This window comes from Nocardia sp. NPDC052254 (assembly GCF_040679495.1).
GTDB lineage: Bacteria > Actinomycetota > Actinomycetes > Mycobacteriales > Mycobacteriaceae > Nocardia.
The window spans coordinates 687007-1102583 of the sequence record NZ_JBFAUW010000001.1 but is presented as its reverse complement, the minus strand read 5'-3'; the positions used below and the strand labels follow the sequence as shown (position 1 = coordinate 1102583).

Here is a 415577-nt window from a genome sequence, read left to right as displayed (position 1 = left end):
ACGGCCAGCACATGGTCGTCCGCCGCGAGCTCGAAGATCCGGGCTCGCACCGGGACATCGGTGGTCACGTCGAATCCGGCGGCCGCGCGCTCTCGCGATGCGCGAGAGCGGCCCGGCTCGTCGGCACCGGTGTCAGGTCGACGCGGGGACGGGCAGGCCCAGCCGCGCCGACACCCACGGCAGCGACGAGGTGAAAGCCGCCGCCGCGAATTGCCAGGTGTGCCCGCCCTGGGTGGTGTGGATGGTGCAGTCGATCCCCTCCGCGCGGCCCCGCTCGCACAGCTTCTCCGCCGCACCCACCTCGCCGGTGTCCATGACGCCGTCCTGCCCGCCGACGCCGATCCGGTTCTCGTCCACCGGCGGCAGGTGGAAATGGTTGCCGCCCTTGCCGTTACCCGGCCGATGCGGCGGGGTGAGGTCGTCGAACAGTCCCGCGATCCCGGAATATGGTCCGTGCGCGGCCATCACTGTCATCGGGTCGAAGCGGCCGTAGGCGGCCGCGTCGCCCCCGTAGAGACGGGAGACGGTCTGTGCCTCGGTGCCCGCGGTGGGACCGATATCGCCGGCGATGTCGACGAAGGTGTGGAACAACTCCGGATGCATGACGGTGAGATCGGTGGCGCAGGTACCGCCCATCGACCAGCCGATTGCGGCCCACTTCGCCGGATCGGCCGGGACACCGAACTTCGACTCCACATATCCGAGGACATCCTTGGTGAGATGGTCGGCCGCGGCGCCGCGCGGGCCGTTCACGCACTCGGTGTCGTTGTTGAAGCTTCCCGAGGAATCGACGAACACCAGGATGGGCGCGGTGCCGTTGCCGGCGGCGGTGAACTTGTCGACGGCGGGCATGATCTGACCACTGCGCACCCAGTCGGCGGGGGTGTTGAACTCGCCGCCGATCATCATCACCGCCGGCAGTGCGGGCGGGGTGGGGCCGGCGAACCAGGCCGGCGGCAGGTAGACGTATTCGGTCCGGTGTTTGAAACCGCTGGCATCGTCACCGGTCTGGATCGGCACGATCACCCCGGTGGCGGGGTGGGTGCCACGCATACCGGCCAGCGCGTCCATATCGGTCTGATGGGGTAGCGGCCCGGCGGTGAGCGCACTCCACGCCGACTGCACGCTCGGGTAGTAGCCCACCCACTGGTTGAGCACGACCGCGGTACTGGCGATCGCGAACGGCACCGCCAGCACCGCGGCGGTGCGTTGCCACCAGCGCGCACCCGGCCACCCGGCGACGACCAGTGCCAGGGCGGCGACCGCGGCGCCCACGCAGATCCACAGCGTGACCGGCGCCGGGTCCGAGGCCAGACCCTCGTCGTTCATCACGGTGCGCGCCACCAGCGCGGCGATGACACCGAGTGCCAGGCAGATCGGCACCCGGATCAGCCACCATCTGCGGGCGGGCCGGGTCAGGGCCACGATGAGCAGCGCGGCCGCGACGATCTCGATGGTCAGCGGCAGCCAGCCGTGCAGCAGTGAGATCCCGTGGTGAAAACCGTTGTACGGGTTGAGTTTCGCCGAGGGCAGCTGCGGCGGCGGGGGCGGTGCCACCGGGGTGGCCACCGCCGGCGCGGGGGCCGCGGGGGTGGTCGGCGCGGGTGTCGGCACATCCATGGGCGCGGGGAACACGGGCGCAATTGTCGACGGCGTACCTCGAGGAATGCTGTGAACTTCCTCGGAGTCCGGTGCAGGCAGGATGAATTCCGGTGTGCGCCGGGGTGACCATTCGGTGCCGTGCCCGGGCGGCTGTGCGCAAGGCCCCGCGACAGCGGTGCGCGCGCGGCACAATGACGTCCGTGGCCGAACTCGTGCTGATCCGTGGTGACATCACCGAACAGAACGTCGATGCGATAGTCAATGCCGCCAACACCCGGTTATCGGGTGGTGGCGGGGTCGACGGCGCGATCCACCGGCGCGGCGGGCCCGCGATCCTCGCGGAGTGCCGCCGGTTGCGCGAGACCACCCTGCGCGACGGTCTGCCCACTGGGGAGGCGATCGCCACCAGCGCCGGAGATCTGCCCGCACGGTGGGTGATCCACACCGTCGGCCCGGTGTGGACCGCCGCACAGGACCGCTCCGGCCTGCTCGCCGCCTGCTATCGCGAATCTTTGCGGGTGGCAGACGAATTGGGTGCCCGTACCGTGGCGTTCCCGGCCATCTCCACCGGTATCTACGGCTGGCCGATCGACGACGGTGCCCACATCGCGGTCGACACCGTGCGTGCCACCGCCACCGAGGTGCGCGAGATCCGTTTCGTCTTGTTCGGCACCGCTGCCCGTCGCGCCTTCGAGTCCGCCGTGGAGTGATGCCGGCGCGCTCGTGTCGGTGGCCGCTCGTGTCGGTCGTCTCGGTTAGACTTCGAACAATTGTTCGCGAACCGGGAGGGGTAATTGTCGTGCGGGTGATGGGCGTCGACCCCGGGCTCACCCGGTGCGGTCTGAGCCTCGTCCGGGGCGGATCGGGCCGGCAGGTCACCGCACTGGATGTGGATGTGGTGCGTACCCCCGCCGACATGGATCTCGCGCAGCGCCTGCTGGGCGTGGCCGATGCCGCCGAATACTGGATGGACACCCATCGTCCGGAAGCGGTCGCGATCGAGCGGGTCTTCTCGCAGCACAATGTGCGTACCGCGATGGGCACCGCACAGGCCGGTGGGGTGATCGCACTGGCCGCGGCCCGGCGCGGTATCCCCGTCGCCTTCCACACACCGAGTCAGGTCAAGGCCGCGGTCACCGGCAACGGGTCCGCGGACAAGGCTCAGGTGACCGCGATGGTCACCCGCATCCTAGGCTTGCAGACGGCGCCGAAACCGGCCGATGCGGCCGACGCGCTGGCGCTGGCGATCTGTCACTGCTGGCGGGCCCCGATGCTGGAGCGGATGGCGAAGGCGGAGGCCCAGGCCGAACAGGCACGGCGCAGATACGCCGAAAAGCTTGCCCAGCAACGGAAGGCGGTGTCCGGGTGATCGCGTCGGTACGCGGAGAGGTCCTCGAGATCGGGCTCGACCATGTGGTGCTCGAGGCGGCGGGAGTCGGCTACCGGCTCAACGCGACGCCGGCCACCCTGGCCGGGCTCACACGCGGTGAGACCTCGCGCCTCTATACGGCGATGATCGTGCGCGAAGACTCCATGACCCTCTTCGGTTTCGCCGACACCGAGGCTCGCGATCTGTTCGGTCTGCTGCAGACCGTATCCGGTGTGGGTCCGCGCCTGGCGATGGCGGTCCTGGCGGTGCTGGAACCCGAGGCACTGCGAAAAGCCCTGGCGGAGAGCAATGTCGCCGCCCTGACCCGGGTGCCGGGTATCGGCAAGCGCGGTGCCGAACGCATGGTCGTCGAGTTGCGCGACAAGGTGGATCTGGTGCCGGTGCAGTCCGGTCCACCGGGTGCGGGCCCGGCTCCGGTCGTCACGCCGGTGCGTGATCAGGTCGTGGACGCGCTCACCGGTCTCGGCTTCCCGATCAAACAGGCCGAACCCGCGGTCGACGGAGTACTCGCCGAACAGCCCGATCTCGACACCTCCCGGGCCCTGCGCGCCGCGCTGGCGATCCTCGGCCGGAATCGGTGACATCGATGGACGGCGATACCGAATTCTCCGCCGGTCCCGCGCCTTCCGAGGACGACGAGTCCGCGGTCACCGCGAACTATCTGACATCCGACGGTGACATCGAGGCCGGGCTGCGCCCGAAATCCCTCGACGATTTCATCGGCCAGCCGCGGGTACGCGAACAGCTTGCGCTGGTACTGCGCGGTGCGACCCAGCGAGGCGGCACCCCCGACCACGTGCTGCTGTCCGGTCCGCCCGGACTGGGCAAGACGAGTATGGCGATGATCATCGCCGGCGAACTGGGCACCGCGCTGCGCATCACCTCCGGGCCCGCCCTGGAACGCGCCGGGGATCTGGCCGCCATGCTGAGCAATCTGGTCGAGGGCGATGTGCTGTTCATCGACGAGATCCATCGCATGGCTCGGCCCGCCGAGGAGATGCTGTATCTGGCGATGGAGGATTTCCGGGTCGATGTGGTGGTCGGCAAAGGGCCCGGCGCCACCTCGATTCCGCTGGAGATCGCGCCGTTCACCCTGGTCGGTGCGACCACCCGGTCCGGGGCGCTGACCGGGCCACTGCGCGACCGCTTCGGTTTCACCGGGCATATGGACTTCTACGAGCCCGGCGAGTTGCGGCGCATCCTGCAACGCTCCGCCGCGATCCTCGGCGTGCGGATCGAAACCGATGCCGCCGCCGAGATCGCCGGTCGCTCCCGTGGTACGCCGCGTATTGCCAACCGGCTGCTGCGCCGGGTCCGCGATTATGCCGAGGTACGGGCCGACGGCCTCGTGACCAGAGATATCGCCCGGGCGGCATTGGCCGTCTACGACGTCGACGCGCTCGGCTTGGACCGGTTGGACCGTGCCGTCCTCGGCGCACTGGTCCGCAGCTTCGGCGGTGGCCCGGTCGGGGTGTCGACGCTGGCGGTCGCGGTGGGGGAGGAGGCCGCCACCGTCGAGGAGGTGTGCGAGCCGTTCCTGGTGCGCGCGGGCATGGTGGCCCGGACTCCGCGCGGGCGGGTCGCCACCGCCACGGCCTGGGAGCATCTGGGCCTGGTGCCGCCGCCGGATCTGGTCTTCGGGTCCATCGAGGTGCGCGGCCGCGAATCCGAACCCACCCTCGACCTGTTCGACTGAATCCGGGTCAGGGCGCGTCGGCCCGGACCCCGTCGATCAGCAGCCGGGGAATGGCCTGGGTCAGACCGTCGGTGGATTCCGGATTCGGATCGCGCAAGCCGTGCAGGATGGCGGTCAGCAACATCCCGGTGACCGCTTTGGCGGTGTTGACCGTATCGAGGTCCGCGCGCAGATAACCCAGTTCCACACCGTGTTCGAGATATCCGGCGGTGAGCGCGTCGGCGGTGTCGAGCAGTCCGTAGAGCCGCATCGTCAGCTCCGGATCGATGCCGGTGGCCTGGAACAGCAGTAGCTGGGCGACCCGGCGGTCCTCGAGGAAGATCCGGTGCAGCGCGACGCCGATTCGCTCGAGCTGATGGCGGTACTCCGCCAGCGAGGTTGCCGCATCCGGTGCGTTCTCGGTGCCCAGCGCCTCGATGATGCGAGCGGCCAGATCGTCGATCACATGGTCGATGATGTCGCGCTTGTTCTCGAAGTAGCGGTAGAAGGTTCCGTGCCCGATGCCCAGTTCGGTCGCGATGTCGGCGATCCCGGTGGCGTGGTAGCCCTTCTCGGCGAAACAGGCGAACGCGGTGTCGATGATCTGGCGTCGGAGTTCGGCCTTGCGGCGCTCGGCATGAGTGGATGGCTGCGGCACGAGCCCGATGATACGGTGTTCCGAAACGGAATGATGTGTCATTCCGTGTGGATACCGGAAGTCACAGGGAGGTTCGGCGTGGCACCTTCATACGACGCCGTGGTGGTCGGCGCGGGATTCGGCGGTATGGGAGCCGGGATTCAGCTGGATCGGCTCGGGCTGAGCCATTTCGTCATCCTCGAGCGCGAGGACGATCTGGGCGGGACCTGGCACGTCAACCATTACCCGGGCCTCGCGGTCGATATCGCCTCGGTGACCTACTCCTACTCGTTCGAGCCCAATCCGCACTGGTCGCGGCTGTTCGCCCCGGGCGCCGAACTGAAGAAGTACGCCGAGCACGTCGCCGACAAATACGATCTGCGCCGCCGCATGCGATTCGGCCAGGTGGTCGGTGGCGCCCGCTGGGACTCCGAACAGCGGTACTGGGTGGTGTCGGTCGAGGGCGGGCAGACGCTCACGGCTCGCTATCTGCTCACCGCCACCGGATTCCTGTCCCAGCCCTACACGCCGCCGTTCCCGGGAATCGATAACTTCGCGGGCAAGATCATCCACACCACCGCGTGGGACGACGACTTCGATCTGACGGGCCGGCGCGCGGCGATCATCGGCACCGGCGCGACCGCGGTGCAACTGGTCCCCGAGGCGGCGAAGAAGGTCGCCGACCTCACCGTCTTCCAGCGCACCCCGATCTGGGTGGTGCCCAAGGTCGACACCGCGATTCCGGCGGGCGTGCAGCAGCTGTTCGAGAAGCTGCCGCTCACGCAGAAGGCCGCGCGCCTGGCCAACACCGCGGCGCTGGAATTGCTGATGGTGTCCGGAGTGCTGCACTACAAGCAGGCCCGGCTCGGCAACATGGGCGCGGCCCTGCTGGCCAAGGCTCATCTGCGCAGGCAGGTGCGCGATCCGAAGACCAGGGCCGAGCTGACGCCGGAGTACGACTTCGGGTGTAAGCGGCCGACGTTCTCCAACACCTACTTCAAGGCGTTCAACCGGCCGAACGTGCACCTCGAGACCAGCTCGATCGAGCGGGTCGAAGCCGACGGCATCGTCACCGCCGATGGGCACAAGACCGAGATCGACACCCTGATCCTGGCCACCGGATTCAATCTGTGGGACGTGAACTTCCCGGCGATCGAGATCATCGGCCGCGACGGGGTGAACCTCGGAAAGTACTGGCGCGACAACCGCTTCCAGGCGTACGAGGGCATCACCGTGCCGAAGTTCCCGAATTTCCTCAGCCTCAACAGCCCCTACTCCTACAGCGGGCTGTCCTACTTCACCACCATCGAGGCGCAGATGAAGCACATGGACCGGCTGCTGCGGGAGGCGAGCCGCCGCGGCACCGACGTCTTCGAGGTCCGCGCCGAGGCCAACGACCGGTTCCTCGACTACGTCACCGAGAAGCTCGGATCGTCGGTCTTCTACGCCGGTGACTGCTCGACCGCCCGCAGTTACTACTTCAACCAGCACGGTGAGGCCGCGCTGCTGCGCCCCAACAGCACGGTCACCACCCACCGCGAAGCTGTGAATTTCCCGCTCGACGACTACGTCTACGGCGACTCCGCGGCCTGATTTCACCAGCGTGTGGCGAGGTTCGGCCGGTTCGGCGCGCCCCGCCGCACGGACCGCGGGTGTGGCGATATTCCGGGTAGCTGGCAGACTGTGTGGGTACATCCCACTCCACCCCCAACCTAGGACCGACTACGACGATGGCAAACCTGCTGTTTCCGCTGCTACTGGTAGTTCTGCTCGTACCGATGTTTCTCGGTGTCCGCCGCCAGAAGCGCGAAGCGCAGAAGGTTGCCGATATGCAGGAAGGCGTGAAGGTCGGTGATTCGGTGACGACCACCTCCGGCCTGTACGGCACGGTGGTGGATCTCGACGACGAGACCGTCGATCTCGAGATCGCCGAGGATGTGGTGACCACCTGGCTGCGCGCCGCGATCCGCGATGTGCGCCCCACCTCCGACGGTTCCGCCGACTCCGCCGACTCGGATGATGCCGAGACAGCCGGTGCCGAGGCGGGCGAGGTCGCCGAGGTTGCCGCGGACACCGAGGCCGCCGCGACTCCGGCCGCCAACGGATCCTCGGGTACCAATGGATCGGCCCTGGTGGAGGAGTCCGTCGAGGACACCGCCGCCCGCCTGCGCAAAGACTGAATCTTTTCCCGCCGTTGCCGCGCCCGTGTGCGCCGCAACGGCGGTGCGGCGTGTCCGGGCAGGCCCGTGCCCGACGCCGCAGTGTCGGCAGCCACCTCACCGTCTAGGAGATATGTACTGTGCCACCTTCCAAAGGAACGGGGCATCCGCTGCGATTGCTCGGCGTCTACGCCGTACTGCTCGCGGTGATCTACGCGCTGGTGTTCTTCACCGGCGACAAGTCGCCGGAACCGAAGCTGGGCATCGACCTGCAGGGTGGTACCCGCGTCACGCTGACCGCGCGTACGCCCGATGGCAGCAAGCCGAGCAAGGACAGCCTGCAGCAGGCTCAGCAGATCATCGAATCGCGGGTCAACGGTCTGGGTGTGGCCGGCTCCGAGGTGGTCATCGACGGTAACAACCTGGTGATCACCGTTCCGGGTGAGGACGGACAGCAGGCGAAGGCACTGGCCACCACCGCCAAGCTCTACATCCGCCCGGTGCTGACCTCGGGTCAGGCCAAGCCGGGCGGTGGCGTCGAGCAGCAGCCCGAGCAGCCCGGTGCGGCGGTTCCCGGCCAGCCCGGTGCCGAGGTCCCGGGGCAGCCCGGCGCCGAAGTTCCCGGTCAGCCGGGTACGCCGGGTGCGGAAGTGCCGGGCGAGACTCCGGGCGCGCAACAGCAATCGGCGCCGACCACGGCGGAGCAAGCTCCGGCGAGCGATGAATCATCCTCGGGTGCGGCCGCGCAGAACCGGGTCTTCCCGGCCCCCGCGCAGGCTCCGTCCACGCCCGCGCCGACACCGGAGCCCGCGCAGCCCACTCCGGGACAGCCGGGTTCGGAGCAGAACACCAAGCAGGAGATCGCCGATGCGAAGGCCCTGCGGCAGAGCACCGACCAGCAGGTCCTGCTGCAGGCCATGCAGACGATGGACTGCAGCAAGCCCGATCCGCTGGCCGGTAACGACGATCCGAACCTGCCTCTGGTGACGTGCTCCAGCGACGGCACCCAGGTGCTCGTGCTGGACAAGAGCCGTATCGACGGCCAGGACATCAAGGACGCGAGTTCCGGGCTGAACCAGCAGTCGACGTGGGTGGTCAACCTGACCTTCAAGAACGCCGACGCCTGGGCCTCGCTCACCAAGGACTACCTGCAGAAGCAGGTCGCTTTCACCCTCGACTCGAAGGTTGTCAGCGCCCCTGTCGTCAACGCCGGACCGCAGCTGGGTGGTACCACCGAGATCTCCGGTCAGTTCAACGCGACTACCGCGAAGGAACTGGCCAACCAGCTGAAGTACGGTTCGCTGCCCCTGTCGTTCGCCACCTCCGAGGCCGAGACGGTGTCGGCCACGCTGGGCCTGGCCTCGCTGCAGGCCGGTCTGATCGCCGGCGCGATCGGTCTGATCGCGGTGCTGCTGTACTGCCTGCTTTACTACCGGATGCTCGGTTTCCTGGCGGGATTCTCGCTGGTGGCCTCCGGCGTCGCGGTGTACGGCATCATCGTGCTGCTCGGCAGATGGATCAACTTCACCCTGGACCTGGCCGGTATCGCGGGTCTGATCATCGGTATCGGTATGACGGCGGACTCGTTCGTCGTGTTCTTCGAACGCATCAAGGACGAGATGCGCGAGGGCCGAAGTTTCCGTTCCGCGGTACCACGCGGCTGGGCGCGCGCCCAGCGCACCAACCTGTCCGGTAAGACCGTCAGCCTGATCGCGTCGGTGGTGCTCTACATCCTGGCCGCCGGCCAGGTGAAGGGCTTCGCCTTCACACTCGGCCTGACCACGGTGCTCGACGTGATCGTGCTCTACCTGGTCACCTCGCCGCTGATGATGCTCGCTTCCCGTTCGCCGTTCTGGGCCAAGCCCTCGGTCAACGGTCTGGGCGCGGTGCAACAGATAGCGCGTGAACGCAAAGCGGCGAGCGGCACGCTGGCAGGGACGGGGACACGATGAGCGACAATCGCAGCCAGGTGTTGGAGGAACCAGTCGTGGACGAGCCGGAACCCACCGCGAACACACCGCGGCACGGATTCTTCGAGCGCCTCTACACCGGTACCGGCGGCTTCCAGATCGTCGGCCGCCGCAAGCTGTACTACGGCATGGCGGCGGTGCTGGTCCTGATCGCGGTCCTGAGTATCGCGTTGCGCGGGTTCACCCTCGGTATCGATTTCGCCGGCGGCACCCGCATCCAGGTCCCAGCCAGTGGCGACATGTCCACCTCCAAGGTGGAGCAGACCTACAACCAGGCACTCGGCCACGATCCGGTGACCGTGCAGAAGGTCGGGTCCGGATCCGCGGCCTCGTTCGAAATCCGTTCCGACACACTCGACTCCGCCCAGCAGGAGAAGGTCGCCGACGCGTTGTTCGACGCCTTCCATCCGAAGGATTCGAGTGGGACCGTGAGCCGCAACGCGATCAGTGTCGCGGAGATCAGTGAGACCTGGGGTGGGCAGATCACCCGCAAGGCGCTCATCGCGCTGGTGGTTTTCGTCGTGCTGACCATGGTCTACATCGCGATCAGGTTCGAGCGCGACATGTCGTTCGCGGCGATCGCCTCGCTGTTCTTCAACCTCGTGGTCACCGCAGGCATCTACTCGATCGTCGGCTTCGAGGTGACTCCGGCGGCGGTGATCGGCCTGCTGACCATCCTCGGTTACGTGCTCTACGACAACGTGGTGGTGTTCGACAAGGTCGAGGAGAACACCCGTGGTGTTCTGCATCTGACCCGGCGCACCTACGGTGAGCAGGCGAATCTGGCCGCCAACCAGACCCTGATGCGGTCGATCAACACCACCGTGATCGGCATTCTGCCGATCGTCGGCATGCTGGTCATCGCGGTCTGGCTGCTGGGTGTCGGCACCTTGAAGGATCTGGCGCTGGTGCAGTTGGTCGGCATGATCGTCGGCGCCTACTCCTCGATCTTCTTCGCGGTGCCACTGCTGGTCTCGATCAAGGAGCGCTTCGGCCCGGTCGCCGTGCACACCCGCAAGGTGCTCGCCAAGCGTGCGGGCGGCGACGCCGGTCGTGGCGCGGAGACCGTGGGCCGGCGTTCCCCGGGTACCCCGGTCGCGTCCCGCACCCGCGAAGGCGGTTCCGCCGCACCGAGACCCGGCGCCAGGCCCACCGGGAAGCGGCACAAGAGAAGTCACTGATGAGGCGAAGGGGGTCGGATCGGGTGCGGCGCTCGTTACGACGGACGTTCGGCGTGATCGCGACCGGTGCACTGGTCACCGGCGTGATCGCGGGGTGTGCGAGCAAGAACCAGGTGCCATCCATCGGCTACGCGGTGGACGCGGTCCCGGCCACCTACAACGGCGGTTCGGCGGCCGGTGTCGCCAATGGTTCGGCGGCGCTGTTCTCCCGGGTGCTGACCGGTTTCTTCTATACCGGTCCGGATGGCCAGCAGGTCTCCGACACCGATGCCGGTACCGCCAACGAGGTGGCCGGCGAGTCCCAGACGATCCGCTACCGGCTCAATCGCGACGGTGTGTACTCCGACGGTGTGCCGACCTCCTGCGACGATCTGGTCCTGGAATGGGCCGCGCGCAGTGGCCGATTCACCAAACCAGGACCGGGCGGGCCGGTCCCGTTGTTCGACGCGGGCTCGACCGCCGGATACTCCGATATCGAGCATGTCGAATGCCAGCCCGGATCCAAGGACGCGACGGTCGTGTTCCGCCCCGACCATCACGTGCTGAACTGGAAGTCGCTGTTCACCGCCGGTGATCTGATGCCGTCGCACATCGCGGCGAAGGCCGCGGGCGTGCCGAATCTGGTCGCGGCGGTCCAGTCCGGGGATCAGGCCGCGCTGGATCGCCTGGCACAGTTCTGGAACACGGGCTGGAATCTGAAGTCCGGGGATGTCAACGCCGATCTGCTGCCGTCCTCGGGTCCCTACCGCATCGACTCCTACAGCGACAGTGACGGTCTCGTGCTGGTCAAGAATGAGAAGTGGTGGGGTGGCAAGCCCGCGACACCGCGGATCGTGGTGTGGCCCAAGAACGCGGATCTGCAGAAGAAGGTCTCCGACAACTCCGTCGAGGTCGTCGATGTCGGCGCCGGCTCGGTGAAGGATCTGGGCCTGGGTGGTTTCGTGGTGAATCAGCAGCCCGGCAGAGGTGCCGAGCAGTTGGTGCTGGCCACCACCGGAGTTTTCGGCTCGGCGGATGTGCGGCGGGCCTTCGCATTGTGTGTTCCGCGGCAGGCGTTGTTCGACAGCCTGGGACATCCGGGATACGACAGCCCTTCGGGGCTGGGTTCGGGAACATTGAATTCGCGTACGGTACAGGCGGATTCGGTGTACTACTCGGCGATCACGAGCCCGGCCGACAAGTATCGCACCGGCGACGCGTCGGGTGCCCAGCGGGCGCTGGCGGCCGCGGGCGCACCGAATCCCACGGTGCGGATCGGATATCGTGCGCCCGATGATCGCCGCGCCCGGACCGTGGCGATGATCGCCGACGCGTGCAAGGGCGCGGGTGTGACCGTGGTCGATGCCGGCGCACCCGATTTCGACCCGACCGCGCTGGGCGCCGGGAAGGTCGACGCGATTCTGGGCGGTACGGCGGCCGCGGTGGGGCCGGCCGGATCGATCACGGGGATCGAGGCGACCGCGGCGCTGCGCACCGGTCAGGGTGTGAATTTCGGTCATTTCGGTAATGGGCGTTACGATGCGATCTCGGATCAGCTTGCGGCGGACGACAATTCGATCTCGGTGTTGAGCCTCGACACCGAGGCCGAGAATCTGCTGTGGAACGAGATGCCGTCGATCCCGTTGTTCAACACGCCCCGGACCATCGCGTTCGGAAAGGGCTTGGAGAACGGTGTCGCGAGCCCCACCGCGGCCGGTGCGGGCTGGAACATGGATCGCTGGGTGTTGCGGCGGTGAGCGCTTCCGGGCGCGGGATGAGGGAGTGGGTGGATATGAGTAAGCACACGATGGTGGAATCCGCGGAGACGGCGGAGGAGAAGGTGGCACGCACCGCCGAGGTGGTGGCGCGGTTGACCCGGTGGCACGACGACTTTCCCACCCCCGGTGTGCGTTTCGCGGACCTGACCCCGGTATTCGCCGATGCGGAGGGTTTCCACGCGGTGATCGAGTGCCTGGCCTCGTGTGCCCCGGAGGCCGATCTGGTCGCCGGTGTGGACGCGCGTGGCTTCCTGCTCGGTGCCGGTGTGGCGGCATTGCTGGGCACCGGTGTGGTGGCGGTGCGCAAGGGTGGCAAACTGCCGCCGCCGGTGCTCTCCCGGGAGTACACCCTCGAATACGGTTCGGCCGCACTGGAAATCCCGGCCGACGGTATCGACCTCACCGACCGCAAGGTGTTGCTGCTCGATGATGTACTCGCCACCGGTGGCACGCTGGCCGCCGCGGCGGAACTGTTCCGTTCGGCGGGAGCGCAGGTGGTCGCGGCGGCGGTCGTGCTCGAGATCGGTGAGCTCGGTGGCCGAGCCCGTCAGGGCGACCATCCGCTCACCTCGATCGTGCAGGTGTGAGGGGTGTGTCCCGGTTGTGGGCCCCGGACCGGGATCGTTATGCTGACGTGCGGCAAGGGGCCCGGACGAGCGGATGATCGGCATGAGCGAAAACGGCAGTGAGCGTGGCGGCGCCGCGGTTTCGGTGCTGATGGAGCAGCGATGAGCCGGAGTCGGCGTACCAGGATCGGGGCGGCATTGGCCGGCGCGGTGGGTGTCGTCTTCGTCGTCGGTGCCGCGACGGCTGCGGCCACCCCCTCGGTGGCGTTGCATGGTGGCAGTACCGTGACCGCGCACGTGACAGGGGAGAAGTCGGGCCAGGCCTGCCGCATCACCGCGCCCGGGATCGATACACCCTGGCGGCCGGTCGGTGCCGACGGATCGGTGGAACTCGACACCGGGCCGGTGGAACCGGGTCGCCACAACGCTCATGTGGTCTGCGAGGATTCCCGGCTCGGACCGACGTCCCAGCGCGTGGTGGGCAAGAGCGAGGATGTGTTCACCGGCCACTGGGCCCCGGTCTTCGAGTTTCTGCACCACCACCGCATGGAGTTCCTCACCCCGCACGAGCCCCCGGCCGGCAACCAGCCCGCCCCGCGCTGATGTCTCGGGTCATATCCGGGACAGCAAGCGCGCCACGATACCGGCCACCACAAGCCAGAACAGTGCGGCCAGACCGTAATTGATGATGATGTCCCAGTTGCGCGAGCCGGTGGCGAACAGCCCTGGGAAGAACAGTGCCAATGGTTCGGCCAGCGACTTGATGAATGTGAAGAATCGGTTGGTCTGGTTGGCGTCGAATATCAGCAGCACGATGTAGACGATCTCGATGAGAGCGAGCACGCTGCCGACGGTGCTGACGAGGGCCGACAGCCCACCGGTGCGGCGTTGCGTCCGATAAGTTCTATATCTGTCCATGAAATTCGAATACCCGCGTAACGCGGTCGGACGCAGCCGATTTGTCCAGGGCCCTGATTGTCCTCGATCTTGTGAGCGCTGCTCTTGACATGGATTCGTCTCGGAGGCAAGATGGTCATATCGAGAGAGCAGTGCTCACAAAAGCGAGGAAGAGTCATGGACGCCACCCGGCACATCACCCCCACCGGTATCGAACCCATCATGAACGGTTTCTTCAAGGCCCTGCCGAAGCTCGGCATCAGTGTCATGGGCTCGCGTCTGCTCGCGGTGCGCGGGCGGAGTTCGGGGCAGTGGCGTACCACGATGGTGAACGTACTGGAGGACTCCGAGGGTGGGCGTTATCTGGTGGCCCCGCGCGGCCGGACGCAATGGGTGCGCAATATCCGGGTGGCCGGTGGTGGTGAGCTGCGGCTGGGGCGCAAGGTCGAGCCGATCACCGTCACCGAGGTCGCCGACGTCGACAAGACCCCGATTCTGCGGTTGTATCTGCAGAAGTGGGGCTGGGAGGTCGGGAAGTTCTTCGAGGGCGTGACCAAGGATGCCACCGACGATGAGCTGGTCGCCATCGCCCCTGGCTTTCCGGTCTTCCGAATCAACTGAGCGCCAACGCCTTTCATCTTTCATGTGCTGACTCACACGGAAACTCTCTGGCGCAGGCGTGCAGGCTCCGCTAACGTCGCTGTTTCTTGTTCCCGTTGATCGGAGTCGTGCCGTTGCTCTTCTGAGGTAGCCATCGCATGGCCCGCACTTCTGCGCGCCATTCCCGCAACCCTCAGGAGCACGCATATGTCGCTTTCGACGATCGCACTGTCCGATCTGAGTTTCGCCTGGCCGGACGGCACGCCGGTGTTCGACGGTCTCGACGCTGTTCTCGGCCCCGGACGGGTCGGCTTCGTGGGTGACAACGGTGCCGGGAAGTCCACCCTGCTGCGGTTGCTCGCCGGTGAGCTGCGGCCGGCGCGCGGTTCGGTGACCGTACCGGGTCGGCTGGGTTGCCTACGTCAGGATCCAGGTTCGGCGCGCGGCCGACGGGTCGACGAGGTGCTCGGTATCGGCGAGATCCGGGGCGCCCTGCACCGCATCGAGGGCGGGACGGGAGCAGCCGCCGATTTCGATCTGGTCGCGGGCCGCTGGGACGTGGAGGAATCGGCGATCGCACTGCTGGGCCGCCTGGGCCTGCAGCATCTGGCCGGTGATGTGGCACACCTGAACCGGCGGCTCGACACCTTGTCCGGTGGTGAGACGGTTCTGCTCGCCCTGGTTGCCGAGTTGTTGCGCGAACCCGATGTGCTGCTGCTCGACGAGCCGACCAACAATCTGGACTCGGTTGCGCGCGGACGTCTCTACGAGGTCGTCGACAACTTCACCGGGACGGTGCTCACGGTCGGTCACGATCGGGAGCTGTTGCGCCGGATGGACTCGATCGCGGAGCTGCGCCGCGGGGAGATCCATTCGTTCGGCGGGAACTTCGGCGACTACGAGCAGGCGGTGGCGGCCGAGCAGGAGGTCGCTCGCGCGGCGGTCCGAGAGGCCCGCGGCGATGTCCGCAAACAGTCGCGGGAACTGGAGGAGGCCAGGATCAAACTCGACCGTCGCCGGCGCTACGGCCAGAAGATGTGGGACACCAAACGTGAGCCGAAGGTCGTGATGGGCCAGCGCAAACGTCAGGCGCAGGTCTCGGCCGGCAAATTGCGCAACAGTCACATCGCCGCGGTGGAGGAGGCGAAATCAAGCCTGGAACAGGCCGAAGACCGGCTGCGCGACGATCGGGAGATTCGCGTCGACCTGCCCGCGACCCGGCTGTATCCGCGGCAGGACGTGGTGGATATGGAACAGGTACGGCTGGCCAACGGGCCGGTGGTGACGCTGACGGTGAGCGGACCCGAACGTATCGCGCTCACCGGCCGCAACGGTGCGGGCAAGACGACACTGCTGCACCGATTGATCGAGCATCCGCCGAAGGTGCCGTGGCGGCTGCTGCCGCAACGTCTCGACATCTTCACCGAGGACCGGTCACTGTTCGACAATGTCGAGGCCGCGGCGCCGCACGCCGGCGCCGAACGGATCCGGGCGCAGCTGGCGCGTTTCCTGTTCCGTGGCGCCGACGCCGATATCCCGGTCGGTGCGCTGTCGGGCGGCGAGCGTCTGCGAGCGGCGCTGGCGATGCTGTTGCTCGCCGACCCCGCGCCGAAGCTGCTCCTGCTCGACGAGCCCACCAACAATCTGGACCTGCCCGGTCTCCGGCACCTGACCGAGGCGCTGGCCGGATTCGAGGGGGCGCTGATCGTGGTCAGTCACGACGCCGGATTCCTGGCCGATATCGGGATCACCCGCAGACTCGAGCTGATCCGGAACGGCCTGGTGGACCGGTCCGCGGCCGAGAACCTCCCAGGAGCGGAGCGGAGGCCGAAAATACAGAATAAAGTGGGTGGTCCGGGCTGTTGAATCAGTGGGCTAGGGTATTTCGATCGAGGCGCGAGAGGTGGTGGCATGACTCAGCATCTGGAGAAGGCGAATGCCGGGAGGTCGGCGGACGGCAGTGATGCCACGCCGGCGGCCGGCTCGGCCCCTCCGCCGGCTGCCACACCCGCGCCCGAACCTACCGAACCCCCGCCCGCCGAGCAGGGGGGTCAGCAGGTGCCCTCGCCCCGGAACATGCCGATGCGGCAGCCGGGCACCCAGGCTGCGGTGCCGAGTTCCGCGTCGCGCCGAGTACGGGCCAGGCTGGCCCGCCGGATGACGGGACAGCGCGGTATCGCGGCGGTCAAGCCGGTGCTGGAGCCGTTGGCGACGGTGCATCGGGAGCTGTATCCCAAGGCGAATCTGCAGCTGTTGCAGCGGGCCTTCGATGTGGCCGACGAGAAACATTCCCACCAATTCCGCAAGTCGGGCGATCCGTACATCACCCATCCGCTGGCGGTGGCCAATATTCTTGCCGAGCTGGGGATGGACACCACCACACTGGTGGCGGCGTTGCTGCACGACACCGTCGAGGACACCGGGTATTCGCTGGACGAGCTGACGGCGGACTTCGGGTCCGAGGTCGCTCACCTGGTCGACGGTGTCACCAAACTCGACAAGGTCAATCTGGGTGCGGCGGCCGAGGCCGAGACCATCCGCAAGATGATCATCGCGATGGCGCGAGATCCGCGGGTGCTGGTCATCAAGGTCGCCGACCGGTTGCACAATATGCGCACCATGCGTTTCCTGCCGCCGGAGAAGCAGGCGAAGAAGGCACGCGAGACGCTGGAAGTCATTGCGCCGCTGGCACATCGGCTCGGTATGGCCACGGTGAAATGGGAGCTCGAGGATCTGGCGTTCGCGATCCTTCATCCCAAGAAATACGACGAGATCGTGCGCCTGGTGGCCGACCGGGCGCCGTCACGCGACACCTATCTGGCACGGGTGCGCGCCGAGATCGTGAACACGCTGGCGGCGAGCCGGATCAACGCGATCGTCGAGGGCCGTCCGAAGCACTACTGGTCGATCTATCAGAAGATGATCGTCAAGGGTAAGGACTTCGACGATATCCACGACCTGGTCGGCATCCGGATTCTGTGCGACGAGGTGCGTGACTGCTACGCCGCGGTCGGTGTGGTGCATTCGCTGTGGCAGCCGATGGCGGGCAGGTTCAAGGACTACATCGCCCAGCCGCGCTACGGGGTGTATCAGTCGCTGCACACCACGGTCGTGGGGCCGGACGGCAAACCGCTCGAGGTGCAGATCCGTACTCAGGACATGCATCGCACCGCGGAGTTCGGGATCGCGGCGCACTGGCGCTACAAGGAGACCAAGGGCAAGCATTCCGGCGATGCCGCCGAGGTCGACGACATGGCCTGGATGCGGCAGCTGCTGGACTGGCAGCGGGAGGCCGCGGATCCGGCCGAGTTCCTGGAGTCGCTGCGTTTCGACCTGAAGTCACCGGAGATCTTCGTGTTCACGCCCAAGGGCGATGTGATCACGCTGCCGCAGGAGTCGACGCCGGTCGACTTCGCGTACGCGGTGCACACCGAGGTCGGCCATCGCTGCATCGGTGCCCGGGTCAACGGACGGCTGGTGGCGCTGGAGCGGCAGCTGGAGAACGGTGAGGTCGTCGAGATCTTCACCTCGAAGGCACAGAATGCCGGGCCGAGCCGGGACTGGCAGAATTTCGTGGTCTCACCGCGGGCCAAGGCCAAGATCCGGCAGTGGTTCGCCAAGGAGCGCCGCGAGGAGGCGCTCGAGACCGGTAAGGAGCAGATCTCCAAGGAGGTCCGGCGCTCGGGCCTGCCGTTGCAGCGGTTGATGAGCGTCGACGCGATGTCGGCGCTGGCCCACGAACTGCACTACGCCGACATCTCCTCGCTGTACGCCGCGGTCGGGGAGAACCAGGTGTCGGCGCACCATGTCGTGCAGCGTCTGATGGCGCAGCTCGGTGGCGTCGGCGACGTGGAAAACGAACTGGCCGAACGTAGTACGCCGTCCACCCTGCCGGCCCGCCAGCGCACCATCGGCGATGCCGGGGTGGAGATTCCGGGCGCTCCGGGCACAGTCGCGAAGCTGGCCAAATGTTGTACACCGGTGCCCGGCGACGAGATCATGGGATTCGTGACCCGCGGTGGCGCTGTGAGTGTGCACCGCACCGACTGCACGAACGCGGATTCGCTACACGCGCAGCAGGAACGGATCATCGAGGTCAGGTGGGCGCCGTCGCCGTCGTCGGTGTTCCTGGTGGCCATCCAGATCGAGGCGCTCGACCGCACCCGGCTGCTGTCGGATGTGACGAAGGTACTGGCCGACGAGAAGGTCAATATCCTGTCCGCGGCCGTGACCACCTCCGGCGACCGGGTGGCGATCAGCAAGTTCACCTTCGAGATGGGCGATCCGAAACATCTGGGCCACTTGTTGAACGTGGTCCGCAATGTGGAAGGTGTATACGACGTCTACCGGGTGACCTCGGCGGCCTGATCCGCCGGCGGCAGTTCTGCCTGCGCCCGCGAGAGCCGAACAGCGGCCACGCACATCACCACGACCGAGGCGAGGACCACGACGGTGCCCACGGGGCCGGTGCGCAGCCGCTCGTCGAGCACGGTCAGTCCCAGGAACGCGGCGCCGAGCGGCTCGGCGACGGTGAATGCGGGCAGTGATGCCGACAGCGCTCCGATCTGATAACCACGCTGTTGCAGATAGAGTCCGACCATACCGGCGACGACCATGGTGTAGGGCTGCCAGTTGCCGAGTACCGCGGTGATGCCGTCGCCGAACAGTTCCACGACGTGCTGGGTCAGCGCGGACGCGACACCGAACAGCAGCCCGGCCGCGGAGCCGAGCAGCAGGGCCCGCAGCCCCGTGACGTGGATGACGGCGGCCACGACGATCGCGGCCACGACGAGTCCGAGGACCAGGATCATCGGCCACATCCACCGGCTCCAGGGAGCGTCGGAGATGCCCTCACTCGGATCTCCGACGATGAGGAAGCACGCCAGCGCGATCGACAGGGCTGTGGCATGTGCCCACATCACCGCGGTGACCGGGCGGCGGCTGTAGTGGGCGGCGAGCGGGAGGGCGAAGACCAGAGCGGTCACCAGGATGGGCTGCACGATCAGGACCGATCCCATTGCCAGTGCGGCGACCTGGAATCCGAATCCGCCGGCGTCGCCGATGATGCCGGCCCACCAGCGCGGGTTCCGGATCAGCTGGGCGACCAATGCGTCGCCGGCGGGCACGTCCGCGGCGGCGCGCTGCTGGGCGACCGCGGAGACGGCGAACAGCAGGGCGCCGACGAAGGCACAGACCACGGCGGCGACGGGAAAGTTGCTCACTCGATCAGTGTGCCGTTCGCGTGGGCACGTCATCGCGGCGGGATCGGTGTGCGCCGACGATGCGCCGAGATGTGGCGGTTCCGGTGGCGGAGGGCAGCGCAGGACCGGCGAATGGGGCGGAGCCGCCTTCAACAAGTGATTCGGGCCCGATTTTCGAATCGGCGAGACGATAGCAATTGATCGGCAACACATTTCGCCGGCAGTGGTGAGCGCGGCGCGAGTTGTGTTCGCGGACGGTCGATCTGCCGGTTCGCCATGTGGTTGCCACCGATTGCCGCGTGGGCTCGATGCGTGCATTCGGTCCGTATCGTCCGAATTCTTCTTGCCGGTGGGAACGTTCGTATCGGTGTTCCCGGCCGCAACCGTAGACCTGCACTCGGGGCTGGATTCTGTTACGGTTTATTGCGTTTCGGGGCTCGCGCCATGTCGGCGACGATCCGAATCCACATGACGATCGCCGGACGGGTCGCAGCGGTACTCGACCCTCAGAACTGTTGCAGACAGCGGGTTAAGGGGGTCAGATCATGCTGACCGTGCTGACGTGCTCGGCAGCGACCGTACCGGTCGCGACGCATCTCCGTTGGGGATTTCGGGCATCCGCATCCGCTCCGGCACCTGTTCCGACCTCACTTCCGGCGTCTGCCGAACCGCTCGCCATGGCCCGCGACCTGCGCGGACGGTTCGGTGCCGGAATCTCGGAGGCGCCGTGCGGCGCGTCGAGTTCGTCGAATTCGTCGGGTACGGGACAATTTCCGTTCGGGAAGGGCCTCGGTGACGCCGCACCCGGTGGTGTGCCGTTGGTGATGTCCCATGATGGTGCCGCTGACAACAACTACCCGTTCTCCACGAACTGATCGCCGAGAGGGTCCGACGATGCTGTACGACGTGCCTGGCTCCGCGGGGATGAGGGAATGTTGAAGCCGTACAAAGAAGTGCAACGGTGGTTCCCGGCGTTGGAACCCGAACACGCCGTGCCCGTGGCCGATCCCGGCGAGTCCGATTCCGTGGACGACGAGGCCGAGCCTGGAGCGGCGCGCTATCCGCACTACATTCGCGACACCGAGCCCGAACCCTTCGACATCCCGTTCGCCGATGGACCCGCCACCGGGCGTAGTGAATTCGTCGGCGGCTGGTCGGACTGGGTCGGCGACCACGCACCAGGCCCCGACGACGACTATCCGCCCCGCGCGGGCGACGTCGTGCGGCTGCCCTCCGACCACGACGACGCCCGCGCCCGTGGCCGTCGTCGTCCACGCTCGATCCGCGCCTCCGGCGACGATGCGGAGGATTCCCGCGCCGGGCCGGGGGACGAGGACGACGACAGCGAGTGGATCCTGCCGTCGCGGCGCGATCCCGACGATGCCGGTCCCGAGGGCCCGGGCCGGGTGGTCCGCCGGGCGCCCGGTGCGGCTTCGCCCGCGTTGCGCGATTACATCCGCCCCAGTCCGTTGCGGGTCACCGTGGTCCTCGCGGTAGCTGTGTTATTGCTGGCTCTGGTCGGCGGATTCGCGTTGTATCTGCTGCGCTCCGGCGCCACCGCGAAGCAGTCGACGGCGCAGTTGCCGGTGGCGCCGATCAGTGCCGACGATCCACCCATGCTGCGGTTGACCTCCGTGATCGGCGCCGGTGCCGAAACGGCGCGCGGTGCGTCGGCGGACTGCCCGACCGAACGCTTCGCGCGGGTGCTGCGTGGCGCGGGCGTCGGCGGTACCGGATCCGGGCCGGACGCGATCATGTGGTTCCAGCACGCCTTCTATGTCGAGCGGTCCGCGCAGCGGGCGCTCGAGGTGGTGGCGCCGGATGCGACGGTCTCGCCCGCCGCGGTGATCCAGCGCGGTATCGAGTCGGTGCCGCTGGGCACCGATTATTGCGTGCGAGTGGTCACACTGGACGACAGCCGGTATTCGGTGGAGGTGACCGAACGGCGGCCGGGCACGGCCCCCGCCACCTACGACAAGCAGTTGGTGACCACGGCGGTGGTCGGCGGCCGGACCCTGATCACGGGCATCGCGGCCGGGTAAGAGGAGAGCTGAGACGATGGGACAGGACTGGAGCCGATGGCTCGACGAGACGTCCACGACGGACGTTCCGGAGGGCTCGCGACCGCGTGGACGGGCGCCGGTTGTCCGGTTGCGCAAGGGGCGACGGGACGACGGCGAGGGCGGTACGGCGCCTCGCCCGATGCTGGTCGTCGGTGGTTGCGGTGGCGCCGGAACGACCACGACCGCACTGGGACTCGCGGCGGAGCTGGCGGCGGAGACCGCGGCCGTGGCGGTCGATGCCACGGTCGCGGGTGGTGATCTGGCGCTGCGGGGCGCCGACGAACATCTGAGCCCGATCAGCCTGCAGCAATGGCTGTACGGCCGCGGCGACGACGAGCCGGCACCGCTCAAGGAGTGCCTGTCGCGGGCGAGTTCGGGGATCGGCCTGCTGTGGCGGGACGCATCGCCGCTGCGCCGTCGCGCCACCTATCTGACGGTGGCCCGCGCGGTGACGGAGGCGGGCTACACGCCGGTCTACGACGGCGGAAATCCGATCTCCGCACGGCAGTTGCGGCCGCTGCTCGAGGATGCCGAAGTCGCTCTGGTACTGGCAATTCCGGCCCGCGCCGATGCTGCCAATCGTTTGCGGGTGACCCTGGAGTTGCTCGACGACGAGTTCGGTGGCCATGCCGAGGGGCAGGGCGGCGGGATCGTCGGTGACACCACGATCGTGATTTCACATCAGCTGCCGGGCAATGACTCTCGGGTCGCGGATCATCTGCGCGAACACCTCACCGGTTGGGTGCGCGATATTCGCGAGATTCCCTACGATCCCCAGCTGGCGCGCGGAGAACTGGTGCGCCACAACGCACTCGACGCCGAAACGCAGAGGGCGTACCGGCAACTGCTGACGGGGATGGCATCATGACGGCGGCCATGAAGGAACCTCGTCCATCCGAAAACCCTCCTGCGGCAGGCGTTGTCGCCCCGCCGGAGTCTCGTCGTGCCCTCATCTGGGACCGCCCGGTTCCCGGCGCCGGCAGGGCTCCGCTGGTGTGGTTGCTGGGGGTGCACGGTGGCGCCGGAGCCAGTACCCTCGCGCATGTGCTTGCGCCTGCGGCGGATTCGCACCGGCGCTGGCCCGGTGTGTTCGAACGTGAATCACCTTTCGTGGTGCTGGTCGCCCGGGAGACCATCGCCGGTCTGACGCGTGGCCACGATCTGCTGCGCCAGCATCGGGCCGGGCTGGCGGGCCCGAGTGAGGTGCTGGGCCTGGTGACCGTCGCGGTGCGGCCGGGCCGGATCCCGGCCGAGATCCGCCGCTATCGCGATGTGGTCGGCGCGCTGGCCGGGCAGGTGTGGCAGTTGCCCTGGATCGAGGAATGGACGTTGGTCGAGCCCGACCAGCTGCCGGTGTGGTCACCCGGTGACCCGGCACCGCAGCAGCGAAAGCGCAAACTCGATCCGCTGCAAGAGGTTCCGCACGAGGTGGATGCATTGGGTATGAGCATCGTCGACCTGGTGCGGGAGACGGTCGGCGGTGGTTCGCAATCCGACGAAGGGGAGCGACGATGACCGCGCCGACAGTTGTATCCGACGGTGTACCCCTGGTACCCGGTTTTGTATTCCGATCACCTATTGAGAAGGACGCTCGATGAGTACCATCCTGGCCGCTGTACACGAGACGTACGGCGTTGTTCTCGCTCAGGTCGGGAACCCGACACCCGAGACGCCGCCGGCCGCCGACAAGTTGATGAAGCTGGTCCGCTACTTCACGTGGTTCGTTCTGCTGTCGGGCATTCTCGGCATCACCTACGCCGGTGGCCGCTTCGCCTGGGAGAAGTGGACCGGTGGTGGCCTGGAGTCGCCGAAGATGGTGGCGGGCGCCATGATCGGCGGCATCGTCGCCACCAGCGCCGGCACGATCATGAACGCCGTCATCGGATCGTGATGGGTACCGCGATCGTGCTGGCCTACAAGCAGATGCCCGCGGACGTGATCCAACCGATCATGCAGTTGATCAACTGGTTACTGTGGTGCGTGCTGTTGCTGTGCCTGGCCTGGATGATCGTTTCCGCGGGCCGGCTGTGGTCGGCGATGCGCGACGACATGGCCGTCAACGATGCCTCCCACGGCATCGTGATGAGCCTGATCGGCGCGATCGTGGCCAGTTCGGCAAGTGCGATCGCATTGACCTTCCTACCTGCGTGACTTGGTGACAATACTCAGCTGTGTGAGCCGACAACATGAACGGCGGCAACGATTTTCGACGATCGGAGGTGAGGCGTGAGCGACAAGAGCGAGACCGGTGAGCGCAGCGTCTCCTTCGGCGTCATCGCCTCCGCCGCGGTGATCGCGTTGATCGTGATCGTCGGGATCTTCATGTACGTCGGCCGTGACACGTCCTCGTCCTCGTCCCCACCCGCTGCCCGGCACACGGATTCGGCGCCCTCACCGGCGGCGGGTTCGGGTGCGACCGGATTCACCGCGCCCGATGTGGATCTGTTCGGCCGCCGGGTCGATATTCCGAACAATCCTGCGGGACAGCCACTTCCGCAGAGTTCGTCGCAGCAGCACGGTCCCTCGGATTCGGACTGGCTGACCGCGGCACCCACCGGCACCACCGAACCGGAGGGCTGGCAACGGGTCTTCGGTGCCTCGGTGCCGTTCTCCACCAGCGACGGCCCCACCCGCATCGACAACAGCGGGCTGGCGGTCGGGTACTCCCACACACCGCAGGGGGCGGCATTGGCGGCGGCACAGATCACCTACCGGCTCAACGCCCGTCCGGGCGACCGCGACCTCTACGTCCGGCAGGTGCGGGTCTCGGCCCAGCAGATCGCGGCCTACGACAAGGCGCGCGGCGCCGGCAAACTGCCCGAGCAGCAGCCGGACCGGATCACCAGATACCTGGTGGCCCCGGACGCGTTCCAGATCGAGAACTACGCCGACGACATGGCGATCGTGCGCTTGGCCGCGCGCGGTCCGGTCACCGACGGCAAACAGGTGTGGGCGGCGATCCGCTTGATCATGGTCTGGGACAACGGGGACTGGCGGCTCAAGCCGACCGAGGCCCGATCGGCCCAGAGCGAATACGTCGACACGCTGCAGGGGTGGACGAAATGGTGAGCACAGCGGTTCTGGAGCGGTACGAGAGCCGGGCCGATGATCCGGATCGATTCCCTGCGACGCATCGAGGAGTGAATCTCATGATGAGGCGCATCGTCACGATTCTCGCGGTCGTGTTCACCGTCATGATCGCCACACCGACGGTGGCCTACGGTCAGACCTACGGATTCGATCAGACCTGCAACGAGATCCACGACGATCTCGACGGCCTCGGCCTGCCCGGGCTGACACTCGGTGACGCCGCCTCGGCCGCGTGCAAGGCCGGAAATGCGGCGACCCACCCGCCCGATGCGGCGAATGCGGTCAAGGACAAGGCGTGGGACTCCACCTTCGGCAAGGTGGTCGACTCGCTGATGAACGGTCTCGGGCAGGCGCTGATCCTGGCGCTGACCTTCTGGATGAAGGTGCCCAATGAGCGAATCAGCAACGGCGGTGAGCTGTTCCAGCGCATCAACGACTACACCTATCAGGCGCAGATCCTGTTGCTGATCGTGTCGGTGATCCTGTCCGGCGCCAAATTGGCCGAGGCCAGACGCGGTGCGGCACTGAGCGAGGCCGCCGAGTCGTTCCGGATGTTCGCCAGAGTGGTGTTCAGTTCCTGGATGCTGGGCGCGGTGATCGTGGCGGGCACTCAGGCCTCGGACCGGTTCTCGCAGTGGGTGATCGAGGACGCCACCAACGGCAATGCCCGCAGCCTGGCCGAGTTGATGGTGAAAACTTCCAAGCTGCAAGCGTTTTCGCCGGGCCTGGTGCTGATCATCGCGATCGTGGGTCTGCTCGGCGCCTTGGCGCAGATCGTGCTGGCCATCGTCCGGCAGGGCATGCTGGTCGTGGCGGCGGGGGTGCTGCCGTTGGCGGCGGCCGCCTCCGGGACGAGCACCGGCCGGCAGGCGTATCCGAAACTGATCGGCTGGATCATCGCGTTCATGCTGTGGAAACCGGTGGCCGCGATCGTCTACATGATCGCTTTCGTCACCGCCGGTGACACCAACGAGACGACACCGACCTCGGGGTTGCCCAACGCGGATCAGGCCCAGCGGATGCTGGTGTCGATCGTGCTGCTGTGCAGTGTCGCCTTCGTCCTGCCCGCCCTGATGCGACTGGTCCACCCGGCGGTGGCCTTCGTCGGCAGCGGTGGTTCCGGTCTGGCCGCCACCGGTGCGGTCCTGCTCGGCGCCGCGGCGCTGGGCGCGGTCGGCACCAAGGCGGTGGGCGTGCGCGGGAATCAGGCCGCGGCAGGGGCTCCCGGGTATGTGGGCCGGGGCCGGGGGCAGCGGCCGCCGGGCGGTACCGGCCGGGGTGGCGGCGCTCCGCGACCGACCCCACCACGCGGGCCACGTCCGCCAGGGGGCGGCGGCGGACAACAGCCCGCGAGCCCACGAGCACCTGGCGGCTCGGCACCGGCGACCTCGACGGCGTCGCGGGCCATGAACAATATCGCCACGGCCCGGTCCGCGGGCGCGAGCCTGAATCGCGCCGAGGACGCGGCGGGGGACATCGCAGGTGACCGGTGGACCAACCGCGCACCCGACCTCGGCAGGAGCACCATTCCACGATGACGTCGACCGACACCTACGAGCACCGCTCGTACGGGCTGTGGCAGAAGCCCCGCAGCGCAGGCCTTTTCGGACTGCGCTGGGGGGAGACGGTGCTCGGCTTCGTGGTTGTCATCACCGCGTTGATGACCGCCCTGGTCGCCGGGCCGAAACCGGCGCTGTTCATCGCCGTCATCGGCGTGGTCGTGATGGTTCCACTGGTGTGGCGGACGGGGGGCCGCTCCGGATACGAGACGGGATTGATGATGTTCCACTGGTTGCGCGGCCGCAGCAAAGGCGAGCACGTCTATCGCGGCGGCCGATTCTCCCGCATCCCGGGCGGGGTCTCCCGCCTGCCCGGGCTGATGGCACCCTCACGCCTGTACGAGGGCATCGATGCGGGCGGTTACAGCTTCGGCATGATCCACCTGCCGCAATTCGCGCAGTACACAGTCGTTCTGCGGGCGTGGCCACAGGGGCACGAGGCTGTTGATCAGCCGGTCATCGACCGGTGGGTGTCGGCCTGGGGTACCTTCCTGGCCTCGCTCGGGCAGACTTCCGACATCATCGCCGTGGTGCCGGTGATCGATACCGTGCCCGAGACCGGAAACCGTTTGCTGACCGAGGTTTCCACGATCACCCGGCCGGAGTCGCCGGCGCTGGCGCAGCAGGTGATGTACGAACTGGCGACCGAGCTGCCCCAGGAACGGGTGCAACTGCTGCCGCGCGTGGCGATCACCTTCAAGGCCACCACCGCCGAGCGGCGGAAGAATCCGGCCGAGGAGGCCGTCGAGATCGGCCGCCGGCTGCCGGGGATCTGTGCGGCGCTGGCCGAGGCCGGTGTGCGGGCGCAGCCGATGTCGGCCGATGAGGTGATCTCCTTCATCCGCCGCAGCTACGATCCGGCCGCGCAGGCCGACCTCGAGGTTGCCGCGGGTGAGGCGGGCGGACACGGTCTGGAATGGGCCGACGCCGGTCCGATCTCGCACGAGGAGCGCTGGGATCAGTTCATCCACGACGGTGGCCGGTCGGTGACCTGGGAAATGGACGCCGCACCCGAAGGCGCGGTGGACGAGCGCGTACTGCAGCGGTTGCTGGCGCCCAATCCGGAGGTGCCGCGTAAGCGGATCGCCATCGTCTACCGGCCGCATTCGGCCGCCGACGCCGCCGAGATCGTGGACGACGACTACAAGAACGCACTGGTCGCGCAGCAGAGTGAACGCGGCGTGGTGTCGGCCTCGGCGACGCTGCGGGTGGGCGCCACCCAGCAGGCGCGCGAGGAGCAGGCCCGCGGACACGGCGTGACTCGTTTCGGTGCGCTGGTCACCATCACCGAACCCCTGCGCGGCGATCTGCCGCGCATCGAGGCGATTACCCGGGACCTGTCCACACAGGCCCGGCTGAAGATCCGGCGGTGCTACCGCTACCAGGCCGCGGCCTTCGCGGCCTCGCTCGGTTGCGGGGTGATCCTGCCGGAACACGCGAGTATTCCCAAGGCATTGGCGGGGTGAGCGTAGATGGCAGGTGACCAGGAACCACCGGTCCGTTACCGCGGCGAGCCGCCGCGCTACAGCGAGCGGGTGGTGGATCCGGAGAATCCGATCCCGGCCGGCCGGCGCGGACGGATCCCCGAAGACGAGTGGGGTGCCGAGGCGTACGCGCCCGGCCTGCCCGGCTCGGAACGTGGTGGCGCACCTGCCGATTGGGACGACGTACCGCTGCGGCCGATCCGGCGGCGCACCCGGCACGAGGATCTCGGCCGGACCCGGCGTGAGGCGGATCCCGCATCGGAGTCCGGTTCCCGCCGTCGCCGGTCGCGCGGTGACCGCCGTGACGCCGATGCCATCGAGCAGTCGCGTGATGTTCGGGGGGAGTCCGCGCGCAGGCGGGCCCTACCCGAACTCGAAGTGGGCGACACCCGCAACTCCGGCCGCACGGCGGCGGAAGTCAACGCGGCACAACGGTCGTCGAATGCCGGGCGCAGCACCGAGGATCGTGGCATCCGGGTGGATTCGGAGCCCAGGCAGGGCCAGGCCCGAACTGCCCGGGAGTCGCGTGACCGGACTGCGGCACCGCCGGATTCGGCCCGGGACAACACCTCCGGCCGGAAGCAGTCGGCGCGGGATCGGCGCTCCGCGCAGGTCGATACGGGCGAAGGTGCGCGCCGCGACGGTGACGCCGGTGGTGAGCGGCGCTACAGCGGCTCCTCCGGGGCGAATGCCGCCGAATCGGCCGCCTCGGCGAATCGGGAATCCGATATCGATCTGCGCGATTCGGCCGCAACGTCGGAATCCGGCAATGGCGGTGCGCCGGCCACCACGACACGTGAGCGGGGGGCGGCGGCCGATGCCGCCGGGACCGCGACATCGCGCACCGAATTCGCCGGAACGGAGGTGCCGGAATACTCCGGCACTCCGGCGGCGGCGGAGGACGGTGCCCGCGCCGGGGCGCCCGCCCGCGACCGGCGCCGGGAGGTCTCCGGTGAGTACACCGGAAACACCGAGCGAGCCGGCACACCGTCGGCCGACGATGTCGCTCGAACCGAAGACCGTCCGGAATCTCACAATTCCGCAGCGGCGCAGAACATCCCGGACAGCGGCCGTGAGCGCCGCCGCGCGGATGGGGCCGGCGATCGGCCCGCAGACCGAGAGAGCTCGTATGCGAATGGCACGACTCAGCAGTCCGATTTGCCCGCCGGATTCGACCAGCCGCACGTACGGACCCGCCGGGGGCGCGACGTGAACGGTAACCAGGAGCGCGGGTCGCGGCGCGAAACAGGATACGACAATGGATCCGGGCGGCGCGGTGACGGCGCCACCCGCCGCGGCCGTACCGACCGCGGCCTGCGTGATCGTAACGGATCGAAACTAGCCTCCTACGAACAGCTTTCGGGCGGCACCGCGGCGCCCGGCCCCGATCGCCGCTCCCGGCCCGCCAAGAAGAAGAACCAGGGCCCCGCACTGCTCGACGACGCGGCGCGGGCGCGGCTGGAGGCGGTGGCCCGCGAGGGTGCCGGACTGCGTGCGGCGTGGGCGATGTTCCGTATCCGCACCGACGATCTGCGCCGCGTCAACGCGGCCGCGCGCATCGAATCTGTGGTGGAGGACGGATTCGACCGCGGCACCGCACAATTGACCGATCGCGGCTACATCGGTGCCGGCGGCGGTCGCATGAACGTGGTCGGCCGGCCCGTCGAATACCGCGCCACCACCGCTCAGGTGGCGGGGCTGTGGCCGTGGTCGGTCGGCGCCGGCGCCCCCCTGATCGGTACGCCGCTGGGGTCGCATCTGCACACCGGTGCGCCGGTGTGCTTCGATCCGATGAACTGGTTCATGCGCGGCAGTTTCATCACCGCGCCGAGCCTTTTCGTGCTGGGGCTCAACGGTTTCGGCAAGTCCTCGCTGGTGCGCCGGATCGTGCTGGGCGGTGTCGCGCAGGGCATCACACCGCTGATCCTGGCCGATGTGAAGCCGGACTACCGCAAGATGGTCGAGATGGTGGGCGGCCAGGTCATCGATCTGGGGTACGGGCACGGCAAGCTCAACCCGCTCGCCGGTGGTGTCCTCGGCTCGATCGTGCCGCAGTTGGCCGATCAGCCCGATCTGCAGTTGCAGGTGACCCAGGAATTGCGTGCCCGGCAGGTCACGCTGATCGCCGGTCTGGTGGAGCTCGTCCGTGGTGCGCGAGTGCGCGATTACGAGGAAACACTCGTCTCGACCGCACTGCGCATCCTCTACCGCGAGGGCAGTGGCTTCGCACCCGAATCCCCGCCCATCATGGAGGATCTGCTCGAGGTCGTCATCGCGGGTGGCCAGGAACTGATGCTGGATGCCGGCGCGGACAACACCGACGAGTACCACGAGGCGACCAAGGGGCTGCGCCGTTCGCTGCGGGCCTTGACCCAGGGGCCATTCGGCGCGGTCTTCAACGGTCAGACCACGACACCGATCGACACCTCCGCGGTGGCGGTCTGCATCGATGTCTCCCATATCCCGAGCGGTGACAAGAAACTGAAGGCCGCGGTCATGCTGGCCTGCTGGGCGGACGGCTTCGCCTCGGTGGAGGCCGCGCACGTCCTCGCGGACGGGAAGCTCGGCCCACAGCGGTACTTCCAGGTCGTCATGGACGAGCTCTGGCAGGTACTGGGCCTGGGTGACTTCATGGTCGATCGCGTGGACGAACTGACCCGTCTGCAGCGCGGTATGGCGACCTCGCTGATCATGATCAGCCACACCATCAAGGACCTGCAGTCGCTCGGCTCGGAGGCCGCGATCGCCAAGGCGCTCGGCTTCCTGGAACGCGCCCGCGCCAAGATCTTCGGCGCGCTGCCGCCCGAGGAGATCAGCCGACTCGATTCGACCATCCCGTTCACCTCCGCCGAGGAGGAGATGGTGACCAGTTGGTCGGCGCCACAGGCGCTGACCGGTGAGGCGCTCAAACCCGGACAGGCCCGGCCACCGGCGCCCGGTACGGGAAAGTTCCTGCTCAAGATCGGTGAGGATCGCCGCCCCGGCATTCCGTTCCATATGGAATTCACCGCATCTGAGAAGGAGAGCGGAATTCACGAAACCAACCAGCGGTTCAGCGAGTTCACCGAATCCACGGCCCGCCGGGGCGACGAGGGGAGTGCCGCGTGATGCCGCACCGGTCATACCGAAGAGTGTCTCCGCGGGTGCGGGAGGCGGCAGTGGAACAGGTCATCGCGCTGACCGACAAATTGCGGAGCGAATCGGAGGCATGCCGGGTCGTCGCCGAACAGATAGGCGTACACACCAATTCGGTGCGCAACTGGGTGCGGGCCGCGGAGGGCCCCAGCCTCGAACGCATGGATGCGGTGGCGTTGCGGCGGAAGGTGGCGCTGCTGCAACAGCAGTTGGCAGCCGCCGCGGAGATGAACCGGACGCTGGTGGAATCGCTGAACGAAACCCGCCGCGCGACATGACGGATGCGCGGTGAACGCGAAAACCGTCACCGCCCTGGTCCTCGGCGGTGTCATATCCCTGATCACGCTGGTGGTGGTGATCGTGCTGCCGTCGTCGGAGGATCCCTGCGCGGACGAGCCGACAGCTCCCGTGCCCGTACTGCCCGACACCTCCGATGCGCCGTGGGCCGCGCGGGCATCGGCATCGGCCACACCGTCCTCCGCGCAGACTCGCGACCAGACATCGCCGACACCGAGCGCGGCCGATATCCCCGCCGCCGGAACGAATCCGGGGGTGACGGCAACCCCCTCGCTGGCCGCGGGAATCGCGCCGATCCGCCGGACCTGGCCGCTGCCGGCCGGATCGTTCACCGTCTCCGATCCCTTCGGTGCCCGGGACGGCGGCCATCTGGGTGTGGACCTGGCCGCCCCGGACGGCACCCCGGAATTCGCCGTCGCGGACGGTGTGGTCGTGGCGGCCGGACCGGCTTCGGGATTCGGCAACTGGATCGTGATCGATTCGGTCGATGTCAACGGCCGCTCCTTCTCGGCGGTCTACGGCCACGAATGGGCCAGCGGCGTGCACGTCCGGGTGGGCCAGCGGGTCCGCGCGGGCCAGCAGGTCGGCACGGTCGGCTCCGCGGGCGAATCCAGCGGTCCCCATCTGCATTTCGAGATCGTTCCCGGTGGACGTCTCACCGGTGGTCACCAGATCGATCCGCTGCCGTGGCTCGACGGCGCCGCGACCCCGAATGCCGCCGGTGCGTCCCCGTATTCGACGAATCCGCTGTGCAGCCGCGGATTCGGTACCGCCGGTGGTGCGCTCGCCGACGGGAAGGTCCCGCCCGAACTCGAGATCTGGTACCGCCGCGCGGGTTCCCTGTGCCCGGAAATCAGTCCGTCGGTGCTCGCGGCGCAGGGCCGCCAGGAATCGGGGTTCCGGCGCGGGCTCACCTCGCCCGCGGGGGCACAGGGGCTGGCCCAGTTCCTGCCCAGCACCGCCCATGCCACCGACCCCGACGACGGCAGACCGTATCTGCTCGACGCCGACGGCAGTGGGCAGGCGAGTCTGTGGGACGACGGTGACGCGATCATCGCCCAGGGCCGCTACATGTGCTCGATCGCGCACCAGGTCGAAGGCTGGATCGGGGAGGGCAAGGTACACGGCGATGTCGTGCCGCTGACCTTGGCCGCCTACAACGCCGGTGAGGGTGCGGTGCTGGCCTCCGGCGGTATGCCCAACCAGGTCGCTGCGCACTATTCCGAGACACGGCCCTATGTGGCGAACATCCTCGCGATGGAGGCGCAGTACCGTGCCCCCGGATCGATGGGCCGATTCGAACCGGGCCACGGCTCGGCCGGTGCGGATGTCCTCGCGGCCGCGCAGCAATGGATGGGCACGCCCTATGTGTGGGGTGGTGGCGGTCCACAGGGGCCGACCGGCGGCGGTCTCGACGGCCCCGGGCTCACCTCGGCCGCGGTCTTCGCCGCCTCCTCGGGGGCCAAGACCCTGCCGCAGACCGCCGAACAGCAGTGGGAGGCGGGGGTCGAGGTTCCGATCCGCGGTGCGCAGCCGGGGGATCTGGTGTTCTCCCGATTCAGCCTGCGTGGTCCGTCCGAGGTCGGTATCTATGCCGGGAACGGCCGGATGATCCGGTCGGCCGACCCCTCGGGAGTCAGTGCGGCTCCGGTACCCGGCGACGCGCGGTTACGGAGGGTGTTGTGAGGTCACCAGATTCGGGACACGCCGAGATCGCCAGGTCGCCGGGAGTCGCCGCGGGCGCATCCAGCCGGATAACCTGGAAGCAGTGCCCGAAATTCCGGGAGCCGGGCCGCCGACCCACGGCACGGACCGTCTACGCGAACCTGGTGGTGATGCTGGTGGTGAGCGTCGCATTGCTGTCCGGTGCCTGTGCGAGCGGGGGAGACCGGACCGAATCCACCACCGCCCCCTCGACGCCGCGGCAGTTGGAGGCTGTTCCCGCACCCGATCCCGGTACACCGGACGGGGTTGCGGTCGCCGCGCTGCGCGAGGTGTTCACCTGGTATCCGGCATCGGAATCCCAGGGGGCCTCGCTGGCGCGGGCGCGGAAATGGCTGGGCCCCAGCCTGCTACACACCCTCGATGCGCCCGCGGACGGGCAGACTCCGAATCCGTCACTGCAGTGGGCCGATTGGGGCCGGGCGGGCGTGCGGGTGGAGGCCTTCACCTTCGCCTCGGGCGAACAGGCGCCCGGCGCCGCCGATCCCGATCACCGTCAGTTCAAGATCGGTATCGAGCAGACCGCCGTCCACCCGGACGGGGCCCGCGACACACTGCCACCCTCGACGGTGATCGCCACCGTCGTCCACACCCCCGACGGCTGGCGGCTCGACGGATTTCGTTGAGCGGCAACCACATATCCGGTCACCTCAGGAGGCGAGATGGCGAAGAAGGTGAAGGACCCGGCCGATCCGGGGCCCGATGTCACCCTGTACATGATCTACTACGGTTTCGCGATCTTCGGAACCCTGTGGGTCGCCCTGCATCTCGGCAACAAGCTGTCGTCCGCACCGCAGGACATCCCGATCAATCCGGTGGCCTGCATCGCGAAGATCGCACGCGGGCAGCTGCATTGGCCGGCTCCGTCCACGGTGATCGTCTTGCTGGTTCTGGCTGTCGTGATCGCGATCGTCATGGTGCGGCGTGAAATGAAGAAGCGGCGCGGCCGGGGCAAGCTGCCCATCGACGACAAGGCCCAGTACATGGGATCCGGTGGGGCGATCGCGGCGCTCAGTGAGGCCGGGGTGCGGGACAAGGCCAAGCAGCTCGGGGTTCGACTCGGATTCGAGGATTCGCCCGGCGTGCCGATCGGCGTCGGTGTGGCCGACGGTGCGATGCTGTTCGGCTCGTACGAAGACCTGCATCTCGACATCTGGGGTCCACGGCAGGGTAAGACCACCTCCCGGGTGATTCCGGCGATTCTGTCGGCGGTGGGTCCGGTCTTGATCACCTCCAACAAGCGCGATGTCGTGGACGCGACCCGGGATGTGCGGGAGAGCAAGGGATCACGGACCTTCGTCTTCGATCCGCAGGGCGTCGCGGGAGAGACGCACGCCGGCTGGTACTGGGATCCGCTGGCCTGGGTGGACGCCCGGCACGAGGGGTGCGAGATGCGGGCGGCCCGGCTCGCGGGTCATTTCGCCGATGCTGACGACGGCGGTGAGGGCACCCCCGACAGCTACTTCGATCCCGAGGCCGAGGATCTGCTCGCCGGTCTGTTTCTCGCTGCCGCCGTGGCCAATCGGTCGATCACCCAGGTGTGGGAATGGGTCACGAATCCCGGCAATCCCGAGCCGGTCGAGTTGTTGCGCGCGGCCAGCCACCACCTGGTGGCGTCCGGTCTGGCGCAGCAGTACAACACCGCCGAACGTGTGCGCGACAGTATCTTCGGCACCGCGAAGAAGATGGTCCGCTGCTTGAAACTGTCGAACGTGCATCAGTGGGTGACGCCGAGCGGTGATGGGTACCAGTTCGACGAATGGGACTTCCTGGATCGCAATTCGACGCTCTACTGCCTGTCGCTGGAAGGGCGCGGATCGGCGGGTCCGCTGGTCAGTGCACTGACCGAGGCCGTGGTGGATGTGGCGATGCGCAAGGCCACCCATCAGCACATGGGACGGCTCGACATTCCGTTGCTCGCGGTGCTGGACGAGGCGGCCAACATCGTGCGCTGGAAGGATCTTCCGAAGCAGTACAGCCACTTCGGATCCCGCGGCATCGTGGTGATGACCGTGCTGCAGTCCTGGGCGCAGGGCGTGCGCTGCTGGGGTCAGGCCGGTATGGAGGCGTTGTGGGCGGCGGCCAATATCAAGGTGCTCGGGCCGGGTATCGACGATATGGGGTTCCTGGCCGCCCGCTCCGAGGCGATCGGTGATTACGACGCCGTCTCGTCGTCGGTGTCGGAATCCAAGGGCGGCAAGAGCTATTCGCGGTCGCTGGGTTCCTCGCGCACCCTCAATGCGAACGCGCTGGCGACGTTGCCACGCGGTCGCGCCGTGGTGTTCTCCTCGGGTTCGCCGGCGACTCTGGTGCGCACCGTGCCATGGTGGGAAGGGGAGTACGCTGCCGAGGTGCGCAAGTCCATCGAACGCCATGACCCGCAGCGCCGCACCACGATCGACGATCTGGTCGACGAGCGTACGGTGATCGACGGCGGCTCGACGCCCGGGCAGCCGCCGACGACCTACGGACAGCCTGAGGAGGTTCGCCCGCTGTGAACGACCAGCAGCCCCAGGACATGATCTACTCGAACGTGGTCGAGTTCGTGGAGAACTATCTCAGTCTCGTCTACCGGCGGCAGGTCACCGATCTCACCGATACGGTGTGGTGCCCGGAGTGGTGGAAGCATGCCGAGGCCGCGATGCGTCTGGAAGCACTGTGGCGCGCATGGGAATACCTGCGCCAGGACGCCCAGACGGGGATGAGTGTGTGGTTCCTCGATCATGCGGATCCGCACATGTCGCGGTTGTTCGATCCGCGTGGCCCGTTCAAGTACTGCAGTGTCCGCAACGGGCACAAGGACATGCTCAGTCCGCTGCCGCTGACCCCGCCCCAGCAGGGCATGTTCGGCGAGCCCAGCGCGGCCGATCCGAAGAAGATCTGAGACTCGCGAAAACGACTGTGCCGCCGTCCCTTTCCGGGGCGGCGGCACAGCCGTGTACGGGATCGATCAGCGCCGGGTGCGTTCGCGTTCGCGCACGCGCTCCTCGTGCTCGCGTGCGCGGGTGACCCGCGGCGGCTCCTCGGGTCGGGTGCGGACGGCGGCCTGCGGCGGCTGTGCCTGGCTGACGTCCATGAGCATGCGCACGGCGGCCAGCTCGGGTGCGACTCCGACCCGGGACAGATGTGCGGCGAGGGCCTGCCGGCGTTCGGGTGAGTCGTAGCGGCTCAGTTCCCGTTCGCGGGTTTTCTGGCGCTCGGTGGCGCGTGCCGCCCGTGCGAGGTTGGAACGCTCCATTCGCTCGAGTGAGATGCCCCGGTCCAGATTCGGGCGCTCGAGCATACGAGCGAGTTCCAGGTTGCGCGGATCCTTGGACTTGGCCTCGCGGGCCTCGCGCAGCATCCGCTCGCGGGTCTCCTTGACCCGTTCCTGGGTGACCTTGACGCGCGCCTCGGCCTCGCGCTGACCACGTTCGCGGGTCCGCAACGCGACCAGGGTCGCCAGCTGCAACATTTGCCTCATCAAAGCCGCTGTCTCGCGGCCGATGTCATCGACTTCCTCGGCCATGCCTGCTCCCCGATGCTGCAGTGATCACTGTGGACGATTGTGGTGCTTCGTATCGGACTCCGCCACACGAAGGGATGTTCCGCCCGGCGACTTCCCACCTTCCTGCACAACGTGGACACCGGTTGTGCTGCGGAAACGCTGCCCACCCGGGGCGATCGATACCCGCATCGCAATCCGTTCCATGAGATTACCAGTGTGGGAGCAGGGCAACCTTACTTCCGCCGCGCAACAAATCTGCATCTTCTTGATTCCGACAAAGCGGACATGGTGTGGAATGTTTCCGGCTGTCGTCACCCGGTGGTGTGCCGAGGGCGATTCGAATCCGGTGCCGGGCATCCGGATTCGAATCCGCGGGTATCAGCTCACCTGGACCGACTGCAGGGTGACCGGCGACTTCGGCGCGCCGTCACCGGACGACGGATCCTGCAGGCCGTCCTTGGCGATCGCGTCGAGGGTCTGCAAGCCGGCATCGTCCACCGTGCCGAAGATGGTGAACTGCGGCGGGAGTTCGGAGTCCGCGTAGACCAGGAAGAACTGGCTGCCGTTGGTATTCGGGCCGGCGTTGGCCATCGCGATCACGCCGCGCTTGTACTGCACCGCCTGATTCGACGCCGCCTGATCCTGCGGCGGGAATTGATCGGTCGGATATTCGTTGGCGTAGGCATATCCCGGTCCGCCGTGGCCGTCGCCGGCGGGGTCACCGCACTGCAGAACCTTCAGGCCCTCACCGGTGGTGAGCCGGTGGCAAGGGGTGCCGTCATAGAACTTCTGCTGCGCCAGACTGACGAAACTGTTGACGGTGCAGGGGGATTCGCCGGCGTTGAGGGCGATGCCGATCGGGCCGTGCTCGGTCTGGATGGTGACCTTCGGCGATTCGGTGGTCGAGACCTCGGTCTGTTCCGGCTTGTGGGCCGGTTTCACGGCCGGTGCGGCATCGGCGTAGTTGCAGCTCACCGTCGCCGCCTTCGGGACGGGGGCGGGCGGTGGTGCGGCCTGCGGAGTCGAGGACAGCGACGCGTCGGTTTTCGCGGCGGCGGTGGTGTTGTCGCTGTCGTCGCCCCGGGTCAGGTAGTAGATGCCGACGCCGGCCGCCACGGCCACGACCACGCCGAGTACCGAGCCGGCGATGGTCAGCTGCTTGCGCTTGCGCTCCCGCTCGGCCTGTCGGGCCAGTCGGCGCTCCAGCTTGCGTTTGGCCGCTGCTCGTCGCTGTTCGTTGGTCGGCACTACCAGGTCCTCCCGTGTCGGTTGCGTATCGGCATAAGAGTGTGCCATCAGTTCCTGAGACGACTGCCAGGTTCCCGGGGGCATCGGTACAATTGCCCAGCTCGGCCGGGTGGTGGGTAAACCGGTTGGACTTGCCGCGCCCGGGTGGGGGAAACTGGTCCATTGTGACCAAGACCAGCAGCTTCACCGCCCCGAAAGGGATTCCGGATTATGTTCCGCCCGCCTCCGCGGAGTTCGTCGCCGTGCGGGACGGCCTCGTGCGTGCCGCACGATTGGCCGGGTACGGACATGTGGAGTTGCCGGTGTTCGAGGACACGGCACTGTTCGCGCGCGGCGTCGGCGAATCGACCGACGTGGTCACCAAGGAGATGTACACCTTCGCCGACCGCGGCGAGCGCAGTGTGACGCTGCGCCCCGAGGGGACCGCCGGAGTGATGCGCGCGGTGATCGAACACGGTCTCGATCGCGGGCAACTGCCCGTCAAGCTGTGCTACGCGGGTCCGTTCTTCCGCTACGAGCGGCCGCAGGCCGGGCGGTACCGGCAGCTGCAGCAGGTGGGTGTCGAGGCGATCGGTGTCGACGATCCCGCCCTGGACGCCGAGGTGATCGCCATCGCCGATTCGGGATTCCGCTCGCTGGGCCTGAGTGGCTTCCGCCTCGAGATCACCTCGCTGGGCGACGACACCTGCCGTCCGCAGTACCGGGAACTGCTGCAGGAATTCCTGTTCGGGCTGCCATTGGACGAGCCGACCCGCCGGCGCGCCGAGATCAACCCGCTGCGGGTGCTCGACGACAAGCGCGAGGAGGTCAGGACGCTGACCGCCGATGCCCCGCTGATGCTCGATCACCTGTCGGACTCGGCGAAAGCGCACTTCGAGCAGGTGCTCGGGCACCTGGACGCGCTGGGTGTGCCCTATGTCGTGAATCCGCGCATGGTGCGTGGGCTGGACTACTACACCAAGACCACCTTCGAATTCGTGCACGACGGACTCGGGTCGCAGTCGGGGATCGGTGGCGGTGGTCGCTACGACGGCCTGATGGCCGAACTGGGCGGGCAGCCGCTGTCGGGTATCGGCTTCGGTCTCGGTGTGGACCGCACCGTGCTGGCACTGCAGGCCGAGGGCGTCACCGCGGGGGATCCCGCGCGGGTCGACGTCTTCGGTGTGCCGCTGGGCGAGGCGGCGATGGCGCGGCTGGTCGTGGTCGCGGCCGAGCTGCGTGCGGCGGGAATCCGGGTGGATCTCGCCTACGGTGGCCGGGGTGTGAAGGGCGCGATGAAGGCGGCCGACCGCTCCGGTGCGGCGTTCGCGCTGGTGCTCGGCGACCGCGACCTGGCCGACGAGCAGATCGGCCTGAAGGATCTCGGCAGCGGCGATCAGCGCCAGATCTCGCTGGCGGATGTGGCCGCCGAGGTCTCGGCGGCGCTGGCCGCCCGGCGGTAGTACGGTTCGACGATGACTCGAATACCGTGCCGCGCATCGGCTTCCGTCGCAGCTCACGGCGATCGCTCACGGGTGTGAACGAGTCCGCGGATTCCGTGGCGTCACAACGGGTCGGCCTGGACCTGATAGCCCCGGAGATGTACGGACCGATGCTGCGCCGTCTCGCACTGGCCGCGGTGGGCCTGGGTGTCGGCGTCGGAGTGTTGGTCGCCGTGGTGGTGAGCTGGCCGGCCGGTGTGGTGGCCGGATGTGTGCTGGGCATGCCGACCGCGGGCTATGCGCTGGCGGTCCGGCGGCGGCGAATGTGGCTGGCGGGAACCGTGATCGAGGCACGCACGCTGCTGGGGCGCCGGCGGCTGGACATCGCGCGCGCCTCCGGGGTGGAGATGCTGGTGTTTCCCGGGCGGCTGAGCCGGATCGCCTTGCGCGTCACGGCCGCCGGTCGGACGCAGACCGTGCCGCTGGCGATGTACACAGACGCCGGAAGCGGGCGTGAGCTGCACATTCTGGGTTTGCGCAAGCTCGCCGACGCATTGTCGGCCGGCGAGCTGGCCGCCGCCGTGTCGTTGTCGGGCCTGCTGGTCGGGCAGCTGCGGGCGGAGGCTCGCGATGCGGGGCTCGAGGAGCGGCCCCTGTATCGGGCGGTGCAGCTGGTGCGGGCGCGCGACATCGCGCAGCCGGTCTTGCTCAGCGACAGCGATATTGCCGATCTGAATCGAGATAAAGCCCCCTGAATCGATGCCGAGATAACCGCTCGGTAACGGCCACAGGTGCGTGACGCCGCGTTGACGAAGGGATATTCGCCCAGGCAGGCAACTTCTCGGTTCACTTCATCGGCCGACGTGATCGATGCTCGGACAGCGCCGTGACCATACTGGTATTCAGCCGATCCGCGGTTTGACGGTTTCGGGTCTGGAAATTCGGCGAGTCACAGCGAACACTGAGAATCGCAAGTCTGATGAAGGAATTGGCTCGACGAAGGAGAGGCCATGCATAGAAGCACATTCCGCAGGGCGGCAGCCGCCGCAGCGATCGCGGTGGCGCTCGGTGCCGTCGCCGCACCCGTCGCATCCGCGGCGACGACGGCACCGAATGCCGCGCCGGTCGACGGATCCGTCTCGATATGTCTCAGTTTCGGCAGTGTCGCAGTTTGTCTCTGAGTGAATGAGAGAGGGCGTCACCGACCCGGTGGCGCCCTCTCTCGTCGCCATGGTCGCCGAAAACGGTTGTGGCGCGGTACGGATGGGGTCGGGCTGTCTGGTTGCTCACGGTGCCCCGCTACGGGCGGTGCGGGTCGTTAGGGTGGTTGACGTAGCCGACCGTCGAGTTCTCGTGAGCAAGGAGTTGTCGTGAGCAATGCCGTACGCACGCCGGTGACCGTCACAGTCACCGGGGCCGCCGGACAGATCGCCTACGGGTTGCTGTTCCGCATCGCGTCGGGCGCCATGCTCGGATCGGACACACCGGTGCGGCTGCGATTGCTGGAGATCCCGGCCGCGGTCGGCGCGGTCGAGGGTGTGGCGATGGAACTCGAGGACGGCGCCTTCCCGCTGCTGGACTCGATCGACATCAGTGACGACCCGTGGGTGGGCTTCGACGGTGCCTCGGTCGCGATCCTGGTGGGCGCCCGGCCGCGGACCGCGGGAATGGAGCGTTCGGATCTGCTGGCGGCCAACGGGCCGATCTTCACCGATCAGGGCGCGGCCATCAGTGCCAGCGCCGCCGCGGACGTCAAGGTGCTGGTGGTGGGAAATCCGGCCAATACCAATGCCTTCATCGCGATGAGCAATGCGCCCGATGTGCCCGTTTCGCGTTTCACCGCTCTGACCCGGCTCGATCACAACCGTGCCATCGCGCAGCTGGCCGGCCGCAGCGCGGCCCCGGCCGCATCGATCACGCGGATGACGGTGTGGGGCAACCACTCCGCCACGCAGTACCCGGACATCGGTCATGCCCTGATCGGTGGCCGGCCCGCGGCCCAGGTGGTCGGCGATCGGACATGGGTGCGGGAGGACTTCATTCCGACGGTGCAGCAGCGCGGCACGGCGATCATCGCGGCCCGCGGTGCGTCCTCGGCGGCGAGCGCCGCGAGCGCGGCCATCGATCACGTACACGATTGGGTGCTCGGCACCGCCGCCGACGACTGGGTGTCGATGGCGGTGCCGTCCGACGGCTCCTACGGGGTGCCCGAAGGGCTGATCAGCTCGTTCCCGGTGACCTGTGCGGAAGGGGAGTATCGCATCGTGCCCGGGCTCGAGATCGACGAATTCTCCCGTGAGCGCATCGATCTCAGCGTCGCCGAGCTGGCGGCCGAGCGCGATGCGGTCATCGACCTCGGCTTCGCCAAGCGCGGCTGAGCCGTCCCCGTCCGCGGGCGGGTCACACCTTCGCGATCACCGAGTTCGCGTACCGCTCCAGGTGGGCGATCTTGTCCGCCAGCGGTTCGGTGTCGTCGCCCGCGACGTAGGGGTAGCGGAAGCCGACGATCACATCGGTGACGCCCTTGTCCTCGAGGCGCTTGATGCCGTCGGTGGTGTAGGCGTCCATGGACGCCGCGTGGATCTCGAACGGTGTGGTCGAATCGCGCTCGGCGCGCAATTCGTTCAGCCGGGCCAGCATCCGGTCCAGTTCCTCCGGATCGCCACCGGCGTGCATCCAGCCGTCGCACAGTCGCACGGCACGGCGCAGTGCGGCATCGCTGTGCCCGCCGACCAGGATGGGCAGATGTTCGGTCGCTCCCGGCGTGATCTTGATCTTCGGGATGTCGTAGAACTCGCCGTGGTACTCGAAGTACTCGCCTCGGGACAGGCCGCGCACGATCTCGATGCACTCGTCCATACGCTTGCCGCGCCGTTCGAACGGCACGCCCATGATCTCGAAGTCCTCGGGCCACGGGCTGATGCCGACACCCAGCGAGAAGCGGTTACCGCTCAGATACGCCAGTGAGGCTGCCTGCTTGGCCACGAGTACCGGCGGGCGGATGGGAAGTTTGATCACGAAGGGCGTGAAGCGCAGGGTGGTGGTCGCCGCGGCGAGTGCGGCCGACAGGATGAACGCCTCGATGAACGGTTTACCGTCGAGGAATTCCCGGGAGCCGTCCGGGGTGTACGGGTACGTGGAATCCGATTCCGCGGGATAGGCGACGCTGTCGGCGATGGACATGCTGTGGAACCCGGCGGCCTCCGCGGCCTGTGCCAGCGGCAGGTAGTGCGCCGGATCCGTCATGGCCTCCGCGTAGGTGAAACGCATCGGTGGTCCTCTCGGGTGTTGCTCCGATATGAAACTAGAACAGATTCTAATCTGTGGGCGATCCTAGCCGCATCGGTGGTGGATTGTCCCGCGATATGCCCACTGAATGGGTATAAGAACCTGTTCTAATATTGCCGCCGCTCGCGATGTGTTGTCGATGCCGGACGCGCCGTGGCCCGGACCTCGAGTGGGTCCGGGCCACGGGTGCGGTCCACCGGCGTCGCGCCGGCGTGCGGATCAGAGCTGGTCGTTCTCGTACTCGCTGATGATCTCGTCGGCGTGGACCTGTCCGATGACATCGGGTGTGGTCTCGCCGAGCAGTCCGGTCAGATCGGAGTTGCCGGTCGGGCTCTGGTAGTTCTGCACCGCGCGGGCGCGTTCCTCGTCGCTGTTGCGTGCTCCCGCGGCGGGCGTTCCGCCGCCCATGAAGCCCTGCCCCGGAGTGCCCTGTCCGGGGACTCCCGGCATTCCGGGGCCGAAGGGCATTCCGGGAATGCCGGGTGGGCGAGCTCCAGGTACCGAGGAGCCGATTCCCGGCGTGCCGGGCGAACTGCCCCCGGCGCCACCCAGCAGGCTGCCGAGGTTTCCGCCGAGGCCGCCGCCCGAGCCCGGATGGGCGCCGTTACCGCCGAAGGCGCTCGCATGCGTCGCCGCCGAGCCCCCCAGGCCGGAACCGAGATCGCCCAGACCGGACGCCGAGGTGTCGCCGCCGGAGAGCATGCCCTGCGCCTGCTCCATGATCGGCTGGCCCACATTCTGAGCGACCGCCTGTGCCGCGTTGGCGGCGTCGGGGCCGTTGGCGCCGACGAGTTGCTGTACGACCGACGACAACTGACCGGTGTAGCCACCCAGTTCGCCGCGGGTGGCGTTGACGATGGTGACCGCCTGGCCGAGGTGTTCGGTAGCGGTGGAGATCAGGATCGCCTGCCCGGGCGGGGTGAGTACGACCGGAGCCAATGCCGAGGCCTGCGCGGCGAACGACTGCGCCACCTGGGTGAGCTGCACGTTGCCGCGCTGCACCACCGCGGCCGCCTCATCGGTGAGCTTCGAGATGTCGAAACCGCGCTGGCTGGCGTCCTCGCCCTGGGCCTGGGTCTGCTGTCCGGCGGACTGCGCGCTGGCGGCGGACTTGCCCTGCCACACCTGCTCGACCGACTTCATCGCACCCATACCGACCTGCATGGCGCTCTGGATGACCTGGGAGGACTGGCTGAGCAGATCGGCCGGGTTGAGCGCGCCCATCACACCGGTGCCGAAACTGGACAACAGGTCGAGGAAGGGCTTGAACAACGCGTCGACCCCCGGCAGTGCCGGCAGCGCCATACCGCTCATCAGTGCGGCGACCGGGTCGGCGGGCAGTGCCGGGAGGTTGGCGGGCAATGCCGCGGCGGCCTGTTGAACCGCGCCGGGGGCCCCGCCGAGAGCGGCGGGCGCCTGCCGCAGCGCGGCATCGGCACCGTCGAGCACGCCCTGCCCGCCCGGGATGCCGCCGAGGACTCCGGAGGCCTGACCGATCGCATCGTGACCGGCGCCGACCAATGGTGAGATCGCATCACCCAGCACGCTGGAATGCACGCCGTCGGGCGCGCCGGAACCAGCACCGGGCAGATGGGGTGCACCCATCGCGTGCGAGCCGTCGTCGTCGAATTCCTTCCGCGATGTGGCGAACTCCGGTGCCTGCGCCGGCTCGGTATCGGGCGGCAGCTGGGGCAGTGCGATGTCGGTCAGCGGGCCCTGCTGATCGGCGGTGGCCAGCATCGCGTCCGGCGTGGGAGCGGGTGCGGCCGGGGCGACCGGTGCGGACGGCGCCGAGGAGGCGGCCGGGGCGGCGATGACGCCGTTGTCGGTACCGGAACCGATGGTGTGCACCGTCAGCCCCCGATCCCGTTACCGATGACACCGAGGGCGGTCGCGGCGGTGTTGTCGGACTCGCCCAGGAGTGCCGCGGTGCCGAAGGCGGACTCGCCCAGGTGATTGCATTTGGCCGACAGATCGTTGACATCACTGCAGTGCAGGACCTGGGCGGCGGCGAACATCGCGAGATAGTCCGCGCCGATGAGACCGAAAACCGGTGTCATCGCGGCGACATGCGATGCGGTGTCCATATTGGCCGCCCCGGCGATTTCGGTCGCGATCCCCGTGTGCGCGGTGCCGAACGCGCGGATGGCACCGCCTTCCGCGGTGAGATCATTGGTCATCGATTCTGCCCCCCATCATGGTCAACTTCTCGTCCACGTAGAACAGCCTCGCGACCGGGGCGACCGGACGCTGGGCTGGGCCTCAATATAACCGACGGGGGTGACCTCGTTCGAGTCCATTGAACTAGAACTTGTTGCAAATTAGAACAAGTTCTATATCCTCGTCGCATGAAGGTCGCAGTGACCGGCGCAGCCGGCTTCCTTGGCACGAATCTGCTCCATCAGCTGGTGGAGCGCGGTCACGAGGTGACCGCGATCGACCGGGTTCGGCCCACCGGCGCCACGGACCCCGCCGTGACCTGGGTCAACGGTGACGTCCTGGATCCCGAGTCGATGCGCTCGGCACTGGCGGGCGCCGAGGTGGTCTACCACCTGGTCGCCGTGATCACCCTCGCGCAGCGCAATGATCTGGCCTGGCGGGTCAACACGCAGGGTGTGCGGGTCGTCGCCGAGGCCGCACTCGCGGTGGGTGCGCGGCGCATGGTGCACGCGAGCTCGATCCACGCTTTCAACCAGTACAGCTGCGGCGGGCGGATCGACGAGAACGCGCCCCGGTCGATCGATGCGTCGCTGCCGGTCTACGACCGCTCCAAATTCCAGGGCGAGGTCGAACTGCGGGCCGTGATCGACCAGGGGCTGGACGCGGTGATCTGCAACCCGACCGGTGTCTACGGTCCGGTCGACCACTCCGATTCCCGGATCAACACCACGCTGTGGGATGCCGCTCGCGGCCGGGTTCCGGTGATGATCGGCGGCGGTTTCGATCTGGTCGATGTGCGTGATGTGGCGACCGGCCTGATTCTGGCCGGGGAGAACGGTCGTACCGGCGAGAACTACCTGTTGTCGGGCGCGATGGTGACGATGCTCGAGGTCACCCGGCTGGCGGCCGAGGTCAACGGCAAGCGCGGGCCGCGGTTCGCGATTCCGGCCAAGGTCATCTCGGGGGCGCTGCCCGTGCTGGAGCCGGTCGGGAAGATGTTCGGCAGTGACCGCGTCTCGCGCGCGGCGATGGGCGCGCTGCTGTCCGCGCCGGAGATCGACGGGACCAAGGCGCGTACCGAGCTCGGCTATCGGCCGCGCCCCACCGAGGAGACCGTTCGCGATCTGGTCGCGTTTTACAAGGGTGAGCCGGTCGGCTCGGTCTTCGCCGGGATGGCCTGAGGCGGTTCCGGCCGCGGACGACTCGGGCGAGGTGCGTCCGGCCGCCGGTTCTTGACATCGTATCGAACAAGTGTTCGACTGAGTTCGTGCGATGGCAGAACCAGGATCCGGCGGCCGAGGACGGCGCGCTCCCGGGGATGGAACGCGCCGGGTTCGTCCGCAGTGTGCAAACTCCCGAATTCGAGGGAGTGACCTTTCACGAAGTGCTCTGCAAGAGTGCGCTGAACAAGGTGTCCCAGCGTTCGGCGGTGCCGTTCGAGTGGACGATCAATCCGATGCGCGGCTGTTCACATGCCTGCCGCTATTGCTTCGCCCGCCCCACCCACGAATATCTCGAGCTGGATGCGGGCCACGATTTCGACACCCAGATCGTGGTCAAGACCAATGTGGCGGCGGTGCTGCGCCAAGAGCTGCGGCGGCGTTCCTGGCGCGGTGATCCGGTGGCGCTGGGCACCAACACCGACCCCTATCAGCGGGCCGAGGGCCGTTACCGGCTCATGCCCGGCATCATCGCCGCCCTGACCGAATCGGGCACTCCGTTCTCGATCCTCACCAAGGGCACCCTGCTGCGCCGCGATCTGCCTCTTCTCGTGCAGTCGGCGCGGGCCGTCCCGGTGAGTCTGGCCGTCTCGGTGGCCACGATCGACGACGAATTACATCGCGCGATCGAGCCCGGGACACCGGGCCCGCGTGCCCGGCTCGAACTGGTCCGGGCACTGGCCGAGGCGGGGTTCGCGGTCAATGTCATGGTGGCGCCGGTCATCCCATATCTGACCGATGATTCCGCCCATCTGGAGGCCCTGTTCGGCGCCATCGCCGCGGCCGGTGGCGTCCGGGCCACGGTCCTGCCCATGCATCTGCGCGGCAGTACCCGGGGGTGGTTCCTGCAGTGGCTGGCCGAACATCACCCGGCGCTGCTGCGGCGATATCGGCAGTTGTACGGTCGTGGGGCGTACGTCACACCGGAGTACTCTGCGTGGTTACGGGAGCGGGTCGAACCGCTGCTGGCCCGATACCGCCTCGACCGGCACCGGGACGGATCCGAGCGGGGGCGCGCCGCGAGACCGGTCGTTCACTCGCAGACAGCTCGGCCCGAACCACAATTGGCATTGTTCGGTTGATCGACCCGCCGGGTACCGGCGGACTTCCAGGGCCTCCGGGCCCGGCCGCTCGCGGCCGAATCCCGTTGTACCGCATACTCGCCGGGTTCTTCGTTCCACGGATTCTCCGGCGGGTCGCGGAGTAACTTGGCGTGTGGTAGCTCATCCCTACGAGGAAGTGATGCAGGCGCATGGTGTCGAACCAGGGCGTTGACGGCCCCACCGGCAGCGAAAAACTGGAGAAGGTCGTTATCCGATTCGCCGGTGACTCCGGCGACGGTATGCAGCTGACCGGCGATCGTTTCACCCACGAGGCGGCCGCATTCGGCAACGACCTCGCCACTCAGCCGAATTTTCCGGCCGAGATACGGGCACCCCAGGGCACGCTCCCCGGGGTGTCGTCGTTCCAGATCCAGATCGCCGACTACGACATCCTCACCGCGGGCGATCAGCCCGATGTTCTGGTGGCCATGAATCCGGCCGCCCTGAAGGCGAATCTCGAGGATCTCGCCCGGGGCGCCACGGTCATCGTCAACACCGATGAATTCACCAAGCGCGCGCTCGCGAAGGTCGGCTACGCCGGCGACCCGCTCGCCGACGACAGCCTCGGTGATTTCGTGGTGCATCGGGTGCCGATGACATCGCTGACACTGGCGGCCACCGAACCGGCCGGAGTCGGCAAGAAGGACGGGCAGCGGGCGAAGAACATGTTCGCCCTCGGGCTCCTGTCGTGGATGTACGGGCGCCCGATCGGCGGTACCGAGATATTCATGCGCGAAAAGTTCGCGGCCACCCCGGAAATCGGTGAGGCGAACGTGCTGGCATTCCGGGCCGGCTGGAACTACGGCGAGACCACCGAATCCTTCGCCACCACATATGAAGTCGCACCCGCGGCACTGCCGCCGGGCACCTATCGTCAGATCACCGGCAACACCGCGCTCGCCTACGGGGTGGTCGCCGCCGGGCAGCTGTCGGGGCTGTCGGTGTTCCTCGGGACGTACCCGATCACGCCGGCCTCCGACATCCTGCACGAACTCAGCAAGCACAAGAATTTCGATGTCACCACCTTCCAGGCCGAGGACGAGATCGCGGGAATCGGTGCGGCACTGGGCGCTTCGATCGGCGGCGCGCTGGGGGTCACGAGCACATCCGGTCCCGGGCTGGCGCTCAAGAGCGAGACCATCGGGCTGGCGGTCATGACGGAGCTGCCGCTGCTGATCATCGATGTGCAGCGCGGTGGGCCCTCGACCGGGCTGCCCACCAAGACCGAACAGGCCGATCTGCTGCAGGCGCTGTACGGCCGCAATGGTGAGTCGCCGGTCCCGGTCCTCGCACCCCGCTCGCCCGCGGACTGTTTCGCGGTCGCCGTCGAGGCGGCCCGAATCGCGCTCACCTACCGCACCCCGGTGCTGCTGCTGTCCGACGGTGCGATCGCCAACGGTTCCGAGCCGTGGTCGATTCCGCAGGTATCGGACCTGGCGCCCATCGACCCGGCCTTCGAGCCCGGTGCCGACGAAGCGGCGGGCACGTTCCAGCCCTACGCCCGCGATCCGGAGACACTGGCCCGCCCGCTGGCCCGGCCGGGAACGCGCGGTCTGGCCCACCGCATCGGCGGCCTGGAGAAGGCCGACGGCAGCGGCAACATCTCCTACGATCCGGCCAATCACGAACTGATGGTGCGCCTGCGCCAGGCCAAGATCGACGGCATCGCGGTGCCCGACCTCGAGGTCGACGATCCCAGCGGTGATGCCGAATTGCTGCTGATCGGCTGGGGCAGTTCCTACGGTCCGATCGGCGAGGCCTGCCGGCGGGCCCGGCGCCGGGGTGTTCCGGTGGCCCAGGCCCATCTGCGCAATCTCAATCCGCTGCCCGCCGACACCGGTGATGTGCTGCGCCGCTACCGGTGCGTGGTGGCCCCGGAGATGAACGGCGGCCAGCTGGCCATGCTGCTGCGCGCGAAGTACCTGGTCGACGTGCGGCCGTGGACCAAGGTCGCCGGTACGGCGTTCTCGGCGCAGGAACTGGTCGGCGTGATCGACGCGGCGCTCGACGGTTCCATCGACGAACTCGAACAGAACAAGGCCTTCGACGCCCGCGCACGGGCGACCTACCGCACCACAGGGGGATACCGATGACCATCGTCGAAACCTCGCTCGTCGGAGCCGATCTCGGTCTCACCGGAGTGTCGGGCGTACCCGGCGCCGAAGGTCCGCAGAAGGCGAAGGACTTCACCTCCGACCAGGAGGTGCGCTGGTGCCCGGGATGCGGCGACTACGTCATCTTGGCGACCGTGCGCGGATTCCTCGCCGAACTCGGATTGCGTCGCGAAAACCTGATGTTCGTCTCCGGGATCGGATGCTCGAGCCGGTTCCCGTACTACCTGGACGCCTATGGCATCCACTCCATCCACGGCCGCGCACCCGCCATCGCCACCGGCCTGGCGGTGACCCGGCCGGATCTGTCGGTCTGGGTGGTCACCGGTGACGGCGACGCGCTCTCCATCGGGGGCAACCACCTCATCCACGCGCTGCGCCGCAATGTGAACATGACGATCCTGCTGTTCAACAACCGGATCTACGGCCTGACCAAGGGGCAATATTCGCCGACCTCCGAATCGGGCAAGGTCACCAAGTCCACTCCGGCGGGCTCGGTCGACCATCCGTTCAACACACTGTCGGTGGCACTCGGCGCCGAGGCGAGTTTCGCCGCCCGCGCGCTGGATTCCGATCGGGCCGGGCTCACCGAGGTGCTCCGCGCGGCGGCCGAGCATCGCGGAACCTCATTCGTGGAGATCCTGCAGGACTGCCCGATCTTCAACGACGGCTCGTTCGACGCCCTGCGTCGCGACAATGCGCAATCCCATCTGATCCCGCTGCGCCACGGTGAACCGATCCGCTTCGGCGCCGACGCGGAATTCGCGGTGGTGCGCAACGGGTTCGGACTGGAGGTCGTGGCCGCCGCCGAGGTAGCAGAGGCCGATATCGTGGTGCACGATGCCCACTGCGAACAATCCGAATACGCGTACGCGTTGTCGCGGCTGACATCTCAGGATCTGTCCCACGTCCCGGTCGGAGTCTTCCGCGATGTCGCCCGCCCCACCTACGACGACGGGGTACGGGCGCAGACCGAGGCCGCACGCGAGCGGAAACCGGTCGCGTCCCGATCACTGCAGGAGTTGCTGAACGGCAAGGAGACCTGGACCGTCGGCTGAACGCTCGACGGTCCGGTCACCGGGTCAGCGGTCGGCCTTGAATGCCTTGGTCAGCTTCTGGTCGAGTTCGGTGAAGCGTTTGCGGTCGGCCTTCTGTGCGTCGGTGAGACCATCGGAGCCGCCGGGGGAGTACACCACCAGATGGACGTCCTGATCGGGGGTGTCGCCGAGGAAGTCCAGCAGTGTGGATCCGCCACCACCGTCCTTCGGCATCCCCAGATCGGCCTCGCCGAGCTTCTTCGCTTCCGCCGCAACGGAATGCACGACATCGAGCGATACGTGCCCGTTCTGCTGTTTCGGCGCCTTCCCCGCGTCCCGCTTGGGATCGGCGGCGTCCGGACTGTGCACCGCGTGCCCGTCGGAATACACGAGCAGGGTCGGTACCGGTGTGACACCGGCCTGCTCACCACCGGGAATCGTGGTCAGCGCCACCGACAGCGCCGCGGGCTCATCGGCCACGGCGGTCACCGCGCCGCCGAAGGCCGTCACCGCGCACGCGAGCGCCACGATCCCGCCGCGCACACCCCGCACACGCCGACTCCCGCCGGATCGCATCATCTCGTTCACTCCAGTCCTCCGTCCACGTTGCACAGCGTCCGCCGATCATTGTGGTGTGTTCGAGTTCTCGCGGATACCTCGCCCCGCGGCCGCCGCCACGGGCGCTTCATTTCCGAGTCGGGCCGCCGCACGACCGACCATGCGGGGGTCTTCCGGCGGGGACGGAAGCCGGCTGGTCAGCGCAGTGCGGGCGGATTGTTGAGATCCGCGGCATTGAAGGTGGCACACGCTTCGACCTGCCCGGTGTGGTACCCGGCGAGGAACCACTTCTGCCGTTCGCTCGACGATCCGTGCGTCCAGCCTTCCGGATTCACCCGTCCGGTCGAGGCCTTCTGGATCCGGTCGTCACCGACTGCTTGCGCCGCCGACAGCGCATCGCGAATGTCGTTGTCGCTCAACGGCTTGACAAAAGGGGCGCCGCCATCGGGAGCGGGTTGCTTGTCGGCGTAGTAGGCCCACACTCCGGCATAGCAGTCGGCCTGGAGTTCCAGGCGGACCGAACCGGATTCCGGTCCTTTCGGATCCCGCTGCGCGCGTCCGGAATCGCCGAGGAGGTTCTGGATGTGATGGCCGACTTCATGCGCGACAACGTATTCCTGAGCCAGCGGCCCGCCACTGGCGCCGAATTTGTCCACCAACTCCTGGAAGAATCCGGTGTCGAAGTATGCCGTCCGGTCGGCCGGGCAGTAGAACGGGCCGACGGCGCTGGTCGCACTGCCGCAGCCGGTGGAGATCGAACCGGCGAACAGCTTCACCTGCGGCTTCTTGTAGGCCCTGCCGGTGTGCTTCGCAAGCTGCGCGGTCCAGACAGCGTTCAGGCTCTGGTAGGTGGCGATCACCCGGCACTGCGGCAGTTTCGGATTGTTGGCGTCGGCACCGGACTTGCACATCGAGTAGTCGACGGTTCCGCCGGACTGGCTCGTTCCACCGTTGGTGAGATTGTTGAGTATCTTCCCGGCCTCGCCGCTCCCGCCGAACACCAGAGCGAGGACGAGAAGGATCAGGCCGCCTCCGCCGCCGAGGATCATCTTGGGGCCCATGCCGCCGCCCGAGGAGACGCCGTCGGTGTCGAGTTCCATACCTTCGTTGAAGGTCATCGCGCTGTTCTCCTGTGCATTCGATCGGCATTGCCCGGGTTGTGGGCGCCGGAACAACCGGTACAGCTTGACACGAGTCCCGGTCGGTCGCGCACATGGAATGCGGTCGTGTCAGGGGCGGACGGGCGGAAACGGCCGGTGTCGAGTCGATGACTCGACACCGGCCGCGATCCACAACAGCGGGAAAGCGCTACACCGGCCGGTCCGGCTCCGCCGAGCGGTCGTCGTAGACGCTCCTGGTGGCGAAGCGCGCCATCAACGGCGACGATACGAGCCGGCCGAGGCTCTGCCGGTAGGCGTAGGTGAAGTAGGCGCCGGTGAGCACGAGCCCGACCGTCGACCATGCCGCGGCCGCGTGCCCCGCGACCGAGGCGTAGAAGGAACCGTGGTCCATCGACAACAGATGGTCCGCCGGTGGCGGCGGCGGATTCTGCGGGCACTCGGGCGGATATTGCTGCCCCTCGATGTGCACCCGGCACGGATCGATCGGAATATCCGGATTGAAAGTCATTGTCCCTCCCCATTTTTCGACAGCGAATGTCGTATACCGCCTCACAGTAGCAGGCAGGTCACGCAATCGGTGGGCGGTCGTGCGGGCGGTGCCCGATCCATGGATGTGGTCCGGCTGCCGGGCCGAGTGCGAGAGCGGCCCGGACCTCCGCGAGCGCCTCCGGTGCGGATATCGGTTTCCGTCCGTCCGGCCCGCCTCACTACCATGGGGGCCGCACCAGGTCGTTCCGTACCCGGTGCCACGTGTCGTCGAAAGGATTCCCGTGCTGCGCACCCACTTGGCTGGTTCGCTGCGAAGCGAGCACGCCGGTCTGACCGTCACCCTCACCGGCTGGGTGGCCCGGCGGCGAGACCACGGTGGCGTGATCTTCATCGATCTGCGCGATGCGTCGGGGGTCGCGCAGGTCGTCTTCCGTGAGGGCGTGCCGGCCGAACAGGCGCACAAGCTGCGCGCGGAGTACTGCGTGCGGGTCACCGGTGTGGTCGAGGCCCGTCCGGAGGGCAGTGAGAACCCGAACCTGCCGTCCGGCGCGATCGAGGTGAACGTCAGCGAACTCGAGGTGCTGAACGAGGCCGCGCCGCTGCCGTTCCAGCTCGACGAGACCCCCGGCGAGGAAGCGCGCCTGAAGTACCGCTACCTCGATCTGCGCCGGGAAGGGCCCGCACACGCCATCCGGCTGCGCTCGAAGGTCAATGCCGCGGCGCGCGAGGTCCTCGACCAGCATGCGTTCGTCGAGGTCGAGACGCCGACCATGACCCGGTCCACACCGGAGGGCGCGCGTGACTTCCTGGTGCCCGCCCGGCTGCAGCCCGGCAAGTTCTACGCACTGCCACAGAGCCCGCAGCTGTTCAAACAGCTGCTGATGGTGTCGGGTGTGGAGCGTTACTACCAGATCGCGCGCTGCTACCGCGACGAGGACTTCCGCGCCGACCGCCAGCCCGAATTCACCCAGCTCGACATCGAGATGAGCTTCGTGACCCAGGAGGATGTGATCCTGCTGGCCGAGGACATCCTGGTGGCGCTGTGGAAGCTGATCGGTCACGAGATCGCGACGCCGATCCCGCACATGACCTACGCCGAGTCGATGCGCCGCTACGGCAGCGACAAGCCGGACCTGCGATTCGGTGTCGAGATCACCGAGTGCGCCGAGTACTTCTCCGACACTCCGTTCCGGGTCTTCCAGGCGCCGTACGTCGGTGCGGTGGTCATGCCGGGCGGTGCGAGCCAGCCGCGGCGTCAGCTCGACGCCTGGCAGGAGTGGGCCAAGCAGCGCGGTGCCAAGGGACTCGCGTACATCCTGGTCAACGAGGACGGAACCCTCGGCGGCCCGGTCGCCAAGAACCTGTCCGAGGCCGAGCGCGAGGGGCTGGCCGCCCACGTGGGCGCCGTACCCGGCGACTGCATCTTCTTCGGCGCCGGCGAGCAGAAATCGAGCCGGGCACTGCTGGGTGCCGCGCGTGGCGAGATCGCGCGCAAGTGCGATCTGATCGAGGAGGGCTCCTGGGCGTTCGTGTGGATCGTGGACGCGCCCATGTTCGAGCCCGCGGCCGAGGCGACCGCCAGTGGTGATGTGGCCCTGGGGCATTCGGCGTGGACCGCGGTGCATCACGCCTTCACCTCACCCAAGCCGGACTCCCTGGACACCTTCGACACCGATCCGGGATCGGCGCTGGCCTACGCCTACGACATCGTCTGCAACGGCAACGAGATCGGCGGCGGCAGCATTCGTATCCATCGCCGCGACGTGCAGGAGCGGGTGTTCCAGGTGATGGGCATCAGCCACGACGAGGCGCAGGAGAAGTTCGGATTCCTGTTGGACGCCTTCGCCTTCGGCGCTCCGCCGCACGGCGGTATCGCCTTCGGCTGGGACCGCATCACCGCCCTGCTGGCCGGTGTGGAGTCGATCCGGGAGGTCATCGCGTTCCCGAAGTCCGGTGGCGGTGTGGATCCGCTCACCGACGCGCCTGCCGCGATCACGCCGCAGCAGCGCAAGGAAGCGGGCCTGGACGTGGTGCTCGACGAGAACGGCAAGCCCGTTCCGGCACGCGCCTGAAATACGCTCGTGGCGAAGGCCGCCCGCTAGTCTGCAGATCGTCCGGTGCCGCCCGGCGCCGGACGATCGCCGACGACAGGGGATCGGGTGCTGCACCTGCGGGTGGTCTGCCCAGCCGAATCGACCGACGCCGCGGTCACCGCACTGCGCTCCGATCCCGGGGCGACACTGATCACCGTGCAACGCGGTGCCTCGGTGGAACCGCCCGGTGATCTGGTTCAGGCCGATATCGCGCGCGAATCGGCCAACGGCATCCTCGCGGGGTTACGCGGTCTCGGGATTCCCGAATACGGCGGGGTGATGCTGTCGCCGGTGGAGACGGCGCTGTCGGTTCCGGCCGAACGAGCGGTCGAGGCGGCACCGGGTGATCCATCCGATGCCGTGGTCTGGGAGGAACTGCTCGCTCAGACCCACGAGGAATCGACCCTGAATCCGACCTTCCTGGCGTTCATCACCATCGCGTGCCTGCTCGCCGTGGTCGGTGTGGCGACGGATTCGCCGGTGACCATCGTCGGTGCGATGGTGGTCGGGCCGGAGTTCGGGCCCCTGGCAGCGATCGCGGTTGCGGTGGTGCGCAGGAACTTTCGCCTGGCACGCCGCTCGATCCTGGCCCTGCTGATCGGATTCCCCGTGGCGATGGGCATCGCCACGCTCGCCTCACTGGTGTGGGAACGGGCCGGCTGGATCACCGTCGACACCATCCATTCGGTTCACAATGTGGATTTCATCTACGAGGTCGGGCCGTTCTCACTGGTGGTGGCGTTGCTGGCTGGGGCGGCCGGCATGCTGTCGCTGATCACGGCGAAATCGGCGGCACTGGTGGGTGTGTTCATCTCGGTGACGACGATTCCGGCGGCGGGTTTCGCGGCGGTGGCCGCGACGGTCGGGGAATGGCACAAGGCCTTCATGTCGATCGGTCAGCTGGGTGTGAACATGATCGGCATCGTCGTCGCGGGCATCATCGTGCTGAATCTGCGCCCCCGGCACGATCGCGTTCTGCGACCGCGCCGGGGATCGGGTTCGAATCCGCTGGCGCGCTGGTGGTTCGGCGACCCGGAGTGAAGGCCTTGCGCCCGGCGCTCGATCAGGCGATGAGCCCGCCGGTGAGTACGCGGTAGGAGTACGTCACGGCGATGGCGGACAGGGGGCCGGCGATCAACAGGCCGATTCCGCACAGCGCGGTGGCGACCAGCGTCATCGCGGCGACGGTCAGCGCGAGCAGCAGTGTCGGCACGAAATTCGACACCACCAGTTGCGCACTGGATTTGATGGCGGTGAACGGATCCAGATCCTGATCGATCACGAAGTGCAGCGAGAACATGCACAGGTAGCCGACGATGATCGCCGGCAGTACGCACAGCGCCGCGCCGATGCAGGCCGCCACGAACACCAGCAGCGCGGTGAGTATCACGTTGCCGGCGTTGGCGAAGGTGAAGAAGGACTGGAAATCCGGTGGGGTGCCGTCGGTTTCGTACAGTGCGCCACGAATCATCGCCGCCTGCAGCAACCACACCACCAGCGCGGCGAGCAGGCCGATCAGCAGGACGGGCAGCAGCGAGTTCACATGGGTGACGTTCACCACCACGGTCACCGCGAGATAGGCGACGAAACCCACCAGCGTGATCGCGATCCACGGAATGAGGTTGGCGCGGAAGCGATCCCACGCGAAGCCGAGGGCCCGGCCCACCTCGAGGCCCGGTGCGCCGGCATAGGCCGCGGCCGCGTCGTAGCCGGGACCGGGGCCATTCTGTGGCGGCAGTCCGCCATTATGCGCATTCCAGTTGTCCTGAGGTGGTGGATACGCGCCTTGCGGCGGATACCCGCCTTGTTGTGGCGGGTACGGTCCCTGCTGGGGTGGCGGATACGCGCCTTGCGGTGGCGGTGGATTCACCCCCGGTGGCGGGGGATATGTGCCCTGCGGTGGCGGGTACGCGCCGGGCGGCACACTGCCGGGCGGACCGTAGCTCGGGCCCGGGACCTGCGGCGATCCGTGCGGACCTGCGGCTGGAGTGACCGGTGGAACACCACCGGCCGGTGGAACGGGAGGCGGCGGCGCCGTACCGGGCGTACCGGGTGCGGCACCGGACCGGCTCGCCGGGCGCCGTTCACCGCCTTCGCCGGTGTCGCCGGGGCCGGACTGCGGGGAGTCGGTCATCGTCGGACCTTTCGAATCACCTGGGTTCTGGTGCGGCACACAGCAGTTGAGCTTTCGACACAACCGGACGGTGCCAGGCGTGTCAAGCGGCCGGCCACGGTACACGCGATGCCGGGGCCGGGCAGGGACCTGCCGACGACGAGCGTAGTGAGGATCTCGTGCGTGTCGTGGCCGCATCGCCCGGACACGCCGGGCGACGCGCGAAAGGTTGCCGAACCGCTCGCTGAAAGTGACCTGGAGCGAGTAACTTGGTTTGCGATGACCGCACTATTGGCCGAACGCGCCGCCGAAGTCGTGTCCGCGGCACAACAGTTGCTCACAAAGCGAATGGGTGCTGCGGTAAAGCTGAGCGATCCGATCGAACTCAGCGGTAGTGGCAGGACGACGGTACTTCGCGTACGCGTAGCGGAGAATTCCTTCTCGCTTCCTCGCACATTGATTGTCAAGCAGGTTCGCGGCGCCGCCGAGGAGCGGCGCATCGGCGGCTTGGCGCCGGGTGTGGCGAGTATCGACTCGGCATTCCTTCGCGAGGCCGTGTCCTACCAATTCACCACCGCGCTGAGCAGTGAGCATCGCCCGGGGGCGTACCTGCTCGCGCACAGTCTGCCGGATCGCCTGCTCATCCTCAGTGACCTCGGTGAGAACATGTCGCTGACCTCCGTCCTGCAAACGGGTGCCGAACCCGCCACACGGAACGCGCAGATGGCGTTCGCGCAGGCGCTGGGGCGCATGCACGCGGCCACGGTCGGCCGGGAGGCCGATTTCGTGGCACTGCTGCGCCGGGTGGACGTCGGCCGCCGGGTCGACGGGATCGCCCAGCAGGCCGAGGCGGCGATCGGTGAGGTGCCCGGCATGCTGGCGCGTGAGGTCGGTATCGAGGTGCCGGGCGAGATCGCCGAACGGATCGTGCGCGGGAACCGTCTGTTCGCCGCGGGCCGGTTCCGCGCGTTCAGCCCGTCGGATCTGTGTCCCGACAATGTGATCCTCAACGACGAGGGCGCTCGTTTCCTCGACTACGAGTGGGGCGGCTTCCGCGACGCCACCCTCGATATCGCCTATGCGCTGGTGTCGTTCCCCGGCTGCCTGTGCGATTTCGAGCTGTCGCGTGAGCGGGCGCAGCAGATGGTCGAGGCCTGGCGTTCGGAGGTCGTGGGCGTATGGCCCGCCCTCGCCGACGACGACGTGCTCGCCGAGCGCATCCTCGAGGCCAGGCTCATCTGGGTGTGGCTGACCACGTATTGGTTCCTGCCGGCCGATCACAGCCGCATCGCCGCCGCGCGCGAACACGGCTTGTCGGTTCCGCGGTCGGCGGCGCTGATCAACCGGTGGGCCGCGCTCGCCGAGGACGCCCGCTGCACCGGCGACGACACGCTCGGTGATTTCGCCGAGCATGTCTCCGCGACCCTCGAGGAGCTCTGGGAGGGCTAGCCGGTCAGCGTGCCGGGCGGTTACCGACGATCGAGGCGCGTTCCATGACGCGGGCCTGCGGCCAGTAGTCGCTGGCGGCGTAGTGCTGGACCGCGCGGTTGTCCCAGAAGGCGACGGTGTCGGGCTCCCAGTGCAGCCGGACCTGATGCTCGGGGTAGTCGGCCTGCCGGCACAGCCGGTCCAGCAGATCATGGCTGTCCGCGGGGTCCAGGCCGTCGATGCGGTCGACGAAGATCCTGTTGACGTACAGGTGCCGGCGCCCGGTGGCCTCGTGCGTGCAGACCACCGGATGGCTCACCGCCGGATGCTGGGCGCGCATCGCCTCCTGTGCCTCGGGTGACTGCCCGCGGCCGAACGCACGGGTGTAGTCGTGGGTGGCGGTGAGATCGTCGATGCGCGTGCGGGTTTCGGCATCCAGCGCCTCGTAGGCGGCGTACATGTCGGAGAACAGGGTGTCGCCGCCGAATTCCGGCACCGCGATCGCGTGCAGGATCGCGCCCATCGACGGCTGCGGCCGCCAGGTCACGTCGTGATGCCAGATGTTCTCCACGCCCGCGACCGTGGGGGTCTTCTCGAATCGGACGAGTTCGGGCTGCTCGGTATTGGAGGGGATGAACGGATGTACCTCGAGGGTGCCGAAGCGGGCGGCGAAGGTGACGTGCTGTGCGGCGGTCAGGGGCTGATCGCGGAAGAAGATCACCTTGTACTCGTGCAGCGCCCGGCGCAGTTCGGCGACCACCTCGCCGGGCTGGTCGGCGGTCAGGTCGACGCCGTCGATCTCGGCGCCGAGGGTGACACCGGCCCGGCGGACATCGAAATGTTGCCAGGTCAGGGCCGCCAGTCTGTCGCGCTCGGCGACCAGGTGCGTGAACGGGCCCGCGATCAGGGGATATCCCGGAAGTTGGAATGAACTCACGGCGTAGGGCGTGGATTGTGCGGTTCCGTCGGTGATGGTGTTCGGCACGGTGTCTCCTCGATCGGGCTCCGGGTGTAGTCGATTGACTACAGTGCACTCCGTTACTGTAGTCCGATGTCCGATCGCTCGCCATCGACGCCGCTCGGCGGGGAATCGAATGCGGCGCCGGTCGGCCGGGAGGCGGTCGTGGCGGCGGTGATGGAGGCCGCCGCCGACCTGTTCGCCGAACGCGGTCCGGCCGCCACCTCCATCCGCGATATCGCCGAACGGGCCGGGGTCAATCACGGCCTGGTCTTCCGGCATTTCGGTGCCAAGGATCAGCTGGTCGGCGCGGTGCTCAAATTCCTGGGCGAGGAATCCGGTGCGCTGGCCGCATCGGGTCGGCTCACCACCGCGGATCCGGGGTTGCGGCGTCATCTGACGGTGCTGGCGCGCTGCATTCTCGACGGTTATCCGGTCGGTGAGCTGCAGGAACGTTTTCCGGTGATGGCGCTGATGATCGACAGTGTCCGGCCCGGAGTGGACAGTGATCGCGAGGCCGGGCTGGCGGTGGCGCATCTGGCGGCGTTCGCGATGGGCTGGCAACTGCTCGAACCGTTCCTGCGCAGTGCCGCGGGGCTGCAGGATCTGAGCGATACCGAACTGCGCGCCGAGATCGACGCGCAGGCCGCACGCATCCTGCGTCTCTGAGCACGATGACGGCGGCGGGTGTGGGAGATCGGCGCTGTCGGACCGGGTGAGTACCGTCGAGGCGTGAGCGAAGGGTTGTTCGAGGCGCCGGAGGTGGACTCGCCGGGGGAGACCGGAATATCGGGCGGATCGTCCGCACTGCCACCCGTTGGCCGGATGTCGCCGCTGGCGGTGCGCATGCGCCCGGCGAGCCTGGACGAGGTGGTCGGGCAACAACACCTGCTGGGACCCGGGTCGCCGCTACGGCGGTTGATCGAGGGGTCCGGAGCGGCGTCGGTGCTGCTCTACGGTCCGCCTGGAACCGGTAAGACCACCTTGGCCGCGCTCATCTCCACGGCCACCGGTCGCCGTTTCGAGGCATTGTCGGCCCTGTCCGCGGGGGTCAAGGAGGTACGCGCGGTCATCGATCTGGCCCGGCGGCGGTTGCTGGTGGGGGAGCAGACCGTGCTGTTCATCGACGAGGTGCACCGGTTCTCCAAGACCCAGCAGGACGCCTTGCTGGCCGCGGTGGAGAACCGCATCGTGCTGCTGGTCGGTGCGACGACGGAGAACCCGTCGTTCTCGGTGGTGTCGCCGCTGCTGTCCCGGTCGCTGGTACTGCAACTGAAATCGTTGTCGGACAGCGATATTCGCGAGGTGCTGCGTCGCGCGATCGCCGACGAACGCGGCCTGGACGGGCAATACGGGGTCAGCGAGGCGGCCCTCGACCACATCGTGCGCATCGCCGGTGGCGACGCACGCCGATCCCTGACCGCGCTGGAGGCGTCCGCGGAATCCTCGCTCGACGGCACCGTGGACGTGGATCTGGTCGAGGCGAGCGTGGATCGGGCAGCGGTGCGCTACGACCGCGCCGGGGATCAGCACTACGACGTGATCAGCGCCTTCATCAAATCGCTGCGGGGCTCCGATGTCGACGCGGCCCTGCACTATCTGGCCCGGATGATCAGCGCGGGCGAGGATCCCCGCTTCATCGCGCGGCGATTGATGATCCAGGCATCCGAGGACGTCGGCATGGCCGATCCGACCGCGCTGCAGACCGCGGTCGCGGCCGCGCAGGTGGTGCAGCTGGTCGGGATGCCGGAGGCGCAGCTGGCACTGGCGCACGCCACCATCCATATCGCCACCGCGCCCAAGTCCGGTGCCGTCGCCGCGGCCGTCGGCGCCGCGATCTCGGACATCTCGGCCGGTAAGGCCGGGGCGGTTCCGGCGCATCTGCGCGACGGGCACTACGCGGGCGCGGCCGCACTCGGCAATGCCCAGGGGTATCGGTACCCGCATGATCATCCGGACGGCGTGCTCACCCAGCAGTATCCGCCCGACGAGTTGATCGGCGCCGACTACTACACCCCGACCGACCACGGCTACGAGCGCGAAGTGGGGCCGCGGGTGACCAAACTGCGCCGCATCGTTCGTGGACGCGCAGGGGCGCCCGACCGCTGAAAACAGGCTGGACGCCGCCCGGTAGGCTGGATATTTGTGCAGACCCACGAGATCCGACGGCGATTCCTGGACCATTTCGTCCGTGCCGGCCACACCGAGGTACCCAGTGCCTCGCTGATCCTGCCGGACCCGAACCTGCTCTTCGTGAATGCGGGCATGGTTCAGTTCAAGCCGTATTTCCTGGGCCAGGAGGCGCCGCCGTTCGCACGGGCGACCAGTGTGCAGAAGTGTGTGCGCACCGGCGATATCGAAGAGGTGGGTGTCACCACCCGGCACAATACGTTCTTCCAGATGGCCGGAAACTTCTCCTTCGGTGACTATTTCAAGGAAGGTGCGATCGCCTTCGCCTGGGAGCTGATCAGCCGGTCTCAGGAGGAGGGTGGTTTCGGACTCGATCCGGAGCGCATCTGGGTCACCGCCTACGAGAGTGATCCGGAGGCCGCCGAGATCTGGCACCGCGTCGCGGGAATTCCCGAAGAGCGCATCCAGTTCCGCGACGGCAAGGACAACTACTGGGACATGGGTGTGCCCGGTCCCGGTGGCCCGTGCTCGGAGATCTACTACGACCGCGGCCCCGAATACGGTGCCGAGGGTGGACCGGTCGCCGACGAGGACCGCTACCTCGAGATCTGGAATCTCGTGTTCATGCAGGACATTCGCGGTGAGCAGAGCCCGAAGCTGGGGTTCGCGCCGGTCGGATCGCTGCCCAAGAAGAACATCGACACCGGTATGGGCGTCGAGCGGGTCGCGATGCTGTTGCAGGGCGTCGACAACGTCTACGAAACCGATCTGCTGCGCCCCATCATCGGCAAGGCCGAGGAGCTGACCGGTAAGAACTACGGCGTCGAACATGCCGACGACGTCCGCTTCCGCGTCATCGCCGACCATGCCCGGACCTCGGCGATGCTGATCGCCGACGGCGTCAACCCCGGAAACGACGGTCGCGGCTACGTGTTGCGCCGGCTGTTGCGCCGCATCGTGCGCTCGGCCCGGCTGCTGGGTGCGGAGAAGCCGGTCATCGGTGAGTTCATGAAGGTCGTCAGCGACCTCATGGCGCCCTCGTATCCGGAATTGGCCACCGACTTCACCCGTATCGAAACTGTCGCCGTGGGTGAGGAGACCGCCTTCCTCAAGACTTTGAGTACCGGTTCGAAGTTGTTCGACGACGCCGTGGCGGAGGTGCGCGCGTCCGGTGGTCGCCGGATCGCCGGCGACGAGGCCTTCACCCTGCACGACACCTACGGATTCCCGATCGATCTGACACTGGAGATGGCCGCCGAGGCCGGACTCGAGGTCGACGAAGCGGGCTTCCGGGCGCTGATGGCGCAGCAGCGCCAGCGCGCCAAGGACGACGCCCAGGCCCGCAAGCACGCGCACGCCGATCTGTCGATCTACAAGGAGCTCGTCGACCGCGGCGCGACCGAATTCACCGGATTCGACGAACTCGCCACCGAAGCGACGGTATTGGCGTTGATCGCGGATGGCGTGCGGGTTCCCACCGCCACCGCGGGCCAGGCTGTCGAGGTCATCCTCGATCGCAGTCCGCTCTACGCGGAGTCCGGCGGCCAGATCGCCGACCGTGGCACCATCACCACCTCCGGCACCGAACTGCGCGTCACCGACGTGCAGAAGATCGCCAAGAAGCTCTGGGTGCACAAGACCACGGTCGAGCGTGGACAGGTCACCGAGGGCGACGCGGTGCTCGCCCAGGTCGATCCGGCCTGGCGACGCGGTGCCACCCAGGGGCACTCCGGTACGCACATGGTGCACGCCGCGCTGCGGCAGATCCTCGGGCCGAACGCGGTGCAGGCCGGTTCGATGAACAAGCCCGGCTACCTGCGATTCGACTTCAACTGGCAGGGCCAGCTGTCGGAGGCGCAGAAGGCCGATATCGAGGCGGTGTCCAACGACGCGGTGGGCTCGGATTTCCCGGTCAACACCTTCGTCACCGATCTGCCCAAGGCCAAGTCCATGGGCGCACTGGCGCTGTTCGGCGAGAACTACGGTTCCGAGGTGCGGGTCGTGGAGATCGGCGGACCGTTCTCGATGGAGTTGTGCGGCGGTACCCATGTCGAACATTCCTCGCAGATCGGGCCGATCACGCTGCTGGGTGAATCATCGGTCGGTTCGGGTGTGCGCCGGGTCGAGGCCTTCGTAGGACTCGATTCCTACAAGTACCTGGCCAAGGAACGGGCGCTGCTCGCCGGTGTGGCCGCCTCGCTGAAGGTGCCCTCCGAGGAGGTGCCCACGCGGGTCGAGCAACTGGTGGAGCGGCTCAAGGTCGCGGAGAAGGAGCTCGAGCGCACCAAGGCCGCCGCGGTGCTGTCGCAGGCCGGGAAGTATGTCGAACAGGCGCAGCGAGTGGGCGGGGTGCTGCTTGTGGCCGCCGCCGCCCCGCAGGGGGTCGGCGCGGGTGATCTGCGGACTCTCGCCTCCGATATCCGCGGCCGGTTCGGCAGTGAGCCCGCGGTGGTGGTGTTGCTGGGCAACACCGACGGCAAGGTTCCGTTCGTGGTCGCGGTGAACAAACCCGCCCAGGAGCTCGGTTTCAAGGCCGGTGAGCTGGTGGCCGCCTTCGGCCCGAGCATCGCCGGGCGCGGTGGAGGCAAGCCCGAGATGGCTCAGGGCGCCGGCTCGGATCCGTCGGGAATCGAGGCCGGGCTCTCCGGCCTGCGCGCACGGGTGGCCGAGATCGCCGGCTGATGAACACATCCGAGGATTCGGATAGCGCGGACCCGGAGAAGTCTCGATCGGGCGCGATCCCGGAACCGGGGCGCGAGAGCGCGGGTGGCCGGCCGGACCAGGTGTCGGCCGATCGCCCCGATGCGGCGACCGACCCCGGCCGCGGCCGCCGCATCGGGATCGATGTGGGCACCGTCCGCATCGGGGTGGCCGCCAGCGATCCGGACGGGATTCTGGCGACTCCGGTCGAGACGGTGGCCACCGCCAAGAGCGGGAAACGCGGTGCCGACGCCGACACGGCCCGAGTTGCCGAGATTGTGCGGGAGTATGAGGCGGTCGAGGTTGTCGTCGGCCTGCCGCGCACACTGCGCGGGGAAAATGGTGCATCGGCTGCCATGGCTGCGAGATTCGCCAAACGTTTGCGAAGGCTGATTCCCGGTGTGCCGATACGACTTTCCGACGAACGTTTGACTACGGTGTCAGCTGCACGTGCATTGCGGGACAGCGGAGTTCGCTCGCGCGGCCGTCGGCAGGTGATCGACCAGGCGGCCGCTGTGTCGATCCTGCAAGGGTGGTTGGACGAACGGAGTGCAGTGTTGAACTCGGCCGGTGCAGGCGAGGACGAGTGGTCGGATGAATGACCGCTGGGCCCGGGCCGGAGAGCGATCCAGGCAACGCGCCGACGAACAGCAGCGGCGCTACCGGCGCGGCGGTGCGCATCGCAGCACCACCGATGAATGGGACGATTACGAGGACGACGACACCGCGGTGATTCCGCGCTACGTCGACGAGGCTGAGCCTGTCGCGCCTCCCCCCGATGGTGGTTACGGCGGTGCGCACGAGTTCGCGCCCGGTCACGGCGTGCCGGGGCGCCCCGCGCCGCGCGGCGGCCGGCATGCCGCCGCCGAGCCCGATTACGGCGAACCGCAGTACGACGCCGCGGACTACGCGGAATACGACGATCCGCAGTTCACGGATCCCGATTACGCCGAGCCCGGTTACGGTGATCCGTCCTACGACGAACCCGGCTACGCCGACGAGTACGGCGAGCCCGAGTATCTGCCGTCGACGGAGCACCGCTATCGGAGGTCCGACGACGAGTCGGGGTTCGAGTCCGAACGCGAATTGGTTCCGATCGTCTTGGACGAGCCCGCCGACGATCCGCCGGTGCGCCGCGGCTCCCGCGCCGAGAGCGGATCGCCGCGTGCGGCGCAGCGACGCGACGGCACATCCAAGAAATCGACGAAGAAGTCGAGCGGACAGTCCCGGGCCGCGGGGCGTCCCGGCCGCTCGGGTTCCTCCGGTCGTGGTCGCCGCTCCTCCCGGGCCGCGTCCCGCAAGGCCGTCGAACGGCAGCGGCGTCGGCGCAATGTGGTCGTGCTGTCCTGTGTGTTCGTGGTCCTGTTCCTGGTGGCCGGTGGATACGCGGGATACAAGTTCATCCGGTCGATGGGCGGGCCCGAGGACTTCGACGGTCCGGCCGGTCCCTTGGCGATCGTTCAGGTACACAGCGGTGACACCGCTCAGCAGATCGCCCAGACGATGGTCACCGAGGGCGTCGTGAAGAGTACCGGCGCCTTCTATGAAGCAGCCGTGCGCAATTCGGGTATCACCTCGGTTCAGCCCGGCTTCTATGCGGTGCCCTCACACAGCAAGGGCGCCGATGCGGTGGAGGCCCTGCTCACCAAGACCTCCCGGGTGGGCAATGTGGTCGTCTCCGAGGGCAAGCGCCTGCACGATTCGACCGACGTCAACACCGGAGCCCGCAATGACGGGATCTATCGCAAGATCGCCGATGCCAGCTGTGTCGGCACGGGCGCCGAGCGCAAGTGCACCACCTACGAACAGCTCGACGCGGCGGGGGCCAAGACCGATCTCGCCGCGTTGGGTGTGCCGGCGTGGGCGATCGACGAGGTGCGCAACGTGCCGGACCACACCCGGCAGCTCGAGGGCCTGATCTCGGCCGGTGCCTGGAATTTCGATCCGTCCGGCACGCCGGAGCAGATCCTCGCTCAGCTGGTCGGCGAGAGCGCCGCGAGTTACGAGACGACCGGATTGCTGCAGGCGGGCGGGACCAACGGACTCGACCCGTACCACATGCTGATCGCGGCCTCACTGGTCGAACGGGAGGCGCTGCCCAAGGACATGCCCAAGGTCGCGCGGGTGGTGGTGAACCGGCTGGCGAAGGGGCAGCCGCTCCAGCTGGATTCGACGGTCAACTACACCCTCGACCGCACCGAGGTCGCGACCACCGACAGTGACCGCGCCCGGGAGACTCCGTGGAACACCTACGCCATGTCGGGTCTGCCCGCCACGCCGATCTCCTCACCGTCACTCGATGCGCTGCGGGCGGTCGAGAGTCCGGAACCCGGGCCATGGCTGTACTTCGTGACCGTGGACAAACAGGGGACCACCCTGTTCACCGAGAGCTACAGCGAACATCTGCGCAATATCGAACGCGCCCAGCAGAGCGGAATTCTCGACAGTGGCCGATGATCACGTGACGCGGGATCGGGGAGCGCCGCGCAAGGCCGCGGTGCTCGGTAGTCCGATCATCCATTCCCGATCACCGCAGCTGCACCTGGCCGCGTACCGGGCCCTGGGCCTGGACTGGACCTACGAACGTATCGAGTGCACCGGTGAGCAACTGCCGGGGCTCGTCGACGGGCTCGGTCCGGAATGGGTCGGATTGTCGGTGACGATGCCCGGTAAGGTCGCGGCCCTGAACCACGCCACCGAGCGCACCGAGCGGGCCGTCCTGGCCGGATCGGCGAACACCCTGGTCCGCACGGACAAAGGCTGGCGCGCCGACTGCACGGATGTGGACGGTGTGCGCGGGGCGCTGCAGGGCGCCGGTGTCGAATCGGCCGATCGCGCGGTCGTCCTCGGTGCCGGTGGTACCGCGCGGCCGGCCCTGCTGGCGCTGGCGGATCTGGGCGCCCGCGAGGTCACCGTGGTCGCCCGTGCCGCGGAACGTGCCGCGTCCACGCTGGCGCTGGCCCGGCAGCTCGGGATGGCAACGGAATTCACCGATTTCGCGGCGGAGCGGGTGGGGGCGGTGTGTGCGAAGGCGGACGCGGTGGTCAGTACGATCCCGGCCACGGCCGCGGCGGTCGTGGCCGAGGAGGTCGCCGCGGCGCCGGTGGTTCTGGACGCGATCTACGACCCGTGGCCCACACCGTTGGCCGCTGCCGTGCGGCGGGCGGGCAATACGGTGGTCAGTGGTCTGCAGATGCTGCTCAATCAGGCCTATGGCCAGGTCGAACAGTTCACCGGCCGCCCCGCGCCGCGGGCCGCGATGGCGGCCGCGCTGGATCTGCGAGACTTCTAGAACCGGTTCCAATTAGATGACGTCACAACACAGGCTAAGGTGATCGACATGAATTCGTGGGTGTTGCGTGCCATAGTCCTGGGTGCGCTGACCGTGGTACTGCGAACGCTGCTCGGCTTCGGGATGATCTACTGGCCGACCAACGGTTCGTGGATGCGCATCGTCTGCCTTGTCGTGCTGATCGTCACCGGCGTGGCCTGGGGCCTGCTCGACGGTCGTGGTGATCGCCGGGCCAATCCGGATCCCGAGCGAGGGGGAGCAGACCTCACCATGCGCTGGTTGAAGGCTGGTGTCGTCGGTGGTCTGGGCAGCGGTCTGGTGTCGTGGATACTCGACTACCTGCCGAAGTTCGATCTCGGTGACAACGGCCTGCTCTTCGAGCTCACCGCCGGTGCCGCGTTCATCGTGCTGATGATCTTCATTCCGGCGATGGTCGGTGTGGGAATCGGCCGGTTCCTGGTGGGCCGGGAGCAACGCAAGGGTGAGAACTCCGCTCCGCCGGCCGCGGCCTCTCCCGCCTGATTCTTCGCTCGCCCGGACATCCGGGCCGCAGGACTGGTCCCGCGGCCCGGATTTTCCTGTCCTAGAGCAGAATTCCGCCCCCGGCGCTGTCCTCGCGCGCGATGGTGGCATACGCCGCGGCCAGCAGGGACGGGTCCGGACCCTCCAGACGGCCGGGTTTGGCCAGACCATCCAGTACGACGAATCGGACGACGCCCGAGCGGGTCTTCTTGTCGGTCTGCATGGTCTCCAGCAGTTGCGGCAATGCGTCGGCATCGTAGGTCGTCGGCAGCCCGACACTCGCGAGAACCGCGCTGTGCCGATCGGCGGTGGCGTCGTCGAGGCGACCGGCCAGCCGGCCCAGTTCGGCCGCGAACACCAGCCCGACCGAAACGGCCGCGCCGTGCCGCCAGCGGTAGCGTTCGCGGCGTTCGATCGCATGGCCGAGCGTATGACCGTAGTTGAGGATCTCGCGGAGGCTGGCCTCCTTGAGATCGGCGGCCACCACATCGGCCTTGACCTGGATCGCGCGCCGGACCAGCTCGGGCAGGACCTCGCCGGTGGGATCGAGGGCGGCCTTCGGATCGCGTTCCACCAACTCCAGGATGACCGGATCGGCGATGAATCCGGCCTTGATGATCTCGGCCATCCCGGCGACGATCTCGTTGGCCGGGACGGTCTCCAGCGTCACCAGATCGACGAGAACCGCCGATGGCTCGTGGAAGGACCCGACCAGGTTCTTACCGGCCTCGGTGTTGATTCCGGTCTTCCCGCCGACCGCCGCGTCGACCATCGCGAGCAGCGTGGTGGGCACGTGGACCACCGAGACCCCGCGCATCCAGGTGGCTGCCACGAAGCCGGTCAGGTCGGTGGCCGCACCGCCACCGATGCTGATCACCACGTCCTGGCGGGTCAAGCCGATGCGGCCGAGCACTTCCCAGCAGAAGCCCGCCACCGGCAGGTCTTTACCGGCCTCGGCGTCGGGGATCTCGATGCGGTGGGCGTCGATCGTCTCGCCCCCGGCGCCGACCGCTTGTTCGGCCAGTGCCGTGCGTACCGCCTCGGCGGTCTCGGCCAGCGGCGGCTGATGGAAGATGGCCACGGTCCGGACACCGGGGTGGCGGGCGACCTGCTCGACCAGTTCGCCCAGCAGCCCGCGGCCGATGATGACCGGGTACGGATCGGCGGTGCGGACCTCGATACGGGTGGGCTCACTCATGTGTGCTGCTCCGATTCCTCTAGTGCTCGTCGTAGGCGTGCGCGGCGGGCGCGGGCCCGGCGGGATCGCCCGGCCCCGGGGGCGGATTCGTGATCGGATCGCTCGGCGGCCGGGCCGGGCGGGTCCGCGGCGGCGGATTCCTTCGCGGCACCGGGCCCGGCCCGCTGTGGGCGCGGCGCGGCGTCGGTGTTCGGCGCGGGCGGTCCGGCGGGCCGGGAGGCGGTGCGGCGGATCCGGCCCGATCGCGAATTCGATTCCGGTACAGGGGGGTTCGACGCGGGGGTGTCGGTTCGCGCGGCTGCGGACGGTGACTCGGCGGTCTCCGGTGCAACTTCCGTCCGGTTACGGGAGTGCCGGCGTCCGCCGCGCCGGGATCGGCGCGCCCGCCGACGCGGTTGTGCCGGACCGGATGCGCCGCAATCCTGCTGTACCGGTTCGGATTCCGCGGACGTGCCCGCCGCTTCGGTGGCCCGATCGTCGCCGGGCGGGCCGGACGGTGGGGTGGTGGCGGCCGGGCGGGTACGACGGCGCCGGCCACGGGTGCGGGAGCGGCGGGTGCCGGTGTTGTCCGCAGCTGCCGGGTTCGGTTGCGGCGTTGTGGGTTCCGTGGGTTCGACGCCGAGTTTGACGAGTATCGCGCGAACCACCCGGCCCGGGCTGCGACCGTCGGTACGAACCCGGATCGCGGCCACCTCGCGGTAGAGGGGGCGGCGGATCCGCATGAGTTCGCGATATTTCGCGCTGGGATCGTCGCCGGCGAGCAGCGGCCGGTTCGTCGAGGCGCCGGTGCGCCGCAGCCCCTCGGAGACGCTGATCTCGAGATAGACGACCGTGCGCCCCCGGAGCAGGTCGCGGGTCGCCTCGGAGAGGATCGCGCCACCACCCAGGGACACGACCCCGTCCTCGGACATGATCGCGTGCCGTACCACCCGCTCCTCGATGCGCCGGAATTCCGGCTCACCGTCGGCCGCGAAGATCTCCGGAATGGTGCGGCCGGTGTCCTCCTCGATCCCCGCATCGGTGTCGTACAGGGAGACGCCCAGTTCACGGGCGAGCTTGCGCCCGATCGTGGATTTACCGGCCCCCGGCGGGCCGATCAGAATCACGCTCGGGCGGCTCGGATCGTCGCGAACCATCACGACGGCTGGCCCGGGCGACCGGCCCGGGCGATGCCGCGCGCGGGGTCAGCCATTCATGCCTCCGACGCCACGGCACCCGGAACGTGCGGCCGGCTGTGGACGCGCTCGAGGTAGCTCGTGACATTGCCGATGGTTTCGGGGAGCGAATCGCCGCCGAACTTCTCCAGCACCGCCTGGGCGACGACCAGGGCCACCATGGCCTCGGCGACGACGCCCGCGGCGGGGACGGCACACACGTCGGAACGCTGATGGATGGCCACGGCAGGCTCACCGCTGGTCATGTCGATCGTGGACAGTGCCCGGGGAACGGTCGAGATCGGCTTCATGGCCGCCCGGACCCGCAGCGGCTCGCCATTGGTCATCCCGCCCTCGAGACCGCCGGCGCGGTTGGTGGAGCGCAGCACGCCGTCGGGGCCCGGCCGCATCTCGTCGTGCGCGGCGCTGCCACGGCGGCGCGCCGTTTCGAAACCGTCGCCGACCTCGACCCCCTTGATGGCCTGGATGCCCATGAGGGCGGCGGCGAGCCGCGAATCCAGGCGCTGTTCACCACTGACGAACGAGCCGAGGCCGACCGGCAGTCCGGTGACGACGACCTCGACCACACCGCCGAGGGTGTCGCCGTCCTTCTTGGCGGCCTCGATCTCGGCGATCATCGCGGTCTCGGCCTCCGGATCGAAGGCACGCACCGGACTGGCGTCGATCGCGTCGAGATCGGTTGCACCGGGGACGAATCCGGGCCGCGCCGCCGCGGTACCGATCGATACGACGTGCGAGACGACATCGACGCCGAGTGCCTGGCGCAGGAATTGGCGGGCCACGGTGCCGGCGGCGACCCGGGCCGCCGTTTCCCGGGCGCTGGCGCGTTCGAGCACATTGCGGGCATCGTCGAATCCGTACTTGAGCATGCCCGAGTAGTCGGCGTGACCGGGGCGGGGCCGGGTCAGCGGGGCATTGCGGGCCAGTTCCGCGAGTTCGTCCTCGTCGACCGGGTCCGCGGCCATGACCTCGGTCCACTTCGGCCACTCGGAATTGGCGATCTCGATCGCGATCGGGCCGCCCATGGTCCGTCCGTGCCGGATTCCGCCGACGATGGTGATCTTGTCGGCCTCGAATTTCATCCGCGCGCCCCGGCCGTACCCCAGCCGGCGACGCGCCAGTTGCGCGGCAATATCGGCAGAGGTCACCTCGACACCGGCCACCATCCCCTCGAGGATGGCGACGAGGGCGGGACCATGAGACTCTCCGGCAGTTATCCAGCGCAACACGACCTCCATCTTTCCACGTCACGACGTTTCCCCGGACATCGGTGTCCACGCGCCTACACCGTGGGCCACAGTGCCGCAACGGTAGCCAGGCACATCGCGGGTCCGTGCGGCACCGTGATCGGCGCGGCGAGCACACCGCGGGCACACGTCGAATCCGGGCGATCGGACCGCTCGCCGTGCGGGACTCGGCGGTCCGTCGGTCGGCGCGGGGCACGGTGTTCGGCGGGTGGCGGCACATGTTCGGAAGGTCCCGACGCGACCCGACCGCGGACCTCGCGCCCGGGCAGGCCGCGCGGCTCGCGCGTTCGTCCCGGAAGTGCTCCGATGCGCGGCACCGGCAGGACATCGCCACCGGAGCGCGGGGCGAACCCGCCTGCGGCGAGGAGTCCCGCACCGGCCAGCGCCGTGAGCAGTGGCGCGCCGAGCGCCGCCCACACCCAGCACTGCGTGCCGCCGCAGACCGCGGCGGCACCGGTACCGAGTGCGAGCTTGACGTCGCCGGCTCCGCAGGCGGCCGGGGCGATCAGGTGGACCAGCAGGTACGGCACGGCGAGCAACAGGGCGCCGCCACAGGCGGGCATGCCGTGCCCGGTGACCGCCGCGACGGTGAGGAGCACCGCGGCGCCGGGCAGCGTGAGCGCGTCGGGCAGGCGCCGGGTCCGGATGTCGATCGCGCTCAGTACAGCGCCCCAGATGATCAGGGCGGCATAGGCGATGGCGTTCATGGCCTCCATCGTCGTTGTCCGCGAAGGTCGGGACAGGGCCGTGAGCACCGAATGTGGACAACGGCAACGGGTGTGAATACGCGACGGGTAACACCGGCCGGCATGGCCACGACCGGGCGCGCGACGGTGACGGCGTGACGACCCCGCAATATGACAGTTGTAGCGTGACAACCATGTCTGCTGATGACGGTGCCCTGCGTCCCGACCACGCGGCGCGCCGGGCCGGGTTGCGAGACCTGTTGGTGGAGAACGGGGTAGATGCCCTGCTGGTCACCGACCTGGTGAATATTCGGTACCTGACCGGCTTCACCGGATCCAATGCCGCGCTGCTGGTGCACTCCTGGGACGGCAGCCAGGTGGAGGACGAAGGTCCCCGCACCGTCATCTGCACCGATGGCCGCTACATCACGCAGGTCGGTGAACAGGTACCCGATGTCCGAGCCGAGATCGCCCGGGCCAGTGCCCGGCGGCTGGTGCAGCTGGCCGGGGAGTGGCAGATCGGCCGGGTGGGCTTCGAGAGCCACGTCGTCACCGTCGATCAGCACCGCGCATTCGAGGAACAGTGCGGTGGCCTGCAGTTCGTCCCCACTCCCGGACTGGTCGAGCAGCTGCGCACGGTGAAGGACGCCTACGAGGTCGACCGGTTGCGCACCGCCTGCGCCGCCGCGGACGCCGCGCTGGCCGCTTTGCTGGAACGGGGCGGGTTGCGGCCGGGTCGTAGCGAGCGTCAGGTCGCCCGGGAACTGGAATGGCTGATGTTCGAGCACGGCGCGGACGGGATCGCCTTCGAGACCATCGTCGCCGCCGGTGCGAATTCGGCTGTGCCGCATCATCGCCCGACCTCGGCGGTGCTCGCTGCCGGTGATTTCGTCAAACTCGACTTCGGTGCCGTGGTGGGCGGGTACCACTCCGACATGACGCGCACCCTGGTCCTCGGTGAGCCCAGCGACTGGCAGCGCGAGATCTACCAGCTCGTGTACGAGGCGCAGCGCGCCGGGCGCGAGGCGCTGGCGCCGGGAGTGCGGTGCGCCGATGTCGATGCGGCCTCGCGCGGAGTGATCGAGGCCGCGGGATACGGCGATCTGTTCGTCCACGGGCTCGGGCACGGTGTGGGGTTGCAGATCCACGAAGCGCCTCCGGTGGCCAAAACCGCGACCGGTACACTGCTCGATGGCGTGGCGGTGACCGTCGAGCCAGGTGTGTATTTCCCCGGCCGCGGTGGAGTTCGCATCGAGGACACGCTCGTGGTTCGCGCGGGGGAGCCGGAACTGCTCACCCACACCGGCAAAGACCTCACCGTGGTCGATTGACCCGGCTGCCCGAACGGGCCGGCCCGCACGGCCGGCCGCAGAACGTCCAACAGTACTAACGAGGAGATCCGAGGACAGTGGCGGACACCAGCGACTTCAAGAACGGCCTTGTGCTGAAGATCGACGGTCAGCTTCAGCAGATCATCGAATTCCAGCACGTCAAGCCGGGTAAAGGTCCCGCTTTCGTGCGGACCAAACTGAAGAATGTGCTGTCCGGCAAGGTGGTCGACAAGACTTTCAACGCCGGCGTGAAGGTCGAGACCGCGACCGTCGACCGCCGCGATATGACCTACCTGTACCACGACGGGTCGGACTACATCTTCATGGACGGCCGGACCTTCGACCAGATCAGCATCGACGAGCAGACCGTCGGCAAGGGCGCGGGCTTCCTGCTGGAGAACATGACCGTGCAGGTCGCGACCCACGAGGATGCGCCGCTGTACGTCGAACTGCCGGTCACCGTCGAGCTCGAGGTGACTCACACCGAGCCCGGCCTGCAGGGTGATCGCTCCAGCGCCGGCACCAAGCCCGCCACCCTGGAGACCGGTGCCGAGGTGCAGGTCCCGCTGTTCATCAACGTCGGCGACAAGCTGAAGATCGACTCGCGCGACGGCGGTTACCTGGGCCGGGTCAACGCCTGATCCGGCGTACTCACCGGCCCGCGGCCGGAACCATGGGCGGCGCGCGCGTATCGAATTTCCGATATCGCTCGCGCCGCCGTCGACACTGCGAACGGGATAATGGTGATCGTGGCTGATCAGCCCGTGGACAAGAAGTCCACCCACAAGAAACTCGGTGCCCGGCACAAGGCTCGCCGCCGCGCCGTGGATCTGCTCTTCGAGGCCGAGGCCCGCGACATCGATCCGGCCGACCTGGTGGCGGAGCGGCTGGAGCTGGCCGGTCGCGACGACCAGGTGGCGCCGGTGAATCCCTACACCCGCACCCTCGTCGAGGGGGTGGCCGACGATCTGGACCGCGTCGACAACACCATCGAGTCCTATCTGCAGGATTGGACCCTGGCGCGGCTGCCCGCGGTCGATCGAGCGATTCTGCGGGTGGCCGTGTGGGAGTTGTTCCACGCCACCGATGTGCCTCCGGTCGTGGCGGTCGACGAGGCGGTGGAGCTGGCCAAGGAACTGTCCACCGATGATTCGCCCGGCTTCGTCAACGGTGTGCTCGGACGCATCGTGACCGTGGCCGACCAGGTGCGCGCGGCCGCGGCGGCCACGCGCCCGGACACCGGCGCGTGATGATCAAATATCTCGTGCTCGCGATGCGGACGCCGGTGTGGTCCGACGATGTGATCGAACCGCATCGGCAGTGGCTGGCCTCCGTGCGCGATGCGGGTCAGCTGGATTGCACCGGGCGATTCCCCGACGGTAGCGGCGGTGCCTATGTGGTGCTGGCCGAGAATCTCGACGCCGCACGGGAATTGGTGTTCACCGATCCGATCCATACTTCCGGTGCGTCCGAACTGACGATCTACGAATGGGAGATCACGGGCTGATCGCCCATTCGGCGGATTTCGGACATTGCCGTCATTTCGGTTGTGAGGTTTCGGCGAACGTAGGGTTCACTGTGCTGGTCTCTTGACTGGTAAAGGTGGACAGAATAATGCGGTTCAATTCGGCGTCGGCACGTACTGTGCTACGTCTCGTCCCTGCGATCCTCGCGGCGGCCACGCTCGCGACGACCGGCTGCTCGGCAGTCGAAAAGGGAGTCGACAAGGGCGTTGCGGCGGCCAAGGACCGCAACAAATCGGACACCGCCCGGGCCAAGGTCGGCGACTGCATCAACGTCATCACCGCATCGGCCGTCGATTCCGACACCGAACCGGTGGCCTGCACGTCGGACAAGGCCGTGTACAAGGTCGTGCAGGTGCAGGATCAGAAGGTCGAATGCGCCGCCGACTACACCTCCTACGAAGAGACGATGAACGGGCGTACCCTCGCCTACCTGTGCTTGTCGCCGAATTTCACAGAGGGCAAGTGCTATGCGGAGTCGCCGCTCAGCGGCTACAGGTTCGTCGAGTGCGGGGCCGCCGACGCCAGCTTCCGGGTAGCGCAGCGTGTCGACGGGCAGTCCGACGAGAACCTGTGTGGCGAGGAATCCGACAGCGTCATCACGCTGTCGGATCCGCCGACAACCTTCTGCCTGGCGCCGGTCAAGCCCTGATTCGAGCGTGAATCAGGCTGTCGCGGGGCGCAATACGATGGTGCCCCGGGTTCGGCGCTCGTCGACGAGCCGATGGGCTCGCTGCGCCTCGGTCAGCGGTAGCACGCTGTCGATCAGTGGGGTGAGCTCGCCTTCGGCGGCCCGCCGCAGCACTTCCGCCCGGCGGTCCGCCACGCCTGCCAGCCACTGCGGCCCGGAACAGCCGACGAAGGTGAGTCCGCGCATGATGAGGTCGGTCGTGGTGATCTGCGCCGGTGCGCCCGACAGCCAGCCGTAGCCGAGCATGCGGCCGCGCAGTGGTGTCATGAGGTCGAGCAGGAGTGCGGCGGTGTCGCCGCCGATGGAGTCGAACACCACGTCGATCGTGCTGTCGCCCAGCAGATCTGCGAGCCGTTGCGGCCAGTGTGGATCCAGGTGGTCGACGACCGCATGGGCGCCCAGTTCGCGCGCGCGTTCGATCTTACCGGGGCCACCGGCGGTGGCGATGATCCTGGTCGCGCCGGATCGGGCCGCGAGCTGCGTCAGGTAACCGCCGATACCGGTCGCCGCGGCTTCGATCAGTACGGTGTCGGCGCCGGTGAGGCCGGCGGCGTCCAGCAGTGCCGATGCGACCGAGCCGCTCGCCGCCACCGCGGCGGCGGATTCGGCGGTCAGTCCGTCCGGTACCGGGACGGCGGTCGCGGCCGGTGCGCACACCCGGTCGGCGTAGGTGCCGAAATCGTTGCGTGCCACCAGGACCCGTCTGCCGATCCAGTCCGGATCGACATCTTCGGCGACGGCGTCGACGATTCCCACCGCCTGCATTCCGAACACCGTGGGCACGGGCACCGGCATCGGGAACGCGCCGGCTCGCAGCCTCGTCTCGGGGTAGAGCACCGGCGCCGCCTCGACGCGGACTCCGATCTCGCCGGATTCGAGGTGAGGTTCGTCCACCTCGCGCGCGATGAGTACCTCGGGGCCGCCGACTGCGGTCATTACGATTGCTTGCATATCAACTCCATAAGTTGACCGATGGTCCAGATATGCCGAGAATATGGACCGCTGGTCAATTTTGTCAACGGAAGCGGAGAAGTGGGTGGCCGAGCGCAGAGAACGAGCCGATGCGGCACGCAACCGCCGTGCGATCCTCGAGGCCACACGCACACTGCTCGCCGAGGGTGGCGCCGACGCGGTCACCATGGATCGGGTTGCCGCGACCGCCGGGGTCGGGAAGGGAACGGTGTTCCACCGCTTCGGATCTCGCGCGGGGCTGCTGCATGCGCTGGTCGCCGATCCCGCCGAAACGCTGCTCACCGCGATCACCGACGGCCCGCCGCCGCTGGGGCCCGGAGCCGAGGCGGCGGAGCGGCTGCTGGCCTTCTTCGACGCGATGGCGACGATGTTCATCGACAACGCCGAGGTGATGGCCGCGGTGTACCGCAGTGTTGCCCCGCATCCACGCACCGCCGAATTCCATGACGGATGGACCGCGCACATGACGACCCTGCTGGCGCAGGCCCGCCCGGATGTCGACGCGGAGGCGGTCGGTGGACTTCTGTTCGGCGTCTTCGGTACGGACTACGCGGTCGCCGCGGTCCGCGCGGGGGAGGGAGATCGGCTGCGCGCCGCCGCCCGGCAGCTGATGGAGTCGGTGGTCAGCCGGTGATCAGCAGGCCGGCCACCGCACCCGCTGTCGCGACGACCGCCAGTGCGAACCCGGTGCAGACGAATCGCAGCGGCGGCACGCGCACCGCATGCGAACGGCAGAATTCCAGGCACAGCAGGGTGGCCAGCGAGGCCCAGGGTGTGATGATCGCTCCGGCGTTCGTGCCGATCAGCAAGGCCAGCAACGGAGTTCGGTGCGCTGCCGGGATGACCGCCTCACCCGCGGTGTAGGCGGGCAGATTGTTGACGATGTTCGACAGCCCCAGACCCGCTCCCGCCGCACGGAAGGCGCCGAGCGCGCCTGGATCGGTCCCGATCAGCGTGTGCATGAGATCGGAGAGCCCATAGCGGCCGAGGGTCGGGATGACCAGGAACAGGCCGACCACGAAGATCAGCAGCTGCCAGGGGATCAGTGACAGGCGCAGGGCATCGCGATCGAGGATGACGAAGCCCGCCACGGCCAGTACCGCCGCGGCAGTGGCCGCGAGCCCGATCCGGTCGCCGACGAACGGGATCGCCACGATCAACAGCGCGCAGGCGCCGCCGGTGGTGAGAAACAGTGTGCGTCCCCGTCGATCCTCGAACCTGATCGGCGGGGGCGCGACATAGCGGTCGGTACCGCGCCGGCCCCGGCGCCAATACCACAGCCACAGCGCCGCCATGGTCGCGGCGAGCGCGATGAGCTGGGGTAACCACATGCGCGCGGCGAATCCGGTCGCGTCCAGCCCGATCCGGTCGGCGGCAAGCAGATTGGTGAGATTGGAGACCGGGAGCAGCAGGCTCGCGGTATTGGCCAGCCACAGTGTCGTCATCGCCAACGGCAACGGAGGAATGCGCGCGGGCCCGGCCAGTGCCAGCATGACCGGCGTGAGCAGGACCGCGGTGGTGTCGAGATTGAGAACCGTCGTGGTGAGGGCCGCGAATCCCACACACAGGACGAACAGCGCCGGATATCGTCCCCGCCCCGCGATGGCCAGCCGGTGGGCGATGACATCGAAGACCTGAGCGCGCCGCGCCAGCTGCGCCAGGACGATCACACTGCCCAGAAACAACAGCAGCGGCCCGATCCGGCGCATGTTCGCTGCGGCCTCCGCGCGTGGCAGCAGCCCCGACAGCACGCACAGCACGCCGACGAGCAGCAGGGCGAGACGAATGCGATCCAGCAGCCGCGATGAGGTGCCACCGGATGATTCCGCCTCGGTTTCGACGGTGGTCACCGGTTCGGGCATGCGGTCATCTTCGCATCGTGGCCGCGACGGGCCGGGATCGAGTCCCGCGCGCTCGTCCGGAAGGGGCATGGGTCGCGCGGTGCTCACCCGGACACCGCATCGGTCGATCGGGTATCTGCGGGGTGAGGGTGGCCGGATCGTGGATGCCGAATTGCCGCCCGTCGCTATGGATGCAGGTAGCCGGTCGCGGACACGACACGAGCGCGTCCACAACCGATGATCAGTTCCGTGCGGTGAAGATCGTGGGCGGCGGGGGTGCCCTGCGTGTCGGTCTGCCGATTCAAGCCCTCTACAATTGTTGCACTGTGCATGAGTTGAGCGTCGGGCATGGGGGGTTGTGATGGGTGTGCGGTCCTCGGAGGCGCGCGGCGCGTGGCGGTGGTCGCTCCCACTGCCGGCGAGCACGCCGTGGCGGGAATGGCTGGGTGGCAGTCGCGGCGGTCTGGTGGTGCTGGCCCTGGTGATCGGCGCCGGTGCCGGTGGTGGCGCGATCGTCTTTCGCTGGCTGATAACCGGTTTCACGCACCTGTTGTCCGGACATGACGACTACTCGGCCGTCGGCCACCTACCGAATCCACACCTTCCGGCGCTGGGCCCGTGGTTCGTGGTGCTCGCGCCGGTGGTGGCGGGTCTCGTCTACGGGCCGCTGGTGTACCGGTTCGCGCCCGAGGCGCGCGGCCACGGTGTTCCGGAGGTGATGTATGCCGTCGCCGAACGTGGTGGTCGGATTCCGCCGCAGGTGACGATCGTCAAAGCGCTCGCCTCCGCGCTGTGCATCGGTGGCGGGGGATCGGTCGGGCGGGAGGGGCCGATCGTACAGATCGGCTCCGCGTGGGGATCCAGCGTCGGGCGACTGACCCGAATTCCGGAGCGGCGCTTGCGAATACTGGTCGCCTGCGGGGCAGCCGGAGGTATCGCGGCGACGTTCAACGCTCCCGTCGCCGGGCCCTTCTTCGCGATGGAGTTGATCCTGCGCGATTTCGCCGCCGAGTCCTTCGGTGCGGTGGTGCTGTCGAGTGTGACCGCCACGGTGATCGGCCGCGCGGCCATGGGAAACGAGCCATTCCTGGATCTGCCCGTGTTCACCTTGCGTTCGGGGTGGGAGTACGGTGCGTTCGCCCTGCTCGGCGTCGTGGTCGGAGCGATCGGTGTCGTATTCACCCACGTGCTGTACCGCGTCGAGGACCTCTGTGACTGGGCCTGGCGCGGGCCGGAGTGGCTGCGTCCCGCGGCCGGCGGTCTGCTTCTGGGAGGTGTGCTGCTGGTCCTGCCGCAGATGTACGGGGTGGGCTATCCGGTGCTGTCGAACGCCATCGGCGGTCGCTACGTGCTGTGGATGCTGGTCGTGCTGATGGCCGCCAAGATGCTCGCCACGAGTCTGACCATCGGCATCGGTGGCTCCGGTGGGGTGTTCGCGCCGTCGTTGTTCATCGGAGCGATGGGCGGCACCGCATTCGGTGTCGTCGCCCACCACCTGTTTCCGGCGGCGACCGCGGCGCCGGGGATGTACGGACTCATCGGGATGGGCGCCGCTTTCGCCGGCGCGACCCGGGCCGCGATCACCGCGGTCGTCATCCTGTTCGAACTCACCGGCGAGTATTCGATCATCCTGCCGCTCATGCTGGCAGTGGTCGTGGCCACCGGAGTGTCTCGTGTGCTGTCCCGGGAAACCATCTACACCCTCAAGCTGACCCAGCGTGGGGTGGATCTCGATGCCGCGCATGCCGGTCCGGCCGGTCGGCTCGACCGCACCCGGGTCGCCGACGTGATGGGGCCGTGCCCGCACCCGATCGCGGCCGATACGACCGTCGGCGACGCCAGTCGTGTCGTCTGGGCGTCGGCGCACCACGTGGTGCCGGTCGTCGGCGCCGACGGTCGATATCGAGGTTGTGTCACCGCCGCGGCCGTGGCCGAAACACTCGCCGATACCGAATCCGCCGCCGTCACCGTGGCGGATCTGGCGGTGCTACCGCGTACCGTGACCGAAACCAGCACTCTCGCAACCGCTCTCGACCAGTTGGCCGACGAGCCGGGTATCGGTGTCCCGGTCGTCGACCACTCCGGCGAGACGGTCATCGGCTGGCTCACCCACGGCGCGGTCCTCGGGGCCCTGCGTGGCGCGGCTACAACTGGTAGCCCTCGATATCGTCTCCCGGCGCCGGTTCACCACCGGCCGCGGTGAACGCGGTCAGCGCCCGTACGAGGCCCTCCCGATCGGCCACCGGCATTCGCGCGGCGACCGCGGCGATCTCGTCGCGGCGGTGAGCGGTGGCGGTATCGACCACCTGACGCCCCCGATCGGTCAACGCGACGATCTGCTCGCGGCGCGACTGCGGGTTGGTTCGCCGGTCCAGCAGACCGCTTCCGACCAGGCGATCCACCATGCGGGTGGCGGTGGAGGGCTGGACGTTCAACAGCCCCGCGAGGGTTGCGACATTCGACGGCCCGCGCGACAGGATCACCAAGGTACGGAACTGCGGAAAGGTGATCGTCTCGTCGACCGCCGCGATGGACCGCGCCGACAGGGCTACCAACAGTCGAGAGGCCGTCAGCAACGCGTCGGTCAACTGGTCGACGTCGCGTGCCTGCGCCGATTCGACCTTCGTCACGAACCACTCCTCCCGCCGTTCACCCTTGCGTTTCGAATCATATTGTGCGCGGGGCCCCGCGCCCGCGACGACGAGCGGAGAAGTGCCGGTGCGGACACCTGCTTCCGTGTCGGCGGTTCCGTTGTCGGCACCGACGCGCCGGCGCACGCCGACGGCGAGAGAATCAGCAGATCACGAGACGGGTGCGGCGACCCAACCGGCCACGACGACCAGGCCGGTGGGCCGATGGACAGCGAGGAAGCCGAACGGCCGGTCGAAGGTCACGGCGATCTCGATCTTGCGCGTCGGCGCCGGTGGCATACCGGTCGGATCCATGGCGAAGGCATCGACCGCCGCCGCATCGAATCCTTCGGCGTCGAAGCGGGCACGGACGTTCTGGCCTGCGCCGGTCAGTGACAACGGTGCCGGCGACAGTCCCGGGAACAGGTTTCCCGACGCGGTGACCGCGGTGCGCAGACCGAACAGATCCGGTTCGTCCAGCAGATCGTGAGTGCAGTGAATATCGAACGGTGGCAGCTGAATTCGCAGGGCATCGGCCACCGCGGTGACCTCCCGCACCCGCAGTCCGGGCGCGGTGGCCTCCATCGACACCGGCCGGGCCTCGATCGAGCCGCTCAGCGCGTCCATGCCCGCCGCGAGCACCGCGGCGGGCCGGAACTCGTCCGGGCCGAGCACCAGGTGCACATCCAGGTCCGTGCTCCCACGTACCACCACTCGGGTGACCGTGGCGTCCGCGTCCAGCAGTGTGGCATCGCCCAGGGTGCTGCCGAATCGGGCGAGGGCCGGGCCACGATGGCCGCGCCATGGGCCGGTCGTGGGTTCGAGAACGTCCGCGTGGAAGGTCTGGGTCCATGCGGTGCGGGCGACGACGGCTGTCGCCAGCGCGAGCGCGGTCGACGCGTCGACATCCACCGGGAATCGCTCGATCAGGCCATCGGTGTGCCGGCGCGCCCATTCGTCGAGTCCGGCGTCGTCACGCAGCGCCGCGATCGTGGGCTGCGGCAACGATCGGGTCCAGTCGTTGTCGAGTGCGATGTCCTCGCGCACCCACACACCCAGTGCGGCGCGGACGGCATCGGTACCGGCGAGGCGATCCAGCAGAGTCGTCGCGAGCCGATGGCCGGCGTCGGTCGCGATACCCGCGGCCCCGGCGAGTTCGGTGCGAACCGGTTCGGCCGCGGTCGGTGCGAGCAGAGCCAGCAGCGGCCACACACCACATCCCGACAGCACGAAGTCATCGGATCCCGCTGCCGCGCACCACTGTCGGGTGAGCTCGTTGGCGGCTGCGACATCGGACGCGAGGCTGGACTGCATGCTGGGCGAGCCTAGTGCGTCCGCCCCGGGGGAATGCGCCCCTGCCGGGGTGTACGTGGGCGGCAGGGGCGCGCCCGAATCGGGAGATCCGGGGTGACCGGCTGGTGCCGATCCGTCCATGAGTCTGGTTCCTCGACAGCACTCGAGGTCCAGTCCGCGGTGCCGTGGTCTGCGTCACGTATGGCCGAATGTAGGTGCCGGTGGCCGGAGGTGTTGAGGGGTCCTGTCGCGGTTGTGGCATTCTTCCGGCGCGGAGTCGCCGCGTCGAGGTCGAGGAGGTACGGGATGACTGGGGCCGGCACAGCACGTCTGGCGGAACTGAGTGCCGCGCGCGCGAGCGAGGATCAGGCCTGGCAGCTGTACGACAGCCTGCCCGAGGTCGCGGTATCGGAGATCACCACCGGACGCTGGCGGGGCGAGGAGCTCGACACCGGACATCCCTGGGCCGGCGTGCTCGTCGAATCCGGCTGGTACGGAAAGCAGTTCGACTCCGCCGACGAGGTACAACCGCTGCTGTTCGCCGGTGCGGACGGGCGAGTCTTCGCGGTCGACCCACGGCGGGTCCCGCTGGGGCTCGCGGGCAGGCTCCCGACGGTGGGTTTCCGGCTGGCTCGGCGCATGCTTCCCGTGCTGCGGCCGCTGTTGCGCGCCGGTACCGCCCGGGCGCGCCTGCGAGCCGTGGAATACCGCGGCAAGAGCAGTGCCGCCATGGCCTACGACCATCTGCCGATCATCGACATCTTCCGGCGCGTCGATGAGAACACCCTGCTCGGTGTGATGGATATGCGCGGTATGACCGAACCGTACTTCTTCGTCCTGCGTCGCGACCGAGCCTGACGCCGACTCAGTCGTCCGAGCCGCTCAGGATGGCGTCGAAGCGGGCGTCGGCGGTGTCGAGCTGGTCGAGGATGTGCTGTTTGACGTGTGCGGCCAGCGGAGTGTCGGCGCGAGTGATCAGATCGCGGTAGACGCCGGTGAGCGGCCGGTACTTGGTGGCGAGCTTGTACATGACAGCCTGCTCGTCGGCGTAGAGGATGCCGACTCCGTTGTCGGTGAAGTCGGAGATCTTCACCACCCGCGCCCACGGGTCCCGCTCGAGTGCGGCGGCGACGTGTTCGCGGTATCTGATGTGCCGGTCCTCCGCGTCGGGCTCGCGGGCCGGATTGGTGACCGCCGCAACCAGGTTCGCGACCCGCGGGCCGAACTGCGCGGTGAGCGTGGCGAGTGCGGCGGTGGTCTGCTCGGCCGGCGTGGCGGTCGCGTGCGGTCCGGCGAGTTCGGCGGCGTGATCCTCGGCCGCGTCGTGCAGCAGGCCCGCTATCACCACGTCGGTGTCGTGTACCTCGTAGTGCGACACGATCCGGATGGCCACACGCAGGAGGTGATTGAGATACGGCTCCCGCCCGTAACTGTCGCTGCGATGGAGATCGGCGACGAAATCGAGCGCTGCGGTGACCCGTTCGGGATCGGGCAGTTTGCGCTCGGCCTCCAGTAGCAATCGTTGCCGCAGGCCGCTCTCGCCGTGCACATCGCTGAGCGTGTGCAACGGCATGGCCGCCAGGATTCCCGCCCCTATGGTGCCCATGGGCCCAATCTAGCGGCATGGGGTGACAGACCGGCTTCGCCGGGATGGCGGCCGCCGAAACGTCAGTGCACGCCGCGAGGACGGAACTGGATGCTGATCCGTGGGCCGACGGGGCGGCGTGTTTTCGGGACCGCGTGCTCCCAGGTGCGCTGGCACGAACCACCCATCACGATCAGATCGCCGTGCCCGAGGTGGTAGCGGATGCTGGCACCGCCACCACGAGGTCGTAACAACAGTGCCCGCGGCGCACCGACCGAGACGATCGCCACCATCGTGTCGTGGCGGGCGCCGCGGCCGCCGGTATCGCCGTGCCAGGCCACACTGTCGGCGCCGTCGCGGTAGTAGCACAGGCCCGCCGTGCGGAACGGCTCTCCGAGTTCGGCGCCGTAGTGATCGCTCAGTGCCGAACAAGCTTGCGGCAGTATGGGATCCGGCCATGGTTCGTGCTCGCCGTAGGAACGCAGGAGACGCGGTACATCGACCACCCGGTCGTACATGGGCCGCCGATCGGTGCGCCACGGAACCCCGCCCGCGAGCCGCTCGAACAGTTCCTCGGAACCGCGCAGCCAGCCGGGCAGCAGATCCACCCACGCCCCGTCGGTGAGCGTGGTGCGGCGAATTCCCGTCAGTGACCCGAGCTCGATCTCACCGAGGCCGTCGAACAGCGATCGCTGCAGCGGTGCGGACATGTGTTCGAATGTACGTTCTATCGAACACATGTTCAAGCGGCGCGCCCGTCGAAATCGTCGTCCCGGCTCTGCGGTGCCGCCGTCCGGTGCCTGGTCAGGACTCGGCGGGCAGATGTTCGCGCACGAAATCGACCACCGCGTCGGAGAATTCGTCGTTGACGTCGCTGGCGGCGGTGTGTGCGGCGCCGGTGATCTCGACGTACTCCATCGTGGGCACCAAGGCGCGGAAATCGGCGACACCCTGCTCGCTCACCACATCCGACAGCCGGCCGCGCACCAGTAGCACCGGGATGTCGAGATCGCGCGCCGCGTCCTCGAGGTCGGCGGTCTGCAATTCGATGTCCTCCGGGCGAGCCGACATCATCGCCGGATCCCAGTGCCAGTACCAGCGGCCGTCCGCGCGCAGGCGCAGATTGCGCCGCAGCCCTTCGGGGTTGCGGGGGCGGCGGCGGTGTGGCAGGTATTCGGCCACCGCGTCGGCGGCCTCGTCGAGCGATGCGAAACCCTCCGGGTGCCCGCCGAGGAAGTTCATGACGCGCTCCACGCCCTTGTGTTCGGGACGCGGCACGACATCGACCAATACCAGTCCGGCGATCCGCTCGTGACCGGGTCGTGCGGTGGCCAGCAATGCGGTCAGCCCGCCCATGCTCGCGCCGACGACGATGGCGGGGCGGTCCAGTTCGGCGAGGATGCCGAGCAGATCGGCGGTCATCGCCTCGCGGGAGTAGTCACCGTCGGGCGCCCAGTCGCTCTCGCCGTGGCCGCGGGCATCGACCAGGATCGCGTGCATGCCGACCTTGGCCAGTGCCGCACCCGATTCCTTCCACGAGTGCCGGGTCTGACCACCGCCGTGCAGGAAGATCGCCGGCGGCCCGTCGGCCGGTCCCCAGCTCTCCCCGGTCACAGTGATTCCGCCGCGGCCGCGGAAGGAAACCGGGTGCGGTTCGGTGAAGTCGGCTTCGTTGCTCACACCTCGAGCATCGCACACTTTGGTTTACGGTGTATGAAATGGTTCGGTGATCGAGACCTGCCTGGTGGTCATGCTCCGGCATCTGCGCAGGTGGTGGCGCTCACAGCTGGACCCCCGCTGCTGGGTGGCCGTACCGGCGCTGCTAGGCTCTGGCATCGACAAGACATCCTTTAACGGACCGTCCGGTGAGGCGGGGAAGGAGGTCGGCATGGCTGTGCCCGAAGACCGGGCGGCCAGGTCGAGCGCTGCCGAATACTCGCAGCGGCACGACCCGGACTGGGTTCAGGCCGGGCGTGAACTGCTGTCGCCTTCCGATGTCGGCCGCACGATCGCGCGCATGGCGCATCAGATCATCGAGAAGACCGCGCTGGATTCCGCCGATCCCGAGGCGCCGCGCGTGGTTCTCATCGGCATCCCGACCCGCGGTACCACGCTCGCCGCGCGCCTGACCGATCGGATCCAGGAGTTCAGCGGAGTGCGACCCGCTCTCGGTTCCCTCGACATCACGCTGTACCGCGACGATCTGCGCAACCGTCCGCACCGGCCGCTGGAGCGGACGTCGGTGCCCGAGGGCGGTATCGACGACGCGCTCGTCGTCCTCGTCGACGATGTGCTGTTCTCCGGGCGCAGTGTGCGTTCGGCGCTGGACGGTCTGCGGGATCTGGGACGGCCGCGGTCGGTACAGCTCGCGGTGCTGGTCGATCGCGGACACCGCGAACTGCCGATCCGCGCCGACTATGTCGGCAAGAACGTGCCCACCTCCCGGAGCGAGGACGTTTCCGTGCTGCTGACCGAGCACGACGGACGCGACGGGGTCTATCTGCATCAGGAGCAAGGATGACCGACAATTGCGCAGCCGGTCGGCGGTGCGACCGGGTGCGGGTGTCCCGCAGGACCCAGGAGGAGCGGCGGTGAGGCATCTGCTGTCGGTCACCGATCTGGACCGGACCACCGCCACCGAACTGCTCGACGACGCCCAGCGCTTCGAACAGGCCCTGCTCGGCCGCGAGGTACGCAAACTACCGACCCTGCGCGGGCGCACCGTGATGACGGTGTTCTTCGAGAACTCGACCCGCACCCGGGTCTCGTTCGAGGTCGCGGGGAAATGGATGAGCGCCGATGTCATCAACGTCAGCGCGTCGAGTTCCTCGGTGTCGAAGGGGGAGTCACTGCGCGATACCGCGCTGACCCTGCACGCGGCCGGTGCGGACGCGCTGATCGTGCGACACCCGGCCTCCGGTGCGGCCCATCAGATCGCGCGCTGGTTCGGTGAACTGGACGCCGGGTCGGGCGGTTACACCGGAACCGGTCCCGCGGTGATCAACGCCGGCGACGGGATGCACGAACACCCCACCCAGGCGCTGCTGGACGCGCTGACGCTGCGCCAGCGGCTGGGTGATCTCGAAGGTAAGCGCATCGTCATCGTCGGCGACATCCTGCACAGCCGGGTGGCTCGCTCGAATGCGTTCCTGCTCGACATCCTCGGCGCGGAGGTGGTGCTGGTGGCACCGCGGACATTGCTGCCGGTGGGGGTCGAGCAGTGGCCGGTGCAGGTCTCGCACTCGCTGGACGCGGCGCTGCCCGGCGCCGACGCGGTGATGATGCTGCGGGTACAGGCCGAACGGATGAACGGCGGATTCTTCCCGTCGGCCCGTGAGTACTCCATCGCCTACGGACTCAACGAACGGCGCATGGCGCTGCTCGACGACCAGGCCGTGGTCCTGCATCCGGGCCCCATGCTGCGCGGTATGGAAATCTCGGCGGCCGTGGCGGATTCGCCGCGCGCCGCGGTACTGCAGCAGGTGACCAACGGTGTGCACATGCGGATGGCGGTGTTGTTCCGGCTGCTGGTCGGCGCGGGGGAGGCCGTCGCATGAGCGGAGCAGGGCCGGAGGCGGCAGCTTGCGTAACCACGCAGGCCCCCGCTCGTGCGTATGGACACAGCATGAGCGGAGCAGGGCCGGAGGCGGCAGCTTGCGTAACCACGCAGGCCCCCGCTCGTGCGTATGGACACAGCATGAGCAGGAGTACTGGGTTCGATCGGGAAGGTGAGGGCGCGTGAGCGATCTGGTCATCCGGGGTGTGCGCCCCTACGGCGAGGGTGAACCCGTCGACGTGCTGGTGCGCGACGGCGTCATCGTCGCAGTGGGTGCCCGTGCGGCTGGAGCCGTCGACGGGGTCACCGCCGACGAGGACGCCGAGGTGCTCGACGGGGACGGGCGGATTCTGCTGCCGGGCTTCGTCGATCTGCACACGCACCTGCGCGAACCGGGCCGCGAAGACACCGAGACCATCGAAACGGGCTCGGCCGCCGCCGCATTGGGTGGTTACACCGCGGTGTTCGCGATGGCCAACACCGATCCGGTCGCCGATACCGCGGTGGTCACCGATCATGTGTGGCGGCGTGGGCAGGAGGTCGGCCTGGTCGACGTCCACCCGGTCGGCGCGGTGACGGTGGGCCTGGCCGGAAGACAACTCGCCGAGATGGGCACCATGGCCGCCGGTGACGCCCGCGTCCGGATCTTCTCCGACGACGGCAAATGCGTCTACGACCCGCTGATCATGCGGCGAGCCCTGGAGTACGCGAAATCCCTCGATGTACTGATCGCCCAGCATGCCGAGGAACCGCGGCTGACCGAGGGTGCGATCGCGCACGAGGGCCCGAACGCCGCCCGGCTGGGTCTGGCCGGCTGGCCGCGTGCGGCCGAGGAGTCCATCGTGGCCCGCGATGCGCTGCTGGCCCGCGATGCCGGTGCCCGGGTGCACATCTGTCACGCCTCCACCTCCGGAACCGTGGAGCTGGTGAAATGGGCCAAGGGGCAGGGGATTTCGATCACCGCCGAGGTGACCCCGCATCATCTGCTGCTCGACGATTCCCGGCTCGAGACCTACGACGCGGTCAACAAGGTCAATCCGCCGCTGCGTGAGGCCGGTGACGCACAGGCGCTGCGCCGGGCGATCGCCGAGGGTGTGATCGACTGCGTCGCCACCGATCACGCGCCGCATGCCGAGCAGGAGAAGTGCTGCGAATTCGCGGCGGCTCGCCCGGGCATGCTCGGACTGGAGACCGCGCTGTCGATCGTGGTCCAGACCCTGGTCGGTCCGGGGTTGCTCGATTGGCGTGGCGTGGCGCGGGTGATGAGTGAGAATCCGGCCCGCATCGCGGGGCTCGACGATCAGGGCCGGCCGATCGCGGTCGGTGAACCCGCGAACCTGACGCTGGTGGATCCCGACGCGTCCTGGACGGTGCGCGGTCGCGAGCTGGCCAGCATCTCCGGCAATACTCCCTACGAGGCGATGACTCTGCCCGCGAAGGTTGCCGCCACTGTGCTGCGCGGGCGGATCACCGCCCGTGACGGGAAGCCGAACATCACACGGGCCGGGAGAGTGGGGTCGTAATGGAGCGAGTGCTGTGGGTGATCGGTCTGGCGGCGCTGTTCGTGCTGCTGCTGTGGCTGATGTATCGGTCGTGGGTGAAGCGGGCCCGTAAGCAGGCGTCCTCGGTGGGCGAGCTGCCGGCGGTGCCCGCGGAGCTGGGTGCGCAGGTCCTGGAACCGACCACGGGCCTCTATACGGGGACGACGCTCGCACCGAGCTGGCAGAACCGGATCGTGGTCGGGGATCTGGGATTCCGGGCCACGGCCGAGCTGACCCGATTCGAACGCGGGATCCTGCTGGAGCGCGACGGTGCGGAGGTGATCTGGATTCCACAGGAGTCCATCACGGTCGTGCGCACCGAACGCGGCCACGCGGGCAAGGTGATGACCGACAATGGTGTGCTGGTCATTCGCTGGAAACTGCCGACCGGAACCGAGGTGGACACCGGGTTCCGCGGCGACGACAAGACGGTATATCCGGCCTGGACGGCCGTATCCGGGGCCGGGAAGTCCGGCACGGCGACAGAGGACGAGGTGAACGAATGAGCGACCGCGCCGCGGTGATGGTGCTCGAGGACGGGAAGGTGTTCCGAGGCCGGCGGTTCGGCGCCGAGGGGCAGACGCTGGGAGAGGCGGTGTTCTGCACCGCGATGACCGGCTATCAGGAAACCCTGACCGACCCCAGCTACCACCGTCAGATCGTGGTGGCCACCGCCCCGCAGATCGGCAACACCGGCTGGAACGACGAGGACGACGAGTCGGGCCGGATCTGGGTGGCCGGATATGCGGTGCGCGACCCCGCCAAGCGGGCCTCCAACTGGCGTGCCACGACCACCCTGCAGGACGAACTGGAACGCCAGAACATCGTCGGCATCTCCGGTATCGACACCCGTGCGCTGGTCCGCCATCTGCGGACCCGTGGGTCGATGAAGGCGGGCATCTTCAGCGGTGACGCCGCCGATGCCGCGGCGGAGGAATTGCTGGGCCGGGTCACCGGTCAGCCGTCGATGCTGGGCGCGGATCTGGCCGGTGAGGTGTCCACCGACAACGTCTACACCATCGAACCCACAGGTGAGCACCGGTTCACCGTGGTCGCGGTCGATCTGGGGATCAAGACCAACACACCGCGCATGTTCGCCGAGCGCGGGATGCGGGTGCACGTGGTGCCGTCCGGGGTCACCCTGGATCAGATCAAGGAACTGAAGCCCGACGGTGTGTTCCTGTCCAACGGCCCGGGCGACCCGGCCACTCAGGACGATGCGGTGGAGCTCACCAAAGCCGTTCTGGGCGAAGGACTTCCGCTGTTCGGAATCTGCTTCGGCAACCAGATCCTCGGCCGCGCGCTGGGACTGAAGACCTACAAGATGAAGTTCGGCCACCGCGGCATCAACATCCCGGTCGTCGACCATGCCACCGGCGCGATCTCGATCACCGCACAGAACCACGGCTTCGCCCTCGAAGGTGCGGCGGGCCAGCGGTTCGACACCCCCTTCGGCACGGCCGAGGTCAGCCACACCTGCGCCAACGACGGCACCGTCGAGGGCGTGCGTCTGGTGGACGGGCGCGCGTTCTCGGTGCAGTACCACCCCGAGGCCGCCGCCGGTCCGCACGATGCCGCCTATCTGTTCGACCGCTTCGCGGCTTCGATGGAGTCCGCCGGCCTGAAAGAGGGAGTCTGATGCCCCGCCGCAACGACCTGCAGCACATCCTGGTGATCGGCTCGGGCCCGATCGTCATCGGACAGGCCTGCGAATTCGACTACTCCGGTACCCAGGCGTGCCGGGTGCTGCGGTCGGAGGGTCTGCGGGTCTCGCTGGTGAACTCCAACCCGGCCACGATCATGACCGACCCGGAGTTCGCCGACTCCACCTACGTCGAGCCGATCACGTGGGAATTCGTGGAGAAGGTCATCGCCGCCCAGCAGGCGAAGGGCGCGCCGATCGATGCCGTGCTGGCGACTCTGGGCGGGCAGACGGCACTGAACACCGCGGTCGCCCTGCACGAGAACGGAATCCTGGAGAAGTACGGCGTCGAGCTGATCGGCGCCGATTTCGAGGCCATCCAGCGCGGTGAGGATCGGCAGAAGTTCAAGGACATCGTCGCCAAGGTCGGCGGCGAGTCCGCGCGGTCCAAGGTCTGCTACACGATGGACGAGGTCCGCGAGACCGTCGCCGAACTCGGCTTCCCGGTCGTCGTGCGGCCGTCGTTCACCATGGGTGGCCTGGGCTCGGGCATGGCCTACAACGACGAGGATCTCGATCGCATCGCCGGCGGCGGCCTGGCCGCCTCGCCCACCGCGAACGTGCTCATCGAAGAGTCCATTCTGGGCTGGAAGGAATACGAGCTCGAGCTGATGCGCGACGGCCGCGACAACGTGGTCATCGTCTGCTCGATCGAGAACGTGGACCCGATGGGTGTGCACACCGGTGACTCGGTGACCGTCGCTCCGGCCATGACCCTCACCGACCGCGAATATCAGAAGATGCGCGATCTCGGTATCGACATCCTGCGCGAGGTGGGCGTCGACACCGGTGGCTGCAACATCCAGTTCGCGGTGGACCCGCGCGACGGCCGCCTGATCGTCATCGAGATGAACCCCCGCGTCTCGCGCTCGTCGGCATTGGCCTCCAAGGCAACGGGATTCCCGATCGCCAAGATCGCCGCCAAGCTCGCGATCGGCTACACGCTCGACGAGATCGTCAACGACATCACCAAGGAAACCCCGGCCTGTTTCGAGCCGACCCTGGACTATGTCGTGGTGAAGGCGCCGCGCTTCGCCTTCGAGAAGTTCCCGGGCGCCGATCCGACGCTGACCACCACGATGAAGTCGGTCGGTGAGGCGATGAGCCTGGGCCGCAACTTCTCCGAGGCGCTGGGCAAGGTCCTGCGCTCGCTCGAGACCAAGGCCGCCGGCTTCTGGACCCAGCCCGACGGGCGCTGGACCGATGTCGCCGAGATCCTCGCCGATCTGCGGGTCCCGATCGAGGGCCGGCTCTATCAGGTGGAGCGGGCGTTGCGGCTGGGCGCGAGCATCGAAGAGGTCGCCGAGGCATCCGGTATCGACCCGTGGTTCGTGGCCGAGATCGCCGGACTGGTCGAGTTGCGCGGTGAGATCGCGCAGGCGCCGGTGCTGGACGAGACGCTGCTGCGCTACGCCAAGTACAACGGCCTGTCCGATCGCCAGATCTCGGTGCTGCGCCCGGAACTGGCCGGGGAGAACGGCGTCCGCGAGTTGCGGCACCGGCTCGGTATCCGGCCGGTGTACAAGACCGTGGACACCTGCGCGGCCGAGTTCGAGGCCAAGACGCCTTATCACTACTCGACCTACGAGCTCGATCCCGCCGCCGAGACCGAGGTGGCCCCGCAGCCCGATCGCGAGAAGGTGATCATCCTCGGCTCCGGGCCCAACCGCATCGGGCAGGGCATCGAATTCGACTACTCGTGTGTGCACGCCGCGCAGACGCTGTCGGAGGCCGGATACGAGACCGTCATGGTCAACTGCAACCCGGAGACGGTGTCCACCGACTACGACACCGCCGATCGTCTCTACTTCGAGCCGCTGACCTTCGAGGACGTCCTCGAGGTGTACCACTCCGAATCGGAGTCGGGCCGGGTTGCCGGTGTGATCGTGCAGCTCGGTGGCCAGACCCCGCTGGGGCTGGCGCAACGGCTCACCGACGCGGGCGTGCCCGTGGTCGGTACCTCGGCGGCGGCGATCGACCTGGCCGAGGATCGCGGCGAATTCGGGCAGGTGCTGGTCGAGGCCGGTCTGCCCGCGCCGAAGTACGGTACCGCCACCACGTTCGCGCAGGCCAAGGAGATCGCGGCCGGGATCGGGTACCCGGTGCTGGTCCGCCCGTCCTATGTGCTGGGCGGGCGCGGTATGGAGATCGTGTACGACGAGTCCTCGCTCGAGGGCTACATCTCCCGTGCCACCGAACTGAGCCCCGAACATCCGGTGCTGGTCGACCGCTTCCTGGAAGACGCCATCGAGATCGATGTGGACGCGCTGTGCGACGGCGAGGAGGTCTATCTCGGCGGGGTCATGGAGCACATCGAGGAAGCCGGTATCCACTCCGGCGACTCGGCGTGCGCGCTGCCGCCGATCACGCTGGGGCGCAGCGATATCGAGTCGGTGCGTCGCTCGACGGCCGCGTTGGCCGAGGGCATCGGCGTCAAGGGCCTGTTGAACGTGCAGTACGCGCTCAAGGACGATGTGCTGTACGTGCTCGAGGCCAATCCGCGTGCCAGCCGGACGGTTCCGTTCGTGTCCAAGGCCACGGGCGTGCAGCTGGCCAAGGCCGCCGCACGGGTCATGCTGGGCACCAGCATCGCCCAGCTGCGCAAGGAAGGGATCCTCCCGGCCGAGGGCGATGGCGGGCACGCGCCGATGGACGCCCCGGTCGCGGTCAAGGAGGCGGTGCTGCAGTTCCATCGGTTCCGTCGCCCGGACGGGACGGGCGTGGATTCGCTGCTCTCGCCGGAGATGAAGTCCACCGGTGAGGTGATGGGTATCGACACCGATTTCGGTACCGCCTTCGCCAAGAGTCAGTCCGCGGCCTACGGTTCACTGCCGACCGAGGGCACGGTGTTCGTGTCGATCGCCAACCGCGACAAGCGCGCGATGGTGTTTCCGGTCAAGCGGCTGCACGATCTGGGCTTCCGGATCCTGGCCACCGAAGGAACCGCGGAGATGTTGCGGCGCAACGGGATCCCGTGCGAGCGGGTGCGCAAGCACTCCGAGCCGGAGCGTGCGGAGGGGCGCGCGGGCGCCGGTGCGGTTTCCGGTACCGACACCACCCCGATGCCGTCGATCGTCGACCAGATCAAGGACGGTGAGATCGACATCGTGTTCAACACGCCATACGGTAATTCCGGTCCCCGTGTCGACGGCTACGAAATTCGTACCGCCGCGGTGGGAGCCAATATTCCGTGCATCACGACGGTGCAGGGCGCGGCCGCGGCCGTGCAGGGTATCGAAGCAACCATCCACGGCGGTATCGGTGTGCGGTCTCTGCAGGAGCTGCACGCCGTATTGCGCGGCCAAGAGGAGAGGTAGACAACGGTGGGAGCCATCGGTTTCGGCGCGGGTGCCCGGCCCCCAGGGGCGGGCCGGTCGGCGTCTCGGCGGATACGAGGTATCGGTGCGGGCGAATTCGCGCCGCCCGGTGGTGGTGACGTCCGCCGGATGCGCAACGTCGGCGGCTACAGCACGGTCGGTTTCCGGGTGATTCCGCCGATCGGCCGCAAGCCGGCCCCGGAGGACTTCGACGCGGACGCGCTGACCGACGCCCTCCTGGCCCGTGCCGACGAGGTGCTGGCCCGTGCCGACGAGGTGCTCGCGGGCGCCGAATCGGCGGGCGAACCGGAGGCCGCCGCCGAGGCTGCCCCACCGGCGCCCAACGGAGACGAGCTGGCCGGGGCCGGGGCGCGCCGGTGACGCCGTTCGGCGCACGACTGGCGGCGGCGATGGCCGGTCTCGGCCCGCTGTGCGCCGGAATCGACCCCCATCCGCAGTTGCTGCGCGACTGGGGGCTGGGCACCGACATCGAGGGTCTGAAGCGGTTCGCCGACCTCTGTGTCGAGGTTTTCGCGGGGCGGGTGGCGCTGGTGAAGCCACAGGTCGCCTTCTTCGAGGAATACGGCTCCGGCGGAGTCGTCGTGCTCGAGGACACCATCGCCGCGCTGCGGGCGGCGGGGACGCTGGTGCTGGCCGACGCCAAGCGCGGCGACATCGGCTCGACGATGGCCGCCTACGCCCGCGCCTGGCTCGGTGACGGTCCGCTGGCCAGCGATGCGGTGACGGTGTCGCCGTATCTGGGATTCGGTGCGCTCGCGCCGGCGTTGGACGCCGCACAGGCGGCCGGTCGTGGTGTGTTCGTCCTGGCCGCCACCTCCAATCCGGAGGCGGCCGCCCTGCAGCGCAGTACCGGTGCCGACGGGCGCAGCGTCGCCCAGGTCATGATCGACGAGGCCGCCGACCGCAATGCCGGTGCGGAGTTCGGGTCGGTCGGTGTGGTCGTCGGGGCGACGGTCACCGAACCGGTCGACGTGAGCAAACTCAACGGACCGATTCTGATGCCCGGCGTCGGAGCCCAGGGCGGGGGCGCCGAGACGATTCGCGCCCTGATCCCCGCCGCGCAACTGGCGTTCGTGGTGCCGAACGTCTCGCGCGAACTGCTCGGCAGTGGTCCGTCGGTGGCCGCCATGCGCACGAAGATGCACAAACTCGTCGACGAGTTCGCCTTCCTGCAGTCCTGAATCCGGTCGCCGGTCCGAGACGTCTCCGTTTCGGGCGGGCGACCGGTTCGCTTTTCCGTCGATCCGATGTCGCTGTGCACCGGTGTGAGCTCTCCGTGGCGCTCGGGCGGTAATGAGTTACGCCCCTGTGTTTTTCCGGTTCAGTGACCCTTCCGGGGCGCCGTACGGGCCATGTCTGCGGCCGGTTCGAAAGGTTCCGCGACGGCTCGTCGTCGGTCCCGAGTGTGCGACACGCTGATGCAAAAAATCGCGACACGCGGATAATTTTCAGAAAGTTCCAGGTCGCGCGATTACGGGTCGGTTACGGTCGCTTCGGGTCGACCCCGTGACCTCGCAGAACCCGGGTCGATCGGTAAAACCGCAGGCCACCGGCCTGCGAGCCGATTCGGTAGCCGGGTCGCCGACGAGGGCCGGAATCGGCCCGGTGACCGGCCGCAACCGCATGCCGGATGCCCGAATCGGGCGCTGACCTGGGGGGTGGGTTCGCAATCGGCGAGCCGCGTGGGTACGGTCGCTGAGACCGCCGGGTTACCGGCGGGAGATCTAGCAATGAACGATGAGACGGAGGAACCGTGGCCCTTCCCCAGCTGACTGACGAGCAGCGCGCCGCTGCTCTGGAGAAGGCGGCTGCCGCTCGCCGCGCTCGGGCAGAGCTCAAGGAGCGCTTGAAGCGTGGCGGCACTGACCTGAAGACGGTCCTGAAGGACGCCGAGTCCGATGAGGTCCTCGGCAAGATGAAGGTATCCGCGCTGCTGGAGGCCCTGCCCAAGGTTGGCAAGGTCAAGGCGGCCGAGATCATGAGCGAGCTGGAGATCGCGCCGACCCGCCGACTGCGGGGCCTGGGCGACCGGCAGCGCAAGGCGCTGCTGGCGAAGTTCGACTTCGAAGCCTGATCCGAGGGTGGTCGAACACACTCAGAAGGGTCGGCTGGTTGTACTGGTCGGCCCCTCGGCCGTAGGCAAGTCCACCGTGGTCCGCTGTGTCCGGGAACGACTGCCGGAACTGGTTTTCAGTGTGTCGGCCACCACCCGGGCCCCCCGGCCCGGTGAGGTCGACGGCCGTGACTACCGGTTCGTCACCCGAGCCGACTTCGACACGATGATCGAAGACGGTGAACTACTCGAATGGGCCGATATCCACGGCGGCCTGCAACGGTCGGGAACCCCGGCCGCACCGGTGAAGGCGGCGCTGGCCGCCGGGAAACCGGTTCTCGTGGAAGTGGACCTCGTCGGCGCCCGCTCGGTGAAAGCGGCGATGCCCGAGGCACTGCTGGTCTTTCTGGCCCCGCCCAGCTGGGACGAACTCGTCGCCCGGCTCACCGGCCGCGGCACCGAATCACCCGAGGTGATCGAGCGCCGGCTGGCCACAGCGCGGACCGAACTCGCCGCCTGTGACGAGTTCGACATCGTGATCGTGAACGACGACGTGACAACGGCATGTGAGCAGTTGGTATCGTTGTTCGTTAGCACAAATTCGAGATGATCTCCGAGACGATCGCTGCCGATCCGCGCGAACCTCTCGAACTTCTCGATCAGCAACGCCCCATCGACCCGCAGGAGCCTCCTCAGTGAGCGATACCAAGACCGTGCCCGCGTACGACACCCCGGTCGGCCTCACCAACCCGCCGATCGACGAGCTGCTCGAGCGCACGTCGTCCAAGTACGCGCTGGTCATCTACGCGGCCAAGCGCGCGCGTCAGATCAACGACTACTACAACCAGCTCGGCGACGGCATCCTCGAGTACGTCGGCCCGCTCGTCGAGCCGGGTCTGCAGGAGAAGCCGCTGTCGGTGGCGATGCGTGAGATCCACTCCGATCTGCTCGAGCACACCGAGGGCGAGTGACCTTGCGGTAACGCCGCCCACCTCCACCGGACCGAAGAGGCTTGATTCAGATGCGAATCGTTGTCGGCGTGGGCGGCGGGATCGCCGCCTACAAGGCGTGCTCGCTGGTACGCAAGTTCACCGAGACCGGGCACGACGTCCGGGTGATCCCCACCGAGTCCGCGCTGCAGTTCGTCGGTAAGGCCACCTTCGAGGCACTGTCGGGCAATCCCGTGCACACCGGTGTGTTCGCCGATGTGCCCGAGGTGCCGCATGTGCGTATCGGCCAGGAGGCCGATCTGGTGGTCATCGCGCCCGCGACCGCCGATCTGATGGCGCGCGCGGCCTCCGGTCGCGCCGACGACCTGCTCACCGCCACGCTGCTGACCGCTCGATGTCCGGTGGTGTTCGCACCCGCCATGCATACCGAGATGTGGGAGCACCCGGCCACGAAGGCCAATGTCGCCACCCTGCGCGCGCACGGCGCCACCGTGATGGAGCCCGCCTCCGGGCGGCTCACCGGTGCCGATACGGGTCCGGGCCGGCTGCCCGAGCCGGAGGAGATCTTCGCACTGGCCTCGCTGCTGCTGGAACGTCCCGATGCGCTGCCCCGGGATCTGGAGGGCCGGCGAGTGGTCATCTCCGCCGGTGGTACCCGGGAGCCGCTGGATCCGGTGCGTTTCCTCGGTAATCGCAGTTCCGGTAAGCAGGGGTACGCCATGGCTCGGGTCGCCGCCCAGCGCGGCGCTCAGGTCACCCTGATCGCGGGAAATACCATCGGCCTCGAACCGCCCGCCTCGGTGGAGGTGGTGCAGGTGACGACCGCCGAGCAGATGGGCACCGCGGTCGACAAGCATTCGGTCGGCGCGGACGCCGTCATCATGGCTGCCGCGGTCGCCGATTTCCGCCCCACCAATGTCGCGGCCGCGAAAATCAAAAAGGGTGCGCACGAGCCGAATTCGATCGAGCTCACGAAGAATCGCGACATCCTGGCCGGCCTGGTCCAGGCGCGCCGCGACGGGCAGCTGCCCGGCCTGGCGATCGTCGGCTTCGCCGCCGAGACCGGTGACGAACAGGGCGATGTGCTGACCCACGCGCGCTCGAAACTGGCCCGCAAGGGCTGCGACCTGCTGGTTGTCAATGCGGTCGGGGAGGGTAAGGCTTTCGAGGTCGACAACAACGACGGCTGGCTGCTCGGCGCCGACGGCACCGAACAATCGCTCGACCACGGTTCCAAGGCGCTGCTGGCGAGCCGAGTCCTCGATGCGCTGGGTCCGCTGTTGCGCTGAGCCGCAATTGGTTCCGGTGAACCGCCGCCGACCTGTGGCGATGCCGCCCGCGACGGCGTGCGTCGCCCGGGGGCGCGGGCCCCGGGTCGCGACGTGCGGCCCACTCGTGGGAATGTTTGGAATAGTCTGAGGTAAAGGGTTGTGCGGTGACGCGATGCCGCTACTGTCGCATCCCGACACGAAAACCCGTTGAGGGAGAGGGAACAACTGTGCGCACGTCCGGCAGCCGGCTATTCACGAGTGAGTCCGTCACAGAGGGTCACCCGGACAAGATCTGTGATGCCATCAGCGACTCCATCCTCGACGCTCTGCTCACGGAGGATCCGCACAGCCGGGTCGCGGTCGAGACCATGGTGACCACGGGCCAGGTGCATGTGGCCGGTGAGGTCACCACCGAGGCCTACGCCGACATCCCGACCATCGTGCGCGAAAAGGTGCTCGAGATCGGCTACGACTCCTCGGCGAAGGGTTTCGACGGTGCGTCCTGTGGCGTGAACGTCGCCATCGGCGCCCAGTCGCCCGATATCGCCCAGGGTGTCGATCATTCGCACGAGGCCCGTGTCGGTGGCTCGGACGACGAGATCGAGCGTCAGGGCGCCGGTGACCAGGGCCTGATGTTCGGTTACGCCACCAAGGAGACCCCCGAGCTGATGCCGCTGCCGATCGCGCTCGCGCATCGGCTGTCGCGGCGCCTGACCGAGGTCCGCAAGTCCGGTGTGCTGCCCTATCTGCGCCCCGACGGCAAGACCCAGGTCACCATCGAATACGACGGCGACCGGCCGGTCCGGCTGGACACCGTGGTGCTGTCGACCCAGCATGCGGCCGATATCGATCTGGACAACCTGCTCGCTCCCGATATCCGCGAGAAGGTCGTCGAGGCCGTGCTGGCCGATCTGGATCTGCCCAACCCGCTCGACACCTCCGAGATCCGGCTGCTGGTCAACCCGACCGGTAAGTTCGTGCTCGGCGGCCCGATGGGTGACGCGGGTCTGACCGGCCGCAAGATCATCGTCGACACCTACGGTGGTATGGCGCGGCACGGCGGTGGCGCGTTCTCGGGCAAGGATCCCTCGAAGGTGGACCGCTCGGCCGCGTACGCCATGCGCTGGGTCGCCAAGAACGTGGTGGCCGCCGATCTGGCTGACCGGGTGGAGGTCCAGGTGGCCTATGCCATCGGCAAGGCCGCCCCGGTGGGCCTGTTCGTCGAGACCTTCGGCACCGAGAAGGTGGATCCGCTGGGCATCTCGCGGGCCATCGGTGAGGTCTTCGACCTGCGTCCGGGCGCCATCATTCGGGATCTGGACCTGCTGCGGCCGATCTACGCGCCGACCGCCGCGTACGGTCACTTCGGCCGGACCGATGTCGACCTGCCCTGGGAGCGCACCGACCGCGCCGACAAGCTGCGCGCGGCCGCCGGTCTCTGAGCCGGTCCGCGGCTGCCTTGGCGGAAGCGGCAAACCCGACGGCGTCCTCCGCTGCGGCGGAGGGCGCCGTTTGCGTGCCCGTACCCGGCCCCGCCGGTGAGTCTGCCGAATCGGGTGCGGGAGAAGCGGATTCGCTACATTCCGCGCCGATCGAGGAAGTCGCCACCGCGGCCTCGGAATCCGATGCCGAGGAGGCGACGGATCGGGAAGCCTCGACGACGGTGCGGCTCGACAAACCGATCGCCCGGGTGCTTCCGCTGCTCGAACCTGCCCACCTGGACCGCGATTTCGACTATGCGGTACCGCCGGAGATGGACGAACTCGCACAACCCGGTGTGCGCGTGCGGGTCCGGTTCTCCGGACGTCTCGTCGACGGCTACATCCTCGAACGGCTCACACGCAGTACGCATTCCGGGAAAATCATGCCGCTGCAGCGGGTGGTGTCCGGTGAGCGGGTACTGACACCGGAGATCGTGCGGGTGGTGTCCGCGGTGGCCGCCCGCTACGCCGGAACCCGCGCCGATGTGCTGCGACTCGCGATTCCGCCACGTCATGCGCGAACCGAAGCCGCGGAGCCCAAACCCGTTGTGCTGCCCGATATCCCGGAGAAGTTTCCGGAGTGGGATCGATATGTGCACGGTGGGTCGTTCCTGTCCGCGTTGCGGCGGGGCAGCGGACCGCGTGCGGCGTGGCAGGCGATGCCGGGTGAGGATTGGGCGCGGCGGCTGGCAGAACTGGCCGCGACCGCGGTGGCCGGCGGGCGCGGTGCGATCATCATGGTGCCCGATCAGCGCGATCTGGATCGGGTTGCGGCCGAATGCGCGGTGCTGGTAGGAGATTCGGTCGTCGGTCTGTCGGCTGGACTGGGCCCGGCCGCGCGATACCGGCGCTGGCTCGCGGTCCTGCGCGGTACGGCGCGGGTGGTGGTCGGCACCCGCAGCGCGGTATTCGCGCCGGTGCGAGATCCGGGACTGATCGTGGTGTGGGACGACGGCGACGACACCTACGCCGAACCGCGCGCGCCCTATTCCCATGCCCGCGAGGTCGCCATGCTGCGCGCGCACGACACCGGTGCGGCATTCGTGGTGTCGGGATTCGCTCGCACCGCGGAAGCCCAGGCGATCGTGGAATCCGGTTGGGCGCACGATCTGATCGCGGACCGAGCCACCCTGCGCGCCGCCACTGCGCACATTCATGCCCCGGGCGACAGCGATATCGCCCTGGAACGCGATCCCCTGGCGCGCGCGATCCGCATCCCCGGCACCGCCTTCGCCGCGGCGCGCAGGGCCCTGGCGGCCGGTGAGCCGGTTCTCGTGCAGGTGCCGCGGCGCGGGTACGTTCCGGCGCTGGCATGTGCGAAATGCCGCACACCCGCGCGATGCCGGCACTGCAACGGTCCACTGGCATTGCCGGAGACCGGATCGTGGGGCCGGCGAGATGCGAAGGTGGACCACGGTTCCCGGCACGTCTCTGCCGGCGGGCGAAGTCTCGATGCGAACGACCGGACCCCCTCCGGGCGCGACGGCGCCGCGGCCGTCCCGCTGGGCAGCCGGGGGTCCGCCGATGTGGCGGTGAGTCCGAGCTGCCGCTGGTGCGGGAAGGTGGAGCCGGCCTTCCGCTGCGGTACTTGCGGTTCACGGGTGCTGCGCGCGGTGGTGATCGGGGCCCAGCGCACCGCCGAGGAGCTGGGACGCGCGTTCCCCGGCGTGCCCATCCGGGGTTCCGGTGGTGCGGCCGTTCTGGATTCGGTGCCAAGCGGGCCGCAGGTGGTGGTCGCGACCATCGGCGCCGAACCGCCGGTTCCGGGAGGTTATGGGGTTGCCCTGCTGCTCGACGGCTGGGCGTTGCTCGGCCGAGCGGATCTACGGGCTGCCGAGGACGCGCTGCGGCGCTGGATGTCGGCGGCGGCACTCGTCCGTGCGGCCGGTGAGGTGCTCGTCATGGCCGAACCGTCGCTGCCGGTTGTGCAGGCGCTGGTGCGCTGGGATCCGATCGGCCATGCCCGCCATGAACTCGCCGCGCGCGTCGAGGTGCGTTTCCCGCCCGCGGTCCGGCTCGCCGCGCTCGACGGCACCACCGCGACGATCAGCGAATTGCTCAATGCGACAGTACTTCCCGACGGGGTCGAGGTGCTGGGGCCGGTTCCCCTGCCGCCGGGCGCGCGCACACCATTCTCCGGCGATGCCGCACCGGCGGAGGTCGAGCGCATGATCCTGCGTGTCGATCGGCACGAGGGTTCGGCACTGTCGCGGGCGCTCGTGGCCGCGCTGACCGTCCGCAGCAGTCACCGCTCGGACGGCCCGCTGCGGGTGCAGATCGACCCGGTCGACATCGGCTAGCGGCGCACGGTCCGAGCCGGGCCGCCCGCTGGATGAACTCCGGCGCCCGCTCCCGCTGCGGCGATAGGGAGCCACCGCAGGCCGTGCGTGGTGACTCGTGCGATCGATCATCCGAGGGCGGCTCGACGAGTCCGTCGCGCGGTCACCGCAGTGCGCTGAACGTGATCCATGAGGGTATGCCGTTCGGGACGGCCGGTCGCACGTGTCCTGCAGGCAAGGCAGTCCGTAGATGACAGTGATGCGTCCCATACTTGTCAAAGATGCATTGCCGATATATCGTTGATTGCGTCAACGTAAGACAGACAGCCTGAGGAGGCACATCATGGAACCCATGGAGAACATGGACAGGTTCGGTCGTGGCCGTCGTCGCGGACCCCGGCCGGATCCGCAGGAACGCGGCGGACGCGAACAGTTCCGCCGGCATCCGCGCGGGCCGCACGGCTTCGGTCCCTTCGGCCCCGATTTCGGACCGGGATTCGGTCCCGGCGGCCACGTCGGACGTGGTCGCGGTCGCGGTGGCCGCGGACGGCGCGGCGATGTACGGGCGGCGATTCTGTTGCTCGTACAGGAGCGCCCGATGCACGGATACGAATTGATCCAGCAGATTCGCGAGCGCAGCGAGGACATCTGGCGGCCGAGTCCCGGGTCGATCTACCCGGCACTGTCGCAGCTCGAGGACGAGGGTCTGATCGTCATCGAGAAGGTGTCCGGTCGTAAGACCGCCAAACTGACCGATGCGGGTACCGCTTATGTCAGCGAACATCGCGACGAACTCGGCGACCCGTGGCAGGACGTGCGGGCGGGAGTCGGAGATCAGGCTCTGGATCTGCGCGAGCTCGTCGGCCAGTTGATGGGCGCGGTCGGGCAGGTGGCCCGGGCCGGGACACCGGAGCAGGCCGGAAAGGCCGCCGAGGTCCTCACCGAAGCCCGGCGTTCGATCTACCGGATCCTCGCCGACGACGATTCCGCCGCGGCCGAGTGAGCCGGTGAAGATCGTGTCCCGTCGCATATCCCGCCGCCCGCGGCGCACAATCGGGGGATGGGACATCCGCAGGTCGGCCGTCGAAACGGGAGCACGTGGCGTAGGACGCTGGCGGCGACGGCGGTGGTGTGCGGGACGGTCCTCGGTGGCAGCGCCTCCGGCTGGGCCGAACCGCCCGCATCTCCGTCACCGGACGCGCGCCCCGTGGTGGTCCCCACCGAATGGGGACCACCACAACCGGAACATCTGTCGGCCTCGCGTTACCTGAAGGCGCACCCCGGCGCCACCCCTTGGGGGACAAACGATTTCGGCTGCCGGCCCACCACGCGTCATCCCCGGCCGATCATCCTGGCACACGGCACCGACGCCACCGCCTACACCGACTGGGCCGGTATCGGCCCACAGCTCGCCGCGGCCGGATTCTGCGTTTTCGCCCCCGACTACGGCGGCAAACCCGATGCGAAGAGCTTCGGCACCGAAGATCTGTGGGCATCGTCGCGGCAGCTCGGTGACTTCGTCGACCACGTCCTCGACGCCACCGGCGCTCGCAAGGTCGATCTGGTGGGATTTTCCCAGGGCGCGAATGTGACCAGGTACTACATCGACAAACTCGGCGGCGCACCCAAGGTCGGCCAGTGGATCGGACTGGCCTCGCCCAGCTACGGCAGTGTCATGTACGGGCTGGTGCCCCTCGCCGACGCGGCCCCCGGACTCTGGGACGCCTACGAGCGGGTCACCTCGCTGGCCGCGATCCAGCAGGCGCAGGGGGCGCCGTTCATCCGCGAACTCGACGCGGGCGGCGACACGGTGCCCGGGGTCGGCTACACCACCATCGGCAGCCGGGTGGACGAGATGATCCAGCCGTTCGGCAATATCGCGCTGACCGGGCCCGGTGCCCGAAACATCGTGTTGCAGGATCTGTGCCCCATCGATCTGACCGGGCATTTCCACATGGTCTACGACCCGTTCGTGCAGCAGCTGCTGCTCACCCTGCTCGACCCCGGCGCCGCACCGCTGCCACAGTGCGCCTACGTACCACTGGGCACCGGAATCGGTGAAGTGATCCTCGGTGCCCATTCCTGACGAACCGGATTTCCCCGCTTCCGTAAACTGAGGCGACCGCCTGTCGTCTCGCCCGGGAGTAAGCCTGTGACAATCCAGCCCGTTCGCCTGTTCGGCGATCCCGTCCTGCGCGCCCGCGCGGATGAGGTCGGCACCTTCGACAGGGACCTCGAGCAGCTGGTCGGCGACCTGACCGACACCATGCACGCGAGTCGCGGAGTGGGGATGGCCGCGCCGCAGATCGGCGTCGGCTTGCGGGTGTTCGTCTACGACACCGGAGATGCGGCCGGGCACGTGGTGAACCCGACCTTCGAGGTCGTCGGTGCCGACGAACAGACCGGTCCCGAGGGATGTCTGTCCATTCCCGGCCTGCGGCACGACGTCACCCGGGCACAGCGGGTGGTCGCGCGCGGGGTCGACATCGCCGGCAAGCCGGTGGAATTCGAGGCGGACGGGTTGCTGGCGCGCTGTGTGCAGCACGAGACCGACCATCTCGACGGCGTGCTGTATCTGCAGCGCCTGGAATCCGCGACCCGGAAACAGGCAATGCGTGAGGTTCGCGAATCGCAGTGGTTCGCGGCGGGCAAGACGGTGATGTCGGCGGCCGAGGTAGCCGGCAGCCGCGCCGAGGGCGGGCGGGGCGAGTAGATGCGCCTGGTCTTCGCGGGAACTCCCGAACCGGCTGTTCCGTCCCTGCAGCGGCTGATCGATTCCGCTCGCCACGAGGTGGTCGCGGTGGTGACCCGCCCCGACGCCGTCGCCGGCCGCGGTCGCAAGGTGATGCGTTCCCCGGTCGGCCGGCTGGCCGACGAGCACGGGATACCGGTACTCACCCCACACAAACCGTCCGAGCCCGACTTCGTCGCGGCACTGACGGAATTGGCGCCCGACTGCTGTCCGGTGGTGGCCTATGGCGCGCTGCTGCCGCAGCTGGTGCTCGACATCCCGGTGCACGGCTGGGTCAATCTGCACTTCTCGCTGCTGCCGGCCTGGCGCGGTGCCGCCCCGGTGCAGGCGGCGGTGCTGGCGGGTGACGAGATCACCGGAGCGTCCACCTTCCGCATCGAAGCGGGGCTCGACACCGGCCCGGTGTACGGCGTGGTGACCGAGCGGATCGGCCTCGCCGACACCGCGGGCGCATTGCTGGAACGGTTGTCGCACTCCGGTGCCCACCTGCTGGAGTCGACGCTCGACGGGATCGCGGACGGCGGTGTGCAGGCCGTGCCGCAATCGAGTGAGGGCATCTCCTACGCCCCGAAGATCGAGGCCGCCGCGGGGCACATCCGCTGGGATCAGCCCGCACTCGCGATCAATCGCCGGATCCGCGCGGTCACTCCCGCGCCCGGCGCCTGGACCGAGATCGAGGGCAAACGCCTGAAGGTGGGTCCGGTGGAGCTGGTCGAGGATCAGCTCCCGCCGCGGGCGATCGAGGTCCGCAAATCCGGTGTCTACGTCGGCACCGCCACCACCGCCGTCCGCCTGGATCAGGTGCAGCCGCAGGGCAAGCGCATGATGCGAGCGCTGGACTGGGCGCGCGGCGCCCGGCTGGAACCCGGCGCGGTGGTCGAGTGACGGGCCCGCGCGAGCGCGACGGCGGCGATCGGTCCGACCGGGGCCGGCGCGGCGAGGCCGGGGGACGGCCCGGCGGCCGCGGAGGTCGTGGCGCCGCCGGCGAGAACGGGCGCGCTCGCTCCGACCGGCGTTCCGGGGAACGTGCGGGGCGGCCGGATTCGGGGCAGGGCGGACCCCGGGCCGACCGTTCCGGTGGCGATCGCCGGACGGGTGGTGCCGGCTCCGGCCGGCGGACGGGACGCGACGCCGAGCCGGGCGACCGCCGCGGCGGCTCCGGTGCCGATCGGCGGTCGCCGGGATCCGGAGCGGGACAACAGAAATCGAAACAGGGGAGTCGTGATTCGCGACGCCCGGGGTCGACGCGAGACTCGGCGCCGGGCCGTCGTGGTACGGCGCTGGACGCGCCCCGGCTGGTGGCGCGGGATGTCCTGCGCGCTGTGCGTGAACGCGACGCCTACGCAAATCTGGTGCTGCCGGCACTGCTGCGCGAGCAGGGGCTGTCCGGGCGGGATGCGGCGTTCGCGACCGAACTCGCCTATGGCGCGTGCCGCGCACTGGGTGTGCTGGATGCGGTGATCGCCGAGTGCGCGGGCCGTCGGATCGACGAGATCGACGGTCCGCTGCTGGACGTGCTGCGGCTGGGCGTATACCAACTGCTGCGGACCAGGGTCGGATCGCACGCCGCGGTCGACACCTCGGTTGATCTGGCCCGCGTCGAATTCGGCAGCGGCAGAGCTGGTTTCGTCAACGCGGTGCTACGGCGTGCGGCGGCGCGGACCGCGGAGCAGTGGGTCGAGGAGCTGGCGCCGCAGGATCCGGTGGGGCATTCGGCCTTCGAACACGGTCATCCGGTATGGATCGCCCAGGCCTTCGCCGATGCGCTGGGCGCGCGGGCGGCGGAGCTGCCGGAGCTGCTCGCCGCCGACGACGCGCGCCCGATCGTTCATCTGGTGGCCCGGCCCGGCGACATCACCGCCGAGGAATTGGCCCTGGTCAGCGGCGGGGAAGAGGGGCGGTGGTCGCCCTACGCGGTGTATCTGGACGGTGGTGATCCCGCCCGGCTGGAGGCGGTGCGCGAGGGGATGGCCGCGGTACAGGACGAGGGGAGCCAGCTGGTCGTGCTCTCGCTGACCCGTGCGCCGCTACTCGGTCCCGACAACGGCCGCTGGCTGGATCTGTGTGCCGGCCCCGGTGGAAAGACCGCGCTGCTGGGCGCACTCGCCGAGATCGACGGCTGTCGCATCGACGCCGTCGAGCCCGCCGAACATCGAGCCGAACTGGTGCGTAAGGCAACTCGCGGCCTACCGGTGGCGGTGCACGTGATGGACGGACGCGCCGGTGAACTCGCGCCGGGTTACGACCGGATCCTGGTCGATGCGCCGTGTACCGGGCTGGGCGCACTGCGCCGGCGGCCGGAATCTCGCTGGCGGCGCACCCCCGCCGATGTTCGTGAGCTGACCGTACTTCAGCGCGAATTGCTCGGTGCCGCGTGGGAATTGCTGCGTCCCGGCGGTGTCGTCGTGTACTCGACCTGCTCACCGCATCTGCCCGAGACCGTCGGTGTTGTAGGCGATCTCGTCCGTCGCACGGATGCCGAACAGCTCGACACCCGCGAGTTGCTCCCGGGCGTCACCGATACCGGTGACGGACCGGGAGCCCAGCTGTGGCCACACCGGCACGGCACCGACGCCATGTTCATGGCAGCACTGCGCAAGCCGCTCTGAGCCGATCAGCCCGCGATCAGTGCACCGGCCAGCGCCACCGTGGCGACCCACACCGTCGACAGCAGGGCCAGGATCAGTGGCCGCGGTCCGACCCGGCGCAGGGTGGCCACCTGCACGCCGGCGCCGAGCGCGAACATGGCGGCCGTCAGCAGGGCGGTCTGCGCGGACTTCGCGATGTCGAGCACCGATCCGGGCAGTACGCCGGTGGTGCGCAGCGCCGCGAACCCCAGGAACGCGAGCACGAACAGCGGAATCAGCGGCGGGCGGCGGGTGCCGGCGGCGGGGGTGTCGCGGCGCCGGACCTGCCAGCCGATGACAGCCAGGACCGGTGCCAGCAACACCACTCGTGCCAGTTTGACAACCACCGCGACCGTGAGCGCACCGCCACCGATCGCACCGCCTGCCGCCACGACCTGAGCGACCTCGTGCACGGCACCGCCCGCCCAGATTCCGCTGGTGCGGGCGTCGAGGCCGAACACGTGCGACAACAGTGGCAGCACCCCGATCATGATGGTGCCGAACACCACGACGAGGGCGACAGCGGTCAGCAGTTCCTCGTCCTCGGCGTCGACCACCCCGTCCACCGCCGCCGCGGCGGCCGCACCGCAGATCGAGAATCCGCAGGCGATCAGGAGGCGCTGCGTCCAGCTGAGCCCGAGCAGCCGGCCCATCAGCATGGTCGCCGCGATCCCGAGTACGACGATCGCCACCACCACAAGAATCGTCGCCGGTCCCAGCCCGAGGATGTCGGAGAAGGTCAGCTGCAGCCCCAGCAGTGCCACACCCACCCGTAACAGCCGCTTCGCGCTGAACTGCAACCCGGGCTGGACCCGCTGCGGCAGGCTGACGCAATTGGCGAGCACCGCGCCGAGCGCGATCGCGATCAGCAGCGGGCTGACGGTCGGCAGGAATCGCCCGATAACCAATGCCACCGCGGTCGCCAAAGCTGTGAGTGCGAGCCCGGGTGCCGCGGCGGAGGCGGTGATCGCGGCCGGCCGGCGCTCGAAGCCGCGGCCGGACCGGATGTCACCGGTACCGGAACCAGGTGCCGCGACGACATGTGTCACATCGGCGCGGACGGCCGGCGGTGCGTGGTGCGCCGGCAGGTCGGCGCAGGCACCCGTCGGTACGGCATCGCCACGGTGCGGATCGTCGCCGGGGACGTTCGTGCGCGCGGAGTCCAGGCTTGTCATATCCGATACGGTGCCCCGATCGGAACCGGTTCGGTAGCCGGTGAATCGGCATCACAGACATATCAGAAATATATGCATCTTCGTCATGCCATATGATTCGGACATGCCTGCACTGCGTCCGGACCTGGGATTTCTCGAACTCCTGGTAGCCATCGACGATCGCGGAAGCCTGGGCGCGGCCGCGCGGTCGATCGGTATGGCGCAGCCGAACGCCTCGCGCGTCGTACGCCAGTGGGAACACCGTCTGGGATCGGATCTGCTCCATCGCACGCCGCGCGGCTCGACGCTGACTCCGGCCGGCACCGTCGTCGTGCACTGGGCGCGGCAGGTGCTGGCCGATGTGGACCGCCTCCTGGACGCCGCTGCGGCCTTGCGGACCGATCAGGACGCCGAGCTCACGGTGGCCGCGAGTATGACGGTGGCCGAATGCCTGTTACCGGGATGGCTGGGCGAGTTCCGGCGCGGCCACCCCGATGTGAAAGTCCATCTGCAGGTGCATAATTCGCGGCAGGTCTGTGATCGTCTGGTGGCCGGGGATTGCGATCTGGGCTTCGTCGAATCGCCGTCGGTGCCCGGCGGGCTGCCCCATGCGACCGTGGCTCACGACCGCCTGGTGGTGGTCGTGTATCCGGACCACCCGTGGGTCCGTCGCCGGACGCCGCTCACCGTCGCCGAACTCGCGGCGACGCCTCTGGTGGTCCGCGAACCCGGTTCCGGAACCCGCGGCACTCTGGACGCGGCACTGGCGGAATACCCACGCGCGGAACCACTTCTGGAGCTCGGCAGTGCGGCCGCCATTCGCACCAGCGTCCTCGGCGGCGTCGGCCCGGCGGTGGTCAGCACACTGGCTGTGGGGGAACAGCTGGACCGGCGGGAATTGCGCGCGATCACCGTCGAGGGCTTGGATCTGCGGCGCACCCTGCGCGCGGTGTGGCGCCCACCCCGCAAACTCGGAGGTCCCGCGGGACAGTTGGTGGCCGCCATTGTCGCGGCACAGCGCGAGCCGGTGCCGACGCGTCGCCCGCACTGACGGACCGGCGACCGGTCACTCCCGGGCGCTCTGCTCCCGCAGCCGCGCAAGGGTTTTCGCGAGAATGCGCGAGACGTGCATCTGTGAGATGCCCATTCGCTGCGCGATCTGGGTCTGCGTCATCGATTCGAAGAATCGCATGGTGAGGATGCGGCGCTCGCGTTCGGGCAGCCCCGCCAGCAGTGGCCTGATCGCGACGTACTCCTCGACGCGATCGAATTGCGATTCCTCTTCGCCCAGGGTGTCCAGCAGCGATGCCTCGGTGTCGCGGCCGACCGACACGGCGTCGATCGAACTGGGCTGGTAGGCGTTGCCCGCGATGACCGCCTGGGTCACCTCGTCGGGGTGGATATCGAGTTCGTGGGCGATCTCCTTGGCGGTGGGAGACCGTCCGAGTGACTGTGACAGCGAATCGATCGCCGATCCGATGCGCAGATGGGTCTCCTTGACCCGCCGCGGCACCCGCATCGCCCAGGTGTTGTCACGGAAGTACCGCCGTACCTCACCCATGATCGTCGGCACCGCGAACGACAGGAAGTTCGAGCCACGCGTGACATCGAACCGGTCCACCGCGTTGACCAGGCCGACCCGTGCCACCTGCGTCAGATCGTCGAATGGCTCGCCGCGCCCGCTGAACTTGCGAGCGATGTGGTCCGCCAAGGGAATACAGCGATTGATCAGCTCGCCGCGCAGTTCGCCGCGACGGTCTTCCGCGGCCTGCGACAGTGCTTGGAACAGTGCGTTGACATCGTCGTAGCCGGAGACCGATTCGGTGACCTCGGCCACCTCGTCACTCTCGTCGGATTCGTCCTCGGGCGTTATGGCGGCTGCGTCGGCGTTCTCGGAGCCGTCACCGTCCGCCGATGTGCTCGCGGCCGTATCCCCCGTATCCGTGGCATCATCGGCCGCGAATACGTTGTCTTCGTCGACCACTACGCCTTCCCCCGGACCCGCCGAAATTCCACGACCGTCGGGTAGCCGGAAATGTTCGAATCGTAGTCGTCCTGAGAGACGTCGATCCCGTCGGTCAGGGTGCGCAGCACGTGCCAGCCGAAACTGCGCTGATCCGGAAGTTGTGAGGTGGCCGCGACACCGGCGACCCGCACGATCAGATCGTTGTCGCCCACGGTGAAACGGCACCGCAGAGCGGTACCCGGGACGGCCAGTTCGATCAGCGTCGAGCATGCCTCATCGACGGCAAGCCGGATGTCGGCGACCTCGTCGAGTGTGAAATCGCTGAGCAGGACCAGGGTTTCGGCCAGCCCACGCACGATCGGAAGTTGCGACACGGTGGCCGCGACGCCGATCTCGACAGGTGTACTGCGCAGTCCCTCTTCAGCCGACATGTTGATCACCCTAAGGAGGCTACCCAACTTCGCGGCGCGCAATCGCGGACTGCACCGAATTCGGCGCCGTGGTGACCCAGTACACTCTCGCGCTGTGTCCACCTCGAATTCCCACTTCCACCGGCCGTCGCCGATGATCGCGCCGTCGATTCTGTCCGCCGATTTCGCCCATCTCGCCGAGGAGATCCGGGCGGTCGAGGGGGCCGACTGGTTGCACGTCGACGTGATGGACAACCACTTCGTGCCGAATCTGACGCTGGGGTTGCCCGTGGTGGAGAGTCTGCTGAAGACCACCGCCATTCCGCTGGACTGCCACTTGATGATCGAGGATCCGGGCCGTTGGGCCCCGCCTTACGCGGAGGCCGGCGCCTACAACGTGACATTTCACGCCGAGGCCACCGACGATCCGGTCGCGGTCGCACGCGATATCCGTGCGGCGGGCGGTAAAGCTGGTCTGTCGGTGAAACCGAATACTCCGATCGAGCCCTATCTGGAAATCCTGCGTAATTTCGACACATTGCTCGTGATGAGTGTCGAGCCGGGCTTCGGCGGGCAGTCCTTCATTCCGCATGTGCTGGACAAGGCGCGGGCCGTACGCCGTCTGGTCGACAGTGGCGAACTGCGGCTGGTCGTCGAGATCGACGGCGGCATCAACATGGACACCATCGAAGCCGCCGCCGAAGCCGGTGTGGACTGTTTCGTCGCCGGTTCCGCGGTCTACGGCACCGACGATCCGGCGGCGACCGTGGAAGTCCTGCGCGACAAGGTCATCGCTATCGAGCAGGCGGCCCGGCACTGAGGCGCGCGGCCTCGACAACGGCGGCCATCGGGACCACCGCGTCGAGGTGCTCGGGCGCCTGCACCCAGATCCGGTAGCCGGTCCGTTCGTCCTCGGCCGAGGGCAGGACCACCTGGCTACCGGTACAGGCGACCGTGGTGTAGAGCCGGAACAGCTCGGCCGCAACGGATGTGGTGACACCGGCGACCGCGGCGGGGCCGGTGATGAAGGTCCAGCGCCGCGCCCGCGGATGGTGTACCACCGGTGTCACCAGACCGGACTGTGTGAGTTGCCGCAGCACACGTTCGCCGAGATCGGCCGGCATGGTGACCGCGCCGAATCGGGTGCCGATCTCGAGCACGATGTGCCCGGATGCGCTGTCCACCGCCGCGGGTAGATGGAAGACGCGACGATACCGCTCGCAACGATCTGTCAGGGACGTGTCGATCACTGATGTCACGCCGCACCCCCATGAGTGTTGTTGTCCAACGTGGATCGGGCCCGGACGGGCCTGTCCTTCTTGATGTCGTCAGAGCACGATGGTGAACTGTGCACGGTAGTGAACTGTTGGAATCAACTGCATAACAATATTGCTACCGAAATCGCGATCGCGCAAGCGCAGGGGTTGAATTCGCTGGCAGGTGGGTAACAAATCGAGTTCGGCCGAGAAATCCGCATGTCATACCCGGATATTGATTGATTTTACTGCACCCCTCATAATCCTGTGGTCAGGAATTGGGTCCCAATTTATTTCTTTGCCCGGAAAATATGGCCGTAGTGCGATTCTGCGATTCTTTCGCCCGGCGCGTCGCGTTCCGTCGTCCGTTTTGGTAGGAGTTTCCGGTCCGGCGGTCTCGTATCCTGGTATGTCCGGTCGGTGGGACGGCCGGATTTTTTGTGCTCCATCGCGTCGTTAGGCTGAGGACGGTGCTGCTCGCCGGGGAATACCGCGGGCGGCCCGCACCGTTTGCGCTAGCGGACGCCCTACGCGGAGGGCGCCGGGTGACAGGAGACAGGGATGTTCACAGGCATCGTCGAGGAGCTGGGTGAGATCGTCGCGGCCGAGCGATCGCCGGACGCCGCCCGGCTCACGATTCGCGGTGCCCTGGTGACCTCCGACGCCGGTCACGGCGATTCCATCGCGGTGAACGGCGTCTGCCTGACCGTGGTCGACGTGATCGACGGCGACAGTTTCACCACCGATGTGATGGGTGAGACGCTCAACCGCTCCGGGATCGGCAAGCTCGACATCGGTTCGAAAGTGAATCTGGAACGTGCCGCCGCGGTGAACAGCCGGTTGGGCGGACACATCGTCCAGGGCCATGTCGACGGCACCGGTGTCGTGCTGTCGCGGACCCCGTCCGACAACTGGGAGGTCGTCCGAATCTCGCTGCCGGACAACCTGGCCCGCTACGTTGTCGAGAAGGGTTCGATCACGGTGGACGGCATCTCGCTGACGGTCTCCGGGCTCGGCGCGGACGATACGGGAGAGCCCGGTCACCGCGACTGGTTCGAGGTCTCGCTGATCCCGACCACCCGCGAACTCACCACCCTCGGCACCGCCCGCACCGGCGCCACCGTGAATCTGGAGGTGGACATCATCGCCAAGTACGTCGAACGGCTCCACCAGCGGGGGTAACCCGCCCCCGCCGGGCACGAACAAGATGACCGACAACTACATAGGTAGCGCGACCGGACCTTCGGCGAGCGGAACCCGCCCCACACCCAGCACAGACCTCCGCAGATGCGTTCATCCCAAAGGTTCTCGGCCCACCTCGATTTCGGACTGACGAAGCGGACGAGCGGAGGAGGGAAAAATCGAGGCCCAAGGGGCCGAGAACCCGCCGCAGTGAAGCGGAGGCCGAAGACATAAGCTCGAGGCGCACCTATTCCGAGATGGAGCACAGCAGACGTGACCAGGTTCGACACCATCGAGCGCGCAGTCGCCGATATCGCCGCCGGTAAAGCGGTCGTCGTCGTCGACGACGAGGGCCGGGAGAACGAGGGCGACCTCATCTTCGCCGCAGAGAAGGCAACCCCCGAACTGGTGGCCTTCATGATCCGGTACACCTCCGGCTACATCTGTGTGCCACTGACCGGTGCGGACTGCGATCGGCTGGGCTTGCCGCCGATGTACTCGATGAACCAGGACAAGCACGGCACCGCCTACACCGTGTCGGTGGATGCGCGCGAGGGTGTCAGCACCGGAATCTCCGCGGCCGATCGTGCTACCACGATGCGACTGCTGGCCGATCCGGTGGCGCGGGCCGACGAGTTCACGCGGCCCGGTCACGTGGTGCCGTTGCGGGCCAAGGAGGGCGGTGTGCTGCGCCGGCCCGGACATACCGAGGCCGCGGTGGATCTGTCGCGGATGGCGGGTCTGAGCCCGGCGGGTGTGATCTGCGAGATCGTCAGTCAGAAGAACGAGGGCGATATGGCCCGCACCGAGGAACTGCGGATCTTCGCCGACGAACACGAGCTGGCCCTGATCTCCATCGCCGACATGATCGCCTGGCGCCGCAAACACGAGAAGCAGGTGGAGCGGATCGCGGAGGCGCGTATCCCCACCAGGCACGGTGAGTTCAAGGCGGTCGGCTACAAGAGCATCTACGACGATGTGGAGCACGTGGCGCTGGTCCGTGGCGATCTGAGCATCGACGACGGTGACGACGTGCTGGTGCGCGTGCACTCGGAATGCCTGACCGGTGACGTATTCGGTTCGCTGCGTTGCGATTGCGGTCCGCAACTGGAAGCGGCGATGGAGATGGTCGCCGCCGAGGGGCGCGGGGTGGTGCTGTACATGCGCGGTCACGAGGGCCGCGGAATCGGTCTGATGCACAAACTGCAGGCGTATCAACTGCAGGATTCCGGGCACGACACCGTCGATGCGAATATCGAACTCGGCTTGCCGGCCGATGCGCGCGATTACGGTACGGGTGCGCAGATCCTGGTCGATCTGGGCATCAAATCCATGCGGTTGCTGACGAACAATCCGGCAAAGCGGGTGGGGCTGGACGGTTACGGCCTCAGCATCACCGAGCGGGTGCCGATGCCGGTACGGGCCAATGCGGAGAACCTGCGTTACCTGCGGACCAAGCGTGACCGGATGGGCCACGATCTGGTCGGTCTCGACGATCTGGACCTGGGCGAGACCGCCCAGTGAGATCGCCCCGGCCGGGGATTTCCGTGGCGGTGACGAATTCGTGAAACGAGGTAACGGTCGATGAGCGGAACAGGCGTTCCGGAGTTCGCACTGGCGGATGCGAATAATCTGACGGTGGGCATCGTGGCATCGCGCTGGCACACGACCATCTGCGACACTCTGCTCGCCAATGCCGAGCGGGTCGCGCGGGAGGCCGGCGTCGAGCAGATCACCGTGGTGCGATGTGCGGGCGCGATGGAGCTGCCCGTGGTCGCCCAGGCACTGGCCCGCACCCACGACGCGGTGGTGGCGCTCGGTGTGGTGATCCGTGGCGGGACACCGCATTTCGAATACGTCTGCGATGCGGTGACAGCGGGGCTGACCCGGGTCTCGCTCGACGAGGGCACGCCGGTCACCAATGGGGTGCTGACGGTGAACACCGAGGCTCAGGCGCTCGATCGGGCGGGGCTGCCGGATTCGGCCGAGAACAAGGGCGAACAGGCGAGTGCGGCGGCACTGGATGCCGCGCTGACCCTGCGTGCTCTGCGTCGAGAAGTCTGAGCCGATGTCACCGGTCGTTCACCTGTTCAAGCGCGGTTCGCAGTCCGACGCGCAGGCTTCGCAGTGGGATCTCGAGGTGCGTCCACGCCGGGCGGTGCGGGTCACGCGGATCGTGGCGGCCGTGATCGCGGTGTTGTTCGTCGTCGCCGGTGTGCTGTCGAGCAATTCGACGACGGGTGTGAATTTCCGCGGTGCCGATCAGGTGGCGATCATCTGCTTCGGGCTCCTGATCGCGGCCGCGGTGTTGTTGCTGGCCCGGCCGCGTGTGCGGGTCGGGCCGAGCGGCGTGGTGGTCCGCAATATCCTGGGCGACAACGAGTTCGGCTGGTCCGACATCCGCGGCATCTCGATCCCGGACAAGAAGGCGTGGGCGCGTTTGGAACTGGCCGGTGACGAGTATGTCCCGATGCTGGCCATCCGCGTCAACGACAAGGAATACGCCGCCGCCACGATGGATCGTTTCCGTGAGCTCGGCGCGAAATACACCGCCGGACAGGGCGACTGAATCAGCCGGTGTCGCCCAATACGATGCCCTCCCGGCGTGGGTCGGCGCCGCCGATCCATCCGTCCGGCAGGCGCTGCAATGCGCTGAGCCCGCTGGACTGCGGGGCGACCGACACCTGATGTCCCTTCTCCCGGAGTGCGCGCACCAGCGGGTCGTGTGCGCCGTCGTCGGTGGCGTCGATCGCCGGATGCTCACCACCGATGCCGGTCACCGGAGTGTTCGAGGCACCGAAGGCGACCTGGGAGACCGCCTGCTGCGGGTCCAGATGCCAATCGAGCAGTCCCACGAGAGCTTTCACCACGAACTGGATGATCACCGCGCCACCGGGTGAACCGGTCACATCGACCAACGGGCCGGGCGTGCCGTCGGGCGCGCGGTCGAACACCAGCGTGGGACTCATCGAACTGCGTGGTCGTTTGCCCGGTTGGACCCGATTGGCCAGTGGCACGCCCGCGGCATCCACGGGGGCGGCGCTGAAATCGGTCAGCTGGTTGTTGAGGACGAAGCCGTCGACCATGTGAAATGAGCCGAAGGCCGATTCCACGGTGGTGGTCATGGCAGCCGCGTTGCCGTAGCGGTCCACCACCGAGATGTGGCTGGTCCCGTGCTCGGGTTGTGGTGCGCCGGTGCCCAGTGGGACGGGACCGAAGTCGCCGGGCTTCGCCGTGCCCATCGAGCGGTCCGGATCAATCGATGCCGCCCGCTGCTTCAGATAGTCCTTGTTCAGCAGGGCGTCGGGTGATCCGCCGGGCAGGGGTACGAAGTCGGAATCGGCGACGTATTTGTCGCGGTCGGCGTAGGCGAGTCGTTCGGCCTCCGAGATCAGGTGGACCGCTTCGGCTTTCGGTATGCCGCCGTTGCGATCGAGGTGGTCGGGGGCCAGGCTGCCGAGGTCGAAGTTCTCGAGGATGCCGAGGGTGGCGGCGACGGTGATACCGCCGGAGGACGGGGTCGGCATCGAACAGAGTCGATGGTCGCGGTAGTCGGTGCACAGTGCCGTGCGTGTACGCGCCTGATAATGGGCCAGATCGTCGAGTGACATCAGGCCCGGGGTGCGTCCGCCGTCGGTGCCGGCGGTGGCGTCGACGATGTCGCGGGCGAGCGCACCGGTGTAGAAGGCGTCGGCGCCGTCGGCGGCGATGGCGCCCAAGGTCTTCGCCATGGCCGGATTGGTCAGGTGGTAGCCCTGCGGTTTGGGCGTACGGTCCGGTTGCAGGAAGTACGCCGCGGCGTTCGGGTCGCGCGCGAGATCCGGTGCGGACTGCGCGATCTGGCTCGCCATCCGTGCGCTGATGTCGAATCCGTTGTCGGCCAGCTCGATCGCGGGTCCGAACAGATCCCGCCACGCCTGTGTGCCGTGGTCGCGATGGGCGGCCTCGAGCAGGCGAAGTACTCCGGGCACACCGATGGAACGTCCGCTGGCCCGGGTATTCGGTTGCGGTACGGTGCGATCGGCATCGCTGACCCAGCGCAGATAGTTCTCGGTGGCCGCGGCGGGTGCGACCTCGCGGCCGTCGTAGGCCTGCACTGACTTCGCGGCAGCGTCGTAATACAGCATGAACGCGCCGCCGCCGATACCGGATGCCTGCGGCTCCACCAATCCCAGTACGGTCTGCGCCGCGATGAGCGCGTCCGCGGCGGTACCCCCGTCGGCCAGAACTCGGCAGGCCGCGCGGGTCGCGACGGGATTGGCTGTGGATACGGCGTAGGTGTGCGTGCGCACCGGGGACATGTCGCTGCGGTATCCGGTGGCGATCTCGGGGTTGGTGGCCAGATTCGTGGCGGTGGCGGCCGGTGGCGCGGCCGCGGTGACCGGTGTGCCGTCGGGGTGGTCGGTGCAGTCGGTGCCGCCGGCGGAGGGTTGTGACGAACAGCCCGTCAGCAGTCCGGAGATGAGCAGCAGCGCGGCGCAAGTGCCGGCCAGGATCGCTGGGGTGCGCCTCATGCAGGGATTTTATTCCGCTGCCGCCCCACGCCGCCGGGCTCGGTTCCCATACGGGGTAACGTCGAGCCGCCCCGCCGCCGACCAAGGGATCATCCGACCGATGAGTGAGCTACCGGCAGACATACACCTGACCGCGGAAGACAGCGGCTATCACAAGAGCCTGAAGCCGCGGCAGTTGCAGATGATCGCCATCGGCGGTGCGATCGGCACCGGCCTGTTCCTGGGTGCGGGCGGGCGCCTGGCCCATGCCGGGCCGGGGTTGTTCCTCGTGTACGCGGTGTGCGGTGTCTTCGTGTTCCTCATTCTGCGGGCGCTGGGCGAGCTGGTCCTGCACCGGCCGACCTCGGGATCGTTCGTGTCCTATGCGCGCGAGTTCTACGGGGAGAAGGCGGCTTTCGTCGCGGGCTGGACGTACTTCCTGAACTGGTCGATGACCGGCATCGTCGACACCACCGCGATCGCGACGTATCTGCACTACTGGGGTGCGTTCGGCGCCATACCGCAGTGGCTGCTGGCGCTCATCGCCCTGTGCCTGGTGCTGAGCGTCAATCTCGTCTCGGTGAAGTGGTTCGGTGAGTTCGAGTTCTGGGCGGCGCTGATCAAGGTGGTGGCGCTGGTGTCGTTCCTGATCATCGGCGTGATCTTTCTCGGTGGGCGGTTCCGGGTCGACGGTGCGGAAACCGGATTCGGCCTGGTGTCGGGGGCCGGCGGCTGGTTTCCCACCGGTGTGCTGCCGCTGGTGACGGTCGCCTCGGGGGTGGTGTTCGCCTACGCGGCGGTCGAGATGGTCGGTACCGCCGCCGGCGAGACCGAGAATCCGCAGCAGATCATGCCGCGCGCGATCAACTCGGTGATTGTGCGTATCGCGTTGTTCTATGTCGGATCGCTGATCCTGCTGGCGTTGCTGCTGCCCTACACCGCCTACCACGCCGACGAGAGTCCGTTCGTCACCTTCTTCGCGAAACTCGGTGTGCCGCACGCCGGATCGGTCATGAACCTGGTGGTGCTGACCGCGGCCTTCTCGAGTCTCAACGCGGGGTTGTACTCGACCGGCCGCATCCTGCGCTCGATGGCGGTCAACGGCAGTGCGCCGGCGTTCACCGCCCGCATGAACAGTCGCGGTGTGCCCTATGGGGGGATCGTGCTGACCAGTGTCATCGCGCTGGTCGGGATCTGGCTCAATTACATCGTCCCGGCGCGGGCGTTCGAGATCGTGCTCAACATCGCGTCCCTGGGGATCTTGTCCTCGTGGGCGACGATCGTGCTGTGCCAGCTGGCACTGTGGCGCCGGTGGCGGCGCGGCGAGATGGACCGTCCGGGGTTCCGGATGTTCGGCGCGCCCTACACCGGAATCGCGACGCTGGTGTTCCTGGCGGTGATGCTGGTGCTGATGGCCTTCGACCGCCCGGTGGGCACCTGGACGGTGGCCAGTCTCGTCGTGCTGATCCCGGCCTTGATCATCGGCTGGTTCGCGGCGCGCTCGCGAGTACTGGCGGTGGCGCGCCTGCGTGAACCGCCCGACGAGCAGCCCTCCCGGTCGACGGATCCGGTCCCGGTCGACGACTGAGCCGGACGCCGGTCAGGCGGTCCGGGCGGTCATGAAAGACGTTGTCCGGTGGTCGATTCGCGTTTCTCGGCGATGCGATGCCGGGCCTGCGCCCAGTCGATGGGCAGGTCGCCGACAGGTGCCGACCAGAACACGAACGTCGATTCCTTGATGACCGCGCGTGCGCGCACGATCGCCGACGCGTGTGGATCGGTCCGTGCGTAGGCGGTGATGGCATCCGCATCCGACCACGCCGACAGCGTCCAGAAGGTGCGCGCGGTGAGATCGGCCTTCAACGTGACTCCGACCACTCCTGGGGAGCGGCGCGCCTGGCGCCACAGCCGGATCGAGGTCGCGAGGAAGCCCGGTACGTGGCGCAGGGAGCGGACCTCGAGTCGTGAGGCCATGATCTGAACGTTCTCGGTGGTGGGCCGGTCGATGGTGACCCAGGGCAGAGTGGGCATGGCGAGGACTTTCCGGCGAGGTGAGAGGGTTGTCGCCCATTCACGATCGCACGCGACCTCAGATCTTGTCAATGACAAGATCCGAGGTCGCTTCCTTGGTTCAGGCCCGGACGGCGCGTTCGGTGCTGACGTGCCAGCGGCCGTCGTCGGTGCGATTGATCCGGATCGGATGATCGAAACAGGTGCTGATGTTGTCGCTGGTCAGTACCTGATCCGCCGGTCCGGCGGCCACACAGCGGCCCGCGCGCAGCAGCATGACGTGGGTGGTGGCCGGCGGCAATTCCTCGAGATGGTGGGTGACCAGGACGGAAGCCAGTTCCGGATGGGTGGACTGCAGCAGATCGATGCGATCGATGAGCTGTTCGCGCCCGCCCACGTCGAGTCCGGTGGCGGGTTCGTCGAGCAGCAGCAGCCGCGGTTCGGCGATGAGCGCGCGGGCGATGAGCGCGCGCCCGCGTTCACCCTGTGACATCGTCGGCCAGCGGGCCTCGCGCCGGTGGGTCAGGCCCATGAGTTCGATCAGGCGATCGGCCTCGGTGTTCTGTTCCGGCGTCGGCGACCAGCGCTGCTTGATGTCGGCGGTGCTCGTCAGTCCGGTCAGGACGACCTCGTGGGCGGTGAGTGGATAGGGCGGATTGTGCCGCGGATCGACATGGCCGATGAGGGTGCGCAGTTCGCGCATGTCGACCCTGCCCAGTCGATGGCCCAGGACGTGCACGCTGCCCTGTGTGGGATGTTCGAACGCGCCCAGCATCTTCAGCAGGGTGGTCTTGCCCGCGCCGTTGGGGCCGAGCAGGGCCCAGTGCTCGCCGGCGTGCACCGTGAGTGATACCTGGGCGAGAATCGGATTGTGGTTGCGGACGAAGTCCACGGCGTCCACCTGCAGGATGGGGAAGTCGACCATGGCGTCCACGGTAGCAAACTCCTCAGACAAGCTGATATGTGCTGGGCGGCGGACAGATTCGGTGAGCGCGCCGGAATCGAGTGGGGGATCGACCGATCGATGTGATCCGGATAACATTTCCGACGGGGGATCGGCGCGGCCGCGTGGTCGCGCGCCGGGCGTGCCGCAGGCGGACCGCCCCGGATGGGAGCTGATCATGCAGAGCCGTACCGATGAGATCGCCGAACGGATATTCCGGATATCGACCTTCGTCCCGGAGGTCGGTCCCACCGGATTCACCTTCAATCAATTCCTCGTCCTCGACGAGGAGCCGCTGCTGTTCCACTGCGGTATGCGCGGTTTGTTTCCGCTCGTCTCCGAGCAGATCGCCGCGATCATGCCGGTCGAACGGCTGCGCTGGATCACCTTCGGGCACGTCGAGGCCGACGAGTGCGGGGCGATGAATCTGTTCCTGGCCGCGGCGCCGCAGGCCCAGGTCGCGCACGGCGTACTCGGATGCGAGGTCTCGATCAACGACCTGGCAGATCGCCCGCCCCGGCCGCTGGCCGATGGTGAGGTGATCGAGCTGGGCGAGCGTCGAATCCGCCACATCGATACCCCGCACGCACCGCACAACTGGGAGTCGCGGGTGCTCTACGAGGAGACCACCGGGGTGTTGTTCAGCGGTGATCTCATGACCCAGGTGGGCGAAGGGCCCGCGCTCACCGAATCCGATGTCGTCGGCCCCGCATCCTTCGCCGAGGACGTCTTCGGCGCCACCTCGCTGGGCCCGGCGGTACCGGCCACGCTGTATCGGCTCGCGGACCTGCGCCCGGCGACACTGGCGATCATGCACGGTTCGAGTTTCGCCGGCGACGGTGCCACGGCGTTGCGGGATCTGGCCGCCGATTACGAGAGGCGCCTGGCGTCGGCGTGATCCGGTCCGGCCGGACCGGGGTGTGGGGACGGGCTCGTGATCGTGCGTGTCGTTCGCCCGGCGATCGGGGTGGGGCGGCCCTACACTCGGCACACACACTTTCGACGGAGGTGATCGGCGGTGCAACCTCACGACCCGCGTGATCCGCACACGGCACGATACGAGAGCGGGTATCAGCCGGGCGGTTATCCGGATCCCGGATATCGGGCCCAGCCCGCGCCCGGCGGGCAGCGCCCCGCCGCGAGATCCGGCCCCGAGATCAATCTCGGCATGTTCGCCGGCGGCGTGCTCGCGACCGCGATCGTGACCGCGCTCGCCGCGTGGTTGTGCGCCTGGATCATCGATGTCGTGGCCACCCGGGTGACCGAGAGTGGCAAGCTCGGCGTCTGGAATCCGATGGCCGATGACGGCTACTGGTTCGCCGTGGTGGCATTCCTGTGCGCACTGCTGGCCGGAGTGTTGTGGTATCTACTGCACCTGGGCACACCGTCGCCGGACATGTTCTTCTCCTGGATCGTGGGGATTCTCATCGCCGCGGCGGTGATCATCCCGCTGACCCTGTCCAGCGACTGGTGGGTGGGCGGCTCCACCGCCATCGAACACCTGGTGATCGGCCTGCCGATCTACAGCCTGATCAGGGCGGTGGGCGCCAAGAGCATCGTCTCGCCCTAACGCGGCAGGCGCGCCATCGCGCGTCCGGCCGCGCGCCCGGAGAAGATGCACCCGCCGAGGAAGGTGCCTTCGAGGGCGTTGTAACCGTGCACGCCGCCGCCGCCGAATCCCGCGACCTCGCCCGCGGCGTACAGGCCCGGGAACGCGGTCCCGTCGGCGCGAATCACCTGCGAGTCGAGGTCGGTCTGCAAGCCGCCCAGGGTCTTTCGGGTGAGGACGTTGAGCCGGACCGCGATGAGCGGGCCGTGCGCGGGATCGAGGATGCGGTGCGGTGCGGCGACCCGGCCGAGCTTGTCGCCGAGTGAACGGCGCGCGTTCGCGATCGCCATCAGCTGCGCGTCCTTGCCGTACTTGTTGTCGAGTTCGCGGTCGCGGGCGATGATCTGCCGTTCCAGGTCGGCGAGGTCGAGTTCGGGGCCGCGGGTGATCTCGTTCATGCCGCGCACCAGCTCCGGCAGGGTGTCGGCGACCACGAAGTCGACACCGTGGCGTTTGAAGGCCTCCACCGGACCGGGCGCGCCCTTGGTGGCCCGGCTCTTGAGGGTGAGTTTGAGGTCCTTGCCCGTGATATCCGGATTCTGCTCGGAGCCCGACAGCGCGAACTCCTTCTCGATGATCGACTGGGTGAGTACGAACCACGAGTAGTCGTAGCCGGTGGCCAGGATCTCCCGCAGGGTGGCGTTGGTGTCGAATCCGGGGAAACACGGTGCGGGCAAACGTTTTCCATTGGCATCGAACCACAGTGACGATGGGCCGGGGATGATGCGGATGGCGTGATCGGGCCAGACGGGATCCCAGTTGTTGATGCCCTCGGTGTAGTGCCACATCCGATCGCGGTTGACGATGCGCCCGCCGGCGGATTCGGAGATGCCGAGCATGCGCCCGTCGACATGTGCGGGCACGCCCGAGATGAGTGTCCGCGGGCAGGGACCCAGGCGTTCGGTGGGCCAGTTCCGGCGGATGAGGTCGTGATTGTGGCCGATGCCGCCGGAGGACACCAGGACCGCCGGTGCGCGGAATTCGAACTCGCCCACCGTGGTCCGCGAGGAGGCCACACCGCGGTCGAGGTCGGTGGGTTCCAGGACGCTGCCGCGGACGCCGACCACCGCGCCGTCGTCGACGATCAGATCATCGACCTGGTGCCGGAATGCGAATTCGACGAGGCCGCGCTGTTCGGCGGCCAGCACCGGTTCCAGGAAGACCCGCAGCACCTCCGGGCCGGTGCCCCAGGTGAGATGGAAGCGCGGCACGGAGTTGCCGTGCCCGTCGGCGGTGGCCCCGCCGCGTTCGGCCCAGCCGACCAGTGGTGTCACCCGCAGTCCGAGATCGTGCAGGTATTGCCGCTTGTCTCCGGCGGCGAACTCGACGTAGGCGCGTGCCCACTGCCGTGCCCAGTGATCCTCGTCCTCGCGATCGAATCCGGCCGAACCCTGCCAGTCCTGCCAGGCCAGTGCGAAGGAGTCCTTGATGCCGAGGCGGCGCTGCTCGGGGCTGTCGACCAGGAACAATCCACCCAGCGACCAGAACGCCTGTCCGCCCAGATTGTTGCGATTCTCCTGGTCCAGAACCAGTACCCGCCGACCCGCCCGGGTCAGTTCGTAGGTCGCCACCAGTCCGGCCAGTCCGGCTCCGACGACGATGACATCCGGCTGCTGTGACGGCGCCACGGGCACTCCTCCGCATTCGAGGCACAATGGATACATTCATGTATCGAACGTGTTCAAAGTAGCAGATTCCGGCCGCGCTGCCGCTGTCTCGGACGTTTCTGTCGGTGCCTCGTGGCAGATTCGGTGCGTGCGCACCCTCACCGCCGCCGCGGCTCGCCACGCGGCCCTCACAGCCCAGGGATTCGGTACCGTTCGCGACCGGGGTGGTGCGTCACCGACGCGTCGGTCGGTGCTCGGTGTGGTGCGCAATACCAAACTGCTGCAACTGGATTCGGTGGCGGCGGTGGTCCGGGCACACTATGCGCCGATATTCGGCCGGATCGGCGGCTACGATCGCGCGTTGCTGGAGGCGGCGGTGTGGGAGAACAGCGCGCGCCGGCCACGGCGGATGGTGGAGTACTGGGCACACGAGGCCGCGTTGATCCCGGTCGAGGACTGGCCCCTGTTCCGCTGGCGGATGGACCGGTACCGCAACGGGCGCTGGGGCGGCGCGCAGCGCGTGCTGGCCGAGAATCCGGACCTCCCGGACCGGGTGATGACGGCGATCCAGGAACGGGGTGCGGGTACGGCCGCCGAGGTGGAACAGCACCTCGAGCTGAAACGTCCACGGCGCAAGGATCATTGGGGCTGGAATCACAGCGACACCAAGGTGGTGTGCGAGATGTTGTTCGCCACCGGGGAGCTGTCGGTGGACAAGCGGGTCGGATTCCAGCGGCACTACGACCTCGCCGAGCGGGTTCTGCCGCGGGCGCTGGTCGATGTGCGAATCGAGGAGCAGGACGCGGTACGCGAGCTGGTTCTGCGCGCTGCCGACGCGCTCGGCGTCGCCACCGAGGCCGATATTCGTGACTACTACCGATTGCACCGCCGACAGTGCGAGCCGGCGCTGGCCGAGCTGATCGATGCGGGACAGATCGAGCAGATCACGGTGGCCGGCTGGGACCGTCCGGCCTATCTGCGCGCCGGTGCGCGGATTCCCCGCCGGGTCCGCGGTGCCGCCCTGCTGTGCCCGTTCGATCCGCTGATCTTCTTCCGGCCGCGCACCGAGCGGCTGTTCGACTTCCACTACCGCATCGAGATCTACACCCCGGAACACAAACGGGTGCACGGCTATTACGTGTTCCCGTTCCTGCTCGACGGTGAACTGGTGGCCCGGGTGGATCTGCGAGCGGAGCGCGCCACCGGTCGCCTGCAGGTGCTCGGCGCCTTCGCCGAGCCGGATCGGCCCGCGGGCCGGATCGCCGCCGAGTTGTCGGCCGCGCTCGAAGAGATGGCCGAATGGCTCGATCTCGACACCGTGCTGGTCGGCGACCGTGGTGACCTCGCCGGCGCGCTGCGCGGCGCGGTGGCGGCGCGACAGCGCCCGGCCCGGGCCTCCGCCGTCACGGTCGCGGAACGGGTGTGATCTCCCCGGCCGCACCGCCGGGCGTCACGGTCGCCGTGCGGGCCGCCTCGGCCTCGTCGGCTTGCCGTCCCCAGCGGGCGGACAGTGCGGCACAAGTGATCAGCTGAATCTGATGGAAGATCATGAGCGGCAGGACGATCAGGCCCACCGGCTGTCCGGCGAACAGTACGGTGGCCATCGGCAGGCCGGTCGCGAGGCTCTTCTTGGAACCGCAGAAGATCACCACGATCCGGTCGGCCCGGTCGAACCCGAACGCGCGGGCCGCCCCCGCGGTGATTCCCAGCACCAGCGCCAGCAACATGATCGAGACGCCCACGACGGCGAGCAGGCGGCCGATTCCCAGGCCCTGCCAGACGTGTTCGACCATGCCCGCGCTGAACGCGGAGTAGACGACCAGATACACCGATCCACGATCGACCACCTTGGTCAGCGTGGTGTGCGACAGCACTCTGTGCAGTTTCGGGCGCAACAGCTGACCGGCGATGAACGGCAGCAGCAACTGCACCACGATCTCCACGATCGACATCGGTGAGACCGTGGCATCGCCGGTGGTCTGCATCAGCAGCATCACCAGCAGCGGCGTCACGAACACGCCCAGCAGATTCGACACCGACGCACTGACCACCGCGGCCGCCACATTGCCCCGGGCGATCGCGGTGAAGGCGATCGACGACTGCACCGTGGACGGCAACAGGCACAGATACAACATGCCGGTGTAGAGATCGTCGGTGAGTACGGTCGGAACCAGCAGCCGCAGCGCGAGACCGAGTAGCGGGAACAACAGGTACGTCGACGCCAGCACCGTGGTGTGCAGCCGCCAGTGCCGCAGGCCGGCCAGCGCCTCACGAGGTTCGAGCCGGGTGCCGTAGAGCAGGAACAGCACCGCGATCGCCACCTTGGTGGCCCACTCCAGGACATCGGCGGCGCCACCGCGCGCGGGCAGGATCAGTCCGATGCCCATGGCCACGAACAGGCCCAGCAGGAATCCGTCGATACGGAGTTTGGCCAGCAGTTTCACGACGCTACGGTACGGTGCCCGGCAATGATCATGAAAGTTGATCGAAGCGATATATACGAACGCGTATCGTGATGAATGTGTTCGATCCCGATCTGCTCCGTACCTTCCTGGCGGTCGAACGGGCCGGCGGATTCACCGCGGCGGGCCGCATCCTCGGCTTGCGGCAGTCGACGGTGAGCGGGCACATCGCCCGGCTCGAACAGGCTGCCGGTCGCGAGCTGATCCGGCGTGACACCCGCAATCTGGCGCTGACCGCCGACGGTGCCGCCATGGTGGGTTTCGCCCGCACGATTCTCGACGCGCAGGCACAGGCCGATCGCTACTTCTCCGATTCGAGGCTCACCGGCCTGATCCGCCTGGGCGCCTCCGACGATCTGGTGGCCAAGGAGTTGCCCGATGTGCTGCTGGAGTTCCAGCGCACCCATCCGGGTGTGGATCTGGAACTGATCGTCGGTCTCAGTGAGAATCTCAAGATCAGGATGGCGGCCGGTGAACTGGATCTGATGGTGGCCAAACGGCTGCCCGGCGAGCGGCACGGGGAGCTGCTGTGGCGTGACCGGCTGGTCTGGGCCGGGCGTTCGGGGACCGGCGAGATCGGAGATCCGGTGCCGGTGGTCACCTATCCGCCGCCGAGCCTGACCCGCCATGTGGCATTACGTGCGCTGGAACGAGAGGGCCGGACGTGGCGCATCGCGTGTGTCAGCGACAGCCAGCTCGGGCTGCGGGCCGCGGTGCTGGCGGGTCTGGGCGTGCTGGTGCATGCCGAAAGGCTGCTTCCGCCAGGTCTTTTCGCGGTGGCGGACGACAAGCTCCCGGAACTGGGTGATCTGGAGTTCGTCCTGTTGCGCCGGCACAGCAGGCTCTCGGAACCCGAGCAGGCCCTGTGCGACGCCATCATCGCCGGCGCGCATCGCATCCACAACTGAGGGGTGCGGTCCGGCCCGCGCGATCGCCGCACTCCGTGCCCGTCCCGGCGCGTACCGGCTGTCGGTGCCGGTCGTTAACCTGGTGGCGTGGCAGATCCCGCGACCTATCGGCCCGCACCGGGCACCATTCCCGTCGAACCCGGCGTCTACAAGTTCCGGGATTCCTACGGGCAGGTGATCTATGTCGGCAAGGCCAAGAGTCTGCGCAGCCGCCTGAATTCCTACTTCGCCGATGTGACCTCGCTGCATCCGCGTACCCGCCAGATGGTGACCACGGCGGCGAGCGTCGAGTGGACGGTGGTGTCGACCGAGGTCGAGGCCCTGCAGCTGGAATACAACTGGATCAAGGAATTCGATCCGCGGTTCAATGTCCGCTACCGCGACGACAAGAGCTACCCGATGCTCGCGGTGAGTATGAACGAGGAATATCCGCGGGTGTTCGTCTATCGGGGTGCGCGCAAGAAGGGGGTGCGCTATTTCGGGCCCTATGCCCATGCCTGGGCCATCCGGGAAACGGTCGACCTGCTGTTGCGGGTCTTCCCGGTGCGAACGTGCTCGGCGGGAGTTTTCAAGCGCCACAGGCAGATCGGCCGCCCGTGTCTGCTGGGTTACATCGATAAATGCTCGGCGCCGTGCATCGGCCGGGTCGACGCCGACGAGCATCGCCGGATCGTGACGGATTTCTGCGACTTCCTGGCCGGGCGCACCGACCGGATGGTGCGTGAGCTCGAACGCCGGATGCAGACGGCGGCAGCGGATCTGGACTTCGAGACCGCCGCCCGGCTGCGTGACGACATCGCCGCCCTCAAGCGGGCGCTGGAGAAACAGGCCGTCGTGCTCGGCACCGGAACCGACGCCGATGTCGTCGCCTTCGCCGCCGATGAACTCGAGGTCGCCGTCCAGATCTTCCACGTCCGGGACGGGCGGGTGCGGGGCCAGCGCGGCTGGGTGGTCGACAAATCCGGCGACGCGATCGACACGAACTGGTCGGGCGGAGGCGCGGGGTCCGGCGAGATGGCCGCTCTGGTCGAGCAATTCGTCACCCAGTTCTACGGCGAACAGGCCGCGTTCGCCGAACACACCGAAACCGAGACCCCGGCCACCGCGGTCCCGCGCGAGGTCCTGGTCCCCGAGTTGCCCGGCGACCCGGAACAGGTGCAGCGGTGGCTGTCGGATCTGCGCGGGTCGGGCGTGGCCCTGCGGGTGCCCCAGCGCGGTGACAAGAAGGCACTGATGGAGACGGTGCAGCGCAACGCCCAGGAGGCGCTGGCCCAGCACAAGCTCAAGCGGGCGGGGGATCTGACCGCGAGATCGGCGGCGCTGCAGGAAATCCAGGACGCCCTCGACCTCGACAGCGCCCCGTTGCGCATCGAATGTGTCGACATCAGTCATGTGCAGGGCACCGATGTGGTGGCCTCGCTGGTGGTCTTCGAGGACGGTCTGCCGCGCAAATCCGAGTACCGCCACTATGCGATCAAGGAGGCCGCGGGCGACGGACGTTCCGACGATGTCGGGAGTATCGCCGAGGTCACCAGGCGGCGCTTCCAGCGGCTGCGCCGTGATCTGGACGAGTTGAGCGAGGCGGCGGCCGAGACCGCCGAGCTGTCCGCCGAGGCCGATCCCGACGCCGAACCGGTGGATCTGCCACCCGGTATCGACCCCAGGACCGGGCGGCCGCGCAAGTTCTCCTATCCGCCGAATCTGTATGTCGTCGACGGTGGCGCCCCGCAGGTGGCGGCCGCGGCCGAGGTACTCGACGATCTGGGTATCACCGATGTGGCGGTGATCGGGCTGGCCAAGCGGCTCGAGGAGGTGTGGGTGCCGGGGGAGGCCGATCCGGTGATCATGCCGCGCACCAGCGAATCGCTGTTCCTGCTGCAGCGGGTGCGCGACGAGGCGCACCGGTTCGCCATCACCTTCCATCGCAGCAAGCGCTCGCGCCGGATGACGGCGTCGGCCCTGGATTCGGTCCGCGGTCTCGGCGACACGCGGCGGACGGCCCTGGTCACGCACTTCGGTTCGGTCGCCAAACTCAAGCAGGCTACGGTGGAGGAAATCACCGAGGTGCCGGGCATCGGGGTGGCGACGGCCCAGGCCGTGCTCGCGGCACTCAACTCCGAATGACGTCTCGATCACGGCTCGGTTTCGCCCGTGGTGTGCGCGTCGCGGCCGCCTGTGCGGGCGGGCAGGATGATCGAATGGCAGCCACGGACGGACCCGATAGGACATGACGAGCGTCGAATCGAACCCCAGCGCGAACACCGGCACCCGCTCACAGCCCGATGCGCATCCGGTCGAGGTGGTCATCGTGACCGGCCTGTCCGGTGCCGGCCGTGGCACCGCGGCCCGGGTGCTGGAGGATCTGGGCTGGTACGTCGCCGACAATCTGCCTCCCGAACTCATCGCCAGGCTGATCGAGCTCGGCGCGGCGGCCGACCCGCCGATCACGAAATTGGCCCTGGTCATGGATGTGCGCAGCCGGTTCTTCACCGGTGATCTGTCGGGCGTGACCGATCAGTTGCGCGCGCGGGGGGTCGGCACCCGCCTGCTGTTCCTCGAGGCCTCCGACGATGTGCTGATCCGGCGATTCGGGTTCGCCCGGCGCCGTCATCCCCTGCAGAGCGAGAGTGCCGACGGCACGTTGTCGGCGGGGATCGCCGCGGAACGCCGGGCACTGTCGAAGGTGAAGACCGCGGCCGACCTGGTGATCGACACGACCGCGCTGTCGGTACACCAGCTGCACCGGAAACTCGAGGAGGCCTACGGTGGCGGTGCACCGGCGGCACTGCAGGTGACGATCCAATCCTTCGGATTCAAATACGGCGTACCGCTCGACGCCGATATGGTCTTCGACGTGCGTTTCCTGCCGAATCCGCACTGGATCCCGGAATTGCGCGAACGTACCGGCCAGGACGATGTGGTGAGTGAGTACGTGCTGTCGCGGCCCGGGGCCGAGGACTACGTGAACACGTGCAGTCACCTGGTCGACCTGACCACCAGCGGCTACCGCCAGGAGGGCAAGCGATATATGACCGTGGCAGTGGGGTGCACCGGCGGCAAACACCGGAGTGTGGCGATCGCCGAGGAACTGGGCGAGTTACTCGGCCGCCCCGACAGCGTCACCACCGATGTGGTGCGGGTCGTGCACCGCGATCTGGGACGCGAATGAGCGCCGCCGAGGCCGCCCCCGGCGAATCCGGCACCCCGGACGATCCTGCTCTGGTCGCGCTGGGCGGCGGACACGGGCTCTACGCGACCCTGACCGCCGCGCGGCGGCTCACCCCGCGGCTCACCGCGGTGGTCACCGTCGCCGACGACGGCGGCTCCTCGGGCCGGTTACGGGCCGAACTGGGCATGCTCCCGCCGGGAGATCTGCGGATGGCCCTGGCGGCCCTCGCCGAGGATCCCGGCGGACTGTGGGCGCGCACGGTCCAGCATCGTTTCGGTGGCAGCGGCGCACTGGCCGGGCATTCGGTGGGCAATCTGGTGCTGGCCGGTCTGGCGGAGGTGCTCGGCGATCCGGTCGCGGCTCTTGATCGGATGGGGTCGATCCTCGGGTGCACCGGCCGGGTGCTGCCGATGTCGCCGACCGCGCTGACCATCGAGGCCGATGTCGCGGGTCTGGAAACCGATCCCCGGGTGAGCCGGTGCATTCGCGGGCAGGTCGCTGTCGCCACCACGCCCGGGAAGGTGCGCCGCGTGCGCCTGATTCCGTCCGACCCGCCGGCGAGTCCCGAGGCCACCGCGGCGATCGAGCACGCCGATGTCGTGGTGCTGGGGCCGGGATCGTGGTTCACCAGCGTGATCCCGCATATGCTCGTGCCCGATCTGCGGGCGGCGCTGATGTATACCCGGGCGGTAAAAGTGCTGGTCCTGAACCTGGCGGCGGAGCCGGGAGAAACGGCGGGATTCTCCGCTGAGCGGCATTTGCATGTATTGTCCCAGCACGCACCGGATTTCGCTGTCGACCATGTGCTGGTGGACTCCGGGTCCGTACCCGAGGGTAGGGAGCGCGAACATGTGGCAAGAGCTGCCGAACAGCTACGCGCGCGAGTAACCTTCGCTGATGTCGCCGAGGCGGGGACGGACCGGCACCACCCTGGAAAACTGGCCGCCGCACTGGATCAGGTGATCCGCCAACCTCGGCCGGAATTGGCAGGGCTTCGAGTCGAAGGACGGCATCCGGTCCAGCAGGTGCGGTCCGTGTCGGGTGGAAAGGAGCGGGTCTCGTGGCGATGACAGCCGAGGTGAAGGACGAGTTGAGCCGTCTGTCCGTCTCGCAGGTCAGTGCACGAAAGGCGGAACTGTCGGCACTACTCCGGTTCGCCGGTGGTCTGCACATCGTCGGCGGTCGGGTGATCGTCGAGGCCGAGGTCGATATGGGGTCGATTGCGCGTCGGCTACGACGCGAGATCTTCGAGCTCTACGGCTACGGATCGGATGTGCACGTGCTGGGCGCGGGCGGGTTACGCAAAACCTCCCGCTATGTCGTGCGGGTGTCCAAGGAAGGTGAGGCGCTGGCCCGGCAGACGGGTCTGCTCGATGTGCGCGGCCGCCCGGTGCGGGGGCTGCCCGCACAGGTGGTGGGCGGCAGTATCGGTGATTCGGAGGCGGCGTGGCGTGGTGCGTTCCTGGCCCACGGTTCGCTCACCGAACCGGGCCGGTCCTCGGCGCTCGAGGTGAGCTGCCCAGGTCTCGAGGCCGCGCAGGCCCTGGTCGGCGCCGCCCGGCGGATGGGCATCTCCGCGAAGTGGCGGGAGGTGCGCGGTACCGATCGCGTGGTCGTGCGTGACGGCGAGGCCATCGGTGCGCTGTTGACCAGGATGGGCGCCCAGGACACCAGGCTCACCTGGGAGGAGCGCCGGATGCGGCGCGAGGTGCGCGCCACCGCCAACCGGCTGGCCAATTTCGACGACGCGAACCTGCGTCGTTCCGCGCGTGCGGCCGTGGCCGCCGCCGCCCGGGTGGAGCGGGCACTGGAAATTCTCGGTGACGACGTCCCCGAGCATCTGGCCGCGGCCGGCCGGTTGCGCGTCCAGCACCGGCAGGCCTCGCTCGAGGAGCTCGGGCAGCTGGCCGATCCGCCGATGACCAAGGACGCCGTCGCGGGACGGATCCGGCGGCTGTTGTCGATGGCCGACCGGCGGGCCAAGGAACTCGGTGTGCCCGATACCGAATCGGCGGTCACCGCCGAACTGCTCGAAGACGCCTGATTTCGCCCACCGGCCGGACGGTGCACCCGTGGTGCCCGCCGTCCGGCCGCTGGGCGAACCGTGTTGTGGCGCAGGAACGACGCTGCACCGCCACAACCGATTCTCGCGGGCCGGGGACCGGTGCGCGGCGGTGGTGGGCCCGAGGACGTGCTCACTGCGTGAGGGGCCTGTCTGTGATGTTGTGGCCGGGCATTAGGGTGGTCTGGCATCGGAATGAAATCCGCTTGAAAGCTGAGGAGCGATAACGTGACTGTCCGGGTAGGCATCAACGGCTTCGGTCGTATCGGACGCAACTTCTTCCGGGCGGTGGAGGCGCAGAAGGCGCTGGGCACCACCGACATCGAGATCGTCGCGGTCAACGACCTCACCGACAACGCGACTCTGGCCACGCTGCTGAAGTACGACTCGATCCTCGGCCGGCTGCCGCAGGACGTGTCGCTCGATGGCGACGACACCATCGTGGTCGGCGACCAGCGGATCAAGGCACTGGCCATCAAGGAAGGCCCGGCCGCGCTGCCGTGGGGCGATCTGGGCGTCGACGTGGTCGTCGAGTCGACCGGTATCTTCACCGACGCGACCAAGGCGAAGGGCCACCTGGCGGCCGGCGCCAAGAAGGTCATCATCTCCGCGCCCGCCAAGGGTGAGGACCTGACCGTGGTGATGGGTGTCAACGACGGCCAGTACGACGGCAGCCAGAACATCATCTCCAACGCGTCGTGCACCACCAACTGCCTCGGCCCGCTGGCCAAGGTCCTCAACGACGAGTTCGGCATCGAGCGTGGCCTGATGACCACGATCCACGCCTACACCCAGGACCAGAACCTGCAGGACGGCCCGCACAGCGACCTGCGCCGCGCCCGCGCCGCCGCGCTGAACATCGTGCCGACCGGCACCGGTGCCGCCAAGGCCATCGGCCTGGTGCTGCCCGAGCTGCAGGGCAAGCTGGACGGTTACGCCCTGCGTGTGCCGGTCCCGACGGGCTCGGTCACCGACCTCACCGTGACGCTGCGCAAGGCCGCCGCGCTCGACGAGATCAACGCTGCCTACAAGGCCGCCGCCGAGGGCCCGCTGAAGGGCATCCTGAAGTACAACGTCGACCCGATCGTCTCCAGCGACATCGTGACCGACCCGCACTCGTCGATCTACGACGCGCCGCTGACCAAGGTCATCGACGATCAGGTGAAGGTCGTGTCGTGGTACGACAACGAGTGGGGCTACTCCAACCGCCTCGCCGACCTGATCGGTCTCGTCGGCAAGTCGCTGTAGTCCGATGACAGTCAAGACCCTTCAGGATCTGCTTGCCGAGGGTGTCGAGGGCCGGGGCGTACTCGTGCGCTCCGACCTCAACGTTCCCCTCGACGACGGCGTGATCACCGATCCGGGCCGGATCATCGCCTCGGTTCCCACGATCAAGACGCTGGCCGAGGCCGGCGCCAAGGTCGTCGTCACCGCCCATCTGGGCCGCCCCGAGGGCACGCCGGACCCGGCGTTGTCGCTGGCGCCCGTGGCCGCGAAGCTCGGCGAGGAACTGGGCCGCAACGTCCAGCTCGCCGGTGATGTGGTGGGTCAGGACGCGCTCGCGCGTTCGGAGGGCCTCACCGACGGCGATGTGCTGCTGCTGGAGAACATCCGTTTCGATCCGCGCGAGACCAGCAAGGACGATGCGCAGCGGCAGAAGCTGGCCCGCGCTCTGGTCGAGCTGGTCGGCGACGACGGCGCGTTCGTCTCCGACGGATTCGGTGTCGTGCACCGCAAGCAGGCCTCGGTCTACGACGTGGCGGAGTTGCTGCCGCACTACGCGGGCGCACTGGTGGCCGCGGAAGTCGACGTGCTGCGCAAGCTCACCACCGATACCGAACGTCCCTACGCCGTGGTGCTGGGTGGTTCCAAGGTGTCGGACAAGCTCGCGGTGATCGAGGCGCTGGCCCCCAAGGTCGACACCCTCGTCATCGGTGGCGGCATGTGCTTCACCTTCCTTGCCGCACAGGGCATTCCGGTCGGATCCTCGCTGTTGCAGCAGGAGATGATCGACACCTGCAAGGATCTGCTGGACCGCTTCGCCGACGTCATCCACCTGCCGGTGGACATCGTGGCGGCCGACAAGTTCGCCGCCGACGCGGAGTCGAAGACGGTGGCCGCCAACGAGATTCCCGACGGCTGGATGGGCCTGGACATCGGCCCGGAGTCGGCCAAGCGGTTCGCCGCTCTGCTGACCGAGGCACGGACGGTGTTCTGGAACGGCCCGATGGGCGTCTTCGAATTCGAGGCGTTCGCGGCGGGTACCCGTGCGGTGGCCGAGGCGCTGGTGACTGCTACCGGTAAAGGGGCGTTCACCGTGGTCGGCGGCGGCGATTCGGCCGCGGCCGTGCGCACTCTCGGTCTGCCGGAGGACGCGTTCTCCCACATCTCCACCGGTGGTGGCGCCTCGCTGGAATACCTGGAGGGTAAACAGCTTCCGGGTATCTCCGTACTGGATGACGGGGAGGCCTGAGCATGGCACGCAAGCCGCTGATCGCGGGCAACTGGAAGATGAACCTCAATCATCTCGAGGCCATCGCCCTGGTGCAGAAGATCGCCTTCGCTCTGCCGGACAAGTATTTCGACAAGGTCGACGTCACCGTCATTCCGCCGTTCACCGATATCCGCAGCGTCCAGACCCTCATCGAGGGCGACCGGTTGCGGATCACCTTCGGTGCCCAGGACGTGTCGGTACACGAATCGGGTGCCTACACCGGTGAGATCAGCGCGGCCATGCTGGCGAAGCTGTCGTGCAGCTTCGTCGTGGTCGGGCATTCGGAGCGCCGGCAGTACCACACCGAGGACGACGCCACGGTGCTGGCGAAGGCCAAGAAGGTGCTGCAGTACGAGATGACCCCGATCGTCTGCATCGGCGAGGGACTGGGCGTGCGCGAGGCACAGACGCACGTGCAGTACAACCTCGAGCAGCTGCGCGGTTCGCTCAAGGGCCTGTCTGCCGAGCAGATCGCCAAGGTCGTCATCGCCTACGAGCCGGTCTGGGCGATCGGTACCGGTCGCGTGGCCACGCCGGCCGATGCGCAGGAGGTCTGCGGTGCGCTGCGGACCGAGCTGATCGACCTCGCCGGTGAGGATGTCGCGGCGAGTGTGCGCATCCTCTACGGCGGGTCGGTGAATGCCAAGAATGTCGGCGAGCTGATCGCATCGCCCGATATCGATGGTGCGCTCGTGGGCGGCGCCTCGCTGAAGGGCGACGAGTTCGCCACACTGTCGGCGATCGCCGCGGGTGGCCCGCTGCCGTGATCGGCGGATGATCGCCTCGGGCACACAGCAATCCGGCCCCGGTACCGACAACGGTACCGGGGCCGGACCGTGACCGATCAGGGTTTGCGGGCGACCGCACCCAGCATCGATACCGCCTCCGGCCGGGGATGGGCGCGCCGAGATTCGGTGGGCCAGTTGATGATCGAGACGATGCCGGGATCGACGAGCTCCAAACCGTCGAAGAATTCACGGAACTCGGCGGTCGAACGCAGCCGGAACGGAATTCCGCTGCGCTTGTTGGCCTGTTCGGTTTCGTGGAGGTCCTCTTCGGACAGATGATCGCTGGTGGCATGTGACATCACCAGATAGCTGCCCGGTGCCAGCGCGTCGACGAGTTCCCGCACGACTTCGTAGGGCCGGTCCTCGTCGGTGAAGAAGTGCATCACTGCGAGCATGATCAGTGCGACCGGCCGGGACAGATCCAGGGTGGCCAGCAGATCGGGGTGGCTGAGGATCGGTTGTGGGTGGCGTGCGTCGGCCTCCAGATACACCGTGGCCCCCTGCGGGGCGGTGTCGAGCAGGCTGCGAGCGTGCAGCGCGACGATCGGATCGTTGTCGACGTACACGATGTGGGACTCGGGTGCCGCGGACTGGGCGATCTCGTGGACATTGCCCGCGGTCGGCAGGCCGGCACCCAGATCCAGGAATTGCCGGATTCCCGCCTCGGTGGCCAGATGACCGACGGCTCGGTGCAGGAAGGCCCGGTTCTCCAGCGCGGCGATCTGCACGCTGGGGAAGGCCTCGGCGACCGCCTCCGCGGAGGCGCGATCGGCCTCGAAATTGTCCTTACCGCCCAGCCAGTAGTCGTAGCGACGGGCCGGATGGGGGGTGCTGACGTCGATGCCGGGCGGAGCAACCGGATCGGCGTGCGGTGTGTCCGATCCGCTGGTGGGTTCCACGACATCTCTCCTCTCGCCGTCGACGTGCGCGATGATCGACTACTGTCATCCTGTCAGCTCGGATGGCTAACCGGCACGGCCCCCCGGGTCGTGCGGCTGGGGAGGCTCGAAGATGTCGGTACAGTTCAGTCCGTACGATTTCGGGATTCACGACGACCCGTATCCGGTCTACGCGCAGTTGCGGGCGCAGACTCCGGTGTTCCGGAATGCGGAAGACGATTTCTGGGCGCTGTCGCGGTATTCCGATGTCGTTGCCGCGCTGCGTGATTCGGATCGTTTCTCGAGCGCCAACGGGCTGCGGATGGAACCCGCGTTCTGGGGGCCACAGGCCGAGCGGTTCTTCTCCTTCGTGGCCATGGACCCGCCCGGACACACCCGGATGCGCGGACTGGTCACCCGGGCATTCACCGCGCGGCGGGTGCAGGCACTGGCGCCGCAAGTGCGTGAGATCGCGGCCGATCTGCTGGTGCCGCTGCTGGAACGCGGCAGCTTCGATCTGATGACCGAGTTCGCCGGCCCCTTCCCGACCGAAGTGATCTCCGAGCTGGTAGGCGTACCCCGCGCGGATCGCGATCTGTTGCGCAAGCTCGGCATGGAGATCATGTACACCGAACAGGAGTCGACCGATCTGCGTCCCGAGGCGATGCAAGCCATCGGTGCACTCGTCGGCTATTACACCGAACTGACCGTCGAACGCGGCAGCAATCGTGGCGATGATCTACTCTCCGGTCTGCTCGACGCCGCCGACGGTGATGATCGGCTGACGCCCGAGGAAATCGTGGGGATCCTGATTCTTCTGGTCGGCGCCGGAATCGAGACGACCATGCTGACCCTCGGCAACATCTGGTACGCCGGATGGGCGCATCCGGATCAGCGGGCCGCGGCGCTGGGCGGTCGGATCGACGACTGGATCGCCGAGGGAATGCGCTACGACCCGGCCACCCAGTCCCAGCTGCGCACCACCACCGAACCGGTCGAACTGCACGGGGTGACGATCCCGGCCGGTGCGCGGATGCTGCTGCTGACCGGTTCGGCCAATCGCGATCCGGAGGTTTTCGACCGGCCCGATGTCTTCGACATCGATCGCGACACCAGCGATGCGGTGGTGTTCGGCAGCGGACGCCACCACTGTCTCGGTGCGAATCTGGGGCTACTGGAGTTGCGGACCGCGCTCGGCGAAATCGTGACGCGCATCAGCGATTACGACATCGACACCGGTGCATCGGCGCGGATCCACTCGTCGAACAATCGAGGTTTCCGGACCTTGCCCACCACCGTCACCCCGCGCTGACCGTCACGCCCGGCGGGGACCGGCGTCCAGCAGCCGCAGTGCCCCGTCGACGATCGCCGATTCGCTCAGCAGCACCAGATCGGCGGCGGGACCCAGCGGTATGAAACTGTCGTCGCTGGTGACCCGCGCGATCCGGCCGCCGAAGCCGCCGTCGATCAGGGCGGCACAGACCGATTCCGAGACGCCGCCGCCGCGCCGGGTCTCGTCGGCGACGAGAACCGCGCCCGTCGCGGCCGCCTGGGACTGCAGATCCGCCAGCGGAAGCGGGGTGAGCCAGCGTAGATCGAGGACGCGAGCGTGAATCCCGTTGTCCGCCAGTGTTCGTGCGGCTCGCAGACTCATCGGAACGCCGTTGGCGAAGGTGACGATGGTGAGATCCGTTCCGTCGCCGTGGATTCGGGCCTGTGGGAACGATGCGGGTTCCTCACCCGGAGCGGCCGTCCACTTCGCATCCTCTGATTCGTAGAGGTCACGGGTGTGGTAGAGCGCGATGGGTTCCAGGAACAGGCAGACCCGGCCCTCGGAGCGGGCCAGTTCGACGCAGCGGCGTAGCAGGGCGGCGGCATCGTCGGCACGGGCGGGTGCGGCCACCACAAGTCCGGGGATATCACGCAGTGCGGCAACGGAATTGTCGTTGTGGAAGTGTCCGCCGAATCCCTTCTGATAGGCGAACGAGGCGATTCGGACGACCATGGGATTGCGGTACTGTCCGGCGGAGAAGAACGACAGTGTCGCCGCTTCCCCGCGGATCTGGTCGGCCGCATTGTGGACATAGGCCAGATACTGGATCTCCGGGATCGGCAGGAATCCGGCCAGGCCGGCGCCGAGCGCGGCACCGAGTACGCTCTGCTCGTCGAGCAGGGTGTCGAATACCCGCCGGGCGCCGAAGGTGCGCTGCAGCCCCTTGGTCACGCCGTAGACGCCGCCTTTGCGTCCGACATCCTCGCCGAACACCAGCACATCGGAGCCGTGCCGGAGGAGCGAAGCCAGGGTGTGATTGATCGACTGTGCCAGGGTCATCGCCGATTCGTTCCGCGGTGCGCGGTCGTCGGTGCAACTCCGTGCGGCAGTGACTGTTCCCACCGAGCGGTGGACGGGTATGGAGCCGCCGGAGACGGGATCGGGGGTATCGGATGTGCGGGGTGCCGACGCCGGGCTGCGGGTGGAATCACCGGATGAATCCCCCGAACCCTTGTGCGCGGTGATATCGGTGCCGCGGTAGGCGAGCGGCGCTCGAACGGCCGCCGCCGATCCCAGCTGTGGCTCGCGTACCACCTGTGCCGCCATCGCGGCGACCCGGGCGCCCAGGGCGTCGTAGCGGGCGAGGATCTGCGAAGGTGTCGCAGCGCCGGCCTCGACCAGCAGACGGGCCGTGGCGGCCACCGGATCCCGCTGCCGGTCGGCCTCGATATCGGCGGTGTTCCGGTACCCGGACTCCACATCGGATCCGGCGTGACCGAGTAGCCGGACGGTGCGCAGCCGCAGCAGAGCGGGCCGCCGTCGGGTCCGGACCCAGTGTGCGGCCTCGGCCGAAACAGCCAGGGCCTGAACCAGATCCGACCCGTCCGCCTCGAAATAACGAAGCCCCGACCGCGATCGGAACATCGTCGCTATCCAGTCCGGGGGAGTGGGCACACTGATACCGATGCCGTTGTCCTCGCAGACGAACAGGACCGGCATCGGAATACCGCGATGTGCGGTGTGGATCGCGGTGTTGACTGCTCCGGTCGCGGTGGAGTGATTGGCGGAGGCGTCACCGAAGGTGCACAGCACCACCGCGTCCCGCGGCCACGCCGAGTCGGGGCGAGGGCCGGACGCGAGGGCGAATGCCAGGCCCACCGCGCGTGGCAGATGTGAGGCGATGGTGGAGGTCTGCGGAATCACCGCCGCTGCCCGGCTGCCGAAGACCTTGTGCCGGCCGCCCGAGATCGGATCCGCGGCAGCCGCGACCACCCCGAGCAGGACATCGCGCAGCGGGTCGAGCCCTGGGACTCGACGGCATCGGTGCACGAAGAACGCGCCCGCGCGGTAGTGCAGCAATGCCGGATCCGAGGGGCGCAGCACCTGCGCCAAGGCCACATTTCCCTCATGGCCGCTGGAACCGATGCTGTAGTACCCGGCGCCGGTCGCACCCAGCTGCCGGGCCGCGAGGTCCAGATGCCGGCTGCTCGCTTGCGCGTCGAACAGCTCGAGGCACGTCGCCACCGTGATCGCGGCGCCGCCGGCGATGGGATCGGTGAGCTGGCGGGGTGGTCCCGGTACAACCGCGGCCACGGTGGTGCGCAATGCGTTGTCCAGCAGTTCCTCGGGTGTGGCCGTCACCCTTCCATCATGGTGCCGATCACAGCTCGGGGCCGGTATTTCTGTGCGGACCGGTGCTCGAGCCGGTCCAGGTGGTTACCGGCACGCCGCGGTCGCGGGTGCCGTCGGACGCGAGTGGCCGCATCTCAGCGATCCGCCGCCGGATGCGGATGTTCGACGTGGCCGGTATGCCCGGCGAGCAGTCTGCTGAACGGGGTCACCTCGCCCACATGATTGCCCGACTGCCGCGCTCGGGTGGGCGCGGGCAGGAATCCGCCGACAGCGGTGGGGACCGCCACCACCAGCGCGGCGAACTCGGCCGCCGCGCGCTGGATACGCTCACCCAGTCCGGTCGAGCCGAAATCCTCGGTGGCGGCGAAGACACCGGTCGGGATCACGACGGCACGCAGATAGGTGAACAGGGGCCGCATGGCGTGTTCGAGGACGAGTGCGTGCCGGGCGGTTCCGGCGGTGGCGGCGACCAACACCGGCATCCCGTTGAGTGCCTCGGTGTCCAGCACGTCGACGAACATCTTGAACAGTCCCGAGTAGCTGGCCGCGAAGACCGGGGTGACCGCGATGATGCCGTCGGCCGCCGACACCTTCTCCCGCGCGGCCGCGACCGCCGGGGTGGGCAGGCCACCCGCGACCATGGTGGTCGCGAGATCGGCGGCCAGATCCCGCAATTCGATGACCTCGATATCGACGGCCTCGCCGCGGGCGCCGACCGCCGCCGACACCGCATCGGCGAGCTGATCTGCGAGCAGTCGGGTACTCGACGGCTGCGACAGCCCGGCGGTGAGTACGACAACGGTGTGCGACATGGGTTTTCGTCCTCGATTCGATGCGGTGGGTGCGGTCCTCAGGCCTGCTCGGCGGCGGCCAGCAGCCGCTCCCGGGCGGGTTCGACCAGGTGATGGGGCGCGTCGGGTCCGGCGGCCACGAGCGAGGCGTGGGTCGGCGGATCGCTGGGAACGTGTGCGGGACGGCGCAATTCGAACTCCTTGCGCAGCACCGGCACAACCTCCTCGCCGAGGATCCGGACCTGTTCCAGGGCAACGTCGATGGGCAGTCCGGCGTGATCGATCAGGAACAGCTGGCGCTGGTAGTCACCGGCGTAGTCGGCGAAACCCAGGGTGCGTTCGATGACCTGTTCCGGGGTGCCCACGGTGAGCGGGGTCATCTCGCTGAAGTCCTCCAGCGAGGGACCGTGCCCGTACACCGGCGCGTTGTCGAAGTAGGGCCGGAAGAACTTCTTGGCCGCGGCCTCGGTCTCGGCCATGAACACCTGTCCGCCCAGACCGACGACGGCCTGTTCGGCCGCGCCGTGACCGTAGTGCTCGAAGCGCTGCCGGTACAGCCGGACCATCTGCTCGGTGTGCTCCGTGTTCCAGAAGATGTTGTTGTGGAAGAACCCGTCGCCGTAGTAGGCGGCCTGCTCGGCGATCTCGGGGGAGCGGATGGAGCCGTGCCACACGAACGGCGGGGTACCGTCCAGCGGCGCGGGGGTGGCGGTGAAGCCCTGCAGCGGAGTGCGGAACTGGCCCTGCCAGTTGACAACCCGCTCGCGCCACAGCCGGCGCAGCAGGTGGTAGTTCTCGATGGCGAGGTCGACGCCCTTGGTGATGTCCTTGCCGAACCAGGGGTAGACCGGTCCGGTGTTGCCGCGGCCCATCATCAGGTCGACGCGTCCGCCGGACAGGTGCTGCAGCATGGCGTAGTCCTCGGCGATCTTCACCGGATCGTTGGTGGTGATCAGCGTGGTCGAGGTCGACAGCTGCAGTTTCTCGGTACGCGCGGCGACCCAGCCGAGCATGGTCGTCGGCGAGGAGGGCACGAACGGGGGGTTGTGGTGCTCGCCGGTGGCGAAGACGTCCAAGCCGACCTTCTCGGCCTCCAGTGCCAGGCGCATCATCGCGTCGATGCGCTCACCCTCACTGGGCGCGACACCCGTGGTCGGGTCGACGGTGACATCGCCGACGGTGAAGATGCCGAACTGCATATCCGCCTCCTGTGGCTTTCTGATCAAATATTCAATCAGCTGAACGACCCGGCCCGCCCCAGTATTCCTTGACATGTCCACCATTTGCGGAGCCGGCCTCGACGGGCCGGAAGAGGGCAACTTTTGCCGGTTGCCTCCCGCGCCTGACGTTCGGTGGTCGCTCCGTGTTAACCGGAGGCGAGTGTGATGGGCGTTGTTCGGGTGATCGGAGTCTCGGTGGGGGTGCATTCCCTGTGTCGGGAAGGTCTGATACTCGGTGCAGTATCGCGGTGAGTGGCCGGATTCTGTTGAACGAGGTGCAGGATCGGCGGCCGGTGAATCGGTCGTCTTCATCCGGTGCCGGTGACAGAAAGCCGGAGCGGCGATGCCGAAGAGGTTTACCGGTGGCAGTCGACGACATCGCTGTGAGTCGGCTGCGTCGGAGTGTGTGAGAGGCGTGTCGATGAGGGACATGAAGACGGCGTCGCTGTACGCCGCGCGCGAACCGGGCGTCCAGTTCGTGTTTACCGGCCGTATCGAACAGTGGCATCTCGAGGTGGAACCGGGCCGCTGTGCTCGCGGCCGGGTGCGAACGTCGGCACCGCAACTGCCTGTCCCGCTTCCGCGTGTTCCGCATTCTCCGAGCTGATTCGACCGTGTCGATTGCCTGCCGATTCCTCGCATCGGGTTTCCGGGTGTGTCGAATGCTGGTGCGAATGCCGACGGACGCGGCACCGGTGTCGGCTGAATGGCAATTGTCGTCGATGGTGGCCCGGAATCCTGCCTCGCGGCCCTCGAGTTGACGTGACATGTGTTTGGGGCCGTCGCTGTCGGCCGCCCTCGTCGAAGGCCGCTTCGATCCGGCACCTGACGCAGGGCGGCGGCGGTATCCGCCCGCAGGTGTCACCGGAATTCTTCGCCAACCCCCGATCTACCCCCTGGATGTGAACGTGGATACGAACACTGGCGACTCGTCCGAACGGATGTTGGAATACCTCAAAAAGGTCACCGTGGAACTGATGGCGAGTCGCGAGGAACTGGCCCGGTTGCGGGAGCGTAGCGCCGAGCCGATTGCGATCGTCGGGATGAGTTGCCGATATCCGGGCGGAGTGGCGTCACCGGGGCAATTGTGGGATCTGGTCGCCACCGGTACGGATGCGATCGGCGGATTTCCCTCGGATCGAGGCTGGGACGTGACGAAATTGTACGATCCCGACCCCGATCGGTTCGGCAAGGTCTACACGCGCGAGGGCGGGTTCCTCTCCGACGCAGGCGATTTCGACGCGGCGTTCTTCGGCATCGGTCCGCGTGAGGCATCGGCGATGGATCCGCAGCAGCGGTTGCTGCTGGAGGCTTCGTGGGAAGCCCTCGAGGATGCTGGAATCGACCCGATCTCGTTGCGGGGCAGCGATACCAGTGTGATCGCGGGGGTGATGTACACCGACTACGAGCACACGGCGAAGGCCGCGGGGCCGGCCGCCGAGGGGTATGCGGGGACCGGCTCGGTGAGCAGCGTGGTGTCGGGGCGGGTGGCGTACACGCTGGGGCTGGAAGGTGCCGCGCTGACCGTGGACACGGCGTGTTCATCGTCTCTGGTGGCGATTCATCTGGCCGCCCAGGCACTGCGCCGTGGGGAGACGTCGCTGGTGTTGGCGGGTGGTGTCACCGTGATGTCGACACCCTCGTTGTTCGTGGAGTTTTCGCGGCAGCGGGGTCTATCGCGCGACGGGCGGTGCAAGTCGTTCTCCGCGGGCGCGGATGGGGTGGGCTGGTCCGAGGGGGTGGGCGTACTGGTGCTGGAACGGCTGTCGGACGCGCGCCGGTCGGGGCACGACATTCTTGCCGTCATCCGCGGCTCGGCGGCGAATCAGGACGGTGCCAGCAACGGTCTGACCGCGCCGAACGGTCCGTCCCAGGAGCGGGTGATCGCCACAGCGCTGGCCGCCGCCGGGCTCGAACCGGCCGATGTGGATGTGGTCGAGGCGCACGGGACCGGGACGCCTCTGGGCGATCCGATCGAGGCGCAGGCATTGATCTCCGCCTACGGGCAGCGACGCGCTGAGCCGCTGCGGATCGGGTCCCTGAAATCGAATATCGGGCATTCGCAAGCGGCCGCGGGTGTGGGTGGCGTGATCAAAGTCGTGCAGGCGATGCGCCACGGGATGTTGCCGAAGACACTGCACGTGGATGCGCCGTCGCCGCATGTGAATTGGTCCGCCGGGGCGGTACGGTTGCTGACCGAGCCGGAGCCGTGGGTCGCGGGTGAGCGGGTACGGCGAGCCGGAGTGTCCTCGTTCGGGATCAGCGGCACCAACGCGCATCTGATCCTGGAGGAAGCGCCGCCGTCCGAGCTTCCGCCGGTCGGTGAGATCTCCGGCGGTGACCCGAACGGCGCTGTCGCCGCGGACGTGGTCCCGCTGCTGCTGTCGGCGAAATCTGTTGCGGCGCTGCGGGGCCAGGCGAACCGGCTGCGACAGTGGTTGCTCGACAATCCGGAGACGGACCTGTGGAGCGCGGCGTCCTCGCTGATCGATACCAGAGCGCGGTGGGATCTGCGCGGCGTCGTAGTGGGTCGCGACCGGGAACAGCTGACGGCGAGACTGACGGATCTGGCATCGGGCTCGACCGCGACCGGTGCGCCGGTGGCGGGCCGGACCGCGGTTCTGTTCACGGGGCAGGGAGCGCAGCGCGCCGGGATGGGTGCCGAACTCCATGCCGCCTTTCCCGTTTTCGCGACGGCATTGGACGAGGTCTGTGCCGAATTCGATCGTCATCTGGGCGGATCGTTGCGCGCGGTGATGTTCGACGGTCCTCCTGCCGCGGCACCGAGCGACACAGTCGAGAGCGCACTGGATGCGACGGAGTGGACGCAGCCCGCGCTGTTCGCGTTCGAGGTGGCGTTGTTCCGGCTGGTCGAGTCGTTCGGGGTCACTGCGGATGTACTCGCCGGGCATTCGATCGGTGAGCTGACGGCCGCCCATGTGGCGGGAGTGTGGTCGCTGGCGGACGCCTGCGCGCTGGTGGCGGCACGGGGTCGCCTGATGGGTGCGCTGCCGCCGGGTGGTGCCATGCTCGCGGCGGCCGTGACCGAGCGGCGTGCCCTGGATCTGGTTGCGGCGCTGGATGATCGACTGTCCGTCGCAGCGGTGAACAGTCCGTCGTCGGTGGTGTTGTCCGGCCCTGTGGACGTTGTCGAGGCCGCGGAGCGGGCATTGTCCGGCGACGGCGTCCGCACCTCGCGATTGCGGGTCGGCCACGCATTCCATTCGGCACTGATGGAGCCGATGCTCGACGAGTTTCGCACGGTGGCAATGGGTCTGACGTATCGGTCGCCGACCGTCGCGTTGGTGTCGAACGTTTCCGGTGACATGGTCGGTGCCGAGGTGACCGACCCCGAATACTGGGTGGAGCAGGTGCGTGCCTGTGTGCGATTCGCGCCCGGCATCGACGCGCTCGTCGCCGCGGGCGTGCGGCGGTTCGTGGAGGTGGGCCCGGATGCGGTGCTGACATCCATGACTCGCCAGTGCCTGGCGGAACTTCCGGATGTCGAGGCGGCCTCGATGGTCGCGGCCGCGTCACGACGTTCGGTCGACGAGGTGACGCAGTGCATGACGATGCTGGGGCAGGTACACACCGCAGGTGTGGCGGTGGACTGGCGGTCACTTTTCGCGGGCCGGTCGCTGCACCGGGTGTCGTTGCCCACGTACGCGTTTGCGCGTCAGCGGTACTGGTTGGAGCCGCTCGATGTCGATGTCACCGCCACGATGTTCGAACATCCGATCATCACCGGCGTGGTCCCGCTGGCAGGCAAGGACGAATGGCTTTTCACCGGCCGGGTGTCGTTGCGGACCCATCCCTGGCTCGCCGATCACACGGTCTTCGGCTCGGTGGTGCTGCCCGGAACCGGATTCGTGGAACTGGTCTCGGCCGCCGGCGCCCGCCTCGGCGCCGAATGCGTCGAGGAATTGCTGCTGGAAGCCCCACTGCTGCTCGAGGATGACACAGCGGTCGATATTCAGCTCGATGTCGAGCCCGCCGACGGTACGGGCCGACGCCGGTTCCTCGTGCACTCCAGGATCGCCTCGGATGGACACTCCGCACAGGAGCAGTGGGTGCCGCATGCGGCGGGGGTGCTGACGCCCGCAGCCACGTCCGACGCGTCGGACGCCGGATGGGATGGGCGGGTGTGGCCACCGCCGGGTGCCGAACCGGTGGACTCGTCGCGGCTCTACGAGCGGCTGGCGGATTTGGGCTTCGGGTACGGCCCGGCATTCCGGGGGGTGCGCGCGGCGTGGGCGCGCGGTGCCGAGGTGTTCGCGGAGTTGTCGTTGCCCGACGACACTGACGGGCGGCGATTCCGGGTACACCCAGCCCTGCTGGACGCCGCTTTCCACACAGCGATCGACCGATTGGCCGATACCGGCGACGGCCGGGTTCCCCTGCCGTTCTCGTTCGCCGGTGTGCGCACATACCAGGAAGAAGCCACCGCCCTGCGGATACGTGTCACCCTCGGCGACGGCGACACCATTCGAGTGGATGCCGCCGACACCCACGGCGTCCCCGTGGCCGTCATCGAAGCCCTCGGCGCCCGCCCGGTCGATGCCCGGACCCTGCACCGTGGCCGTGCCACCTCGGGTCTTCACACCCTGCGGTGGACGCCGGCCCCCACCCCCGTGCCCGCGATCGCATGTCCGGTGGCCGTGTACGGCACGACGACCATTCGGGGCGTCGAGGCGGCATACGCGGATCTCGACGCCGTGTGGGCGGTGGGGTCGGTCCCCCGCGTCGTCGTCTGGCATGCGGATGATGTACCCGCGCAGGGGAATGTGGCGCAGGTGGCGCGGCTGCGTGTCGACGCGGCCCTGACGGTGGTGCGGAACTGGATCGGCGATCGGCGATCGGCGAATTCCACACTTGTCGTCGTGACCCGCAACGCCGCCGAAATACCGGGCGAGCTGAGCGATCCGGCGGCGGCGGCGGTATCCGGGTTGATCGCGTGCGCTCAGTCGGAACATCCCGGGCGGATCGTGCAGATCGACCACGACGACGCCACCGCGCTGACATCGGACACGGTGCTGCGGGCGGTGGGGCTCGGTGAACCACAGGTGGCATTGCGCGGCAACACGATGCTGGTGCCCCGGCTGGTGAAGGCCGCGCAGGCGGATACCGCCCCGGTGTCCTTCGGAGGCGGGACGGTCCTGATCACCGGTGGAACCGGTGGACTCGGTGCGCTGACGGCACGGCATCTGGTTGCGGCACATGGTGTTCGGCGATTGCTGCTGGTCTCCCGGCAGGGACCGGATGCCGAGGGCGCCGCGGACCTGGTCGCCGATCTCGAGGCCGCCGGTGCGCAGGTGCGGGTGGCCGCCTGCGATGTCGCCGACCGTGATTCGCTGCGGGATCTGTTGCGGAGCACACCGGAACAACAACCGCTGACCGCGGTGATCCACACCGCCGGCGTCCTCGACGACGGCACCATCGAAACGTTGACCACCGACCAGGTGAACCGGGTCATGCGGCCGAAAGCCGACGCGGCACTGCACTTGCACGAACTCACCCGCGAGCACGATCTGTCGGCGTTCGTGCTGTTCTCATCCGCCGCTCCGTTGCTCGGCGGTCAAGGGCAAGGCAACTACGCGGCCGCGAACCGTTTCCTCGACGCACTGGCGCATCATCGCCGCGAAATCGGTCTGCCCGGACAAGCACTGGCGTGGGGGCTGTGGACACTCGGTATGGCCGGCGTGCTTGCCGAGGAAGAGAACGAGGACATCGTTCGCCGGATCCGTGCCCGGCTCGGGTTGGCGCCGATCACCCCCGAGTCCGGATTGGAGATGTTCGACAAGGCGCTCGCCATCGACCATGCGCTGGTGATGACCGCGATGCTCGATGGGGGCGCGCTCGCGGCGCTGGCTCGATCCGGCGTGCTGCCGCCGGTGCTGAGTGATCTCGTGCGCGTGCCCACGACGGAGCAACCGGGCATCGAACGTGGCTCGCTGGCAAGACGTCTGAAGAGCCTGCCCGAGGACGAGCATCACGAGATCATCTTGCACGAGATTCGGGCGCTCGCCGCTGTCGTGCTCGGTCACAGCTCGGCCGCGGCGGTGGCCGCCGATGTGCCGTTCGCCGAACTCGGGTTCGACTCGCTGGGCGGGGTCGAGTTCCGCAACAGGCTCGCCGCGATGAGCGGGCTGTCGCTGCCGTCGACGCTGGTCTTCGAGCATCCGACCGCCGACGCAGTCACCCAGCTGCTGCGCTCACAGCTGGGGACCACCATGGCGACTCCCCCTGAGCCGCAGGCCGCCGCGGCGGGGGTGCGCGGCAGTCTGACAGAGCTGGTGATGGCCGCACATCGGCGTGGGGATGCGACGGCCGCGATGCCGCTGTTGATCGAAAGTGCGAAACTGAGCGTCGCTTCCGAGGAACCCGACGCGATGCACGGTACGTCGACGCCCATGCTGCTGGCACGCGGCGGTGCCGGTCCCAGGCTGATCTGTATCCCCTCGTTCCTGGTCGGCAACGGACCGCATCAGTTCGGCCGATTGGCGCGCGAGCTGAGCGATGAGTTCGGTGTGTCCGCGTTGCGATTGCCGGGAACCCGAGTCGGCGAAGCGCTACCGCCGACGTGGGACGCGCTGCTCGACCACCTTGCCCTGGCCACCGAAAACGCCGCCGGCGCCGAACCGTTCGTGCTCGTGGGTTACTCGATCGGCGGAGCGGTCGCACATGCGCTCGCCGGTCGGCTCGAGGAGCGCGGCCGCGGACCGGTGGGTGTCGCGATGCTCGACACCTATTCGCCCGAGGGTGATGATCTCATCCACACCGTGTTCGCGAGTGCGCTCGGACTGGTGCTCGATCGCGGGCACGAGTTGATCGACGTCGACGACCGTGCACTGGTCGCCATGGGCAACTATGTGCGGATCTTCGCCGATCGCGGCACGCGGACCATTGCGGTGCCGACATTGAACTTGCGTGCCGACATCGGGCTTCCCGGGCTCGACATCGCCGAACCGGTGCCGGACTGGCAGCACCGCGGCGACACCGTCGAGGTCGCCGCCGACCACTTCTCCCTGATCGAAGACGCGGCACCGGTGGCGGCGGCCGGGATTCGGCACTGGGTCCACTCGATTGCGAGTGACGTCGCCGGCCGGAGATGAACCGCGACGGCACGACAAGCCGGCTGCTGTGACGGGCAGCGGCCGACGCGGCAGCGTGAAATACGCGATCGCGAACAACACATGCTTGGAATCGAATAAGGCGAGACAGAGGAAATTCCATGGTCGTAGGAAATGAAATCGCCATCGTCGGAATGTCGTGCCGGATGCCCGGTGCTTCCGATCTCGAGAGTTTCCGGCGGTTGCTGCGTGGTGGACGAGAGGCCATCGGCTCCGCTCCCGCTGACCGTCCGGGAATCGATGAGACAGCCGGATTCCTCGATTCTGCATCGGAATTCGACGCCGACTTCTTCGGTGTGCCGCCGAACGAGGCACGTGGTATCGATCCGCAGCAGCTGCTCGGTCTGGAGCTGAGCTGGGAGGCGTTGGAAGACGCGGGCTATCGCGATCGACAGGGCGCCCGAGCAGGAGTGTTCCTCGGTAGCACCGGAACCGATTTCGCCGAAATCGAGGCGACGCGGGGAAAGTCCGGCGTCGGCCGGCACACGTTGTCGGGTGTCGGGCGCGGGGTCGCCGCCAACCGGATATCGAATCACTATGGGTTCACCGGTCCGAGCATCGTCGTGGACAGCGGGCAGTCCTCGTCGTTGGTCGCGGTGCATGTGGCATGTGAATCGCTGCGCGGTGGTGAATGCGATGTGGCGCTGGCGGGCGGACTGAATCTCATTCTGTCTCCGTTGGGTGGGCAGCGCTACGAGCAGTTCGGGGCGCACTCACCGTCGGGCCGGTGCTACACCTTCGATGACCGTGCCGACGGCACCGTGCGCGGTGAGGGTGGCGGCATCGTCGTGCTCAAGCCGTTGGCGCGAGCGGTGGCCGATGGTGACCGGATCTACGCGGTGATCCGGGGCAGTGCCCTCAACAGTGGCAACGAGCGTCAGGTGCTGAGTGCGCCGAGCGTGTCGGCGCAGGCGGCGGTGATCCGGGCCGCACTGGCGGCGGCGGATGTGGAACCGGCGTCGGTGGGGTATGTGGAGTTGCACGGTACCGGCACCCCCGCAGGTGATCCGGTGGAAGCGCAGGCGCTCGGTGAGACCTATGGCCGTGTGCGACCGGAGAACAGTCCATTGGCCGTCGGTTCGGTCAAGACGAATATCGGGCATCTGGAAGGTGCCGCGGGCATTGCCGGTCTGATCAAGACGGCGCTGAGCCTGCGGCATCGGGAACTGTTGCCCAGCTTGAACTTTCGCACCGCGAACCCGCTGATCCCCCTCGACGAGCTTCGACTGCGGATCCAGACCGTCACGCAGGACTGGTCGGCCACCGCGCCGCGCCGAGCGGGCGTGTCGTCGTTCGGCATGGGCGGCACCAACGCGCATGTGCTCCTGGAGGAGGCGCCCGCTACGGTCGGCGGCGATACTCCGGTCGTCGGCAGCGACGGCACCCGGCCGGTGACGTGGATGTTGTCGGCTCGGAGCCCGAAGGCATTGCAGGAGCAAGCTGTTCGGTTACAGCAGTGGCTGGCCGACCATCCGGCGAGTGACGCCGGTGCTGTCGCGCATTCGCTCATCCGGTCGCGCACCGCGTTGGAGTGCCGGGGCGCTGTGGTCGGGCATGACATCGATGGCTTGGGCGCCGGATTGGCTGCGCTGGCGGGTCCGGCGACAGGAGCTTCGGGAGAGCTTCCGGTGGTGTGGGGTCGTGTGGTGCCGCGTCGGGTGGGGTTTGTTTTTCCGGGTCAGGGGAGTCAGTGGGTGGGGATGGGTGTGGGTTTGTTGGCGTCGGGTGGGGTGTTTGCGGAGTCGGTTGCGGAGTGTGAGGTGGCGTTGGCTCCGTTTGTGGATTGGTCGTTGTCTGCGGTGTTGCGGGGGGAGGTGGGTGCGGCGTCGTTGGATCGGGTGGATGTGGTTCAGCCGGTGTTGTTTGCGGTGATGGTGTCGTTGGCTCGGGTGTGGGGTGCGGCGGGTGTGGTGCCGTCGGTGGTGGTGGGGCATTCGCAGGGTGAGATTGCGGCTGCGGTGGTTGCGGGTGGGTTGTCGTTGTCGGATGGTGCCCGAATCGTGGCGGTGCGGTCGCGTGCGGTCGCGGAGGTTCTCGCGGGGTCCGGTGGCATGGTGTCGGTCGGATTGACCGCCGTTGCGGCGCAACAGCGGCTGGCAGGTTTCGGGGAGCGGTTGTCGGTGGCGGCGGTGAACGGGCCGGGCCAGATCGTGGTGTCGGGTGAGGCGCAGGCGCTGGACGAGTTCTTGGCCGGGTGTGCGGTGGATGGTGTGTGGGCGAGGCGGATTCCGGTGGATTACGCGTCGCATTCGGCGGCGGTGGAGGCCATTCGGGATCGGGTGCTGGCGGGGTTGGCGTCGGTGGTGCCGGTGTCGGGTTCGGTGCCGTTCTTCTCGACGGTGTTCGGAGACTACGTTGACACGGCCACTCTCGACGCTGAGTACTGGTATCGGGGGCTGCGGGAACAGGTGCGCTTCGCCGACGCGATCGAGGGGGTGCTCGATTCGGGGACGAACGCGCTCATCGAGGTGAGCCCGCATCCTGTGGTGTCGACGGCGGTCGAGCTGACAGCCGATTCTATGGGTCTGGCGGACCGGGTGGCGGTCGTCGGCACGCTACGTCGCGATCACGGCGGCCCGCAGCAGTTCGCCGCGGCGCTGGCCCATGCCTACTGCATGGGGATCGACGTGGCGCCGGAGCTGCTGGCAGTACCGGCCGAGCGGGTGGACCTGCCGACGTATGCGTTCCAGCGGCGGCAGTGCTGGACGCTGGAGGGGGTGGAGTCGATTCCGGCTCCGCAACCCGCTGCCGCTCCGGCCCGGCACCGGCGCGCCGTGGTGGAGGGGCCCCTCGCACCGCGGCTGTTCGCCGCCGCCGAGCGTGACCGGGACGCATTGGTGCTCGAGGTGGTGGCCGAGCAGGCCGCCGTGGTACTCGGCCATGAATCGGCCGAGGCCGTCGCGCCCGGTCTGCCGTTCACCGCCGCCGGCTTCGATTCGGTCAGCGGACAACAGCTTCGCGCCCACCTGGAATCGGCCACCGGCGTGCCGTTACCGACCACCCTGATTTTCGATCACCCGACGCCGATGGCGGTGGCGCGCTTGGTCCGTTCGCTCCTGGAAGGGATGGATCTCGATGCGCCACGGGTGACACGCCGGGCCATCGCCGATGAGCCGATCGCGATCGTCGGGATCGGGTGCCGCTTTCCCGGCGGTGTCGGATCGGTCGAGGACCTGTGGGATCTCGTCGCGGCGGGGCGAGATGTGATCGCGCCCTTCCCGTCGGATCGGGGCTGGGATCTGGAGCGCCTGCTCGATACAGATCCGGACAAGCCCGGCACCGTCCACACCCGTGAGGGTGGATTCCTGGACGACGCAGGCGGTTTCGACGCAGGGTTCTTCGGTATCGGTCCGCGTGAGGCGTCGGCGATGGATCCGCAGCAGCGGCTGATACTGGAGGTCTCCTGGGAGGCCCTGGAGAACGCGGGCATCGATCCGGCCGCCTTGCGCGGTACCGATGCCGGCGTCTATGTCGGCGCCTGTTCGTCGGGGTATGCGCGAGGAGTGGTCGGCGACTACGAGGCCTTCCGGCTGACCGGGACGGCGCACAGCGTGGTATCCGGCCGTGTCTCTTATGCTTTCGGTTTGGAGGGGCCTGCGGTCACTGTGGACACCGCGTGCTCGTCCTCGCTGGTCGCGTTGCACCTGGCGTGCCAGGCCCTGCGGCAGGGCGAGACATCCCTGGCCCTGGCGGGCGGCGTGAGCGTGTCGGCGAGCCCGAGTCTCTACGTGGATTTCGCGCGACAGCGAGGGCTGGCGCCGGATGGGCGGTCCAAGGCATTCGCAGCCGCGGCCGACGGTGTGACGTGGTCAGAGGGCGTCGGAGTGGTCGTGGTCGAGCGCCTGTCGGATGCCCAGCGGCTGGGGCACGACATTCTCGGCGTGGTGCGCGGCAGTGCCATCAATCAGGACGGTGCGAGCAACGGTCTGACCGCACCGAACGGCCCGTCGCAGGAGCGGGTCATCGCGCAGGCGCTGGCGAATGCCGGGCTCCGGGCCGCGGACGTGGACGCGGTCGAAGCACACGGCACCGGAACGGCATTGGGCGATCCGATCGAGGCTCGAGCGCTGATCGCCGCCTATGGGCGCGACCGGGTGCAGCCTTTGCGGATCGGGTCACTCAAGTCGAATATCGGTCACGCGGTCGCCGCGGCCGGTATCGGTGGTGTGATCAAGATGCTGGCGGCGTTGCGGTATGAAACTCTGCCGAAGACACTGCATGTCGACGCCCCGACACCCCATGTGGATTGGTCGGCGGGGTCGGTCCGGTTGTTGACCGAGGCAGAGCCGTGGCCCGCCGCCGATCGGGTTCGGCGCGCGGGTGTTTCGTCGTTCGGAATCAGCGGCACCAACGCTCACGTGATTCTCGAGGAAGCTCCGTCACGCGCGCCGTCAGCACAGGAAAGCTCGACCGCTGTGCCGGTGACCGGCGCGGCGACGACCGATGTGGTTCCGTTGCTGGTGACGGCGAAGTCCGACGAGGCGCTGCGTGCACAGGCGGATCGCTTGCGGCGCTGGCTGATCGATCGGCCCGAGGTCGATGTCGCCGACATCGCGTACTCCTTGATCGAAACGCGCGGACACTTCGATCGACGCGGTGCGGTCGTGGCCCGCGACCGGGAACAGTTGCTGACGGGCCTGGCGGAGCTCGCCTCGGGTACGACGAGCTCGTCGTACATCGAGGGGCAGACCACGGCCGGGAAGACAGCGTTGCTGTTCACCGGGCAGGGCGCCCAGCGTGCCGGGATGGGGGCGGCGCTGTATCGCGCGTTTCCGGTGTTCGCGGCGGCATTGGACGAGGTGTGCGCACAGATCGATCCGTTGCTCACCCGGCCGCTGAAAGACCTGATGTTCGATGAGGACAACGCGGCACTGCTGGACCTCACGGAGTTCACCCAGCCCGCGTTGTTCGCGTTCGAGGTGGCGCTGTTCCGGCTGCTGGAGTCGTTCGGTGTGGTACCGGATGTGTTGATCGGGCATTCGATCGGCGAGTTGGTCGCCGCGTATGTCGCGGGGGTGTGGTCGCTGGTGGACGCGTGCACCCTGGTGGTGGCGCGTGGCCGGTTGATGGGCGCACTGCCGGCGGGCGGGGCTATGCTGGCGGTCGCGGTGCCGGAGGAACGCGCGGCCGAAGTGCTCGCGGACGTCGCGGACCGGGTGTCGATCGCGGCGGTGAACGGTCCGTCGGCGGTGGTGTTGTCCGGTGATGCGCCGGCGATCGCCGATATCGAGGACACCTTCGTCGCCGCGGGCGTGAAGACCTCCCGACTGCGGGTCAGCCACGCGTTCCATTCGGCGTTGATGGAGCCGATGCTCGGCGAATTCAACCGGATAGCAGAAGGTTTGACCTACAATGCGCCGTCCGTCGCGATTGTGTCCAATCTTTCCGGGAGCGTGATCGGTGACCGGTTGACCGATCCGGGATATTGGGTCGAGCAGGTGCGCGGGTGCGTGCGATTCGCGCCGGGGATACACACCGCGGTCGAGGCCGGGGTGCGCCGGTTCGTCGAAATCGGGCCCGATGCCGTCCTGTCCGCGATGACACGGTGGTGTCTTGCCGAGACTCCGGAAGTCGAGGCCGCGTCGGTCGTGGTCGCGGTGGCCCGGCGCTCGGTCGACGAGCCGACCCAGTTCGTATCGGGTGTGGCAGCCGCCCAGGTGGCAGGCGTCGGTGTCGACTGGGGCTCCCTGTTCGGCGATGCTCGGCGGATTCCGTTGCCCACCTATGCATTTCGTCATCGGCGGTTCTGGTTGCAGCCCGGGGTCGTCGCGGCGACCGGTAACGGCGGAGATCATCCGATTCTCACCGGTGCGACCGAGCTCGGCGGTACCGACGAGTGGTTGTTCACTGGGCAGTTCTCCTTGCGCACCCATCCCTGGATCGCCGATCACATGGCCTACGGCGTGGTGGTGGTGCCCGGCGTGCTGTTGCTCGAGTTCCTGCTCGCCGCAGGTGGCCGGATCGGTTCCCCGGTGGTCGAGGAAGTCATGGTGCAGGCGCCGATTCGGCCCGGCGCCGACACGGTCGAGTTGCAGGTGCTGGTTCAGGCAGCGGACGAGTCGCAGCGGCGATCGTTCGAATTCTTCTACCGCGACTCCTCCGATGCGGAATGGACACGCAATGCCACGGGTGTGCTCGCGGCGCAACCGGACGGCGTTTCCGCGCTGGCGGAACAACTGCGCGACCAGGAGTGGCCGCCGGTGGGTGCCGACCGCGTGGACGTGGACCGGCTGACGCTTCCGGAGCAGATCACCGAGGACACCGGACTCGAGTACGGTCCGGCGTTCATCGGTGTGCCCGCGGTGTGGCAGCGCGGCGACACTGTTTTCTCGGAGGTCGTGCTGGACACCGATGCTGCGCCGGAGACCGGGCACGGTGTGCATCCGGCGCTGCTGGAGCTGGTGGTGCATGCGGGACTGTCCCGGCTGGTCTTTCGTGCCGCCGATTCCGATCCGGACTCGGGCTGGTTGTTGTTCCAGTGGGGCGGCGCGCGTTTTCATGCGCCGGTGCCCACCGGCGCGACGGAACTGCGGGTCATCGCGGCGAAAGCGGGAGACAACACGATCGCCGTCGCGGCTGTCGATTCGGACGGCAATCCGATCCTGTCGGTCGACGCGGTCATGATGCGCCGCAACGACGCCAAGGAATTCCGCCGCGGACTGTCCGAGGACGAGACAGGTCTGTATCGGGTGCAGTGGGAGCCACTCGCGGCAGCGGCCGACCGACAGGCGCCGCGGCTGGCCGTGCTCGCGGATTCGGCGGTACCGGGGATCGATGTGTCCTTCGCCAGCGTTGCCGATCTCGTTGCTGCGGAACATGTTCCGTCGGCGGTGGTGTGGCGGGTCCCGGCGTCGGGGGCCGATGATCCGGCCGCGGTGCGGGCCGGTGTGCACCGCATGCTGGCGATGTTGCAGTCCTGGCTCGCCGAAGAGCGGCTGTCCGATGCTCGGATGGTGGTGGTCACCACCGATGGCGCGGGATTGCCGGGAGAGGCTCCGGATCTGGTCGCCGCCGCGGTGTGGGGGCTGGTCCGCAGTGCACAGTCGGAGAATCCCGGGCGATTCGTTCTCCTGGACGAGGATCCGGCCGAGCCGCTCGCCATCGATCGGATCGCGGCGGTGCTGGCCTCCGGTGAGCCCCAGACCGCGGTGCGTGGTACGGGGATCCTGGTTCCTCGGCTGACGCGGGCTCCGGGCGGGGCCGGCGAACCGAACGCCGCGCCGCCGATGTTGGGAGACGGGGCGGTTCTGATCACCGGTGGTACCGGTGGGCTCGGCGCGTTGTTCGCTCGGCACCTGGTCGCCGAATACGGCGTGCGCAGGGTGGTGCTGGCGTCGCGGCGAGGACCCGAGGCGCGGGGCGCGTCCGAGCTGGTCGGAGAACTGGTTCGGGCGGGCGCCGACGCCCGGGTGGTTGCGTGTGATGTCACCGATCGTGACGCGGTGCGAAACCTGTTGGACACCATGGACTCCGAGGGGGGTGTGACCGCGGTGGTGCACACCGCGGGCATCCTCGACGACGGCACGGTGGAGTCGCTCACGAGTGCGCAGGTCGATCGAGTGCTGGCGCCGAAGGTGGACGGTGCGTGGTATCTGGATGAGCTGACTCGTGAGCGCGAGCTGTCGGCGTTCGTGGTCTTCTCGTCGATGGCGGGAGTGCTGGGGTCGGCCGGGCAGGGCAATTACGCGGCGGCGAACGGTTTCCTGGACGGTGTGGTGCAGCGCCGCCGCGCGGCAGGATCGACCGCTGTGTCTGTGGCGTGGGGGCCGTGGAACGCCGGCAGCGGAATGACCGGTGAACTCGACAGCACCGCCCTGGCCCGCTGGGAGCGGTTGGGGCTGGGCCAACTCGGTGACGCCGAGGGGCTGCGCTTGTTCGACGAGGCGCTCGCCGGTACCCAGGAACGTCCGGCCGCGATCCGATTCGATGCCGACGCAGTGCGGCGCGCGCCGGATCCCGAGACGATTCCCGCGGTGTTGCGAGGCTTCGTGCCACGCGCCGCGCGCCCGGTGAAAGCTGTGGCCACACCCGTGACCGGCGCGCTGGCCGAGCGGTTGGCGCAGGTGCCGGAAGCCCAGCGGGGCGAGGTGGTCTCGGAGGTCGTGCTGGCACAGGCGGCCGCCGTGCTGGGACACGATTCGGCGGCCGATATCCGGCCCGACCGGCGTTTCGACGAGATCGGATTCGATTCGCTGGGCGGGGTGGAATTCCGAAATCGCCTGAGCAAGGCCACTGGTATCAAGCTGCCGTCGACCCTGGTGTTCGACTATCCGACTCCGGCGGCGGTGGCGAAACTGGTGCTGTCCCGGGTGGAGCCCGAGGCGGCGAGCGAACCGGTCAAGAAGGTGGTGCGCCGGACTCGTACCGATGAGCCGATCGCCATCGTGGGGATGGGCTGCCGGTTCCCCGGCGGTGTGACATCGCCGGACGAGTTGTGGGATCTGCTCGCTGCGGGAGTCGATGCGACCAGTGAATATCCGTTGGATCGAGGCTGGGACCTGGAGCGGTTGTTCGACGAGGATCCGGATAAGCCCGGCACCGTCTACAGCCGTCGGGCCGGCTTCCTCGACGGCGCCGGCGATTTCGATGCCGGTTTCTTCGGAATCAGTCCGCGCGAAGCGTCGGCGATGGACCCGCAGCAGCGTCATCTGCTCGAATCATCGTGGGAAGCATTGGAAAACGCGGGTATCGACCCGATCGCCCTGCGCGGCACCGATGCGGGGGTGTTCGTCGGGGCGTGCTACTCCGGGTATTTCAACCGGGTCACCCCCGAGTTCGAAGGACATCGGCTCACCGGCACGCAGGGCAGTGTGACGTCGGGCCGGCTGTCGTATGTCTTCGGCATCGAGGGGCCCTCGGTCACCGTGGACACGGCCTGCTCGTCCTCGCTGGTCGCACTGCATCTGGCCTGTCAGGCGCTGCGGCAGGGCGAGACCTCGCTGGCACTGACGGGCGGTGCGACCATCTACGCCGATCCCTATCTCTCCATCGATTTCGCGCGACAGCGCGGGATTTCGCGCGAAGGGCGCTGTAAATCGTTCGCTGCCACGGCCGACGGCACGGCATTCTCCGAGGGCGTCGGCATGCTCGTGCTCGAACGCCTGTCGGACGCACAGCGGCTGGGCCATCAGGTGCTCGCGGTGGTGCGTGGCAGCGCGATCAACCAGGACGGGGCGAGCAACGGTCTGTCGGCGCCGAATGGTCCGTCGCAGGAGCGAGTGATCATGTCGGCGCTGGCGAACGCGGGACTGGAGCCGTCCGATGTCGACGCCGTGGAAGCGCATGGGACGGGAACGCCGCTGGGGGACCCGATCGAGGCGCAGGCGCTGATCGGAACCTACGGGCAGGGACGGTCGAGCGGACCGTTGTGGCTGGGTTCGCTGAAGTCGAACATCGGGCATACCACCGCGGCCGCCGGTGTGGGCGGGGTGATGAAGATGGTGCTGGCCCTGCGGCACGAAACGCTGCCGAAGACGCTGCACGTGGAGGAGCCGAGCCCGAAGGTGGACTGGTCGGCCGGCGATGTGGAGCTGCTGATCGCGGAGCGTCCGTGGCCTCGTGATGGGCGCGTTCGTCGTGCGGGGGTGTCCTCGTTCGGTGTCAGCGGCACCAACGCCCACGCCGTCCTGGAGGAGGCGCCGCTTCCGGCCCGGCCCGAATCTCTCACTGCAGGAGAAGATTCCGGCCATCCGGCCGCTCAGGTCGTGTCCTGGATGTTGTCGGCGGTGAACCCGGAAGCATTGCGTGCACAGGCTGGTGCGCTCGACGGATGGTTGCGGATGCATCCGGAGGCGGACGCGGCGGACGTGGCGCATTCGTTGTTGCGCCACCGCTCGCAGTTGGAGTGGCGGGGCGCGGTTGTGGGACGCGATCCGGCCGGCCTGCAAGCGGGCTTGGCAGGGTTGATCGATCCGCAGACACCACCGCTCGACGGTGCGGCCGCGGTGGTGTGGGGTCGTGTGGTGCCGCGTCGGGTGGGGTTTGTTTTTCCGGGTCAGGGGAGTCAGTGGGTGGGGATGGGTGTGGGTTTGTTGGCGTCGGGTGGGGTGTTTGCGGAGTCGGTTGCGGAGTGTGAGGTGGCGTTGGCTCCGTTTGTGGATTGGTCGTTGTCTGCGGTGTTGCGGGGGGAGGTGGGTGCGGCGTCGTTGGATCGGGTGGATGTGGTTCAGCCGGTGTTGTTTGCGGTGATGGTGTCGTTGGCTCGGGTGTGGGGTGCGGCGGGTGTGGTGCCGTCGGTGGTGGTGGGGCATTCGCAGGGTGAGATTGCGGCTGCGGTGGTTGCGGGTGGGTTGTCGTTGTCGGATGGTGCCCGAATCGTGGCGGTGCGGTCGCGTGCGGTCGCGGAGGTTCTCGCGGGGTCCGGTGGCATGGTGTCGGTCGGATTGACCGCCGTTGCGGCGCAACAGCGGCTGGCAGGTTTCGGGGAGCGGTTGTCGGTGGCGGCGGTGAACGGGCCGGGCCAGATCGTGGTGTCGGGTGAGGCGCAGGCGCTGGACGAGTTCTTGGCCGGGTGTGCGGTGGATGGTGTGTGGGCGAGGCGGATTCCGGTGGATTACGCGTCGCATTCGGCGGCGGTGGAGGCCATTCGGGATCGGGTGCTGGCGGGGTTGGCGTCGGTGGTGCCGGTGTCGGGTTCGGTGCCGTTCTTCTCGACGGTGTTCGGAGACTACGTTGACACGGCCACTCTCGACGCTGAGTACTGGTATCGGGGGCTGCGGGAACAGGTGCGCTTCGCGGAGTCGGTGGAGACGTTGCAGCGTTCGGGGGTGAACGCCTTCATCGAGGTGAGTGCGCACCCGGTCCTGACAATGGGCGTCGAACTGACGGCCGGAAACCTGGGGCTGGCCGATCGAGTGGCCGTTCTGAGCACGTTGAAGCGCGATCACGGCGGTCCGGAGCAGGTCGGCACCGCGTTGGCGCAGGCATTCTGCGTCGGTGTCGACGTGGCCACCGAAGCGCTGGCTCCGGCCGTGACGGGGTCGCCCGGCGGTTCTCGCCCGGTCACTCGGGTGGATCTGCCGACGTATGCCTTCCAGCACAAACGGTATTGGTTGCAGCCGAGTGGTGCCTCGGACGTGCGGCAGTCGGGGCTGGGCGAGGCGAAGCATCCGCTGCTGGGCGCGGCGGTCTGGTTGCCCGACTCCGACGGAGTGGTGCTGACCGGGCGCCTGTCGTCGGCGGAGCACCCGTGGCTGGCCGATCATGCGATCAACGGGGCCGCATTGCTACCGGGGACGGCATTCGTCGAATTGGCCCTGTACGCCGGGACGATGGTCGGCTGTCCTCGGCTGGCCGAGCTGGTCGTGGCCGCACCCCTGATCCTGCCCGCCGACGGCGCCGTCGAGCTGCGAGTGATGACGGCCGGACCCGATGAGTCCGGTCTACGAGCGGTATCGGTGTATTCCCGCCGTCAAGGCACTGACGAACCGGACCGGGTCGATCCCGGTTCCCTCGCCGGCCGGCGTTCCGAGTGGATTCGGCACGCGACGGGAATCCTTGCCGCAGCGTCACCGTCGGCTCCCGATCCGATCGGATCGGATGCGGCGAGCTGGCCACCCGTCGGTGCACTGCCCGTGCCGATCGGCGACGCCTACGCGGAGCTGGCCGAGCGCGGGTACGACTACGGCCCCCTGTTCCAGGGACTGACCGCGTTGTGGCGCCGTGGCGTGGAGATCTTCGCGGAGGTCGCCTTGCCGGAGCAGGCGCAATCGGTGGACCGGTTCGCCCTACATCCGGCGTTGCTGGATGCCGCGCTGCACGCGATCAGCCTCGGTGGGCTGAGTGAATCCGCCGCGCCCGGGGAGATACTCGTGCCCTATTCGTGGGAGAACGTGACCGTGGCGGTGGCCGGCGCCACGTCGGCGCGCGTTCACCTGACCTCGGACGGGACCGGGTCGGAAAATCAGCGAATCACACTGGCACTCAGCGATTCTCAGAATACGCCGATCGCCGAGGTTGCGGGACTGACGCTGCGGCCGATCCCGATCCGCACGGTGGGTGCGGCATCGGCGCCGGAGGGCACCTACCGGCTGCGCTGGGTTCCACTGCCCACACCGACCACGGACGAATCGGCCGTCCTATGGGAGAACACCGAAGACGGCGAGACGGTGACGGTCGAAGGCAAGCCTGCCATCGTTGTTCGACTCGACGATGCGGCCGCGACGCCCGGCGGCTCGAGGAGCATCATCTCCCGCGTCAGCGCGGACACAGCTGTGGACGCGGATGTGCCGGCCGCGTTGCACAGGCGGCTGGCCGACGTAGTGGCGTGGGGCAAGCAGTTGCTGGCCGGGGATCAGCGGATCGTCGTGGTCACCAAGGGCGCGGTCGCCACGGCTGCGGGCGAGTCGGCCGACCTCGTCGGCGCGGCGGTGTGGGGTCTGCTCCGCAGTGGACAGAACGAGCACCCGGATCGGATCACGATCCTCGACGTGGACCGCTGGGAGGACTGTCGCGCCGCGGTCGTCGCGGCCCTGTCGACCGCTGACGAGCCTCAGGTCGCGGTGCGCGACGGTGCGCTGCACGTGCCTCGCCTGACTCGCGACTCCGGTGACGTCGTGGGAGCCCGTGATGCGTTGCGGGCTCCCGGGTGGGCGTTGCGTCAGCTCGGCACGGGGTCGCTGACCGGTGACAACTTCGCTCTGGTCGAGGCGCCTGCCGCGCGGCAGGAACTCGCGGCCGGTCAGGTTCGGCTGAGCCTTCGCGCCTCCGGGGTCAACTTCCGGGACGCGTTGATCACCCTGGGCATGTATCCGGACCCGGATGCCGCCATCGGTATGGAGGGTGCGGGTGTGGTGCTCGAGGTGGCGCCGGACGTCACCGAATTCGCTGTCGGCGACCGGGTTTTCGGGATGATCGACGGCATCGGCTCGGTCGTCGTGACCGACAGCCGGCGGTTGGCCCCGATACCACGAGGATGGTCGTTCGCACAGGCCGCCGCGGTGCCCGTGGTGTTCGTCACGGCGTATTACAGCCTGGTGGATCTCGCCGGGGCACGCCCGGGGCAGACGTTACTGCTGCACGTCGCCACCGGTGGGGTCGGCACGGCCGCGGTGCAACTGGCGCGCCACCTGGGCCTGCGGCTGCTGGTCACCGCCGACCGCGCGAGATGGGATGTGCTGCGCGACATGGGATTCGATGACGCCGTCATCGGCGACTCGCGCACACTCGACTTCGAGCAGAAGTTCCTCGAGGCCACGGGCGGCCAAGGTGCAGACATCGTGCTCGATTCGCTGGAAGGCGAATTCGTGGATGCCTCACTGCGGCTGCTGCCGCGCGGTGGCCACTTCCTCGAAATGGTGGCCACCGATCGGCGCGATCCCCGTGCCGTCGCCGAACGGCACCCGGGCGTGGACTACCGCTACTTCCATCTCAGCGAGATCGGGCTCGACCGGTTGCGCGAGATCATGAGCGCCCTGGTCGAATTGGTCGACACCGGTGTGCTGGCGCCACCGCCCGTCACCGGATGGGATGTGCGGCAGGCACCGGAGGCATACCGGTTCGTGGGCGAGGGTAAGCACATCGGAAGGAATGTGCTCACCATTCCCACACCGCTGCGCAGCGGCGGCACGGTGTTGATCACTGGTGGTACCGGTGTGCTGGGCGCGTTGGCGGCCCGGCACCTGGTCGCCGAACATGGTGTGCGGCGGCTGGTGCTCGCGAGCCGACGTGGTCCGGACGCTGAGGGCGCGGCTGAGGTGGCGGCGGAACTGACCGGCCTCGGCGCGCGGGTGGATGTGGTCGCCTGCGATGTGGCCGACCGGACGGCGCTCGACAAGCTGCTGGCCGATATTTCACCGGAGCATCCGCTCACCGCTGTCGTTCACACCGCCGGGGCACTGGCCGATGGCCTGCTCGCCGGCATGACACCGCAGCAGCTCGCGACGGCGCTGCGTCCGAAGGTCGACGCGGCGTGGAACCTGCACGAGGCAACCAAGGATCTGGACCTGTCGGAGTTCGTGCTCTATTCCTCGATCGCGGGTGTGATCGGCACCCGGGGGCAAGCGAACTACGCCGCCGCCAATGTCTTCCTCGATGCCTTGGCGAGACACCGGCACCTGAGCGGCTTGCCCGCGAAGTCGGTGGCCTGGGGGCTGTGGCAACAGCGCAGCGGAATGACCGATGCCCTCGGGGCGGCCGACCTGGCCCGGCTGCGGCGGGAGGGAATTCTCGAGCTGCGTGAGCAGGACGGCATGGCGCTGTTCGATGCGGTGCTGGCGGACGAGGAGCCCGCGGTGGTGGCGGCACGGATCGACCGGGCCGCGCTGACCGATCCGGTTCCCGCGGTCTTGCGGGGTCTGGTGCGGCATGCCGAGCGCCCCGCGGCGAGCGGGACTCGCTCGCGTGGCTTCGAGCTGGGGCTCGTACCCGAGGCCGAGCGCGAGCAGGCCCTGCTCGACCTGGTTCTCGAGCAGGTCGCCGCCGTTCTGGGCTATTCGTCGGCCGGTGATATCCAGTCCGACAAGGGATTCGACGAGATCGGACTCGACTCGCTGTCCGGAGTGGAACTGCGCAACCGCCTGTCGAAAGCGACCGGCCTCCAGGTTCCCGTGACGCTGGTGTTCGACTACCCGACCGCTCCGGAACTGGCCGGTTATCTGTACGAGCACCTGGCTCCGGCGCTGACCGCCTCGCCGCCGGCGGGCGGCGCCGCACCCGACGACATCGCCCACCTGGCGGCGATGGTCGATCGCGTCCTGGCCGCAGCGGGGGACGACGATGCCACGGTGACGGTGCTGCTCGGCATCGGTGACCGCCTGCGGTCACATCTGGGGGAGAGGTGGCGTGGCGACGAGGACGAATATGCCGACCTCGCCGCACACTCCGCCAGTGAGCTGTTCGATCTGATTGATGAGGAGTTCGGTCGCTCATGAGCAATGAGGAAAAGCTCACCCGGTATCTGCGGAAGGTCACCGGCGACCTGCGTACCGCCAACAAGCGCATCCAGGAGTTGGAAGAGGGTGCGCGGGAGCCGATTGCGATCGTCGGGATGAGTTGCCGCTTCCCCGGCGGCGTACAGACCCCCGCCCAGTTGTGGGATCTGGTCGACTCCGGCACCGATGCGATCGGTGGTTTTCCGGTCGACCGGGGCTGGGATCTGGACAAGCTCTACAATCCCGATCCGAGTGTGCCCGGCACGATCTACACCCGTGAGGGCGGGTTCATCCACTCGGCGCCCGAGTTCGATGCGGGCTTCTTCGGGATCGGTCCCCGGGAGGCCGCGGCGATGGACCCGCAGCAGCGTCTGACTCTGGAGGCGTCGTGGGAGGCTCTGGAGGATGCGGGGATCGACCCGAAGTCGTTGCGGGGCAGCGACACCGGCGTCTTCTCGGGTGTCTTCCACCAGAATTACGGCCCCCGGATCGGCTCCCCGGCATTGACGGCGGAATCGGAAGGCCATGCCGTCCTCGGCGTGTCGAGCTGTGTGCTGTCCGGCCGGGTCTCCTACGTCTTCGGTTTCAAGGGGCCGACGCTGTCGGTCGACACCGCATGCTCGTCATCGCTGGTGGCGTTGCATCTGGCCTGCCAGGCACTGCGGCGTGGGGAGACCTCGCTCGCCCTGGTCAGTGGTGTCACCGTGATGTCGGAGCCGTCGCACATGATCGCGTTCGCGCGTCAGCGCGCGCTGGCGGCGGATGCGCGATGCAAGGCATTCGCGGCGGGCGCGGATGGGACCGGATTCTCCGAGGGGCTCGGCATCCTGGTCGTGGAAAAGCTCTCGGATGCACGACGATCGGGCCACAATGTCCTCGCGGTGGTGCGCGGGACGGCTATCAATCAGGACGGTGCCAGTAAGGGCCTGACCGCGCCGAACGGTCCGTCGCAGGAGCGGGTGATCGCGGCCGCGCTGGCGGATGCGGATCTGGCTGCGTCGGATGTCGATGTGGTGGAGGCGCACGGGACGGGCACGAAGCTCGGCGATCCGATCGAGGCTGGGGCGCTCATGGCGGTCTATGGTGCTCGCGGTGAGCGTGGGCCGTTGCGTCTGGGGTCGCTCAAGTCGAATATCGGCCACACCAATGCCGCCGCCGGTGTTGCCGGTGTGATCAAGATGGTCGAGGCGATGCGGCACGGCGTACTGCCGAAGACGCTGCACGTGGATGCACCCACGCCACACGTGGATTGGTCGGCGGGGTCGGTCCGGCTGCTGACCGAGGCCGAGCCGTGGCCCGCGGGCCCGCAGGTCCGCCGCGCGGGTGTCTCGTCGTTCGGGATCAGTGGCACCAACGCTCATGTGATCCTGGAGGAAGCGCCCGCCGAGCCGGTGGCTGCCGAACCGGGAGAGCGGCCCGAGCGGGAAGTGGCAGCCCAGCCCGTCGCATCGGATGTCGTTGCGCTGATGATCTCGGCCAAGTCCGACGCGGCGTTGCGCGGTCAGGCGAATCGGTTGCGGCAGTGGCTGATCGATGAGCCCGACGTGGATGTGCGAGATGTGGCACATTCACTGGTGACCTCGCGGGCACTGCTGGAGCGGCGTGGTGCGGTGGTGGGGCGTGACCGGGCGGAGCTGCTCGCCGGGCTCGCCGATATGGCGGCGGGATCGCCGGGCGTGATCGACGGCAGCGCGGTCGCCGGCCGGACCGCATTCCTGTTCACCGGCCAGGGCGCTCAGCGGGCAGGCATGGGCGAGAACCTGTACAAAGCCTTCCCGGTGTTCGCGGCCGCGCTGGATCAGGTGTGCGCCCACTTCGACGTCCTGCTGGGGCGGAGCCTCGAAGACCTGATGTTCGCCGATGCCACGAAGGTGCTGACGCGCACCGAATACACCCAGCCGGCGTTGTTCGCCTTCGAGGTGGCGATGGTGCGGTTGCTCGAATCCTTCGGTGTTCGACCGGATCTGCTGCTCGGGCATTCCATCGGTGAACTGGTCGCCGCCCATGTGGCCGGTGTGTGGTCGCTGAAAGACGCCTGCACTCTGGTCGCGGCGCGTGGCAGGTTGATGGGTGCCCTGCCCGAAGGCGGCGCGATGCTGGCGGTGGCGGTCGGGGAAGACCGGGCGGTCCAACTGATCGCGGAGCATGCCGGAGGAGTCTCGATCGCGGCGGTGAACGACCCGGCCTCGACGGTGCTGTCCGGCGACCGGCAAGCCATCGACGCCATCGAGTTCGCATTGTCGGGCACCGGCGTCAAGACCACTCGGCTCGACGTCTCGCACGCCTTCCACTCCGCCCGGATGGAACCGATGCTGGCCGAATTCCGTGTGGTGGCACAGAAGATCACGTATCGCGCGCCGCGACTTCCGATCGTGTCGAACGAAACCGGAGAGTTCGCCGGGGACGCGGTGACCGATCCGGAGTACTGGGTCCGGCAGGTGCGCGGTTGTGTGCGGTTCGCTCCGGGCGTGGGCACACTCGTCTCGGGCGGCGCGCGACGATTCGTTGAGGTGGGTCCGGACGCGGTCCTGGCGGCGATGACGCGCGCGGCCGTCGCCGAGGACGCCGAGGCCGAGTCGATGTCGCGGGTTGCGGCGGTGTCGCGCCGTTCGGTCGGGGAAGTGCCGCAATTGCTGACGGCGCTGTCGTACCTGCACGTCGCGGGCGTGCCGGTGGAGTGGGGGCCGCTGTTCGCGGGTCGCCCGGTGCGCCGGGTCGGTGTGCCGACCTATGCGTTCCAGCGTCGCCGGTATTGGCTTCAGCCGTCCGATGACACGACGCGGTCGTCGGACCATTCGATCCTGACAGGTGTGGTCGGAGTGGCGGGTACCGACGAGTGGCTGTTCACCGGCCGGTTCTCGGTGCGTACCCATCCGTGGATCGCCGATCACATGGCTCACGGTGTGGTGGTGGTGCCGGGTGTTCTGCTGCTGGAATTCCTGCTCGCGGCGGGTGGCCGGATCGGCTGCGAGGTGGTCGAGGAGATCACCGTGCAGGCGCCGATCCGGCCCGGTGAGGACGAGGTCGAACTGCAGGTTCTCGTGGCGGCCGCCGACGAGTCCGGCCGGCGTTCATTCGACTTCTTCTATCGGAAGTCGGCTGACGACGAATGGGTGCGCAATGCGACGGGTGTGCTCGCGGTGCGCTGGGACGGCGACTCGACGGTGATGTCGGAGCTACGCGAGCAGCAGTGGCCACCGGTCGATGCCGAACTCGTGGATGTCGACAAGGTGACGTTGCCGGAGCAGATCGCGCGGGATACCGGGCTTGGGTACGGTCCGGCATTCATCGGGGTGAACGCGGTGTGGCAGCGTGGCGACACGGTCTTCTCCGAGGCGGTGCTCGATACCGAGGCGGCACCGGAATCGGAGCGCCATGAACTCCATCCGGCACTGCTGGAGCTGGTGATGCACGCCGGACTGTCGCGGTCGATCTTCCGTTCCGCGGAGCCCGAGCCGAACACCGGTTGGCTGTTGTTCCGTTGGGGCGGTGCGCGTTTCCACAAGCCGATGCCCGCGCAGGTGACGGCACTTCGGATCATGTCGAAGAAGACCGGCGCGGATACGGTGTCGGTCGCGGCGCTCGATCCGGACGGCACGCCGATCATATCGGTGGACACAGTGCTGCTGCGTCCCTACGACGTCGAGGAGTTCCGGCGCGGTCTGTCCGATGAGCAGGCCGCCGATCTGTATCGGGTGCAGTGGGAGCCGCTCGCGGTGGCTCCGGTCGTGGGGGCGATGCCGCCCTCGGCTGTCCTCGCGGACACGGTGGTGCCCGGCATCGAGACATCCCACTCCGCCATCGCCGATGTTGGTTCCGCGGAACATGTTCCGGACATCGTCGTCTGGCGTCCCGCGCGCGCCGGGCAGGTCGTCGACGATCCCCGCGTGGTGCGGGAGCGGGTGCACGGCACACTGGCCACGCTGCGGGCATGGCTTGCCGACGAGCGCCTGTCGGAGGTCCGGCTGGTGGTGGTGACCGTGGGGAGTGTTGTGCTACCCGGCGAAGCGGGCGGTGTGGATCCTGCCGCGGCCGCGGTGTGCGGGCTGGTGCGCAGCGCGCAATCGGAGAATCCGGGGCGGTTCGTTCTCCTCGACGAGGATCCGGGCGATCCGGTGGACGCCGATCGGATCGCGGCCGTACAGGCTTCGGGTGAGTCGCAGGTTGCGGTGCGTGGCACGAAGATTCTGGTTCCCCGGATCGCCCGTGTCGGAATCGATGGTGCGACAGGCGCTCCGGCGTTGCCGGACGACAAGACGGTGCTGATCACCGGTGGCACGGGCGATTTGGGGGCGGAGTTGGCCCGCCACATGGTCGCCGAGCACGGTGTGCGCAGGCTGGTGCTGGCCTCGCGTCAGGGCCTCCAGGCGCCCGGGGCGCAGGAACTCGTCGCCGAATTGGCGCGATCCGGCGCCGATGCGCGCGTCGTGTCCTGCGACGTCACCGATCGAGACATGGTACGAAACCTGCTGTCCGACATCGAATCCGACGGTGGTATCTCCGTGGTGGTGCACACGGCGGGGGTTCTCGACGACGGCACCCTCGAATCGTTGACCGCGGGGCAGCTGGATCGGGTGCTGGCGCCCAAGGTCGACGGAGCATGGTACCTGGACGAATTCACCCGCGGCAGCGAACTGTCGGCATTCGTGGTCTTCTCGTCGATCGCGGGAGTACTGGGTTCGGCCGGACAGGGCAACTACGCCGCCGCGAACGGTTTCCTGGACGGGCTGGTCCAGCGGCGCCGAGCGGCGGGGCTGCCGGCGACATCGCTGGCCTGGGGTCCGTGGAACTCCGGGAGCGGAATGGCCGCCGGTGTGGGGAGTACGGCGCTGGAGCGCCTGGGCCGCTGGGGCATGGGGCAGCTCGAGAAGGCGGAAGCTGTACGTCTTTTCGACTCCGCTCTCGCAAGCGACGATGGCTGCCTGGCTCCGCTGCGGTTCGACGCGAGTGTTGTGCGCCGCACCTCGGATCCCGACGCGGTCCCCGCGGTTTTACGTGGGTTCGTGCGGCGTCCGGCGCACGCGGTGCGCCGACCCGAGCCAGGTTCCGCGGCGGCTTCGCTGGCGGAGCGGTTGGCGCGGATGCCACAGACACACCGTGGCGAAGCGGTGCTGGAGATCGTGTCGGCACAGACCGCGGCAGTGCTGGGGCACGATTCGGCAGCCGATATCCGGCCCGATCAGCCTTTCGACGACATCGGATTCGATTCCCTGGGCGGGGTGGAATTCCGCAACCGGTTGGCCAAGGTCACCGGGGTGCGATTGCCGTCGACCTTGGTGTTCGATCATCCGACGCCCGCGGCCGTGGCGAAACTGGTGCAATCTCGGCTCGAACCGAAGGCCGCCGACGGATCGCCGAAGCAGGTGGCGCGCCGGGCCGGGCTGGATGAGCCGATCGCGATCGTGGGGATGGGTTGCCGATTCCCGGGCGGAGTGAAGAATCCCGACGAGCTGTGGGATCTGCTGACCTCGGGGATCGATGCGACGAGTGGCTATCCGTCGGACCGTGGCTGGGATCTGGAGAGCCTGTTCGACGATGATCCGGACAAACCCGGGACGGTCTACGCCCGTCGCGCCGGCTTCCTCGACGACGCCGGAGATTTCGATGCCGGCTTCTTCGGGATCGGCCCGCGCGAGGCCGCTGCGATGGACCCGCAGCAGCGTCAGCTGCTGGAGGCGTCGTGGGAGGCGCTCGAGGACGCGGGCATCGACCCGGTGTCGTTGCGCGGCACCGATGCCGGGGTTTTCGTGGGCGCGTGCTTCTCGGGCTACTTCAACCACGTGACCCCCGAATTCCAGGGGTATCGGCTCACCGGCGCCCAGGGCAGCGTGATCTCGGGACGGCTGTCGTATGTGTTCGGCCTGGAGGGGCCTTCGGTCACCGTGGACACGGCCTGTTCGTCGTCGTTGGTGTCGCTGCATCTGGCGTGCCAGGCGCTGCGGCAGGGTGAGGCGTCGCTGGCGCTGTCGGGTGGTGCGACGGTCTACGCCGATCCGTATCTGTCCGTCGACTTCGCACGCCAGCGTGGCCTGTCGCCGGAAGGCCGGTGCAAGTCGTTCTCCGCCGCGGCCGACGGTGTCGCATTCTCCGAGGGCGTCGGAATGCTCGTGCTGGAGCGGTTGTCGGATGCCCGTCGCCTGGGCCACGACATTCTTGCCGTGGTGCGGGGCACGGCGATCAATCAGGACGGCGCGTCGAACGGCCTGTCCGCGCCGAACGGTCCATCGCAGGAGCGGGTGATCGCGGCAGCACTGGCGAACGCGGGCCTGAAGCCTGCCGACATCGATGCGGTGGAGGCGCACGGCACGGGGACCCCGCTGGGCGATCCGATCGAGGCACAGGCCCTGATCGCCGCCTATGGGCAGGGGCGGGCGGGGGCGCCGCTACGGATCGGCTCGTTGAAGTCGAACATCGGGCACACATCGGCCGCGGCGGGTGTGGCCGGAGTGATCAAGATGGTGCAGGCGTTGCGGAACGAGACGTTGCCGATGACGCTGCACGTGGATGCGCCCAGCCCGCATGTCGAATGGTCGGCCGGCGAGGTGGCATTGTTGACGCAACCACAGCGGTGGCAGCGCAACGGCCGGGTCCGCCGGGCGGGGGTGTCCTCCTTCGGTGTCAGCGGGACCAATGCGCACGCCATCCTGGAAGAAGCACCCGCGCAACGAGTTCCGGCTACGTCGCCGCGACCGTCAGATGCGCTGCCGCTGCCGATTCTGATATCGGCGAAATCGGAGGCGGGGTTGCGGGCGCAGGCGGACCGGCTGCGCCGATGGTTGACGGACGGACCCGAGCGGCGGATCGACGACGTCGCGTACTCGCTCATCGACTTCCGTTCCCAGCTGGAGTTCCGGGCAGCGGTCACCGGGGCCGGGCGGGACGAGATCGCCTCCGGCCTTGCGGATCTGGCGGCCGGCGACGTCTCCGCCGCTGTCGTCGAAGGGGTTGCCGGGGCCGGCAAGACCGCTTTCCTGTTCACCGGGCAGGGCGCGCAGCGCGCGGGGATGGGGAAGGACCTGTATTCGGCGTTTCCGGTGTTCGCGCAGGCCGTGGACGAGGTGTGTGCTCAGTTCGACGCCCTCGCGAACAGCGATCCCGGACCGTTCTCGCCGCGAGGGCTGCGCGAGGTGATGTTCGAGGACACCGAGGGACTGGTGAACCGCACCGAATTCACCCAGCCCGCGTTGTTCGCCTTCGAGGTGGCGTCGTCGCGGCTGCTCGAATCGTTCGGAATCGCCCCCGACATGCTGATCGGCCATTCGATCGGTGAGCTCGCCGCCGCGCACGTGGCCGGGGTGTGGTCGCTGCCGGACGTGTGCCGTCTGGTCGCCGCGCGCGGCCGGTTGATGGGGGCCTTGGCCGAGGGCGGAGCGATGCTCGCGGTGGCAGTGGCGGAAACGGACATGCTCGAAATCGTCACCGAATACGGCACCAGACTGTCGATCGCGGCGGTGAACGGCCCGGCGTCGGTGGTGGTGTCCGGAGACGCCGATGCCGTCGACGAGGTCGCCGCGGTGTGTGCCGCCCGACGGTACAAGACCAATCGGCTGCGGGTCGGTCATGCATTCCATTCGGCGCGCATGGAGCCCATGCTGGCCGAATTCCGGTCGATTGCCGACAGTCTGACCTATCACCTGCCGGTGATCCCGATCGTGTCGAACCTCAGCGGCGCCGTCGTCGGCGCCGAGATGACCGATCCGGGCTACTGGGTGAACCAGGTGCGCGGGTGCGTGCGCTTCGCACCCGGCGTCGACACCCTGTCCCGCGCCGGAGTGCGGCGGTTCGTGGAGGTCGGACCGGACGCCGTACTGTCCGCGATGACGCGGCAATGTCTGGCCGAGACGCCGGATGTGGAGGCGACGTCGAGGGTTGTCGCGGCCGCTCGTCGTTCGGTGGCCGAACCGGCTCAGTTCGTCTCCGCGTTGACGCAGGCCCATGTGGCAGGTGCCGGTGTGGACTGGACGCCGCTCTACCCGGATCGGGCGTTGTCACGGGTTTCGTTGCCCACCTACGCATTCCAGCATCGGCGCTACTGGTTGCAGCCGGCGGGCGCACCAGCGGCGCCGGGATCCGACGGTCACCCGGTTCTGACCGGTGTGGTGCAGGTCGCGGGCAAGGACGAATGGATGCTCAGCGGCCGGCTTTCCCGCCGGACCCATCCCTGGCTGGCAGACCACGCGAGCTACGGAGTGATGGTCGTGTCCAGCACGACGCTGGTGGAGCTCTTGCTGGCGGCCGGATCACGCTTCGGTTGCACCGGGGTGGATGAGCTGACGTTGGAAGCTCCGATCTTCCCGCCCGAGGACGGCACCGATATCGCCGTGCAGGTGCTCGTCGACCAGGCCGACGACACGGGCCGCCGACCGTTCACGATGCACCACCGCATCGGTGACGGCGAGTGGATACGCAATGCCAGCGGCATTCTGGCCGATGATCGTTCGGCGGCCGAGTCGCTGCTGGAACGACTACGGTCCGAGCCGTGGCCGCCGTCCGAGGCGGAGCCGATCGATCCGGAATGGGTACCCGCGCACATCGAGTCGGTGGCGGGGCTCGAGTACGGTCCCGCATTCCGCGCAATCGAACACGCATGGCAACGAGGAAACACCGTCTTCGCCGAGGTCGTATTGGATCCGGCCGTCGAAGCGGACGGGTTCCTGCTGCATCCGGGCCTGCTGGACGCCATCGCCCACGCCGGGATGGCCCGTCTGGTGTGGCCGGAGCCCAGCCAGGATCCGAACCGCGGCATGTTGCTGTTCCGCTGGGGCGGCGTCCGATTCCACGGCATCGCACAGCCGCGCCGGCTGCGGGTGATCGCCGAGGCGAAGGGAGCGGACATACTCGCCGCGGCGGCGGTGGACGGCGATGGAAATCCGGTGATCTCGCTCGACGAGATCGTGATGCGGCGGTACGACATCGCCCAGCTCACCGGCCGATCGACCGGAGGCGACGCCCGGGTGTACGAACTGGACTGGGTGCAGGCCCACAGTGCCGCGGCTCCCGAGCCGGGCCCGATCGCCACCTGCGGATCCACATCCATCGCCGGTGTGCGGCAACACTATCCGGACCTCGACAGTCTGCTGTCGGATCCGGTGCCGCCCGCCATGGTGGTGTGGGCGGTCGCGGCGGACGCGGCTACGCACAACGGCGACGTCACGGCCGCGACACACCAGCAGACGCGGGCGACGCTCCAGATACTCCAGGGCTGGCTGGACAAGGATTCGACACAGCGGTCGCGACTGGTGGTCGTCACCCACAATGGCGCCGGACTGCCGGAGGAGGCACCGGACCTCGCCGCCGCCGCGGTATCGGGGCTGGTGCGCAGCGCGCAGTCCGAGTATCCCGGTCGAATCCTGTTGCTGGATCGGCAGACCGGGCTGTCGGCGGACGCAGTGCTGTCGGCGGTGGGGACCGATGAGCCGTGGGTGGCGGTTCGTGGCAACACGATGCTGGTGCCGCGGCTGCGGGCGGCGGAGGTGACCGCCGAAGCTTCGCCGGTGTTCGGGTCCGGCACCGTGCTCATCACCGGGGGCACCGGCGGATTGGGCGCGCTGGCAGCCCGTCATCTGGCTGCCGAGCACGGAGTCCGGAACCTGCTGCTGGTGTCGCGCAGCGGCGAGAAGGCCGCAGGCGCCGGCGAATTGGCGGCGGAACTCGGCGAGCTCGGAGCCACCGCGCGGATCGCGGCCTGTGACGTCGCCGACCGGGCGGCATTGCGCGCGGTACTCGATTCGATTCCGATGGAAAGTCCGCTGACCGCGGTGATCCACGCCGCGGGCGTACTCGATGACGCGACGGTCGCGGCACTGACCGTCGAACAGCTGGACCGCGTGCTCGTGCCGAAGGTCGACGCCGCGTGGAACCTGCACGAACTGACCCGAGACGCCGATCTCTCGGCGTTCGTGTTGTTCTCGTCGATGGCCGGTGTCATCGGGGCCGCGGGGCAGGCCAATTACGGTGCCGCCAACAGCTTCCTGGACGCACTGGCCGTGCGCCGCCGCGCCGCGGGACTGCCGGCCGTGGCTCTTGCCTGGGGGCTGTGGACGGGCACCACCGCGGGATCGGGCGGGATGGGCGCCGCCCTCGACCACGCGGGAGTCGCACGCATGGCCCGCCTCGGCGCGCATCCGCTGGCGCCGGCCGACGGCCTTCGGCTGTTCGACACCGGTGTGGCCCTCGGAGCGACGCCGGCAGCGCCCGCCGTGCTCATGCCGGTGCGGCTCGACGTGGCCGCGCTGCGGCGGCAGATACACGCCGAAACCGTCCCGGCGATACTGCGACAGTTCCTGCGTCCCGCCCGGCACACGGCCGAGGCCGGTGGGCAATCGCGCAGATTCGTCCTGGACGGAGTGCCGGAGGCCACGTGGGATCGAGCGGTCCTCGATCTGGTCCTCGAGCTGGCCGCGGCGGTGCTGGGGCATTCATCGGCCGGGGATATCCGGTCCGACAAGGGATTCGACGAGCTCGGGATGGACTCGCTGGCCGGCGTGGAAATGCGCAACCGGCTGTCGAATGCTACCGGTCTCGCGTTGACCTCGACGATGGTGTTCGACTACCCGACCCCGATCGAGCTGTCCCGATATCTTCGCCGGCAGCTGGCCGCGACACCACCGGCGACGTCCGCGCCGCCGGAACCCTCGGTCGACCTCACCCTGCTGGGGGCGATGGTCGAACAGGCTCTCGCCACGGCGGGCGACGACCCCGCGGCCGTCACGGCACTGCTCGGCATCGGTGACCGTCTGCGGTCCCATTTCGGTGACCGATGGCCGGCGGACGAGTACGACGACGATCTTGCCGAGCATTCCGGCACCGAATTATTGGATCTGCTCGATGAGGAGTTCGGTCGATCATGAGCAATGAAGAACGGCTCACCCAGTCCCTGCGACGATTCGCCAGAGATCTGCGCACCGCCAACAAACGCATCCAGGACTTGGAGGAGCGTGCGCGGGAACCGATCGCCATCGTCGGGATGAGCTGCCGCTATCCCGGCGGGGTGGAGTCTCCCGCGCAGTTGTGGGACCTGGTGGCCTCCGGCACCGATGCCATCGGCGGCTTTCCGGCGGATCGGGGATGGGATCTGGACAAGCTCTACAACCCCGATCCGGACGTGCCGGGCACGACCAACACGCGCCAGGGCGGGTTCCTGTATTCGGCAGGCGATTTCGACGCGGGCTTCTTCGGGATCGGTCCGCGCGAAGCCGCGATGATGGATCCACAGCAGCGGCTGATGCTGGAGGCATCCTGGGAGGCGCTGGAGGACGCGGGAATCGACCCGGTGTCACTGCGCGGCAGCGATACCGGCGTCTTCACCGGCGTCTTCCATCAGTATTACGGTCCCCGGGTCGGCTCGCCGACATTGACGGCCGAGGCGGAGGGCCACGCCTATCTCGGTGCGGGAAATTCTGTCGTATCCGGTCGGGTCGCCTACACATTCGGTCTGAAGGGCCCCACGATGTCGGTCGACACCGTGTGCTCGTCCTCGCTGGTGGCACTGCATCTCGCATGCCAGGCGCTGCGCCAGGGGGAGGCGTCGCTCGCCTTGGCGGGCGGTGTCACCGTGATGTCGGATCCGTCGCATCTGATCGCGTTCGCGCGCCAGCACGGGCTGGCAACCGACGCACGATGCAAGGCGTTCGCGGCGGGGGCGGACGGGACCGGCTTCTCCGAAGGCATCGGGGTGCTGGTGGTCGAACGCCTGTCGGACGCTCAGCGTCTGGGACACACCGTTCTGGCGGTGATTCGCGGCAGCGCGCTCAACCAGGACGGTGCGAGCAACGGACTGACCGCGCCGAACGGCCCGTCCCAGGAACGTGTCATCACCCAGGCATTGGCCAATGCGGGTGTGGCACCCGGGGACATCGATGCGGTGGAGGCACACGGGACCGGCACGATGCTCGGGGATCCGATCGAGGCGCGCGCGCTGATCGGTGTCTACGGCACCGAGCGTGCGCACGGGCCCCTGTATCTGGGCTCGCTCAAGTCGAATATCGGGCACACCTCCGCCGCGGCCGGAGTGGGTGGTGTGATCAAGATGGTCCAGGCGTTGCGACACGAGATGCTGCCGATGACATTGCACGTGGATGCGCCGACGCCGCATGTGGATTGGTCGGCCGGCACGGTGCGGTTGCTGACCGAGGCACGGCCGTGGCCCGCGGGCGAGCGGGTGCGCCGGGCGGGTGTCTCCTCGTTCGGTGCCAGCGGCACCAACGCGCACGTGATCATCGAGGAGGCTCCCGCCGAGCCGGTTGCCGGGAGCGATCCCGAACAGCTCGCTGTCGGAGAGCCGGGGCCGAGGGTGAACACCGATGTCATCGCCTGGCCGATTTCGGCGAAATCGGAAGCGGGCCTGCGTGACCAGGCGGAGCGGCTGCGGCAATGGGCCGTCGGCGCGCCCGAGGTGGATGTGCGGGACACGGCGCACGCACTGGTGACCACGCGGGCGATGCTCGACCGGCGCGCGGTGATCGTGGGGCGCGATCGAGAGGAAGTGCTGACAGGCCTCGCAGCCCTCGCCGACGGCAACTCCGGCGGCGCGGGCGTGATCGACGGCGTGGCGGGCGCGGGGCACACGGCGCTGCTGTTCACCGGTCAAGGTGCGCAGCGACCCGGTATGGGGCTGGAACTGTATGCGGCGTTTCCGGTCTTCGCGGCGGCGCTGGACGATGTGTGCGCGGCGTTCGACCCGTTGCTGGGCCGGGTACTGAAAGACGTGATGTTCGATGCGGACGGTGCGCTGCTGAATCGGACGGAATACACCCAGCCCGCGTTGTTCGCCTTCGAGGTGGCGACCTACCGGCTGGTCGAATCATTCGGTGTGAGACCGGATGTGCTGCTGGGGCACTCCATCGGCGAGTTGGTCGCGGCGTACGTGGCGGGCGTGTGGACTCTGGCGGACGCGTGTGCTTTGGTGGCCGCGCGGGGGCGGCTCATGGGTGCGTTGCCCGGCGGGGGCGCGATGCTGGCGGTGGCCGTGTCCGAGGACGACGCGGTCGAGCTCGTGGCACCCTACGCCGATCGCTTGTCGGTGGCCGCGGTCAACGGGCCGGCAGCGACGGTGCTGTCCGGCGACGCGGAAGCGGTCGCCGATATCGAGCGACTGCTCGCCGAGCGCGGCCGCAAGACCAGCCGGTTGCGGGTCAGCCATGCCTTCCATTCGGCCCGGATGGATCCGATGCTCGACGAGTTCCGTTCGGTGGCAACGGGATTGACCTACCATCGACCGGCCGTCGCGGTGGTGTCGAATGTGACCGGCGCGCTGGTGGATCGTGAGCTGGCAGATCCGGAGTATTGGGTGCGTCAGGTTCGCTCGGCCGTGCGCTTCGCGCCGGGTGTGCGTGCGCTGGCCACGACCGGAACCAGACGGTTCCTGGAGGTGGGACCGGATGCGGTGCTGGCGGCGATGACACAGCAGTGCCTGGCCGCCGAACCCGATACCGAAACCAAGGCCGTGGTCGCCGCGGCAGCACGACGCGGTGGCGAGGAAGCCGCGCAGTTCGTCGCGTTTCTTGCCGCCGCGCACACCGCCGGCCTCGCGGTGGACTGGCGCCCCATGTTCGCAGGGCGGACGATACGTCGAATTTCATTGCCTACCTATGCATTCCAGCATCAGCGCTATTGGATCGCGCCCACGGCTGTACGCGGCGATGCCGGTCGCGCCGGTGTGAACGTGGTCGACCATCCGATTCTCGGTGGGTCGATCGCGGTGGCGGGTAAGGACGAGTGGCTGTTCACCGGGCGGCTGTCGGTGGCGTCACATCCGTGGATCGCCGATCACACGGTCTTCGATACGATTCTGCTCCCGGGAACCGGATTCGTGGAGCTGGCGCTGGCGGCCGGAGCCCGGCTGGGTGCGGAGGTCGTCGACGAGCTCGTGCTGGAAGCGCCACTGCAGCTGGATGATCGGGCCGAGGTCGACGTGCAGATCGCGGTCGACGAGCCCGACGAGGAGGGGCGCAGACGATTCGTCGTGGCGTCGCGACCGGCCGGTGACGAGTCCGCCGGCGGCGGCGCGACGACCCATGCGCGTGGAATTCTCGCCCCCGGTGGCTCCGACGACGAGCCGGCCCGCGAGATCATCGACGCCCCGGAGGACGCGACTGCTGGCGACATCGTCTACGACGGCCTGGCAGGGTGCGGATTCGATTACGGGCCCGCCTTCCAGGGGCTGCGCCGCACCTGGCGCGATATCGACGGTGACGTGGTGGCGGATGTGCGGTTGCCCGCCGACATCGGTACGGACGGAGACCGATTCGGTATTCATCCCGCGTTGCTGGACTCCGCGCTGCATGCGGGAGTGGAGGACCTGGCCGCGGATCTGCCGCCCGGACAGGTGCCGTTGCCGTTCTCGTTCACCGGGGTGCGCCTGCTTCGTTCAGGGGCGACCGCCGCGCAGGTGCGGATTCGGCGCACCGGCGACACCATGCGGCTGGAACTCGCTGACGAGACCGGCGAGCCGGTGCTGATCGCCGAATCGCTGCGGGCGCGTCCGGTGCACAGCCGGGCGCTGCGCGACGATCGGTCGACGGCCGACCACGGCCTCTACGACATGCAGTGGAATCAGCTCGATCGTGGTACGGCCCGGGCCGTGGACGGTGTGGTGATCGCCGCGATCGGCGTGCCCGGATTCGCGCAGACCTACCCCGACCTCGCCACCTGGACCGCCGAAAGTGCCACCGCCGCTGGGGATGTGCTGGTGTGGTGTGCCGGCGATCGCGCCGAGGACGGTGGTGAGGTCGGTTCGCGGTCGGCGGTCACCGTGCGAGACCGCGTGCACGCGGTGCTGGCGGCCGTGCGATCCTGGTCGACCTCGCCCGCGACCGATACCCGGCTGGTGGTGGTTACGCGCAACGGTGCGGGGTTGCCGGGCGAAGCCCCCGACCTGGCGGCGGCCGCGACTTGGGGCCTGCTGCGCAGTGCGCAGTCCGAGCACCCGGGCCGGATCGTGCTGCTGGACATCGACGGTGACACCGCGGTGACGCCGGAACTGATCGCCGCGGCCGTGGCGACCGACGAGCAACAGCTGGCGGTGCGCGCCGATGACCTGCTGGTACCGCGGCTGGTCCGGCGCGCGCCCGCCGCGGTACATCCGGTCGACCTGGGCTCGGGCGCGGTGCTGATCACCGGCGGCACCGGCGGGCTGGGCGCACTGGTGGCGCGGCATCTGGCCGCCACCCACGGGGTGCGCGAACTGGTCCTGGTCTCGCGGCGCGGGGACCGGGCCGAGGGTGTCACCGAGCTCGTCGCCGAACTGGCCGAACTCGGGGCCCGAACCCGGGTGCGGGCCTGCGACGTGAGTGATCGTGCCGCAGTCGCCGGGCTGCTCGACACCCTCGCCGATGGCCCCGCGCTCACCGCCGTCGTCCACGCGGCTGGCGTACTGGCCGACGGCACCGTCGACACCCTGACATCCGAGCAAGTCGACCGTGTGCTCGCGCCGAAAGTCGATGCGGCACTGCACTTGCACGAACTCACCGCCCACCGGCAGCTGTCGGCCTTCGTCCTGTTCTCCTCGGTCGCCGCGGTGGTCGGATCGCCTGGGCAGGGCAACTATGCGGCGGCCAATGCGGTGCTGGATGCCCTGGCGCGGAACCGCGCCGGTGCGGGGTTACCCGCGGTGGCGGTGGCCTGGGGACCGTGGAGCGGGCGCAGCGGAATGACGGCCGATCTGGCCGATGCGGACCTGGAACGATTGTCTCGCATGGGCTCTCGCCCGCTCACCGAGGCCGACGGTCTGGAACTGTTCGACCTGGCGAGCGGGGCGGGCGCCCCGTTCGTGGCCGCGGTCGACCTGGATACCGCGGCGTTGGCCCTCGCGGCCAGATCAGGGCTGCTGCCCTCGATACTGCAATCCCTGGTGCCGTCCGCTCGCCGCGCGGCCGGTGGCGGTGACCTGGCGCGGCGACTGGCCGCGCTGCCGCCGGAAGCGCGCGACGGGGTCGTGCTCGAATTCGTGCGGGGACAGGTAGCCGCGGTGCTGGGGTACGCCGCGGGCGATCTGGTGGATATCGAGCAGCCTTTCAGCGCCATGGGTTTCGATTCGCTGGGTGCGGTGGAATTCCGCAACCGGCTCACCACGACCACCGGGCTGCGGTTGCCGTCCACCCTGGTCTTCGACCATCCCACCACCCGGGCGGTGGCGGCATTCATCGCTTCCCGGCTGGATGATTCACCCCAGGCCAAGCAGCACAAGCCCACGCGTCGGGTACGAGCCGACGAGCCGATCGCGATCGTGGGAATGGCCTGCCGCTATCCGGGTGGCGTCGAATCCGCCGACGACCTGTGGGATCTGGTGTTCTCGGGCACGGACGCCATCAGCGGATTTCCGTCGGATCGTGGCTGGGACCTGGGTCGTTTGGTGCACCCCGACCCCGACCATGCCGGCACCTCCTACGCCTGCGAAGGCGGATTCCTGAGGAACGCGGCCGATTTCGATGCGGGCTTCTTTGGGATCGGCCCGCGTGAGGCGATCGCGATGGATCCGCAACAGCGGCTCCTGATGGAGGTGTCCTGGGAGGCATTGGAGCACGCCGGGATCGACCCGATGTCGTTGCGGGGCAGCGATGCCGGTGTCTACACGGGAGTGATGTACCAGGACTACGACGCGCTGACCCGTTTGGGCGGGCCCGAAGTCGAGGGCTATGTCGCCACCGGTGCCGCGGGCAGTGTGGTGTCGGGCCGGGTCGCCTATGCGCTGGGACTGGAAGGCCCTGCGATGACGGTGGATACGGCCTGCTCCTCCTCGTTGGTGGCCCTGCATCTGGCGTGCCGCGCGCTGCGTCAGGGGGAGAGTTCACTGGCCTTGGTGGGTGGTGCCACGGTGATGGCGACCCCGACGGTGTTCGTTGAGTTCTCCCGGCAGCGTGGTCTCGCGTCCGACGGCCGGTGCAAGGCGTTCTCCGCCGCGGCCGACGGGGTGGCCTGGTCCGAGGGCGCGGCCGTGCTGGTGGTGGAACGGCTGTCGGATGCGCGTCGGCTGGGCCACGAGGTCCTCGCGGTGGTCCGCGGCAGCGCTGTCAATCAGGACGGTGCGAGTAATGGCCTGACCGCGCCGAACGGACCATCGCAGGAGCGGGTGATCATGGCTGCGCTGGCCGACGCCGGTCTGCGCCCCGAGGATGTGGACGCGGTGGAGGCACACGGGACGGGTACGGCATTGGGCGATCCCATCGAGGCGCAGGCGTTGATCGCTGCCTACGGTCAGGACCGGCCGGATCTGCCGTTGCGGGTCGGCGCCCTCAAATCGAATATCGGCCATACCCAGGCCGCCGCGGGCGTGGGCGGCGTGATCAAGATGGTGCAGGCGTTACGGCACCAGATGCTGCCGAAGACGCTGCACGTGGATGCGCTGTCGCCGCATGTGGATTGGTCGGCGGGGGAGGTGCGGGTGCTGACCGGGCGTGAACCGTGGCAGACGGGTGACAGGGTGCGGCGCGCGGGGGTGTCGTCGTTCGGCATCAGTGGCACCAACGCACATGTGATCGTCGAGGAACCGCCGAAGGTGCCGGCACCGTCCGGCGGCACCGACCACGGCGACGATGGTGGTGCGGCCCCCGTGGTGCCGTTGCTGCTGTCGGCCAAGTCGGTCGAGGGACTGCGCGGGCAGGCACAGCGGTTACACGCATGGCTCGCCGAGCGCCCGGATGCCGACCCCTGGTCGGTGGCGCGCTCCCTGCTGGACACCCGCGCACAGCTGGACCGGAGGATCGCGGTCCTCGGCCGTGACCGCGAGGAACTGCTCGCCGGACTGACCGCCGCGGCAGTGGGTTCGTCGCTGCCAGGGGTGGTCGAGGGCGCGGTGGGTTCGGGCGGCACGGCGTTTCTGTTCACCGGCCAGGGTGCGCAGCGAGCAGGGATGGGCGCGGGTCTGTACCAAGGGTTCCCGGTCTTCGCGGCGGCATTGGACGAGGTGTGCGCGGAGTTCGACCCCCTGCTCGGCGAATCACTGCGCGAGATCATGTTCACGGATCCGGCATCGGCGCTGGATCGGACCGAGTTCACCCAGCCGGCGCTGTTCGCGTTCGAGGTGGCGACGTTCCGGCTGCTGGAATCGTTTGGTCTGTCGCCGGATGTGGTCGCCGGGCATTCGATCGGTGAGCTGGTGGCGGCGTTCGTCGCCGGGGTGTGGTCGCTGCGGGACGCGTGTGCGCTGGTGGCGGCGCGGGGGCGGTTGATGGGCGCATTGCCGGCCGGCGGCGCGATGCTGGCGGTGGCCATGCCGCAGGACGCGGCGACGCGAATGCTCGCCGAATTCGGTGGCCTCGTGTCGCTGGCGGCGGTGAACGGACCGGAGTCGGTGGTGCTTTCGGGGGACTCGGATGCGATCGCGGAGATCGGCCGTCGGCTCTCGGAGGAGGGGAAGAAGACGACGCGCTTGCGGGTGTCGCATGCGTTCCATTCGGCCTCGATGGACCCGATGCTCGACGAGCTCCGCGCGGTCGCAGAGGCGTTGACCTACCGCGAGCCATTGTTGCCGATCGTGTCGAACGTTTCCGGGGAACGGGTGGGTGAGCAGGTGCGTGACCCGGAGTACTGGGTGGCGCAGGTCCGCGGCTGCGTACGGTTCGCACCCGGGGTGGACACCCTGGTCGAGACCGGTGTGCGCAGGTTCGTGGAGGTTGGTCCGGATGCGGTGCTGACCGCGATGACCATCGAGTGCCTGGCGCAGCATCTTTCGGCGCGGACGAAGTCGGCGGCGGTCATGGCGTCCTCGCGGAGGTCGATCGACGAGGTGACCGGATTCGTCACCCTGCTCGCGCAGGCGCGAACAGTGGGGCTGCCGGTGGATCTACGGCAGTTGTTCGCCGAGCGTGGCAAGGACCGGGTGACGTTGCCGTCCTACGCGTTTCAGCATCGGCGCTACTGGATACAGCCGCTGCCGGGAGCTGCGACGGGTACTCTCGGGCATCCACTGTTGGCGAACGCGGTGCCGGTGGCGGGGCGCGACGAGTGGTTGTTCACGGGCCGGTTGTCGCTGCGGACCCATCCGTGGATCGCCGACCACGCGGTGCTCGGTTCGGTGCTCGTGCCCGGGACGGCGTTCGCGGACATGGCACTGAGTGTGGGTGCGCGACTGCATGTCGCGGCCATCGAGGAACTGGTGCTGGAATCGCCCCTGGTACTGGCCGGTGACGCCGAGGTCGATCTGCAGTGCAGCGTTGCGGCGCCCGACGACCGGGGTCGGCGCGCCGTCGCGATCTACTCCCGTTCCGCCGTAGGGGATTCGGCCGATGAGCATCCGTGGGTACTGCATGCGGGCGGTGCGCTGACCACGGTCGCCGAGACGGCCCCGGTGTGGGCCGAAACGAGCTGGCCCCCGGCCGGAGCGGAGCGGTCGCACGACGCGTCCCTCTACGATCGCTTGGCCGAGCGAGGCTTCGAGTACGGTCCCGCGTTCCAAGGGGTTACCGCGGTGTGGACCCGTGGTGAGCAGACCTTCGGGGAAATCTCGCTCGACGAATCGGTGAGCGGTTCGGCATCGGCGTTCGCCGTCCATCCCGCTCTGCTGGACGCCTGTCTGCATGTGGCGATCGACAGCCTGACCGATGGCCCGGCAAACGGGCAACTGCCGCTGCCGTTCTCGTTCGCAGGTGTGCGGCTGTGGCGTTCGGGTGTGGGATCCGGACGTGTACGAGTGGTGCCGAGCGGCAACGGGCAGGTCGGTGTCGTCGTGGTCGACGACACCGGTTCGGTCGTGTTGAGCATCGATGCCGTCACCGCGCGTCCGGTCGATGTCGATGTGCTGAGGGCGGCCGGTGCGACGCCGCGTTCAGCGCCGCTGCACCTGCACTGGGTTCGTGCGGAACCGACGGATCCCATCACTGCCGGTGTGCCGGCGACAATCGGATCGGCGCGCGTTGCCGGGATCGACCGGCATTATCGCGATATCACGGAACTTGTTGCGGCCGGGCAGGTTCCGGACCTGGTTGTCCACCCGCTCGCGGACGAAGGCGGCGATCCTGCCGCGGACGTGTCCTCCGATGCTCGTGCCGCCAGGGTGCGAGCATCGGTGCACGCGGTGTGGGAGCTGCTTCGGTCGTGGGTGTCGGACCAGCGACTGGCCGATTCTCGCCTGGTGGTGCTGACCCGTGGCGCGACGGCCGTGGCGGGTGAGCCGGTCGATGTGGCAGCCGCCGCGGTGGCCGGCATGGTCCGCACCGCCCAATCCGAGCATCCGGGCCGGATCGGACTGCTGGACCACGACGGCAGTGTGGACGCGGACATCGTGCGCGCCGCCTTCACCCCCGATCACGGCCAGGTGGCGGTCCGTGGCTCCGGGATTTTCGTGCCGCGACTGTCCCGTGGTATCGCCAGCGGCGAAGCGGAGTCGGTCGATCGCGATGCACCGTTCGGGACCGGCACGGTTCTGCTCACCGGTGGCACCGGCGGTCTGGGTGCGGTGATGGCGCGGCACCTGGTCACCGTGCATGGGGTACGGCACCTGTTGCTGGTGTCACGCCGGGGCGCGGCGGCGGCGGGCGTTACGGAGCTGATGGCCGAATTGACCGAGATGGGCGCCGAGATCCGTGTTGCCGCCTGTGATGTCGGTGACCGCGCGAGTGTGGCGGCCGTATTGAATTCGATCGCGCCCGAGCATCGGTTGACCGCAGTGATCCATTCCGCGGGCGTGATCGACGACGCCACCCTCGAGAATCTGACCGCCGAGCAGATCGATCGCGTGCTCGCGCCGAAGGCCGTCGGCGCCCTCCACCTGGACGAGCTGACCCGGGCGCACGACCTGTCCGCGTTCATCATGTTCTCCTCCGTCGCTTCGACATTCGGTGCGCCCGGACAGGGAAACTATGCGGCCGCGAATTCATTGCTCGACGGGCTGGCACACACTCGCCGCGCACAGGGACTGCCCGCGGTCTCGATGGCGTGGGGACCGTGGAATCCAGATGCCGGCATGACCGGCGAGATGGACTCGACGGCCGTGGCGCGATGGGAACGACTGGGTGTCGAGATGCTCGGCATCAACAATGGGACCGCACTGTTCGACGCTGCGGTCGCCACGAACGAGCCGGTGGCTGCCTGCATAGAATTCGACCGCCCGACGCTGGCGGCGCAGGCCCGGGCCGGGAAGTTGCCGGAGATTCTCGGTGGCCTGGTACCCGTTCGAGCGCGGCGGACGGCTGGTGACAGCACGACCGCCGGCCGGTTCGCCGCGCGTCTGGCCGGCGCATCGGAAGAGCACCGCGGTGCCCTGATCCTCGAATTCGTGGCCGAACACGCCGCGGCGGTGCTGGGACACTCCTCTGCGGTGGCCATCGATCCCGAGATACCCTTCAACGAACTGGGGTTCGACTCGCTCGGCGGCGTCGAATTGCGGAATCGGCTCACCGAGGAGACAGGTATGACACTGCCCTCGACACTGGTGTTCGATTACCCGACCGCTGCCGCTGTGGCGAAACTGGTGGGCTCGCACTGGGATTCGACCTCGACCACGACGGCTGTCGACGACCAGATCACCTCGCTGCAATCGCTGTTCGCGACCATGTCGTCAGCGGGGGACAGAGCCCGTCTGGCCGACCGGGTCCGTGCACTGCTGGCCGAGGTCGGAGATGGTGAATCCGGCCCCGGTAGCGACCGTGCCGCAGTGGCGTCCGCCGGAGACCGGGCCGCCGTCGAGGCGGCCGCCAGCGCCGACGAGCTCTTCGCGCTCATCGACAAACAGATATCGGCACCGTAGGCAACTCCGACCGTCCCCGCTCCGTACACAGTAAGCACCGCAACAACTTTGGAGAATCTCGATGGCGCACATCGATTCCGGCAGCGCGGGTGTCACCGCACCCGCCGATCACGAACCCGCCTCGCGCGGCCGATGGTGGACCCTGGCCGTGGTGTGCATCGGGCCGATGATGGCTTTCGTCAATGTCTCGTCCACTCTCGGCGGGCTCGCCACCATCCAGGCCGATCTGCACCCCTCGTCCTCGATGGCCGTGTGGATCGCCAGTGCCTACAGCTTGGTGGTGGCCAGTCTGGTCCTCGGTAGCGGCACGATCGGGGATCTGATCGGCCGGCGGCTGATCTTCGCCACCGGTGCGGCCGTATTCGCCGTGGGCAGCGCTGTGGCGTGTGCCGCCCACGACACCGCGGTGCTGATCGCCGGCCAAGTCGTCATGGGAATCGGTGGCGCGATGATATTGCCCACCAGTCTGGCCATCATCAGCCACACCTTCACCGACACGCGTGAACGAACCGAGGCGGTGAGCATGTGGGCCGGCAGCTCCGGTCTCGGCCTGGCCATCGGTCCGCTGGGGGCCGGCTTGCTGGTGGGTGCATTCTCCTGGCATTCGATCTACCTGATCAACGTCGTTCTCGGTGGCCTCGCGCTGCTCGGTGCCTGCACCGTGATCGAGGAGAGCAGGATACGAACGCGCACACTCGATCTCGGCGGAATCACGCTGGGCACCGTCGCCATCGCAGCGCTGACCTTTGCCGTGATCGAAGGTGGTTCCCTGGGATACACCGAAGGCCGCATTCTCTGGGCCTACGCCGTGCTGGCTGTATCGCTGGTGGCGTTCATCGGGTACGAAGCCCGCCACAGCGATCCCATGCTGGACGTGACGCTGTTCCGGTCCGGCGCTTTCAGCGCCGTCATGGGTACCGCCGCGATCACGCTGCTGGCCTTCACCGGCACAGCCCTGGTCACCGTGCTCTATTTTCAGCATGTCCAGGAGATCAGCGTCCTCGCCGCCGCGGCACGGCTGATGGTGATGTTCGGTCCCTTCATCCTCATCAGCGCCGTCGCCGCACGCATCGTGCACCGCATCGGTTTCAAGACGATGCTCACCCTGGGCCTGATCGTCATGGCCGCAGGTATTTTCGCTCTCCTCGCGAGTCCGGCCGGAACCGGATTCGCGCGGATCTGGCCGGGGCTGCTGCTCGCCGGCATCGGCAGCGGGATGCTCATCGCACCCACGACCGCCGCGGCGGTCAACAGCGTGGCCCCGGATCGAGCGGGTATGGCCAGCGCCGCCGTCAACATGTTCCGTCAAGTCGGCAACGTACTCGGCGCCAGCGTGCTGGGGACCATCCTGACCACCCGCTTCGCCGGCAACCTCGGCGACGAGCTTGCCGCCGCCGACCTGCCTCGACCGGTTGTCGTCGGGGTCGTGTCGAGTGCCGCGCAGGGCGAACACCCCGCTGCTCTTCCCCCTGCTCTCGCGGGGCCCGTCGGCAACGCCGTTCGGCACGCTTTCACCGACGCCGCTCATCTCGCTCTCTCCGTCGCCGCAATCGCGCTGCTGATCACCACCATTCCGGTCGCGATATTCGTCCGCCAGGATCCGGCGGCGGCCGCAAAGCAGTCACGGGACGACGCTGGTCATCGGAGTTCTCCGGAGAGATAATGGCCTTCGCGCCCAGGCGCGAAGACGTGGTTCCCAGCGCTGTCGCCGAGGCTGGGGGCGATCGACCAGGCAGTGGGGCCGCCCGCGGTCGTGCGGTGTGCAGGCGCGCGGGAGCTGGGCCCGGCCGCCGATCAGCGGCGAACGATCGACTCTCCGTTGCGGAGGTGGATGATGGCGGAGAAGTTCCAAGGACACATCGCGCTCGATATCCGGGATTCCGTTGCCGATTGGCGGCCTTTCGTGGAGCCTTCGGCGCCCGAGCAGGCACCGAATGTCCTCTATCTGGTGTGGGACGACATCGGGATCGGCACCTGGGACTGTTATGGCGGTCTGGTCGAGATGCCGAATATGAGGCGCATCGCCGATCGTGGTGTCCAGTTCACCCAGTTCCATACGACGGCGCTGTGTTCACCTACCCGGGCCTCGCTGCTGACCGGCCGGAATGCGACCTCGGTGGGGATGGCGACCATCGAGGAATTCACCGACGGATTTCCCGGGATGTGTGGCCGGATACCCGAGGACACGGCATTGTGCTCGGAGGTCCTGGCCGAGCGCGGCTGGAACACCTATGCGGTCGGAAAATGGCATCTGACGCCGCTGGAGGAGGAGAATCTGGCGGCGTCGAAGCGGAATTGGCCGCTGGGGCGCGGGTTCGAGCGGTTCTACGGATTCCTGGGCGGAGAAGCCGATCAGTGGTATCCGAATCTGGTCTACGACAACCACCCGACACCCCCGCCGTACACGCCGGAGGACGGGTATCACCTGTCGAAGGATCTGGCCGACAAGTCCATCGAGTTCATTCGCGACGCGAAGGTCATCGCACCGGACAAGCCGTGGCTGCTGTATCTGTGTCCGGGTTGCGGTCACGCACCGCATCACGTGGCCAGGGAGTGGGCCGACAGATACCGTGGCCGGTTCGACATGGGCTACGAGAAATATCGCGAGATCGTGCTGGCGAATCAGAAGCGGCTGGGGCTGGTCCCGGAGAACACCGAATTGTCACCGATGAATCCCTATGCGGATGCCACGAGCGTCGACGGTAAACCGTGGCCGGTGCAGGACACCGTGCGTGCGTGGGATTCGCTGTCCGAGAACGAGAAACGGCTGTTCCGCCGCCAAGCCGAAGTATTCGCCGGATTCCTGTCCTACACCGACGCCCAGATCGGCCGGCTGCTCGACTATCTCGAGGACAGCGGCCAGTTGGACAATACGATCATCGTGACGCTGTCCGACAATGGTGCCAGCGGAGAAGGCGGTCCCAACGGATCCGCCAACGAGATGAAATTCTTCAACGGCTATATCGACACCGTCGACGACAGCCTGGCCAAACTCGACGAGCTGGGCTCACCGACCACCTACAACCACTACAGCATCGGGTGGGCGATGGCGTTCAACACCCCGTACAAGCTGTACAAACGCTACGCCTCCCACGAAGGTGGCATCGCCGACGCCTGCCTGATGTCGTGGCCGGCGGGAATCGCGGCCCGGGGCGAGCTGCGCCACAATTACCTCAGCGTTTGCGACATCACCCCCACCGTCTACGAACTGCTCGGAATCACGCCCCCGGACATGGTGAAGAACGTGGCGCAACGGCCGTTGGAGGGGGTCAGTTTCCGGGCGCTGCTCGATGATCCGGACGCCGAGGTCGGCAAGCACACCCAGTTCTATTCGATGCTCGGTACCCGCGGTATCTGGCATCGAGGGTGGTTCGCCGACGCCGTGCACGCGGCCTGCCCGTCCGGCTGGGGGCACTTCGATGCAGACCGCTGGGAGCTGTTCCATATCGAGCACGACCGCAGCCAGGTCGACGACCTCGCCGAATCGCATCCCGAGAAACTGGAACAGATGAAGGCGCTGTGGCTGGCGGAGGCCGAGAAATACAACGGACTGCCGCTCTACGACCTCGACATGCTCTCGATGATGCTGCGTGCGCGCCCGACCTACGCCGGCGGCCGCGACAGTGCCGTCTACTATCCGGACCTGGCGGAAGTGGGACCCGGTGCGGCACTGGAGATTCGGGGCCGGTCGTTCGCGCTGCTCGCGGAGACGACGATCACCAGCCCGGATGCGGAGGGAGTGTTGTTCGCCCACGGCGGCCGCCTCGGCGGGCACACCCTGTTCCTGCAGGACGGCCACCTGTACTACATCTACAACTTCCTCGGCGAGGAGGAGCAGGTCATCGTCTCCGATCGCCCCGTGCCGCCCGGCGATCACATCCTCGGTATGCGCTACGAACGGCAGGGAACCCGCTCCGACAACTTCACCCCGACCGGAGCGGCCGTCCTCTACATCGACGAGGAACCGGTGGGTGCGTTCGACGACATGCGCACCCAGCCCATCGTCTTCTCCGGTGTCGGGGAGGGTGTCCGGGTGGGACGTGACAGTGGTCGGTCCGTCACCGCCCGCTACCGTTCGCCCTTCCCGTTCACCGGAGGAAGCATGCATCAGGTCATCGAGGATGTGACCGGCAAGCCGTACCTGGATCTGGAAATGGCTGCGGCTGCGGCATTCTCGCGTGATTGAGGCCGATCACTCGGTCCCGGTGGCGGCCGCCGTGATCACGTCGGCCACCACCGCGGGCTGGGAGACGAGCGCGACATGTGAGGCCTGCACCTCGCTGGTGTGGGCTCCCATCCGCATGGCCATGAATCGCTCCGCCTCCGGCGGGATCACCGTGTCGCCGGCGGAGACCAGGTACCAGCTCGGCAGATTCGACCACGCGGGCGGGCCGGACGGCTCGACGTTGGCCGATGCCGCGATCGACTTCTGATGGGCGAGCATGGTGGCCGCTGTCGCGTCGCTGACATCGGGCGCGAAGACCTGGTGGAACGATCCGTCGGCGATATAGGCGTCGACATTGCGGTCGGCGGCGTTGCTCGTATCGTCGACCACCTTCATCTGTAGTGCGGGCGGTACCAGCTGACTTCCGGGGAAGCGGATCGGGTTCAGCGCCCCGGCCACGGCTTCGCCTTGCATGGGGGCGAAGGCCGCGATGTAGACAAGTGCCTTCACATTCGGATTGTGGGTATTGCTGATCACGGCACCGCCGTACGAGTGTCCGACCAGGACCACCGGTCCGGAGATGTTCGCGAGCGTCTTCTCGATCGCCGCCGCGTCGTAGGCGGGCCCGCGCAGCGGATTCTCGGGCACAACCACCTGATACCCACGTCCGCGCAAATTGTCGGCGACACCGTCCCAGCTGGTGGTGTCGGCGAATGCTCCGTGTACCAGCACGATCGTCGGCATCGTCTGGGCATTCGCCGATCCGACCGTCGCCACCACGAATCCGGCGAGTAGTGCGAATACCGCTGAAACCGTTCTGATGAAACGGGCGATTGTCATGGAACTTCCCTTCATCGTTGTACCGGCGGCCCTGTTGTGGGCCTGGCAATCAATCGGCAAAGGCAACTCGCCAGCGACGATAGCCCTCCCGAGCGCCGACGGCAGTCGATCGCGAAGATCCGCGCCTGCCCTTCGCGGGCGGTTTCCCGTGCGCGCCGGGTTGCGCACGGAGGGTCCTCACCCCCGTTTGTGTCGTTGATTCAATCATTGATTGAAACATGTTCTGTGGCGTGGTTCACTGTCGGACATGGGCGAGAAGGTGGTGTCGAACACCCGGGAGCGACTGCTGACGGCCGCGGAGGGACTCCTGCTCGCCGAGCGCTACGAGGATGTGTCGGTCCGGGCGGTGTGTGTCGCCGCTGGGGCCAATCCGGCGGCGGTGCACTACCACTTCGGTTCGAAGGAAGCGCTGATCACCGCGTTGATCGAGGATCGACTCGGTCCGCTGTGGGCCGAGGGGCTGGCCGCGGCCACGGCCGGACCGGGCTCGGTGCCGGCGGTCGTCGACGCGGTCATCGAACCGTTCGTCGCGCTCGCGGCCGACCCGATGGGGCGATTGCATCTGCGGCTGCTGGCAGGCCTGGTGCTGCGCCGCCGCCCGATGTCGTGGCAACACCAATGGTTCCGGATCCAGTCCTGGTCGGGGCTGCTGCCCGGAGTGCGGGTGAGCGAGGCGCGCCGACGCTGGATGCTGGCCTTCGACCTGATCATCATGCGCTTCGGCAGCACCGAGGACTACGACCTCGCCCCGCCGTCCATCGCGACACTGCGCGAATTCGTCATCGCGGGCCTGATGGCCCCGCCCCCTGCCATCCAGGAGTGAAAGTGAACGACATCTTCGAACCCGTCGATCTGGGGCCGATCACGTTGCGCAACCGCGTGATCAAGGCCGCCACCTTCGAGGGCCGGACGCCCGAGGCGCTGGTCACCGATGAGCTCATCGAATTCCACCGCGAGATCGCGGCCGGTGGGGTGGGGATGAGTACCGTCGCCTACTGCGCCGTCGCGCCGGGCGGACGCACCGATCGCCATCAGATCTGGATGCGACCGGAGGCGGTGCCCGGACTGCGCCGGCTCACCGACGCCATTCATGCGGAAGGGGCCGCGGCCAGCGCGCAGATCGGGCATGCCGGACCGGTGGCCAACGCCGCCTCCAACCGGGCGCCGGCGCTGGCGCCGACACGGCTGTGGTCACCGCTGAGCATGAAGATGATGCAGTCGCCGTCGGTGGCCGATATCCAGGACCTGGTCGCCGCGAATGCCCGGGCGGCCCTGCTGGCCGAGGAAGCCGGATTCGATGCGGTGGAACTGCATTTCGGTCACAACTACCTGATCAGTTCGTTCCTGAGCCCGCTGCTGAATCGGCGCAAGGACGCCTACGGCGGTTCACTGGAACATCGGGCCCGGCTGGCCCGGGAGGTCGCTCTCGCGGTACGTGAGGCCGTCGGGGGCCGGGTGGCGATTCTGGCCAAGCTGAATATGGAAGACGGTGTGCGCGGCGGCTTTTCGCTCGCCGAATCGCTCCAGGTCGCCTCCTGGCTCGAATCCGACGGCGGACTGGACGCGCTGGAACTGACCGCGGGGAGCTCGCTGCTCAATCCCATGCTGCTGTTCCACGGTGATGCGCCCCGGCAGGCCTTCGCCAAGACGCTGCCCGGCCCGACACGCCTGGGATTCAAGGTCGTCGGCAAGGCATTCCTGCGCGAATATCCGTATCACGGCACCTACCTGCTCGAGCGTGCACGCCAGTTCCGGCGCGAGTTGTCCATGCCGCTGGTGTTGCTGGGCGGGATCGCCGAATTCGAGGACATGCAGCGGGCCCGGCGCGAGGGCTTCGATTTCATGGCCATGGGACGTGCGCTGCTGCGGGAGCCCGATCTGCTGCAACGGATCCAGGCCGACGCCACCACCCGCTCGGCCTGCATCCACTGCAACGAGTGCATGCCGAGCATCTACACCGGCACCCACTGCGTGCTGCGGCTGAACGGACCGGCGATTCCGGCCCGCTGACCCGGCCCGGACGACAGAGAAAGAGAGAGATTCATGAGCGGACGTTTGGCGGGCCGCGTCGCCCTGATCAGTGGCGGCGCCTCGGGGATGGGCGCCTCGCACGCGCGAGCCTTCGTCGACCAGGGCGCACAGGTGATGCTGGGCGATATCGCCGACGATGCCGGACGCGCGCTGGCCGCCGAACTCGGCGAGCAGGCCGCCTACGTACACCTCGACGTCACCGAATCCGCCGGCTGGCAGGCCGCGGTGGCCGCCACCGTGGAGCGGTTCGGGCTGCTGAACGTGCTGGTCAACAACGCGGGCGTACTCGACGGCGGGCCGCTGGGCAGCTACTCCGAGAAGCAGTGGCAGCGGGTCATCGACATCAATCTGACCGGGCCGTTCCTGGGCCTCAGTGCCGCCCGCGACGCCCTGGTCGCCGCCCGCCCCGCCACCGTGATCAATATTTCCTCCGCTGCCGGAATCCAGGGTGTGAGCGGTATGCACGGCTACACGGCGTCCAAGTTCGGTGTGCGGGGACTGACGAAATCGGCCGCACTCGAACTGGCCCCCGAGGGGGTGCGGGTCAATTCGGTCCATCCCGGCGGAATCATGACACCGATGATCGGTGTCACCGAGGAGATCGTGGTCGACCGCGGTGACAATGTGCGCGCAAGGCTGGGAATGCCGTCCGAGGTGACCGATGTGGTGGTCTTTCTGGCCAGTGCCGAATCCAGCTACTGCAACGGTGCCGAATTCGTCGTCGACGGCGGCATGACGGCCGGTTCGGTGGCGGGCTGAGCATCCGCATAAACTGTCGCCCATGGAAATGTTCCTGGATATCCTCCTGGTCATCACCAGCGTGCTGCTGGTGCTGCTGGTGTTGCTGCACCGTGCGAAGGGTGGAGGCTTGTCCAGCCTGTTCGGTGGCGGTGTGCAGTCGAGCCTGTCCGGTTCGACCGTGGTCGAGAAGAACCTCGACCGCATCACCATTTTCGTGGGCCTGATCTGGTTCATCGCCATCATCGGCATCGGATTCGAGATCAAGTTCGCCTGACCGGGACAGGCGGTTCCGCTGCGGCGGGGCCGCCTGCGCGGTGTCGGCGCCACGGCACGATGGCCAGCGCCGCACCGGCGGCCACCACCAGGACCACCGCCGCGATTGTGAAGGCGGCGTCGTAGCTGTCACCCAGAACCGGCGCCACCACCAGCGGCCCCAGCATCTGGCCCAGCCCGTACCCCGCGGTCAGTGTCGCCGCCGCACCGGGCCCGGCCAGATCGTCACCGATTTCCAGGGCCAGCAGGGTGATGCCCATGAATGTCGCCCCGAACAGCGCGGCCGACACCACCGCGGGCCATACGCCAGGCCACAGGGTGGGCAGCAGTGCCGATGCGCACTGCAGAATCAAGGCACACACCAGGGCCACCGAGGGGCCGATGCGACGTGCGGTCGCACCCCAGAGCACCGTCGCCGGTGCCGCCGCCAAACCCACCACGATCCAGATCGCGGTGCCGGCGGTGCGATGTCCAGTGGCGTCGACGGCGGCGACCAGAAAGGTGCCGAGCACGATATAGCCCAGACCCTCGGCGAAATAGGTCAGTTGCAGCAACCGCCAGTTGCGTCGCGACCGCACCGTCGCCGACCCGGTGCGTGCCCCGCCGCGAATATCGAGACTCAGGGCCGGAATGACGAGCAGCGCGGTGAGCGCGGCCGAAGCCAGCCACAGGGCCTGCCACGACAGCACCGACTGGGCGATCAGGATCAGCGCACCCGTGGCCGCGATACCCGTCCCCACTCCGGCGAAGGCGATACCGGCCGCGCGCCGACGATTCTCGTGCCGGGCGGCGATCTGCGCACAACCGATGAACAACACGGCGCTCGCGATACCGGCGATCAATCGCAGGGCCACCGGCAGCGGTGTCGGCGCCGGAACGGCCATACCCGCCTCGCTGAGGATCAGGGCGGCGCCGGCCACGCGAAAAGCTGTGCGGCCCTGGTGGTGCGGGAACCTCGCCGCGGCTACCGCGCCCAGCAGGTATCCGGCGTAGTTGGCGGCCGCGACGATCGCGCCGGTGTGCGCGCTCAGGCGTCCGGCATCGATCATCACCGGTAGCAGGGGAGTGAAGGCGAAGCGGCCGATCCCCATGGCCGCGGCCAGGCCCGACGAGGCACGAAGAGCCGGCGCCCATGAGGTGTGCCGTGCGGGTGCGATGATCACATCCTGCGACCTTACGGATTCGCGGTATCCCCGTGAAATGCTTCTTGTGCACGGTATATACGCTGAACGCATGGATCTGGAGCTGCGGCATCTGCGGGCCTTCGTGGTGTTGTGCGCCGAACGCAACTACACCCGCGCCGCCGCTCGGCTGCACACCACCCAACCTTCGCTCACCCGGACCGTGCAGCAGGCCGAACGAATCCTCGACTGCACGCTCGTCGAACGTAGCGCCCGGCGTTTCGTGCTCACCTCCGAGGGGGAGGATCTGCTGGCGGCCGCGACCCGAATCGTGGCCGATGTCGACACCGTGACCGCCGAGCTGCGGCTACGAGCGGTGGTCTCGGTGGGATTCTCGTGGCTGTTGCCCGACGAGTGGTTCACCGCGGTCCGCACTCGTTTCGAGGAGCTCGGTGGCCGGGTGGGCATTCATCGCATCGACGATCCGGTGGCCGCCGTCGCCGCGGGGCGGATCGATATCGCCCTGTATCGCAAGGACGTCCGGTTACCGGCCGCACTGGCCGGGCGGAGCATCGGTACCGAGCGACGGGTCGCGGCGGTGTCGGCCCGGTCGGATCTGGTGTCGGGGCCCGCACCGCGATGGCGGGATCTCGCCCGGTATCCGCTGGTGGTCAACACCGTTTCCGGCACCACCGACGAAACCAGCTGGGATACCGGCGAATCCGCGCGGGAGATCATCACGTGTACGAACTTCGACGAATGGATCGAACTCGTCGCCGCCGATCGCGGTATCGGTGCGGTGCCCGAGCTGGCCCGCACCCGGGCGCCGCACCCGGGCGTGGTGTACCTCGACATCCCCGATGCGCCGCCCTCGGTGCTGCGCCTGGCATGGCGCAGCCGTCCGGCGCCGGGACGATCGGTGCAGAGCTTCCTCGATATCGCGCTGAGCTCGTGAACCGGAGCTAGCCGGTACGCGGAACCCGGCCGTCGACATCGGTGAATCCGTAAGCCTCCGCCAGATCCGCCACCCGCCAGGCCCGGCCCGTGCGGTCGCGGCGGCCGGGATCGGTGGCCAGGGCCACGACCGCGCGCCCCGCGAAGTGCGGGGACTCCGCGTCGTTCAGATCGAAGGTTCCCTCGCCGGGCAGCGTGATCATCCTGCGGCCCTGGGCGTCGGCCGGAACCAGCTGCAGCAGTTCGGTATTCACGATGCCCGGCCACAGCGACACCACGGTGACCTCGGTGTCGGCCAGATCGTGCGCCATATCGGCGGTGAGCCGGTCGACCGCTGCCTTGCCGACGCCGTAGACCACATTGTGGGTGAAATGGTCGGCGCCCGGTGAGGAGATGTCGACGATGAGGCCACCGGATTCGATCAGCAGCGGCGCCGCGAAATGGGCGGCGGCGTAGTGCGAGCGCACGCCGATGTCGAAACCCTCGTCCCAGGCCGCGGGCGGCACGTCCCAGAACCGCTTGCCCAGCCAGCGTGCGGACGCGGGAGAGTTGTAGACGTTGTTGACCAGGACATCGAGGCGGCCGTGCTCGGCGCGCACGGTTTCGAACAGCCGGGCCACCGCCTCGTCGTCGCGGTGATCGCAGACGAACGGCACCCCGCGCCCGCCCAGTGCGTCGACCTCGGCGGCGGTTCCGGCCACCGTCCCGGGGAGCTGCCCGGTGTGCTCGGAACGTCCGGTGACATAGACCGTCGCTCCGGCCGCACCGAGCTCGAGTGCGATTCCTTTGCCGATCCCGCGGCTGGCTCCGGTGACGACCGCGACTCGATCGGTCAGCATTATTCCGTTCACGACTCCGGGACACTACCGTGAAACAGGAACGTGTTCTAGTACCAGGAGGCGCAGTGGAGCCGACACATCGGTTCGTGGAGACCAACGGGATTCGGCTGCATATCGCCGAACAGGGCGAGGGATATCCGGTGATCTTCTGTCACGGATTTCCGCACGGGTGGTACGTGTGGCACCGGCAGCTGTCGGCGCTCGCGGCGGCCGGATATCACGCCATCGCGCCGGATCTGCGCGGTTACGGGCGCACCGAGGCGCCGGCGGGCGTGGAGGCGTGTACCAATCGTGCGGTGATCGGCGATCTGCTCGGACTGCTCGACGAGATCGGTGCCGAGCGTGCCGTGTTCGTGGGGCTGGACTTCGGGGCACAGCTGGTCTGGGAACTGGCATTGCGCGCATCCGAACGGGTCGCGGGCATCGTGGTGCTCAACAATCCCTACGCGCCGCGCCCGTCCAAGGCGCCCTCGGAGTTCTGGACTCGCGCCGCGCAACGGCACTTCCTGCATCTGTCGTATTTCCAGGAGCCGGGCGTGGCCGACGCCGAACTCTGGGCACGCTCGCGGGAATTCCTGGCCCGGGTGTACTACGCCCTCAGCGGAGATTTCCATTACCTGGACACCTGGAAGAATCCGCCCGGTATCGGCTATCTCGACGCGCTCCCACAGGCGCCCGAACTGCCGTGGTCGTGGTTGCCGGAATCCGAGTTCGACACGCTCGCGGCGGAATTCGAGCGGACCGGTTTCACCGGCGGGCTGACCTGGTACCGCGCTCTGGACCGTAACTGGGAGCTGACCGAGGGACTGCCGACCACGGTGCCGGTGCCGACCTACTTCCTCTACGGCGAGAACGATCCGGATATGGAGGGATTCAGCGGGCGCGATCCGCTGGCGGTGCTGCGCGCCCACGTACCGGATCTGCGTGCGGTGGAGAAGGTTCCGGGTGCCGGACATCTGGTGCAGCTCGAACGTACCGAGGTGGTGAACGACTTCCTGATCCGGCAGCTGACCGAACTCGCGCCCACCGCGCGATCCGTCGATCGGTGATCATCGACGAGAGTTCGGCCGCCACAGCCGATCGTGGCGGCCGAACCCGCACTGTCCTACGGTGATACCGCCCGGCTCGATCAGGACAACCGTGCCGCGGCCGCCTCGTCGAGCAACCAGGTGGTGGTGTCGCTGCCGTGGGCACCGGCCGCCGGAATATCGAGTGCGGCCGCACCGGCCAGGGCCTCGGCGACCGCCTCGGCCTTGCCCGCGCCCCCGACCACGAGCACCACATGGCGGGCCAGGGCCACCGCGGGCAGGGTCAGGGTGACTCGCACCGAGGGTGGTTTCGGCGAATCCGTCACGGCGACAACGAGTTCGTGCTCCTCCTCGACCGCAGCGGCGTGCGGGAACAGCGAATTCACATGGCCATCGCCCCCCATGCCGAGCAGGTGCAGATCGAAGCCACCGTATGCGGCGAGATGAGCGTGGACCGTCGCGGAGTACTCGGCGGCGGCCTCCACCGGATCCGGATATTCGCCATCGGAGGTGGCGACGGGATGGACCCGGGCGGGGTCCACCGGCACATGATCGAACAGTGCCTGCCTCGCTTGTAGTTCGTTGCGCTCGGCATCGCCGGCCGGAACGAACCGCTCGTCACCCCAGAAGACATCCAGCTGGGAGAAATCGATCGCACCGGGGGATTTGCGAACCTGTTCCAGCAGTGCGATACCGGTGCCGCCGCCGGTGACCACCACGGAGGCAGAGCCGCGCTCGGCCTGTGCGGCGGTCACGACCGCCACGAATCGTGCCGCGGCCGCCGCGACCAACTCGTCGTTCCCGGCGAACACCTCGACCTGTGGCTTACTCATAGACCACCTTTCCGATTCCGGCCAGTGCCTCGGCATAGACGTCGTCCGCATCCAGCCGCCGCAGTTCCTCGGCCAGGCAATCCCTGGTTTCACGCCGGGCCAGTGCGAAACGTTGATCGGGCTCACTGGTGCGAGTCAGTGTCGCGGTGCGGCCCGTCTGGGGCCGTTCGATGCCGATCGACACCGACGGCCGATGTACGACGACCTTGAGCTCCCCGGTCCGCCGACGGATCGGGCAATCCAGTTTGGCTGCCAGCCAGCCCGCCAGGATGTCGAGCGCCGGTTCCTCGGCCAGGCCCGAGACCGTGACCGATTCGATCGGCTCGTACGGCGGTACGTCGAGGGCCGAGGCCAGCAACGCCCGCCAGAACGTGATCCGGCTCCAGGCGAGATCGGTATCTCCCGGTGCGTACGAATCCAGGCGGCGGGTGATGGCCGAGCGTGGATCGGGCGCGTAGGTGGCGTCGGTGATCCGGCGAATCGCCAAGCGGCCCACCGAATCCCGGGACGGAAATTCCGGGGCGCCGCGCGGCCACCACGCCACCACCGGGGTGTCGGGCAGCAGGAACGGGATCACCACGCTGCTCTCGTTGTTGACGAGTTCACCCTGTAGCCGCAGCACTATCACCTCGGCCGCACCGGCGTCACCGCCCACCCGGATCTGGGCGTCGAGCTTGGTCTCGGCGAACCGATCGCCGCGGGCGAGCACGATCACGCGACAGGGATGCTCCCGGCTGGCGTCGTTGGCGGCATCGATCGCGTCCTCGGCCTCGGAAGAGTCCAGCGTGCACACGACCAGCGTGAGCACCCGGCCCATAGCGATGACCCCATTGGTCTCCCGCAGGCTCACCAGCCGCTTGGTCACGTCGCGGGTGCTGGTGTCGGGCATGTCCACGATCATGGCCGCCGCCATTCCCGCCCGGTGCGGGCGAGCATCTCGTCGGCCGAGGCCGGACCCCAGGTCCCGGATTCGTAAGGGTCGGGTCTACCGCCCTGCGCCCAGTGATCGAGTACGGGATCGAGGATGCGCCAAGCCAATTCGACCTCCTCGTTGACAGGGAACAGCGACGGCTCACCGAGCAGCACATCGAGGATGAGTCGTTCGTAGGCCTCGGGGGAGGACTCGGTGAACGACTCGCCGTAGCTGAAGTCCATATTGACGTCGCGGACCTCCATACCGGATCCGGGCACCTTCGACCCGAACCGCATGGTGATGCCCTCATCCGGCTGCACTCGGATGACCAGTGCGTTCTGTCCGAGATCCTCGGTCATCGTCTCGTCGAAGGGGAGATGCGGCGCGCGTTTGAACATGACCGCGATCTCGGTGACCCTGCGTCCCAGGCGTTTTCCGGTCCGCAGATAGAACGGCACCCCGGCCCAGCGTCGGGTGTCGACGTTGAGCGTGATCGCCGCATAGGTCTCGGTGCGCGAATTCGGATCGAACCCTTCCTCCTCGAGCAGACCCACGACCCGTTCGCTACCTTGCCAGCCGGCCTCGTACTGACCGCGGGCGGTGGTTTCTTCCAGCGGTTCGACCAGCTTGGTCGCGGAAAGGATCTTGATCTTCTCGATCTGCAGTTGCCTCGGCTGGAAATTGACCGGATCCTCCATCGCGGTCAGTGCCAGCAGTTGCAGCAGATGGTTCTGGATCACGTCGCGCGCGGCACCGATACCGTCGTAATAGCCCGCGCGCCCGCCCAAACCGATGTCCTCGGCCATCGTGATCTGCACGTGGTCGACGAAATTCGCATTCCAGATCGGCTCGAACAGCTCATTCGCGAAGCGCAGTGCCAGCAGGTTCTGGACCGTCTCCTTGCCGAGGTAGTGGTCGATGCGGAAGACCGTCTCCTCGGGAAACACCCGATTGACCAGTGCGTTGAGTTCTTGTGCGCTGTGCAGATCGTGCCCGAAGGGCTTCTCGATGACGACCCGGCGCCACGGCTGCGGTTTATCCGAATCGACCTCCGGCGGTTTGGCCAGGCCGGTCCGCGAAAGCTGTTCGAGCACAACAGGAAAGGCGTTCGGCGGAATCGAGAGATAGAAGGCGTGGTTACCGCCCGTGCCCCGTTCGGCGTCGAGCTTCTTCAACGTCTGGGCGAGGGTGCCGAACGCGGCGTCGTCGTCGAAGGTGCCCTGGACGAAACGGATACCTTCCGACAGCTGATCCCAGACCTCCTGGCGGAACGGAGTGCGGGCGTGCGCCTTCACCGATTCGAGGACGACCTCGGCGAAATCTTCGTCGGCATAGTCGCGCCGGGCGAATCCGACCAGCGCGAAACCGGGGGGCAGCAGCCCCCGGTTCGCGAGGTCGTAGATGGCCGGCATCAGCTTCTTACGTGACAGATCTCCTGTCACCCCGAAGATCACCATGCTGCACGGGCCGGCGATCCGGGGAAGCCGCTTGTCGCGCTCCTCGCGCAGCGGATTCCCCGGGGCGGCCGTCTTGTTCTGGCCGGCCATCGCGGTCAGTTGCTTCCGGTGCTCTTCAACTCGGCGGTCGTCGCGGTGAGCAACTCTTCCCACGACTTCTCGAACTTCTCCACGCCCTCCCGCTCGAGGACGTCGAAGACATCGACCAGATCGATGCCGGCGGCGGTGAGCGCGTCGAAGACGCCCTGTGCCTCGGCCCCGGTGCCCGATACGGCGTCGCCGTGCAGCTCACCGTGATCGGCGAACGCTTCGAGCGTCTTCTCCGGCAGGGTGTTGACCGTATTCGGACCCACCAGTTCGGTGATGTACATCGTGTCCGGATAGTCGGGGTTCTTCACACCCGTCGACGCCCACAGCGGCCGCTGGCGGTTGGCGCCGCCGGAGGCCAGATGCGAATAGGTCGAGGTGTGGTTACCACCGTCGAAGACATCCTGGTAGGCGGCATAGGCCAAGCGCGCGTTGGCGATTCCGGCCTTGCCGCGCAGTGCCAGTGCCTCCGGCGATCCGATCTGCTCGAGCCGCTTGTCGATCTCGGTGTCGACCCGGGAGACGAAGAACGACGCGACCGAATGGATGTGGGCGATGTCGTGCCCGGCGATGCGGGCCTTGCGCACACCGTCCAGATACGCGCCCATCACGCTGCGGTAGCGCTCGACGGAGAAGATCAGCGTGACGTTGACGCTGATGCCCTCGGTGATCACCCGGGTGATCGCGGGCAGGCCTTCCTCGGTGGCCGGAATCTTGATGAACAGATTCGGCCGGTCGACGATCTTCCACAGTTCGACCGCTTGGGCGACGGTCTTGTCGGTGTCGAACGCCAGTCGTGGATCGACCTCGATCGAGATCCGGCCGTCCACTCCGCCGCTGGCCTCGAACACCTCGGCCAGCACATCGCACGCGGCGCGGACATCGTCGGTGGTGATGGTGCGGATCGCGGCGTCGGCGTCGGCGCCCTGGGCGGCGAGCTCTTTGACCTGCTCGTCGTAGGTGTGGCCCTGGCTCAGGGCTCCTTGGAAAATCGTCGGGTTGGTGGTGACGCCCACGATGCTGCGGGTGGCGACGAGTTCGGCCAGATTGCCCGAACGAATCCGGTCACGCGACAGATCGTCGAGCCATACCGATACGCCGGCCTTCGACAGTTCGGCGAGGTTCTCGTTCTGTGCCATTTGGGTTTATCCCTTCACCTTGGCGAGTGAGCGCTGCGCGGCGTCGACGACGGCCTCGGTGGTGAGGCCGAATTCGCGGAACAGCACCTTGTAGGGGGCCGAGGCACCGAAGTGCTCGATCGACACATTCTCACCGTCGTTGCCGGTGAAGCGCTGCCACGGCATCGCGATTCCGGCCTCGACGGTGACGCGGGCGGTGACCTGCGGTGGTAGCACCTCGTCGCGGTAAGCCTGTTCTTGCGCGTCGAACCATTCGACACACGGCATGGACACCACGCGTGTACCGATGCCCTGCTCCTCCAGCGTAGTGCGCGCCGCGACGGCCAGATGCAGTTCCGAACCGGTGGCGATCAGGATCACCTGCGGTGTGCCGGTGGAGGATTCGGCGAGAATGTACCCGCCGCGCGACACGCCCTCGTAGGAGGTACCTGCCAGGGTCGGGACATCCTGACGGGTCAGTGCCAGCGCCGAGGGACCATCGGTGTGCGGGTGGTCGGCGGGCACGAAATGCGAGTGCTGCTCGGCACTTTCGAGCTCGAGGATCGTCCGCCACGCGAACACCGTCTCGTTGGCGTCACCGGGGCGCACCACATTGAGGCCGGGGATGGCCCGCAGCGCGGCCAGGTGCTCGATCGGCTGGTGGGTGGGGCCGTCCTCACCCAGTCCGATGGAGTCGTGGGTCCACACGTAGATGGCCGGTACCCGCATGAGCGAGGCCAGGCGCACGGCGGGGCGCATGTAGTCGGAGAACACCAGGAAGGTGCCGCCGTACGGGCGGGTCGGGCCGTGCAGAGCGATGCCGTTGAGGATCGAGCCCATGGCGTGCTCGCGCACACCGAAGTGCAGGGTCCGGCCGTAGGGCTCGGCCTTCCACATACCGGTGGAGATCGATGTGGGACCGAAGCTCGGGACGCCGGGCATCGTGGTGTTGTTGGACTCGGCCAGATCGGCCGAACCGCCCCACAGCTCCGGCAGCACCGGCGCCAGCGCGGCCAGGGTCTTGCCGGAGGCCTTGCGGGTGGCCATCCCCTTCTCGTCGACCTCGAAGGACGGCAGGGTGTCGGTCCAGCCCTGGGGGAGGCGGCGCTGCTCGAGCCGGTCGAACAGTTCCTTGTTCTCCGGGTTGGCCTGGGCCCAGGCGTCGAACCGCTCCTGCCAGTCCGCACGGGCGGACTTGGCGCGCCCGGCGGCGTTGCCGCGGGTGTGGGCGATGACCTCGTCGGCCACGGCGAAGCTCTGCTCGGGATCGAAGCCCAGCGCCTTCTTGACCCCGGCGACCTCGTCGGCGCCCAGTGCGGCACCGTGCGCGGCGCCGGTGTTCATCTTGGTGGGGGCGGGATAGCCGATGATGGTGCGCAGCACGATGAACGACGGCTTGTCGGTGACCGCCTTGGCGGCCTCGACGGCCGCCAGGATGGCCGTGACGTTCTCGCCGCCCTCGATGGTCTGTACATGCCATCCGTAGCTGCGGTAGCGCTCGGCGGTGTCCTCGGTGAGGGCGATCGAGGTGTCGTCCTCGATGGAGATCTTGTTGTCGTCGTAGAAGACGATGAGGTTGCCCAGCTGCTGGGTGCCGGCGAGTGAGCACGCCTCGGAGGTGACGCCCTCCTCGATGTCGCCGTCGGAGGCGATGGCGTACACGTGGTGGTCGAACGGGCTGGCATCCTGTGCGGCGGCCGGATCGAACAAGCCGCGCTCGCGGCGGGCGGCCATCGCCATGCCGACCGCCGAGGCCAGACCCTGGCCGAGCGGGCCGGTGGTGATCTCCACGCCCTGGGTGTGGCGGAACTCCGGGTGGCCGGGGGTGAGCGAACCCCACTGGCGCAGATGCTTCAGATCCTCGAGCTCGAGGCCGATGCCGGCCAGATAGAGCTGGACGTACTGGGTCAAGCTGGAATGCCCGCAGGACAGCACGAACCGGTCGCGGCCGACCCACTCGGTGTCGGTCGGGTCGTAGCGCAGGACCCGCTGGTAGAGCGTGTAGGCCAACGGCGCCAGGCTCATCGCGGTGCCGGGATGGCCGTTGCCGGCGTTCTGAACCGCGTCGGCGGCGAGAACGCGAGCAGTGTCGACGGCTCTGGTGTCCAGTTCGGTCCAGTCGGCCGGATGTGCGGGCTGGGTGAGGGCGCGGATGTCGTCTGTGACTGACACGACCGAGGTTCTCCTGACCTTCTCGTGTGTGTACAACGGCGGCTTGCAGGCTGTACCCACCACCCTAGAGGTCACCTGATCGTCGTGAGTGGGGAACCCTGCGCCCGCACCCCGTGCAGGTGCACAGGGTTACGGTGAATGATTACAGCCCCCGGTCCGGCCGGGTGACGCGATTCCGCACAGCGGCCGACGGCGGATGTGTGACGTGCCATGTGCACCGCGTCACCCGGGTGACGATGGCCTGGGGCAGCGGCGCTTTCGCGGCGGGTGGGTGCCGGGGCACACCGCGCGGGGGTCTACCATCGTCTGTAGTAGAGGCTGCGCCGCCCGCGCCGCGCTCTGCGATGTCAGCGGAAACGGCTGCGCGCGGGATGGACCGCCGTGCCGCCGGAACCGTTGTTTCCCTACCGGATCGATGCACCACCTGCGAGGAGAGACAGTGCGGATTGGGCAACAGCCGGGTGATGCGCATGGCTCCTCCGCGACGGCGCTCGCCGATCGCGTCCAGGGCAGCGGCCCGCTGTCGGCGCTGACCCGCCGGGTATTGGCATACATCGCGCTGACCAAGCCGCGGGTCATCGAACTGCTGCTGGTCGCCACGATCCCCACGATGCTGCTGGCCGATCGGGGCCATGTCGACATCCGGCTCATCGTCGCCACCCTGTTCGGTGGCTGGATGGGCGCGGCCAGCGCCAACACCCTGAACTGCGTCGCCGATGCCGATATCGACAAGGTGATGAAGCGGACGTCGAAGCGCCCGCTGGCCCGCGAGGCGGTGCCGACCCGCAACGCCTTCGTATTCGGCGTGCTCCTGGGCGCGGGCTCGTTCGCCTGGCTGTGGTGGCAGGCGAATCTGCTGTCGGGCCTGCTGGTGGTGGCGACCATCCTGTTCTACGTCTTCGTCTACACCCTGGGGCTCAAGCGCCGGACCTCGCAGAACGTGGTCTGGGGCGGTGCGGCCGGATGTATGCCGGTGCTGGTGGGCTGGTCGGCGGTCACCGGAACGATCGGCTGGCCCGCGGTCGCGCTGTTCGCTGTCATCTTCTTCTGGACGCCGCCGCACACCTGGGCGCTGGCCATGCGCTACAAGGACGACTACCGCGCGGCCGGGGTGCCGATGCTGCCCGTGGTCGCCACCGAGCAGGCGGTCACCAAGCAGATCGTCGTCTATACCTGGCTCACCGTGCTGGCGACGCTGGCGCTGATACCGGCGACCGGTGTGGTCTACGCCGCGGTGGCAATCGTCGCGGGCGCCTGGTTCCTGCTGATGGCCCACCAGCTCTACTCGGGTGTCCGTCGCGGGGCATCGGTGAAACCGCTGCGGTTGTTCCTGCAGTCCAACAACTATCTGGCCGTCGTGTTCTGTGGCCTGGCCGTCGACTCGGTGCTCGGCTGGCACACCATCGGATCCACTCTCTTCGGCTGACCGGCTGACCGGCTGACCGGCTGACCGGCTGACCGGCTGACCGGGCGGTCAGGGGTCTGGCCGCACGACCGGTACGCCGTCAGCCGGGGCAGCCCGGTTGGAACGGATAGCAGGCCCGTCCTGGAGTCGGCGTCGGCACACTGCGCTCGGGTGCGGGTGTGTAGCGCGTGCTGGTGGTGGCGTGATCGGATGCCGGTGCGTCATGGGACGGTCCGGTACTGCTGTGGCCCCCGGCCGTGCACATCGCGGCCAGCGCCAGCACCACGACCAGGACGCCGATCAACACCAGCGGCACCAGTCCGCGGTGGCGGCGACGCGGCGCCGGGGCGGGCGGGCGCGGATCGAACGGCACCGAATACGGCTGCGGATTCTGCGCGTATCCCGTCTCCGGGCGAGGCTGAGCGGGTGGTCCGGGGAAATTGCCCGGCGGTGGCACCGGGCCCGGTGCACCGCTCGCAGGTGGCCCCGGGCGAGCCATCGACACCGCATTCGCTCCCGGTATCGCCGCGCCCACGGGCATATCGGTGGGGATGGGCGCGCCGCCGGGGCCCCGTCCTCGCCGGGGAGCGGTGGGTGGCGCGGGCGGGGCAGGACGCGCGATCTGCGCCGGGAACCCCTCCGCGGTCAGGTCGGAATGGGTTGCGGCGGCTGCGAATCCGAGTGCGCCCAGCGCCTGGCCGACCTGTGTCGCATCCCAGGTGTCGGGTGCATCGGTGGTGATCCGGGTGAAATAGTTTCGCAGGGCGGCCGGTCCGTCGCCGAGGACGATGTCCATCCCGTCCGGGAGATCACCCTTGTCCAGCGCGACCCTGCTGCCGAGTTGAGGCATGACCAGCACCATGCCGGTGACGCCGACCCGCTCACGTCCCGGTGCACCGCGCAGCAACTGGGCGAGTTCGCCCGTGCGGGCGCGGATCTCGGTCATCGGCTCGGTCCCGGCTTCGGTGCCCGCCAATGGCGCGACCCGGTCGTCGACGGTCCACGGCCGGTAGCCGGACACCCGCAGCGTGCCGGTGACGCGTTCGCCGAAGTCCTTGATCACGATGACGACGCAGGTCTTCGGAGTCCACACGATCGCGTCGGCGGCGCCCGCGGCGACCACCGCGATACCCGGCAGGGCATTCGCACCGGTCCAGGTTTTCAGCCAGTTCGCCACCGTCCGTTCGGAATTGGACAGCCGTGACGGATCGTCGTTGCGAACCTTGACCAACATCTGGATCAACCCCTGACCGATGCCCGTTGTGCCGGCCGCCCCGCGGCGGCCCGCACGATCACCGTACGAGGCTACGGCGATCCGGGCGAATCGGCTTGGGCGGCAGCACAGATCATCCACCATGGCCCCGGCGCGCCCGGCAGCGGGTCACCCCTGCCGGTGCCAGGCCAGGTATCCGTCCGGCCGGACGAGCACCCGGGTGCCCGGTGCGGCGGCATAGTCGGCGAAGGCGTGACCGCCGACCGCCACCAGTTGATCGGGACCGGCGGGCCGGTCCGGTGCGACTATCGAATACCCGCGTTCACCGGGCCCCGCCGGGACATCGAGGGGTGTGCCGAACGACAGCAGCGTCGCATGCGGGCCCCGGAACAGGTCGAACAGCCGCAGTGTCGATCCGTCCGCCCGGCGTAGTGGTGCGTCGGGTGCGCGGTCGCCGGCGGTGAGCCCGGCGATGTCGGTGGTGTGCCGATAGCTGATATCGAGTTGCTGGGTCTCCGGCCCGCGTTCCAGTGCGTCCGCACGGCCCTCGACATGCTTGTCCAGCAGTTCCGAGCTGAGGCCGAGTACCCGCTGCGCCACGCCGCGGCGTTCGGATTCATAGGTGCCGAGCGGGTGCGGGGCGCCATCGAGTGCGGCAGCGAGTTTCCAGCCCAGGTTGTAGGCGTCCTGGATTCCGGTGTTCATTCCCTGGCCGCCGGTCGGCGGGTGGGCGTGCGCGGCATCGCCGGCCAGGAACACCCGGCCCACCCGAAACCGCTGGGCCAGCCGGATGTTCGGCCGCCACACCGTCGACCAGACCGGTTCGCCGACGGTGATGTCGTCGCGGCCCGACAGCCGGTCCAGGGACTCCTGCAGCACGGCGCGCGACGGCTCCGTGTCGTGCCCCAGGGGCGCCACGAACTGGAACAGGTCGCCGCCGGGCAGCGGGGTCAGCGCGATACCGGCCGCCGGCGCCTCGGTGCGCGCGAACCAGTAGCCGAATTCGTGATCGAGTCCCGCTGCGGGCACGTCACCGAGCAGCATCCGCATCGATTCGTCGGTGGTGCCCTCGAACGCGATGCCGAGGGCTCGGCGTACCGCGCTCGAACCGCCGTCCGCGCCGACCAGATGGTCCGCGCGCACCGTCTCGATTCCGGTTCCGGTGGAGACGGTCGCGGTGACGCCGTCGCGATCCTGGGTGAAATCGGTGAGCGCCGTACCGAATTCGACCTCCACGCCGAATTCGGCGAGCCGCGCACGCAGCAGTCGCTCGGTGTCGGATTGGCCGAGTGTCCAGGGGTTGGGATACGGCACCGCCGGGCTCGGATCGCGCGGTTGGCTCATTCGGCGCTCGGCGACCAGCACGCCGTCCAGGTGAGCGCGCATCAGCGGCAGCGGAGCCCCGGCCGCCAGTACCGCGTCGAGCACCCCGAGGTCGTCGAAAACCTCCAGTGTCCTGGGCTGGATCCCGTCGCCTCGCGAGCCGGCACCGGGAACGGGGGCCTTGTCGACGATACGCACGGCGATACCGCGGCGGGCCAGGTCGATGGCGAGGGTGAGGCCGGTCGGACCGGCGCCGGCGATGAGAACACGTGGTGACATCACGAAACCCACTTACTGAAATTAGATTCACTGAATGTGGATTCAGTATGTGGGTTGCTAGTGTCCGGAGTCAAGGAGGTGTCGATGGCGACCGGACGCGAGCGGGGCGGCAGTCGCAAGGAGCGGTCCGCGGAGACCGAACAGGCGCTGAAGGACGCCGCGCGGCGGCTGTTCGCCGAACGCGGCTATCTGAACACCAAGATCGTCGACATCACCGCCGCGGCCGGCCGGTCGGCGGGGTCGTTCTACAACCACTTCGCCGGTAAAGAGGAACTGCTACAGGCGCTGCTGAAAGACTTTGCCGCCGCAGGGGACATCTCGGCGGAAACGAGCGCCCACGATCCGGATTTCACCGCGCCCTCGGCGGTCGCCTTTCACATCGAGCAGTACTGGCGCTTTTCCCGGCTGCATTGGCCGGTGCTTCGCGCGGTCGTGCAGGCGGCGCTGGTGGACGAGGACTTCGCCCGGACGGCGAGCCGGCTCGGAACAGCCCAGCTCGAGGAGGTCGTCGACCATCTGGACGGGTTCGAGGCGGCCGGGCTCCAGCCTCCGGGCACGCCCGAGGTGAGCGTCGCGATGATGTTCCTGCTGGTGCGCGCGATGGTCGACGCCGTGGAGGAGGGCATGCTCGACGTGACCGACAAGCAGGCGATCGAAGCGCTCACCCGATTCTGCTATCGCGGTCTGACCGGCCGCGACTACTGAACGACCGCGTTCAGGGCATCAGCACGATCGAGCCGGTGGTCTTGCGCGCCTGCAGATCTCGGTGGGCCTGCGCGGCGTCGGCGAGTGGATACCGTGCCCCGATCCGCAATCGCAGGGTGCCCTCGGCGATGGCGTTCATGACATCGCCCGCGCGCCAGAGCAATTCGGAACGGTCCCGGGTGTAGTGGACCAATGTGGGCCGGGTGACGAACAGTGATCCGGCCGGATTGAGCCGTTGCAGATCGAACGGTGGTACCTGACCGCTGGCGGCCCCGAACAAGGCGAGCATGCCGCGAATGCGCAATGACGCCAGACTTGCCTCGAAGGTCGCCGCGCCGACGCCGTCGTAGACCGCGGCGACTCCCTGCCCGCCGGTCAGATCGCGAACCCGCTGGGCCAGATCGTCGCCGTAGCGCAAGACCTCGTGCGCGCCGGCCTCGCGCGACAACTGTTCCTTGGCATCGGTGGACACCGTGGTGACGACGCGGACACCGCGCGCGGTGGCCAATTGCGTCAGCAGCAGGCCGACCCCACCGGCACCCGCGTGCACCAGGACCGTCTCACCGGGTTCGGGTTTGTACACCGATTCGATCAGGTAGTGCGCGGTCATGCCCTGCAGCAGTGCCGAGGCGGCCACCGCCGCGTCCACGCCCCCGGGTACCGCGATCGCCACCGCCGCGTCCACCGCCACCTTCTCGGCGTAACTCCCGGGCGCCGCCGCCCACGCCACCCGATCGCCCACGGTGAAATCGGTCACCTCCGAACCGGTCGCGGCGACCACGCCCGTGCCCTCGGATCCCGGGATGTAGGGAACCGGCTGGGGATAGGTGCCGGTGCGGATATAGGTGTCGATGTAATTGACACCGGCGGCCTCGGTCTCGACGAGCAGCTGATTCGGCCCGATGGCCGGATCGTCGACCTCGGCCGGGACGAGGACTTCGGGACCACCGTGTTCGCTGACCTGAATGGCGCGCATGGCATCCAGTTCTACACCCGGCCGCGCGCTGGTTCGCGGTGGGGCGGCCGGGCGGGTCCTACCGGGCGGTAAACTCGCCGCCATGAGCGAAACCGCCACTGCGGCTCCGGTGCAGCCGTCGTCCGCCGTCATCGATTCGGTCAAGAAGTTCGTCGCCGGTCACGGTGGTTCCGCGACCGCGGTGTTGCAGCAGATCGGCCGCGCCGGTGTGCGTATCACCCTGGTGGGTGCCGACGGTGTGCTCGGCGATCGGGTGGTCGCGAATCTGGCCTCCGCCAAGGCGGTCGTCGCGGCCGTGGACGGTCTCGCCGAGACCGAGCACTGGGATCGTGACCTGAGTGCCGCGGCCGAACCGGCGAAGGGGCATTGGGCCCGGATGGCCGGATGGGTGGCCCACCAGAGCCGATTCCCGAAGGCCCGCAACGAGCGCTGAGACGCGGCTGAAATGACGATCCGTTCGCGCGTGCTCGCCGCGCTGGCTGTGCTCGCGGCCGCGTCGTCCGGTGCGGTCGTGCCCGCGCAGGCGCAGGCGCCCGATGCGCTGCGGGTGTGCACCACCGGCGACTATCCGCCCTATTCGGAGTCCGACGGGCACGGCGGCTACCGCGGCATCGATATCGATCTGGTTCGCGACATGGCCGATGTGCTGCATCGCCAGGTGCGCTTCGTGCCGACGACGTGGTCGTCGATGGGAGCCGACTTCGGTTCGCGCGCCTGCGATCTCGCGGTCGGTGGTATCTCCGATGCGCCCGCTCGGCGCGCATTCGCCGACTTCTCGACGAGTTACGGCACCGATGGCAAGACCCCGATCGTCCGGGCGGACGACGCCGGCAGGTTCGCGACGATCGCCGATATCGACCGGCCCGAAGTCCGGGTGATCGTCAATCGCGGCGGCACCAACGAGCAGTTCGCCCGTGCGCATTTTCCCCATGCGCAACTGGCCGTGTGGCCCGACAATGTGACCATCTTCGACCAGATCTCCCAAGGACGGGCCGATGTTTTCGTCACCGACTCCGTCGAGGGCCGCTATCGGGTCCGTCGGCATCCTGACCTGCGGGTACTGCATCCCGAGGCGCCGTTCGACTCCTTCGGCAAGGTCTTCCTGGTCGGCAAGAACGACCCACTGACCATGGCGATGGTCGACGGATGGCTGACCTCCCAGCTCGCGACCGGCGGCATCGAGCGCCGCTTGGACACGTGGATCGGACCGCACGCCACTGCGTGAGCGCCGAGGTCGGTGATAGTCGGCGGGTGACGGACGAACCGGCGAGCCGGACCGCGGTCCTGGTCTGCCAGGGCCGGGCGGTGGCCGACGGCATACCGGCGGCGGGGTCGTTCGCCGATCCGATTGCGGCGCAACTACTTCGCGACGACGAGCGCGCGGCCGTGCACACCGCGCGGGCGCCGCGGCCGCCCATCGGCCGGCGAGCGCGGCCGGCGATGACGCACCTCAGCCGCAGCAGCCACCACCGCAGCAGCCACCACCGGATGGAGTCACCGGTGCCGCAGCGGCACCGGTGACCGCGACGGTGGTGAGAAGTTTGACGGTGTCGCGGTGGCCGCCCGGACATACCGCCGGGTCGCCGGATTCGCGCATCGGGCGGTTCAGCTCGAACGATTCCGAACATTCCCGGCATCGGTAGGCGTAGGTCGGCATGGGTGAATTATGGCCTGCCGCCGGTGATCCGGATCGCGCGGGTCGGGCGGCGCGTGGAGGGAAGGATGCGCAGCGCCGATGCCCCGACGGTACGGACCCCTCGTCCGCACCGGCCGCATCGTGGCGCTGAGCATCCGCGCGGCAAGTGCTGGGCACATGCCTAGCAATGCCTAGCATGTCGATGTGGTGCAGGTCAATGCCGTCGGCCGCGGGCGGATCAGGTCGCTTGGGGGGTGTCGCTCGTATCATTTTGTGCCGGTGCGCCTTCGACGCGTTCGAGTTCGCGGCGAACGAGCTCGAGGGCCTCGGCGTGCCCACCGGACACGCCGAGAGCCTGTTCCAGGATCACGACCCGGGAGACGCTCGTCATGAGTACCGCGAGCGCGCCGGGGGGAAATCGCCCGGGATCGATGTCCGCGGTGCCGAGTACCTTTTCCAGGGTTTCGATCTGGATGTCACGGAATCTTTCGGCGTAGAGCGCCACTTCCGCGCGGATCGCCGGATTGTGATTGGCCAGGGCGATGAATTCCATGGTGATGCGTGCCCCGGCCGGATCGGTGCTGAACTCCCAGAGCGCGTGCAGCGGCTGCCGGGTGCGCATCAGCTGCTGCTGGAGTTCGAGCCCGTGTTCGGCGCGCCGGCGGAAGACCTCGAGCAACAGCTCGTCCATGGACCGGAAGTAGTAGTGCACCAGTTGTGGTTTGAGACCGGCGTATTCGGCCACCTTGCGGGAAGTGACCGCGGCGTACCCCTGATCGAGGATGAGTTGCTCGGCGGCGTCGAGCAGAACGGTCCGGTTCTTCGCGTCAGGTGCTCCGATCCTGCGCGGCGACGCCATGGAAACTCCTCTGCCGATGGCCGCTTGGCGGCCGTGGTTGTCCCAGTCCGGTCGTGCCGGGCTGTCGGCCGACGGTGATCGGCCGGGCAAGCATAAGCTCGCGACCTCTTCGCGAGTTTCCGACGTCCACCGAAGTCGCCCGTGTTACTGTCCTGGACAGCTGTCCGGCCTGTTGTCCGGGCGAAGGGAGTGCGGAGATGGCGGCAACCGCGGGCGTTGTGGTCGACGCCGATCGGATCTCTCCGGAATGGCTCGGTGCGGCGCTGTCTGCTCCCGTACGGGAGGTGACGGTGACGCCGGTCGGCACCGGGCAGATCGGCTCCGTCTTCCGGCTCGAGATCGCCGGTCCGGCGGGACCGGCGCGGCTGATGGCGAAGTTGCCGGCCGCCGATCCGGCGGCGCGGGCGATGCTGGCCGGACCGTACCGGCAGGAGATTCGCTTCTACACCGAGATCGCACCGACGGTGGCGGTACGCGTACCGGCCTGTCGCTACGCCGAATTCACCGGTGACGGAACCGAATTCACGCTGCTGCTCGAGGATCTCGCTCCCGCGTGCCCGGGGGATCAGCTGACCGGATGCACGATCGCGCAAGCACGGGCGGCGGTCCGCAACCTCGCCGGACTGCACGGGCCGCGCTGGTGCGATCCGACGCTGGGCCGGATCGACGGGTTGAGTGTCAACGGTCCCGCCGAGGCGGAAATGCTGGCCGAATTGTACGGTCCGGCAACGGAAATCTTTCTCGACCGGCTGGGGGAGTTGCTCACGCCGGATGACCACGACACGTTGCGCGCCTGCGTGCCCGGGATCGCGCAGTGGCTGCTCGCTGCGCCGGAACGGTTCGCTCCCACCCACGGTGACTACCGGCTGGACAATCTGATGTTCGCACCGGCGAGTCCCTCCGGCGATGTGCAGGTCTGGGCCGTGGACTGGCAAACGCTCGCTCTGGGGCTGCCCGCGCGGGATCTGTCGTATTTCATCGCCACGAGCCTGGAACCCGAACAGCGGCGTGCGCACGAGGACGCCCTCGTCGAGACGTACTGGGACACGTTGCGCGGCTACGGCGTCGGTGACTATTCGCTCGGGCAGTGCCGCGAGGACTACGGATTCGCCCTGATCCAGGGCCCACTGGTGGCGGTGTTCGGAGCGGCCTACGGCACGCCGACGCCGCGAGGTGACCGGATGTTCGCCACCATGGTGCGGCGCAGTTGCGCGGCCATCCGCGACTGGGACGCGCTGAGCCGCCGACCGGGGTGAGCGTTGTGGGTCAGGCCGGGTGCGCGGCCGTTTCGGGTGCCGGTGCGGTGACCTGTTCGCGGACCCGCATCGACGCCCACAGCGCGGCGGTCGCGGCGATACAGGCGGTGGCCCCGCCCACGTGGACGACCACCAGCGCGGCCGGGACATGGGTGAAGTACTGCACGATGCCGACCGCGGCCTGTGCGCAGACCGTCGCGATCACCACGATCAGGCGTACCCGGATCGCGCGGGTCATACCCACCGCCGCGAGGCCGAAGCCCAAGGCGACCAGCAGCGCCAGATAGGCCACCAGCATCTCGGCGTGCGCGTGCACCAGCGTGACGATCTCGACCTGCAGGCGTGCCACCGGTCGCTCGACGCTCTTGTCCCCGGCATGCGGGCCGGCGCCGGTGACCAGTGTGCCCGCGATGAGTGTGCCGGTCATGGCGACCGCGCTCAGGGCGGTGAGCCAGCGCAGCGGTGCGGGAACCTGGACCACGTCCACACCGTCGTCGGGCTCACCGATCTTCGCGAACAGCAGCGTGGCCAGCCACACCATCAGCATCGACGCCAGCAGATGCACCGAGACGGTCCACCACAGTAGTCCGGTGCGTACGGTGATGCCGCCGATCACCGCCTGCAGGACGGTGCCGCCGGGCATGAGCCAGGCATAGCCGATGACCTCGCGCCGGCGCCGGGCCCGGACCACGGCCAGCACCACCAGCGCGGCACAGACCGTGACGGCGAAGGTCAGCAGCCGATTGGAGAATTCGACGGCCTGATGCAGGGCCGGAACCTCGGCGTGGGCGACCGGGGTGAAACTGCCGGGAAAACACTGCGGCCAGGTCGGGCAGCCGAGCCCGGAGGACGTGACGCGTACGACCGCACCCGTGACCGAGATTCCGGCCTGGGACACGATCACCGCGATCGCGATGATCCGCTGCATCCGCAAGGAGGGCAGCGGCAGATGGTCGACGAGTCGCACGAAGGCGCGTGACAGCACGAGACGATGGTAGACGCCGCCGGATCGGGCCCCTCGGCGGGGCTACTACGTTGTGTCGTTTCTCTCGCTCCGTGCCCTCTAGTCGAAGCGGAACAGCCGGGTGGCCAGCCAGCCGGTGACCACACCCCATACCACCAGCACAACGATTCCGTACCAGTCCACTCCGGTGTGCAGCGCCCGGTCCAGTGCCTCGGCCAGAGCGCCGGACGGAATCAGCCGCGCGATGAGTGTGACCGCGTGCGGCAGATTGTCCGAGGCGAAGACCAGGCTCGCCACGCCGAGCATTGCGAACCAGAGGATATTGGCCAGCGCCAAGACGATCTCGGCCTTGAGGGTGCCGCCCAGCAGCAGGCCCATGGCAGCGAAGGACGCGGTCCCCAGGGCGATGACGATCGCACCGAGCACCAGGCCGCTGATCGAGGGCCGCCAGCCCAGCGCGACACCGATCAGGCCGAGCAGAATCGATTGCAGCACCACCACGATCAGGACCGCGGCGCATTTGCCGCCGACGATGCCCCAGCGCGGTAATGCCGTGGCGCCCAGGCGTTTGAGCGCACCGTAGCGCCGGTCGAAGCCGACGGCGATGGCCTGGCCGGTGAAGGCGGTCGACATGATCGCCACCATCATCACCGCCGGCACGATCCGGTCGACCTTGTGGTGTTCGCCCAGGCTCGAGCCCAGGGGCAGCAGGGTCAGCCCGATCAGCAGGGTGATCGGGATGAACATGGTCAGCAGCAACTGTTCGCCGTTGCGCAGCAGCAGTACCAATTCCATCCGGGTCTGCGCCGCCAGCATCGCCGCGCGGGGGGCCGGACGCGGGGCCGGGCGGAAGGTGCCGGGGCTGAAACGATCGGCGGTCGAGGTCATGCTGTGTCCTTCGGCGGATGTCCGAGGGGCCCTACGTGGTTACGCAAGCTGCCTCCTCCGGGCCCTGACTCGGTCATCCGCGCAACTCCCGTCCGGTCAGTTCGAGGAACACATCCTCCAGCCGGCGCTGGTCGATGCGGATATCGGTGGGCAGCACATCGATCCGGGCACACCATGCGGTCATCGTGGCCAGTACCTGCGGGGTGATGTCGCCGCGCAGCAGATAGGAGCCGGGTGCGGTCTCGGTCGGCGAGAACCCCTCCGGCAGTGCGGTTTCCAGCAGGGTGAGATCGAGTTTCGGTGGGGCGCTGAAGCGTAACTGTCCCTCCGCGCCGGTCGAGGTGACCTCGGCCGGTGTGCCCGCGGCGACGATACGGCCGTGATCGATGATCACCAGCCGGTCGGCGAGCTGTTCGGCCTCGTCCATCATGTGGGTGGTGAGCAGGATGCCGACACCGTCGCGGCGCAGCGCGTCGATGAGGGCCCACACCAGATGCCTCGCCTGGGCGTCCATCCCGGCCGTCGGTTCGTCGAGGAACACCAGTTCGGGGCGGCCGACCAGGGCGCACGCCAGTGCGAGTCGCTGCTGCTGTCCACCCGAGAGCCGGCGGTACGGGGTGCGGCGAGCGTCCTGCAGCCCGAGCGTCTCGAGCAGCCACTGTGGGTCGAGCGGGTCGGCGGCGTAGGAGGCGACCAGATCGAGCATCTCACCGGCTCGCGAGCCCGGATACGCGCCGCCGCCCTGCAGCATCACCCCGATGCGAGGGCGCAACCGATCCGAATCGGTGACCGGATCCAGGCCCAGTACTCGCACCGATCCGGCGTCGGGGGACAGGAAGCCCTCGCACATCTCGACCGTGGTGGTCTTGCCCGCACCATTGGGGCCCAGCAATGCCAGGACCTCGGCGCGGCCGACCTCGAAGGAGATACCGTCCACGGCAGTGGTGTCACCGTAGCGTTTCACGACCGCGTCGATGCGGACCGCGGGATCCGCGGAAGTGGTCATGACGCCGTCTCGCCGGCACCGGGTGGCACCGCGACCGATGGGTGCCGTGCCCACGGTTCGCTCCCACGCTCACTCACGATGAGACACCGTATGCCGGGCCCGGCTGTGACGGAGCAGACACCCCCGCCCGGCTCCGCCACGGCAGGATGTTGCGGGTGACGGCGATGAATCCGAGCGAGACCAGGACCACCGCGACGGCCGCTTCGATGATCTGGAAGACGCCGTAATCGGCACCGCGCGGCATCAGCATGACACTCACGACCGCGGAGAACGCCACGGCCGGAACACGGAACGCGGGGGTGGTCGCCCACGCGGCCAGCGGCACGATCGCCCACAGCAGATACCAGGGCTGCACCACCGGAAACAGCAGGACCACCGCCGCCAGCGAGACGCCCATCGCCCCGACCGGCTGCAGTCGTCCGGTCCAGGTCGCGATGAGCATCCGCAGGACGATGAACGCCATGACGACGGCCGCGATCGGCCGGGTGATGCTGAGTAGTGCCGTGGTGTGATCGCCGAGTCCGAGCAGTACCCCGCCGAAGCCGGTGACGATGCCGACCGCCGTGGGCAACGACATCCAGCTCCGGACGGTGCTCGCGGCGTTGAGCGTGTGGATCCAGCCGAATCCGAGACCCGAGGCGTAGCCCACGAACAACGTCGTCACCAGTGTGATGGCGCCGAGCAGGCTCGCCGAGGCGAGCAACGGCCGCCACCCCTGACCCCAGCGGCGGGCCAGGGCCATGCCGACGAATCCGAGTGCGATCAGCGAGGTGATCTTCACCGCGGACGACAGCGTGATCACCACGGTTCCGAAGATCAGCAGCAACCACGCGCGCTGATCGAATCCGCCGAGGCCCGATGTGCGGGCGGTGGCCAGCGCGCGCAGGCAGAATTCCACTCCGGCCAGCATCAGGCCCAGCATGAGCGCATCATTGTGCACCCCGGCGACCAGATGGAACAGCACCAGCGGATTCGCCGCGCCCAGCCACAACGCGCTCACCGGGGCGACGCCGCAGCGCCGCGACAGCCGCGGCAGCGCCCACACGATCAACGCCACGCCGGCCAGGGCCAGCAGACGATGCACCCAGACGCCGACGATGATGTTGTCGCCGGTCAGGTGCGCGATACCGCGCCCCATCCAGACGAACAGCGGTCCATACGGGGCCGGAGTGTCACGCCAGATGTTGGGGACGTTGTAGGTCAGCACATGGTGCAGGCCCAGTCCGGTGGCCGGGCCCACGGCATAGGGATCGAGCCCGCGCGCGGCGATCTCACCCTGTGCCAGATACGAATAGACGTCGTTCGAGAACAGCGGCGGTGCGACCGACAGCGGGAGGATCCACAGCAGCAAGGTGCGATCGAGCTGGGAGCGGCTCAGCCGGTGCACCGGTGAGCCGCCGAGGCCACCGACCGCGAACCGGCCCAGCAGCAGCCACGCCATCACCACGAAGACGGTGCCGATCATGCACAGGGCCAGTGACGAGGTCTGCCAGCGCGCGAAGACGCCGATCACCCGCACGCCGGACACCGGATTCTGCAGAACCGGCTGGGCCGCGACGCCCAGGGCGCTGATGGCCATGAGTACCGATCCGGTGGCGCCGAGCAGGCGGATCCGGCCGAACTGCGCGGTCTCCCGGGCGTCGAGCCCGGGTACCTCTGCCTCCACCGTGTGCAGCACCGCGACGGTGTGATCGGCGGGCGGCACGTCCAGGCCGAGTGCCCGGCGTCCGATCTCGATACTTCTACGCCATGCGCCTTCCACAACCGCCACGGACGACAAGCGTAGCCGGGCCGGGTGCCGCCGCGGTCACAACGTCACGGGGTGGATTGTGGCGGATCGCACCCGTGGGTCCGGCCCTGGTGAGAGCAGTGTCTCGGGCCTATTCAGGGCACCCTTACTAGAATGCGGGAAATAATTCCGTCACACTGATGTTGTGAAAACCGTGGGTTTGCGGGAGGACGAGGTGAAATCCGAGCGTCGCAATGACGCCCGGTCTACCGCTGCGCCCGCGGCCGCCGCAGGTGAGGGACATACTCGCGCGGCCGTGGTCCGGTTGCTTCTGGAGGAGGGCCCGATCACCGCGACGGCGATCGGGCGCAGGCTGGGGCTCAGCCCCGCCGGGGTGCGTCGCCATCTGGACGCGCTGATCGAGTCCGGGGAGGCGCGGGCCGCCCGCTCGGCGCCGTGGCAGCAGCAGGGTCGTGGCCGTCCCGCCAAGCAATTTCAGCTCACCGCGATCGGTCGTGGCCGACTGGGGCACGCCTACGACGATCTGGCGGGCGCCGCCATGCGGCAACTGCGCGAACTCGGTGGTGACAAGGCGATCATGGAATTCGCCCGCCGCCGGGTGGGTGTGATCGTCGCCGGTATCGACCGCCTGGCCCAGCACACCCCGACGGCGACCACGGCCAAGGCGGAGGAGATCGCCGACGCCTTCAGCGATGCCGGCTTCGCGGCCACCACACGCAAGGTCGGCCCCGGTGTGCAGATCTGCCAGCATCACTGCCCGGTGTCGCATGTGGCCGAGGAGTTCCCGGAACTGTGTGCCGCCGAACTCGAGGCGTTCCGCGAGTTGCTGGGTACCCATGTACAGCGACTGGCCACCATCGCCAACGGTGACTGCGCCTGCACCACCCACGTTCCCCTGTCCGTTCCTCCCGCTACCGACGCCCAGCCCACCACCCGCTCCGTCGCACAGCCCGCGACGGCCGCTCGAAAAGACTCCGGAAGGAGTGCCGAATGACGTCGACCACCACGGCGAGCCGTGAATCCGATGCGCCCCAGAATCAGCCACTGACCCAAGAGGAGACCATCGCCTCGCTGGGGACCTACGGCTATGGCTGGGCGGATTCGGATGCTGCCGGTGCCAGCGCCAAGCGCGGCCTGTCCGAGGATGTCGTGCGCGATATCTCGGGGAAGAAGAGCGAGCCAGAGTGGATGCTCGATGCCCGCCTGAAGGCATTGCGGATCTTCGACCGCAAGCCGATGCCGGGGTGGGGCTCCAACCTCGAGGGCATCGACTTCGACAACATCAAGTACTTCGTGCGCTCGACCGAGAAGCAGGCCGAGAGCTGGGAAGATCTGCCCGAGGACATCAAGAACACCTACGACAAGCTGGGTATCCCGGAGGCGGAGAAGCAGCGCCTGGTCGCCGGTGTGGCCGCGCAGTACGAGTCCGAGGTGGTCTACCACCAGATCCGGGAGGATCTGGAGGCCCAGGGCGTGATCTTCCTCGACACCGATACCGGTCTCAAGGAGCACCCGGAGATCTTCCAGAAGTACTTCGGCTCGGTGATTCCGGCCGGTGACAACAAGTTCTCCGCGCTCAACACCGCGGTGTGGTCGGGCGGTTCGTTCATCTATGTGCCGCCGGGTGTGCACGTCGACATCCCGCTGCAGGCCTACTTCCGGATCAACACCGAGAACATGGGTCAGTTCGAGCGAACGCTGATCATCGTCGACGAGGGCGCCTACGTGCACTACGTCGAGGGTTGTACCGCGCCGATCTACAAGTCCGACTCGCTGCACTCGGCGGTCGTGGAGATCATCGTCAAGAAGGGCGGCCGCTGCCGCTACACCACCATCCAGAACTGGTCGAACAACGTCTACAACCTGGTTACCAAGCGGGCCAAGGCGGAGGCGGGCGCGACCATGGAGTGGATCGACGGCAATATCGGCTCCAAGGTCACCATGAAGTACCCCGCGGTCTGGATGACCGGGGAGTACGCCAAGGGTGAGGTTCTGTCGGTGGCGTTCGCGGGCGAGGGCCAGCACCAGGACACCGGCTCGAAGATGCTGCACCTGGCGCCGCACACCTCCTCGAACATCGTGTCCAAGTCGGTGGCGCGTGGTGGCGGCCGGGCCTCCTACCGTGGCCTGGTCCAGGTCAACAAGGGTGCGCACGGGTCGAAGTCGACGGTGAAATGTGATGCGCTGCTGGTGGATACGATCAGCCGCTCCGACACCTACCCCTACGTCGACATCCGCGAGGACGACGTGACCATGGGGCACGAGGCCACCGTCTCGAAGGTCTCCGACGACCAGCTGTTCTATCTGATGAGCCGCGGTCTCACCGAGGACGAGGCGATGGCGATGGTGGTGCGCGGCTTCGTCGAGCCCATCGCCAAGGAACTGCCGATGGAATACGCGCTGGAACTGAACCGGCTCATCGAGCTGCAGATGGAAGGAGCGGTCGGCTGATGCCGGTCGAGAACGTGGCTGTCGCGGGCGAGGCCCGCATACCGGCTGTCAACAAGGGCGAGCTGTTCGCCTCGTACGACGTGGCCGCCTTCGAGGTGCCTTCGGCGCACGACGAGGCGTGGCGGTTCACCCCGCTGCGCCGGCTGCGTGGCCTGCACGACGGCACCGCGGTGCGCGACGGGAAGGCCGGTATCGAGGTGGACGGCGCCGACGGGGTCACCGTCGAGACCGTCGGCCGCGACGATGCGCGCCTCGGTGAGGGCGGTGTGCCCACCGATCGCATTGCGGCCCAGGCCTATTCCGGCTTCGAAGAGGCGACCGTGGTGTCGGTGGGGGCCGAGACCGAGGTTTCGCAACCGGTCGTCGTCAAGGTCACCGGCGCCGGTGAAGGCAGGACCGCCTTCGGCCATCTGCAGATCCGGCTCGGTAATTTCGCGGCCGCCACGGTGGTCATCGACCAGCGCGGCAGCGGGACCTACGCCGAGAACGTGGAATTCGTGCTCGGCGACAGCGCCAAGCTCACCGTGGTCGCGGTCCAGGACTGGGCCGACGACGCGGTACACGTCACCGCGCACCACGCCAAGCTCGGCCGCGATGCCGTGCTGCGGCACACCGATGTCACCCTCGGCGGTGAGCTGGTTCGCTTGACCGCGACGGTGCGCTACGACGGTCCCGGCGGCGACGCCGAACTGCTCGGCCTGTACTTCGCCGACGACGGCCAGCACTTCGAACAGCGCCTGCTGGTCGACCACTGCCAGCCGCACTGCAAGTCCAACGTGCTGTACAAGGGTGCGCTGCAAGGCGATCCGAGCTCGGGCAAGCCCGACGCGCGCACCGTGTGGGTCGGCGATGTGCTGATCCGCGCCGAGGCCGAGGGCACCGACACCTACGAGGCCAACCGCAATCTGGTGCTCACCGACGGCGCCCGCGCCGATTCGGTGCCGAATCTCGAGATCGAGACCGGCGAGATCATCGGCGCCGGGCACGCGTCGGCCACGGGGCGTTTCGACGACGAGCAGCTGTTCTATCTGCGCGCTCGCGGAATTCCGGAGGAGGCCGCCCGCCGTCTGGTGGTGCGTGGTTTCTTCCACGAGATCATCCAGAAGATCGCGGTCGTCGAGATCCGGGAGCGGCTGGAGTCGGCCATCGAGGCCGAACTCGCCGCCATCGGTGCGTAGCACCGCCCGGCAGCCCGAAACCTCCACCAGCCCAGAAGGAATGCAATGACCACCCTCGAAATCAAGGACCTGCACGCCGAAGTCGCCAACCCCGACGAGAACGGCGAGCCCATCAAGATCCTCAAGGGCGTGAACCTCACCGTGCGCTCCGGTGAGACCCACGCCATCATGGGCCCCAACGGCTCCGGCAAGTCCACACTGTCCTATGCCATCGCCGGTCACCCCAAGTACACCGTGACCCAGGGCTCGATCACCCTCGACGGTGAGGACGTGCTGGCCATGTCCGTCGACGAGCGGGCGCGCGCCGGGCTGTTCCTGGCCATGCAGTACCCGGTCGAGGTGCCGGGTGTGTCGATGTCGAACTTCCTGCGCACCGCGGCCACGGCCGTGCGTGGCGAGGCCCCCAAGCTGCGGCACTGGGTCAAGGAGGTCAAGGAGTCGATGGGCGAGCTCGAAATCGATGCCGCCTTCGCCGACCGCAGCGTCAACGAGGGTTTCTCCGGTGGTGAGAAGAAGCGTCACGAGATCCTGCAGCTGGGCCTGCTGAAGCCGAAGATCGCGATCCTCGACGAGACCGACTCGGGTCTGGACGTCGACGCGCTGCGTATCGTGTCCGAGGGTGTGAACCGGTACCAGGAGCGCGCGAACGGTGGCGTCCTGCTGATCACCCACTACACCCGCATCCTGCGCTACATCGAGCCGCAGTTCGTGCACGTGTTCGTGGGTGGCCGGATCGTGGCCGAGGGCGGCTCGGAGCTGGCCGAGGAACTCGACGCCAACGGCTACGTCCGGTTCACGCAGACCGCCACCGCGGGGGCCTGAGATGACCGCTGTGACACGCACACTCGACGTCGCCAGGATCAGGGCCGATTTCCCGATCCTGAGCCGGACGGTGCGTGACGGTAAACCGTTGGTGTATCTGGATTCCGGGGCCACCTCGCAGCGACCCCTGGCAGTCCTCGACGCCGAACGCGAATTCCTGACCCATACCAACGCCGCGGTGCACCGGGGTGCGCATCAGCTCGCGGAGGAGGCGACCGACGCCTACGAGGGCGCGCGCGCCGACATCGCCCGGTTCGTGGGCGTGGTGGCCAACGAGATCGTCTTCACCAAGAACGCCACCGAATCGCTGAATCTGGTCACCTACGCATTCTCCGACGACCGGTTCCCGTACCACGTGGGGCCGGGCGACGAGATCGTGATCACCGAGCTGGAACATCACGCGAATCTGGTGCCTTGGCAGGAACTCGCGCGCCGTACCGGTGCGACCCTGAAGTGGTACGGCATCACCGACGACGGGCGTATCGACCTCGATTCGCTGGAGCTCTCGCCGGCGACCAAGGTCGTGGCGTTCACCCATCAGTCCAATGTCACCGGCGCGGTCGCCGATGTGCACGAGCTGGTGCGCCGGGCTCGGGCCGTCGGTGCGCTGGTGGTGCTCGACGCCTGCCAGTCGGTCCCGCACATGCCCGTGAACTTCCGCGAACTCGGTGTCGATTTCGCGGCGTTCTCGGGGCACAAGATGCTGGGCCCGTCCGGTGTCGGTGTGCTCTACGGCCGGTACGCGCTGCTGGAGCAGACGCCGCCGTTCATCACCGGTGGATCGATGATCGAGACGGTCACCATGGAGGCCACCACCTACGCCGCCCCGCCGCAGCGATTCGAGGCCGGTGTGCCGATGACCTCGCAGGTGGTCGGTCTGGGTGCCGCGGTGCGGTATCTCGAGTCCATCGGGATGGATGTCGTTGCCGCGCACGAACATACGCTGGTCGGTGCCGCACTCGAGGGGCTCGGCGCGATCGACGGTGTGCGGATCGTGGGCCCGGTGGAGAATGTGGATCGCGGCGGCGCGGTGTCGTTCGTGGTCGACGGTATCCATCCGCACGATGTGGGCCAGATTCTCGACGACGAGGGTGTCGCCATCCGTGTCGGGCACCATTGCGCGTGGCCGCTGATGCGCCGGCTGGGCGTCCCCGCCACTGCCCGCGCGTCCTTCGCCGTGTACAACACCCTCGACGAGGTGGAGGCGCTCGTGGCCGCGGTACGCAAGGCGCAGAAATTCTTCGGCGTGGTGGATCGTTGAATGCGGTGAGCGCGAGCGACCAGTGAACGGGGCGTGATTTCGCAAATGCGTATGGAACAGATGTACCAGGAAGTGATCCTGGACCACTACAAGCATCCGCACCACCGTGGGCTGCGGGAGCCGTTCGGTGCCGAAGTGCATCACGTCAACCCGACCTGCGGTGACGAGGTGACATTGCGGGTGCACATCGACGACAACGGTGACGTCGCCGATGTGTCCTATGACGGTCAGGGGTGTTCGATCAGCCAGGCCGCCACCTCGATCCTCGCCGATCAGGTGATCGGCGAGCCCGTGCAGCAGGCGCTGAAGGTCGTCGACTCCTACAACGAGATGATCTCCAGCCGCGGCACGATCGAGGGCGACGAGGATCTGATCGGCGACGGTGTCGCACTCGCCGGGGTCGCGAAGTATCCGGCGCGGGTCAAATGCGCACTGCTGGGCTGGATGGCGTTCAAGGATGCCGTGGTCCGGATAACCTCGGCCGAAGAGACCACGCGGACCATGGGAAACGGGTCCGCCGGAAATGGGGAAACGTCATGAGTGAGACGCCGACAGCCGAACAAACGGCCACCGAACAGCCGGTCGCCGAACCCGAGCTGACCCAGGAGCAGATCGCGCTGCTCGAGGATCTGGAGGAGGCGATGCGCGATGTCGTCGATCCCGAACTCGGTATCAACGTCGTCGATCTGGGTCTCGTGTACGGCATGCGGCTCGAGGAGGAGGTCGCGATCCTGGACATGACCCTCACCTCGGCGGCCTGCCCACTCACCGACGTGATCGAGGATCAATCGCGAAATGCGCTGGTACGCAGCGGTCTGGTGGAGGACCTGAAGATCAACTGGGTCTGGATGCCGCCGTGGGGACCGGACAAGATCACCGAGGACGGCCGCGAACAGTTACGTGCCCTGGGCTTCACCGTCTAGTTCGGACAGGCCCACGGGAACCCACCTGTCAGGTCCGGGAATTGGACATCCCGGGCTGTCATGGACAAGGATCGCCTGCGTCATATAAGCAGAGTTGATCGGGGTGGATTCTCGGATGTCTCTCATGGTTTCGCGGCGAGTACGGTCGGCGGCTGTCGCTGTACTCGCCGGTTCGGCAACCGCGGTGTTCGGAGCCGCGGGTTCGGCGCAGGCCGCGGGCGATCTGCACGGCGCGATCGCATACTCCGACAGCACCGGCGTGGTGGCCTCGGCCGCCAATTACGCCGATGCGCCCAGCGCGGACACTGCTGCCAAGCAGCGCTGCGCACACGGTGACTGCCGCGTCATTCTCGATTTCAGCAATGGTTGCGGTGCCGTCGCACAGGGCGCCGACGGCCGGATAGCGGTCGGCTGGGGCCCCACCCAGACCGAGGCGGAGAAGCAGGCCCGGGATTTCCTCGGGCCCAGCGCACCGCCGTTCCCGGATCTGGGTAGTGCCAGCCCCCGTGCGGCCACCATCGCACTGACCAGCTGTACCTCCAACGCGCAGTGACCGTTTCGCGCCCACCGCATCGCGGTGGGCGCGATATCGTTGTCGGCGGCGGATTTCGGTGGTCGAAGGGGACCGCCGAGTGCGAATCCGGCCGAAACGGTAGGAGCAGCTGTGGATTTCGACATACCTCGTGAGCTCACCGACTATCTGGCCGAGTTGGACAGCTTCATCGACCGGGAGATCGTGCCGCTGGAACAGGCCGACGACAACGCCCGGTTCTTCGATCATCGCCGCGAGGACGCCCGCACCGACTGGGACGCCGGCGGAACGCCCAGCGCCGACTGGGAAGCCCTGCTGGCCCGGACGCGTGAAGTGGCCGATGCGGCCGGGCATTACCGCTATGCCTTCCCACCCGAATTCGGTGGCCGCGGCGGCACCAACCTCGACATGGCCGTGATCCGGGAACATCTCGCTCATCGCGGCCTCGGCTTGCACTGCGATCTGCAGAACGAGCACGCCGTCGTCGCCAACAATGTGGGCCTGCTGCTGATGCTGGAATACGGTTCGCCGCAACAGCGAGCCGAGTGGGTGGAGGGCCTGGCGGCGGGAACTCGGTTCTTCGCCTTCGGTATCACCGAACCCGAACACGGCTCCGACGCCACACACATGGAGACCCACGCGGTCCGCGACGGCGACGAGTGGGTGATCACCGGTGAGAAGACCTGGAACAGCGGGATCCACAGTGCCGAGGCAGATCTGGTCTTCGCGCGTACCGCCGGCGGCCCCGGTGACGCCACCGGCATCACCGCATTCCTGGTGCCGACCGATATCCGCGGATTCACCGTGGAGGAGTATCTGTGGACGTTCAACATGCCCACCGACCACGGTCGTGTCACCCTGCGCGATGTGCGGGTCGGCGCCGACGCGGTCTTCGGTCCGGAGGGCAGGGGATTGGCCGTGGTGCAGCACTTCTTCAACGAGAATCGCATCCGGCAGGCCGCCTCGAGTCTGGGTGCGGCGCAATACTGTATCGACCAGGCCGTGGCCTATGCCAAGCAGCGCAAGCCGTTCGGAAAACCTCTCGCCGACAACCAGGCGATCCAGTTCCCCCTGGTCGAATTGCACACTCAATGCGAGATGCTGCGCTCACTGATCCACAAGACGGCGTGGACCATGGACCGGTACGGCACCTTCGCCGCCTCCGAACAGGTGTCGATGTGCAACTACTGGGCCAATCGCCTGTGTTGTGAGGCTGCCGATCGTGCCATGCAGGTGCACGGTGGGCTCGGCTACTCCCGGCATCAGCCCTTCGAGCACATCTATCGTCACCACCGCCGTTACCGGATCACCGAGGGCGCGGAGGAGATCCAGATGCGACGGGTGGCCGGATATCTGTTCGGGTTCATGTCCGCGCGTGCGCCCAAAGGGGTGTGAGCCCGCCGAACACCGAACGACCCCGCATCCCTGGTGGGCGGCGGGGTCGTCGCGTACGAACGGGGCCGTTGCTACTTCGGCGCCTCGACCACGATGGTGCTCATGATCTTGTCGGCGAAGGTCTGGCTCTTCTCGTCCCACAGCGGCCACAGATATCCGAGACCACACAGCGCGTTGTCGAGAATATGGCACAGCTTGCGCACGAATGCTGAACCGAAACCGAGCACCTGACCATCGGCCTCCCGGATGACCCGGATACCGACGACCTTCTTGCCGGGAGTCTGCCCGGTCGTGCCCTCCTGGTAGATCACCCACAGCGCGAGACCCACCGCGACCAAGAAGCCCAGCAGCATCAGGATGATGCCGACGGCAGACAGACCGCCGCCGGTGCACGACGAACTCGAGTACGAGCTGTAGGAATCGGTGTCGAACGAGCAGTCGACCTTTTCGGTGCCGACGAGCCCCGAGAGCATGTACAGGATGCCGGACGGCACACCGATGATCAGGCCGTCGATGAGATAACCGCCCACGCGCGCAAACCAATTGGCGTAGGGGACCTGCGGTCCGAAGCCGGCCGGCGGGTAGCCGCCGTATCCCGGACCCGCCGGCGGATACCCCGGTGCCGGTTGCGGTGCGCCGTATCCCGGTTGCGGTGCGCCGTATCCGGGCGGTGGTGCCCCGTACGCGGGCTGGGGTGCGCCGTATCCCGGTTGCGGCGCGCCGTATCCGGGCGGTGGTGCCCCGTATCCGGCCTGAGGTGCGCCGTACCCCGGCTGTGCGCCGGGCGGCGGGTACCCGTAGCCCGGCTGCCCCGGCTGTTGGCCGTACGGGTCCGACGGGTTGGTCATATGTGATTCCCTCCGAAAGAAATTGGTTCGGGACACCGGGCCCCGACCGGGTCGAACTGTGATTGCACCGTACGGTAACCGCCCGTCCCCGCCAAAGTATGGCCGACTCCCGCGCATAAAGCGCGTCGAATTCGTCGGCTACCTCATGATTGCCGGAATAGTTGCGGGACTCGCTGCCCGTGCGCGACTACGCGCCCTTACGCGTCTGCTTGGTGGTCTTGGGCGCGGCCTTCTTCGTGGTGGCCTTCGCCGCACCGGATTTCGAGCTCGCCGACGTCTTCGCGGTGCGGCCGCCGGTGGACTTCGTGGCCTTGCTCGCCGATTTCGCCGCACCGCCGGCCTTGCCGGACGATTCACGGCCACGCCCGGTGGCTTCGAGGCTGCGCTGCAGGGCCGCCACCAGATCGACCACCTCGGCATCCTGTTGCTCCGGCTCGGCCTCCTCGTGCCGTACGACCCGGTCGGAACCGGATTCGATGGCCGCGTCCAGCATCTTCTTCAGCTCGATCTGATAATCGTCGGTGAACCGGCCGGGATCGAAATCCTCGGACATGCTGTCGACCAGGGTCTGCGCCATCGCGACCTCCTGGGACCTCGGCGGCGAAGCGTCATCGAGTGATTCGAATTCCGCCGCCCGCACCTCGTCCGGCCACAACAGGGTCTGCAGTACCAGCACGCCATCGCGCACCCGGAGCGCGGCCAGCCGCGTCTTCTGCCGCAACGTGAAATGGACCAGTGCGACCCGGTCGACCTGATCGAGTGTCTTCGCCAGCAGCACATAGGCTTTCGGCGTGGTCGAATCGGGCTCCAGATAGTAGCTGCGGTCGAACAGAATGGGATCGATCTGCTCCGACGGCACGAATTGCAGCACCGGGATCTCGTGCTTCTCGGCCACCGGAAGCTTCGCGAAATCCTCGTCGGTCAAAATGACCTTGTCGCCCTCGGGCGATTCGTAGGCTTTATCGATATCGGCATAGGCGACCGACTTCCCGCATACCGTGCAGACACGGTCGTATTTGATCCGGCCGCCATCCTCGGCGTGAACCTGATGAAACCTGATGTCATGGTCCTCGGTGGCGGTATAAACCTTCACCGGGACATTCACCAGCCCGAAAGCGATGGAACCTTTCCAGATCGACCGCATTTCCCGATGCTACTTGCGACCAGTCGGTTTTGTCTGGGAAAGTGCCGTGACCTGTGGGTTCGTGGTCTTTGGTGAGTGTTGTCGGTTGGTGTTTGTTGCTGTCCGCCGACCTGCGACGTCCTGTGCGGCGTCTGAATTTCACCTTTCCGGCTGGCGGTTGGTTGCAGACACCTGGCGGCCCCGACGCGGGTCCATTTGGCGTGTGCTGCCCGGTCGAGGGCTGGACGCATCAACTATGCGTTCGAATGCATATTCGAGCTCATGGCCCTGCAGGGCGTCAAACTTTCTAACAGGGTTGCTCGGTTTACGCTCCGGGCACATCGAGCCAGGAAGGGGCCGATCCTGCGGCGGGATCACGGCGGTTGAAGGACCCGGTCGAGGACAAGGTACGAGTCGTGTTGTCGGTGCTGTCCGGAGAAATGACCGCCGGCGGAGGCAGCGCGGGGTGAGCACGGCGTCGGTCGGCAAGTGGAAACAGGTGTTCCAGGAGGCCGGGACCAAGACGCTGGACGAGATTCCTCCGGCCCGGCCGGGGCGCAGGGCACGCCGGGACAGCGGCGGCTGCGGATGGAAGATCGGCAGCTGAAACTGGACCTGGCGGAGGTGACGGTGGCTACGAGGTCTCCATCTCGACCGTGCGGCGGGCCCTACGGCGACGCGGGCTCCTGTTGCCGGTGGGGTGTCGCGCCGGCAGTAAGTCGTGGGTGATGCTGCGGCGCAAGGTGTTCCACGATCCATTGACGCGTCGTAACCGGGCCTGGCAGACCGACTTTTCGGTGTTCGAAACCACCGGTGGTGGTAGCTATTTCGTGTCGGGGAGTTTCCATTCCATGGATAGGCTCGCTTGCGGAGCGAACTCGGCGACTCGGCGGGCGAGAGTCGCCTCGAATTCCGGCCGCCATCGATCGAAGCCGCTGATGGCCGTGACGGCGGGTTCGGTTGAACCTTTGGTCCACCACCGGCCATCGTCGTCGACATCCCACACATTGCCGAGTCGCGTGCCCGGGAACTCGCTGAGGTGGAACGGGTGCAGCGCCTGTTGTACTACACGCAGCACCTGATCTCTGCTCTCGAGCCCTGTTACGCACCAAGTGTATTCGACCGGCACAAGGGAAAAGGCTTCGACGTCCGTGTCGAGGCTTATCGGCGGTCGTGCACCACGAACGTCTTCGTCCTGCCGAAATCCGGTAACTGCTTTGGCCAGGTCGATCGGGACCTCGTACAGATGATCGACGTCGGTGTATTCACGCGGACGGGTCTGCGCGACGGTCAGGATCTCCTCGAAGCTCGGCGGAAGGTCACCCTCACAGGCGATGTCGGCAGGCGTTCGATCACCGTCGGTGCGGTGCTCCACCTTCCACAGCAGGCGGCCGTTCTTCCAAGCGGCAGCAGCACTTTCGGGTCCATACGTCGACTCGTAGCATGCAATCAGCTCACAATCGCGGGAAAGCCGTTTCAGCAAGTCCGCCTGGTTCGGATATCCCGGACAGATGTCGCGAACGGCCACGATGACCCAGCCGCCACGCGAGGCCGCAGCGATGAAGTCTGGCTCGGTATCGGCCCGACGATCGCTGAGAGCAACCAAACCCAACTGGTCGAACAGATCACCGGGTACTTGTCCACGCACGGCGACCCAGGAAAACGTGTAACCCATTCAACGAACCGTAGTGAGGCACACCGACAACAGAGAGACGCGACCGCGACCCGAAACCAGGTTCGGATCGCCGGTGTGGGTGGCGGACATGCGATCACCACCACCCGCCACCATGTTGGAATCGGTGTCAGCGGCTGCGCTCGAATCTGTCTCGAGTTAGATCTGGCAGGGTCACATGGTTGATGCCACGGCTGTCGAGGTCGATGTGCGTGCGCAGCTCGGTCGGCGACAACCTGTTGCGCGGCTGAATATGTCGCAGGGCCTTACGTTGTTTGTCGGTGGTGGGGGTTATCGTCCAGCGAGTGTCAGTGAATATCAATGTCTCGTTCTCGATTCGGGAGTTGCGGGATGAGCGTGAGCGGGCGGGTGTGACTGCGCTGCTCACCGATGTGCTCGAGAGTGAGCGGTTGAGCGATGAAGTGTTCATCACGTTCGGCGAGGACGAAGGGAGCTTGTCCGTGACGGTGGATTCCGACTATCCAGTGATCTTCAGCGGGTTCTACCGCTGGCAGGACTCGTTCGAGGCGATGCTGACCAGCCGGGTGACCGCTCTCCTACCGCATGCCGAGTTCGTTTTCGATTGGGAGTACGCCGATGAGGACTGACAGTGCGGCCGCTGGCCCCTGGACCGATGTGCTGCCCGCCGAGGCGCCGGTGGCGCACCGGAACCTGCGAGTCACTGTCGGTGCTCGGCAGTTCACCACCACCCTCACCCGTGACCACTTGCTCTACTGGCTGAACAAACTGCCCTATGTGAGCGGTGGGTCGTTCATGACCGTGGCGCGAACCGGGCAGGACGGGTTCATCCAGACCTATCGCAATAACGCGACCGACTACCTGCTCGAGGTGCACCCTGGTGTGGAGGACGGGCAATACCTGCAGACTACGCTGGACGACCTCGACCGGGTCGCTCAGCTGATCTGGGATTGGCTGCAGGACGATCGGGTCCGCCTCGACGAGATCGATTGGGCGCATCGCTCGTTCTAGCGGCCCCGCCCACTGGTAGGGCACGCCACCTTCCGGCTCGGGGTAACGATTCCCGCCAGGCCGGCAGTGCACGATACCCGGAAAGACCGGCGGTGAATTCTCGTGTGCGAGCAGTCTTCCGACCGCGTCCAATGCTGCGGTGTTGTGGGTGCCTTTACTAATCGTGACCCTGGGAAAAAGCTCGATGAGCGGTATGTGTGGACGTCGCATGTGGCGGCGCTCGACTGCGATGATGGAGCCATGTCGGTCGATCGCGCCATCCTGTTCCGCCTTGCCACCAGTACCAGTCTGGAGCGGGTCGTCAAAGCCCTGCCCCGGGGCCGGGACACAGCGTGGCGAGCGGCCGCACCCTACGTCGCGGGCATCAACACCGATGATGCGATCCGGGCCGCCCGGGAACTCTCGGACCGCAAGGTGGCCAGCAGTATCGATCAGTTCGGTGAATTGGTCGACGACCCGGCCGTCGCACAACGGGTAACCGACGACTACCTACGATTGGCCGATCGACTCACCGATGCCGACGATGCTTGGCTGGCGATCGATCTGTCCCATCTCGGTCTCGATATCGACCCGCGTGGCTGCGCCGACCGTATCGCGGAGATCGCGCGGGCTCTGCCGGACGGGCGGCGCATCCAGGTCGGCGCCGAGGACTACTCGCGCTCGGACGCCGTGCTGGCATGTGTGCTGGACGCCGCCGACCGAGGGCTGGGCGACCGACTCGGTGCCACCGTACAGGCCAATCTCCACCGCACCCCCGGCGATGTCGAACGCCTCCAGCATGCCGGCGTCCATATCCGGCTGGTCAAAGGTGCCTACGTAGAGCCCCCCGATCGTGCCCTCCCCTTCGGGGAGCCCACGGACATCGCCTACTTGCGCTTGGCTCACCAACTCGCGGCGACGAACACGCCATTCGCCCTCGCCACCCACGACGGAGTCCTCCGCGAGGCACTCCTCGCCTCCCTCGGTCCGGTACCGATCGAGCAACTTCTCGGCGTGCGACCAGAGGTGATCGACGACCTCACTGCCCGCGGCATCCCCACTCGTGTCTACATCCCGTTCGGCGACGACTGGTTCCGCTACTGGATGCGCCGTCTCGCCGAATCACGCGGTGCTTGAACGCCTTCCGGCACCGTGATCGGCCGCTCAGCGGCAGAAGAGTGCGTCCATTGGACGCGCCGAGATTGCCGAACACCGCCCGTCGGTGCGGACAGCGCGAAGCCGGAGCGCGACCGTACGTCGAGGTGTGCGGAGCTGTCGAAGCGGGACCACGAGCTTCGATCACCATGATCTCGGCCTGCGCTCATGCCGAAGTTGTCGGAGGCTGTTCGTAGCATTCATGCGATGAACTGGAGACCGTGGCTGGAGCTGTGGAGCGAGGAACAGATCACCGTCAGTGATCCCGATGCCCTGGAGCCCGAAGTGGTGCGGCAGCGCTGGCTCGGCTACGCGCCAGCCGCCGAGGCCGACATCGCAGCGGTCGAGGAGCGCCTCGGCCAGAGGCTACCTCCCTCGTATCGCAGCTTCCTACTGACGACCGATGGATGGCGCAACGCCGGGGAGTTCGTGTGGAAGATGCGTGACACCACGAATCTGGGATGGCTGCGTGATCTCGAACCTGCCTGGGAGTCATGGGCCGACCTGGTCACCCAGGCTCCGGCCGACGCGCCGGGTAACCCGTTCGGCCGAGGACTGCTGATCTCGCTTCACGCCGACGCGGGGGTGCTGTTCCTGGACCCGGCCGACCGTGACGAGAATGGCGAGTGGGCCGCCTACAGCGTGTTCTCCTGGGCTGAATTTCCGCGACGCCATCCGTCCTTCACCGCCCTGATGGAATCGCTGTACGAAGGCATGCATCACATACGCCGACCGGCGGGCAAGACCCGTGACAGCTGGGATCTGGCGGTGGAAAAAGCCCGGGGCGCAGCCCTTTCCGGGGAGACCGATACAGCCGTGGCGGCCCTGGAAAAGGCCGCCCACTTCGGCCAGTCACGCGCGACGGTCTTGCGCGTCCAGCTCCAGATGTTTCTCACAACCTCCTCTCCCTACGAGGCCTCCCGGCTTCTTTCAGGTCTGTTACCGCTGACGCCCGTCCCGGACGGATTCTTCACCAGTTCACTGTTCGCCGAGGAGTTCCTGCCGTGTATGTTCCTGCAACACGCAAACAAAGAGTCCTGGTATGGCTCCGCGCTCGAAAATGCCCAGTACCTGGCTGATCGCGCATTTGCCGCACACCGCGTAGCTCTCGAACGCGTCGAGCAGCACGCCGAAGGTGAGCACTCGAAGAGCTCCGCGCGCAAACTTGCCCAGATCCTCGAGATCGCACAAAATGACCCCGGGCTCGAGATCGGACGCGCCATCGATGAGCACCGAGCACGGGTACAGCAGTCCGGCTACCGGATCGCCTACGGGAATGAAGCATTCGACACCACGGTGCGAAACGCGCTCGCGGAACACCACTCCGACCCAGCGGCACTGTGGCATGCGCTCGAGATCGCGATGACACACTGGCAGCCCCGCACTCCAGATCACATCGCCCCGGTCGCGTTGCTCGCAGACCCGGTGCTGGCGTACAGCCTCACTCCGGAACGCGGCCGCGCGTTGTTGAGTAGACCGCGCAGTGGCCGCTGACCCCGCGAGCACACCGGATGGGTGCGTCATCGGTTACGCACCACCCGGCGGAAACCCAGCCTGCACCGCACACCAGCACCGGCCTCAGATCACTTGCGACCACGCTGGACGGCATTCTCATCGGCATGTCGGCATGTCGGCGTGTTGTCCACGGCCGCTTGGTGTTTGGATCGTCGGACGCCCCGCACTGGCCGATTCGGTCAACGCGCCCCAGGCATTATCGTGCGTTCTGGTGTGTGGCGTTCTCTCTCGCGCTGTTGGCCCGGACGCCGCCACCTTCAGGAAGGTGCCCAGTTTCGTGAGGAGCCTCAGAATTGGCCGTCGTTGCGTACCACAGTAATTGAACGTCCGACCGCGTTGGCTGCGGCGCCGATCGAGTCGCTCGCCGGGTACGAATACGAGTCTCCATCCGTCCGCGTCGAGGTCGAGCGAGACCAGTGCAACGCCAGTCTCGTTCATGCACCGTTCGCCGAATTCCCGGAGGAAGGCCACCGCGGCATCTCCGGATCCCAGATCCGCTGTTTTCTGGATCAGGGATCGCCGGACTGCTTGGCGATGAGTCCGTCGTGGGTGTCGGGCAGCCACCATCGGACCACACCGTCGAGGTTCGGATCAGGATCCTTCGCCTGCTCGACCTGCCCGAATGGAATCACCCCGCCCTGCCCGCGCCATCCGTCGGCAGTGGGCTGCAACGGCTTGTCCCCGCCGTCGGGGTCGGCGGGCCAGATCTTCCCGCTGCGGGACAGGACGTCGTCGTGGATGCCCCGAGCGAGCTCGCACGCCACACCGCCCGTCGAGGTCGAGATGAACGTGCTGCCGAACAGGACGTTCAAGGCCGGCGGCCACCACGCTCGTGATCGTCACGATCGCCGATACGACCGCGAACAGAGCTGTTCGACCGAATCGGACCGTTGGTCTGGGCATGGCAAGGTTCATGACGGATTCCCCGTGGTTCTGAACTGTGCACAGCCCGTAGCGCCGCTCCGGCCTCTCCCCGGCCCGAAAGCTGTTCTGTCACAGGCTTGGACGACGGCCATCACCGATCGGTTCCCCAATTCCAGAACTTTTCTTCCCCCACCCGGGGCAGCCGGATCGGCGTCCGATGACGCTCCTGATCTCGAGATCTGATTCTGAGACTCAGGATCTGCTGTTTCACCATGTGCTGCTGTGCGAGACCCTCTGTCTCGAATCCAAGGTTTCGAGACAGAAACACGAGAGCGGCTCGCGGCGTGACCTTTGGACAGTTCAGCGTGCCGAATTGCGGGGGGATGTGGCGTAATTATCTGGTAGAGAACGGTTTTGGCGTTCAATTTGCCGAGTGGGGAGCCACAACCGTGAACCCGACAGTCGACACCGCTCACGGGTGGGGCATTTCGGCGGGCCCGGTCGGGGAGATTTGGTGAGCGCAGTCACCGTGCCGCCGCACCGGGGGGTCTGCGGCGGACGGGACGGCGGGCGCTCAGGCGGCGGCGTAACCCAGTGCGAGGGCGGCGACGACCGGCACCAGATACAGCAGTGGGTAGGCGATGTGTGTGTAAGCGCGGGCGCGCAGCACCGTGGCCACGGCCCCGAGGAAGTACAGGATCAGGCCGATCGCGGCCGCTACGCCGAGGGCGGGAACGAACAGCCCGGCGAGCATGCCCAGTGCGCCCGCCGTCTTCACCACGGCCAGCCGAGGCCACCACGTGCGGGGCACGCCGTAATCGGCCAGCGGCTTCACCACCCACTCGGCGCGAGTGAAGGTCGAGACGGCGGAGAAGCCGACCCACAGGGCGGCCAGCACGGTGACGACGACGAAGGCGGTGTTCATGGGGGTGCTCCTCAGTGGAAATTGATTCACTACGTTGTAGTACTAATGTGTAGTACAACGATGTAGTAGAGTCAAGCGCATGCCGAAGAAGACGTCGCGTCGTGAATTGCTCGCCGACGCCGCCCTGGCCCTCATCGACCGCGAGGGCCTGAACCAGGTCACCCACCGCGCCATCGACACCGCCGCCGGAGTCCCGGCGGGGACCACCTCCAACTACTTCCGCACCCGGGCCGCGCTCTACCAGGCCATCGCCCAGCGACTGCTCGAACTTCAACTCGCCGAGATCGACCGGCTCGCCACACCCGCCGATGCCGACCCGGCGGACCTGCTCGCCGTGCTCGCCGATCCTGACTCCAGCGTGGCCCGCAACCGCCTGCTGGCCCGCACCGAGTTGACCCTGGCCGCTGCCCGCGACCCCGAACTCGCCGACCTCATGCGCCGACTTCGTGCCAGCGCATTACGGCAACTCACCGCCATCCTGCGTGCCCGCTATCGGCATCCCACCGACGAACAGATCGATGCCCTCGGCTCGGTCTTCACCGGCATCGCACTGGACCGCATCGCCCTCGGCGTACCCGCGATGGATCCGCGCGTACTCTTCGACGCCGTCTGCGCGGGCCTACTGCAACCCGGCGAGTGAACAAAACCCCATATGCCACCGGCACTCTCGCGCGCGGGGCACCGCACTTGCGGGCCAGCTGGGGGTCGGAATGTGCAACCCCAGGAAACCGTCCACCGTGAAAGGCGGGTCCAGCAGGGCTGGTATGGCCTCCTCCAGTTTTCTCGGACTCAACCCGTCACCCGGCTTTCGCTCGCTCTGCGAGGAGCGGCGAGATCACCGGGCGATCAAATACCCTCACGATCGCCGATCTCGTCGAGTAACCCGTCGGCATGACTCGGAGTGGTGGCCAGGGTGCCTTTGACATGCAGGGACAGGTTCCAGACGGTGATGTCGGTGCTCCGGTCGCTCGCGATGCGCAATTGTATTGCTGCCGGGTCGGCGACGGTGATTTCGGCTTTGGTGGTGATGGTGATGGTCGGGCCGTGGCTGTCCACGGATGTGGCCGCCGGGAGCGGTGTCCGGTCGTGGAGCAGTTGCAGTGCGAGGGTGCCCGGCGCATTGTCGAGGTCTATGGTGGCCTCGGCCTCGATCTGGTAGACCATCATTCCCGCCGTCTGTCCGCCGTTGGCGAGAGTGATCGTCTCGGCGGGGCAGTCGGGGTCGTGGGGCCCGATCAGGGGACGAACCTCACCGGTACGCGCATAGAGTTCTTGGTCTCCACCGAGACCTTCGGCATACCGCAGCGATACCGGCACACCTGCGGCGAGCGTCAGTCCCTGTCCGCCCGGCCGCAACAAGTCGCCGGCATGGACGTAGCGCGCCGAGGGCGCGAACCCGTAGTCGTGGCCCCAATCGCGCGCGAGAGTCCAGCGCGCCGGGCCCGGTGGATCGCCGATCAACGTGGTGGCGAGGTCGAATGTTCCGGTGACCAGGGCGAGAAGGAATGCGGCCATACCGCCGTCGAACCGCCGCCACGACGGTTGATGAATGTGGCGGAAGACCACCACGACCGGCCAGTTGTCCGGGTTGTCGCCCTCGGTCAGCCAGCAGAGCATGTCGCCGTTGTAGTTGCCGCCCCATTGCAGCAGGCCGCCCGGTGCCGGATAGCCGGGAAAGGGTGCCTGTAAGGCTTCGTACACGTTGTAGCGGTTGTCGTCTTCGGCCGCGTCCGTCAACGTCCTCAGAGTCGATCCGTCGCTCTGTGGATACCCGGGATAGTTGATGCCGAGTTCGTCATTGATTGCCCCATGGCCGTACAGATCGATGAAGTCCCGATAGTCGGGTGGCATCCCGACCCCCATCGCCTTCTCGATTCGTGCCCAAGGCGGGGCGATCACCGGACCGAGCGGCGAAGGCGGCATAACCGCACTCAGCCGCTCTATTGCAGGGTGCACGAGATGTCTTCCTTCCAGCGGAATCACGGTGGTATGAAGCCGGCAACAGCCTAGGAAAGCTCGCTATCGAGGTGCCGCAGTTGCGCCTGCCACGTCTGAGAAGTTATGAGAGCGAAGTGTTTCGGTGCCCGTCGTCGGCGGTCACGGTCTGTGACCCGGCGCCGAACCGAGTCTTGGTGTGCGCGTGCCGAACAGACAGACCTGCGAGCGTGGCCGCTGTCGAATCGATGATCCAGGCCGTGGTCGAGCATGGGGGTCGCGGATCGGCACGACCCTGATCCCGATGGTGCACGGTTACGGCCGGGACCGGGTCACTCTCCGGTCGAGCCGTCGATGCGCTCGCGGATGAGATCGGCGTGGCCGTTGTGCCGGGCGTATTCCTCGATCAGGTGGCAGCGGATCCAGCGCAGGAAGCCGGTCAGCGTCGTCTTCTCATCGGCGTGGTGTGGCGGGTGGGATCTGTCGATCATGGACAGCATTCTGCGCGCCCGTTCGGAGGCGCTCAGGGGCCTTGTCGGCCTTTGGTTTCGCGGGCGATGCTCGCTGCGATCTGTGCGCGTGAGGTGAAGCCCAGTTTGCCGAGGATGTGTTCGACGTGGCCTTCCGCGGTGCGTTGCGAGATCACCAGTTTGGTGGCGATCTGCTTGTTGCTCAGGCCCAATGCCACGAGTTTTGCGACCTGTTGTTCGCGTTTGGTCAGGGCGCGCGTCGTATCGGCCGTTCGAGTGGTGGTCACGGTGTTTTCTTCGAGCGCGTAGCCGATCGCCTCGTTCGCGCTCATGGCCTGTCCGCGTCGGAATGCCGCGTCGAATCCACGCGTGCCGAGTGCTTTTCGTGCGCGTTGCTCGCAATCGGCGTGAAAGCGCGACATGTTGGAGAACACGGTGGACACGCTTCCGCTCAGCGGCCAGAGGTTGTGTGCGGCGCCGAGGAGAACGGGGGGCGTTCGGCCTTGCTGGATGTACCGACTGTCCACGCGAGGGCTTCGAGGATGAATGCGGTCATGACCGGGCTGTCGAGGCTGCGGCTCGCGCGCAGGGCCTGAGCGAGCAGTGCGCGGGGGCGCTCGTGCCGGCCTTGCTGCCAGAGGGCCACCGCCATTCCTCGCAACGCGATCGAGCGGTACAGCGATCCGCCGCGCGCTTCGGTGATTGTGTTGGCCTTCTGGTATCGGTCGTACGCTCGTTCCGGATCACCCGCGGCTTCATATGACCAGCCGAGGTGCGTGAGTGTGCTGACGGTGAGGATTTCTGTTTCGCCGGGGTCGAGCAATGTGATCGCGTGCTCGAAGGCGGCGATCGCGTCGGCGGGCGCTCCGCTGGTCAGGGCGAGCAGGCCTTCGGAGTGGGCGAGATATGCCTGGAGCATGGGTGTGCGACGGCGATCGACCAGTGCGCGCTGCTCGTCCAAATAGGCAGTGGCGGCGTCGAAGTCGCCCTGTGCGGCGGCCAGGTGACCGATGGCTTGCAGTGCTTTCACTCGATCCGGTATCTGCCCCGGTTGCGAGCGTGTCAGGGCGCTGTCGAGCCATGACCGTCCCTCGTTCTGCAGACCGCGCAGGTTCCAGAATTCGAACAAGCCGGCCGCGGTCCGCAGACCTGCCGTCGTGGCCTGGGTGCTGTCTTGGTCCAGATACGACTGCAGAGCAGTGCGCAGATTGGCCTGTTCGCGTTCGAGCCGGCTGAGCAATCTCAGCTGCCGGTCGCTTATCCAGTTCGCTTCCGCGTCGAGTACCAGACGCTGGTACCAGTCTCGATGCCGTCGGCTGATTTCGGCTTCTTCACCGGACTCGCGTAGCTTCCGGCGTCCGTACTCTCGTATCGTCTCGAGCATTCGGAAGCGTACGACCGAGCCGCTTCGATCACATATCAAGACCGACTTGTCGGTCAATGAGGACAGTACGTCGAAGAAACTCACGTATTCGGAATCGGCGTCCGATTCCGTGTCTGCCAGGTCGATGCCGCAGATGTCCTCGGCCGCGTCGAGTTCGAAGCCTCCGTTGAACACCGAGACCCTGGCCCATGCGCGTTGTTCTGCGATGGTGCAGAGGTCGTAGCTCCAGTCGATGCACAACCGCAATGCCTGTTGCCGGGTCGGTGCGGTCCGATGCCCCCGGGTGAGCAATGCGAATCGATCGCCGAGTCGTTGAAGGATCTGCTCGGGGCTCATCGTTTGCGTGCGAGCCGCGGCGAGCTCGATGGCCAGCGGCAATCCGTCCAGCCGGTCGCAGATCTGTCCGACGGCGGCTTTGTTGTCCTCGGTGAGCTCGAAGCCGGGTAATACTTCGGCCGCGCGGTCGGTGAACAACGTGACGCCGGCGAATCGAGGCATCTCCAACAGGCTGGCTTCGGACTCCGGGCCCGGCGACGCGAGCGGCGATACTCGAAGGATCACCTCGCCCGCGATACCGAGCGGTTCGCGGCTGGTGGCGAGAATCCGCAGGTCCGGGCAGGTGCGCAGCAAGGTCTCCGTCAGCGCCGCCACCTGGTCGATGATCTGCTCGCAGTTGTCGAGGACGACGAGCATCTGCTGATTTCTCAAGCGGTCGGTCACGGTGCCGAGCAGGTCGGTGGTCGTTTCGCTGCGGATCCCGAGAGCGGCGGCGACCACGTCCACGAGTAGTGACTCATCGAAGGTGCTGCCGAGTTCGACCCAGCATGCTCGCTCGCCGGAGCGCTGGGGTGCCGCCCGGAAAGCTCGTAGTGCGAGTCTCGTCTTCCCGACCCCACCAGGTCCTGTCAATGTCACCAGCCGGGAGGAGGTGAGCAGGTTCTTCATCTCCACTACTTCGGAGCGCCGGTCGACGAAGCTGGTCAGCTCCAGCGGCGGGCTACCGTGGCACCCGGTACTCGGTGCCGATCCGATGCCGGAACCCGGGGGTTCCGGGATGCGCTCGTGTGGATCGTCGAGAGTTGGGTGCCGCGGTGCGGTGGACCGTGAGCGTGCGGACCCGTACCGGGACCGCAGTCGCTCGATGGTTTCCGCCAGACCGGTGCTCGCGGGGCGTCGTTCGGGGTCGTGGTTCATGAGAGTTTCGACCAGTTGCGACACATCGTCCGGAATTCCGCCGTCGCGCAGGTTCGGTACGGGTTGGGAGGTGATTCGCAGGAACTGTGCGACCACAGTCTCACCGCTGCGACGTTCGAAAGCCGCGTGCCCGGTCAGCAGGCAGAAGAGCGTGGCGCCCAGACTGTAGACGTCGGCTGCCGGTGTCGGTTCTCCTCCTTCGAGGACTTCTGGTGCGGTGAAAGCCGGAGAGCCGGTGACGGTTCCCGAACTCGTCTCGAATGCCCCGGTGACGTGCGCGATGCCGAAATCTGTCAGGACGGCTTCGCCACGGTCGGTGATCAGGACATTCGCGGGCTTGACATCCCTGTGCACGATCCCGAGGCGATGCGCGGCGTCCAGAGCATCGGCCAGAGCTGACCCGATCCGCAGGGCCTGATCGACGGAAAGAGGACCGTGAAGGCAGATCCTTTCGTCGAGCGAGCCGCGATCGTAGTACGGCATCACCAGATACGGCAATCCGCTGGCGACCATCCCGACTTCCAGCACCGTGACGATATGTGGATGTCCCGTCAAACGACCCATCGCCCGTTGTTCACGTAAGAAGCGCGCCACGTTGTCGGCATCGGGACCGGCTGTCAGCACTTTGACCGCCACCGTCCGCTCCAGTGCAGGTTGCCGACATCGGAGCACGATGCCGAAACCGCCGTGTCCGATCTCCTGGGCGTCCTCGAGCCCGGCCACGTTCAACTCAGCCATGACTACAGCGGGTACGTGGCGGCGTGTGCACTGCGGATCGTCATCGGTCGCGGCGGTCCGCCCGGACTCCTGTCGGTCATCGGGCAACACTGGCTCACCTTTCCTGCACCCAGCGTATCCCCGGTAGATCGGCAGGGTGGGGTCATCTCGGCCTGATACCTCGTCCTCGACGACACGACCCCATCGTCTCCATGTGACGAAGTCTCCGAACATGCCAGGGCGATTCACCCGGGTGACGGACGGCTCTCGGTCGGAACCTGCTTGGGTGGGACATACGACGGCCACACCGTTCTCGGGTAGTCGGTGAGAGAGAACCCGCAACGCCGACTGATGTGGGGTGAGGGCTCCGAAGAATTCGAGATGGTTGGAACCGAATCGCGATGGTGCAAGGAGATCTGACAGATGCCGGACGAGAAACGGTTGTGGGAGATCCGTCTGGGCGTTGTCGCCTCACCGGCGGAAGCGCGTGCGGTCGCCGAGAAGATCGAGCGACTCCTGTGCCCGGACCCCGACCATGCTCCGCCGTGCCCGATCCCGTGGAGCCTCAGTCTCCATACCGAGGACGACATGACCGCGGACCGTCGGGAGGAATACGACGACGTCATGGAGCAGTACCGGATCGAGTCCGGAACGAGCCAGTAGTGTTCCGCGACGCCGGGCAGACCCAGATACGAACACGTACCCGAATTCGTCACTGCTGCCCGGGGATGCGGCAACGATCGGTTGTCACTTCCAACTGACCGTTGAGGATGTTCTCGTGGACGAACACCGTGCCGTTGCAGATGTAGGCAAGATCGTCGTCCCGGGGCTGGATGACCGTGGCATCCTCAATCTTCCCGCTGGTGGGCGAACCCGGGCCGGCCTGGCAGTTCTGCCCCGTGATGGCCTTGGTGCCATCGAGTTGCACCACACCGAACCCTTGCTCGTCGATGTCGCAGGTGTAGATCGGCAGCGGACCCGGCCGCTCGGCGGCGGCCGTCGGTGCCCACACTGTCACCGTGGCGGCGGCGAGCAAGGCTGCGGGCACAAGGGGCCGGGCAGAACGAGTAACACGCATTTTCGACCTCCTGGGGTGTCATACCGATCCGGTCGTGGCCGCCACGAGGCCTGGCTCTCCCCGTGACAGCGCAAGAGAATTCCTGGACAAGGTGATCGACAGGCCTACCGCGCTCACGCGCGACGCCGGGCAGACAACCCGACGCGACCACCGTAGGCGCACCGCCGCTATCGGCCGACACGTCCGCTCACCCCGGCGTGTCTTGCCTCCGAACCTGCGACCCGGCGACGGAAACTCGTGACGTGCGCGGTTGGCAGGATTGGACACCGTGACCCCGGTGGTGATCGCTCGGGAAATTCTGTTCGGGCACAGTGGACTTGGCGTCCGCACCGATCACATGATCGCCTGGAGGATCGGGCAACCGGGCTGGTGTCCGGCGATTCCGCCCGCTTGTCGCAGCCCAGAAGCGTGCCGGCGCCCGGTTCTTCCACAGCGTTCTTCTACAGCGATGAGTAGTTCCTGATCGCGTCGAGGACGAGTGCCGCGCCGAATGCCAGGAACAGGATCCGGATCGAGATCGGTCCGAATCGGCTGAGTTTTCGAACGAGGCCGCGGTAGAGACGCTGTGCCCGCGGGGAACGTCGGGTGGCGGTGAATACCACCAGTGCCGGGGGTAGCAGGGCGATGCCGCAGTAGACGACGACGATCACCGGCCACAGGTCCGGTCGAGGATCCCTCGTCGAGATCATCGCCAGCGCAGCCAGGTACGGAACTGCGGTCGGTGCCTGACCCAGTCCGATGCCGGCGCCCATCAGTCCCAGCAGCCACGGCCGTCGGCGCGCTTCCAATGCCCAGGGTGGCGGCGTCGGTGTTCGGCCGGACAGACGGATGCTGCCGAGAAGCAGAAGCGCGGCACCGATGACGAGCTCACCGCTGTAGCGAAGCGTCGGTGTCAGCTCGAAGTGGACCAGGTCGGTGAGGAAATGCAGCCCGAGCACCGTACATATACCGAACGCCGTGGTCACAGCGAAGACCCCGAGCAGGAAGCTCGCCGCGCCCGGTATCGGAGACCGCCGACTCAGTCGGCTGTCGAGGACCACCGCGGTCGTAACCCCCACCAGCAGAACATCGAGCGAGTCCAGAAGCGCAAAGCCCGCGAGCGCGAGCAAGAAAATCACCATGACCCCACCGAACATACGGGCAGGGAAGCCCGGTTGCCGTGGGGCACTCCGCTACGGCCTTCGCGCCCGCTCAGTCTTGCTGAGCGTGGAATTCGCTCGGCCCGGTTGGTGGAAGAGCACGCCTTCACGTCTTGGCGTCGGGTAGCTGGTACGTCCAGATCGTGGTGTGCGAGACACGACCCTCAGTTCATCACCAGTCCACCGTCGACCACGAGGTTCTGGCCGGTGACCGCCCGTGACCAGTCGGAGGCGAAGAACAGCACCGCCGCAGCGAAATCGTCTGGGGTGGTGACCTTTCGGAGCGGGGTGGCGGCGGCGATCATGTCGAACACGTCGTCGGGCGTGGCGGCCGAGGCATCGGTGGTTCGGAGCAGTCCGCCGGAAACCATGTTGACGCGGATGCCTTCCGGTCCGAGGTCGGCGGCGAAGGTGCGCGTCAGCGACAGTAGGGCAGCCTTGGCGGCGGTGTAGTCGTGGTACGGCACCACGGGGTGCTGGAAGAGGTTGGTACCGATGTTGACGACGGTGCCGCCGCCGGACTCCCGCATTCCTGGAAGTGCTGCCTGGGTGGTGTGTACCGCGCCGGCGAGGACCCCATCCAGTTGCGCGGTGAAGTCGCGGTAGTCGATCTCGTCGGCCTTGCGGCGGGCGTCGCCGTTGAAGGCGAAATCGGGCAGGGCGTTGTTGATCACCGTGGTGATCGGGCGACCCAGATCTTCCCGCGCTCGGGCGAACATGGCGTCGACCTGACTGCGATCGGTGACGTCGGCCTGGAGGGCGACGGCGCGGTTCGGGCCGATGCCTTCGGCCAGGGCGTGCGCGTCCTGTTGGCTGTGCCGATAGTTGATCACCACGGTCGCGCCCTGATTCGCGAATGCCTGTGCGATGTGCCGCCCGAGGCCGCGTCCGGCTCCGGTGACGAGAACGGTCTCGTTGTTCAATGACATCTGGCCAACTTCCCTCTTGTGGAAGAGTTGCGCGGCAGCATGGGACCAGAGTTCCGCTCCTGCTCGGCATCCCTTCGCTCGCATGATCGAGATCAGGTTCGACGGGTCTTCTCTCAGCCATTTCCGGCACCCCGTGTCGAGTCCAGGATCACCCTATCGAACGCTGTGGCCCTGACCCCTGCCACCGGTGCATGCGATCACCGGTCATGCGCTGGGCGGTCGTCGGGCGTGTAGGGGATCGTGGCCGCGCGATTCTCGTCGACGCGGATGGGCCGTCCCAGTTGCGGGAACGCGCGCTGGGCGCAGTCGGGCCGTTCGCAGATCTTGCATCCGGCGCCGATCGGAACCGCCGAACTGTCGTCGTGAATCGGCAGACCGTGTGAGTAGACGAGCTTCTCGGCGAACGCCAGATCGCAGCCCAGTCCGATGGCGAATTCCCGGGTGGGGGACAGGTAGCCGGGCGCGCTCTCGTCGGTGGTGCGCGCCAGCCACAGATACCTGCGCCCGTCGGGCATCTCGGCGATCTGGGTACGGATGCGCCCTGGGGTGGCGAACGCCTCGTGGACCACCCACAGCGGGCAGCTGCCGCCGACCCGGGAGAAGTGGAATGCGGTGGCGGACTGACGTTTCGAGATGTTTCCGGCGCGGTCGGTGCGCACGAAGATGAAGGGGACGCCCCGGCTGCCGGGCCGCTGCAGGGTCGACAGGCGATGGCATACGGTTTCGAATCCGACCTCGAATTTTGTGGAGAGCAGACCGATGTCGTAGTGCAGACTCTCCGCCGAGTCACGAAATTGCCTGTACGGCAGGATGAGTGCCCCGGCGAAGTAGTTCGCGAGACCGATGCGCAGCAGCCCGCGGGATTCGGTCGGCAGCGAATCCGCGCGGGCGATGATGTTCTCGATCGTGGCGTTCTGGGTCAGGTAGGCCAGTTGTGTGGCGAGCTGGAATGCGCGCTGTCCCGGTTGCAGACGACGCGCGAGTGTGATTGTGCGGGACTGGGAGTCGTAGACGCGTTTGGGTCCGTGCGTGCCGGGCTGGTCGGTGCGGATCCGGACGGTGACATCGTGTTCGTCGCGCAACAACCGTGCCAGTTGCAGATCCAGGCCACCGAGCGAGAACTGCCGGCGATCGAACAGTTCTTCGGCCGCCTCGTCGAGAGCGGGGATGTGATTGCGCTGGTCGTAGAAGAAGTCGCGAACGTCTTCGTAGGGCATCACCGTCGTGGGGTCGAACGCCGAGCTGTCGATGCCGGCCGCGAATTGCTCGAGCTGTTCGGTGGCTCCGCGCAGGCGGCGGTGCATGCCGACGAGCAGTCGTGCCGCGACCGGCGCGCGTGAGACCAGATCGTCGAGTTCGCTCACCGACACCGTCGACGCGTCGGGATCCTCGGCGAACACCTCCTGCAGATCGGCGAGCAGTCGCGCATCGGTGTCCTGGGCGAAAAAACCCATCTCCAGATCGAACGTCGTATTCAGCCGCATCAGCACCGGCACGGTGAGCGGGCGCTGATCGTTTTCGAGCTGGTTGATGTAGCTCACCGATAACCCCAGCGCCTTCGCGAGTCCGGTCTGAGAGAGCTCGCGCTGCTCACGCAGCGTCCGCAGACGTCCTCCCACGTACATCTTCTGCATGTCCGAAATGTAGCACTCCGCATTTACACAACTTTTGCAGATTTGCTGAATCGCTTCCGCAAAATTAGGCAACTGTGTGGTATTTCGGCCCGGCCGTTGCGTCGGTAGCGTGCGAATCAAGCGAATAAACCCGGTCTCGGAGGTCTGTGATTGTGAAGAACCATCTCGTCCGTACGCACCGTTCCGCTGAGGTGTTCCCCCGTGAGGAACACCTCGCGTGGCGGATCGCCGAAGTTGCCACCGATCCGGTGGAGGTCGCGCCGGAGACGGAGGAGATGATCGTCAACCGAATCATCGACAACGCGGCGGTCGCCGCCGCGTCGCTGGTTCGTCGCCCGGTGTCCAATGCCCGCGCGCAGGCGCTCACCCATCCATATCAGCCCGGTGCGACCGTCTTCGGTGTCGACGGCCGCTATTCGCCGGAGTGGGCGGCATTCGCCAATGGAGTCGCGGTGCGCGAACTGGACTTCCACGACACCTTCCTCGCCGCGGAGTATTCCCACCCCGGTGACAACATTCCGTCCATCCTGGCGGTCGCTCAGCACGCCGGGCGTAACGGCCGGGACCTGATCCGCGGTCTGGCCACCGGGTACGAGATCCAGGTCGATCTGGTGCGCGCGATCTGCCTGCACGAGCACAAGATCGACCATGTCGCGCACCTGGGCCCGTCGGCCGCGGCCGGTATCGGCACGCTGCTCGGCCTGAACACCGAGACCATCTATCAGGCCATCGGCCAGGCCCTGCACACCACGACCGCCACCCGGCAGTCCCGTAAGGGTGAGATCTCCAGCTGGAAGGCCTACGCGCCCGCGTTCGCCGGGAAGATGGCCGTCGAGGCCGTCGACCGGGCCATGCGCGGCGAGGGTGCCCCGTCGCCGATCTGGGAGGGCGAGGACGGCGTGATCGCCTGGCTGCTCGGCGGCCCGACGGCCGAGTACTCGGTGCCACTGCCCGGTCCGGGTGAGCCCAAGCGCGGCATCCTCGACACCTACACCAAGGAACACTCGGCCGAGTACCAGAGCCAGGCGCCGATCGATCTCGCGTTCCGCCTGCGCGAGCAGATCGGCGACCTGGATCAGATCGCCTCGATCGTGCTGCACACCAGCCACCACACCCACTATGTGATCGGCACCGGCTCGAACGACCCGCAGAAGTTCGATCCGAAGGCTTCCCGGGAAACCCTCGACCACTCGATCATGTACATCTTCGCGGTCGCGCTGCAGGACGGTACCTGGCACCACGAGCGTTCCTACGCGCCCGAGCGGGCCCAGCGCCCGGACACCATCGAGCTGTGGAACAAGATCTCCACCGCCGAGGATCCGGAGTGGACGCGCCGCTACCACTCCACCGATCCGAATGAGAAGGCCTTCGGCGCCCGCGCCGAGGTCACGCTCAAGAGCGGCGAAGTCATCGTCGACGAACTCGCCGTCGCCGACGCGCATCCGCTGGGCGCGCGGCCGTTCGCCCGCGACCAGTACATCGCCAAGTTCCGCACCCTCGCCGAGGGTGTGATCGAACCCGCCGAGCAGGACCGCTTCCTCGAAGTGGTCCAGCGCGCGGGCGAGCTGTCCGCCGCCGAACTGTCGGAGCTCACTTTCACCGTCTCGGCGGATGTGCTCGCCCGCGCGCCCAAGTCGCCGAAGGGACTGTTCTGATGACCGGACTACTGGCAGCCGACAGCTCTGCCGCGGACAAGCGCGTAGCCTTCCGCGCCGGCTTGAACTCGGATCGCATCCAGCGCATTCCTGGTGCTTTCAATCCGTTGGTGGCCAAGCTGATTCAGGAGATCGGCTTCGAAGGAGTGTATGTCTCGGGGGCGGTGGTCTCGGCGGATCTGGCGTTGCCGGACATCGGCCTGACCACCTTGACCGAGGTCACCGAGCGGGGCCGCCAGATCGCGCGGGTCACCGATCTGCCGGTGCTCATCGACGCCGACACCGGTTTCGGTGAACCGATGAGCGCGGCGCGCACCGTGACGCTGCTCGAGGACGCCGGGATCGCCGGGCTGCACCTCGAGGACCAGGTCAATCCGAAGCGGTGCGGACATCTCGACGGAAAGGCGGTCGTGCCCGCCGACGAGATGGTGCGCCGCCTGCGCGCCGCGGTCTCGGCCCGGCGTGATCCGAATTTCGTGATCTGCGCGCGCACCGACGCGGCGGGTATCGAGGGAATCGATGCCGCGATCGAACGGGCGCAGGCATATGCCGAGGCGGGCGCGGATCTGATCTTCACCGAAGCGCTCTACACGGTCGCGGATTTCGAGAAGTTCCGTGCTGCGGTGTCGATTCCGTTGCTGGCCAACATGACCGAGTTCGGTAAATCCGAACTGGTGCCCGCGCAGACGCTGGAATCCATCGGCTACAACGCGGTGATCTATCCGGTATCCACGCTGCGGCTGGCGATGTGGGCGGCCGAAACCGGTCTGCGCGAGATCTACGAGACGGGCACCCAAGCCGGACTGCTCGATCGCATGCAGCACCGCAGCCGCCTGTACGAGTTGCTGCAGTACGAGCGTTACAACGAATTCGATTCCGACATCTTCAATTTCACTCTGGGAAGGAACCAGTGATGACGGAGACCGTGACTCCCACCATCTACAAGGGTCTGGCCGGTGTCGTCGTCGACACCACCGCGATTTCGAAGGTGGTGCCGGAAACGAACTCGCTGACCTACCGTGGGTACGCCGTGCAGGACCTGGCCGAGCACTGCAGCTTCGAACAGGTCGCCTACCTGCTGTGGCACGGTGAGCTGCCCGACGACGCCCAGTTCGGGCAATTCCTGCAGCAGGAGCGTGCCTCCCGCCGCGCCGATCGATCACTGCTGTCGCTGATCGCGAAGATGCCCGACAGCTGCCACCCGATGGATGTGGTGCGGACCGCGATCAGCTATCTGGGCGCCGAAGATCCGGCGGAGGACGACAATTCGGCGAAGGCCAACCGCGCCAAGTCGCTGCGCATGCTGGCCGTGCTGCCGACCATCGTCGCCGCCGATCACCGGCGTCGCCACGGACTCGAGCCCATCGCCCCGCATTCGCACATGGGGTACGCGGAGAACTTCCTGAACATGTGCTTCGGGAAGGTGCCGGCACCGGAACTGGTGAAGGCGTTCGAGGTCTCGCTGATCCTGTACGCCGAGCACAGCTTCAATGCCTCCACCTTCGCCGCGCGTGTGGTCACCTCGACACTGTCCGACATCTACAGTGCCGTCACCGCCGCCATCGGTGCGCTCAAGGGACCGCTGCACGGCGGCGCGAACGAGGCCGTCATGCGGGACATGCTCGAGATCGACGATCCCGCCCTGGCCGAGCAGTGGCTGCGGAACAAGCTGGCCAACAAGGACAAGGTCATGGGCTTCGGCCACCGGGTCTACAAGAACGGTGATTCCCGGGTGCCGACGATGAAGAAGGCGTTCCTCGACATCGCCGCGACCACCGGCGGGCAGAAGTGGGTCGAGATGTACGAGATCCTCGAGCGCACCATGAACGAGGCGACCGGTATCAAGCCGAATCTCGACTTCCCCACGGGCCCGGCCTATTACCTGCTCGGCTTCGATATCGACGTGTTCACCCCGATCTTCGTGATGAGCAGGATCACCGGGTGGACCGCGCACATCATCGAACAGGGCGAGTCCAATGCGCTGATCCGGCCGCTCAGCGAGTACGTGGGTGTGCCGCAACGTTCGGTCGTCGCCTGACGGTGTCAGGGCCGGCAGACCCGGAAGACACCGTCTGACAGCCCGGCGCGACCCTCCCGACGGCCCGCACTCACCGGTGCGGGCCGTCCTCCTCGTCGGTGCGCATCCCGTCACCGATTCCCCGAATCAATGAGGTAGACCACTCCATGTTCTCGAAAGTCCTGGTGGCCAACCGCGGCGAGATCGCCATCCGCGCGTTCCGCGCCGCCTACGAGCTCGGCGCGAATACCGTTGCGGTTTTCCCATACGAAGACCGGAATTCACCACATCGGCTCAAAGCTGACGAGTCCTACCAGATCGGTGAGGTCGGGCATCCGGTACGCGCGTATCTGTCCGTCGGGGAAATCATCGCTGCCGCACGGCAAGCCGGGGCCGACGCGGTCTATCCGGGTTACGGATTCCTGTCCGAGAATCCGGATCTTGCCGCTGCCTGCACCGCGGCGGACATCACCTTCATCGGGCCCTCGGCGCAAGTGCTGGAGCTGACCGGCAACAAGGCGCGCGCGATCGCGGCCGCCAAGGCTGCCGGCCTGCCGGTGCTGAAGTCCAGCCGGCCGTCGGCCGTCGTGGACGAACTGCTGTCCGCCGCGGAGACGATGGACTTCCCGGTGTTCGTCAAAGCCGTAGCGGGCGGCGGTGGCCGGGGGATGCGGCGGGTCGCGGACCGGGCGCAGCTGCGTGAGGCCATCGAGGCCGCCTCCCGCGAGGCCGAATCGGCCTTCGGCGACCCCACTGTCTTCCTGGAGCAGGCGGTGATCAACCCCCGCCACATCGAGGTGCAGATCCTCGCTGACCAGCAGGGTAACGTCATCCACCTCTTCGAGCGCGACTGCTCGCTGCAGCGCCGGCACCAGAAGGTGATCGAACTCGCGCCCGCGCCCAATCTGGAACCGGAACTGCGGGAACGGATTTGCGCCGACGCGGTCGCCTTCGCCCGGCAGATCGGCTACAGCTGTGCGGGAACCGTGGAGTTCCTCCTCGACGAACGCGGCAACCACGTCTTCATCGAGATGAATCCGCGTATCCAGGTGGAGCACACGGTGACCGAGGAGATCACCGATGTCGACCTGGTCCAGGCGCAGCTGCGGATCGCCTCGGGGCAGACGCTGGCCGATCTCGGCCTGACCCAGGACTCGATCACCATCCGCGGCGCGGCCCTGCAGTGCCGCATCACCACCGAGGATCCGGCCGACGGGTTCCGGCCCGACACCGGCCGCATCACCGGCTATCGGTCGCCCGGCGGCGCGGGCGTGCGTCTCGACGGCGGAGCGAACGTCGGCGCCGAGGTGGGCGCCTACTTCGACTCCATGCTGGTGAAACTCACGTGCCGCGGCCGTGACTTCCCGGCCGCCATCGCCCGTGCCCGGCGCGCGGTCACCGAGTTCCGCATCCGGGGCCTGGCGACCAATATTCCCTTCCTGCAGGCGGTTCTGGACGATCCCGCCTTCCGGTCCGGCCGGATCACGACCTCTTTCATCGACGAACGCCCCGAACTGCTCACCCGGCACGCCTCCGCCGACCGGGCCTCCAAGATCCTCGACTACCTCGCCGACGTCACCGTCAACACACCGCACGGCGCGCGCCCGACGGCGGTGTATCCGCACGACAAGCTGCCCGATATCGACCTGTCGGCCCCGCCGCCGCCGGGAACCCGTCAACTGCTGCGGGAACGCGGGCCGGAGGGATTCGCGCGCTGGCTGCGCGAGCGCAAGGAACTCGCGGTCACCGAGACCACCTTCCGCGACGCGCATCAGTCGCTGCTGGCGACGCGGGTGCGCACCAGCGGTCTGCTCACGGTCGCCGGGCATGTGGCACGGATGACCCCCGAGCTGTTGTCCGTCGAATGCTGGGGCGGCGCGACCTACGATGTGGCGCTGCGGTTCCTCTACGAGGATCCGTGGGAACGACTGGCGGCGCTGCGGGAGGCGATCCCCAACATCAACCTGCAGATGCTGCTGCGCGGGCGCAACACCGTCGGCTACACGCCCTACCCCGAAAAGGTCACGCGCGCCTTCGTTTCCGAGGCCGCGGCCACCGGCATCGACATCTTCCGGATCTTCGACGCGCTCAACAACGTCGACCAGATGCGCCCGGCCATCGACGCCGTACGCGAGACCGGAACGACGCTGGCGGAAGTCGCGGTGTCCTATACCGGCGATCTGTCGGACCCGGGCGAGGATCTCTACACCCTCGACTACTACCTGAAGCTCGCCGAACAGATCGTCGAGGCCGGGGCCCATGTACTCGCGATCAAGGACATGGCCGGGCTGTTGCGACCTCCCGCCGCGCACACCCTGGTGAGCGCGCTGCGCCGCGAGTTCGACCTCCCGGTGCACGTGCACACCCACGACACACCCGGCGGACAGCTGGCCACCTACCTGGCCGCGTGGCAGGCCGGCGCCGACGCGGTGGACGGCGCGAGTGCTCCCATGGCGGGCACGACGAGCCAGCCCGCACTCTCGGCGATCGTTGCCGCCGCGGCACATTCGCCGCACGACACCGGGCTGAACCTGCAGAATGTCTGCGACCTCGAGCCGTACTGGGAGGCGCTGCGCAAGGTCTACGCCCCGTTCGATGTTGCCGCGTCGGGCCTGACCTCTCCGACCGGCCGGGTCTACCACCACGAGATTCCGGGTGGTCAGCTGTCGAATCTGCGCCAGCAGGCCATCGCGTTGGGACTGGGCGACCGGTTCGAGGATGTGGAGGCGAACTACGCCGCCGCGGATCGGCTGCTGGGCCGCCTGGTCAAGGTGACACCATCGTCCAAGGTCGTCGGTGATCTCGCGCTCGCGCTCGTCGGCAAGGGCGTGGAGGTCGACGAATTCGCCGAGGACCCGGCACGTTTCGATGTTCCCGATTCCGTGGTGGGCTTCCTGCGTGGCGAATTGGGTACTCCGGCCGGCGGGTGGCCGGAGCCCTTCCGGACGCGGGCCCTGACCGGACGTGGCCCGGCCCGGCCGGAGGTCGCGCTCACCGCCGACGACGAGCGAGAATTGAACAGCTCGTCCACCGAGCGGCGAGCCGCGCTCAACCGGCTGCTGTTTCCCGGACCGGCCGCCGAATTCCGCACCCACCGTGAGAAATACGGCGACATCTCGGCCCTGTCGGCGAATCAGTTCTTCTACGGTCTGCGCCACGACGAGGAGCATCGGGTACAGCTCGAGCCGGGCGTGGTCTTGCTGATCCGCCTCGAAGCCATCTCCGAACCGGACGAGAAAGGCATCCGTACGGTTCTGTGCCTGCTCAATGGCCAGCTGCGGCAGGTCGCGGTCCGGGACCGGTCGATCGCGGACCAGATCCCGCTGGCGGAGAAGGCCGACCTCGGCAACACCGGGCACATCGCCGCCCCGTTCTCGGGCGTGGTGACCGTGGCGGCCGCGGTGGGTGACCGGGTCGAAGCGGGCGATACCGTGGCGACCATCGAGGCGATGAAGATGGAGGCCGCGATCACCGCTCAGCGCGCCGGTGTCGTCGACCGCATCGCCATCGGTTCCATCCAGCAGGTCGATGGCGGGGATCTCCTGATGACCCTGTCCTGACCCCGTGGTGCTCGCCGGCCCGCGCCGCCGGGTCTGCGAGCACCACGCTGCCAGGGGGATCCGCATCCGAATCCGTGGGTTCGCGGGTGTCCACCTGATGAGATGTGCCTGCCGCCTATCGGGACGACAGTCCGATTCGCTATATTTGCTTCCGCAGCTGGTTCGCCGGAGGTGGAGTCGAGGAGCCCCTGATCCATCCGACGGCGTCGAAGCCCGGTCTCGCGTTCGCGCGGACACCGGGTGAGAGGGAACTCGGTGGAACTCCGGGACTGTCCCGCAGCGGTGAGTGGGAACGACAGCCGTCATTCGCACTGGGCACACGTACTGATGCCTGGGAAGCGACGGCCGGTAGGTCCAGCCCCGGCACGAACAGCCGGGGTCGCCCCTCTCGGGTGGCGCCCACGAGTCCGAAGACCTGCCCGTTGTGCCGGATACGCCGTATCCGGCGGTCGTCGCCTCGTGGATCGGGCGCTACGCCGAGTGGACCCGGGCACGGGATGATGCTTCTTGGGCTCCCTCAGCGTGTGCTCCGGATGGGCGGCGGTCATCGGCTGCTGACCATGGAGCTCATCGATGTCGAACCCTGAAAACACGTTCACCGCCACTGTGCTGGGTCTGCCGCGGATCGGCCCGAATCGCGAACTGAAGCGCGCGATCGAGTCGTACTGGGCAGGCCGCATCGAGGCCGCGCAATTGCACGAAGTGGCCCAGGAGCTGCGTGTCGATCAGCTCACCGCGGTCCGCGACGCCGGCCTGGATTCCATTCCGGTGGGAACGTTCTCGTACTACGACCACGTGCTCGACACCGCCGTGCTGCTGGGCGCGCTGCCCGAACGAGTGCAGGGCGTCGCCGATGAGCTCGATCGCTATTTCGCGGCCGCGCGTGGCACCGCGGACGTCGCACCGCTCGAGATGACCAAGTGGTTCGATACCAACTACCACTACCTCGTACCGGAGATCTCGGCCGCGACCGAGTTCTCGCTGCATCCCGACAAGCCCCTCGCGGAGTTGAAAGAGGCGCTCGCACTGGGGGTTCCGGCCCGGCCGGTGGTTGTCGGTCCGATCACCTTCTTGAAACTGGCCAAGTCCGTGGACGGCAGCGAACTGCTCGAGCGGCTGCCCGATCTGCTTCCGCTCTACGAACAGCTGCTCGCCCTGTTCGCCGAGGCCGGTGCGCGATGGGTGCAGCTCGACGAACCGTCGCTGGTCACCGATCTCACCGAGGCCGAGCTGGCAGTGGTGCACACCGCTTACAAGCGGTTGGCCGAGTCGGCCGCGCGGCCATCGATTCTGGTGGCCTCCTACTTCGGCCGCCTGGGCGCGGCGCTGCCCGTGCTCGCCGACTCCGGTGTCGAGGGCATCGCTGTCGACCTGGTCGCCGGTGGCGACGCCGACGTGGCAGCCGCGGGGGAGCTGCGTGACACAGTGGTCGTCGCGGGCATCGTGAACGGTTACAACGTCTGGCGCATCGACCCGGACGCGGCGCTGCCCAGGCTGCGGGAACTGCGCGCTGCCGGGGCCACGGTGGCGGTGTCGAGCTCCTGCTCGCTGTTGCATTCGCCCTACAGCCTCGAGCCCGAAACCGGACTGGAGCCGCGTCTGCGCAGTTGGCTCGCCTTCGGCACGGAGAAGATCGCCGAGGTCCGGCTGCTGGCCTCCGCCCTGTACGACGGTGCGGACACGGTCGCCGAGCAGTTGGAGATCGCGCGCACCGCCGTCGCGGACCGCCGCGCCGATCCGCGCCTGCGCATCGAGTCGGTGCGCGATCGCTCGGCCGCCCTGGACTCCGATGCGGCACAGCGAACCTCGGCCGACGAGCGGCGGGTGCTTCAACAGCGACGACTGAAGTTGCCGCTGCTGCCCACCACCACGATCGGGTCGTTTCCGCAGACCGGCCGCATCCGGATCGCCCGCGCCGAGCTCACCCGCGGCCGGATCGACCGCGCCGAGTACGACAGCCGCATGCGCGCCGAGATCGCCGAAGTCATTGCGCTGCAAGAGGAGATCGGCTTGGACGTGCTGGTGCACGGTGAGCCGGAACGCAACGACATGGTCCAGTACTTCGCCGAGCAGCTGGGTGGATTCGCCGCGACCGCGAACGGCTGGGTGCAGTCCTACGGCACTCGCTGTGTGCGCCCGCCGATCCTGTTCGGCGACGTCACGCGACCGGCGGCCATGACGGTCGAGTGGAGCACGTACGCGCAGTCCCTGACCAGCAAGCCGGTCAAGGGGATGCTGACCGGTCCGGTGACGATCCTGGCATGGTCCTACATCCGTGACGATCAGCCGCTGGCCGACACCGCGCGTCAGATCGCGCTGGCCATCCGGGACGAGACGGTGGATCTGGAGGCGGCCGGGATCGGCGTCATCCAGGTGGACGAGCCCGCGCTGCGGGAATTGTTGCCGCTGCGTCGCGCCGATCAGGCCGCGTATCTCGAGTGGGCGGTCGGCGCGTTCCGGCTGTCGACAGCCGGTGTCGCCGACGAGACGCAGATCCACACTCACCTGTGCTATTCGGAATTCGGCGAGATCATCGGCGCCATCGCGGGATTGGACGCCGATGTCACCTCGATCGAGGCGGCACGCTCGCATATGGAGGTGCTCGACGACCTGAATGCCGCGGGCTTCGACCTGGGTGTGGGACCGGGCGTCTACGACATCCACTCGCCCCGGGTGCCCGGTCCGGAGGAGGTCCGGAGCTCGCTGGAGCTGGCGTTGAAGGCCGTTCCGGCCGAACGGCTCTGGGTGAATCCGGACTGTGGTCTCAAGACCCGCGGCACCGAGGAGGTCGCCGAGTCGCTGCGCAACCTGGTGGCAGCGGCTGCCGCACTGCGCTGACGAACGGTGCCGGGACCGCGATGGCGGGCCCGGCACCCCCGGCCGTCATTCCTAGTCCCGAGGTGAACATGTACTCCAATCCGATGCCGGAACATTCCGCGCCCGGTCCCGCTGTCCGGCCCACTCCGGTGTCCGGCGCCAGGTCGGTGGTTCAAAGCCTGCACGCTCATTCCGCCGCGATGCGGGTGCCGTTCTCCGTGGAGTTCAATCCGCCCCGCGACGCCGCCGGTGAGGCGCGGCTGTGGCGCGCGGTGCGTCAGTTCGAACGCATGCATCCGGCATTCGTGTCGATGACCTACGGCGCGGGCGGGTCGACCAAGGATCGCACCGCGCGCCTGACCGGGGATCTGGCCCAGCAGACCACCTTGCTGCCGGTGGCGCATCTGACGGCGGTCGGCCACAGCATCGCCGAACTGCGGGCGCTGGTGGGTGCTTACGCCGACTGCGGGATACGCAACATGCTCGTCCTGCGGGGCGACCCGCCGGGGGATCCCCTCGGTGAATGGCGCAGGCACCCCGCGGGGGTGCAGTACGCCGACGAGCTCGTGCGGATCGTGCGCGATCTCGGCGATTTCAACGTGGGAGTGGCGTCGTTTCCGCAGGGCCATCACCGGTCCCCGGATCTGGCCACCGACACTGCGCACCTGGCGGCCAAATTACGTGCCGGAGCGGACTATTCGATCACCCAGATGTTCTTCGACGTGGAACATTATCTGCGCCTGCGTGATCGCGTGCTCGAACACGACCCGGTCGAGGGGGCGAAGCCGATCATTCCCGAGCTGATGCCGATCACGTCGTTGCGCACCGTCCGGCGGGCGGTCGAATTGTCCGGCCGCGAGCTGCCGGCGACGGTCCACGAACGTCTGCGCCGGGCGGCCGGTGACGGACCGGAGGAGAATCGGGCCGCGGTGCGCGCGGTCGGCATCGACATCGCCACCGAGATGGCACAGCGGCTGATCGACGAGGGTGCGCCGTGCCTGCACTTCGTCACCCTCAACTTCGCGAAGGCCACGACAGAGGTGCTGACGAATCTGGGCTACGGCGTGCGCGCCGCCCCATTGAGCGCCTGACGGCACGGCACATGTCCGGCCGCACGGCCGGAGCCACGGTGATCGGGACCGGACGCCGGTCGCCTCTCGATCAGGAGGCGACCGGCATCGGGCAGGGCGCGGATGTCACGGTCGAGGTGCCGCCGAAGACGGCAGTTCCGGCGTTCCAATGATTCACAGGGCGAGCATGGCCGCGGCGACCCGGTCGGCGGCGGCGGGACGTAGCGCGGTTCCCATGTCGTCGAGGACGAGCAGTCGCGCTCGGGAGATTTCGGTGGCGAGGACCTCGCCGTTGCCGACCGGGAAGAACGGGTCCGCGCGACCGTGCACCACGAGCGTGGGCAGGTCGAGTTCGCCGAGCCGCTCCCGCCAGCGCGGGGCGCAATCGATCCGGGAGAACACCATCCCGAGCTGGTTCGCCTGATGTGCCGCGGGGGCGCTCGACAGCGTCCGATCCCAGATACGGGCCGCCGTCGCCCGCGCCTGTTCGGGATCGTTGCCCATCGGTTCGGCCCCCGCGGCGGCGAACGCCGCGACGGCTTCCCGGTCGGTCCACTCCGGCATCGGGTGGGAGAACAGCGCATCCATGACCGCGAAATCGTGGTCCGGCAGGTCCTCGTCGACCGGCCCGGGCGCCACCGGCCGAGTGCCGACGAGGGTCAATGCGGAGAACACGTCCGGGTGGTCCAGCGCCGCGACCTGAGCCACCATCCCGCCGACGCCGACTCCACCGAGCTGGGCGCTACCGGCACCGAGCGCCTCGACCAGCGCGGCCGCGTCGGTGACCAGATCCCGCAGGTCGTAGGCCGGATTCTCCGGGTCGACGGTCGTCGATGCACCGCAATCGCGCAGGTCGTAGCGGACCACGCGCCGCCCGCCCGCCGCGAGTCGTTCACACAGCGCATCGGGCCAGGACAACATCGTTGTTCCGCCGACCAGCAGGACCAGCGGATCGTCCTCGCGACCGAAGCTCTCGATGCCGAGATCCACACCGTTCGCCCGCGCGCAGGTCGCATCCGATCGAACCGGTTCCGTCATAGCTGGGCTCCTCTCAATCGGTCCGCCCAGAACTGTCGACGAGAGGATCACCGGAAAGTCATCGGTGTGCGCTTCCTGGAGGGCATTTCCCCGCGCACCCGCGAACGCGGCCGTTGCCGTGGTCCTTCGGTCCGCCGCGTTGAAGTCGGTCGACTGCCCCTCGTCCCACTTCACTCGACAGTCACCGAATCGAGATGTGTTCACTGCCGCCATGGTCAGCGATATGAGTCATCAAAAGTGTTGTCGAACAGCATATTCCGCATCGTGACGTTCGGAACGCCCGACAGGCTCCGGCGCCGTTCCGGACGCCGTCTCGACCACCGATGTGCACCGGCGGTCGAGAAGGCATCGCTCCCGGAGTCAGCGGGTGGCCGGCTGCTCGTCGGCCGCGGTGAGCCGGGTGCGCAGAACGTGCAGAAGTACCACGGCCATCGCCATGAATCCTCCGACCACCCACAGGCCGGCCTTCGACGAGCCGGTCGCGTCGAGCAGCCAGCCGGTCATGTACGGGGCCAGCAGTCCGGCGGAGGCCCCGATCGTGTTCACCAGCGCGATTCCGGCGGCCGCACCCGCTCCGGTGAGGAAGGTCGTCGGCAGGTACCAGAAGATCGGCAGGGCGGAGAAGATGCCGGTCGCGGTCAGGCTGATGACCACGATGGTGAGCAGCGGTGAGTTCATGTACATCGCGACCGGCACGCTGACGGTGGCCAGGACGGTCGGAGCGATGACATGCCACATACGTTCCTGGAGCCGGTCGGACCGCCGCGACCACAGGATCATCGCCAGCGATGCGAGCAGGAACGGGACGGCGACGATCAGGCCGTTCTGGGCGATCGAGAACGTCGTGTCGAACTGTTCGGCGAAGCCCGCCACGATGGTCGGGAGGAAATAGCTGATCGCGAACAGGCCATAGCCGATACCGAAATAGGTCAGGCCGAGCAGCCACACCATCGGGTTGCGCAGTGAGCTCCGGGCGGACGCATGACCCGCCGCGGCCGTATCGGACTGTTCGGATTCCATCGTGCGATCCAGCCAGGTGCGCTCCTGGTCGGTGAGCCACTTCGCCTGACGCGGGCGGTCGGTCAGATAGAACCAGGCGACGATGCCCAATACGACGGTCGGGACACCCTCGACGAGGAACATCACGCGCCAGCCCTCCAGTCCGAACAGACCGTGCCAGTACTGGATGATGGCCGCCGAGATCGGTGCGCCGAGTGCGCTCGACAGCGGCAGCGCGACCATGAATACCCCCACCAGTCGCACGCGTACCGCGCGCGGGAACCAGAACATCAGGTAGAGCATGATGCCGGGGAAGAACCCGGCTTCGGCGACACCGAGCATCACGCGGGCGACATACAGCAACGGCGCGTTGGGCACGAAGGCCATCAGACCGGCGATGAGGCCCCAGGACACCAGGATCCGGGCGATCCAGCGACGCGCGCCGAATTTGTGCAGCGCCAGGTTGCTGGGCACCTCGAGCAGGATGTACCCGAGGAAGAACAGGCCGCTGGCCAGGCCGTACATGGTCTCGCTGAGGCCGAGGTCCGCGCTCATCGTCAGCTTGGCGAACGAGATGTTCGTGCGGTCGATGTAGTTGAGGAAATACGCGAGACCCAGGAACGGGATCAGGCGTATCGCGACCTTGCGCATCACGCGGTTCGCCAGCTGGTCGTTCGCCTCCGGCTCCGGCGGGGCCGACAGGTGGGTGGGTGACGTCATCGTCGCTCCATTTTCGTCTCCGAGACCCGCCGCTTGGTGACGGGCTCCCATACTGTGCACCTGCAGTGACCTGCGTCACGACCGTTGGTTGACGAAGCGTGAGCGCCCGGTTTCCTCTCTTTGTCGAACGGTGCGTGAGCGAGCTGGATTCGCCACGGCTGCGGGTAGCATCCGGCCCATGTCGCGGGACAGCGTGCAGGCCGTCGTCGACCGGTTCGCCGACGAGCTCGGCCGGTCGGTGGTCGTCAACGATCCCGAGGTCCGGATGTTGTTCGCGAGCCGTCATTTCGGCGACGAGGATCCGGTCCGGATTCGCGCCATGCTCAACCGTGACGCGGGCAGTGAGGCGATCGGCTTTCTGCTGTCGAGCGGTTTCGGCCAATGGACGCGCCCCGGCCGGGTCCCGGGCTCGGCCGCGCTGGGCCTGCACGCTCGCGCGGGCGTTCCGATCCGCTGGCACGGCGAGGTGCTCGGGATGCTGCTCGTGATAGACGCCGACAGCACCGTCACCGACGCCGATCTCGCCCGGATCGGCGAGGTCGCCGAGGAGATCGCGCCTTTGATGGTCGCCGACCGGACGCCGCAGGATTCGGCCCGCTCGGAGGCACTCGTCGCCGCGGCGCTGGGGCGCGACGAGAGGCCCCGGCAGGCTGCCCTGGCCGAACTGCGCGGCATGCCCGGCGAAGTCCGGGTGGTCACGCTGGCGTTCGGGCCGGGTATCGATACCGACCTGACCGCGATCGCCCTGCGGCACGCCCTGGTGGCGGCGCGCTCCCGCAGCCGCGGCGACGCGCTGCTCACTGTCACCGGCGACACCGGTCACCTGGTCTACCTCGCCACCGCCGCCCGTGGGCTCGACATCGTGGTCGCCGAAGCGCAGGCGATGGCACGCGATGCCGCCGACGTCGCCGGACGTGGTGCGACCGTGGTCGCCGGTGTCGGAGCACCGGCGGCCGGACTGGCCGAGGCGTGGGTGTCCACCCGGCAGGCGGGACTGGCCGCCACCATCGCGCGGCGGCTCGGTGACGATCCGGTGGTCGCCTGGGAACGGGCCGGAGTGCTCGGAATCCTCGCGCGGATTCCGAGCGGCGAACTCGACGTCACCGCCGTGCCGGTGGAACTGCGCCGGCTCGCCGAAGTCGACCGCTCCGGCCGCCTGCTGCAGACCCTGCGCGCCTTCCTCGACCACGCCGGATCCGGGCCGAACGCGGCCGAGGCGCTGTTCATCCACCGGACGACGCTGTACTACCGGCTCGATCGGATCCGCGACGCGACCGGCGTCGACCTCGACGACGGCGGTGTACGGCTGCATCTGCATGTCGGCCTGCGGATCGCCGACCTGATGCGGGCGGAGGGAATCGATCCGTTCCCCGAGCTCACGACGCGCTGACGGTGCTCTCCGGCGCGTTCGCGCCCGCGGGCACGCCCTGCGGGTAGAGCACCACCTTGCAGGCGGAGCCGGTGAGCAGACCGATCGCCTCTTCCACCCGCTCGAGTTCCATCCGGTGCGACACCAGTCGCGACAGGTCGACCGACCCGGACGCGACCAGGCCCGCGAGCTCGGTCCACGACTCCCAGATCCGCCGGCCGAAACTGCCCTTGAGAGTGAGGCCCCGGCTGATCAGATGCCTGGTCGCGCTCAGCTCCAGCGGGCGGTTGGTCAGGCCGACGGTGACGACGGTGCCCTCCCGGCGCGCGGCCTCGAGTGCGGCCGCGAGGGCGGGGAGCGCTCCCGAACATTCGAGCACCAGATCCACGCCCTCGGCCGGGCCGGTCAGCTCGCGCACGCGCTCGTCCAGCCCCTCGCCCGCCGGCACCAGGGTGCCGCCGAGGCCGGTGGCCATCGCCGCACGATGCGGGTTCGGCTCGACCACGAGCACCCGCGCGCCCTTGGCCCGCGCGATCTGCAGTGCCGCGAGTCCGATCGGCCCGGCGCCGCTGACCAGTACATGGGCACCGGCGAGGTCGAGCCCGCTGCGCTGCAGCGCGTGCATCGCACTGCCCGCGGGCTCGAGCAGGGCGGCTGCCTCGAGGGTCAGTTCGTCGGGGATGCGGAAACAGGTCGAGGCGGGCAGCACGACCCGCTCGGCGAACGCGCCGTCGATGGTGAGCCCGAGCAGATCCATGTGCAGGCAGTTGTGGGCGTTGCCGCGGTCGCACTGGAAACACCGCCCGCACGCCACATGGGTTTCGACCGCGACCCGGTCGCCGATGCGCAGCGTCGCGACATCGGGCGCGACCTCGATGACGGTGCCCGCGCACTCGTGACCGGTGACCACGGGCAGGCGCAGACCCAGATCGCGGACGGCCGGTCCGAACTCGTAGGTCTCGCGGTCCGTGCCGCACACCGATACCGCGCCCACCTCGACGCGCACCTCGCCCGCCGCGAGACCGGCCTCACGGTGATCGGTCACCAGGTCGAATCCTGGTGCCGGCTCGGTTTTCAGAACTGCTCGCACGGCGTCACTCCTCGTTGCTCGGTGTAGGACCAGTCTCGAGGTGACGCCGTTTCCCGGTCATCGAGCCGGGAGTGAGGAATCGCCCGTTGCTTTCCTCTCGCTGTCGCAAACGCCTTCTTCGACAACGAGAGGAATTCATCGCGGAACCTCTCGTCTGATGACGGTTCATCCGCGCCCCGGTGTGTGGCGACACTGTCAGGCGTGAGGACGTGATGCGTCTCACGTGCTACGAGGAGAGGACCGACGTGACCGCACCGCACATCATCGGATGGGCCCACACCCGCTTCGGGCGCAGCGAGAGCCCCGACGTCGAGGCGCTGATCGCCGAGGTGTCGACCGCCGCAGTCGCCGACGCCGGGCTCGCGGCGTCCGACGTCGACATGATCACGGTGGGCGTGTTCAACAACGGCTTCTCCCGGCAGGGCTTCGAAGGAGCCCTGGCCGGAGCCGGGCACCCCGAACTGGCTCTGGTGCCGGCCGGCCATGTCGAGAACGCGTGCGCCACCGGGAGCGCGGCCCTCTACACCGCGCTGGACCACCTGCAGGCCGGCCGCGGCCGCATCGCGCTGGTCGTCGGTGCGGAGAAGATGACCGCCACACCGAACGACGAGATCAACGACATCTTGCTCTCGGGCTCGCACCGGGCCACCGAGGCGGACGCGGGCAGCTTCGCCGGAGTGTTCGCCGGGCTGGCCGACCGCTACGCCGACCGCTACGGCGACCCGCACGATGCGATGGCCCGGATCGCCGCCAAGAACCACCGCAACGGCGTCGACAACCCGTACGCGCACCTGCGGCGCGATCTGGGGTACGACTTCTGCGCCACACCGTCGGACAAGAACCCGGCGGTGGCCGGGCGCCTGCTGCGCACCGACTGCTCCCTGGTCTCCGACGGCGCCGCGGCGCTGGTGGTGGCGATTCCCGATGTCGCGGCCACCGCGCGCCGATCGGTGCGGATCGTGGGCCGCGCCCACGCCAACGACCACCTGGCGATCGCGCGGCGCGCGGACGCGCTGGCCTTCGACGGTGCCGCGCGTGCGTTCCGCGGCGCGCTCGCCGAGGCGGGGGTGACATTGGCCGACCTCGATCTGCTCGAGACGCACGACTGCTTCACCATCGCGGAGTTGTTGCAGTACGAGGCATTCGGACTCGCCGCGCCCGGCAAGGGGGCCGAGGTGCTGGCGGAGGGCCGCACCGAACGCGACGGTCTGCTACCGGTCAATCGATCGGGCGGACTCAAGGCCAAAGGGCACCCGCTCGGCGCCACCGGCGTCTCCCAGCACGTCATGGCCGCGATGCAGCTGACCGGTGAGGCGGGGGCCATGCAGCTGCCCGTCGCCGACCGGGCGGCCGTGTTCAACATGGGCGGCGCGGCCGTCGCCAACTACGCCACCATCATGGAAGGAATCCGATGACCACGGCACCGACGACCACGATCCGCAGGGCCACCAATCTGGCCGAGATCCTGAGCCAGACCGCGCGGCGGCTACCGGACGGTGTCGCGGTCGTCCGCGGCGCCACTCGCTGGAGCTGGCGCGAGCTCGACCGCCGCGTCGACGCACTGGCGGCCGAACTCGCGCGCCGGGGCGTGGGCAAGGGCGATGTCGTCATGATCGACAGCCCGAACCATCCCGAGTTCATCCAGGCGATGTTCGCGACCTGGCGGATCGGAGCCGTTCTCGCACCGGTGAATTCGCGCCTCCACGACGACGATGTCGCCGGGATCGCCGGCGTGTGCCGCCCGACGGTGATGATCGCGCACCCGTCGACGGCGTCGCACGCCGGCACGGTGCGAACCGCGCACGAATTGGCCGGCGGTGTGCTGTGGATCGACGGCGCCGACACCGACGCCATCGCGCAGGTGCCCGCCGCGAAAGCGCCTGCGCGCGTGGCGACCTGGGAGGGTGATCCCGCCTGGTACTTCTTCACCTCCGGCACCAGCGGCACCCCGAAGGCCGCGATCCTCACCCACGATCAGCTCGGGTTCGTGGTCAACAACCATCTGGCCGATCTGATGCCGGCCACCGACAGTCGGCACGCCTCGCTGGTCGTGGCACCGCTGTCGCACGGCGCGGGGATGCATCTGCTGCCGCAGGTCGCGCGCGGTGCGGCCACCGTCCTGCCGTCGTCGGCCGCACTCGAGCCCGAACAGGTGTGGGAGCTGGTCGAATCCGAGCGGATCACCAACATGTTCACGGTGCCCACCATTCTCAAGGTGCTCGTCGATCATCCCGCGGCGCACCGGCACGACCTGTCGTCACTGCGATACGTGATCTACGCGGGCGCACCGATGTACACCCCCGACCAGGAGCGGGCCCGGGCTCTGCTCGGCGAGGTGCTGGTGCAGTACTACGGCCTGGCGGAGGTGACCGGCGCCATCACCGTGCTGCCGAGCGCCGATCACGGCCGCCCGGTGCCCGCGGGTTTCGCGGTGGGCACCTGCGGCCATCCGCGCACCGGGATGCTCGTCAGCGTCCAGGACGACACCGGCGCCGAGGTGGCGGCCGGAGAGATCGGTGAACTGTGTGTCGCCGGTCCGGCGGTCTTCGCCGGATATCTCGACAATCCGCGGGCCGACGCGGACGCGTTCCGGGACGGCTGGTTCCGCACGGGCGACCTGGGCGCGGTCGACGAGGCCGGCTATGTCTATGTCACCGGCCGGTCCTCGGATATGTACATCTCGGGCGGCTCGAACATCCACCCGCGCGATATCGAGGAGAAGATCCTCACCCACGACGCGATCGAGGAGGTCGCGGTGCTGGGCGTGCCGGATCCGAAATGGGGCGAGGTCGGCGTGGCGGTGTGCGTGCGCGCCGGCGGCGCGACGGTGGACGCCGAGGAGCTCACCGCGTGGCTCGGTGCGCGGATAGCGCGATACAAGCTGCCCCGCCACATCCTGTTCTGGGACGCCCTGCCGAAATCCGGCTACGGCAAGATCGTCAAACGCACCATCCGCGACGAACTCGCGGAACGGGGATGGGGTCCGTACTCGACTGCGCTACAGGAGGTTTCGTGAATACGTCGACCGTGTTCGCGCCCATGGCCCATCCGGGCCCGATCGCCGAACAGCGGCTCGAATCGGTGGCCGGCGGCACCGTCACCCTGCGGCTCTCGCTGGAACCTGGGCGCCGGATCATCGATGCGATCGATGCCGAAATGCGCCGGGTCGGCGCCGATTCGGCGCAGGTCGAACTGCTCGGCGGTCCGCTGGCGCGGATCTCCTACTGTGTTCCGGCGGTGTGCGCCGACGGCTCCCGCGCCGCCTGGTACAGCGAGACCTTCGAGGCGGTGACACCCGCGACGCTGGTCGGCGGTAGTGCGACCGTCGGCAGGCGCGACGGCGAGCGGTTCATGCACTGTCACGCGGTCTGGTACGACGCGCACGGCACGCTGCGCGGCGGACATCTGTGGCCCGACACGGTCGTCGGGGCGACGCCGGTCGAGGTCGTCGTGCACGCGTTCGACTCCGTGGCACTGACCAGCGGTGTGGACGACGAGACGCTGATGCCCGTGTTCACTCCCTCGGCGATCACGAAACCGATTGCCGGAAACCGCCGTTCGGTGATGAGCCGGGTGCGCCCCGGTATCGAGATCCACGAGGCGGTCCGGCTCGTGATGTCCGAGGCCGGGATCGCGCGGGCCGCGGTCGGGGGCAGCCTCGGCAGCCTCGTGGGAGCCACACTGCTGCGTGACGGCGGTGTCGTCCACGCGGACGGCCCGGCGACGGAGGTGACGCTGGCGGGTCACGTGGAACTCGGCGGTGACCGATCGGCCGGAGCGCACCTGACCGTGTTCGCGATCGACCGGCACGGCGAGGTCCATACCGGCCGGCTGGCCGAGCGCGGCAATCTCGTGGCCGTCACCTTCGAGCTGTTCGTCGAGGAGATTCCGCTGTGACAGGCAGGCTGATCGGTGAGGTCGTGCTCGTTTTCGGCGCGGGGTCCGGCGGTGACGGGCTGAGCAACGGTGAGGCCGCGGCTCTCACCTACGCCGCCGAGGGAGCGCGCGTGGTGACGATCGATCGCGACGGCGCCGAGGCCGAGCGGGTCGCGAAGCAGATCACCGCCGCCGGGGGACAGGCACTCGCCGTGCGCGCCGACGTGACGGCCGAGGACGACGTGGAACGCGCGGTGGCCGAATCGGTTTCGGCGTTCGGCCGCCCGACGGTACTGCATCACAACGTCGGTGTCCCCACCGACGGATCGGTACTCGACCTGAGCCGCGCACAGTGGGACGCGTCGGTGGCGGTCAACCTGACCGGAGTGTTCCTCACGACGCGACACGTCCTGCCGCACCTGCTGGACGCGGGCCGGGGTGCGATCGTGACGGTGTCGTCGGTCGCCTCGATCCGCGACACCGGTTACGTGTACCCGGCCTACAACGCCACCAAGGCGGCGGTGAACCAATTGACGGTGTCGCTGGCTCTCACCTACGCGGCCAAGGGGATTCGCGCCAACGCCGTTCTTCCCGGGATCATCGATACCCCCCTGGTCGCCGCGCGCGATCGCGGCGCGCGAGACAAGGCCAGTCCCACCGGCCGGTCGGGATCGCCGTGGGACGTCGCCCGGGCGGCGGCATTCCTGGCATCCGGCGACGCGGCCTACGTGAACGGCGTGTGCCTGCCCGTCGACGGCGGACTGTCCGCGAGGTGCGTGTGATGACCCGCGAGCAGGCATTGGCCGCGCTCGGCCGCGCGGTGCTGTCCACCGACCCCGACATCACCGCGAGCTACGGCTTCGATCAGTCCCGATTCACCGGCCGCGCGGTCCCGTCCGCCGTACTGGCGCCCAGCACCACCGATGAGGTGGTGTCGTGTCTGCGCGTCGCCGCCGAGCAGGGATGGACGGTCGTGCCCCGGGGCGCGGGCAGCGGACTCAGCGGTGCGGCCAACGGGGACGCCGACACCGTGGTACTGAGTACGCACCGGATGAATTCGATCGTGTCGATCGATACCGTCGAGCGTCTGGCGGTCGTGCAGCCGGGCGTCGTCACCGGGGAACTCCGCACCGCGGTGGCCGAACGGGGACTGTTCTACCCGCCCGATCCGGGCAGTGTGGCGATCTCCACCATCGGCGGCAACGTCGCCACCGATGCCGGCGGTATGTGCTGCGTGAAGTACGGCGTCACCGGCGATTTCGTCCTCGGCCTCGAAGTCGTGCTCGCCGACGGCCGGGTGATGCGGACCGGTCGTCGCACCGCCAAGGGCGTCGCCGGATACGACCTGACCCACCTGTTCGTGGGATCCGAGGGCACACTCGGTGTCGTCACCGAGATCACCGTGCGGTTGCTGCCCGCACCGCGCGAGCCGCTCACGCTCGTCGCGACGTTCGGCTCGCTCGCCGCGGCGGGGGAGGCCGTCGCGGCGATCACCGCGTCGGGTGTGTCGGTCTCGATGCTCGAGATCATGGACCGCACCACACTGCGGGCCGTGGACCGCATGACACGCATGGGTTTCGACGACGATGTGGCCGCGATGCTGCTGGTGCAGAGCGATGCCAGCGACGCGGCGGCCGCGCTCGCGGAGGTCGAGAAGGCATGCGCCGCAACGGCGGTCGACGTGGTGATCGGTGACGACCCCGCGGAGGGGGCGCAACTGCTGGAAGCGCGGCGGCAAGCTCTGCCGGCACTCGAACGACTCGGCGACTGGCTCCTCGACGACGTCTGCGTGCCCCGTTCCCGCATCGTCGAACTCATCGGGCACATCGAAACGGTGGCCGCCGACGAGCAGTTGACCATCGGGGTCTTCGGGCACGCCGGCGACGGCAACATGCACCCGACCATCATCTACGACGAATCCGACCCGGCCAGCCGCGCCGGCGCGCTGCGCGCATTCGACCGCATCACCGGGCACGCACTCGAACTGGGCGGCACCATCACCGGTGAGCACGGAGTCGGACGACTGAAGAAGTCCTGGCTCGCCCGGGAACTCGACGAGACCGCGATGGCCGTTCACCGAGCGGTGCGCGCCGCATTCGACCCGGAAGGCAGGCTCAACCCGGGCAACCTGTTCTGATCCGGGCCCCGTCTCTCGCTGCCGGAACGCCATCCGCCCGAGACCACAGCGAGACGATTCCCCGGCCGATCGCCCGAGCGAATCACGACCGACAACAGAATCCGACAAAAGCTGCGCTGGAGATCAATTCAGCGTTGTACCTCGTGCTGTCCGCGCGACGTTCCACAGGAAAGAAGAACCCGCCATGAACAAGAAGACTCTGAGCGTTGCCCTTGTCGCCGCCACCCTGACGGCGACTGCCGCGACGGCATCGGCAGCACCGGCCGACACCGCCCCCGGGGTGGTGAATTACACCGCCACCAGGACCGGCACGTCCACCACCATTGCCACCGACCAAGGGTCGATGTCGGCCGAGAACGGGGTGTTCAGGATTCGAGCCGCCGACGGCACCGTGGTCGCCGGTAGCGAATTGTCCTTCCGCGTCGACGATTTCGTCTTCCCGATCGCCGCCGACATCCACGACCGCACCGCCACGCTGACCCCGCAGTTGGACGCGGCGCACGCCAGCTACAAGCCGGTCGACCTTCCGTATCAGGATTCCGCGCCGTGGAAAACCCCCTACGACCGGGAACAGGCTGCCTGGAACCGGATGTTCCAGACGCTCACGACCGGTGCCACGGTCGGCACCCTCGTCGGCGGAATCGGTGGTGGCGCCGTCGGCTGCGTGTTGGGCGGCATCGCCGGCGCGACCGTCGCCGCGGCATCGATCGTCGGCCTGTTCGGAGCATTCGTCCCCGCGGCGGTGATCGGCTGTCTCGGTGGAATCATCGCCGTCGGCGCTCTCGGAACGCTGGCCGGTCAGCTACTGGTCACCGCCCCCGTCGCGATCATGGCCGCGGTCCAGTACTTCACCACCATCAACGCCCCGATGCCCGCGAAGTAGCCGGAACCCGGAGCGGGGCGGCCGAGAGCGGTCGGCCCCGCCACGGGGTGTGGTTGTCGCGCGGTGTTTTTCGTGACACGGCGGTCAGATGCCCGCCATGCGGACGAGGGTGCCCGTCAGGCGCGGAGACACCGTGGAGATCAGCCGCAGTGCACCGGCGTAGCTCGGGTGGATTTCTGCGGGGCGGTCGCGGATCGCGGCCAGGATCCAGCGCGCGGCCTGATCGGCCGTGAGGGTGGCCTGGGTGTCGTAGTCGGCGGTGGGGCCGATCATGGGGGTGCGCACGAGCGGGAATCCGATTGTGGTGACGGCGATTCCGGTGCCGTGGCATTCGGCGTCGAGGCTGTGCCCGAACGCGGCGAGGGCGGCCTTCGAGGCGTGGTAGGCACTGAATTTCGGCATGACGCCGGCGGTGGTGCCCCACGTGCCGATGTTGATGATGTGGCCGCGATCGGCCGCGCTCAGCGCGGGCAGCAGGGCCAGGGTCAAGCGGACGGGACCGAAGTAGTTGAGCGCCATGGTGCGTTCGTAGTCGTGGGCGCGCTCGGTGGCCTCGGCCACGGGGCGGCGGATGGACCGGCCGGCGTTGTTGATCACGACGTCGGGCACCCCGAACCTGTCGAGGACCTCGGCGGCCAACTGCGTGATCTGCTCGGGCGAGGTCATATCGCACGGGATCGGGGCGGCCGCGCCACCGGCGGCGGTGATCTCGTCGCAGACCCGCTCGAGACGGTCGTGGTCACGGGCCACGGCGATCACCCGCGCTCCGTGCGAAGTCAGCAGGCGGGCGGTCGATTCGCCGATTCCGGAGGAGGCTCCGGTCAGGACCACGGTCTTGCCGCCGAGGTCGAGCGAATCCGGTCGCGCCGCGTGCAGGACGCTTCGCACGGTCGGTGTCGGATTGAGCAGGGCGTTGGTGAGTAGATGTCGCATGTGCGAGGTTCCATCCTGAGAAACGACGTGAACTGACCAATTGGTAAATTACGGTTTATCGATATCAGTGTCAAAGAGCATCACGGGAGGGGCGCCGACATGGGTACAGCCGGAACCAAGGGGGTTCCGCGCGCGGAGCGCGAGTCGCAGATCCTCGACATCGCCGCCGCGGAGATCGGGCGCGTCGGTTACGCGGGACTGTCGGTCGGCGTCGTCGCGTCCGGTGCCGGAGTGTCCAAACCGCTGGTCTACGGCTACTTCGGTTCCAAGGATGGGCTGTACGTGGCGTGTGTGCGCCGCGCCGAGGCCGTGCTCGGGGATGCGATCGATGTGGCGATCGGCGGCACGCCGACTCTGCAGATGGCCCAGCGCACGCTGGAAGCCATCTTCGCCGCACTCGAACCGCGGCCCTGCGACTGGAAGGTGATCTTCGACCTGTCCCACCCCGGCGAGGGCCCCGCGGCCGAGGCCGCACGGGCCGCACGGGGCCGCATCGCGGCGCAGGCCGAGCGTGGGGTCTCGGCGTTCCTGGCCGACCGGGGTCTCACCGATCCGCAGGACCTCTCGGCCATGGTGGCGGTGTGGACGGGTGTGGTTGCGGCCCTTGTCGATTGGTGGTTGCACCACCCGGACCAGACGGCCGCGGCCATGGCCGCCCGCAGTCGACGCCTGGTGGCGACCCTGACCTGACCGGCGGCCGAACAGCATCCACCCAGGCCCCACCGCGGGCGGGCGATCGACGAACAGGAGGTCCCTGCGACGGGATCCGTTCACGGCGACGCGGTGCCGGATGGTGTGGTGAGTGAAGTCGTGTGCGGCGTCGAGGCGTCACTCGACGATGCCACGCATCGCGTGCCTGGGCCTCGGGGCGGAAACCATCCGATGACGGCCTGTTCGATCCGGTGTTCCGATGAGTAGGAGACTCACGTCACAGGAGCGAGCCGAGCGACCAGGCTGAGGCCATGTCCAACACAGTGATCGGCAATATCGAACGCATCGCCGACGAGATTCGCAACGGTGGCCCGGAGGGTGATTCGCTGGGCCGGCTGCCCGACGACATGGCCGAACGCCTCAAGGAAGCGGGCATCATCAGGATGCTGCAGCGCAAGAAGTACAACGGCCACGAGGCGCATCCGCGGGAATTCGCCGAGACGGTGATGAAGACCGCGAGCAGCTACGGTTCGGCGGGCTGGGTGGCCGGGATCGTCGGCGTGCACCCGTGGCAACTGGCCTTCGCCGATCCCAAGGTTCAGGACGAGGTTCTCGGCGAGGACACCGACACCTGGATGGCCTCGCCGTACATGCCCGGCGGTGTCGCGGTCCCCGCCGACGGCGGATATGTCATGAGTGGGCGCTGGCAGTTCTCCTCCGGCACCGATCACTGCGACTGGATCTTCCTGGGTGCCATGGTGGGCGATGCGGACGGCAAACCCCTGATGCCACCGCAACCGCTGCATGTGATCCTGCCCCGCTCGGACTACGAGATCGTGGCCGACTCGTGGGATGTCGTCGGGCTGCGCGGCACCGGCAGCAAGGACATCGTGGTGAAAGACGCGTTCATCCCCGGTTATCGGGTGATGGAGCAGGACAAGGTCATCGACGGAACCGCGGCCGCGGAATACGGCGTGACCGAAACCCTGTACCGGATGCCGTGGTCGACCATGTTCCCCCTGGGCATCACCTCCGCGACGATCGGCATCTGTGAGGGCGTGCTCGCTGCCGGAATCGACTATCAGCGAAACCGGGTGGGAGCCACCGGAACCCTGGTCAAGGACGATCCATATGTGCTGCACGCGCTCGCGGAGTCGGCCTCGGAGATCGATGCGGCCCGTCAGCAGCTGCTGGCCAATGTCGATCGCATCTGGGATCTGGTCGACGCGGGTGCGGAGATCGATTTCGAGATGCGCGCGCGAGTCCGGCGCGATCAGATTCGCTCGGCCTGGCGGGCGGTCCGCGCCGCCGACGACATATTCGACCGCGCGGGGGGCAACGCGTTGCGGATGGACAATGCGCTGCAGCGGTTCTGGCGCGATGCCCATGCGGGCCTGCACCACGCCATCCATGTCACCAGCACCACCTATCACGCCTCGGCGATGGCCTCGCTGGGTGTGGACGTCCCGCAGGGTCCCCTGCGCGTGATGATCTGACCGGCCTCGAGCAGAACGCGAGTTGTCAATGAGTGAAATCAGTCCTGTCAAAGGCCTCGGTTACGTCCGGGTGCTCGCCACGGATATGGATCGCTGGCGGGAACTGGGCTTCGATGTGCTCGGCTTCGCACCGGGATTCGGTGACGAGACCGATGCGCTGCACTTCCGCATGGACGAGCGCCCCGCACGGATCACCGTCGAACGCGCCGACGTCGACCGGGTGAGCGCGGTCGGCTGGGAGGTGCGAGACGCACCGGCATTGCGCCGGTTGGCGGCGACGCTGGATGCCGCGGGATTCGAATACACGGTCATGTCACCGGAATTCGCCGACCGGCGCAAGGTCGAAGCGGGTCTGTGCATGTCCGATCCCGGTGGTACCCCGCTGGAGTTCTTCCACGGGCCGGTCCTCGAGCACAGCCCGGTGGTCACCAAGTACGCACAGCGGTTCGTCACCGGCGTCCAGGGGCTCGGCCATGTGGTGATGCCGACCGCCAACTTCGAGGAGTCCTACACCTTCTACACCGAGACGCTGGGGTTCTTGTCCCGCGGCGCATTCCGGATGCCCTCTCCTCCCGGCGCCGGACCGCTGCGCATCCGCTTCCTCGGTGTGAACGAGCGGCACCACAGCCTGGCGATCATGCCGGCGCTGGAGGGACGCGACCCCGGCCTGATCCACGTCATGGTGGAGGTCGATTCACTCGATGCCGTGGGCAGGGCCCTGGATCAGGTGATGGCACGGGACTTTCCGGTGTCCTCGACGCTGGGCCGCCATACCAACGACAAGATGATCTCCTTCTATGTCGGGGTGCCCGGCGGCTGGGACATCGAATACGGAACCGCGGGCGAGCTGGTCGACGAGACCTACTACACCGCCGAGGAGATCACCGCCGACAGCTATTGGGGGCACGAATGGCTGTGGGCGAAGCAGAGTGAGCAAGCGTGAAAGGCCGGACGGCGATGAACTCCACCGAAAACGACACACCCATGGCACATCACGAGGTCGATCTGCTGATCGTGGGATCGGGGACCGGGCTGGCGGCTGCTCTGACCGCCGCCGAGGCCGGAATGTCGGCCCTGGTCGTGGAGAAGTCGGGGTATGTGGGTGGCTCCACCGCACGGTCGGGCGGGGCATTCTGGGTGCCGGGCAATTTCGTGCTGGCCGAGCGGCAGCCCGCTGACGGCGCCGCGGCCGCATCGGCGTATGTCGAAGCGGTCGTAGGAGATTCGGCTCCGCGCGAGCGTGGCGCCGCATTCCTGGAACACGGGCCCGCCACCATCGAGATGCTCGCGCGAACCACACCGATGACATTCATGTGGGCAGACGGCTATTCCGACTATCACCCCGAACTACCCGGCGGATCGGCTGCGGGACGCACCTGCGAATGCAAGCCCTTCGACGCCGCGCAACTCGGCACCCAGCGGTCACGCCTGCGTCCGGGGGTGATGGAAGCCTCGGGCCTGCCGATGCCGGTGACCGGAGCCGATTACAAGTGGCTGAATCTGATCGCGAAGACTCCCGGCAAGGCGCTCTGGCGTGGCATCAAGGCCATGGCGACCGGTGTCGGCGGGCTCGCGCTCAAACGTGAGTACATCGCCGGTGGGCAGGCGCTGGCGGCGGGTCTGTTCGCGGGCGCCATTCGCGCCGGAATTCCCATCTGGACCGACACCACCCTGGTGCGGCTGATCGAGGCCGACGGAGTGGTCACCGGAGCGGTCGTCGACCGCGCGGGGACACTCACCACGGTGACCGCTCGGCGGGGAGTGGTGCTCGCCGCCGGCGGTTTCGACCACGACACTCGGATGCGGCGAAAGTTTCAGTCGGACAATCTGGTCGAGCATGCGAGCCTGGGGTGCGAGGCCAATACCGGTGACGCCATCACAGCGGCGCAGGAGGCCGGTGCGGCAATCGGCCTGATGGATCAGGCCTGGTGGTTTCCGGCCGTGGCCGCACTGCCCGGCGGAGCGCCGGCGGTGCTGCTGGCCGAGCGGGCGCTGCCCGGGTCGTTCATCGTCGACGACAGCGGCCGAAGGTTCGTCAACGAGGCCACCGACTACATGTCGTTCGGGCAGCGCGTACTCGAACGCGAGCGAGCGGGTGATCCGGTGCGGGACATGTGGCTCGTCTTCGATCAGCGCTACCGCAACAGCTACATCTTCGCCGCGGGCTTGTTCCCCCGGCAGCCACTGCCACCGGCGTGGTACGACAACGGCATCGCGGTGACCGCCGCCGATCCGGCCGGACTGGCCCGGGCCATGGGTGTTCCCGCGCAGGCGTTCGCCGCGACCTTCGACACCTTCAACACCGCCGCGGAACTGGGCGTCGATCACGAATTCGCCAGGGGCGCGAGCGCATACGACCGCTACTACGGCGATCCCACGATCGCTCCCAACCCGAATCTCCGGCCGCTGGGCCGCAAGGGCGCACTGTACGCGGTGAAGCTGGTGCTGTCCGATCTCGGAACGTGTGGCGGTCTGCGTGCGGACGGATCGGCGCGGGTGCTGCGCGAGGACGGCAGTGTGATCGACGGCCTGTACGCGATCGGCAATACCGCGGCCAACGCGTTCGGCAACACCTATCCGGGTGCGGGCGCGACGATCGGCCAGGGATTGGTCTTCGGTTACATCGCCGCGAAAACCGCCGCGGCGGCGGGGAGGGCCTGATATGGACGCGAGCGATGTTCCCGACGTCCTCGCCCCGGCTCGGCTGGGACCGGTGACGCTGCGCAACCGGATCATCAAATCGGCCACCTTCGAACACATGTCGCCCGGTGCGCTGGTCGGTGACGCACTCATCGAATTCCATCGGCGGGTGGCCGCGGGCGGTGTCGGCATGACCACGGTCGCCTACTGCGCGGTGGCGCCGGAGGGCAGGACCGAGGCCGATCAGCTGTGGATGCGCCCGGAGGCGGTGCCGGGTCTGCACCGGCTCACCGACGCCGTCCACACGCGGGGGGCCGCCGTCTCGGCCCAGATCGGGCACGCGGGTCCGGTGGCGAACGCGAAATCCACCGGCCACCGTTCGCTGAGTGCCTCACGGCGGATCGCCCCGATCGGGCCGACCCTCGTCCATGCCGCGACCGCGGCCGATATCGCGCGCATCCGTGGTGCGCACGGTGCGGCGGCGCGGTACGCCATCGAGTCCGGATTCGACGCGGTGGAAATCCATTTCGGCCACAACTATTTCGCCAGCTCGTTCTTGAGTCCCGTGCTGAACCGTCGTCGCGACGCCTACGGCGGATCGCTGCGCAATCGTGCGCGGGTGGTGCGGGAGACCGCGGCCGAGGTGCGTGCGGCGGTCGGCGACCGCATCGCGGTGCTCGCGAAACTCAACATGGATGATGGTGTGCCCGGGGGATTCTGGCTCGACGAAGCGATTCAGGTCGCGAAATGGCTGGAGGAGGACGGCAACCTCGACGCGCTGGAACTGACCGTGGGCAGTTCGCTGATGAATCCGATGTATCTGTTCAAAGGTGACGCGCCGATCGACGAATTCGGCGCCACGATGAGTCCGTTCATGCGGTGGGGCGTCAAGATGTTCGGCAGGTTCTTCCTGCGCAGCTATCCCTATCAGGATCTGTTCATGCTCGACGCCGCTCGCCAGATCCGGGCGAATGTCGACATGCCGCTGGTGCTGCTCGGCGGGATCACCGACAAACCCGGTATGGATCGGGCGATGGCCGAGGGTTTCGAATTCGTCGCCATGGCCCGGGCACTGCTGCGTGAGCCGGATCTGATCAACCGGATCGATGCCGACCATTCGGCGAAATCGCTGTGCATCCACTGCAACAAGTGCATGCCGACGATCTTCTACGACACCCACTGCGTGCTGGCGAAGCCCGAGCCGCGGGCGGGGGATCCGATCGTGACCGGTCACCGCTGATGTTCGTTTCGCGGCGAGGACGGCCACATGGCCATCGGATCGCGCCCCGATGAGTGAAAAGTGTTCGACAGCACAGGGTTTCACCCGGCTCGCGGGGATTCGGGCCGGGTGTACCGCTCACCGGGAGAAGTCGGTGTCACGCCGATCGGCCGGTGGCAGGCTCGAAATATGAGTACATCCGTCGATACCCTCGCCGTGCCCGAATTGCTCGAATTGCCCACCGAACACGGTGTTCTGCGTTATCGCGACATCGGAGAGGGACCGCCGCTGCTGTTGCTGCACGGGTCCGGGCCCGGCGTCACCGGCTGGCGCAACTTCAGCGGCAACGTGGCGGCATTCGCCCGGAACCACCGCACGCTCGTCCTGGAGTTTCCCGGGTTCGGGGTGAGCGACGACTTCGGTGCGATGCATCCGATGATGTCGGCGCAGCGGGCCGTGCACGCCTTCCTGGACGGGCTCGGACTCGACACCGTCCGGATCATCGGAAACTCGATGGGTGGTTTCGTCGCAACGGAATTCGCGCTGGCGGCGCCACAGCGGGTCGATCGGCTGGTCACCATCGGCGGGATCGGCACCACCATCTTCGGTCCGCAACCGGGGGAGGGGATCATCCGGCTCAGTGAGTTCGTCGAGAACCCGACCCGCGACAGCCTGGTGGCATGGCTTCGGTCGATGGTCTACGACCAGAGCCTGCTGACCGAGGAGCTGATCGAACAGCGGTGGCAGCAGGCCACCGAACCGGACGTTCTGGAGAACTCGCGGCGGATGTACGGCCGGGCCGCGCTGGCCCGCATGGCCGACGCGGCGCGTGCCACCGACACCACACCCGGCTGGGCGAATCTGCACCGCATCTCCGTGCCGACCCTGGTCACCTGGGGACGTGACGACCGGGTGAGCCCGGTCGACATGTCGCTGATCGCGATGCGGACCCTCCCGCACGGCGAGGTGCACATCTTCCCGAACTGCGGGCACTGGGTGATGATCGAGCAGAAGCAGGCCTGGGAGGCGACCGTCTCCGCGTTCCTCGCCCGCTAGCGGCCTCGTCGGCACCGGTGCGATCGCCGGTGCCGGCGGATCCCGGCGTGCGGCTAGGGCGCCGACACCGCCGGTTGCGCCATCACCGCCCGCAGACCGTCCAGCAGCATCTTCATGCCACGCAGCTGCAGTGCCTCCACCTCGGAGAAGTCGCCGCAGTCCTCGGTGTCGACCCATTGGATATACGCTTGCCGGCTCGTATGCACGATCAGCTCGGCGGGGAGTTTCCGCAGGAACGGATCATCCCCGAGATCGACTCGCGCCGAGAGGAATTCGGTGATCGGCCCGCAGAGCTGTTCACCCCATTCCAGCCAGCGCAGCCGATACTGCGGCGTATTGATCATCAAAGTCATGAATTTGCGGTCGGATTCGGGTGTTTTCCGCTTGTGGACCTCGGTGGTGAACGCGCGGGCAAGGGTCTCCGCCGCGTCGGCGTCGGCCGGCGCGTGCTGCAGGAAGTCGATGATCAGTGCCTGGCTGCGCCGGAACAGCGGGCCGATGACGTCTTCTTTCACCGGGAAATGCCGGTGAAAGGTCCGCGGCGCGATGCCGACCGTCTCGCAGATCCGCTCCACCGTCGCCGAGGTGTCACCGTCGGCGACGAACATGTCGCGTGCGGTGTTCGCGATGGTGAGGCGGAGTTCCTCCGCGCGGCGTTCGGTCAGCGTCGGCCTGGACGGCTTGCTCACGGCCACTGTCCTCCTTGGTCGCAGTACACAGTATCGCGGTCGGGAACTCGCTGGTCGCGTCGGTGTCTGTCCTACTGTGCGGGCAGATCGGTGTGATCTGCTTTACATCCCTGCGCGTCCTCCCTAAAATCCAGTATGTCAGATTCTGACAGATAGGCAGAATCTGACATGACTGCGGTTGGAGGTAACAGGTGGCAACGGTGCAACTCGAACAGACCCCTAACGCGATGATCGATCGGGTGGCGTCCTTGCTGGAGGCCTTCGTCGGACAGCGGCCCATGACATTGGCCGATATCGCCCGGCGTTCACATCTGCCTCGCTCGTCGGCACATCGGATCCTGCAGCGGCTCGTGGAACTCGGCTGGGTGGAACGCCACGGGTTCGAATATGCCTTGGGTATCAGGATGTTCGAATTCGGATCGCAGGTGATGCGCCAGCGCAGCGTGAACGATGTGGCCATGACCATCATGACCGGTCTGCACCGGCGTACGGGCCTGACCGCGCATCTGAGTCTGCTGTCCGGTGGCGAGATACTGCATCTGAACCGGATCGGTGCCTGGCCGAATCCGGGGCGGCAGTGGGCGGTCGGCGCGCGCCAGCCCGTCGAGCTCACCGCCGCCGGGCATGCGCTGCTGGCGGCGATGGATCCGCAGCAGTGGCCCGAGTTGCCCTTCGGCTGCGCACCGACCTGCTACAGCGTGCGAACCCGCCGGCAACTCGAACGCGAACTGGACAAGGTACGCGATCGCAGTGGGGTCGCGGTGGATTCGCAGGGATGCGAACTGGGCGTGACGGTGGTGGCGGCCGCCCTCGATGTCGATGTCGACCGAGGTCGCGTGGCAGTGTCGCTGTGTGGTCCGACGCGGACGATCGACACCGACGCGGTGGTGACACAGGTGCGCCGGGCGGCGTTCGACATCTGGCGGCTGGCCGTCGGAGCCCCACGCATGGGTCCACGGCCGATGCGCGCCTGAGGGCTCGGAATCGAATCCGCGTTCCGGGTGCGCGGAGTCCGCGGTGCGGGATCGGCCCTGCCGTCGTGTGACGGCAGGGCCGATCCGTCGTTCGGGGTCCGCTCAGCTCACCGGATTGTCGAGCACGGGCAGTTCGCCGGATTCCGCGGCGGCCCAGATGGATTCACGAAGCTGGGAGCAGTGCCGCATACCGGCCTCCGACAGGGTGCTCGCGGCATGACGCTCCACGCACGCCGCGGTCGACGCCGCGTCCCATTGGATGCTCGTCTGCGCCCAACTGCTCTTGCGAGCGAGAACGCGGGCACCGCAGTGGCGGCACCCGATCGGCTCCATCGGGGCGTCCCGAATGCGTTTGTCGATGGGAAGGGTCATGAGGCCGCCTCGGCGGCTTTGCGGGCCACGTTCTCGCGGACTTCGGCCTGCCAGGCGGCCAGCGGGCGTGTGGTGTCGAGTTCGAACTCGAACCTGTCGACCATTTCCGGAACCACCTCGGTGGCGTCGACATAGAACTGCTGATACCAGCGGCGCAGCTGATAGACCGGGCCGTCTTCCTCGCACAGCAGCGGATTGTCGATGCGCGCCTTGCTCTTCCAGATCGCGACATCCTGCTCGAAGCCGGCCTTCACCCAGTCGCCGAGTGCGACGGCCGTGGCGACCGCCTGATCCTCGGGCAGGGTCTCGGACTTCTCGACGATGATGCCGTACTGCAAGACGAACGAATTGGCATCGATGGGGTAATGGCAGTTGAGCAATACGGTTTTGTAGTCACCGTGCTCGTAGTGATAGACGAGGTCGTCGATCATGAACGACGGACCGTAATACGACGCGACCGATGTCGTACCGAGCAGCTGCGGCTGGCCCGCCGGGCCGGGCAGGTCGGCGCGAGCGCCGCTTTCGAAGTACTGGGTTGCCACCGTTCCTTCGAAAACATTCTTGAAATATGTCGGCAGTGAGCCGTGAATATAGAAGAAGTGCGCCATATCCACGACGTTGTCGATGATTTCGCGGCAGTTGGTGTCGACCACCGTGGTGTACCAGTGCCAATCGGTCCAATTGTCGGCGCCGGCACCTTCGATCCGCGGAATGGTCACCTCCGCCGGTGGTGGATTGCCCTCCGGGTCGTTCCAGACGAACAGCATGCCGTCCTGTTCGAGCGTCGTCCACGCCCTGGTGCGCGCCAGCGGCGGCACCCGCCGACCGTAGGGGATCTGCTTGCAGCGCCCGTCGCCGCCCCAGCGCCAGTCGTGGAACGGGCAGGCGATCTCGTTACCCTTGACCTGGCCGTCGGACAGGTCCCCGCCCATGTGGCGGCAGAACGCGTCGAGCACGTTGACCCGGCCGTCCTCGCCGCGGAAAACCACCAGCTTGGTCCCGAAGGCCTGGATCGAGTGTGGTCGACCATCGGAGAATTCCTTGATCAATCCCAGGCAGTGCCAGCCACGTGCGAACCGTGCCGGCACCGTCCCGGCCTCGATCCGGCGAACCTCGTCGTGCACCGTTGTCATGTCCACCGTCCTTCGAATGAAATATGTGGTGGAAGCGGACTGTATCCGCGCCGTCGCGGACAGCTTCCACAACATATTCGTTCTAACACCGCGAACACGGTTGCACGGCAGTTGATTTCACTGGCTGGAATTTCTCGATGAATTGCGCGAGTTTTATCGAGGATCCCGCACCGAAGGTGAATTTCTGTGCTCCCGTACAGAAGAAATACTGGGCTCCGTCGGCGGCACGGACAGCGGTCGATTCCCGCGAGATCCGGTCGAGGGTTCCGGCCGGATCGTCGCCCTGTGACGCGGCGCGCAGGGCTGTCGTGATCTCGACTGCGGCCGGACGTCGCCGAGTGGGTCGACGCTCGGAACGTGCTGGTTCGCGCGAGTCGCGCTATCGCCGTCCGATGAGCGCTTCCCCCTTGTGAAATGCGGTGAACGACACCTGCGCGGCGCCGGGCTATGCTCGGGCTACTGCCGGGCGACGGCGCTCGATGCCCGCAGGTTGTCTCTGCTGTGCGAGGTTGCCGACCATTCTTGGAGAAGTTCTTGTCAACGCCCTCGGATCCCGTCACCCGGGATGCGTCGCCGGTGCCGTTCGCCGGCCCGCGCGTCAGTCTGTACTCCGACGAGTTCGCCGCTGATCCGCTGCGCGCCTATGGTGAAATGCGCAGTCGCTACGGCTCTTTGGTACCCGTCGAGCTGGCGCCGGGTGTTCCCGCGACGCTGGTGGTGGGTTACCGCGCCGCACTGCGGATCCTCAACGACCCCGACCATTTCCCGTCCGACCCACGAATCTGGCAGCAGAGCGTTTCCGCCGATTGCCCGGTGCTACCGGTCCTGCAATGGCGGCCTGCCGCACCACGGAATTCCGGCGCGGACCACGAGCGCTACCGCGGGGCCACCACGTCGGCACTGGACGGCGTGAACCTGCATGCGCTGCAAGGCGTCGTGGAACGCACCGCGGTATCGCTGATCAACACGTTCTGTTCACGAGGCTCGGCCGATCTGGTCGGCGAGTACGCCGCACCGCTGGCCTTCGAGATCGTCAACGCGATTCTGGGTTGCCCGCCGCAGATCAGCCGCAAGGCGGCGGCGGCCACCGCCGCCATCTTCGACGGCGTCGACGCGGGCGAGGCCAATCGGATGTTCGACGAGGCGGTCCTGGAACTGGTCCGGCTCAAGCACACCGAGCCCGGCGACGACATCACCACGCGACTGTGGCGCGATGCCGGGCGATTCGACGAATTCGAGATGATGCACCAGGTTCTCGCGCTCTACGGCGTGGGGATGGGGCCACTGCCGGGTCTTGTGATCAATTCCCTGCGGCTCATCCTCAGTGACGACCGGTTCGGCGAGGGGGTTCTCGGCGGTGCGAAGTCGACGCGTGATGCCGTGGACGAAGTCCTGTTCACCGATCCGCCGCTGCCCAATGCCAGCGTCACCTATCCGCGCCACCCCGTCCTCATCGACGGCACCTGGCTTCCCGCGCATCAGCCGGTGGTCATCAGCCTGACCGGCTGCAACAACGATCCGGACATCGGCGGCGGGTATCGAGCGGGCAATCGCGCGCATCTGGCCTGGGGCGCCGGTCCACACGCCTGCCCCGCCAAATCGCTGGCCTACCTGATCGCTCAGAGCGCGGTCGAACAGCTGCTCGACGCCCTGCCCGAGGTGGAGCTCGCGGTGGCCGCCGACGAATTGATCTGGCGTCCCGGAGCGTTGCATCGCACACTCGCCGAGCTTCCGGTGGTGTTTCCGCCGTCGCCACCGTTGAACATTCCGTGACACCGCGGCGGGGAGCGCCGTGTCTCGCCGGGCGCACGTGAAGGCGTGCGCCCGGCTTCGCCCGTGGGAATCGTCCGGTGCGACTCAGCCTTCGAGTGGTCTCATCGCCCACACCTGACTCACAGTGCGCCACCGGCGTCGATGACCTGTGTGGTGCCGGTGATGTATGTGCCGGTGTCGGATACGAGGTGCAGCACGGTATCGGTGATGTCGCCGGGCTCCAGCGCCGCGACCGGCAGCCGGTTGAGGGTGCGCGCGGCCTCTTCGAAATCGGCACGTGTCGGGTCGTCCAGGTCGGGCCGGAACAACCGGTAGGTCGCGTCGTTGAGGATCATGTCGGTCGCCACCGTGGTGGGGTGGACGGTGTTCACCCGGATACTGTGCGGCGCAAGTTCTTTGGCCATCACCTTCATCATCGCGATCAACCCGGCCTTGGCCGCCGAGTAGTGGGCGGTGTTCTCGTTGGGGTAGATCGCGGCCAGCGAACTGGTGATGACGACCGAGCCGCCGCGCCCGCCGGAGATGATGTGCGGGACCGACGCCTTGAGTGACTTCCACACTCCGGTGAGGTTGATGTCGATCATGTCCTGCCAGGTGTCCTCGCTCATCTCGAATGTCGGCGCGGGACTGGAGATTCCGGCATTGGCCAGTGCGATGTCGAGCCGCCCGAATTCGGCGACACCGGCGTTCACCGCGTCGGCCAGGGCGGCGGAGTCGCGGACATCGGCGTCACGGGCGACGATCCGCCGGCCGGTCGCCTCGACGAGCCGGACCGTTTCGGCGAGGTCCCCGGCGGTGGCCAGTGGATAGGGCACGGTGTCGATCATCGCGGTGGTGTCCACCGCGATGATGTCGGCGCCCTCCTCGGCGAGGCGTACCGCATGACTGCGTCCTTGGCCGCGTGCCGCGCCGGTGATGAAGGCGACCTTGCCGTCCAGTCTGCTCATGGCAATCTCCGTGTTCACTTCGACTTCTCTGTCGCCCCAGGTTATGGCGCGCTGTGCCAAAAGTCGAGGGTCGAACCCCGCATGCGACGATGAGGGTGTGCGCGATCCAGCCGAGCGTGACCGCGGTGGCCGTCCCGCGCTGACCAATGCCCACGAACTCGCCGAGGTCGCTCAGGACCTGTTCCTGGAGCGCGGGTTCGAGCAGACCTCGATCGACGACATCGCGGCTGCGGCGGGCGTCAGCCGGCGGACGTTCTTCCGGTACTTCTCCACCAAGGCCGATGTGCTGTGGGTCGAGACCCCGGCCGAGCTGGCACGTCTGCGGGAGCTGCTCACCGCGGCGCCGGGGGCCGAGTCCTACGACGAGGTGCTGATCCGCGCGACGCCGGAAGCACTGCGCCATCCACCCGAACAACGAAAGTGGGCGCTGCAGCGGGCGAAGCTGATCCTGACCGTGCCGCTGGTGCAGGAGAAGGCCGCCGTCCGCCATCACGAATGGCGGCGCATCGCAACGGAGTTCGTCGCCGCCCGGCGGGGCACCGGTCCGGATGATCTGGTCGCCATCGCGACCGGTCATGTCGTCCTCGCCGCGACGCTGGCCGCACACGAGTACTGGCTCGCGCATCCGGACGAGGAATTGCCGGCCGTCATGGCCCATCTGCTGCGGCTGATGATTCCCCGCGCGCAGTGACCGCGCCATGCCGGCCGCCCCACTCCGATATCGCGACATGAACTCGGCTGCGCAGGGAAAACCCGGGGATCGGCACGTATCGCTGCCACCATGGGCCGGTGACCGAACTGTTGATCGTGAGTGTGACCGCGCTGCTGGTGATCGCCGCGTCGGCGGTGGTCGGGCCGCGGCTGGGGATCGCATCTCCGCTCGTGCTGGTCGGGATCGGCGTCGCCGCGAGTTTGCTGCCGATGTTCGCGTCGGTGCACATCGAACCCGAGTGGATTCTCGAGGGCGTGCTGCCGCCACTGCTGTACTCCTCGGCGGTGTCGATGCCGGCGATGAACTTCCGCCGCGAATTCGGTGCGATCGGCGGACTTTCGGTGCTGCTGGTGATCGGGACCGCGCTCGCGCTCGGGGTGTTCTTCATGATCGTCATTCCGGATGTCGGCTTCGCGTGGGGTGTCGCGCTGGGAGCGATCATCAGCCCGACCGACGCCGTGGCGACCTCGATCATCAAACAGACCTCGGTATCCAAACGCGTGCTGGCGATGCTCGACGGTGAGAGCCTGCTCAACGATGCGACCGCATTGGTGTTGCTGCGCACCGCGATCGTGGCGACGGCCGCGTCGTTCTCGTTCTGGAGCTCGGTCGGCACCTTCGTGTACTCGGTGCTGGTCGCGGTGGCGATCGGCTGGTTCGCCGGGTGGCTGAACCTGCTGATCCGCGGGCGCGTGACCGATTCGACCGTCAACACCGTCATCTCGTTCACGGTCCCGTTCGTGGCCTCGGTGCCCGCCGAGTTGCTCGGCGCCTCCGGTCTGGTGGCAGCGGTGGTCGCGGGTCTCGTCACCGGAATTCGTGCGCCGCGCGATCTCTCACCGCGCAACCGGCTCTCCGATTCACAGAATTGGCGCACGGTCGAACTGGTCCTCGAGGGCGCGGTGTTCCTGACCATGGGACTACAGATCCGCACCATCGTGACAGATGTGCAGAACGACCACGGCGGTGTCGGGACGGCCGTGCTGATCGCGGCCGGGGCGCTGCTGTTGACGATCGTGGTGCGTGCGGCCTACGTCGCACCGCTGCTGCGTGTTCTCACCGGCCGCGTCCGCCGTGGCGAGAAGCTCCAGCCCCGGTTGGAGAGCATGCAGGAGAAGATGAGTACCAGCGAGGGGCAACAGGAGATGCTCGAGCGGGCAGCGGGCACCCGCCGCAAGGTGTCCCAGCGCGATCTCGACCGGCTTGGGCGCCGAGTCACCAAGGGGCTGGCCAATATCGAGTACTTCCTGCGCGAACCGCTCGGCGTGCGCGAGGGCGCCGCGGTGGTGTGGGCGGGTATGCGCGGTGCGGTGACGGTGGCCGCGGCGCAGACGCTGCCCGAGGACACTCCGCAACGCTCCGTGCTGGTGCTGATCGCGTTCGCGGTCGCTGTGATGTCACTGGTGGTCCAGGGGGGCACCATCGGGCCGCTGTTGCGAATGCTGCCCTCCGACGTCGACCCCGCGGAGGTCGAGGCACAAACCAGGGCGGAGCAGGATCGCATCATGGAATTGCTGCGCACCGCGGCGGATTCGGTCGCCGAGCCGTCGCATACCGACGGCGAACCCTCCCAGGAGACGTTCACCGAGGCCAAGAACCACCGGCTCGCCGTGATCGCGGCACAACGATCAGAACTGCTCGACGCCCGCGACAACGGCACCTTCGACGCCGACGTACTGGCAAACGCCCTGGCCAATCTCGACGCCTCGGAAATCGCCATCGAATTGCGCGGCACGTTGACCAGCTGAGAGGCCAACTCGCGCACCGGCAGTCGCAAGACGCCGGGGAACATCGGTCTTCGTGGGGATCTCGCGTTCCCCGGTGCCGCGGGTCACTGCCGGCCAGGTACGGGTGAGTCCGCACGCCATCGCGCGGCCCGGCCGAGGCTCTCCTCGATGCCGAGGTCGACTCGGGCGCCGCCGAAGATCTCACCGATCATCGCCGGTGTCGGCTGGTATATGTCGGTACCCGTGCGGCGGGCCGCTTCCGTGGAGAACACATCCGGCATCGCCCCCGCCTCGAGATAGTCGACTTCCGGTGGAAGTTCCGTGCCGATGGTGGCGCGGAATCCGGCGCTCGACAGCAGGCCGACGGTGTGCCCGGCCGCGACCGCCGCCCGCATGAGCGGAACGAGCGGCAGGATGTGGCCGAAAGCGGGGGTGGCACTGAACAGAAGTCTCACAAGTCCTCCGGGGTGCGGGTAATTCGATTGTGGTGCTGTCGATTTCGATATCAAGATCTCAGTAGGGCGCCGCATCGGCGCGCGGCGGGGTGGTCGCGCGCACGTCCCGCTCGGGCCGGTGCTCGAGGTCGATGCGTCTGTTTCCCGGTCAGCGGAACACGCACCCGCGATCGTCGGATCGGCACAGTTCAATCGGAGGTGGGTCGCAGCCGATACGGGTGGTTCCCGGACGACGAACGGAGTGTGCGGTGGGTCTGAGTTCGGATCGGATCGTGGTGGTCACCGGTGCCAGCCGCGGTGCGGGGAAGGGAATCGCCTTGGCGCTGGGCGAGACCGGGGCGAAGGTGTATGTCACGGGGCGAACGAAATCCGAGGGTGACGCGGCGCTGCCCGGCACGGTGTTCGCGACGGCCGAGGAGATCACCCGGCGCGGGGGCATCGGCGTGCCCGTGGTGGTCGACCATGGAGACGACGCGCAGGTGCGGGCGTTGTTCGAGCGGGTGCGCGCGCAGGACGGCCGGCTCGACATCCTGGTCAACAATGCGCTGGCGGTACCGGACGCGCTGACGATGAAGGGGCCGTTCTGGGACAAGCCGTTGGCACTGCTCGAGCTGTTCGACGTCGGCATGCGGTCGAGTTACGTCTCCAGCTACTACGCCGCGCCGCTGCTGGTCGCCAACGGTGCGGGACTCGTGGTGAACACCTCGTCGTTCGGCGGTGCCTGCTATATGCACGGGCCCGCCTACGGTGCGGGGAAGGCCGCGGTCGACAAGATGGCTCATGACATGGCCGTCGATTTCCGGCCGTTCGACATCGCGGTCGTCTCGATCTGGATGGGCCTGCTCACCACCGAACGCACCCGTGCCGCTTTCGCGGCGAACCCCGGCGCGTACGAGGGGCTGGCCGCCACGGCCGAATCCCCGGAGTTCACCGGCCGGGTGATCGACGCGCTGGCCCGCGACCCGGAGTTGATGCGGCGCAGCGGCCGGGTGCTGATCGGCGCCGAGCTGGGGGCCGAGCTCGGGGTCCGCGACACCGACGGCCGGCAACCGCCCTCACATCGCCCGTTCCTCGGCGACCCGCCGGCATTCGCCGCCGCCGTCGTCGACTGACCTCCCCGCCCGGGGCCGCGGCCGGCGATCTCGAGCGGCGGGATCGGAGACCGCCCCGTCCGTCGCCGAGATCGCCCGCGGGTCAGACCAGATTGCGTTCGTGCACGGTGCGATCGAAGGTGGACAGGGGTGCGCCGGTGCGCAGTGTCGTGGCCAGCGCGGGGTCGGCGAGATGGAGTCGTCCGATGGCGATCAGGTCGAACTCGGCCGCGCCGATCCGGTATTGCACGTCCGCGATGTTGTCCACGACAGGGGCCGCGGTGCCGTCGATTCGGCTGTCCTGCAGTGACTTTCCGAGGCCGACGCTACCCACCGCCATGGTGACGGCGCCGGTGAGCCGCTTGGCCCAGCCGGCCAGCGACAGATCGCTGCCCTCGAACGCGGGGGCGTCGAACCGGCGGATGCTGGCGTCGAGAACATCGACCCCGGCCGCGACCAGGGCGCCGAGAACGGCTTGCAGTTCGTCCGGGGTCTCGGCGATGCGTGCGGTGTAGTCCTGCTGCTTGTGCTGGGAGAACCGGTAGAAGATCGGGAGGTCCTCGCCGATCGCGGCGCGGATCGCCGTGACCACCTCGACCGGAAACCGGGTGCGCCGCAACAGATCACCGCCCCAGGCGTCATCGCGGGTGTTGGTGCCCTGCCACAGGAAGGAGTCGAGCAGGTAACCGTGTCCACCGTGGATCGCGATACCGTCGAATCCGATGTCGGCGGCCGCCTGTGCGGCGCGGGCGTAGGCGGCGATCACCTCGGCGATGTCGTCGTCGGTCATCGGCTCGGTGGGTTGCAGCGAACGTCGCACGTAATCATCGGAATACGACGTCTTGCCGGCCGGGCCCCATTCGCCCGACGGGCGCATCGGCCGGATCGCCGGATCGACCGATCCCATCGCGCCCCACAGCGGCCCGACGTGCCAGAGTTGCGGGACGATCTTGCCGCCGGCCGCGTGGACGGCGTCGACGACCGCCCGCCAACCGGCCAGCGCGGCGGCGCCGTACATGTGCGGCACCCGGGGGTTGTCCACGGCCGAAGGATGGTCGATGGCAACGCCTTCGGTGACGATCAGGCCGGTGCCCCCGGCCGCGCGCCGGGCGTAGTAGCCGGCGACGTCGGCGCCCGGTATTCCGCCGGGGGAGTGGGATCGGGTCATCGGCGACATCACGATCCGGTTCGGCAGCTCGAGCGAGCGGATCCGTAGTGGCCGGAACAGAGCGGAGCGGTCGCTGGTCATCGATTGCGCGGTGTTCGTCACTCGGGCACCGAATCCGTTGCCAGCGCGGCCTTTTCCAAGGCGGCGACATCGTGGGCGGCGAAGGTCTCGTGCCGGGCGCGCCCAGTGAAGTACGGGGTCAGCCGATCGTCGAGTTCTTCGACCGAGAAGGCCGAACCCGCTGCGTCGAAGCGGTTTTCCACCTTCGGGGCTTCCATCAGCGCGACCATCTTGCCGTAGACGATGAACACCTGTCCGGTGATCTCGTCGGATGCGGGGGAGGCGAGGTAGCGGACCAGGGTGGCCACCCGCTCCGGGGCCAGCGGGTCGAGTTCCTCGGTGCCGGTGTTCGCTCCGAAGGTACCGGCGGTCATCGCGGTCCGTGCCCGGGGGCAGATGGCGTTCGCCCGCACACCGTATGCCGCCAGGCCGTGGGCCGTGGACAGGGTGAGCGCGGTGATGCCGGCCTTGGCCGCCGAATAGTTGGGCTGACCGGCCGAGCCGAAGAGGAAGGCCTCCGAGGAGGTGTTGACGACGCGGCCGTACACCGGGGCGCCGGCCGCTTTGCTCTCCCGGCGCCAGTGCACGGCGGCGGCGCGCGAGGTGGCCGCGTGCCCCTTGAGGTGCACCCTGATCACGTCGTCCCAGTCGGATTCGGACAGGTTGAAGATCATCTTGTCCCGGATGATTCCGGCGTTGTTGACCAGGATGTCGAACGACCCGAAATGGCCGACGGACTCCTCGACCAGACGGTCGCCGAGCGACCAGTCCGATACGTCGCCGGTCACGGCCACCGCCTGTCCGCCCGCGGCGATGATCTCCTCGGCGACCGCGTGCGCGTTCTCACCCATGTCGTTGACGACCACCGCGGCCCCGGCGTCGGCCAGGGCGAGAGCTTCCGCGCGGCCGAGCCCGGCGCCCGCACCGGTGACGACGGCAGCGCGTCCCGACAGCTGCAGTGCTTCTTTCATGAAGTGGCTCCCTACTGACCGATCTCAGAATTAGTATTTATTCTAGTTTGCGTGACAGGTGGACCGTGTTCTGCGTTTCTGTCACCGGGATATGAGTCGCTGTTACAATCAGAATTCGTTTCAGTTTTGTTGCCTGCTCAACGCAGAGGCCAGGTTGGTTGGAGGCTCGATGACGGTCGTCGATTCCGATTCCGTAGTCCCGTCGGAGATCACGAAGGGTGACCTGCCGCCGTCGATGGTGGAACGCATGACGCTCATCCTCGACGCGTTCGACGGCCCCATGGAGTACTTGAGCCTCGAAGAGGTCGCGTCGCGCACCGCGCTGCCGCGCTCGACCGTGCATCGGATTCTCGACAAGCTCGTGCGACTGCACTGGATCGACCGTGTGTCGTCCGGGTACCGCCTGGGCCGGCGAGCGCTCGGACTCGGTGGCGGCGACGGTGGTCACGCCCAATTGCGCGCTGCCGCTGCCCCATTGCTGCACGAACTGCATCTGCGCACCGGGATGGTGGTGCACCTGTCGGTGCTCGACGGTGGGGAGACCGTCTATCTGGACAAGGTCGGTGGCCGGTTCGCCGCGTCGGTTCCGTCCCGGGTCGGCGGGCGCAAACCCGCCTATGCCACCGCGGGCGGTAAAGCGGTGCTGGCATGGATGGCCGCGGAACAGGTCGACACGCTCTACCGCAATCGCCTGAGCCGCTGCACCGAAGTGACCATCTCCGACGTGGTGAGCCTGCATCAGGAGCTCAATCGCATCCGGCGGCGCAGTGGTGTGGCATTCGAGCGCGACGAGGCGGTCCGCGGTGTCTCGTGCGTCGGTGTGGCGGTACGCGGTCTCGACGGCCCGGTCGCGGGTATCTCGCTGTGCGGTGACTCGCACACCGCACAGCTGGAGCGGGTGGCACCGCTGCTCGCCCGTGCGGGACGCGACATTTCGAGCACCCTGAACCCCGAGTCCGGCACTCCGCGGCGTGGGCGCACAAGCGTGCCGCCGCCGGAGGACTCGTGGTCGACCGCGGCCCTGGACCGGTTGCTGGCGATTCAGTCCGGGCAGTGGCTCTAGGTGTGCAGCAGGCCGGGAGGGGTTTCGATCCCGAACTTGCCGCGGAAGAAGATCAACGGGCGTTCCTCGGTCAACGACTCCAGATCGAGGACCCGCCCGATGACCACGTCGTGATCGCCGGCCGCGTGCACATCGTGGATCTCGGCGTGTACTCGCATCAGCACACCGGGCAGCAGCGGTGTCGACCATTTCGACATCTCCCACTCGAGTCCTTCGTATTTGCGGCCCGTGCGCGACCCGAACCGCAGGCAGAGATCGGCCTGGTTCTCGCGCAGGACATTGATGCTGAACCGCCCGGTGCCGCGAATGCGGGGCCATGACTTTCCCTCGTGGTCCACGCAGAACAGGATCAGCGGTGGGTCGAGGGAGACCGAGGCGAACGACTGGCACGCGAACCCGACCGGACCCTCGGCATCCATCCCGGTCACCACGGTCACACCGCTGGCGAACTGACCCAGTGCGCGCCGCATCTCGGTCTGCGACATGGTTTCGATCGACATCCGACCCAACCTCCGATTCCGTTGCGTGATCGAGGATTTCGACCGTTTCGACAGCCGAGCCTATGGTCGCGCGCCGATACCACGATCGGTGATCTCGCTGAGTGGAAGATGCCGTCGCCGCACGCAGCCGGATTTTCGGGGGCCCGGCGGATCTCGCTCAACGGGACGGCGGCTGTGGGTGCGGTGGCGCGCTGGCAACGTGCGGGTCATGACGACAGACGTGAGCTACGAAGGCAGCCGGAAGGAGCTGGAAACGAATTCTGGCCTGCTGCGCTACCACGAGGCCGGCGACGGGCCACCGTTGCTGCTGCTGCACGGGTCCGGCCCGGGGGTGACCGGCTGGCGCAACTATCGTGGGGTGCTCGCCGAACTCGCCGCGCACTTCCGCTGCCTGGTGCTCGAATTCCCCGGCTTCGGAGTGAGCGATCCGGGCGCGGGGCATCCGATGGCGATGGCGCAGTCCTCGGTCGGGGAGTTCCTGGACGGGCTCGGTCTGGACACCGTCGACATCATCGGCAACTCGATGGGCGGTGTCGTCGCGACCAAGGTCGCGATCGACGAGCCGGACCGGGTCGGAGCACTCGTCACCATCGGCGGAATGGGGAAGGCCACCTTCTCGTCGAACCCCAGCGAGGGCATCAAGCTGCTGATGGAGTTCACCGACAACCCCACTCGTGAGGGTCTGATCCGCTGGCTCCGGTCGATGGTCCACAACCCGGCCCTGGTGACACCCGAATTGATCGAGGAGCGCTGGGAACTCGCGACCGAGCCCACCACACTCGAGATCGCTCGCCGGATGTACAGCACCGCGGCCTTCACCGGCATGATGGCCGCGGCCGCGGCCGGCGACACCGTCCCGTATTGGGCGCAACTGCACAAGATCACCGCGCCGACGCTGCTGACGTGGGGACGCGACGACCGGGTGAGCCCGGTCGACATGGCGGTGCTGCCGATGCGCGACATCCCCGGCGCCGAGCTCCACGTATTTCCCCGGTGCGGGCACTGGACGATGATCGAGGCCCGCGAGGCCTGGCTGTCGGCCGTGCTGGCGTTCCTCACCCGCGGCGACAGGAACCGGTGATGAGCGAGAACACGGATCGGACTGTCGATTTCCTCGTCATCGGCAGTGGCGGTGGCGGGATGGCGGCCGCGATCACCGCGGCGCACCTGGGACTCGACACGCTGATCATCGACAAGGGCGCGACCTACGGTGGTTCCACGGCGATCTCCGGTGGCGGTATCTGGATTCCGAACGCGCCCACATTGCGCGCCGAGGGGGTCGTGGACAGCAGGGAGTCGATTCGCCGCTATCTCGATCTCATCACCGAGGGCAAGGTGCCCGCCGACCGTCTCGACGCCTATGTCGACAACGGCCCGAAGCTGATGGACCTGCTCGACCGGAGCCCGCACATGAAGTTGTACTGGGTCAAGGGGTACTCGGACTACCACCCGGAGCTCGAGGGCGGGCGGCCCATGGGACGGACCATCGAGTGCACACCGTTCGATACCCGGGCCTTGCGAGAGGACGAGAAGTACCAGCGGCCCAACAGCATGAAAGGCCCACTGGGCCTGTGGGTGACCTCCGCGGACTATCACGATCTGGCGATGGTGAAGCGTACCTGGCGCGGGCGCAGGGCCTCCCTGGTCGCGGCCTGGCGGGTGTCGTCCAATGTCGTTCGCCGGCGCCACATGGCCACCGGCGGTCGTGCCCTGGTCGCCCGGATGCGGATGGTTCTCAAGGATGCCGGTGTGCCGCTGTGGCTGCGGACCTCGATGACCGAGCTGATGGTCGACGATCACGGGACCGTGTCCGGGGCCGTGGTCGAGCGTGCGGGCACGACGATGCGGATCTTCGCGCGCAAGGGTGTCCTGCTGGCCACCGGCGGCTTCGACCACAACGCGGAGATGCGCGCACAGTATCTGCCACGGCACGGCGCGCCGGACATCAGCGCGGGCGCCCGGGAGAACGTGGGCGACGGCATCGTCGCCGGCCGCAAGCTCGGCGCCGCGGTCGATCTGATGGACGACGCGTGGTGGATGCCTTCGGTGCTGCATCCCATGGGTGCGGTGATACCGCTGGTCTCCGAACGGTCCATCCCCGCATCGGTGATCGTCGACAGCGAGGGACGGCGCTTCACCAACGAGTCCGCGCCCTACGTCAACTTCGTGCACGATCAGCTAGCCGGTGGCCATGTGCCCGCCTGGTTCATCATGGACACCAAAGCCAAGAACCGCTATCCGTTCGCCCAGGTTCTGCCCAATGTGCCCTTCCCGCAGGGGTTCTACGACTCGGGCGTGGTGCACAAGGCGAACACCCTGCGGGAGCTGGCGCACGAGATCGGTGTTCCGGCGGACGCGCTGACCGCCACGATCGAGCGGTTCAACGGATTCGCCCGCACCGGCAAGGACGAGGATTTCGGCCGCGGTGACAGCGCCTACGACCGGTACTACGGCGATCCCACCATGCGTAACCCCACCCTCGACGAGATCGTGCGCGGTCCGTTCTACGCGATTCGCTGTGAAGCCGGGGATCTCGGCACGAAGGGCGGACTGGTCTGTGACGCGGACAGCCGGGTGCTGCGTGAGGACGGATCGGTGATCGAGGGACTGTACGCGACCGGAAACACATCGGCCTCGGTGATGGGCAACGAATACGCCGGGGCGGGAGCCACGATCGGGCCGTCGATGGTGTTCGGCTACATCGCCGCCAAACATGTTGCCGGTGAACATATCCCGGTCACCGAGGGCGGCCGCGCGGCGGCCACCGAGAACAACCCTGCCTAGGCACGCGCCGGGCACCCATCGAGAAAGCCGAGAACGACATGGGCCAGGTTCTGGACACTATCGAGCAGTTCGCCGAGGAGATCCGCGCTCTGGGCGCGGAAGGCGACAAACTGATGCGGTTGCCGGACACAACCGCGAAACGACTGCGGGACTGCGGTGTCATCCGCATGCTGCAACCGAAGGAATACGGTGGGCTCGAGGCACATCCGCGCGAGTTCGCCGAGACCGCGATGGGCATCGGCGCCATCGACGGCGCCGCCGGCTGGGTGAGCGGCATCGTCGGCGTCCACCCGTGGGAGTTGGCGTTCTTCGATCGCAAGGCGCAGGACGAGATCTGGGGCGCCGACCCCGATATGTGGATGGCCTCGCCGTACGCCCCGATGGGTGTGGCCAAGCCGGTCGACGGCGGCTACCTGCTGAACGGGCGGTGGTCGTTCTCGTCGGGCACCGACCACTGCGGCTGGGTGATGATCGGTGCGTCGGTCGGCGATCAGGACGGCAAGCCGATCATGCCGCCGCAGCATCTGCATGTGCTGCTCCCGCGGTCGGATTACGAGATCGACCAGGACAGCTGGAATGTCGTCGGGCTGCGCGGAACGGGCAGTAAGGATCTCGTCGTCAAGGATGCGTTCATCCCGGCCTACCGCACGCTGTCGGCGACATCGGTCTACGACGGGACGGCGCCCAAACAGTTCGGCCGGACCCAGACCCTCTACAACTTTCCCTTCTCGTGCATCTTCCCGCTGGGCATCACCTCCTCGCTGATCGGCATCGCGGAAGGCGCGCTGGCGTGCCATCTCAACGCCCAGCGGGAACGGATCACGGTGGCGGGCACCAAGATCAAGGAGGATCCGCACGTCCTGTTCGCCATCGGTGATGCCGCGGCCGAGATCGCCGCGTCCCGGGCAGCGTTGCTCGAGACCGTCGACCGGTTCTGGGACATGACCGAGAAGGGCCAGGAGGTGTCGTTCGAACTGCGGGCCATCGGCCGCCGCACCCAGACCGCCGCCGCCTGGCGGGCGGTGCGCGCGGTCGACGAGATCTTCGCGCGGTCCGGCGGTGGCGCACTGCAGTTGTCGACGCCGATGCAGCGTTTCTGGCGTGATGCGCACGCGGGCCTGGCCCATGCCATCCACGTGCCCGGGTCGATCTTCTACGCCTCGGCCCTCACCCAGCTGGGCGGCGAGCCGCAGGGCCCGCACCGCTCGATGATCTAGCTTCACGGAAAGGGTTCACCATGACCGAAATACGAGCACTCGGATATCTGCGCGTCCAGACACGCGATATCGCCCGTTGGCGCGAACTGACCGTCGACGGGCTGGGTTTGGCCGTGGGGTCGGGTCCCGACCCGGACGGCCTGTACCTGCGGGTCGACGAGCGCCGCGCCCGGCTGGCGGTGCTGCCCGGTGACACCGATCGGGCGCTGGCGGTGGGCTGGGAGGTGCGCGACCAGTTCGCCCTGCGGCGGGTGCGTGAAACCGTCGAGAAGGCCGGCATCACGGTGGCGACGTTGTCGGAGCAGGAGTGCCGCTACCGCGATGCCGAGCAGGTGATCGCGTTCGACGATCCGTCCGGGGTGCGAACCGAGATATTCTTCGGCCCGGTGCTCGACCACAGTGCGGTCGTCACCCCGCACGGTGGCCGATTCGTCACCGGCCCCAACGGTTTGGGCCATGTGGTATTGCCGACGGCGGCATTCGACGAGACCTACGCCTTCTACACCGAGGTGCTGGGATTCCTGCCGCGCGGTGCCATCCGGGTCGGCGGACCGGATGCTCCCGGCCCCGCCCGGCGGGTGCGGTTCCTGGGCGTCAATCAGCGCCATCACAGTCTGGCGCTGTGCCCCGCGCCGGCCTCCCAGGATCCCGGCATGGTGCATCTGATGCTCGAGGTGGACACCCTCGACGCCGTCGGTCAGGCACTCGACCGGGTGAACACGCTGGGATTCAGCCTGTCCTCGACGCTGGGCCGGCACACCAACGACAAGATGGTGTCGTTCTATGTGCGTGCGCCCGGCGGATGGGATATCGAATTCGGCACCGAGGGCATGCTCGTGGACGAGGCGCACTACACCGCCGAGGAGATCACCGCGGACAGCTATTGGGGTCACGACTGGTCGGGTTCGGAACCGCTCGCGGTATTCGCTCCGCCCGTGAACTGATCGGCGCCACCACCGAAAGCGGCCGGGGAGCAAGGCAATTGCCTCACTCCCCGGCCGTTGTTTCGTTCTCTCGGGCCGATCAGCCGCGACCGATCAGTTTCCGCATGCCCGCGGCCGCGCCCTCGACGAGCTTGTCCCGGGGGAATCCGTTACGTTTCTGCGCGGCTTCGTAATTGCCGCCGGCGACCCACAGCGGGCCGTCGGCAAGATGTTCGAGGCCCTCGCGGGCGACATCACCGGGTTCGGCGACATTCAGTCCGGGGATGTCGTAGTTCAATCCGAGCCGGTCCATGGCCGGTGTGCGGGTGACACCGAGGACCAACTCGACGACGTGCACGCCGAACGGCGCGAGTTCCAGCCACAACCCCTCGGCGAATATCCGTCCGAAGGCCTTCGATGCCGAATAGATGCTCTGCGTCATCGTGCCCATGTAGCCGGACAGTGAACCGAGCAGCATGATGCCGCCGTGCCCGCGTTCCTTCATCACGGCGCCGAAATGGTGCGAGAGCGTCAATTGCGAGGTGACGTTCAGGTCGATGACCTTCTGGAAGCCGGCCAGATCCCCGGTGACGAACTCGTGGCTGTAGGTGTTCGCACCGGCGTTGAAGATCAGCAGCCCGACCTCGATGTCGTCGGTCACCCGGCGAATGCGCTCGAGCGCGTCGGTGGCCAGCAGATCCATGGCCAGGGTCCGGACCTCGACACCGTTCGCCCGCGCCGCGGTGGCCGTTTCGTCGAGGGGTTCCGGCTTGCGCGCGATGAGCACGAGATTGACACCGGCGGCGCTCAGCAGTTCGGCGAAGGCGGCGCCGACACCTTCCGAACCGCCGGCGATCACCGCCCACGGTCCGTAATAGTTCCTGTCGATCACAGATGTTCCTTTTCAGCGAAACGAATGGCCGCGCGCCTCAGTGTGATTCGGCGAGCGGGCGAACCGGTGCAGGATCGGCTATCTCCAGGCGGCCGTCGCGCGCGGCTGTCTCGATTGTCTCGGTGAGCTTTCCGCACCGCGGCAGCGGCAATCCGGGCCGGTCGGGATTGCCGCTGCGTGCATTCGACAATTCCCGGCAGGCGGCGCGCGCCTCGGCATTCCATTGCACCGAGGTGTGTTCCCAGCTGTTCTTCCGCACCAGGACCTCGGCCCGGCATTCAGCGCACTGCAGCGGCTGCATCGGCGCCCGCGGCCTTTCGTGCGAGATTCTCGGCCATTTCCCTCTTCCACGATTCCACTGGCCGGGTGGTGTCGAGCTCGAATTCGAAGCGCTCGGTCATCTCGGGGGTGATATCGGCGACGTCGACGTAGAACTGTTCGTACCAACGGCGCAGCTGGTAGACCGGACCGTCTTCCTCGCACAGCAGCGGATTGTCGATGCGGGTCTTGTTCTTCCAGATCTCGACATCCTGCTCGAAGCCCTTGCGGATGAAGTCGCCGAATTTACGAGCCAGCTCGTCGGCGGCCGCCCCCGCGATCGTCTCGGACTTCTTGACGATGATGCCGTACTGGAGCACGAACTTGTTCGCGCTGACCGGATAGTGACAGTTGATCAGGGCCGATTCCACGTTGTAGCCCTCGTACTCGTAGACGAGATCGTCGATCATGAACGACGGGCCGTAATACGCGGCGGTCGAATCGTTGCCGAGCATCTTGGGCTGCCCGGCCGAGTTCGGGCGCAGATCCGTCCGCGCCTCACCGCGCATGTACTGCGTGGCGACATGACCTTCGAAGACATTCTTGAAGAAGGTCGGGAACGAGAAGTGGACATAGAAGAAGTGCGCCATGTCGACGACATTGTCGATCACTTCGCGGCAGTTGGTGTCGACGGTGGTCTCGTACCAGACCCAATCGGTCCACTCGTCGCTGAGCGCGCCTTCGATCCGCGGGATGGTGACCTCGGCGGGCGGCGGATTACCTTCGGGATCGTTCCAGACGAACAGCATTCCGTCCTGATCGAGCACCTGCCATCCCCGCGTCCGGGCCAGCGGCGGCACCCGCCGGGCGTAGGGAATGTTCTTGCAACGGCCATTGGCACCCCACCGCCAGTCGTGGAAGGGGCACGCGATCTCATCGCCTTTGACGGTGCCCTGGCTCAGGTCGCCACCCATATGGCGGCAGTACGCGTCCAGCACCGCGATCTTTCCGGTGCTGTCGGCGAACACCACGAGCTTGGTGCCGAAAGCGTGGATGGAATGGGGTGTGCCATCGCGGAAGGATTCGGAGAGTCCGAGGCAGTGCCAGCCGCGGGCAAATCGGGTGGGGGCGGCCCCGGAATCGATGTGGCGGATCTCATCAGCATCGGACCTCACGGTACGTCCGTCCTTTCTTGGAGAACTACTGTCCGGACGCTAGGTGAGCGCGCCCGTACACATGTCCGGGATCCCACTGGACGAGACGCCGCCGGGCGGGCCGGGCGGGGCGACGGCATACGATCCCCCAACCACCGAGTTCCCAGGAGCCCCTTGATGTCCGACGATGTCCTGCGATCAGTTCACGATCTGCTGCCCGTGTTCGCCGAGCGGGCGCAACAGGTCGACGAGTCGGGACACGTTTGCGACGCCACCATCGAGGAGCTCGGCAGCGCGGGTGTGCTCTCGCTGCTCCAGCCCGGACGATACGGCGGCCGGGAAGGCGATCCGCTCGAGTTCTACCGGGCCGTGCGTGCGATCGCGGGTGTGTGCGGCTCCACCGGCTGGCTGGCGGCGGTGCTCGGCGTTCATCCCTGGCATCTGGCACTGTTCGATCAGCGCGCCCAGGACGAGGTGTGGGGCGCGGACCCAGCGGTGCTGGTGTCCTCGGCCTATGCGCCGATGGGGCGCCTGAGGCCGGTGGCCGGCGGATATGAGCTCACCGGCAGCTGGAAATTCTCGTCGGGATGCGACCACGCGTCCTGGGCACTGCTGGGTGCGGTGTTGTTCGGCGCCGAGGGGCGGCCGGTCGACTTCTTCACCGTGCTGGTCCCGCGCCAGGACTACAGCATCCACGACGTCTGGGATGTGGTGGGTATGCGCGGCACGGCCAGTAACGAGATCTCGGTGCCGGGCGCCTTCGTTCCGGAGCATCGGGTCGTGCGCAACTACGAGACCGCCCAGCTGCGCGGACCCGGGCAGAAGGTCAATGCCGGTCCGCTCTACCGGTTACCGTTCGCCACGATCTTCACCTACGCGGTCGCGACCCCGATCGTGGGCATCGTCGAAGGGTGTTACGAGTCCTACCTGAGTGAGATGCACGAACGAGTGCGGCTCAGTCTCGGCGGTGGCCGGTTCGCCGAGGATTCGTTCGCACAGGTGGCCGTTGCGCGGGCCGCCTCGGAGGTCGACGCGGCCACCCTTCAGCTGGAACGCAATCTGCGGGAACTGTGGGATCTGGCCCGGGCCGGAGCCGACCTGCCGATGTCGATGCGGCTGCGATCACGTCGCGATCAGGTCCGCGCGACCGAACGCAGCCTGACGGCGATCGATCTGCTGTTCAAAACGGCGGGCGGCAATTCCCTGCACCGGGGGAATCCGGTCGCGCGGGCGTGGCGGGACGCACACGCGGGCAGTGCGCATGTCGCCAACGAACCCGAACGCGCCCTCGCCCTGTTCGGCCGGGGCGCGTTCGGGCTGCCGGTGGAGGACAACCTCATCTAGTTCCACGGGTGTCGTCGGCACCCGTTCGGGTGGAGTATGTGCGTATTCCCCTTCGCGAGGGCAGACACGGAGCCGATCCCACCGCGCCGTGGTCGGGCAGAGTCCATACGGTGGGTGGGACGGTGAGCCGAACACCGAGTGTGTCGGTCGACGAGGAGGATGGACGGTGCCGAGAATCGGCGAGGCACGCGACGCCGCGGAGCCCAGTTCGGATGAGCAGCGGGCGCGGCAGCTGCGCATGCTGGCGGCCGCCGCCCAGCTGGGGACGGAGAAGGAACTGGCCCGGGTGCAGATGCACGAGGTCGCCAAACGCGCCGGTGTCGCGATCGGCACCCTGTATCGGTACTTCCCGTCGAAGACGCACCTGTTCGTGGCCGTCATGGTCGAGCAGGTCGATCGGATCGCGGCGCACCGTGCCACGTACTCGGGGGCGACCGGCGGTAAGGACGGGGTCTACGAAGTACTCGTGCGAGCGACCCGCGCACTGTTGCGGCGACCCGCCCTGGCCAGCGCGATGCTGCAGTCGAACAGCACCGCGAACGCGGCGGCCGTGCCGGACGTGGCCAAGGTGGACCGAAGGTTTCGCGCGATCGTGATGGAGGCGGCCGGCATCGAGCATCCGACCGAAGACGATCACACCGCGATCCGGTTGCTGATGCAACAGTGGTTCGGGGTGATCCTGTCGTGCCTCAACGGCCGGATCTCCGTCCCCGACGCCGAAGCCGATATCCGGACCGCATGCGATCTGCTGCTGGTGCGAATGTCCACCTCCGGCTGACGTCGGCTGCCACCGAGCGGGTCCGAATCACCCGGCGCGGCCGGTACCACGTGTCTCGGTGAGCGAGAGCCGAGGCCGCTGCGCCTGCTCGGTGCACTAGTTTCGGCGCGTCGATCCAACGCTTCGAGAGGTGACGCCGCGATGCCAACCCCTGATGATCCGGTCACTTCACGCTCGGTCAAGGTGACCGTTGCCGCGGTCGTGGAGGAGACCGGTGATGCCCGGTCGCTGGTGTTCGAGGTCCCGGCCGACCGCGGTCGTGAGTTCGCCTGTGCACCGGGACAATTCCTCACCCTGCGAATCCCGAGCGACCGGACGGGTTCGGTCGCGCGCTGCTATTCGCTGGCGAGTTCACCGTTCACCGGTGAATTGCCGAAGGTGACGGTGAAGCGGACCGCCGGCGGATACGGGTCGAACTGGCTGTGCGACAACGTCGCGGTCGGTGATGTGCTCGAGGTCCTGCCGCCGGCGGGGCTGTTCACCCCGCCCGATCTGGACGAGGACCTGCTGCTGTTCGCCGCCGGCAGCGGGGTGACGCCGGTGATGTCGATTCTGAAGTCCGCCCTCGATCAGGGCGGGCAGCGGGTGGTGCTGATCTATGCGAATCGCGACGAGAAGTCGGTGATCTTCGCCCGCGAACTTCGCGAGCTGTCCGATCGGTACCGATCTCGCCTCACCGTGGTGCACTGCCTGGAGAGTGTGCAGGGCCTGCCGAGCGTCGATCTCCTCGCCGGGCTGGCGGCCCCGTTCGCGGGTCATCGGGTATTCATGTGCGGCCCAGCCCCTTTCATGGATGCCGTGCGCGCGGCGACCACCCGTGCCGGCTTTCCCCGCGATCGGGTGCACGCGGAGGTGTTCACGTCGCTGTCGGGAGATCCCTTCGCCGAGGTCGTGCTCCCGCTGGCCGACGCGGACGACGGCACCGCGGCCTCGGTCGAGGTGGCGATCGACGGCGCGGTGACGACACTGCGCTGGCCGCGCTCGGCGACACTGGTCGATGTCATGCTCGCGGGCGGCCTCGACGTGCCGTATTCGTGCCGGGAGGGCGAATGCGGTTCGTGTGCGGCCCGATTGACCACCGGTGAGGTCGATCTGGGCAATGCCGGCATCCTCGATCAGGCCGATATCGACGACGGCTATATTCTCGCCTGCCAGGCCCGTCCGCGCAGCGACGAGATCACGATCGAATTCTGAGCCGGCGCAATCGGTTCCGGCCGGCGCCGGGTCGCTGGCGGGTCGAGTCACAGGATCGGCTGGGCGCGTGCGGAACCCATGACCGCCCCCGTGTCCCGGCGAGTGGGAACCTCCGACCGCGCTCGGCACGACCCCGTTACGGTCCCGGTCATGGCACACCTTCTGGAAGACAAGGTCGTCTTCGTCACCGGGGCGGCGCGTGGCCAGGGGCGAGAGCACGCCGTGCGGTTGGCGCGCGAAGGCGCCGACATCATCGCCGTCGACATCTGCGCACCGGTATCCGATGATGTCGGCTACGCCGCCGCGACCCGGGCGGATCTCGCGGAGACCGAGCGCCTGGTGCGGGCACAGGGGCGCAGGATCCGCGCCGGTGTTGCCGATGTCCGCGATGCGGCGGCGTTGCGCGAAGCCGTCGCGGCCGGTGTCGAGCACTTCGGCCGGCTCGACGTCGTCGTCGCCAATGCCGGTATCGCGACCTGGAATCGGTTCTGGGAGATGCCGGAACAGCAGTGGACGACCCTGGTCGACATCAATCTCAACGGCGTCTGGCGCACGATGAGTGCCGCTGTCCCGGCCATGATCGACGGCGGCCGGGGCGGATCGATCATCATCGTGAGCAGCGCGGCGGGCGTCGGCGCCGCCCCGGGCTGTGCGCACTACGCGGCCGCGAAACACGGTCTGATCGGGTTGGCGCGCACCGCGGCCACGGAGCTGGGCGCCTACGGGATCCGGGTCAACACGATCAACCCCGGCGCCGTGGACACCGAAATGGGAAACGACCCGAACGTCGCCGCCGTCCTGGGGCAGCACCCGGAGTACATGAACGCCTACCGCATGCCGCTCACCTCGGTGCAGCGGGCCGACGTGGGCGACATCTCGAACGCGGTGCTGTATCTCGCGTCGGATCTGTCGCGTGCGGTGACCGGGTCGAAGGTCGTTGTCGATATGGGACAGACGATGGCTTGAGGCCAGCGTCAGCCGAATAGGAAATAGGTTTCGATATGGGAAAACTCGACGGCAAGGTCGCTTTCATCACCGGTGCGGGGCAGGGGGTCGGCCGGGGCGTCGCCCTGGCCCTGGCCAAGGAGGGTGCCGCGATCGCGGTGGTGGGGCGCACCGAATCCAAACTGCACAGCACCTGCGCGGCACTGACCGAAGTGGGGGTGCGCAGCGAGCCGATCGCCTGCGATGTCGGCGATCGTGCGGACCTCGCGGCCGCGATCGAGCGCGCGGTGGCGACGCTGGGCTCGATCGACATTCTCGTCAACAACGCGAACGAATGTAAGCCCGGTCCGATGCTGTCGATCGTCGACGAGGAGTACCAGCGTTCCATCGCCGTCGGTCCGCTGGCGACGTTGCGTGCGATGCAGCTGTGTCATCCGCATCTGAAGGCGCGCGGCGGGGGAGCGATCATCAATATGGTGTCCTCGGCCGCGGTCCGCTGGGATGCGAGCAATTACGGCGCCTACAGCTCGATCAAGGAGGCGATGCGTGCGCTGACCCGATCGGCCGCATGTGAATGGGGCCGCGACGGTATCCGGGTTCTCGCGGTGGCGCCGCATGCCACCACGCCGGCCCTGGAATGGTGGGCCGAGCACAACCCGGAGGAAGCGGCCGAATTCGTGGCCTCCATACCGCTGGGCCGCATCGGCGATCCCGAGCAGGACATCGGCCGGGCGGTCGCCTTTCTGGTCAGCGACGACGCCGGATATCTCTCCGGCGCAACGGTTCCGCTCGACGGCGGGCAGTCGCGCTGGGGATGATGGTCGATCCCCCGCAGGCCGCGACCCGCGGGGGATGCCGGTCGACTATGCGGGCAGTCCGTCGAGGCCGGCCAGTTCCGCGAAACACTCGAGCTGTTCGAGGTAGTGCGACAGGGATCGGTGTTGGAGGACCAGCTTGATTCTGGTCCCACCGGCCCGCCGCGCGCTCGCGATCGTCTCGGCCACCTCGTCCGGCCGGGTGAGTGGGTCCAGCGGCTCGGGCGCGGTGAAGATGACGTCGAAATCGTCGGCCGGTGCGAGGCGATCGAGCATCTCGCGCATCTGCTCCGGTGTCGGGCCGCCGAACGTCTGCGGCGCGGGGGCCCAGCCGTCACCCAACGTGACCGCGCGGCGCAGGGCGCGAGAACTGTGCCCGCCGATCCACAGGGGCACCGGTGCCTGCACCGAGTGCGGATCGATCACCATGTTCTCGAACGAGTAGTACGGCCCTCGATAGGACACCACGCGCTTGCCCAGTGCGCAGCGCAGTGCCTTCAGGGCGTCGTCGGCGCGCGGGCCGCGATCGGCGAAGGGGATGTCGAGCATGTCGAACTCGTCCTTCAGGTTTCCGACGCCGAACCCCAGAATCAGCCGCCCGTCGCTGAGCGCGTCGAGCGTCCCGTATCGCTTGGCGATCTCCAGCGGGTGGTGGAAGGGCAGGACCAGAACGAAGGGCAGGAATTTCAGCCTGTTGGTCTGTCCCGCCAGGAACGAGAACGTGGCCAGCGGATCGTAGAAGCGCTCACCGCGGGGCAGGCCCGGCGGTACGGCCACGTGCTCGCCGCATGTCATGAAATCGAAGCCGAGCCGGTCGGCAGTCGTTGCGACGCTGATGATTTCGGCGGTACCGGCCTGCGCCTCCCAGGCCGGGCGATCACCGGCCAGCGCCAGGATGGGGGAGCTGATACCGACCTTCATCTTCTGCTCACTCATGCGGAGAACCTCCGCTGCAGCCGGATCAGCGGATCGCGGTCGTCGCGCGAGCCGGTCGGCCCCTCGGCCTCCCTTGGCACGTGCAGCCCGACATCCGACTTGGTCCACTCCCGCACCGCCCAGCGTTCGGCGATCGCCCAGCGCCGGTCCCGGTATTCCATATGGTCGACGAATCGGACGCCGCTGGTGAAGTTGGCGCGGGCGGAATCGGCGGGCTCGCCCCAATGCACCGACGTGCCATAGGTTTCGCTGATCGCGGTATCGCCGAACAGATCGACCAGGTGGTTGGCGACGATGTGCATCGTCGCGCCGGTACGGGCCCGCAGCTTCGGTTCGACCCAGGCCAGGTAGTCGTCCACGGTGCCGTCGAAGCCCGTGTGGTGGTCGACGGCATCGGGGTGGTAGGCCGACCGCACGAGATCGAAGTCCAGGCGGTCGATCCCGCGGCAGTAACGCAACACCACGTCGTGGATCTGCCGGCGATCGGACCACTCGCTTCTCGCTTCGTCCATGATTCCGTCCTCGGTAGGGGTCCGCCGGAGTATGCCGCCCGCCGGTCCGGTCCCGCTCCCCCTTTCCCATTCAACGAGAGATACGAGATCTACTGCGGGAAAATGGTTTCCGTCGACGCGAAGGCCCCACCTGGGCAACGCCGTGACCGGCGACCTGGGTGGGGCCTCGGACGGGCTGTAGGCCCGCGCGTCGTATCCGAGCTCAGCTCGCGTTGCTCCGATACACGCTGCCGCGCCGGATCATCAGCGTCAGGATGAGGGTGAGGACCGTGCCGATGAGCATGATCGCCACCACCCCGTGCAGACCGCCGATGCTGCTGACGCCGGCCACGGCGGACGCACTGAGCACTGCTCCGGCGATCGAGGTGCCGATTCCCTGCCCGCCGCTGCGGATGACCGCGTTCAGTCCGGAGACCTCACTGGTGTTCTCGACAGCAACGGATTCGACGACCAGATTCGGCAGCGCGGTGTAGGCGAACGAGGCGGCGACCGAGGCGCACACCACGGCCACGAACATCCCGGCCGTCGAGTGGTAGGCGAAGAGTACGACCACGCAATAGATCCCGAAGACCACCACGCCGATCAGCAGCGAAACGCGCGACCCCACCATGCGGGCGATCCACCCGCTCACCGGCGTGAAGACGAAACCGAACATCGCCGCGACGAAGGTCAGGAAACCGGCATCGGTGGGTGACAAGCCGACGCCGAACGGCAGACTCGACGGATACTGCAGGATCAGCGAATTGATCATCGTGGCGATACCGAAGGGCCCCGCGGCCAGCGTCATCGTGGCGAGCATCGTCAATGCGAGATGACGATCGGTGAGGATCCGTACGTTGATGATCGGATCGTCGACCCGCAGTTCCCAGCGGACCCACAGCAGCAGCACGACGATACCGCCCAGAATCAATCCGAGGGTTTTGACATCGAGGAAGCCCCAGCTGCTGATCTTGTTGATACCCAGCAGGATTGCCGCGATGGCCGGCGCGAATGCGAGGGTGCCGATGTAGTCGATCTTCTGTGAGGCGCCGGTGGGTGGCCGCCACGGCAGCACGAAGACGACCAGCACCAGCATGACCGCGGCGTAGACCGCCGCGACGATGAAGATCATGTGCCAGCTGGCGTGATCGATCATCAGACCGGCGATATAGGTCGCCGCGGCACCCGCGGCGATCGCGGCACCGGAGATGACGGCAACGGCGACAGGTATTTTGGCCTTCGGCAGATGTTCCCGGGCCAGACCCACGCACAGCGGGAGAATGGCACCGGCCACGCCTTGGATCGCGCGCCCCAGAACGAGGGCGCCGACACTGTTGCCGAGCGCGCTGATCAGCGAACCGACGATGGCCGCCGCGAGAATCACCACGAGTACCCGCTCGCGACCGTACATGTCACCGATGCGCCCGCACACCGCGGCGGCAGCGGCCGCCACCAGGAGAAATGCGGTCACCGCCCAGCCGACGGTCCCGGCGTCGCTGTGCAGGTCCCGGATCATCGTCGGAACCGCCGCGTACACCATGGAAGTTTCGAACGCGCTGATGATTTCGACCAAGACCAGGATTGTGATGATGACCCAGACGGAGCGCTGCCGGGTGAAGCGTCGGGGCATGGGGGGTGAACTGGCCGGGGCCACAGGGTCTGGGATTGTCGTCATTGAGTTCCTCCGAAAAGCCATGGTGAAGCGGTGGTGTCCCGCGCCACGTCGGGAGAAGCTACAGTGATGCACCGCACAGTCGCCGCGTCATCTCGCTGGGTGGGAGTGCGCAGGTATTCGGGATATCGACCGTGGTCCGGGGCGCTGCGAGTGCCGGAACCGGGCGGGGTGAATCGGTTGGCATCCGAAGGCGCGGAGTCCATGTCGGCCGATCAATAGCTGATGAACATCAATCGGATCGGCGAAGGTGTGCGACGACGTCGCCGAGCTCCCTGTCGGGTGCGCAGGTGTGCCGCGGTGGCCGTGAATCCCGTACGCCGATTCGTTGGCCGGGCCGGTGGATCCCGTGTCGTCGAACCTCGGCACCGTCGTTGTCCAACCCAGTGGGAGTGGCGACGTGTGTGCGCCCGATCGTCTCTAGCGTGCTCGATCAAGCGATTGCTCGAGAAGGGGCACGAGTCATGCAAACCTTGGAACAACGATTCGAGGAGTTCGTCGGGCAGCAGGCCGAGCCGCCGCGGGTGGCGCGATATCCGGTCGACGCGGCGATGATTCGCAACTGGGCCGAGGCCCACGACGACGGCAATCCGGTCTATGTCGATCCGGAGGCAGCCCGCGCCACGGGGCGCGACGGTGTGGTCTGTCCGCCCGCGATGGTCTCCACCTGGGTGATGTCGGGGTACCGCCGATGGCGCGAGGTGCACCGCCTGCGTGCCGAAGGGATCGTCGAGGACTGCGCCTACTCACGACTGCTCGCGCTATTGGACGAACACGGATTCACCTCGGTGGTGGCGACCGACGTGGAGCAGGACTACCACCGTGAGCTGACGCCGGGTGACCATGTCACCGCACATTTCACCATTGAGTCGATCTCCCCGGTCAAGCGCACCGGGCTCGGCGACGGCTGCTTCATCACCTTGCGCAAATCCTACGAGAACCAGCGCGGCGAACTGTTCGTCGAGGAACGGTTCCGGCTGTTGCGTTTCAACCCCGACACCGCCCAGGAGGCGCGATGACCGCGGTACCCCGCCTGACCATCACCCAGGACAACGAGTTCTGGTTCACCGCGGCGAAGGAAGGCCGGCTGGAAATACAGCGCTGTGCCGACTGCCGGACACTGCGCCATCCACCGAGCCCCGCCTGCCCTTCGTGCCGGTCCTTCGCCTGGGACGTGGTGGAGTCGACCCGCCGGGGCACACTGCACAGCTGGACCGTGATCCATCACCCGCAGGATCCGGCGTTCGAGTACCCGTTGGCGGTGGGGCTGATCGATCTGGCCGAGGGCATCCGCATCGTCGCCGATATCGCCGGTGTGGAGCATGACCGGCTGGCGATCGGGATGGAACTCGAGGTCGGCTTCGCCGAACATGCGCGCGGTGAGATCCTGCCGCAGCTCCGGCTTCCGAACGGTGGTGCGGCATGAGCCTCCCCCGCTGTGCGGTCGGCACCGAGCTGCCGGCGCTGGAACTGCCCTTGGACCGCAGCACCATCGTGGCCACCGCCATGGCCTCGCAGGATTTCGAGGATGTGCACCACGATCCCGGCGCCGCCGAAAAGCGCGGAATGCCGGACATATTCATGAGTATCAACTCGACGAACGGTTTCATCGACCGCTACATCACCGACTGGGCCGGACCGTCCTCGCGAATCCTGCGGGTGTCGCTGCGCCTGGGGGTCCCGAACTTCCCCGGCGACACCATGCGCATGAGTGGTGCGGTCACCGAGGTCGACGGCGATGTCGTGACGATCGAGGTCCGCGGCCGCAATGCGCGCGGGGTGCATGTGAGCGCCCGGGTGAAGGTCGCACCATACGAGGGAGGAACACGATGACCGCCGCGGGATTCTCCGGTGCCGCCGCCATCGCAGGTATCGGAGCCACCGAGTTCTCGAAGAACTCCGGGCGCAGTGAATGGCAGCTGGCCTGCGAGAGTGTGCTGGCCGCCTTGGCGGACGCGCAGATCGGCGTCGAGGAAGTGGACGGCTTCGCCTTGTTCACGATGGAGAACAACCCCGAGATCGCGGTGGCCCGTGCGCTCGGAATTCCCGAACTCAGGTTCTTCAGCCGGATTCCGCACGGTGGCGGTGGCGCGTGTGCGCCGGTTCAGCAAGCGGCACTGGCGGTTTCGAGCGGCGTCGCCGATGTCGTCGTGGTCTATCGCGCCTTCAACGAGCGCTCCGGCCATCGGTTCGGTGCGGGCCCGCCGCCGTTCGCGTACTCCGCGAACACCGATCAGGAATACCGCAACTGGATCAACCCCTACGGCTTGCTGACCCCGGCGCAGCAGGAGGCCTTCCTGGCCCGTCGCTACATGCACAAATACGGTGCGACCAGTGCGGACTTCGGCAGGGTGTCGGTGCTCTCGCGCAAGCACGCCGCGGTCAATCCGAAGGCGTGGTTCCACGGGCGCCCCATCACGCTCGACGATCATCAGAACTCGAAGATGATCGCGGATCCGCTGCGACTGCTGGACTGCTGCCAGGAGAGCGACGGCGGCCAGGCCCTCGTCGTCGTCAGTACCGAGCGAGCCCGCCATCTGCCGCATCCGCCCGCCGTGATCACCGGTGCCGCACAGGGAGTCGGGCCACAGCAGATCTCGATGAGCAGTTACTACCGCGACGACATCGACGAGATGCCCGAGGTCGAGCTGGTGGCGCGCCAACTCTGGAACCAGGCCGGACTCGGCCCGGACGGGATCGATGCGGCGGTGCTGTACGACGCGTTCACGCCGATGGTGTTGCTGCAACTCGAGGAATACGGCTTCTGCGGCCGCGGTGAGGCCAAGGACTACATCGCCGACGGCAATCTCGAACTCGACGGCGTACTTCCGATCAACACGCACGGTGGCCAGCTGGGCGAGGGCTACATCCATGGGGTCAACGGCATCGCCGAGGGCGTGCGCCTGATCCGGGGCACTTCGGTGAACCAGCCCGCCAAGGAGATCGGCAACGTCCTCGTGACCGGTGGTTCGCCGGTCCCGCACAGTGCGATCGTGCTGTCCGCGGACCGCTGATCGATCCCCTTCTCCCAGAAAGCAATTCCGATATGACCGATCGTATTACCTATGCCCGCGCGACCCACGGTGAAGAAGAGATCCAGGCGGTCGTCGATGTGCTGCGCAGCGGGCATCAGGGCCTGCGCATCGGCACGAACGTCTTCGAACTGGAGCGTCGCGTGCCGGAGCTGTCCGGGAAGAAGTTCGGTGTCATGTGCAACTCCGGTTCCTCGGGGCTGTATCTGGCCGTCGAACTGCTCGAATTGCCCAGGGGCAGTGAGGTGATCACGTCCCCGCTGACGTTCTCCACCGATGTCGCCCCGCTCGTGCGGGCCGGCCTCGTACCGGTGTTCGTGGACGTGGAACCGAACACCTTCAACGTCGACGTCGCCAAGATCGAGGCGATGGTCAGCGACCGGACCAGCGCGATCCTGATCCCGAACCTGGCCGGCAACTGCCCGGATTGGGACGCCATCCGTGCGATCGCGGACCGGCACGGCCTGAAGGTCATCGAGGACACCTGCGACACCCTCGGCGCGCGACTGCGCGGCACGCCCACCGGCGCCCGCGCCGATCTCAGCGTCACCAGCTTCTCGATGGCGCACATCATCACCTGCGCGGGTACCGGCGGCATGGTGATGATGGACGACGAACAGACCCGCGACCGCGCGCTGCTGCTACGGCGGTGGGGCCGGCGTTCGGAGCCGAATCTGTTCGGCGGCAACGGTGGTGGCCGGGTCTTCCGCGAAGACCTCGACGGTGTCGAATACGACAACGACTTCATCTTCGATGTGGTGCCGTGGAACTTCGAGCCGTCCGAACTCGGTGCGGCCTACGGTGTGGTTCAGCTCGGCAAGCTGACCGCGAACTACGAACGCCGCCGCAAGACGTTCGCGGCCTATACCGCGGCCTACGCCGCGCATCCGGACTTCTTCACCACCCCGGCCGAGACGCCGGATCTCGACACCGCGTGGCTGTGTTATCCGGTGATGGTCGACGCCGACGCTCCGTTCTCGCGCAGCGATCTCCAGGAATTCATCGAGTCACAGGGCATCGATACCCGAACCGTGTGGAGCGGCAACATCACTCGTCACCCCATGATGGCCGGTGTCGAGTTCCGGATACCCGAGGACGGATTGCCCGAGACCGACGCGGTCTTCGAGCGGGGGATGACCCTGGGCATGAGCCACGGTCTCACCGATGACGAGGTCGCCCGAATCGCCAAGGCCATCGACGATTTCGCCGCCAGGTGGACATGAGCGCCACGACACCGCGCTTCGCGGGCCTGCGGGCCGTGGTCACCGGTGCCAGCCGTGGTATCGGTGCCGGTATCGCCGAACGGCTCGCAGCCGAGGGCGCCGACCTGATGCTGGTCGCGCGCACCCTCGACCACCACCCGACGCTGACCGGCAGTCTCACCGAGACCGCGGCGCGTCTGGCCGGTTACGGCCACCGAGTGGAGGTGCTCGCCGCCGACCTGTCCGACCCCGGGGACCGCGCGCGGATCGTGCCCGAGGCCGTCGAACGGCTCGGGGGACCGGTCGACATCCTGGTCAACAACGCGGCTGCGGCGATCTACCAGCCGCTGGCGGACTACCCGCTGCGGCGCAGCCGGCTCACCTTCGAGATGAATGTGCACGCGCCGCTGGAGCTGATGCAGGCAGTGTTGCCCGGAATGCTCGAATGCGGCCGGGGGTGGATCGTCAACCTGTCCAGCGCCAGTGCCCGGCTGTTCGACGGCCCCCCGTTCCGATTGGTCGAGCCGGGGACGAGCCTGGCGGTCTACGCGGCGTCGAAGGCGGCCCTGAACCGAATAGTCAACGGTATGGCAGCGGAGTTGTACGGCACGCGGATTCGGGTGAACGCCGTGCAGCCGCGCGCCGCGGTCCTCAGTGAAGGCGCCGCGGCACTCACCGGTGGCACCCTGCGTGCAGACCAGATCGAACACCTGGAGGAGATGGTCGAGGCCGTCACCGCACTGTGTGCCGCCCCGACCGAGCTGACCGGCCGGATCTGCAGCAGCCTCGACCTGATCGGCGAATTGGATCTGCAGGTGTGCGGCCTCGACGGCAGGCCTTGGACTCGACCGGAGGTATCGGCATGAAACCGGTGATCGTGGATGCGGCCCGCACCCCGTTCGGCAAGCGCGAGGGGTGGATCTCCGGGCTGCATGCGGCGCAGTTGCTGGGTCTGGCACAGCGCGGCGTCTTGGACCGGCTCGACCTGGACCCCGAGCTCGTCGAGCAGGTGATCGGCGGATGCGTGACCCCGGCCGGTGAGCAGTACGGCAACATCACCCGGACGGCGTGGATGTATGCGGGCCTGCCCCCGGCGACCGGCGCCACGACCATCGACGCCCAGTGCAGTACGGCGTTGCAGTCGGTGCACCTGGTCGCGGGTCAGATCGCGCTGGGCACCCTGGAGGTCGGCATGGCCTGCGGGGTCGAGTTGATGTCGCGGGTGCCGTTGACCGCGAAAACCGGCTTCGGCGTGGGCACTCCGCGCCCGGCCGACTGGAACATCGACATGCCCGACCAGTACACCGCCGCCGACCGGATCGCTCGCCATCGTGGATTCACTCGCGCGGATCTCGACGCCTTCGGTGTGCGCTCGCAGCAGCGCGCCCGCGTGGCGTGGGACGAAGGCCGGTTCCACCGGCAGCTGATCGCGGTGACCGTGCCCGGCGCCGACGGCGACACGGTGGTCGATCGTGATCAGGGCTTGCGGGACACCAGTATCGACGCGCTGGCGGGTCTGCGCACCGTCAAGCAGGACGGGCTACACACCGCCGGGACCTCCTCCCAGATCTCCGACGGCGCCAGTGCGGCAGTGCTGATGGCCGCCGATCGCGCCCGGGAGCTGGGTCTGGCCCCGAGGGCCCGGCTGCTCGCCCAGTGCGTGATCGGTGGCGACACCACCTACATGCTGGACGGCCCGGTGGCCGCGGCGCAGCGGCTGCTCGACCGCACCGGGATGACGGTCGGCGATATCGACCTGTTCGAGGTGAACGAGGCGTTCGCCGCGGTGCCGATGTCGTTCGCCCGGGTGCACGGGGTGGATCCGGACAAGCTCAATGTCAACGGCGGTGCGATCGCGCTCGGCCATCCGGCCGGCGCCACCGGAATCCGGTTGCTCGCCACCGCTGTCGACGAACTCGAGCGCCGCGATGCGCAGATCGCGATGATCGCGATCTGCGCCTCCGCCGCGACCACCTGCGTGATTCTGGAGCGCCTCTGATGCCCATCGCCCTCGATGACGACCGCCGCGCCCTCGCCGCCGCGGTCGCCGGTCTCGCCGCCCGGCACGCATCGCTCGACACGACCCGTGCGGCATTCGCCGAGCACGCCGCCGGCACCCGCCCCGAGATCTGGGACGAACTGGTCGGAATGGGACTGCATGCGCTGCACCTGCCCGAACGGTACGGCGGCTCCGACGCCGACCTGCTCGACCTGGCTGTCGTGGCCGAGCAACTCGGCCGGGCGCTGGTGCCGGGGCCGTGGCTGCCGACCGTGACCGCGGCGGCGGTACTGGCGGGATTGCCGGAGCAGGGCCCGATTTCGGCATTGCTCGAACGGTTCGGCGCGGGCGCGACCGGCACCCTCGTGACCGCGGCCGGGCTGGTCGCGACGACAACGGCGGACGGCTGGACCGTCGCCGGTGAGTGCGGCCCGGTCCTCGGACTGCCCGGCGCGGACGTGGTGATCGCGCGCGCCGACCTCGACGGCGAGCCCTTGTGGTTCCAGCTGTCCGCTGCGAGCGGCGAGATCGAGGTCGTCGAAGGTAGCGACCTCACCCGTTCGATAGGACGGCTGCGCCTGGACGGGTACGTGGTCGACCGCGCCGACGCGCTGCCCGCACCCGACCCGGACCGCACGGATCTGGTGGTCAACACCCTGCTCGCCGCCGAGGCCGCGGGTATCGCCGGGTGGGCGCTGGACACCGCGGTCTCCCACGTCCGCGACCGGGTCCAGTTCGATCGGCCGGTCGGCAGCTTCCAGGCGGTTCAGCACAAGGCCGCCATGATGCTCGTCCGCACCGAAATCGCTTGCGCGGCAGCATGGGACGCCGCCCGGGCCGAGCGCCATCCCGGCGATCAGCAACGCCTGGCCGCCGCGCAGGCCGCGCTGACGGCCTTGCCCGCGGGCATCGATGTCGCCTTCGAATGCCTGACCCTGCTCGGTGGCATCGGCTTCACCTGGGAGCACGACGTCCACCTGTACTGGCGCCGGGCGATCAGCATCGCCTCGATCGCCGGTCCCGAACCGAGCTGGGCACGCCGGCTCGGCGAGGCCGCACTGACCGGTACCCGCGACTATTCGTTCGTCGCCGCGGACGCGCTCCCGGAACTGCGGGCACGCGTCGGCGCGGTGCTCGATCGGGCACTGACGTTGCCCGAGGACACCGTGCGCGGTGGCCGCCGGGCCACCCAGGCCAGCGGCCCGCGCCGCACCGCGCTGGCGGAGGCGGGTCTCGTCGCTCCGCACTATCCGGCCCCCTACGGTATGGGCGCCGGTGCCGAGGAGCAGGCGGTCATCGCCGACGAGTTCGCGCGGCGCGGGCTCGAGCAGCCGACCACGGTCATCGGCGAATGGGTGCTGCCCACCCTGCTGATGCACGGAACGCAGGAACAGCAGCAGCGGTTCATCGCGCCGACCCTGCGCGGGGAGATCGTCTGGTGCCAGCTGTTCAGTGAGCCGGGCGCGGGTTCTGACCTCGCCGGACTGACTACCCGGGCGGTGCGGGTCGAGGGTGGCTGGTCACTGAGTGGGCAGAAGGTCTGGACGTCGATGGCGCATGAGGCGGACTGGGGCGTATGCCTGGCTCGCACCGACCGTGATGTGCCCAAACATCAAGGGCTGTCGTACTTCCTGGTGGACATGCGTGGACGGGGCATCGATGTCCGGCCGTTGCGCCAGTCCACCGGGCTCGCGGAGTTCAACGAAGTGTTCCTCGACGACGTGTTCGTCCCCGACGACTGCCTCGTCGGCGAGCCGGGCCGCGGCTGGCGCCTGGCGGTCACCACACTGTCCAACGAGCGGCTGAACATGGGGGCGTCCCTCGGGCACGGCTCCGCCGAGCGGGTGCGCGAGCTGATCGTGTCGGGCGGCTGCGCCGCGGAGCGCGGCGACGCGGTGGCCGTTCTCGGCCGCAATACGGGCCGGGAGATGTCGCTGTCGGCGCTGAATCTGCGCGGGGTGCTGGCCCGGATGTCGGACCGCGAACTCGGTGCCGAGATCAGTGTGCAGAAGCTGTTCAACGCGATCGCCCAGCGCGATGGGGCCCGCGCCGTCGTAGCACTGCTGGGGCCGGCCGGAGCGACCCTCGACGGCGGCCACGTCATCGACTACATCGGTGTTCCCGCAGTGCTTTTCGGCGGCGGCACCATCGAGATCCAGCTCAATGTGATCGCCCAGCGGGTGCTGGGACTGCCTCGCTGAGGCGATCATCCGAACCAGAGGAGAAACTATGCAACCCGAGCTGTCGGTGCAGTCACGACAGTTGCGCACCGAACTCAGGCAGTATTTCGCCCGCATCATCGACGACGAGGACCGCCGGGCACTGGTGGACCAGACTGAGGGCGGCCCGGTCTTCGACCGGATCCTGCGGCAGATGGGCAGCGACGGCTGGCTGGGCCTGGGCTGGCCCGAATCCTACGGCGGCCGTGGCGAAGACCCCGAAGCGCTGTACGTGTTCTACGACGAGGTGGTCCGCGCCGGTGCGCCGCTGTCGCTGGTCACCCTGAACACGGTCGCGCCCGCGCTGATGAAACACGGCACCGATGCGCAGCGGGCCTTCTTCCTGCCCAAGATCCTCACCGGTGAGCTGATTTTCGCGATCGGATACACCGAGCCGAGTGCCGGCACCGATCTCGCCTCGCTGCAGACCCGGGCTCGCATCGACGGTGACGAGCTGGTCATCAACGGCAACAAGATCTTCACCAGTGCCGGCGTATTCGCCGACTGGATCTGGCTCGCGGTCCGGACCGACCCGGATGCGCCGCGACACAAGGGGATCTCGGTCGTCTTGGTGCCGACGTCGGCGCCGGGCTTCTCCGCCACCGAGATCCACACGGTCGGCGGCATCAGCACCTCGGCGACCTATTACGAAGACGTCCGCGTCCCGATCGGCAATATCGTCGGCAGGATCAACGAGGGCTGGGCCCTGATGACCAACCAGCTCAACCACGAGCGCGTCGCTCTCGCGGCCCGCGGTGGTATCGCCAACGAACTCTACGACGCGGTGCTGGCGTGGGCGAAGACCGAGCCGGTCGGGCCCGCCACGCTGTTCGATGTGCCGTGGGTCCGCAGCACGCTGGCCGAGGTGTACGCACTGCTCGCCGCGGCGGACCTGATCAATCTGCGGCTGGTCGCCGACGTCGCGGCGAACACGCTCGGCGGTGGTGATTCCGCGGCCGCCAAGGTCTTCGGGACCGAGGCCGTGGTGACCGCGTACGGGCGGCTGCAGGAGGTGCTCGGCGCGAAGGGCCTGCTCCGTCCGGGCAGTCCGGGCGCGGTGATCCAGGGCCGGGTCGAGATGCTGGCCCGGCGTGCACAGAACAACACATTCGGTGGCGGCACCAACGAGGTGATGCGCGAGATCGTGGCGAGCAGATGCCTCGGGATGACCCTCGCGGCGCGCCGCCGCACCGATGCCTCGACCGAAGCTGGGAGCTGACAATGGATTTCGCGCGTACCGACGAACTCGAAGAGGTTGCCGGTCTGGCCGGTCAGGTCTTCGGCTCGCTGGCGAAGCCGGACCGGGTGGCCGAGGTCGAGGCCCACGAGGACGGTTTCGACCGCACACTGTGGCGAGCGCTGGCGGACGCCGGCCTGCTCGGCGTGGCGCTGCCCGAACAGTTCGGTGGTGGCGGCCAGGGCGTCCTGGGGCTGGTCGCTGTGCTCGAGCAACAAGGCAAACGGGTGACTGCGGTCCCGCTGTGGCCGGTACTGGCGGCCGCCGCGCTGCCGCTCGCCCACTTCGGCAGCGACGACCAGATCGAGCGCTGGCTGCCCGGCGTGATCGACGGACGTTCGATTCTCGCCGGTGCCTTCGAATCGGCTCCGGGACAGGACATGCCGATACAGGGCACCCGCAAGGGCGACAGCGTGATCGCGAGCGGTGAAATCGCCGCCGTGCCGGCCGCGGGAGTGGCCGACGGCATCGTCGTGCCGGTCCGGTGTACCGATGGCTCGGTCGTCGTGGCGGTGGTCCCCATCGATACGGCCGGCATCACGACGGCCGCACTGGATGTCACCACCCACGAAAACACCGCTGCGGTGCACTTCGGCGAGGTCGAGATCACCGCCGGGCAGCAGTTGCCGGGTGATGGCGCCGAGATTGCCGCCTGGACCCGCCGGCGCGCCAGGACCGCGCTGTCGGCACTGCAATTGGGCGTGTGCGAAGAGGCATTGCGGATGACCGCGGCCTACACCTGCGAGCGGGTGCAGTTCGGCCGCCCGTTGTCGACCAACCAGGCGGTGGCTGTGCGTGCGGCCGATGCGTATCTCGACACCGAGGCGATCCGGCTCACCACCGACCGCGCGGCCTGGCTGCTGGACTCCGGTCGTGAGGAGGAGGCGGAGTCGGCGAGCCTGGTGGCCAAATGGTGGGCCTCGCGTGGGGGATTGCGTGTGGTGCACGCGACCCAGCACCTGCACGGCGGGATCGGCGCCGATGTCGACTACCCGATTCATCGGTACTTCCTCTGGGGCCGGCAGAACGCCTTCACCCTGGGCAGTGCGGACGCGGTCGCCGCCGAACTCGGTGACGGTCTCGACACCGCCCCGGCAATCGGTGCCGCGGGGTGAGAAGCGTGGCACCGGACGATCACGCCGCGCAGTCATCGAATTCAGGAGTGAGAGTGAGCAATACGGATCTGACCGGCCGCACGGCGGTGGTCACGGGCGCCGGCGCCGGACTGGGGCGAGCCGAGGCGCTGGCCCTGGCCGCGCACGGTGCGAAGGTGGTGATCAACGATGTCGGCGACGCCGCGGACACGGTGGTCGCCGAGATCGTGGCGGCGGGCGGCAGTGCGGTCGCGGTGCGCGGTGATGTCGGGCGCTGGGAGATCGGACAGGAACTGGTCGACGCCGCGGTGAACCATTTCGGTTCGCTGGACATCGTGGTCAACAACGCCGGGATCACCCGTGACACCATGCTGTTCAACATGACCGAGAAGGCCTGGGACGACGTGATCCGCGTGCACCTGAAGGGACATGCCGCGATCAGCCGGGCCGCGGCGGCCTATTGGCGTTCCGCGTCGAAGGCACAGGACGGCCCGGTCTACGGCCGGGTCGTCAACACCACCTCCGAGGCCTTCCTCTTCGGCGGTCCCGGCCAGGCGAACTACGCCGCCGCGAAGTCCGGCATCGTCGCGCTGACCACGGCCACCAGCCGGGCCCTGTCCCGGTACGGAGTGACCGCGAACGCGATCGCGCCACGCGCTCGCACGGATATGACGGCGGAGGTGTTCGAAGCCGACACCAGTGGCCGGGTACTGGACGCGCTCGCGCCCGAGCGGGTGGCGACCTTCGTGGCGTATCTGGCGTCCCCCGCGGCCGCGGCGGTGAACGGGCAGGTGTTCATCGTCTACGGCGACATGGTCGCTCTGATGGCGCCGCCGACCGTCGAGCACAAGTTCGTGGCCGCCGACGGCGCTTTCACCACCGACGAGCTCGATGCGCAGGTGGCGCAGTACTTCTCGGCTCGTCCACCGGGACGCACCTTCTCCGCCAGCAGTGTTGCCGAGCTCGATACCACCGGGATTCGCACGAAGGCGCGGTGACAACGACGACGGTCGATCCGGTGAGAGCCGCACGCCGGATCCATCATTGTCGTGTCGGTGGGTTCCTCTAGTCTCCCGCTTCGAAAGCGCAGAGTTACAGGAGGAATCAATGAGTTCGGAGCGAACCGTCCGCGAAGTCGTGGACCTGATGATCGAGCTGGGACTCATCGATCCTGATCTTCCCGCGCGGGAACCCTTCCTGGCGCAATCACTCGACGAACCGCTGAGCTACTACGGAGATACCGAGCAGAGTGCCGTGCGGGATCTGCTGAGTGAGGTGGGAATCCGATACACCTTCGACTACAAGACATTCCGCGGCATCAATGAATGCTCCGACGAGGATCGGCGGGAGTGGTACGAGTCCGAACTACAGTCGATCGCCGCCTGCAGTCGCGGTCTGGTGACGATCACCGATGTCCGGCTGGTCGAGAACGAGACCGATTCGGATCTCGTTTTCGTGTCCAACGGTGTCACCGAATCGTGGCCCACCGACCCCGGTGCCGACGAGCATGTGGAGGCATCGCTCACCTTCGCCACTTACGTCACCGGAATCCACACCGGCCTCGTCGCGGAGTTCTGCGATGTGGATCCCTTCGATGAGGACTGCAGCGGAGAAGCGGTCTTCGGTGACCCGCAGGCACTCAACCGGCTGGGCGCCCAATTCGGCCTCACCTTCAGGTGACTCGACCTCGATGACGTCGGGCGGCCGCAGCGGATACGCGGCCGCATCGGCGATCGCGATCTCCGGGTGTTCGGCCAGTGGATGATGCTGTGACAACTGGACCCCGACGCGCTCACGCCGCAGCAGGAACCGGCGCACGCCACGACCCGGCTGTTCACCGCGGGTGATCCCCGCATCGATGCGGCCGTCGGCGACCGCGGGGGAGATCTCCGGTGTCGCCATCGGCACCGCGCCGATCTCGAGTCCCGGACTGCTGCGAATGAGCTCCTCCACCAGTGCCGGAGCCGTCTCGGCCCCGGTGTTGAGGCTGTACCCGATGCGCAGCGTGCCCAGTTCACCGGCCCCCGCACGCCGGGCGGTGTCCCACGCCCGGTCCAGCGCCGCCAGCGCGGGTGGCGCGGAATCCGCCAAAGCCGCACCGGCCGTGGTCAATACGACGCTACGCGTGTTTCGAACCAGCAGAGCAGTACCGAGTTCCGCCTCCAGCCGACGCATCCGGGCACTGAGCGCAGGCTGCGCGATACCGATCCGATCGGCTGCGCGGGTGAAGTTCAACTCCTGCGCCAGCACCAGAAAGTACCGCAGACTCACCGTATCCGGCGCCACATGCCCTCCCCGATCGATTGATAACGATCCGTTCCGAGTCTATCCCGTCCCGGTCTTTCCCCCGACCACACATCAAGCCCTAACCTGCACATATGGCGATTCAACCGACCGCGGCGCTGGACACCGCACGCACACACACCGGGAGGCAGTCGTGCACAAGTTGGTAGTCCTGTATCCCAAGCCCGCCGACCCCGACCACTTCCGCGACTACTACGTGACCAACCACCTTCCGCTGGTCATGAAGTGGCCCGGCCTGCTGGCATGGCGCTACAGCTTCGAGGTAGCGGCGACCAACGGAGAATCGCCGTATTTCGCGGTCTTCGAAGCCGACTTCGTCGACGCGGCTACCATGGCCGCGGCCCGGGCGTCGCAGTACGGCCGGCAGGCGGCCGCCGATGTCGTCAACTACGCCACTGGCGGTGCGGTCGTCATCGATTATCCGGTGCAGGGCGGCACCGACTGAGGTGACTCCGGCTCAGATCAGCTGAAGCTCCTGCATGCGAGCATCCAACCTCCGAGCCGCCTCCGACCCCGGGCCAGTAACCCCATACCGTGACGCCGCCGAGTGCCGCCACCAGCAGAACCAGAATCACCGTATCGGTCACCAGATGGCTCCGCCTGTGCACCACCGGGCGAAGGACAACCGGGGGAGCACCGTTTCCACATCGGCAATACCCATGACTCGGTTCAGCTCCAGCGGGCCGAGGTGTTCTGGCGCGGGCAGGATGACCGCATCCGCTCCTGCGTTGCGTGCCTGGTCGGCTACCGGCAGTATCGTGCATTCATCCGGCCAAACCAGGTGGTAGCCGAGACATCGTGCAAGCCTCAGCATTTGCGCTCGATCCCACAGGGGCGCGGTGCTCGCCTCGTAGTCGATCCAGGCGAGAGCGATCGGGCGGTTCATGACCCCGCCCCATCGCCAGGAATGTCGGTAGCGGCCGGCGCGTGGTGAGCCCTGGACCGGAGAGTCGCGCGCCGCGCCATCTGCCACGCGGTGCGACGAAGGCCGACGCCGCTGACCGGAAGCCCGGCGTTGTCCAGAGTCCGTACAGCTCGATAGACAGTGCCCTCGGGCATCCGGGTTGCACGAGCGAGCTGCTCGACGGTCAGTGAGGAACCGGGCTGAGGGGCGCACAAGAGGTACGCCACAGAGGTATTCGGGTGTCGAGCAGTCTCGAGTCTGGACATGTGGGGCACCTCTCGTGTCGAGTCCAACTGGCTTGTTCCAGCTCATCGCGTATTTCCGACGCGCATAAGGGGTGCTCACCGGGCAGGTGTGTGCAGAAGGGGTGTGCGAAACCGACTGGTACTCGTCAGCGGCGTAAAATCCGTGCCACACTCCGGTCATGGGACGTCGCGCCAAGCAGCCGAACCACCAACTGGTCGCTTTGATCGACGAAACACGCGCCAGCCGAAAAGGTTTCGCCCGTCGGGTTGTCGAGCGCGGCCAGGCTGTCGGTCTCGAGCTCCGCTACGACCACACATCGGTGGGCCGGTGGCTGGCCGGTGAGCGCCCGACTCCACCCGGACCGAACTTGATCGCGGAGGTGCTCACCGAACTGTGCGGTCGTCGCATCACGCCGGCCGATTGCGGTATGCCCGTTCGGGAATCGGCCGACCTGGGGTTGGAGTTCTCATTGAACCTCTCGGAGGCGACAACTTCCGTGACCGAGTTGTGGAGGAGTGATGTGGAGCGTCGCCGGTTCCTGGAGGGTGCGGCATACGCGGTCGCGGTCTACCCGGTCGCCAGCATGCGCTGGCTGACTCTGCCGGGCCGTGAGCATCCTGTCTCATCCACCGGGCTTCGCCGGGTCGGCGTAGCCGACATCGACGCTGTGCGGACCATGACCACCGCGTTTCGTGACCTCGACAATCAGGTGGGGGGAGGAAAGGTGCGTTCCACGGTCGTGCATTACCTGCACACGTCGGTCGCACCGCTGCTGCGCGGAAGTTATACGGAGGACGTCGGCCGTCGGCTGTTCGCAGTGACGGCCGAGCTTACGAAGCTCGCGGGCTGGGCTGCCTACGATCTCGAAGAACACGGCCTGGCTCAGCGTTATCTGATCCAGTCACTCCGAATGGCACGCGCGGCCGGCGATGCCGCGTTGGGCGCGGAAATCCTTGCGGCGATGAGTCATCAGGCCACCTACGTCGGGCGGCCCGGTGATGCAGTGGATCTCGCTCGTGCCGCGCAGATCGCCGCCCGCACGGCTGGGCTGCCCGCCCTGGAAGCCGGATGCCACATGGTCGAAGCCCACGGCCATGCCGCCCGTGCCGATGCTCGTTCCTGCGGAGGAGCGTTGAACGCAGCCGAGGGCGCGTTCGACCGCGGTGGTTCCAGTCGCCCCACGTGGTTGGCCTATCTCGATTCGGCGTACATGTCGGCGAAGACTGGCCAGTGCTTCCGGGATCTCGGTGAGAACGGTCGTGCCGCCGTGCTGGCCCGGCAATCGCTCGACATGAGCGACGGGTATCAGCGAGGGAAGGTGTTCAACCTGTGTCTGCTCGCATCGAGCCTCGTCTCCGAGGATCCGCACGAAGCGGTTCGAGTCGGTGCCCGCGCGCTCGAGCTGTCCGGAAGTGTCGAATCTCGACGAACCCATGCCTACCTCCGAGACGTGCGGGCACGACTCGCGTCCTACAACGACATTCCGGCGGTGGATCAGTTTCGTGAACGGGTCGCGAGCATCAGGTTAGTGTGAGTGCCCGGTACACACCCATCACCGTTGCTGCGCCGACGATCTCGCCGCGGTCGATCATCTGGACCGCTTCATCGAGGGGGACCCACCGGACAGTCTCGGCCTCGTTGATGTCCGGCCGGGTGTCCGTGAGATCGGCGCCCAGGGCCAAGTAGATTTCCTGAGGATGATCCAGCGTTCCTATCGCGGGCTGATAGGTCACGAGATGCCGCATCGTGCGCGGACGCCACCCGGTCTCCTCTTCCACTTCACGAGCCGCCGCGGCAGCAACGTCTTCGGCGTGGTCGACATATCCTCCTGGCAGCTCCCACACCCACCGGTCGATGATCCACCGGTGTCGGTACATCAGCAGTACGTCGCGATTGTCGTTGAGTACCACTGTCATTGCGCACCGCGGCATCCGCGCGACGTACTGGGTGAACGTCACTCCGTCGGGGAGGCGAATGTCAGCTGTCGACAGTCGGATGTGCCGGTTCTCGTCGATCAGACGCTCACCGAGGATCGTCCACTGGGTATCTCTCACATGCTCGACGGTAGTGGAACATGTCTGGACACGGGCGCAGGCCGGTCCCGTCCTACCGAGGCTCCGATGGTGGGAGCCGAGCCCCGTGAACAGCAGAGACAGAAGGGTGTACGAGGCGCCGAACGAGGACTCTTTGCTCAGCGGGAGCGACAACACAGGCAGTGGAAAACTGGCTACATGGTTGATGCCACGGCTGTCGAGGTCGCCTGACTGCGCTCGGTAGCTGTGTGCACGCGAGCCTGCGGCCGGCGCGCCTGTGTGGCGGCTCATCGCCGCTGGTGATGCCCTTGGTACATCAGCGTTCGGCCAGTGACCGTCCGGCCTCGCGGGCGATGGCGAGCGCCTCGGAGTGCTGCCGCTCGGCGAGGTCTCGCAGTCCTTCCATGGCCGGGTTGACGGCGGCGAGGGTGAGTTCGCGTTTGATGACGGTCAACTCGGCCTGCCAGACGTCGGCGAGGATTCGCTCCAGGTAGGGCGTGGAGTGGTCCCAGCCTGCTCGCGGGGTGCCTGGGCCGTAGCCGCCGCCCAGGGTGGTGACCAGCACGGTGGGAGTGCCCTTCAGCAGCGGAGTGGTGGGGCCCGCGCCGGCGATGACGAGATCCACCCACGCCTTGAAGTGCTGGGAGACGCCGAAGTTGTAGAACGGGACAGCCAGAATCGCGGCATCCGCGGCCTGCACCTCCTCGGCGAGGGCAGAACTCAGCACGAGCGCGTCTCGCTGGGCCGGAGTGCGGTCCACCTCGGGGGTGAAGCCCGCGGTGGTGGCGAGCGTCCACGTATCGGCGGGCAGGGGATCGGTGCCGAGATGACGCCGCGTCACTGTCGCTTCCGGATGGGCGGCGGTCCACTCCGCCTCGACAATGTCGGCGATCTCGGCACTGGAGGACGTGCCGGGCAGGATGCTGGCGTCCAGGCGGAACAGGTTCATGGCGAACTCCTTCGGAAAAGACGTGTGACGCACGAATCGGCGTCGCTGCTCGGGACCCGGACCGTTTCGGTCGGTCGCGCGCCCACGGCAACATAAACGGACTGTACCCCGCTTTGTATTCCTGTTGTAGGTTGGACCGGTGGATCGCCCCGTGGTGCCCTTCGGGAGGCCGCGCGCCGAGCGTGCCGACGCGGTGCGCAACCGTGAGCATCTGGTGCGGACAGCCCGTGAGATGCTCGCGGAGCAGGGCGTGGACAAGGTCACGATGGACGGCCTGGCCGAGCGCGCAGACCTTGGCAAGGGCACCGTTTTCCGCCACTTCGGCACCCGGGCGGGCATCTTCCGGGCACTGCTCGACGCGGACGAGCGACGGTTCCAAGAACAGGTACTGTCCGGCCCGCCGCCGCTCGGGCCGGGCGCTGAGCCCGTCGAACGCCTCGTCGCCTATGGCCGCGCTCGAATCGACTTTCTCCTCGACCACCAAGCCATCGCGCGGGCGGCCATCGAACGGAACCAGACCGTCCCGGTCACCGACCCCTCGGTGACCCAGCTTCATATCCGCATGCTGCTCCGCCGGGCAGCGTCGATGTCGAGCCTGGACGGTGTCTCGGTTCAACTCACCGCCGCCCTGGAGGGTCCGCTGCTGCTGTATCTGTCGCGCCCGGAAGCCGGCACGAACTCCATGCCGGAAGAGACCAGCAGCTTCCTCGGCGACGCCTGGCAGACGCTGATCGAACGCCTGATCCGCTGACCGGTGGGTGGCGCCGGGGCGGCAGTGGATCATCTGTTCAATCCCTCCACCGTCGCTGGCCGCACTGCCGTGGTCACCGGGTTTCTACCGCACCTGTGTCATCGCCGGAGTTCCGGAGCACTCACCCGCCGAGTACGTTCGCAGGCCACGGGTATCGAATAAGTCTCCGACGCTGAGACTTTCGCATCTACAGTTCGAGGCGCCGCTCGGGTTGCTGGGACCACGGATCTTCGAAACCTGCGAATTCGACATCGACGATCTCGGCGAAGAACACGGTCACAGAGTTCCGCGAGTTGTCGGCAAGGGCGCCAAGGTCGCTCTGGTGCCCTCGCCGCCTATATGGTCTCGGGCACATGACATCTCGACCGGTGAGCTCACGTGTCGGGTACACAGGAACGGTGGCCACCGTCCAATCGTTGGGCGCCAGTTCGGGAAAGTCCTGGATGATTCGGCGCATCGCCGCGGTAGCACGGTGGGGTTCGGCCTCGGAGCCCGCGGCAACGCTTATGGCGTTGCGCATCTGGTCTACGTCGAAGCCGCGTGACCTCCAGCCGACTTGCGTGCCGGGGGCCGAGACTCGCACCCAGGTGTGTGCCGAGTTCGCTTCTCTGCTCACGTCCCGACCGAACCGCCAACTCGCAGAATAGGAGTCCGCCATCCGGTCGATGTCGACCTCGGTGTAGTCGCCTCGGTAGCGCGGCGGAAGCTGCTGGGCGCCCATGGCACGCACCACGGAGGCGGCCTCGTCCGGTGTGGCGCCATCCTCCAGGCGCACGAAGAGTCGGGATGTGTACGTGCGGGACTTGCCCTCGTAGTCGAACCAATGTGATGCGTCGACCACCCCGGGAAGAGCGTGGATGGCAGTTTCGATCACGCGTGACCAGCTGTCACGCTCGGTCTGGTCGGGCCCTCGTGCCGGAAGAGCACATCCTGTCAGCAGGACTGCCGCCATCATCACTATGACAACCGGGGTGGTTGAGCGCATAACGTGTCATTCTGGCGCCTGGAGTCGGCCAGTGCGCGTTCACACCTTGCGTGCGGGCCAGTCCATACCCCTGGCCGCCGCGTCGGAACCGCCGTCGACGAACAGGACCGAGCCGATGACATAGGTCGAGTCCGGCCCGAGCAGGAATGTCACGGCGGAGGCGACCTCGTCGGCGGTTCCGGCGCGTGCGGACGGGATGGCCGCGATGTACTTCTCGGTCGCCGCCGCGGTGACCGGATCCGCGCTCGCCGCCCGGCTCATCGGGGTATCGATCACACCGGGTGCGACCGCGTTGAGCCGGATGCCGTCGGAGATGTACTCGGCGGATCTGGTGCGGGCGTAGTACGCCAGCGCGGCCTTGGAGGCGGGATAGGTCTGGGTGCCCCGGGGCGTCTCGTTCGCGTCGGCGAGTGCGCCGGCCGCCTCCTCGTCGCCCGCCAGGCAGGCCTCGGCGACCTCGGTGTGCCAGTTCGATTGGCAGGTGGTCGAATTGGAGCTGAACAGGACCGCCGCCGGCAGCGGGGCGGCGGCGAGCAGGGGACGCAGGCCCTCGAGCAACTCCACGGCGCCGAAGTAGTTGATGGCCAGCATCCGGTGCGGCGTCATGCCGGGCGCTGACGAAACCCCGGCCGCGGCCACGAAGCCGTCGATCGACCCGTCGACACGGTCACCGACGGCGGCCACCGCGGCCTGGCGCCCGGAGAGCGTGCCGAGATCCGCGGTGATGTCGGCATTGTTCAGGTCGATTCCGAGGACGCGATGGCCGTCGGACTCCAAGCGGGCCTTGGTTGCCGCACCGATTCCCGATGCGCTTCCGGTGACGACGAATGTCTGCACGTTGCTCCTTCGCTGGAATGTGTGTGTGGCCGAGCGGCTGTCAGCGCCGGAACGCGTCCGTCATCGGAGCGGGAGCGACGTGGTCGGACCAGCCACAGGGCAGACCGCATGTCGCAACCACTCTGCGGGTGATCGTGCCGTCGATGAAACCGGTTGTCAGCAATGCCGCTTCGGCCGGATATCCGCATGCGGGGCACTTGCCGAAATAGTCGAGTATCGGCCGCAACTGCGAGGAGACGACCGGTCCGCTGTCGATACTCGTCACCGATTTTCCCGATGCGCGGGCCCGCGCGGTCGTGCCCGCGCGAGGCGTTCATCGATGCGATCGTGCGTCATTGTGCCTCCCAACAGCGGTGATATTCGCCTCGCCGGGCGATGCGCCCGACCGTGCACGGTGTGTGGCCGAGCGAGCCAATGATGCTTCAGGTCGGCGGACCGTGACGCCGTCGTCCCAGTGAACGGAATCCCGGCCGTTGCCCGCGGTCCGCATTCCCTATCGTCTCGCCCGCGCGGCGGCACCACCGCCATCGCGATCAGCATCGGAGGTAGCGGCCCGCTACCGACGATGCACGAGCACCCCGGAAGCCCGTCGTCGCCGCGCGGTGACAGGGAAGATGTTGTAGCTCAACGGTTCACCGATCGTGATCACGAGAGTTCCGCCCGGCGCGGCCCGGAGTTCGACGAGAGAAGAGGCAGACCATGCCCGATTCGGCAACCGAGATCACCAATCTGCTCTACCGATATGCGGAGAACATCGACGCCGGTCGGCTCGAAGACGCCGCCGAGCTGTTCCGGCACGCGCGGATCCGGATGGGTGCCGGACCCGACCTGCTGGATGCTGCCGGTCTGCTCGAGACGCTGCGGGCCACGGTGCGGATATATCCCTGCGGGACGCCGCGGACCAAACATGTCACCACCAACCCGCTGCTCGAGATCGACGTGGACAACGGCCGGGCACGATGCCGGTCCTATTACACCGTGCTGCAATCGACACCGGAACTGCCGCTGCAGAGCATCGTCACCGGGCGCTATCACGATGAGTTCGAGCGGGTCGACGGGCAGTGGCGCTTCACATTTCGTGACTACAGCATGCTCGATTACGCCGGTGACACCAGCCGGCACCTGCGCAGGGGGCCGGTGAGCGCGGTGCCGTCCGCTGCCGGGAAGAGCGACGATGCCGCGGTGACCGAGGTGGTCAACCGCTACGCCTACGCGCTCGACGATCGCGACTGGGCCGGCTTGGACGAGGTCTTCGCCGAGGACGCGGTCGCCCGGTACGGCCGGCCCGCCGGTCGCCCGATCACCGGTCGCACCGCAATCGTGCAGATGATCCGCTCGATGCTGGACGGCTGCGGGCCGAGTCAGCATCTGCTCGCCACCCATATCGTGACCGTGGACGGTGACACCGCCGTATCGATGTGCAAGGCCCGGGTGTACCACTACGGCGCCGGAGTGAAGGCCGCACTCGAGCCCTACGAATGTTTCGGTGTCTACCGCCACTCGCTGCGCCGGACCGCGGCGGGCTGGCGGGTGGCCGAATTACATTTCGACGTCCACCACACCGTCGGTGACATTCGGATCGTTCAACCGGACCGAGACCGCTCAATCGGGGTTTCCACTCAGCGGGACCCGCGGTGACCGAGATTGGAGCCGTTCACGCTGCTCAGGCCCCATGAATAGAATGCAGTTCTTTCCGGTGCGACACATCGGTACAGATCGCGTTTCTTCCGGGTACGGTTCGTCGACAGGATCAAGAACGAGGTTCTAATTGTTTTCGGAACGCTCGCCGAGTTCTCGAATGGGAGGAGTGGTCGCATGACAACGGATCCGGGCACGCTGATCGGCGAACATGTGAACCGCGCCGTGACGCTGCGTGTCGCATGCCACGGCATCGCCGAGCCGCGACCGGAGCGAATGCGGTGACGGCCGGTACCGGCGAGGTCATTAGCATGATGCCGGTGACATCCGGGGCCGAGTTGCCGATGAGTACCGAGTCGATGACGGCGGGCCAGCTCGGGCGACGGCGCCGGTTGGCCGACGCCGTGATCGAGATGCTCGAGCAGACCGAACCCGACCGCATCAAGATGAAGGACGTCTCCCAACGTTCCGAGGTGGCGCTGGGAACGCTCTACCGCTACTTTCCCGCCAAACAGCAATTGCTCGCGGCGGCGATGCAGGAGTGGAACAACCGGCTGCTGCACAAACTCGACACCGAGCGCGCCGCTCCCCGTGTCGCGGACGGCGCCACGGTGTGTGAGCGGGTGCTCGCCCTGCACCGGCGGGAGATGCGCGCATATCAGCGCGGGCCGCACTTCGCCCGTCTGGAGATCGAATTGTATTCGTCCACCGACGAATACGTGATCGAGACCTTGGATCAGCGCGCGGCCGCGAACCGCGCGGCCCTGTTCGATCTGATGGATGGGGTGCCGCCCGAGCTGGCCCGGGTCGCTTCCCTGGCCATCGGCGGGACGATGCTCACCGCACTGGCGTTGTGGACGTCGGGCCGGATCAGTTTCGCGGAGGCGCTGCGCAATGTGGAGGACGTCATCCGGCTCGTCCTCCCGGAGGAATAGCAGCCGGATTCCGGATTCCTCGGCGATCGCCGGATCGCCGGGAAGGACGAACGATCATGACTTCCACCCGCGCCTTCTTCTCTTTCCCGGAGATCACCGATCCCGGTCGACACGCCGAATACAACGAGTGGCACATGCTCGATCACCGCCCCGAAAACCTTGCGCTGCAAGGAGTCGTCCATGGGGACCGATGGGTCCTGTCGCCGGACTGCGCGGCGGTCGGGACGAGAGCCGACCCGTTGCTGCGGGATTTCCACTACATGGCGATGTACTGGTTCGCCGAACCCGCCGACGACAGCGAGCGGGAGTGGAAAGCGCTCGGCCGGTCGACTCTCGAGCAGGGCCGCCGACCCGAGCTGTCATGGACCCGGCGCTCGGTGACCGGATTCTTCCGGCCGGTTCGCGGCCGGATGAGCGATCGCTCGCAGATATCGTTGGCCGCGTTGCCATTTCGTCCGACGCGTGGCGTGTATGTGCGGATATGCGAGCTGCGCGACCCCGCCTCCGCCGCCACCGGGACACTCGATCGCTGGTACGACCGGGTGCGGGTCCCGCAACTGCTCGAGGCCGCCGGCGCGGTCGGAGGGTGGACGTTCCGCAGTGAGCGGCTGCAGCTGGCCGGTGCGCGACCGGATCGACTGCCGCACTGGCGGCTGCAGTTGATCCATCTCGATGAGGATCCGCTGGACTATGTGGCCGACCTCGCCGAGCGTGATCGCGCACGCGAGGACCCCGTCGATTCGAGTGAGCTGGAATCCGTGGTTTTCGAGGGTCCGCTGCGCAGCATCGTTCCGTGGCAGTGGAATTGGTTCGACGAGCCCGCGCCGACGACGACGCACTGACAGTTATCCACCCGCTCGAATCGGCAGGAATTCGCTGCGCCGACCAAGGCCGATCAAGCGCTTGGTCGGATCGGTCGCGGCAGTGCCGGTTCATCGAGAGGGCATCTTCTCTTCAATCGTTCCAGGAGGATTCGCATGGGCAAGCCGGTAGTAGTCGACGTGGCACGATCGCCGATCGGCCGCCGTGGCGGATGGTTGTCGGGATTGCACGCCGCCGAACTCCTCGGCGCGGTGCAGTCGGGCATCCTCGGCCGGCTCGGCGTGGACCCCGCATCCATCGAGCAGGTCGTCGGTGGATGTGTCACCCAAGCCGGTGAGCAGTCGTCCAATGTGGCGCGCACCGCGTGGTTGCACGCGGGGCTGCCGGAGCGCACGGGCGTGACCACGATCGACGCCCAGTGTGGTTCCGGTCAGCAGGCGGTCAACCTGGTCGCCGCGCAGATCGCGGCCGGCGTGCTGGATGCCGGGGTGGCGTGTGGTGTGGAGGCCATGTCGAGAGTGCCGCTGCTGTCGAACATCTCCGAGAATGTCGGCCGGCCCCGGCCCGCCGACTGGTCGCTGGATCTGCCCACCCAATTCGTCGGGGCGGATCGCATCGCGCGCCGCCGCGGTTTCGCCCGCGCCGATCTCGACGCGTTCGGCTTGCGTTCGCAGCAGCGCGCAGCCACCGCATGGCAGGAAGGACGTTTCGACCGTCAGATCATTCCCGTCGAGGTGCCGGGGACCGACGGCGCCGCGAGCACCGTCGTCTCCCGGGATCAGGGGCTACGTGACACCTCCCTGGAGGCGCTGGCCGCACTGAACCCGGTCCTGGAGGACGGTCTGCACACCGCCGGCACGGCCTCACAGATCTCCGACGGTGCCGCGGCCGCGGTTCTGATGGATCACGACTTCGCGGTATCGCTGGGGTTGCGACCGCGGGCGCGGATCGTGCGGCAATGTCTGCTCGGAAGTGAGACCCGCTATCTGCTCGACGGGCCGGTACTCGCGGTCGAACATCTCCTGCGGCGCACCGGAATGTCGCTCGGCGACATCGATGTGTTCGAGATCAACGAGGCCTTCGCGGCGGTCGCCATGTCGGCCGCGCGAGTCCACGGCATCGACGAGGACCGGCTCAACGTCAACGGCGGCGCGATCGCGCTGGGGCATCCGGTCGGATCGTCGGGCGTGCGGCTGGTCGGTGCCGCGATCGACGAGCTGGAACGCCGGGACGGCGAGCGCGCGCTGGTGGCGGTCTGTGCCGGGGGCGCGATGGTGTCCGGCGCCATCATCGAAAGGATCTGATCGTATGCGGCTCACAGGATTCGACGGCGCGGTCGCGGTGGTGACCGGGGCCGGCCGGATGCGGTCCATCGGACGCGAGACCGCGGTGGCGCTGGCCCGCGCGGGCTGCGATGTGGTGGTGACCGGGACCGGGCGTTCCCCCGACCGGTACACCGACGAGGAACGTGCCTGCGGGTGGCGCGACATCGACTCCGTCGCAAGCGAAATCGGCGAGCTGGGCCGGCGTGCGAGCGCACTGGTCTGCGATGTCACCAGCGAAGCGGCGGTGGACGATCTGGTCCGGCGCGTGCGGGCGGAATACGGCCGAGTCGACATCGTCGTGAACAACGCCGCCGCGGCCCGCGCCGGCGATCGGGTTCCGGTGATCGAACTGGGCGTCGACGCCTGGGATGCGGTGCTGACGGTGAACCTGCGGGGCACCTTCCTGGTGAGCCGTGCCTTCGCCCGCGCCATGGTCGACGGTGGCGGCACCGGCAGCATCGTCAACATCTCGTCGATCGCGGGCAAACTCAGCGGAGCGAACACGGCCGCGTACTCCGCGTCCAAGGCCGCGGTCCAATCGCTGACCTCGTCGATGGCGAAGGAATTGGGCGCGCACGGTATTCGCGTCAACGCGCTGTGCCCGGGGGTGACCGGGACCAGCCGGATCGAGGACCGGTCGTCGCGGATGTGGCAGGACTACGTCGCGGCGAACGTGCCGCTGCGGCGGATCGGCGACGCACGCGAGGTTGCCTGGGCGGCGGTATTTCTCGCCAGTGAGCAGGCCGGCTGGATCACCGGTCAGTCCTGGAACATCGACGGCGGTCAGCTGACCGTGCGCTGAGAATCGAGCGGGTCGTAGCAGGAAGGTGTCATCGCAGATGGCCGATCAACCGGTGCAGCCGAACCCACGCGCGGAGGTCATGGCGTACCTCACCGCGCCAGGAGCGGAATTCGAGATCACGCGCGAACCCGTCGACGGACGGCCGATGCCGGTGTTCCGGCATCGCAGACATGCGCTGGGGCAGGTGCTCGCCGAGTCGGCGGCGTACGGGGAGACGGAATATCTCGTCTGCGGTGAGACCCGACTCAGTTTCGCCGGACATCTGGACCGTGTCGCTTCGCTGAGCCACGCACTGCGCACGGAATTTGGCATCGGCAAGGGCGACCGGGTGGCGATCCTGGCCGCCAACAGTGCCGAATGGATCGTCGCGTTCTGGGCGGCGACCGCGGCCGGCGCCATTGTGGTCGGGATGAACTCGATGTGGTCGGCGCGCGAAATCGCCTACGCCATGGGGCATTCGACACCGGCGCTCGTCGTGGCCGACGCCCGGCGCAGGGAACTTCTCGGCGTGGTCGATGTGCCGGTGCTGTCGATCGAAGAAGACATCCCGCGACTGTCCACCGCGGCGAGGAGGATGTCGCTACCGCCGTATGACACGGTCGAGGACGACCCGGCGGTCATTCTCTACACGAGCGGAACCACGGGCCGTCCGAAGGGCGCGCTGCATTCCCATCGAAATATGATCGCGGCGATCGACTTTCATCGTTTGAACGATGCCGTCGCCGCGGAGCTGGGCAGTGCTCCCGTCGCTCGCCGGTTCCTGCTCGTCTCGCCGCTGTTCCACATCTCCGCGCTGCACAACCTCGCCCTGCCTCGTCTGGCATTCGGCGATACCGCCGTGATCGGCACCGGGAGATTCGACGTCGATCGGGTGTTGCGGCTCATCGAGGCCGAACGGGTCACCAACTGGGGAGCGGTGCCGACGATGCTGCACCGTCTGCTGGAACACGGTGACCTGTCCGGCTACGACCTGTCCTCCTTGCGGACGGTGTCGGTGAACAGTGCTCCCTCGACCACGTCGTTCAAGGAGCGGCTGCGCCGGGCCCTGCCCACGGCCGGCCGCTCACTGGGAACGTCCTACGGCCTCACCGAATCCTCCTCTGCCGCAACACTGGCGACCGCGGCCGATCTGGAGCAACGGCCGGATACGGCCGGCACCGCCGTGGCGACGATGAGCATCGAAGTGCGCGACGAGCACGGACGGCGGCTCCCCGACGGCACCGAGGGGGAAATCTGCCTGCGAGGTCCACTCGTCATGCTCGGGTACTGGAACGACCCGGAGGCCACGGCCGCCGCGATCGACGAGAACGGATGGCTGCGCACGGGAGATCTGGGCACTGTCGAGGACGGTCATCTCATCGTCAGCAGCCGCCGATCGGACCTGATCCTGCGCGGTGGTGAGAATGTCTATCCGACCGAGGTGGAGAATGCGGTGAGTGAACATCCCGCGGTGGCCGAATGCGCCGTCATCGGGGTTCCGCACGCCGATCTCGGCGAAGAGGTGGTCGCGGTCGTGGTGCTCGCGGATCCGGGTGCGGTCACCGCGCCGGCGCTGAGCGCATTCGTGGCCGAGCGCATCGCGCGTTACAAGGTGCCCGCGCAATGGGTGATCACGACCGAGTCGCTGCCACGCAACGCCACCGGGAAAGTCAAGCGGCGAGACGTCATTCGGGCCTTTTCGGATGGTGGTAGCTGACGGTACGACACTTTCCGCTGGATGGGATGGCGCCGGTCCCGTGAGGGACCGCACCGTTAGCCTCCAGCCACGTCGCGGCATCGGTGAACGGCTAGGAGAACAACTGTGGATTTGCGGGAATCACCCGGGCAACAGGAGCTCAGGCGGGAATTGCGTGCCTATTTCGCGGCGCTGCTTCCCGAGGACGAGCGGCGCGCCGCCGGTGAGCAGGGTGTGGGTGGTGACCGGTTCCGCGAGATCGTCAAGATGCTGGGCGCCGACGGGTGGCTGGGCATCGGGTGGCCGGCCGAATTCGGCGGACAGGGCCGATCCATCGAGGACCAGTTCATCTTCTTCGACGAGGTGCAGCGCGCCGGTATCCCGTTCCCGTTCGTCACGGTCAACACCGTGGGCCCGACAGTGCAGAAATACGGCACCGACGAGCAGAAGGCCCGGTTTCTACCCGGAATCCTCGCCGGCGACATCGTTTTCGCGATCGGATACACCGAGCCCGAGGCGGGCACCGACCTGGCATCGCTCGAGACACGGGCGGTGCGCGACGGTGCCGAGTGGGTGGTGAACGGCAACAAGATCTTCACCTCGGGCGCGAACACCGCCGACTACGTCTGGCTGGCATGTCGCACCGATCCGGACGCACCGAAACACCAGGGCATCTCGATCCTCATCGTGCCGACCGATGATCCCGGCTTCTCCTGGTCGCCGATCCACACCGTCGGCGGACTGACGGTCACCTCGACGTACTACTCCGATATTCGGGTCGGTGACGACGCCGTCGTCGGCGACCCGAACGGCGGATGGCGGCTGATCACGGCACAACTCAACCACGAGCGCATCGGCCTCGCGGCCCTGGGCGGGCGCACCGAGGGCCTGTGGAATCAGGTGCTCGACTGGGCCCGCGAGTCGGGTGCGATCGAGATCGCCTGGGTACAGCAGGAATTCGCGCGCACGCACGCGAAATTGGTGGCGATGCGCCTGCTGAACTGGAAGATGACGGCCGCGGTGGCGGCCGATACGCTCTCGGGCGCGGACGCCGGGGCCACGAAGGTGTTCGGCACCGAAACCCATGTGGACGTCTACCGGACCCTGCTCGCCATCCTGGGCGCCGCCGGACGGATCCGCCCGGACAGCCCGGGGGCGATCCTGGCCGGGCAGATCGAGCAACTCTCGCGGCAGGCGGTGGTCAACACCTTCGGCGGCGGGGTCAACGAGGTACTGCGGGACATGGTCGCCACCCTCGGTCTGGGGACCGCCAAGGCGGCCCGCGGCCGATGAGCGTTCTCGACCCTCGGAACACGCCGGCCGGCCGGGACATCACACGCGAGGAGAACTGATGGATTTCGCCTTCACCGAGGAGCAGACCGCGATCGCGGATCTGGCCGCCGCCGTCTTCGGCGGCAAGTCGGGAACCGAGCGCGTCACGGTCGTCGAGGCCGGCGAGGAGCGTATCGATCGCGAGTTGTGGCGGGAGCTGGCCCGGGCCGGGCTGGTGGGTATCGCACTGCCCGCGGAAGCGGGCGGCGGTGGTCTGGGTTTCACCGAACTGTGTGTGCTGCTCGAACAGCAGGGGCGCAGCGTTGCCCCGGTGCCGCTGTGGGAGACCGTTCTCGCAGCCGCGGCGATCGTGGAATTCGGTACTCCCGAACAGCAGCACAGGTATGTGGTGCCCGCCGCCGACGGTGAGCTGTTCCTGACCGTCGGCCTCGAGGAATTCGGCCCCGCCGACCCCACCCGGCCCGCGACGACCGCACACCGGTCGGCCACCGGTACCTGGGAGCTCACCGGTGCGAAGGCGGTGGTCCCGGCCGCGCATATCGCCGCCCGGGTGGTGGTTTCGGCCGCGACCTCGTCGGGAACCGGCCTGTTCCTGGTGGATCCGGCCGGTGCGGGGGTGCGTGCGGAGAACAACGAGACCACGACCCGCGCGATCGCCACGAATCTGGACTTCGACGGTGCGCCCGCCGAGCTGCTGGCCGAGGGAGATTCGGTGGCCTGGCTCGTCGCGCGGGTCGAGGTCGCGCTGGCGGCGCTGCAGGCCGGTGTCGCCGCCGGAGCGATCGACCGGGCCGTCTCGTACCTCAACGGGCGACGGCAGTTCGGGCGGCCGCTGTCGACGTTCCAGGCGGTGAGTCATCAACTGGCCGACTGCTACATCGATCTCGAGGCGATGCGGGTCACGCTGTGGCAGGCGGCCTGGTTGCTCGGCAACGGCGAGGACCCCGGGACCGCGGGGCTGGTGGCCAAGTGGTGGGCCACCGACGGCGGGCAGCGCGTGGTCCACCGCGCCCAGCACGTACACGGTGGGATCGGAGTGGATATCGACTATCCGGTGCACCGATACCTCTTGTGGGGCAAGCAGATCGCCGCGACACTCGGTGCGGCGAGCGCCGATCTCGCCCGGCTCGGTGATCGGATCGCCCGGATCGGGGTGCCGCTGTGATGCCGGCCGACATCACGGTCGGCGTGCGGGAGATGTTGTCCGGCACCGATGCACGCGACCACGAGGGGCCGATGAACCTCGAGCCGCCGGTCCGCCCGACGCTGGCCACCGCGCCGCACGACAGCGTGGTGACCTCCTCGCCGCGCGATGTACCCGTCGATCGCGCGACAGCGGCGGCGCGGCGGGTGATCGAGGCCCTGATGCGCACCGATCGCCGCGCCGCGAATCTGGACCGGGTGACCGCGGTGCTCGACACCATCGCCGACCACCTCGATCAGCACGCGCCGCCGGTCGCGGATCGCCTGATCGACATGTGGCGCGGTGAGGGCATCACCCGGCACGACCCGGCCACCGGGGTGGAGAATCCGCTCGCACCGCCACTGGTTCTCACCGGCCGGGCGGACGGATCCGTCGATGGTGTCGTCACCCTGACCATTCCGTATCAGGGGCCGCCGGGACATGTGCACGGGGGAGTGGCCGCACAGCTGCTCGATCACACGCTCGGGGTCGCGAACATGTGGGCCGGGCGCAAGGGCGCCACCGCGCAGTTGAATGTGCGGTATCACCGTCCTACACCGCTGTTCGAACCGCTCACGGTATGCGGCCGGTTGGTTTCGGAGGACGGTGCCAAGATCAATACGGTCGGCGACATCCGCACTGCCGACGGCACGGTCTGCGTGTCCGCGCAGGGTTTGTTCATCGACCAGAGCGCGTTCGCGCGTCCACGCTGACGCCCGATGATCCGGGGAGCGACCGCCGGCCGTCCCGAGGGTGCGGGCAGGTATACGACGACAGGAGTTGAGTTGGAACGCGCGACCATAGCCGAGATGCTGCTCGATCGGCGCGACGACACCCACCTGGGTGTGCGTACCCGCGAACGGGACTGGACCTGGGACGAGACGGTCCGGGAGAGCGCGGCACGCGGTGCGCTGGCCGCCGCGCTGCGCACCGACGGTCCGTTCCACATCGGCGTGCTGCTCGACAACACCCCCGAGTTCTTGTTCTGGCTGGGCGGCGCCGCGATGACCGGCGCCGTGATCGTCGGCATCAACCCGACACGGCGCGGCGCCGAACTCGAGGCCGAGATCCGATACGTCGACTGCCAGCTGATCGTCACCGACACCGCGGGCATGGACAAGATCCGCGATCTGGACCTCGGGCTCGGCGCCGACCGCTTCGTTCTCGTCGACGCGCCGTCCTATCCCGACCGGGTGGACGCGCACCGCGTCGCCGAGCCGGTCGCCGATCCGGCGGTGAACGAATCGACGCTGTTCCTGCTGCTGTTCACCTCGGGCACCACCGGCATGTCGAAAGCGGTGCGGTGCAGTCAGGGCCGGTTGGCGCGGCTGGCGTATGCCAACAGCGCGAAATACGGTCATGTGCGCGAGGATGTCGACTATTGCTGTATGCCGTTGTTCCACGGCAATGCGCTGATGGCGTTGTGGGCACCGGCGTTGGCCAACGGTGCGACCGTGTGCTTACCACGGAAGTTCAGCGCCTCCGGGTTCCTTCCCGACGTACGGTTCTTCGGCGCAACGTTCTTCACCTATGTCGGCAAGGCGCTGAGCTACCTGATGGCGACCCCGGAGCGGCCGGACGACATCGACAACACTCTGGTGCGCGGCTTCGGCACCGAGGCCTCGCCGGAGGACAAGGTGGAGTTCGTCCGCCGGTTCGGGGCCGAATTGTTCGAGGGCTACGGTTCTTCCGAAGGCGCCGGATCGGTGCGGGCCGCCCCCGATATGCCCCCGGGCGCGATGGGACGTCCGGCACACGCCGACATCGTCGTCGTGAACCCGGAGACCAGGACCGAATGCGCCCGGGCCCGGCTCGACCGGCACGGCCGGGTGCTCAATCCGGACGAGGCCATCGGCGAGATGGTCGACAAGGGTGGTGCCAAGCGCTTCGAGGGCTACTACAAGAACGAGTCCGCGGTGGCCGAGCGAATCCGCCACGGCTGGTACTGGACGGGTGATCTGGGCTATGTCGACGAGGACGGGTTCATCTATTTCGCCGGTCGAAAGGGCGACTGGATTCGCGTGGACGGGGAGAACACCTCGGCATTGATGATCGAGCGGATTCTGCGACGGCATCCGAAGATCATCGCGACGGGTGTCTACGCGGTACCCGATCCGCGCTCGGGAGATCAGGTGATGGCCGCGGTCGAAGTGGCCGATGTGGCGGACTTCGATCCGGTGGACTTCGCCGAATTCCTCAGTGGCCAGGACGATCTCGGCACCAAGTCGGCGCCGCGGTTCGTGCGTGTGTCGGCGAATCTGCCCGTCACCGGATCGAACAAGGTCCTCAAACGGCAACTGCAGGCTCAGTTGTGGCGTGGTGACGAGCCGGTATTCCAGCGTGCGGGGCGCGCGGAGTCTCGGTACGTGGCGATGACGGAGGCGGACAAGCAGGCACTGGAACGCGAATTCCACACCTACGGCCGCGCGCGGTTTCTCCCGGAACCGGAGCCGTCGCGGCCATGATCCGGTGCGTACCCCGCGCACGGCGGCCGGGCAGTGACCGAGACCCGCTCGGTCTCTCGGTGCCACCCGGCCGAATTGTGCAGTGCCGGAGCCGGTTCGGCGTCAGCCGCGTGACCCGCGCAACTCGCGGACCGCCTCTTCGAGCTCGCGCACATTGCGCTGCAGATCGTTGAACGCCGAACTGTCCACGGCATTCGGAGAAAGCGGTGCCGAATGCTCGGCCGCCGGTGCCGGCTGCCGCGCCGGGCCCGCCGCGGTCGAAACAGGCCGCGCCGGCCCCTGGGCGCCGAAGCCGTCGAGAAAGACCGCGACCAGGTCGTGTCGGAGCCGCTCGGCGTCGTGCTCGAGTGATGCGCGATGGAAACGCACGGTGAGCCATACGGATTCACGCAGCATCCGATGGAAGTGATCGGGGTTCACATCGGCTCGGAACTCACCCGCGGCGACACCGCGGGCGATCGCGTCGGCCCAGTAACCGTTCGCCCGGCGGACCGCGACGGCGATGCGGCTGCCGTCGGGCTGTGCCGACACCGAACTCTCGTTCTGATAGATCTCGGTCGCGAAGGGGTGGTCGGTGGCGGCCTCGAAGGACACCGCGACCATTCGATCCAGCCGTTGGCGAGCGGTTTCACCCGGTACCAGTGCGGCCTCGTACCGGGCGTTGAGATCGTCGACGAAGGTGGTCACGATCTCGAAGACGATCGCATCCTTGGAGGCGAAGTGGTGATACAGGCTGCCCGAAAGGATCCCGACATCGTCGGCGATATCCCGGACGGTGGTGCCCGCGACCCCGCGTCGGCTGAACAGCTTCGCGGCGTGGAACAGGATGTCCTGCCTGCGAGTCGATGCCACCTGACTCCTCCTCGTACCGCGCCCAGCGGACCAAGCGCTTGATCGGATCAGCGTACACGACCGCTGTGGCGCACCCCGTCGGTCCGGTTCGGCCGGATGCTCCCGAGTTCCACCAGCTCGAGAGTCGCTGTGGCTGTGCCATTTCCGTTGTACGTACCGATTGGTTGACAGTCATATGTGATCCATCTAACGTGATCAAGCAAGCGGTTGCTTTGTAGAACCCTAACTGTGCTCGGTTTCGGCGCCGGACGCCGGCCGACACGGCAGCATGCAAGGAGTACGTGCATGGATCTCGGTTCATTCCTCCCGGATTTCCCAGCGATATCGGTGTTTCGGCGGCACGGCTCGGCCGGGCTGTTCGAGGCCTGAGCAACGCCGGAATCACCTGCCCCAGAACTGTTCCCGGCGCCTCCCGTTGAGGTGGCGAAGCCGCTTGCCCAGCTGGCCGGCACTCTTCTTCTCCCCGTTTTCCGCCAGGTGCTCGCCTGTGAAAGGGGGCGAGGCCGAACGAAGACTGCCGACCGGCGATCGGCAGTCGGATTGTCCAGATCTTTCGATCGTGAAAGGAACGCGATGAACCGCAAGAGGTTTCGTGTCTCCCGCAGTGTGGTCGCGACCGCCGTCGCCGTGCTTCTTCTGGCCGGTTGTGGCGGGGGCCGGCTGGACGGTGGCTTCGGCGGTCCGGTCGGCGAACTCGACCACGATGCCGTTCTCCGGGTGACCAGCAGCTCGCCGACCAGGAATCTGGACCCTTATCTGCAGACGAGTTATGGGGGCTGGGGCTACATCACGACCGTGTTCGACCGGCTCACGACAGTCGACAAGGATGGGAATCTCATTCCGGGACTGGCGAAGTCGTGGCGGTTCGCGCCGGACGGATCGTATCTGGAGATGGTGCTGCGCGACGATGTCCGGTTCCATGACGGTGCGGTTTTCGACGCTGCGACGGTCGTGGCGAATATCGGCCGGGGTAAGAACCTGGCGGGAAGTACGGTGAAGGCCGCACTGCAGAACATCACGGGCGTCGACGTCGTCGACGACCACACCGTTCGCCTGCGGCTGGTACCTGGGACCGGAGTGGAACTGCCGGGGGTGTTCAGCACGAACGTCGGGATGATGGTGAGTCCCAAGGTGATCGAGGCCGGTACCGATATTCGCAACGGCCCGGGCGCCGGTGGCTCCGGCGCCTACGAGGTGCGGGAGTACGTGCCGGAGGAATCGCTGTCGCTGGTGCGGGCACCGGGCACGAACTGGGATCCGGCGGCGGGCCGGCTGGCCGGGATCGAATTCGAGACCATTCCCAACGCCAGGACCCGGCTGAACGGTTTGAAAACGGGGATGACCGATCTGAGCTGGGTGAGCTCGGCGAATGAAGTCGTCGAGGCGCAATCACTGGGACGGGCGGGATCACTGGGGGTCGACGAGGTCGTCTTCCGGAATGTGCTCGGCCTGTACATGCGGCCGGACGGGGATCTCGCCAAACCCGAAGTGCGGCAGGCGGTGGCCTCCGCCATCGACCCCGACGCCGTGAGCGCGCTGTTCTCCGGTACGTGTCGTCCGCATCGCCAGATGTATCCGGCGGGCAGCTGGCCGGCGGATCCGTCCTATCGGTACCCGTATCCGTTCGATCCGGACCGGGCCAGGGCGCTGGTGCGGTCGGCGGGTGGCGCCAAGATCGCGCTGGCGTTCGGCGCGGGAACCAATACCGAGAACACCGCGAATGTCCTGCAGGGGAACTTGTCGAAGGTGGGTATCGACGCGAGTCTGAACCCGGTCCCGAATACGCAGAACGAACCCCGGTACATCGCCGGTGATTTCCCGTCGATGGTGGCCAACAGTTTCAGTCCGAAGGTCGACCCGGCCGAGACCGTGAATACATTCCTCTTCGGTCCGTACGCCCTCGCGAACGGCAATCCGAAGATCCGGGATCTCGGGGCGAAGGCCGCCGATCCCACATTGACCCATGAGCAGCGTGCGCCGATCTATCAGCAGATCTGGGATCTCGCGCTGCGAGAGGCGATGTTCGTGCCGATCTGTAATCAGACCAACGCCCAGATCTTCACCGGCAAGGTTGTCGGCGTGGACGACATCCCGTGGGTGGACCTCGGAATATTCGACATTCGTCATGTGGGAATGACCAAGTAGTCGGTCCCGTACAGCTAGGAGAGCCTCCATGCTTCGTTATGCCGGGAAGCGGCTGCTGGCAGCGATACCACTGCTGCTGATCGTTCCCTTGTTGATATTTCTGCTGATGGATCTGACTCCGGGCGATCCCGCGGTCGTGCTGGCGGGGGAGAACTCCACACCGAAACGCTTGCGGGAACTGCGCGAAAATCTGCATCTGGATCAGAACGTCTTCGTGCGGTACCTGGATTGGGTCGGTTCGGCGCTGCACGGCGATCTGGGAATGTCGTTGTGGTCGAACCAGTCCGTGGTGGATCTGTTGCTGCGGCGGATGTCGACAACATTGTCGCTGGTGATGTTCGCGATGGTGCTGGCGGTGCTGATCGGTCTGGTGCTCGGTATCGCGGGTTCGCTGCGCCAGGGCGGAGTGGTCGATCGCGGAATCAACGTACTGGCGTCGGTGGCGATCGCCGTGCCCGCATTCTGGTTCGGACTGGTGTTGGTATTGCTGCTCGCGGTGTCGCATCAGATATTTCCGGCATTCGGGTACACACCGCTGTCGCACGGATTCGTGCCGTGGTTCGAACATCTGGTCCTGCCGGGCGTGGCACTGGCATTACTGCCGGCGGCCGAGGTGACGCTGCAATTGCGATCCGCGCTCGGGCAGGTCCTGGGCAGCGACTACATCCTCAATGCTGAAGCCCGCGGGCTGTCCCGGGCGAGTGTGATCGGAAAACACGGTCTCAAGAACGCGTGTATTCCCGTGGTGACAGTGCTCGGATTCCGGGTCTCGGAAGTCCTCGGCGGCGCGGTGACCATCGAGATCATCTACAACATGCCGGGTATGGGGAGCCTCGCGGTCAACAGCGTTCAGAACCACGACGTTCCGGTACTTCTCGGCTTCGTCCTGTTCACCACGGTCGTCGTCGTCCTGGTGAATCTGCTCGTGGACATCTCCTACGGCTACTTCAACCCGAAGGTGCGCTCATGACCCCGACCACGTCCGCGGCCGGGCCGGCGGAAACCACCCGCCGGTTCGCATGGTTCCGCACGGCCATCGGTGTCCTGCGCAAACGACCCGTCACGGTGATCGCGGGACTGTTCATCGTGCTGCTGGTGATCGCGGCGATCTTCGCGCCCGTGCTGGCTCCCTACGATCCCTATGCGCAGGATCTGCTGCACCGGCTGCGCCCGCCGGACGGCCGGCACCTGCTGGGCACCGACGACTACGGCCGAGATGCGCTGAGCCGGTTGATCTTCGGAGTTCGCATCTCGCTGACGGCGGCACTGCAGGCAGTCGGCGTGGCATTGGTTCTCGGTCTGCCGCTGGGGGTGGTGGCGGGCTACCGCGGTGGCTGGGTGGCCGCCGTGCTCACCAGATGTATGGAGGCGCTGATGAGTACACCGGCACTGGTGCTGGCGATCACGATCGTCGCCGTCCTCGGTTCCGGTATCGGCAACGCGATGTTCGCGGTGGGGCTGGTGATGGCGCCGCGATTCTTCCGGGTGGCCCGGGCCTCGACGATGGACGTGCGCGCCGAGACCTACATCGAGGCATCCATCGCGCTGGGCTGCCGGACCTCCAGAACGATCGTCCGGCACATCCTGCCGAATGTGATGCCGCCCATCATCCTGGTCATCTCCGTATCCTTCGGCACGGCCGTCGCGTCGGAGGCGAGTCTGAGTTTCCTCGGACTCGGCGCGAAGGCGCCCGCCGCGAGCTGGGGCTCGATGCTCAGCACCGCGGCATCGAATATGCAGCTCGCGCCCCATCTGGTCTGGCCACCCGGCGTGATGATCTTCCTGACCGTCCTGGCGTTCACCTACCTCGGCGACGGTGCGCGCCGAGCCCTGACGAGGAGCCGCAATGGCAGTGACAACTGACGAGGCCGGGCAGCGGCAACCACAGCTGCTGCGGGTCCGCGATCTGACCGTGCAGTTCCGCGCGGCCCAGCGCGAGTGGGTGACCGTCGTCGACGGAGTGTCCTTCGATGTCGGTGCGGGCGAATCCGTCGCGCTGGTCGGCGAATCGGGTTCCGGGAAGACGGTGTCCTCGCTCGCGGTCATGGGATTGACCGGCAACACCGGCGGCCGGATGTGCGGCGGCTCCGTGGAATTCGAGGGCCGCGATCTCACCGCACTACCCGCACGAGAATGGCGCAAACTGCGGGGCAGCGGAATCGGGATGATCTTCCAGCAGCCGATTCGCAGCCTGGACCCGGCCTTTACCGTGGGCGACCAGATCGCCGAATCGGTTCGCAGGCATCTCGGTCTCGATCGGCGCGCGGCCCGGGCGCGTGCGGTCGAGATGCTCGACATGGTGCAGGTCGCCCGGGCCGCCGAGCGGGTGCGCGAATATCCGCACGCGTTCAGCGGCGGAATGTGCCAGCGGGTGATGATCGCGATGGTCATGGCGTGCAATCCCCGCCTGCTGATCGCCGACGAACCCACCACCGCTCTGGACGTGACGGTGCAGGAGACCATTCTGCAGCTGTTGCGGGATCTGCAGGCGCAGACCGGCATCGGGCTGTTGTTCATCACCCACGATCTCGCGGTGGTCGCGGAACTGTGCCGGCGAGTGGTCGTCATGTACGCCGGTGAGGTGATCGAGCAGGGCAGCGCCGAAGACATCTTCTACGCGCCCGGGCATCCATACACCGCGGGGTTGCTGGCATCGATACCGCAGCCCGGGCGTCGTGGGAGCCGGCGCCTGGCCGCGATCGAAGGCCGGGTCCCCGTGGCCGGCGAATGGCCGGCCGGCTGCCGATTCCACGAACGATGCGCGCACGCGCGGACCGGACTGTGCGACCACACCCATCCGGCGCTGGTGGCCACCGACCGCGGCGGGGCGCGATGCCTGCGAACCGCCGACCTCGAACTGACGGGAGTACGGCAACCATGAGTCTGCTGGAGGTGGCCGGCCTATCGAAATCGTTCCCGGCCGGACGTGATCTTCTCGGGCGGCGCACCCGGTGGACCCATGCCGTACACGACGTCTCGTTCACCCTCGATCCCGGTGAATGTCTCGCGGTGGTGGGCGAATCGGGCGCGGGCAAGTCGACCGTCGGCAGAATGGCGCTGCGACTGATCGAGGCCGATACCGGCACCATCATGTTCGACGGCGAGGATGTCCGGGCCGCCGATCCCGCCCGGCTGCGGGCGATGCGCCGGGGGATGCAGATGATCTTCCAGGATCCGCACAGTTCCCTCGATCCGCGCATGAGCATTCTCGACGCGGTCGCCGAACCGTTGATCGTGCACTCCGGCATCGACCGAGGCAGTCGCACCCGGACGGTCACGGCGTTACTCGACAAGGTCGGTATCGGCCCGCGTCACCTGGCCAAATATCCGGCCGAACTGTCCGGTGGGCAGCTGCAGCGGGTCGCGATCGCCCGGGCACTGGCCCTGAAACCGAAATTGATCGTCTGCGACGAACCCGTTGCCGCCCTGGATGTCTCGGTTCGATCGCAGGTTCTCAACCTGCTCGGCGATCTTCAGCAGGAGCTCGGGCTGGCCTACCTGTTCGTCTGTCACGATCTCGCGTTGATCGAGGTCATCGCCGACCGGGTGCTGGTGATGGCCGGCGGCCGGGTCGTCGAGTCGGGAACCGTCGAGCAGATCTACGGCGATCCGCGTCAGGAATACACCCGAAAACTGCTGGCCGCCATCCCCGTTCCTGTTCCGCGGAGTGTACGGCGATGACGGCCGGGCACACGGAGCCGTCGGCGGGTGGGAAGTCGTTCCGGCGCTGTCGTGCTCGTCAATTCGGCGGGCTCGGCCGCCACCGGGCGCAGGACGATTCTTCCATCAGCCGGAAAGACCACTGTCGTAGGTACAGGTAAATGTCCTGTAATCGTTTCAGGACCGAATTCGTATCATTCATCGCTCGGGAGAATCCTGTTCCGGAGGAATGAAAAAGCTTGCCGACGTGATCATTTCGGCCGCACAACGAATCATTCGATCACCGCCGCACGGTCATGTGGACCGCGCTGTCCGCGCGGCGGTCGGACCCCGACGCTGGAGCCCCGATGCACACACCGAAGCAACCGTCGCGTGCCGATGCGGGCCCCAGCGCCGGCGTGGCTCGCACGAGTGACGCCGCCCAGTTGCGCAAAGTCGCCTTGTCGAGCCTGCTCGGCACGGTCCTCGAGTACTACGACTTCATGCTCTACGGGACGATGGCCGCCCTGGTCTTCGGGCATCTGTTCTTTCCCTCGACGAACTCGGCCGTCTCCACCATCGCCGCCTTCGGCACCCTGGCCGCCGGATATGTCGCCCGGCCGCTCGGCGGCATCGTCTTCGGCCACTTCGGCGACCGGCTCGGACGAAAGTCGATGCTGATCGTGACCATGGTGATGATGGGCGGCGCGAGCTTCGTCATCGGCCTGCTGCCCGACTACCGGTCGATCGGCGTCGCGGCTCCGGTACTGCTGGTGGTACTGCGGCTGATCCAGGGCATCGCCATCGGTGGCGAATGGGGCGGGGCCGCGTTGATGGTGATCGAACACGCCGACGACGACCGCCGCGGCACCTGGGCTGGGGTCATGCAGCTCGGTTCTCCGCTCGGATTTCTGCTCTCCACGGTCGTGGTCATGGCGGTGAGTGCACTGCCGGACGACAGCCTCTACTCCTGGGGCTGGCGACTTCCCTTCCTGCTCTGCGGTGCGCTCGTGGTCGTCGGTCTCTACGTTCGCCTGGGCGTCGTCGAGAGTCCGGTCTATCAAAACGCGGTCGACAAAGCCGACGCCGAGCCGAGGAGCACGACGCCGCTACTGGCTGTTCTGCGCCGCCCGCGCCCGCTGATTCTGGCGTGCGCGGCCGGTATCGGGCCGTTCGCGCTGACGGCGCTGGCCACCTCGCACATCATCGCCTACGCGACCGGAATCGGGTATCACGCGTCCGAGGTGATGCGCGCTCTGGTCGCGCTGTCGTCCCTGTCCCTGCTGACGATTCCGCTGTTCTCGGCACTGTCGGACCGGGTCGGGCGCCGGGTCGTCAGCATGGTGGGGGCGGTCGGCGCCGTCGTCTTCGCGTTCCCGATGTACGCGCTCGTGAACACCGGCTCGGCATGGTGGCTGACCGTCAGCCTGCTGATCGCGCAGGTGGCGCAGAACCTGATGTACGCGCCCCTGGCGCCCTTGCTGGCGGAGATGTTCGGTACGAAGACGCGCTATACCGGTGTCTCGCTGGGCTATCAGATGGCCAGCTTGATCGGTGCCGGGTTCGTACCGCTGATCGCGAGCAGTCTCCTCGCCGCGAACGGCGGCTCGAGTCTGCCGCTCAGCGCGATCATCGTGGTGACGGCCCTCGTCACCGCCGCGGCCGTCGCCCGCACGGCCGAAACACGCGGGCGCGCCCTCACCGCCGAACCGCACGAACCGGACGAGGTTCGCGACGGCGGCGCAATCCGAGCGCCGCACCCGACCTAGGCCGGGGCGCACCATCGGTCGACCGGTTCGCGGCGGGGAGCGATCCGGACCAGTGTCACCTCCGGCCGCGCCCGGGCGGTGGCGATGCCCTGGCCGGAACCCCGGGCGACGCACCTGCGGCTATCGTGGATGTAGTTCCGATCTGGAGAACAAACTTTTCTGCTCTACAGAAGCGAGGTGACGAGTTGGGTCAGCCGTTCAAGGCGCCACCGGCCTACGCGATCACCAGTGTCGACAACGCGCTCCGGATCGCGGCGATGCTGCAGCTGGAGGGTTCATTGACCGTTTCCGAGGCGGCCGATCGGATCGGGGTGGCCGCGTCGACGGCGCATCGGCTGCTCCGGATGCTCGTATATCGCGATTTCGCGGTGCAGGACTCCGATCGGGCCTACCGAGTCGGTCCCTTGCTCGAGCTCGCCGCGCACTCCCGCTCGGCCGCGTCCCGGTTGCGGACGGCCGCACTGCCCGAGTTGCACCGCATCGTCGATCAGCTGGGGGAGTCCGCCAATCTGACGGTCCGTACCGGCGACACCGTTCGCTTCGTCGCCAGTGTCGAGTGCGGGCAGGCCCTTCGGGTGGGAAGCCGGGAGGGGATGGTCTTTCCCGCTCAGCGCACCTCCGGCGGGCTGGTGCTGCTCGCCGAGGTTCCGGCCGCCGAGCTCGCGGCGCTCTACGCCCCCGAGCGCTTCACCGAACGGCCCGAGCCACCGCCGGATCTGGGGCAACTGGGTGATGAGCTGGCGAAGATCAGGCGCAACGAATTCGCGGTCAACGACGGCCGGTCCGAACGCGGTGTGGTGGCGGTCGGGGTGGCGGTGCGTGACGGGAGCGGGAATGCCGTTGCGGCCCTGTCGGTATCGATGCCTTCGGTTCGCTACGACAAGCGATCGCTGCCGCGGTACGTCGGTGCGCTCCGGGCCGCGGCCGCACGGCTGGAACGTGGACTGGACTGAGGCGGTCCGGCCGCGTCGCGCCGCGTCGCGGCGATCTGCGCGCCCATGGCGGCGAGCGCGTCGGCGAGCTGAGCGAGCTGGTCGGTGAGGCCCCGGGACCGGTCGGCCTGCCAGGCGATGAAGGCGCCGTCGAAGCCGGCCATGCCGAAGTAGTCGAGTTCGTCGGCGATCGCCTGCGCGATCTCGGGCCCCTCGGCGACGAATGCCTCGGCGATCATGCGATGGAAATGGGCGCGCCCGTCCCGGCGGACCTGCTCGATCATCGAGCTCACTTCGGCATCGGTCGCCTCGGCGCTCATCAGCAGCATCAGGTGCAATCGCAGGAAATCGGCCTTCGCCATGAACACCTCCTCGGTGCGCCGCAGGAACCAGCCGAGCCGCTCCCGGGTGCTGCCGCCGGCGGGAGGTGTCGCCTGCGCCTGCTCCATGGCGCGGTAGAAGTCGTAGGCGCCGTGCGCCATGACCGCCGACAGCAGCCCGCTCTTGGAGTGGAAGTGGTGGTAGATCGCGCTTTTGGGGAGCCCGGTTCGCGCGCTCAGTACCGAGATCGTGGTGGCGGCGTAGCCACGTTCGGCCATCAGGCGCGAGGCCGCCTCGAGGATCTCCGCTCGCGAGCGGCGCCCGCGCCGATTACCGGCGGGGTGGTCGACCGGGGCGCGATCGTGCGAGAGCTCCATGCGAGCCAGCCTAAAAGGGCCACCCGAGCCGGCGGCGAAGGCTCGGGCCGATTCTGCACCGCGGAATCCTCTGGCAGTGTCCGCGATCACATGTGACTCTGGCAGCCAAGGAATGGAACGATCGGTCCGAAAGTGGTCGATCGTGGACATCGGGAGACCCCCATGAGTCAGGATTTCGACGCCGACGTCGCGATCATCGGATACGGCCCCTCCGGCGTGATCGGCGCTCTCACCCTCGCCCGGCAGGGCGTGTCGGTCGTGGCCTTCGAGCGCGAGCGCGACATCTATCCGCGGGCACGCGCGGTCACCGTCAACGACTGGACGATGCGCATCTTCCAGAACCTCGGTATCGACGAGCGGATCGACAAGGTCATCGACCCCCAGCGGATGTTGCGCTGGGTCACCTACGGCGGTGCGGAGGTCATGCGCATCGAACATCCGCCGAGCACGCTCGGGGCACGGCCGCGGTTCTACAACATCTACCAGCCGACGATGGAGGCCGAATTGCGTTCGGCGGGTGTGGAATACGGGGACCGGCTCACCGTTCGATACGGCGCGGAGGTGACCGGCGTCGATCAGGACGAGTCCGGCGTGACGATCACGACGACCGATCCCACGACCGGGCGGGCGCGTACCTGTCGCACCCGGTACGCCATCGGAGCCGACGGCGGTTCCTCCCGCACCCGCGGCTGGATCGGGGCGAAGCTCGACGGCGATACCGCCGATACGCTCTGGATAGTCGTCGACTGCGCGGTGCGGCGCTGGTGGCCCGACCGTGACGTCCTCACCTTCTGGACCGACAGCAAACGACCGGTTGTCGACATCGCCCTCTCCGGCGGCAACCATCGCTGGGAGCTCCCGCTCATGCACGGTGAGACCGAGGCGGACTTCCCGACGACCGCCGAGGTCTGGCCGCTGCTGGAGGCGATCGGCGTGACCGAGGACGACGTCGACATCCACCGCTACGCCTTCTACCGCCATCACGTCCGGATGGCCGACACCTGGCGCAACGGTCGCGTCTTCCTGGTCGGCGATGCCGCGCACATGATGCCGCCCTGGGCCGGAGCCGGTATGCAGACCGGGATGCGCGATGCCCATGATCTGGGCTGGAAGCTCGGCCGGGTGTTGCGCGGTGCGTTACCGGAGGCATGGCTGGACACCTACGAGGTCGAGCGGCGGCCGAACGCGGCCTTCTACACCGGCCTCGCGGTCCAATTGGGCCGCGTCATCAAACAGGAGGCCACCCCGGCCGAGATCGAGGCGATGAACGCCGTGCCCGAGGGGCTGGTGACACCGCACGAACCACCCCTGACCGCGCCGCCGACCCTGACCGCCGGTTGGTTGCGCGGTGAGATCGGTGACGCCAGCATCATCGGGCGAATGCTGCCCCAGCCGATCGTGGGAGATACCGCCGGGCGCATGACACGGCTCGACGACCTGCTCGGTGACGGTTTCGTTCTGCTCGGTGACGATGTCGACCCGGCCGCACTGCTGGCCGCCGAGGAGAAGGCCGCCTGGGACGCGCTCGGCGCGCGCTATGTCGCCGTGCGCCCGCGCAATGTCCACACGCGTGGTCGCGACGATCTCGTCGACCTGGACGATGTGCTGCGGCCCTGGCTGCAGCGCTATGGCGTCCGCGCCGTCGCCGTACGGCCCGACCGCTTCGTCGCGGCCGACGACGTGCACGGCCTCACCGTTGCGTCTTGCTGAAACTTGTTGTGACAGGAGCTTTCCCATGTACGGAGTGAAAGAACTCGCCTACGTCGTCTACGAGGCGGGCGATCTGCCCGCCTGGCGGCATTTCGCCTGCGATCTGCTCGGGATGCAGCTCGCCGAGGAGGACGCCGATGCGCTCGTCTTGCGCACCGACGACCGGGCCTTCCGCTGGCGCGTCGAGCGCGGCTCGAGCGACGACCTGCTCGTGTCGGGGTACGAGGTCGACTCGGATCGGGCGCTCGACCACCTGGTGGGCCGGCTCCGGGCCGCGGGTGCGCGGGTCGCCGAGGGCGATGCCGAGCTGGCCGCTTCCCGCCATGTCGATCGCGTCGTACTGACCGCCGACCCGATGGGCAACCGCATCGAACTGGTGACCGGTTTCGCCGACGCGGGCACACCGTTTCGATCCGAGTTGCTGCTCGGCTCGTTCGTCACCGGCACCGGCGGCGCGGGCCATCAGGTACTGCTGGCCCGCGGAGTGAACCGCTCGGAGTACATGGCTTTCTACGAGGGCGTGCTGGGCTTCCGGGTCAGCGACACCATCGTCGAGGAGCTGGCACCCGGTGTGTACGCCGACCTGATCTTCCTGCACTGCAATCCACGCCATCACTCGGTGGCGTTCGGCGAGATGCCGCACCCGAAACGAACCCATCACGTCATGATCGAGGTGAGTGACATCCGCGATGTGGGCATGGCCTACGACCGCTGTCTCGATGCCGCGCAACCGTTCGAGATGACGCTGGGCATGCACCCGAACGACAACATGTTCAGCTTCTACGTCCGCACGCCGTCCGGCTTCTCCGTCGAATTCGGCTGGGGCGGTGTGCTGATCGACGACGACACCTGGCAGGTGCGCACCCTGGATCGGCTGCACAGCTGGGGACACCGTGCGCCCGAGGTGGTCCACGAACTACTCGGCCGAGCGCCGTTCACGAATATCGCACACGAGGAGAAGGCGCACCGATGACGATCACCCAGGATTCGGCGGCTCGCGCGGTCACCACCCGCGACTGGACGCTGCGGTATTACGAGGCCGGCCCGGCCGACGCCCAGCCGATCGTGCTCCTGCACGGCAGTGGCCCGGGCGCGACCGGATGGTCCAACTTCGCCGGCAACATCCCCGGACTGGCCGAGCGATTCCACGTCTACGCGGTCGACATGCCCGGGTGGGGTGAGTCCGATGCGGTCACCGTCGACCGGCTCGATCACGTGGACGCGGCGGTGCAATTCCTGGACGCGGCCGGGATCGAGAAGGCGGCCTTCGTCGGCAATTCGATGGGCGGGCACACCTCGCTGCGGCTGGCGATCGACCATCCGGAGCGGGTCACCCACCTGATCACGATGGGCCCGCCGATCGGCAAGGTGCCGACCCTGTTCGGTGCGGGCGACGGCCCCTCCGAGGGCCTGAAGGTGCTGATCGAGGCCTATCGAGATCCGTCTCCGGCGAATATGCGCCGCCTGGTGGAGGTGATGACCTTCGACAAGGCACGCTTCGCCACCCCCGAACTCGTCCGGGCCCGCTCGGACGCCGCCCTGGCCCGGCCCGAACACCTGCGCAACTACGTGGCGGGCCTCGCGGCCGGTACGCCGATACCGGAATGGGTGGATCGCTCCCGTCTCGCCGATATCTGCGCCCCCACCCTGCTCGTCCACGGTAAGGACGACCGGGTGGTCTCCTACGAGAACACGCTGTTCCTGCTGGCCCACATCCCCGACAGCCGGGCGGTGCTGCTCAACCGGTGCGGGCACTGGGCGATGATCGAGCACGCCGAGGAGTTCAACCGGCTCGTCGCGGGATTCGTCGCCGGCGACTGAGCGGGGCGATCACGCCGCCCGGTCGGCGCTCAACTGTTCCCAGGATGCATGCGGATTGTTATCATGAATATCCGCAGTGGGGCGTCGGCCGGCGTGTGGGACACCCCGACGGGTGCTGTGATTTAGGTAAGGCTAACCTTAGCTTTACTGAGATCATCGACCCGAAGTAGGACACACAGCGCATGGCAGCGAATACCCAGCACGCACGGCCGTGGAAGCTCGGCTTCCGGCACCGACGATGGATGATCGGCGGCGTGATCGCAGCGCTCGCGCTGACCGCCGGTTGCTCGAATCGCGATCCGCAGACCGCGGACAACAGCGGCGCCGGTGCGCTGACGATCGTCGATCAGCGCGGCAGAACCATCACACTGGACGGGCCCGCCCGGACGGTGGCGTTCACCGTCATGCCCGCGCCGTCGATCTTCGCCGCGGTCGACCGCAGCTACGACCGCATCGTCGGCATCAATCAGTCGACCCGGGTGGCCAACCGGGGTGGCATGTTCGCCACGATGTTCCCCGCCTCGGCCGACACCACCACCGTCGCCGGTAGCGATTTCGTGCCGAATGTCGAGACGCTGCTGAAGCTCCGGCCCGATGTCGTCGTCCAGTGGGGCGACCGCGGTGCGAGCGTGACCGAGCCGATCGAATCGGCCGGGTTCCCGGTGGTGGGGCTGAAGTACGGCACCCAGGAAGACCTCGAACAGTGGATCACCCTGTTCTCCCGGATCGCCGGGAAGCCCGATCGCGGAGAACAACTCGTCGCGTGGCAGCGCAGCGAGCAGGCCGAGATGCGTACCCGGGTGAGCGGACAGCAGGGGCATCGCCCGCGCGCGATGATTCTCTCGCGCGCCGGTGACACCTACAGCACCACCACCGCCGAGGGCTATGACGGATTCCAGTTCGATCTGGTCGGCGCGGATCTGGTCACCAAGGGGTTCGTCTCGGATTCCGGAACGGTCGGACCGGAGCAGATCCTGTCCTGGGACCCCGAGGTCATCATGCTCAGCGGGTTCGACGAGAGCACCCCTGCCGACATCTACTCCGACCCGCGCCTGTCCGGCGTGAGCGCGGTACGGAACAAGCGGGTCTACAAAACCCCGCTGGGCGCCTACCGTTGGCAGGTACCCAGCGCCGAATCGCCGCTGATGTGGCAATGGATGAACCGGATCCTGTACACGGGCGCACACGACGGGCAACTACGCGACGACATCCGCGCAGCCTTCGACGATCTGTTCGCCTACCGGATCAGCGACGACGAGATCGATCAGGTGCTGCGCCTGGACCTCAACAAGAACGCCGCGAACTATGACCAGTTCCTCCGTTGACACCGTGGCGGACCCCGCGCCGCGACGCGCGCGGTTCGATCGCCGGTGGCTGGCCGTCCCGGGCTTCCTCGTCCTGCTGATCGTCGTGGCGATCGGCGCGCTGGCCGTCGGCCGCTACACGGTGCCACCGAACGAGATCGTGCGCATCCTGGCGGGCCAGGTGCTGCCGATCGAGCACACCTGGTACCCGCAGGAGAAGACCGTGGTGCTCGATGTGCGGCTGCCGCGTGTGCTGCTGTCGATCCTGCTCGGCGCCGGACTGGCGCTCACCGGTGCGGTGATGCAGGCGGTGTTCCGCAATCCGCTGGCCAGCGCGCAGATGCTGGGTGTGTCATCGGGTGCGTCGTTCGGCGGCGTCCTGATCCTGCTCGCCGGATTCGGCGGTGCGGCACTGGTCGGCGGGGCCTTCCTCGGCGGTGTCGCGGCGCTGGTTCTGGTCGTGGTGATCGCTCGGGCAGTACCCGGGGCGCCCTTGCTGATGATCATTCTCGGCGGCACGGTCGTCGGTGCGATGTTCCAGGCGATGGTCTCGTTCATCACCTACATCGCCGACCCGTACAGCGAACTCCCCTCGATCGTGTTCTGGCTCATGGGTTCACTGGCCACGGCCAGCTATACCAAGGTGCTGACCGCGGCGGTCCCTATTCTCGTGGCGGGCGTGGTGGTGCTGGCCTTGCGCTGGCGGCTCAACATCCTCGCGATGGGGGACGAGGACGCCACCGCGCTCGGTCTCTCGCCGGGACGGCTGCGCAACCTCCTGCTGGTGTGCGTCGCGCTGATCACCGCCGGATCGGTATCGGTCGCCGGTGTGATCGGCTGGGTGGGCCTGGTCGTCCCGCATCTGGTGCGCATGATGATCGGCACCGACAACCGGATGGTGCTGCCGGTCAGCGCCCTGCTCGGCGCCACCTATCTGACGCTGATCGACACCCTGTCACGCACGGTCACCAGCGCCGAGATCCCGATCGGCATCCTCACCGCCATCATCGGCGCGCCGTTCTTCGTGATGCTGTTGATCCGCAATCGAACTCGCCTGTGGGGTGCCGATGCTTGAGGCGCGATCGCTGTCGTTCCGTTACTCCGACAAGGGCCCGTGGATCTTCCGCGAGGTGTCGGTGCGTGCCGAGGCGGGCCAGGTGCTCGCCGTGCTCGGCCCGAACGCGCGCGGCAAGACCACGATGCTCAAATGCCTGGCCGGTATCGCCCGCCCGGTGTCGGGTTCGGTCGAATCCGACGGCGGCGTGGGATATGTCCCGCAGAGCCACGCGGTGGTGTTCTCGTTCTCGGTGCTCGACATCGTGCTGATGGGCCGGGCACGGGCGGTGAAGATCTACAGCACGCCCACCTCTCGCGATCGCGCCGCCGCGCGGGACGCGCTGCGGCGGGTCGGCATCGCGCATCTGGCCGACCGCGACTACACCGGGCTCAGCGGCGGCGAACGCCAGCTGGTCCTGATCGCCCGGGCATTGGTTTCCGATTGCGGCACCATCGTTCTCGACGAACCCGCGGCCGCCCTGGACCTGCGTAATCAGGCCCGGGTGCTGACCGTGCTGCGTGCGCTGGCCGAGGACGGGATGGCGGTCGTGATGACCACCCACCACCCCGATCACGCCCTGCACGCCGCCGAACGATCGATGCTGATGGTCGACGCGGACGATCAGCGCATCGGCCCGACCCGCGAACTGCTCACCGGCGCGCTGCTTTCCGAGATGTACGGGGTGCCGATCGTCACCGCCGATGTGCGGACCCCGAGCGCGACCAGACGCCTGACCGTTCCCGATTTCGGACGAGGTATCTCATGACAGTCCTGAAAGCGCTGATGGCCCCGAGCGATGGCGCGGTGGTCGACGGCTTCCGCGACATCGATCTCTACGAGCTCCCGGCGGTGTGCACGGCCGAGGTCACCGGCATCCATCTCGCCGACGACGTCGATCAGGAATACCTGCTCGAACAGCGGGCGTTGCTGGACTCCTTCGTCACCCGCGGCGGCCGCATCGTGATCAACGGTCATGTGCAGCGCAGATTTCTGGCCGGGCTGACCACCTGGCGCACACTCGACTTCCGCAACCCACGCGATCTCACCCTCACCCGGGTGACCGAGCATCCCGTGTGGGCCGGAATCGATCCGAAGTCGTTGCTGTACAACACCGGACGCCCCGGGCCCGTGCCGTTCGAGGAGCTGCAACGGATCGGCGTGGCCGGGTTCTACGGCCGCGGCTGGTACGCGGATCTGCCCGAAGGGGCCCGCGTGGTGCACACGATCGGGCCCACCCGCGCACCGATCGACTACGACTATCCGCTCGGCGCGGGCCGCGTGCTGGTACACGGCGGAAACGATCTGCTGCAGTTCGCCGGCGCCGCACGTGGCACCGCCCGGTTGCGCACCCAGCTCGTGCGCTGGCTGGAGGGCCACGATGACTGAACCCGTCCCCGCCTGTTCGATCGTCATGCTGCACGGTGGCAGCCACGCACAACTGGCGACGCTCGCCGATCCGGCGCTGGCGCCGTATCGGATTCGCCCGCTGCACATCCGGACCGCCGCGCCCGAACGGCTCGCGGATGCCGAGGTGGTCGTGGTGGCCGATCGGCTGCGCCCGGATCTGCTGCGCGACTGGGTTCCCGCGATCCTGGCCGCCCTCGACCGCGGCGCCACCGTCCTCGTGTTCGGCGAGAACTCCGTGGGCGATTGGCTGCCCGGGGCCCGGGAACAGAAACGGCCCACGATCTTCTGGTGGTGGCGCACAGGGGAGGACCACCGGCTGCGCACCCGCTCGCCCGGCCACCCCGCCTGGCAGTTCTTCTCCGGCCGCGCGGTGATCTGGCACTACCACGGTGTGCTCGAACCGCCGCCCGGCGCGGTGAGTCTGGTCGACCTGTACACCACCGCCGGCGCCCTGGACGGGTCGATTCTCTACCTCGACGAGCAGACGACATCCGGTCGCCTGCTGGTCACCACGATGGACCCGGTCTACCACCACGGGTCCGGATTCATGCCCGGCGCAACGCAACTCCTGTACAGCGCGCTGTACTGGGCCACCACCGACCGGAGGAAGACATGCTGAGAGTGCTCGAATCGGGAGTACCGATCGACATCACATTCGCCGACCTGATGAAGTACCACGGTCCGGGCTTCCCCGGCGGGGTGGCGCACGCGTACTGCGCGATGCGGCACGCGGTGGCATTGCTCGGCGCGGTCGAGCGCCGGGCGATCACCGTCCGCACCGCCTTTCCCGGACCCGGTGGTCGCGATGCCGTGGAAATGGCGCTGCGGGCCGTCACCGGTGACCGTTTCGCCGTCGTACCCGAACTGGCCGCGACCCACCGCGGGAACACCTTGGCCCGCTACGTCTGGGCATTCACCCACCAGGACCGGACCGTGACGCTGCAGTTGCGTGACGCCGGTTTCGTCACCGCCGAGTTCATCGAACTCGGCGCACGGCGCGACCGCACCGCGGCGGACGACGAACGGCTCACCCTGCTGAAACAGCAAATGGCCGACCGGCTGCTCGCGGGCGCGGTGGGTGAGGTCTACGAAGAGGTGCGCTGAGAATGTAACAGAGTTCTTTATTCTGTCGGTAGTTCTGGCTAAACCTTAGTGTGACACCAAGTCTGTGGTTGACAGACAGTAGAATCAGGTTTCAAAATAGGGTGATTGCCGAAGTCGAGGAACCGCTCGGCGAGGCATCGGGCGCTGCAGCGGTCGGCGCGGGCATGGCTCCGGCGACATCCGGTCGCCGGGCCGGCGAGTGCGATCGAGGCTGCGAACGAGCAAGTGGCGGGTCAGGCGGAAGGGTCTCCATGACGGCCGTGCAGATGGAATCGATGGTGTCGGAGATGCCCCCGCGGGCACCCCGGCCCGGGGTGGTGGAACGGCTCACGCTGATCCTGGACGCGTTCTCGGTCGATACCGAGATCCTTCGTCTGGAAGACATCACCCGGGGAACCGGCCTGCCCCGGTCGACGGCATTCCGGCTACTCACCCAACTGGTCGATCTCCATTGGCTCGAGCACACCTCCGCGGGGTATCGCCTGGGCATCCGGTTACAGGGAATCGGCGGACGTGGCGCCGACCATTCCGAACTCCGTTCGGCCGCCTCCGGATTCCTCAACGACCTCCATCTGCGAACGGGCGCCGTCGCCCACCTCACCGTCCTGGAAGGGCGGTCGGTGCATTTTCTGGACAAGGTCGGTGGCGCCGCCAGCAGTCGTGTTCCCTCGCAGGTCGCGGCCCGGCTCCCCGCCGCGCGCACGGTCAGCGGGAGGGCGTTGCTCGCCTGCCTCGAGCCCGAGCAGGTCGACAGGTTGATGGCCATGGGGTCGCGTCGCGCAGGTGAGCCCGGATCGGCACTGCACGCGCAGCTGAATCGGATCCGCCGGCACCGCGGTATCTCCTACGCGCCGGGTGACCGGTGCCCACTGCGGATCAGTGCGGTGGCCGCCCCGATCCATGGGCCGGCGGGTGCGGTGGCCGCGATCTCGTTGGCCAGCACCGGCGTCGTCGAACTCGAGCGGCTGGCGCCGCTGGTCTTCGCCGCCGCGCGCCGCACCGGCCGTGCCCTGTTCCCGGAACGACCCGAACGCCGCCTGGTTTCGGTCCGCTCCGGGTGAGCGCCGTTCGCGTTCGAGGCAGCGCCGGACGGACCGGCGCAACGACAGGTGTCGCTGCCGGTGTCGCGCAGGGGTGCGGCTGTCACCGGTCGTAGGCTTGGGCAATGGCACCGGACCGCGACAAGGCACCCGATCTCAAGCCCCGCTCACGCGATGTCACCGACGGGCTGGAGAAAACCGCCGCCCGCGGCATGCTTCGCGCTGTCGGCATGGGTGACGACGACTGGAGCAAGCCTCAGATCGGCGTGGCCTCCAGCTGGAACGAGATCACGCCGTGCAATCTGTCGCTCGATCGGCTGGCCAAGGCGGTCAAGGAGGGTGTGCACACCGGCGGCGGATATCCGCTGGAGTTCGGCACGATCTCGGTCTCCGACGGGATCTCGATGGGCCATGAAGGGATGCACTTCTCGCTGGTGAGCCGCGAGATCATCGCCGATTCCGTCGAGACCGTCATGATGGCCGAGCGTCTGGACGGTTCGGTTCTGCTCGCCGGCTGCGACAAGAGTCTGCCGGGCATGCTGATGGCCGCCGCGCGCCTGGACCTGGCCAGTGTCTTCCTCTACGCCGGCTCCACCCTGCCGGGCAGTGTGGACGGCCGCGACGTCACGATCATCGACGCCTTCGAAGCGGTCGGTGCCTGTATGAAGGGCTTGATCAGCCGCGCGGACGTCGACCGGATCGAGCGGGCCATCTGTCCGGGCGAGGGCGCCTGCGGCGGTATGTACACCGCCAACACGATGGCCTCGGCCGCCGAGGCACTGGGCATGAGCTTGCCCGGTTCGGCCGCGCCGCCCGCCCCCGACCGGCGGCGCGACGAATACGCGCGTAAGTCCGGTGAGGCCGTCGTCGGACTGCTCCGCAACGGCATCACCGCGCGCGACATCTTGACCCTCGAGGCGTTCGAGAACGCCATCACGGTCGTCATGGCCCTCGGTGGTTCCACCAATGCCGTGCTGCATCTGCTCGCCATCGCCCGGGAAGCCGGAGTCGAGCTCACCCTCGCCGACTTCAATCGCGTCGGGGACAAGGTGCCACATCTGGGTGACCTCAAGCCGTTCGGGCGCTACGTCATGAACGATGTCGACAGGGTCGGTGGCATCCCGGTCGTGATGAAGGCGCTGCTGGATGCCGGTCTGCTGCACGGGAATACGCTCACCGTCACCGGCAGGACCATGGCCGAGAATCTGGCGCACATCGAGCTGGGCCTCGACGGCGACGTCATCCGGCCGCTCGATCGCCCGATCCACAAGACCGGCGGGCTCACCATCCTGCACGGCACCCTCGCACCCGAAGGGGCCGTGGTGAAGAGCGCGGGCTTCGACTCCGATGTCTTCCGCGGCACGGCGCGGGTGTTCGACGGCGAGCGCGCGGCCATGGACGCCCTCGAGAACGGCACGATCGTGGCCGGCGATGTCGTCGTCATCCGCTATGAGGGACCCAAGGGCGGCCCCGGTATGCGGGAGATGCTCGCCATCACCGGTGCGATCAAGGGCGCGGGCCTGGGCAAGGATGTCCTGCTGCTCACCGACGGCCGATTCTCCGGCGGCACCACCGGTCTGTGCGTCGGTCACGTCGCGCCCGAGGCGGTGGACGGCGGGCCGATCGCCTTCGTCGCCGACGGTGATCCGATCGTCCTCGACGTCGCCAACCGCATCCTCGACGTCGAGATCGACGAGGGTGAACTCGCCGCGCGCACGAGCGGCTGGCAGCCTCCGGCGCCGAAGTACACCGCGGGTGTCCTGGCCAAGTACCGCAAGCTGGTCGGCTCCGCGGCCCACGGAGCCGTCACCGGCTGATCAATGGCCCCACAGGGCGCGACGAGCCCGTGGCCAGAATTCGAACCCGGCGGTGGCCACGCCGCCGAGACCGATCACCAGCACCGCCGCGTCGACGCTGGTGCGCCCTTCGCGCGCCCAATACACGTCCTCGAGATCCAGCAGCAGCGCCAGCTCGTCGACGATCAGCGCGGAACCCGCACCGAACGAGGTGGCCACCAGCGGATGCCGCCGGGCGCGCTCGGTTCCCCGTACCGCCACCGTGCCCACCGCCGTGAGCATCGCGATACCTATGTTGTAGTGGTGAAAGTGCCTGCCCCCCAAGCTGATTCCACCGCCGGCGGGCCCATGCCCGGCGCGGATCCAGTGTGTGAGCGCCCGCGTGGCCCCGAATGTCGCCGTGAACGCGGCCCACGCCACCACGGCCGACCGCTCCCCGGGGCCCAGCGTCTCGAGCCACGCCCTGCGAACCGCGCGACCTCGGTGCCGCGCGGTGGCCAGGGCAGTCGCGGGCTGCGGCTCTGCATCGGTCACCAGCTCATCGTCGTCCGGCGCCCTGTCCGCCACACGGTATTCAGCGAATTTCCACACATCCGCATTCGCCGGCGCCGCGATCATGGCCGCGCGGTCTCATCCGCGCCGGACGCCGCGGCGACGCGTTCGAATGCGCGCAGATCCTTGCCGATGACGCCGTGGAGGAGGTAGGCGAGGACGAAGCCTACGATGCCACCGACGCACAGCATGCGAACCGCCCAGACGATGGATTCGATATCGGCGGCCGACAGGAACGTGATGCCGGTGACGCCGACCAGCGGCACCGCGGCGGCCACGGTGAGGTAGAAGCCGGTGCGCCGGGCGAGCCTGCGCAGATGTTCGACGTCGGCGGCGTCGGAGCGCCCGTGCACCAGGAAGACGGGGTACAGGAACCGCACCACGTACCAGGTGATCGCGAAGTACGGGTACGCCAGCGCGACCGCGCCGCAGACGACCAGCGACCACAGAAAATGCGCGTACGTGCCGTGCGGGACGCCACCGGCGGCGAGGTTCAACATCACCGGGAACACCACCCCGCCGAGTACCCAGAACACGAAAGCGGTTCCCGCCACCCGATTTCCGAGCCGTAACGCGTCGACGCGGGCCCGTGTGAGAGTCGCCTCGGGGTAGTCGCGCCCGCGGTACAGGCCGACCGATACCGCGATGAGGCGGCGTGAGATGTAGACGATGACGATGGTGGCCGCCACGATGGCCAGTGGATACAGCACCGCGGCGACATCGCGGAAGGACTGTTGAACCTCGGGCGTGAGCTTTCCGACGATCAGCGTCTTGTTGTAGTAGTAGCTGTATCCGGCCGCCGCCAGGTTCGGCACGGCGATCGCGAGCGCGAGAATCGGTATCGGCCACAACGGCCCGGTCAACCGGCGGTTGTCCGGTGCATCGACCAGATCCCGGGCACGGGGGTCCAGACACAGCTGGAATTGCTGGGCCAGTACCGCTCCGTCGGCCCAGCGATCGGTCCGCCGGGGCGCCAGGCAGGTCAGCAGCACCCGCCGCAGTGCGGCCGGACAGTCGGCGGGAAGGTCGTCCAGGAATTGCTGCGCGATCGGGCGGCGCCGCAGTTCCAGCAACTGCTCGACCGATGTCTGTGCGTTTTTCGCCTCGATCCGCGGGTACGGCCGCCGCCCGGTCAGCAGTTCCCACAGCATGACGCCGAGGGCGAAGATGTCGCTGCGGGTGTCCAGGTCGTCGATGGTGCCCGGGAGTTGCGGGTGGCTCGCCTCGAGGTGCTCGGGCGACATGTAGGCCAGGGATCCCCCGAAATAGGTCACCGGACCGCCGGCCGCGACCTGGTCGCTGAAGCTGATGTTGAAATCGGCCAACTTGGGTGCGGCGTCGGCGGAAAGCAGCACATTCGCCGGTTTGATGTCGCGGTGCAATACACCTCGGCGCCCGGCGTAATACAGCGCCGCGGCGAGCCGGCGGCCGAGCCAGGCCACCGTCTCGGGCCACGACAGGCTCGCGACCTCGTCACGCGCGCTACCGCTCGAGGTGGGTATCTCGCCCTTCTCCTCCAGTGCCTCGTCGACGGCGTCCAGCAGCAGCCGCCCACTGCGGTGTTCCGGCGCGGTCGCACGAACCCTTTCCAGCACCGAGGCCAGCGTGCCGCCCGGCACATACTGCATGTACAGCAGCTTGAGCGCCCGATCCGGTAGTACCCGCTGGTCGTACACCCGGACCACGGACTCGTGATCGAGCTGGGCGAGGGTTTGCGGTTCGGTGCCGTGGTCGGCGGAGATCTTCACGGCCACCAGGCGCGCCATCGATTGCTGGCGTGCCAGGAATACCTTGGCGAAGGCGCCCCGGCCCAGCTCCAGCAGCAGGTCGAAATCATCGATCCGGTGACCGGGTTCGAGTTCTGCGCCGGGAACGGGGGCACTCACCGACCCGCCGACCGGCTGCGGCGCGGTGGGCACTGCCCGATCGGCGGACGGATCGAAGGCGGCGGTGGCATCGTTTTCCGATCGATCACCCATGACCGGTCACTCCAAGAGGAGACTCCGAGACATGGTGAATTTTATCGCGCACCGCTGTCGGCGCGATGCCGGTCCCTCCCATGGCGGCATCGGCGGATCGAGTTCACCGTTGCCGCGGTGCGACCTGCGTGGGGCTCATGTCTCGCAGTCCGCGCCAGGAGGGATGGCGCAGGACGCCATCGCGGGTCCATTCGGAGAACGCCACCTCGCCGACCAGCTCGGGGGCCACCCAGAACACGTCCGCGTCCGTGGTCGCGTTGACGATCGGGGGTGTATCCCGTTGCAGCACGGCAAGTCTCGCGTACAGGTCGGCCAGGGCACGGCGGGTGAATCCGGTCCCGACGCTGCCGACGCACACCAGATCGCCGGCGGCGGTGGGGACCGCGACGAGCAGTGAACCGATCCGCCCGCGGGTGCCGCTGTGCCAGCCCACGACGATCACATCGAGGGTGGTGATGTTCTTGATCTTGGTCCACAGCGGGCTTCGTTGCCCGGGCAGGTAGCGGCCGTCCAGGCGCTTGGCGATCAATCCTTCCAGCCCGAGATCTCGTGATTGGGCGAGCAGGTCGGCGCCGCGTCCGGACAGCCGGGGTGAGACCTGCCAGTGCGCGCCCGCGAGGCCGATGCTCTCGAGCAGTTCACGGCGGCGCAGGTAGGGCAGGTCGATCAGCGATCGGGTGCCGATGTGGAGGAGATCGAACACGACGAACACCGCCGGTGTCCGCGCCGCGAGCGCGGCGATCGTGCGGGGGTCGCGCTGATGCATGCGCGGCTGCAAGGCCTCGAACGAGGGCCGATCCTCGACGAACGCGACGATTTCGCCATCGACGACGTACGGCGGATCCGCTCGGGCGAGACCGGTCAGCTCCGGCCAGGCGGCGGTGATGTTGTTGCCGTTGCGGGAAAGTAACAGCAAACTGTCGGTGACATATGCCGCGGCGCGGATGCCGTCATATTTGACCTCGAAGGCCCAGCCGCTATCGCTGCTGGGCAGCGAGCCTGGTGCTGCCAGCATGGCCGCATATCGCGGCAGCCTCATCATCGCTGGTTCGCCGCCATCGCCGACCCCTTCGACCGATAACTGATGCCAATAGCAAACATACGGCATTCAAAGGGGGGTGGTCCGTGTTCGGAGCCGCCGATGACTGCGGGTCGTCGCGGGGAGGTAGGCGGCCGGGCGCGAGTGCCCGTGGCACGCAGGGGGCGGTGCGGGTGGGACGCGCCTCGTGTGGTGCCTAGTGCGTTGTGGCGTCGATCCGTTGGATCCTGCCGCCGGTGGGATCTGCCGGGTCGTAGAGCTCACCGAACGGGCCGGTTCCGCCGGGCAGCACCGCGTCGAGTTTCCACAGTGGAATCGGCGCGACGTGACCGGTCAGCCAGTCGCGTAGATATTCGGTGACCGTACCCGGATAGAAGCCCCAGTCGAGTGTGTCGACATCGCAGAACACGAGTGTCCACCGTGCCGGGTCGGGGTCGTGGGCGTCCCACAGGCAATAGTCGCCACCGAAGGACCCACCCCATTGGATCAGCGACGCCGGATCGGTGGACACCCCGGCCGGCACGGTGGTGGGAGGTTCTCCGAATTCGTTGTCGGCGAGCGGTTCTCGCGCGGCGAGGGTCACCGCGGCCATGTCCAGCCAGGGTTCGGCAGCGGGCCGGAACAGGCGGAGCGCGTTGCAGAATCGAATATCACCGTAGGTGGCCAGGAGCAGGGGGAAATCGTCGGGCAGGGCGGTGATGCCGAGGCGCCCTGCGACGGTGGACCAGTCGAAGGATCGGCCGGCCCCCGGAGGTGGCGGGAGCAGGGCGGTGAGGTCATCCAGTGCAGTCATCGGTGGGTGTCCTTGCCGGTGTCAGTAGTTCTGGACGTAGGTCGGTGGCAGGTTCCAGCCCTGGTCGCCCCATGCCTGGAGCAGATAGTAGTCGGGGATGACCTTGTCGTCGGTGTAGATGGGCACCTTGACGTAGGTGACGTTCTGGGCCGGTACGCCGGCGACGTCGCCCCGCACGATCTTGCCGAGGTACTGCTCGTAGACGCGCATCGCGCCGGTGTTCGTGGTGCCCAGTTCCGGTGCGAGGAACTGCCGGACGTCGCCGGGCCCGCCGTATTGGTTCGGCCACAGGTGCCCGCGGTGGTAGGCGCCGGTCGCGCCGGGTACGTCGATGTTCGGCACGCCGGTCCGGGGACTCTTGGCGCCCGCGGCGTCGAGGTAGCCGTAGGAGCCGGTGGGCCGGCCGAGCGGGTCGAGAGGGCCGGCTATGGCGCGGGTGTCACCGGGGCCGGCGTAGAGGGCGGGCCCACTGTTGCTGGTGGCGCCGGTGCCGGTCAGGTCGGGGAGCCGATAGATCTGGCCGTTGCCCGAGTTCGACGGTGTGGGTACGGCTTTGGCGATATCGAGCAGCCGCGGGGCGGAGGCGAAGAATTCCTGCTGGGTGCCGGTCATGCCGGGTTGCCCGGGTGCGGTGTCGAGTCCTGGTGCTTGCATCGGTTCCGTCGGGGCCGGGGTGAAACGCGGATTCGTGGCCAGGCTACCCGGCAGGGGCGAGGGCGCCTTCAAGGTGGCGCCGGCCGCCGAGGCGGGGTTGTAGGCCGTTCCCGGGCGGATACTCGGCGGGGCCAGAATCTGCGAGGGACGGACGGGAACCGGCAATGGTTGTCCGACCACCGGTGCCGCCGGGGCGCCGGGGGATGCTTTCAATCCCGGTGCGCCCGAACCGGATGCGGGCGGGGGAGGCCCCGGTACCTTCGGTGCGGGTGCGGGTGCGGGTGCGGGTGCGGGTGCGGGCGCCGGGCCCGGGGCCGGTGCGGGGCTGTTTGGCTGTGGTGGGCCGCCCACATCGGGCTCGTCGTGGCCCTGTGCGCGGCACTGCTGCGCTTGGGAGTTGAGTTGTGCGGCTTCGGCGTTGCCGCGTTCGGCTTCGGCGTTGTAGGCCGCGACCGCGCCCGCATTGCTCGGATCCGGCGGGTTCGCGTTGTGTACCGCCGCGGCCTGATTGTGGGCTTGGATCTGGCCGGCGAGCGCAGCGCAGTCGATCGGATCCGCGGCGGCCGCCGGGGCGAGAAGCCCCGCCACCGCGGCTGTCCAGACCAGAACGATGACGACCGCACGCATGAAACGTGCAGGCAATGAAGACATTTGGTTCCCCCGAAATTCCCCCGAATTTATCTGACGTCAGCCAAACAGAATCGGTTGCCGCCGGTCAAGGGACGGTCCGAATCGTTACCAACCCGAACCGAACGGTTCACCGAAGCCGAATTCCCCTGCGACATCCGATGCCTCCGGGTCTGCTGTCCGCGACGGCCGATCGATATCCCCGGTCAGGCGTGTGGCAACTATGATCCCGGACACAATTAACTTCTCGATGTTCGTCTCCAGGATTTCGAGGGTAATGAAAATGGTGCGCACACTACGGATTTCGATTCTCGCGACTCCGGTAAGAATCTGGGTGGTGAACGGAATACGAATTGCCGACATCGGATCGTTCACCAGCCATTAGCCGGTATCGCTTTGTATTCCTCTCGTCCCAGAACCACTCTCTATCGAGGTTCCGCAAAAATGATGATGAGGAAATTCGTCGCGACGGCCGCCATGCTGGTTGCCGCGATCGGTGTGGCCGCCGGTACCGCTTCGGCCGACCCGGCCGCGCCCGCCGCTGCCGACAGCGTCTACTACAAGGCCGGTGTCGTCGACAACGACAAGGCGGTCGTCAAGACCGACGGCGGCTCGATGGATGTCGAGGACGGTGTATTCAAGATCAAGGCCGCCAACGGCGCCGTGCTCGCCGGCACCCCCCTGAACTTCCGGGTCGACGACTTCGAGTTCCCGATCGCCGCCGACATCGCCGGTAACACCGCCACCCTGACCCCGCAGTTCGACCTGCAGCACGCGGTCTACAAGCCTGTCGCCCTGCCCTTCGAGGACAGTGCGCCGTGGAAGACCCCCTACGACCGTGAACTCGCCGCCTTCACCCGGCTGAAGGACACGATTTCCACCGGCGCCACCATCGGCACCCTGGCCGGTGGTATCGGTGGCGCTGCCCTGGGCTGTGTCGCGGGCGCTGCCCTCGGTGCCGTCGCGACCGGTGCGCTGCTGACCCTGTTCGGCGCCGGTCCGCTGGGTGGTTGCATCGCGGGCGCTGCCGCGGTCGGTTTCCTGGGTGTGCTGGCCGGTCAGATCTTCGTGACGGCTCCGGTCGCCATCGGTGCCGCGATCCAGTACTTCGCGACGATCAACGCCCCGTTCAAGGCCCCGGCCAAGTAGTCACATCCACCCGCCGGAGTCCGGAGCCCGCTGCGGTATCGCAGCGGACACCGAGTCGGCGGGTGGCAGCACGATCGAAGACACGAGTGCCCCGCGGCCGTCGCCGCGGGGCACTCGTGCGTGATGCGACGACATCGCGGCCCGGGTGGTGGCGAACATCAGAAGCCGACGAGCGCGGACGCCAGATCCGCTGTGCCCATTGTGTTCAGCGTGTCCGCGCGCACCTGCGGACAGGTGGCCGACGTCGTCGTGTCGATCACGTCCCGATGCCGCACGATCGCGATATTGATTCCGTTGTTGCGCGCGGCCCATGTCTGCACCACACCGTTGAACTGGGCCTTGATCAGCGCGGTGTCCTTACCGCGCCAGTCCGGGACATGACCGCGCAGGCTCTGGCACAGATCCTGCGCCGCCCGGGCAGTGATTGCCGGATCGTCGCCGGTGCCCGCGGTCTGTGTCGCACCGGGCTGGGTCGGTTCGGTCGAGGTCGCGCACGCGCCCGCTCCGAGGGCCGCACCGGCAACGGCCAGTGCGCAGATCCGGATTCGGCCGGATTGGCTGATCATGAAAACTCCTCGATCATTGCCGGCACGTCGCATTCGGTTCGGCGGAATTCGACGATCCCGAGCCGGGTGAACGGCGTATACCCGGCATGTTCGGTGTCAAACACGAGAACCTCAAAACTGTTCGTCTACAGCCGATCCCGGCAGCGCACCGGACCGCCGCGGCCGCGCCGACCCCGGTCCGGCGCGGGAGGACTCCCACAGCCGAATGCCCCGTTCCCGGTCCTGGCCGGTTGCCCCTTACGGTGGTGCCCGCGCCACGAAGGGGATCCGCCGGATGCGCCGGTGCCTGGAAGCAGTGCGCTCGCATCGGGAAAGTCGTTCTTCGGAGGTGATGAGAGTGGCGGTCGGGTCGAGGCCCAGCCTTCGGTATCGGATGTTTCGCCGGACCGAGGTCCGGGTCTTGCTGCGCACGGTGCGTGCCGCGTGGTCGGACGAATTGTCCGACTGGGCAGCGGCATTGACGTATTACAGCATGTTGTCGCTGTTTCCGGCGCTGCTGATCGCCATCGTTGCGCTGAGTATCGCCGGGCCGCTACCGGCGGACTCGCTGGCGGGGGCGGCCGGACGGCTCGGGCCCGGCGACGGCACCACGCTGATCTCGGATTCGATCCGGCATCTCGAGTCGGTGAAGACGCTGTCGGGTCCGATGGCGATCGTGGGCCTGCTGTCGGCGTTCTGGACGGTGTCCACCTATGTCGGCGGATTCATCCGTGCGGCCAACGCGCTCTACGGAGTTCGGGAGAGCCGGTCGGTGTGGACGACGTTGCCGCTGCGCTTGGCGCTGGGCCTGATGATGGTCGCCGTTGTGGTCGTGACCGTGCTCGGCTTCGCGGTCACGCCGGGACTCGCCGAACATTTCGGCAATCGCCTCGGCGTCGGCTCCGCGGGTCTGCTGGTGTGGTCGATCGTGAAGTGGCCGGTGCTGGCGCTGCTGGTGAGTATCACTCTGGCACTGCTGTATCGGGTGGCGCCGAATACCGAGGGCCAGCGCCTGCGCTGGCTGACCTCGGGGAGTTTCATCGCGGTCGCCATATGGATCGCGGGGTCGGCGGGCCTGTCGGTCTACGCGGCCCACTTCGATTCGCTCGATCGCGTGTACGGATCGCTGGCCGCGGCGGTGGTCCTGCTGATGTGGTTGTGGCTCACCAACTTCGCGATCCTGCTCGGGGCGGTCGTCGATGCGCAGCTCACCCGGGACAGGGCCGTGCGCGTCACCGGAATCTCGGAGGCCGAGCCGGTGCGCTGACCGCGACCTCCCACCGCGGCGACCACGGCGGAAGGCGCACACGATGCGGGCGGGGTCGAGCCGGTCGACCTAGAGTGCTCGAGCCAGCGGTTCGGTCAGTGCGACCGGAGACACGTCGAGCCGGTCGAAACGCCATCCGTCCGAGGTGCGGCGTGCTCCGTATCGATGGATTCCGGCGGCGAGGGCCTCGGTCTCGTCGTCGATGGCGAAGACGGCGATGTCGTGTGCCCGGACCGTGGCGGTGTCGCCGTCGATCTCGATGATGAGGTTGCACTTGTTGTGCAGGGTGCGGGCGTAGGCGTCATGCCCCTTGCGCACGAGCGCGTCGAGCTCCTCGATGCCGTGCGCCTGCCCGCGGATCGAGGTGACCGCGACATCCTCGGTGAAGATCCGGCCGGTATCGGCGAAGTCCTCGTCGACCCACAGGCTGTGGCGGGCGACCAACTCGGTCAGTTCGGCGCGGTCGGCGAGGTCGCGGATCAGGGCTTCGGTGCTGGTCATGACAATCTCCTACAATTCATTAGAGCCACTAACGTTAGTGACATAAATGAATGTAGATCGTTAGAGGCACTAACGCAAGCGGGTATGCTCCGCGGTATGGAGACCGGCGAGGAGCTGCGGTTCGACCGCGGCGGTGAAACCCCTGCGCGGCTCGAGCGGCAGCTCGCGCGCCTGGCGGGGATGACGGCCGCGCAGATGGGGCGTGTCTCGCGGGAGGCGCTGCGGGCCGCGGGCGCCCACAAGGACCACTTCGTGGTGCTGGCCGTGCTCGCCGAGTTCGGTCCGGCGAGCCAGGCGACGTTGTCCGACCGCACCAGCGTCTACAAGAGTGACCTCGTCGCCGTCCTCAACGACCTCGAAGGCGGCGGCTGGGTTCGCCGCGCCCCCGACCCGGCCGACAAACGCCGCAACGTCATCACCATCACCGGACTCGGCGAGCGTCGCCTCGCCGAACTCGATCGCATCCTCGACGGCGTCAACGAGCACATCATGGGCCCGCTCGACCACGATGAACGCGCGCAGCTGTTCGCTCTGCTCAATCGCGTCAACGCCCACCTCGCCACCGAGGACGGCGGCGGTCCCACGGGCAGCCGCGCGCCCTGACGCCGTGGCCGGATCCGGCTCGAGCCGCCGGCGCCCGGGAGGTCCGGAATGTCAGGCGCGCAATCGGTTGTGCGGGTGGGGGATTGCGCGACGGTCGGCGATGCCGAACTGGGCCCGGTGCATGCGACGTCCGATCTCGGCGGCCGCGGTCTGCACCGACATCCGTATCCGCCGATCGGCGCGAATCCTGGCCGCCGATCCGAAAATGGACAGAGCGGCGGGGTCGCCGTGGCCGGGCTGTCCGATCGGTGCGGCCACACACCCGAATCCCTCCATGCACCGCTCGTCGTCGTACACCACGCGCAATTCCCGCGCACCGCCGATCTCCGGCGAACCGTCGCGCCGGGAGTCCTCGACCGAGAGCAATGCCTTGCCGATCGTCGACGTGTGCGCCGGCAGGCGACTGCCCACGCGCGACCGGATGTCCGCGACGAGTTCTCCGCCGATCTTCTCGAGATAGACCGCCTCGTTCCCGTCGAGGACGCCCAGATGCACGATGCAGCCGGTGACCCGGTGCAACCAGTGCAGACTGGGCAGTGCGGCTCGTCGCAGCGAATTCTGTTGTGCCGCAGCCGAGCCCAGCTCGATGATGCGCATGCCCAGCTGATACTCCTTGCCCGCGCGGTGCACCCAGCGCAGGGCGACCAACTGCTCGAGCGCGCGATGGACCGACGACAGCGGCAGTCCGGTGGCGACGACGATCTGCGACAGGGTCAGGCGTTCGACACCGTCGAGCGCGTCGAGGATCAGCGCCGCGCGCTGCATGACTCCGGTCGGGACCTCGCCGGGGCTCTGCGATCGCATCCGAGTTCCTTTCTCGCCCTCGCCCGGTGCGACGAGGTACTCCGGCTCGGAAAGTCGCAGACGAGGCCGTCTCGCACGATAGGCGACGTCGGGCATCGGCGGCACGAAGTATTCCGGCAGCCGGAAAGAGGGCTTTCGGCGGCGAGGCAAATGTTCTGTAATCCGACGATGACCGAATTCAGTTCATTCACACCCGGTGCGATGCTGACCGGCCGGCGTGCGGTGGTCACCGGCGGCGCCGCCGGTATCGGTGCCGCCGTCGCACGGGCATTCGCCGCCCATGGTGCCGATGTCCTGGTCGCCGACAGTGAACCGATCGGCGGGCTCGACTTCGACCCCGCCGCCGGTGGCTCGATAGCGGGTCTAGAATGGGACGTACGTACCACACCGTGCCCGGCCGAACTCGTCGAGCACCGGCCGGATGTCCTGGTCAACAATGTGGGTCACTATCTGCGACCGCCACACACCTTCGCGGCCAACGCGCCCGCACTGTGGGACGAGTTGCACGACATCAACTTCGCACATGTCCTTCGCCTCACCCAGGCGCTGCTGCCGGGCATGATCGAACGGCGGAGCGGTTCGATCATCAATCTCACCACCGTCGAGGCTCATCGCGCGATTCCCGGTCATGCGGTGTACTCCGGATACAAGGCCGCTTTGACGGGTTTCACCCGGTCGCTGGCGGCCGAGGTCGGCCCGTCCGGTATCCGCGTCAACGCGATCGCGCCCGATCTCATCGAATCGGTCCAGGTGCCCTATGCCGAGATCGTTCCCGAACAGGACCGCTCGCTGTGGCCGCACTGGTCGCCGCTGGGTGGTCCCGGACAGCCGGAAGACGTTGCGGGAGTTGCGCTCTTTCTCGCCTCCGGCCTGTCGCGCTTCGTCACCGGTGGCACGATCCACGTCGACGGTGGCACACATGCCAGCGGTGGCTGGGTGCCACGTCACTCCGGTGGCTGGACCAATCGCCCCCGCAATCCCTGATCCCCGCTACGGAAGAGACATCTGTTCATGAAGATCCTGATCATCGGCGGTACCGGCATGATCGGCGCGCACGCCGCCCGGCATCTGCGCGCGCACGGCGACGAGGTCACCGTGGCGGGCCGCGGTCCGATCCCAGCGGAGTCGCCGGTCGCCGGCTTCGCGCAGATCCAGGGCGATTACACCGTCCCGTCGTTCACTCTCGAACAGCTGGCAGCGTTCGACGGCGTCGTGTTCGCGGCCGGGCAGGACGTACGGCACAAGAAGCCCGAGGACGACTCGCGGGAATTCTGGGCGAACACCCAGAGTGTGGGCGTGCCACGCTTCGCCGAGCTGGCGAAACAGGCCGGTGTGCGGCGTTTCGTTCAGGTCGGCAGCTACTACCACCAGTTGCGCCCGGACCTGGCCGAGCACAACCCGTACATCGCCGCGCGCAAGGCCGCCGACGAGGGTGCCCGCGCACTGGCCGACGACTCGTTCGTCGCCTGTACCCTCAATCCGCCATCGATCATCGGTGCGGTCCCGGGCCCGTCGGCCCGGCGCTATCGGCGAATGGTGTCGTGGGCCGCCGGTCGCGAACCCGGTATCCCCGATTTCGCACCCATCGGCGGGACCAACTACATGTCCGCGGATTCACTCGCACAGGCGATTCGGGGCGCACTGCTGCACGGGGAACCCGGTGCGGCTTATCTCGTCGGCGATCAGAATCTGTCCTACCGGGAGTTCTTCCAGATGCTCGTCGATGCTGCCGGATCCGGACGGGTCATCGCCGAGCGCGACGAGGAGCACCGGCTGCAACCGGATGCCTCCATCATCCAGGGGCGTGGCAACACCCTGGCCTACGAGCCGGATGCCGGGGACGTCCGGCGTCTGGGCTACGACCGCGACGATTGTGTCCGCGCGGTCGAAGCGCTCGTGGAGGTCGTGTCGGCCGCGCGCTGAAGATCGGACCCGTCCGATCCTGTCGCCGCCCGGCGTGGTCAGCGGGGCGGGGGACCGTCCGGCGGGGCACCGCCGGGGGCCGCGGTGCCGTCCGATGCGGCCGCGACCCCGATCGTCAGTGCGACGACCAGCCCGTCGGCGGGAGTGCCTGTGACAGTGGCGAGTTCGGCATCCCAGCCGTCACCGAAGACATTGTCCGAGGACAGTGCGACCCTCGACAGGTTGGCCACGCTCGCCGAATATCCGGAATCGGCGGCGTAGACCTGCTCGCAGATGTCCTGGGGCAGAGCGATCTGCGAGGTCAGCCGGGCGTTGCCGCCGGCGACCGCGGTGGCGAGATCGTCATGGACCTCGAAATGGATGTGTGGCCACCGGCCGGAGTAACAGGCGGGGAAGATCGAGGTGAATCGGACGGTGCCGTCGTCGCCGGCGACCTGTACGCCGCGCAGATAGTTCTGTTCGGTCACCCCCGCGCCGTAGAGGGAGTATTCGCCCTGTCGGTCGCAGTGCCACACGTAGACGGCCATCCCCGTGCCGGCCCGGTCCTCGACCAGATCCCGCAGGGTCAGCGTCAGGGTCATCGGAACACCCTGCGCGGTACCGGAATACGACCCGAAGCTGGTGGTGATGTCGGAGCGGACGACACCGGACTCGATCAGCACATTCGGTCCGTTCGAGCCGTCGCCGGGGTAGGGGCCCGCGGTCTCCTGCGGTGTCGCCGCCGGGGTGTCGCCTGAGGTGGTCGCCGACGTGGTTCCTGCCGGCGCGGAGGCGGTGCCGTTCGAGGAGATCGCACATCCGGCGGCGACCGCGGTCGCGCCCGCTACGCCGAACAGCGACAGTATTCGTCGCCGGGACATCACGCGCAGGTCGTGGGTCAATCCCAGATCGTGTTCGTCCATTGCCACTTCTTGTTCGCGTGATGTCGGAAGCGACGGTAGTAATGGTGGTTCGGCACCGGACAGCAGTGCGCTGTGCGGTCGCTGTGAGCATGCCGGGCGGCCGGTGGCGGGCATCCGGAAGTGCGCCGGAGCCGGGCAACCGTTGGCTTCACGATGAGTGAATATCTGGCGGCCGGTACGGTCGCAGGAACAGGATCCATGCGTACATGTGAATGTCCTCACCCACCCTGACGAAGGGGCGCGATCATGACGGTCACCGACGAGTACCTCGCCAACAACGCCGAATACGCGGACCGATTCAGCGGGCCGCTTCCGCTGCCGCCGAGCAAACATGTCGCCGTGGTGGCGTGTATGGACGCGCGGCTCGACGTCTACCGCATCCTGGGATTGAAAGAAGGGGAGGCGCACGTCATCCGGAATGCGGGTGGCGTGGTGACCGACGACGAGATCCGGTCGCTGGCCATCAGTCAGCGACTACTCGGCACGACGGAGATCATCCTCGTCCACCACACCGACTGCGGCATGCTGACCTTCACCGACGACGACTTCAAACGCAGCATCCAGGACGAGACCGGCATCAAACCGGCATGGGCCGCGGAGGCGTTCGACGATCTGGATGTGGATGTGCGCCAATCCATCCGGCGCATCGAGAGTAGTCCCTTCGTGACCGCGACCACGTCGCTGCGCGGGTTCGTCTTCGATGTCGCCACCGGCAAACTGCACGAGGTCGACGCCTGAACGGCAGACGGCCGCGCGCGCGATCGTCGCCGGCCCGACCGACCGGCGACGATCCGAACCCTCGCGGCTTATCGGGCGACGATCGCGCCGGGCCGTGACTCAGCTCGCGCGGGCGACGACCAGGACGTTCTTGCCGAAGAGTTTGCTCGTGAGAGCGTGCAGCGCCCTGCTGATCGGGAATACCACCCGGTCGTAGAGCTTGAGCGAGCGTGGATCGATCGTGCCGTCGCCCGAGCCGAGAACCCGGTAGGCGAGGGTCGCGAAGAATCCGATGGGATCGCAATAGCGCGACTCCACGATCTCGAGGCCCGCGTTGCGCAGCAGCCGATCGAGCTGGGGGCGACGGTATCGGCGGTAGTGCCCGACCTTGGTGTCCATGGATGTGAAGAGGATTTCGAGCGCGGGCACGTAGACGACCAATTCACCGCCGGGCCGCAGCAGCGATGCCAGCTGGTGCGCGGCCGCCTGATCGTCCTCGATGTGCTCGAGGACGTTGAAGGTGTAGACGACGTCGTACCGCTCGCCCACCGGAATCTGCGCCTCGTGATCGATGACCCGATAGCCCTTCGACCGCAACGTGTTCTGCAGCTTTCGGTCCGGCTCGAGGCAGTCGGGGGTGATGTGCTGCCCGGCGAGCAGGTCGGCGTAGGTTCCCGATCCGGCGCCGAAATCGAGGACTCGCATTCCCGGGGCCGTCAGATACTTGCCGACGGTGTTTACGAGAAAAGTGTTGTAGTTGACCGCCTCGGCCATGACCTCCAGATTGTCACAGCCCGTATACGCGAAATCGCTGACCAACAGCCCATCTCCTCTGTCGACCCGTAGTACAGATTCGTCCCGTGGCATGCCGTGATGCCGGCCGGTTCTGTTCATCGCCGGCGATACCGAAGATCGGGGCATCGCCGTGGTCTCTAGTCGAGCGCGGACGCAGTGTGGTGAACCTGAACGGTAGTTCATGACCACCGGGGTGCGTCCGACATCGAGTGCGTGTCGGACCGTCCTTCTCAGGAAACCGCGGGCGAATTTCCGATTCAGGTTTGCTTGTCGTGTGCCGTGGGTATCGGGGGTTTGTGACTTCGCCAGCGAGTTCGATCGAGCGGCTGTTGTACGAGCTCACTACCCGTTATGGGTCGGTCGACCGGATGTTTGCCGAGCTTCATCGACTACGAGTGGACGCCACTGCGGTGACAACCGTGCTACCCACGGGCACACGACTGGCCGGCAGGCACCGGGCCTGCGAACCGAGTTCGACGTCCGCACCCGCTGTGGCTCGGCCCGCATCGGCGACACTCGCCAGCCACTGATCGAACGGACGGATCACCGGCGGAGCTCTCTATGTCGAAGTCGGCTGGTACGAACATCTTCCGACCCGGCGACCCGCAAACCGGTACGCCATGAGGCGGCGGGCCGTCGCCGCACAACCGGTGCGCAATGCCGCCCGCATGAACGCCCTCCCGCACCGGGTGGGGTCATGACCGGGACTGCGCCAGGGCTTCTCGCAGCCACCGCAGAGCGGCGCCGGCGGTGGTCGTCGCGGTGATCGCGCCGGTGAGCTCCCAGTATCGATGGAGGCGAGGATCGGAATCGTCCGCGCCGAGCAGGAGGCGTTGCCGGAAGCCGGGGGTGTCGCGTTCGTTGCGGGCGGTGGTGTGGGCGTCGAGGAAACAGTCCAGCTCGGGCCCGGGCCGCGGTGGGGTACGGGTGGTGAGCAGCGGGTCCACCATGGCGCAGGCATCGGCGATTCCGGCCAGCAGTTCTCGCGGGTGGCGGATTCCGGTGAGATCGGAACGCCACAGCTGGCGCGAGATCGCGGGGGCCAGCGCGGGATCGGCGGTGGCGCCGACCAGTTCGGCGTAGGTGACCACCTGCCCGGGGGTCGGGGTGGCCGGTGGGGCCGGGACGTTCATGGTGACGAACGCGTCGAACACGCTCGCCGGCGCCGGAGCCAGCAGCTGCCGCCAGAAGGTGACCAGATTGTTGTGGGCGTCGTGGCGATCGCTGATCGTCGCGAGCAGGTCCAGGCGCCTGGTTCGCGCGGTCGCTGGGGCATCCCGGGCAGCGGCCAATGTGGCTCGCCGCCACATTATTTCACCCAATTCGGTATCCAATGCGGCCTGTTCGGCGGCTACCGCTTCGGTGAGTGACACGGTGCCCTCCAACACGGTGGTGATCGCGTTCAGACCGAGTCCGAGCGCGCGCAGGCGGCGTATCGACCGCAGCCGGTCCACGGCAATCGGATCGAACAGGCGGTGCCCGCCGCTGCTGCGGTGCGGTCGCAGGAGCCCGGCGTCGCAATAGAAGCGGATGGTGCGCACCGGTACGCCGGTGCGCCGGGACAGTTCCCCGATCGCGACCAGGCCCTCGCGTCGTGTGTTGTGGGTCACAATAGCTGGAACCTCCACCCGACTGGAGTTCCTAACCTACTGGAACACCACCGACAGAGGGAGCCGGACCGATGACAGAACCGAAATCGATGTGCGCCGAACAGATCTGGTGCGCGGTCGACATCGAGCGCGTGAGCGTGGCCGAGATGCTGCAGAACCTGCCCGAGCGGGACTGGGATCACACGTCGCTGTGTGACGGCTGGCGGGTGCGCGATGTCGCCGCGCATCTGGTGTTGTCGGCCCGCCCCACGATCGGATGGCTGCTGCTCAATCTGGCCCGCGCCCGCGGCAGCCTGAACCGGGCGATCCGCGATACCGCCATTCGCCACGCGGACACGCGCACCGGCGCACAGTTGCTCTCCGAGTTGCGAGCGACCGCCGGCGCTCGGGCGACTCCGGCCGGGACGACGCCGCAAGACCGGCTGATGGATCTTCTCGTGCACGGCCAGGACATCGCGATCCCGCTCGGCATCGCGCGCACGGTGCCGGCCGCCGCCGCACGATCGGCGCTGGACCGGATATGGCACACCGGCGCCCCGTTCCATGCCCGCAGGAAGTTCGACGGCTACCGGCTCGCGGCCACCGACATCGGCTGGGTTGCCGGTGCCGGGCCGGTCATCGAAGGATCCGCCACCGACGTGCTGCTGGTGCTCACCGGCCGGGAACCCGCGGCGGGCCGGCTGACCGGCGACGGTGCGCTGCGCTGGACCGCCCGGCACGACCCGAGCCGCTGAGCGAATCCCGTCGGGGCATGACCCTGTTGCCGGGTCTCAGCACGTCATATTTACGTCTTCCATGCGGTCACGGACGCGCCGCCGCGGTTGGATGGAACTGCGGGGTCGATGGCGAACTCGTCGTTGCGGCAGGTGGGCCGCGGCGGCACGGCAGGTTGGGAACGGTGGTGACGACGATGGCCGGTGGTGCGGTGACCGGATCCCTGCTCACCCTCGGTGCGCGCGCGACCGGGGTGCCCGGCGGGCATCTGCCGGTGTACGACACGGTGCAGGTGTGGATCGGGTCGGGTGTACTGCTGGTGCTCGTGATGCTGATCCTGGTGGAGGCCGGATCCGTGGCCTTGCGCGGCCACGGGCTGCATCCGGGCAGCTGGTTCCGGTACCACCGGCGACGGTGAGCGCTGGTGGATCGGCCCGCGCCGATTCGATCGGATTCGCGCCGGCGGATGTACCGGCGCGAACCGGTCGGTCAGGGGATGACGACGGTGGCGGTGACCGGCGACGGTTCGTCGGCCCAGCGACGGCCGGTCTCGCGCGGTGTGACACCGTGGTCGGCCCACGCGGCGAGCAGCTGCGCCACCTTGGCGTGCATGGTGGTGCGGAGGCGATCGAACGAGTTGTCCGGGACGTCGTCGACCTCGCCGAGCAGTAGCCACCAAGCCCAGGCGACCGCACCGGCGTTGGCGACGAAATCCGGTACCACCGCGACGCCGCGGGCGGCGAGCATGGCCTCGGCCTCCGGTGTGGTGGCGGCGTTGGCGGCCTCGACGATGACGCGGGCCCGCACATCGTAGGAGTTGTCCGGGGTGATCGCGTAGGAGATGGCCGCCGGGACCAGGATGTCGGCGTCGGCGGACAGGACCGCGGTGCGCGGCAGTTGCTCGACGTCCTCGGGCAGCTGGGACCGGTCGATTTCGCCGTACGCGTCGCGCAGTTGCAGCAGGGCGGGGATGTCGAGGCCACCGGCGCGGTGCAGGGCACCGGCGGCGTCGGCCACGGTGGTGACCCGCATACCGGCTTCGTGCAGGTAGTAGGCGGCGGCGCCACCCATGGTGCCGACACCCTGAATCGCGACGGTGGTCTCCGACGGCGCCCGCCCCCACGAGACGGCGGTGGCCAGGCAGGCGTGTGCGACACCGTAACCGCCGATCACATCGCCGAGCAGAAACCCGCCCTCGACCGCGGCGTCGAGACCGTGCCGGACCCGTTCCAGGGTTGCGACGGGATCGGGGGCGCGGCGGATGGCGGCGTGATAGCTCTGCCCGAGGCCGATCCTGCCGAATACCTCATCGATCAGATGCTGCGGAACACCCAGATCCTCGGCGGTCACCCAGTGCGCATCGATCCACGGCCGCATGGCCTCGCAGAACCGTTCCAGCACGTCGATGGCGCGCGGGTCCTTGGGGTCGAAGTCGATTCCACCCTTGGCGCCGCCGATCGGCAGGTCGAAGGTCGCGGTCTTGGCGGCCATACCCCGCGCGAGGTCCTCGACCTCACTGAGCGTGCAACCCGCCCGCATCCGGGTGCCACCGGTGGCCAGGCCGCCGCGCAGCGTGTGGACGACGAGGTAACCGACCGCGTCGGTGGCCGAATCCGTCCAATGCAGGCGCATATAGGGCTGGGGTTTGCGGACGGCCGGGATGAGTGCCGGTGCCGGCGTGCTGGCCGGAACGGTCGGTGCGGTGCCCTCGGCGGGGTTGTGGATCATCGTCACGGCGAACTACCTCCTCTGAATTCCGGAACGCCGACCACCGCCCGCGGGGAGCGCCGAGTCGCGCATCGTCCGTCCGGACCTCGTCGTCGCCGGTTGGTGCTCGCTGCAACCAGATTGCATTCCCACTGGCCACACGTCTATTTACGGTTCGTACACGGCGTTGTTCAGAGTTACTGCACAACGCTTACGCTCGTCTGCATGGACCTGTCCCTGCCTCGGTTGCGTATGTTGCGCGAGTTGCATCGGCGCGGCACGATCACGGCGGCGGCGAGCGCCCTGCACTACACCGCCTCGGCGGTATCGCAGCAGCTCGCGCAACTGGAGCGGGATGTCGGCCTGCGCCTGTTCGAGCGGCGCGGCCGGCGGTTGCTGCTCACCGACCGCGGAGTGCTGCTGGCCGAGCACGCCGAGGAGATCCTCGCCTCGGTCGAGCGGGCGACGCAGGCGCTGGAAGAAGCCGGGGAATCGGTGACGGCGAAGGTGACCGCCGGGGTGTGGGCGTCGGTGGCCTCCGGTCTGGTGCCCGACGCGCTGACCGCACTCGCGCGCACCCACCCCGGCATCCTGGTGCGGACCAAAGAACTCGCGCCGGAGTCCACCGCGGCGGCGGTCCGCGACGGCGCGCTCGATCTGTCGTTCGTGCTCGACTATTCCAACTATCCGATGACCTGGGACCGGGGTCTGGAACGTGCCGTCATCGGCGTCGAGCGGATCTATGCGGCGGTGCCGGCCGGTGCGGTGCCCGCGAGCAGCGTGACCCTGGCCGAATTGGCCGAGCATCCGTGGATTCTCGCGCCCGGCCGCTCCCACTTCGGCCACGCGGTCCGGCTGGCGTTCCAATCGGCCGGGATCGGACCGCGCATCGACCACGAGGTGGAGGAGCAGGCGACCGCGATGGCGATGGTCGCGGCCGGACTGGGCGTCACCCTGGTGTCGGATCTGGGTCTGGCACTGCGGCCACAAGGCGTGGACATCGTCGGTCTCGGCGATGCCTTCACGCGGACCGTATCGCTGGCCTATCGCACCAATTCCGCACGCCGGGCGGCATTGCTGATCGTCGTCAATGCCGTGCGCGACGCCGCGGTCGACAAGGGGATCGGCGCCGAGATCGCCCTGGCTGCCACGGGAACCGAACCCGAGGCGTCGCCACCGGATTCGCTTCAGGCACCGCGCAACGGTCTCGGTCTCGGCTGATCGTCGCGATGTGATCGCGCCGGACCTGTGACCTTCATCGATACCGGCCCGGTCGGGCCGGTGCCGGGGGCGATCGGCCCGTCGGGGGTGCCGGAAACGACCCTGATTTCGGCCGGGTTCGGTGGGTTCGCGGGCGGTTTCTTCGTATGCTCGGTATCAGCGAATGGGGAGGGAGTCCGGTACTGGACCCGACGGTCCGGCGATGAAGGAAGGTCCTCGCGGATGGACACTCGCGAGGTTGACGACATGGCACGGAACTGGTCGGCGGCCCTGGTCGATTGTGGTGACGGGCCGACGTCTCCGCCGCCCGACATCAGGAAATTGACGACCGGCTGGATCGTCGAACTGGACGCTGCCCTGTCGGCCGACCCGTTCGATCCGTCGCCGGCGTGCCGGGTCGGGGCCGAGATGGTCCGATCGAATCTGACGGCCCCGGCCATGATGACCCCGACCGCGGCGGTGCTGACCGGATTGCTGGAGCGGGCGTCGTCGCCGGATCGAACACAGCGGTTCGGCGCGCTGCTGGGCGAACTCGCCCGCGGATACAGCACCGAGTTGCTCGAGGTGTACGTCCGTAGCCAGGAGGTCGCCGACCAGCGCTTCCGGGTGGTGTTCGACAACGCCGCGGTGGCCATCGCGCTCTACGACAGCGACGGCGTCACGCTCGAGGCCAATCCCACCACCGCGCGGATGGTCGGGATGAACCCGGAGGATCTGCCGGGGGTCGCCGGCCTGGATCTGATGCATCCCGACGACCGCGACAAGCTCCGGCAGGTGGTCGTCGACCTGTATCAGCGCAAACACGGCACCGAGTACTTCGAAGGCCGCTTCTGCCGCCCCGACGGCAGCGTCTGCTGGGGTGCGTGGACGATGACGCTGGTCCGCGGCGCCGGTGGGCGCGGTCTGCGCCTGCTCGCCGTCGGGGAGGACATCACCGAACGCCGGGCCATGCAGCGGGAGCTGTGGTCGCAGGCGCGCCACGATCCGATGACCGGTCTGCCGAATCGGCTGTGCCTGCGCGAGAAGTTGCAGGCCATCGTCGCGGATGCGCGTCCGGGCGATCGGATCGGCCTGTGCTTCCTCGATCTCGACGAGTTCAAGGTGATCAACGACCGCTACGGCCACCGGGCCGGCGACAGCGTGCTGGCCGAAGTCGGCCGCAGACTCGATGCCACCCTGGCCTCTCCGACGGTCACGGTGGCGCGCATCGGCGGCGACGAGTTCGTCGCGCTGCTCGCGCCGCCCTGCGACGACGACGCGGCCCGGGCGGTCGCCGAGACCATGCTCGCGACGGTGCGGCACCCCGTTCCCGTCGGCCCCGGCGACCCGGTGTCGATGTCGGCCAGCGTCGGTGCCGTGGTCACCCCGGTTGCCGGCGCGGATGCCGAAAAGCTGCTCGACGACGCCGATCTCGGCCTGTACCGAGCCAAGGCCGCCGGACGCGGCACCTGGGTGCTGCATCGCGGCGAGAACGGCGGATAGGCCGCGGTACGGCGCTACCAGGTGTAGATGTGGCCGGGTGACCACAGACCGCTGTGGGTCTCCTGGGTGACCGCGGGGTCGGCGGTCACCGCGGACGGGTCGATCGCGGTGAGGCGTTGCAGTTCACCCCAATCCTGATCCCAGTCGTACTCGAGGTAGGTGGCCAGGGTTTCCGAGCGCAGCAACTGCTGACTCCAGCCCAGCGGGCCGCCGCCGACATGGCTCTCCCACATCGTGGTGTCGCTCGCGCCGAGGCGATTGGGCAGGATCCGCCAGTCCGGCACCTGGGCGATGCCGTCCTTGTGGTCGAACGGGCGCTGGCAGGGGAACTGCAGGCCCACGGCCCAGTCCAGGAGCACCGGCTGTTTGGAACCGACCAGGTCGTCGAGTGTGTGGGTGCGCGGGATCCGTGGCGGGGTCAGCGCCACCCATCGCTGCGGATCGAGGTTGTGATCCTTGGCCACGATGCGGATCACGTTCGCCTGTGCGGGAATCCGGTCCAGCGGCACACGCAGATTCCGCCAGGACGGTGCCGGGCCGATATCGATCGGGGCGAGCCGTCCCATCGGGCGCGCGCCGGTCGGGGAATCGGTGGTGCCGTACTCGATTTCCACCGGCTCACCGCCGACGTAGCTGTTGTCGGGGCCCGACGCCTGGATACGCCCCGCCGCCGCGATCGAGATGATGTCGCTGTGGTCGTGCTGAGCGGGCAGGCGGTACCAGCCGGTGACGAGGTCGGCCGGTTCCTGCTGGCCGTAGGTACCGAGTTCCGGAGTGCTCGCCGCATCCAGGCCGTACGGCAGCGGGGCGCCGCCGGTCTGAGTGGTCGAGTCCCGGGTGGTGGACTTGTCGCCGAACGATTTGGCGATGCTGCTCGCCTCGTCCTTCTCGTCGGCGGATCCGATGTCGCCGACCCCGTTGGGCACGAATCCGCGGGCGCCGCCGGTGAACGTGGAGAACTGGTCGCCGACCAGTGGCGTCATCATCGAGGCATTGGGATCGGTTTCGACCAGGACCTTGTCGGCCAGTCCGCACGGATTGCCCAGCACCGCATGGATGTTCGACGATGCCAGCGAGAATCCCGGGTACTGCCTGACCGCCCCCACGGCGAAGGAGACGACCTCGAACACCACCAGGATCGCCGCGGCCACCGTCAGCGGCGGAAACTTCGCGAGGCGCCAGGCACGCGGGGAGACCCGATGCGGGGTACCGGGTGCCGGGGCCCGCACATGCCACCAGATCGCCAGCACCAGGCACAGCGCCGCGATCACCAGGAATATCTTGCTGTAGTCGACGCCGAGTACGGACGGTGCCTCGTTCCACCACGGGACGCCGAAACTCGATACCCACCACCACTGGTTGACGCTGGTGAAGATCTGCGCCATCGCCAGCGACACGACCGCGGCGAACAGGGCCCGGTTACGTGGCGAGCGCATCACCCGCGGCCCCACCGCGACCGCCGCGAGCACCGCCACCGATCCGGCCAGCCCGGCGTACACGCCGTTGTGGTGGGTGAATTTCGTGGGGCAGGTCGCCATCAGCACCATCGCCCCGGCTGTCACGCCGAGTAGACGCCGTGCCGGGCCCGGCGCGGTGAACGGGATGCGCCCGCCCTTGCGCAGCAGTACGAAGACGCAGACCAGCAGGCCCAGCCACATGGCCACCATGCCGAACCGGCGGGCGATGGAGCCATCGGCCGAGGGCATGAACAGCCACTGGTAGTTCAGATAGTCGTTGTACCAGGGGTCCGACGGCCCGACGATGTTGTGCACCCGCTGCATCTCGAACATCGCCGAGAGCGGTTCGACGGCGAAGGCGAAGGCCAGTACCACCAGGCCGGCGGCGACGAGCGGGGCCAGCAGCGCGCCGTAGGCCCGGATCCACGCGCCGGGTGACACCCGGGTCCCGGGTTGTGCACCGGCCAGTTCCCGCGCCCGCGGAATTCCGAATCCGACCGCCGAACGCAGTCCTGCCAGCAGTGGCGCCAGGCAGATGATGCCCGACGGTGCCGCGGTGAAACTGAACGCCGCGACGAGGATCGCGAGGGCGTAGGGCAACAGCCGCCGGGTCGCGATGGAACGCTCCACCAGACACCAGGTGAGCAGCACGCAGACCGCGACGACCGGCTCGGGCCGCAGTCCGTTGTTGTAGGGCAGCCATACGGCCAGGAAGACCAGTGCGCCGGTCCACACCGCCACCCGGTCGCGGCGTACGGCCACCCCGAGCCGGGGGATCACCTCCCGGCTCAGTGCCAGCCAGGTGAGCACCGCCGCCAGCAGGGTCGGCAATCGCATCCACGGACTCGCGACGCTGATCTCCGACATGTGGGCGATGATGTCGTACGGCGGTGTGCCGACCGGGTTCTCGGGCACGCCGAAGAACCGGAAGTAATTGGCCATGTAGCCCGACACGAGCGATGTGCGTGCCATCCCGAACTGGTAGCCGTCATCGGAGGTGGTGGACCCGATGAAGTGCCACACCACCAGGGTGCCCAGGACCACGAGATCGGCACCGGTGAACCGCAGCCACCGCTGGGGGAGCAGCCGCCCCAGGCGCCGTCCGTCGGTGCGGTCCAGCCGGTACAACGCCACCAGCGCGATCAGTGTGAACACCACCGCCAGTACTTCGGCGGCCCGCTTGAGCAGGGTCGGCGTGACCGAGAACCGGCTGTCGACCTGAGCGACGACCTTGGCGCCGTCGGGTTTGGGGAGATCGCTGAAGATGCCGACCACCTGTGGCCGCCAGTCCCCGGGTGGCAGTGTGGCCGCCTCGATATCCGATCCCGGGATGTCGACCTTGGTCGACGACATGTCGGCGTGCACGGTCAGGGTGGCGCCGGCGATCGCGTCGATCGGCGCGGTCAGCAGCGACTGATTGCGCAGCACCACCTCGAGCTGCGCGGGTCTGCCGTCCAGCGCGGGCTGTACGCGGGCGACGAACCCGTACTTCTCGAGCTGGGGCGCACCGGCGGGCAGTGTGGAGGCCAGCACCCCGCCGTGCGCAGCGAGTTGCGCCATCGAACTGCCCGGGATGGTCGCGTCGAAGCTCAGCGGAGCGTAGGACACCAGTGGCGCGTTGATGCTGCGGGCGGAATCCTGCTGTGGCCACGACAGGGTGGTGTGGTCCACCTCCACCGGCAGCAGTGGTACGGCGATGGCGCACAGCGCGCCCAGCAGCCCGGCGATGAGGGCTACGGATCTGGCCCAGGTCCCGCGCTGTCTTTCCGCGCTCCTCGGGTCCGCGCCTGCAGTAGGCGCCCCGTCCGCCCTCACCATCGTGTCGACCACGGTCGCCGATGCTAGCGTGACGATTCCGTTATCCGCGATTTCGTCTGGTGTTCCTCAGGCTGTGCTCAGGGACGGACGGCCATCCGACGCCACCGTAGCGGGCCGATTTTCGTCCGGAATCGGCCATCGCGACGGGTCGGCTCATGGGCTCGGATTCGCCTTGCCGACCAACGGCTTTCGGAATCCGGAAGGGGAGACGGAGCCGGTGTCATGTGGGAATTCGCCGGCTCCGCCCCTGCGTGCGCTCGTCGACCAGAGGAGGGTTCCGGAGCGCCGGTATCATGATCGCAGGTGGATGGACAGTTGTACAGTCGCCTGTTCGAACCCTTGTCCAGGACATCGTCCCGCTGGTCGGCCGTCAGCGGCGCCCGACGGCGGTGTACCCTGACCAAGCAAATGCTTGGTCAGGTGGAGGAGATTCGATGGTGGGCGATTTCGAAGGACGCCGGGGTGCGGCACTGATCGCCGGCGGTACCGGCGGGATCGGATCCGCTGTCGTCGAACTGCTCGCGGCACGCGGAAGCGACATCGGATTCACCTATCGGTCCAACCGGGCCGACGCCGGCGAGCTCGCGAACAATGTTGTGCGGCTCGGTCGTTCGTGCCGCACGTGGCCGGTGGATCTGAGCGATGCGGGCGCGGTGGCGGATCTGGCCGGCGAGTTCGCCGCGGAGTTCGGCGGGGTGCACACGGTCGTCTACGCCGCCGGGCCGCATGTGCCTATGGTTCATCTGAGTGCCGTGTCGCCGCAGCAGTATCGCGATCAGGTGAATGCCGACGCGGTGGCGTTCTTCAATCTCATGCACGCGACATTGCCGATGCTGCGGGAATCGCGCGGTGCCGTCATCGCGATCACCACGGCCGCCGTCCGGCGCCACCCCGTGCGGGACGGACTGTCCGCGGGCACCAAGGGGGCGGTCGAGGCGGTGGCGCGCGGACTGGCGGTGGAGGAGGGGCGCTTCGGGGTCCGGGTGAACTGTGTGGGGCCGGGCATGCTCACCGACGGAATGGCGGACCGGCTGATCAGCTCGGGCGACCTGAGCCCGTCGGCCCTCGACGCCGCGCGCGCGAACATCCCGCTGCGCCGATTCGGCCGCGCGCGCGACATCGCCGAAGCTGTCGGATTCCTCGCCTCGGATCGGGCGGGCTTCATCTCCGGCCAGACCCTGGACGTGGACGGTGGGTACACCGCCTGAGCGGACCGTGTGCGGGCCGTGCGCGGATCAGTTCGCCGCCGCCACCGGCTCGACCGCCGCGTCGCCTCGTGCGGCGCGAGCGCGGCTGCGGCGCACCACGATCAGTGTGACCGCGATCAGTACGCCGAAGGTGATCACCATCATCACGGTGGACAACCAGACCATGGTCGCGATGGGCAGCTGATACACCAGGAATACCCGCAGGGCCGCTTCGAGGCACAGTCCGGCGCCCCAGATCACGCTGAGTGAACCGAGGGTGCGCCGCATCTGCGGGCTGGTGCGATATCGCTCCCGGAACGCGCCGGCGGCCTGTTCGGACATGCCGCGCTGGGCGCTCACGTAGATCAGCGGCTTGCCGACCAGGGTGCTGCCGAGAAAAGCCGCCCCGATCAGTGCGGTGGTGAAGGAGTCCTTGGCGACGACGAAACGGGCATCGCCGGAGATGAAGGTCAGGACGAGCCCCAGTGCGAAGCTGGCCAGGATCACCGCGGCGAAGGGATCGAGCCGGCGCTTGCGCACGATCTCCGCGATCACGAAGACGCCCGAAATCACCGTTCCCGCACCGAGAGCGACCAGATCGCTCGCGCCCGCGGCATGCAGGACGTAGTAGGCGGTCATGGGTACTCCGGCATCGCGGAGCAACTGGCGGGCGATGCCCTTGCGGTCCATTCCCGGGGCGGGCGTGGCGGTACTCATGTGCGGCTCCTGATCGGTGGTGTCGGTCCCCAACGACGTTAAGGGCGCCGGGGGTCCGGTGCGCCCGCCGATCGTCATCGATCGGCCATGACGAATGTCATGGCGGCGCGGTGCGCGCCCGATAATGCCCACCCCGCCTGACGGTATTGGCATTCTCTTTTTTCGCAAGTAACGTATTCAACGCGGGTGGCGCGGTCATCCGATCTCATCGCGGGTTGGAGGTCTTCGTGCGTGTCGGAGTGATGATCGGACCGGAGAAGGGAGACTCCGCGCGGAAGTTGAGCCGGATGCTCGATGACATCGCGTGGGCCGAGTCCGCCGGGATGGACACCGCGTGGATTCCGCAGATACCCAGTGATTTCGACGCACTGATCACCATCGCGGCCATGGGGCTGCGGACCGATCGGATCGAACTGGGCACCGCGGTGGTGCCGCTGCAAGCCCAGCATCCGGTCGCGCTGGCGCGCCAGGCGGTGTCGGCGCAGGCCGCGGCCGGCGGGCGGTTGGTGCTGGGCGTGGGTCCGTCGCACCACTGGATCGTGCGCGACATGCTGGGCCTGCCCTACGACCGTCCGGCCGCCTATACCCGTGACTATCTCGAGGTGCTCGCGGCCGGGCTCACCGGCCCGGGCGATGTGCGGGTCGAGAACGAGACCTTCGCCGTGAACAATCCGCTGGATCTCGGACCGGTGGCTCCGGTGCCGGTGCTGGTGGCCGCGCTCGGTCCGGTGATGTTGCGGCTGGCGGGAGAACGCGCCGACGGCACGATCCTGTGGATGGCCGATGAGCGCGCGGTCCGCGACCACGTCGTACCCAAGATCACCAAGGCCGCCGCGGAGGCAGGGCGGCCGGCACCGCGGATCGTGGCCAGTCTGCCGGTCTGCCTGTGCCGCCCGGCCGAGGTGGAACAGGCCAAGGCACGGGCCAATCGGATTCTCGGCGAGGCCGAGGTGTCGCCGAACTATCAACGGCTGCTCGAACAGGGCGATGCGCGTGACGTGGGCGATCTCTGCGTGGCCGGTGACGAGACGGCCATCGCGGCGGGCCTGCGGCGCTACGCCGACGCCGGTGCGACCGACCTGTCGGTGCGGCTGCTGCCGATCGGGGACACCCGCGACGAACTGGTCGCCTCGAAGCGGCGCACCCGGGAGATGATCGCCGAGCTGGCGCGGGAATTACGATGAGCGACAACGCCGCACCGCAGCCCGGCCCGCTGGCGGGGATCCGCATCCTCGAGGTCGGCACCATGCTGGCGGGGCCGTACGCGACGATGATGCTGGCGGATCTGGGCGCGCAGGTGACGAAGCTGGAACCCGCGGCCGGCGATATCTCCCGGCAGGTCGGCGACAGTTACTTCGCCAGCCTGAATCGGGGCAAACGCAGTGTCCGGCTGGATCCGGCGAGCACGCGAGGCCGGGCCCGGCTGGGCGAGCTGGTCGCGGATTCGCATGCGCTGCTGGTGAATCTGAAGCCCTCGGCGATCCACCGGCTGGGGCTGACCTACGCCGCACTGCGGGAGTTCAATCCGGCGATCGTCTGCGTGGCGATCACCGGATTCGGCCTCCACGGCGGCGATGATCCGGCGTTCGACTACATCGTGCAGGCCGCCACCGGTATCGCCGCGCTGACCGGCGATCCGGCCGGTCCGCCGACGTTGCCCGGCTATTCGTCGGCCGACAACTCCACGGGCCTGACCGCGGCGCTGGGAATGCTCGCGCAGATCGTGTCCGGGCGCGGGGGACAGGTCGATGTGTGCCTGCGCGATGTGCTGCTGTCGCAGTTGAACTACCACGCCGCCGCCTATCTCAACGACGGGCGTGCCCCGCAGCGGCGGCCCCACGGCGCGCACTCCTATTACGTTCCGGCACAGATTTTTCCGACCGCCGAGGGATATCTCGCGCTGTTCATCACCCACGATCGATTCTGGAAGACCTTCGCCACCGAGGCGGGGGTGGCGGGATTCGAGACCATGGCCGAACGGGCGGCCCGGCGCGAGGATGTGCTCGCGGTGGTGACCGAGGCCCTGGCCCGCGACGACGCGCGTGGCTGGGAGGCTCGGTTGCGTCCCTTGGGGATTCCCGCCGCCGCGGTGCGCACACTGCCCGAAGCGCTCGACAGCGCACCGGAGATCGTCGCCGCCGCAGGCGATTACCGCCTCGTCGCCTCGCCCATCCGGATCGACGGTTACACCCCGAGCTACGGCCCACCGCCTCGGCTGGGCGAGCACGAGGGCGCGGACCCGGACATCGCCACGGCATCCTGACCGGACCGTGGCGCTCGCGACACCGCAAGCGCCCGGCCGGATTCGGTGTCACCGTTTCATTCGTAGTGCACGGTCACCGAATCGGTGTCCGGGACCGCCTGACAGGTCAGGACATATCCCTCCTCGACCTCGTCGTCGGCGAGGGCGTCGTTCACCCGCATCGTCGCCCGGCCCTCGCTCAGCCGTGCCATGCAGGTCGCGCAATTACCGGATTCGCACGAGAACGGCGGTGTCAGACCCGCGCGGCGCGCACTTTCGAGCAGGGTCTCCCCGTCGCGGCGTGGCACCGTCGCCTTCTTGCGATTGAGGAAGATCGTGATCGTGCCACCGGCGGCGTCGGTTTCGGGCGCGGTGGTGGCAGCGGCCGGGCCGGAATCGCCGGACGTGGACTCGGCGGTGTGCGCGGTCGCGCTGTCGGCGAGCTCGGGGATCGGCGCGCCGAATCGCTCGCTGAAGATCACCCCCGGCCCCGGCAGTGCCGTCTCGACCATCTCCATGAACTTCTCCGGCCCGCAGACATAGCTGTCGGCGTGAGCGTCCTCGCCGACGAACTCCCGCACGGCCGCCGGGTCGAGCAGTCCTCCGACGCTGTCCAGATGCCGGATCACCCGCAATCGGCCCGGATGACGTTCGGCGAGCTCGACCAGAGCGGAACCGAAGATCACCGAATCGGCGTCCCGGTCCGCGCACAGCAATCGCACCGTGCGCTCGGTGGTGGCCAGCGCGCTCTTGGCCAGCGACAGCACCGGGGTGATACCGCTACCACCGCTGAATCCGAGCAGTGGCACATCGGTCTCGCGCAGGCAGAACCGGCCCGCGGGCCGGCCCATGTCGATCACATCACCCTCGGAGACGTTGTCCAGCAACCAGTTCGACACCTTGCCGCCCGGTACTCGCTTGACGGTGGTCATCAGCTCGGTGTCGGTCTCCGGCGCACTGGACATGGAATAGGACCGGTACAGGTCGGCGCCGTCGACCGGGACGCGGAAGGTGCAGAACTGTCCGGCTCGATAGGTGAGCGGACCATCGTGCGGGGCCAGCACGAACGTCCGCGCATCGGCGCATTCCTTCACGATCCGGATCACGGTCGCGGGCCGGAACAACGGGGGACTCGCCATGGAACGCCTCTCCTGGTATTAAGATTCTTATACAAAGAGAATAGCGTTCTCCTGAACGAGATGGGATTTTCTCATGACCGAGCCGACGGCGATCGTGTTCGACGATCGGCACTACAGCCTGTCGCAGCTCGATGAGCTGGCCGGTGGTCTGGCCGGCGCGCTGTACGAGCGGGGCGCGCGTGCGGGAACCCGGATCGCGGTGATGTCGTCGAACCGGCCGGAATTCGTGGCAGCGGTGCTGGCGGCCTGGAAACTGGGCGCGGCGGTGGTGCTGTTGAGCCCGGCGTGGCGGCGTGCCGAGGTCGAGCACGCGCTGGCGGTCACCACACCCGAGCTGGCCGTCGGTGATCAACCGGTGCTGCGCGACCTCATGCCGATGCTCGATCTCGACGACCCGATCACACCCTGCCGGCGTGTGAGCCCGCCACCGGACCCGCACTCGGATGCGGTACTCGTATTCAGTTCCGGCACCACCGGATTGCCGAAGGCCGTGCGCCACACCCACGCGTCGTTCGCCGCCGCGGTGCGTGACTGGGTGCAGGTGCTGCAGCTGGGCAGCACCGACCGGATCCAGATCGTGACGCCGCCCTCGCACATCCTCGGATTGCTCAATATCGTCACCGCGCTGCGGGTGGGAGCCTGGATGCGTCTGCACCGGCGGTTCGATCTGGATTCGATGCTGCGCAGTATCGAATCCGACCGCATCACCGTGGAAATGGCGGTGGCACCGATCGCGCTGGCGATCGCCTCGCATCCGGAGCTGGAATCGTTCGATCTGTCCTCGTTGCGCTACATCATGTGGGGCGCCACACCGGTGACGGTGAGCGTGGCCGAGACGGTGACCCGTCGCACCGGCGTGCGCTGGCTCCCGGCCTACGGTGCGACCGAACTCCCGGTCCTGGCCTGCAATCCGATCGAGGATCCACGCCTGGACACGGTGGGACGCGCCGCGCCCGGTGTGCACTTGCGTGTGGTGTCGCCGGCGGACGGAAAACCCCTGCCGCCCGGCGAGACCGGTGAGATCCAGGCCAGGTCACCGTCGCTGATGGCGGGCTATCTGCCCGAGGGCGCGGACTCCGGGACCGTGGTCGAGGGCTGGTATCGCACCGGCGATGTCGGCTGGATCGATGCCGGCGGCTGGGTGCGGATCACCGACCGGGTCAAGGAGATGATCAAGGTCCGCGGGTTCCAGATCGCGCCCGCCGAAATCGAATCCGTTCTGCACGGACATCCCGCGGTCGCCGACTGCGCGGTGTTCGGGGTGGCCGACGGCGCGGACGGCGAGGCGATCGTCGCCGCGGTCGCCACCGCGGCGCCGGTGCGCTCCGACGAATTGTGCGCGCTGGTGGCCGAGCGGCTGGCCGGATACAAGCGCCTGCGCCGGGTGGTGTTCGTCCCCGAAATTCCGCGCCTGCCGTCCGGCAAGGTGCTGCGCCGAGTTCTCGAGGAGCGCTATGGACGTCCGTCTGACGACTGAACAGCGGCAATTGCGTGATGCCGCAGCGAAATTGGCCGACGATCTGGGCCCGGGATCGGTCGCCGACCTGGCCGACCGCGAACGGATCGCCCGGCTGGACAAGACCGTCGATCTCACCGGATGGCGGGCACTGCGCTCGGACGGGGCCAGTGGTGTCGAGGTGGCGCTGGTGGCCGAGGAATTCGCGCGCGGACTGGTCGACGTGGCCTATCTGGGTCCCGTGCTGGCCGATGACCTGCGCGGTCACCCCACCGGCGAACACGGACGGTGGACGCTCGCGGTGCGCGGCCGGGCCGTGGATGCGGCAGGCTGCGATCGGGCCGTGGTGCTGGCCGACGGGCAGGTGCTGGCGGGCCGGCTGGGAGCGGCGGTCGAGGTCGCCGATCCGACCCGGGTAGCGGCCGAAATCGAAGGCAGGCTCGAACACATCGGGGAGCTGTCGCCCGAGCAGACCGCGCAGTGGTTCGCGCTCGCGCTGGTCGGCACCACCGCCGATCTGCTGGGTGCCGCCCGCGGGGCGCAGACGCTGGCCGTCGAATACGCGAAAATCCGTGCGCAGTACGGCAAGACGATCGGTTCCTATCAGGCGGTGGCCCATCTGCTCGCCGAGTCGCAGGCCTTGATCGAGGGATCGATCAGCGTCGCGCGCTACGCCGCGTGGGGTGTCGACGAACTGTCGCCCGAGGAGGCGGTCCGCGCCGCCCGCATCGCCAAGATCTATTGCGCCCGCGCCGCCCGCACCGTGTGCGAGACCGCCATCCAGGTGCACGGCGGTATCGGCAACACGTGGGAATGCCTGGCGCACATCTATCTTCGCCGCACGCTGGTATCGACCGAACTGTTTCCCGTCCGCTTGGAGGAGATCGACCGTGGACTTTCGTGATTCGCCCGCCGAAGCCGAATTCCGGGATCGGCTGCGGCACTGGCTGGCGCAGGTCGACGGGCAGTTCCCGACCTCCGGCGACGAGTACTGGGCCCGCCAGGGGGAGTGGCACCGCGCGTTGTACGGGGCCGGGTTCTTCGGCTCGTCGTGGCCGACGGAGTTCGGCGGCCACGATCTGCCGCCGGTCTTCGACGTGATCGTCGACGAGGAACTCGCCCGCGCCGGCGCCCCACCGCGTCCGAGCCTGGGGTACCTGATCCAGGGGCTGGGCCGGCACGGCAGCAAGCAACTGCAGCAACGCTTCCTGCCCGGCATGATCGACGGCACCGAGCGCTGGTGTCAGGGATTCAGCGAACCCGGAGCGGGATCGGATCTGGCCTCGCTGACCACCTCGGCCACCCGCGAGGGCGATCGGTACGTGATCAACGGCCACAAGATCTGGACGAGCTACTCCGATGTGGCCGACTGGTGCCTGCTGCTGGCCCGCACCGATCCGGACGCGCCGCGGCACAAGGGCATCTCGGCATTCATCGTCTCGATGAAGCAGCCCGGGATCCAGCAGCGCCCGCTGCGCATGATCAGCGGTATCACCACCGAATTCGGTCAGGTGAGTTTCGACGGCGCCACCGTGCCCGCCGATCGGATGGTCGGCGTGCCGGGGGAGGGGTGGAAGCTGGCGATGACCGTGGTCGGGCACGAGCGTGAACCCTCGACCCTGGGCTATTCGGCGCGCTACGCCAAGACCGTGCGCACCCTGTCCGACCGCGTGCAGGGCCCGATGCCCGAGGAATTGAGCTGGGCGGCAGTGCAATCGGAGATGCTGCGGTTACATGTGCGCAGGCGGTTGTCCGAACAGCTCGACGGCGTATCGCACGGTCCGGACGGCTCACTGGACAAGATCCTGATGACCTGGGTCGACCAGGCCGTCGGCCACGCGGCGCTGACCGTCGCCGGTACCGACGACGCCGACATGTTCGGCACCTACCTCTACAGCCGCGCGCAGAGCGTCATGGGCGGAACCTCGCAGATTCAGAAGAACATCATCGCCGAACGCATTCTCGGATTGGGAGCCTGATATGTACGACATGCCCGCCGAAGTCGACGTCCGTGCCGAAGGGCCGATTCGATTCATCACCCTGAACCGGCCGGATGCGCTCAACGCCGTCGACGACGCGCTGCACACCGGGCTGGCACGGCTGTGGCCCCGGCTCAGCGAGGACCGCGACGCCCGGGTCGCGATCCTCACCGGAGCCGGGCGAGCCTTCTCCGCCGGTGGTGATCTGGGCTATCTCGCCGAATTGAGCCGCGACGGCGATCTACGCGCGAAAACCATTGCGCACGGGCGCGATATCGTTCTCGGTATGGCGCGTTGCCGGGTGCCGGTGGTGGCGGCGGTGAACGGGCCGGCGGTCGGACTGGGCTGCAGCCTGGTCGCGCTGAGCGATATCGTCTACATCGCCGAGCAGGCCTATCTGGCCGATCCGCACGTACAGGTGGGTCTGGTCGCCGCCGACGGTGGACCGCTGACCTGGCCGCTGCACACCAGCCTGCTGCTGGCCAAGGAATACGCGCTGACCGGTGCGCGCATCGGTGCCGAGCGGGCCCGGGAGATGGGCCTGGTCAACCATGTGGTCGCCGATCCGGTGGCCGAGGCGCGCGCCTGCGCCGAGCGGATGCTCCAATTGCCCGGGCAGGCAGTCGAGGCCACCAAGCGGTTGCTGAATCTGCAGTTGGAGCGCGCGGTGCTGGCAACTCTCGACTTCGCCCTCACCGCCGAGGATCTCACCTTCCAATCGGAGGATCTGCGTGCCAATCTGGCGCGGATGGCGGCCGCGAAGAACGGTGCGAAGAAGTAGCCGTGGCGCAGTGGTATCTGTTCCTGCCGCAGATCCGATTCGGCATGGGCGAGATCGTGGAGCGGGCCCTGGTCGCCGAAGACGCCGGATTCGACGGGATCGCGTTCATCGATCATCTGCGGGCGCCCGGCGCCGAACAGCAGCCGCTGTGGGAGGCGATGACGGTCGCCACCTGGGTGGCCGCCCGGACCGAGCGGTTGCGGATCGGACACCTGGTGCTGTGCGATGCGCTGCGCCATCCCGCCGTCCTGGCCAAGCAGGCGGTCACCCTACAGCAGGCCAGTGGTGGCCGGTTCGAATTGGGGGTGGGGTCGGGGTCGGTGCCGGAGGAGTTGTCGCGCTTCGGAATCGGCCACGAGGCCGGTCCGGCGCGCACGGCCCGGCTGGAACGAACACTGTCGATGCTGCCGCGGATGTGGGCGGACGGCGATGATCTGTCCCTAGCGCCCGTGCCGAGTCCGGCGATTCCGATCGTGATCGGCGGCGCGGGCCCGGCCACCATGGATCTGGTTCGTCGCTACGCGGATTGGTGGAATCTGCCGGTGAACCGGCTCGATCGGCTGGCGGCACTGCGTGGCAGCGCCGGTACCGCGCGGGTGTCGACTCAGCAGACGGTGGGGTTCATCGGGCGTGACGCCGATCCGGACCGGGTGCGCGAGCGTAGTCGTCGCCGATTCGGTTATCTCGCAGCGGGATTGGTGTGCGGGGACGCGGCGGAGCTGACCGCCCATTTCATCGCGCTGAACCGGCGCGGCGTGGAAAGGTTCTATGTCTGGTTCACCGATTTCGCGGACCCTGAGACCCTTGCCGAGTTCGGCCGAAGTGTGATCGGCGCAACGGCATTCGCCCAGCGCTGACGGGCCGGTCCCGCACCGTGGTGCGGGACCTCGGATCATCGTCGAGGTTGGGCCTCGCGCTGGTGTGCGCTCGGGTTCGGCGCCACACGTCCCTGAGTCTCAGCGTGCGAGCAGGACTTCGGACTGCTGCACGGTCCCGGTGATACCACGCGCATCCTGACCGGCCAGCAGCACCGCGGCGCGCGCCATCGTCTCCGGCGGCTCGACCATCTCCTCGGGAATCTGTTGCCCGCCGCCTCCGGCCTGCCAGCCTTCGGTGAGAACCACGCGTGACGGGCACAGGCAGTTGACGGCGATATCGTCGGTGCGCAGATCCGAGGCCAGGCCCAGATACAGCCGCTCGACGGCCGCCTTGGACACCCAGTAGGCGTTGGCGCCGCGGTCGAGCATGCCGACGCCGGTGGTGGTGATCGCGATCATCGATCCACCACCGCGGGCGCGCAGCAACGGGATCGCGGACCGGGTGACGTGGAAAACTCCCGTCAGATTCACATCCAGGCATCGTTGCCAGCGTGTCTCCGGAGTGGATTCGATGGGTCCCAGCCACAGCACACCGGCGTTGGCGACCACGATGTCCACGCCGCCGAACTCGGAAACCGTTGTCGCGAGCGCGGTGTCGACGGACTCGGTATCGGTGACATCACATTCCACCGGCAGCGCCCGGCCGCCGGCGGCGGCGATGCGATCGGCCACCGAATGAATGGTGCCCGGGAGCCGGCCCTGTGCACTGGACCGGGCGGCGACGGCGACCTCGGCGCCCGCCGCCGCCAGTCCGTGCGCGATCGCCGCGCCGATACCACGGCTGGCACCGGCGACGAACGCGACTTTGCCTGTCAAGGAGGTCATTTGGGCGGGAACCGCAGCGCGCCGTCGAGCCGGATGACCTCGCCGTTGAGGTAGTCGTTCTCCACGATGGACTGCACCAGCTGCCCGTATTCCGGGGACCGGCCCATCCGCTTGGGGTGGGGAACCTGCTTGCCCCAGTACTCCTCGAGCCGGTCGGCGGCCTTGCCGTAGGCCGGGGTGTTGAAGGTGCCCGGCGCGATGGTGACGACCCGGATACCGAGCGGGGACAGATCTCGCGCGGCCACCAGCGTCATGCCGACCACACCGCCCTTGGCGGCCGAATACGGCAACTGCCCGATCTGGCCCTCGTAGGCGGCGATCGAGGCGGTGTTGACGATGACGCCGCGATGGCCCTCCGCATTCGGCTCGGATTGCGCGATTCCCGCCGCGGACAGGCGCAGCACATTGAACACGGCCGTGAGATAGAACTCGATCGTGGTACGGAACCCGTCGAGCGCGAGCGGGCTGCCGTCCTTGCCGATCAGCCGGCCGCCGCTGGCCGGTCCGCCGTGCGCGTCCACCGAAATGCGCAGCGGGCCCAGCGATTGTGCCTCGGCGATCGCCGCCTGCACCGATTCCTCACTGGTGGCATCGGTATGCACATAGCGGATGCCCAGTTCGGAGGCGAGCTCCTTGCCCTTGTCGTCGGCGAGGTCGGCCACGACCACCTTGGCTCCGGCGGCATGCAGTCTGCGCACCGTCGCCTCGCCGAGGCCGCCGGTACCACCGACCACGATCGCGGAGCTACCGCTGATCTCCATGACACTTTCCTCTCTTGAAATTCTCACTCTCAAACTGAGAGAATAATGTTCTCATGAACATTAGCATGATCCTCGAGATGGCGGCCTCGGCCGGAAACCGGCCGGTGATCACCGTCGACGGCCGATCGCTGACGGCCGCGCAACTACTGGCCCTGGCGCGGCGTGCGGCCGCGGAATTCGCCGACAGTTCGGCGGTGCTGTACCTGGGCACCAGCCACCTGGCCTATCCGGTCGCACTGTTCGGCTCGGTCCTGGCCTCGGTGCCCTTCGTACCGTTGAACTACCGGCTGGGCGAACAACAACTGTCGGCTCTGCTGGACCGGCATCCCGGTGCGCGGATCCTGCGTCCACAGGACCTGGACGCGCTGGTGGAAACAGAAGTGGGACAGCCGGATCCGGAACCCGCGCCCGCGCCGTGGGACGGTGACGCGGTGGCCGCGATCATCTACACCAGCGGCACCACCTCCGAACCCAAGGCCGCGCTGCTGCGGCACCGGCATCTGATGGCCTATCTGCTCAACACGATGGAGTTCGGCGTCGCGGCCGAATCCGACGCATCGCTGGTTTCGGTGCCGCCGTACCACATCGCGGGCCTGACCAATCTGCTGTCGAACCTCTACAGCGGCCGCCGGGTGGTGTATCTGTCCGCATTCGATCCGCAACGGTGGCTGGAAACCGTTCGCGGTGAACGCATCACCCACGCGATGCTGGTACCGACCATGCTGGCCCGCATCGTCACCGCGGTGCCGGGACGGACCGCGGACGCCCCGACCCTGGCGAGCCTGGCCTACGGGGGTTCCCGGATGCCACGCCCGGTACTGGAACGGGCGCTGACGCTGTTTCCCGACACCGGATTCGTGAATGCCTACGGTCTCACCGAAACCGCGTCGTCGGTGGCGGTATTGGGGCCCGAGGACCATCGAGCCGCCCAGTCGGCCACCGATCCCGAGGTGCGCGACCGGCTGGGTTCGGTGGGGCGGGCACTGCCGGGCGTCGAATTCGAGATCCGCAGTGCGGCCGGTGCGCCCCTGCCGGCTGGGCAGACCGGCCTGGTCTTCGTCCGGGGTGAGCAGATCTCCGGCGAATACGGTGCCCGCACCGCACTCGATGCCGAGGGCTGGTTCGGCACCCGAGATCTGGGGCGGCTGGACACCGAGGGCTATCTGTTCATCGAGGGCCGGGCCGACGACACCATCATTCGCGGCGGGGAGAACATCGCACCCGCCGAGATCGAAGACGTACTGCTCGAACATCCCGGCATCACCGAGGCCGCCGTGGTCGGCGTGCCCGACCCGGAGTGGGGGCAGCGCCTGGTCGCGGTGGTGGTGGGGGCCGGCGATCCCGAGCGGATCAAACAGTGGGTTCGCGAGCGGCTGCGCTCGTCGAAGACTCCGGACACCATCGTGTTCCGCGCCGAACTGCCCAAGACCGAGACCGGAAAACTGTTGCGCCGCAACCTTGTCGCCGAACTGGAGAGCACCCATGCCTGAAGCCGTCATCGTCTCCGCCCTGCGCACGCCCATCGGGACGGCGCGCAAGGGAACGCTGCGCGATACCAACGCCTTCGACCTGGCCCACCACGTGGTGTCGGCGGTGTCCCGCGACCTCGATTCGGCCCGCGTGGACGACGTGATCCTGGGGGAGGGGCGCTACGGCGGCGGTGTGCTCGCACGCCATGCCGCGGTGACGGCCGGGCTCACCACCGTTCCCGGGCTGGCGAACAACCGCCATTGCGCGGCCGGTATGGCGGCCGTGCAGAGTGCGGCGGCCGGAATCCGCGCGGGCATGGACGAACTGGTCATCGCAGGCGGTGTGAATTCCGATTCCACCGGTCCGCGGGTCCGGTTCCGGGTCGGCGAGGACGAATGGATCGATCCGTGGGTCTCCCCGTCGCATCCGGATCGCCCGGACGCCCCGAATCTGGACATGTCGATCACCGTGGGCTGGAATACCGCGGTCAAATCGGGGATCTCGCGCGAGGAGATGGACGCCTGGGCATTGCGCTCGCACCGCCATGCGATCGCCGCCATCGACGAGGGCCGGTTCAAAGAGGAGATCGTGCCGATCGAGACCCCGCACGGGGAGTTCTCCGTCGACGAACATCCGCGTCGCGACACCAGCCTCGAGCGGCTGGCCGGGTTGAAGGTGCTGCATCCGGAGATCGAGGACTTCTCCATCACCGCCGGCAACTCGTCGGGTTCCAATGACGGCGCCGCGGCACTGGCCATCGCCTCGGATCGGCTCGGCCTGCCGGCGCTCGGGATCATCCGGTCGTGGGCCTCGGTGGGTGTCGACCCCGCCGACACCGGGCTCGCGCCGATCGAGGCGATCACCAAAGCCGTGGCGCGAGCGGGTATCTCGCTGTCGGAGGTGAAGCTGATCGAGATCAACGAGGCCTTCGCCTCGGTGCCACTGGCCACGGTCAAGGCACTGGATCTCGATACCGACCGGGTGAACTACAGCGGCAGTGGTTGCTCGCTCGGGCATCCGGTGGCCGCCACCGGCGCGCGCATGATCGTGACGCTGGTGCACGAATTGCGCGGCCGTGGTGGCGGATTCGGCATTGCCGCGCTGTGCGCGGGTGGCGGAATGGGTTCGGCGACCGTCATCGAGGTTCCCGCACCGTGATGGCCGCCGAACCGTCGCTCACCGACCCGGGCGGATACCGATGACCACCGCGGGTCGCGAGGCGAAACGCCTGCTCACGGCCGCCCGGAACGGCTCCTTGCGAGCCACTGGGCGGCTGTTGAGCCTGGTCGAGAACGGTTCTCGCGACGAGGTTCTCGCACTGCTCGAGCCGGTTGCGACGGCACCGGTTCTCGGCATCACCGGGCCGCCGGGTGCGGGCAAGTCCACGACGGTCGCGGCCCTGGTGAGTACCTATCGTGAACAGGGCCTGCGGGTCGCGGTGCTGGCCGTGGACCCGTCCTCGCCCTACAGCGGTGGAGCTCTGCTCGGTGACCGCATCCGGATGTCGGCGCACATCGGCGACCCCGATGTGCTGATCCGGTCGGTCGCGACTCGGGGGCATATCGGCGGACTCGCCGCGGTGGTGCCTGCCGCCATCCGGTTGCTGTCCGAACTGGGATACGAGCGCATCGTGGTGGAGACCGTCGGTGTCGGACAGTCCGAGATCGAGATCGCCGCGGTCGCCGATCCCACCGTCGTGATCCTCAATCCCGGTGCGGGCGACGCCGTTCAGGCCGCCAAGGCGGGCCTGCTGGAGGTCGCCGACATCCTGGTGGTGAACAAGGCCGACCGCCCGGGTGCGGATCAAACCGTGCGTGAACTGCACGGGGAATCCGCGGCACCGATCCTCACGCTGATCGCCGCTGACGGGACCGGCATACCCGAACTGGCACAAGCCATCTCCGACCACCATCGCAGCGACAGCCCGGAACGCCGCGCCGCGCGCGCCCGGGTACAGATCATGTCGCTGGTGCACACCCGAGTTCGCGCCCACCCGGATCTGAACCGCTTGGCGGAAGATGTCGCCCGCGGATCACTGGACGCCTACACCGCGGCGGAGATGCTGGTCCCGCGCGCCACCGCGGTCCCCGCACCCGCCATCCGATGGTGAATGCGCCGGGGTGTGGTTCGCAACGGCTGGAGCCGGTCGCCACCGCGGTGCCGACCGGCTCGATGTGATAGCCGGAGAATCGTGGCGTTCAGGCGGTTCGGCTGCCGAGCGACGCGGCCAGGAAGGGCCAGGACTGGTGTAGATCGTCCTCCCAGTAGCCCCAGGAATGCGTTCCGACCGGCCGATCGTCCACCGTCACAGGAATATTCAACTCGTGCAGTCGCTGGGTGAGGTTGACGGTACAGAAATGCACCGCCGCCTCGATGGGCCCCCCGAAGGCGATCTGCACCGGCAGCGGGATCCGTCCTTCCGCCACCCGCCGATCCCCCGGAGTGTCATGCGGTGCGCCCGGCACGCCGCTGCCCGAACTCAGATAGACGGCGGTGCCACGCAACCGATCGGCGTTGACCAGTGGATCGTTGGCCTGCCACAGCGGCCCACCGGCCGGTCCCCACATATTCTCGACACTGCGCCCACCACCCCAGTTCTCCACGGTGATCCGGACGAATTCGTGGCCGATCGGATCGGAGGTCTGCGCGCAACCACTGTAGGAGGCGACACTGTTCCAGAATCCGGGCTTGGCGATGGCGAGATTCAGAACAGAGGTACCGCTCATCGATACGCCCGCCAGCGAGCGTTTCGTATTTGCTCCGAGGAAGCCCTCCATGACCGGTGGCAGTTCGTCATTGAGGAATGTCTGCCACTTGTTGCGCCCCAGGACCGGATCGTCGCGTATCCAATCGGTGTAATACGAACTACTGCCCCCGAACGGGTTCACCACGTTGACGTCCTTGTCGTGCAGGAAATTCAACGCGTCGGTCTGCGCGTCCCAGCCGCTTTCGCCCGGACCACCCTGGGAACCGTTGAGCAGATACAACGTGGGACGCGGAGTCGCGGTATCGGCGGCGCGCACCACCAGCACCGGAATCGACCGGTCCATGGCCGGTGAGTACACCGTGACCCGCTGCTGCCGGTCGCCGATCTGCTCGACCGACACCACCCCCGCAGCCTGTGGTTCGGCGAAGGCGGTACCGGTCACCCCGCCCGTTCCGCAGGCCACGAGCGCCGCGGCACACAACCACCGCGCACTCGCCAGGCGTATGGATCGCCGTCTACTCACTACCGGACCCCTCTCGGTCGCTGCCCGCGTACCGAATCCGATCGGCACCCAAGGACTTCGCACAGCTCCCGGGGGCGGTTTGGTCCGATGGGGAAGTTTCTGTGGGCGTGGGCCATCTCGGCTTCGCCACACACGTGGTCGAACTGTGGACTGGCGTACGCAGGTTGTGAATGGGCTCCGGCATTGCCGCTCGACATCGTCAACCACGCCGGCGAACGTGACGAGCGGCAACGGCTGGTGAGCTATGCCGACGGAACGGCTTTATCGAAGAATCCCCTCGCTACCAGGTCGGCAATCGCATTGGTGATGTTGACGGTGTTCACTTCCCTCAGTACGACCAGGTTGGGGTCCGTGTAGTACTCATCGGTGGCGAGGACATCATTCGCCGTCTGCAGAAGTCTCACCGGGTCGTAAAAGGAAACTTCATATGAATATCCCGATGCGAATCGTACGACTACGACGAGCCATCCCTTGACCGGCGTCTCGGCCTCATCTCGTTCGTCATACCCTTCGGGCAGCTCGATAGCGTAGCTTTTGTCCATGTCACTCCACTTGCTTTGCGAGTTGCAGTTCTACGTTTCGGAGCTCATTCGCGTAGTTTTCAAATGTCATCGGTTCTGCTGGAACTATCTCGAAATGTTCAGGATCATTACCCCGTTGGATTATCTTCAATCTTTCTGGGATGCTCATCACTGCATATGCTCCACCAAACCGTTCGACCTTGGATGCATTGCGGTTGATCGACATCCCATGGGATGTCTGCACCAGGCCATTCCTGATCCTGACATGTCTGACCTCGGGTGCCAAGTTGGAACCGCCTCGATAGTATCCGAGGCCCACCGGATAGTAGTCGTTGACTTGAACGAAATCCAGATCGCACTTCGACGGGGTAGCAAATGAGGTTCCCCCGCTCGCGAGTAGTGCGACGAGTACGCCGATGAAAAGTGCAAGTGTGCGATATGTCCTCCTAGGTGATCTCACTCGATCACCTCCCATTTGTATGTGCCACGTGCTCCGCCTGGTCCATTGCACTCGAACGTTTGGCGGCGGTCGTCGTTCGGAGGTATGTAGAAAGTCGCACTCGGGTCGGGCCAATAGCCGCAATCGATCGATACTCTCACCGTGTAGTAGCTAGTGCTACTCAGGTTGTAGCATCGTACCTCCATGGTATTTTCGCCCTGCCTATTTCCTTTACAGTCCAGTGCGGTGGGAACGGCCGGGGCTGCGCTGCCGTCGGGCGATGTAAAAATCAAACTGGTGAGCGTGAGTGCTGCTACTCCCAAAGAAGTGGCAACGGTTTTCTTCAACATGAAATCTCCGTTTCGGGATCGCGTTTGCGCGAGGAGAAATCGATATTCAGAAGAACAATCCCCCCGGTAAACATGTCTTCTATGATTCGGCACCTTTGCGAGGTGGCCTCAGCCGAAGGCTAAGCTGAGTGCAGCGTGCTGTCAATCAAATATTCGGTGCTGCAATAGGATTCGAATCCAATCGTGGTCGTTGGTCGAGATGTCCGCGCACTTTGAAAGATTGGTGGTGTGCGGCCGGCCGTCGGGCCTGGGGTCGTATACGTGAGCCTCAGTGATCTTCGCTGGCTGAATCCGGTATCGATCATCCACCCTCCTGGAATCTTCCCTGCTACTTGAACTTTGACGCACGCCGTGGGGGATCGGTTCCATGGATACCGAGACTCCCGCGGCCCAGCCAGGGTCGACTACGATGCGGGCGGTACATGTGGGGTCCTGACGAGCGGGGGAATCCGAGCCATGACTGTGATGGTCACCGATGTGAGCTACTCCTATGGGGCGCGGTCCGTACTGAGGGGATTGACGTGGGAGCTGACACCAGGGGTCACCCTGTTGCTCGGGCCGAACGGTTCTGGCAAGTCGACCTTGCTCGGGCTTCTGGCTACTCGGCTCGCGCTCGGCACTGGAGACATTGTCGCGGACGGTCGTTCCTGGGCTGACTCACATGAACTGGTGGCCATCCGGCGGACGATCGGCTGGGCACCGCAAAGTCTCGACGTGGACAGGGCGATGCGGGTGCGTGATTTCGTCGCCTATTCCGGTTGGTTGCGCGGCATGTCGACACGTGCTGCCGACGATGCGGCGCAAGACGCGCTGCACCGTCTCGGGCTCGCGACGCGGGGCCGCGATCGGATTCGCGCACTTTCGGGTGGGATGCAGCGGCGGGCGCTCATCGCGGCGGGCATCGTGCACTCACCTTCCGTGCTCGTCCTCGATGAGCCCACTGCTGGACTCGATCCCAAACATCGGCGCTCGCTGAATTCGATGATCGAGCAACTGGGACGTGACGGTGTCGTAGTAGTGGTGGCGACCCATATCTCCGAGGACGCCGAATCAGCCGACCGGATCGGTATTCTCAGTGGCGGCGTACTGGTGGCGAATGGGACTCCGCGTGAATTGGAGACCCGATTCGGGTCCATCTCGCAGGCATATATCGAGCTCACCGATGACGGTGAGGACACCGAGGTGACATCGGCGTGAAGCGTGTCGCGACCTATCTGCGAGTGGGTCTTCCGATCCCCATGGGCGCGATTCTCGTGCTCTTCTTGCTTTCGCTCGGGTACATGGAGATCTCCGACCCGACTTCGCAGCTTGCCGGCTACTGGCCCGGCGTGGATGTTTCCATCGCCACCCGGACCCTGCTCGTAGGTGTCGGCTGTGCCGCGGTCTCGGCGTGGGTGTCCCAGCGCTGGGCTGTGCAGCTCCGGATGACAGTCTCCGCCCGTAGCGGCTGGGGCATCGCCGTTCGAGATCTGATTCGGCTGTACGTGGTCGTCTTTGTGCTGTTCGTCTTCGATTATGCGATCGTTGCCGCGTATCGATTGAGCGGTGCGGGGGGAGGTTTCCCTCGAATCTCGATCATCGTCAGTTGTTCTGTGTGGCTGCTGTTCTCGGTCACCGTGGGATGGGCCATCGGGACTCGGATTGCCAAGGCCGCTGCAGTGTTCGCCACGGTCGCCGTGATGACGGTTGTCTCGGTGGCCTCTGTCATGGCCAATGACGGCCATATCGGGTTTCCGCTCCTCGCAGGTCGACAGTTACCCTCACTTCCTTCTTACGGTGTGGAACTTTCACCCGTGAAATCCGTTACGGCCGTCGGTATCGGTACAACTGTGCTGTGCGCGGCGCTGGTGGTCTTCGCTGCGACAAGGCAACGTAGTTCGTGGACTCTTCCGACCATGGCTGTCGCCGTCGGGGTGCTCGTACCGGTCACGGTGTCGCTCGTCACCGGTGGTTCGGCCTGGCTGCAACCACGCGCGGCGGCGAGCGAACCCCGATGTGTGGGGGAGCAACCGCAGGTGTGTTCGTGGAGCGAGGACTCCCAGCGCTTGGGCGCACTCGAGCCTTCGCTTCCACGTCTGACAGAAGCCATGCGCGCCACGGGGTATCCGATTCCAGGGCGAGTCAGCGTGGCGACTGCGGTACCGGATGCGGAGGCCGAGATGTGCCCGTTCCGCACTCCCACCGAAGCAATCACCGGAATCCTCGGCAGGGTTCCCGTCGGTAGTCGTTCGTGTATCGGCTCGGACCGGCTGGAACACTGTAGCGGCGACATTGGTCAGCGGTCCGATTACTCGGCGCTCACACAGGTGTATCTGGGTTGGCTCGTCAATTATTCGCTCAGTTCCGGGGGCTCTTTTTCCATCCACAGTGACGGAACGACGACGGACGAGTCCCGTGCCGTCGAACGGGTGCTCACGTGGCCGCGGGACGCCCAGCTGGCATTCATGTCGCGGGTCCATACGGCGATTACCGGCTGTGCTGCCAACGCCGTCCACGTGCTGCTCGAGCAGGCTGAGCGCCCGTGACATCGGTTGTCCGCTACCTCCGGATGCGCACCCTCCTCGAAGCGGTGCCGTTCGTGGTCGTCTGCGTTCCGTTGATCGCGCTGGCGAAGCAGCAGATTCCGCGACTGTACGGCCTCACCGAAGGCGTCGGGATAAGTCCCGCTCGCCTCGTTCCGATTGTGATGGCGTGCGGTCTTGTTGCCGCCACAGGCTCGCGGTTGGGAGAGATCCATGAGGACACGTTGGCATCTCGCCTCATGGTTCGACAGCGAGCGTCGCTGGTCGGATCGGCGGTCTCGGTGGCGCTGGTGGTCGTCGTTGCGATGGGTGTTCCCGGCGTTCCTCGGGGCGGGATCGTTCGCGCAGGTTTCGACACCGCCCAGTTCTTCGGTGTGGGTCTCGTGGCCTGTGCGTTTCTGCCGAGGGCGGTGGCATTGGCCGCGTGTCTGCTGATTTCGTGGTCGATTCAAACACTGCCGTGGTGGTACACGCCCGCATCCGGGACGTGGACCGACATGCGAGGGTTCACGATCTCCCCGATACAGCTCGCCGCGTCGGTCTCGATCTTTGCTGTCGGGGGAACCGCGTGGATCCTTCGCCCACCGCGGGTCCGCAGTGCGGCCTGGGCGCGGTGGGCGTAGTGAATCTCACCGAGATGATGAGCAGCGCTGGGCACTCCTGAGCCCCGCGGGTCGATCAGCTACCCGCCCGGCGGGCATAGAAGATCTTGCCGACCTGCAGGTAGGCGAGGCGGGCAGCCAGGCGGGAGCTGAGGCGGCGGGTGAAGTTGTAGATGTGGGCGTCCTTGCCGATCACGACGCGGCTGCGGCCGCGCATGGTGGCCTCGATCATCCGGTGTGCCACCCGCTCCGGCTTGGCCGCGACCGCTCGCGCCGCCGCTTCGGGTGCGCCCAGCTCCTTGGCGCTCGCGCGTACGAGATCGGTCCAGACCGTTCCCGGAATCGCCGTGGTCACAGTGACATTCGAGCGTCCGCCGCCCAGATCCTGTGCCAGGCCGTAGCCGAACACCGCGAGTGCGGCCTTGGAGGCGCCGTAGAGGGTCGAGCCCGGTACCGGCACGATCGCCGACATGCTCGAGGTGTTCATGATCGTGGCCTCGGGGCGCTGCGACAGGTGGGGGAGGAAGGCCCGGCACATCCACACCGCGCCGAAGAAGTTCACCCGCATCAGTGTCTCGATGCGGTCGTCGTCGACCTCGGCCACGGTCTGGAATTGCTGGGCGATTCCGGCGATGTTGAACACGCCGTCGACGTGTCCGTGCGCGGCGATCACCGCATCGGGAAAGGCTCGCACCGCGTCGCGGTCGCCGATATCGAGGCGGTGGGCGGAGAATCGCGTCCGGTCGGTGACCAGGTCCGCGGTATCGGCCAGCGCCTGCTCGTTCAGATCGGCACCGGCGACGATCGCCCCGCGCCGCACCAATTCGACGGCGACGCACCGGCCGATGCCGTTACCGGCCCCCGTGACGACGAATACTTTTCCCGCAACCTGCACGAATGATCTCCTTCCCGCCCAACGCGGACGCGCTCGATAGGTCCGGGCGCGAACAGGATTCTAGAACAGGTTCTATTGGCCGGTCTTGCGCCCGTCTCGCCGACGCCACTTCCCTGCAGGTCGCCCTCGCGCCGCTGATCGTGCTGCCGATACTCGGCGGGCTGCTGTTGCGCACATTGCGCGATCCTGCCACGCATCGGATCGCCGAAATGAGCACTGCGCCGGTCTGATCCGGACCGTGCGGCACCCGGGATCGATGAGCCGTCGCTAGACCAGTGTCGAGATCAGGTGCGGCAGATCGAGAGTGGTCCGGATTCCGGGTTGCGCCCGGCACACGGCCGCGACCGCGTTGACCGCGCGATTGGCGGTGTAGCCGGGGGACATCTCGCTCATCCGATCCAGGGTGAACGGGAAGCGCAGGTCGACGTCGAGCGGGGCGTCCCCGGCGATGTCGATGTGCCAGCCGGTGTCGCGCACATCCCACCGCGCATCGAGGATCCTGGTGCAGTACCAGGTAGCGCGGAAGGTCAGCACCGGGCCCAGCGACACTGTGATGCGCTGTGCGGCAATGGTTCCCGCTGACAGGGTGCCGGCCGCGATCTCGAGGTCGGCGGGTGTCGTCGCGTACTCGCCGTGGGTGCGCAGCTCGCCGGTCTCGAGGCCGAGTGCGTCGGCGAGTACTCGCAGCGACGGTGCGAAACTGCCGCCGACATGGTCGGCGCGGAGCTGGTCGAAGGCGGTCGCGGGTTGCCCGAATCCCATGACTTCGAACAGCATCGCGGGCGAATTCCGCTGCGAGAGATCGGCGAACTCCTCGATGAGCAGTCCGTCGAGCCGTCGCTGGATCGATGCCAGCGCCAGCGGGATCGCCTCGGTGATGAATCCCGGACTCGAGCCCGTCGCGTGAATCGACGTGCCGCCCGCCCGGCATCCGTCCTCGATCCGATCCCGCAGCCCCGCGTCCATACTCGCGGGATGATGAACCTGGCCACAGGTGGTCACCACATTCACCCCGGATTCCAGCAGTCGGCAGATCTCACCGGCGTCGAACACCTGCGGCATGTACAGCACGCAGTCGGGGTGTGCGGCGATGATGTCGTCGATCGAATTGGTAGCCGCCACACCGGTATTCGCGACACCGCACAACGCGCCCGCATCGATGCCGGCCTTACCGGGACTGTGCACGTACAACCCGGCCAGTTCCATACCGGGATGGGCGATCACCGCGCGCAGCGCGCGGCTGCCGATGTTACCGGTCGCCCACTGTGCGACGCGGAGCACTCGCGCGCCGTCGGATCTGTTGTGCGGCAGTGTATCCGGGCTCACGGGAACCGCACCATGGCTTCCTGGGCGAAGGAGGCCACCAGTTCGCCGCTCTCGGTGAAGACGTCACCGCGGCCGAAACAACGCCCCTGCGCCATCACCGGGCTGTCCTGGCGTAGCAGCAGCCAGTCGTCGGTGCGGAACGTCCGGTGGAACCACAGCGTGTGGCTGGTGACCGCGGACCGGAAGGCGGTGCCGTTACCGCGCTGGCACACGCCATCGAGCGGGCGCAGGGCGGTGCCGATGAGAGTGAGGTCGGTGGCATAGGCGGTCAGGGCCGCTGCGAGTTCGGGGTCGGCGGCCGGAGTGCGCATCCACATCTCGAATTCCGGTGGGGCCGTGCCGGTCTCGTCGAGATTCACATCGGTGCGGGTCTCCCACGGGATGATGTCGAACCCCGCCTTGTGCTCTGCCGACAGCAGCGGCCCGATCGCGGCGGTGGCCTGTTGTTCGGGACCGTCGTCGGGGGCGTGCAGTGAGATCGACGCGGTCGCCACGATCCCCGAGGGCTGTTCGGCGAGGACGGTGGCCGTGGCGAAGGTGCGGCCCTGATGCTGGATCTGTACCCGATAGCGAATCTCTTCGTTCGGTTTTCCCTCGCGTGGGAAGAGTGCGTGGATTGATTTGACCGCTTTATCGGGACAGGCGCGCTGCGCGGCGCGCACGAACTGGCCCAGTAATTGGCCACCGAAGACCCGGTGGTACCCCAGGCTCTGGTTGGGGCCGGAGAACGCCGCGGTGTCGCGGTCGTCGGCGGCCGGAAGCGGATGCAGGTCCAGACAGGCGAGAAGGTCGCTCCACAGATCGGGCATGAGACCGAGTGTAAGCGACCTTCTCGACTATGAGAATGAAATTCTCAGTCTTGGGCAAAGCCGCGCGCGCAGAAGTTCCAGACCTCTTCGGCGGTGATGGGATGTGTGGTCTCCTCATCGGTCGCGCCGGTGGATTGTGCGGTGAACATCACGGTCTGCATGACCATCGCGGCGGTGCGGCGGGTGTTGAGTTCCTTGCGCATCCGCCCCTGTTCCTGGGCCTTCTCCATCAGTTCGGTGATCAGGCCGAGCAGCGGAGCGTGTGCGATCTTGACCTGCGCCGGATGCGACACCAGCAGTTGCGGTGCGAAATCGGTGAACAGTGGCCGCTGGGCAGTGGGGTCCGGCCGGCTGAGCTCGAACAGCAGCTCGATGGTGACCCGCAGCTGATCCAGGGGGTCGTCCTGGCCGTCGGCGGCGGCGCGCAACTGCTCGGCGGTGCGGGCGAGCGCATCCTCGAACAAGGCCAGCAGCAGTTCGTGTTTTCCATCGAACTGCAGGTAGAAGCTGCGCAGAGACTGTTTGGAGCGATCCACCACTTCCTGCACGGTGAAGTCGGTGGTGCCCTTTTCGGTGATGATGGCCTGGGCCGCGTCGAGGAAGCGCTGCACTCGTTGTTCGGCACGCAATTTCGCGGTCCGGATCGAGCGCTCGACGGCTCGTTGCTTCCAGGCGGGCTCTTCGCTGGGGCTGCTCACTGTCGACTCGGTCCTTGGTTATGTGTGCAGAACATGAATGCACTGTACCGGAGAATGTCATGTTCCCGGGCACTGAGGTTGCGTGTCCAGGCGTAGAACAAGAGACTGTTACTTTCTGTTGTGGAGAATGCTATTCTCGCGAATGGTAGGCAGTCTAGCGGCCAGAGAGGCGGTCCGGGATGCTTTTGGAGTTCGACTCCGAACAAAGACTGTGGCGCGACACCGTGCGCGAGGCGGTCGGCAAACGCTGCCCGGCAGCCTTGATCCGGGAGATCGCCGACAAGGACGGCGATCCGATGCCGTTGTGGCGCAACTATATCGAGCTCGGCTGGACCGAGCTGACGGGTGAGTCGTCGGCGGTGGAACTGGCGATCGTGCTCGAGGAGCTGGGCCGGGCCACCGATCCCACGCCGTATCTGGCGACGATGACGCAATTCGCCCCGCTGGCACCGGAATTCGCCGATCCCGCTCGTGCTGCGACCGCGGTGTTCGACGGGGTGGACGCGGTACTCGACACCGACGGCTGGGTACTCAGCGGCACCGCCCACCACGTCCTCGACGGTGATCGCGCCGAGCAGTTCGCGGTGGTGACCGGCGCCGGGGTGTTCGTCGTACCGGCGGCCGACGTGCAGGCTCGCCGCACGGTGGTGTTCGATCCGGTGCTGCATATCGCGGAGGTCCGTTTCGACGGGGTGCGAGCCGGCCACGATCGGCGAGCCGCGGTGGATGTGCGCCGGGCGCGTCAGTTCGCCACCACCGCGATGGCGGTCACGATTGTGGGTGCCTGCCAGCGGATTCTGGATCTGGCCCTCGAACATGTGCGCAACCGGCAGCAGTTCGGCGTGCCGATCGGATCGTTGCAGGCGGTCAAGCACAAGGCCGCCGATATGCACGTGGCGATCGAACGTGCCCGGGCGCTGGCCTATTTCGCGGCACTGACCATCGCCGAGGACGATCCGCGCCGGCGACTCGCGGCCTCGATGGCCAAGGCCGGTGCGGGTGAATGTCAGAACGTGGTGTTCCGCAACGGTTTACAGCTGTTCGGAGCCATGGGTTTCACCTGGGAGAACGACCTGCAGTTCGCGCTCAAGCGGGCCCAGGCCGCCGAGCTGATGCTCGGCGGCGCGGCCGAACACCGGGCGCTGATCGCCGAGGAGTGCCGTGCAACTGAGATTTGACGACGACGTCGAGGAGTTCCGCGCCGCGTTCGTGGTCTTCCTGGACGAGCATCTGCCCGATGAGGCCACCGCGAGCCGCGACCGCTCGCATTCCAGTGCCGATGTGCCCGAATGGGCGCGCGACTGGCAGCGCCTGCAGTTCGACCACGGCTGGCTGCTGCCGGGCAATCCGCCCGAATTCGGTGGCCGCAATGCCAGCATCCTGCAGCAGTACGTGCATCTGCAGGAATTGTCGGACCGGCGCATCTATCACAGCTTCAATCCGCAGGGCGTGGGCATCGTCGCCGCCTCGTTGTTGTCGTTCGGCTCCGAGGAGCAGAAGACCCGTTGGGCCAGAAGGATTCTGCGTGCGGAGATCACCGCGGCGCTCGGGATGAGCGAACCCGGTGCCGGATCGGACCTCGCCGGCCTGCGCACCCGCGCGGTGCGCGACGGCGACGAATTCGTCGTCGACGGCCAGAAGGTGTGGACCTCCGGCGCCCACGACGCCGACGTGCTGCTGACCTTCGTGCGCACCGACCCCGACGCGCCCAAACACAAGGGCATCAGCGTGCTGCTGATCCCGACCGGTACACCCGGTGTCACCCGGCGCCCGTTCGCCTCGGTCTGCGGTCCGCACGACATGGACTTCAACGAGGTGTTCTTCGAAGGCGTCCGGGTTCCGGCCGAGAATCTGGTGGGGCCGCTGCACGGCGGCTGGGGTGTGGCCAACGGTTCGCTCGGGCACGAGCGCACGCTGCTGTGGTTGTCGTTCGCCGACCGGCTGGCGGAACTGGTCGCCGATTTCAGGCCCGAAACGGTGCTCGATCGCGATCACTACGCCACGTTGATCATGGACAGCTACGCCCTGCGGCTGATGGGTTCGGCGGCGCTGGCCCGCGCGGCCCGCGGGGAACAGGATGTGGCGGCGCTGTCGGTGCTGAAGGTCTTCGGGTCCGAGGCCGTGCAGGCCGCCTCCGGACACGCCCTGCGTGCGCAGGGGCCCGGCGGTCTGGTCCATCCGGCGCGGACCTCGTCGTTCAATCCGCTGAGTCTGGATGCGTTCGGCGCCAGCTGGTTCGAACGCTACGCCCGTAGTTTCGCCGGGACCATCGCCGGTGGCACCTCCGAAATCCAGCGCAACATCGTCGCCGAGCGTGTGCTCGGCCTGCCCCGAGGCTGAGGAGTCGACCGTGTCGTACATCGAATACGAGGTCGCCGACAAGATCGCGACCATTTCGCTGAACCGCCCCGAGGCCGCCAACGCCCAGAACGGTGCACTGCTCGAAGAGCTGGACGCGGCCTGGCAGCGGGCCGGCGCCGATGACGATGTCGCGGTGATCGTGTTGCGCGCCAACGGCAAACACTTCTCGGCCGGACACGATCTCAAGGACCGATCGGGCCCGCAGCCGTCGAAGATCACCCTCGAACACATCTACGCCATCGAGTCGAGGCGATATCTCGAATTCTCGCTGCGCTGGCGCAACATCCCGAAACCGTCCATCGCCGCGGTGCAGGGCAAGTGCATAGCCGGGGGACTGCTGCTGTGCTGGCCGTGCGATCTGATCGTCGCCGCCGAGGACGCCCAGTTCTCCGATCCGGTGGTGATGATGGGTATCGGCGGGGTCGAATACCACGGGCACACCTGGGAATTGGGGCCACGCAAGGCCAAGGAGATCCTGTTCACCGGCCGGCCGATCACCGCCCGGGAAGCCGAGCAGGTGGGCATGGTCAATCAGGTCGTCCCACGCGAGGAACTCGGCACCGAAACCGCCGCGCTGGCCGCGCGCATCGCGGAAATGCCGCCGTTCGGGCTGCGTCAGGCCAAACGCGCGGTCAACCAGACCCTGGACGTACAGGGCTTCTACGCGGCCATCCAGTCGGTGTTCGACGTACATCAGACCGGGCACGGTAATGCGCTCAGCGTCGACGGTTATCCGATTCTGGTGAACCTGGACGAGATGAAACGGAAACTCGAGTGAAGGAATACACATGCGGAACAAGATGATTCGCAGTGCGGCGGGTCTGTGTGGCATCGCGGTGATCGCGGTGGCGACGATCACCGGCTGTAGTGACGACAAGTCCGACAACGCGACGACCTCGTCGCCGGCCGCGACATCGGCCGCCGCGACGCCGGGGGCCGGGGCGGCCGCCGCCGATCCGGCGACCACCAAGGCCGTCACCGACGCGTACGTGCAGTTCTTCGACGCCAAACAGCCCGCCGACCAGCGCGCCGCAGTGGTCGAGAAGGGCGATGGCTTCGCCCCGGTGCTGGCTGCGCAGGCGAGCAACCCGCAGGCCCAAGGCACCTCCGCGACAGTGTCGAAGGTGGCCACCGTCGACGCCACGCACGCCGATGTCACCTACACCCTGCTGATGAACGGCAACCCGGTGCTGCCGGACCAGGCGGGACAGGCCGTGCAGGAGAACGGGCAGTGGAAGGTCGCCGCGTCGACGTTCTGCACGCTGCTGAAACTGCAGGGCGGCACCGCGCCGGCCTGCTGATCCGCGCACACCTCTCCCGCCGATCGGTTCCATACATCGGCCGGGCGCGCCACCGCGGTCGCGACTGCTGGCACACTGCAGAGGGTCCCGCCGAACACCGCGGGGCGATTGCGAGTGTCGGCCGGATCGGCCGATGCGCGAGGTGCGCCCGGCCGGCGATGGTCGCCGACCGGCGGGAGAGTGAGAACCGAAGATGGACGACCACGCGGTGGCGGCCGAGCTCGCCCGGGAAGCCGGTGAGCTCCTGCTCGAGATTCGCGACCAGGGCGGTGCGGTCGGCGACCGGCGTTCCGATGACCTGCTGCTGAAGCGGCTGGCCGAACTGCGTCCCGATGATGCGGTGCTGTCGGAGGAGAGCACCGACGATCCGGTTCGCCTGTCCCGCAGCCGCGTCTGGATCGTCGACCCCCTCGACGGCACGCGCGAATACGGGCAGCCCCCGCGCGCGGACTGGGCGGTACACGTGGCCCTGGCCATCGACGGCCGCGCCGAGATCGGTGCGGTCGCACTCCCGGTGCCGGGGCTCGTGCTGGAAACCGGTACGCCGCCGGTACTCCCGCCCGCCCACGACGGCCCGCCGCGTATCGTCGTCTCCCGCAGCCGCCCGCCCGCCTGTGTCCATCACCTGACCGCCGTGCTGGGCGCCGAGACGATTCCGATGGGCTCGGCCGGCGCGAAAGCCATGGCGGTGGTCCGCGGCGAAGCCGACATCTACGCCCACTCCGGTGGTCAATACGAATGGGACTCCTGTGCCCCGGTCGCGGTGGCCGCCGCCGCGGGCCTGCACACCTCCCGCCTGGACGGTTCACCGCTGGTCTACAACCGGCCCGATCCGTACCTGCCGGATCTACTGATCTGCCGCCCGGAACTGGCGGACCGCGTCTTGGAAGCCCTGCGGGACTTCGGAGTATGAGTCGCCGGCCGGGCGGGTGTCGTATCGGGTGACGGCCGGACCGTCCGGTCACCACGTGGCCCGATGCGTTGTCCGGCGTCGACGTGTGTTCGCCGTCAGCCGCCGGAATGGATGCCGGTGGCGATGTCGACGATCACCTGATCCGCTGTGACCTCTCGTACCTTGACCGTGGCGCCGTCGGTGGATCCCGATTCTCCGACCGGCACGGTCACCTGTTGCCCGCCGACCGAGAGGGTGACCTGGTTGCCCTCGACGGCCATGAGCTGGGCGTCCAGACCGAGGACGCTGGCCTTGGCATCGACGCCGCGCTCGAAGGTGATCGTGCACCCTTCGACCTTGCATTCGGTGGTGGTACCGGCGCCGTGCACCGTGCAGGCCGTCGCCAGCACGGTCACGGCGGCGAATACCGGGGTGAGGATCATCCGTCGAACGAACACCAGGGCACTGTAGACCGCCGATGGGACCCGCGCGTGGTGGATCGGTCGTGCTGTCGGAACGAGCGGACCGATTCGACCACCCGCTGTTGTCCCGGTGCACGGGCCGGTCGCGAATTCGGTGTACCGGCGACATTCTCCGGCGCCTGAGGTGAAGCAGTTCGTCCGCTGAGCTGGACACCACACCGGGGCAGTCGATCGCTGTATGGGTGGGCGAGTCATTCTGCCGCTCGCATGCGGGCGAGATTCCAGTTGCTCCAGGTCTCGTCGTCGAGTCGGTGTGTGAGCCGGTGGCGCAGGTCGGTTCGGAGCGGTTCGGGAAGACGGTCCAGGACCGGGACGACATCGGCCGACAGGCCGGACAGATAGTCGACGTCGAGTTCTTCACCGCGCTGCCAGCGGTCGATGTTCTCCGAAGCGACGAGGGCCTCGGGGTTCAGCGCGGCGAGCGACAGCAGCGCGGCGACCGCGGTCGCGACGGCGGTGCGTGGCAGCCACGCCGTTCGCAGGCGCAGGACCGCGACGATCACCAGCAGGTACACGATGCCGAGCCAGAGTTCACAGGTCCCGACCA

Annotated in this window: 353 protein-coding genes, 2 pseudogenes and 2 riboswitches (1 of these 357 running past the window's edge); of the genes and pseudogenes, 232 read left to right on the top strand and 123 right to left on the bottom strand. The window is 67.7% G+C overall.

The features are described 5' to 3' along the window. Positions 1-132: 132 nt before the first annotated feature. Positions 133-1620, bottom strand: a complete 1488-nt coding sequence (locus AB0L57_RS04930; protein WP_364957311.1) for an alpha/beta hydrolase-fold protein — start codon at positions 1618-1620, stop codon at positions 133-135. 182 nt (positions 1621-1802) lie between these two features. Between AB0L57_RS04930 and AB0L57_RS04925 the strand changes: the two genes are divergently transcribed. The 4 genes from AB0L57_RS04925 (at position 1803) to ruvB (ending at position 4688) form a co-directional block, all read left to right on the top strand. Beyond that, the gene (locus AB0L57_RS04925) at positions 1803-2312 is read left to right on the top strand and encodes an O-acetyl-ADP-ribose deacetylase (protein WP_364957184.1); all 510 of its coding nucleotides are present in this window, start codon (positions 1803-1805) and stop codon (positions 2310-2312) included. Between the two features lie 89 nt (positions 2313-2401). Then, positions 2402-2971 (top strand): crossover junction endodeoxyribonuclease RuvC, encoded by a 570-nt coding sequence (ruvC, locus tag AB0L57_RS04920; protein ID WP_364957182.1) that lies wholly within the window; start codon positions 2402-2404, stop codon positions 2969-2971. After that, the gene (ruvA, locus tag AB0L57_RS04915) at positions 2968-3573 is read left to right on the top strand and encodes a Holliday junction branch migration protein RuvA (RefSeq protein WP_364957179.1); all 606 of its coding nucleotides are present in this window, start codon (positions 2968-2970) and stop codon (positions 3571-3573) included. The genes ruvC and ruvA overlap by 4 nt, the downstream gene beginning before the upstream one ends. Positions 3574-3578: 5 nt before the next feature. After that, positions 3579-4688: a Holliday junction branch migration DNA helicase RuvB gene (ruvB, locus tag AB0L57_RS04910; RefSeq protein WP_364957176.1), complete on the top strand. Its 1110-nt coding sequence runs from the start codon at positions 3579-3581 to the stop codon at positions 4686-4688. 7 nt (positions 4689-4695) lie between these two features. Here ruvB and AB0L57_RS04905 read toward each other — a convergent pair whose 3' ends face one another. Further along, a complete protein-coding gene (locus AB0L57_RS04905; RefSeq protein ID WP_364957173.1) occupies positions 4696-5325 on the bottom strand; it encodes a TetR/AcrR family transcriptional regulator in 630 nt (209 codons plus the stop codon). Between the two features lie 78 nt (positions 5326-5403). Between AB0L57_RS04905 and AB0L57_RS04900 the strand changes: the two genes are divergently transcribed. The 7 genes from AB0L57_RS04900 (at position 5404) to AB0L57_RS04870 (ending at position 13540) form a co-directional block, all read left to right on the top strand. Next, complete coding sequence (locus tag AB0L57_RS04900; RefSeq protein WP_364957170.1) at positions 5404-6897, top strand: NAD(P)/FAD-dependent oxidoreductase; 1494 nt, start codon at positions 5404-5406, stop codon at positions 6895-6897. Between the two features lie 137 nt (positions 6898-7034). Beyond that, positions 7035-7484, top strand: coding sequence for a preprotein translocase subunit YajC (yajC, locus tag AB0L57_RS04895; protein ID WP_364957166.1), 450 nt, complete (start codon positions 7035-7037; stop codon positions 7482-7484). 119 nt (positions 7485-7603) lie between these two features. Further along, positions 7604-9415, top strand: a complete 1812-nt coding sequence (secD, locus tag AB0L57_RS04890) for a protein translocase subunit SecD (RefSeq protein WP_364957163.1) — start codon at positions 7604-7606, stop codon at positions 9413-9415. After that, entirely contained in the window at positions 9412-10614 is a 1203-nt protein-coding gene (gene secF, locus AB0L57_RS04885) for a protein translocase subunit SecF (RefSeq protein WP_364957160.1), read from the top strand. Before secD ends, secF begins: the two co-directional genes overlap by 4 nt. A gap of 53 nt (positions 10615-10667) precedes the next feature. Further along, positions 10668-12350, top strand: coding sequence for an ABC transporter substrate-binding protein (locus tag AB0L57_RS04880; protein ID WP_364957157.1), 1683 nt, complete (start codon positions 10668-10670; stop codon positions 12348-12350). 35 nt (positions 12351-12385) lie between these two features. Beyond that, the gene (locus AB0L57_RS04875; protein ID WP_364957154.1) at positions 12386-12958 is read left to right on the top strand and encodes an adenine phosphoribosyltransferase; all 573 of its coding nucleotides are present in this window, start codon (positions 12386-12388) and stop codon (positions 12956-12958) included. 141 nt (positions 12959-13099) lie between these two features. Next, positions 13100-13540 (top strand): hypothetical protein, encoded by a 441-nt coding sequence (locus tag AB0L57_RS04870; RefSeq protein ID WP_364957151.1) that lies wholly within the window; start codon positions 13100-13102, stop codon positions 13538-13540. Between the two features lie 9 nt (positions 13541-13549). Here AB0L57_RS04870 and AB0L57_RS04865 read toward each other — a convergent pair whose 3' ends face one another. Next, positions 13550-13855 carry a hypothetical protein gene (locus AB0L57_RS04865; protein ID WP_364957148.1) on the bottom strand — a complete coding sequence of 102 codons (306 nt, stop codon included), beginning with the start codon at positions 13853-13855 and terminating at the stop codon, positions 13550-13552. A gap of 156 nt (positions 13856-14011) precedes the next feature. Here AB0L57_RS04865 and AB0L57_RS04860 point away from each other — a divergent pair, with 156 nt between their 5' ends. From AB0L57_RS04860 to AB0L57_RS04850, 3 genes are all read left to right on the top strand, one after another. Continuing rightward, on the top strand, positions 14012-14455 hold the full coding sequence (locus AB0L57_RS04860) for a nitroreductase/quinone reductase family protein (RefSeq protein ID WP_364957145.1): 444 nt from the start codon (positions 14012-14014) through the stop codon (positions 14453-14455). A 186-nt stretch (positions 14456-14641) separates the two neighbouring features. Continuing rightward, positions 14642-16300, top strand: a complete 1659-nt coding sequence (locus tag AB0L57_RS04855) for an ATP-binding cassette domain-containing protein (RefSeq protein WP_364957142.1) — start codon at positions 14642-14644, stop codon at positions 16298-16300. Positions 16301-16345: 45 nt separating this feature from the next. Next, the gene (locus tag AB0L57_RS04850; RefSeq protein ID WP_364957140.1) at positions 16346-18802 is read left to right on the top strand and encodes a RelA/SpoT family protein; all 2457 of its coding nucleotides are present in this window, start codon (positions 16346-16348) and stop codon (positions 18800-18802) included. Here the strand turns inward: AB0L57_RS04850 and AB0L57_RS04845 are convergent. Beyond that, positions 18778-19656, bottom strand: coding sequence for a DMT family transporter (locus AB0L57_RS04845; protein WP_364957136.1), 879 nt, complete (start codon positions 19654-19656; stop codon positions 18778-18780). The genes AB0L57_RS04850 and AB0L57_RS04845 overlap by 25 nt on opposite strands. Before the next feature lie 911 nt (positions 19657-20567). Here AB0L57_RS04845 and AB0L57_RS04840 point away from each other — a divergent pair. The 14 genes from AB0L57_RS04840 to AB0L57_RS04775 all read left to right on the top strand — a co-directional run bounded on the left by AB0L57_RS04840 (position 20568) and on the right by AB0L57_RS04775 (position 35869). Further along, positions 20568-21677, top strand: a complete 1110-nt coding sequence (locus AB0L57_RS04840) for a hypothetical protein (protein ID WP_364957133.1) — start codon at positions 20568-20570, stop codon at positions 21675-21677. Positions 21678-21693: 16 nt separating this feature from the next. Continuing rightward, positions 21694-22566, top strand: a complete 873-nt coding sequence (locus AB0L57_RS04835) for a hypothetical protein (protein ID WP_364957131.1) — start codon at positions 21694-21696, stop codon at positions 22564-22566. Further along, positions 22563-23213: a hypothetical protein gene (locus AB0L57_RS04830; RefSeq protein ID WP_364957128.1), complete on the top strand. Its 651-nt coding sequence runs from the start codon at positions 22563-22565 to the stop codon at positions 23211-23213. Before AB0L57_RS04835 ends, AB0L57_RS04830 begins: the two co-directional genes overlap by 4 nt. 79 nt (positions 23214-23292) lie before the next feature. Then, complete coding sequence (locus tag AB0L57_RS04825) at positions 23293-23589, top strand: hypothetical protein (RefSeq protein ID WP_030513931.1); 297 nt, start codon at positions 23293-23295, stop codon at positions 23587-23589. Beyond that, a complete protein-coding gene (locus tag AB0L57_RS04820; RefSeq protein WP_025350768.1) occupies positions 23589-23849 on the top strand; it encodes a hypothetical protein in 261 nt (86 codons plus the stop codon). The genes AB0L57_RS04825 and AB0L57_RS04820 overlap by 1 nt, the downstream gene beginning before the upstream one ends. 75 nt (positions 23850-23924) lie before the next feature. Then, positions 23925-24767, top strand: coding sequence for a hypothetical protein (locus AB0L57_RS04815; RefSeq protein ID WP_364957125.1), 843 nt, complete (start codon positions 23925-23927; stop codon positions 24765-24767). Positions 24768-24847: 80 nt separating this feature from the next. Beyond that, positions 24848-26326, top strand: a complete 1479-nt coding sequence (locus AB0L57_RS04810) for a hypothetical protein (protein ID WP_364957123.1) — start codon at positions 24848-24850, stop codon at positions 26324-26326. Beyond that, positions 26323-27813 carry an SCO6880 family protein gene (locus AB0L57_RS04805; protein WP_364957120.1) on the top strand — a complete coding sequence of 497 codons (1491 nt, stop codon included), beginning with the start codon at positions 26323-26325 and terminating at the stop codon, positions 27811-27813. The genes AB0L57_RS04810 and AB0L57_RS04805 overlap by 4 nt, the downstream gene beginning before the upstream one ends. 6 nt (positions 27814-27819) lie before the next feature. After that, a complete protein-coding gene (locus AB0L57_RS04800) occupies positions 27820-30939 on the top strand; it encodes a hypothetical protein (protein ID WP_364957118.1) in 3120 nt (1039 codons plus the stop codon). 50 nt (positions 30940-30989) lie between these two features. After that, positions 30990-31244, top strand: a complete 255-nt coding sequence (locus AB0L57_RS04795; protein WP_364957115.1) for a transposase — start codon at positions 30990-30992, stop codon at positions 31242-31244. Positions 31245-31254: 10 nt separating this feature from the next. Beyond that, on the top strand, positions 31255-32949 hold the full coding sequence (locus AB0L57_RS04790) for a peptidoglycan DD-metalloendopeptidase family protein (RefSeq protein ID WP_364957112.1): 1695 nt from the start codon (positions 31255-31257) through the stop codon (positions 32947-32949). Then, positions 32946-33611 (top strand): hypothetical protein, encoded by a 666-nt coding sequence (locus AB0L57_RS04785; protein ID WP_364957110.1) that lies wholly within the window; start codon positions 32946-32948, stop codon positions 33609-33611. Before AB0L57_RS04790 ends, AB0L57_RS04785 begins: the two co-directional genes overlap by 4 nt. Positions 33612-33647: 36 nt before the next feature. After that, the gene (locus tag AB0L57_RS04780; protein ID WP_364957107.1) at positions 33648-35483 is read left to right on the top strand and encodes a TraM recognition domain-containing protein; all 1836 of its coding nucleotides are present in this window, start codon (positions 33648-33650) and stop codon (positions 35481-35483) included. Further along, positions 35480-35869: a DUF4913 domain-containing protein gene (locus tag AB0L57_RS04775; RefSeq protein ID WP_364957104.1), complete on the top strand. Its 390-nt coding sequence runs from the start codon at positions 35480-35482 to the stop codon at positions 35867-35869. Before AB0L57_RS04780 ends, AB0L57_RS04775 begins: the two co-directional genes overlap by 4 nt. A 66-nt stretch (positions 35870-35935) precedes the next feature. Here the strand turns inward: AB0L57_RS04775 and AB0L57_RS04770 are convergent, their stop codons facing one another. Both AB0L57_RS04770 and AB0L57_RS04765 read right to left on the bottom strand, forming a co-directional pair. Beyond that, entirely contained in the window at positions 35936-36493 is a 558-nt protein-coding gene (locus AB0L57_RS04770; protein ID WP_364957101.1) for a hypothetical protein, read from the bottom strand. A 357-nt stretch (positions 36494-36850) separates the two neighbouring features. Then, positions 36851-37720: a peptidylprolyl isomerase gene (locus AB0L57_RS04765; protein WP_364957098.1), complete on the bottom strand. Its 870-nt coding sequence runs from the start codon at positions 37718-37720 to the stop codon at positions 36851-36853. 164 nt (positions 37721-37884) lie between these two features. On the opposite strand from AB0L57_RS04765, the gene hisS reads away from it, so the two are divergent. From hisS to AB0L57_RS04750, 3 genes are all read left to right on the top strand, one after another. Next, positions 37885-39162, top strand: a complete 1278-nt coding sequence (gene hisS, locus AB0L57_RS04760) for a histidine--tRNA ligase (RefSeq protein ID WP_364957096.1) — start codon at positions 37885-37887, stop codon at positions 39160-39162. A 95-nt stretch (positions 39163-39257) separates the two neighbouring features. After that, complete coding sequence (locus tag AB0L57_RS04755) at positions 39258-39896, top strand: hypothetical protein (RefSeq protein ID WP_364957093.1); 639 nt, start codon at positions 39258-39260, stop codon at positions 39894-39896. Positions 39897-40511: 615 nt separating this feature from the next. Next, positions 40512-41519 carry a malate dehydrogenase gene (locus tag AB0L57_RS04750; RefSeq protein WP_364957090.1) on the top strand — a complete coding sequence of 336 codons (1008 nt, stop codon included), beginning with the start codon at positions 40512-40514 and terminating at the stop codon, positions 41517-41519. 22 nt (positions 41520-41541) lie between these two features. On the opposite strand, the gene AB0L57_RS04745 is transcribed toward AB0L57_RS04750, so the two are convergent. From AB0L57_RS04745 to AB0L57_RS04735, 3 genes are all read right to left on the bottom strand, one after another. Beyond that, on the bottom strand, positions 41542-42411 hold the full coding sequence (locus tag AB0L57_RS04745) for a TIGR03619 family F420-dependent LLM class oxidoreductase (RefSeq protein WP_364957087.1): 870 nt from the start codon (positions 42409-42411) through the stop codon (positions 41542-41544). Positions 42412-42648: 237 nt separating this feature from the next. Further along, a complete protein-coding gene (locus AB0L57_RS04740) occupies positions 42649-44280 on the bottom strand; it encodes a hypothetical protein (RefSeq protein WP_364957084.1) in 1632 nt (543 codons plus the stop codon). Positions 44281-44282: 2 nt separating this feature from the next. Then, positions 44283-44609, bottom strand: coding sequence for a type VII secretion target (locus AB0L57_RS04735; RefSeq protein ID WP_364957081.1), 327 nt, complete (start codon positions 44607-44609; stop codon positions 44283-44285). Positions 44610-44777: 168 nt separating this feature from the next. On the opposite strand from AB0L57_RS04735, the gene AB0L57_RS04730 reads away from it, so the two are divergent. The 4 genes from AB0L57_RS04730 (at position 44778) to AB0L57_RS04715 (ending at position 50081) form a co-directional block, all read left to right on the top strand. Further along, positions 44778-45770: an NAD-dependent epimerase/dehydratase family protein gene (locus AB0L57_RS04730; protein WP_364957079.1), complete on the top strand. Its 993-nt coding sequence runs from the start codon at positions 44778-44780 to the stop codon at positions 45768-45770. Between the two features lie 86 nt (positions 45771-45856). Further along, positions 45857-46891 (top strand): Rv2578c family radical SAM protein, encoded by a 1035-nt coding sequence (locus tag AB0L57_RS04725; RefSeq protein ID WP_364957075.1) that lies wholly within the window; start codon positions 45857-45859, stop codon positions 46889-46891. Positions 46892-47061: 170 nt separating this feature from the next. Next, positions 47062-49005, top strand: coding sequence for a 2-oxoacid:acceptor oxidoreductase subunit alpha (locus AB0L57_RS04720; protein ID WP_364957072.1), 1944 nt, complete (start codon positions 47062-47064; stop codon positions 49003-49005). Next, positions 49002-50081, top strand: a complete 1080-nt coding sequence (locus AB0L57_RS04715; RefSeq protein WP_364957069.1) for a 2-oxoacid:ferredoxin oxidoreductase subunit beta — start codon at positions 49002-49004, stop codon at positions 50079-50081. Before AB0L57_RS04720 ends, AB0L57_RS04715 begins: the two co-directional genes overlap by 4 nt. 24 nt (positions 50082-50105) lie before the next feature. Here AB0L57_RS04715 and AB0L57_RS04710 read toward each other — a convergent pair whose 3' ends face one another. The 3 genes from AB0L57_RS04710 to AB0L57_RS04700 form a co-directional block, all read right to left on the bottom strand. Continuing rightward, positions 50106-50648: a hypothetical protein gene (locus tag AB0L57_RS04710; RefSeq protein ID WP_364957066.1), complete on the bottom strand. Its 543-nt coding sequence runs from the start codon at positions 50646-50648 to the stop codon at positions 50106-50108. A gap of 167 nt (positions 50649-50815) precedes the next feature. Then, positions 50816-51736: a neutral zinc metallopeptidase gene (locus tag AB0L57_RS04705; protein ID WP_364957063.1), complete on the bottom strand. Its 921-nt coding sequence runs from the start codon at positions 51734-51736 to the stop codon at positions 50816-50818. Between the two features lie 190 nt (positions 51737-51926). Beyond that, positions 51927-52247, bottom strand: coding sequence for a hypothetical protein (locus AB0L57_RS04700; RefSeq protein ID WP_364957060.1), 321 nt, complete (start codon positions 52245-52247; stop codon positions 51927-51929). Positions 52248-52509: 262 nt separating this feature from the next. On the opposite strand from AB0L57_RS04700, the gene aspS reads away from it, so the two are divergent. Continuing rightward, positions 52510-54300 carry an aspartate--tRNA ligase gene (gene aspS, locus AB0L57_RS04695; protein WP_364957057.1) on the top strand — a complete coding sequence of 597 codons (1791 nt, stop codon included), beginning with the start codon at positions 52510-52512 and terminating at the stop codon, positions 54298-54300. A gap of 87 nt (positions 54301-54387) precedes the next feature. Beyond that, entirely contained in the window at positions 54388-55362 is a 975-nt protein-coding gene (locus tag AB0L57_RS04690; protein ID WP_364957055.1) for a DUF389 domain-containing protein, read from the top strand. A gap of 22 nt (positions 55363-55384) precedes the next feature. Here the strand turns inward: AB0L57_RS04690 and AB0L57_RS04685 are convergent, their stop codons facing one another. Next, complete coding sequence (locus AB0L57_RS04685) at positions 55385-56455, bottom strand: hypothetical protein (protein ID WP_364957052.1); 1071 nt, start codon at positions 56453-56455, stop codon at positions 55385-55387. Between the two features lie 258 nt (positions 56456-56713). On the opposite strand from AB0L57_RS04685, the gene AB0L57_RS04680 reads away from it, so the two are divergent. Continuing rightward, complete coding sequence (locus AB0L57_RS04680; RefSeq protein WP_364957050.1) at positions 56714-57883, top strand: kinase; 1170 nt, start codon at positions 56714-56716, stop codon at positions 57881-57883. Positions 57884-57887: 4 nt separating this feature from the next. Here the strand turns inward: AB0L57_RS04680 and AB0L57_RS04675 are convergent, their stop codons facing one another. Continuing rightward, positions 57888-58847, bottom strand: a complete 960-nt coding sequence (locus AB0L57_RS04675; RefSeq protein ID WP_364957047.1) for a TauD/TfdA family dioxygenase — start codon at positions 58845-58847, stop codon at positions 57888-57890. 66 nt (positions 58848-58913) lie between these two features. On the opposite strand from AB0L57_RS04675, the gene AB0L57_RS04670 reads away from it, so the two are divergent. The 7 genes from AB0L57_RS04670 (at position 58914) to AB0L57_RS04640 (ending at position 67464) form a co-directional block, all read left to right on the top strand. Next, complete coding sequence (locus AB0L57_RS04670) at positions 58914-59489, top strand: helix-turn-helix domain-containing protein (RefSeq protein ID WP_364957044.1); 576 nt, start codon at positions 58914-58916, stop codon at positions 59487-59489. 117 nt (positions 59490-59606) lie between these two features. After that, positions 59607-60929: a replication-associated recombination protein A gene (locus AB0L57_RS04665; protein WP_364957308.1), complete on the top strand. Its 1323-nt coding sequence runs from the start codon at positions 59607-59609 to the stop codon at positions 60927-60929. 36 nt (positions 60930-60965) lie between these two features. Continuing rightward, positions 60966-63632 (top strand): alanine--tRNA ligase, encoded by a 2667-nt coding sequence (gene alaS / locus AB0L57_RS04660; RefSeq protein WP_364957041.1) that lies wholly within the window; start codon positions 60966-60968, stop codon positions 63630-63632. A gap of 101 nt (positions 63633-63733) precedes the next feature. Further along, on the top strand, positions 63734-64252 hold the full coding sequence (gene ruvX / locus AB0L57_RS04655; protein WP_364957038.1) for a Holliday junction resolvase RuvX: 519 nt from the start codon (positions 63734-63736) through the stop codon (positions 64250-64252). After that, positions 64245-66107 (top strand): endolytic transglycosylase MltG, encoded by a 1863-nt coding sequence (mltG, locus tag AB0L57_RS04650; RefSeq protein WP_364957035.1) that lies wholly within the window; start codon positions 64245-64247, stop codon positions 66105-66107. Before ruvX ends, mltG begins: the two co-directional genes overlap by 8 nt. Next, the gene (locus AB0L57_RS04645) at positions 66097-66942 is read left to right on the top strand and encodes a shikimate dehydrogenase (RefSeq protein WP_364957032.1); all 846 of its coding nucleotides are present in this window, start codon (positions 66097-66099) and stop codon (positions 66940-66942) included. Before mltG ends, AB0L57_RS04645 begins: the two co-directional genes overlap by 11 nt. 48 nt (positions 66943-66990) lie before the next feature. Beyond that, entirely contained in the window at positions 66991-67464 is a 474-nt protein-coding gene (locus AB0L57_RS04640; protein ID WP_364957029.1) for a B-4DMT family transporter, read from the top strand. Positions 67465-67525: 61 nt separating this feature from the next. Here the strand turns inward: AB0L57_RS04640 and aroB are convergent, their stop codons facing one another. The 4 genes and pseudogenes from aroB to AB0L57_RS04620 all read right to left on the bottom strand — a co-directional run bounded on the left by aroB (position 67526) and on the right by AB0L57_RS04620 (position 71791). Next, the gene (aroB, locus tag AB0L57_RS04635) at positions 67526-68662 is read right to left on the bottom strand and encodes a 3-dehydroquinate synthase (RefSeq protein ID WP_364957026.1); all 1137 of its coding nucleotides are present in this window, start codon (positions 68660-68662) and stop codon (positions 67526-67528) included. Positions 68663-69282: 620 nt separating this feature from the next. Next, positions 69283-69798, bottom strand: a pseudogene (locus tag AB0L57_RS04630) (shikimate kinase); the annotation flags it as partial. 56 nt (positions 69799-69854) lie between these two features. Further along, positions 69855-71075 (bottom strand): chorismate synthase, encoded by a 1221-nt coding sequence (gene aroC, locus AB0L57_RS04625; protein WP_364957023.1) that lies wholly within the window; start codon positions 71073-71075, stop codon positions 69855-69857. A 44-nt stretch (positions 71076-71119) separates the two neighbouring features. Then, positions 71120-71791 carry an A24 family peptidase gene (locus tag AB0L57_RS04620; protein ID WP_364957020.1) on the bottom strand — a complete coding sequence of 224 codons (672 nt, stop codon included), beginning with the start codon at positions 71789-71791 and terminating at the stop codon, positions 71120-71122. Positions 71792-71964: 173 nt separating this feature from the next. Between AB0L57_RS04620 and AB0L57_RS04615 the strand changes: the two genes are divergently transcribed. The 5 genes from AB0L57_RS04615 to AB0L57_RS04595 all read left to right on the top strand — a co-directional run bounded on the left by AB0L57_RS04615 (position 71965) and on the right by AB0L57_RS04595 (position 75276). Further along, positions 71965-73101, top strand: a complete 1137-nt coding sequence (locus AB0L57_RS04615; protein ID WP_364957017.1) for an aminopeptidase P family protein — start codon at positions 71965-71967, stop codon at positions 73099-73101. 77 nt (positions 73102-73178) lie between these two features. Then, positions 73179-73742 carry an elongation factor P gene (efp, locus tag AB0L57_RS04610; protein WP_364957014.1) on the top strand — a complete coding sequence of 188 codons (564 nt, stop codon included), beginning with the start codon at positions 73179-73181 and terminating at the stop codon, positions 73740-73742. A 108-nt stretch (positions 73743-73850) separates the two neighbouring features. Then, complete coding sequence (nusB, locus tag AB0L57_RS04605; RefSeq protein ID WP_364957011.1) at positions 73851-74351, top strand: transcription antitermination factor NusB; 501 nt, start codon at positions 73851-73853, stop codon at positions 74349-74351. Beyond that, positions 74351-74608 carry a YciI family protein gene (locus AB0L57_RS04600; protein WP_364957009.1) on the top strand — a complete coding sequence of 86 codons (258 nt, stop codon included), beginning with the start codon at positions 74351-74353 and terminating at the stop codon, positions 74606-74608. The genes nusB and AB0L57_RS04600 overlap by 1 nt, the downstream gene beginning before the upstream one ends. Positions 74609-74715: 107 nt before the next feature. Further along, positions 74716-75276: a hypothetical protein gene (locus tag AB0L57_RS04595; protein WP_364957006.1), complete on the top strand. Its 561-nt coding sequence runs from the start codon at positions 74716-74718 to the stop codon at positions 75274-75276. Between the two features lie 12 nt (positions 75277-75288). On the opposite strand, the gene AB0L57_RS04590 is transcribed toward AB0L57_RS04595, so the two are convergent. Continuing rightward, entirely contained in the window at positions 75289-76266 is a 978-nt protein-coding gene (locus tag AB0L57_RS04590; protein ID WP_364957003.1) for a zinc-binding dehydrogenase, read from the bottom strand. A gap of 85 nt (positions 76267-76351) precedes the next feature. On the opposite strand from AB0L57_RS04590, the gene AB0L57_RS04585 reads away from it, so the two are divergent. Continuing rightward, the gene (locus AB0L57_RS04585) at positions 76352-76921 is read left to right on the top strand and encodes a helix-turn-helix domain-containing protein (protein ID WP_364957000.1); all 570 of its coding nucleotides are present in this window, start codon (positions 76352-76354) and stop codon (positions 76919-76921) included. On the opposite strand, the gene AB0L57_RS04580 is transcribed toward AB0L57_RS04585, so the two are convergent. Next, entirely contained in the window at positions 76911-78149 is a 1239-nt protein-coding gene (locus AB0L57_RS04580) for an SLC13 family permease (protein WP_364956997.1), read from the bottom strand. The genes AB0L57_RS04585 and AB0L57_RS04580 overlap by 11 nt on opposite strands. Positions 78150-78489: 340 nt before the next feature. Here AB0L57_RS04580 and AB0L57_RS04575 point away from each other — a divergent pair, with 340 nt between their 5' ends. Beyond that, positions 78490-80331, top strand: coding sequence for a chloride channel protein (locus AB0L57_RS04575; RefSeq protein ID WP_364956995.1), 1842 nt, complete (start codon positions 78490-78492; stop codon positions 80329-80331). On the opposite strand, the gene AB0L57_RS04570 is transcribed toward AB0L57_RS04575, so the two are convergent. Next, positions 80273-80758: a MarR family transcriptional regulator gene (locus AB0L57_RS04570; protein WP_364956992.1), complete on the bottom strand. Its 486-nt coding sequence runs from the start codon at positions 80756-80758 to the stop codon at positions 80273-80275. The two genes, AB0L57_RS04575 and AB0L57_RS04570, sit on opposite strands and share 59 nt — an antisense overlap. A gap of 171 nt (positions 80759-80929) precedes the next feature. After that, positions 80930-82072: a serpin family protein gene (locus tag AB0L57_RS04565; RefSeq protein WP_364956989.1), complete on the bottom strand. Its 1143-nt coding sequence runs from the start codon at positions 82070-82072 to the stop codon at positions 80930-80932. A 285-nt stretch (positions 82073-82357) separates the two neighbouring features. Here AB0L57_RS04565 and AB0L57_RS04560 point away from each other — a divergent pair, with 285 nt between their 5' ends. After that, positions 82358-82909 carry a DUF4334 domain-containing protein gene (locus AB0L57_RS04560; RefSeq protein ID WP_364956986.1) on the top strand — a complete coding sequence of 184 codons (552 nt, stop codon included), beginning with the start codon at positions 82358-82360 and terminating at the stop codon, positions 82907-82909. A gap of 7 nt (positions 82910-82916) precedes the next feature. On the opposite strand, the gene AB0L57_RS04555 is transcribed toward AB0L57_RS04560, so the two are convergent. The 3 genes from AB0L57_RS04555 to AB0L57_RS04545 form a co-directional block, all read right to left on the bottom strand. After that, entirely contained in the window at positions 82917-83657 is a 741-nt protein-coding gene (locus tag AB0L57_RS04555; RefSeq protein WP_364956984.1) for an HD domain-containing protein, read from the bottom strand. A 62-nt stretch (positions 83658-83719) separates the two neighbouring features. Next, entirely contained in the window at positions 83720-84346 is a 627-nt protein-coding gene (locus AB0L57_RS04550) for an alpha-ketoglutarate-dependent dioxygenase AlkB (RefSeq protein WP_364956981.1), read from the bottom strand. 94 nt (positions 84347-84440) lie between these two features. Further along, entirely contained in the window at positions 84441-85316 is an 876-nt protein-coding gene (locus AB0L57_RS04545) for an alpha/beta hydrolase (protein WP_364956979.1), read from the bottom strand. Positions 85317-85524: 208 nt separating this feature from the next. Between AB0L57_RS04545 and pyrR the strand changes: the two genes are divergently transcribed. From pyrR to AB0L57_RS04450, 19 genes are all read left to right on the top strand, one after another. Next, positions 85525-86157, top strand: a complete 633-nt coding sequence (pyrR, locus tag AB0L57_RS04540) for a bifunctional pyr operon transcriptional regulator/uracil phosphoribosyltransferase PyrR (protein ID WP_364956977.1) — start codon at positions 85525-85527, stop codon at positions 86155-86157. Positions 86158-86227: 70 nt separating this feature from the next. Continuing rightward, positions 86228-87193, top strand: a complete 966-nt coding sequence (locus tag AB0L57_RS04535; RefSeq protein ID WP_364956975.1) for an aspartate carbamoyltransferase catalytic subunit — start codon at positions 86228-86230, stop codon at positions 87191-87193. Positions 87194-87374: 181 nt separating this feature from the next. After that, entirely contained in the window at positions 87375-88715 is a 1341-nt protein-coding gene (locus AB0L57_RS04530) for a dihydroorotase (protein WP_364956972.1), read from the top strand. Beyond that, entirely contained in the window at positions 88715-89239 is a 525-nt protein-coding gene (locus tag AB0L57_RS04525) for a transporter (protein WP_364956969.1), read from the top strand. Before AB0L57_RS04530 ends, AB0L57_RS04525 begins: the two co-directional genes overlap by 1 nt. Next, positions 89236-90372: a glutamine-hydrolyzing carbamoyl-phosphate synthase small subunit gene (gene carA / locus AB0L57_RS04520; protein ID WP_364956966.1), complete on the top strand. Its 1137-nt coding sequence runs from the start codon at positions 89236-89238 to the stop codon at positions 90370-90372. Before AB0L57_RS04525 ends, carA begins: the two co-directional genes overlap by 4 nt. Beyond that, entirely contained in the window at positions 90372-93752 is a 3381-nt protein-coding gene (gene carB, locus AB0L57_RS04515; RefSeq protein ID WP_364956963.1) for a carbamoyl-phosphate synthase large subunit, read from the top strand. The genes carA and carB overlap by 1 nt, the downstream gene beginning before the upstream one ends. A 6-nt stretch (positions 93753-93758) precedes the next feature. Beyond that, the gene (locus tag AB0L57_RS04510; RefSeq protein WP_364956960.1) at positions 93759-94133 is read left to right on the top strand and encodes a hypothetical protein; all 375 of its coding nucleotides are present in this window, start codon (positions 93759-93761) and stop codon (positions 94131-94133) included. Further along, complete coding sequence (gene pyrF, locus AB0L57_RS04505; RefSeq protein ID WP_364956957.1) at positions 94130-94954, top strand: orotidine-5'-phosphate decarboxylase; 825 nt, start codon at positions 94130-94132, stop codon at positions 94952-94954. Before AB0L57_RS04510 ends, pyrF begins: the two co-directional genes overlap by 4 nt. Positions 94955-95526: 572 nt before the next feature. After that, a complete protein-coding gene (gene mihF / locus AB0L57_RS04500; RefSeq protein ID WP_025350706.1) occupies positions 95527-95847 on the top strand; it encodes an integration host factor, actinobacterial type in 321 nt (106 codons plus the stop codon). A 7-nt stretch (positions 95848-95854) separates the two neighbouring features. After that, complete coding sequence (gene gmk / locus AB0L57_RS04495) at positions 95855-96436, top strand: guanylate kinase (RefSeq protein ID WP_364956953.1); 582 nt, start codon at positions 95855-95857, stop codon at positions 96434-96436. Positions 96437-96521: 85 nt separating this feature from the next. Beyond that, complete coding sequence (rpoZ, locus tag AB0L57_RS04490) at positions 96522-96797, top strand: DNA-directed RNA polymerase subunit omega (protein ID WP_025350704.1); 276 nt, start codon at positions 96522-96524, stop codon at positions 96795-96797. Between the two features lie 50 nt (positions 96798-96847). After that, on the top strand, positions 96848-98065 hold the full coding sequence (gene coaBC / locus AB0L57_RS04485; protein ID WP_364956948.1) for a bifunctional phosphopantothenoylcysteine decarboxylase/phosphopantothenate--cysteine ligase CoaBC: 1218 nt from the start codon (positions 96848-96850) through the stop codon (positions 98063-98065). Between the two features lie 209 nt (positions 98066-98274). After that, a complete protein-coding gene (metK, locus tag AB0L57_RS04480) occupies positions 98275-99489 on the top strand; it encodes a methionine adenosyltransferase (protein ID WP_364956945.1) in 1215 nt (404 codons plus the stop codon). A gap of 221 nt (positions 99490-99710) precedes the next feature. Continuing rightward, entirely contained in the window at positions 99711-101828 is a 2118-nt protein-coding gene (locus AB0L57_RS04475; RefSeq protein WP_364957305.1) for a primosomal protein N', read from the top strand. A 331-nt stretch (positions 101829-102159) separates the two neighbouring features. After that, positions 102160-102810 carry a PadR family transcriptional regulator gene (locus AB0L57_RS04470; RefSeq protein ID WP_364957302.1) on the top strand — a complete coding sequence of 217 codons (651 nt, stop codon included), beginning with the start codon at positions 102160-102162 and terminating at the stop codon, positions 102808-102810. 57 nt (positions 102811-102867) lie between these two features. Beyond that, the gene (locus AB0L57_RS04465; protein WP_364956941.1) at positions 102868-103893 is read left to right on the top strand and encodes an alpha/beta fold hydrolase; all 1026 of its coding nucleotides are present in this window, start codon (positions 102868-102870) and stop codon (positions 103891-103893) included. Positions 103894-103959: 66 nt separating this feature from the next. Beyond that, on the top strand, positions 103960-104520 hold the full coding sequence (def, locus tag AB0L57_RS04460) for a peptide deformylase (protein WP_364956939.1): 561 nt from the start codon (positions 103960-103962) through the stop codon (positions 104518-104520). Beyond that, complete coding sequence (gene fmt, locus AB0L57_RS04455) at positions 104521-105444, top strand: methionyl-tRNA formyltransferase (RefSeq protein WP_364956936.1); 924 nt, start codon at positions 104521-104523, stop codon at positions 105442-105444. Between the two features lie 413 nt (positions 105445-105857). Continuing rightward, positions 105858-107168, top strand: coding sequence for a transcription antitermination factor NusB (locus tag AB0L57_RS04450; protein ID WP_364956933.1), 1311 nt, complete (start codon positions 105858-105860; stop codon positions 107166-107168). Between the two features lie 5 nt (positions 107169-107173). Here the strand turns inward: AB0L57_RS04450 and AB0L57_RS04445 are convergent, their stop codons facing one another. Beyond that, positions 107174-108361, bottom strand: coding sequence for a putative sulfate exporter family transporter (locus AB0L57_RS04445; RefSeq protein ID WP_364956930.1), 1188 nt, complete (start codon positions 108359-108361; stop codon positions 107174-107176). A gap of 103 nt (positions 108362-108464) precedes the next feature. Here AB0L57_RS04445 and AB0L57_RS04440 point away from each other — a divergent pair, with 103 nt between their 5' ends. Beyond that, positions 108465-109391: a LysR family transcriptional regulator gene (locus AB0L57_RS04440; protein WP_364956927.1), complete on the top strand. Its 927-nt coding sequence runs from the start codon at positions 108465-108467 to the stop codon at positions 109389-109391. Positions 109392-109406: 15 nt separating this feature from the next. Here the strand turns inward: AB0L57_RS04440 and AB0L57_RS04435 are convergent, their stop codons facing one another. Together AB0L57_RS04435 and AB0L57_RS04430 are read right to left on the bottom strand one after the other, a co-directional pair. Next, a complete protein-coding gene (locus AB0L57_RS04435; protein ID WP_364957299.1) occupies positions 109407-110177 on the bottom strand; it encodes an RNA polymerase sigma factor SigF in 771 nt (256 codons plus the stop codon). Between the two features lie 146 nt (positions 110178-110323). Continuing rightward, a complete protein-coding gene (locus AB0L57_RS04430; RefSeq protein ID WP_364956924.1) occupies positions 110324-110746 on the bottom strand; it encodes an anti-sigma factor in 423 nt (140 codons plus the stop codon). 124 nt (positions 110747-110870) lie between these two features. Here AB0L57_RS04430 and rpe point away from each other — a divergent pair, with 124 nt between their 5' ends. After that, a complete protein-coding gene (gene rpe / locus AB0L57_RS04425) occupies positions 110871-111536 on the top strand; it encodes a ribulose-phosphate 3-epimerase (RefSeq protein ID WP_364957296.1) in 666 nt (221 codons plus the stop codon). On the opposite strand, the gene AB0L57_RS04420 is transcribed toward rpe, so the two are convergent. Further along, positions 111511-111975, bottom strand: a complete 465-nt coding sequence (locus AB0L57_RS04420; RefSeq protein WP_364956921.1) for a hypothetical protein — start codon at positions 111973-111975, stop codon at positions 111511-111513. The genes rpe and AB0L57_RS04420 overlap by 26 nt on opposite strands. Positions 111976-112533: 558 nt before the next feature. Here AB0L57_RS04420 and AB0L57_RS04415 point away from each other — a divergent pair. The 4 genes from AB0L57_RS04415 to AB0L57_RS04400 all read left to right on the top strand — a co-directional run bounded on the left by AB0L57_RS04415 (position 112534) and on the right by AB0L57_RS04400 (position 115723). Next, the gene (locus AB0L57_RS04415; RefSeq protein ID WP_364956918.1) at positions 112534-113154 is read left to right on the top strand and encodes a riboflavin synthase; all 621 of its coding nucleotides are present in this window, start codon (positions 112534-112536) and stop codon (positions 113152-113154) included. Positions 113155-113427: 273 nt separating this feature from the next. Further along, the gene (locus AB0L57_RS04410; protein ID WP_364956915.1) at positions 113428-114678 is read left to right on the top strand and encodes a bifunctional 3,4-dihydroxy-2-butanone-4-phosphate synthase/GTP cyclohydrolase II; all 1251 of its coding nucleotides are present in this window, start codon (positions 113428-113430) and stop codon (positions 114676-114678) included. A 60-nt stretch (positions 114679-114738) separates the two neighbouring features. Next, entirely contained in the window at positions 114739-115218 is a 480-nt protein-coding gene (gene ribH / locus AB0L57_RS04405) for a 6,7-dimethyl-8-ribityllumazine synthase (RefSeq protein WP_364956913.1), read from the top strand. A 4-nt stretch (positions 115219-115222) separates the two neighbouring features. After that, positions 115223-115723: a PH domain-containing protein gene (locus AB0L57_RS04400; protein WP_364956909.1), complete on the top strand. Its 501-nt coding sequence runs from the start codon at positions 115223-115225 to the stop codon at positions 115721-115723. A 1-nt stretch (position 115724) separates the two neighbouring features. Here AB0L57_RS04400 and ggt read toward each other — a convergent pair whose 3' ends face one another. Next, entirely contained in the window at positions 115725-117668 is a 1944-nt protein-coding gene (gene ggt / locus AB0L57_RS04395) for a gamma-glutamyltransferase (protein WP_364956906.1), read from the bottom strand. 100 nt (positions 117669-117768) lie between these two features. Between ggt and AB0L57_RS04390 the strand changes: the two genes are divergently transcribed. Next, on the top strand, positions 117769-119235 hold the full coding sequence (locus tag AB0L57_RS04390; protein ID WP_364956904.1) for an amino acid permease: 1467 nt from the start codon (positions 117769-117771) through the stop codon (positions 119233-119235). A 29-nt stretch (positions 119236-119264) separates the two neighbouring features. On the opposite strand, the gene AB0L57_RS04385 is transcribed toward AB0L57_RS04390, so the two are convergent. Further along, a complete protein-coding gene (locus AB0L57_RS04385) occupies positions 119265-119678 on the bottom strand; it encodes a DUF3291 domain-containing protein (protein WP_364956902.1) in 414 nt (137 codons plus the stop codon). A 100-nt stretch (positions 119679-119778) separates the two neighbouring features. Then, entirely contained in the window at positions 119779-120582 is an 804-nt protein-coding gene (locus tag AB0L57_RS04380) for an ATP-binding cassette domain-containing protein (protein WP_364956899.1), read from the bottom strand. Between the two features lie 196 nt (positions 120583-120778). On the opposite strand from AB0L57_RS04380, the gene AB0L57_RS04375 reads away from it, so the two are divergent. Together AB0L57_RS04375 and AB0L57_RS04370 are read left to right on the top strand one after the other, a co-directional pair. Beyond that, positions 120779-121498 carry an MBL fold metallo-hydrolase gene (locus tag AB0L57_RS04375; protein ID WP_364956897.1) on the top strand — a complete coding sequence of 240 codons (720 nt, stop codon included), beginning with the start codon at positions 120779-120781 and terminating at the stop codon, positions 121496-121498. 120 nt (positions 121499-121618) lie between these two features. Beyond that, on the top strand, positions 121619-122170 hold the full coding sequence (locus tag AB0L57_RS04370) for a hypothetical protein (RefSeq protein WP_364956894.1): 552 nt from the start codon (positions 121619-121621) through the stop codon (positions 122168-122170). Here the strand turns inward: AB0L57_RS04370 and AB0L57_RS04365 are convergent. Beyond that, the gene (locus AB0L57_RS04365; RefSeq protein WP_364956892.1) at positions 122167-123873 is read right to left on the bottom strand and encodes an FAD-binding dehydrogenase; all 1707 of its coding nucleotides are present in this window, start codon (positions 123871-123873) and stop codon (positions 122167-122169) included. The genes AB0L57_RS04370 and AB0L57_RS04365 overlap by 4 nt on opposite strands. Before the next feature lie 91 nt (positions 123874-123964). Here AB0L57_RS04365 and AB0L57_RS04360 point away from each other — a divergent pair, with 91 nt between their 5' ends. Next, on the top strand, positions 123965-125242 hold the full coding sequence (locus tag AB0L57_RS04360) for a crosslink repair DNA glycosylase YcaQ family protein (protein ID WP_364956889.1): 1278 nt from the start codon (positions 123965-123967) through the stop codon (positions 125240-125242). Here AB0L57_RS04360 and AB0L57_RS04355 read toward each other — a convergent pair. Then, positions 125220-126260 carry a bile acid:sodium symporter family protein gene (locus tag AB0L57_RS04355; RefSeq protein ID WP_364956886.1) on the bottom strand — a complete coding sequence of 347 codons (1041 nt, stop codon included), beginning with the start codon at positions 126258-126260 and terminating at the stop codon, positions 125220-125222. The two genes, AB0L57_RS04360 and AB0L57_RS04355, sit on opposite strands and share 23 nt — an antisense overlap. A 71-nt stretch (positions 126261-126331) precedes the next feature. Here AB0L57_RS04355 and AB0L57_RS04350 point away from each other — a divergent pair, with 71 nt between their 5' ends. The 8 genes from AB0L57_RS04350 to tpiA all read left to right on the top strand — a co-directional run bounded on the left by AB0L57_RS04350 (position 126332) and on the right by tpiA (position 135678). Beyond that, the gene (locus AB0L57_RS04350) at positions 126332-127186 is read left to right on the top strand and encodes a LysR substrate-binding domain-containing protein (protein WP_364957294.1); all 855 of its coding nucleotides are present in this window, start codon (positions 126332-126334) and stop codon (positions 127184-127186) included. 87 nt (positions 127187-127273) lie between these two features. Further along, positions 127274-129310: an excinuclease ABC subunit UvrC gene (gene uvrC, locus AB0L57_RS04345; protein WP_364956883.1), complete on the top strand. Its 2037-nt coding sequence runs from the start codon at positions 127274-127276 to the stop codon at positions 129308-129310. Between the two features lie 103 nt (positions 129311-129413). Continuing rightward, positions 129414-130355, top strand: a complete 942-nt coding sequence (gene rapZ / locus AB0L57_RS04340) for an RNase adapter RapZ (protein WP_364956880.1) — start codon at positions 129414-129416, stop codon at positions 130353-130355. After that, entirely contained in the window at positions 130352-131425 is a 1074-nt protein-coding gene (yvcK, locus tag AB0L57_RS04335; protein ID WP_364956877.1) for a uridine diphosphate-N-acetylglucosamine-binding protein YvcK, read from the top strand. Before rapZ ends, yvcK begins: the two co-directional genes overlap by 4 nt. Further along, the gene (gene whiA, locus AB0L57_RS04330; RefSeq protein WP_364956874.1) at positions 131416-132399 is read left to right on the top strand and encodes a DNA-binding protein WhiA; all 984 of its coding nucleotides are present in this window, start codon (positions 131416-131418) and stop codon (positions 132397-132399) included. Before yvcK ends, whiA begins: the two co-directional genes overlap by 10 nt. Positions 132400-132645: 246 nt before the next feature. Then, positions 132646-133665, top strand: a complete 1020-nt coding sequence (gene gap, locus AB0L57_RS04325) for a type I glyceraldehyde-3-phosphate dehydrogenase (RefSeq protein ID WP_364956871.1) — start codon at positions 132646-132648, stop codon at positions 133663-133665. 4 nt (positions 133666-133669) lie between these two features. Next, positions 133670-134890, top strand: coding sequence for a phosphoglycerate kinase (locus AB0L57_RS04320; protein WP_364956868.1), 1221 nt, complete (start codon positions 133670-133672; stop codon positions 134888-134890). 2 nt (positions 134891-134892) lie between these two features. After that, entirely contained in the window at positions 134893-135678 is a 786-nt protein-coding gene (tpiA, locus tag AB0L57_RS04315) for a triose-phosphate isomerase (protein WP_364956865.1), read from the top strand. A 77-nt stretch (positions 135679-135755) separates the two neighbouring features. Here tpiA and AB0L57_RS04310 read toward each other — a convergent pair whose 3' ends face one another. Continuing rightward, positions 135756-136598 carry an SAM-dependent methyltransferase gene (locus AB0L57_RS04310; RefSeq protein WP_364956862.1) on the bottom strand — a complete coding sequence of 281 codons (843 nt, stop codon included), beginning with the start codon at positions 136596-136598 and terminating at the stop codon, positions 135756-135758. Positions 136599-136710: 112 nt separating this feature from the next. Between AB0L57_RS04310 and AB0L57_RS04305 the strand changes: the two genes are divergently transcribed. Then, entirely contained in the window at positions 136711-137889 is a 1179-nt protein-coding gene (locus AB0L57_RS04305; RefSeq protein WP_364956858.1) for a cytochrome P450, read from the top strand. 3 nt (positions 137890-137892) lie between these two features. Here the strand turns inward: AB0L57_RS04305 and AB0L57_RS04300 are convergent, their stop codons facing one another. The 3 genes from AB0L57_RS04300 to AB0L57_RS04290 form a co-directional block, all read right to left on the bottom strand. Continuing rightward, positions 137893-140118 (bottom strand): thiamine pyrophosphate-dependent enzyme, encoded by a 2226-nt coding sequence (locus AB0L57_RS04300; RefSeq protein ID WP_364957291.1) that lies wholly within the window; start codon positions 140116-140118, stop codon positions 137893-137895. Positions 140119-140336: 218 nt separating this feature from the next. Continuing rightward, on the bottom strand, positions 140337-141014 hold the full coding sequence (locus AB0L57_RS04295; RefSeq protein WP_364956855.1) for an FMN reductase: 678 nt from the start codon (positions 141012-141014) through the stop codon (positions 140337-140339). Positions 141015-141052: 38 nt separating this feature from the next. Further along, the gene (locus AB0L57_RS04290; protein WP_364956852.1) at positions 141053-142192 is read right to left on the bottom strand and encodes an LLM class flavin-dependent oxidoreductase; all 1140 of its coding nucleotides are present in this window, start codon (positions 142190-142192) and stop codon (positions 141053-141055) included. A gap of 929 nt (positions 142193-143121) precedes the next feature. Here AB0L57_RS04290 and AB0L57_RS04285 point away from each other — a divergent pair. From AB0L57_RS04285 to AB0L57_RS04260, 6 genes are all read left to right on the top strand, one after another. Continuing rightward, positions 143122-149325: a type I polyketide synthase gene (locus AB0L57_RS04285; RefSeq protein WP_364956849.1), complete on the top strand. Its 6204-nt coding sequence runs from the start codon at positions 143122-143124 to the stop codon at positions 149323-149325. A gap of 119 nt (positions 149326-149444) precedes the next feature. Then, positions 149445-164213, top strand: a complete 14769-nt coding sequence (locus AB0L57_RS04280; protein WP_364956846.1) for an SDR family NAD(P)-dependent oxidoreductase — start codon at positions 149445-149447, stop codon at positions 164211-164213. Then, positions 164210-175063 (top strand): type I polyketide synthase, encoded by a 10854-nt coding sequence (locus AB0L57_RS04275; protein WP_364956843.1) that lies wholly within the window; start codon positions 164210-164212, stop codon positions 175061-175063. The genes AB0L57_RS04280 and AB0L57_RS04275 overlap by 4 nt, the downstream gene beginning before the upstream one ends. After that, positions 175060-185895: an SDR family NAD(P)-dependent oxidoreductase gene (locus tag AB0L57_RS04270; RefSeq protein WP_364956840.1), complete on the top strand. Its 10836-nt coding sequence runs from the start codon at positions 175060-175062 to the stop codon at positions 185893-185895. Before AB0L57_RS04275 ends, AB0L57_RS04270 begins: the two co-directional genes overlap by 4 nt. 61 nt (positions 185896-185956) lie before the next feature. After that, positions 185957-187558 (top strand): MFS transporter, encoded by a 1602-nt coding sequence (locus AB0L57_RS04265; protein WP_364956838.1) that lies wholly within the window; start codon positions 185957-185959, stop codon positions 187556-187558. A gap of 171 nt (positions 187559-187729) precedes the next feature. Next, positions 187730-190081, top strand: coding sequence for an arylsulfatase (locus tag AB0L57_RS04260; protein WP_364956835.1), 2352 nt, complete (start codon positions 187730-187732; stop codon positions 190079-190081). Positions 190082-190087: 6 nt separating this feature from the next. On the opposite strand, the gene AB0L57_RS04255 is transcribed toward AB0L57_RS04260, so the two are convergent. Further along, positions 190088-190900, bottom strand: a complete 813-nt coding sequence (locus AB0L57_RS04255; RefSeq protein ID WP_364956832.1) for an alpha/beta hydrolase — start codon at positions 190898-190900, stop codon at positions 190088-190090. A gap of 211 nt (positions 190901-191111) precedes the next feature. On the opposite strand from AB0L57_RS04255, the gene AB0L57_RS04250 reads away from it, so the two are divergent. From AB0L57_RS04250 to secG, 4 genes are read left to right on the top strand one after another with little or no spacing between them, the layout of a single operon-like run. Beyond that, positions 191112-191723 carry a TetR/AcrR family transcriptional regulator gene (locus AB0L57_RS04250; RefSeq protein ID WP_364956829.1) on the top strand — a complete coding sequence of 204 codons (612 nt, stop codon included), beginning with the start codon at positions 191112-191114 and terminating at the stop codon, positions 191721-191723. Between the two features lie 2 nt (positions 191724-191725). Continuing rightward, positions 191726-192910: an NADH:flavin oxidoreductase gene (locus AB0L57_RS04245; protein WP_364956826.1), complete on the top strand. Its 1185-nt coding sequence runs from the start codon at positions 191726-191728 to the stop codon at positions 192908-192910. Positions 192911-192943: 33 nt separating this feature from the next. Further along, positions 192944-193690, top strand: a complete 747-nt coding sequence (locus AB0L57_RS04240; RefSeq protein WP_364956823.1) for an SDR family oxidoreductase — start codon at positions 192944-192946, stop codon at positions 193688-193690. A 22-nt stretch (positions 193691-193712) separates the two neighbouring features. Then, positions 193713-193946, top strand: coding sequence for a preprotein translocase subunit SecG (gene secG, locus AB0L57_RS04235; RefSeq protein ID WP_364956819.1), 234 nt, complete (start codon positions 193713-193715; stop codon positions 193944-193946). Here secG and AB0L57_RS04230 read toward each other — a convergent pair. After that, the gene (locus AB0L57_RS04230; RefSeq protein WP_364956816.1) at positions 193933-195108 is read right to left on the bottom strand and encodes a YbfB/YjiJ family MFS transporter; all 1176 of its coding nucleotides are present in this window, start codon (positions 195106-195108) and stop codon (positions 193933-193935) included. The genes secG and AB0L57_RS04230 overlap by 14 nt on opposite strands. Positions 195109-195178: 70 nt before the next feature. Here AB0L57_RS04230 and AB0L57_RS04225 point away from each other — a divergent pair, with 70 nt between their 5' ends. Further along, complete coding sequence (locus AB0L57_RS04225) at positions 195179-196021, top strand: LysR family transcriptional regulator (RefSeq protein ID WP_364956813.1); 843 nt, start codon at positions 195179-195181, stop codon at positions 196019-196021. Between the two features lie 7 nt (positions 196022-196028). On the opposite strand, the gene AB0L57_RS04220 is transcribed toward AB0L57_RS04225, so the two are convergent. Beyond that, positions 196029-196871, bottom strand: coding sequence for an SDR family NAD(P)-dependent oxidoreductase (locus AB0L57_RS04220; protein WP_364956809.1), 843 nt, complete (start codon positions 196869-196871; stop codon positions 196029-196031). Positions 196872-196924: 53 nt separating this feature from the next. Between AB0L57_RS04220 and AB0L57_RS04215 the strand changes: the two genes are divergently transcribed. Beyond that, positions 196925-197908, top strand: a complete 984-nt coding sequence (locus AB0L57_RS04215; RefSeq protein WP_364956806.1) for an alpha/beta hydrolase — start codon at positions 196925-196927, stop codon at positions 197906-197908. Between the two features lie 80 nt (positions 197909-197988). Here the strand turns inward: AB0L57_RS04215 and pgl are convergent, their stop codons facing one another. From pgl to tkt, 5 genes are read right to left on the bottom strand one after another with little or no spacing between them, the layout of a single operon-like run. After that, on the bottom strand, positions 197989-198720 hold the full coding sequence (gene pgl / locus AB0L57_RS04210) for a 6-phosphogluconolactonase (RefSeq protein ID WP_364956803.1): 732 nt from the start codon (positions 198718-198720) through the stop codon (positions 197989-197991). After that, positions 198713-199621, bottom strand: a complete 909-nt coding sequence (gene opcA, locus AB0L57_RS04205) for a glucose-6-phosphate dehydrogenase assembly protein OpcA (RefSeq protein ID WP_364956800.1) — start codon at positions 199619-199621, stop codon at positions 198713-198715. The genes pgl and opcA overlap by 8 nt, the downstream gene beginning before the upstream one ends. Beyond that, the gene (gene zwf, locus AB0L57_RS04200) at positions 199618-201180 is read right to left on the bottom strand and encodes a glucose-6-phosphate dehydrogenase (protein ID WP_364956797.1); all 1563 of its coding nucleotides are present in this window, start codon (positions 201178-201180) and stop codon (positions 199618-199620) included. Before zwf ends, opcA begins: the two co-directional genes overlap by 4 nt. Before the next feature lie 5 nt (positions 201181-201185). Further along, a complete protein-coding gene (tal, locus tag AB0L57_RS04195; RefSeq protein WP_364956794.1) occupies positions 201186-202316 on the bottom strand; it encodes a transaldolase in 1131 nt (376 codons plus the stop codon). Between the two features lie 6 nt (positions 202317-202322). Further along, complete coding sequence (gene tkt / locus AB0L57_RS04190; protein ID WP_364956791.1) at positions 202323-204467, bottom strand: transketolase; 2145 nt, start codon at positions 204465-204467, stop codon at positions 202323-202325. 439 nt (positions 204468-204906) lie between these two features. On the opposite strand from tkt, the gene AB0L57_RS04185 reads away from it, so the two are divergent. Beyond that, positions 204907-205893 carry a heme o synthase gene (locus AB0L57_RS04185; RefSeq protein WP_364956788.1) on the top strand — a complete coding sequence of 329 codons (987 nt, stop codon included), beginning with the start codon at positions 204907-204909 and terminating at the stop codon, positions 205891-205893. Between the two features lie 79 nt (positions 205894-205972). Here the strand turns inward: AB0L57_RS04185 and AB0L57_RS04180 are convergent, their stop codons facing one another. Both AB0L57_RS04180 and AB0L57_RS04175 read right to left on the bottom strand, forming a co-directional pair. Beyond that, complete coding sequence (locus tag AB0L57_RS04180; protein ID WP_364956785.1) at positions 205973-207106, bottom strand: hypothetical protein; 1134 nt, start codon at positions 207104-207106, stop codon at positions 205973-205975. 147 nt (positions 207107-207253) lie between these two features. Continuing rightward, positions 207254-208699 carry an FAD-dependent monooxygenase gene (locus tag AB0L57_RS04175; protein WP_364956782.1) on the bottom strand — a complete coding sequence of 482 codons (1446 nt, stop codon included), beginning with the start codon at positions 208697-208699 and terminating at the stop codon, positions 207254-207256. A gap of 72 nt (positions 208700-208771) precedes the next feature. On the opposite strand from AB0L57_RS04175, the gene AB0L57_RS04170 reads away from it, so the two are divergent. After that, on the top strand, positions 208772-209392 hold the full coding sequence (locus tag AB0L57_RS04170) for a TetR/AcrR family transcriptional regulator (protein ID WP_364956779.1): 621 nt from the start codon (positions 208772-208774) through the stop codon (positions 209390-209392). Between the two features lie 10 nt (positions 209393-209402). Here AB0L57_RS04170 and AB0L57_RS04165 read toward each other — a convergent pair whose 3' ends face one another. After that, positions 209403-210368, bottom strand: coding sequence for a quinone oxidoreductase (locus tag AB0L57_RS04165; RefSeq protein WP_364956776.1), 966 nt, complete (start codon positions 210366-210368; stop codon positions 209403-209405). Between the two features lie 82 nt (positions 210369-210450). Here AB0L57_RS04165 and AB0L57_RS04160 point away from each other — a divergent pair, with 82 nt between their 5' ends. Genes AB0L57_RS04160 through AB0L57_RS04150 form a run of 3 tightly spaced genes read left to right on the top strand, consistent with a single transcriptional unit; the run spans position 210451 to position 211889 of the window. Next, on the top strand, positions 210451-210801 hold the full coding sequence (locus AB0L57_RS04160; RefSeq protein WP_364956773.1) for a hypothetical protein: 351 nt from the start codon (positions 210451-210453) through the stop codon (positions 210799-210801). Positions 210802-210813: 12 nt separating this feature from the next. Beyond that, positions 210814-211593: a transporter substrate-binding domain-containing protein gene (locus tag AB0L57_RS04155; protein ID WP_364956771.1), complete on the top strand. Its 780-nt coding sequence runs from the start codon at positions 210814-210816 to the stop codon at positions 211591-211593. Positions 211594-211619: 26 nt separating this feature from the next. Next, positions 211620-211889: a hypothetical protein gene (locus tag AB0L57_RS04150; RefSeq protein ID WP_364957317.1), complete on the top strand. Its 270-nt coding sequence runs from the start codon at positions 211620-211622 to the stop codon at positions 211887-211889. Here the strand turns inward: AB0L57_RS04150 and AB0L57_RS04145 are convergent. Together AB0L57_RS04145 and AB0L57_RS04140 are read right to left on the bottom strand one after the other, a co-directional pair. Continuing rightward, positions 211819-212025, bottom strand: a complete 207-nt coding sequence (locus tag AB0L57_RS04145) for an FmdB family zinc ribbon protein (RefSeq protein ID WP_364956768.1) — start codon at positions 212023-212025, stop codon at positions 211819-211821. The genes AB0L57_RS04150 and AB0L57_RS04145 overlap by 71 nt on opposite strands. 217 nt (positions 212026-212242) lie before the next feature. Beyond that, the gene (locus AB0L57_RS04140) at positions 212243-212863 is read right to left on the bottom strand and encodes a TetR/AcrR family transcriptional regulator (RefSeq protein WP_364956766.1); all 621 of its coding nucleotides are present in this window, start codon (positions 212861-212863) and stop codon (positions 212243-212245) included. Positions 212864-213060: 197 nt separating this feature from the next. Between AB0L57_RS04140 and AB0L57_RS04135 the strand changes: the two genes are divergently transcribed. After that, complete coding sequence (locus tag AB0L57_RS04135) at positions 213061-214119, top strand: phosphotransferase (RefSeq protein WP_364956763.1); 1059 nt, start codon at positions 213061-213063, stop codon at positions 214117-214119. A 10-nt stretch (positions 214120-214129) separates the two neighbouring features. Here the strand turns inward: AB0L57_RS04135 and AB0L57_RS04130 are convergent, their stop codons facing one another. From AB0L57_RS04130 to mptB, 4 genes are all read right to left on the bottom strand, one after another. Further along, positions 214130-215104 carry a heme A synthase gene (locus AB0L57_RS04130; RefSeq protein ID WP_364956760.1) on the bottom strand — a complete coding sequence of 325 codons (975 nt, stop codon included), beginning with the start codon at positions 215102-215104 and terminating at the stop codon, positions 214130-214132. 78 nt (positions 215105-215182) lie between these two features. After that, the gene (locus AB0L57_RS04125) at positions 215183-215971 is read right to left on the bottom strand and encodes an ABC transporter permease (RefSeq protein WP_364956758.1); all 789 of its coding nucleotides are present in this window, start codon (positions 215969-215971) and stop codon (positions 215183-215185) included. A 73-nt stretch (positions 215972-216044) separates the two neighbouring features. Next, a complete protein-coding gene (locus tag AB0L57_RS04120) occupies positions 216045-216977 on the bottom strand; it encodes an ABC transporter ATP-binding protein (RefSeq protein WP_364956755.1) in 933 nt (310 codons plus the stop codon). Between the two features lie 73 nt (positions 216978-217050). Beyond that, positions 217051-218748 carry a polyprenol phosphomannose-dependent alpha 1,6 mannosyltransferase MptB gene (gene mptB / locus AB0L57_RS04115; RefSeq protein WP_364956752.1) on the bottom strand — a complete coding sequence of 566 codons (1698 nt, stop codon included), beginning with the start codon at positions 218746-218748 and terminating at the stop codon, positions 217051-217053. A gap of 172 nt (positions 218749-218920) precedes the next feature. Here mptB and AB0L57_RS04110 point away from each other — a divergent pair, with 172 nt between their 5' ends. The 9 genes from AB0L57_RS04110 to AB0L57_RS04070 all read left to right on the top strand — a co-directional run bounded on the left by AB0L57_RS04110 (position 218921) and on the right by AB0L57_RS04070 (position 227289). Further along, positions 218921-219721 carry a metalloregulator ArsR/SmtB family transcription factor gene (locus AB0L57_RS04110; protein ID WP_364957288.1) on the top strand — a complete coding sequence of 267 codons (801 nt, stop codon included), beginning with the start codon at positions 218921-218923 and terminating at the stop codon, positions 219719-219721. After that, positions 219718-221178, top strand: coding sequence for a Fe-S cluster assembly protein SufB (gene sufB / locus AB0L57_RS04105; RefSeq protein WP_364956749.1), 1461 nt, complete (start codon positions 219718-219720; stop codon positions 221176-221178). Before AB0L57_RS04110 ends, sufB begins: the two co-directional genes overlap by 4 nt. Beyond that, positions 221178-222356 (top strand): Fe-S cluster assembly protein SufD, encoded by a 1179-nt coding sequence (gene sufD, locus AB0L57_RS04100; protein ID WP_364956746.1) that lies wholly within the window; start codon positions 221178-221180, stop codon positions 222354-222356. Before sufB ends, sufD begins: the two co-directional genes overlap by 1 nt. Positions 222357-222401: 45 nt before the next feature. Next, positions 222402-223178, top strand: coding sequence for a Fe-S cluster assembly ATPase SufC (gene sufC / locus AB0L57_RS04095; protein ID WP_364956743.1), 777 nt, complete (start codon positions 222402-222404; stop codon positions 223176-223178). Between the two features lies 1 nt (position 223179). Next, entirely contained in the window at positions 223180-224439 is a 1260-nt protein-coding gene (locus AB0L57_RS04090; RefSeq protein ID WP_364956740.1) for a cysteine desulfurase, read from the top strand. Positions 224440-224484: 45 nt separating this feature from the next. Beyond that, positions 224485-224979 carry a Fe-S cluster assembly sulfur transfer protein SufU gene (gene sufU, locus AB0L57_RS04085; RefSeq protein ID WP_364956738.1) on the top strand — a complete coding sequence of 165 codons (495 nt, stop codon included), beginning with the start codon at positions 224485-224487 and terminating at the stop codon, positions 224977-224979. Then, positions 224976-225362 (top strand): metal-sulfur cluster assembly factor, encoded by a 387-nt coding sequence (locus tag AB0L57_RS04080; RefSeq protein WP_364956735.1) that lies wholly within the window; start codon positions 224976-224978, stop codon positions 225360-225362. The genes sufU and AB0L57_RS04080 overlap by 4 nt, the downstream gene beginning before the upstream one ends. A gap of 115 nt (positions 225363-225477) precedes the next feature. Further along, entirely contained in the window at positions 225478-225915 is a 438-nt protein-coding gene (locus AB0L57_RS04075) for a DUF4189 domain-containing protein (RefSeq protein ID WP_364956732.1), read from the top strand. Between the two features lie 111 nt (positions 225916-226026). Beyond that, the gene (locus AB0L57_RS04070; RefSeq protein WP_364956729.1) at positions 226027-227289 is read left to right on the top strand and encodes an acyl-CoA dehydrogenase family protein; all 1263 of its coding nucleotides are present in this window, start codon (positions 226027-226029) and stop codon (positions 227287-227289) included. A gap of 71 nt (positions 227290-227360) precedes the next feature. Here the strand turns inward: AB0L57_RS04070 and AB0L57_RS04065 are convergent, their stop codons facing one another. After that, complete coding sequence (locus AB0L57_RS04065; protein ID WP_364956726.1) at positions 227361-228137, bottom strand: RDD family protein; 777 nt, start codon at positions 228135-228137, stop codon at positions 227361-227363. Between the two features lie 187 nt (positions 228138-228324). Further along, complete coding sequence (locus AB0L57_RS04060; RefSeq protein WP_364956723.1) at positions 228325-229281, bottom strand: Ku protein; 957 nt, start codon at positions 229279-229281, stop codon at positions 228325-228327. Between the two features lie 445 nt (positions 229282-229726). Here AB0L57_RS04060 and AB0L57_RS04055 point away from each other — a divergent pair, with 445 nt between their 5' ends. Then, the gene (locus AB0L57_RS04055; protein ID WP_364956720.1) at positions 229727-229867 is read left to right on the top strand and encodes a hypothetical protein; all 141 of its coding nucleotides are present in this window, start codon (positions 229727-229729) and stop codon (positions 229865-229867) included. 216 nt (positions 229868-230083) lie between these two features. Here AB0L57_RS04055 and AB0L57_RS04050 read toward each other — a convergent pair whose 3' ends face one another. Then, a complete protein-coding gene (locus tag AB0L57_RS04050; RefSeq protein ID WP_364956717.1) occupies positions 230084-230935 on the bottom strand; it encodes a hypothetical protein in 852 nt (283 codons plus the stop codon). 302 nt (positions 230936-231237) lie between these two features. Here AB0L57_RS04050 and AB0L57_RS04045 point away from each other — a divergent pair, with 302 nt between their 5' ends. From AB0L57_RS04045 to AB0L57_RS04030, 4 genes are all read left to right on the top strand, one after another. Beyond that, positions 231238-231540, top strand: coding sequence for a hypothetical protein (locus tag AB0L57_RS04045; protein ID WP_364956714.1), 303 nt, complete (start codon positions 231238-231240; stop codon positions 231538-231540). After that, the gene (locus AB0L57_RS04040) at positions 231530-231922 is read left to right on the top strand and encodes a hypothetical protein (protein WP_364956711.1); all 393 of its coding nucleotides are present in this window, start codon (positions 231530-231532) and stop codon (positions 231920-231922) included. Before AB0L57_RS04045 ends, AB0L57_RS04040 begins: the two co-directional genes overlap by 11 nt. A 240-nt stretch (positions 231923-232162) precedes the next feature. After that, positions 232163-233038 (top strand): proline dehydrogenase family protein, encoded by an 876-nt coding sequence (locus AB0L57_RS04035; protein ID WP_364956708.1) that lies wholly within the window; start codon positions 232163-232165, stop codon positions 233036-233038. 225 nt (positions 233039-233263) lie between these two features. Continuing rightward, positions 233264-234550, top strand: coding sequence for an SMI1/KNR4 family protein (locus AB0L57_RS04030; protein ID WP_364956705.1), 1287 nt, complete (start codon positions 233264-233266; stop codon positions 234548-234550). A 530-nt stretch (positions 234551-235080) separates the two neighbouring features. Here the strand turns inward: AB0L57_RS04030 and AB0L57_RS04025 are convergent. Beyond that, complete coding sequence (locus AB0L57_RS04025) at positions 235081-235383, bottom strand: hypothetical protein (RefSeq protein ID WP_364956702.1); 303 nt, start codon at positions 235381-235383, stop codon at positions 235081-235083. A 626-nt stretch (positions 235384-236009) separates the two neighbouring features. Then, entirely contained in the window at positions 236010-236360 is a 351-nt protein-coding gene (locus AB0L57_RS04020; protein ID WP_364956700.1) for a DoxX family protein, read from the bottom strand. 79 nt (positions 236361-236439) lie between these two features. Between AB0L57_RS04020 and AB0L57_RS04015 the strand changes: the two genes are divergently transcribed. Further along, a complete protein-coding gene (locus AB0L57_RS04015; protein WP_364956697.1) occupies positions 236440-237000 on the top strand; it encodes a TetR family transcriptional regulator in 561 nt (186 codons plus the stop codon). A gap of 206 nt (positions 237001-237206) precedes the next feature. Here AB0L57_RS04015 and AB0L57_RS04010 read toward each other — a convergent pair whose 3' ends face one another. The 4 genes from AB0L57_RS04010 to AB0L57_RS03995 all read right to left on the bottom strand — a co-directional run bounded on the left by AB0L57_RS04010 (position 237207) and on the right by AB0L57_RS03995 (position 242081). Continuing rightward, the gene (locus tag AB0L57_RS04010) at positions 237207-238283 is read right to left on the bottom strand and encodes an SMI1/KNR4 family protein (protein ID WP_364956694.1); all 1077 of its coding nucleotides are present in this window, start codon (positions 238281-238283) and stop codon (positions 237207-237209) included. A 344-nt stretch (positions 238284-238627) separates the two neighbouring features. Further along, entirely contained in the window at positions 238628-238822 is a 195-nt protein-coding gene (locus AB0L57_RS04005; RefSeq protein WP_364957286.1) for a DUF664 domain-containing protein, read from the bottom strand. Further along, positions 238819-239208: a helix-turn-helix transcriptional regulator gene (locus AB0L57_RS04000; RefSeq protein WP_364956691.1), complete on the bottom strand. Its 390-nt coding sequence runs from the start codon at positions 239206-239208 to the stop codon at positions 238819-238821. Before AB0L57_RS04000 ends, AB0L57_RS04005 begins: the two co-directional genes overlap by 4 nt. A gap of 8 nt (positions 239209-239216) precedes the next feature. Then, positions 239217-242081 carry a protein kinase gene (locus AB0L57_RS03995; RefSeq protein ID WP_364956688.1) on the bottom strand — a complete coding sequence of 955 codons (2865 nt, stop codon included), beginning with the start codon at positions 242079-242081 and terminating at the stop codon, positions 239217-239219. Positions 242082-242483: 402 nt separating this feature from the next. Between AB0L57_RS03995 and AB0L57_RS03990 the strand changes: the two genes are divergently transcribed. Next, a complete protein-coding gene (locus tag AB0L57_RS03990; RefSeq protein WP_364956685.1) occupies positions 242484-242723 on the top strand; it encodes a hypothetical protein in 240 nt (79 codons plus the stop codon). 49 nt (positions 242724-242772) lie between these two features. Here AB0L57_RS03990 and AB0L57_RS03985 read toward each other — a convergent pair whose 3' ends face one another. The 4 genes from AB0L57_RS03985 to AB0L57_RS03970 all read right to left on the bottom strand — a co-directional run bounded on the left by AB0L57_RS03985 (position 242773) and on the right by AB0L57_RS03970 (position 246840). Then, entirely contained in the window at positions 242773-243138 is a 366-nt protein-coding gene (locus tag AB0L57_RS03985; RefSeq protein WP_364956682.1) for a hypothetical protein, read from the bottom strand. A 440-nt stretch (positions 243139-243578) separates the two neighbouring features. Continuing rightward, positions 243579-244259, bottom strand: coding sequence for a GAP family protein (locus AB0L57_RS03980; protein ID WP_364956679.1), 681 nt, complete (start codon positions 244257-244259; stop codon positions 243579-243581). Positions 244260-244441: 182 nt separating this feature from the next. Beyond that, positions 244442-245206, bottom strand: coding sequence for a 3-oxoacyl-ACP reductase (locus tag AB0L57_RS03975; protein ID WP_357569749.1), 765 nt, complete (start codon positions 245204-245206; stop codon positions 244442-244444). Between the two features lie 52 nt (positions 245207-245258). Then, a riboswitch (TPP riboswitch) is annotated at positions 245259-245350 on the bottom strand. A 53-nt stretch (positions 245351-245403) separates the two neighbouring features. After that, positions 245404-246840, bottom strand: coding sequence for a short-chain fatty acyl-CoA regulator family protein (locus AB0L57_RS03970; RefSeq protein ID WP_364956675.1), 1437 nt, complete (start codon positions 246838-246840; stop codon positions 245404-245406). A gap of 152 nt (positions 246841-246992) precedes the next feature. On the opposite strand from AB0L57_RS03970, the gene prpD reads away from it, so the two are divergent. From prpD to AB0L57_RS03940, 6 genes are all read left to right on the top strand, one after another. Beyond that, entirely contained in the window at positions 246993-248495 is a 1503-nt protein-coding gene (gene prpD / locus AB0L57_RS03965; protein ID WP_364956672.1) for a 2-methylcitrate dehydratase PrpD, read from the top strand. Then, complete coding sequence (gene prpB, locus AB0L57_RS03960) at positions 248495-249409, top strand: methylisocitrate lyase (RefSeq protein WP_364956669.1); 915 nt, start codon at positions 248495-248497, stop codon at positions 249407-249409. Before prpD ends, prpB begins: the two co-directional genes overlap by 1 nt. After that, complete coding sequence (locus AB0L57_RS03955; protein ID WP_364956666.1) at positions 249409-250533, top strand: bifunctional 2-methylcitrate synthase/citrate synthase; 1125 nt, start codon at positions 249409-249411, stop codon at positions 250531-250533. Before prpB ends, AB0L57_RS03955 begins: the two co-directional genes overlap by 1 nt. 146 nt (positions 250534-250679) lie before the next feature. After that, positions 250680-254072, top strand: coding sequence for a pyruvate carboxylase (locus AB0L57_RS03950; protein WP_364956663.1), 3393 nt, complete (start codon positions 250680-250682; stop codon positions 254070-254072). A gap of 204 nt (positions 254073-254276) precedes the next feature. Continuing rightward, a riboswitch (cobalamin riboswitch) is annotated at positions 254277-254510 on the top strand. Between the two features lie 135 nt (positions 254511-254645). Beyond that, entirely contained in the window at positions 254646-256910 is a 2265-nt protein-coding gene (metE, locus tag AB0L57_RS03945) for a 5-methyltetrahydropteroyltriglutamate--homocysteine S-methyltransferase (RefSeq protein ID WP_364956661.1), read from the top strand. 68 nt (positions 256911-256978) lie between these two features. Then, the gene (locus AB0L57_RS03940; RefSeq protein ID WP_364957283.1) at positions 256979-257980 is read left to right on the top strand and encodes a methylenetetrahydrofolate reductase; all 1002 of its coding nucleotides are present in this window, start codon (positions 256979-256981) and stop codon (positions 257978-257980) included. A 153-nt stretch (positions 257981-258133) separates the two neighbouring features. Here AB0L57_RS03940 and AB0L57_RS03935 read toward each other — a convergent pair whose 3' ends face one another. Continuing rightward, positions 258134-258997: an alpha/beta hydrolase gene (locus AB0L57_RS03935; protein ID WP_364956658.1), complete on the bottom strand. Its 864-nt coding sequence runs from the start codon at positions 258995-258997 to the stop codon at positions 258134-258136. 360 nt (positions 258998-259357) lie between these two features. After that, a complete protein-coding gene (locus tag AB0L57_RS03930) occupies positions 259358-260716 on the bottom strand; it encodes an MFS transporter (protein ID WP_364956655.1) in 1359 nt (452 codons plus the stop codon). Positions 260717-260894: 178 nt separating this feature from the next. Here AB0L57_RS03930 and AB0L57_RS03925 point away from each other — a divergent pair, with 178 nt between their 5' ends. Continuing rightward, positions 260895-262106, top strand: a complete 1212-nt coding sequence (locus AB0L57_RS03925; RefSeq protein ID WP_364956652.1) for a helix-turn-helix domain-containing protein — start codon at positions 260895-260897, stop codon at positions 262104-262106. On the opposite strand, the gene AB0L57_RS03920 is transcribed toward AB0L57_RS03925, so the two are convergent. Further along, positions 262093-263175, bottom strand: a complete 1083-nt coding sequence (locus AB0L57_RS03920; protein ID WP_364956650.1) for an alcohol dehydrogenase catalytic domain-containing protein — start codon at positions 263173-263175, stop codon at positions 262093-262095. The two genes, AB0L57_RS03925 and AB0L57_RS03920, sit on opposite strands and share 14 nt — an antisense overlap. Positions 263176-263420: 245 nt before the next feature. On the opposite strand from AB0L57_RS03920, the gene AB0L57_RS03915 reads away from it, so the two are divergent. The 6 genes from AB0L57_RS03915 to AB0L57_RS03890 all read left to right on the top strand — a co-directional run bounded on the left by AB0L57_RS03915 (position 263421) and on the right by AB0L57_RS03890 (position 270071). Beyond that, positions 263421-264590 carry a thiolase domain-containing protein gene (locus tag AB0L57_RS03915; RefSeq protein WP_364956647.1) on the top strand — a complete coding sequence of 390 codons (1170 nt, stop codon included), beginning with the start codon at positions 263421-263423 and terminating at the stop codon, positions 264588-264590. Continuing rightward, complete coding sequence (locus AB0L57_RS03910) at positions 264587-266191, top strand: acyl-CoA synthetase (protein WP_364956644.1); 1605 nt, start codon at positions 264587-264589, stop codon at positions 266189-266191. The genes AB0L57_RS03915 and AB0L57_RS03910 overlap by 4 nt, the downstream gene beginning before the upstream one ends. Then, positions 266188-267072, top strand: coding sequence for a DUF296 domain-containing protein (locus tag AB0L57_RS03905; protein WP_364956641.1), 885 nt, complete (start codon positions 266188-266190; stop codon positions 267070-267072). The genes AB0L57_RS03910 and AB0L57_RS03905 overlap by 4 nt, the downstream gene beginning before the upstream one ends. Further along, positions 267069-267833 carry an SDR family NAD(P)-dependent oxidoreductase gene (locus tag AB0L57_RS03900; RefSeq protein WP_364956638.1) on the top strand — a complete coding sequence of 255 codons (765 nt, stop codon included), beginning with the start codon at positions 267069-267071 and terminating at the stop codon, positions 267831-267833. The genes AB0L57_RS03905 and AB0L57_RS03900 overlap by 4 nt, the downstream gene beginning before the upstream one ends. Further along, positions 267833-269188, top strand: coding sequence for an FAD-linked oxidase C-terminal domain-containing protein (locus tag AB0L57_RS03895; protein ID WP_364956635.1), 1356 nt, complete (start codon positions 267833-267835; stop codon positions 269186-269188). Before AB0L57_RS03900 ends, AB0L57_RS03895 begins: the two co-directional genes overlap by 1 nt. A gap of 184 nt (positions 269189-269372) precedes the next feature. Further along, on the top strand, positions 269373-270071 hold the full coding sequence (locus AB0L57_RS03890; protein WP_364956632.1) for a hypothetical protein: 699 nt from the start codon (positions 269373-269375) through the stop codon (positions 270069-270071). Between the two features lie 84 nt (positions 270072-270155). Here AB0L57_RS03890 and AB0L57_RS03885 read toward each other — a convergent pair whose 3' ends face one another. Continuing rightward, the gene (locus AB0L57_RS03885) at positions 270156-271004 is read right to left on the bottom strand and encodes an SDR family NAD(P)-dependent oxidoreductase (RefSeq protein ID WP_364956629.1); all 849 of its coding nucleotides are present in this window, start codon (positions 271002-271004) and stop codon (positions 270156-270158) included. A gap of 99 nt (positions 271005-271103) precedes the next feature. Here AB0L57_RS03885 and AB0L57_RS03880 point away from each other — a divergent pair, with 99 nt between their 5' ends. The 6 genes from AB0L57_RS03880 to AB0L57_RS03855 all read left to right on the top strand — a co-directional run bounded on the left by AB0L57_RS03880 (position 271104) and on the right by AB0L57_RS03855 (position 278066). Beyond that, complete coding sequence (locus tag AB0L57_RS03880) at positions 271104-271694, top strand: TetR/AcrR family transcriptional regulator (RefSeq protein ID WP_364956626.1); 591 nt, start codon at positions 271104-271106, stop codon at positions 271692-271694. Positions 271695-271966: 272 nt separating this feature from the next. Beyond that, complete coding sequence (locus AB0L57_RS03875; protein ID WP_364956623.1) at positions 271967-273151, top strand: acyl-CoA dehydrogenase family protein; 1185 nt, start codon at positions 271967-271969, stop codon at positions 273149-273151. A gap of 37 nt (positions 273152-273188) precedes the next feature. Then, positions 273189-274094, top strand: coding sequence for a VOC family protein (locus AB0L57_RS03870; protein WP_364957280.1), 906 nt, complete (start codon positions 273189-273191; stop codon positions 274092-274094). Between the two features lie 14 nt (positions 274095-274108). Beyond that, entirely contained in the window at positions 274109-275812 is a 1704-nt protein-coding gene (locus tag AB0L57_RS03865) for a 3-ketosteroid-delta-1-dehydrogenase (RefSeq protein ID WP_364956620.1), read from the top strand. Position 275813: 1 nt separating this feature from the next. Next, a complete protein-coding gene (locus AB0L57_RS03860) occupies positions 275814-277031 on the top strand; it encodes an NADH:flavin oxidoreductase (protein WP_364956617.1) in 1218 nt (405 codons plus the stop codon). 168 nt (positions 277032-277199) lie between these two features. Beyond that, positions 277200-278066 carry an alpha/beta fold hydrolase gene (locus AB0L57_RS03855; RefSeq protein ID WP_364956614.1) on the top strand — a complete coding sequence of 289 codons (867 nt, stop codon included), beginning with the start codon at positions 277200-277202 and terminating at the stop codon, positions 278064-278066. Between the two features lie 53 nt (positions 278067-278119). On the opposite strand, the gene AB0L57_RS03850 is transcribed toward AB0L57_RS03855, so the two are convergent. Further along, entirely contained in the window at positions 278120-278755 is a 636-nt protein-coding gene (locus AB0L57_RS03850; RefSeq protein WP_364956611.1) for a TetR/AcrR family transcriptional regulator, read from the bottom strand. A 191-nt stretch (positions 278756-278946) separates the two neighbouring features. Between AB0L57_RS03850 and AB0L57_RS03845 the strand changes: the two genes are divergently transcribed. Beyond that, positions 278947-279729: an IclR family transcriptional regulator gene (locus AB0L57_RS03845; RefSeq protein ID WP_364956608.1), complete on the top strand. Its 783-nt coding sequence runs from the start codon at positions 278947-278949 to the stop codon at positions 279727-279729. 102 nt (positions 279730-279831) lie between these two features. Here AB0L57_RS03845 and AB0L57_RS03840 read toward each other — a convergent pair whose 3' ends face one another. Both AB0L57_RS03840 and AB0L57_RS03835 read right to left on the bottom strand, forming a co-directional pair. Next, complete coding sequence (locus AB0L57_RS03840; protein ID WP_364956605.1) at positions 279832-280101, bottom strand: ferredoxin; 270 nt, start codon at positions 280099-280101, stop codon at positions 279832-279834. Next, positions 280098-281234: a Rieske 2Fe-2S domain-containing protein gene (locus AB0L57_RS03835; protein ID WP_364956602.1), complete on the bottom strand. Its 1137-nt coding sequence runs from the start codon at positions 281232-281234 to the stop codon at positions 280098-280100. Before AB0L57_RS03835 ends, AB0L57_RS03840 begins: the two co-directional genes overlap by 4 nt. Positions 281235-281768: 534 nt before the next feature. Between AB0L57_RS03835 and AB0L57_RS03830 the strand changes: the two genes are divergently transcribed. Next, a complete protein-coding gene (locus AB0L57_RS03830) occupies positions 281769-283007 on the top strand; it encodes a cytochrome P450 (protein WP_364956599.1) in 1239 nt (412 codons plus the stop codon). 119 nt (positions 283008-283126) lie between these two features. On the opposite strand, the gene AB0L57_RS03825 is transcribed toward AB0L57_RS03830, so the two are convergent. Beyond that, complete coding sequence (locus AB0L57_RS03825) at positions 283127-283954, bottom strand: mycofactocin-coupled SDR family oxidoreductase (protein ID WP_364956596.1); 828 nt, start codon at positions 283952-283954, stop codon at positions 283127-283129. A gap of 97 nt (positions 283955-284051) precedes the next feature. Here AB0L57_RS03825 and AB0L57_RS03820 point away from each other — a divergent pair, with 97 nt between their 5' ends. Together AB0L57_RS03820 and AB0L57_RS03815 are read left to right on the top strand one after the other, a co-directional pair. Continuing rightward, positions 284052-284645, top strand: a complete 594-nt coding sequence (locus AB0L57_RS03820; RefSeq protein WP_364956593.1) for a TetR family transcriptional regulator — start codon at positions 284052-284054, stop codon at positions 284643-284645. Positions 284646-284743: 98 nt separating this feature from the next. Continuing rightward, entirely contained in the window at positions 284744-286414 is a 1671-nt protein-coding gene (locus AB0L57_RS03815; protein ID WP_364956591.1) for a sodium:proton antiporter, read from the top strand. An 83-nt stretch (positions 286415-286497) separates the two neighbouring features. Here the strand turns inward: AB0L57_RS03815 and AB0L57_RS03810 are convergent, their stop codons facing one another. Further along, positions 286498-286848, bottom strand: coding sequence for a hypothetical protein (locus AB0L57_RS03810; protein ID WP_364956589.1), 351 nt, complete (start codon positions 286846-286848; stop codon positions 286498-286500). A gap of 248 nt (positions 286849-287096) precedes the next feature. Here AB0L57_RS03810 and AB0L57_RS03805 point away from each other — a divergent pair, with 248 nt between their 5' ends. Next, positions 287097-287960, top strand: coding sequence for an SDR family NAD(P)-dependent oxidoreductase (locus AB0L57_RS03805; protein ID WP_364956587.1), 864 nt, complete (start codon positions 287097-287099; stop codon positions 287958-287960). An 82-nt stretch (positions 287961-288042) separates the two neighbouring features. Here AB0L57_RS03805 and AB0L57_RS03800 read toward each other — a convergent pair whose 3' ends face one another. Both AB0L57_RS03800 and AB0L57_RS03795 read right to left on the bottom strand, forming a co-directional pair. Then, the gene (locus AB0L57_RS03800; RefSeq protein WP_364957277.1) at positions 288043-289188 is read right to left on the bottom strand and encodes a 12-oxophytodienoate reductase; all 1146 of its coding nucleotides are present in this window, start codon (positions 289186-289188) and stop codon (positions 288043-288045) included. Between the two features lie 17 nt (positions 289189-289205). Continuing rightward, positions 289206-290138, bottom strand: coding sequence for a 3-oxoacyl-ACP reductase (locus AB0L57_RS03795; RefSeq protein ID WP_364956584.1), 933 nt, complete (start codon positions 290136-290138; stop codon positions 289206-289208). 169 nt (positions 290139-290307) lie between these two features. On the opposite strand from AB0L57_RS03795, the gene AB0L57_RS03790 reads away from it, so the two are divergent. Next, positions 290308-291201: an IclR family transcriptional regulator gene (locus AB0L57_RS03790; RefSeq protein ID WP_364956581.1), complete on the top strand. Its 894-nt coding sequence runs from the start codon at positions 290308-290310 to the stop codon at positions 291199-291201. Here the strand turns inward: AB0L57_RS03790 and AB0L57_RS03785 are convergent. Continuing rightward, complete coding sequence (locus AB0L57_RS03785; protein WP_364956578.1) at positions 291198-291701, bottom strand: flavin reductase family protein; 504 nt, start codon at positions 291699-291701, stop codon at positions 291198-291200. The two genes, AB0L57_RS03790 and AB0L57_RS03785, sit on opposite strands and share 4 nt — an antisense overlap. Before the next feature lie 208 nt (positions 291702-291909). Here AB0L57_RS03785 and AB0L57_RS03780 point away from each other — a divergent pair, with 208 nt between their 5' ends. The 4 genes from AB0L57_RS03780 to AB0L57_RS03765 are packed head-to-tail and all read left to right on the top strand — an operon-like array spanning position 291910 to position 296646. Then, on the top strand, positions 291910-292782 hold the full coding sequence (locus AB0L57_RS03780) for an alpha/beta fold hydrolase (protein WP_364956575.1): 873 nt from the start codon (positions 291910-291912) through the stop codon (positions 292780-292782). After that, the gene (locus tag AB0L57_RS03775; protein ID WP_364956572.1) at positions 292782-294485 is read left to right on the top strand and encodes an FAD-binding protein; all 1704 of its coding nucleotides are present in this window, start codon (positions 292782-292784) and stop codon (positions 294483-294485) included. Before AB0L57_RS03780 ends, AB0L57_RS03775 begins: the two co-directional genes overlap by 1 nt. Before the next feature lie 38 nt (positions 294486-294523). Next, the gene (locus tag AB0L57_RS03770; protein WP_364956569.1) at positions 294524-295702 is read left to right on the top strand and encodes an acyl-CoA dehydrogenase family protein; all 1179 of its coding nucleotides are present in this window, start codon (positions 294524-294526) and stop codon (positions 295700-295702) included. A gap of 20 nt (positions 295703-295722) precedes the next feature. Beyond that, the gene (locus tag AB0L57_RS03765) at positions 295723-296646 is read left to right on the top strand and encodes a VOC family protein (protein WP_364956566.1); all 924 of its coding nucleotides are present in this window, start codon (positions 295723-295725) and stop codon (positions 296644-296646) included. A gap of 79 nt (positions 296647-296725) precedes the next feature. Here the strand turns inward: AB0L57_RS03765 and AB0L57_RS03760 are convergent, their stop codons facing one another. Genes AB0L57_RS03760 through AB0L57_RS03750 form a run of 3 tightly spaced genes read right to left on the bottom strand, consistent with a single transcriptional unit; the run spans position 296726 to position 298950 of the window. Then, entirely contained in the window at positions 296726-297517 is a 792-nt protein-coding gene (locus AB0L57_RS03760) for an SDR family NAD(P)-dependent oxidoreductase (RefSeq protein ID WP_364956562.1), read from the bottom strand. A 37-nt stretch (positions 297518-297554) separates the two neighbouring features. Further along, positions 297555-297818, bottom strand: a complete 264-nt coding sequence (locus AB0L57_RS03755; protein WP_364956559.1) for a hypothetical protein — start codon at positions 297816-297818, stop codon at positions 297555-297557. Continuing rightward, a complete protein-coding gene (locus AB0L57_RS03750) occupies positions 297796-298950 on the bottom strand; it encodes a Rieske 2Fe-2S domain-containing protein (protein ID WP_364956555.1) in 1155 nt (384 codons plus the stop codon). The genes AB0L57_RS03755 and AB0L57_RS03750 overlap by 23 nt, the downstream gene beginning before the upstream one ends. 156 nt (positions 298951-299106) lie before the next feature. On the opposite strand from AB0L57_RS03750, the gene hsaA reads away from it, so the two are divergent. From hsaA to AB0L57_RS03725, 5 genes are all read left to right on the top strand, one after another. Beyond that, positions 299107-300273 (top strand): 3-hydroxy-9,10-secoandrosta-1,3,5(10)-triene-9,17-dione monooxygenase oxygenase subunit, encoded by a 1167-nt coding sequence (hsaA, locus tag AB0L57_RS03745; protein WP_364956551.1) that lies wholly within the window; start codon positions 299107-299109, stop codon positions 300271-300273. Between the two features lie 166 nt (positions 300274-300439). Continuing rightward, complete coding sequence (locus tag AB0L57_RS03740) at positions 300440-301051, top strand: TetR family transcriptional regulator (protein WP_364956547.1); 612 nt, start codon at positions 300440-300442, stop codon at positions 301049-301051. A 141-nt stretch (positions 301052-301192) separates the two neighbouring features. Then, entirely contained in the window at positions 301193-302245 is a 1053-nt protein-coding gene (locus AB0L57_RS03735; protein WP_364956544.1) for a ferredoxin--NADP reductase, read from the top strand. Positions 302246-302395: 150 nt separating this feature from the next. Beyond that, complete coding sequence (locus tag AB0L57_RS03730) at positions 302396-303211, top strand: mycofactocin-coupled SDR family oxidoreductase (RefSeq protein ID WP_364956541.1); 816 nt, start codon at positions 302396-302398, stop codon at positions 303209-303211. A 35-nt stretch (positions 303212-303246) separates the two neighbouring features. Further along, entirely contained in the window at positions 303247-304008 is a 762-nt protein-coding gene (locus AB0L57_RS03725) for an SDR family oxidoreductase (protein WP_364956538.1), read from the top strand. Between the two features lie 45 nt (positions 304009-304053). Here AB0L57_RS03725 and AB0L57_RS03720 read toward each other — a convergent pair whose 3' ends face one another. The 3 genes from AB0L57_RS03720 to AB0L57_RS03710 form a co-directional block, all read right to left on the bottom strand. Then, positions 304054-304941 carry an LLM class F420-dependent oxidoreductase gene (locus AB0L57_RS03720; protein WP_364956535.1) on the bottom strand — a complete coding sequence of 296 codons (888 nt, stop codon included), beginning with the start codon at positions 304939-304941 and terminating at the stop codon, positions 304054-304056. Further along, positions 304938-305453 (bottom strand): nuclear transport factor 2 family protein, encoded by a 516-nt coding sequence (locus tag AB0L57_RS03715; protein WP_364956532.1) that lies wholly within the window; start codon positions 305451-305453, stop codon positions 304938-304940. Before AB0L57_RS03715 ends, AB0L57_RS03720 begins: the two co-directional genes overlap by 4 nt. A gap of 202 nt (positions 305454-305655) precedes the next feature. Continuing rightward, positions 305656-307062 carry an MFS transporter gene (locus AB0L57_RS03710; protein WP_364956528.1) on the bottom strand — a complete coding sequence of 469 codons (1407 nt, stop codon included), beginning with the start codon at positions 307060-307062 and terminating at the stop codon, positions 305656-305658. A gap of 506 nt (positions 307063-307568) precedes the next feature. Here AB0L57_RS03710 and AB0L57_RS03705 point away from each other — a divergent pair. From AB0L57_RS03705 to AB0L57_RS03655, 11 genes are read left to right on the top strand one after another with little or no spacing between them, the layout of a single operon-like run. Then, positions 307569-308123: a MaoC family dehydratase N-terminal domain-containing protein gene (locus tag AB0L57_RS03705; protein ID WP_364956525.1), complete on the top strand. Its 555-nt coding sequence runs from the start codon at positions 307569-307571 to the stop codon at positions 308121-308123. After that, complete coding sequence (locus AB0L57_RS03700; RefSeq protein ID WP_364956523.1) at positions 308120-308530, top strand: OB-fold domain-containing protein; 411 nt, start codon at positions 308120-308122, stop codon at positions 308528-308530. The genes AB0L57_RS03705 and AB0L57_RS03700 overlap by 4 nt, the downstream gene beginning before the upstream one ends. Continuing rightward, positions 308527-308937: an acyl dehydratase gene (locus tag AB0L57_RS03695; protein WP_364956520.1), complete on the top strand. Its 411-nt coding sequence runs from the start codon at positions 308527-308529 to the stop codon at positions 308935-308937. Before AB0L57_RS03700 ends, AB0L57_RS03695 begins: the two co-directional genes overlap by 4 nt. Then, complete coding sequence (locus AB0L57_RS03690) at positions 308934-310118, top strand: lipid-transfer protein (protein ID WP_364956517.1); 1185 nt, start codon at positions 308934-308936, stop codon at positions 310116-310118. The genes AB0L57_RS03695 and AB0L57_RS03690 overlap by 4 nt, the downstream gene beginning before the upstream one ends. A 32-nt stretch (positions 310119-310150) precedes the next feature. Then, positions 310151-311359, top strand: coding sequence for a DegT/DnrJ/EryC1/StrS family aminotransferase (locus AB0L57_RS03685; RefSeq protein WP_364956514.1), 1209 nt, complete (start codon positions 310151-310153; stop codon positions 311357-311359). After that, positions 311356-312204, top strand: a complete 849-nt coding sequence (locus AB0L57_RS03680; RefSeq protein ID WP_364956511.1) for an SDR family NAD(P)-dependent oxidoreductase — start codon at positions 311356-311358, stop codon at positions 312202-312204. Before AB0L57_RS03685 ends, AB0L57_RS03680 begins: the two co-directional genes overlap by 4 nt. Then, a complete protein-coding gene (locus tag AB0L57_RS03675; RefSeq protein WP_364957274.1) occupies positions 312195-313337 on the top strand; it encodes a steroid 3-ketoacyl-CoA thiolase in 1143 nt (380 codons plus the stop codon). Before AB0L57_RS03680 ends, AB0L57_RS03675 begins: the two co-directional genes overlap by 10 nt. Then, a complete protein-coding gene (locus AB0L57_RS03670; protein WP_364956508.1) occupies positions 313337-315538 on the top strand; it encodes an acyl-CoA dehydrogenase in 2202 nt (733 codons plus the stop codon). The genes AB0L57_RS03675 and AB0L57_RS03670 overlap by 1 nt, the downstream gene beginning before the upstream one ends. 28 nt (positions 315539-315566) lie before the next feature. Further along, a complete protein-coding gene (locus AB0L57_RS03665; protein ID WP_364956506.1) occupies positions 315567-316775 on the top strand; it encodes an acyl-CoA dehydrogenase family protein in 1209 nt (402 codons plus the stop codon). Between the two features lie 2 nt (positions 316776-316777). Further along, positions 316778-317908 (top strand): acyl-CoA dehydrogenase family protein, encoded by a 1131-nt coding sequence (locus AB0L57_RS03660; protein WP_364956503.1) that lies wholly within the window; start codon positions 316778-316780, stop codon positions 317906-317908. Between the two features lie 53 nt (positions 317909-317961). Further along, positions 317962-318885 carry a 3-oxoacyl-ACP reductase gene (locus AB0L57_RS03655; RefSeq protein ID WP_364956500.1) on the top strand — a complete coding sequence of 308 codons (924 nt, stop codon included), beginning with the start codon at positions 317962-317964 and terminating at the stop codon, positions 318883-318885. A gap of 367 nt (positions 318886-319252) precedes the next feature. On the opposite strand, the gene AB0L57_RS03650 is transcribed toward AB0L57_RS03655, so the two are convergent. Further along, positions 319253-320173 (bottom strand): LysR family transcriptional regulator, encoded by a 921-nt coding sequence (locus tag AB0L57_RS03650; protein WP_364956497.1) that lies wholly within the window; start codon positions 320171-320173, stop codon positions 319253-319255. Between the two features lie 151 nt (positions 320174-320324). On the opposite strand from AB0L57_RS03650, the gene AB0L57_RS03645 reads away from it, so the two are divergent. Continuing rightward, positions 320325-320636 (top strand): EthD family reductase, encoded by a 312-nt coding sequence (locus tag AB0L57_RS03645; protein WP_364956494.1) that lies wholly within the window; start codon positions 320325-320327, stop codon positions 320634-320636. 138 nt (positions 320637-320774) lie between these two features. On the opposite strand, the gene AB0L57_RS03640 is transcribed toward AB0L57_RS03645, so the two are convergent. Both AB0L57_RS03640 and AB0L57_RS03635 read right to left on the bottom strand, forming a co-directional pair. After that, the gene (locus AB0L57_RS03640; RefSeq protein ID WP_364956491.1) at positions 320775-321077 is read right to left on the bottom strand and encodes a hypothetical protein; all 303 of its coding nucleotides are present in this window, start codon (positions 321075-321077) and stop codon (positions 320775-320777) included. After that, the gene (locus AB0L57_RS03635; RefSeq protein ID WP_364956489.1) at positions 321074-321361 is read right to left on the bottom strand and encodes a helix-turn-helix domain-containing protein; all 288 of its coding nucleotides are present in this window, start codon (positions 321359-321361) and stop codon (positions 321074-321076) included. Before AB0L57_RS03635 ends, AB0L57_RS03640 begins: the two co-directional genes overlap by 4 nt. A 158-nt stretch (positions 321362-321519) precedes the next feature. Between AB0L57_RS03635 and AB0L57_RS03630 the strand changes: the two genes are divergently transcribed. Further along, positions 321520-322875: a hypothetical protein gene (locus AB0L57_RS03630; protein WP_364956486.1), complete on the top strand. Its 1356-nt coding sequence runs from the start codon at positions 321520-321522 to the stop codon at positions 322873-322875. Here AB0L57_RS03630 and AB0L57_RS03625 read toward each other — a convergent pair. Further along, the gene (locus AB0L57_RS03625; protein WP_364956483.1) at positions 322862-323548 is read right to left on the bottom strand and encodes an NUDIX hydrolase; all 687 of its coding nucleotides are present in this window, start codon (positions 323546-323548) and stop codon (positions 322862-322864) included. The genes AB0L57_RS03630 and AB0L57_RS03625 overlap by 14 nt on opposite strands. Before the next feature lie 142 nt (positions 323549-323690). Then, entirely contained in the window at positions 323691-324323 is a 633-nt protein-coding gene (locus tag AB0L57_RS03620) for an NAD(P)H-dependent oxidoreductase (RefSeq protein ID WP_364956480.1), read from the bottom strand. A 139-nt stretch (positions 324324-324462) separates the two neighbouring features. Between AB0L57_RS03620 and AB0L57_RS03615 the strand changes: the two genes are divergently transcribed. Next, entirely contained in the window at positions 324463-325074 is a 612-nt protein-coding gene (locus AB0L57_RS03615) for a helix-turn-helix domain-containing protein (protein ID WP_364956477.1), read from the top strand. Positions 325075-325261: 187 nt separating this feature from the next. Here the strand turns inward: AB0L57_RS03615 and AB0L57_RS03610 are convergent, their stop codons facing one another. From AB0L57_RS03610 to AB0L57_RS03600, 3 genes are read right to left on the bottom strand one after another with little or no spacing between them, the layout of a single operon-like run. Continuing rightward, the gene (locus AB0L57_RS03610) at positions 325262-326059 is read right to left on the bottom strand and encodes a hypothetical protein (protein ID WP_364956474.1); all 798 of its coding nucleotides are present in this window, start codon (positions 326057-326059) and stop codon (positions 325262-325264) included. 39 nt (positions 326060-326098) lie between these two features. Then, positions 326099-326896, bottom strand: a complete 798-nt coding sequence (locus AB0L57_RS03605; protein WP_364956471.1) for an SDR family oxidoreductase — start codon at positions 326894-326896, stop codon at positions 326099-326101. A gap of 40 nt (positions 326897-326936) precedes the next feature. Beyond that, on the bottom strand, positions 326937-327161 hold the full coding sequence (locus tag AB0L57_RS03600; protein WP_364956468.1) for a hypothetical protein: 225 nt from the start codon (positions 327159-327161) through the stop codon (positions 326937-326939). A gap of 434 nt (positions 327162-327595) precedes the next feature. On the opposite strand from AB0L57_RS03600, the pseudogene AB0L57_RS03595 reads away from it, so the two are divergent. The 11 genes and pseudogenes from AB0L57_RS03595 to AB0L57_RS03545 all read left to right on the top strand — a co-directional run. Further along, positions 327596-328006, top strand: a pseudogene (locus AB0L57_RS03595) (nuclear transport factor 2 family protein); the annotation flags it as partial. Beyond that, positions 327986-328534 carry a nuclear transport factor 2 family protein gene (locus tag AB0L57_RS03590; RefSeq protein WP_364957271.1) on the top strand — a complete coding sequence of 183 codons (549 nt, stop codon included), beginning with the start codon at positions 327986-327988 and terminating at the stop codon, positions 328532-328534. The pseudogene AB0L57_RS03595 and the gene AB0L57_RS03590, both read left to right, overlap by 21 nt. 311 nt (positions 328535-328845) lie before the next feature. Further along, entirely contained in the window at positions 328846-329469 is a 624-nt protein-coding gene (locus tag AB0L57_RS03585) for a TetR/AcrR family transcriptional regulator (protein WP_364956465.1), read from the top strand. Between the two features lie 56 nt (positions 329470-329525). Continuing rightward, on the top strand, positions 329526-330311 hold the full coding sequence (locus tag AB0L57_RS03580) for a hypothetical protein (protein WP_364956464.1): 786 nt from the start codon (positions 329526-329528) through the stop codon (positions 330309-330311). 135 nt (positions 330312-330446) lie between these two features. After that, on the top strand, positions 330447-331595 hold the full coding sequence (locus AB0L57_RS03575) for a steroid 3-ketoacyl-CoA thiolase (RefSeq protein ID WP_364956461.1): 1149 nt from the start codon (positions 330447-330449) through the stop codon (positions 331593-331595). Positions 331596-331599: 4 nt separating this feature from the next. Further along, a complete protein-coding gene (locus AB0L57_RS03570) occupies positions 331600-332418 on the top strand; it encodes an SDR family oxidoreductase (protein WP_364956458.1) in 819 nt (272 codons plus the stop codon). 37 nt (positions 332419-332455) lie between these two features. Then, positions 332456-334114, top strand: coding sequence for an AMP-binding protein (locus tag AB0L57_RS03565; RefSeq protein WP_364956456.1), 1659 nt, complete (start codon positions 332456-332458; stop codon positions 334112-334114). A 105-nt stretch (positions 334115-334219) separates the two neighbouring features. After that, positions 334220-335386: an acyl-CoA dehydrogenase family protein gene (locus tag AB0L57_RS03560; protein ID WP_364956454.1), complete on the top strand. Its 1167-nt coding sequence runs from the start codon at positions 334220-334222 to the stop codon at positions 335384-335386. A 58-nt stretch (positions 335387-335444) separates the two neighbouring features. Beyond that, positions 335445-336551 carry an acyl-CoA dehydrogenase family protein gene (locus AB0L57_RS03555; RefSeq protein ID WP_364956452.1) on the top strand — a complete coding sequence of 369 codons (1107 nt, stop codon included), beginning with the start codon at positions 335445-335447 and terminating at the stop codon, positions 336549-336551. Positions 336552-336622: 71 nt separating this feature from the next. Next, positions 336623-337282 (top strand): PaaI family thioesterase, encoded by a 660-nt coding sequence (locus tag AB0L57_RS03550; RefSeq protein ID WP_364957268.1) that lies wholly within the window; start codon positions 336623-336625, stop codon positions 337280-337282. Positions 337283-337378: 96 nt separating this feature from the next. Beyond that, entirely contained in the window at positions 337379-339034 is a 1656-nt protein-coding gene (locus tag AB0L57_RS03545) for an AMP-binding protein (protein WP_364957265.1), read from the top strand. Positions 339035-339136: 102 nt separating this feature from the next. Here AB0L57_RS03545 and AB0L57_RS03540 read toward each other — a convergent pair whose 3' ends face one another. Further along, entirely contained in the window at positions 339137-339886 is a 750-nt protein-coding gene (locus AB0L57_RS03540) for a TetR/AcrR family transcriptional regulator (protein WP_364956449.1), read from the bottom strand. A 573-nt stretch (positions 339887-340459) separates the two neighbouring features. Between AB0L57_RS03540 and AB0L57_RS03535 the strand changes: the two genes are divergently transcribed. The 7 genes from AB0L57_RS03535 (at position 340460) to AB0L57_RS03505 (ending at position 348392) form a co-directional block, all read left to right on the top strand. Further along, complete coding sequence (locus tag AB0L57_RS03535; protein WP_364956446.1) at positions 340460-342031, top strand: ABC transporter substrate-binding protein; 1572 nt, start codon at positions 340460-340462, stop codon at positions 342029-342031. 28 nt (positions 342032-342059) lie between these two features. Then, complete coding sequence (locus tag AB0L57_RS03530; protein ID WP_364956443.1) at positions 342060-343001, top strand: ABC transporter permease; 942 nt, start codon at positions 342060-342062, stop codon at positions 342999-343001. After that, positions 342998-343894, top strand: a complete 897-nt coding sequence (locus AB0L57_RS03525; RefSeq protein WP_364956440.1) for an ABC transporter permease — start codon at positions 342998-343000, stop codon at positions 343892-343894. Before AB0L57_RS03530 ends, AB0L57_RS03525 begins: the two co-directional genes overlap by 4 nt. Beyond that, positions 343878-344912, top strand: coding sequence for an ABC transporter ATP-binding protein (locus AB0L57_RS03520; RefSeq protein WP_364956438.1), 1035 nt, complete (start codon positions 343878-343880; stop codon positions 344910-344912). Before AB0L57_RS03525 ends, AB0L57_RS03520 begins: the two co-directional genes overlap by 17 nt. Beyond that, positions 344909-345712, top strand: coding sequence for an ATP-binding cassette domain-containing protein (locus tag AB0L57_RS03515; protein ID WP_364956435.1), 804 nt, complete (start codon positions 344909-344911; stop codon positions 345710-345712). Before AB0L57_RS03520 ends, AB0L57_RS03515 begins: the two co-directional genes overlap by 4 nt. A 326-nt stretch (positions 345713-346038) precedes the next feature. After that, positions 346039-347439 (top strand): MFS transporter, encoded by a 1401-nt coding sequence (locus tag AB0L57_RS03510; RefSeq protein ID WP_364956433.1) that lies wholly within the window; start codon positions 346039-346041, stop codon positions 347437-347439. A gap of 185 nt (positions 347440-347624) precedes the next feature. Beyond that, positions 347625-348392: an IclR family transcriptional regulator gene (locus tag AB0L57_RS03505; protein WP_364956430.1), complete on the top strand. Its 768-nt coding sequence runs from the start codon at positions 347625-347627 to the stop codon at positions 348390-348392. On the opposite strand, the gene AB0L57_RS03500 is transcribed toward AB0L57_RS03505, so the two are convergent. Then, on the bottom strand, positions 348314-349069 hold the full coding sequence (locus tag AB0L57_RS03500) for a helix-turn-helix domain-containing protein (RefSeq protein ID WP_364956427.1): 756 nt from the start codon (positions 349067-349069) through the stop codon (positions 348314-348316). The genes AB0L57_RS03505 and AB0L57_RS03500 overlap by 79 nt on opposite strands. A 162-nt stretch (positions 349070-349231) precedes the next feature. Between AB0L57_RS03500 and AB0L57_RS03495 the strand changes: the two genes are divergently transcribed. From AB0L57_RS03495 to ilvD, 11 genes are all read left to right on the top strand, one after another. Next, positions 349232-350779, top strand: coding sequence for a bifunctional 3-(3-hydroxy-phenyl)propionate/3-hydroxycinnamic acid hydroxylase (locus AB0L57_RS03495; RefSeq protein ID WP_364956424.1), 1548 nt, complete (start codon positions 349232-349234; stop codon positions 350777-350779). A gap of 25 nt (positions 350780-350804) precedes the next feature. Then, positions 350805-351752, top strand: a complete 948-nt coding sequence (locus AB0L57_RS03490; protein WP_364956421.1) for a VOC family protein — start codon at positions 350805-350807, stop codon at positions 351750-351752. Beyond that, positions 351749-352600: an alpha/beta hydrolase gene (locus tag AB0L57_RS03485; RefSeq protein WP_364956418.1), complete on the top strand. Its 852-nt coding sequence runs from the start codon at positions 351749-351751 to the stop codon at positions 352598-352600. The genes AB0L57_RS03490 and AB0L57_RS03485 overlap by 4 nt, the downstream gene beginning before the upstream one ends. A gap of 182 nt (positions 352601-352782) precedes the next feature. Beyond that, positions 352783-353925 (top strand): ABC transporter substrate-binding protein, encoded by a 1143-nt coding sequence (locus AB0L57_RS03480; protein WP_364956417.1) that lies wholly within the window; start codon positions 352783-352785, stop codon positions 353923-353925. Next, positions 353906-354979 carry an iron ABC transporter permease gene (locus tag AB0L57_RS03475; RefSeq protein WP_364956414.1) on the top strand — a complete coding sequence of 358 codons (1074 nt, stop codon included), beginning with the start codon at positions 353906-353908 and terminating at the stop codon, positions 354977-354979. Before AB0L57_RS03480 ends, AB0L57_RS03475 begins: the two co-directional genes overlap by 20 nt. After that, positions 354972-355727: an ABC transporter ATP-binding protein gene (locus AB0L57_RS03470; protein ID WP_364956411.1), complete on the top strand. Its 756-nt coding sequence runs from the start codon at positions 354972-354974 to the stop codon at positions 355725-355727. The genes AB0L57_RS03475 and AB0L57_RS03470 overlap by 8 nt, the downstream gene beginning before the upstream one ends. Continuing rightward, positions 355724-356347 carry a hypothetical protein gene (locus AB0L57_RS03465; RefSeq protein ID WP_364956408.1) on the top strand — a complete coding sequence of 208 codons (624 nt, stop codon included), beginning with the start codon at positions 355724-355726 and terminating at the stop codon, positions 356345-356347. Before AB0L57_RS03470 ends, AB0L57_RS03465 begins: the two co-directional genes overlap by 4 nt. After that, positions 356340-356987: a hypothetical protein gene (locus AB0L57_RS03460; RefSeq protein WP_364956405.1), complete on the top strand. Its 648-nt coding sequence runs from the start codon at positions 356340-356342 to the stop codon at positions 356985-356987. Before AB0L57_RS03465 ends, AB0L57_RS03460 begins: the two co-directional genes overlap by 8 nt. Next, a complete protein-coding gene (locus tag AB0L57_RS03455; RefSeq protein ID WP_364956402.1) occupies positions 356981-357472 on the top strand; it encodes a hypothetical protein in 492 nt (163 codons plus the stop codon). Before AB0L57_RS03460 ends, AB0L57_RS03455 begins: the two co-directional genes overlap by 7 nt. A gap of 251 nt (positions 357473-357723) precedes the next feature. Further along, positions 357724-358533, top strand: coding sequence for an IclR family transcriptional regulator (locus tag AB0L57_RS03450; protein ID WP_364956399.1), 810 nt, complete (start codon positions 357724-357726; stop codon positions 358531-358533). A 104-nt stretch (positions 358534-358637) separates the two neighbouring features. After that, positions 358638-360329, top strand: coding sequence for a dihydroxy-acid dehydratase (gene ilvD / locus AB0L57_RS03445; protein ID WP_364956396.1), 1692 nt, complete (start codon positions 358638-358640; stop codon positions 360327-360329). Here ilvD and AB0L57_RS03440 read toward each other — a convergent pair whose 3' ends face one another. From AB0L57_RS03440 to AB0L57_RS03415, 6 genes are all read right to left on the bottom strand, one after another. After that, the gene (locus AB0L57_RS03440) at positions 360330-360809 is read right to left on the bottom strand and encodes a hypothetical protein (protein WP_364957262.1); all 480 of its coding nucleotides are present in this window, start codon (positions 360807-360809) and stop codon (positions 360330-360332) included. A 113-nt stretch (positions 360810-360922) separates the two neighbouring features. After that, entirely contained in the window at positions 360923-362839 is a 1917-nt protein-coding gene (locus tag AB0L57_RS03435) for a serine/threonine-protein kinase (RefSeq protein ID WP_364956393.1), read from the bottom strand. Positions 362840-362942: 103 nt separating this feature from the next. Further along, entirely contained in the window at positions 362943-363854 is a 912-nt protein-coding gene (gene ligD / locus AB0L57_RS03430) for a non-homologous end-joining DNA ligase (protein WP_364956390.1), read from the bottom strand. A 220-nt stretch (positions 363855-364074) separates the two neighbouring features. Next, positions 364075-364671 carry a hypothetical protein gene (locus tag AB0L57_RS03425; protein ID WP_364956387.1) on the bottom strand — a complete coding sequence of 199 codons (597 nt, stop codon included), beginning with the start codon at positions 364669-364671 and terminating at the stop codon, positions 364075-364077. Between the two features lie 21 nt (positions 364672-364692). Then, positions 364693-365976, bottom strand: a complete 1284-nt coding sequence (locus AB0L57_RS03420; RefSeq protein ID WP_364956384.1) for a hypothetical protein — start codon at positions 365974-365976, stop codon at positions 364693-364695. Between the two features lie 84 nt (positions 365977-366060). After that, positions 366061-366327, bottom strand: coding sequence for a hypothetical protein (locus AB0L57_RS03415; RefSeq protein WP_364956381.1), 267 nt, complete (start codon positions 366325-366327; stop codon positions 366061-366063). Between the two features lie 69 nt (positions 366328-366396). Here AB0L57_RS03415 and AB0L57_RS03410 point away from each other — a divergent pair, with 69 nt between their 5' ends. After that, positions 366397-367101 carry a hypothetical protein gene (locus tag AB0L57_RS03410; protein ID WP_364956378.1) on the top strand — a complete coding sequence of 235 codons (705 nt, stop codon included), beginning with the start codon at positions 366397-366399 and terminating at the stop codon, positions 367099-367101. Positions 367102-367259: 158 nt separating this feature from the next. Here AB0L57_RS03410 and AB0L57_RS03405 read toward each other — a convergent pair whose 3' ends face one another. Then, entirely contained in the window at positions 367260-367667 is a 408-nt protein-coding gene (locus AB0L57_RS03405) for a hypothetical protein (protein WP_364956376.1), read from the bottom strand. 373 nt (positions 367668-368040) lie between these two features. On the opposite strand from AB0L57_RS03405, the gene AB0L57_RS03400 reads away from it, so the two are divergent. After that, positions 368041-368913 (top strand): YihY/virulence factor BrkB family protein, encoded by an 873-nt coding sequence (locus tag AB0L57_RS03400; protein WP_364956373.1) that lies wholly within the window; start codon positions 368041-368043, stop codon positions 368911-368913. 69 nt (positions 368914-368982) lie between these two features. Here the strand turns inward: AB0L57_RS03400 and AB0L57_RS03395 are convergent, their stop codons facing one another. After that, positions 368983-369414 (bottom strand): nuclear transport factor 2 family protein, encoded by a 432-nt coding sequence (locus AB0L57_RS03395; protein WP_364956370.1) that lies wholly within the window; start codon positions 369412-369414, stop codon positions 368983-368985. 96 nt (positions 369415-369510) lie between these two features. Here AB0L57_RS03395 and AB0L57_RS03390 point away from each other — a divergent pair, with 96 nt between their 5' ends. Further along, on the top strand, positions 369511-370017 hold the full coding sequence (locus AB0L57_RS03390) for a MarR family winged helix-turn-helix transcriptional regulator (RefSeq protein ID WP_364956367.1): 507 nt from the start codon (positions 369511-369513) through the stop codon (positions 370015-370017). 51 nt (positions 370018-370068) lie between these two features. On the opposite strand, the gene AB0L57_RS03385 is transcribed toward AB0L57_RS03390, so the two are convergent. Further along, positions 370069-370821, bottom strand: a complete 753-nt coding sequence (locus AB0L57_RS03385; protein ID WP_364956364.1) for a helix-turn-helix domain-containing protein — start codon at positions 370819-370821, stop codon at positions 370069-370071. A 168-nt stretch (positions 370822-370989) separates the two neighbouring features. Here AB0L57_RS03385 and AB0L57_RS03380 point away from each other — a divergent pair, with 168 nt between their 5' ends. Further along, positions 370990-371805, top strand: a complete 816-nt coding sequence (locus AB0L57_RS03380; protein ID WP_364956361.1) for an SDR family oxidoreductase — start codon at positions 370990-370992, stop codon at positions 371803-371805. Between the two features lie 27 nt (positions 371806-371832). After that, positions 371833-372744, top strand: coding sequence for an NAD-dependent epimerase/dehydratase family protein (locus AB0L57_RS03375; RefSeq protein WP_364956358.1), 912 nt, complete (start codon positions 371833-371835; stop codon positions 372742-372744). A gap of 38 nt (positions 372745-372782) precedes the next feature. On the opposite strand, the gene AB0L57_RS03370 is transcribed toward AB0L57_RS03375, so the two are convergent. After that, a complete protein-coding gene (locus AB0L57_RS03370) occupies positions 372783-373646 on the bottom strand; it encodes a dioxygenase (protein WP_364956354.1) in 864 nt (287 codons plus the stop codon). A gap of 246 nt (positions 373647-373892) precedes the next feature. Here AB0L57_RS03370 and AB0L57_RS03365 point away from each other — a divergent pair, with 246 nt between their 5' ends. After that, entirely contained in the window at positions 373893-374384 is a 492-nt protein-coding gene (locus AB0L57_RS03365; protein WP_364956351.1) for a carbonic anhydrase, read from the top strand. A gap of 99 nt (positions 374385-374483) precedes the next feature. Here the strand turns inward: AB0L57_RS03365 and AB0L57_RS03360 are convergent, their stop codons facing one another. Both AB0L57_RS03360 and AB0L57_RS03355 read right to left on the bottom strand, forming a co-directional pair. After that, on the bottom strand, positions 374484-375182 hold the full coding sequence (locus tag AB0L57_RS03360; protein WP_364956348.1) for a class I SAM-dependent methyltransferase: 699 nt from the start codon (positions 375180-375182) through the stop codon (positions 374484-374486). 671 nt (positions 375183-375853) lie between these two features. Further along, on the bottom strand, positions 375854-376768 hold the full coding sequence (locus AB0L57_RS03355) for a MerR family transcriptional regulator (protein WP_364956345.1): 915 nt from the start codon (positions 376766-376768) through the stop codon (positions 375854-375856). 71 nt (positions 376769-376839) lie between these two features. On the opposite strand from AB0L57_RS03355, the gene AB0L57_RS03350 reads away from it, so the two are divergent. Both AB0L57_RS03350 and AB0L57_RS03345 read left to right on the top strand, forming a co-directional pair. Beyond that, entirely contained in the window at positions 376840-377502 is a 663-nt protein-coding gene (locus tag AB0L57_RS03350; protein ID WP_364956342.1) for a maleylpyruvate isomerase family mycothiol-dependent enzyme, read from the top strand. A gap of 164 nt (positions 377503-377666) precedes the next feature. Beyond that, a complete protein-coding gene (locus tag AB0L57_RS03345; RefSeq protein WP_364956340.1) occupies positions 377667-377900 on the top strand; it encodes a hypothetical protein in 234 nt (77 codons plus the stop codon). A gap of 71 nt (positions 377901-377971) precedes the next feature. Here the strand turns inward: AB0L57_RS03345 and AB0L57_RS03340 are convergent, their stop codons facing one another. Next, positions 377972-379114: a Glu/Leu/Phe/Val dehydrogenase dimerization domain-containing protein gene (locus AB0L57_RS03340; RefSeq protein WP_364957259.1), complete on the bottom strand. Its 1143-nt coding sequence runs from the start codon at positions 379112-379114 to the stop codon at positions 377972-377974. A gap of 300 nt (positions 379115-379414) precedes the next feature. On the opposite strand from AB0L57_RS03340, the gene AB0L57_RS03335 reads away from it, so the two are divergent. Further along, positions 379415-380410 (top strand): LysR substrate-binding domain-containing protein, encoded by a 996-nt coding sequence (locus tag AB0L57_RS03335; RefSeq protein ID WP_364956337.1) that lies wholly within the window; start codon positions 379415-379417, stop codon positions 380408-380410. A gap of 246 nt (positions 380411-380656) precedes the next feature. Further along, positions 380657-381892: a diguanylate cyclase gene (locus AB0L57_RS03330; protein WP_364956334.1), complete on the top strand. Its 1236-nt coding sequence runs from the start codon at positions 380657-380659 to the stop codon at positions 381890-381892. 14 nt (positions 381893-381906) lie between these two features. On the opposite strand, the gene AB0L57_RS03325 is transcribed toward AB0L57_RS03330, so the two are convergent. Beyond that, the gene (locus tag AB0L57_RS03325) at positions 381907-385179 is read right to left on the bottom strand and encodes an arabinosyltransferase domain-containing protein (protein ID WP_364956331.1); all 3273 of its coding nucleotides are present in this window, start codon (positions 385177-385179) and stop codon (positions 381907-381909) included. 422 nt (positions 385180-385601) lie between these two features. On the opposite strand from AB0L57_RS03325, the gene AB0L57_RS03320 reads away from it, so the two are divergent. Then, positions 385602-386375, top strand: coding sequence for an SDR family oxidoreductase (locus AB0L57_RS03320; RefSeq protein WP_364956328.1), 774 nt, complete (start codon positions 385602-385604; stop codon positions 386373-386375). Positions 386376-386402: 27 nt separating this feature from the next. Here AB0L57_RS03320 and AB0L57_RS03315 read toward each other — a convergent pair whose 3' ends face one another. Then, positions 386403-387071 (bottom strand): VC0807 family protein, encoded by a 669-nt coding sequence (locus tag AB0L57_RS03315; RefSeq protein WP_364956325.1) that lies wholly within the window; start codon positions 387069-387071, stop codon positions 386403-386405. A 227-nt stretch (positions 387072-387298) separates the two neighbouring features. Here AB0L57_RS03315 and AB0L57_RS03310 point away from each other — a divergent pair, with 227 nt between their 5' ends. Together AB0L57_RS03310 and AB0L57_RS03305 are read left to right on the top strand one after the other, a co-directional pair. Beyond that, entirely contained in the window at positions 387299-388255 is a 957-nt protein-coding gene (locus AB0L57_RS03310; protein WP_364956322.1) for a TIGR03564 family F420-dependent LLM class oxidoreductase, read from the top strand. Beyond that, complete coding sequence (locus tag AB0L57_RS03305) at positions 388252-389334, top strand: CoA transferase (protein WP_364956319.1); 1083 nt, start codon at positions 388252-388254, stop codon at positions 389332-389334. Before AB0L57_RS03310 ends, AB0L57_RS03305 begins: the two co-directional genes overlap by 4 nt. Positions 389335-389390: 56 nt before the next feature. Here AB0L57_RS03305 and AB0L57_RS03300 read toward each other — a convergent pair whose 3' ends face one another. Then, complete coding sequence (locus AB0L57_RS03300) at positions 389391-390452, bottom strand: ferredoxin--NADP reductase (RefSeq protein WP_364956317.1); 1062 nt, start codon at positions 390450-390452, stop codon at positions 389391-389393. Positions 390453-390525: 73 nt separating this feature from the next. Between AB0L57_RS03300 and AB0L57_RS03295 the strand changes: the two genes are divergently transcribed. The 5 genes from AB0L57_RS03295 to AB0L57_RS03275 are packed head-to-tail and all read left to right on the top strand — an operon-like array spanning position 390526 to position 395525. Beyond that, entirely contained in the window at positions 390526-391929 is a 1404-nt protein-coding gene (locus AB0L57_RS03295) for an AMP-binding protein (RefSeq protein WP_364956314.1), read from the top strand. Next, on the top strand, positions 391907-392812 hold the full coding sequence (locus AB0L57_RS03290) for an acyl-CoA dehydrogenase family protein (RefSeq protein WP_364956311.1): 906 nt from the start codon (positions 391907-391909) through the stop codon (positions 392810-392812). Before AB0L57_RS03295 ends, AB0L57_RS03290 begins: the two co-directional genes overlap by 23 nt. Further along, positions 392799-393887 carry an acyl-CoA dehydrogenase family protein gene (locus tag AB0L57_RS03285; protein WP_364956308.1) on the top strand — a complete coding sequence of 363 codons (1089 nt, stop codon included), beginning with the start codon at positions 392799-392801 and terminating at the stop codon, positions 393885-393887. The genes AB0L57_RS03290 and AB0L57_RS03285 overlap by 14 nt, the downstream gene beginning before the upstream one ends. Before the next feature lies 1 nt (position 393888). Further along, a complete protein-coding gene (locus tag AB0L57_RS03280) occupies positions 393889-394668 on the top strand; it encodes an enoyl-CoA hydratase/isomerase family protein (protein WP_364956305.1) in 780 nt (259 codons plus the stop codon). Between the two features lie 2 nt (positions 394669-394670). Continuing rightward, complete coding sequence (locus AB0L57_RS03275) at positions 394671-395525, top strand: LLM class flavin-dependent oxidoreductase (RefSeq protein ID WP_364956302.1); 855 nt, start codon at positions 394671-394673, stop codon at positions 395523-395525. Between the two features lie 99 nt (positions 395526-395624). Here the strand turns inward: AB0L57_RS03275 and AB0L57_RS03270 are convergent, their stop codons facing one another. Together AB0L57_RS03270 and AB0L57_RS03265 are read right to left on the bottom strand one after the other, a co-directional pair. Beyond that, entirely contained in the window at positions 395625-396371 is a 747-nt protein-coding gene (locus AB0L57_RS03270) for an SDR family NAD(P)-dependent oxidoreductase (protein WP_364956299.1), read from the bottom strand. Continuing rightward, complete coding sequence (locus AB0L57_RS03265) at positions 396368-397132, bottom strand: SDR family NAD(P)-dependent oxidoreductase (RefSeq protein ID WP_364956295.1); 765 nt, start codon at positions 397130-397132, stop codon at positions 396368-396370. Before AB0L57_RS03265 ends, AB0L57_RS03270 begins: the two co-directional genes overlap by 4 nt. 53 nt (positions 397133-397185) lie before the next feature. Here AB0L57_RS03265 and AB0L57_RS03260 point away from each other — a divergent pair, with 53 nt between their 5' ends. The 3 genes from AB0L57_RS03260 to meaB are packed head-to-tail and all read left to right on the top strand — an operon-like array spanning position 397186 to position 400712. Next, positions 397186-398622 carry a fatty acid--CoA ligase family protein gene (locus AB0L57_RS03260; RefSeq protein ID WP_364956290.1) on the top strand — a complete coding sequence of 479 codons (1437 nt, stop codon included), beginning with the start codon at positions 397186-397188 and terminating at the stop codon, positions 398620-398622. Next, the gene (locus AB0L57_RS03255) at positions 398615-399760 is read left to right on the top strand and encodes a thiolase family protein (protein ID WP_364956288.1); all 1146 of its coding nucleotides are present in this window, start codon (positions 398615-398617) and stop codon (positions 399758-399760) included. The genes AB0L57_RS03260 and AB0L57_RS03255 overlap by 8 nt, the downstream gene beginning before the upstream one ends. A 40-nt stretch (positions 399761-399800) precedes the next feature. Continuing rightward, positions 399801-400712 (top strand): methylmalonyl Co-A mutase-associated GTPase MeaB, encoded by a 912-nt coding sequence (gene meaB / locus AB0L57_RS03250; RefSeq protein WP_364956285.1) that lies wholly within the window; start codon positions 399801-399803, stop codon positions 400710-400712. Positions 400713-400800: 88 nt separating this feature from the next. Here the strand turns inward: meaB and AB0L57_RS03245 are convergent, their stop codons facing one another. From AB0L57_RS03245 to AB0L57_RS03235, 3 genes are all read right to left on the bottom strand, one after another. Then, complete coding sequence (locus AB0L57_RS03245; RefSeq protein WP_364956283.1) at positions 400801-401832, bottom strand: alpha/beta hydrolase family protein; 1032 nt, start codon at positions 401830-401832, stop codon at positions 400801-400803. Between the two features lie 242 nt (positions 401833-402074). After that, positions 402075-402374, bottom strand: coding sequence for a hypothetical protein (locus AB0L57_RS03240; protein WP_364956280.1), 300 nt, complete (start codon positions 402372-402374; stop codon positions 402075-402077). Between the two features lies 1 nt (position 402375). Next, positions 402376-402597 (bottom strand): hypothetical protein, encoded by a 222-nt coding sequence (locus AB0L57_RS03235; protein ID WP_364956277.1) that lies wholly within the window; start codon positions 402595-402597, stop codon positions 402376-402378. 1001 nt (positions 402598-403598) lie between these two features. On the opposite strand from AB0L57_RS03235, the gene AB0L57_RS03230 reads away from it, so the two are divergent. Genes AB0L57_RS03230 through AB0L57_RS03220 form a run of 3 tightly spaced genes read left to right on the top strand, consistent with a single transcriptional unit; the run spans position 403599 to position 406287 of the window. Then, a complete protein-coding gene (locus AB0L57_RS03230) occupies positions 403599-404339 on the top strand; it encodes an ABC transporter ATP-binding protein (protein ID WP_364956274.1) in 741 nt (246 codons plus the stop codon). Continuing rightward, positions 404336-405667 (top strand): hypothetical protein, encoded by a 1332-nt coding sequence (locus AB0L57_RS03225; RefSeq protein ID WP_364956271.1) that lies wholly within the window; start codon positions 404336-404338, stop codon positions 405665-405667. Before AB0L57_RS03230 ends, AB0L57_RS03225 begins: the two co-directional genes overlap by 4 nt. Further along, positions 405664-406287: a hypothetical protein gene (locus AB0L57_RS03220; RefSeq protein WP_364956269.1), complete on the top strand. Its 624-nt coding sequence runs from the start codon at positions 405664-405666 to the stop codon at positions 406285-406287. The genes AB0L57_RS03225 and AB0L57_RS03220 overlap by 4 nt, the downstream gene beginning before the upstream one ends. A 55-nt stretch (positions 406288-406342) precedes the next feature. Here AB0L57_RS03220 and AB0L57_RS03215 read toward each other — a convergent pair whose 3' ends face one another. Then, a complete protein-coding gene (locus AB0L57_RS03215; RefSeq protein ID WP_364956266.1) occupies positions 406343-407161 on the bottom strand; it encodes an SDR family oxidoreductase in 819 nt (272 codons plus the stop codon). A gap of 2 nt (positions 407162-407163) precedes the next feature. Between AB0L57_RS03215 and AB0L57_RS03210 the strand changes: the two genes are divergently transcribed. Beyond that, positions 407164-407391: a hypothetical protein gene (locus AB0L57_RS03210; protein WP_364956263.1), complete on the top strand. Its 228-nt coding sequence runs from the start codon at positions 407164-407166 to the stop codon at positions 407389-407391. Between the two features lie 37 nt (positions 407392-407428). On the opposite strand, the gene AB0L57_RS03205 is transcribed toward AB0L57_RS03210, so the two are convergent. Genes AB0L57_RS03205 through AB0L57_RS03195 form a run of 3 tightly spaced genes read right to left on the bottom strand, consistent with a single transcriptional unit; the run spans position 407429 to position 409994 of the window. Continuing rightward, positions 407429-408487 (bottom strand): dihydrodipicolinate reductase, encoded by a 1059-nt coding sequence (locus AB0L57_RS03205; RefSeq protein ID WP_364956260.1) that lies wholly within the window; start codon positions 408485-408487, stop codon positions 407429-407431. Further along, positions 408484-409296 (bottom strand): acyl-CoA thioesterase domain-containing protein, encoded by an 813-nt coding sequence (locus AB0L57_RS03200; protein WP_364956257.1) that lies wholly within the window; start codon positions 409294-409296, stop codon positions 408484-408486. The genes AB0L57_RS03205 and AB0L57_RS03200 overlap by 4 nt, the downstream gene beginning before the upstream one ends. Positions 409297-409340: 44 nt before the next feature. After that, positions 409341-409994, bottom strand: a complete 654-nt coding sequence (locus AB0L57_RS03195) for a TetR/AcrR family transcriptional regulator (protein ID WP_364956254.1) — start codon at positions 409992-409994, stop codon at positions 409341-409343. 179 nt (positions 409995-410173) lie between these two features. Between AB0L57_RS03195 and AB0L57_RS03190 the strand changes: the two genes are divergently transcribed. The 5 genes from AB0L57_RS03190 to AB0L57_RS03170 all read left to right on the top strand — a co-directional run bounded on the left by AB0L57_RS03190 (position 410174) and on the right by AB0L57_RS03170 (position 414569). Beyond that, the gene (locus tag AB0L57_RS03190; RefSeq protein WP_364956251.1) at positions 410174-411172 is read left to right on the top strand and encodes an acyl-CoA dehydrogenase family protein; all 999 of its coding nucleotides are present in this window, start codon (positions 410174-410176) and stop codon (positions 411170-411172) included. Next, positions 411156-412334, top strand: coding sequence for an acyl-CoA dehydrogenase family protein (locus AB0L57_RS03185; RefSeq protein ID WP_364956248.1), 1179 nt, complete (start codon positions 411156-411158; stop codon positions 412332-412334). The genes AB0L57_RS03190 and AB0L57_RS03185 overlap by 17 nt, the downstream gene beginning before the upstream one ends. 10 nt (positions 412335-412344) lie before the next feature. Beyond that, positions 412345-413133, top strand: coding sequence for an enoyl-CoA hydratase (locus AB0L57_RS03180; RefSeq protein WP_364956245.1), 789 nt, complete (start codon positions 412345-412347; stop codon positions 413131-413133). A 10-nt stretch (positions 413134-413143) separates the two neighbouring features. Then, positions 413144-413656 (top strand): hypothetical protein, encoded by a 513-nt coding sequence (locus AB0L57_RS03175; RefSeq protein ID WP_364956242.1) that lies wholly within the window; start codon positions 413144-413146, stop codon positions 413654-413656. A gap of 193 nt (positions 413657-413849) precedes the next feature. Beyond that, positions 413850-414569, top strand: coding sequence for a 3'(2'),5'-bisphosphate nucleotidase CysQ (locus tag AB0L57_RS03170; RefSeq protein ID WP_364956239.1), 720 nt, complete (start codon positions 413850-413852; stop codon positions 414567-414569). Between the two features lie 95 nt (positions 414570-414664). On the opposite strand, the gene AB0L57_RS03165 is transcribed toward AB0L57_RS03170, so the two are convergent. Next, positions 414665-415006, bottom strand: coding sequence for a hypothetical protein (locus AB0L57_RS03165; protein ID WP_364956236.1), 342 nt, complete (start codon positions 415004-415006; stop codon positions 414665-414667). 215 nt (positions 415007-415221) lie between these two features. After that, a protein-coding gene (locus AB0L57_RS03160; protein WP_364956233.1) for a DUF4153 domain-containing protein crosses the window boundary here: on the bottom strand, positions 415222-415577 show its 3' portion. 1528 nt of this gene lie beyond the right edge of the window; the window shows 356 of its 1884 coding nt (coding positions 1529-1884); the start codon falls outside the window, past its right edge; its stop codon occupies positions 415222-415224.

Excerpts from the sequence above, each read along its gene's own strand:
- AB0L57_RS04930 (WP_364957311.1), bottom strand. The coding sequence starts at position 1,620 with ATGGATGTGCCGACACCCGCGCCGACCACCCCCGCGGCCCCCGCGCCG.
- ruvB (WP_364957176.1), top strand. The coding sequence starts at position 3,579 with ATGGACGGCGATACCGAATTCTCCGCCGGTCCCGCGCCTTCCGAGGAC.
- yajC (WP_364957166.1), top strand. The coding sequence starts at position 7,035 with ATGGCAAACCTGCTGTTTCCGCTGCTACTGGTAGTTCTGCTCGTACCG.
- secF (WP_364957160.1), top strand. The coding sequence starts at position 9,412 with ATGAGCGACAATCGCAGCCAGGTGTTGGAGGAACCAGTCGTGGACGAG.
- AB0L57_RS04875 (WP_364957154.1), top strand. The coding sequence starts at position 12,386 with ATGAGTAAGCACACGATGGTGGAATCCGCGGAGACGGCGGAGGAGAAG.
- AB0L57_RS04870 (WP_364957151.1), top strand. The coding sequence starts at position 13,100 with ATGAGCCGGAGTCGGCGTACCAGGATCGGGGCGGCATTGGCCGGCGCG.
- AB0L57_RS04865 (WP_364957148.1), bottom strand. The coding sequence starts at position 13,855 with ATGGACAGATATAGAACTTATCGGACGCAACGCCGCACCGGTGGGCTG.
- AB0L57_RS04860 (WP_364957145.1), top strand. The coding sequence starts at position 14,012 with ATGGACGCCACCCGGCACATCACCCCCACCGGTATCGAACCCATCATG.
- AB0L57_RS04855 (WP_364957142.1), top strand. The coding sequence starts at position 14,642 with ATGTCGCTTTCGACGATCGCACTGTCCGATCTGAGTTTCGCCTGGCCG.
- AB0L57_RS04850 (WP_364957140.1), top strand. The coding sequence starts at position 16,346 with ATGACTCAGCATCTGGAGAAGGCGAATGCCGGGAGGTCGGCGGACGGC.
- AB0L57_RS04840 (WP_364957133.1), top strand. The coding sequence starts at position 20,568 with ATGTTGAAGCCGTACAAAGAAGTGCAACGGTGGTTCCCGGCGTTGGAA.
- AB0L57_RS04835 (WP_364957131.1), top strand. The coding sequence starts at position 21,694 with ATGGGACAGGACTGGAGCCGATGGCTCGACGAGACGTCCACGACGGAC.
- AB0L57_RS04830 (WP_364957128.1), top strand. The coding sequence starts at position 22,563 with ATGACGGCGGCCATGAAGGAACCTCGTCCATCCGAAAACCCTCCTGCG.
- AB0L57_RS04825 (WP_030513931.1), top strand. The coding sequence starts at position 23,293 with ATGAGTACCATCCTGGCCGCTGTACACGAGACGTACGGCGTTGTTCTC.
- AB0L57_RS04820 (WP_025350768.1), top strand. The coding sequence starts at position 23,589 with ATGGGTACCGCGATCGTGCTGGCCTACAAGCAGATGCCCGCGGACGTG.
- AB0L57_RS04810 (WP_364957123.1), top strand. The coding sequence starts at position 24,848 with ATGATGAGGCGCATCGTCACGATTCTCGCGGTCGTGTTCACCGTCATG.
- AB0L57_RS04805 (WP_364957120.1), top strand. The coding sequence starts at position 26,323 with ATGACGTCGACCGACACCTACGAGCACCGCTCGTACGGGCTGTGGCAG.
- AB0L57_RS04800 (WP_364957118.1), top strand. The coding sequence starts at position 27,820 with ATGGCAGGTGACCAGGAACCACCGGTCCGTTACCGCGGCGAGCCGCCG.
- AB0L57_RS04780 (WP_364957107.1), top strand. The coding sequence starts at position 33,648 with ATGGCGAAGAAGGTGAAGGACCCGGCCGATCCGGGGCCCGATGTCACC.
- AB0L57_RS04770 (WP_364957101.1), bottom strand. The coding sequence starts at position 36,493 with ATGGCCGAGGAAGTCGATGACATCGGCCGCGAGACAGCGGCTTTGATG.
- AB0L57_RS04745 (WP_364957087.1), bottom strand. The coding sequence starts at position 42,411 with ATGCGTTTCACCTACGCGGAGGCCATGACGGATCCGGCGCACTACCTG.
- AB0L57_RS04735 (WP_364957081.1), bottom strand. The coding sequence starts at position 44,609 with ATGACCAATGATCTCACCGCGGAAGGCGGTGCCATCCGCGCGTTCGGC.
- AB0L57_RS04730 (WP_364957079.1), top strand. The coding sequence starts at position 44,778 with ATGAAGGTCGCAGTGACCGGCGCAGCCGGCTTCCTTGGCACGAATCTG.
- AB0L57_RS04720 (WP_364957072.1), top strand. The coding sequence starts at position 47,062 with ATGGTGTCGAACCAGGGCGTTGACGGCCCCACCGGCAGCGAAAAACTG.
- AB0L57_RS04715 (WP_364957069.1), top strand. The coding sequence starts at position 49,002 with ATGACCATCGTCGAAACCTCGCTCGTCGGAGCCGATCTCGGTCTCACC.
- AB0L57_RS04705 (WP_364957063.1), bottom strand. The coding sequence starts at position 51,736 with ATGACCTTCAACGAAGGTATGGAACTCGACACCGACGGCGTCTCCTCG.
- AB0L57_RS04700 (WP_364957060.1), bottom strand. The coding sequence starts at position 52,247 with ATGACTTTCAATCCGGATATTCCGATCGATCCGTGCCGGGTGCACATC.
- AB0L57_RS04685 (WP_364957052.1), bottom strand. The coding sequence starts at position 56,455 with ATGACCGACTCCCCGCAGTCCGGCCCCGGCGACACCGGCGAAGGCGGT.
- AB0L57_RS04680 (WP_364957050.1), top strand. The coding sequence starts at position 56,714 with ATGACCGCACTATTGGCCGAACGCGCCGCCGAAGTCGTGTCCGCGGCA.
- AB0L57_RS04670 (WP_364957044.1), top strand. The coding sequence starts at position 58,914 with ATGTCCGATCGCTCGCCATCGACGCCGCTCGGCGGGGAATCGAATGCG.
- mltG (WP_364957035.1), top strand. The coding sequence starts at position 64,245 with ATGAATGACCGCTGGGCCCGGGCCGGAGAGCGATCCAGGCAACGCGCC.
- AB0L57_RS04640 (WP_364957029.1), top strand. The coding sequence starts at position 66,991 with ATGAATTCGTGGGTGTTGCGTGCCATAGTCCTGGGTGCGCTGACCGTG.
- aroB (WP_364957026.1), bottom strand. The coding sequence starts at position 68,662 with ATGAGTGAGCCCACCCGTATCGAGGTCCGCACCGCCGATCCGTACCCG.
- aroC (WP_364957023.1), bottom strand. The coding sequence starts at position 71,075 with ATGGAGGTCGTGTTGCGCTGGATAACTGCCGGAGAGTCTCATGGTCCC.
- AB0L57_RS04620 (WP_364957020.1), bottom strand. The coding sequence starts at position 71,791 with ATGAACGCCATCGCCTATGCCGCCCTGATCATCTGGGGCGCTGTACTG.
- AB0L57_RS04615 (WP_364957017.1), top strand. The coding sequence starts at position 71,965 with ATGTCTGCTGATGACGGTGCCCTGCGTCCCGACCACGCGGCGCGCCGG.
- AB0L57_RS04600 (WP_364957009.1), top strand. The coding sequence starts at position 74,351 with ATGATCAAATATCTCGTGCTCGCGATGCGGACGCCGGTGTGGTCCGAC.
- AB0L57_RS04595 (WP_364957006.1), top strand. The coding sequence starts at position 74,716 with ATGCGGTTCAATTCGGCGTCGGCACGTACTGTGCTACGTCTCGTCCCT.
- AB0L57_RS04590 (WP_364957003.1), bottom strand. The coding sequence starts at position 76,266 with ATGCAAGCAATCGTAATGACCGCAGTCGGCGGCCCCGAGGTACTCATC.
- AB0L57_RS04580 (WP_364956997.1), bottom strand. The coding sequence starts at position 78,149 with ATGCCCGAACCGGTGACCACCGTCGAAACCGAGGCGGAATCATCCGGT.
- AB0L57_RS04575 (WP_364956995.1), top strand. The coding sequence starts at position 78,490 with ATGGGTGTGCGGTCCTCGGAGGCGCGCGGCGCGTGGCGGTGGTCGCTC.
- AB0L57_RS04565 (WP_364956989.1), bottom strand. The coding sequence starts at position 82,072 with ATGCAGTCCAGCCTCGCGTCCGATGTCGCAGCCGCCAACGAGCTCACC.
- AB0L57_RS04560 (WP_364956986.1), top strand. The coding sequence starts at position 82,358 with ATGACTGGGGCCGGCACAGCACGTCTGGCGGAACTGAGTGCCGCGCGC.
- AB0L57_RS04555 (WP_364956984.1), bottom strand. The coding sequence starts at position 83,657 with ATGGGCACCATAGGGGCGGGAATCCTGGCGGCCATGCCGTTGCACACG.
- AB0L57_RS04550 (WP_364956981.1), bottom strand. The coding sequence starts at position 84,346 with ATGTCCGCACCGCTGCAGCGATCGCTGTTCGACGGCCTCGGTGAGATC.
- pyrR (WP_364956977.1), top strand. The coding sequence starts at position 85,525 with ATGGCTGTGCCCGAAGACCGGGCGGCCAGGTCGAGCGCTGCCGAATAC.
- AB0L57_RS04525 (WP_364956969.1), top strand. The coding sequence starts at position 88,715 with ATGGAGCGAGTGCTGTGGGTGATCGGTCTGGCGGCGCTGTTCGTGCTG.
- carA (WP_364956966.1), top strand. The coding sequence starts at position 89,236 with ATGAGCGACCGCGCCGCGGTGATGGTGCTCGAGGACGGGAAGGTGTTC.
- carB (WP_364956963.1), top strand. The coding sequence starts at position 90,372 with ATGCCCCGCCGCAACGACCTGCAGCACATCCTGGTGATCGGCTCGGGC.
- coaBC (WP_364956948.1), top strand. The coding sequence starts at position 96,848 with ATGCGAATCGTTGTCGGCGTGGGCGGCGGGATCGCCGCCTACAAGGCG.
- AB0L57_RS04470 (WP_364957302.1), top strand. The coding sequence starts at position 102,160 with ATGGAGAACATGGACAGGTTCGGTCGTGGCCGTCGTCGCGGACCCCGG.
- AB0L57_RS04465 (WP_364956941.1), top strand. The coding sequence starts at position 102,868 with ATGGGACATCCGCAGGTCGGCCGTCGAAACGGGAGCACGTGGCGTAGG.
- fmt (WP_364956936.1), top strand. The coding sequence starts at position 104,521 with ATGCGCCTGGTCTTCGCGGGAACTCCCGAACCGGCTGTTCCGTCCCTG.
- AB0L57_RS04445 (WP_364956930.1), bottom strand. The coding sequence starts at position 108,361 with ATGACAAGCCTGGACTCCGCGCGCACGAACGTCCCCGGCGACGATCCG.
- AB0L57_RS04440 (WP_364956927.1), top strand. The coding sequence starts at position 108,465 with ATGCCTGCACTGCGTCCGGACCTGGGATTTCTCGAACTCCTGGTAGCC.
- rpe (WP_364957296.1), top strand. The coding sequence starts at position 110,871 with ATGATCGCGCCGTCGATTCTGTCCGCCGATTTCGCCCATCTCGCCGAG.
- AB0L57_RS04415 (WP_364956918.1), top strand. The coding sequence starts at position 112,534 with ATGTTCACAGGCATCGTCGAGGAGCTGGGTGAGATCGTCGCGGCCGAG.
- ribH (WP_364956913.1), top strand. The coding sequence starts at position 114,739 with ATGAGCGGAACAGGCGTTCCGGAGTTCGCACTGGCGGATGCGAATAAT.
- AB0L57_RS04400 (WP_364956909.1), top strand. The coding sequence starts at position 115,223 with ATGTCACCGGTCGTTCACCTGTTCAAGCGCGGTTCGCAGTCCGACGCG.
- ggt (WP_364956906.1), bottom strand. The coding sequence starts at position 117,668 with ATGAGGCGCACCCCAGCGATCCTGGCCGGCACTTGCGCCGCGCTGCTG.
- AB0L57_RS04390 (WP_364956904.1), top strand. The coding sequence starts at position 117,769 with ATGAGTGAGCTACCGGCAGACATACACCTGACCGCGGAAGACAGCGGC.
- AB0L57_RS04385 (WP_364956902.1), bottom strand. The coding sequence starts at position 119,678 with ATGCCCACTCTGCCCTGGGTCACCATCGACCGGCCCACCACCGAGAAC.
- AB0L57_RS04380 (WP_364956899.1), bottom strand. The coding sequence starts at position 120,582 with ATGGTCGACTTCCCCATCCTGCAGGTGGACGCCGTGGACTTCGTCCGC.
- AB0L57_RS04375 (WP_364956897.1), top strand. The coding sequence starts at position 120,779 with ATGCAGAGCCGTACCGATGAGATCGCCGAACGGATATTCCGGATATCG.
- AB0L57_RS04365 (WP_364956892.1), bottom strand. The coding sequence starts at position 123,873 with ATGTATCCATTGTGCCTCGAATGCGGAGGAGTGCCCGTGGCGCCGTCA.
- AB0L57_RS04350 (WP_364957294.1), top strand. The coding sequence starts at position 126,332 with ATGAATGTGTTCGATCCCGATCTGCTCCGTACCTTCCTGGCGGTCGAA.
- rapZ (WP_364956880.1), top strand. The coding sequence starts at position 129,414 with ATGACGAGCGTCGAATCGAACCCCAGCGCGAACACCGGCACCCGCTCA.
- yvcK (WP_364956877.1), top strand. The coding sequence starts at position 130,352 with ATGAGCGCCGCCGAGGCCGCCCCCGGCGAATCCGGCACCCCGGACGAT.
- AB0L57_RS04320 (WP_364956868.1), top strand. The coding sequence starts at position 133,670 with ATGACAGTCAAGACCCTTCAGGATCTGCTTGCCGAGGGTGTCGAGGGC.
- tpiA (WP_364956865.1), top strand. The coding sequence starts at position 134,893 with ATGGCACGCAAGCCGCTGATCGCGGGCAACTGGAAGATGAACCTCAAT.
- AB0L57_RS04305 (WP_364956858.1), top strand. The coding sequence starts at position 136,711 with ATGTCGGTACAGTTCAGTCCGTACGATTTCGGGATTCACGACGACCCG.
- AB0L57_RS04295 (WP_364956855.1), bottom strand. The coding sequence starts at position 141,014 with ATGTCGCACACCGTTGTCGTACTCACCGCCGGGCTGTCGCAGCCGTCG.
- AB0L57_RS04290 (WP_364956852.1), bottom strand. The coding sequence starts at position 142,192 with ATGCAGTTCGGCATCTTCACCGTCGGCGATGTCACCGTCGACCCGACC.
- AB0L57_RS04280 (WP_364956846.1), top strand. The coding sequence starts at position 149,445 with ATGGTCGTAGGAAATGAAATCGCCATCGTCGGAATGTCGTGCCGGATG.
- AB0L57_RS04275 (WP_364956843.1), top strand. The coding sequence starts at position 164,210 with ATGAGCAATGAGGAAAAGCTCACCCGGTATCTGCGGAAGGTCACCGGC.
- AB0L57_RS04270 (WP_364956840.1), top strand. The coding sequence starts at position 175,060 with ATGAGCAATGAAGAACGGCTCACCCAGTCCCTGCGACGATTCGCCAGA.
- AB0L57_RS04265 (WP_364956838.1), top strand. The coding sequence starts at position 185,957 with ATGGCGCACATCGATTCCGGCAGCGCGGGTGTCACCGCACCCGCCGAT.
- AB0L57_RS04260 (WP_364956835.1), top strand. The coding sequence starts at position 187,730 with ATGGCGGAGAAGTTCCAAGGACACATCGCGCTCGATATCCGGGATTCC.
- AB0L57_RS04255 (WP_364956832.1), bottom strand. The coding sequence starts at position 190,900 with ATGACAATCGCCCGTTTCATCAGAACGGTTTCAGCGGTATTCGCACTA.
- AB0L57_RS04240 (WP_364956823.1), top strand. The coding sequence starts at position 192,944 with ATGAGCGGACGTTTGGCGGGCCGCGTCGCCCTGATCAGTGGCGGCGCC.
- secG (WP_364956819.1), top strand. The coding sequence starts at position 193,713 with ATGGAAATGTTCCTGGATATCCTCCTGGTCATCACCAGCGTGCTGCTG.
- AB0L57_RS04225 (WP_364956813.1), top strand. The coding sequence starts at position 195,179 with ATGGATCTGGAGCTGCGGCATCTGCGGGCCTTCGTGGTGTTGTGCGCC.
- pgl (WP_364956803.1), bottom strand. The coding sequence starts at position 198,720 with ATGAGTAAGCCACAGGTCGAGGTGTTCGCCGGGAACGACGAGTTGGTC.
- opcA (WP_364956800.1), bottom strand. The coding sequence starts at position 199,621 with ATGATCGTGGACATGCCCGACACCAGCACCCGCGACGTGACCAAGCGG.
- zwf (WP_364956797.1), bottom strand. The coding sequence starts at position 201,180 with ATGGCCGGCCAGAACAAGACGGCCGCCCCGGGGAATCCGCTGCGCGAG.
- tal (WP_364956794.1), bottom strand. The coding sequence starts at position 202,316 with ATGGCACAGAACGAGAACCTCGCCGAACTGTCGAAGGCCGGCGTATCG.
- AB0L57_RS04180 (WP_364956785.1), bottom strand. The coding sequence starts at position 207,106 with ATGTTGGTCAAGGTTCGCAACGACGATCCGTCACGGCTGTCCAATTCC.
- AB0L57_RS04170 (WP_364956779.1), top strand. The coding sequence starts at position 208,772 with ATGGCGACCGGACGCGAGCGGGGCGGCAGTCGCAAGGAGCGGTCCGCG.
- AB0L57_RS04165 (WP_364956776.1), bottom strand. The coding sequence starts at position 210,368 with ATGCGCGCCATTCAGGTCAGCGAACACGGTGGTCCCGAAGTCCTCGTC.
- AB0L57_RS04160 (WP_364956773.1), top strand. The coding sequence starts at position 210,451 with ATGAGCGAAACCGCCACTGCGGCTCCGGTGCAGCCGTCGTCCGCCGTC.
- AB0L57_RS04155 (WP_364956771.1), top strand. The coding sequence starts at position 210,814 with ATGACGATCCGTTCGCGCGTGCTCGCCGCGCTGGCTGTGCTCGCGGCC.
- AB0L57_RS04145 (WP_364956768.1), bottom strand. The coding sequence starts at position 212,025 with ATGCCGACCTACGCCTACCGATGCCGGGAATGTTCGGAATCGTTCGAG.
- AB0L57_RS04140 (WP_364956766.1), bottom strand. The coding sequence starts at position 212,863 with ATGGCGTCGCCGCGCAGGATCGGAGCACCTGACGCGAAGAACCGGACC.
- AB0L57_RS04135 (WP_364956763.1), top strand. The coding sequence starts at position 213,061 with ATGGCGGCAACCGCGGGCGTTGTGGTCGACGCCGATCGGATCTCTCCG.
- AB0L57_RS04125 (WP_364956758.1), bottom strand. The coding sequence starts at position 215,971 with ATGACCTCGACCGCCGATCGTTTCAGCCCCGGCACCTTCCGCCCGGCC.
- AB0L57_RS04120 (WP_364956755.1), bottom strand. The coding sequence starts at position 216,977 with ATGACCACTTCCGCGGATCCCGCGGTCCGCATCGACGCGGTCGTGAAA.
- sufB (WP_364956749.1), top strand. The coding sequence starts at position 219,718 with ATGACGTCGACCACCACGGCGAGCCGTGAATCCGATGCGCCCCAGAAT.
- sufD (WP_364956746.1), top strand. The coding sequence starts at position 221,178 with ATGCCGGTCGAGAACGTGGCTGTCGCGGGCGAGGCCCGCATACCGGCT.
- sufC (WP_364956743.1), top strand. The coding sequence starts at position 222,402 with ATGACCACCCTCGAAATCAAGGACCTGCACGCCGAAGTCGCCAACCCC.
- AB0L57_RS04090 (WP_364956740.1), top strand. The coding sequence starts at position 223,180 with ATGACCGCTGTGACACGCACACTCGACGTCGCCAGGATCAGGGCCGAT.
- sufU (WP_364956738.1), top strand. The coding sequence starts at position 224,485 with ATGCGTATGGAACAGATGTACCAGGAAGTGATCCTGGACCACTACAAG.
- AB0L57_RS04080 (WP_364956735.1), top strand. The coding sequence starts at position 224,976 with ATGAGTGAGACGCCGACAGCCGAACAAACGGCCACCGAACAGCCGGTC.
- AB0L57_RS04075 (WP_364956732.1), top strand. The coding sequence starts at position 225,478 with ATGTCTCTCATGGTTTCGCGGCGAGTACGGTCGGCGGCTGTCGCTGTA.
- AB0L57_RS04065 (WP_364956726.1), bottom strand. The coding sequence starts at position 228,137 with ATGACCAACCCGTCGGACCCGTACGGCCAACAGCCGGGGCAGCCGGGC.
- AB0L57_RS04060 (WP_364956723.1), bottom strand. The coding sequence starts at position 229,281 with ATGCGGTCGATCTGGAAAGGTTCCATCGCTTTCGGGCTGGTGAATGTC.
- AB0L57_RS04050 (WP_364956717.1), bottom strand. The coding sequence starts at position 230,935 with ATGGGTTACACGTTTTCCTGGGTCGCCGTGCGTGGACAAGTACCCGGT.
- AB0L57_RS04040 (WP_364956711.1), top strand. The coding sequence starts at position 231,530 with ATGAGGACTGACAGTGCGGCCGCTGGCCCCTGGACCGATGTGCTGCCC.
- AB0L57_RS04035 (WP_364956708.1), top strand. The coding sequence starts at position 232,163 with ATGTCGGTCGATCGCGCCATCCTGTTCCGCCTTGCCACCAGTACCAGT.
- AB0L57_RS04030 (WP_364956705.1), top strand. The coding sequence starts at position 233,264 with ATGAACTGGAGACCGTGGCTGGAGCTGTGGAGCGAGGAACAGATCACC.
- AB0L57_RS04020 (WP_364956700.1), bottom strand. The coding sequence starts at position 236,360 with ATGAACACCGCCTTCGTCGTCGTCACCGTGCTGGCCGCCCTGTGGGTC.
- AB0L57_RS04015 (WP_364956697.1), top strand. The coding sequence starts at position 236,440 with ATGCCGAAGAAGACGTCGCGTCGTGAATTGCTCGCCGACGCCGCCCTG.
- AB0L57_RS04010 (WP_364956694.1), bottom strand. The coding sequence starts at position 238,283 with ATGCCGCCTTCGCCGCTCGGTCCGGTGATCGCCCCGCCTTGGGCACGA.
- AB0L57_RS03995 (WP_364956688.1), bottom strand. The coding sequence starts at position 242,081 with ATGGCTGAGTTGAACGTGGCCGGGCTCGAGGACGCCCAGGAGATCGGA.
- AB0L57_RS03990 (WP_364956685.1), top strand. The coding sequence starts at position 242,484 with ATGCCGGACGAGAAACGGTTGTGGGAGATCCGTCTGGGCGTTGTCGCC.
- AB0L57_RS03985 (WP_364956682.1), bottom strand. The coding sequence starts at position 243,138 with ATGCGTGTTACTCGTTCTGCCCGGCCCCTTGTGCCCGCAGCCTTGCTC.
- AB0L57_RS03980 (WP_364956679.1), bottom strand. The coding sequence starts at position 244,259 with ATGGTGATTTTCTTGCTCGCGCTCGCGGGCTTTGCGCTTCTGGACTCG.
- AB0L57_RS03975 (WP_357569749.1), bottom strand. The coding sequence starts at position 245,206 with ATGTCATTGAACAACGAGACCGTTCTCGTCACCGGAGCCGGACGCGGC.
- AB0L57_RS03970 (WP_364956675.1), bottom strand. The coding sequence starts at position 246,840 with ATGCAGAAGATGTACGTGGGAGGACGTCTGCGGACGCTGCGTGAGCAG.
- prpB (WP_364956669.1), top strand. The coding sequence starts at position 248,495 with ATGACCGGACTACTGGCAGCCGACAGCTCTGCCGCGGACAAGCGCGTA.
- AB0L57_RS03955 (WP_364956666.1), top strand. The coding sequence starts at position 249,409 with ATGACGGAGACCGTGACTCCCACCATCTACAAGGGTCTGGCCGGTGTC.
- AB0L57_RS03950 (WP_364956663.1), top strand. The coding sequence starts at position 250,680 with ATGTTCTCGAAAGTCCTGGTGGCCAACCGCGGCGAGATCGCCATCCGC.
- metE (WP_364956661.1), top strand. The coding sequence starts at position 254,646 with ATGTCGAACCCTGAAAACACGTTCACCGCCACTGTGCTGGGTCTGCCG.
- AB0L57_RS03940 (WP_364957283.1), top strand. The coding sequence starts at position 256,979 with ATGTACTCCAATCCGATGCCGGAACATTCCGCGCCCGGTCCCGCTGTC.
- AB0L57_RS03935 (WP_364956658.1), bottom strand. The coding sequence starts at position 258,997 with ATGACGGAACCGGTTCGATCGGATGCGACCTGCGCGCGGGCGAACGGT.
- AB0L57_RS03930 (WP_364956655.1), bottom strand. The coding sequence starts at position 260,716 with ATGACGTCACCCACCCACCTGTCGGCCCCGCCGGAGCCGGAGGCGAAC.
- AB0L57_RS03925 (WP_364956652.1), top strand. The coding sequence starts at position 260,895 with ATGTCGCGGGACAGCGTGCAGGCCGTCGTCGACCGGTTCGCCGACGAG.
- AB0L57_RS03910 (WP_364956644.1), top strand. The coding sequence starts at position 264,587 with ATGACCACGGCACCGACGACCACGATCCGCAGGGCCACCAATCTGGCC.
- AB0L57_RS03895 (WP_364956635.1), top strand. The coding sequence starts at position 267,833 with ATGACCCGCGAGCAGGCATTGGCCGCGCTCGGCCGCGCGGTGCTGTCC.
- AB0L57_RS03890 (WP_364956632.1), top strand. The coding sequence starts at position 269,373 with ATGAACAAGAAGACTCTGAGCGTTGCCCTTGTCGCCGCCACCCTGACG.
- AB0L57_RS03885 (WP_364956629.1), bottom strand. The coding sequence starts at position 271,004 with ATGCGACATCTACTCACCAACGCCCTGCTCAATCCGACACCGACCGTG.
- AB0L57_RS03880 (WP_364956626.1), top strand. The coding sequence starts at position 271,104 with ATGGGTACAGCCGGAACCAAGGGGGTTCCGCGCGCGGAGCGCGAGTCG.
- AB0L57_RS03875 (WP_364956623.1), top strand. The coding sequence starts at position 271,967 with ATGTCCAACACAGTGATCGGCAATATCGAACGCATCGCCGACGAGATT.
- AB0L57_RS03865 (WP_364956620.1), top strand. The coding sequence starts at position 274,109 with ATGAACTCCACCGAAAACGACACACCCATGGCACATCACGAGGTCGAT.
- AB0L57_RS03860 (WP_364956617.1), top strand. The coding sequence starts at position 275,814 with ATGGACGCGAGCGATGTTCCCGACGTCCTCGCCCCGGCTCGGCTGGGA.
- AB0L57_RS03855 (WP_364956614.1), top strand. The coding sequence starts at position 277,200 with ATGAGTACATCCGTCGATACCCTCGCCGTGCCCGAATTGCTCGAATTG.
- AB0L57_RS03840 (WP_364956605.1), bottom strand. The coding sequence starts at position 280,101 with ATGACCCTTCCCATCGACAAACGCATTCGGGACGCCCCGATGGAGCCG.
- AB0L57_RS03835 (WP_364956602.1), bottom strand. The coding sequence starts at position 281,234 with ATGACAACGGTGCACGACGAGGTTCGCCGGATCGAGGCCGGGACGGTG.
- AB0L57_RS03825 (WP_364956596.1), bottom strand. The coding sequence starts at position 283,954 with ATGAGCAGACTGGACGGCAAGGTCGCCTTCATCACCGGCGCGGCACGC.
- AB0L57_RS03800 (WP_364957277.1), bottom strand. The coding sequence starts at position 289,188 with ATGACCAGCGACCGCTCCGCTCTGTTCCGGCCACTACGGATCCGCTCG.
- AB0L57_RS03795 (WP_364956584.1), bottom strand. The coding sequence starts at position 290,138 with ATGAAAGAAGCACTGCAGCTGTCGGGACGCGCTGCCGTCGTCACCGGT.
- AB0L57_RS03790 (WP_364956581.1), top strand. The coding sequence starts at position 290,308 with ATGACGGTCGTCGATTCCGATTCCGTAGTCCCGTCGGAGATCACGAAG.
- AB0L57_RS03785 (WP_364956578.1), bottom strand. The coding sequence starts at position 291,701 with ATGTCGATCGAAACCATGTCGCAGACCGAGATGCGGCGCGCACTGGGT.
- AB0L57_RS03780 (WP_364956575.1), top strand. The coding sequence starts at position 291,910 with ATGACGACAGACGTGAGCTACGAAGGCAGCCGGAAGGAGCTGGAAACG.
- AB0L57_RS03775 (WP_364956572.1), top strand. The coding sequence starts at position 292,782 with ATGAGCGAGAACACGGATCGGACTGTCGATTTCCTCGTCATCGGCAGT.
- AB0L57_RS03770 (WP_364956569.1), top strand. The coding sequence starts at position 294,524 with ATGGGCCAGGTTCTGGACACTATCGAGCAGTTCGCCGAGGAGATCCGC.
- AB0L57_RS03765 (WP_364956566.1), top strand. The coding sequence starts at position 295,723 with ATGACCGAAATACGAGCACTCGGATATCTGCGCGTCCAGACACGCGAT.
- AB0L57_RS03755 (WP_364956559.1), bottom strand. The coding sequence starts at position 297,818 with ATGCAGCCGCTGCAGTGCGCTGAATGCCGGGCCGAGGTCCTGGTGCGG.
- hsaA (WP_364956551.1), top strand. The coding sequence starts at position 299,107 with ATGTCCGACGATGTCCTGCGATCAGTTCACGATCTGCTGCCCGTGTTC.
- AB0L57_RS03735 (WP_364956544.1), top strand. The coding sequence starts at position 301,193 with ATGCCAACCCCTGATGATCCGGTCACTTCACGCTCGGTCAAGGTGACC.
- AB0L57_RS03730 (WP_364956541.1), top strand. The coding sequence starts at position 302,396 with ATGGCACACCTTCTGGAAGACAAGGTCGTCTTCGTCACCGGGGCGGCG.
- AB0L57_RS03725 (WP_364956538.1), top strand. The coding sequence starts at position 303,247 with ATGGGAAAACTCGACGGCAAGGTCGCTTTCATCACCGGTGCGGGGCAG.
- AB0L57_RS03720 (WP_364956535.1), bottom strand. The coding sequence starts at position 304,941 with ATGAGTGAGCAGAAGATGAAGGTCGGTATCAGCTCCCCCATCCTGGCG.
- AB0L57_RS03715 (WP_364956532.1), bottom strand. The coding sequence starts at position 305,453 with ATGGACGAAGCGAGAAGCGAGTGGTCCGATCGCCGGCAGATCCACGAC.
- AB0L57_RS03710 (WP_364956528.1), bottom strand. The coding sequence starts at position 307,062 with ATGCCCCGACGCTTCACCCGGCAGCGCTCCGTCTGGGTCATCATCACA.
- AB0L57_RS03705 (WP_364956525.1), top strand. The coding sequence starts at position 307,569 with ATGCAAACCTTGGAACAACGATTCGAGGAGTTCGTCGGGCAGCAGGCC.
- AB0L57_RS03700 (WP_364956523.1), top strand. The coding sequence starts at position 308,120 with ATGACCGCGGTACCCCGCCTGACCATCACCCAGGACAACGAGTTCTGG.
- AB0L57_RS03695 (WP_364956520.1), top strand. The coding sequence starts at position 308,527 with ATGAGCCTCCCCCGCTGTGCGGTCGGCACCGAGCTGCCGGCGCTGGAA.
- AB0L57_RS03690 (WP_364956517.1), top strand. The coding sequence starts at position 308,934 with ATGACCGCCGCGGGATTCTCCGGTGCCGCCGCCATCGCAGGTATCGGA.
- AB0L57_RS03685 (WP_364956514.1), top strand. The coding sequence starts at position 310,151 with ATGACCGATCGTATTACCTATGCCCGCGCGACCCACGGTGAAGAAGAG.
- AB0L57_RS03680 (WP_364956511.1), top strand. The coding sequence starts at position 311,356 with ATGAGCGCCACGACACCGCGCTTCGCGGGCCTGCGGGCCGTGGTCACC.
- AB0L57_RS03670 (WP_364956508.1), top strand. The coding sequence starts at position 313,337 with ATGCCCATCGCCCTCGATGACGACCGCCGCGCCCTCGCCGCCGCGGTC.
- AB0L57_RS03665 (WP_364956506.1), top strand. The coding sequence starts at position 315,567 with ATGCAACCCGAGCTGTCGGTGCAGTCACGACAGTTGCGCACCGAACTC.
- AB0L57_RS03660 (WP_364956503.1), top strand. The coding sequence starts at position 316,778 with ATGGATTTCGCGCGTACCGACGAACTCGAAGAGGTTGCCGGTCTGGCC.
- AB0L57_RS03640 (WP_364956491.1), bottom strand. The coding sequence starts at position 321,077 with ATGAACCGCCCGATCGCTCTCGCCTGGATCGACTACGAGGCGAGCACC.
- AB0L57_RS03635 (WP_364956489.1), bottom strand. The coding sequence starts at position 321,361 with ATGTCCAGACTCGAGACTGCTCGACACCCGAATACCTCTGTGGCGTAC.
- AB0L57_RS03630 (WP_364956486.1), top strand. The coding sequence starts at position 321,520 with ATGGGACGTCGCGCCAAGCAGCCGAACCACCAACTGGTCGCTTTGATC.
- AB0L57_RS03620 (WP_364956480.1), bottom strand. The coding sequence starts at position 324,323 with ATGAACCTGTTCCGCCTGGACGCCAGCATCCTGCCCGGCACGTCCTCC.
- AB0L57_RS03610 (WP_364956474.1), bottom strand. The coding sequence starts at position 326,059 with ATGCGCTCAACCACCCCGGTTGTCATAGTGATGATGGCGGCAGTCCTG.
- AB0L57_RS03590 (WP_364957271.1), top strand. The coding sequence starts at position 327,986 with ATGCTCGATTACGCCGGTGACACCAGCCGGCACCTGCGCAGGGGGCCG.
- AB0L57_RS03585 (WP_364956465.1), top strand. The coding sequence starts at position 328,846 with ATGATGCCGGTGACATCCGGGGCCGAGTTGCCGATGAGTACCGAGTCG.
- AB0L57_RS03580 (WP_364956464.1), top strand. The coding sequence starts at position 329,526 with ATGACTTCCACCCGCGCCTTCTTCTCTTTCCCGGAGATCACCGATCCC.
- AB0L57_RS03575 (WP_364956461.1), top strand. The coding sequence starts at position 330,447 with ATGGGCAAGCCGGTAGTAGTCGACGTGGCACGATCGCCGATCGGCCGC.
- AB0L57_RS03570 (WP_364956458.1), top strand. The coding sequence starts at position 331,600 with ATGCGGCTCACAGGATTCGACGGCGCGGTCGCGGTGGTGACCGGGGCC.
- AB0L57_RS03565 (WP_364956456.1), top strand. The coding sequence starts at position 332,456 with ATGGCCGATCAACCGGTGCAGCCGAACCCACGCGCGGAGGTCATGGCG.
- AB0L57_RS03555 (WP_364956452.1), top strand. The coding sequence starts at position 335,445 with ATGGATTTCGCCTTCACCGAGGAGCAGACCGCGATCGCGGATCTGGCC.
- AB0L57_RS03550 (WP_364957268.1), top strand. The coding sequence starts at position 336,623 with ATGAACCTCGAGCCGCCGGTCCGCCCGACGCTGGCCACCGCGCCGCAC.
- AB0L57_RS03545 (WP_364957265.1), top strand. The coding sequence starts at position 337,379 with ATGCTGCTCGATCGGCGCGACGACACCCACCTGGGTGTGCGTACCCGC.
- AB0L57_RS03535 (WP_364956446.1), top strand. The coding sequence starts at position 340,460 with ATGAACCGCAAGAGGTTTCGTGTCTCCCGCAGTGTGGTCGCGACCGCC.
- AB0L57_RS03530 (WP_364956443.1), top strand. The coding sequence starts at position 342,060 with ATGCTTCGTTATGCCGGGAAGCGGCTGCTGGCAGCGATACCACTGCTG.
- AB0L57_RS03525 (WP_364956440.1), top strand. The coding sequence starts at position 342,998 with ATGACCCCGACCACGTCCGCGGCCGGGCCGGCGGAAACCACCCGCCGG.
- AB0L57_RS03520 (WP_364956438.1), top strand. The coding sequence starts at position 343,878 with ATGGCAGTGACAACTGACGAGGCCGGGCAGCGGCAACCACAGCTGCTG.
- AB0L57_RS03515 (WP_364956435.1), top strand. The coding sequence starts at position 344,909 with ATGAGTCTGCTGGAGGTGGCCGGCCTATCGAAATCGTTCCCGGCCGGA.
- AB0L57_RS03510 (WP_364956433.1), top strand. The coding sequence starts at position 346,039 with ATGCACACACCGAAGCAACCGTCGCGTGCCGATGCGGGCCCCAGCGCC.
- AB0L57_RS03500 (WP_364956427.1), bottom strand. The coding sequence starts at position 349,069 with ATGGAGCTCTCGCACGATCGCGCCCCGGTCGACCACCCCGCCGGTAAT.
- AB0L57_RS03495 (WP_364956424.1), top strand. The coding sequence starts at position 349,232 with ATGAGTCAGGATTTCGACGCCGACGTCGCGATCATCGGATACGGCCCC.
- AB0L57_RS03490 (WP_364956421.1), top strand. The coding sequence starts at position 350,805 with ATGTACGGAGTGAAAGAACTCGCCTACGTCGTCTACGAGGCGGGCGAT.
- AB0L57_RS03485 (WP_364956418.1), top strand. The coding sequence starts at position 351,749 with ATGACGATCACCCAGGATTCGGCGGCTCGCGCGGTCACCACCCGCGAC.
- AB0L57_RS03480 (WP_364956417.1), top strand. The coding sequence starts at position 352,783 with ATGGCAGCGAATACCCAGCACGCACGGCCGTGGAAGCTCGGCTTCCGG.
- AB0L57_RS03475 (WP_364956414.1), top strand. The coding sequence starts at position 353,906 with ATGACCAGTTCCTCCGTTGACACCGTGGCGGACCCCGCGCCGCGACGC.
- AB0L57_RS03470 (WP_364956411.1), top strand. The coding sequence starts at position 354,972 with ATGCTTGAGGCGCGATCGCTGTCGTTCCGTTACTCCGACAAGGGCCCG.
- AB0L57_RS03465 (WP_364956408.1), top strand. The coding sequence starts at position 355,724 with ATGACAGTCCTGAAAGCGCTGATGGCCCCGAGCGATGGCGCGGTGGTC.
- AB0L57_RS03460 (WP_364956405.1), top strand. The coding sequence starts at position 356,340 with ATGACTGAACCCGTCCCCGCCTGTTCGATCGTCATGCTGCACGGTGGC.
- AB0L57_RS03455 (WP_364956402.1), top strand. The coding sequence starts at position 356,981 with ATGCTGAGAGTGCTCGAATCGGGAGTACCGATCGACATCACATTCGCC.
- AB0L57_RS03450 (WP_364956399.1), top strand. The coding sequence starts at position 357,724 with ATGACGGCCGTGCAGATGGAATCGATGGTGTCGGAGATGCCCCCGCGG.
- ilvD (WP_364956396.1), top strand. The coding sequence starts at position 358,638 with ATGGCACCGGACCGCGACAAGGCACCCGATCTCAAGCCCCGCTCACGC.
- AB0L57_RS03435 (WP_364956393.1), bottom strand. The coding sequence starts at position 362,839 with ATGGGTGATCGATCGGAAAACGATGCCACCGCCGCCTTCGATCCGTCC.
- ligD (WP_364956390.1), bottom strand. The coding sequence starts at position 363,854 with ATGCTGGCAGCACCAGGCTCGCTGCCCAGCAGCGATAGCGGCTGGGCC.
- AB0L57_RS03425 (WP_364956387.1), bottom strand. The coding sequence starts at position 364,671 with ATGACTGCACTGGATGACCTCACCGCCCTGCTCCCGCCACCTCCGGGG.
- AB0L57_RS03420 (WP_364956384.1), bottom strand. The coding sequence starts at position 365,976 with ATGTCTTCATTGCCTGCACGTTTCATGCGTGCGGTCGTCATCGTTCTG.
- AB0L57_RS03410 (WP_364956378.1), top strand. The coding sequence starts at position 366,397 with ATGATGATGAGGAAATTCGTCGCGACGGCCGCCATGCTGGTTGCCGCG.
- AB0L57_RS03405 (WP_364956376.1), bottom strand. The coding sequence starts at position 367,667 with ATGATCAGCCAATCCGGCCGAATCCGGATCTGCGCACTGGCCGTTGCC.
- AB0L57_RS03400 (WP_364956373.1), top strand. The coding sequence starts at position 368,041 with ATGTTTCGCCGGACCGAGGTCCGGGTCTTGCTGCGCACGGTGCGTGCC.
- AB0L57_RS03395 (WP_364956370.1), bottom strand. The coding sequence starts at position 369,414 with ATGACCAGCACCGAAGCCCTGATCCGCGACCTCGCCGACCGCGCCGAA.
- AB0L57_RS03390 (WP_364956367.1), top strand. The coding sequence starts at position 369,511 with ATGGAGACCGGCGAGGAGCTGCGGTTCGACCGCGGCGGTGAAACCCCT.
- AB0L57_RS03385 (WP_364956364.1), bottom strand. The coding sequence starts at position 370,821 with ATGCGATCGCAGAGCCCCGGCGAGGTCCCGACCGGAGTCATGCAGCGC.
- AB0L57_RS03380 (WP_364956361.1), top strand. The coding sequence starts at position 370,990 with ATGACCGAATTCAGTTCATTCACACCCGGTGCGATGCTGACCGGCCGG.
- AB0L57_RS03375 (WP_364956358.1), top strand. The coding sequence starts at position 371,833 with ATGAAGATCCTGATCATCGGCGGTACCGGCATGATCGGCGCGCACGCC.
- AB0L57_RS03370 (WP_364956354.1), bottom strand. The coding sequence starts at position 373,646 with ATGGACGAACACGATCTGGGATTGACCCACGACCTGCGCGTGATGTCC.
- AB0L57_RS03365 (WP_364956351.1), top strand. The coding sequence starts at position 373,893 with ATGACGGTCACCGACGAGTACCTCGCCAACAACGCCGAATACGCGGAC.
- AB0L57_RS03350 (WP_364956342.1), top strand. The coding sequence starts at position 376,840 with ATGACAGAACCGAAATCGATGTGCGCCGAACAGATCTGGTGCGCGGTC.
- AB0L57_RS03340 (WP_364957259.1), bottom strand. The coding sequence starts at position 379,114 with ATGCGCCTGCATTGGACGGATTCGGCCACCGACGCGGTCGGTTACCTC.
- AB0L57_RS03335 (WP_364956337.1), top strand. The coding sequence starts at position 379,415 with ATGGACCTGTCCCTGCCTCGGTTGCGTATGTTGCGCGAGTTGCATCGG.
- AB0L57_RS03330 (WP_364956334.1), top strand. The coding sequence starts at position 380,657 with ATGGCACGGAACTGGTCGGCGGCCCTGGTCGATTGTGGTGACGGGCCG.
- AB0L57_RS03320 (WP_364956328.1), top strand. The coding sequence starts at position 385,602 with ATGGTGGGCGATTTCGAAGGACGCCGGGGTGCGGCACTGATCGCCGGC.
- AB0L57_RS03315 (WP_364956325.1), bottom strand. The coding sequence starts at position 387,071 with ATGAGTACCGCCACGCCCGCCCCGGGAATGGACCGCAAGGGCATCGCC.
- AB0L57_RS03305 (WP_364956319.1), top strand. The coding sequence starts at position 388,252 with ATGAGCGACAACGCCGCACCGCAGCCCGGCCCGCTGGCGGGGATCCGC.
- AB0L57_RS03300 (WP_364956317.1), bottom strand. The coding sequence starts at position 390,452 with ATGGCGAGTCCCCCGTTGTTCCGGCCCGCGACCGTGATCCGGATCGTG.
- AB0L57_RS03295 (WP_364956314.1), top strand. The coding sequence starts at position 390,526 with ATGACCGAGCCGACGGCGATCGTGTTCGACGATCGGCACTACAGCCTG.
- AB0L57_RS03290 (WP_364956311.1), top strand. The coding sequence starts at position 391,907 with ATGGACGTCCGTCTGACGACTGAACAGCGGCAATTGCGTGATGCCGCA.
- AB0L57_RS03280 (WP_364956305.1), top strand. The coding sequence starts at position 393,889 with ATGTACGACATGCCCGCCGAAGTCGACGTCCGTGCCGAAGGGCCGATT.
- AB0L57_RS03270 (WP_364956299.1), bottom strand. The coding sequence starts at position 396,371 with ATGACCTCCTTGACAGGCAAAGTCGCGTTCGTCGCCGGTGCCAGCCGT.
- AB0L57_RS03265 (WP_364956295.1), bottom strand. The coding sequence starts at position 397,132 with ATGGAGATCAGCGGTAGCTCCGCGATCGTGGTCGGTGGTACCGGCGGC.
- AB0L57_RS03260 (WP_364956290.1), top strand. The coding sequence starts at position 397,186 with ATGAACATTAGCATGATCCTCGAGATGGCGGCCTCGGCCGGAAACCGG.
- AB0L57_RS03255 (WP_364956288.1), top strand. The coding sequence starts at position 398,615 with ATGCCTGAAGCCGTCATCGTCTCCGCCCTGCGCACGCCCATCGGGACG.
- meaB (WP_364956285.1), top strand. The coding sequence starts at position 399,801 with ATGACCACCGCGGGTCGCGAGGCGAAACGCCTGCTCACGGCCGCCCGG.
- AB0L57_RS03240 (WP_364956280.1), bottom strand. The coding sequence starts at position 402,374 with ATGGACAAAAGCTACGCTATCGAGCTGCCCGAAGGGTATGACGAACGA.
- AB0L57_RS03230 (WP_364956274.1), top strand. The coding sequence starts at position 403,599 with ATGACTGTGATGGTCACCGATGTGAGCTACTCCTATGGGGCGCGGTCC.
- AB0L57_RS03210 (WP_364956263.1), top strand. The coding sequence starts at position 407,164 with ATGATCTCCTTCCCGCCCAACGCGGACGCGCTCGATAGGTCCGGGCGC.
- AB0L57_RS03200 (WP_364956257.1), bottom strand. The coding sequence starts at position 409,296 with ATGCCCGATCTGTGGAGCGACCTTCTCGCCTGTCTGGACCTGCATCCG.
- AB0L57_RS03190 (WP_364956251.1), top strand. The coding sequence starts at position 410,174 with ATGCTTTTGGAGTTCGACTCCGAACAAAGACTGTGGCGCGACACCGTG.
- AB0L57_RS03175 (WP_364956242.1), top strand. The coding sequence starts at position 413,144 with ATGCGGAACAAGATGATTCGCAGTGCGGCGGGTCTGTGTGGCATCGCG.
- AB0L57_RS03170 (WP_364956239.1), top strand. The coding sequence starts at position 413,850 with ATGGACGACCACGCGGTGGCGGCCGAGCTCGCCCGGGAAGCCGGTGAG.